Source organism: Ureibacillus sp. FSL K6-0165 (assembly GCF_038004285.1).
Classification (GTDB): domain Bacteria; phylum Bacillota; class Bacilli; order Bacillales_A; family Planococcaceae; genus Ureibacillus; species Ureibacillus thermosphaericus.
The window spans coordinates 519,045-980,417 of sequence record NZ_JBBOQS010000001.1 but is presented as its reverse complement, the minus strand read 5'-3'; the positions used below and the strand labels follow the sequence as shown (position 1 = coordinate 980,417).

Here is a 461,373-nt window from a genome sequence, read left to right as displayed (position 1 = left end):
CATGGATTATAAGTTCTGCAATTCTCTCTTTCGCACTTTCTAACTCGCCTTCCAAGTTTTCCTGCTTATTACGGTGATAAATGGCAATCGGCAAAATAACTACCCCAACTACTGCGATAATAATAAATGGCGTTTGGTCGAGGAAAGACTCCAATTCAATGAAATAGCCAACAACAATTGACACAATCGTAAACCCAATATGTAAACCGTACATGATATAAAATCCGACAGTACTTTTTATATTCCCAATAAAGAAAGAGGTAAATATAGCTAAATACACATAGCCATAAAATAATGTCATGATGATATTTAGCACCATGTCAAAGCTGACCCACATATATAAGAGTCCGTTTTTCGACTGGAAGGAAAAATAATAAAATAAAAAATAGAGTAAAATGATGACTACGCCGAAAAAAATCTGGATGTGAGATAATGTACGAACAAGAAAATAGAAAGGCAAAATACAGAATATAATCCATATATATATACTGATCCATTTACTTTTTGGAAAAATCATGTACCAACTACGCATTGCTTTCATCAAGTCCTTTTTCTATTCATTATACATGGATAAACTAAAAAGTCCCAAAAGTAGGTTATACATACTTTTGGGACTTCTCATTTAAGCCTCAACCGACTTTACTTTTCCAGCATACACTTTTTCAACCTCTTTAAAAGTTACAAACTTTTTCTTTTTTGGATCGTACAATTTATAACGTATCGATTGAAGGCTCGTTCTAATTGTAATAGTTGTCGCTTTTTGAAGTGGCGGTACGGAATTATGGGCGGCTTCTAAATAATAATTTGGTACTCTTGGCGCTAAATGATGGACATGATGATATCCAATGTTCCCAGTAATCCATTGAAGTACCTTTGGCAGTTTATAAAATGAACTTCCTTCTACTGCCGCCTTTACATAATCCCATTCCGGGTCATATTCAAAATAAGAATCTTCATACGTATGTTGAATATAGAATAACCAAATCCCAAGAGCTCCTGCAATAAACATCGTAGTACCATGTACTAGCAATACTGCCTGCCAACCAAATGCCATAATCAAAGAGAGAATAATACATAGTACCATTACATTTGTAAAATATGTGTTTAATCGCTCTTTTTCTTTAGCGTCTTTACGATTAAAGCGATTCAACACCAACACTAAATACAAAGGCCCTAATCCGAACATTACAAATGGATTGCGATATAAACGATAAGCCAGTCGTTTCATTTTCGAAAGAGCCAAATATTCATCTACCGTTAACATATCAATATCACCAATGCCGCGCTTATCTAAATTGCCACTTGTTGCATGGTGAATTAAATGTTCCCTCCTCCATTTGGCATAAGGGAAGGAAGTGAGTATTCCCGTGATGTTACCAACGAGATCATTCGCTTTTTTACTTTTGAAAAATGAGCCATGAGTGCAATCATGAAAAATTATAAACGTGCGCACTACAAATCCAGAAGCAAGCACTCCGCAAAAAGCGCCAATCCATGGATTTGTATTCGCGAAACCATATCCAATTCCCCAAATGATAAGGAGGGGAATTATCGTATTCATTATCTGAATTATACTTATCTTTGTTTCCGATTTTGCAAAAGGAGCAACATCTTTACGAAGCTTTTTTGTCTTTTCTGCATCTGACATGGACATTTGTTTCACCTGTTCCTATGATTATTTGTTATGTTCATCGTACAATTGGATAAGTGTTTCCAATAGACTCAAATATCATGTATTTTATATTACAAATGTCATATACGAAAAAGTTGGTACTAAAAAAAGATTCATCTCATTCATAATTTGAGATGAATCTTGTTTTTTATTCGCCATATTGAGCTTATTGCATCCTTATGATTGCAAGTCTAATTGATAATAGACAGTGTCTAACCATTTACCAAATTTATAGCCCACATTTTTTAATTTACCTGCAAAGCAAAAACCAAACTGTTCATGAAATTTAATGCTTCCTATATTTTCTGAGTCAATGACAGCAATTAACGTTCTTACTTCCCGATTTTTCGCTTCCTCAATTAATGTTTGTAAAAGTTTTTTACCAATTCCTTTCCCTTGATGTTTAGATGATACATAAACAGAGTGCTCCATCGTATATTTGTACCCATCACTGGGACGAAATTTTTTATATGTAGCAAAACCTATAACATTCCCGTCCTCTTCATAGACAAGCATCGGATTATTTTCCTTTTCATTATCTAAAAACCATTTCTTTTTTTCTTCTAAAGATTCTGGCTCTAATCGGTATACAAATGTTATATTCAAAATGGCATCGTTATAGATTTCTAATACACTCGCTAAATCTTCCATTATCATTGGCCGAATCATTATGAATCTCCCCCTTGCTACAGTGTGTTTTCTCCCAAACATTTTTCATCACGTTAAGCGCAACTATTCATAAACCCATATTGTCACAAAAACTGGCGTTCACTCAACAAAATTTTGTAGAGGTATTTGACCCCAAAAAAACATCCCCTAACTACGGGGATGCTTTTTTAAACATTAAAATATCTCGCGTTTGGGTGTGCAAAGACGATTGCTGATACACTTGCCTCGGGTTCCATCATATATCCTTCTGTTAAGTGCACACCAATTTCTTCAGGTTTCAATAATTTAAAGAGCTTTTCCTGGTCTTCTAAATTCGGACAAGCTGGGTAACCAAAGGAGAAACGCTGCCCTTGATATTTTGCAGCGAAACGTTCCTTCATTGTAAAGTCAGTTGGATCTGGGAATCCCCAACCATCACGAATTTCTTGGTGAAGGCGTTCAGCAAATCCTTCTGCAAGTTCTAATGCAGTTGAAAGGAGGGCATGGCTTTCTAAAAATTTGCCTTCTTCTTTTAGTTGATCTGCTTTCTCTTTCGCTCCATGTCCTGCAGTCACTACCATTAACGCTACATAATCCATTTCACCACTATCTACAGATTTTAAGAAATCAGCTAAACAAAGATAAGGTTCCACTTGTTGGCGTGGGAAATGGAATCGCTCAATTTCAGTTTTACTATCTATCGGACTATAAATAACTACATCGTCACCGTCACTTTGAGCAGGGAAGAATTGATACATCCCTGAAGGTTTTAAAACTCCAGAATTTAAAATATCTAGTACTAAATCATATAATTCTATCGCCCGCTCGTCTTTCTCTGCCAACAGTTTTTCCACATTGCCTTTCAAACCTAAATGGTGGCCTAGCAATGTACGCATATTGATATAAGGCAGTAAATGTTGAACAGAGTAATTTTTCTTAATGTGTACTTTCAAATCTCTTGGAACGAAAACCGGTGCATCCTCTACAGTGCGAGCTTTCCTTTTTGAGACTTCTTTTACTGATTGATTTGCCCGTTTTGCATCTGCTTCTAATCGTCTTTCACGGGACTCCCTAATTTCTTTTAATAATACTTCACGTTCATTCGGATCCATTAAACGATTGGCATGCTCTAATCCTTGCATTGCATCCTTAGCATAAATAACTGGTCCATCATATTCTGCAGCAATTTTTGTTTCAGTAAAACGTTTCGTTAAAGCTGCACCACCTACGAGAATCGGGATATTGATTCCTGCTGCTTTAAAGTCTTGAGCGGTTAATACCATTTGTTGTGCAGACTTCACCAACAATCCTGACAAGCCAACTATATCTGGCTTTGCTTTACGAATGGCTTCAATTAATTCGGCAGGCGCCACTTTAATACCCAAATCAATCACTTGATACCCATTATTGCTTAATATAATATCCACTAAATTTTTTCCAATATCATGGACGTCACCTTTTACCGTTGCCAAAATCACTTTTCCTTTTCCAGAACTGTCTTCCACTTTCTCCATATATTGTTCAAGGTGTGCAACCGCAGCTTTCATGACGCCAGCGCTTTGTAATACTTCCGCCACGATTAATTGGTTATCATTAAATAATCGGCCTACTTCAGCCATTCCGTCCATCAACGGTCCATTTATGATATCTAATGGTGTATCAAAGATTTTTCTTGCTTCTTCTAAATCTTCAATTAAACCCTCTTTTGTACCTTCCACGATGTAATAAGCAAGACGTTCTTCCACCGTAGCAGGTAGTTCAACAGTTTTTTCCTCTTTCTTTTTATCACGATAAAATGCCGTAAACTTCGCCAATGTTTCATCGTTTGTATTGAAGATTAAATCATTAGCTAATTGTATTTCTTCTTCCGGTAGAGAGGCATAACGCTCCAATTTTTCTGTATTAACAATGGCATAATCTAAGCCAGCTTGCGTGCAGTGATATAAAAATACTGCGTTTAATACTTCCCTGCCAACCGGTGGGAGACCAAAGGAAACGTTGCTAATCCCAAGAACCGTTAAAGCTCTCGGATATTTTTCCTTTATGAGTCGAATTCCTTCGATTGTTTCTTCTGCAGCGCCAATGTATTGCTCATCCCCAGTACCTACGGGGAAAACTAATGGGTCAAAAATAATATCTTCCGGCGCAATGCCCCATTTTTCCGTTAAAATTTTATAAGAGCGCTCTGCTATCGCCAATTTTCTCTCGCGAGTGACGGCCATTCCCTCTTCATCAATTGTGCCTACAACAACTGAGGCACCATATCTCTTCACGATTGGCAGCACTTTATCAAAACGTTCTTCTCCATCTTCTAAGTTGATGGAGTTGATGATTGCTTTTCCTTGAGAATATTTCAATGCTTCCTCTATCACTCGCTCGTCAGTTGAGTCTATGACTAAAGGTACTTTCACTTTCTTTACCACTTCTTGCATAAATCGGCGCATATCTTCTAGCTCATCTCGGTCAGGGTTCGCTAAACAGATATCAATCACATGCGCCCCGTTTTTCACTTGGGCTCGAGCAATTTCAGCCGCTTCCTCGTATTTTCCATCAATAATTAACTGCTTAAATTTACGAGATCCAATAACGTTTGTTCTTTCACCAATAAATAACGGACGCATTGAATCATCATAAAGCAGCGGTTCAATACCTGATACTGCATGTCCAAGGGATTTTTCCTTCTTCTTTCGAGGTTTATAGCCTTCTACTGCTTCACGGATTGCCTTTATGTGGGCAGGAGTTGTACCGCAGCATCCACCGACAATGTTTAACCAACCTTTTTCAGCAAATCCTTGCAATTTCTTCGATAAAGATTCGGGCGTTTCATGATAATGTCCCTCTTCATCTGGTAATCCAGCGTTCGGATAACAGCTTATATAGCTTGTAGATAATTCGGAAAGCGAGCGAATATGATCCGTCATAAATTCTGGCCCTGTCGCACAGTTAAGCCCAATTGAAATTGGCTTGATGTGTTCAATAGAAATATAGAAAGCTTCTATAGATTGCCCAGCAAGTGTTGTTCCCATTGGCTCAATCGTCGCAGAAACCATAATCGGAAGCTCTTTTCCAGTTTCTTTAAATGCCCGCTTCAAACCAAGGGTTGCCGCTTTCACGTTTAACATATCTTGGCTTGTCTCAAGTAACAATAAATCTGCGCCGCCTTCAATTAGTGCTTTCGCTTGGATATAGAAGTTTTCAGATAGCTCATCAAATGTAATACCGCCCGTTACAGACAATGTTTTCGTCGTTGGACCTATGGATCCTGCAACGAAGCGAGGCCAGTCGCTTGTTGAATATTTTTCAGCTTCTGCTTTTGCAAGTTCTACAGCCCTCTTATTAATTTCTTCTGCTTTATAACCTAATCCATATTCATTTAATACGAGTGGGGTTCCTCCAAATGTATTTGTAGAAATAATATCTGCTCCAGCTTCTAAGTACGCTCGATGGATTTTAGAAATGACATCAGGTCTAGTTAATACAAGGTGTTCATTACATCCATCAAATTCTTCCCCACCAAAATCTTCCGGTGTTAAATTTTCCTGCTGGAGCATTGTTCCCATTGCACCATCGATAATCAATATTCTTTTTTGCAATTGTTCCTCTATTGGATGGTTAACCATTTGCTTTAACTCCTTTATTTTGCTCGTCAAGTTGTTGAATATATTGCAATAGTTGTAAAGTGATTTCATATCGCATAAACGGCGTAATTAAATAAATGCCGTTGAAGTATTTCGTTGCTGTATCTAACAATTCTTTTGCAATTTCTAGTCCTACTTTTGTTTCTTGTTCTTTATTTCCGCTTACTTGTTGCATTCTTTCTAACACATCATCAGATAATTTAATTCCCGGTACTTCATGATGCAAAAATTCCGCATTTTTAAAGCTAGTAAGCGGCATAATTCCTATATAAATTGGTGTATCTAAATGTTTTGTCGCCTCATGAATTTCCACAATTTTTTCCTTCGAATAGACTGGTTGCGTAATGAAATAATCCGCACCATGTTCAATTTTTTTCTCTAGACGGCTGACAGCACGATCTAACACTCTCACGTTAGGATTGAAAGCCGCTGCTACTGAGAAATTCGCTTTTTTTCTTAGTGCTTTGCCAGAAAAAGAAATCCCTTCATTTAACTGTTTAATTAATGATATCAATTCCATCGATGAAACGTCATAAACACTTGTTGCACCCGGAAAATCCCCTACCTTTGTTGGATCACCAGTTACAGCCAACACATCATGAAGGCCAAGAGCATTGAGCCCCATTAAATGGGATTGCAGCCCAATTAAGTTTCGATCTCGGCAAGTAATATGTGGCATTGTGCGTATGCCATATTGCAGTTTTAAAATGGCCCCCATTGCCAAGTTGCTAACCCTTGGAGATGCTAGTGAATTGTCTGCCATCATGATAAGATCTGCCCCTGCATTGTAAAGAGCTTTTGCTCCTTCAACAAACTGTTCAATTTCAAGATGCTTCGGCGTATCCAATTCTACAATGACAGAACGTGCTCTTTTTGCTTTTTCGTGGAGAGGTTCAAAACTATGCGGTTCAGCCTCGCGAATGATTATTTCCCTCTGAGGTTTTGCCTCTTTCTTTTCAACCGGCTGAAAATGAGCAAGCTTCTTTTTCATCGCTTCAATATGTTTCGGTGTTGTACCGCAACATCCTCCAATGAGCCTTACTCCTTCATTGCATAATTCAACCGCTGCCCTTGCAAAATAATCTACTTCTGATTCGTAAACGACACGCCCCTCTTCAATATCTAATAAAGAAGCGTTCGGATAAACAGATAAATACGCTCGTTCAGGAATTTCTACCTGTTCAAAAGCCTGTATTGTGTGGTATGGACCAAGTCGACAGTTCACCCCTACAATATCTGCACCTAATTTTTCTAACTGCTTTAATGCTTCATTCAATTTCATGCCATTCATTAATACGCCCGGCTCTTGCATTGAAACTTGAGCAATGATGGGCATATCCGTCATGGCTCGTAACATTTTTAACGTCTCGCATAGCTCTTCAAAATCATAATAAGTTTCTAACAACAAACCATCTAACTGCCCCGCAATTAGCACTTCTGCTTGTTCACGAACTGCTGCGAGAATTTCATCTAATGTATAATCTACTTTGCGAACACCACGGATACCACCAATCGAACCTAAAATAAACACTTCACTGTTCTTGGCTGCTTGTTTGGCAACACCTATCGCACCTTCGTTAATTTCCACTACTTTTGACTCCAAACCATAACGAGTGAGCTTGATTCGATTAGCGCCATATGTATTCGTTTGAATAACATCTGCGCCAGCTTGTATGTATTCCTTATGAATTTTTTTAATGATTTCCGGTTTTTCAATATTCATTTCTTCGTGACAATTTTCAAGTCCATATGAATATAACAGCGTTCCCATAGCACCATCTGCAACTAACACTTTATGTTTTAACGCATCTAGTAGCCCCATCCGAAATTCCCTCACTTTTCTTTACTTCATAAATTTTCTGTCAATTCATCTAATAGAAAAAGCCTTCTTGCGAAAGAAGGCTTGTCATTTCCTTTAGAAGTCACCTTATCTTTCGGCAATTGCCGCTGGATTTAGCACCTTACTAAAAATTTTTAGTGGTTGCTGAAGCTTCACCGGGCCAGTTCCCTCCACTTCTCTTGATAAGTCATATTCGATTTTAAAATATCAATATAATAACTTACATCATAAAATCAATACTTCATTTTGTCAAGTTAATCAGTCGGAATTATTTAAAAAGTTGTTTATAATTTGTTTTGCTGTTTCTTTCCCGTTATCAATGCATGCACCAATTCCTACGCCGAAATAAGAGCAACCAGCAATGTAAAGATTCGGATAGAGGTTATCTAATTTTGTAATTATTTCTTGCAAAGCTTCATGATGAGCTAAATCATAAGTTGGCATGGCATCGATCCATTTTGTAATATTCACAATGGTAGGTTGTGCTTCTATATTCAAACTGAGTTGAATATCGTTCAAAGCAACCTTTGTTAACTCTTCATCACTCATTTTCACTAATTCTTGGTAGCGAGGATTACTTTCTTTATAAAACAGTCGAACAAGTAGATTTCCTTCTGTTGAAGTATGCTTCCATTTACGGCTTGTCCAAGTAGAGGCATTACATAATAAGTCGCTGTTATAGGAAACGATAAATCCAGTGCCATCCTTAGGCAAAATAGAATCTGGTAGATCGAAGCCTACATACATCGTAATGGCTGATGCATTTTTAAATTTGTTGAAATAAGGATTTAATTCATCATTATTTAAAACTTGCTTCACGACTTGGTTGGGCAATGCTAACACAACAACATCCGATTCCAATTTTTCTCCGTTAGCGAAGGAAATTTCATAACGTTGTTCTTTCTTCTCAACAAGAACTGTTTCAGTATCTTTATATATTTCTACATCCACAAGCAGTTCTTCCATTCGATCAATTAGTTGAGATAGTCCATTTTTAAAAGAAAGGAATTTTTTATTCGCTTCCCGTTCAAACTTTTCCCGATTTGCTTGCAAACCTTTCATTATACTTCCATATTCATTTTTGTAATCAACTAAGTATGGAAGCGTAGAGGCAATGGACAATTTATAAATGTCCCCTGAATAAACACCAGCTAATACAGGAGCTATTTGTTTCTCCACGATTTCTTTTCCTAAAAAGTATTCTAAGAAATCTCCGATGGAACTTTCCTTCGTAAATTTCGTATTCGGTATTTCCTCATCTTTTAACACTCGTTGTTTCCCTTCTTCTGAAATTAATGTGCTCGCCTTTAGGGATTCGAGAGTCATAGGAATGCCAAATACAGAGTCCTTTGGAATCGCATGTAATTCATTATTGGTGTGAATATAAGAAATTCCTGTTTCGTTATATACGACTTCCGATTCAAAATCTAGTTCCTTTACAAGTTCAATTACGCTTGGATATCGTGCTACAATGGAATCTGCTCCCGTTTCCATGATGAATCCTTTTTCACGCGCTGTGTGCATTTTTCCGCCAAGGTACGGATTTTTTTCCACAAGTACTAAACGGGCAGGAATTTCGTTTTCCTTTAATTGTTTTTGTAAATAATACATCGTGCAAAGTCCTGTAATTCCTCCACCGATAACCGTTACCGTTTTCATTCGTTACAACTCCTATAAGATCATTTTACCGTACTTTTAGTATAAACTTTTTTTATAACTCTTTCTGTGTCGGCTTTAGTAAATTTCAATATAGTAAACAACAAATATGCTTTTGACTGTTGAATTTATTTCAAAAGGAATTTTGATAATTTATTCAATTTATTAAACAATAAAAAACAGCCCTTTCCACTATACTACAAAGGACTGTTTCACTATATTCAACTAGTTTTTCATAATCCAACTTTAGAATCACAATCTCTTCATAGCATGTAATGTTCTGTCATCCCCACTACATTACGGAATATGGAATGTAGTAATGCAATACTTTTTAGTGTGCTTATTATTAATTATACTCATTTTGCTTTTGTTGTTTTGCCAGTTCTCGCCAGCGGGCTGCCGCTTTTTTATCTACTTCAACATCAATCCCATTTTCGTAAATATATGCGATATTTAACTTTGCTTGATAATCTCCTAGCAACGAAGCTCTCTTATAATAATAAAGTGCTTTCTTTCCGTTTCTTTCAACACCGATTCCATTCTCATATAGAAACCCTAAATTATAAATTGAATCAATGTGATGGTATTCCGCTGCTTTTTCAAACCACTCAATAGCAAGAGGGACATTCCTCTCCCTGCCCAATAGACCCTCAAAATAGATGGAACCCATTCGATATTGGGCATCGAGATCCCCGCCTTCAGCTGCCTTCAAATAATATTGAAATGCTTTTTCGTCATCTCTATTTACCCCAATTCCTTGCTCATACATAATTCCTAATGTAAACATTGCTTCTACAACATTCTGTTTTGCAGCCACTTCAAACCATTTTAAAGCTTCCTTATAATTTACATTTCCTACTTCACCGTTTAAATACATGTCTGCTAAGTTATTAGCTGCATCAGGATTTCCGTTTTTTGCTGCCTTTTTATATAATGAAAAAGCCATTTCAATATCTTCTTCAACGCCAAGTCCTTCGTAATAGCAATTAGCCAACTGATATTGTGCTTCACTATTTCCCGCTTTACTCGCTTTTTGCAACCAGTAAACAGAAAGAGAATATTCCTCCATGATCCTGTATATATCCGCTAATTCAACCATCGCTTCTACGTTCTTTTCATGGGCAAGTTGGTATATATTTTTCGCTTCTAGCATTTGTTCTTCTGTAAGCAAATGACGCAATTGTTGTAAACGCTCTTCAAATCTTTCCTGCATCTCTAATTCCATCACCATCGACACCTTATCTTCATTTAAAATATTCGACTAAATAATTTTTAAATTTCGTTGCAGCAGGAGACATATAACGGCCTTTAACCCATGATACACCGATTTTCCGCTCACAAATGGGTTCTTTAACCGATATTTTTCTTACATTATACTCATTCAATCCTTTAATGTCTGGAATAATCGAAATACCATGGCCAGCACTAACAAATCCTGCTACTGTATGTGGATCTTCTCCTTCAAATGTAATATTCGTTTTAGCAATTCCCACATCTTTTAATAATTGGTCTACAATATGACGTAATGCATTCCCTTTTTTTATAGATACAAAAGGTTCATCTTTTATTTCAGACAAATTGATAAATTCTTTATTTGCAAACCGATGATTTTCTGGAACGATAACAAACAATTCTTCCTTCCATAATTCAATCCATTCAATATCAACTATTTTTGATTCAATACGTTGGGATAAACATAAATCGATATCCCCTTCTTCCAACAATTCTAATAAATTCAATGAAGAAGCTTGAGTTAAAGTAAACTTGATATTCGGATATTTTTCGTGAACATGAGCCATCAATTCAGGCACAATCTCCATCCCTAAAGTGTGGATAAATCCTAATGATACCTCTCCATATCCTGGCATAATCAATCCATTGATTTCCTGTTTCGCTCGATTATATTCTTCTAAAATCGTATTCACTCTTTCCAAAAAAAGTTTTCCATAGCGATTCAATACAATGGAACGGCCTTGCCTATCAAAAAGAGGTACTCCAATTTCTTGTTCGATATTTGAAATCGACTTACTTAATGCCGGCTGAGAAATGTTTAACAATTCAGCAGCGTGAGTCATATGTTCTATTTCAGCAACAACTTTGAAATATTCCAATTGTTGTATTTCCATTTACATACCCCTTTTGTTAATTGATAACCATTTAGAATGGTTTTGATAAAAATAATAAATTGTATTTATGTAAGGCTGTATCTATAATAAGTTTACAAGATTGATTTGCATAACAAAATTCATTTTAAAAAACAAGATATTTTCATTTTTTTTCATTTTATTGTAACATTATTTATAAAAGGAGTACTTCATAATGAAAATCGTTTCGCCAAAACCATTTACTATTGAGACGGGAAAACGCGCTGTCTTATTACTACATGGTTTTACAGGCAACACTAATGATGTGAAGCGTTTAGGTCGTTATTTAGCAGATCGCAATTATACGGTTCATGCTCCTTTATATAAAGGGCATGGAAGTGACCCTTTAACCCTTATTAACACAGACCCGATCGAATGGTGGAATAGCGCTGTTGAAGGTTACGATGAACTTCGCAGAAGAGGGTATAAAGAAATTGCGGTTGCTGGTGTTTCTTTAGGCGGCATTTTCTCACTACGCCTAGGTGAAGAACGACCAATTAAAGCAATCGTAACAATGTCAGCACCAGCGTTATCTAAAAGTGTTGACAGCTTACAACAACGTATTATTAGCTACACAATTAATTACAAAAAATTAACTGGCACATATAATGAAGATGTAGATAAACCAGAAAACTTAGCGAAAACATATCGAATGCCGAAGCTAGAATACTTGCAAGGCATTATTAATGATACAAGCGCAAAATTAAATCAAATAGACAAACCTGTTCATATTTTACGTGGGTTAAATGATGATGAATACTACTGCCAAAGCGCAGATTACATTTATAACTCTGTAAAATCGCGCATTAAATCTGTTAAAAGCTTTATTAATTCAGGTCACATTTTAACTGTAGATAAAGAACGTGACCTTGTATTTGAAGAAGTATATCGCTTCTTTGAAAGTTTAAAATGGGAAGAATAATATTTGAATCTTCTCAACATAATAAATAATGTATCCCCTAGCAAATTCCCCAATTTGCTATAAAATATATGTCCTTGAGACATACATCCCTTTGGCAAGCTACGAAATAGATCCCCGTCTAACTTCGTAGCTTGTTTTTAATTTATATATAGGAGAAGCTTAAATAAGTTAAGCATGTTTTTTACTCAATTACTTTCCCATACACACCGCCTCCGCCAACCTCAATATTTAATTTTCCTCTTCTTGCTAAATCAATTAGATTAGCAATTTTCTTTGGAACCACTTGCTCCAATTGTTCTACCGACACTTCATGTAAAATAGCCATTTCCGTACCGAAAGCTTCAATCAATCGACGAATCGTCTTTGCTCCAACTCCCGGGATAAAATCTAACGGAACTTGATGGATATATGGTGGTCGATGACGAGTAGGGGGTTTATGATCCTTCAATTCGTTTATTCTTTTAGAAACGCCCTTTACCAAATGGCTGCTTCCGCATGCTGAACATGATTCTTCCGATTCAACATGTTCACCACATTCTTGACAAACAGTGGAGTGATACTTTCCTAATAGAGGATTTAATCCATAATTCGCTAAAATCTTTCGGCCGCCTTTTTCTTGTAAAGCGTAAACAAGCTCTTTAAAATTTGCATCCTCCAGTTGAACTTTTTGATATTCTCTTGCCAGTTTCCCTAAAGAATGAGCATCTGAGTTTGTGACGAAAGGATATTTTTCAAGTTCACTAATTCCTTGCACCATATATGTATCAGAGCTCAATCCAAGTTCAATGGCATCAATTCGTTCAGGATCAAACACTTCCGATAAGCTTTTTTCTACTCCCTTTCCATAAAGGCTTTTAAAAGGTGTAAACACATGGGCTGGAATAAATAGCCCCTCTAATTCTTGTACTTTTTGTTGTAAAGTCCTCCCATCACAATAGATGCGTTGTGAACTTAAATGAATATTTTTCAAAAGAGGACGCATCCATTCGGAAAATTTCTTCATGTACTCAAGAGTTGGAAAGAAGGAGAGAACATGAATCGGCCCCTTACAGTGTTCATCAAAAATCTCGATTTCCGAGCCTGGAATGAGTGTCGTCTTATCAAATCGCAATCCCCCTTCCGGAAGAAGCTCAATTCTTTGTTCTTCTACCAGTTGTTCGATTTCCTTTATGACTTCAGGTGAATGGCAATCGATTATCCCAACGATGTCAAGTCCTTTTTGACTTGAGGCGGTTTGTAATATATTTTTTAGCGTTAAATTTTTACTCCCTGTTATTTTTACTGCTCGTCCACTCTCAGTTCTTCCGATATGTATATGTAAATCAACATAGTAATTCTTCATCTTTTCACGTCCTTGTAACTTAAATTTTATTTTAGCATATTTTTTTCGTAAATTTTTCGTATAAAAAAGGACATTACAAAGGAGTTAATCTTTGGAATGTCCCTTTACTCAAAATGTATTTATCAAATTTTTTATTCTAATGAAGTGTTTCACACATCAATCAAAAAATTAAATAGTGCAACATTATGCTTCTTTTTTCTCTTTTGTTTTTTTCTTTCTTGTGGCAGGTTTCTTTTTCGTTTTATTTAATGATGCTTCTAGAGCACTCATCAAATCGGTCATATCAGGTGGAATGGCTGGATTTTTCTCCGCAGCTGTTACGGTTTCTCCCGCTTTTTTCTGCTCAATCAGTTCGAGAAGTGCTGTACGATACTCATCATGATATTTCTCTGGTTCAAATTTTACCGTCAGTTGATCAATTAACATCAATGCAGTTTCTAATTCTTTTTGTACAACCTTTTCATCACTCGGGATATTCGGAACATCTTTAGCATTTCTAACTTCATCTGGAAAATAAATTGTTTCCATTAACAATGTATCTTCATATACCCGAACAACTGCTAATTGTTCTTTTGAACGTATAGTAATTTTAGCAACTCCGATTTTTCCTGATTCTTTCAACGCTTGACGTAGCAAAGCATATGCTTTCAATCCACCTGTATCAGGTGATAAAAAATAGCTTTTTTCAAAATAAATTGGATCGATTTCTTCTAGCTTGACAAATTCTATAATTTCTACAGCCTTTTCTTCATTTTCTTTCCTCAATTCTTCCAAATCTTCCTCATCCAACACGACAAATTTATTCTTTGCGTATTCATAAGCTTTGACAATCTCTTCACTTTTCACTTCTCTGTCGCAAACGGGACATACCTTTTTATAATTAATGGGACTATGACATTCTTTGTGAAGCTGTCTAAGTTTTACATCTTTATTTTCTGTAGCTGCGTGGAGTTTAACAGGTATATTCACTAACCCAAAACTGATGCTACCTTTCCATATCGTATGCATAGCGTCACCTACTTTTTTCTTATTATGCTTAAATGAAAAATAACTATGTATAACCTTTAACCTCTGTTCAACAATAATGAAAAAAGAGGTTTTCGTCATGAAGCCAATGTTATTAACTTCAGTAGAGGAGTTACCTGTAGGTGACGAGTGGATTTATGAAGCTAAATATGATGGTTATCGAGCGATCTTGGTATGGGAAAATGAAATTCCTACCATTATCAGCAGAAATGGCAACGAATTAACACCACTTTTCCCTGAATTAATTGAATTTTGTAAGCGGTATTTTTCGTTCGTTAAATCTTTTCTTCCACTAACTTTAGATGGGGAAATTGTATACTTAGAAAACAATTTTCGAAGTAATTTTTCTATCGTTCAATCCCGGGGAAAAACAAAAACAAAACAAAAAATTCAACAAGCTAGCCAAAAATTTCCTTGCCAATATATCGCTTTTGATTTACTGCAATTCAAAGGAAAAGAAATGCATTTCTTTCCTCTATCCAAAAGAAAAGAACATTTAAGTCAGCTTTTTTCAAAGGCGAACCTCCCAAAAAATATACAATTTTTCTGCCGTGGACAAATACAATGTATTGAAAGCTTCCAACAGAGGGATGTTCTTTGGAAAATCATTAAAGAGCATAATGGTGAAGGAATGGTTGCAAAACGAAAAACAAGCCTATGGATTAGTGGAAAGCGTTCAACGGACTGGTTAAAAATAAAAAACTGGCGACTTGTATCCGTTGTTGTCCATTCCTTCAACAAAGCAAACGGCTATTTTACAGGTGCAATTTTTAAAGAGCATCAATTAATAGAAGTAACAACTTTTAAACATGGTTTGTCCGATGAAGAATTTAACACATTGGGATCGTTTTTTGAGACGAAAGGAGAAAAAATCTCCAGTTCAATTTGGACTTTACCTCCTTCCATTTGCGTTGACATTGCATGTATCGATTTTGATGGAAAAACATTAAGAGAACCTCGTTTCCATTCTTTTCGTTTCGATTTACTACCAGAAGAATGTAATTGGAAAACATTTTTAAAACAACTTCATCCCATACCCGAACATGTACAAGTTACTCATCCTGAAAAACCAGTCTGGCCGAAACTTAATTTATTGAAAGATGATTATATTCTTTATTTAGACATGATTGCTCCCTATTTGCTTCCCTTTTTACAAAACCGAGCTCTAACGGCGATTCGTTATCCACATGGCGTTCCTGGCGAAAACTTTTATCAAAAAAATGTACCAGACTACGCACCTGATTTCGTTCAAACTATGCGGATCGATTCTATTGATTATATTGTTTGCAACGACATACCCACATTATTATGGCTAGGCAATCAATTAGTATTGGAATTTCATATTCCTTTCCAAACGATTAACACAACCTATCCAACAGAAATCGTGTTTGACTTAGATCCACCTTCCGTCAGCGAATTTCCATATGCCATTGAAGCAGCTCTAAGAATGAAAGCAATTTTTGATCGATTTCAGCTGCAATCATTTGTCAAAACGTCTGGCGGAAAAGGTTTGCAACTCTATATACCGTTGCCAAAAAATCAATTCACCTATGATGAAACCCGCATCTTTACTGAATTCATTTGTAAATTTTTAGTAAATCAGGAGCCGAATATTTTTACATTAGAGCGGTTAAAAAAGAAAAGAGGAAATAAGTTGTATTTAGATTATGTGCAACATGCAGAAGGAAAAACAATTATTGCACCATATTCTCCCCGTGGAAATGAATTAGGCTGTGTCGCAACACCTCTTTACTGGGAAGAGGTGAAAGAAGGATTGCATCCAAATAACTTTACGATTCCAAAAGTGGTTGAACGACTGAATACGTTAGGCAACCCATTTAACAATTATTTTGAGGCTGGAGAAAAACAGAATTTTAAAGAAGTCATTGAAGAATTAAAAAATATATTAAAATAAAAAATCCTCCATCAAAATTGATGGAGGTCCATATTAATGATGATGATGGTGATGATGGTGTTGATTACCTTGAATTTTACATAATACAGAATCTTCATGTACATGATCAGCATCTTCTATTTGTACGGTCATATGTGCAATTCCTAAATGCAGCAGTTCATGCTCAATTTTTCTTAATATCTTCTGAGTTTCTTTTAACGTTAAATGTTCATCTACCACTGCATGACAGGATAGTGCGTTTTGTCCACTTGTAATACTCCATACATGTAAATCATGGATACCGATAATACCAGGCGTATTGCTAAATAATGAAATAATTTCATCTATATTGACGTTGCTTGGTACACCTTCCATTAAAACATGAATGGCATCTTTCGTTACTCGATAGCCGCTATTTAAAATAATTATTGCCACAATAATACTTGCCACTGGATCCATCCATCCCCAGCCAAGGAACATGATGGATAGTGCTGCTACAATTGCTGCAACTGAACCTAACATATCTCCAATAACATGAAGAAAAGCAGCTCTCATATTTAAATTATCGTGAGTATCGCCACCGCGCATTAATATCCAAGCCACAAGCACATTCACTGCCAACCCGACAATTGCAATTCCAAGCATACCAACAGATGCAATTTCCGGAGGGGAAATGAAACGTTCAATTGCTTCAATAACAATAAAAATTGAAATAAGAATTAATGTAACACCATTAAAAACCGCCGCTAATATTTCAAAACGTCGATATCCATAAGTTCTTGAATAATCTGCAATCTTTTCACCAAACTTGAAGGCAAGCACACCAACTCCTAGCGATACTGCGTCACTCAACATATGTCCAGCATCCGAAAGAAGTGCAAGACTGTTTGTTAATAAGCCACCGATCGCTTCTACAATCATATATGTGGCAATAATGAAAAATGCAATAGTTAATGTTTTTTTGTTAGCACCATGAGTATGATCATGGTGTGCATGATTATGGCCATGCCCCATCAGTAAACCCCCTTTATATTAGTATATATTCATATAAAAATAAATGTTCTTAATGTTTAGAATGCTCTATTGTTTGATGTAACATATGCATCACGTGGTCATCATCGTGAGAATAGTAAAGTGTTGTACCTTCTCTGCGATATTTGACAAGCCTTAAGTTTTTTAAAAATCGTAACTGATGAGAAACGGTAGGTTGACTTAAATTTAATTTTTTTGCAATCTCATTAACCGAATACTCATTGTGTGAAAGTAAATATAAGATTCGTATTCGAGTTGGGTCGCTTAACGCTTTAAACGTTTGAGAAACTAAAAATAATGTTTCATCATCTAAATCATTATGTTCGGAATTTTCTTCTTGATGAATGAATTCGTTTTCCATGTTTAACACACCCCAAATAATTTCTTATATGAACATTTGTTCATATAAATATATTATAAATCATAGATTTCTCTATGGGAAGTAGTGAAAGAATTTAATTTACTCTAAATAAATATCGACTAATTAATGTTAAAAAAGATAGTATTCGTGAAATTTTGACATCTATATAAGCGATTTGATAAATAGCTTTGTCGTAAATTGTCGGAAAAATCTGTTTTTTGATGTATTCAATTTTTCTTTTATTATATGTACACTAAAAACTATAGTTTCAAAAAAATCCTTTGGAGGTAAATTTATGAATAGGGTACTATTTTTTGCTTTTGTACTATCATTATCATTGATGCTTGCGGCATGTAACAGCAGCGGAAATAATCAAGCCAGCGACAATGATAAATCAGCTGCAACTGATGGTTTAGATACGAACATTGTAACAATCGCAACAGGAGGAGCAAGTGGTCCTTACAATATTATTGGTTCAACACTTGCCGACCAATATACCAAAACATTTGATGTGAACTCCCGCACTCAAACAACAGGTGCTTCTGTTGAAAATATTAATTTATTAGAACAAGGTAAAGCAGAAATTGCATTTGTCATGAGTGATGCTTTATCCCAAGCTATTAATGGTGAAGTAAGTTTCAATGAGCCAGTGAAAAATGTATCTCATATAGCAACTTTATATCCAAATGTTGTACAAATTATTACAAAAAAAGGAACTGGTATTAATACGATTGAAGATTTAAAAGGTAAACGCGTTGCCGTAGGTGACCAAAATTCAGGGGTTGAAATCAATGCACGCGTGTTATTAAAGGGACATGGCATTACTTACGATGATTTGAAAGTGGATTATTTGGGTTATGCAGAAGCAGCTGATGGATTAAAAGCGGGGACAATTGATGCCGCCTTCTTAACAAGTGGTCTTCCTAATGCTTCAGTATTAGAATTAGCCGAATCAATCGATTTACAATTAGTTTCAATCAATCCTGACAAAGTGGCAGAAATTGCAAAAGAACATCCGTACTTTGTTGCTTACGACATTCCAGCAGATACTTACGGAAACAAAGAAGCGATTCCTACAGCAGCAGTTTCGAATGCACTAGTAGTTCGTGCAGATATGAGTGAAGATGATGTATATAAATTAACAAAACAATTCTTCGAAAGTTTGCCAACATTACAAAATGCTCACCAAGCAGCAAATGATATCACATTAGAAGGTGCACAACAAAATATTGTTGCACCGCTTCACCCAGGTGCTAAACGCTTCTATGATGAACAAAGTCAGTAAAACACTTCTCATGGGAGGTACGGGTTTTCTCGTCCTCCTTTTCTTATCCCACTTGATCAAGTTTCCTCTCTTAACTTTTGAAATTAAGGACCACCTACTTTGGTCAACCAATAAACATTTCGCAATCAAATGGATTCATTCTGTAGAAAAGGAAGAATGGGTGGAGTTCTATGAAATAAAAGAAGACGCTTTGTTATTAACAAAAACAAAATTTAAAACTTTCGGTGCCGGGGTTCCAAGCACCCCAAAAGAGAGTAAACAAGCAGCATTAATAGATGGATTTGTAGAATTGGAAATTAATCGTTCCTTTCCATCCATTCAACTAGTCGTATCTGAAAATGTAAAGAGTACCTTAATTATCGATGATAAAGAAATTTTATTATATGAACTGGCGGGAGACTACGAACCCGTAACAATTTCCATACAAACAATTTCTCTTTGGGACATGTTATTGAAGGGGGAATGTCTATGACACAAACAATCAAAGAACCAGTCATTTCAGAAAATATTTCGGACGAAAAAATACAAGAGGTTTTGGAAAAATACGATGCCGATTCGAAAGTGAGAAAATACAATTCAAAAAAATTAATTATTTTTGTTAGTATTCTTGGCATTTTATATTCATTATTTCATTTGTATACAACTTTCAATCCACTCCCTACACTTCTCATGCGATCCATTCACTTATTATTTGCGATGGGACTTGTTTCCCTCCTTTATCCTACATACGGAAAACAACGACGAGATAAAATTCCGGTTTACGATTGGCTCTTGTTTGGTTTATGTCTTGTTTCTTGCGGCTATTTATTTATGGAATACGAAGAAATTATGACTGCTAGAGGAGGCATTCCAAATACATTCGATATCGCAGTCGCCATTATGACTGTTTTATTGGTACTTGAAACTGCAAGACGTGTAACAGGTTGGATTTTACCGCTGTTAGCACTGGCATTTTTAAGTTATCCATTCTTCAGTCATCAAGCTTGGCTGCCTCGTATCATGATGACACGTCCCTTTGATTTGGGAGACATTTTTGGGCAATTGTACTTAAAAACGGAAGGATTATTCTCTACTGCAATTGGTGCCTCTGTGCAATATATTTTCCTTTTTATTTTATTTGGTTCGTTTTTAGCCAAATCAGGAATGGGACAGTTTTTCAACGACTTGGCTCTTGCTCTTGCAGGACATAGACAAGGTGGTCCTGCAAAAGTTGCAGTAATTTCGAGCGCCTTTATGGGAAGTATCAATGGTTCTGCGGTTGCCAATGTCGTTGGAACAGGCGCATTTACTATACCATTAATGAAAAAAATCGGTTACGAGAAAAACTTTGCAGGTGCCGTTGAAGCCAGCGCTTCGATTGGAGGGCAAATTTTGCCTCCAGTAATGGGAGCCAGTGCATTTATTATGGCGGAGACCACAGGAATCAGCTATGGCACAATCGCCCTTGCGGCAATTATACCAGCGCTTTTATACTTCTTAGGTGTTATTATGCAAGTTCACTTCCGGGCCGGTCGTTCCAATTTAAAAGGGATTCCAAAACCTGATTTACCACGGGTAAAGGAAGTATTTAAAGAAGGCGGCCATTTAATCCTTCCTCTTATCGGGCTTATTGTATTACTCGGTTCAGGAATGCCTGTTGCCCATGCTGCCTTTTGGACAATTATCCTGACAATCGTAGTCTCTTCTCTTCGCAAAAATACACGAATGTCCTTTAAAGACATTTTGCTTGCTCTCGAAGACGGGACACGCCAGTCATTATCGACAGTTATAGCATGTGGTGTAGTTGGAATTATTATTGGGGTAGTCAACTTGACTAGTTTCGGTGCTACGTTAACATCTGCGATTACAACTCTTGGAGGCAATAGTTTATTTTTAACATTATTCTTAACGATGATTGCTTCGATTATCTTGGGAATGGGCTTACCAAGTATTCCTGCTTATATTATTACTGCAACGATGGTTGCACCTGCATTAGCGGATTTTGGAGTACCAGTTTTAGTTGCACATATGTTTGTTTTCTACTTTGGTATTTTCGCAAACATCACACCTCCTGTGGCACTGGCTTCCTTTGCTGGAGCAGGTCTTTCAGGTGGAAGCCCAATGAAGACCGGTTTTATTTCCGTACGTCTAGCACTTGCAGGCTTCATCGTTCCGTATATTTTTGTCTATGCACCAGAGATGTTATTAATCGATCCAACAGGTCTTCCAATGAATGCAACAGAATTTCCATTTGCTTCTCCACTTGATATTATTAAGGTGACGGTTTCTTCCATAATAGGTGTAATAGGCATTGGGGCTGCGATTGAAGGGTACTTTAAAACTAATCTCAACATAGTCCTTCGTCTTGTACTCGCTGTAGGATCATTGTTATTAATTATTCCTGAATTTTACACAGATATAATTGGTATAATCACTGTGTTAGGAATCTTCGCATTTAATACATTTCAAGCAAAAAAACAACTTAAAAATGCATAGAAAAAGGCTGTCTAGTACATCTCTAGACAGCCTTTCAACCATTATTAGTCAAAATACAAATTCATATCATTTGCTTTATGGGCAAGTCGTACTGCAGATGTAACAAATTCAGCATATGTGACAGGTCGTTTTGGTTCAAATAGGTTATTTTCTGCAGGAATTAATCCAAGAGAATTTGCTAACGATACATAGCCAATATAATGACTATTTACTAAATCTACATCTTTCACATTGCTTTTATATATTTCTGAATGCTTCGCAGCTTCTTCTAATCCTAATGCTCTAATGTACCAAACAGCTAATTGTTCTCTCGTAATGTTTGTATCTGGGTTAAAGCCTTTATTTTTCGGATCAAGAATGCCCATAGAAACAGCTTTTTCTACGATATGGAAATACGGATGATCTGGTCCAATATTTTCGTATGTTTGTTTTTTCATTTCTTCGCTATTGTAATAATAGTCTTCATAGAAGTAAGTTAAAGATTTAACTAAACCTTTTAATACTTCTCCTTTCGTAATTGGAGCATCCGCATTAAAGCTATCAATATCCCCTATTTCTAAATAGCCGTTCTCAATAAAGAAATTCAATTCTTTTTCCGCAGTTGGATGAGAAACCTTTTGCTCTTCACTTATTTCTGGATTTTGCAAATAGCTCGGAGTTTTCCATTCCCCACTTATCGCATCTAAATAACTATAAATATTTCCATTATAAATTGGCGAGTACACTAAAGCATAATGAGGATTTTCATCTGGTTGTATATAGCTAAGCTCCACATCTGTACTGTTCATTATAATATTTTTTGCTTCTTCTGCTGAAATTGCATTATTTATTGCCGGCCATTCACTGTTTTCATGATATCCGACATGTAAATTAATCAATTCACCAGTATCACTTATAGCTACATGTAATTCATCGCCAATCACTGGAATTCCATTTACTATTCTTGGGAATGTAAAGAAATACAATCCATTATAATGTTCTAACCTTTGCTCAATTGGTTTTGAATAATGGTGAAGTTTTGATGGCGCATATTGTTTTAAATAGCCAATCGCTTTAGAAAGAGCTTGTTCCTCAGTTATTTTTCTTTGATTTTTTGGCTTTTCTCCAATCTGAGCTAATAAGTCAGATTTAATATCATAGTACTCGATTAAATCTCCAGTCTGTTTATCAAATGTAATGTTTGTCCCATATCCACCACGGTCATATTCATAGCTATACGAAACGTAAATAATTTCATTTCCATAATAGTTCTCTGTCTCTTCCACGCTATCAATCGTTAAACGTACTTTATTAGAATTAATCTTTAAAATTTGTTCTGCTAATTGTTTTGCTTGTTCAACAGTCATCCCTTGATATTTTGGTGAAAGGGGTTGATTCGTTAATTGGTCCACATTTTTGTTTTCTGGTGGATTAGATTGAAATTTATTTCCTACCAACCAATTTCCAGTTAAGGCATGAATTCCCTCTTTAATGGACGGCACATATACTAACTCTGCTTTTTGTTCTCCCGTATAGTAGTTGTAATCTAATTGATATCGTAATTGAACAGATAAATTGTCTTTTATTTTTTTCATTATTTCTTCTTTATTTATTACTTTATTTACATCATCAAATGTTGCTGATAAGAATTCACTGCGATATAAATGAGTTACTTCTCCATTCCCTAAAACTGATATTGAAATTCTTTGATCTGGAATTGCAATACCGTTTTCTGTACGTACAAATGAAAATGAATATTGAACTGGTTCAGTTAATAATTGTTTTGGTCCTGGATAATAATATACATCGTCTTCTTCAGAAAGTTTATATTTTTTGCCTGCTGTAAATTGTTCAATAAATTTTTTTGCAATTTCCTTTGCTTCATCTTTTGATACTTTCGCAGGGAACATAGCATCTTTTGTATCAATTGGATCTAAATATAAAGATTCAATCTCTAAGTTTTCCCCAGCAAAAGTAATATCACCATAAACGTATCGATTGCCGCTTATTTTTTTGTGGAAGCTTAAATTGTAACGAACGGTATTATCATTTGGATAGTGTCCACTTCTTAAATGGAAGTCAGATTCTGATAAAAAATCATATTTATTTGGGAAAACATCTTTAAACTTTTTAATTAATTCGCTTTTTGATACAGTAGTTTCAGTAGATGCAATAAGAATTTCCAATTGTTGAGGTTTTTCATATACGTCCAAAGGCGTTTCAGCTAAAGCTGGTGTTGCAAGTAATCCAACTGACAATGTAGCAGCAGTTGCAATCGTTCCTATTTTTTTAAATTTCACCAATAGTCCTCCTTTTTATTTACTAATTTTAATTTTAAGACATTTCTATATTGGTTTAAATAGGAAATTACCCCTGTATTTAACTCTGAAAATAATACTTCTATAACAAAATTAGCATTTTTTAATAATTTTAAATTTATCAATTTTACATATTGCTAATAATCCGTACTTTTATGTATTAGAAAAATATATTTGATATGTCATTCTGTGAACAAATTAATGCCCGGCTCGAGCTTACTGATGAAATAGTTTTCTATATCTCGAGACTCGGGCTAGTTTCCTAAATTTTGATGATTCTTTTTTATAATCATGCAATTTGTGCAATTCACTATTAATGAAATCTCCATCAACCATTTAATAATTGCATTGCCATTTCATCTTTTGACAATATTAAAATTGTCTTGAATTAACAACCAATTTTGAGGAAAAGCAAAGCTTAACTTCCAATAACTAATCCCCCGCAAATTCAACCTTTTCAATAAATTAAACTTCGCTTGAATCGACCTAGCATCTTCAAACCAAACTTCATGATTTTTACCCTCATCATCTACATAATAAAAATAAGGAGCTTGAGCTATTGGGTCAAATTGAATTTCCGCATTATGTTCACGAGCAAGAGCAATCGCTTGTTGAGGGCTTATAGCTCTTGCATATTGTCCTCCTTCAACATAAGGAAGGGTCCAATCATAACCATATAAATTTTGTCCCATCATAATTTTGCTTGGCGGTATCTCTGTTAAAGCATAGTTTAACACTTTCTCCACTTCACTAATTGGAGATACTGCCATTGGTGGTCCTCCTGAATAACCCCATTCATAGGTCATTAATACAACAAAGTCCACTATTTCCCCATGTGCACGATAATCATGAGCTTCATACCATTGACCAGTTTGTTCACGGGATAGTTTTGGAGCTAATGCACTGGAAATTAACAATCCTTCCTCATGAAGACGATCTGCTGCTTTCCTTAAAAAATTATTGTACGCTTCTCTTTGATCTGGAGGCAAAAATTCAAAGTCAAAATGAATGTCTGATACCGTCCCAATACGTTTTGCCTCATCAATAATGTTATCTAGAAGAACATCCTGAACTGCTGAGCTTTGCAATATATCTCTACCAAGTTCCCCACTAAACTGACCATTTTCTAAATTCGTCACAACAAGCATCAAAGAAGCCCCACTATTCTGAGCCACTTCAGGTATTCCCTGTATTGGCATTGGTACGAGACTACCATCTCTTCTTGCTTCATAACTGAATGGCGCTAAGTATGTGAGATAAGTTCCTACTTCACGGGCACTATTCAATAATTGTTCACTAACTGTATCCCCGGATGGTTCAATATAAATATTAACTTCTGCTCTCGTTTTCGCCCTCGGTGGAATATATAATCTTAGTCCTGGCAGCAATGGCTGATTGGGATTTAGTCCGTTAATTTGTGCAAGGGTGAGATAGTTCATTCCAAAACGCTGTGCAATGGTAAATAACGTATCCCCCGGCTGAACCCAGTAAAAACTTCCAACAATCGGAATCACAATTGCTTGCCCCACCACTAATTCATTTGGTAATTCAATTTGATTCGTTTGAATGATTGTTTGTGGATTGACATTGTAGCTTTGAGCAATCCCCCAAATCGTATCTCCCGGCCGAACAACGTGTATTTGAATGGTGCATCCTCCTTTTTGCACTTATGACAATCAATAGATTTTATGATGTGTTTTGAAAGAAAATAACAATTGTAATTGATAAACATTCTAAGGAGTTTATATGGAGGATTGAATGTGAATAGAGCAGTTCTTGTGAGAAGATTCCCTTGAATCGTGCGGATAACGCCTGAACTTGTGTAGATAATTCCTCTACTTGTGCGGTTAGATCCTGAGCATTTGCAGATAATTCCTCTACTCGTGCGGATAAGTCCTTAGCTTGTGCAGATATTCCGCGAATAGCTAATCTCTCAACTTATGCAAATAGCCCCCTTCCAGTTGCTTCTCTCCATAAAAAAATAAGGCTATCTAGAAATTTCTAGACAGCCTCCTAAAATTCACTTTTTCCTTCCATTTATCGAACACGATTAAATATTAATGTAACAGATTATGTTCATACAAGTAATCGTACGAAATATCAACAAATAAATATTCATTATCAGCTAATGCCATGGAGAACGTACGAGTTAATTCGCCGGTTTTGATGTCACTATATATATTTGAAAGTTCACCTTTCACATCATCTTTTAATTTGATGATATTTAAGAGAAAGTAAGGTCGCCAACTCCAATTTTTACCGATAGCTTCTTTTTCCACTATCCAATTTCCATTTCTACGCACGATATTTGGGGATATTTGAAATCCTTCTTCATTGCAAATATAAAATCGGAAAGCATATTTTGTTAATTTGTTTGCTAATGCTAAGAGTGACTCCTCATCATGACTTTGTAGTTTTGATTGATCAACAATTGTAGCAATATCCTTTTTCAATTTTTTCATTTCTTCATATTTTAATTCCAACTGCTTTCTTTCAGTTGCAATAAATTGTTTACAATCATTGCGGAATCGCTCTTTTAATGAGTCTTTCGGATTTAAATGTGTAGAAGGTTTCTGTAAATATTCTCCTTTAAAATATCGAGCACCATGCTTCCATGCGTGATGTAATTGATAATCCGTTTTTATATCATTAAACATTAAAGCGGCACCCATTTTGATCGCCAAACTTTGAATTGTTGTAAACACATGACTTTGGGAACCCCAAGCATTGTAATTCAATTGATTAATATTGATTTTTAATACAGTTGGCTCCAACATTAGTATTTGATCCAACTTGCTTTCTTTACCAATTTCGTCTAAAGCGATTTTGACACCATACGTTTTCATATACCGAATTGGATGCTGTAATTCATCAGCTTCCCCTTCATATTTATGCGCTGGAATTACTAGAAATATTTTGGATAATAACGATTCACCAATTGTTTGTTTTATTGCTTGAAAATAAGCATCTCCAACATCTGTCATAAACAAATTTGGATTACATGGTAAATAAACATAGAAATCATTTAACGAATCCTTTACTTCTGTAACAGCTTTTTTTATGAGAGTAAGTTCTGCTTCTTTCCGCAAATCTTCGGGAATCGTTGAATCATAAGTTAAATTAACAATATCGATCGTTTTATCATTTATTAAAAGCTTTCCAGAAACTTCATAAGCAACAATCGAATGCGAATCCGCACTAAAAATTGGCTCATAAAACACTTCTATTTCATTTATTCTATCTAAAATATCTAGTACTTCCATAAGAAACCTCCACACACAAATTATGTTCAAACTTGCTATGCTAACTGTATTATACATGAAATAATGCATTAAAAAGCAACTTAAATAGAACATTCATTTCTAATATTCATATAACTGAAAAAAGAGCTACTTCCCCTTTCCCTAATTCTAAACATTCCTCAAATTTTATTTAATATCATTTCAAATCAGACCATTAATTATTATAAAATAATTTTATAATAAAATAAATCATATAATTCTTATAAATTTTATAAAGAATATTGGAAAATAAAATCACCATTTTTCAATATTGAAAATGGTGGTTTTTGTTCGTTTCATTTTTATTTAATTTGAGGCTGTGTTACACGTTTTAAGAAGAATGATAAAAGTAGTGGAATAAGAGTAAAGCAAGTTGCTACAAAGAATGCTAATTCAATTCCTTCTAAAAGGGCCTGTTGGGTAATGCTTGCCATTACTTCCTCCGAAAATGTGCCAGCTTGCATCGCTTCCGCTGCCATTTTTTCTCCAACGGATGTAGCCTTTGTGTTCATCACCGCAATCAAGACTGCTGTGCCAATGGAACCAGCAATTTGTTGAATGGTGTTATTTGCTGCAGTACCATGTGGATTCAATCGAGGTGCTAGAGAATTTAATCCATTTGTCATGACAGGCATCATCACTAAAGATATCCCGATTGTTCGAACAGTATATACGGAAATGATATAAATAATTGAAGTGTCAATTTCTAAATGAGACAGTAGATATGTTGTAACCGTCATAATACTCATACCAATTATCGCCAATACGCGTGGTCCAAACTTGTCAAACAAGCGACCAGTAATAGGTGACATTGCAGCCATAACAAGCGCTCCCGGTAACATCATTAACCCTGACTCCATCGGTTCGATATGCCGCACACTTTGTAAATAAGCTGGAGTTAAAATCATTCCCCCTGTTAACCCCATTCCAAGCACGGAACTAAAAATTGCGGAAAGGGTATAGGAAGGAGCCTTAAAGATTTCCATACTTAAAAACGGAGATTCAAGTTTTAATTGTCTCAATACAAATAAAACGATGCCAATTATACCAATGATGATGGTTGTAATAATTACAGGGTCGGACCATCCTTTATTACCAGCTGTACTAAATCCGTATAAAAGAGAACCGAACCCAATTGTACTTAACACAATTGAAAAATAATCCAATGATTTTTTTTTCGTTGGTATGACATTCTCTAATTTCCATAAACCTAATAAAACACTAATAACTGCAAAAGGCAAAATCATCGTAAATAGAATTCGCCAATTATAATGTTCTACAATATAGCCCGATAATGTTGGACCGATTGCTGGTGCAGCCATCATAATAAGCCCGAAGAAGCCCATTGCTGTCCCACGTTTTTCAATTGGGAAACTAACTAACATCACATTCATTAAGAGCGGAGCCATAACGGATGAACCTGCAGCTTGAACCATTCTTCCGGCAAGCAATGTTCCAAAGTTAGGAGAGAAGGCTGCAAGTAGCGTACCTAAAGTAAAAATACTAGTAGCCACTACAAATAAAGGTTTTGTGTTAAATCTCGTGATGAAAAAAGCAGAGGCAGGGATTAATACACCGCTAACTAACATATAGCCGTTAGAAAGCCACTGTACAGTTGCATAACTAATTTGAAAATCTTGCATGATGGTAGGTAATGCAACATTCATTAAGGTATTATTTAAAAACGAAATAAAGGCTCCTATAAACAATACAGCGATCATTAAATAAGGAGGCCTTTGTGCTGACAGTTCTTTAGTCATATCTATTCACACTCTCTGTAACAATATTTAAGCGAAATCTATTCTATACCTACAGTTCAAATTTATCAAGAAAAAAATATTACCTTTTTATTTTACTTTAAATTTAGTAATTTTGAATTTATACTAGCAGTTCAATATTGTTATAGATGAAGATGTAAGCGAAAAGAAAAAAGGTTCTTTCCATTGCTTCGGAAAGAACCCTTTTCTATTCAACACTGCCAAAAGGATGGCGTCTTTATTTATAACGTTATTACATCATGCCCATATCTGGCATTCCTGGATTTTGAGCTGGTGGCTCTGGGATATCAGCTACCACTGCTTCAGTTGTTAAGAATAATGCAGCTACACTAGCAGCATTTTGTAATGCTGAACGAGTTACTTTAGCTGGGTCAACAATACCTGCATCAATCATGTTTACCCATTCACCAGTTGCAGCATTGAAACCAACGCCAACTTCTTCACGTTTTAAGCGATCAACAATGATTGATCCTTCTAAACCAGCATTTTCTGCGATTTGACGAACTGGTTCTTCTAGAGCACGTAACACAATTTTCACACCAGTTGCTACATCGCCATCTACTTCATCTAATACTTTTTCTACTGCTTTATAAACATTTACTAATGCAGTACCACCACCTGCAACGATTCCTTCTTCAACCGCTGCACGAGTAGCGTTTAATGCGTCTTCGATGCGAAGTTTACGCTCTTTTAATTCTGTTTCAGTAGCAGCACCTACTTTAATTACTGCTACACCGCCAGCTAATTTTGCTAAGCGTTCTTGTAATTTTTCTTTATCAAATTCTGAAGTTGTTTCTTCAATTTGAGCACGGATTTGATTTACACGTGATTCAATAGCAGCTTGATCTCCAGCACCTTCAACGATAGTAGTGTTTTCTTTATTTACAACTACTTTACCAGCGCGTCCTAAAGATGTGATATCAGCTGTTTTTAAGTCTAAGCCAAGGTCAGAAGTGATAACTTGTCCACCTGTTAAAATGGCAATATCTTCAAGCATTGCTTTACGGCGGTCACCGAATCCAGGTGCTTTTACAGCAACTACTTGGAATGTACCGCGTAATTTGTTCAATACTAATGTTGCAAGAGCTTCACCTTCGATATCTTCAGCGATAATTAATAATGGTTTGCCTTGTTGTACTACTTGCTCTAATAATGGAAGAATATCTTGAATGCTAGAGATTTTCTTATCAGTAATTAAAATGTAAGGATTTTCGAGCACTGCTTCCATTTTATCAGTATCTGTTACCATGTAGTGAGATACGTAACCGCGGTCAAATTGCATACCTTCTACTACATCTAATTCAGTATTGAAACCTTTTGATTCTTCGATTGTGATTACACCGTCAGTTCCAACACGTTCCATCGCTTCAGAGATGAATTTACCTACTTCTTCATCGGCTGCAGAGATAGAAGCAACTTGTGCGATTTCTTCTTTATTTTGAACTTGACGAGAAATGTTTTTCAATTCTTCAATTGCAGCGGCTACTGCTTTATCAATACCTTTGCGAATTCCTACAGGGTTTGCACCGCTTGTTACGTTTTTCAAACCTTCACGAATCATTGCTTGTGCTAAAACTGTTGCAGTTGTTGTACCGTCACCTGCTACTTCGTTTGTTTTAGAAGCAACTTCTGCAACTAATTTTGCACCCATGTTTTCATAAGGATTTTCAAGTTCGATTTCTTTCGCAATTGTTACACCGTCATTAGTAATTAAAGGTGAACCAAATTTCTTTTCAAGTACAACGTTACGACCTTTAGGACCTAATGTTACTTTTACAGCGTTTGCTAATTTATCTACACCTTGTAACATTAACGAACGAGCTTCTTCTGCAAATTTAATATCTTTTGCCATTTTGCCTTACCTCCATTTATTTTTATCTATAGGTAATCAAAATCGGTATAAATACGCCTGACATTTCATACAATGGAAGAGGCGCAATTTTGATTTCTATATGATTATAAAACAGCTAAAATATCGCTTTCTCTTAAAATTAAATATTCTTTACCTTCATATTTCACTTCTGTTCCGGCATATTTAGAGAAGATAATCACATCGCCTTCTTTTACTTCAGGCTCAACGCGAGTGCCGTTATCTAATACACGACCAGAACCTACAGCAACCACTTTACCTTCTTGTGGTTTTTCTTTTGCTGAATCAGGTAGTACAAGTCCAGAAGCAGTTTTTTCTTCTACCTCAACTAATTCGATAATCACGCGATCTCCTAATGGTCTTAGCAAGTGAAACAACCTCCTACATTTCGTATTTTATCTACCATTATTAGCACTCTTATCACCCGAGTGCTAACACAATTATATAATAATGAATCATCCCTTTTTTTGCAAGTGAGAAGTATAAAAAATTTCTTTTCTTTCTATCTTCCTCTACAATAGAATATGATTAGTAAAAACACCATTCCTTAATTTGGATCGGAAAGATTAATATTATGATTACATTTTAATGAATTTGCATAAGAAAGAGGGAAATATACGATTGGCTAATTCGCAAAATATTCAAACTCAAAAGACCGCTTTTTATGTATTAATCACTTATATCTGTTTTCAACTTTCTTCTTTTTTACTATGGATTCCCCCGCTAAAAAGTTTCTTTTTAGGCTTTATTGATTTAGAGGGGCGTTCAGCGTATATTGCATTAGCAGGCTGGTGGTCATCCATTACCGCAGGAATAGCATTAATTATTTCTTTTATCTTAATCTCCAAAAATAAAAACTTTTGGAATTGTTTAAAAGGAGAAAAAATGCCATTGGCGGTAGCAATTGGTTGGGGAATTATCGGTTTTTTCATGATTTATTTAGGTCAAGTGATTGGTATTCAAATTGAATCGGCATTAGGCATTGAGCTTGGCTCTGAAAATACTGAAGCCATTATAAACATTACAAAAATCGCACCAATCATGATTCTAGCTTCCGTTATTTTTGGACCAATTTTAGAAGAACTTGTGTTTCGCCGCGTAATATTTGGATCGATTATGCAAGCACAAAATAACTTTTGGTTAGCTGCCTTCATAAGTGCAATCGTCTTTGCGATTATTCATTTAGATTTTAGTCATATCATTCTTTATACCATAACTGGTTTTATTTTTGCCTTCCTATATAATAAGACAAAACGTTTAATCACTCCAATCATTGCGCACATGATGCTAAATGGTTTTGTTACATACTTACAATTGAACATTGAAAAAATTCAACAATTTTTTCATTAAGCATAGCCTGCTTTATAAGCATGAATAAAGAAAAAGCCTATTTTCCATGAATTTCATAGAAAATAGGCTTTAATTTTGTTCCTTCATTTGTTCAATTAGACGTCTTTGTTCTGCTAACGCAGCTTCCACTTGTTGTCTTTGTTCCGCTTCCTTTTCTTCTTGCATACGCTGTTCTTCTGCTTTTAAATATTTCTTATATCCGATTTTTGCAATAGCAATGCTAATTTCATACAAAACAAATAACGGAATGGACATTAGAATATATGAAATTAAGTCAGGTGGCGAAATTAATACGGCAATAACAAATAATACAAAGTAAGAATACTTTCTAAACTTTGACATTAAGTTTGGATTCAATACCCCGAGACGGGATAAAAACAATGTAATGACTGGAAGTTGAAATAAAAAACCAAATGGAATCACTAATTTAAATAAAAAAGAGAAATATTCGTTAATGCCGATTGTTTGCTGAATATCTAACCGCTCCGACAAGTTCATCATGAAATTCATAACGTTTGGGAAAAGAATAAAGTAAGAAAACAATAATCCAACTAAAAACAAAACAAAGGAATACGGTATATATTTTAATGTTGCTTTCCTCTCAGATTCATACAAGCCCGGTGCAATAAATGCCCAAAGTTGGTACAAAATCACCGGAGATGTCAAAATTAATGCTACAAAGAAGGATACTTCTAAATATACAGTAAGCGGGTCGCTTACTTTGAATGCATTTAATGTTAATGCCTCTAATTCTTCATTATCATGCTGAATGAATTTAATGATTGGTTCTGCAACATAGAATCCAGCTATTAATGCGATAACGAAAAAAACAGCACAAATAATTAAGCGCTTTCTTAATTCCTCTATATGTTCTATAATAGGAAGTTCTTTTGGATCCATTTTTCTTTTAGACATCCTTATTATTACTTATTGTGTTCTTGTTCTTTCGTTTCAACTTTCTCAATGGATTTTTGTTGCTGATCTATCTCGATGATGTTCTTTTTATCAGTAACATCGCTATCATCTATTAAACCTTGTGTACCCTTTTTGAACTCACGCAAAGTCGTTCCCATTGCTCGTCCAAATTCAGGTAATTTTTTCGGTCCGAAAATAATCAATGCAACAATCCCGATAATAATAAGGGCAGTTGGTGTAATTGCACTTAAATGCACAACCATCGATGACACCTCCTCAGTTTATGTATTTATTTTACCCCAATTCGACATATTTTGCATTACATAACGGAAATAGATTGTGAAAACTTTTTATCAATCACTATTGCGAATTAAATAAATTAAAGCCTCTAGTTCAACTGCTAAATCGATATTCATTACTTTCATCGTTTCCGGAACATTTAAACGAACAGGAGTAAAATTCAATATTCCTTTTGCGTTGATTGCTGATAAGCGATCAGCAATGGCTTGGGCAGAGCGTGAAGATACAGTTAATATTGCAAGTTCTGCATTATATTTTTGATACATTTCTTCTAATCGATCGGGATGATAAACTGGGATTCCATTTACTTCATGCCCTTCCATTGGCGCCTTTGTATCGAACGCAACAACGATTCTCGTATTATGATTTTTTTGGAAATTATATTTCAAAAGGGCATTTCCTAAATTCCCCACGCCAATAAGAGCGACATTCGCGCCTTCATCTTGATCTAGAATTTGTCTAAAAAATTCCAACAAATACAAAACATCATATCCATATCCTTTTTTACCTAAGGCGCCAAAATAAGAAAAATCTCTTCGAATTGTAGCGGAGTCAATCTTCATTGCCTCACTTAATTCTTGAGATGAAACTCTCTGTTTTCCATCATTTGCGAAGTTCTGTAAAAACCGATAATAAAGAGGAAGTCTTTTTGTTGTCGCCTGTGGAATTTTTATATCTCTTTTCACAATAATCCCCCTGTTAACTTCAACTCGAAATTGATTTTATATTACTAAACATAGCTAAATAAGTAAAGCGTTCACATTGCTTGAATTCCTGTCTTCTATTACACTAATAGTAGTGAACAGAGGTGTAAACATGATCATACTTCAAGTAAATCAATTAACAAAATCATTCTTATCTGATGAAATATTAAAGGATGTAAAATTAGAAGTTCAACACCGTGACCGTGTCGCATTAGTAGGTCGCAACGGTGCGGGTAAATCTACGTTATTAAAAATCATTGCTGGACAATTGTCTTACGATTCTGGCGAAATCATTATTCCTAAAGATATAACAATTGGGTATTTAGAACAACATGCTGGTCTTGAATCCAAACGTACAATTTGGGAAGAAATGATGACGGTGTTTGAACCGTTAAAAAAACAAGAAATGCGACTTCGCGAATTAGAACAACAAATGGCTGACCCATCCGTGTATGAGAGTCCAACTAATTACTCTCGTATTATGGCAGAATATGATCAACTACAACATTCTTTTAAAGAATCCGGTGGCTATCAATATGAAGCAGATACACGTTCCGTACTTCATGGTATGAAATTCTTCCCCGACATGTATGATAAACCTGTTTCTTCCTTATCGGGTGGTCAACGAACACGACTTGCCCTTGCAAAATTGCTACTAAGCAAACCGGATTTACTGATTTTAGACGAGCCTACGAACCATTTAGATATCGAAACATTAAGTTGGCTTGAAAATTATTTAAAAGCTTATACAGGTGCCATTTTAATCGTTTCTCACGACCGTTATTTTCTCGATCAAATCGTCAATATCGTTTATGAAGTATCAAGAACTCGCGTAACAAAGTATATAGGAAATTATAGCGATTATTTGGACCAAAAAGCAAAACAATATGAACGCGATTTAAAAATGTATGAGCAACAGCAAGATGAAAAAGCGAAACTTGAAGCTTTTATTCAAAAAAATATCGCACGTGCTTCTACAGCAAAGCTTGCAAAAAGCCGAAGAAAAATGTTGGAACGTACCCAATGGATGGATGCCCCAATTGGTGATGAAAAATCAGCAAAATTTGGATTTGATATCGAAAGACAAAGCGGAAATGATGTACTATCAATCGATGATTTATCAATTGGATATGAGCAAAATCAAATAATTTCTGAAAATATCTATTTGCGCATCTTCCGACAAGATCGGGTTGCGATAGTAGGACCGAATGGAGTCGGAAAATCCACTCTATTAAAAACCATTGTCAAAGATTTATCTCCACTGTCTGGAAGCATTCGTTATGGAACGAACGTTAAAATTGGCTATTACGATCAAGAACAAGCAAAACTCGATAGTAATAAAACCGTTTTAAATGAACTTTGGGATGAATGGCCGTTAATGAATGAAAAAGAAATTCGTTCCGTTTTAGGTCAATTTTTATTTAGTGGCGATGATGTACTAAAACTTGTTAATACATTATCCGGTGGGGAAAAAGCACGCCTTGCCTTAGCAAAACTCATGTTGCAAAAAGCAAATTTCCTCGTATTAGACGAACCAACGAACCATCTTGATTTAGACAGTAAAGAGGTCTTAGAGAATGCGTTGATGGACTATCCAGGAACGATACTATTCGTTTCCCATGACCGTTATTTCATGAATAAAATTGCTACAAAAGTCGTTGAACTATCCGCCACAGGCACATTTGAGTATTTAGGTGATTATGATTATTATGTAGAGAAAAAACAAGAATTAATGGAATTAGCTGAACTGAATGAAACAAAGCATGAAGCAAAACAGGAAGAAATCAAAATCCAGCATCCATCTTCAGTAAACAAAGAAGTCAAAAAACGAGAGCGTCAAATTCGAAGAAAAATTGAAGAGCTTGAAAAAGAAATGTCCAATTATGAAGAGGAAATTAACAATATCGAACTGAAGCTTTGTGAACCAGAGATTTTTAGTGATTACGAAAAGGCATTAGAGCTCCAAAATAAACTGGATTCGTTAAAGCAATCTCACAGCGAGCTCGAAACTCAATGGCTTGAACTACAAGAAGAATTGGAAAACCTGAAAATTTAAGCTACCTGAATAATATTCAGGTAGCTTTTCATTTATATATGGAAAACATGAATCTTGTTTTCGAATATTACATATATCTTGGTCAATAGACAAATTTCGATAAATTTTCCCCACAGTTTTATTCACAATAAAAACTCAGTGATACCAACATATCAACAGCCTTTTCCACATTATCCACATCACCAGAAAAAAAAATCCACACTTCGTTCTGGAAAAATACACACAATATATTGATTTTTCACAGCTTTATCACAGGTTATCCACAAGTTATACACAGATTGTGCATAAGTACGAATGTTCGTCTTGACAAAAAAGAAAACTATTCACAAACTTGCGAATAAGTTTTAAGAAAAATATTCAATATTTTAATTCTGTGTATAATTTTGTGTATAAATAAAAAGGATATGACTTCATGTCATACCCCATCTTTTTCTGAAGAAAATATTATACTTTTATCGAAGTTTGTCGTCTGTATTACTCCAACTTTTCAATTCTTTCCCTGGCAAACCATTCATCGATAAATCGGATCTTACTCCCGCTTCAAACATGTAAGCCGCACAGGCGCCAATCATTGCTGCATTATCTGTGCATAAAGAAAGTGGTGGAGCCGTAAATGGTATCCCTTCCTGTTCAAGCGCTTTACTTAAACTTTCTCGCAATCCACGATTTGCAGAAACACCACCAGCTACTATTACTTGTTTAACCCCTAATTCCTTAGCTGCTTTTATCGTTTTAGTTGTCAATACTTCTACAACACTGTCTTGGAAGCCTTTTGCGACTTCTTCAGGCACAATTGATTGTCCTCTTTGCTCCAAATTATGTTTATAATTAATAACAGCTGATTTTAATCCACTAAAACTAAAATCATACGTATCTTCTAACCACGCTCGTGGAAAATCTACACCTTTTTTAGCTTCATGAGCCATTCGATCAATATGCGGACCACCGGGATAAGGTAAATTTAACACCCGCGCTACTTTATCATAAGCTTCCCCGGCCGCATCATCGCGAGTTTCTCCAATGACTTCAAAAGATCCATGTTCTTTCATATAGATTAATTCCGTATGCCCTCCAGATACAACAAGTGCTAATAAAGGAAATTTCATTGGTTCAACAAGCGCACTTGCATATATGTGACCGGCAATATGGTGCACCCCAATAATCGGTAATCCGTGAGCAAAGGCAAAGGCTTTTGCTGCATTAATGCCGATAAGCAATGCACCAACTAGTCCTGGGCCTTCCGTCACTGCCACTGCGTCTAAATCTGATGGTACAATGCTTGCCTTTTCCAATGCTTCTTCAATTACAACCGTTATTTGTTCAACATGGTGGCGAGACGCAATTTCTGGTACGACCCCCCCAAATCTTTTTTGACTATCGATTTGTGAAGCTACTACGTTTGAAAGAATTTCATTTCCATTTCTAATTACGCTAGCAGCTGTCTCATCACAGCTTGTTTCAATTGCTAAAATTAAGTTTTCCATTATAAATTCACCCACATTACTAGAGCATCTTCCTGGTTATCTGTATAATATCCTTTCCGAATTCCGCCATCTTGGAATCCGAGCTTTCGGTATAAATTTTGTGCCACTATGTTTGATACACGTACTTCTAAACTCATCGTTTCCGCATTGTGTTCTTTCGCTACTCTCATTGCCTCTCGCATAAGCCCTTCACCAATGCCTTGTCCTCTTGATTTTTCAGTAACCGCCACATTGGTAATTTGAGCAGAATCAACGACAATCCAGATACCGCAATATCCAACAATTGTTCCATGGTCATCTTCTGCTACAATGTAATGAGCAAAGGGATTTTCTCTCATTTCGTAATGAAAAGAATCCTCGGTCCAAGGAGTTGGAAACGATTCAACCTCTATCGCATGCACTGCCTCCACATCTTGTGCCGTCATTTTTCGATAGTGAATCATCCTTTTTGCTCCTTTTGATGTGCTTTTAACCAATTTGCCTCTGCTTCAGCTAAACGATGATATTTTGGCACAAAGGAATGAACCATTTCTAATGTTGGCAATGGTTCTTTTTCAGCTAATTCGATTAATTTTGAAGCTCTCGGTAAGTTAAGTGAAGGCGGTGCAAATTTAGCCTGTTCACCTAAAACGGATTGAATCTCTTCCTTAAATTTTTTCACATCTGAACCAACAAACATAATTGTTTCTTGATACTCTTTTAACTGTTGCAACAGTTCTTCCAAAGATCCATGATGTTCTGGAATAATCGTTTTCAATTCTTTCCCTTTATATACTGCAGCGTATACATTCTTTCTTCTAGCATCAAACATCGTGCAAATAATGCCATCAAACAATTCAACATTACTTGCAAGCACTTTTAGACTTGATATGCCAACTAATGGTTTCTTTAAAGTCCAAGATAACGTTTTTGCAATCGTTACCCCGATTCTTAGCCCAGTATACGAACCAGGACCTTCGGAAACCGCTACGGCATCAATATCAACAGGTTTTAAGTTAGTTTTTCGAAATACCTCTTCTATTGTTGGCATACAAGTAACAGAATGTGTTGATTTTGTATTTTGTACTATTTCTGAAAGCACTTCTCCGTCTCTTACGATAGCGACGGAAAGTGGAGCGTTTGATGTTTCAATTCCTAACCAAATCATGTAAATAACTCCTCACATAATCGTTCATACCGTTTTCCTATTGGTCTAAATATAAATTTTCTTTTATTTTCATCAATTCGTTGAATTTCAATATCTAATCTTTCATCCGGTAGATTTTCCTCAATTAAATGTGCCCATTCAATTACCGTTACCGCATCACCATAAAATATTTCATCCCATCCTAAATCTTCATCACTATTTTCTAAACGATACACATCTAAGTGATTAAGCGGCAACTTCCCTTCATATTGTTTCATGATTGTAAAAGTAGGGCTATTCACTGTTCGGGAAATACCCAGTCCTTTCGCTAAAGCTTGAATAAATGTTGTTTTCCCGGCACCTAAATCCCCTTCAAATGTTAGATTATCTCCCGGCTCAAGTAAATTCGCTAAACGAATTCCAAGTTGATTTGTTTCTTCTAAAGAATGCACTTCCTTTTCGTACATCGTCTTCACGTATCCTCTCACCCTAACATTAACAATAGTTTATCTAAAAGAATTCATTAATTCAAAATGTATCATTTATAAATCCAAAAAAAAACATCTCTCTATATAGTAACTCATTCATTTCTTATCTAGAAATAAATTGTTTTCATTTTATAGAGAGATGCGTTTCCCTATCCACTTATTGAAGAAAATAATGAAAGATAAAATGAATAAGACTTGCAATTAATATAAAAATTATCACCATTATATTTCTTCTTAACCGTCTCATTTTTCCACCTCAAAAAGGGATATTACTAATATATTTATTCTTTACTTGCTTTTATGACATGGTGTTGATTCGATGATGTCATGACCGTTTGTTTCGAATCAGATTAGGTGGAGTGTATTTTTATTTATATGTGTAAAATATGCGGCTTGCAATAACAATTTCTAGCAATAAAATAGAGGGGGCTTTACAAAAAAGCTACTGTAATGTATTACAAATTATGGTTCAAATTCATCGTCACATTTGATTTCAACTTTTAAACCGTTAGATTTTCACTTGTGAAATAAGCACCACTTTGCGTGATATTATGGAAAAGCAATGTCCTACTCTCGCAAGGGGACCCCTTTCTACCATCGGCACTAACTCCGAAGCACGTTGACCGGCGAATTTCTGTGTCAGCTTCGGCGGTCCGGTGCTCACGTACACTGTATCTTCTCTTTTTATTGAAATTAAATGTTATATATGCTTTTTCTTTTGTAGTGTTTCTTTAGATGTACTGCGGTTTATCGAACTCGAGTGGACTTTTTGTCCTTGTTGTTATTTTCAATTAAATGCTGTAAATATTAACTATTTATTGTTTTTTTAAACCGTTGGGTTTTCACTTGTAAAATTTGCAATTTACAGTGTCATATTAAAAAACAACGTCCTACTCTCACAAGGGGGACCCTTTCTACCATCGGCGCTAACTCCGAAGCACGTTGACCGGCGAATTTCTGTGTCAGCTTCGGCAGTCCGGTGCTCACGTACACTGTACGCTCCGCTCCGGGCTGCCTCGCTTCCTTGAACTTCTTGGTCCCCGTGCTTCTCGTCTCCTTCAAATATTTATTTTGCTTTTGTTTAGCATGTGGTTTCTGTATCGCGCCGATTGGACTTTCAGTCCTTGGTAGTAAGGGGCATAAAAAAAAGCCACTACCGACCTTACGTCAGTAATAGCTTTTTGAGCCTAGCAACGTCCTACTCTCACAAGGGGGACCCCTTTCTACCATCGGCGCTAACTCCGAAGCACGTTGACCGGCGAATTTCTGCGTCAGCTTCGGCGGTCCGGTGCTCACGTACACTGTATCTTCTCTTTTTATTGAAATTAAATGTTATATATGCTTTTTCTTTTGTAGTGTTTCTTTAGATGTACTGCGGTTTATCGAACTCGAGTGGACTTTTTGTCCTTGTTGTTATTTTCAATTATATGCTGTAAATATTAACTATTTATTGTTTTTTTAAACCGTTGGGTTTTCACTTGTAAAATTTGCAATTTACAGTGTCATATTAAAAAACAACGTCCTACTCTCACAAGGGGGACCCTTTCTACCATCGGCGCTAACTCCGAAGCACGTTGACCGGCGAATTTCTGTGTCAGCTTCGGCAGTCCGGTGCTCACGTACACTGTACGCTCCGCTCCGGGCTGCCTCGCTTCCTTGAACTTCTTGGTCCCCGTGCTTCTCGTCTCCTTCAAATATTTATTTTGCTTTTGTTTAGCATGTGGTTTCTGTATCGCGCCGATTGGACTTTCAGTCCTTGGTAGTAAGGGGCATAAAAAAAAGCCACTACCGACCTTACGTCAGTAATAGCTTTTTGAGCCTAGCAACGTCCTACTCTCACAAGGGGGACCCCTTACTACCATCGGCGCTAAAGAGCTTAACTTCCGTGTTCGGTATGGGAACGGGTGTGACCTCTTTGCCATCGTCACTAGACTCATTTGATTATGTATGTAATTTCAGAGAGGTTATTCTCTCAAAACTGGATAACGACATTGAAATGATTGGTTAAGTCCTCGATCGATTAGTATCCGTCAGCTCCACACGTCACCGTGCTTCCACCTCGGACCTATCTACCTCATCGTCTTTGAGGGATCTTACTTGCTTATGCAATGGGAAATCTCATCTTGAGGGGGGCTTCATGCTTAGATGCTTTCAGCACTTATCCCGTCCACACATAGCTACCCAGCGGTGCCTTTGGCAAGACAACTGGTACACCAGCGGTGTGTCCATCCCGGTCCTCTCGTACTAAGGACAGCTCCTCTCAAATTTCCTACGCCCACGACGGATAGGGACCGAACTGTCTCACGACGTTCTGAACCCAGCTCGCGTACCGCTTTAATGGGCGAACAGCCCAACCCTTGGGACCGACTACAGCCCCAGGATGCGATGAGCCGACATCGAGGTGCCAAACCTCCCCGTCGATGTGGACTCTTGGGGGAGATAAGCCTGTTATCCCCGGGGTAGCTTTTATCCGTTGAGCGATGGCCCTTCCATGCGGAACCACCGGATCACTAAGCCCGTCTTTCGACCCTGCTCGACTTGTAGGTCTCGCAGTCAAGCTCCCTTATGCCTTTACACTCTGCGAATGATTTCCAACCATTCTGAGGGAACCTTTGGGCGCCTCCGTTACCTTTTAGGAGGCGACCGCCCCAGTCAAACTGTCCACCTGACACTGTCTCCCAAGCCGATCAGGCTTGCGGGTTAGAATTTCAGTACAACCAGGGTAGTATCCCAAGGGCGCCTCCAGGGAAGCTGGCGCTCCCCCTTCTACGGCTCCTACCTATCCTGTACAAGTTGCACCGAAATTCAATATCAGGTTACAGTAAAGCTCCACGGGGTCTTTCCGTCCTGTCGCGGGTAACCTGCATCTTCACAGGTACTATAATTTCACCGAGTCTCTCGTTGAGACAGTGCCCAGATCGTTACGCCTTTCGTGCGGGTCGGAACTTACCCGACAAGGAATTTCGCTACCTTAGGACCGTTATAGTTACGGCCGCCGTTTACTGGGGCTTCAATTCGGAGCTTCGCTTGCGCTAACTCCTCCTCTTAACCTTCCAGCACCGGGCAGGCGTCAGCCCCTATACTTCACCTTACGGTTTTGCAGAGACCTGTGTTTTTGCTAAACAGTCGCCTGGGCCTATTCACTGCGGCTCATCAGGGCTTGCACCCCAATGAGCACCCCTTCTCCCGAAGTTACGGGGTCATTTTGCCGAGTTCCTTAACGAGAGTTCTCTCGCTCACCTTAGGATTCTCTCCTCGACTACCTGTGTCGGTTTGCGGTACGGGCACCTCCCGCCTCGCTAGAGGCTTTTCTTGGCAGTGTGAAATCAGGAACTTCGCGCGTAACGCGCTCCCCATCACAGCTCAGCGTATTAGGAAGCGGATTTGCCTACTTCCACGCCTTGCTGCTTGGACACGCTCGACCAACGGCGTGCATTCCCTATCCTCCTGCGTCCCCCCATCACTCAAACGGCGGGGAGGTGGTACAGGAATATCAACCTGTTGTCCATCGTCTACGCCTTTCGGCCTCGACTTAGGTCCCGACTAACCCTGAGCGGACGAGCCTTCCTCAGGAAACCTTAGTCATTCGGTGGATGGGATTCTCACCCATCTTTCGCTACTCATACCGGCATTCTCACTTCTAAGCGCTCCACCAGTCCTTCCGGTCTGACTTCGACGCACTTAGAACGCTCTCCTACCACTCGTGCAACGCACGAATCCACAGCTTCGGTGAATCGTTTAGCCCCGTTACATTTTCGGCGCAGCGTCACTCGACCAGTGAGCTATTACGCACTCTTTAAATGATGGCTGCTTCTAAGCCAACATCCTGGTTGTCTAAGCAACGCCACATCCTTTTCCACTTAACGATTACTTTGGGACCTTAGCTGGTGGTCTGGGCTGTTTCCCTTTTGACCACGGATCTTATCACTCGTAGTCTGACTCCCGTGTATAAATAGCTGGCATTCGGAGTTTGTCTGAATTCGGTAACCCGAGGTGGGCCCCTAGTCCAAACAGTGCTCTACCTCCAGTATTCTTCACACGAGGCTAGCCCTAAAGCTATTTCGGAGAGAACCAGCTATCTCCAAGTTCGATTGGAATTTCTCCGCTACCCACACCTCATCCCCGCACTTTTCAACGTGCGTGGGTTCGGGCCTCCAGTGAGTGTTACCTCACCTTCACCCTGGACATGGGTAGATCACCTGGTTTCGGGTCTACGACCACGTACTCAAAACGCCCTATTCAGACTCGCTTTCGCTGCGGCTCCGCATCTTCTGCTTAACCTTGCACGTAATCGTAACTCGCCGGTTCATTCTACAAAAGGCACGCCATCACCCGTTAACGGGCTCTGACTACTTGTAGGCACACGGTTTCAGGTTCTCTTTCACTCCCCTCCCGGGGTGCTTTTCACCTTTCCCTCACGGTACTGGTTCACTATCGGTCACTAGGGAGTATTTAGCCTTGGGAGATGGTCCTCCCGGATTCCGACGGAATTTCACGTGTTCCGCCGTACTCAGGATCCACTCAGGAGAGGATGGATTTTCGACTACAGGGCTTTTACCTTCTCTGGCCGTCCTTTCCAGAACGGTTCGTCTAACCCATCCTTTTGTAACTCCGTATAGAGTGTCCTACAACCCCAAGAGGCAAGCCTCTTGGTTTGGGCTGTTCCCGTTTCGCTCGCCGCTACTCAGGGAATCGATTTTTCTTTCTTCTCCTCCAGGTACTTAGATGTTTCAGTTCCCTGGGTGTGCCTTCTTAACGCTATGGATTCACGTTAAGATACTGTTCCATTACGAACAGTGGGTTCCCCCATTCGGAAATCTCCGGATCAAAGCTTACTTACAGCTCCCCGAAGCATATCGGTGTTAGTCCCGTCCTTCATCGGCTCCTAGTGCCAAGGCATCCACCGTGCGCCCTTAACAACTTAACCTTTTCGGTTTTCGATACGCTGCGCAATACTTCGTCAATTTCGCTCGTTCGAATCCTCATGTACGCATATAGTACACTCCGGTTCTCACTCGCTCATTTCCTTGTCTTGCTTGCGTCTCGCAACCCTTACGGCTTTTAATCCACGTCGCATTTACGTCGTGTTAGCCTAGTTGTTTACGCTTTACAGTAAATATCTTGCTTTCAATGTCGTTTATCCAGTTTTCAAAGAACAACACTATAACTTTGAAGGTCATAAACCTTCAAAACTGAACACAAAACGCTAATGCTTCCGTATATATCCTTAGAAAGGAGGTGATCCAGCCGCACCTTCCGATACGGCTACCTTGTTACGACTTCACCCCAATCATCTGTCCCACCTTCGGCGGCTGGCTCCCGAAAGGGTTACCTCACCGACTTCGGGTGTTACAGACTCTCGTGGTGTGACGGGCGGTGTGTACAAGGCCCGGGAACGTATTCACCGCGGCATGCTGATCCGCGATTACTAGCGATTCCGGCTTCATGCAGGCGAGTTGCAGCCTGCAATCCGAACTGAGAACGGTTTTTTCGGATTGGCTCCGTCTCGCGACTTCGCGACCGTTTGTACCGTCCATTGTAGCACGTGTGTAGCCCAGGTCATAAGGGGCATGATGATTTGACGTCATCCCCACCTTCCTCCGTATTTGTACGGCAGTCTCCTTAGAGTGCCCAACTGAATGATGGCAACTAAGGACAAGGGTTGCGCTCGTTGCGGGACTTAACCCAACATCTCACGACACGAGCTGACGACAACCATGCACCACCTGTCACCGCTGTCCCCGAAGGGAAGGCTATGTCTCCATAGCGGTCAGCGGGATGTCAAGACCTGGTAAGGTTCTTCGCGTTGCTTCGAATTAAACCACATGCTCCACCGCTTGTGCGGGCCCCCGTCAATTCCTTTGAGTTTCAGTCTTGCGACCGTACTCCCCAGGCGGAGTGCTTAATGCGTTAGCTGCAGCACTAAGGGGTGGAAACCCCCTAACACTTAGCACTCATCGTTTACGGCGTGGACTACCAGGGTATCTAATCCTGTTTGCTCCCCACGCTTTCGCGCCTCAGCGTCAGTTACAGGCCAGGAAGCCGCCTTCGCCACTGGTGTTCCTCCATATCTCTACGCATTTCACCGCTACACATGGAATTCCGCTTCCCTCTCCTGCACTCAAGTCTCCCAGTTTCCAATGACCCTCCCCGGTTAAGCCGGGGGCTTTCACATCAGACTTAAGAGACCGCCTGCGCGCGCTTTACGCCCAATAATTCCGGACAACGCTTGCCACCTACGTATTACCGCGGCTGCTGGCACGTAGTTAGCCGTGGCTTTCTAGTAAGGTACCGTCAAGGTGCAGCCAGTTACTACTGCACTTGTTCTTCCCTTACAACAGAGCTTTACGATCCGAAGACCTTCTTCGCTCACGCGGCGTTGCTCCATCAGGCTTTCGCCCATTGTGGAAGATTCCCTACTGCTGCCTCCCGTAGGAGTCTGGGCCGTGTCTCAGTCCCAGTGTGGCCGATCACCCTCTCAGGTCGGCTACGCATCGTCGCCTTGGTAGGCCGTTACCCCACCAACAAGCTAATGCGCCGCGGGCCCATCCTATAGTGATAGCAGAACCATCTTTCAACATCAAAGCATGCACTTTGATGTATTATCCGGTATTAGCACGCGTTTCCGCGAGTTATCCCAGTCTATAGGGCAGGTTACCCACGTGTTACTCACCCGTCCGCCGCTAACCTCATGAAAGCTAGGCTTTCAATTGGTTCGCTCGACTTGCATGTATTAGGCACGCCGCCAGCGTTCGTCCTGAGCCAGGATCAAACTCTCCATAAAAGAAAATTTGATTTGCTCAAAATTTAATGTCCGAATCTAGATTGTTAACGAGGGTTAACAACTAGATAATTTATTGCATTAACGTTTTGTTGTTCAGTTTTCAAGGTTCATTCTTATTATTTAATACATAAAAATGGAGCGGGTGATGGGAATCGAACCCACGACATCAGCTTGGAAGGCTGAGGTTTTACCATTAAACTACACCCGCGTTATTATTAAGAATTGTTATAGATCTCGCATTAGCACTTGGTGCGGCCGAGAGGACTTGAACCTCCACGGGGTTGCCCCCACTAGGCCCTCAACCTAGCGCGTCTGCCATTCCGCCACGACCGCATTTATCGGTGGCTTTATCAATTATACACTTTCGATTTAATTTGTCAAGCGTTTTTAATAAAAGAAGTGAGCCATGAAGGACTCGAACCTTCGACCCTCTGATTAAAAGTCAGATGCTCTACCACTGAGCTAATGGCTCATAATGGAATGGCTGGGGTACCAGGATTCGAACCTGGGCATGACGGAATCAAAATCCGTTGCCTTACCACTTGGCTATACCCCAATAATGGCGGTCCCGACCGGGATCGAACCGGCGATCTCCTGCGTGACAGGCAGGCATGTTAACCGCTACACCACGGGACCTAATTATAATGACCCCTACGGGATTCGAACCCGTGTTACCGCCGTGAAAGGGCGGTGTCTTAACCACTTGACCAAGGGGCCATGGCTCCGAAGGTAGGATTCGAACCTACGACCAACCGGTTAACAGCCGGTTGCTCTACCACTGAGCTACTTCGGAATAATCATTTTGCAGAATCATCCTGCCGACTTTTATTATTATAAAGACGGTCATCCGAAAAGTCAACACTTTTTTTCATTATTTTTATTTTCATGAATATGTGTAGCTTTCGAGGATTCAACGGTCTAACTAAGTAATTTTAGCGACTTTAATAATTTAACATAAATTATTAATAATGTAAAGCTATTTTTTCATGGGTACATTAATTTTTTTAAAAAGCCGTAACATTTACCACAACGATATTTGCTAACATCTATTCTTCGCTTTCTAGGATATTGTTGTTTACAAGATAAGCATTCATATAAATGAATCATCTTATTATATTTTCTAATGTTTTCTTCGATTCTAGAACAATATCTAGGTGCTCCAACTTTAGTTAATAAATCTCGAAAATCTTTATCGCGATGCTTATATCCTTTCCCTTGAATATGTAAATGATAATGGCAAAGTTCGTGAAGTATAATCCCCCGTAATTCATTAATCCCAAAAAGCTCATATGACTTTTTATTGATTTCAATATTGTGACTTTTAAGCAAGTATCGTCCTCCTGTTGTTCTTAACCTAGGATTAAAATAAGCTTTATGTATAAACTGTCGACCGAAATACTCTAAAGACAATTGTTCCACTAGTTGTTGTAACTCTTGATCAGTCATTTTCCCACCGTTCTTCATTACAATATTTTATCCCTTTTCAACACAAGTTTATCATAATAATAAAAGAGGTGTCTGGTTGTTTAGACACCCCTAGCACTTCTAATATAATAGAACTGATAATTTATCATTTAATACATGACAACTATTATTAAGTTTTCACTTTCCATTTCGTTAGCAACATTTTCTTTTTCCGGTGGAATCATCGTTAAAGAAATTCTACCTTTTTCAATTTCTACTTTTTCTACCCAAACCGTTACAATATCACCTAAGGAAACGACATCAAGCGGATGTTTCACTCTTCCTTTTTTCAATTTTGAAATGTGCACAAGACCATCTTGTTTAACCCCGATATCAACAAAAGCTCCAAAGTCTACAACATTTCGAACAGTGCCTTGTAATTCCATTCCCACTTGTAAATCTTCCATTTTTAAAACATCGGTTTTTAACAACGGTTGCGGGAACTCATCGCGAGGGTCCCTCATCGGCTTCATTAAACTATCTACAATATCTTTAATTGTGATTTCACCAACACCTAATTTCTCGCTTAGTTCTACCAAGTTCACTTCACTTAGCGTCTTTTCACATTTTTCAGTACCAATATCTTGTTGAGTTAGTCCACAAATTTCAAGTATTCTTTCCGCTATTGGATAGCTTTCTGGGTGAATACCCGTTGCATCGAATGGATTTTCTGCATCTGGTATCCGCAAGAATCCGATTGCTTGTTCATAAGTTTTGGCGCCCAGTCGAGGCACTTTTTTCAATTGAGTGCGTGATGTAAATTTTCCATTTTCACTTCTCATTTTTACAATATTTTCTGCTACAGATTTAGAAAGACCTGAAACATATTGCAACAACGAACTTGATGCAGTATTTACGTCAACTCCTACTTGGTTCACGGCCGTCTCTACAATAAACGTTAACGATTCTGCTAATTTCTTTTGGGATACATCATGTTGATATTGACCAACACCTACTGCTTTAGGATCGATTTTTACGAGTTCTGATAATGGATCTTGTAGGCGTCTTGCGATTGAAACAGCACTTCGTTGCTCTACTTGTAAGTCAGGAAATTCTTCCCTAGCAATTTCAGAAGCAGAATATACGGATGCTCCTGCTTCATTAACGATGACATAAGATACCTTTCGTTCCACTTCTTTTAGAACATCCGCAATAAATTGTTCAGTTTCTCTAGATGCCGTACCATTACCAATTGCAATAATATCAATTGGATATTTATTCAATAACGATTTGATTATCTCTTTCGATTCTTCTGTTTTCGAAACTGGCGGATGTGGGTAAATGGCTGAAACTTCTAACATTTTTCCGGTTTCGTCAACAACCGCTAATTTACAACCCGTTCGATATGCAGGGTCTATTCCAAGAACCATAATGCCGCGTATTGGCGGTTGTAAAAGTAAGCTTCTTAAATTTTCTGAGAAAATATGAATTGCTTGAATTTCTGCCTTTTCAGTTAATTCGTTTCGAATTTCTCTTTCAATTGAAGGTTGAATCAGGCGTTTGTAACTATCTTCAATTGCTTCTTTCACCGGTGTAATTGAAGGTGAGTTCGATTTGAACGGAATCCATTCTTTTTCCATGATGAAAAGAGCCTTCTCTAATGGGACATGGATGGATACTTTTAGCACTTCTTCTTTTTCGCCCCGGTTGATGGCTAGTGTTCGGTGAGGAACAATAGATTTTACAGGTTCTTCGTATTCATAATACATTTCAAATACTTTCTTTTCATCTTTATTCTCATCTTTTACCGAAGTAGTAATGAGCCCTTCTCTCCACGTTAGTTTTCTTAATAAATCACGAATTTTTGCATCATCAGAAAAACGTTCAGCTAAAATATCTTTAGCACCATTTATCGCATCTTCTACCGTGAATACTTCTTTCTCTTCATTAATGAATGGGCTGGCTAACTTCTCTACTGGATCGTTTCCAAATTTCATTAATTCTTCAGCTAACGGTTCTAAACCTCGCTCTTTGGCTACAGTAGCTTTTGTTCGACGTTTCTGTTTATATGGGCGATATAAATCTTCCACTCGTTGCAAAATCGTTGCTGCTCGAATTTCAGCGGCTAATTCTTCTGTCAATTTTCCTTGCTCATCGATTAGCCGAATAACCTCTTCTTTTCTTTGCTCTAGTTGTTGTATATAATGATAGCGTTCTTCAATCAATTTAATCTGCACTTCATCAAGGGAGCCAGTTGCTTCTTTACGATAACGTGCGATGAATGGCACTGTATTCCCGTCTTCTAATAATTTAATGACCGCTTCCACTTGGGATGGTTTAACTTCTGCGTCGTTTGCAATCAATTGAAGCATTTGCTTTTCGTCCATTTTTCCACTGCCTTTCTACCTTAGAACCTTTCCAATTCAATCGACTAAAAAATTATTTAGACAGAGTTATTTTATCATTATACTTATTTAAATGACCAATTGATGTATTTGTAATAGTAAGTAAGAACACTTATATAAAAATAGCCCACTCCAGTGAGCAGGCTTGTCCACATTTTCTATTCTATTAAATTGAAACACTGCTATTAGTCGTAATAGCGCTCTTCAGTTTTTCAATGGCTTTTCTCTGTATACGAGAAACATGCATTTGAGAAATTCCTAACATTTCACCAGCTTCTTTTTGACTTAATTGATCTAAAAAGGTAAGCTGAAGAATTTGCTTTTCCCGTTCTGATAAGATATCTATTACTTCAGAAAATACAATTCTTTTATTTGTAAGCTCGAAACGATCATCCTCTTTTCCTAGCATATCTAATAAAGTAACGGTACTTCCATCCGTATCTGATTCAATCGAATGATCAATCGATAACGCTTGATAATTTTTTCCGATTTCCATTGCTTCCAATACTTCTTCCACTTCAACATCTAAGTAATCCGCGATTTCTGGAATGGTAGGAGAGTGCTGTAATTTCACTGTTAACAATTCCACTGCTGATTTTATCTTCGGTCCTAACTCTTTTATACGGCGTGGAACATGAACATCCCAAGTTTTATCACGCAAAAAACGTTTAATTTCGCCAATGATTGTCGGAATAGCAAAAACTTCAAAATTTTTGCCAAGAGAGGGATCATAACGTTTAATTGCACCCAACAATCCCAACATCCCAACTTGAAACACATCATCATAGAGCGATTTTCCATAGGAATATTTTTTAGCAATGGATTCAACTAAATTCTCATAATGAAGCACAATGCTTGTCAGAAGTTCTTCATCTCCTGTTTGTTGATATTGGAGAATGACAGAAACAACTTCTTCTTCCTGCCTAAGTGATTGGGATTTTGTGGACATTTTCTTTCACCTGCTCTCTTGCGACATATTTCGTCATGAAAACAGTAACTCCACCTTCATTATTTACTCTCACCTCGTCCATTAAAGTTTCCATTAAATAAAGTCCGAGTCCACCTTCTCGTAAACTTCTAATATTTTCGTCTTCTCGATATGGTCCAATTTTCGACTTAATCTCTTCAAAATTAAATCCATTTCCATAATCTGAAACCATAATTTCCATTTTATTATTGTACAATGCACAGCCGATGACGATTTCTCCTTCATCCAAACCATGATAGGCATGTTGCACTACATTTGTAACCGCCTCACTGACTGCGATTTTCATATCTTCAATTTCATCATAAAAAAAGCCTACTCGAGTTGCTAAACCAGATATCGAAAGCCGAATAACACTTACATATTGTGGCTTCGCAGGAATTCGTATTTCTACATAATCAAATGCACTCATTAGCTGGTTCCACCTTTTTATCAGTTTCAATATCCATTAATTCACTCAGCCCAGTGATTTCAAACAATCTAGCTAAGCGACTAGATAGGCGTACTAACTTTAATTCGGCATTTTCTTTTAATACTTTTTTATAAAATGCAACAAAAACTCCCAATCCCGTACTATCCATATAGGTAACTTTTGATAGGTCTAATTCAATAATCGAACTTTTATTGATTGTGATTACCTCTAGTTCCTCCCTTAACATTGGAGCAGTGTAAGTGTCGATTTCTCCTTCTATTACCCCATATATACGATTCCCTTCTTCCCGAAATTGTACATTGACATTCATCCAGGACACCTCCAAATTGACTATAGTACCTTTCCCCCAAAATACAATGATTAAACCTATAATTATATTACTTTCTAATATTTTTTAATTGTAACAATAGTAAAATCATCTTCCAATAGAAAATCTTGCAATTTATTTAAGTATTCAAAAATCTTCTCACACATTTCTTGCGCACTTAAATGATTTAACGATTTCGCTAATTCCTTAATATATGTTCGTGAGTCAAAGTTGTCCATTTTTCTAAATTCAGTTACACCATCAGTAATCATAATAATAAAATCATTTTCTGATAGATGAATGTCAGTTTGAGAGTACTTCATCTCAGGCAATACTCCTAATAATAATCCATTAGAATCTAAATCTGTAAATGTTTGTTGTTTGGAGTTATAGTAGAGTGCAGGTTCATGCCCCGCGGAACCAAAAGTAAATATATCCTTTTCTAAATCATATCGACCGTAAAACATGGATACGAACATACTGTCATCAACGCTCTTTTCAATAATACGATTTAATACTTCTAAAACATAGGAAGGATTATTGTTTGCATATTCTAACGTATCCAAACCATATTTCACCATCGACATACATAGTGCTGCAGGTACACCTTTGCCAACTACATCCGTAACAGCTACACTAAAATATTTCCCATCATCATGCATAAAGTGAACATAGTCACCATTCATTTTTCGAACAGGCACAGAAACCATTCCAATATCAAGACCGTTTGGTTTCGGAATTTTTGTTTCAAGCAATAAATTCTGAATTTTTGCGGCTATTTCCATTTCAATTCGAATCTCTTCTTGCTTTAATAATAAACTTTGATGTTCCTTTAACATCAATCCAAAGTCAACCATCACTTCGATTAAAAAATCAAAAGAATTTAATACAGAATCAGGAAGATCTGGAACAATATATTCTAGCGACTGTTTATGAATACTAACTAAATCTTCAGGAGAAACATTACTCTTCATTAATTGGCGCACTAAATTTTGACCGATGTATAGATTGCTTTCATTTTGATTTAATAAATAATCTGATAAAACTTTTTGATATTGGACTTTTAATTCTTTCAAGAGGAATACACTCCCTATTCCAACCACTTTTCAATCCTTATCACAGTTCCTTTACCTAATTCAGAATTGATTTGGATAGAATCCATTAATCGTTTTACACCTGGAAGTCCGACTCCTTGACTATTGGATGTTGTATAATTATCTTCCAGGATTTTGCGAGGATCAGAAATACCTGGACCATTATCTATTGCTGTAATAGCAATTCCTTTTCGTCCATCTTTCTCTAATTTTTCGACAATAATTTCCCCCATGGTGGCATATAAATAAATATTTTTTGCTAATTCACTTGTAGCGGTGGCAATTCTTGCTTGATCAACAACTCCAAAGCCAATTTCCTTGGCTAAATAGCGGCTTAATCGACGTGCAGCAACTATATCTAATTCCGTAACTATATTTACTGTCGGGTGATCTCTCATTTATTAACACCCCCATTGATTTTCCCTAATCACTAGGTCTTTATTCTATTAAAACAATATGTAGTTAAAAATATTGATAAGGATATTGATAAAAATAGTATTTTATATATTTAATATAACGTATTGAATAATCTTCCATCAATTACATAAATATAGCCGCAATGACGGTACTTTCGAAAATTTAGATATTTTTGATAAGAACGATCGAATTATTATTTCTATCTAATTAATATTATTTTCTAAATCATCTTTGCATTCTCCTCTTTTTTAAACAAAAAAAGCTAATAAAGCATCGTTTGCTTTATTAGCCTCATCGAATATGTATTAAAATTTTATTAAACCTAAACTTATTTCCAAAGCGATATCAACTTTTTCCATCAGCTCATCGTCCAGATGGGTTATTCGGTCGGTTAATCTGGACTTATCTATAGTGCGCAATTGTTCAAGCAAAACTACCGAGTCCCTTTCGAATCCATATTTTTTCGCATCTATTTCGACATGGGTAGGTAATTTTGCTTTTTGAATTTGCGCAGTAATTGCAGCAATAATCACAGTAGGACTAAATCGATTCCCAATATCATTTTGGATAATTAACACAGGCCTTGTACCGCCCTGTTCAGAACCTACAACAGGCGACAAGTCTGCAAAGAAAACGTCCCCACGTTTTACAATCAATAATGTCATCCCCCGCTTACGAGACGCTCCACTGTATGTTCTGCTTCATACTCGGCATGTAGACATTCACATGAAATCGACAAATTAATTTGAGCCATTTCTACATAGCCTTTTCTCAAAGCTTCCCGTATTTGATTTGGTTGCTTGCACGCAGCTTCTCTTCTCTTAAACGTATAAATAAACGTTTCATTATTCGAATATTCTAAATTTCCACCGCAAAATTCCATTACCATTTCCTGAGGAAGAGCCACCTTTACTTCCTTTGCACCATTCACTTTTTTTGCGTACACAACAAGCACCTCCACAAAAACCGTACCTTTTCTCATCACTCTATCTCATTCTATCATCTGAATATAGAGTTGAAAAGACAAGATGTTACAAATTCTGATGTTTTTACAGTTTTTGTTGAGGATTTTGTCGTATTTTAGTCATTTTTGTAATAAATTCTCGGTACTCTGGAAGTGATGATGCAAGGAACTTCGTAGTTAATTGTATCTACTTTAGTAGCCCACTCATCAATAGTAATTTCTTCATTTTTTTGCTTTCCAATTAAAACAACTTTTTCACCAATATTATATGCAGTAGGTAAAGCAATCATACATTGATCCATACAAATTCGTCCGACAATAGGTACTCGTTTTCCATCAATCAATACATCCTGTCCGCTATATTTGCGAATTAATCCATCTGCATAACCAATCGGTAATGTACCGATATAAGTTGGTTCATTAACAGTAAATGTAGCTCCATAACCAACAGACTCCCCAGGTCCGATTTGTTTTATTGCTACTAATTCCGTTTCCAATGAAAAAGCAGGTTTAAATGGAAAAGGATGTTTCGATTTTACAAATTTTGATGGTGCTAATCCATACATTGAAATACCGAAACGTACTGCATCATACTGCAAACGTGCATCTTTTACTAATGTGGTTGCAGTATTCGCGACATGAACGATTCTCGGTTTTTCAGGTAATGCTTTTATAAATTGTTCAAATCGATGAACTTGTTTTTGGAAGTAAGAATCATCCTCTTCATCTGCTGTTGCAAAATGAGTAAAAATTCCATCAAGTATAAAGTGCTCTGCCGATTGAATTGCATCATACAGGGAGCGCAACTCTTTTACTGTTGTTACGCCAATACGATTCATTCCAGTATCTACTTTAATATGTAGTTTCAGTGACTTGTTGCAAACTTTTTTTGCTTCTTCAACCCAATTTGGAGAATATACCGTTAATGTAATATTTTCTTCTGCTGCGTAATCTGCAAAGGATGCTGGTGAATATCCTAGCACTAATATTTCGGCTGTCGGTATATGTTTCCGAACATGAAGAGCTTCGTCAGGAGTAGCTACTGCGAGCATGCTTGCTCCAGCTTCCAACGCCGCTTTCGCTACTTCAATATCTCCATGTCCATAAGCATTCGCTTTCACGACTGCAATAATTTGAACATTGGGTTGAATATGTTTTTTTAATTCATTTACATTGTATTTTATTGCATTTAAATCAATAATTGCTTTTGTTGGACGGAAGTGCTTATTGTTACGCATATTAAGTATTCCCTCTTTTATTTTTTTTAAACTTCAAATCTTAAGCTTTCTTGTTTGTATTGTAAATCTCTCCGTCCAACAAAGCAATGAAATTACTTCAAACTACCCGCTGTAACTGACGCTGCAACTTCAATCAATTCTTCCTTCGTTAAATCATTGGAAGCAATGAAGAATGAAATACCATCTTTTTCCCAACTAATTGAATGGTCTGTAATAGCTCCAATTGTAAATCCTAAATCTAGTGGATCTCCTGGTTGGAATACAGGAATTGTTGCAGATTCGCCTAGCTCAATCGGTTCTTGTACTAATGTGAAGGATTTATCACCTTCAAATGTGAGAATAACACGCTCTACACCATCGTTTTCAATGCGTTTTTCATCCACTAAAGTTGTATTACCCCAAGTTAATACAGGATAATGAGTTTGGAATTCAGTACTTTCTTTTTCTGTCGCTACATTTGGTTCATTATCTTTCGTAAATTGTTCAACTGCATATTCTTTTTCTTTATGCTGCACACCTAAATCGATCTTTTTAAATGTAATTAGCATTTGCTCTTCTTCAGACTCGTCTAATATAGAAACACTTTTTGGGAGCAATGTTTTCTTATCTACAGTTACTCTTTGAGTAGGCATGATACTCTTATGATTATTTCTCGTTGCAGCAGTAAAGATATAGCTATCTTCCGTTTCCTCCATCACAACATTTTCATCAGCCAACAAGTCTTCAGCTAACGCTCCAATTAGATACGGTTGGCTATTTTGTTTTGGCCATTCACTTTGGAACTTGTACGTTTTTTTCAATGAAGGTGTGACTACGAATACTCCTTCTTTATTTCGAATAATCATTTGGGTTACATTTTCATCTTTTTGAGAAACTTCAACTCGATAAAAATCTGGTTGTGTGTGCCATACATTAACATCATAAACTCTTGGTTCGTTTCCTGTTTTAATTTCCATTGTAGCATCGAGTTCGTATCCTTTGCCTTCTGCCCATTTTTCGTGCAGCTTTTCCAAAACTTCTTCCTTCGAATCTTTACCGCAAGCACTCAGCACGACGACACTTAACAGCAAAACGAAAAATATAATGACTTTGTGTCTCAAAACTCCATCCTTTCTACTCTAACTCGATACGACAAATATATGAGGGGCAGTAGAAGTTTATGCTATCACTTTTGGACAATAACACAATTTCATGTTGATAATCAGGAATTCAAAATAATAACTTGTGCTGCAGCATAATCCCTCGAATGTGTAATGCTGACAAAACCATTTACAGCTTGGCCATTAAAATAAAGTATTGGCTTCCCAAGTTCATCATTTAAGATTTCAATTTGGTGAAACTCACATCCCTCCCTTATCCCCGTTCCATTTGCTTTGGAGAAAGCTTCTTTTGCTGCAAATCTTCCTGCTAAAAATTCGCATTTTCTTTTTTCAGAAAGCTCTTTAAAAACGGACAATTCTCGTTCTGATAAAATGCGTCTCTGGAACTTATCTGTTCGATTCATTAACTCGTATATTCGATCAATCTCTACGATATCTAAACCTATTCCTTTTATCATATGTTGGCGTTCTCCTTTTAATAATCTCTAAATACAATGTATAATAATTTTATAAATTGAGGTGACTATTATGTTTGTTCGAAGAGAAAATTTTAGACAATATATTAAGTTCTATCCAGTAGTTTCAACGATAATTGCGTTGAACTTAATCGTGTACATATTAACGCTGATTCCTATTATTGGCGATAAAATTTTTTACTCAGGAATGAGCGTGAATAGGTTGATCGCTGAAGGCGAATGGTGGCGAGTAATCACTGCTACTTTTATTCATGCAGGATTCTTTCACATTCTATTTAACATGTTTGCTTTATTTTTATTCGGGCCAGAATTGGAAAGAATTTCTGGTAAAATTCGCTTCTTTACGATTTACCTAATATCAGGACTGTTTGGTAACGTCGCTACATTCATTTTTCAACATTTGGATTATGCCAGCGTAGGAGCCAGTGGTTCAATTTATGGTATTTTCGGAGCTTATGCAGCACTTGTCTACTATACTAGAAATACAATGCCGCAACTAAAACAAATCATTATGCCAATTATTATCATCGGGTTAATTATGACATTTTTACAACCGAATACGAACTTTTACGCCCACGTTGGTGGATTAATTACTGGATTCATGTTAGGGCTTGCCTACTTCTCACCAAAAAATATATTACGTTGGCGCATGAAATAATACTAATTTGGACAATAAAAAATTTTTTATATAAAAAGAGGATGCATTAGGCATCCTCTTTTTTCATTTCCTTTGATTTTTCAAACCAAGAAAGTAACTCATTTACATCTGATTCATTTAAATGAGATACTCTCGCAGTTGCACCTGTAATACCAGACATAACGGTAGCTTGAATAGAAGCGATGTTTTTTCTTTTTTGAAAATAATTTTGTTTACTCTGGACAACTTGAATCCGTTTCTTTTCTGCAATAAACGTCACTCGGCTAATCACACGATAACGCAATGTTAGTTGGTTACCTGTAATGATAAAGCCATTTGTTTTATACTGCCATAATCTAAGCATAAGAACAGGAAGTACAAATAATATCGAAAATAAACCTAATGGATAAAAGAAGTAAGAACATAATCCAATGATTGGAAGAAGCCACAGAATATCAATCCTATAAAAATGAGGTTTTGCCTTCTTTGGTGGACGAATAAAATCCGGTTCCATTTCAAAATCAAAATGTGGAAATAATTGTCGTAACGGTTCTAACATTCTTTGATTCGAAATGATTGGAAACAACATGATTTTTTTATCGTGTTCTCCAAAACCACCGCTTGCGCTTTCTACAACGACTGTTGCATATTTAACCATTTGTCTTATAGGATTTTCGACAATTTTAATTCCTTGTACTCGATTTTTTGGAATCGTAATTCGCTTTTTTTCCAATAAACCGCGTGTAATTACAATTCGGTCGTTCTCTTGAACAACTGTAAAATCATAGTAATTAATAAATGTAATGATGATTGATACAATCCATGCCATTAAAAATGTAAAGAAAATGGTCATCAACACAATCATAAATCCAAATTGTATAAATATTGATAGCTCTTCAAAAATCCTTTCGTAAGGTATAAATTCAGAAACTTGAGAAATAAAAGCCGCTACCCCTGCAATAACCACTCCTATACTATTCGATGTAGTGGCAAGCAGAAATAAGTCTTTTGCTGAAATTTTGTAAATGATTTCATGAAGATCTTGTTGAACTTCAACTGCTTCCAATTGGTTTTTATCTTCGAATTCATTTTCACTTGCTTGCTCTATGTTTACTTTCTTTGTTTCTCTTTCAATCTGAGAAGCCTCTTCTCTCGTTATAGCTGTCAACACCACTTCAGGTTTACCATCCGTACTTCCGGCTGTTTCTACCATAACTTGAACAAGACCGAAAATACGGTGGAATATCGATTCTTTATAATTAAAACTTTGGATGCGATCAAAAGGAATATAACGTTTCTTTTTGATAAATAGTCCATATTCCACTCTTAGTTCATTTTCTTCAAACCAATAAACAAAAGTCCACCATCTAATAAACCCGGAAATTAAATAAAATATTAGAACCAATAAAAAAATTAATAAAGGGATATATTCCCAAAAGTCATTACTCTCAATTTTAAAACCGTTCGCAACTGCAATAATTAAAAATGGAATAATTAATTCTTTTAATCCCTTTATAAAGTTAATAACAGCCGAAACTGGATGGAGTTTATACTTTTTATACATCATCTTCAGCCACCCTCGCTAACTCGGAAATTCTTGCTCGCAAACGGTCTGCTTCTTCTGTTATTAACATGGGAATTACATGGGTCGTGGCTGCTGTTGAAATCGAAATATTTGCTAAATCATATTTTTTTAATATGGGACCTTGTGATGTATCCACATGTTGTACTCGAACCATCGGAATCAACGTTCTCGTTACGACAAATAAGCCACTTTGAATTTCAATTTCATGTTCCCTAACTTCATAACGCCAATGATCCCATCGAATTTTTGGAAATAGCCAAATTAATGCCAAGGCTGGGATGGCAACAAAAACAATTGCAATGTAATAAATAAATGTTGGCCCATCAAATTTATATGTAAGAAAACTAGCTACTCCAGCAATTATTGATAGAAAAATAGTATAAATAAGTCCATATAATCTCCATACCGTTAATCCTTTTCTAGGAATTTGATATTCCGGTTCTCTTCTTATCATTATCTCTCACCTCTTATCTATCTCTTTCATATACGGTTTTCCTTTTATTTTGTTTCAAAACTCCTTATTTTTTTAATTCATCATTTTTTAGCTTAGTAAATTCATATATATCATATTAGACTTCCTAGTGCTTTCTCTGTATAAATTTTAGAATTTTCAGTCTAATAAATTCACTATTCATTACGTAAGGAGTGTAGTTGGATGAACGTACCTTTAGTTTTAACCCATTTTTTAGATCGAGCCGTTGCATTATACGGAAATAAGCAAGCAATTATCAGTTATGAAGGGGATCGACGATTCACTTATTACCAGTTCAACACCCGAGTAAATCAGCTGTCAAGAGGGCTACAATCTTTAGGCATTAAAAAACATGATAAAGTAGCATATCTTGCCCCAAACACGATTGAAATGCTAGAAGGTTTTTATGGGATATATCAAGTTGGTGCAGTAATGGTGCCTTTAAATATTCGCTTAAAACCTGAAGATTATCTTTTTATTTTAAATCATAGCGAGTCAAAAGTATTGTTTGTAGATCAAGAACTTTATCATTTAATTGAACCAATCAAATCAAAATTAAATACTGTCGAATCAATTATTGTTCATAACAAAAATAGTGAAACAAATGAAATCAATTATGATGAATGGCTTGCTTCTTTTGATGGTTCAAACTTTGACAGAGTTGATTTGGATGAAAATGATGAATGCAGTTTATTATATACAAGCGGAACAACTGGTAATCCAAAAGGCGTCCTTCTAACACACCGAAACAATTATTTACATGCTTTAAGCTCGATGCATTTCTTACGCGTTACAGATCGAGATGTATACTTACACGTCTTACCGATGTTCCATGTGAACGGGTGGGGATCACCTTTTTATTATACTGCCAATGGAGCAACTCACGTTACGTTGAGAAAAGTTGCAGCTGATCAAATCTTTGATGCTATTCAAAAATATAAAGTAACAGTCATTCATATGGCACCTACTGTATTAAATACATTATTGCAATATTATGATGAACATAAACCTGTGGTGTCTCATAAAGTGAGAGTTGTTATTGCTGGATCTGCACCACCTCCTGCCTTTGTTGAACGGGTTGAAAAAGACCTTGGCTGGGAATTCATCCAAGTTTATGGAATGACAGAATCTTCACCACTGAGCTTAGGTTCCCGAATACTTTCACAATATGAAAATCTTTCAGAAGTTGAAAAAATGAGATTGAAAGCAAAAGCCGGTACACCATTTATAGGTACAGAAGTAAAAGTAGTGGATGAAAACGGCGAAAAAGTTCCTCACGATGGGAAAACAATGGGGGAAATTATTGTTCGTGGACACGGCGTGATGAAAGGCTATTGGAAAAACGAAAACGCTACAATGGAAACAATCATTAATGGTTGGTTATATACAGGCGATGTAGGCACCATTGATGAGAAAGGTTATATCGATATAACTGACCGTAAAAAAGATATTATTATAAGTGGCGGTGAAAATATCTCTTCCATAGAAGTAGAAGGCGTATTATATGAACACCCTGCTATAAAAGAAGCAGCCGTCATTGCTATTCCACACGAAAAATGGGGAGAAACTCCTCACGCCATTGTCGTATTAAAAGATGGCTACCAGGTTACTGAGCAAGAACTAATCGACTTCACTCGTTCAAAATTAGCACATTTTAAGGCAATAAAAAGTGTATCTTTTGTTGATGAATTGCCAAAAACAGCTTCAGGCAAAATACAAAAAGTTCAATTACGCAAACAATATATTGAATCGGTTCAACAAATATAAAAAGCAGGAGGGAAGCCCTTCCTGCTTACATTTATTCTTACTTTCTACCTCGACGGCGTTCTCCCGTTTTCTTACCGCCTTCTCTTCTGCTTCCACGGTGTTCTCGGCGAACACTTCGTCCCCCACTGCGTCCATTTGAACGTTCTTTGCGTATTGGAAGCGGACGTTCTTCTGTAATTTTCACTGGAGTATCGTCCGGCTCTTTTGTAAATGATTTGATGGCTGCAGCTATAAGATCCACTGCATCATAATCTTCCAATAATTCTGTTGCTAGCAATCGATAATCTTTTAAATCATTTGCTTGAACAACTTCCACAAGCTTTTCAATCGCCAATTTCTGTTGCCCTGCTAATGCTTCGTCTTCAGTTGGTGGGCGCAGAGGCGTCATGCGTTTATTTGTTGTTTCTTCAACGATTCTTAAATAGCCCATCTCTCTTGGTGTTACAAATGTAACAGCAAGTCCTGATTTCCCTGCACGCCCAGTCCGACCAATTCGGTGTACATAACTTTCCGGATCTTGAGGGATATCAAAGTTATACACATGAGAAACTCCAGAAATATCTAATCCACGTGCCGCCACATCTGTTGCAACAAGGATATCAATTTTATTTTCTTTAAACTGACGTAATACAGACAAACGCTTTGATTGGCTCAAGTCTCCATGAATACCTTCTGCTAGATATCCACGAATATTTAACGCTTGCGCTAATTCGTCTACACGGCGTTTTGTACGACCAAATACGATGGCCAATTCCGGTTGATGTACATCCAAAAGACGAGTTAAAATATCAAATTTTTCTCGTTCCTGTGTTTTCACAAAATATTGTTCAATATTTTCAACCGTCATTTCTTTTGATTTAATTTTCACTTCTTTTGGATTCTTCATAAATTTCGTTGCGATTTTACGAATTGCTGGCGGCATTGTTGCTGAGAACAACAACATTTGGCGATTTTCAGGCACTTTTTCTAAAATCGCATTAATGTCATCAATGAAGCCCATGTTTAACATTTCATCTGCTTCATCTAATACAAGGGTTTGAACATGTTCAAGTTTCAATGTACGACGGTTGATATGATCTATTATTCGACCAGGAGTTCCAACGATAATTTGCGGTTTGTTTTTTAAAGCACGAATTTGTCGTCCGATATCTTGTCCACCGTAAACAGATAATATTTTTACTCGCTTATCATATCCAATTTTATAAAGCTCTTCTGAAACTTGAATAGCTAGTTCGCGAGTCGGTGCAATAATTAATGCTTGAATATCCGGATTATTCGTATCAATTTTTTCGATAATCGGAATACCGAACGCCGCCGTTTTACCGGTACCTGTTTGTGCCTGTCCGATAATGTCGCGACCTTCTAAAGCAAATTTAATAGTTCCTTCTTGAATGGGTGTTGCTTCTTCAAATCCCATACGTTTTAACGAACGTAATGTAGATTCACTAATATTAAATTCTGAAAAATTTGTCAAACTCTTCAATCTCCTTTTTTCTCTTAAGTCGACAAATGGTTACATTTTTCAGATGGAATGTCGGCAAATATCGAGCCTTTAGTTAGAACGTTCCGTCAAATTAATAAATCCTCATACTTAGAGAAAACATTTATTTATATGAAAAGGAAAGCCCGGTCTTTGCCGAGCGGTTCAATTCTATGCATTTCAATATGTTCCAATAGAATAAAACCGATAAACTCAAAAAAAAGTACTCTTCGTTTCCTTTGAAGAGTATTTGTATAAAATGTATCCATTGCTCTCCCTAGTCTACACGGTACATGAAAATTATGCAACGATAATGCTTCTATTGTCTAAAGCTTATTTTTCAGATTGTAAAAAATGCAGTACATCCGGAAACCAAGATTCACAATCGTCGCTATAACAAATATGGTGTTTACCACAAGATGAAAAGTAAATATATTTTTCCTTTGATGAAAGTTTATCGTATAAATATTGAGCGGTTGTATACGGAACGATTCCATCACATTTTCCTTGAACAATAAAGGTTGGTATATTGATTGACTCAATATATGGTTCAACCTGCCGGACGATTTTCATAAATTGTATTGCTGCACTAACAGGTACATTTTTTAGTTTATACTCATATCGCTTAAATAATTCATTATTTTTTAAATGTCCTTCAATGGCTTCTTTTGCAAACTTTTGTAAATCGCTTAATAACTGCTTTGGAGCAATATATTTCACAGCCGCACTAAGCAAAACGATTTTCTTTATAGGATATCGTTTTCCTAAGTATAAAGCGATGACTCCTCCCATGGAAAAACCTACAACATAAACCTTGTCGACTTTTTTAGCTAATCTTTTATAAGCAAGCTCAGCATCAATCAGCCAATGCTCAGCTGTGAAACCTTTTAATGAAAGTGTTTCACCATGACCACAAAATGTGGGGATTTCCACAATCCAATCGGTTTGATTTCGTATGTATTCTGCTAAAGGTTGCACCTCATACGGTCCTCCGGAAAATCCGTGCAACATCAATACACCAACAGACATAAGAAACACTCCTGTTGTAGAAGAATTCTTCCAAATAAAAAAGTGAAATTCACTTCGAACACCATTAGTTCTTTTCTGCCGGAGTCTCCATGAATTCCACTATAATGGCGAATTCTTTATTTATTAAAAGTATTAATTATCGTCTCTAATTTCATACCTCGAGATCCTTTAATTAAAATTAACGAGTCTTTATCGGCATGTTGTTTTATATAATCGACGATTTTCCCGTAGTCATCTTTCGTGTGCAATATTCGCCCAGAAAATCTTGGTGCTATTTTGTGATATAACCATTCCATACGAGGCCCAAATAAACATATTCTTGAAATACGATTTTCATCAATGTATCTAGCTAATTCTTCATGGAATTGTTGCTCTTTATCTCCTAACTCCAACATATCTCCTAAAACTAGCCATTTATCTTTTCGCATCGATGTGGATTGGAGGAATTCAATTGCCGCTTTCATTGATGTTGGTGCTGCGTTGTAAGCATCATTTATAAACAAAACATCTCCAACAGGAACAAGTTGCATCCGCATATCTGTAAGAGATACTTGTTCCAACCCTTTGCGAATTTGTTCATCTGACATTCCTAAAGATTTTGCGACAAGCATAGCACCTAACGCATTTTTCACTTGATGTTTTCCTAATATCGGAATAAAAAATTCGCCGTTTAATTCACCATCAACAATAAAGCGGCTGCCCTTTTCCGTCGTCTCTATTTCTCGAATCATTAAATCATTTCCTTGTTGAAAACCGAATGATTTCGATCTTAATTGGGGAGTAATTTCAATTAATGCTCTCAATAGAGGCTCATCACCGTCATAACATAATACACCTTCTGAATCGAATCCCTTAATAATTTCAAATTTCGCCTTCGCTATACCTTCTCTTGATCCCAAATCTTGCATATGAGCTTCGCCAATATTCGTAATAACAGCATAATGCGGTTTAGCTAATGTGGATAAAAACTCAATCTCGCCAAACCCGCTCATTCCCATTTCTAAAACTGCAATTTCTGTATCTTCATCAAGAGACAATATTGTAAGAGGCAAACCTAGTTCATTATTAAAGTTACCAATCGTTTTTTGCACTTTATAAAATGGTGAAAGCAAACTTGCTAAAATATCTTTTGAAGATGTTTTTCCGTTCGAACCTGTGATTCCAATGAATTTTGCCTTCAGCTCATTGCGGTACATACGCGCCATTTGTTGCAACGCGAGCCCAGAATCCTCTACAAAAAGAAGCGGTACATCTTTTGGTGGATTCGGTTCATCTTTTAACCAAAGGGAACAACTTGCTCCTTTTTCAAAAGCTTGAAGCACATATTTATGTCCATTCGTTTTTTCCCCGCGAAAAGGGATAAATAAATCTCCTTCTTTAATTGTTCTTGTATCAATGGATACGCCGGTTACGATTTTTTCACCATGTTCACCAGCTTCGATATTTAACCAATTTGCAATGTCTTGAATACTTTTTCTCATCATTCATCCCACTTATTCTCTATTAAATTGAAGTTGTTGTTTTTCTTTATGTCGCTCAAGTGCTAATTCGATTAGCTGATCAATTAATTCAGAATAGTTTAACCCACTGTTTTGCCAAAGAAGTGGATACATGCTGACAGGAGTGAAGCCTGGCATCGTATTTACTTCATTTATAAATACTTCATCTCCACATACGAAGAAATCAGCTCTTACTAAGCCGGAACAATCTAAAACTTTAAAGGCACGAATGGCCATATCTTTCATTTTCTCTTCCACTTCTTTTGTAATTTCTGCCGGAATAATTAATTTTGTTGATCCGTCCTTATATTTTGATTCGTAATCATAAAACTCAGTTGTTGGCTTTATTTCTCCTGCTACGGATACTTTCGGTTCATTATGTCCAAGCACAGCCATTTCAATTTCACGGGCTTCAATTCCTTGCTCTACAACTACTTTCCGATCATATTTAAAAGCGATATTAATCGATTTCTCTAATTCTTCTCTGTTCGATGCTTTGCTTATTCCTACGCTAGAACCTAGGTTTGCCGGTTTAACAAACATCGGATAAGTTAATTCACGTTCACACTTTGAAAGCAATGCCTCTTTGTTTTGGTCCCATTCATATCGAATAAAATAAACGAATGGTACTTGATTTAGTCCTGCAATGCTAAACAATTGCTTCATGACAACCTTATCCATTCCAGCTGAAGAGGATAGAACACCATTTCCAACATAAGGAAGGTTCAATAATTCAAGCAATCCTTGTACTGTGCCATCCTCACCATAAGTACCGTGGAGCAATGGAAAAATCACATCAAATTTTGCTTGTTCCTGATTCTCATCCAAAATAAATTCAAGAATGTAGTTTGGTTTACTTTCTTTCTTTGTAAATTGTAATTCTTCAATAGATTCAGCTGGTTTCGTTAACTGAGGACCTCTGCACCATTCGCCATCAATGGTAATATAAATCGGAATTACTTCATATTTATCAAAATCGATAGCTTTGGTTACCGCTGTAGCCGTTATTAGTGATACTTCATGCTCCGCGGATTTCCCCCCATATAATAATCCGATTCGTTTTTTCATTTTTCGACCTCCAACTTTTGAGTAATACTAGTTTATCATGAAAAGATTTAATTCATGAATGCTAAAAAGAAAAAACTCCCTGTCATTTGGCAATACCCTTGGACAGGGAAGTTTACTTCAGTTTAATAAGTTCATCATGTTCTTGTTTTAAAATCATTTTTAAATCATTCCATACTTCATCAGGATAATCATAATCGGAGAGTGTGCGAATTTCTAAGCCAAAGTGGTTGTCTGGTTTATCCACTTTATAAAGTGAAATCAAGGCACCTTCTTTAAAATAATTGCGATATGCTTTTAATAATGAGACGTCAATCGTTGGAATTGTTTCCTTCGACTTTCTTCGCCAAAAACCCCCATTTCCTCCGTTTTCTTTTATAATATTATTGATAAGTGTTGAAATGAGAGTCTCAAAATCTTCTAAGTAGCGAAAATAAATTTTCGTTGTTTGATCAGCTGCGGATGAACAATACACATAACGATTTTGCAGGTTCACAAAAAACGGTGTTGAAACAGGTTCCTTTTTATGAGCTAAATATAATAATTCTGCTTGCTCAATGGGAGTAAGCTGATTTACATGCCTTTCGTCAGCAAAATCAACCCAGCACAAATCTTGATTTGTATCATCCACTTTTTTAACAAAGTTTTTTATTTCATCGCTTGGAATATAATCTAGCTGGGTATGCATATTAAATAAACCATCTTCGTAATTGTGTTTTAACAGTAAAATATTTTTGATTGAATCGATTGCTCCAATAAATTGTTTTAATGACAAACCGCTAAAAATAACAAAGCGATCAACATCGTTCATATGTATAAACAAATGGTAAAAATAATCATCAACCGTCTTATATTTTTTAGCCATTCGATCACTCTCCAATACCGCAACAGTTAAGTTTATTATAAGATGTAATTATGTTTTTTGAAACAATTTCACAAAGGTTTCGTCTTATTGTTGTGTTTTAATCGGATAAAATCATATTTTCGCTATAATACCATATAGAATATGATACAGTATATTGATGAAGAGCTTTGTTGATTGCAATATTATAGAACATAGGTGGACAAAATGGAGAATAACAGAAATTTTGCAGAAAGATTCGATTGGAAACTTGCTGCCATACTCGTCATGTTTTTAATTATTAGTTTAGTAGCTATTTCTTCCGCTCAAACGACAGGGCAATATGGTCAAATAAATTTTGTTTTTAAACAATTACAATGGTACGTGATTGGTTCCTTCATCGTTGCTTTTGTCATGTATTTCGAGCCGGAGCAATATAAAAAAATGTCTTGGTATTTATATGGTTTTGGAATTTTACTCTTATTTGTACTTATTTTTATGCCAGAAGGTCAAGGCCAAATAGGGGAGCCAAAAAACGGAGCAAAAAGCTGGTATCATATACCAGGTCTCGGAAGTATTCAACCTTCTGAATTTATGAAAACTTTTTTTATTCTTGCAACCGCAAGACTGATTAGCACTCACCATGAAAAGTATGTAAGTAAAACACTTAAAACAGACTTTTTACTTTTAGGAAAAATTGGTTTGTCATTATTCATTCCGCTTGCTCTTATCATGCAGCAACCTGATTTAGGTTCATCACTAGTATTTATTGCCATTACTGCTGCACTCATTGTTGTTGCAGGAATTTCATGGAAGATTATTCTACCTATTTTTATCAGTGGTATGAGCATTGCCGGATTAATTTTATGGATGGCTTTATATATGCAAGATTTTCTTGCAGAATATTTAGGAGTAAAACCTTACCATTTCGGACGAATATATTCATGGATTGATCCATACTCATATGCAGATAAAGCTGGTTATCATTTAATCACTTCACTCAATGCCATTGGTTCAGGAGAAATTTTCGGCAAAGGATATATGAACCGTGAAGTATATGTAGCAGAAAACCATACCGATTTTATCTTTGCCGTAATCGGCGAGGAATGGGGATTTATAGGTGCTAGTTTCGTCATTTGTCTTTATTTCCTATTAATTTACCATTTAACAAAAATCACACTCACATTAAAAGATCCATTCTGTACATATGTGTGTGCTGGTATTATCGCAATGATTACCTTCCATGTTTTTGAAAACATCGGAATGACAATACAACTACTTCCGATTACCGGAATCCCTTTACCGTTTATTAGTTACGGTGGAAGTTCACTTATGGGAAATGCCCTTGCTATTGGTCTTGTATTTAGCATGAAGTTTCATTACAAAAAATACATGTTCTCAGCAAATGAAGATGATGAATTATAAAAAAATTCCCGCCGATGCGGGAATTTTTTCGTTCAACCAAATCAATATTGGGAAGTAGTTTTTGGTGGTGCTAATACTTTTAACAATTCTAGCCGTGACTTTGTTACAGTTGCAGTTACCCCTAATTTCGATAATTTTGAAGCAATCTTTCTCAAATCCACTTCCTTGCCCATTCCAACCACCTATCCTCACATTATATTATTTACAACGTACAAATAGTGAAAAAAGTTTCGTACAAATATCCTCAAAATATTTTACCATGATTCTATTCCGTTTAATTTTTCAAAAATGTTACAACTACAATCTTGTCAAATAAAATGCCCTAAAAATTTATGGCATATTGAATTTACTTGTTTTCAAAAATCGGTAAAGTTACAATGTACAGTGTTCATACTAATTTAAAATTTATAAAGGCAGGAACATTATGAAAAAGATTGTTCTATTATTAGCTATACAATTTCTCGTTTATTTGGGATTCGGAATTATTATTCCTGTTTTGCCGGAAGTAATTGTGCAAAACCAATGGAATGAAGTTCATGTTGGCGGGTTATTAACGGTTTACGCATTAGCCAGCTTCTTTACAGCACCTTTTTGGGGACAATTATCTGATAAATTTGGCAGAAAACATTTAATCTTAGTAGGTCTTGTTGGTTTTTGTTTAAGTTTTCTTATTTTCAGCTTATTTATCGATCATTTATTTATGCTATATTTTTCACGCATCGTTGGTGGATTGTTTTCTGGGGCTTTATATACATCTGTCACAGGATATATCAGTGATATATCCACAAACGAGAATCGCAATAAATATATGGGCTTAATGGGCATGTCGATTGGTCTAGGGTTCATTTTTGGTCCTGCGATTGGTGGAGTGCTCGGTGAAAAGAGTTTGCATCTTCCTTTCACTGCGTCAGCAGCTCTAATTGCCATTCTCTTTGTTATCGCACTCATTGGATTAAAAGAACCTGAAAGAAAAGGAGAAGCAAACAAGCGGCAAATCATACCAAAAGGCGCATCCACGCTTTTCCAATATCGCGTTCGATATTTATTTCTCTTTTCATTTTTCGTTACATTTACGTTAGCGGGAGTAGAAGCAACATTTCAATTGTTCCAAATTAATCGCATCAGCATCACTCCCCTTCAACTAGGATATTTATTTATGTTTAGTGGATTTGTCGATGCTTTCATTCAAGGAGGAGTCATTCGACAAATAAAAGATGGTACAGAAACAAAATGGCTGTTTGCAGCTCAAATCGTGACTGCTATCGGGCTATTATTAATTGCTCTAACATCTAGCCTGGTAACGGCCGGCATTGCTCTATGCGTGTTTACAGCAGGTAATGCATTAGCTAGAACATGTGTTGTTTCGCTAACAACTAAAGAATCCGGAGGAAAATACGGTCTCGCTGCCGGACTTTCTTACTCCATGGATAACTTAGGCCGAATTATCGGACCGTTATTTTTCACTGTTTTATTTAAAGTTGGAATGTCTCTAACTTATTACATCTCGTTCATCATTAGTTTGATTATCATCGTATTCATTTTCATTTTCAGTCGTTCAAAAAAATCCCTTCGCACTGAACTTGAATAAATAGCTAATTATCAAATCGAGTAGGAGGGAGCGATTAACTCCCGTCCTCTCACACCACCGTACGTACGGTTCCGTATACGGCGGTTCAATTAAGATGATTGACGCAAGTCTTTATAACTTCCGTGAATAGCTGTTCTCTTTATGCCAGTGGTCACTCCACCCTCCAAGAGGTCTCCCACGGGATTCACCGCTTCCTTCCTCAAGTGAGGTACTACGTTTTCTGTGTTCATCATGACTCACTGAATGCCAAGGGCTATTCTCTCTTAATTGTTCGGTCCTTCTTAGTAGTTCTAAACCAACTAATACTATGACCTCTGCTGACTTCTGACGGTTCAGCTACTTATCACTAAGTAGGTTATGAAGCGTACTTCACATATCCGCCAGACCTCCCCGGGTAAGAATGTAATCTTTCCTTCCATCTATCTGCTTCATTTACTCTGTACCACCTTTGGCAGAAAGGACTTTGTTTTGTTTAGCAAACTCATCCAATGATACCTAGCCTTATATGAAGTTCGTGTTCCTCAGACCGGAAGTTTGCCGCTCGCTTCCTTCAGATTCCGCGTCACCACGGACACCCTTGCGTTAAGCTAACTGTTACTTCTGCCTTCACAGTTCGGGACTTACACCCTATAGATTACACCCATGCCAGGCGCACTAAAAAGGGAGCGCTAAATCCTTTCAAGCGCCCCTTTTTCATATTTTAGAAAAGGTAACAACATATTTTTATGCATATATTTACTACAAACGGTTATAAGAATAATAAAAATGTGTTGGAGGATAGAACTTGGACTTTTCATATTTGTTACGATTGCCGTCCCAATTTGAAGGGATTCGTACAAGACTAGAAGCATCATTATTAAAAGCAATAAATATTTTACCTACCATTCAACAAACCAATTTCACTGATAGTAAATTTGCTGGTTATCCATATTTACCAAAAACTATGAAGTATCCAAAAGATATAGATGGGAATTATTTAATACTTCTTGCTCAAATAAATTTTGAACAATGTCATTCGTTTCATCCATTTCCTTCACGAGGAATATTGCAATTTTTCATTTCACCTTCATTAGCAAAGTATCAACTGACCGAAGAGATTTTTCAACATTATTTTAAAGTTCGCTATTATCCCAATATATTACCTGAACATGAACTAGTCACAGATTTTTCATTTCTGCCAAACTTTGCATACTCTCCGATAAGAAATGAGATGTCACTCCGATTTATCTATACGGTCGAACCAGTTTCTGCAATGGATTATCGATTAACCAAATATATCAGTCACTCAGATCTAAATAAACAGCTTCATGATGGACGTACACTTGAAGAACATTATTTTGAACATTTTTTAGGAGCAGAGCATAAAATCGGAGGATATCCCTACTTCATTCACCAAGATACTAGAACCCATTCAACCCTGTTAAAACGGTATGATACGCTACTATTACAAATGGTTTCAGATGATGAGCAAAATATTATGTGGGGAGACTCTGGAATCATCAAATTTTTTATTAATAGCAAAAAACTCGCCCAATGTGATTTTACTGATATATATTTGCAGGCTGAACAGTACTAGCTAATGGGCAACCAATCAAGTGGTTGCCTTTTTATATGCCAATAATTTCTATCTAATCAATAAATACGTTATAATAATATATAATTACTGGGGGAGTAGGTGGGTGTGGAATGAGCATCATCATTAATTCAATCCCTTTCATTCCTATCTTATTTGCTTTAAATATTATTCTTGCCATTACAATTATCTTTTTAGAGAGAAGAGATGCATCTTCCACTTGGGCATGGATCCTTGTTTTATTTTTCCTACCCTTAATTGGCTTTATTTTATATTTATTGCTTGGCAGACAACTACGAAAAAAACATTTATTTCGCTGGGATGGACAAAAAGATATTGGCATCGACAATTTAATCAAATATCAAATAGAAGCCCTTGAAAATGATACGTTTCAGTTTAATGAAAACTACGTTAAAAATTATAAAAATCTTATTCAAATGAATTTAAATACGGGAGATGCCATTCTTACGCAGGATAATCAAGTTCAAATTTTTGATGATGGAGTTGAAAAATTCCAGTCATTAATCAATGACATATTGAATGCAAAAGATCATGTTCATATTCAATATTACATTTTCAAGCTCGATAATTTAGGGCAAAGAATTTATGAAGTATTAAAGAAAAAAGCAAAACAGGGTGTCAAAATTAGAATCTTATACGATGAAATGGGTTCAAGAAGCATAAAAAAAAGACATTTTAGAGAATTGATTGAATTAGGTGGAGAAGTTGAAGTATTTTTCCCTTCGATTTTCCCGCTTATTAATCCGCGTTTGAATTTTAGAAACCACCGAAAAATCGTCGTGATTGATGGTCGAATTGGCTACATTGGTGGGTTTAATGTCGGGGATGAATATATAGGTTTAAACAATAAATTTGGCTACTGGAGAGATACCCATTTACGCATAGAAGGCAGTTCAGTTCTTCCAATCCAAACTCGCTTTATTTTAGATTGGAATCAAGCTAGCGAACACAAAATAGAGTATTCAGAACGTTATTTTCCTGCCATTCCTAAAAAAGGGGATGTGGCTATGCAAATTATCTCCAGTGGTCCTGATACAGACTGGCCAACAATTAAAAACGCATATTTAAAATTACTCATGGAAGCAAAACGGTATATTTATATTCAAACACCTTATTTTATTCCGGATAACAGCTTCTTAAATGCAATTGAAGTGGCTAGCCTATCGGGAATCGATGTTCGTATTATGATTCCAAATAAACCTGACCATTTGTTTGTTTATTGGGCTACTTATTCTTATATTGGGGAATTATTGAAGGCGGGCGCGAAAGTGTATATTTACGATAAAGGATTTATCCATGCGAAAACCATTGTGATTGATGATGAAGCAGCTTCAGTAGGAACTGCTAATATCGACGTTCGAAGTTTTAAATTAAACTTTGAGGTGAATGCATTTATTTATGATAAACTTGTTTGCCATGAATTAGCCGAAATCTTTGAAAAAGATATTTTAGATTCTAGAGAATTAACACTGGAACAATACGAAAATCGTTCAGTCATAATCAAATTTAAAGAGTCAATTTCTAGACTGTTAACTCCAATATTATAAAGAATTCGTTTTTCCAAAAAAACCTTTGGAAAAACGAATTCTTTTTATTTATCAATTCCCAAATATTCTTCTAAAGTTAATCCTGAATCTTTTACTTTAGTTGCAAGCTCCACACCTAAATAACGAAAATGCCAAGATTCATACATATAACCTGTAATGTGCTCTTTCCCTTTCGGATATCTTAATATAAAGCCGTATCTATGTGCATTCTCTGCTAACCATTTACCAGCTTCCGATTGTCCAAACGCTTCTGTAAGCCATAAATCTTCACGGCCTTTTTCACCAATATCAAAGGCTAAGCCTGTTTGGTGTTCGGAATAACCAGGACGTGCACTGTAGCGATCTGCATTCTCTTTGCCATCTCGTTCTACATATTTGTTATAAAGTAATTCCTGATATTCATAAGAACGATATGTACTAAATGCTACTAATTCAAAACCTAATGTTTTTGCTTCTTGGGCCATCAACTCAAAAGCGGCACGAGCTTCTACGTTTTCACCCGGTGCATAATCTTTTGGAAGTGGATATTTTTTATTCGCAATCAGTACTCCCTTAATATAAGTAGGCTCACTAGGCAATGTTTGCCCTTCAATATAACCATTATTCTCTTTGTATTTCTTATCTTCTGGTTTCTGTTGTTGTTGCTGTTGTGGTTTTTGGTGAGGTTCTTCCCCTTCAACTTTTCCTTCATCTTGTGAGTCGCTGGAATTTTCCAATTCATCTTCTAATACTTCAGAATTTTCCTTTGCTTCTTCAAGCCCATTTTCTTTTTCTTCTGAAATAGCCTGATCTTCCGTTTTAATTGTTTCACTCTCATTGTTCAGATTGTTATTAATGAAAACGATGGAGACAATAGCAATGATCATTATCAACAAAATACCAAGTAGTGTATAATGCTTTTTTTTGTTTTTCATAAAATCACCTAATCCCGTCTCATTTCAAAACACGCTCTATTATTTTAACACTATTTTCTCATATTTACTTCAAAAAAATTAGTCGAGCCCATTTAGACTCGACTAAACTACTTATTTTGCTTCTTCAACTGGATGCTCAGAATAATATTTTCTTCCTATATAGGTTTGTAAAATTAGTAATATCCCGCTGACGGACCAATATAACGGTAATGCCGCCATGGACGAAATTGAGATGATTACAATCATAATCGGCGAGATATAAATCATCATTTTCATTTGTTGCTTTTGAGCTTCTGGAACTGTCCATAATGAAACTCTCGCTTGTATGAAATAAACAATACCAGCTATTGCCGTTATAACGAAATCCGGTGTTCCTAAATTAAACCATAAAAATTCGTGAGTTTTTACCTCGTCTGAATACAGAATAGCAAAGTATAGCCCCATGATGATCGGCATTTGAATTAAAATCGGCAAGCATCCTAAATTTAACGGGTTAATATTATGTTCACGGTATAAGGCTAACATTTCTTGTTGAATTTTCATTTGTTCTTCTTTTGTTGTTGCCTTTTTTAATCTTTCTTGGATTTCATCCATTTTAGGCTTAATAACATCCATTTTGGATTTCATAATCGATTGTTGGCGATAATTACGCAACATAAAAGGCATCAAAATAAGGCGAATGAGAATTGTAATCGCAATAATCGCTAAACCATAACTACCGCCAAACCATTCGCCAAGCGTATTCAACAACCAATCCATTGGCTTGACAAAGGTATGATAAAAGAATCCTTCTTGATTTTCAACTGCTTGGCATCCTGATAACACTAATAACATGATGCCGAAAAGTGAAAACAGCATTAGTTTTTTCATTTTTCCACCTACTATTAAATTCTAACTAAATTGAAGTATACGGAATATACTTTATAATTTCAAACAGCAGGTGTCAAAATGAAAAACAACTTTATATTTTTTCTTTTTCGACGTTTGCTGTTTCTGGAAGTTCGAATCTAAAAAAATCATGATGCAATTCATCTCTGAAGTGTTTCGGTGTAACTCCGGTATACTTTTTAAAAATACGAGTAAAATAACTTTGGTTGCAAAAATGGAATTGTTCAGAAATGGATGTAATGCTTTTATTTGTATGTCTTAAATAGTATTGGGATTCTTCTACTCTTCTTACATTTAAGTATTCTACCAATGTAATTCCTACATGTTCACGGAAAATGCGGGACAGGTGGCTTGTACTAATATGAAATTTTTGCGCAATACTTTCTACCGTTAAATCATTTTCTAATTCATCATTTATGTACATGATTACTTTATTGACAGTTTGATGACGGAATGTAGGTTGTTTTCGATCCGCAATAAAACTTACATAAAAGTCTATTAACTCATCAGCAAACTGTAAGAACTCTGCATCTTTCATTTTATTTTGAATCATGTCTATACAAGCAACATTAAAGGCAAAGGCTTTCTTCGAAGGCACTTGATTCTCCATAAGTTTTCTTGCAACAATCGAGGAAAGTGTCATAAAATAATTTCTAACTTCTTTAATAACTTGCTTTCCAAAACGAATTGATAAGATATCAATTAGCTCGTGCAATGATTTTTTCGCCTTATCTGCCTCCAAATGGAATATTTCAAATAACAGACGTGATTCAATGGTAAAAAATTCTTCAATACCGGTGTATTGATTAATACTGTCAATTTCTTGAAAATATCTCTTCGAAATCGTTTCAGAAATTGATTGTTGGTGTAGTTGCATAAAATACCCCATCTTTCTTCAGAATGAAATTTGCATCAATCGTATATATGTCAATAGTTACTATACTAATATAACCAATCATAAAAATGCTATAAATAAAAATTTTTTAATATGAAAAAGGTGACAATTTGATTAGTTTCATACTAAAAATCTGTCCTAAAGACCGAAAAAAATTGAAAATTTAAATAAATATTTATAACTAAAGTGAATATTACCATAATTTTCGTTTTTTTTTCAACTCCCATTTCCTAATTAAATTACCGATGAATATTATCTTTGATTCACACTATGGAAATGTGATTTCTGTTTTTCAATAATATATATTTCCTAATAAAATAGAACTAGATTTTTCAACAAATTTTTTCATTAACTCAGATGCAAAATGTTCTTATGTTATTACATTCTTCTCTATTTCTTTTCTAAAAATATGTAGTAAAATAGAAATTATTAAAATTATAAATGTGGACAAACGAGGTGTTTTAGAGTGGATCCAAAAGAAATAGAAGAAATTATGGATGTCATTAAAGAATTCTTCCCTGAAAATACATCCATCGCTATTTCAGATACTAAAGAATATATATATTATCAGCCAAGTAAACATGTGGACTTAAAAATTAAACCTGGCGACCCAATTAAAGAAGGTTCTGCTGCATATAAAGCAATACAATATGGTAAAAAAATCAACACTTACATTGAATCCGATGTTTTTGGCGTTCCTTACTATGGTATGAGTATCCCTTTAATTACTGAAGGAGAAATTAAAGGGGCTGTCACTGCTATTTTCCCTCAAAAGCCATCACCTTTTTTAACAAACTACATTACAATCAAAGTTGATGATTGCTGGTATCCAATTAAACATAATGAAGTTGTTTATTTAGAAACTCAACTTCGCAAAACTTTCGTAAAAACAATGGATAAAGAAGGATTCCATCGTTTAAATCTAAGCGATCTTGAACTGTTCCTATCCAACGACCATTTTATTCGTTGCCATCGTTCATATATCGTAAACATCGATTATATTGATGAAATTCAACCTGATTCCCATTCAACATTCCTTTTAGTTATGAAAGATGGTACTAGAATTCCTGTAAGCCAAAGATATGCAAGCTACTTCCGTCGTTCATTAGGTTTCTAATATTTCGCTAACGAAAGTGTTTTGGCACATACTTTGCAGCAATTTCATCATATAAATTTTTTAAATAAAATTGCCGTTTTCCTTTGAGAAAGCGGCGTTTTTTTATATCAACCAACATATTTATATAGTTTTTTAATTTTCTAAAATAATTTTTTGTCGAAAAATCTCGTATTTTCTCGTTCAAACGATAATTAAGCATTTTCATGCAACATTTGAAGATTGTGTGACAAAGAAGTGCTATTATTAATGTATTCTTGAGCATGGCAACGTTACTCGCTCAATATACTGAAAATTCTTACAAGCTTTTTTCTCTGTTCAACACGAACATCAATAAAGGGGAGGATTATATGAATTCAATCATTGAAAAAAGAATTGGTATACCACAATTAAAAGAACGTATTGTATCTGCCGAAGAAGCAGCTGCCCTTATCCCAGATGGTGCAGTAGTCGGCATGAGTGGTTTTACACGTGCAGGGGATGCGAAAGTTGTTCCTATGGCTCTTGTTGAACGAGCAAAAAAAGAACAATTCAAAATTGATGTATATACTGGTGCTTCACTTGGACCTGAAGTAGACCATTACCTTGCAGAAGCTGGCGTTATTCGTAAACGTGGACCTTACCAAGGCGAAAGAGCAATGCGTAATTTGATCAACAAAGGTGACATTCTATATGTAGATGCACACCTTTCACACAATGCTGAGTTAGTACGTCAAGGAATTATCGGTCCAATTCAATATGCAATTATTGAAGTTTGTGCAATTACTGAAGATGGATTACTTATTCCAACTACATCTGTAGGTAACGCACCAATTTTTGCACAATACGCTGAAAATATCATTCTTGAATTAAATATTTCCCATCCAGAAACTTTAATTGGTATTCATGATATTTATATTCCTGGTCCTCAAGGTGAGCGTGAACCAATTCCTTTAACAAATGCAAACCAACGAATCGGTGAAAAAGGAATTCGCGTTAACCCAGAGAAAATTAAAGCAATTGTCATTTCTGAAGAGCCAGATGCTCCTTCACAAATCGTTGATCCAGATGAAGAAACACAAAGAATGGCAAATTTATTATTAGACTTCTTCCGTTCTGAAATTAAAGCTGGACGTTTAACAAACCAATTAATGCCGATTCAATCTGGAGTTGGATCTGTAGCAAATGCTGTTTTAGACGGCTTTAAAGAATCTGAATTTGAAAATTTACAAGTTTACTCTGAATGTTTACAAGATGCTGTATTTAATTTGATCGACGCTGGAAAAGTAAACTTTGCATCTGCAACATCCATTACTTTAACTGCTGAAGCACAGCAAAAAGTATATGGCAACATTGAAAAATATATAGATAAAATTTGCTTGCGTCCTCAAGAAATTTCTAACCACCCAGAAATCGTTCGTCGCCTCGGATTAATTTCTATTAACGCTGCACTTGAAGTGGATATTTACGGTAACGTGAACTCTACTCACGTAGCTGGAACAAAAATGATGAACGGTATCGGTGGTTCTGGAGACTTTGCTCGTAACGCTCGTCTAACTATTTTCGTAACAAAATCTTATGCAAAAGGTGGAGCAGTTTCATCCATCGTTCCAATGGTTTCACACCATGACCATACTGAACATGATGTGGACATCATCGTAACTGAACAAGGTATCGCTGACTTACGTGGTCTAGCGCCAAAAGAACGAGTGCCGTTAATCATTGAAAACTGTGCGCATCCAGATTTCAAAGATCAACTTTGGGATTATTATCATCGAGCAGTAGAAAAATACGGAAATGTTCAAACTCCTCATATTTTAGAGGAAGCATTAAGCTGGCACGTGAACCTATTGAAAAACAACACGATGAAAAAAGAAGTAGAAGTAAAATAATGTATGATTTTATTAATAGCACAAACTAATCATTGGTTTGTGCTATTTTTTTAGAACATTACATCAATCGAATACGTTCAAAGCTTCCACATATTAAGAAAATTTCCAAACTATCAATATGTATTATGATGGGCTTTAAAGAAAACAGATTGATAATAAAGCATAAACAATTGCAAGGTTGGGACAATAACACCGCGCTAAATAAAATGGCCGATTGGGGGGTGTCTAGAAAGCCGAAAATATTCTAGACATCCTCAAATTATTTTATGATTTGCTCCTGTGGTAGTCAAAACAAGTTTCCACAATTCTCGTCGCTACTGCGACCATTTTTCTTTTGAGTTCGTTATCCCAACCTTGCACTAAAATAGTTATCTAACTTCTTGATTGTTTTCGTTATAATAAATAACCGCCGTTTGTAGGCCACTTTCTGCAATCATATTGTTTTCTCTAATTTTTGTTTCAGTATCATCTGCAGCCGTTTCAGCAATTTCTTTTAAATCATTATTATTATTTTTGCTATAACGCTTTTCACCAAAGTCAGTTTCCTTCGAGAATGTTGTCCTCATATTTTTTATCATCTTCATCGTTTTATCTCGATTTTCTTTTTTGCTGAGAAATGCTGCTACACCTGCTACAAATGCAGTCAATACAACACCTTTCCCTTTTGCCATGGAAATAACTCCTTTCATTTTCTTTTCTTACTGACAATAAAAAAAGTGACATAAAAACATAATGTTCTTATGTCACTTATCTTTTACGCTTTTACATCATCATATACACCACTACGAAACTCATTCACGACGTAAGAGCATATAGGATTCATTTTATATTGATGTTCCCTCGCATATTCCACTGCCCGTTCTAATAATTTTTTCGCGACACCTTGCCCACGAAGCTCTGGTGAAACGAAGGTATGCGTCATATCCATTATTCCATCATGCTGATTCCACGTAATTTCTGCTAACATTTTCCCATCTTTTTCATACTCAAAAGCAAAGTAGTTCGTCCCTCTTTCAACAAGTTTGAATTCCATAAACATTCCACCCCTTTTTGAATTACTATATCATAGGGAACATGCATTGTAATTTAGTTTGCTTCCTGTTCTTCAGAAGATGAGAACCATGAGGAAATTGTTTCGATTAATTTACTAAAGAAGTTTTTCACTTTTTCCCAAAATCCTTCATCATGCAGAAGATTTCCAAACTTTTCTTCAATCTTTGAACTGATGTTTGACAATTGATCTGCCCATTTTGAAAAATCAATATCCAGCTGTCGAATTCGGTCCATTAAATCAATCAACATTTGTCTATCAGCATCACTTAACTCAATTTGTAATTTTGATAATTGATCTGTTACTATTTTCTCCACTTCTTCCCTTGTTTGTGGATCAATTTCAGCAATTTGCTTTTTAATCTCCGTTAATAACTGCGCAACTTGTTCATCGCTAATATTTGCGTTATCAGCAAGTTCTGTTGCGACATATAATTCTTCGTTTGCAACATCTGTTCTTTCAATATCTAATGTTTCTCCTGTTTTTACTTCATATGCTTTGTAAATTCCAACAAGGGCTGAATGTCCCGTTACTGGCTTTGGAGCGGCTACTTCCACTGTTGCATCTTCTAGGCCCGCCGTCAACATGGCATTCGCATACATTTCAGATGTCACTTCTGTTATATTTTCCGGCGTTACGATGCTGACTGTAAGGCCTTTCCCCTCTTCTTCTCGAGTAATTTTGGCTGAAGAATACATGCGAGCATTTGGATTACTATTACTAATGTATTTTACTAAGTCTTGACCGGAAACGATGATTTCATCTACTTCTTGTTCTTCATCTACTCTTAATACTTCTCGTACCACTTCTTTTTCAGTATCTGAAAGGTTTGCACCATAAACCACTATTGGAACACCTAGTTTTTCGTTAATCGTTTTAGGAGTGGCTAATGCTTGTCCAGGCATAAGCGTACTGAACATGAAAAACAAACCAGCTATGATTGACAACCATTTCTTCATTCATAATTCTCCTTTCAAACCTAAACTTCAGGTTTGCTCATAATTAGTACGAATAAAAAACACAAAAGGTTTCCGTACTGTCCTTTTGTGTCTATTCATAGAAGCATTAAATTATTTCCGTCCAACCATCTTCTTGTTTTACTTTTTTTTGTTTCATGAGCACACCTAAAGCTCGTTTAAATGCACCTTTACTCATATCAAACATTGCATAAATCTCTTCCGGAGTCGACTTATCGCTAAAAGGCATCTTTCCTCCTACACTTTGTAGGTACTCATAAATCTTCTCAGCATCATTGCTGAGTCTTTCGTGACTGCGAGGTAGCATGGAACCATTCATTGTTCCATCTTCCTTGACAGCAATAATCCGAACTTCTACGTCTTGCCCTAGCCTTGGTTCAGATTCCATTTCACTATGGTGTACAAATATTCGATAAGGATGATCTATACCTAATAAAAACGAACCTACTGGCAATAGCCGATAAGCTCGAGCCATTATATTTTTATTAAACAATTTTTCAGAAGCCTCTTCGTACAACTCACTTACCTTTTCTTCTGTTATGAGACGCCCAAACAATTCGCCCTTTCGATTTGTATACAACGTAATAAATAAGTGATCTCCTGCCTTAGGCCATAAAGAACGAATTTTTGGTAAATCTTCTGCTTTCACAAGGGCTTCCCGAGTTGAGCCGATATCTACAACAGCACCTTCATTCGAGATTTTTAATACCTTTGCCCATCCATATTCTCCTTGAATAATATGCGGTACCATTGTTGTCGCTAATAACTCCCCACGGCGATTCGCATATAAAAATACCTTTATACGATCTCCTACTGTGAGAGGGGTAGCTACTTCAGAACTATTAAGTGGGATTTCTAGTTCACCATTTGTCAGTATCCACCTTGAACCAGCTTTCTCTAGGACTGTTAGCTCTACTACTTGACCAGCTTTTAAATCTTTCATTATTGCTTCCCTTCCGCCAATAAATTATGGTTGTTGTTTCATTTTTTCAAGCTTTTTTACAATTTCCTCATCTTCTTCTAACAATTGAACTAAATCTGCGATGCGGTCGATTGAATTCCAACTTAAATGATGTTCAATCCCTTCCACATCTTCATAAATCTTATCTTCATCAACACCAATGAGTCTTAAAAATTGCTCAAGAAGTTCATGTCTTTTAACAAGTCGCTTCCCAAGCTTTTCTCCCTTTGGTGTAAGTGTTAACCCTCTGTATTTTTCATATACCAAATAACCGTCTTTATCTAGTTTCTGCACCATTTTTGTTACGGAGGAAGGTAAAACCGATAAAGCTTCAGCTATGTCAGACACCCGGGCATATCCTTTTGTTTCAATTAATAAATATATTTGTTCGATATGATCTTCCATACTAGGTGTTGGCATAACACGACCCCTCACTTTCGTCTATCATATTCAGTTTACTACAATGTAACTAAAAAATGTAACTTTTAACGGCAAAAGAATCAAACAAAAATGTCCAAAAAGTTTAGTTTTCAACTTTTTGGACATCATTACTCTACATGACCCCTTCTTTTGCCCACTGCATGAATAGCACGTATGATTTCCTTATTAATGTTTTCTATATTTCTTGAGTCCTTTAATTCGTTAAACGCTTCTTCTCGAGCATTTAAAGAAACTACATAATATGTAGGCAAATTATTTAACACATTTGCTACTATATTTAATTCGCATTCTTCACAATTACAGAATGTTTGATATTCCAGACTTCGTAAAAAATAACGAACAAGTCCACTTACTATTTCTTCCATTACATTCACTAATCTTAGTTGTGACATTTATTTTTTCTCTCCGTTCAAACTATACTTTTATTAATTAATACTATAAACGGATAGAACAAAATACTCAATAGTATCAAGTTATTTTTTCATAATAATCCCATATAAATACAATTTCATCTTGTAGAATTATTTCAAAATTTGCCATTTTTATTAACATTTTTACATTTTATCCTGAATGCTATATCTTTAGTAGGGATATCTATTATTGATAATTGCCTATTATTTATGAACTAATAAATTTTCATTTAATTCCAAAACAATTGGACAGTGGTCACTTCCTAAAATATCAGAATGTATTTCACTATTTATGATCGCATCGACAATCAAATCTGAAACGATAAAATAATCGATACGCCATCCAATATTTCGTTCTCTTACTTTATTCATATAGGACCACCAAGTATATGCATCTGTTCGGTTTGGATATAAATATCGAAACGTATCAGTAAAACCTTCTGATAATAATCTTGTCATTTTTTCCCTTTCTTCAAAGGTAAACCCAGAATTTCCGATATTGGATTTGGCATTTTTTAAATCAATTTCTTGATGAGCGACATTTAAATCTCCACAATAAATAACAGGCTTCTTACGATCTAACGCTTTCAAATAATCGAATAAATCATCTTCCCATTGCAATCGTTTATCCAATCTTGCTAAATCCCTCTGTGAATTTGGTGTATACACATTTACTAAATAAAATGAATCGTATTCTAATGTAATAATTCTGCCTTCTGATTCAGAATCCATTTCTCCGACTCCATATTTTACGGAGAGAGGTTTATGCTTCGTAAAAACTGCTGTTCCTGAATACCCCTTTTTCTCTGCATAGTTCCAATACTGATAATATCCTTTTAGCGGCAGCTCTACTTGTCCCGCTTGACATTTCGTTTCTTGAATACAAAAAAAATCTGCATCCATTCTATTAAAGTAGTCTAAAAACCCTTTCTTTAAACAAGCTCGTATTCCATTAACATTCCACGAAATAAATTTCACTTTCCCACCTACTATGTATGAAAAATTTAAAGAAAAACAAAATAAGGGAGAAGCAACCTTTTTAATGAAGGTTGCTGCCTCCCTATGAATAATAAAGATTCAATTGGGAAATTTCCAATGATTTATCTTGGACATTAATCTTCTCCAACAATTTTCACTTCAAGTTCTAGCTCAACACCAAATTTTTCTTTTACAACTTTTTGGACCATTTTGATTGTTTCTATATAATCCGTCGCAGTTGCGTTTCCTTTATTAATAATAAATCCAGCATGTTTTGTAGAAACTTCTGCTCCGCCAACCCCTTTTCCTTGAAGACCACTATCTTGAATTAATTTTCCAGCAAAATAACCTGGTGGGCGTTTAAATACGCTTCCTGCTGAAGGATATTCTAACGGCTGTTTAGATTGTCGTTTATAAGTCAAATCTGCAATTTTTGCATCAATTTCTTCTTTATTACCTTTTTCTAGTCGGAATAATGATGAAAGCACAATATAGTTCTTCTGAGCTATAATGCTTTTTCGATAACCTAATTCCAATTCTTCTTTTGATAATACAAGACGCTTTCCTTCCCTAGTTAGTACTGTGGAATGAACGATGATGTCATTGATTTCTCCACCGTAAGCACCGGCGTTCATCGCCATTGCTCCACCTACTGAACCTGGAATTCCACAAGCAAATTCTAAGCCTGTTAAACTTGCTTCTGCTGCTTTTTTGGAAACATCCATAATAAGTGCTCCACTTTGTGCATACACTTCGGTTCCTTCAATTTTTATTTGATTGAGTTTCGATAAATTCATTACAATTCCACGAACGCCACCGTCACGAACAATCATGTTAGAACCATTTCCTAAAATTAACAACGGAATTTGATGGTTATACGTATACTGTACAATTGCCTCAACTTCCTCTTCCGTCTCCGGCATGACTAATATATCAGCATTTCCTCCAAGTTGTGTCATTGTATATTTTTTTAACGATTCGTTTATTTTTATATTTTCTTTATTTGTAACCCCAGATAAATCCTTAACCCATTGTTCAATTGTCATAAAAGCATATTCCTTTCCTGTATTAAACCTTGTATCTGTAATTGTATACTTTTTGACAAGCAAATATATGCTTTAATTGCAAGAATTTTACGATTATTTTCCAACTTTTCAAAACATAAATCTTTCCTCGATAAGTGTACCATGTTTTCCATTAGTTATAAAAGTTTAGACTATAAATAATACTTCCAAGTATTGTCTCTAACATTATAATAAACTATTATGAAAATAAGAATGTTGAAAGCAGGTGAAAAAATGAAAAAGTTTGCTGTAGATTTTTCCCACTCTTCCATCACTTTTTCTGTAAAACATATGATGATAGCAAATGTAATAGGCCACTTTAATTCTTATCATGCGGAAATCGAAGCAGATTCAATTGAAGATTTAATAAATGCAAACATTAGTATAGAAATTGATGTAGCCAGTATTTCAACAAACGATTTATTGAGAGATCAACATTTAACTTCAAACGAGTTTTTTTATGCGGATAAATATCCAAAAATCACTTATAACGTAACAAGCATAGAACAAATCGATCATAATAAATTTTACATACATGGTGATATGACAATAAAAGAAGTAACAAAACCTGTGATCTTTGAAACGACTTATAAAGGACATGTTAAAAGCCCTTGGGGACAAGATACATATGGATTTTCAGCAGCAGCGAAAATCAACAGAAAAGATTTTGACTTAACTTATAATGCAAGGTTAGAATCTGGAGGACTTCTAATTGGAGAATTAGTAGATGTTAATGCGGAATTTGAAATTTATCCAATACTATAGTGTTTTATAAATCTAAATCTATTTAAGAAACATAGTGGATTAGATAAACATTTTTAATAAATACATATTGAAGCGTCCATACATTTATAATCGAGTAGGAGGGAGCGATTAACTCCCGTCCTCTCACACCACCGTACGTACGGTTCCGTATACGGCGGTTCAATTAAGATGATTGACGCAAGTCTTTATAACTTCCGTGAATAGCTGTTCTCTTTATGCCAGTGGTCACTCCACCCTCCAAGAGGTCTCCCACGGGATTCACCGCTTCCTTCCTCAAGTGAGGTACTACGTTTTCTGTGTTCATCATGACTCACTGAATGCCAAGGGCTATTCTCTCTTAATTGTTCGGTCCTTCTTAGTAGTTCTAAACCAACTAATACTATGACCTCTGCTGACTTCTGACGGTTCAGCTACTTATCACTAAGTAGGTTATGAAGCGTACTTCACATATCCGCCAGACCTCCCCGGGTAAGAATGTAATCTTTCCTTCCATCTATCTGCTTCATTTACTCTGTACCACCTTTGGCAGAAAGGACTTTGTTTTGTTTAGCAAACTCATCCAATGATACCTAGCCTTATATGAAGTTCGTGTTCCTCAGACCGGAAGTTTGCCGCTCGCTTCCTTCAGATTCCGCGTCACCACGGACACCCTTGCGTTAAGCTAACTGTTACTTCTGCCTTCACAGTTCGGGACTTACACCCTATAGATTACACCCATGCCAGGCGCACTACAATAAAGAGGTGCCTTGAAATCACTCCAGGCACCTCTTTTTCTTTTAAACTGCTACTGGTACTAGTTTTTGAACAGAAGCTTTTACTTGTTCTAAACCTGCTTCAATTATTTCATTTGCTCGATTTGGTTCAGCGTTATGGCCTTCAATAATCACTTCATCAAGAAGCTCCATTCCCGCAATATTCCCAAGAACATTTTTAATATAATTTACACTCATTTCCATAGGTTGAGCTTCTGGTGATGAGTAATATCCACCTCGTGCGTTCAAAATGACGAATTTTTTATCTGTTAATAACTGTACTAGTTGCCCTTTTTCATTATATTTAAACATAAATCCTGCTTGATAAATATAGTCAATGAATGTGTGTAAAGGTGCAGGAATTGTTAAATTCCATAATGGGAAAGCAACAACGATTACTTCTGCTTCTTTTACTAAATCCATCGCTTTTTTCTTCGCAGCTAGTAAATGAGACTCTGATTCCGTTAATTCTTTACCTTCGTTTTGTTTTGCCAATGCATCGAATAATTGTTGACCGAAATATGGCATATCTTCTTCGAAAACATCGTATATTTTTAGATTAATATTTTCAATTTTCTTCGCTTCTTCAATATATGTTTCAAACATTTTTGTTGAAATTCCGTCTGGACGGTTATTTGCTTTAATTACTAACACATTTTTCATGATGTATATATGCTCCCTTTCTTTAATTTAAAACATCTCAAATTCAAGATTCATAAAATCAAGTATAAAAGGGGGGATTCATTTTATCAAGCAAATAACACTCATACTTTTGGCTGAAATTAAATATCGCAATGTCCATCCGAGCAAATATCTCCGTCTCCGCCGAGCATTTGTAATGATGGTTTTAATCCCTTTTCTTCAGCTACTTTCTTTACTGTCTGCTCAAATAACTCTTGAGGTTGTGCTCCTGAGATTGCATATTTGTTTTCAAATACAAAAAATGGAACACCCTGAATACCGTAAATTTGAGCTTGTTGAATATCTTTTTCGACTTCTTCAGAAAATCGATTGCTCTTCAATATTTCTTCTACTTCTTTACTCTCAAGTCCAACTTCTTCTGCCAATTTGATTAACACATCTTCTTTTCCAATAGCTTTCCCTTCAATGAAATACGCATGGAATACCCGTTCACTGAACTCTATACCTTTTCCTTTTGAATAAGCCCATTTTGACAATCGATGAGCCTTTAAAGTATTTGCTGTTTTTAGTTCATCAAAATTATATTGAAGTCCTACTTCATTCGCCCGCTGTACAACACTGTTTGTCATTTTCATTACTTCATCAATCGGCATCCCATATTTTTTTGATAGATGCTTATAAATGTACTCATCCGAATCTTCTAATGTTGTAGGATCTAATAAAAAGCTTTTTAATTCTACTTCCACTTGTCCAAAATACCCTGTATCTTGAATTGCTTTCTCCAACTGCTTCTTTCCGATATAACAAAATGGACAAACGAAATCTGACCAAACTTCTACTTTCATTTCTTTTCCTCCTTTTTCGCTATTTTACTTGTATCCTCTTAAAACAACAAAATATATGCTCCTACTGAATAATGTAGTGATTTTTTTTACATACTCGTAAAAAACACATTTTTAGGGGGATTTTCATGCAGAATTCGCTTTGGTTACATAATGTAACCCCTTTATCTTTAACATCATTATCCGCTTCCCTGAACTGCGATGTATGTATAGTTGGCGGTGGATTAACGGGGGTCTATACTGCCTATCTACTTGCAAATAAAGGGATAGATGTTGTTTTGCTAGAAGCGAAATCTTCTGTTGCGAATGGTACAACAGGTCACTCTACGGGAAAACTAACTCCCCAACATGGTGCAGTTTATGATTTATTACTGAACACTTTTAATGAAGAAGAAGTGCGCACCTATTATGATGCCAATGCAACGGCTATTGAAAACGCACTTCATGATGCAACAGCGGATACATTCCAACGAGTTGATTCTTATTTATATGCAACAACAGAACAGGGTGCGGAAAAAATCAAGAAAGAAATAGAGGCTTACAAGAAAATAGGTATACAAGGAATCGAAACAACTGATACTGAACTGCCTTTTGATGTTATCACTGCATTAAAAATGGAAAATACCTATCAAATCCATCCGACGAAATTTACGAATCATTTTGCAAAATTAGCATTAAAAGCGGGAGCAAAACTATTTGTAAATACAAGGGTAACAAAATTAATTATTGATGAAAATCGCCTTTTAACGGAGAATAATTTTGAAGTAAACTTCAAATCAATTGTGCTTGCTACCCATTATCCAATCGAGGCAATAAAGGGGCTGCAAATCGCCAAATTATCTATTGACCGTTCTTATTTAATGGCAACCAAAACTGCGGAGATATTGAAAGGCCAATATTTATCTACCGATCAATCTTCCCGAACAATTCGAACAGCTTTAATCGATCATCAACCATACTTCATTTTCGGAGGTAGCTCCCATGTTGCAGGTGCTGTCCAAAACACACAATTTTATTATGAAATGTTAGAAAAAGAACTTATGTCAACTTTCGATATGCCTAAACCTGAATATTTATGGAGTGCACAAGATCCAAATACAGCAGATTATATTCCTTACGTAGGACGCATTTCAGAAAGTGAACCGCGTATATATATCGCTACTGGTTATCGGAAATGGGGGCTTTCCAACTCGCTTGTTGCAGGTGAAATAATTTCGACACAAATTACGGAAGGCCAACACCCTGCCCAATATCTTTATAGTCCTTCGAGAAATATGTTCGGAAAAACTTTTATGCGAATGTTGAAGGCAATTGGCTTTACAGTATCAAATCTCGCAGAAGGTTATTTAATGCGAATTGAAGCTCCAAAATGCACCCATTTAGGTTGTAAAACCCAATGGAATGAGGCGGATGAAACGTGGGATTGCCCTTGCCACGGTTCACGATTCGATAAGTTTGGCAACGTCATTGAAGGACCAGCAGTATATCCACTATCTTTGGAAATCGAGTAGGAGGGAGCGATTAACTCCCGTCCTCTCACACCACCGTACGTACGGTTCCGTATACGGCGGTTCAATTAAGATGATTGACGCAAGTCTTTATAACTTCCGTGAATAGCTGTTCTCTTTATGCCAGTGGTCACTCCACCCTCCAAGAGGTCTCCCACGGGATTCACCGCTTCCTTCCTCAAGTGAGGTACTACGTTTTCTGTGTTCATCATGACTCACTGAATGCCAAGGGCTATTCTCTCTTAATTGTTCGGTCCTTCTTAGTAGTTCTAAACCAACTAATACTATGACCTCTGCTGACTTCTGACGGTTCAGCTACTTATCACTAAGTAGGTTATGAAGCGTACTTCACATATCCGCCAGACCTCCCCGGGTAAGAATGTAATCTTTCCTTCCATCTATCTGCTTCATTTACTCTGTACCACCTTTGGCAGAAAGGACTTTGTTTTGTTTAGCAAACTCATCCAATGATACCTAGCCTTATATGAAGTTCGTGTTCCTCAGACCGGAAGTTTGCCGCTCGCTTCCTTCAGATTCCGCGTCACCACGGACACCCTTGCGTTAAGCTAACTGTTACTTCTGCCTTCACAGTTCGGGACTTACACCCTATAGATTACACCCATGCCAGGCGCACTAAAAAAAACGGTGTCAAGGATTTACCTTGAACACCGTTTTTTATTAACTTAATGCATCTGTCAACACAGGAACTACTTGTTTTTTACGTGAAACTACTCCTGGTAAATCGAATTGGTTATCCACTAATTCCTTACCAAATGCTTTTGCTGCATCTAGAGCAGCATTTCCTGCTACTATTGCTACGGAATCGTTGTTTAAAATATCAGTAATGAAGAAGAAGAATAAGTTTAAACCTTTTTCTTCAACATTCTTATTCAGTAAACTTACTAATTCTTCTTTACGGTTCAACACATCATTCACATCAACTGCATTCACTTGAGCAACAACGGATTTCACTGTGCCAAAAGTAAATTCTTTTGCATCTAAAGAAAGTAAATCTTCTATAGATTTATCTGAAAGATCCGCACCAGCCTTTAGCATCGAAAGACCGTATTCTTCCGCATTCACTCCTGCAATTTCAGCCAACTCTTTACCTGCTTGTACATCTTCTTCCGTGCAAGTAGGAGATTTGAATAGAAGCGTATCAGAAATGATGGCTGAAAGCATTAAACCAGCAATGTTTGAAGGAATTTCAATATTTTTTTCTTTGAAGATTTTATTTAAAATCGTTGCCGTACATCCAACTGGTTCTGCGCGATAATATAACGGATCAGCCGTTTCAAAGTTTGCAATACGGTGGTGGTCAATAACTTCTAAAATTTTTACGTTTTCAATTCCGTCTGCAGATTGTTGGCGCTCATTGTGGTCAACTAAAATCACTTCACTAGTTTCTTCTGCAACATTTGAAATAAGTCTTGGCGGCTCGAAACCGAACTTTTCTAAAGCATATTTTGTTTCATTATTAATTTCACCAAGTCTTACCGCTTCTGCATCTACTCCGAGTTGCTGTTTTAAATAAGCATAAACGATTGCGGATGTAATCGAATCTGTATCAGGGTTTTTATGTCCGAAAACTACTACTTTGCTCATTCAAATAGTTCCTCCTAAATTTGTGTATAGTCCGTGTCTATTTTATCATAACTTCCTTATAATAGAAAAACGTAACATATCACATAAAATTTATGAAAAACAAAAATATTTTCGAAAAATTCAAAGTTTTACGAACATTTAAGTATCACTATTTCATTGTTAACGTTCGTTTTTCTAAAAATTGGAGACTATCATCTAATTGAGCATTTAAATTTAAAAATTTTTTATAATAATTTCTATTATGTAGAGTCATGCCTTCGACGAGAGCGTGTACAAGGGAATTAGCTGCGGTATTTGCTTCTAAAGCAACTTGTTTTTGAGCCCCTGCAACAAAACTGATATTTGCATAATCACGTACAGGGGATATGGAAGAATTTGTTATAGCAATAATTTTGACCTTTTTATTTTTCGCTAATTTAACAATTGTTAATATATCTTCTAATACCGAATCTAAAGCGATTACAAACAATACTGAATCTGTATCCATTCTATTTATTTGGTTTACAATATCTTCAACATTAAATTTGATTTGAGTAACCTTTTTTCCGAAATTTTCTAACATTGAAGTTAAATAACATGTAGATGGAGCGCACTGTCTATAACCTAACGTATAAATGATCCCTGCTTCATGTAAATAAATTGTGGCTTTTTCAAAGCTTTCTGCATCAATACATTGTATTGTATTTAAAATACTCGTTACATCCCGATTCATTATTTCACTGAATAAATATTCATGTTTTTTTCCAATGGATAATTGTTCGCCAGCCGAAACATGTTTCGATTCTAATAAATCCTTTCGAATTCTATCTTGCAGTTCACTATAGCCAGATAAATCCATTGCATAACAAAACCGAATCACTGTTGACTCACTTACACCGATGATTTTTCCTACTTCAGAGGCAATATGAGTAGCAACTACATTCGGATTTTCTATAACAAACTGCGCTACTTTACGTTGTCCCCTTGAAAGTCGGATAAAGCGTTTTTTCACTTCATCACAAAAGCCCATTTTCTTAATGAATTCCTCCTTCATGAAATTACTTTAATGTATGCAATATTATAGAAAGTAGGTTAGCATGTATAATGAGTGAATACAATGAGTTTTCAGAAAAATATTCAAGAGTAACTAAGTAAATTCATTAAATTGTCAAACTTATAAGGAAGCTTTTTGTTCTTAAAAAAGCTTCCTTCAATTTATTTACTCTAGTTCCATTTGTTTTGTTTCTTGTCCTAAAAAAACAACTGCCGCTACACCAATTACAATCGAAATGCAAAATACAGCAAAAATAAATCCGAAATCAAATCCTGCCGTACGCAACCACCCTACAAGCAAAGGACCAAAAATGCCTCCAATCCGTCCAATTGCTGCTGCCATCCCTGCGCCAGTTCCACGAATTACTAATGGATATTGTTCCGGTGTATAAGCATACAAAGCTCCCCAAGCACCTAAGTTAAAGAAGGATAAAAGAATTCCCGAAATTAATAGCACTGTAATGGATTCTGCTTGTCCAAACACATAAGCACTTGCAGCTGTTCCTAATAAATAAGTAACTAATACAAATTTTCGCCCAATCTTTTCTACAAACCATGCAGCAGTAAAATAACCTGGTAGTTGAGCTAGGGTCATAATCAAGACATATTTAAAGCTAGAGATTAAGCTGAAGCCTTTTCCTACCATAACACTTGGAAGCCATAAAAACATTCCATAGTAAGAAAATACAACGGAAAACCACAGAACCCAAAGCATAAGGGTAGACTTCGCATATTTTTTTGACCATACACCACTTATATTTTGAAAAATAGTGCGTTTTTTCGCCTCAGGTTTTGCGGCAAACTGAGGAGAGTCAGGTAAATGCAAACGAATAAATACCGCGTATAATGCTGGTATAGCTGTTATGATTAATGCCACTCTCCAACCGGCAATTGGCCATATATCACTTGGAATAACAAAGTAAGCAATGATTGCAGCTAACAACCATCCGAATGCCCAAAAACTTTCTAACAATACAACTACCCGACCACGTTCTTTAGCTGGTACACTTTCTGAAACCAATGTAGAAGCAACAGGAAGTTCACCACCAAGTCCCATACCAATAATAAATCGTAAAATTAAAAACGCAGCTAATGTCGTTGTAAATGCCGATATACCACTTGCAATGGAGAAAACCAATAGTGTTACAATAAAAATGGTTTTTCTTCCTATTTTATCTGCCAGCAATCCGAATAGAAAAGCTCCTACGGCCATCCCAATAGAGTTGACACTTCCAATCCAGCCCATTTCATTGGAGGAAAGACCCCAATCTACCGCTAGTGCTGCAATAATAAATGAAAGTATTCCGACATCCATTGCATCGAATAACCATCCGACACCAGCAACCCCCAACAATTTATTGCGAGAGATGGTCCGGGCTTTCTTGGATTGCAACAACTTATTATCCATCTGTTATTTCACCTGTCTTTACAATTTAGATGATATTATTACATTAAACCCATTCACTATTATTAGCAAGTATTATATTTGATTTATTTTTGTAATTATTTATCTTGTGTTTAATAAAAATGATAAAATAATTTGTGTATATAATATTTTAAATTTTTCGTTTTCTATTGAAATATACTATTATTGTGCGCTAAAATGTCTTTTATATAAAAACAGATGTTCATCCAGCGAAAACAAAAGGAGATATTACTATGTGGAAAGGTCTTATCGAAGAATATAAAGAATTTTTACCTGTGACAGAAAAAACACCTACATTAACTTTGAATGAAGGAAATACTCCTTTAATTTATTTAGGAAATTTATCTAAAAAACTAGGCATAGAATTATACGGAAAATACGAAGGATTAAATCCTACTGGCTCTTTCAAAGATCGTGGAATGGTCGTTGCGGTAGCAAAAGCTGTGGAAGAAGGAGCAAAATGTGTTATTTGCGCATCTACTGGTAATACATCTGCTGCTGCTAGCGCTTATGCTGCTCGCGCAGGTATTCAATCCATTGTCGTTATTCCAAAAGGAAAAGTCGCTCTTGGGAAATTAGCACAAGCTTGTATGTATGGTGCAAAAATCATTGAAATTGATGGAAATTTCGATGATGCTCTTTCAATCGTTCGTAAAATTGGTGAAGAAGGAAAAGTAACGCTCGTAAACTCTGTCAATCCGTACCGTATAGAAGGGCAAAAAACTGCTGCCTTTGAGATTGTCGATGCTTTAGGAAAAGCCCCTGATTATTTATGTATTCCGGTTGGTAACGCAGGTAACATCACTGCCTATTGGAAAGGCTTTAAAGAATATAATGAAGCAAAAAACAGTGGTTTACCTAAAATGTATGGATTCGAAGCAGAAGGAGCAGCTGCCATTGTAAAAGGTCAACCAATAGACAATCCTGAAACAGTTGCGACAGCTATTCGCATTGGTAATCCTGCGAGTTGGAAATTCGCTGAAGCGGCTCGCGATGAATCAAATGGAATAATCGACTCCGTTACTGATGAAGAAATCATTGCTGCATATAAAGAAATCGCAAAAAGTGAAGGAATTTTTGTCGAACCAGGTTCAGCTGCTTCCCTTGCTGGTGTAATCAAATCCGTAAATAACGGAAAAATTGAAAAAGGTAGCACAGTGGTCACTGTATTTACGGGGAACGGGCTAAAAGACCCTGATACTGCTATGAATGTATCGACTGTGGAAGTCGTTTCTTTGAAAAATAACATGGAAGAAATTCGAAACTACATTGAGGGTTTAGTATGAGTAAAAAATGGCAAATTACAGTTCCAGGAAGCACTGCAAATTTAGGCCCGGGATTTGATTCTATAGGGCTTAGCCTATCACTTTATTTAAAGTTAACTGTTTCTCCTCAAGATGAATGGGAAATTATCCATTTATCAGAAGGGTTACCAAAAAAATTCGAAATAAAAGATCACTTAATTTATAAAATCGCTCATGAAACTGCAAAACAATATAACAGAGAAATGCCTAGCTGTCGTATCGAAATGACAAGTGAACTGCCTTTTGCTCGAGGAATTGGCAGTAGTGCAGCAGCAATTGTAGCAGGAATTGAAATTGCAAACCTCCTTTGTGACCTTCAATTATCTGTGCAAGATAAATTAAATCTATCTTCACAGTTTGAAGGCCATCCAGACAATGCCACTGCTTCTATATTAGGAGGATTAACCATTTCAACAATGGATGAAGCAGGCAATGTTGATACAATTCACATCCATGACCTTGAAGCATCATTTGTATTATTTATTCCGAATGTAAAGTTAAAAACTTCTGAAGCAAGAGATGTGTTGCCAAAAACATTCCATAGACCATATGCCGTCCAAGCAAGTGCTGGTGCAAATATGCTCGCAGCAGCATTAGTATCAAAGGATTATGAACGCATCGGAAAATATATGGAATCTGATTTATTCCATGAGCCATTCCGTGCAGAACTTATCCCTTATTACCATGAAATTCGCAAGGAAGCAAAAAAAGCTGGAGCGTATGGTACTGCATTAAGTGGTGCTGGACCAACAATGATTTCAATAATTCCAAATTCCATAGGTCAACAATTTGTTGCAAAAATGGAGGAATTATTCCCGACACATAAAATCATTCTGACAAAACCAGATCAATGTGGCGTTTATGTTGAAGAAATATCAAGCGTTTCTAAAGCATAATAAAACAGGAGTTGTTCGAAAGTTCCCTACTTCAGAACAACTCCTGTTATACTTTTATGACAACAAAATTAAACTTATCGCCATTACCGCCATTCCCACAACCACCCCGTATATAGATGAGTGGGTCTCATCATATTTTTTCGCAGCTGGCAATAGTTCATCCAGAGAAATAAACACCATAATTCCTGCAACTGCTGCAAAAATTATTCCAAACATAATGTCATTTAGAAACGGCATCAATATTAAAAAGGCAACGAGTGCACCAATCGGCTCTGCAAGTCCTGAAAAAAAGGAAAGTTTAAAAGCTTTCTTCCTCTTACCAGTTGCATAAAATATCGGTATAGCTACAGCAATCCCTTCAGGTATATTATGGATAGCAATGGCAATGGCAATAGCAATTCCCACACTCGGATCGTGTATTGCTGACATAAAAGTCGCAATCCCTTCAGGGAAATTATGAATACCGATAGCAAGTGCCGTAAATATTCCTACCTTCATTAAATTAGCTTCATCTAATTCCTTAGGTGATAATTCTGCTTGCATAACATCCTCTACTGTTTTTACTTCATGAGGATTTGTTTTTTTCGGAATCACCTTATCTATCATAGCGATAAATAGCATTCCTCCAAAAAATCCGATCACCGTCATCCAATACCCTTTCGACTCTCCTAAAGCAACCGTTAATGCATCTTTCGCTTTAAAAAAAATTTCAATTAATGATACATATATCATTACGCCAGCTGAAAAACCTAAAGCAGCAGATAAAAACTTTTTATTCGTTCTCTCGGTAAAAAATGCTATAAGCGCACCAAGTCCAGTTGCTAACCCTGCAAATAAGGTCAGACTAAATGCTAATACGATGTTACTCATTCGAACATCCTTTCTTTTAATATCCTAATATTATTATATACGCAGAACTTTCCTTAGTGCAACTTTTTTTACCTTATCTATATTTTGTGGATTTAGAAAACTTATTTCAAAAAAATAAACGCTATATCAGCGTTTAATACTTTCATACAAAAAAATACAAATACAAAACCATGTAAATCCTAAACTCCAGCCATTACATCTGTTGCAAAATGATTTTTCTCCGCCACTCTTGCTAATCCTGTCAATATAGCTAACACCAATCCTCCAATCCAATACCTCAACTTACTTTTATGATTTTTAGTAAGTTCAGACAATAAATAAGCTATGGTGAATAAATACAATAACCCCATCATAGCATGACCAGATGGAAAGCTATACGATGCCATTTGATCTGCTATTTCTGGTCGTGGACGTGCTACCCATTCTTTTACGAAATGATTGATCAATCGGCCAATCGGAATAGTAAGAATCACAAAAAGCATTCCTCGTAATTTTTGAACTTTAACCATAAAATGAATAATACAATAATAGCGATTAAATCTATTAGTGAAATTTCACCAAAATAGTGGAAAAAGCTGAAAAACTTATTACCTTTTAATAATAATTCCATGTTTTGATCAAATGAAACGATAGTAGAAGTGTCATTAGTATAGCGTAAAATAATAAAGGGAATAAATGAAACAGTCCACTAATGTAAAGTAATACACGATTATTCATCAACTTCTCCACCTTAAAATATTAAAAATCACCCTTATGAAAGCTTAATAATAACAATAAATTTACTTATTAACATATTGTGCAATTTAGATGTTATTCAGTCGAAAGTATATTATACAATAATAACAGTAATAATGGATTCATTTCATCACATTTGCAAAATCAATGTTAACAGACAAAAAAATGATCACCCAAAGATGTATTGGGTGACCATGACTGGATAAACGATTTATTATTTTAATTCATTTAAAATTTCATCAATTTTCGCAAGTTCAGATTGTAAGCCTCCACCGCTTAAATACCAAAGCGGACCATCTAAGTATACGATTTTACCGTTTTTATAAGCTTGTGTTTTTTGGATAATTGCGTTTTCCATGTCAGCTTCGATGTTTGATTGTCCGCCTACAGCTGCAGTACGGTCAACTACAAATAATACTTCTGGATCGAATTCTAAGATGGCTTCAAAACCAAAATTTGAACCGTGAGATGAAGCTTCGATATCTTCAGTTACTGGAGTAAATCCATAAATATCATAGACATAACCGAATCGTGAATTTGTAGCAAAGCCAGATAATTTACCTTCGTTATACATTGTAACTAATGAAGTTTTGTATTGGCTTGCTAATTGTTTAATTTCTTCAAGTTTTGAATCGAATTTCGCTAAAAATTCTTTCGCTTCTTCTTCTTTATCGAAAATTTGTGCTGCAATATCTACTGATTTTAAGAATGTGTTCCAGTAATCATCTTGAGAAGTACCAACGAAAATTACGTTTGGAGTAATCTCTTTTAATTGGTCATAGAAAGTTGCTTGACGACCAGAAATGAAGATTACGTCTGGTTGTAATTCAGCAATATCTTCAAGTAATGGGCTTTTTAATGAACCAACACTTGCATATTCGTCAGCAGCAAATTTAGAAAGATGTTCTGGTAATGTACCATCTTTTGCAACACCAACAATTCCTTCAACACCAAGAGCATCAAGTGTATCTAGGAAACCATAGTCAAATACAACAATTTTTTCAGGCATTTTTTCTAAAACAACATCTTCAAATACAGTAGTTGCACCAGTTTCTTCGTTTTTGCTTTCTGAAATTGTAGATGTAATTGTCATTGGGAATCGGCCATCTTCTTGAGCTTGTCCCTGTGTATTTCCTTCATCTGTATTTGAGCCCGTATTTTGTTCTGCCTCTTTGCCACCGCATGCAGCTAAAACAAATACAAGCATTGTTAGAATAACTGCGAATAATTTCCAGTTCTTCATTATAACTTTCTCTCCTATTCCTTATATTTTATATTTTATATTTCAATACTATTTGATATTGATAATCATTATCAATAACTGACTCTAATTATAATCATTAGCTTATTGTTCGTCAATATACTTTTTTACATTTTTTATTAAATGATTTAAAAAGTATTACATTTTAAAATGATTTAGAAAAGCATTTAAGCTTTTCTAAATCATCATTATGATTACGTATGAGAGTTAAAATATACGCAAATGCGACAACCATTTTGTTCTTGCACTGGAATATTCATATCATAAATTTCTCGTAAAGATTCTGAATTAATAATTTCCTCTGTAGGCCCATTTTTCACAACTTTACCGTCTTTTAATGCCACAATATAATCTGAATAAACTGAAGCAAAGTTGATATCATGTAATACAATTACAACCGTTTTATTTAATTCATCAACAAGTTTGCGCAATATCTTCATAATTTGCACAGAATGCTTCATATCCAAATTATTTAATGGTTCGTCTAGAAGAATATATTCAGTATCTTGAGCAATAACCATTGCAATAAAAGCTCGTTGTTTTTGCCCACCAGACAATTGATCTAAAAATTTATCTTCAATTCCCTTCAAATTCATGTATTCAATCGCTTGGTCCACATATTGCTCATCTTCAGGTGTAAGTCTTCCTCTTGAATATGGATAACGTCCAAAAGACACAAGTTCCCTTACAGTTAATCGAACGTTAAGAAAGTTTGATTGCCTAAGGATTGAAACTCGTTTAGCAAATTCATTAGACTTCCAATTTTTTACGTTCTGTTTGTCCAATAACACTTCGCCAGTATCAGCATCAATTAACCTGCTAACCATTGACAACAATGTCGATTTACCAGCACCATTCGGTCCAATAAAGGAAGTAATAGCCTTTGGTTGAATCGATAATGATACATCACTTACAACTGGTTTATTACCATACTTTTTCGTCAACCCTTTAATTTCAATCATCCTTGTGCCCTACTTTCCTTTAGTAATAAGTATATAAAGTAAATACCACCAATAAAATTAATAATGACACTTAAAGTCGTTTTCATTTCAAAAATATGTTCAACAATAAATTGCCCGCCGACTAACGCAATAACACCAATTAAACCAGCTCCTAATATGAGAACTGAATGCTTGTACGTTACAAAAAATTGATAGGATAGATTTGCAACAATCAATCCAAAGAATGTAATTGGACCAACTAATGCTGTTGATGTTGCAATAAGAACTGAAGCTAAAATTAATACATTCATCACTAAACGATCGTAATTAACACCTAAATTTATAGCATTGTCTCGGCCTAATGTAGCAACGTCCAATTGATGTAGCATTCTAAAACCTATAATGAAGGCAGAGATTAAAATAATACTTGCAACAAGTAACAGTTGAACTTTAATTTTAATAAAGCTTGCGAAAAGTACGTTTTGTAAACTCAAGTATTCAACTGGATCAATTAATACTTGCAAGAATGAAACGGAGCTACCTAAGAATGTTCCGATAATCATTCCGATTAATAAAAGCAAATAGATTGGATATTTGTCTGCTCTAAATAATGTACGGTATAACAAAATAGCAAATATGATCATAGCGGCGAGCGCCGCGAAAAAGTTTAAATATTGATTGACTACCCAGATTGATGCAGATCCTGCAAAGAAGAATATAAGGGTTTGCACCACTTCGTACATGGAGTCAATTCCCATAATCGATGGTGTTAATATTCGATTGTGCGTAATTGTTTGGAAAATGACCGTTGAATAAGCGATTGCAAAACCAGTAATCACCATTGCTCCAACGCGCATCATACGTCGAGGGAAAGCATAATCGAATCCACCTTTAATATCGTAAAATCCATAAAATAAAATACAAATGATTGCAATAATCGCTAATATTATTAATTTCACAACATTATTTCGCATATGCTCTCCCCCTAAACAACATAATTAAGAAGAGCAAACTACCAATTACTGCAACTGTTACATTGACCGGTATTTCGTATGGATAAATCACTACTCGACCAATAATGTCGCAGACTAATAAGAAAACAACTCCCAGTACAATTGTATGTGGAATCGTTTTACGTAAGTTGTCCCCCATATAGATTGACACAATATTCGGAACAACCAAACCTAGAAAAGGTATTACACCGACTGTTAAAACAACGGTCGTAGAAATGGTCGCCACAAGAATTAAACCGAGGTTCAACACAGCTTTGTAACTTAAGCCTAAATTTTTTGCAAAGTCTTCACCCATTCCGGCAACCGTAAATTTATTCGCATATAAATAAGCCAAGATAATGGCAGGAACACTTACATATAACAGCTCATAACGTCCTGAAATAATGAGTGTAAAACTACCCATTAACCAAGTATTTATGTTTTGAATCAAATCCCCTTCATACGCAAAAAACGTCGTAATGGAGGATAAAATATTTCCATACATAATACCGATTAACGGTACGAAAATCACATCTTTAAATTTGATGCGGTCTAAAATTTGCATAAATAAAATCGTACCTGCAAATGCAAACACAAAGCTAAAAATTATTTTTTGCATATATGCAGCTTGTGAGAATAACAAAATCGAAATAAGAATCCCTAACTTAGCTGCATCTAGAGTACCTGCTGTCGTAGGTGATACGAACTTATTTCTACTTAAACTTTGCATAATTAAACCAGCAATACTCATTCCTGCACCCGCTAAAATAATGGCAAGTAATCGAGGAACCCTACTAATTAGAAATATTTGAGTTTCTTGTGATTCCCAGTTTAGTAAATCAGTAGGTTTTATATCGATTGCTCCAATGAATAGCGAAATGAATGACAGGATGATTGCTGCTACTATCAACATCCATAGTCTCATTTTTGCTCCCCAATTTTCTCTTTTCTGTACTCATTAATGAAAATGATTCTCATCACCAAGTACAATATCATTATAAAGAGAAAAACTATAAAAATCAAATACAATTGAGAATGAAAATCAAATGAATTTTAGCGTTATTTCTTATTTTATATACCATCCTGACTGTATATTCTTATTTTCCACACAATAAAAAAGAGGGGGGCTAGAAAACATATACTTTCTAAGCCCCCTCACCTTGTCATAATTATGATTTATTTAAAATCTCTACTCCTTGCGGTAGTTGAAACACTTCTACCTATCTATCCCATCGCAAAGGAGCCGTTTCAAAATATCAAACGGCTCCCCTTCCTATTATTTTACGCCTCTCATTGCTTTAGAAATAATCGGAGTAAATAGTAATATGATGACACCAAGAATAATGGATAATCCACCAAGTGCACCAAAATAAACAATTTCCGTAACGGCTTCAAAAATACTTACTAGCTGTGCATTGATTGCTTGTGCAGCCGCGCTAGTTAAGAACCAAAGAGACATTGTTTGAGAAGCAAAAGCTTGTGGAGCAAGTTTTGTCGTTGCCGATAGCCCCACTGGGGAAAGCAATAACTCCCCTATTACAACTAAGAAAAATGATAATACTAGCCATAATGGACTTACTAATTCTGTTCCACCAGACAGTTTTGAAGGAATCATCATCACTAAGAATGAAGCACCTGCGAAGAATAGTGCAAAGGAAAACTTCAGTGGTGTTGAAGGTTGACGATTACCTATTTTTACCCACATCCACGCAAAAACTGGAGCAAAAAGAATAATAAATAATGGATTTAACGATTGGAACCAAGAAGCTTTTAATTCAAAGCCGCCAACATTTAGATTTGTTCGCGTATCTGCATAAGTTGCCAAAATTGTTGCACCTTGCTCTTGAATTGCCCAGAACATTACTGCGGCAATAAATAAAGGAATGTATGCTAACACACGAGATTTTTCATCTTTTGTCGTTTTTGGACTTCTATACATGATGATGAAAAATGCTGTAGGAATTAGTACACCTAAAGTTGTAATAATCTTACTAAATACACCCATTGTTAAATTGCCAGTTGCATACAAACCGCCTAATACAACAACAATCGCTAAAATAATGATTGTGAAATTCAAAATCGCTTTTTTCTTCTCGGCTTCATTTAATGGGTTTGGAACTTGAAGACCTGCTAAGCCCAGATTTTTCTTTTGCGTGGCTATGTAAATAATTAAACCGATCAGCATTCCAATACCTGCTAAACCGAATCCTAAATGGAAGCTATAAGTTTCCCCTACAGTCCCAACAATAAACGGAGCTAAAAATGCTCCCATGTTAATACCCATGTAGAAAATACTAAAACCAGAGTCGCGACGGCTATCTTTTTCTGCGTATATCTCGCCGACAATTGATGAAACATTCGTTTTTAATAAACCTGTACCAATAATGATAAATACCATTGATATAAGGAGACCTGTTAAAGCAAGTGGAAGAGCTAAAATGAAATGCCCGATCATGATGAGGATTCCGCCATAGAACATCGTCTTACGAGGACCCCAAACTCGGTCAGACAACCATCCACCAATAATACCAGACATATAAACTAAAGAACCGTAGATGGCCATAATGGAGTTTGCAGTTCCGCGTTCAAGCCCCAATCCACCTTCATGTAATTCATAGTACATATAAAAAATTAAAATGGCGCGCATTCCATAATATGAGAAACGTTCCCAGAACTCAGTAAAAAATAGTGTAAATAATCCTTTAGGATGTCCAAAAAAGCCTTTCTGGGGGACGGATTTCACAATTTCCTCTTTAGATAACATATCTTTCCCTTCTTTCTTTTATTATACTTTTTATTTTTTTCTGAAAATTTCATCACTTCTGAAGCAACTACAATATCTATTTTTAAATAATTTCCACAGCATTTTCAATATATCTGTATAATGTTTAAATTTTAAGTTTATTTTATATTTTCCTAAATTTCTTATCATTTTAACTGTTTTATGTCTTTATAACCACATTTTTTATTATTTGGATATAACAAATTCACTAATTTACTATCCTTTAAAAAGTTTTTCTTCTAATAATTTGTCACCTGTTATGTAGTTTGGAATGTATCAAGTCTATACATACCAAAAAAGCGAGGGGAATTTGATTCCACTCGCTTTCTACTATTTCTTGACTACAAAGTCTTCAAACTTTTTATAATCTGATTCTTTCAATTCTACTATTAACTTTGTTCCCGCTTCTTCATACTCTGTTGACTTTACTGAAGCATTCCCGTTCAAATAGGATACGATATCCCCCCGGTTGAAAGGAATAAACATTTCACAAGTGTAATAATTTGAAAAAAGATGTTTACGAATACATTCAACTAACTCATTCAATCCTTTGCCTTCTTTCGCAGATATCCAAAGGTCTTCTCCGTAAACTTTTGGGTAAGCAATATTGGCTAAGTCACATTTATTATAAAGGTAAATGGTTGGAACATTTTCAACTCCAATTTCTTTTAATGTACGATTCGTAACATCCATCATAAACTTATATTCACTGTTAGAAACATCCACTACATGTAACAATAAATCCGCATCTCTCGCTTCTTCTAATGTTGATCGAAAGGCTTTTACTAATTGATGGGGGAGCTTACTTACAAATCCAACGGTATCAGTTAGTAAAAATTGTTTTTTATCCGGTAATTCAATTTTTCGCACTGAGGTGTCTAGCGTTGCGAACAACATGTCCTTTTCAAATACTTCTTTGTCCTCTTGCCCAAATTTCGCAAGCATTTGGTTCATAATTGTTGACTTCCCTGCGTTAGTATACCCAACTAGTGACACTACAGGAATTTCACTTTTACGTCGTTTTTTTCTTTGAGTTTCTCGTTGTTCTTTAATTTGTTCTAGTTCTTTTCGCAACTTTGTAATTTGGTCTTCAATTTTCCGTCGATCGAGCTCTAGTTTTGTCTCACCAAGTCCTCTATTTCGAAGACCTCCACCTGTTGCTCCAGCTTGTCTTGATAAAGAAGAATGTAATCCAACTAATCTAGGCAACATATATTGCAACTGCGCCAATTCTACTTGCAACTTAGCCTCTTTTGTTTTTGCTCGGCGGTCAAATATATCTAAAATTAACGTTGTTCGGTCAATCACTTTGCAATCTAAATCATTTTCTAAATTTCGGATCTGTGAAGGAGATAGTTCATCATTGAATATAACTAAGTTTGCACCAACTTCATCAAAAAAATTTTTAATTTCTATTACTTTTCCCTTTCCTACATAATGAGATGGATTAATGCGCTCTAAATTTTGAGTTACTTGCCCTACCACTTCGACGTCAAGGGCTTCCGCTAAATTTGCCAATTCTTCCATTGAATATTCGAAATTTGGGTCATTTAAGTTGACACCCACTAAAATAGCTTTCTCTTTAATCGTCTCTACTTCTTTTAAATGAGTCATAATCCTTCCCTCCGAACATGGGTCTTATCCAGTTATTATACAGTATACCCTGCGAAAGAAAAAGAAAGACCCACAACACAAAGGTGTGGATCTTCCTTAGCAACTCATTATTTTTGCTTTTCAGCTTTTAAAACCTCTAATGTTTGATTGAATTCTTCTTCAATTTCTGGATTTTGTTTATACGTAATCATACTTACAACAACAGCCACAATTAAGTTAGAGAAGAATCCAGGAACCATTTCATAAATCATGCCTGAAAGAGTAGCGGATTGACCCCAAACGAATGCTACAATAGCACCTACAACCATTCCACTTAATGCACCAATGTTTGTTAACTTTCTCCAATATAGAGCAAGGAGAATGATTGGACCAAAGGATGAACCAAATCCAGCCCAAGCAAATCCAACTAAATCTAAAATTGAGTTATTTGGATTCCAAGCTAAAAACATTGCGATAATAGATACTAGTAATACTGCTAAACGTCCAGCTGTCACATAGTGCTTATCGGAAGCATCTTTTTTGAACAACGCTTTATAAATATCCTCAATCAATGCTGAAGAAGTAACGATTAATTGAGATGAAATCGTACTCATAATTGCCGCTAAAATGGCTGCAAGTAAAACACCTGCAATAAATGGATGGAATAAAATTTGTCCCATTACAATGAAAATCGTTTCTGGGTCATCAAGTGTCATTCCGTTTTGTTGGAAGTAAGCAAGCCCAACAAGAGCCGTACACATCGCACCAACCAAACTTAATATCATCCAACCGATTCCGATGCGACGGGCACTTTTCATTTCTTTTACAGTATTAATGGCCATGAAGCGAACGATGATATGTGGTTGTCCGAAATATCCAAGACCCCAAGCAACAGAAGAAATAATTCCTGCAGCTACTGCTGTTGACGGTAATAAACTTAAATGTTCAGGATTTACAGCAGTGATAGCGCTTCCAGTTTCACCAAATCCTCCTGTAATGAAAACGCCTACAAGAGGAACTAAAATTAAAGCGAAGAACATAATCGTTCCTTGTACTACGTCTGTATAACTTACCGCTAAGAATCCACCAAATAATGTATAAATGATAACAACTGCACTTACAAGGATCATCCCAGTGTGATAATCAAATCCAAAGGAACTTTGGAAAAACTTACCACCAGAAACCATACCGGAAGATACATAGAACGTGAAGAATACAAGAATAACGATTCCTGATGCAATTCTAAGTAATTTCGTATTGTCACGAAGTCGGTTATCTAAAAAGCTTGGGATTGTAATAGAGTCTTTGGAAATTTGCGTATAAACACGTAAACGAGGTGCGACTAAAACATAATTTAAATATTGTCCAACTGTTAAACCAATCGCAATCCACGCTTCTACTAAACCTGCTGCATAAATGGCACCAGGTAACCCCATCAATAACCAACCTGACATGTCGGCTGCTCCAGCACTTAGAGCGGTTGTAATTGGCCCTAATCCGCGCCCACCTAACATATATTCCTTTAAGTTAGATGTTTTTTTGAATGCATACCAACCAATTAATAACATTGCAATCATATATAATATGATCGCTAACATTTGGAAAGCATACTCACTCATAAAATTCTCCTCCTTGTTGTTACATACTTAAAATGTGTCGAAATAGAGAAAAAAATGTCGATTTCTAAGAAATCTTTTATAACAATACTTTAACATAGGGATAGGTTTTTTGGATATAATATTTTTTTGGAAAATTCTCTTTTTGTATAATTTTCCGTTTTAAAATAATTTTCCGTCAACACGGTTTACAATTTTCCCGACCTTTTCTATAACAATAATGTATTATGTGTTAAACTATTGTCGATTATCCTAAAACGAAGAAGGTTTGATATCCATGGAATTTACTGATATGAAACAACAATTGCTTGAGCATATTTTTAATAAAAAACTAATATCTGCAACCATTAGTCAACCAAGGAAAAAATCAGATGAATTGAAAAGAGTTAAATTAAAGCCAGTTGAAATAAAGGGACAATACCATATTCAACTCGAATATCAATATGAAAGGATATTAAAACATAAAAATATCCTATTAGAAAATTTCCATCCCTATTTAGATGAGTTGCTACAGCAATTTAGACAATTTCACGGGCAATTCACCGATCGCTTAATTCAAATCCAATTATCTAAAAAGAATAAAGTCTTTTGGAAAGAAGAACAAACAAAAATGAAAAAAGAGCTGTCTTTAGCCCATAACCGTAAAAAGAATTACTTGCTGAATGAAACAACTCCTTATCCATTCTTAGTGCGGCTTGGGGTTCAAACTCCTGATGGAAAAGTCAAAAAACAAAAATACGACAAATTCCGACAAATCAACCGGTTCCTCGAATTTATTGACGATTCCTTAAATTACTTACCGAAAAATCGGCAAATTCGGATTATCGATTTTGGCTCTGGGAAGTCTTACTTAACCTTTGCCTTATATCATTATTTAAAAATCGAAAAAGGTTTAGATCTTAAAGTTACAGGACTCGATTTAAAAAAAGAAGTAATCGAAGAATGTAATAATATTGCAAAAGATTTACATTATGACAATTTAGAATTTATTGTAGGAGATATAAATGATTACGATGAAGAGACTTCTGTCGATATGGTTGTAACATTACATGCTTGCGATGTGGCAACAGATATGGCACTGGCTCGAGCTGTAAAGTGGGGAGCAAAAGTTATTTTAAGCGTACCATGCTGTCAACATGAATTGAATCGTCAATTAAACGCCCCGCAATTAGAAATCATGACACAACACGGATTAATCAAAGAACGTTTTGCCGCTCTCGCAACCGATTCAATTCGTGCAGAAATATTAAAATTAGTCGGATATGAAGTACAGTTAATGGAATTTATCGATATGGAGCATACACCTAAAAATATATTGATACGTGGTTTTTATACTGGAAAGAAACCGGGCAAAAACGAATTAGAAAGATACAAAGCTTTTATTGAATTCTTATCAGCAAAGCCATTTTTGCAAAAGGAACTTGAAGAATACTTATCATAAAGTCAATCCATAATAAGCATATTAATATGGCACTGCCAATTAATATGCTTATTTATATTCCTTATTTTCACCACAATAACTAATTCTTACCAAATAAATATTACAGGAATGTAAATTTTGTTATTTTCCGCATTTACATTCTATAGTTTTTGAATTTTTTTTGCTATCATAATAAAGGTTTTAAAACTAACGTATATCAGGGGGCATTACTTTCATGTTTAATCCAAAAAAATCAGATCCATTTTTTGTGTCATTACACAAAATTGCTGAAAACATGCGAGATGCAGTTCACTTTGCTAACGACTTTAATATCGATTCAATTGCTGATTTAAAGGAATTAAGTATCAAAGTTAAAAAATTTGAAACGGATGGTGACAATTTAATACACGAACTTATCGTCATGTTAAATAAGTCATTTATGACACCAATCGAAAGAGAAGATATTTTAGCATTAGCTATTAAAATGGACGATGTATTAGATGGTATAGAGCAATGTTTTGCTCACTTAGAGATGTTCTCCATTCCAGAATTAGACGAGTCAATGCGCACATTTTTAAAATACATAACAAGAAGTGCAGATGAAATTGTATCAGCAATCGACTTGTTAAATAAAAAAGATTTAACTTCAATGAGAAATCATATTATTTTAATCAAGGACTATGAACGCGAATGTGATGAAGTATCCCGTTCATCCATTAAACAACTATTCTTAAATGAAAAAGATCCAATCCGTTTAATTAAATACAAAGATATTTACAACCAACTGGAAGATATCGCTGACCATTGCCAAGACGTAGCAAATACACTAGAAACAATTATCATGCGCAATGCATAATAACGGAGTGGAGTTTTAGATATGGATACCATTTTAATCATCACAATATTAATCGTTATATTTGCGCTCGCATTTGACTTTATTAACGGATTTCACGATACAGCAAACGCGATTGCTACGTCTGTTTCAACCCGTGCACTGCCACCGCGTACAGCTGTAATGCTTGCTGCTATCATGAACTTCCTTGGAGCAATTTCTTTTGTAGGAGTAGCAAAAGCAATTGCTAGCGATATCGTAGACCCATTTTCACTGAATCAAACGCCAGATGATACAACGGGATCTGTCGTTATTTTAGCAGCACTTATTTCTGCGATTACATGGAACTTACTTACTTGGTATTTTGGAATTCCGTCTAGCTCTTCTCATACATTAATTGGTTCCATTGCTGGAGCAGCAATTGCTGCAGCGGGATTTGATATTCTCAATTATAAAGGTTTTATCGGCATTTTAGAGGCGTTAATTTTTTCTCCATTTATCGCTTTTGGTGTCGGATTTTTATTCATGTCAATATTCAAGTTGTTGTTTAAAAATTTAAACCTTTATCGTACCAATAAAGGATTCCGTACGATGCAAATCTTTACCGCAGCATTACAGGCTTTCACTCACGGTACGAATGACGCCCAAAAAGCGATGGGAATCATTACAATGGCTTTAATCGCTGCCGGCATCCAATCAGATAACGATGTACAAGATTGGGTACGAATTGCCTGTGCGCTTGCAATGGGATTAGGAACTTCCATCGGAGGATATAAAATCATTAAAACGGTTGGTACAAAAATTATGAAAATCCGACCTGTTAATGGCGCTGCAGCCGATTTAGCATCTGCTACTGTTATTTTTGGAGCAACCTTAATTCACTTACCGGTATCAACAACTCATGTTATCTCTTCATCCATTATGGGTGTGGGATCTGCTCAACGTGTAAAAGGTGTTAAATGGGGAGTAGCTCGTAAAATTGTTTTAACTTGGATTATTACAATGCCAATTTCAGCAGTAATTGCTAGTTGTGTTTATTTCATATTGGATTTATTCTTCTAAAATTAAAACACGAGCGTTTATAGCTCGTGTTTTTTATATTGTATTATTGGAATGACTCAATTCAAAAGGTATCATACTTTGGTTTATAGTTGGCTGATAAGTGGCATAAAAGATTGAAATGGCAACGATCACCAAAATACTAACTAAAAGCATAATACTTACGAGAATGATAGCAGCTCTCTTTCCGCTCATACAAAATCCCCTTTTTCTAATAATCGCTCTCTAATAAAATGCCTTATCTAAGTATACAATACAAGATTTAAAAAAACAGCTTCTCTTTAGGTGTATACTGTTTTATATTATAACGTTTTCGTTGCAGCTTCTTTAATTTTCTTCCGCTCCTCATAGATATTCTTTACAATTACTTTTAATACCGCATAAGTTGGAATTCCAATCATAATTGCAATAAAACCACCTATATTACCAGCAGCTAATACTACTGTAATAACCGTTAACGGATGGATATCTAAAGATTTCCCCATAACATTTGGAGTAATTAAATTGCTCTCCAATTGTTGCGCAACAAGGGTAATCACACATACCCAAATTACCAAGACTGGATCTTGAATAATGGCGACAAGAATTGCTGGCGCCAACGAAATCCATGGACCAATAAACGGAATCATATTCATAAAAAAGGAAAAAATTGAAAGTAATAAAGCGTATTCAAGTCCGATAATTAAGTATCCAATAAACATCATCGTTGCTAAAATTAAACTCACAAGTACTTGTCCCTGTACATAGTTTTTTAGTACTTCATTGATGTCTTCTAACGTATTCTTTACCCATATCCGACGCTCGCCGGTAAAAATCTTGTAAATATTTGGTGCAAATTTTTCATGATCCTTTAACATGAAAATATAAAAGAATGGAACCAAAATTAAAGTAAAAATTGTAGAAACAGTACCGCTAACAAAGTTTACAATGCTTTTACTACCTACAACGACAATGTCTTGAATAGAACTTGTTACAGAATCAACGAAGTTTTCAACTTGAGGAGGTAAATTGTCTTTGTTTTCTAGAATAAAATCCGTTGCTTCCATTATTTTATCGCCAATATTTGGGGAATTTTGCACTAAGCGGTTCACTTGTTCAGCAATCGGATTTCCGACAATTAACAATAATCCCGTTACTAATCCTGCTAATACTAATACAATCGTTGAAATACTTGCCCATCTAGGAAGCCCCTTTTTTTCTAGCCAACGCTGGAAAGGCTCTGATATGTAAAAAAGGACGCCACTTAATAACACTGGAATAAAAATTGTTTTGATAATAATAACAATGGGATTAAAAATCCAATGAATTTCTATTACATATTTAATAATTAATAAGGCAATTAATAATCCAATTCCCACTTGAAACCATAATTTTTTTGTCATGTTCACTCACCCCTACCCAAGTTTAACACTTCCTGAAAATTCCTATACAAATCTATTTTCGTTTATAAAAAAGAATCAATAAAGAGTGTTTAATTGCGAGCATTTTCCACTCATTACAATTCGGTTGGAAGTTTTATTTTCCAAGGATTAATGTTTTTATGAGTGCAAACTGTTCACGAATATGTAACTTCTGCTCAACAATTTTCGGTGTTTTTGATGCAACTATGTCCACTTCTAAGTCCAGTTTATTTGCTAATATTTTTGCACGTGCACAGTGAAAATCGCTTGTAATAAGCGTAACGTTTTTTGTATTGGTTGGCAGTAATTTTTTTGAATATAGCAAATTTTCGTATGTAGACGTTGCTTGTTCTTCAAGGATAATTCGATATTCTTCAATTCCTGATTCCACTAAAAATGTGTACATTGCTTCAGCTTCACTAATCGGTTCGTCCAACCCTTTCCCACCAGAAACGATGACGTTTACATGAGGATAGGATTTCAAATACTTTATCGCCTCTTTCAAACGATACTGCAAAGTTAAGCTTGGTCTTCCATCCGATTCTACTTTCGCTCCTAATAAAATCGCATATTCATAAGTACCATCTGCAACCGGTATTGGCTGTTTCATGGTTTTATAGGACCAAGTAAATAAAGCTACACTACTCACTATTAAAATTCCTAATATTATTAAAAAACTTTTTTTCATATCATCACCTTAAGGTTTTCTCTTAGTACTTACGTTTAAACGATTATAAAGTTCCAAAATTATACTTTAGAAACGTGGAATTTTTCTTTGAAAGTCCACTTCCCCAAAAACTGACAATGAAAAAAAGACCGTGACACTCAACATGTTACGGTCTTTCCTTTATTGAATATTAATCTTCTAAATCTGCGTTATGATATACACGTTGTACATCTTCAAGATCTTCTAATGCATCAATCATTTTTTCAAATTTCACTTTGTCTTCCCCAGTTAGTTTTACTTCAGTTTGTGGAAGCATTGTTAATTCAGCTACTGTAAACTCTTCAATACCTGCTGCTTTGAATGCTTCTTGAGCAACATGGAATTGATCTGGCTCCGCATAAACGATTGTGATTCCCTCTTCATCAAACACATCACGTGCATCAATATCCGCTTCTAATAAAATTTCTAATACTTCATCTACTGACTTACCTTCAATTCCAAATACCGCAGTAGAATCAAACATATATGATACCGAACCTGTTACACCCATATTTCCTCCGTTTTTGCCAAAAGCAGCACGGACTTCTGAAACGGTACGGTTCACATTGTTTGTTAACGCATCAACAATCACCATTGTTCCACCGACACCGAAGCCTTCGTAACGAAGTTCATCATAATCTTCTCCGCCAGCACCTTTTGCTTTTTCAATGGCACGATCAATAATATGTTTAGGTACATTATATGTTTTTGCTCTTTCTAATACTGCCTTTAATGCCTGATTTAATTCTGGGTCTGGTTCACCTTTTTTTGCAGCTACATAAATTTCCTTACCAAATTTTGCATAAATTCGGCTGGTGTTTTTATCTTTTTCTGCTTTTTTATCTTTAATATTATTCCATTTGCGACCCATTGGATTCACTCTCTTTCCTATTCAAAATATCAGTAAAATTTCATTCTAACAAATACGACTGTATCATTATACACCATGATTTCTTTGATGAAAATAATCGCTACTTGATTTTTTTGTAAAATGCCTTTATAATATCAACCTTTAATCTTCCATCTCTTCTATTATTTTGCTCAATAATGCTTCGCAACCATCTACAACTAAGTCATATGTCTCTTGGAAATCCCCCGTATAATATGGATCTGGAACGTCTTTTTTGTGTGAAGTTAAATCAAGAAAACGGAAAATTTTTGGATGTTCCGTTTGACCTAATATTCTACATATATCCCTTATATTACTTTCATCCATACCAACAATATAATCAAACTTTTCAAAATCATCTTTTTTCAATTGCCGCGCAGTGATTCCTTCTGTGGAAATATTATATTCTTTTAATTTGTTGGAAGTACCGTAATGCGGTGGTTCTCCGACGTGCCATGAACTTGTTCCAGCAGAATCCACTTCGATTTTATCTTCTAATCCTCTCTTTTTTAGCAAGTCTCTAAATACTGCTTCAGCCATTGGCGAGCGGCAAATATTTCCTAAGCATACAAAAAGTACACGTTTCATCATAACAACCCCTTTTGAAAAAGCACCTTCCGATGACGGAAAGTGCTAATTATTTTCCATTTGTTCGTTGTATTTCTTCTGTTAATCTTTGAAGCTCTTTTTCTAAAAAGGCAGTGTATTCATCCCGCGCTTCTTTTCCAGCAGGAACGGTAAAAGGTTTACCATATATTAAATACCCTTTTTGTCTTTTTATTACTTCTTTTATATTTTTTGGACCAATATAGGCTGCTGGAACAACTTTCGATTTTGTAAGTTGAGCAATAGTAATTGCTCCTTGTTTTAACTCTGTGTTATTTGTTGTACGAGTACCGCTCGGGAAAATTCCAACAATTTTTCCTTCTTTTAGAAGTTGACGAGGTATTTTAATCACGCTCGGTCCCGGATTTTCACGATCGACAGGAAAAGCGTTCAGTTTTTTAATCAACCAACCTAACCCTTTAATATCAAATAGTTGTTTTTTTGCCATAAAATGTATTTGTCTAGGATATATGGAAAGACCTAGGTTTAAAATATCAATATATCCATTATGTGTACACGCAACGATGTATCCCTCATCCTTTGGTAAATTTTCCTTACCATATACCTTCGCTTTTGATCCATTTATTGTTAAAAACACGTTAACTACTCTAGCTCCGAAATCGTATAACACTGTTGATTCCTACCCTTAAATTTTTTTATTCATTCTTATTTTAAAGAAAACATCCCTTTCTTTCAATCTCATCACAAACTTACACTTCTCCCACTAATATATCCAAATCAATCGTCAATTCCTCTAAAGATATATCATGGGTTTCTGCATGCCATCCTAGAGGAGTCATTTCAATTAATTTAGGAATTAGTTCCTTTTCAATAGGCACTTTATAAGTAATTCTTTGTTGTGACACGTTCATAAATTGCTCATGAAATCGAACGACAGTTTGCTCGTTAGAATAAAGCTCTTTTTTTGAGTTTGCAAATACTTGTTTTCTTAATTCCATTAAATATTCGGATTGGGGAACTACTTTAATCAATTTTCCCCCTTGCTTTAACAGGCGTTTAAACTCACCATAGTTTGCTGGCGATAAAATATTCAATATTACGTCAAATGATTGTTCACGAAAAGGACTATCTGCTAAATCTCCAACGCACCAAATTTTCCGGTCATAATATTTTGCCGCAGTAATAATTCCTTCTTTAGCAATATCAACCCCTACACCAACTACCTCATCATTTAACTGCTCACAAATACGAGCCAAATGGGAACCTTCCCCGCATCCAGTATCTAAAATTGTCTTAACTGAATTTCCAATGATAGTTGCTACTTGTTTATGCATTTCATTGAACAAACCGCTATCAATTACAACTTTACGAGATTCAAATAAATTTTTCGTATACATAGAACGGACAGGTTTTGTCAAAAAATTCACATATCCTTGTTTTGCAATCGTAAAGTTATGACGATTACTACAGAAAACCTCTCCGTCATCATGGACATCCATTTCATTATTACAAATCGGACAAGAAAACAATCTTCTATTTTCTTTCATAAATTCTATGCTGTTTTGCCGTTTTGAGCGCTTTCCCATTGTTATTTCCTTTCAATATACTGTGATATTAATGATTAGTAGTTGCTTGATCCATGTTCATTTTATAAGAAGGTTGATGAATATTAACAAATTGTTCTAGTGAATGATGAATTTTTTGGATATCCTCTACTGTAAGCTTTTTATCAGTTCGTTTTTTCCAAAAACGCTTTAATTCATTTACTTTTATTACTGTCACATTATTTGATTTCGTCATAATTTTTTTTAATGAACAACTGTCTGTAAATAGAACGATTGAATGAAATAAATCCTCTTTTACATTCGTCAAACTTTTCTTCAGGTTTAATACTGCTCTTTTCATTTCGTTGATTGGGTTTTCAAATGTGTTCAATTTATCTTGTTTATGTACTGCTTGAGCCCATTGCCCATCTTGTTCTCTACCATAAATCCAGCCATTCATAGATTGAATTGAAAAAATATAAATGCCAGATTCATGAATAACAATCGCATCGATATTTTTAATAGCACCGTTAAATGCAACATTTACTAACAGTTTGTGTTCACCTTGTAAATATTTTAAAGACTGAACTAATTTATATGTATTTTTTACATGTGGATTTGTCCAAATACTATATAAAGAATGTCCTGTGATTTTTCTAAATTCACTATTTTCAAATGAGTATAGACGAAGAGCAAAAAGGATTCCAATCATAATGGTAACAATAAGTAATAAAATTCCCATATCCATACCCCCTTATGTTATTCATTATTCTACCAAATGCACCTTGTATTGGCTATGATAACCCGTTTGAATCGAATCTATTTTTTGCCTTTATTGTTTGGTGAAAAATATCGAAATTTCCTAGGAAATATTGTCGATTCAATTTCTTTGAACTCTTTCTTTGTCGACTGTGACTTTTTCTTCCCTTAAGCAACTAATTTTATGACAGGATAAAAAGGAGAAATCATATGAAAAAAGGCATTATTATTAGTTTCATTATCCTTGTGACTAGTGCATTCTTCATTATATTTGTTTGGAACGGTAATCAAAATTCATCTAATGATGAACATTTATCGAAAGCTCCGCCATTTCAACATGAAAAGCCAACTGCAGTAGAATTGATACAGCAAATTATGAACTATGCTGCGGAAGGAAAGGTTTACCAAAGTTCCATCATTGCTGGAAACTCAACATTTAAAGATGTCGAAAAAATATTAGGTTCACCTGAAAGAATTGAAAATACAACTGTTGGAAGTTATGCTTATTACCCTGCACACAATTTATCAATCGGAATGGATGGACAGCAAATTTTTGATATTCGTTCCTATGACAAACATCTATCCCAAATTCATATGCAAGATATTCAAGATGTACTGGGAGCACCTGAACAAACAACTTATTATGAAGATGAGACAACAGCTCAGATTATTTTGTATTACACTGTCAATGATTATTACTTGATTAAATGGATTTTGCCAAAGCCGTCGAACGATTTGCCTAACCCGAAAGTGCATCATATCTCAATTCTTACTAAAAATAATCCATCAAAGTACGCAAACTTAGTAGACAATATGACTTTAGAAGAAAAGATTGGTCAAATGTTCTTTATCGGTTTTTCAGGGGAAAAGTTGAATGATCAGGTAAAACGTTTAATTGTGGAAAGAAAAATTGGAGGCATCATCTTCTTTAAAGATAATTTACAGTCTAGTCAGCAAATTACCTCATTATTAAATGAAGTGAAAAGTCTTAACAACAATAATAAATATCCTATTTTTTTAGGGATTGACCAGGAAGGCGGAAGCATCAACCGACTGCCAAAAGAAATTGCAAGTTTACCGACAAATTATTCTGTTGGATTAAAAAATAATGAAGTTTTTGCATATGAATACGGAAAATTGTTAGGAAAACAATTAGCTACATTCGGCTTTAATCTGAATTTCGCTCCGGTTTTAGATGTGAATAGCAACCCAAACAATCCGGTAATCAGTCACCGTGCTATTAGTCATGATCCAACAATCGTTGCAGCCTTAGGAATTCAAATGATGAAAGGAATACAATCTGAAAATATCATACCGGTTATAAAACACTTTCCTGGCCATGGCGATACTTCCGTCGATTCTCACCTAGCTCTCCCTATGGTGAATAAATCAATAAAAGAATTAGATCAAGTCGAATTACTCCCGTTCAAAAAGGCAATTGAAGAAAATGCAGATGTTGTGATGATAGCTCACATTTTATTACCGCAAATCGATAAACAATATCCTGCATCTATATCAAAAACCATCATTACAGAGTTATTGCGAGAAAAACTCGGTTTTAACGGTGTTGTCATCACAGATGATATGACGATGAAAGCAATTACCAACCACTATTCATTACAAGAAGCTGCTTTACTATCAGTAAAAGCTGGAAATGATATGATTTTAATTGCTCATGATGAAGATAAGATTTTTTCTATCATCGATGAACTTGTTACTTCAGTTCAACGTGGTGAAATTTCTGAACAGCGGATTAATGAAAGCGTTATGCGAATTCTAAAGCTAAAAGAAAAATATCAACTTAGCCACTCACTAATTCCAAATGCAAACATAGAAGAATTAAACAAAGAAATTCATACTATTCTTAACAAGTATAATTAATATTTTCATCTAATTTGTAAATAATAAAGTTAAAACAAAGCTACTATAATTTAGAACATGTTTCCTCTTAGGAAATCTGGAAAAGACGGAGGTTTTCACTGTGGAGATTATGGACTATAATGCAATTCCAGCATATCTTGAATCAACCGAACTAACTTTTGAATTGGAAAGTGTTGGAATATACGAAAACATTATGTTCCCAGTATCAGCGAAAGAAATTTCTCCTCAAGTAGAAGTTCAATATAATTTAGAAATAGAAAAGAATACTCAAAAAAGTGTTGATGAGGGGCATTCGCCGTGGAGACTTGATGCTATTGCAACCACACAAGTGTTTGTAAGTCTTCAAATCTCACCAAGCGGTATTGAAGGGGAATACCCTATTGAACTGGAGAATTTAAAATTGCTTCATAGCGATAACGAACTAGCAATCGTTGAAGTGGATGATTCAGATACAAACATTCAAACAGTATACTTAAAAAGGCTTATTCGACAAGATGAAACAGGCATTTGGACGGTTATAGGATATGATGTAAAAGAAAAATAAAAAGGTGATGCGATAATCGCATCACCTTACTTCATTATTCGATTTCTTCTGTCCATTTAGCTACTTTTTCAGCATTTTCTTCAACCCATTTGCTCGCAGCATCTGCTGGACTCATACCATTACTGATATCAAGCATTACTGATTCCATATCTGCCGTTGTCCAGTGGAAATTATCTAACACTTTAAATGCATCTGGCATTTCATCTTCTAACCCTTTTCTTACAAATGTGTTAATTGTTTCTTCCCCACCAAATACTCCTTTTGGATCTTCTAAATACTTCAATTCGTATTTCGCAAATTTCCAGTGAGGAGTCCATCCAGTGACAACAATTTCTTCTTTATTTTTAATTGCTTCTCCTAAAGCAACCGCCATCGCCCCTGAAGAAGATGGTACTAATTCCCAATCGGCTAAATTTTCATATTCTTGAAGGGCTCTTTCCGTTGCTTGCATTACACCGGCACCTGATTCAATGCCTGTTATTTGCATATTAGCGTGTTTATTCAAATCCTCAATGGAGTCTACATTTTCCATGTATTCAGGTACAACTAATCCAATTTTTGCACCTGATAAGTTTTCACCTAAGTCAACAATATCATCCTTATATGCTTCATATTGTTCACCATGAGTAACTGGTAACCACGCCGCTACCGATGCGTCTGCTTCTCCATTTGCAACAGCTTCCCACATAATGGCATTATCTAGTGGCGTTAATGTTACATCATAACCTAAATCTTCTAACACCTTTCCAATGACATGAGTTGATGCTATTTCAGAATCCCATTCAACATACGCTAAATTGATTTCTTTATCCTCTTCCTTATTTGAATTGTCAACATCATTAGAAGATCCATTTCCACACGCAGCTAAAGCTGCACTCAAACCTAAAGCTAGTCCAATCATCTTTAATTTTTTAAATTTCATTATATACTTCCTTCCTATTAATATTTCTTTTTATTTAAACTTTGTGTTAAGCGATCAATGATAATGGCAAAGATAACTAAACTGATACCTGCAACGAATCCATTTCCTACTTGAGCTCTTTGCAGTGCCGACAATACATCCCGACCTAATCCAGGTGCACCAATCATCGATGCAATGACGACCATTGATAATGATAAAAGCACTGTCTGGTTAATGCCTGCCATAATTGTTGATTTGGCTAATGGAAGCTCTAATTTATACAATTTTTGCCAACCTGTACTTCCATAGGAATCCGCAGCTTCCACCAACTCTTTCGGCACTTGTCTTATACCTAAATTCGTAAATCTTACCGTAGGCGGCAATGCGAAAATGACCGATGCAAAAACACCCGGTACGACACCAATACCAAAAAAGGCTACGGCAGGTATTAAATATACAAATCCCGGCATTGTTTGCATGAAGTCCAAAATCGGCTTAATGATATTCTCCGCAACATTACTTTTTGACATTAAAATTCCGATTGGTATACCAATAATGATTGCAATGATACTTGAAAACACCACTAACGTGACGGTATTCATGAGTTCTTTCCAAAGATCTTGATTGTAAATAAACGTTAATCCAACAATCGTAAATACCGCTAATCCGAATTTCTTTTTTGTGGCAAAGAAGGCGATGATAGCGACAATGAGGATGAACAAAATAGGTGGAATAAGCAGCAATAAATCCGTAAAGGATTCCATCGAATTTTTGCCCCATTTTTGAATAAAGGAAAACATTGAGGCAAAATTGTCTGTTAATAAATCCATGAACGTTTCAACCCAATCAGCAACTGGAAGTGAAGGAATAAAGTCGAGCATTTTATTCATCATCAACACCTCCATTACCGTTAGATGAAGAGAGTGTCTCAATCACTACTCCTCTTATTAATACGCCAAGTAATTTTCCGTTTTCCACGACGGCAATCGGTGTAGGTGAATCGGACATCGGCCCTAACACGTCTTGAATTAACGTATCTGGTGGTACCGTCTGCATATCATTTCTTAATATTCCATGTAGATGCCTTTCACCACGCTTAGATGCTTCAAGGGCATCGTTAGCAGTAATATATCCTTTAAAGTTTCTTTGTTTATCAACCGCTAAGATGACGCTCACTTTTTCTTCTCTCATCAACTGTAAAGCAACTTTTGGTCCATCAGCTTCAACGTTAATGGATACTGGACGTATCATTGCGTTTTCGACAGTCAATACTTTCGAACGGTCGACATCTTCAGTGAAGCTTCGAACATAATCGTTCGCTGGATTTGTTAATATTTCTTCTCCTGTTCCGATTTGAATAATTTCACCATCTTTCATTAACGCAATGCGATCCCCTATGCGAAGGGCTTCATTTAAATCATGAGTAATAAATACAATTGTCTTCTTCATTCTTTGTTGCAAATCTAATAATTCATCTTGCATTTCTTTCCGAATGAGTGGATCGAGCGCAGAAAAAGCTTCATCCATTAGTAAAATATCCGGATCATTAGCAAGTGCTCTTGCAAGACCAACCCGTTGTTGCATTCCGCCTGATAATTGGCTTGGATACTGGTCTTTATAAGGCAACAGTCCAGCATTGTCTAAAGCCTTTTCTGCTTTCAATCGCCTTTCCTCTTTTGGAACTCCCTTAATTTCGAGACCATATTCTGTATTTTGCAAAATTGTTCGATGAGGAAATAATCCAAAGTTTTGGAAAACCATGCTCATTTTATCTCTTCGAATTTTTCTTAATTCCTTTTTATTTAATTTGGAGATATTTTGTCCGTCGATGTATATGTTTCCGTTAGTAGGGTCTATTAATCGATTTAATAGACGGATTAATGTCGATTTACCGCTGCCCGAAAGACCCATGATTACAAAAATTTCTCCTTCGTTTACTGTGAAATTCGCATCGTAAACCCCTATTGTTGCGCCGGTTTCTTTGAGAATTTCTGTTTTGCTTTTTTTCTGTTCCACGAGTTTCATCGCAGCATTTATATGTTTACCGAAAATTTTCGTCACATGTTCAACTTTAATTTTTTCCATCTCATACTCCTTTCCACCATTTTTATCTATTTAAAAATGAATAGAATGTTACAAAAGTGACAACTCAATATTAACAACAGGTTGTTACTTTTGTCAAATTGCTAATCTCGGAAACTACAAAAATATAATAAGAAAGGCTTACAAAAGCTCAATTTTGCTTCTGTAAGCCTTTTTTAATTAGGAAATAGAAATTTTTGTACTCTTTCTAGACATTCATCGTTTCCAATAAAATAGATGACATCGTTCAGTTCAATTGTGGTATATGGTCCAGGTGAAATGATCAGTTCTTCCCCACGACGTATACCTACAATCGTTGCCATTGTATGATGCCAAAAATTTATTTCGCCAATCGTTTTAGATAAGTATGGGGAATTCTTTATTACTTCTAAATGAAATGGAACAAAAGGATTAATTGAACGAAAGCGCTCTGTTCGGCTGACTAATCTTTCTGCAGTCTCTTTTAGTTGATCCAGTTCCTTTTTTTGTCGGTCAATGCTCTCTAACATTTCCAATTGTATTTGATGAATGGATTGAACATCTAAAAACTGCTTTATATAATTTGCCGCTTTTTCATAAGACTTAATAACAACACCGCTCCCTTTCGTAGCTTCCACAATTTCTAAGTCTTGTAGAACGGCAATAGCTCTCCTTGCAGTTTCAGCTGAGACCCCATACTGACTTGCCAATGAAGATCTTGCATATATTTTTTCGCCTATTAAATATTTCCCCTCAACAATTTTTGACGCTATGTCGGCAGCAATTTTTTGATATTTTGGTTGCTTTACAATCTTTAATTCTTTATCTCCCATCTATTGCATCAACCTTTCATTCCGTTACTACAAAGTTAAATATAATCGATGTCTATATCAGTAGCCAGTTTTTTCTCTAAAAAAATATTTTCATTTGTATATTGACCTTCACGTTACGTCAACCTTTATGATGAAGTTGTCAGGAGGGATTTCAATGGAGTACACAATTAGTCAATTAGCAAAATTAGCAGGCATCAGTACAAGAACATTGCGATATTACGATGAAATTAATTTATTAAAACCAAAACGAATCAACAGCTCTGGCTATCGGATTTATGGTCAAGAAGAAGTGAATCGATTGCAACAAATTCTATTTTTCCGGGAATTAGACGTCAACATTGAAACAATTATTTCAATCATGAATGATCCAAATTACGATTCAATAAAAGCGTTGGAAAATCATTTAATACAGCTTAGAAATAAGAGATCCCGCCTAGACCGATTAATTGAATCCGTAAAAAAAACGATTGCCCATGAGAAAGGAGAAATGATGATGAGCAATGAAGAAAAATTTGAAGCTTTTAAGGAAAAGCTGATAGAAGAAAATGAACAAAAATATGGTGAGGAAATTCGCCAAAAATATGGTGAGAATGTCGTCAGCAAGTCCAACGAAAAATTCCGTAACATGTCGAAAGAAGACTACGAAAGATTTGTGCAACTTGGAGACGAAATACTAAAACTACTAGCAAAAGCTTATGAAATTGGAGATCCTACATCACCACTTGCACAAGAGCTTGCCGCGAAACATAAACAGTGGCTCACTTTCACTTGGCCATCTTATTCAAAAGAAGCTCACCGGGGACTTGCGGAAATGTATGTCGCTGATGAACGCTTTAAAGCTTATTATGACCAAAAAGTTACGGGTCGTACAGAATTTTTGAGAGATGCCATTATTCATTACCTTGAAAACAATTCATAACAGATATAGTGAAAAGTCGCTCCGAATTTAATCGGGCGACTTTTTCCACTTTTTATAAGTATTGAATGATTTCTTAAAAAATTGGAAATAATAGCTGAAGAAACAATCGTTCACTAACTGCTCATAAAGGAGATTTGCCCTAATGATGCAAAAAAATGAGAAAAAGCTAACAAAAGTTAAATACAACCACGACAACCGAGAATACATAATTTTAAATAAATGTCCGCACTGCAATTTAGATATACATCCTACGGTTGAAAATACCTATCGATTTGAAAATAAAAGTTTTGAAATTCATATTTTGTCATTAACTTGCCCTTCCTGCCGAAAAGACTATTTTGTTGTTAATAATTGTGGAGAACTAAACAATATCCAAGAGCGATACTTGTTAACGATACCGGGTCATACATTTCAAGATGAATCTCTCATTCAAAATACATCGAAGAAATTTCAAAATTTATATACCCAATCCATCCATGCAGAATTGCAAGGAAATGATGATATCGCCTTTTTTGGATATATTAAATCTCTTGAAGTACTTGTGAAAGATATCGCAATGATCGAACACCCTGATTCTGAAGATATGGTGCTATTCAGCAGCCTTATTCAGTGTTTAGAAAAATTCCACTCAACTAATATTCATTTATTCTCAAAAAAATTGTTGGAAGTATTAAAAAACGACTATTTGCATTATCAAAAGGGGCCGGAGTTTTCCTCATACACAGAACTTGTTAAAGACTGCATCGATTACTTCTTATTGTATTTAGAGTTATTGCAAAAAACTTTTTCATTAAATGATAAACGGACAGAAAAAGAAGCTTGAAAATAGGAAATTGCTCTTATCCACTATTTGCATACTCGTTCATCCACTTGGAAATGCTAGAAATAAAATTAATAAAGGAAGATATAAATGCCAAAAATTGTATCTGTCAGTACTTATAAACCTCCCTACACATTACATCAACATGAAATAGAGCAATTTACAAAGGCATTATTTCAAAATAAAATTCCGCAATTAGAGCGGCTATTAAAAGTGTTTGAAAATGGGGAAATAAAAACGCGGCATTTTTGCGTACCGTTAGAATGGCATAAAGAAGATCATACTTTTGAAGAACGCAATCAATTATATATTCAATTGTCAGTGGATTATAGTGTAAAAGCTATTCAAAGTTGTCTACAAAACGAACTATATTTAAAAAGACCAATTTCGACAGAAGAAATTGATGCCATCTTCTTTGTATCTAGCACAGGCATATCAACTCCCAGCATTGATGCTCGAATCATGAATAAATTGAAATTTTCAGATCGGATAAAACGTTTACCTATTTGGGGGCTTGGTTGCGTTGGAGGAGCATCTGGAATTAGTAGAGCCTACGATTATTGTCTTGCCCATCCAAAGGAAAAAGTGCTTGTCATCTGCGTGGAATTATGCAGCCTCACTTTCCAACGAAATGACTTTTCAAAAAGCAATTTAATTGGCGCATCACTTTTTGCTGATGGTGTTGCTTGCGCCTTAATTTGTGGTGATGAAGCGAAAGTAGAAAATCGAAAAACAGTACCATATATCATTCAAACAGCTTCAAAATGGATGCCTAACTCGGAAAATGTGATGGGTTGGGACGTTAGAAACGATGGGTTTCATGTCATCTTTTCAAAAAGTATACCGACGATTATTTCTAATTGGCTAGGGCCATTCATCCATTCATTTTTCAAAGAGGCAGGCATTTCATTAAATGATCTTGAACATTTCATTGCCCATCCTGGCGGGAAAAAAGTGTTATTAGCCTACGAAGAAGCACTGAATTTAAGCGACAAACATACAGCTATTTCTCGAAAAATTCTTCAACAAAACGGCAATATGTCATCGCCGACGGTACTATACGTTTTAGATGAATATATGAAAACCGTCGAGAAAGATGAATCATATGGTTTAATAGTAGCTCTTGGACCTGGATTTAGTGGAGAAGCAGTATTGCTGCAATGGAGGGATTAATATGCTAATTTTTATGATTGTAACAACAATCGTCATTTTACAAAGAATTTTTGAATTGTTTATTGCAAAACGAAACGAGAGACAAATGCTGCAACTTGGGGCTTATGAAGTAGGGGCCTCACATTATCCCTTCATGATATTGTTACATGTAAGTTTCTTCATCAGTTTAATTGTAGAAGTCATTGTATTTGAACGTACAATATCCCCACTTTTTCTACCTTTATTTATTATTTTTCTACTCGTACAATCTTTAAGAATATGGTGCTTATCTTCATTAGGTATGTATTGGAATACGAAAATTATTGTGTTGCCAGGAGCTCAAATTGTTAAAAAGGGACCATATGCTTTTCTTAAACATCCAAATTATTTCGTTGTTTGTTGTGAAATTATTATATTGCCAATTATGTTTCAAGCTTATTTTACTGCCATTGTATTTACCTTGTTAAACTTCATTATGTTATCGATTCGAATACCAATTGAAGAAAAAGCATTAATGGAAGCGACAAATTATGAATATGAATTTAATAAAAAAATTCAGCATCATAGCTGAATTTTTTCCATTTTCATCAACATAATTTTTATTTTCGTAAACATAATAATAAAAAATCCTTGTTTTAACTTTTCGTTATCAATTTCTAATAACAAATAGCAAAATAATATTAGAAATTATAATAGATAAAGCGTATAATTCAAATTGACGGCAAATTCAAAAAAAGTCAACACTTTTGTAAAATATTTGTCACAATTTAAGAAATATTCAAAAAATGATTGGGTTTTCTTTTTCATTATTAATAGTTATAAAAAAGGAAAACGCTTTCAATCTTCATTTTTATTCATACCATCCAATAAAACACTCACTATTAAAAACAGTACTTGATTTACGAAATATTTGTATTATATTTAAACTGTAGTTAACATTGTTAAACATTTCACATAGTTATAATTGAAGAGTTTTTTCTTTATTGTATGTGAAATATCTATGCTGTTTTTAATAATGGGCACAATGATAAGTAAAGGAGAATGGGTAATGGCAGAAGAATTAGTGAATCAAGTTCAAGAGTCGGCTTTGAAAGAAAAACAAGATTTACTGGATCAATTATTAAAACCAGAAGTGCAAGAGTCCTTAACATATTTAGTAGAACAGCTTCCAAAGCTTGCCGAAGTAGTAGGACTTCTTACAAAGGCTTATGATTTTGCACAACAAGTAGCAACAGATGATGTATTAAAGAGCGACACAGTTAACGCAATTAAAGAAGTTTCTGAACCAGTTGTGAGTACTGTAAAAAGCTTAGCACAAACAGCTATTGAAGCAAAAGAACGTGCAGACGAATCTAAAGAAGCAATCGGGTTATTCGGAGTATTAAAATTGTTGAAGGACCCAGAAGTTCAAAAACTATTACGCTTTGCTAATGCATTTTTAGAAGTTTCAGCTGAACGCAAAAATCAATAAGGTTTTGTTTATTTAATAAAGTAAGGACGGAGGAATAATATGTCAAAAGAAATCGTCATCTTAGGTGCAGGCTACGGTGGGTTATTAACTGCCCTAACATTACGTAAATATGCAAGTAAAGATGAAGCTAAAATCACAGTTGTGAATAAATATCCTAATCACCAATTAATTACTGAATTACACCGTCTTGCAGGTGGAACAATTTCTGAACAAGCAATATCCTTCCCATTAAAGAAATTATTTAAAGGTAAAGACATTGAAACGGTTATCCAAGAAGTAAAATCATTCAATGTGAAAAATAAAGAAGTATATTTAGCAAACGGCTCTGTCTTATCTTATGATTATTTAGTTGTAGCACTTGGTAGCCAAACTGGTTTCTTCGGTATTCCTGGTTTAGAAGAAAACTCAATGGTATTAAAATCTGTAGATGATGCAAAAAGAATTTACAACCATATTGAAAGCAAAATTGCTTCCTATGCAAAAACAAAAAATATTGCGGATGCAACAATCGTCATTGGTGGCGGCGGTTTAACAGGTGTGGAACTTGTTGGTGAAATTGTAGACAACGCTCCAAATATTTGTGCAAAATACGCAGTTGACCCTAGCGAGTTGAATATTAAACTAATAGAAGCTGGTCCAAAAATTTTACCGGTATTACCTGATGAATTAATTGAACGCGCAACAAAAAGCTTAGAAGCTCGTGGAGTTGAATTCTTAACTGGCCTTCCTGTAACAGGTGTAGAAGGTAATGTAATTTCACTAAAAGACGGTTCCACAATTACAGCAAACACATTTGTTTGGACAGGTGGAGTTGCAGCTCTACCAATCGTTCAAGAATCTGGTCTTGAATGCGACCGTGGTAAAGCAATCATCGATGAGTATTTACGTTCTAAATCACATCAAGATGTATTTGTTGTTGGAGATGCTTCCGTTGCTCTTCCTGAAGATGGAGGTCGTCCATTATATGCACCAACTGCTCAAAATGCATGGCAAATGGGAGAAGCTGCAGCTTACAACATTTACGCAACAATTAAAGGCCAAAAACTAAAAGAGTTCAGCCCAGTTAATTCTGGTACTCTTGCAAGCCTTGGACGTAAAGACGGTGTAGCAACTGTTGGTAAAAACAATATTCACCTAAAAGGTTTACCAGCTTCACTTATGAAAGAAGCAAGCCATGTACGCTACTTATCACACATTAAAGCATTATACGGTTTAGTATATTAATGACCAAAAAAGAGCTTGGGACAAAACCCTAGCTAATAAAAAATCGTCACTTATGATTTTTCATGAAGTGACGATTTTTTATGGAAAACGTTGTTCTCCGTTCCGGCCGACGCTTTCCGCGGGCACGGCTCAAGCCTCCTCGGTACTCGTACCTCGCACCTGCGGGGTCTTGAGGCTCGTGCTGTTCCCGCAGGAGTCGCGGCCTCCACGTCGAACAACTTAACTTTCTTAAATTTATATAAACAAAAAAAGAGGCTCTTTTGATAAAATTAAGTCACCACAACAAAATCTTAGAAAGGAGCCTCTTTATGTTTAAATATTATAACATGAATCAATTAGTTTTACCTATAGATTTAGAAGTTATATTACAAGAAAATGATATTGCCTACCATATTCATCATTTAGTCGAAAGCATTCCAGACGAAGCTTTCGCTCCGTTTTATAAAGAAACTGGTTGTCCATCCTATCATCCCCGAATGATGTTAAAAATTATCTTGTGTGGTTATACGCAATCTGTCTTTTCAGGTCGTCGTATTGAAGATTTAACAAAAGATAGCATTCGGATGATGTGGCTAGCTCAAGGATATGAACCAAGCTATCGTACCATTAATCGTTTTCGTGTACATCCCCAAATGCAAGAATTAATCCGTCAATGTTTTGTACAATTCCGTTGTCAACTTATTGAAGAAAAATTAATAGATGAAAAAGCCGTTTTTATTGATGGTACTAAGATTGAAGCGAACGCAAATAAATTTACATTTGTATGGAAAAAGTCGATCGAAAAGCATCATGCCAATTTAATTAAAAAATCAAATGAAGTCTATGACCGTTTACTTGAAGAACAAGTCTTACCAGCAATTGAACGTGAAAATGAAGAAGAGCTTTCAGTAGAAGAACTAAAAGAAGTAGCATCATCTCTTGAAAAAGTAGTCGATGACTATTCTACAAAAATTGAAGCTTCTGAAGATCCGGTGGAACGAAAACGACTACGTAGTGAAAGGAAAACACCAAAACAGATATTAAAGCAAGTGAATGATTGGATTGCACGCAAAGAAAAGTATCAAAATGATTTGGAGATTCTACAAAACCGTAACAGCTATTCTAAAACGGATCACGATGCGACATTTATGCGAATGAAAGATGACTATATGAAAAATGGACAATTAAAAGCAGGCTACAATATCCAAATCGCAACAGAAAATCAATTTACACTTGCTTATGATGTATTTCCAAATCCAACAGATACGAAAACATTGACACCTTTCTTGGATACGATTGAAGAACGGTATTTTGATTTACCAGAATATATAGTTGCGGATGCTGGATATGGTAGTGAACCGAATTATGATGACATTATGATAAAACGAGAACGAACACCTTTGATTAAATATGGGATGTATGAAAAAGAGCAGAAGAAAAAATACAAGGATGACCCATTTAAACCAAGCAATTGGATATATGATGAAGTAAATGATACCTATATATGTCCGAATCAAAAAACTCTTTCATTTAAATTTGTTTCGACACGTAAGGATTCTTCTGGATTTGTTCGTCAATTTAAAGTGTACGAGTGTGAAGATTGTACAGGTTGTCCAATCCGTCATTTATGTACGAAAGCAAAAGAAAGTACGAATCGAAGATTGCGTATAAATTTGAAATGGGAACAACAAAAAGCATATGTACAACAAAAGCTTTCAGAGCCTGAAACTGCCGAAATCTATCATCAACGTAAAATTGATGTAGAACCAGTTTTTGGATTTCTGAAGGCTATTTTGGGATTCACACGATTTTCCGTTCGAGGAAAATTCAAAGTAAAAATTGAAATGGGAATTGCCCTAATGGCCACAAATTTAAGAAAATATGCACTACGAGGGGTGTAAAACCCTCATGAATTGGATGAAATTGTAAAAGGGTGAGCTGTTTCAAACAACTCACCCCTTATTTTTGAGGTTGAAAAATACTTATGTCCCAACCTCTTTTTTATTGGCTGGATTCCATATTCTTTGGTTTTCCCGCCTCTACTAATACTTTGTTTCCTACTAAAACAAAACTAAGAACGAACATCGCTACTCCTGTTCCTAATAATAACCACTCAATTTTAATGAAATCGCTAATCGGACCAAAAATTAGCATTCCTAAAGGCATCATGGAAGTAGAAATCATTGTCAGTACACCAAAAATTCTCCCTAAATAGTCTCCTTCAACTTTTTCTTGTAAAAGTACGGTTGAAGGTGTATTAAATAACGGCATCGCTACTCCAGCCAACGCCATAATGGAGCAATAAAACCAGAAGTTTGGCACAATCCCTAATAAAAATGTGCAAACTCCGAATATTATACTTGATAATGCCATCGTATATGTTCGGTTTTTAAATCCTCCCCATACAGCAATGACTGCTCCCCCAGCCATCATACCGATAGAAAATGCAATTTCGATCGCTGAAAGCCGCCATACATCTTCTCCAAATGTACGAGTTACTTGCAACGGTGTTAAGAAGGAAACAGGGGCCGCCATAACAAAGAATATCGCAAAATATATAAATAAAATTTTCAAGAATTCATTGTTTTTAATATAAACAAGTCCCTGTTTAAAGTCAGCAAAATAGCTGATTTGTTGTTGTAATGCTTTTTCATGCGGGGGAATTTGTAAAAAGAATAGCAAAGTTGCCACCGCAATCGCAGCTGTTACGACATCAATAAAAAATAGTGTTTCCAACGTTGTAATAGTAAGCAAAGCCGCACTAACCATTGGTGAAAGCAGCATTACAAGGGCTTGAATACTGCCATTAATTCCGTTCACTTTTGTTAAATGCTCTTCAGGAACGATTTGTGGTAATATTGCCCCTACTGTCGGCGTTTGAATACCAGTTCCAAATGAGCGAATGACGTACATTATAAAGAGCATCCAAAGAGATTCATAACCGCTTAAAAATAAAATAGCTAGAATAAGTGTAGCCAAAGCAATGGCGGAATCTGATAAGATAATTAACATTTTCCGGTTATAACGATCTGCCCATACTCCTGCAAAAGGCGATAATAAAAAAGTAGGAACAAATCCACAGAGAATGGCAATCGTCATCATGATTCCCGACTGAGTCGTTAACGTGATATACCACATGATGGCGTATTGAACGATTGAAGAACCGAAAAGCGATATCGTTTGACTCGTTAGAAATACGCTAATATTTCGTTTCCAATGAATATAATGATTTGTTTTCATAGGCAATTACTTCCTTTATTGTATAATTCATTTTAAAATTGTTTATTGTAAATGGTTAAAACAATTTATTATCATTTAGGGTTTACCCTTTGAAGAAATAACCTATTCAAATAAAGTAATCTAGCCATTAGTAATAGACTGAATGTTGATGTAATGTGGAATTATAAGCATATAAAGTAATAATCAATATTTAAAGGTGTGACGTTCCATTGGTAGAAAATAACATACGGACTCCCATTTACCCTATCATGATTGCCATTGCAATAGGACATTTAATTAATGATACTGTTCAAAATATTGCACCAGCAATGTTCCCTTATCTTGCAAGAGATTTAGGTTTTACTTTTACTCAACTGGGGCTTATTAGTTTTGTATTAAATATGGTTTCTTCAACACTTCAACCGATCATCGGCTTTATTAGTGATAAAAAACCGATTGCATACGCATTACCTATAGGAATGATGAGCGTCTTCATCGGTTTAAGTATGTTTGCATTCGCTAATCAATATTACATCCTTTTAATTGCTGCCATCTTTTTAGGATTTGGTTCAGCCATTTTCCATCCGGAAGGCTCTCGCGTTTCATTTATGTCTGCAGGCAATAAGCGGGGCCTATCACAATCGATTTACCAAGTCGGTGGAAATTCTGGGCAAGCTATCGCTCCTTTAATTGGTGCCTTTATTTTAGATGCATTAGGACAAAGAGGGGCTGCTGTATTGCTTCTTCTCGTTGCTATTGGAATTGTGTTGTTATTTAACATTTCAAAATGGTATGCTCGACAATTAAATGCCGAGAAATTAAACCAAAAGCAAAAAAAAGTGTTAATTTCTTCCTTGCCACCATTAACAAAAAAACAAGTGGGAATCGCTCTCATATTGCTGTTTACGATTATTTTTGCACGCTCTTTTTACACAACGAATATTCAAAATTACTATGTGTTTTATTTAATAGATCATTATGATTTGACTACCCGTATCGGCCAAATTTTAATCTTTATATTTATGGCTTTTGGCGTTGTTGGAACATTTTTTGGAGGATCCCTTTCCGATCGCATCGGTCGGAAAAATGTCATTTTACTTTCAGTAGTTGTACCGATTCCTTTATGTTTATTACTGCCGTACATGCCTCTTTGGCTTGTACCTGTATTTTTAATTATTATCGGAACACTAATAATGATTAGCTTCTCTGTAACTGTCGTTTATGCTCAAGAATTAGTACCTAGCAAAATCGGAACAATGGCAGGACTGACAACGGGGTTTGCCTTTGGAATGGGTGCAGTTGGATCTGTCGCTATCGGTTGGCTACTGGATACAATAGGAATAGAAATGACAATGAAAATCATCTCCGTATTACCAATCATCTTAGTAGTCGCATTTCTATTGCCTAAGGATCAAGTCAAAAAAGAACTGAGTTAATAAGCTAATCGATACTTGCCAAGTGCATCAAGGCATATTGTATCTTTTTCGTAACGCTAATTTAAAAGTAAGGGGGAAGAATACAACTCTTCCCTCTATTTTCTTTTAAATAACTTTTTCTTACGAATGAATCGTACAACAAACCAAATGAATACAACAGCTATTACTGCATAGGCAATGTTTGAATAGACGTCCATCACTTCTACAATTTTCTCCCAATTCTCTCCAACTGTTGCACCAACATGCACCAATACAGTATTCCATATTAACGTACCTAATGTCGTTAATAAAATGAATAGCCAGAATTTCATATTACTCATCCCGGCTGGAATGGAGATTAAACTACGAATGAGAGGTATAAATCGACAGAAGAACACAGTCCAAAAACCATATCTGTCAAACCAAGCATCAGCTTTATAAATATCGTTTCTTGTTAATCTTAAAATGTGACCATATTTATCAACTATTTTTACTAGCCGTTCGACATCCAACAACAAGCCAATACCGTATAAAATGATTGCGCCCGCAACGGAACCAAGAGTTGAAGCAATGATTACTCCTGTGACCGTCAAATCAGTAAAAGTAGTCATAAATCCACCAAAGGTTAAAATAACTTCTGAAGGAATTGGAGGAAATAGGTTTTCTAACATAATTAACAGGAATACACCTATATACCCAAAATCCTCCATAATTCTTTGAATCCAAGTTTCCATCTATTCTTCCCCTTATGTATTTCTTATATTTATTTCTATTTTCACACTAACTATATCATTATGAATTTATTCCTTCTCATAGTCAAACTAATCAAATTATTAGACTGTATATCGTTTCCATAAGTTTCATGATTATGGATCATTTTATATTGTAAAATTAAGTTAAGAAGAAAAATCTCAGAACATCTTATGTAAAGGAGGTTTGTTTATGTATGTTGCCGATCAAAAAACAATGCAACTGCTTGACCATTTTACAATGGAACAGCTAGGGCTACCTGGTGCTGTATTGATGGAAAACGCAGGGAACGCTGTCGTGCAAGCAATTTTAAAGGACTACCCCAAAAATACTAGTGTACTTGTGTTATCTGGGCACGGGAATAATGGTGGTGATGGCTTTGTTATCGCGAGACGATTAATTGATTTTGGATACGATGTATTACTTTGTTTTATTGGAAATGAAGCTAAACTAAAAGGCGATGCTCGAATACATTATCAAGTATACAAAAATCGTCAGTTGCCTTTCTATCACTTTAATGCTGAAGAAAATGATATATTTACATATATTCAACAGGCGGATGTCATTATTGATGCGATGCTAGGAACTGGAGTTTCCGGTGAAGTTCGATTTCCGTTCAATCAAATCATTGAAGCTGTTAATGATTCAAAAAAAGATGTAATAAGTGTGGATATTCCTTCTGGGCTTAACTCCGACACGGGTAAAGCCGCAAGTACAACGATTAAAGCAACGAAAACAATTACTTTTGCCATGCCAAAAATGGGATTTTTTGTTGGTGATGGTCCTACAGTGATTGGCAAATGGGAAGTTGCAGATATTTCCGTTCCTGATTCAGTTGTTGAGACCCTTCAATTAAAACTGCCTAAACTACTAGATGAAGCTACTGCAATATCCTCTCTGCCACAAAGAATAAAACATGGACATAAAGGAGCTTTCGGACACTGCCTTGTAATAGGTGGTTGTAAACATTATGTAGGGGCGCCAGTCTATACAGCAAAGGCTGCTTTTCACTCAGGAATTGGTCTTGTAACCCTTGCTATTCCAGAAAAAATTTATCCACTTGTTGCTGGAACATGTCATGAAAGTCTCTTTATCCCACTATCCGATTCAAATGGATTTATTAACTGGAAAGCTATTGAAACAATCGACTTTTCTAAATATACAACAATCGCCTTTGGGCCTGGATTGGGAAGAGAGTTAGACGGCGATGCAATAATTCGAACATTGCTAGATCAGCTAACAACACAAACACTCATTATAGACGCAGATGGATTGTATTTTCTTAAAAACCATTTAGAACAGTTGCAACATTATAAAGGGGATATTATTTTAACTCCACATCCAGGAGAAATGGCTACCTTGACGGGAAAATCAGTTGCTGAAATTGAAGCGAATCGCTTAGAAACAGCAAAAAATTTTGCTGCAACATACGGAGCTTATTTATTGTTAAAAGGACATCGACCAATCATTGCAACACCTACTAGCGAACTTTGGATAAATCCTTATGGAAATGATGCTTTAGGTAAAGGTGGCAGTGGAGACGTATTAACTGGTTTAATTGCTTCCCTAGTTTCCCAGCATCAGAATCCCCTAAAAGCCATGTTATGTGCAAGTTTTTATCATGCTATTGCCGCGGAAGAATTAGGGAGAAATTCGTCCAATTATGGAGTAACTCCAATGGATATCATCCATTATATCCCTATACTATTCGGCCGTAAATAAACAAATAGGATTGAAAGTCCTTGTGATGAAATCTGCTACAAGGACTTTCTTTGACATTCTCTTTATAAAAAAACAAAAGGCCCTATTCATGGAGGCCAAAACTATTTTTTTAAGTATAATGCTTCTCTCACTTTATTAAACTGTTTTAAATCATAATGAATATATTCAAACAAATAGGACGAAATAGTATATTTGGATGAATGAATGCGATAACTTTTCGACCATTTTTCATCTTCTAAATTATTTACAGCAATAATAAGGCTTCTTCTAACAGAGGTAAATTTTTCTATAATCTCTTCCTTTTTTCTTTTTCTACTCTCAATTAATGATTGTTGTTTGATTGCTTGTTTGTCTAGTTCTTTTGGAAAAACTCCATCTTTTTTAAAGTAGGGAATTCGTTTTTGAAGGACAAATTCATCTAACGCAATGAAATGAGTGACAACGCCTGCAATTGTCCATTCGTCATTTGTTAATGATAAGTACCATTCATTTTCCGTCAGTTTTGATAAATTTTTTACAAAATCCACTGAATTCTCGAAATGAATTAATATTTTTTCTTTATTTTTATCCAAGAATGTCAGCTCCTATAGGTTTACTTATTGTAGTAATCCTTCGATACAAAAAAGAAAACTCCTTCTCTTTTCAATTTAAATTTTTTTATTTTCGAAAAAAATGCCCCAAAAGTAGAAAACTTTTGAGGCTTCTTATTACTAATGAATGCTTTCTTTTAATCGCTTAACATTTTTTAATATCACTTTACTTTTAGGAATACTTGGTATCGTATCCATCGTGATATACATGTCCTGTTCTGGAATCTCATAATCCATTTTATTTAACAAATACTCTAAACTTAATTTCATCGCTTCAATGGTTAGTTGTTCACCTGGACAACGATGGGTTGTTTCATATCTTCCGCCGCCTTGCGGAATGAAACTGAATTGGTCATCCTGCCATTGGGCAAAACGTTCAGGTTGAAATTCATCGGGATTTACCCAAATATTCGGATCATGATTAGTACCGTAAATATCCAATAAAACGAGCGTCCCTTCATGAAATGCATATCCGTTCCAAGTAAAACTACTTTTAGCCTTTGCTGCAGCAACAGGAACAAGAGGATAAAAACGTCTTACTTCTTGAATAAATAAGTGGATATAATCAGGCGTATTTTTTAATTTTACTCTTTCGTGAGGAAATTGGGATAATGCCATTACAATGAAATTAATATAGATGGAAATCGCAACAATAGGTCTTAAAATATTAATAATCTCAACTGCCACTGTTTCTACATCTAACAAACTGCCATTTAAATCTTTATAAAATACAAATTGATGTAATATCGATTCACTTTGTACTTGTACTTCGTTGGATCGTATTTTTTCTATCAATTTCTCCATCTTTTTTTCCAATTGATTTCTTTTATTTCTACCTATCCAATGTTGCAAGCCAAATGCGATAGGCGTTTCAAACATCGCTCCTATTTCCTTCATCAATATATCCATATCTTTTTCATGGGGAGGATACCCAATCCATTTAAATGACGCTTTACAAAACAGCGTTTTCATTTCTTCATAAAAAATAATTTCTGTTTCTTTACTCCATTGATCTAATGCTTTTTCCCATTCAAGTTTTGCAATATCTAAAAACTCATTTATTTTTTCTTTTGTCATGACATTCATAAACATTTTTTTGCGATGTCGATGAGCTACTCCATCAAGGGTTTGAACGCTATTTTTCCCGAATAAGGTTTCAATGATGCGGTTTGGAACAGCATCTTGACGTTGAAATTTTGTTTGATCATAAAACAATTGTGCCGCTTCTTTCCCACCCATGCATATCGCCTTTTTCCCCAATATTCTTGTTTCAAAAATATTGGTTTGCAAGCTTTTTCTGCGATTTAAAATGTATTCATACCCTTCTTTTAAAAGTGCTAGGCTATGATCAATACCTTCATCTCTTGGAATTTCATTGATATTTTCCATTGTTGCACCTCACAAACAATATTTGGCTATATTTATTTTGTTACAGGTTTTATATTTCATACAGAGATACAACAATTGCTAAACTAGACTGACAAGTAAAGTTTCCCTTATCCAACATTATATCGATATAAATCATTCATTCGATTTTCGTTCATTATTAAATGAAATAAAGGTCCTTCATATTCCAACTGCAAATTCGTTAAACACTGTAAATCATAAGGGGAAATCAGAGAAATCGGTTTATGAAATTCATAATTCGCCCCTTCTTTTAAAACGTGAGCAACAAATTGAGAGCAAAAATAAGCATTTTTTCGATGTGATGGTTTATTAAAAGTGTATGTAATAAGCCCTGTTAAATTGTATTTATATTTTTGTTGTTCTGCTTCAATAGATTTTATGATTTCTTTCATACGAGCAATTTGTTCTTTTGTAGCCCAAATGCTATATACAGCTCCTCTACTTTTTAAAAAAAGCGTACTACGTAAATCTTCCTTTACAAAACCGCCGATAAATGGATTATTTGGATATTTTCTTCCAAAACTGTACACTTCCTGAAAATTTGAGTCAAATGCAATGGATGCATGATTATAAGTTTTTTTCGTATAAAGCTTAATCATTCTCGTAAAAAGCGTTCCAGTATCGGTAAATAATAAATATACTTTTTCCATCTCGACTTTCTCCTTTGTAAATATACCTCCATTCTAACGACATTACATACACCATTAAACCGCCCGAAGAAATATATTCTTTTCAGTCTTAGGTCGTATTTAATCAATATGTAATGAATTGCAATGGAAATAATATTGTTTATTTGAGATGGATAAATCATAAACAGCGCAATAGTTGGAGAATGGACCTACAAATAGGGGATTGTTATGGAAGGGAATGAGCATATTGTGTTCATCTCTTATTTGTCTTTTTCCTATTTGATAAAAAAAAAATTGACCCGGAAACTAAGTTCCGGGCCTCGATTTCACAAATCACGACATGAATTCAGAAACTCTTCGGTGTTACTCCATATTCAATTTACTTTTGAACAATGGACTTTCCTTCACCTTGACGAGTTTTCGGCGGAGTGTCAGAATCAAATTGGTCTTTGATCTTTTCCATCGGGAAATCCCTCCTGTTTATCATGTCGGATTGTCTTGTGAAATCATTATTTATTATGACTGCTTTACAAATATTTATACACAAATCGCTACTTTTTTGAAAAAATATCTGAAAAAAACCCGGAAACTAAGTTCCGGGCACTTTCACTAGGGCGCCATGATGCTCTTTAATACTGCCTTGCCTTCGCATCCGTTCTCAAAATTTGGTTATGAAGTGATATTTCCGTTTGACCGTTAATTTGAGATTTTTGATATTTCGGCTTTAAGTTTTGATTTCGAAGAGCTTTCGGAAAAACTTCCTTCTTACTCATCGGCAATCACCTCTTTCATCATGGTCGATTTCCTTAGTGAAATCATTGTTAGTATGAAAAATTCAGCAAACAACTATGCTTTCCTAATATTTTCATTTATTTTGCAACACACTTAGAATGGACATAAAATTTCTTCGACACCATTTGAACATTTTTTTCGTCGCTCCATATTTTATTAAAGAAAGGAGCGATGTGGTTGATCTCAATTGAACCCATTGAATTACAAGGACATATGTACACTGCCGTCACTGTTCACTTGCCGAAAACAACTTTATTAACAATCTCGAATGAAATTGGGTACATTATGTGTGGTGCGCTAGATGTTGAACTATTGAACACTCGGTTAGCTGACAGAAAAATTATTGCAGGTCGTGCAGTTGGGGTAAAAACCATTGATGAATTATTAAAAGCTCCGCTCGAATCTGTTACAACTGAAGCCGAAAAAATGGGAATTGTTAAAGGAATGACCGGAGAAGAAGCATTATTAAAAATGATCTAAAATTTTACAAATTGAAAGGAGGTTCTACTTGTTGATCCTCCTTTTATCCGATAAATCGATTAAATTGGTGTTTTTGTTCAACTAATGAAATAACATCTTCGCAAATAACTTCAGCTGATCTTGGGCAATATATTTCTTTCATATTATCAATTAACCGGTTTCGATGGTTTTCATCTCCAATTAGCTGAAGTACAGACATAACTAAATCATCAGGTTGATTCACAATAATTGCCGCATCCTTAGACTGAAAGTAATTTGCATTTTCCAACTCTTGGCCAGGCACTACTTGATACAGCAACAGCGGTACTTGAACAGCTAATGCTTCACTTAACGTAATTCCTCCTGGCTTTGTAATCATTACGGTAGCCATTTTCATCATTTCATCCATTTTGTTCGTGTACCCAAATATTCTAACATTTTGATTTTCGGAAAATTTTTCTAATAGATTATTTTTCAACTCCTCATTCTTCCCGCATATGACGAGTATTTGATTATTGTCATGCTGCAATAATTTCTCCATAATTCCTTCAATATCTTTTATTACTCCATAAGCTCCCGTTGCAATTAAAATTACAGGCTTTTTTGAATCTAAACCATAAGATTCAAGAAGATCGTTTCGGTCCACTGAGCGTTCAAACTTTTCTTCAATTGGAATTCCTGTGACCTTAATTTTATAATCAGGTGTTCCAGCGTTTATTAAATTTTGTTTTAAATCTTCAGTTGCCACATAATATCGGTCTATATAATCATGAATCCAATTTTTATGAGCTTGAAAATCTGTAATCACATTTACAATGGGTAATTGAATACCTGTTTTTCTTTTTAATTCTGGTACAACTCGCATTGGAAATGTATTCACTATAATATCTGGCTTTACTGTCTCAACCATTCGCATCAGTTTTTTCATTCCATAAGTATTCATAAATTCAATATCGAAATACCTTTTATTTCTTCTACCGCCATAATATAGTAATCCATAGATTTTCCGACCATAATTAAAACTCTTTATATATAAATATTTTGAAGCCTTTGTTAATAATGGGTGAGAATCGTAGTAAAGATCAGATTCTATTACATCTGTAATGCCATAGTTAAAGAATGTATTTTTTAAAGTATTTGATACTTTTAAATGACCATTTCCATAGCTCCCCGTTAATAGCAGAATCTTTAAATCCCTCTCCACAATATCACCCTCACACATAAAATCCATCGTTTTCATTTTATTTAAACAATATTGAATAGGTAATCATTCCAAAAAATAATACTTATTTTTATAACTTATGCCTAACAATACGTAGTTAATGTGCAAAATTTTCTATTACACATAATTGATTTTCAAGCAAAAGAAAACTTTATTAAAATTTTATTCTGTTTAACTAGAGTCACCTTATTTTTCATTCTTTTGGAATGAAATTCAAACTTATGAATATACATGAATATAAGATTTTTTATGAACTTGGAAAACTAATATTAGAATCCATATATTTAAAAATTTCTACTTCAAATTTGCTGAAAGATTTGAAGTCAACATAACGGTTTAGAAAGGAAGGGACGATATGAATAAAGTCTGCGTTATCATTCCCGCCTTGAATCCAACTCATGATTTAATCGATTATATATACGATTTAAAAAGTCATAATGTTTCACAGATTGTCGTAATTAACGATGGAAGTATGACTAGTTGCAATGCAATATTTCATCAAATTGGATTAATACAAAATTGCACCGTGCTGACTCATGAAAAAAATAAGGGCAAAGGTCGTGCATTAAAAACCGCATTTCAATACGTTTTGAAGCACTGTCATGTGGACGGGGTGATAACGGCTGACGCAGATGGTCAACATTCCATTGAAGATGTCATCAACATTGCTGAATTACTCAGTGATGTTCAAGATGCCATTCTTCTTGGCGTCCGAAATTTTGACCAAAAAAATGTCCCGATTAGAAGTTATATTGGAAATAAAATTACTAGTTATTTATTTACAGCATTATTTCAAATTCATCTTCAAGATACGCAAACAGGCCTTCGTGGCATTCCTATAAAAATACTTCCTTCACTCCTTGCTTTAGAAGGAGAACGTTACGAATATGAAATGAACATGTTAATTGCTGCCGCCAAAAAGAAAATTCCTATCAAGCAAATCCCTATTCAAACTATATACATCAACAAAAATAGAAGCTCTTATTATCACCCTATAAAAGATTCTTTAAAAATTTTTACAATGATTATTTCTGGAATTTTTGCAAATAAGAAGCTGGATGAAGGTGAAGAACATGGTATCTAATTTTTACGGTAAGTTCTTCCTAATCTCTCAATGGATTATTCGTCAAATATACCCTACCTATAAAGTAGAAATTCCTGAAAATACTCAAGAGCCTGTTGTTTATATTTCACACCATCAAAATCTTTTTAATCCATTTATTATATATTTATGGTTTCCGAAAAGTTTGCGAACTTGGATTTTACATGTTTTTTTAGACCGTAAATCATGCTATCAACAATATGTGGACTACACATTTACAAAAAGAATGGGAATGAATAAAACAATCGCAAAACTATGTGCATATCCCCTTTCATTTATTATTTCTAACCTGTTGAAATCCGGCAAAGGCATTCCTGTGTATAGAGGATCCAGAAAAATAGTAAATACGTTTCAACTTTCTGTGGAAGCGTTGAAAAGAGGCGAAAGCATCGTCATTTATCCAACGATTGACTACACGAATACTTCCAACGAAACAAAGGCAATGTATGAAGGATACCTATATATTGAAAAATATTATTTTAAAGAAACTGGCCAACACGTTCGTTTTGTACCTTTACACGTAAGCAAAAAAAATCGACTGATTATTGCTGATGAGCCAATTTCATTTCAAGAAAATGAACATTTTTCAGAGGGTCAAAAAAGAATCGAACATTATATTCAAAACAAATTATATGAATTAGCCAAAAAGTGTGGGGATATAGAATAAAATACATAAAATAAATCACTAGCGTCGCATTAAAATAATTTAACACCTTCAAATAAACCGAATTTTCTGAAATATAATCTAAACACAAAAAAATCCTTTATAATGGTTGGGTGGTAGTAAACCATCCAAATCCAATACAAAGGACAAAACCATGGATAAGTTTACACGAAAAACATCATTTGAACAATGGTTTTCACCGATTAATCGTCCATTATTTGACGACCTAGTGAAAACACATCAATTAAATCACTATACCAAGAAGCTTTATATGGCTTCATTTATGAAACTGCTTTTGTATGCCCAACTCCATGAAACCGAGAGTTTACGGGCGTTGAGTGACGCTGTCTTTTTAGAAGAATTACAACGAGCAACGGGATTGGAATCGATTAGTTTTTCACAGTTAGGGAGACGAATCAATACCATCCCAACTGAGTTCTTTCAAACGATTTTTCTCGATTTAGTGGCACAAATTCATCGGAAAACCAATTTCCAAACAAGAAGAAAAGTGACAACGCCTTTGAAAATCATTGATTCGAGTACATTACCGCTTAATTTGACCAATCATAAGTGGGCAGAGTTTCGAAAAACAAAATCAGGAGTAAAGCTTCACTTACGACTTGTTTTTATGGAAAAAGGACTCTCCTATCCAGATAAAGCCGTACTCACGAATGCCAACGAACATGATCGTGGTCAACTAGAAGTATTCGTGGATGACAAAGAATGCATGTACGTGTTTGATCGTGGTTACTTGGATTATGGGCGCTTTGATCAAATGACGGAAGATGGCTATTTCTTTGTGACCCGTTTGCGTAAAAACGCTGTTGTCCGAGTGTTAGAATCCTTTTCGTTACCAGAAGATTCACCCGTATTCTCTGATGAAATGGTTGTCATTGGAACACCACAAAATCGTTCTGAAAACGTGTTTCGCTTACTCAAATTGCATGATACAAAAGGAAATGAGCTTCATTTACTGACAAATCGGTTTGACATTGACGCAGATGAAATTGCAGAAATCTACCAATCACGTTGGGCAATCGAACTTTTTTTCAAATGGATGAAACAACATCTGAACATTAAAAAGTTTTTTGGTCACAGTGAACAAGCTGTACATAATCAAGTGTACGTAGCCATGATAGTGTACTGTCTGAATGTTTTAGCTCAGCTGAACACGAATAGCGAACGCAGTTACTTACAAATTAGTCGCTATTTGAAGGCTTCTTTGTGGAAATCCGCTCACATTTGGTTACGAAAAATCGAAGGAAACGGCGTCCCATAAAGGTTTGCCAGTCGTTGTTGCACAAGTCATAGGTTTATAGTAAAAAAATGGATGTTTACTACCCTCGCTTAGGTGTTTTCGTTTTTTCTCTAAAGTCCAGAAAAAATAAAACTGAAAATTCAGACACCATTTATGCGACGGTAGTGAAAATAAATATTCTTTTCAAATAGCTCTTTAAGGAAGGCTATAAATTCGAAAAAGCCGTAAACATTTTACAATCGTAAAATGTCTGCGGCTATTTTTTCGAATGAAACGAATTGCGATTAGCCCTCAATCGGTTTCATGCAAGTTAATCACAACTACTAATGACTTAAAGCTTCACTTAATTTTCCTGTAATATTTTCAATGTCTACTTCAAATACTTCAGTTTTTGGCAAAGCAGGATAACCACCTTTTTCAAATTGCCAATGTGGATCGCCATATTTTTTCCAAAGGCAATCATAAAACCATTCTTTCTTTTGTTCATCTTCAATTCGATGAATCTTCCCAAATAATACGACGCTTGTATAAGCTAAAGCCGATTGACAAGCGTATTTCTTTCCAGGAACGATAGCTCCCATTTCACAAACTTCAATACTTACCCTCGGATTCTTTTTAACATTTTCCCAAAAATGACTTTCTCTTAAATTGCCAATATGCAAATACAATTTTTTCCCTTCTTCGTAAACGAAAACAAATGGAATGACATATGGATAGCCGTCTTCTCCAACTGTTGCAACATGAGCAACTTTCGCTTCCCGTAAAAAAGATAATGCATCATCAACTGAAATTTCTCTTTTCTTATTGTTTAAAATTCCTCTCACTTCTCCCAACTCCTTTCTATAAATATATATTCTAAACACTTCTTTAAATCCCTTTTAAAATAACAAAATTTTTATCATGATAAAACGTAGTGAATCAATTCCATTAAAATTCCATTTTCCAAATATATTTCAATATCCAAAAAAGTATAATATTATGGTACTATGAACTATAGGAAAGATTTTAGGGGGGAATAAAAATGGGTAGCAAAGCATTGAATACAAATGCCAAAATTACACCTGAACGCGTAGATGAAGCATTAGACATTCGTGACCGTTTAATTATCGAATTGTTAGTAAGCGTACTTGACGAAAAACAAGTTATTGAACGCCATATTTTAAAAGAGCGCCTTGCTAACTTAATTCAACTTTCCGATCACGATGATGAATTAAAAGAAACAATACATGCGCTTGTGAACAAGCTATAAAAAGGAAAAGGAGACGTCAAATTGGAACGCCTCCTTTTTTCTTTACTATTTTTCTTCATACAATTGCACAATTTTATTTAATTTTTCTTTTAAAATATCCATGTGCACAAATCTTGCTTCTCGAATAGATTCTTTTCCTTCTACAAAAAACAGTAGTACAGGCACTGTAAATATCGAAAAGCGTCCAGCTGTTTCCTCCACTTCATCTACTTTTATATACCCAAAAGCGATTCTAGGATAATTTTTTAACATTTCCTCTACCCGAGGAAGTAGTGCATGACAACCCCCGCAATTCATTCGTGAAAAGTAAAGAAAAGTGAGTGGGTTTCTTTCAATAAAAGAATTAATTTCATCCAACGTAGATAGCTCAATCATAATCTCACCAATTGTTAATAATATTTCTTGGCCAAGCATATCATTTTCCAAGAAACAGTGGAAGGATGACGAATTGGAAAGTGCACTTCTTTATATGGTGTTATTAAGATATTTATCTGGAAGTATCGAATTATCAATTGCCACACTGATGTGGAGGTCCAATGATTTAGAAAAAGCATTGATGCTCAATTCAATGTTAGCGTTAGTTGGTCCAACTATCTTAATAGTGACAACTGGAATAGGAATTAGCGGACTTTCTGAAAAAATTTCTTTCTTAAAAATGCTTTGTCTATTTTCAGGCATCGTGCTCATTATTATCGGCATGAAAATGAAATAATTCAGGATATTATCTGAACCAGCCTTTTCTTTTAAACCACAAGAGCATCGATATTCCAATGAGAAACATGATAAAAAGAATTACAAAATAACCATATTTCCAAGATAATTCAGGAATGTTTTTGAAGTTCATCCCATAAATACCTGCAATAAATGTTAATGGGGCAAAAATAGATGTAATAATTGTCAGTAGTTTCATGACATTATTGGTTTGATGTGCATTTAAGGAAATATAACTGTCACGAATATCTGCCGTTACTTCTCGATTAGACATGACCATTTCGGATAATTTTAATAGATGGTCATGAATATTTGAAAAGTATTCTCTTCTCTCGTCAATTTGATTTAAATTCAAATGATGAGAGTTTAACATGCGATATAATAAATCCCTCATAGGATTGACAGAATGCAACAACTGTAAAAGCATATTTCTAGCTTCCATCAAGCTATTCATCGGTTGAATGCCTGTTTGTATAATAATTTTCTCAAGTTCATCTTCTATTTTATAGATAATGGGAAAATAATTATCGACAATTTTATCTAATAATTCATAAAATACATAATACGGATCCCATTGTTCGATTGAAGTTTGAGCAAGCAATTCACTCCATACTTTTGTAACTTCTACAGAAGGATGTTTGTGAAAGGTAACAATAAACGATTCTCCTACAAAAAAATCTAGCTCCTCTTTAATTAGTCTACCGTTTTCTTCACGAACTGTATGAGTAACGAAAAAGGTGTAATGATTAAAATAATCTAATTTCGGCCTTTGAAGATCTTGTACACAGTCTTCTATTGCTAAAGGATGAAAGTGGAAGGTATTTGATAAATGCTTCATTTCTTCTTCTGTCGGTTCGCTAAAATCTACCCAAAACCATTTATAACTGGTAATGTCAATATTATTTATTGAAACTCCTTTTTCTAAATGGTTATCTTTTGTAATGCCTATATAGTAAATCATGAAATGCTCCTTTTCTTTCGAAATTCCGATGAGCAATTTCTAATTATCTTGCTGTTCTTCATTATTTCCTTTTAACCGATCCTCTTGTTTCCAAGGTGGATCCATCACAATATGAATTTTCTCATTAATTTTGTACACAGTAAAAGGAACTAAAAATGCGAAAACTGTGCAAACAATTGCATATGTTGTAGGTAAATGCTCGATAATAAATTTCATGTGCATCACCTCATTTAGATGTTGTTTTATTAATGCTTCCTGGTTCCACGATTACGATCTTCACTTCACAATCGATATCACTTTTTGAGAAATAATTTTTCCCATTATCCCATTCATCTTGTACTTCCTTCCATATTTTTGGATAATAACGGTTTAAATACTCCCCCAATCCCATGGCATCTGTTTGAAAATCATTTTGCAGTTTATTAATTGTATTCTTAACCATTTCTTCAATTTTCTCGCTCGTTTTTTTATAAAACTTATTTAACACTTCATATTCCTTTAAATTTTCCCAACCAGATTGGTCTGCAATTGCTCCCTTAATTTGAATTTTGATAGAGAATTGTAAGTTATTTGGATCATTATTGGTTAGAGTAATTTTTCTTTTTATCGTAAGAATTTCAATCGTCATTGGCCCACCATCGATTTCTGTATTAATGGAACCATTATTTTTTAAACCTCTAATATAACTTAACGCTTTCGCATCATCTCCTTTCAATACTCCTACCATCCGCTCTTCTTTACCGTTATAAATAGCTATTCCTTCATAATCAATGACTGTGGAACTAATTTTTTTTAGGTATGGTAAAGGGAAACTTGTCTCTTCATATAGTTTTTCATCGATATCTCCAATTCTCACCAAATCAGTAACATCCAATCTTTTTTTATTTTCTAATAAATTTTTTATATATTCTGCTGGTATTTTTTCATGTTCCGCTTCAACATATAGTAAGTCTTCCGCTAACCCATTTGTAATCGCTAACTTAATGCCTCTACGCATGCGTTTTTCACGAAAAAAAATATCAAAATGTTCTTTAAAACGCCCTGGTTGTTTCATGATATCTTCAGAAAATAGAATCACACCTAAATGGGTAGAATCTATTGAACGACTTGCCTGTTTTGCTAAATCTAAATTAATTTCATAAATGGTCTTTCCTGTGCTCGAAAGGTTCCGATAGGTTCTCGCGCCTCCTCCAGCATTTGGAGCAACGGTTGCCATATTTTCAGGAACAACAAGTTGTTGGGTTAATTTGACTTCAGTTTTGTCTGCTGCATCTATAGCCATTCCAAATATAAAAGCTCTTTCTTCAATTTCAATTTGATCCCAGCAAGCTGCCAAAATTAAAGTACACATCATCAAAATTAGCATCGCATTCAATTTATTCACTTGAATTCCCACCTTTAATCTTGAATGCAATCCCTAAAAGTATGGTAACTAATAGAAAATATATAATTGTAAAATGGCCAAGGAGGCGATTAAAAGAGACTACATCTAAGTAACTTTTCGGAACCATGCTTGTAAAATATATAATTGGTGACAACATGATTACTGCATTTATCTTTTTGAAATTTCTAAAAACCATTCTAAGTGTCATGACTGTCACATCTAAAGCCATCGTAGCTGTCGTAAAAAAAATGATTGTCCAAAACAAAAAAAGAAACGCATCAAACCGCTCAAAAAAACCTCCAGGAATTTCAACCGTTCTTGACAAATCGAAGGTCGGAAAGAACATATTCCTCATCGTCGTATTTCCAAAAACCCCAACACATACAAGGTAAATAACCAAATTGAAACCCATTGTTACCAATACTCCATAAGCAGTCATTTTGGGCGTATTTCGCGGATTTTTTACAAGTCCAATATAAAAAAAGACAATTGCAAATCCTAACATATTAACGACGCTAAAATATGTCCCTTTCAAATACCCCTCAAAGTCCGTTTGAAATAACGGAAGAAATCCTTCCCAATCTATTAACCCTATCGGAAGAAAAATTACTAAAAATAATCCAACTACTAAAATCGGAAAAAATAACACGTTTAAACGGAAAATACCGGCCTGAGAACCAGATACCGCATAAATAACAACGAACAAAAATGTTAATGAAATAATTTCTTGAGGCGTATGGTCAAACAAATATTGGTGTGAAAGGGCCGCTAATTCTCTAACATAAAAAACTGTTGTCATAAAAAATTGTAATGAAAATATTAATGTCATCACGATTGCAACAGGTTTCGATAGTAAATAAGACGTATAAGTTAAAAACGATTGATTCGGAAAGGATGAAGCAATTTTTGCAATAAACCATCCACAAAGACTCGCTATGATGCCGCCAAGTAAGACAGTTATCCAACCATCGGAAGAATTTGTTACTTCTGCAACTACTCTCGGAGAAGTTAACGTTAATACTCCAATAATATTTGTAATCACTGTTATTAAAATATCTCTATCACTAACAATTCCTTGATAATCAGGCGACCGATTCATTGTCGTTGACCCCCACTATTTACTTTTTGATCATCTATTGGCTCTAAATAGGGTGGGCGCTTTTTAAGCGTCATAATTGGCGCGCGAATAAAGGTGTTTTTCAAAGCGTCTATGAAATAAGGGGCAAATGGACCAGAGTAAGGTGTACCCATACTTTTTAAATTAACAATATGAATACAAATCATAATAAGCACTAAGATAATCCCATATAACCCAAATATGGATGCCGCGATGACAAAAATGAATCTCAAAATACGTAAAACAATGGACATGCTATAATTCGGTATAGTAAACGAACTCATAGCAGTTAGAGAAGTAACAATTACTAATGCGGGACCCACGATTCCTGCACTTACTGCAACATCTCCAATCACAATACCTCCAACAATACCTACTGTTTGACCTATTACTTTTGGAAGCCGTATACTCGCTTCTTGCAAGATTTCAAAAGTTACCGCCATTAATAGAACTTCTACAATCGCTGGAAACGGTCCCCCTTCTCTAGTGGCTGCAATCGAGATTGTTAATTGTGTTGGCAGCATCCCAGGATGGAAGGAGGTTAATGCAACATATAAACCAGGTAAAAATAATGCAATAAACATTGAAAAATATCTTAACAATCTCATCGATGTAGCAATAATCCATCTTTGACTAAAATCTTCAATCGTTAAAAAGGCATCAACAAATGAAATAGGAGCAATCAAAGCAAAAGGACTTCCATCGACTAGTATGGCAACTTTTCCTTGCATAAGATTGTAAGACACTCGATCAGGTCTTTCCGTATCCAGTAATTGCGGAAATGGAGATAGAAAGCTATCTTCAATCCATTGTTCGATAACTCCAGAATCTGGTGCAAAGTCTATATCAATTGTTTTAAGTCTTCGATTGACCTCATCTAAAATGTCTGGGTTAACGATTCCTTCCACATAACAAACGGCAATTTTTTGCTTAGAACGCCTTCCAACTTCATGCATTTTAAAACGTAAGTTAGGGTCCTTTAATTCTCGCCTGATTAATGTTAAATTTGTTTCAATACTTTCAATAAAAGCTAAGCGTGGCCCTCGAATAAGCGCCTCCGACTGCGGTTCATCAAGGGCACGTTTCTCGGAACCGGCAGTCCCCATATCTAGAGCCGTCATTTTTCCATCTATTAAAAAAATGGATCTCCCTGATAACAGTGCGTGTACCACTTGTTCAAGGGTATTAACTCTTTTTGTTTCTGTAACAGCGATAATTTCTTGATAAATTTGATCAAGTATGTCCCCATTAAATTCATTTGTTTTCCTCTGAAGAGTTTTTAAAATATTGTCATTTATAATATTTGTGTTTGATAATCCACTGAGATATAAAATACTACAATGAATTTTTTGTTTTTTTTGTTTGGCTTTTTCTAAAGGTCGTTCATCTATAATGTTTAGTTGATTTATCTTGCTATCATTATTCTCTGGATCGCTTAAAGTTTGAATAGGCAAGTTCCCGTCATCATGTCCACTTCGACTGCTCGGACAATCTCCTTGTTCATTTTCATGATTGTCGTTAAAAGTTTCTAGCGTTAATTCACGAATCACTAAATCATCCGGATTCCCTAATAACCTTCTAATGAATTCAATATTATTATTCATTTTTTTATATATGGGCACGTGTATTTCCATTGATACATTCTGGTTGTTGGTTTGTGTTGCATTTGAATTCGCATTGCCGTTTTGTTTAAGAGATGGACTTTGGTTTTGTGATGTTTTTTGGTTCTGCGATTGAACATTGTCTTGAGACTGGTTATGGTTTTGTGTTTGAGTTTGGTTTTGTAACTGATGATTTTTTAGATGGCATTGGCACTGAATACTTTGTTGAAACTGTATATTTTGATTTGATTGAATACTGCTTTGAGTATGTTGATAATCTTGACTATGTTGCGATCCAACATTTTCATTATTTAAATTGTTTCGTGTTCCTTGTATATGTTGAGCCTTTTGATTTTGCTGAAACTGAGGGTTACATTGACACTGTTGCACATTTATTTCTTGTTGAATACCATTTATGTCATTTTGTGTATGTTGAGTATTTATGCTATTTTGATGCTTGTTTGTTGAATTTTTTCTAGGCACTTTTCGATAAAATCGTCTCATACATATACTCCCACTAATAGCATTTACCATTAATGTGGTTCATTTATTTGTTTTTATACCATCTACTGTTACCTTTATTAATTTTTTGCATGAATAAAAAGACTGCTCAAAGCATGTATCACTTTGAACAGTCTCCCAATTAACCATTTGTTTGCTTAACTTTTCACTTCATTTCCAACATTCAGATTAAACTTCTCTCGATATTTCTCCAACCCTTTACTAAATTGTGATGCCAATACTTGTTGGAACAGCATACCAAATACAACGGGAAGCACTACTCTTGATGGAAAATATGTACTGGCCACAACAACACCAACCGCTATGTTGCGCATTCCTCCTGTAAAAACAAAAGTTGTAATCAAATCGATTCTTCTCCATAAAAAATGTCCAATAATCAGACAAAAGGTATAGCCGGATAAAGATACAACTAAAACTAATAGAATAATTCCAACTATATCCCATGAGATATTTTTTAAATAGGGTGCAATGACACTACTATTGATAAACACGATGAGGAATATACTGACTTTCTGAAAAGGAGCGAAAGTTCGGGATAATTTTTTGACAAATTCACTTTTCCCCAACTCATTCATCAACATGCCAAGCATGGATGGAAATGCAATCATCCAAAGTAAATCGATCATGATAGACGTGGTGTCAATCGCTACTATTTGTCCCGCAGCCAATTTAGCTATGAGCGGTATGATGAGGGGAGAAAGTATTGTATCAATTAATATAATGGATAAGCCAAGTGGAATATTTCCTTTACAAATGCTAATCCAAATAAAACTTGTCACACCTGTTGGAACTGCTACTGACAAAATAAAACCAACCGTTAATAAATGATCATTCATTATTAGCGCTGACAATACGTAAGCCCAAAACGGCATCAATACATGTAAAAACAAAATCGTAATGAAAATGAACTTTGGATATTTTTTTAAACTTTTTAATCCTTCAAAGTTGATGCTAAGACTCCCAGCAAAAGTCATAAAAGCAAATATCCAAGGAACTAGGAAAAGCAAATGCCCACCGACTTTTTCAAATATCACCCCTATAATTAGACTTAATGGCGTCAAAATAGGCATTAACTTTTGCAAGTATGCGTTAAAACGGTGTAACATTTAGCAAAGCCTTCTTTCATTAGATGTCTTTATATTTTATCAAATTTTAAATAAGGGAAATTCCTGTTTCAAATAAATTCATACCGCCTGAACTTCTTATGCTGAAAATGAAAAAGCAGTACAAATCATGATTTGTACTACTATTGATTGAAATGCCCATGCATAAATCGCTTATTTTCTTCAATTGTTTCTATAAATTTTTCCATACTTGATGTTAAATACGAATCAGCCCTTCTTATAAAAACTGTTTTTACTTTACTATATTTTTCAGGTAAATTATAACAGCGAATTTCTCCGCTTTGTTCTAAATGAGCAACGGCGGATTTCGGTACGAATGAAACACCAAGCCCCATAGCTACACTTCGTAAAATCGTTTCCAGGGTTCCAAATTCCATGATTTTTTGTGGTGTGATGTTCTGATCCTTGTACCACTGTTCTAGACGTGCACGATATCCACAACCATTGCTAAAACATAAGATTGGTTCATCTTTTAATTCTTCCATCATCAGTTCCCGATTATCTGAAATTAATACTAACTCTTCATCAAATACATCATACGTCTCCAATTCAGGATGAAAATCCGACTTCGTGACAAATGCCCCATCCAATTTATGATTTAATACTTCTTCTTCTAAACTGTCCGTTACCCCTGTAAAAAGAGATAACTCCACATTTTTATATTTCTTTATATAATAAGAAAGTATTACGGGTAAATGATAAACTGTTTCGACTGTACCAATCTCTAACTTTCCAGAAGGTTCGTCATGATTTTGGACAGCCTTTTTCATTTCAGCTGTTAACCTTAATATTTTTTCACTGTAAGATAATAGTTTTTTTCCTTCCGGTGTTAAGGTCATCCCTCGACGATGACGATGAAATAAGGGGGTATTCAGGTCCGCCTCAAGTTTTTGTATACGAGATGTAATGTTCGATTGAACATAATTTAATTCCTTTGCTACTTCGGTAACTGTCCCTTTCTCCGCCACTAACTGGAAAATCTCCAAATCCTTTAATTCCACTTTTAAACCTCCTAGAAATTCCTATTAACTATTATACTATCAAAAATAATGATAATAATCTTCCTTTTCACGCAATATTTTTGATGTTAATTAAAGGCGATTTTTTGAAAGGCAAATTATTCATATTGCAAATAAAAAATGATCATCGAATTGATGATCATTTTACAAACAGTATATTAAATTTACTTATCCCGCCCGATGCTCTCTATAGATTAACAGTTTTTTCATATAATTCTCTTGCTTGATTAGCAACCTTTAAAGTATATTGATTGATATTATCTATGGTTTCAACGAGAGTTTCTAAGTCATTACCAACCGTTTCAATCTGCTTTTTATTTTCTTGCAGTGCATTTTCAATTTGATTAAATGTCTTTTTCACTTTTATTCCACTTTCTAACCCGGTTGTTACCGTTTCTCGAATAGTCCGAGTTGTAGAAACTGTATTTTCCGTAATTTTAGATGTATTTTCTATAATCTCAGTAATTTGTTTTACTGATTCTTTAGACTGGTTCGCTAATTTTCGTACTTCTTCTGCTACAACCGCAAAACCTTTTCCGTGTTCTCCAGCTCTTGCAGCCTCAATTGCTGCATTTAACGCTAAAAGATTTGTTTGGTCAGCAATTTGGGTAACGATGGATATAATGTTATTGATTTTTTCAGAAGATTTTTGTTGTTCTAAAACAAGATCTTCCATTTCTTTTGTTCTCTCTGAAATGGATACGATTTTTTCCTCCAAATGTTCCATTAAAATATTTCCACCGCTAGTATTCTTCTCCATTTCTTTTACTTGACCAATATAACTTTTAGTATCGTTTTTAATTTCTAATGAATAATCGATAATTTCTTTGATGGAATTTGTTGTCTCCTCTGACAATTGCGCTAAATTTTTCATAATGAGGGAAAGATTATTTTTTAATTCATCTTTCACTTGATTATGCTGTAATTCGATATATTGTTTTTTCTCTTTTTCATACTCTTCTAAAACTATTTGTGTTTCAAAATTTATAAGTTTTATACTTAGAACTGTTGCTTTTTCGATACTTTCTTTTGACCAATTACTTCGATTGATAATGTTAATAATTGAATTTAAGATATTTTGAAAGGCCCCGATATACCATTTCGGCAATAAGCCAATTTTTAAATGCACTTGGGCAATGCGCATTCTTTTCTGAATAAATTCTTCATTTATTTTTCCAGAAAACATTTCTAATATATGTACACTAAGGGTCTTTTTCAATCGTTCCACTGTACTATGTTGATTAATAATACTCTTTAGTTGTGGAATGGAGCTTAATGCATCATAGAAAGTGTCTACTATTTCTTCAATTGATTTTTCAATGTATGGTTTAATACAAGTTAATAAGTTTAAATCTTCTTCTGTTAAATGAATCAATTTTAATTGTGCATAAACGTCTGAATCTCTACTAATTTCCAGTAAATTTTCCTGTTGGCTGTTCACTCCAATCCATTTAGGCTCTTCGTAATTAGGATTTTTACTGATTCTTCTAAAAATGGCCAACTCTACCCCTCCTTTTTAACCAATTGACACTACAACGCACCATTATATATTCCCCATTCCCCTTATAACAAACAGGAAGATAACTTGAATATAAATTACTTTTTTCTTATTATCATACTATCATTTTTTTATAAATCATGTCTTTATAATCGAAATATCCATAGAAAAATTTATCAAAAACAAAAATATAGACAATATTAACTATTATTTTAAAACATTCACAATAGTTTTTGTTAATTTTAGGAATAATAGTAATGAAATGTTTGTGACAATTTATCTATCCAACAGAACATTCCGACTATTATTTCTCATGTACTTTCTAAAACGAATATTTATTTTAAAAAAGCTTCTTGTTTAGAAACCCGAATCATTTCGTTTGGAAAATATCGCTTAAAATATTCCGCCACTTTTATATGTAAATCTTGTTTGTACCATTCTGAAAAATGATTTTCTACAAAAAGATCTGGCATTTTTAATCGCAACGAACGTTTCCCGTCCGCACCGTCGCCAATTGTTAATGTATCAATCCAAATATAATCCACTTTATCTTTTAACCTTTTTGGGAATTCATGAGTAAATGGTAATACAGGGGAGACGGCAGCTTGTGTTGTAATATTAGCATCATGCAATTTTTTTAGAACCTCTAATCTCTTGTTAATACTTGGGGCATAAGGAGCAAAAATTTGTTTCACATCCTCTCGATCAGTTTCAATTGTCAGTGAAACAATCAGCTTACATTTTTCTTTCAGTTCAACAAGTAAATCTTTATCTCTTTCTATTAAAGTACCTCTCGTTTGAATGACCAATACATCAGGTGGGTATTCCAGCATCTCTTCCAATACTCCCCTTGTAATTTGAACTTTCCTTTCTAAGGGTTGATAAGGATCTGTTGCAGAGGACATATAAATATTTACTGGTTGTTGTTTTCGACGAAGGCTTTTCATCTCTTTTCGATAATTTTCCCTTGCATTCTTTTTTATATCAATCCATTGTCCCCATGGAATCCCTTTAAACCTTTGGATTGGCAATTCTCGAACATAACAATACCGGCAAGCGAAAGCACAACCACTATAGGGATTTAAAGAATGAGTAAAACCGATATCTAAATATCCCGTCGCTTCAGTTAAAATCTTTTTTGAGTTTATTTCTTTTAATTGGATAGCCATTATCGTCTACTCCTTCCGTAAACTTTCAAACGACGTAATGTTACTGTTATTCTGCGAATTGCTCAAAAAATCAATGAAGGAGGGCACATTCAGTGTAGCCATTCTTCTTCTGGCCCATATTCTTAGACAGTCTAAAGCTTTACAAATGACAATTGATATAGGAAAATAATTTCCAACATACATCGTTAAATAAAATGTTATAACGATGAAAAAATCGAAAGAACTTAGGATTATCCTAATCTCTTTCGATTGAATACTGCGAATTGATTATACCTTTAATAATCCACGAAATCCTCTTGAGCTGTAATAAGAATCTGCTCCGTTGTGGTAAACAAAAACGTGGCCATAGCGATAATCACAAAATAAAGCTCCACCCCGTTCTCGGATATCTGCCGGCGTCTTTATCCAACTGGAAGTTTTTGTATCAAACGGCTCTAACTTTTGCAGTTCTCGATATTGTTCTTCCGTTAGTATTTCAATTCCCATTTCTTTTGCCATATCCATGGCGCTATTTTCTGGTTTATGCTTTTTCCTAGCTTCTAATGCCTCTCGATCGTAGCACAAGCTTCTGCGTCCTTTAGGACTTTCTTTCGAACAATCACAAAAAAGATATTCTCCTGTCTTCTCATCAAACCCGATGACATCTGGTTCGCCCTCCGTTTTTTCCATTTCATGTAACGACCATAGCTTCATAGGATTTGCTTCAAGCTTTTGTTGAATTTGATTCCAGTCAAGCCCTTCATGGCGATGCATATTTTTTTCAAACCGTTCTTTCAATACGTTAAACAATTCTTCTTTTTGCTCCTCGGTTAATTCGCGTTTTTCCATTTAGAACCTCCTCTATATTTCCTCTTTGCAATTCAAAGGTCTCAACAAGCATCATCTTCGTTTTACTTTTCTATTTTACCCCTTTTAAAAGGATATAGTCTGATATCATTTAAAAAAGCAATTGAGATAAAAAAATGCCTCTACAAAATAGTAGAAGCAAAAATTATTCTGACGTTTATCTTTGACTTGGTCTGAATCCTGCTTGTTCAGCTTCTTCTCGACTGCAGAAGTATCGCTCACCTTTTGAAAGATCGATTTTGGTCACATCATAAAATTGTTGACCCGGCATATGGTAAATTTTTTCACCATTTGATGAAATATTTCCTTTGATATTACAATCTCCTGAGGTGTTTAAATTTGGTTGATTATTTGTTTTTTCATTATTCCCCACATGTTCTTCTATTACTTCTTTATGAAATCCATCTTCTTGTGCATAGTTTTCAATGCTCCAAATACCAATCCCTTTCTTTTGAGCCTCTTTTTGAATTTCATAGTATCGGTCTACATATTTTGTATTCGGTACATAGACGTAAGCAACCCTTGCTAGTCCATTTCTTAACAATTCTTCTTGAACACTTTTCCCATCAACATAAACGTAATATAAAAGGCGACCGTATTTATCCCTTTCACTCACATCTTTTTCAAGTTGAACAGTTTTGCCTTCTAACATCTTTTTCGTAAAGGCTTTTGCCTCTTGGCCAAAGGGTTGTTCACCGAGCCGTGGATGGTTTGTTTCCGGTGTATCTACAAGTAAAAATCTTACGGATTCTACTTTTCCATTAATCTTTACTTTAATAGTATCTCCGTCCACAACTGATACGACTTCCGCATCGAATGTTTTAATATCCGCTGGCAGCTCAGAGTTTACCGGAATTTGTTGTTCTTCATTAGGGTTAACATCTGTCGATTTATCCGCTCGATCCTCAATTAGATTATCCTCTAGTTCTTTTTCATCTAAATAATCTGCACCTTCACTGGCACAACCAAATAACATCACGATGGAAAGTAAAACATATAGTAGGAACATTCTTTTTTTCAATGTTGCTCTCTCCTTTGTTGCATTGGCATATACATTTTTCTACAATACTTCATTAGTCACTAGCGTCGCATTAAAATAATTTAACACCTTCAAATAAACCGAATTTTCTGAAATATAATCTAAACACAAAAAAATCCTTTATAATGGTTGGGTGGTAGTAAACCATCCAAATCCAATACAAAGGACAAAACCATGGATAAGTTTACACGAAAAACATCATTTGAACAATGGTTTTCACCGATTAATCGTCCATTATTTGACGACCTAGTGAAAACACATCAATTAAATCACTATACCAAGAAGCTTTATATGGCTTCATTTATGAAACTGCTTTTGTATGCCCAACTCCATGAAACCGAGAGTTTACGGGCGTTGAGTGACGCTGTCTTTTTAGAAGAATTACAACGAGCAACGGGATTGGAATCGATTAGTTTTTCACAGTTAGGGAGACGAATCAATACCATCCCAACTGAGTTCTTTCAAACGATTTTTCTCGATTTAGTGGCACAAATTCATCGGAAAACCAATTTCCAAACAAGAAGAAAAGTGACAACGCCTTTGAAAATCATTGATTCGAGTACATTACCGCTTAATTTGACCAATCATAAGTGGGCAGAGTTTCGAAAAACAAAATCAGGAGTAAAGCTTCACTTACGACTTGTTTTTATGGAAAAAGGACTCTCCTATCCAGATAAAGCCGTACTCACGAATGCCAACGAACATGATCGTGGTCAACTAGAAGTATTCGTGGATGACAAAGAATGCATGTACGTGTTTGATCGTGGTTACTTGGATTATGGGCGCTTTGATCAAATGACGGAAGATGGCTATTTCTTTGTGACCCGTTTGCGTAAAAACGCTGTTGTCCGAGTGTTAGAATCCTTTTCGTTACCAGAAGATTCACCCGTATTCTCTGATGAAATGGTTGTCATTGGAACACCACAAAATCGTTCTGAAAACGTGTTTCGCTTACTCAAATTGCATGATACAAAAGGAAATGAGCTTCATTTACTGACAAATCGGTTTGACATTGACGCAGATGAAATTGCAGAAATCTACCAATCACGTTGGGCAATCGAACTTTTTTTCAAATGGATGAAACAACATCTGAACATTAAAAAGTTTTTTGGTCACAGTGAACAAGCTGTACATAATCAAGTGTACGTAGCCATGATAGTGTACTGTCTGAATGTTTTAGCTCAGCTGAACACGAATAGCGAACGCAGTTACTTACAAATTAGTCGCTATTTGAAGGCTTCTTTGTGGAAATCCGCTCACATTTGGTTACGAAAAATCGAAGGAAACGGCGTCCCATAAAGGTTTGCCAGTCGTTGTTGCACAAGTCATAGGTTATAGTAAAAAAATGGATGTTTACTACCCTCGCTTAGGTGTTTTCGTTTTTTCTCTAAAGTCCAGAAAAAATAAAACTGAAAATTCAGACATCATTTATGCGACGGTAGTGTTCATTAGTATATAAAATATTTAACTGTTATTGTAACAATTACAAATAAAGTTTTTTCTTTGCAATATAATTATTGAATTTATCGATTCCAACATATTAAATTAATAAATTTTTGTAAAATGCATTTACAAAGAATCAATAAATTAGAGAGTATAATTGACTTTCATAACTCACTACAACAGACTATATTATAAATAATAAACTCCATTATGAACTTATTAGTTTCATAATGGAGTTATTAAAATTTAACTTCTTAAATAATATTTGAAATTACATAGGAAAAGATAAATGTAAAGAATACGATTGCAAGTACAATGCCTAAAACAATTGCTACAAGTACAGATTTCCAAGTGTAGCCCTTCAATTCCTTTACTGAAGAATAATCAATTTTTCGATTGTGGATAAGCAGCGAAACATTTGCTGTTATCAATAGTAAAATTGTGATTCCAACAAACATTCCAATCATATCTGGCTTGAGAAAATTCACTGTAGAATTCCAATTCATATAAGATTGTAGGAATGCGATACAACCTATTATCAAATAAACAATGTTTTTTAATTTGCTCTGCTTATACCATTCATCACCTAGTTTTTCTTTTTCATAGATCGCTACTTTTTCATAAATTGGAATGATTGACTTTGTAGACCCGCCTTTTTTCATCCGAACACCCGCATGAATGAAACATAGTATCCCTAGTACAAGAAGAATATGGGCAATGTTCATTGAAAAAAATATCATTAAATAAAAAAGTATAAGGCATGATAACAAAATGACATTTGTAACGGCTAATTGCTTCATTCTTAAATTTTTGATTTCATTTCCATTCATTTCTCCCACCCCTCAGGTATTTAAGTGTTCTATGGAAAATATTTCTATATTTATTATACACAATCTGTTAATTCCTGAGAACTTAAGTGGTTTATGAAATAATATTTAAGGGAATAGGTTAACGAAATGCATTAATATTGGAGGCTATTTTATGTGGAAAGAATTTAAAGAATTCGCTATGAAAGGAAATGTAATTGATCTTGCCATTGCGGTCGTGATTGGGGCTGCATTTGGACAAATTGTTTCTTCTCTAGTGGACAACATTATCATGCCGCTTGTCGGCATTCTTACAGGAGGAATAGATTTTACGAAGTCATTTATATGGCAAGTGGGAGATGCAACTGTTTCCTTTGGAATATTCCTTCAAAGTGTTATTGACTTCTTAATCATTTCTTTTGCCATATTTATGTTTATTCGAATCATAAATAAGATAGCAAAAAAGAAAAAAGAAGAAGCTGTGGAAGAAAGCGCACCTGAGTTAGATACGAAGGAAGAGTTATTAAAGGAAATTCGCGACTTATTAAAAGCCCAAAATACAAATAATTAAAGTTTGTAGTGATTGGGTAAAAAAATAGGCATAACATATTTTCTTAAATATGTTACGCCTATTTCTTTTACTCATCCTATTAATTTAACTTCCCTTTTTCTTTACAGCAAACCAAATCTCACTATACACATTGTTCATATCACTTAAATCGCCTGTAAAGGAAATGTTGGGAGCTTCTACTAATTCATAATCCGATGAAGGTAGCCATTCTGAAGCAACTTTCGCCCAAGTCTCTTGCATGACGTTTGGAAATGGCCCTTTTGATGAAAAAATCGCCCAAGTAAGTGCAGGAACTTCAACGACATCAAATTCTTCAAAATCTAAGTTTTTTGTAGTTAAGTAGCCAATCATATGATCAAGGCTTCCTTTTTCCTCCATACATCCATCATCTAAATTATAAGATGCGTTTACGACTTGGAATGGTTCCATATTGGCATAGCTTCTTAATTTTTCCCTTTGTTCTGGGGTAATGCTCTTTGCTAATTCTACTATTTCTTGATTAATTCCTTTAAATTGAATGGGAACTCTTTTTTTCTTTCCTACAATTTTAAAGGATTCCTTTTTCTCGATTCTATAATCCATATCGATTCCTCCCTTTATGGTTAATTGGAAGGAGAGCTTTGGAAATGCTTTTAGCTTCGTTGATTTTTTTACTTCAGACGGACTAATACCTGCCCATTCTTTAAAAGCACGAGAAAATCCGTCTACCGATTCATATCCATATTTAAATGCGGCTTCCGTGACACTCATTCCCTCATTTTGCAAATCAAAGGTAGCGTTAGATAATTTTCTATTTCGAATATATTCACCTAGAGTCATTCCTGAAAGAAATGAAAAAATACGTCTAAAATGATAAATCGAAGTCCCTGTAATTTTCTCTATCTCCCTTTCATCTATTTCGTCATTCAAGTGAGCTTCAATATATTCTAACGCTTCATTAAGACTTTTTAGCATTTTCCTCCCTCCTTCAGTTTTTAGTTTAGTATCTGACTCATTTTCGTACCCGATATTCTTAGAATGACTTTTATCGGATAATGATGAAATGAACTGGATTCGAATCACGAATAGTCTTTTATTATTCCGAAAAACACTTTTTCAGATTATAACCTATACAATAAACCATCCATACTATTCAATACAGCTTGAAAATAAAAAACGAAATAAGCCGTAGTAGCCTATTTCGTAAATGATGAAAAATCATTAATCATAATCATTTTCTTGATCGATTTTGATGATTCGCCCATTTCTTGCGAGAATCTCCACTTCAAAAATTTGTCCCTGTTCTGTCATAATAAAAACTTCATAAACTAAAACACCATTTTCTAAGTCCATATCGATATGCATTACTCTTCCGGGTACGGCTTGAAGGGCGATTTGTTGAGCTTGTTGCATTGTTACCCTTTGATTAAACCTAGATCCTTGACCATATGAAGAGTACTGATTCAAAAAGTAGTCCTCCCTTTATGTTTATTGCTTGTTTAACGGTTTGACCCGTTAAATCTAACTGGTTTATGTATATGCATGCATAAATAGTCGGGTTCCTGGACTATTCTTTTAGCAAAATCATCTTAAACATTTAAAAGATGCATTTGACATGTAAACAAAAGGTTTTATATAATGCAAAAAAACGAAACCAAATGGTTTTATATTAACTGAAAGAAAGTGGGATTTTTAATGGAAAAAACATTGCCAAATATTCAACAAACAGTCATTATTAACGCACCTATCCAAAAAGTGTGGGAACAAGTATCGACTGCAGAAGGCATTGCAGCATGGTTCATGCCAAATGATTTTATAGCAGAAGTTGGTCATGAATTCCATTTGCAATCTCCTTTTGGTCCTTCTCCTTGTAAAGTAACCGAAATTGAGCCACCACATCGTCTTTCTTTTACATGGGATACAGAGGGTTGGTTTGTTACCTTTAATTTAAAAGAGTTAGGTGAAAAAACTGAATTCACACTTATTCATGGTGGTTGGAAAGAGTCTGACGAACTAATTAAAAAAGCGAATGAAAAAGCTTCTGTAGTTCGCGAGAGAATGAATGGTGGCTGGATTACAATTCTTGAAACGCTTCGCAAAACTTTGGAGAACTAAGTGAGCGCTTCTCAACAAAAACACGACGTATTCCATGCAATTGCTGACCCAACCCGTAGAGAAATCTTGAAGCTACTTGCTGAAAAGGAATTAGCAATTTCAGAGATTACATCCCACTTTCCCATTAGTCGCACAGCCATTTCCAAACATTTACGGATTCTTACAGAAGCAGAACTGGTTAGTGGGAGAAAAGTAGGTAGAGAAAAAATATATTGGCTTCATCCGGAGCCGTTGAAAGAATTAAAACAATGGCTTGCTTTTTATGAAAAGTTTTGGGAAAACAAACTTACAACATTAAAACATGTTGTGGAAAACTCGGAAGATTCGGAAATCAAATTAATAAAATCTGAAACACAAAAAGACCCGAAAACATAAATTCGGGTCTTTGTAAGTTTTATCCAAAGTCTTTTTACATCTTTCCAACATATAATGATTTAAATCCAAAAAGCTTTTCTCAATTTACATTATCCAAAGGCAATGTGTAATCAATTATAACTGGTATTCCCCCATAATTTTATTGGAGGTTTCTATGACAAATTTTTATTCATTCAGTGGAACTGTTACTGCCATTAGCGATTTTTTTACAGGTCAACGTGATGAAATTGAGGGCTGCAATAAATTGTTTACCGTTGAAAATGACGATGGTTTAATTGTTCATTTTATTGTTTCCCCTTCAACTTACTTCATTGATCAAGAAACAGTCAAAATTGGGGATAAGGTGACTGGTTATTATGATGGAGACTTACCCGCCATCCTCATTTACCCACCTCGATATCAAACGATTGTAATGGTAAAAGAGTATCCGAATCGAAACGTTAAAGTAAGTTATTTTAATCATCAACTATTAAGCAGTGATGGCCAATTACAATTACATTTAACCCCTTCTACTCCCATATTGTTAACAAATGGTCAGTTCTTTTCAAAATATCCTGGAAACCGCGATTTAGTCGTGATCTATGGTCCAACAACTCGTAGCATCCCTGCACAAACTACTCCATATCGAATCATCGTTTTATGTTAAACTTACTATTTCTCCATGATGACAATCCCCAATCGTTAGAAGATCTTCTTACAATTGGGGATATTACTTATTTCACCAATTATGCGTTCTATCGTATTTAAGCACTCCTCTAGAACCCCTCTTTCAAATTTCTGTTCACAATGCTAATATAGTCAGTAAAGTAAAAAAAAGAAGTACAAACTAAAAAGCATCATAATTGACAAAAAGATACTAAAGGGGTAATTAGAATGAATATAGAACCAGATCTTTGTCGTGTTGAAGATGCTTTAGGCATATTAGTCGGAAAATGGAAACCCATTATCTTATTGCATTTATTGAAGAATGGTACTCAAAGATTTAGTGATTTAAAACGAAGTATACCTGGAATTACACAAAAAATGCTGACCAATCAATTACGTGAGTTAGAAAACGAGGATATTATTCAGCGTGTTGTCTATCCACAGGTTCCTCCTAAAGTGGAATATTCGATTACCGAGTACGGCCGGAGCTTAGAACCAATCTTACACGCAATGCACGAATGGGGAACAAACCATATCCAGCATAAAAAACAAAAAATGAATGAATCGATGAGTAAATAAATACTGAAAACACCCAGTTTCTTCACTAGATAGCTGGGTGTTTTCAAAAAATAAAAGAAAGAATCATTCACATTCTGGTTCAATATCCAATTATTTTAACCTTCATTTCAACCTGCAATAAAATGACTTGCTTAAACGACGGTCTGCTTCTCACCACTATCTTGTGCTTTCCCCTTGAATGTGTAATGTGTTAACACTTCTTTTTGCGGTTGCTGCAAATTGAAAAATCATCATTATTAGAACAATCACTATCATTCCAACTACTGCAGAAGTAAAGCTGTTCGTTGCGTCATAAATCCAACCGAGAATAATAGGACCTAATGCACCAATTACATAACCAGCAGATTGTATCATGGCCGACCAAGAGGCTGCTTCATGAGCGTTATCTGTAGCATCAATTGGCAAAAGAAGATTTAAAGGAAACAATCCGCCTGCTCCAATACCTATCAATGCAGAAGCTAGCAACGGTTCAATATTTAGCACGAGTAAAATAAATCCAACAAGTTCTATTATGGATTCTACAATCAACCAGAAACGACGGGAGTGAAACCTTCTTAACAAAATTGGAAGCACTAGGCTAACTGGTATTTGCACGACTACGAAAATTGTTAATGCGATTGCGGCGTAATCTTTCGTGTACCCCATTCCTTGGATGATTTGAGGTAGCCATGCCGTAATTGAGTAAAATAGCATACCCATCAGACCAAAGGACAATGTAAGAATCCATGCTTTACCGTTCCCCCACGGCAATTGAACTTTTGTTCCAGAAGTAGCAGTGTGAGCTGATTTTTTGACTTGTTGATTTACAAATAACCACCAGATAACTGCAGCTACAAATGCTATAATTGCCCAAAATGCAAGGGAAGTTTGCCAGGAGTTAAAGCTATTCTCTAGCGATGTAGAGAGTGCAGAACTAATTGCTGCCCCCAAAGTCAGAGCTACGGTATATACTGAAACCATAAAAGGTACTTGATTAGGAAAATGCTCTTTAATGAAACCAGACAACAGTGGACCTATCAAAGCGATACCGATACCTGCAATTATAGCTGTTGTTACTAGAAATGATACAGAATCTGTGAACAAACGAATAACAGTACCAACTCCAATAATTAAAAGCGATAAGCCGATTACCCGTTCAATTCCCCATTTTCCCCCAGCTTTCACGGCGATTGGAGAAAAAAGACCCATACAAAGCACTGGAATGGCAGTCAACAAACTTGCGACAGCTGCACTCATTCCAAGATCTGTTCTAATGCTCTCTAGTAAAGGGGCGATTGAGTTAATAGCTGGACGTAGATTTAGCGAAGCCATAAATAAAGCGATAATTAATAAGACACTTTTTTTCATCTAATATCCCAACTTTCTTTATGCTTTAATTAGATTCATTCAAAAAAGTACCGTTTCTATAATCTTCACATACTTGTTGAATATCTTCTTATTCATAACGAATGGGCTCCTGCCAAAAACAAGTTCACCATGTCGTTCCCAAGGACCCGATTCGATAATCTTTTGTTGCAAGTTTTGTTTTAAATCCCTCCATTAAATTGTTTTGTTCAACGAAATCCATTATGCCAATGAAGTATGAAAGTGATAAGTAGGCACTTTAATGTGGTTTAGTTTCTTTGAAGATACTATTGGAGATGTAGCAAGGTTAAGACTATAAAATTTAATATTTACTTCCCTCTTTTCTCCGTTCTGGCTTGTATCAAATATTCTGTTAATGTTATTAAATTCTTCCATTTAATTAATAGAAAAGAAGTTGATACTTAACTGGCTTAAATATAATAAAAAAGGAGAATCCTTCTTTTACTTTTGTACATGATGAATGTAATGGATATCCTGAAAGTTTTTTAAAACCTAAAAAAATATAAACCCATGAAATTTTGCAATGTGCAAAACTTCATGGGCTATTTTTCTATTTAGGAGGATTTTGTCCCAGCTCCTCCTCAATTTCTATTCTAATATTCTCATCTTGTTATTCAGATTTTCCTAACTCGCCTTTTTTATTTTTTATTCTTCTTTTCATTACTTTTGCCATTTGTTTAGAGCTTAAATCGCCTTCGCATTCCAATTTTTCAATGATGTTCAGATAATCCTCTTCATTTCGGTTTTGACTTAATTTATAGGCAGCTTGCAATTCTTGAATTTTAATTTTTATTCCAACAATTCCTTTGATTTGTTTTTTTGTTTGAGCAGAAAGATTTTCCCATAATACAGGATTGTTACGATGCCCTTCATATTTTTTTAATAATAAAATAAGATCTTCTTCTAACTCAGTTTCGTTCATAATACTAGCTTTTCCATAAACATGGACAGCTTGATAATTCCAAGTTGGTACATTTTCATGGCTATACCAAGATGATGAGATATATGCGTGTGGACCTTGGTAAATTACAAGCACGTTTTCATTTTGTGATTCAAAGCTTTTCCATTGAGGGTTGTTGATAGCTAAATGTCCCGTTATATAATAATCATCCCCTTGCTTTCGCAACTCCAACGGTAAATGAGTAGCAATTGGTTTATTTTCAAATGTCGAAACAATCGTGCCGAAGGAGTTTTTCTGAATAAAATCAATAATTTCGTCTATATCCGTCACCCTAAAATATTTCGGTATGTACATGTTAATCAACCTTCCAATGTTTTGATCATAATCAAGTCAGTCTGTTCTTCATCGCCCATATGAAAACAGTGAGATCCTTTTTGAACAAATCCCATTTTCTTATAAAAACCAATTGCATTTTCGTTCTTTTCCCAAACCCCAAGCCAAATTTTCTTTTTATTCCATTCCTTTGCAACTTCAATCGCTTTATTTAGCAAGGATTTACCAAGTCCATGCTTCTGAAATTTCTCTCGAATATAAATTCTTTCAATTTCAAGGAATTCATCGCCCATTTTTTCCGTCTGAGCATCATCACTATTGACTTTTAAGTAACCCGCCAATTCATTTTGGTAATAGACAAAGAAAAATTGTGAATGAATATTGGATAGCTCTTTCTCTAATTGTTTTATATTAAATGCCTTTTCTAAATATACTTTCATATTTTCAGGTGAATTTTGATCTTTAAATGTGTAATAAAACGTTTCAATGCCCACTTCTTGTAATGTGTGCAAATCTTCAAGGGTACATGTTTTTATTTTGATTGTCATAGTGAACATCTCTCCTCATATCAATAATTTCGTTTGTTTCCCTTCTTAACGTATTCCCAATCTTTTTCAACATTTTTTCTTACCCGCTGCAAAAGATTGAATAATGTTTCCACTTCTACTTCAGATAATCCTTGTAAAGCTACAGCGTTAGAATGATCATGTTCTCTTATTAAAAACGGATAAACATTATTGCCTTTCTCGGTCGCATAGAGTTTCTTAATTTTTTTATTTTGTGGATCCTCTCGCTTTTCAACAAATCCGTTCATTTCTAGTTTTTTTATTGCGCGTGATGCAGTTGTCCGATCCACTTTGATCATTTCAGCCAACTTTTCTTGAATAATTCCTGGGTTCTCACATATTCGTACAAGGTACAAATACTGACCTTTTGTTAAGTCATATTCTTTAAACTCGATATTACTGATTGAATCTAGTGCTCGTGCTATCATCCCAATTTCACGAAGAACTTCTTTCATAATGAACTCCTTCATTTTTATTGCAAATGCAATATTTTTAATTCATTTTAATCAAACTTTGTTGCATTTGCAACAAAAAATAATTGAATATCTACATAATTTTAGGGTGATAATTCAAAAGAATTTGCAATCTTTCATAAGAATAAGTAGACTTTATATTGAAATTGAATATATTAACCGGGGGCTTGCGGAAGCAGGCTGAGAGTACGACTAATCCGTCGTTGACCGTTTGAACCTGATTTGGGTAATGCCAGCGCAGGGAGTGTAGTAAGTCGAATTATGCACTTTGCTTAGGCAGAGTGCATTTTATTTTGCGGAAAGGGTGAAAACCGATGACTCAGCAACGAGAAATCATAGAGGAACTTTCTCAATTTATCAAAAAGAATCAAGCTTCAGAAGAAGAGTTTAATAGCTTGGCTTTACATATTTTTAATTATCAATACAAACATAATCTCCCCTATCAAACATTTTGCCGCCAAAAAGGAAAGACACCGCGGCTTGTGAAAAATTGGCGAGACATTCCTTATGTGCCGATGAGTGCCTTTAAAGAGGTTCCATTGACATGTTCAGATCCAGAGGCAGCGGTTAGAGTCTTTATGACAAGCGGAACAACCCAAGGAAAACAAGGCAAACACTTTCATTCCACTCTCGAAATCAGAGAACTTTCCATGATTATCAACTTTAAAGAACGGTTTATGAAAGAAACAAATCGCATCCGCATGGGAATTTTGTTTCCAACTGAAGAGAAAATGCCGCACTCATCCTTAGCCCATTATTTAGCTCTTGTCATGAAAGAGTTTGGCACAGAGGACAGCTGCTATTTATTAAAAGAGAACGGCGTACATATTCAAAAAATCATCAGTGAGTTGGAACATGCCGAAAAAACAGGAGAACCATTTGCTTTGCTCGGAGCAAGTTTCAGTTTTGTTCATTTGTTTGAGGAATTGGAGCGTTTAGGAAAAACGTTTAATCTGCCGAAGGGAAGCAAAATTCTTGATACTGGTGGTTATAAAAATAAATCAAAGGAATTGGATTTAAATGAATTTTATCAGTTGCTTGAAAGATATTTCGGTGTAGATAGAAGCAATTGTATTAATATGTACGGCATAACAGAGCTAAGCACGCAATTTTATGATGATGGCAATGAGGTCGTTCCATCTATAAAAACTGGACCTAGTTGGATTCGTACGAGAGTCATCAATCCGTTAACAGGTGAAGAGGTTCCAGAAGGAGAACGTGGTGTTTTAGTTCATTATGATTTAGCGAACTTTAATTCCGTAATGGCGGTTGCTACTGAAGATGTAGGAATGGCGGTTGATGAAGGATTTTATCTGTTCGGTAGAGTTCAAGGTGCCGAGGCAAGGGGATGCTCGCTAGCGGTAGAAGAGTTTATTCAATTGGCGAAAGGAACAGCAAAATGAGAATAACAGCTGGATATATTCCAAATATCGCAGAAACGAAATTTGATAAGAAAATCCTGAAGTTTCAGGATTTAGAAGTGGAACTGCCTCTCCTTACATTAGAGCAAATGCAGAGGGTCATTGACACGGTGAAAAGAGAAAGTGCGGAAATCTTAAAATCACTGTCGGTATCAACAGTAGTGGACATCATCGGTTATGTAACGGAACAATTTTTGGACCGCAGTTCATCTTATCGACAGCAGGCGGAAAAGTTGCTTCCGATTGTCACCGGCTATGATGAGGAGGTAATTCGCCTTGGTCTTACATCTTTTTTAAAAACATTTCGCAAGCACGAACTCCAGCGTTTCCTAGTAGAAGATTTAGGAAATCCATTATTATTAGATCATTTTCAGCCGCGCGCAAAAGGTGGTTTTTCAAAAGCAATTGGACCAGAACTCATTACCCATGTATGGGCAGGGAATGTTCCAGCACTGCCTATTTGGAGTTTCGTATCTGGTCTGCTAGTAAAAGCAGGAAATATCGGAAAAGTTTCAAGTTCTGAACCTCTTTTTGCCGGCTGGTTTGCAAAAGCCTTAGCAGAGGCCGAGCCGAGTCTTGCCAATTGCTTTGCAGTTGTGTGGTGGAAAGGCGGCGATGAAAAGCGAGAGAAGATGATATTTGAAAAGTCGAATCTCGTTATCGGATACGGTAACAACGAAACGCTGCAAGCTTTAAAAAAACAAGTTCCCATTACTACTCGCTTTTTACCTTTTGGTCATAAAGTAAGCTTTGGCATCATTTCAAAATCTGCCTTAGATGCGCACAAAGCATGGCGAATTGCTCATCAAGCCGCACTTGATGTCATTCGTTACGATCAGCAAGGTTGTTACTCACCGCACTTATTTTATGTGCAAAAAGGCGGAAAAGTATCGCCAGTGGAATTTGCCCGCTTGATTGCGGGGGAGCTAGAAAACTTCGAAAAGCGTTATCCAAGGCGTAAGCTTTCCATGGAAGAATCAGTTGCCCTTGCTTCATGGCGGCAAAAGGAAGAAATGAGCACTTTTACAGAAACAGGAAAAGAAGTGCTTGGAACTTCCACACATCAATGGACGGTTGTTTTTGAAGAAGAGGAAAAAGTTTTTACGGCAAGCCCGTTGAATCGAGTTATTCGGGTTATTTCTTTTGAAAAATTAGAAGACATTCTGCCATACATCAAGCCATACCGCTCATTTCTTCAAACGATTGGTATGGCCGCAACCCCTAAAGAACTTTTCCACTGGGCAGAGTTGTTGGCTAACGTTGGCGTAACACGAATCACAGCACTAGGAAAAATGACTTCCCCTGAAGCAGGTTGGCATCATGATGGACGCTTCAATCTAATGGATTTAATTCAAATGGTAGACATCGAATCATCGGCAATAGTGGATAGTGAACAATTTGCTCCTTATGTTGATTAGGAGGTTTTTAATATGAGTTTTTTGGTAATGGAGGATGTAACGTACAGTTACGAACAAGGAAAAAATCAAATTTTACGTGGGATTAGCTGGGAAATCAATAAAGGAGAGTTTCATTGTCTGCTTGGAAAAAGTGGCTGCGGAAAAACGACCTTATTAAAGCTTGCTGCTGGCCTGCTTTCATCTGAGAATGGAAGCATTCGCCTGCAAGGAAAGGAAGTAATCAAACCTTTACCTAATTGTAGTTTTGTCTTTCAAACTCCAACTCTATTGGAATGGAAAACAGTTATTGAAAATGTGCTTCTCCCTATTAAATTGAAACGGAAAATCAGAAGTGAGGATATGGAGCAGGCAATGGAATACTTAGAGCTTGTTGGGTTAGCCTCTTATCGAGATTGTTACCCTTTACAGCTTTCCGGTGGACAACAAAGCCGGGTCGCTCTTGCAAGAGCCTTAATGCAAAAGCCTTCTTTATTATTTTTGGACGAGCCTTTTGCAGCATTAGATGCCATTACAAGAGAAGAACTGCAAGATGATCTTTTAAGAATGTGCTATATGCATAATATTACTGTGCTCTTTATTACCCATGATATTGCGGAAGCTGTATATTTATCCGATAGAGTTGCTGTCATGGCACATGGAGAAATTGTCTATCAAACCCCCATCATGCTTGAACGCCCACGTAGAATGGAAATGAGATATGAGCCTTATTTTAACGAACTATGTTTCACGTTACGTCAAGTGATGAATGGTGAACGCTTATGAAAAAAACATCCGTTTATTCATTCTTATTATTCATTTTTTTACTAGTTATTTGGGAAGTAACATCCAAGTCCTATTCCGAACTTGTATTACCAGCTCCTTCTGTAATAGTACTCACCCTTGTTGATGGACTTTTAAGCGGCTATTTTACACAGCATATTCAGCGGACTGCCGCTGAGGTAATTCTTGGTCTCTTTTTTGGTGGTGTAGCTGGATTTACGGTAGGAGTTCTAATGGGAGAAGTGGCCTTTTTACGTAAGCTTCTGTTTCCTTATATTATAGCGAGTCAAGCAGTTCCCAAGCTGGCATTGGCTCCGTTATTTATTCTTTGGTTTGGCTTCGGCATGACGTCCAAAGTTGTTATTACTGCGCTTGTATGCTTTTTCCCATTGCTTGAAAATACAGTAACAGCTATTCAGTTAAGCGATATACAAAAGCAGGAACTATTTAAAATGCTTGGTGCAACACGGCTACAAACATTAATTCACTTAAAAATTCCTTCTGGTATGCTGGGCATTTTAGCTGGACTTCGTGTTTCGGTTGTCCTTGCAATTGTGGGGGCGGTTGTCGGAGAATTTATCGGCGGCAGTGAAGGACTAGGGGCGCTTATTATCGCAACCCAAGCAATGATGGATACCGCCCTTATGTTTGCCACATTAATTTTATTAACAATTTTCGGTATGATTCTTTACTTAACTGTATCTTGGCTTGAAAAAATGTGGATGAAAAGATTGAAGAAGGAGATATGAAAGATATGAAGTTGAAACATATAATCATCGCATTTCTTTTATTACTTCTAACAGCATGCGGTTCAAAAGAGGAAGGCTCGAATGAAAAAGAATCATTTGCACAGCTGACAGTTGCACTCTGGAGCCAGCCTATTACAGAATCCGTCAACCTATTAGTCGATGATGAAAAAGGATTTTTCAAAGAAAAAGGCATTGATTTGAAGGTGATTCCCGGTGCTGGTGGTGGAGATGCTATTAAAAATATTCTTTCCGGTCAAGCAGATATTGCCTTTACTGACCCTGGATCTCTTTATTTTGCTTTAGCCAAAGGAGAAAAATTAAAAGTTATTTATAATATTTATCCACAGAACGTGTTCAATATTGTGGCGTTAAAAGAAAGCGGTATTGAAAAGCCAGAAGATTTGAAAGGAAAAACAATTGGTGTTTACAGCCTAACAAGTGGAACGCGACAAAACTTATTAATCCTTCTCCACCAAGTTGGTTTGACGGAGGATGATGTCAAGATTGTGGAAACAGGCATATCAAATTTTGCCCCACTAATACAGGGTCAAGTGGATGCAACTGCAGCAACGGATACCGGATTATACCTTGCAAAACAAAAAGGATTAGGCGATGTAAATATAATTGAAGTGAGAGATTATTTAAATATACCAAGTGATGTCTTTGTTGTGACAGAAAAAACGTACGAAGAGAAAAAAGAGGAATTGAAGCGTTTCGTTGCCGCATACAGAGAAAGCGCCCAATGGATGCTTGAAAATCCGGAAGAAGCTGCAAAACTTGCGAAAGAATTTGCTATTGATGGAAAAGATGAAAACATCAATTTAGAGATAATTAAGCTACGTAATGCTTCTTCAGTTTCAGAAGATACGGAGATAAAAGGATTAGGGGCTATTGATGCCGATGTATTACAAAAGGGAGCAGAAACATATCAACAGTTAGGTTTAGTGAATAATCAATTGGACATGTCTCAAGTCGTGACTGAGGAATTTTTGGAGGTAGAGCAATGAACTTTGAGGGGAAAGTTGTCCTAGTTACCGGAGCAAGCCGCGGCATTGGTGCAGCAATTGCTCGTGCTTTTGCAAAGGAAGGGGCTTTTGTCATTGTCAATTATTTGCAGAATAAAATGCTTGCTGATAAAGTGGCAGCTGAATGCATACAGCTTGGTGGTGACTGTTATGCCATTCAAGGAGATGTTACATCTGAAGAGGCTGTGAATCAAATGATTGAGGAGATTATGTTAGAAGCAGGCAAAATTGATGTAGTCGTTAACAATGCCTTTAAATCCTTTCAGTTTAATCCTGAAACTCGCAAGTTAGCTTGGGAAGTGCAATGGGAAGACTATCAGGGGCAAATTGATGGAGCAGTACGCTCAGCCCATTATATTTGCCAAGCAGTCATCCCCATCATGAAAAAACAAAGCCAGGGCAGTATTATTAATATCATTACAAACTTAGTTGAACGCCCCATCGTCCCGTATCATGAATACAATACTGCCAAGACCGCACTTATGGGGTATAGTAGAAATTTGGCTGTCGAAGTAGGCTCCTTTGGCATCCGCGTCAATTGCGTCGCCCCTGGTCTAGTTTATCCAACAGATGCGAGCCGAACAACAAAGGAAAATCTAAAGGAGCTGATTATCGCTCAAACGCCGTTAAAGCGAATTGCCACTCCAGAAGATATTGCTGGTCCTGTTCTGTTTTTAGCCTCTGACTGGAGCCGCTTTATGACTGGACAAACTCTTTATGTCGACGGCGGGTTTGTAATGTAGTAAGGGATTGCTCGCAGTATTTTATGCTGCAGCAATCGCTATTTATTTTTAAGACAAATTATATAAATAAAAAAACTCCTATTTGTATTGCAGTACAAATAAGAGTTTAAATAAAGTTTGTTTCCATGCTACCTCCTGAATTTATGTTGTTAAAAAGAGGGTTCGGGTTCGGATTTCAATATCCCATAATACAAATACTATTTCATTTATCAGAATCCCCATGCTCACTGTCTACAGCAAAGTCAGCAAATTTACGTATTGCTCCATCGACAAACATTTGATGGTCAATATCCAGTTGATTATATAAAGCTTCAAATTCTTTTTCATCCATTATTTCGATTTCGTTCATGATTTTAGCCACAATTTCTTTTTGCTTAGAATTACTCACCATACCACTCAACTCCTTTCATTGATTTATTAATTTAATCATATTGAATTTTTTAATTACCATTTTTTACAATACCGTGTCGTTCTTGAACAATCTATGTAGTTTATTTTTTATACCGTATACTCCGTTTCGAAATGAAAAGGTGCCAATACAAAATAAAAAAGACTGAATCCTAATTGGATCCAGTCCGAAACTATCAATTATATATGGTTGCCTGCTTTCTAACAGGAGTAGAAACGACTTCGATAACTTTATTCACTTAGGAAAGATTATATTTTTTTACATGATTTCTATTGATAAAAATACTCCTACAAAATGGCGTTGATTGGATGAGTATTTATAACTTCACTAATAGATATGCGTAATTGGTAGTTTCCAAATTTTGAAATTTCATCCAATAATGAATTTAATGTCTCTTGGATATCAAACTTAACTTTTAATAAGAAACAGCCGCTCCCTGAAATACGATGTGCTTCAATAATTTCTTTTTTACTGTTTATAAAATGTTTAAATGCCTCGTGATTATTTGAATCATGGAAATAATAATAAACGCAGTATAGACCTAATTTTAATTCATCTACCATCAAAGAATATGACTTAATGACTCCACTATCTTCTAATTTTTTTAATTCTATTTCCTATTGCTTGACCAGACATATGAATCAATTCTCCGAGATCTTTCCATTGAATACGAGCGTTATGCGTGAGTAATTGGAGTATTTGGAAATCAATATTATCTAATTTCATTTAAAACTCCTTTCATTGTGAAACCTATTTGACTAAAAAACTTTCATCAACTTATCGAGAAGTGTTTTATTTTTTATTATCATTACATCAAATTTATGTTTTATTATAACAAATTCTTAATGAGGTGATTTTGATGAACACAGCATTAATAATAATCGATATTCAAAATGATTATTTTCCTAATGGAAGCTTGAGTTAAATAAAGCTGAACAAGCAGCAGCAAATGCAGCGAAAGTTTTAAAATGTTTCCGACAATACAATAAAGAGAAGATTTTTCACGTACAACCTATTGTAGTGGATCCTTCTAAGGGTTACTTACTCCCTGATACGGAGGGCGTTGAAATTCATTCAAGTGTGAAGCCTTTAGATTCAGAAAGCATTACGATTAAACATGCACCTAACAGTTTCTTAAACACGGATTTAGAAAAAAAGTTAAGAGAAAAAAACATCACAAAATTGGTCGTTGTTGGTATGATGACACACATGTGTATTGATGCTACAGTTCGTGCCGCTGCTGATTTAGGTTTTCAAGTAACTTTAATCGAAGATGCATGTACAACAAGAGCTTTAAGATATAATCATATTGAACTAACCGCTGAACAAGTACATTATTCGTTTATTGCTGCAATTAACGGAACTTATGCACAGATTTTGTCAACAGAAGACTTTTTAAATCAAAATCGCTAGGTAATTAGAGATTGGAGATAGCTACCTAAATTTATTTAAAAATCTAATGATGAATATGTATAACAATTAAATGATGAACAGACTTACATTTTAGATATCCTTTATGTTAATGAAACAGAAGGATTGAGGAAGTAGTCTATTATTATCCCACTCTCTATTAAACAATAAGACCTATCCTTCTTATGTTTGGATAGGTATTAAAATTTTCATTAGTTCATGAATTTATTAGTCGTCAACAACATGTAAACAAATAATAAAGCTGTGAACTATCAACTCTTCAAATCCGCATTTTATATGACTAACTTTTGAAAAATAATAAAGTTATGAACCTAAAAACCATTTTTATCCACTTCAAATAAATTGGAATGAATAATAAAGTTGTGAACTGAACTTCCGTTATTTGTAAATGCTGCTTATAAAAAATACAGCATACTGTTTTTTACTACAATACTCTGTAAACGCTCCCGATTGTTGAAGATTATTTATATTTATAACTGTTAAACGTTAATCAAGAATTAAATGTTTATCCATCAATATTGTGTTCGTCCATTGGCCATTCTTTTTAGCAATCCCTTTTCGTACACCCACAATTACAAATCCTGCCTTTTTGTGAAGGTGGATACTAGCTAAATTCACTTCAAATATAGATGCTTGCAACATCCAGTAACCCGAGAGTTTGGCTTTCTCAATTAAATGTTGAAGTAATTGTGTACCTACCCCTTTGCCCTGTGCTTGAGGGTGAACATAAATACTAACTTCTCCTACGCCTTTATAAACCTCTCTTGAAGAAACAGGTGTAATGGATACCCAACCCAAAATCTTTTTATTTTCTTCATAGACATATCGAAGATACGGATGATATTTTTTGTCCCATTCCTTTATAGAAGGAGCTTTTGATTCAAATGTAGCAATTCCCGTATCAATTCCTAATTGATAAATTTTTAGTACATCTGGTATATCTTCCTTTTCTAAAAAACGAATCATTATACAAAACCCCTTTATTATTGGCAACACCCATCAATACCTGTATGACAAACACCCGTTTCAGGAAGTGATAATTTCACATCAAGAGCTGCTTCTGTATCTCCTGCAAGATGCGCAACAATTGAACGTACTTGTTCATAACCAGTAGCCATTAAGAATGTTGGAGCGCGTCCATATGATTTTGAACCAACGATATAAAAATTCGTTTCTGGTTGACGCAATTCCTTTTCTCCATGTGGTGGAACAGTCCCGCAACTATGCAAGTTTGGATTAATAAGTGGTGCTAATTTTGTAACAGCTTCTGTTGCAGGATCAACCTCATAACGTAGTTCACTAATAAATGAGAAGTCTGGACGATTGCCAGTATTGACAATTAATTCGTCGAACGGACCAATTTTTTTATCTGTACCTTTAAGAATCAATCCTTCTTCTTTTTCGAAAATAGATTGAATATAAAAAGGTGTTTCTACATAAATCACTTTTTCAGAGAGGATTTTTTTCATTTTTAAGCCAAGTTCACCACGTGCAGCTAATTCATCGGCAGTTCCACCACCTAGAGCATCTTCCACTCGTTTTTTGCGTAAAATCCATGTAATTTCAGTTTGTGGATGGGCATCTTTTAATTCCACTAATTGAAGTAGTGAATTGATTGCTGAATGTCCTCCGCCTATAACTGCAATCCGTTTGTTTGCATAGCGTGAAATATTAGCTGGCACGTTAGGAATTTGATAATTAATTTTATGTCTGGCTGCTTTTTCGCTTGGTAACATTACCCCATGACTAGCAGCAGGATTCGGATTTCCCCATGTACCTGTCGCATCAATAATTGCGCTAGCTTTATACATCTTTGTTGCCTGCCCGTTTTTAGTGAAAATTAAAAAAGGCTTATTTGCTCGATTAGACGATTTCATTTTATCAGTATCTAATTTTGTAATCGCAATTACTTCTTCATTCGTATGAAGCTGCTCTTTAAATAGCTCACTTAGAGGAAGTAAATAGTCTTCTCGTAATGCTTTACCTGTTGGAATTTCTTCTTTATTCGGCATCTTCCAGCCGTTTTTTTCTAATATTTGTTTAGCAGCACTGTCTACATTATATTTCCAAGAAGAAAATAGCTGAACATGCTCCCAAGAAGCAACATTTGCAGCAACCTCATTTTTTTCGAATATGATAAATGGCAGATTGTAAGACTTTAAATGGGCAGCGGCAGCTAATCCAATAGGACCTGCACCAATGATAGCAACTGGATATTTTAATTCACAACACCCTGAATTAGGTGTGCAACAAGATGAATTTGGTAAGATAGTAAATTCCATTTTCATTCCTCATTTCTTAAAATTATTTGAAGCGCCTGTTTAAAATTAGCAAGCGTAATAGGACCAAGTGAAGATAGATCACTTTGAAAAAAGTGTTGAGTCATATATTCTTCAAGATTTTCAACTGTAGTGATGTTAGTTTGTAAAACAAGTTGCATATATGACGTGAAAAATTCGACTGATTTATTGCCAGATTTGTGTATTCGCATCAGTTTTTCTCCCTAGCAAACAATCGTATTCGTTCTTCAATCGCATCCCGTACTGTTTTAAATACAAGCCATTTTTCTTCTTCTGTTCCACTCGCTTTTGCTGGATCATCAAATTTCCAATGTTCTCGTTTTACATGAGGTGGCGTTACAGGACATTTGTCAGCTGCATCTTCACACAGAGTCACGACGAGCGTGGCGTTATTTAAAATATTGTGGTCAATGGTATCTGACGTTTGATTTGAAATATCGATGCCAACTTCAGCCATTGCTTTTACAGCCATCGGGTTTAATCCATGTGCTTCAATGCCCGCACTTTTAATATTCCAGTCTGATAAATATTTTTTGGCAAACCCTTCAGCCATTTGTGAACGACATGAGTTGCCAGTACATAAAAAATACAACGTTTTCTTTTCCATAAAATAAACACCTTTCATTAAAAATACGTAGTGCGACATAAAGACCGATTAAAGTAAACAACAAAATAGGTATCGTTAATAGAATCCCTGTTTTCAAATACATCCCCCATGAGATTTTGACCCCTTTTCCTGAAAGTACATATAACCACACAAGAGTAACGGGCGATTTGAACTAACAGCATAGCATTCATTCTATTGATTACTAAGCCAACATAAGAGAAATAACAATGCCAACAAGTAAGACTATTACAGCTCCTTCCATAGTAGTCCCACCAATATTCAGTCACCTAGGCTGCCAAATAACAAACATTTATGTTGTGATAGAGAGTTCTTGCTAACAAGAACATGTATTTCCTCCATCATTAGTTTTTAATTCGTTAATAACTGCTTCGACAACAGGGGACAGTTGATCAGCAATTCGATAATATTTCCACGTACCTTCTTTTCTTTCTAAAATTATGCCTGCATCTTTTAACTTTTTTAACTGCTGGCTAACAGCAGGTTGCGAAATACCGAGCACTTCAACAAATTCACAAACACATACCTCACCATTTTTCATACAAGCTAAGAGCGTTAGACGATTTTTATCTGCCAATGCTTTTAATTGTTTTTCTAATAAATCCAAAATGAAACCTCCAATTCTTTATATAAGCAATTGCTTATATATAACATACCATCATTCTTTATATAAGTAAATACTTATGTATTAAAAACCCGTGGTGCTAGTTGAGTCTTAACGCTCAACTAGCCCAAGAACAACAAGGAGTAAGCCAGTAAAATACCATCCAGTGCCGTTTCAAATCCAGAAACCGAGTTTGCTCGAATCTCGGTGATCCGATACGAATCGACTAAAATCGAAAACACGGTTTCCACCACTTTACGTTTTCGCTTCATCCACTGTTTCCATGCGTCCGATTGGCGAATTCGCTGATTTTTTCGAACGGGCGTCCAAAAAGCGATTCGATGCTCTTCGTACAGCTTCTTTTGCAGCTTTTGGCTGATATACCCTTTGTCACCTAGGTTATACGGATGTGGAATTTGTGTCATGACGGTCTCCGCAGCCATCCGATCATGACAAGACGCTTCAGTGACGACATATCCCATCGGAAGCCCTTGGTCGGTGACCTGCAGATGAAGTTTCAACCCATAGAAAGCGATCTTTTTCGAAGCACAATAGCCAATATCGGCAATTCCACGAAACCGTTTGGCACGATACATTCGGGATGAATGACACCGATCGATCGGCAAGCTGTCCACGACCGCATACGCATGGTCTGCCCGCGTTTGGCCAGCTGGTGCCGTATCCACTTGGTCGCAAAGCCAAGCGCTCGGTAGCGATGGTTGTACCGAGAACGTTCAGGGAACAAGGCCTTGGGAAACAAATTCCCGATCACAAACTGGTGCCAAGCCCGTTCGGAAGTGAAGCCCAGCAACTTTCCAAGGACATGGATGGTGATGATGACTTCGTCTTTCTGTTTCAACCAATGACGATTTCGACGTTGAAGATGAATCTGGATGCTCGACAGTTGAGCGGATACAAAGAATAAAATCGCTGCATATTGTTTTTGAAGTTTGGCTCGATCTGTTGTAAGATGAAAGTGCTCTTGCATGGGGATTCTCCTTTTGATGTTTGGTCGCACTTTCATTTTAAGAAGATCTCATGCAAGGGCTATTTTTATGCTTATCTGATTTTATTAATTAGAATTTATTTATTTAAAATGAGGATGTCCCAAAAGCGAACGCTATGCGAACACTTTTGGGACATCCTCATTTCATTGAGAAATTTGAGATGCAACATAATCAAGATTATCGGAACTCAAATGTATCTAGAATTATAAAATATCCCCGTTCATCAAATTGATGATGGTGTTGCAAAACTAGAGTAAAAACTCGAAGTTATGCATAAGGATGCAGCATAACACATGTAGTAAATATCGATGAAATCCATACCATCGTGGCTGTTCCACCCCATCACTCTTTCGCTCGTTAAATACCCGTTCAATCCCGCGGCGAAGCCCAAACAGCCATTGGCCAAACCTCGTTTTCAAAAAGACAGGAAGAACCCGGCCATAGGCATCTTTCCGTTCCTCGCTATTTTCGGCGGTTGATGGGAGAAAGGAATAAGATTCCTGCTTGTTCGGCTGTTTGTCGAATCTTTTCGCTGCCATACGCGGCATCGCCTAACACAAACTCAATATCCCATTGCCCTAAAGAAATTACCATGGAATGGGGGGGATTTGTGTTGCACACAATTTGAAAAAGTGGGCGGCCACCGTCCACCCAATAAAAAGAAAAAGGGAGAACATACGGGGATGAGAAGAAGCAGATCCTTTGAGAGAACAAAAAATATCCAAATAATGTAAAAGAAAAAGCAGGAGGCTGTCCTCAAAAAGGTCGTTTTACCGATCTTTTGGGACAGCCTCTTTGTTACGTTTTATCAGGCCCTGCCTGATTCCACACCTTCAGTGAGGGCAAAAATTCCTTATGCTCTTACATGAGAAACCATAAATGTGGTAACTCGTCAACCTTCATTCTGTCAGATTTACCGTCGACAAACACCAAATAATTTAAATCAATTGTTTAACTGCAGAAATAGCTTCATAAACAAAATAACCCGAAAAACCAATTAACACTATACCAGCAATAATAGAACTTACTTTTATCATCGAACGGCTCATTAACTTTCTTGTAGTAGAAACAATGGTTAATAAGCCAATGTCATGTAGTAAAATTCCGGTTAACACACCCGTCCCAATGGTGATAAATTTAATTGGATTCGCCATATCATATGAGTTGGTAAGAACCGACCCGAATACGCTTAGCCAAAACACTATATTCCCTGGAGATATCGCAACAAGAAAACCATTTCTATATGAAGAAAACCAAGATTTTGTTGGCTTTTCACCTGATAATGTGATATCATGATCCGCATTTTTAATAGAATCATAACCAATTAAAAACAAAAATACTGCACCAACAATCCACATCGGGATTTGAATAAACGGTTGCTTCAAAATGGAGGATAATCCGAAATAAAATGCTGCGATTAAAGCTAAATCAATCGTCATACCTCCTAATCCAACAGCCCAACCATGCCAAAAGCCATTCTTGAGACCTTGCTTGATCATTTCTACAGAAATGGCTCCAATTGGCATGGCAATAGAAAGGCCCACAATAACATAAGTAAGATACAATGCCATAAAACCCCACACACCTTTATAAACTTAGTATGATGTACAAATCAGTAATTCTGATTATCAAGATTTAGGATGGAATGGACATACCCCTTTTCTTGGATTATTGTCATCAGTGATTATATACTGTTTCCATTCTCTGTTGCTTTCGTCTCCATATCTTCCTAGATCCGGATGGATTGGGAGATTTTCTATCGACTCTACTTTTGATCGAATTAAATCAATAGCCTTTGGAGTAATATCAGCAAAAATTCTTCTAGGTTGAAAGATCAATATAAGGCTTTTTCCCATGTTCCTAGTAATTCTATGTTTATATGCTGGCATATTAGCTGATACAAAAATAGGTTCTCCATCAAAACAAAATTCCCAAAGTGGATCATCTGGATCAGTTGGAATATTTGCATTCCATTCTTTTTCATCATTCTCATGTAGATATTTTAAAATATTCCAAAAATAATTTTCATAGTAATCAAATGACTGTTCTGGAATTTCAGGTTGCACAAAAACAACCAAAGCATGTTTATTATGCTCATTTTCTCTTGATAATTTCAAAAACTCTCTTAATACATTCGGTAGAGGGCTTAAATCATGATTTTCTATATAAAAATATCTTAAATCGCCTTTTTTCTCAGCGATAGTTCCAAAGTGGCAAGGGAAATTCTTATCAGAAACAACTTTTTCCCAATAAGAATATTCATCTTTTAGCCATTCTGGTATATTATTACCATATTTGAGATCTGATTTGGTTAACATTGAAATGGCTCGTTGCAACACTTTTCTACTCAACTCCACTCAATTCCTTGTCAAAATTCTACATTTATTTTCTATTTTTCCTAATAAAAAGTATAGCACAAAATCTTTAATCCATAGCAAATAATTCCATAATATTTTTCACCCTTCAATTAATTGTATACGTGATTAAATACAGATATTTAACGTATTAATAATACGAATTATCTTTACACCATATGTATTAAAAATAAAATATCACCTTCAAACGAGAAGGTGATGATATAAATTCATAAAAAATGTTGTTCCTCAATATAGAAAACAATGCTGATTTTTCTACGGAATAGCACCCTATCGTTGAAGAGCACATTAGTTTTTTAGATAGTATTGAAGGCTGAGTAGTTAGCTTTCGTTCAAATAGATTTATCTAAATGCTACCTCCGCAACATAGATGTAGTTGAAATTCGATACACATTGCATACTCCATATTTAAAATAAAAAATAAAACCTATCCATCACCTTATTGAGGATAGGTTTTATATTAGTTCACAACTTTTTTACTTTAACAAAAGGTTAAAAGTGTATTGATTATTTACTCCACTGTTACAGACTTCGCCAAATTTCGCGGTTTGTCAACATCGCATCCACGATCTAAAGCAGCATAGTAACTAATGAACTGCAACGGCACTACAGCAACAAGCGGCGTAAGAAGAGCATGCACTTTCGGAATGACAAGTCGGTCTTCGTCTTCATTTAAACCTTCCATTGAAATAACGCATGCATTAGCACCACGTGCCACTACTTCTTTCACGTTACCGCGGATATTTAATGCCACTGGCTCTTGTGTAACGAGAGCAAAGACAGGTGTTCCATTTTCAATTAATGCAATCGTTCCATGCTTTAACTCCCCACCAGCAAAACCTTCCGCTTGAATATACGATATTTCCTTTAATTTAAGTGCGCCTTCTAAACTTACATAATAATCGATATTTCGACCAATGAAGAACGCATTACGAGTATGATTTAAATATTCATTTGAGATGTTATGCAGTTCTTCTTTAGAATCCACGATTGTTTGAATTGCATTTGCAGCAAAAGCAAGCTCTGTTTTTAAATCGAAGTTCATGATGTTTCCTTTGCTTTTACCCGTAACATAAGCAGCAATTGCTAAAACGGCTAATTGTGCCACATATGCTTTTGTTGAAGCAACGGCAATTTCGGGACCAGCGTGTAGTAATAGCGTGTAATCCGCTTCACGGGAAAGCGTTGAACCCGCAACATTTGTAATGGTTAACGTAGGATAGCCTAATTCTTTTACTTTTACAAGCACCTGTCTGCTATCCGCTGTTTCACCAGATTGAGAAATAAATATAAAGAGTGGTTTTTCAGATAGTAATGGCATATTATAGCCGAACTCACTAGAAATATGAACCTCCACCGGAATTCCAGCAAGCTTTTCAAAGTATTGTTTTCCTACAAGTCCTGCATGGTAGCTCGTTCCTGCCGCAATGATATAAATTCGATCCGCATTGCGTAAAGCAGATAATATTGCTTCATCAATTGTTAATTCTCCAGCATTATTACTATATTCTTGAATGATTTTTCGAACGACACCAGGCTGCTCATCCATTTCTTTTAACATGTAATGAGGATATGTTCCTTTTTCAATGTCGCTAGCATCTAGCTCCACTGTATAAGGTTTCCGTTCAATTTGACGTCCATCTATTGTAGAAATTTCAACTTTATCCTTCGAAACCAATACAACTTCTTTATCATGTAATTCAATAAATTGATTTGTCACTTGCAACATCGCCATTGCATCCGATGCAACTACATTAAATCCTTCACCTACACCGACAAGCAATGGTGATTTGTTTTTAGCAACAAAGATGGTTTCAGTATTTTCCATATCAAGTAAAGCAATCGCATAGGAGCCATGCAATAAAGATAGGGTCTTACGAAACGCTTCTTCAGTTGATGAACCTTCATTAGAGAACAATTCTACAAGCTGGACAATTACCTCTGTATCTGTATCTGATTGCATTGGAGCATCTTTTAAATATTCTTTTTGTAGTAGGTGATAGTTTTCAATGACTCCGTTGTGTACAATCGTAAATCGGCCAGAAAGACTTTGATGTGGATGCGCATTGATTTTATTAGGCTCACCGTGTGTTGCCCAACGTGTATGACCAATGCCGATGTTTCCTTTCATTTTGTCGTCTACAATTTTGCGTAAGTCAGCAATTCTTCCTTTTTCTTTGAAAACTGTAATTCCTTCTTGATTTTGAATGGCTATACCTGCTGAATCATAGCCGCGGTATTCGAGCTTTTCTAGTCCTTTTAATAAGATTTCCTTTGCATCTAAATATCCGTTATATCCAACTATTCCACACATTTACATACCTCCGTCAATAAGCGATACCATACTATCAATTTTCCAAAAAATTGTAGAATTTTGTTACCTGAAAAAGGCAACAGAAAACTAAACCTACTTTTTTGCTCTTTTTTTGAATTTGAACTCTGTCCAGTTCAATATGTCCAAAAAAAGAATTGTAGGTTTGATATCGCGATTTATTTTTTATTGCTTTGCCTTTTCGTTCCTTTGTCCATAAAATTGCTTTTATGTTTTAAGAACGAAATTACGACCGGGCAATGCGATCGGGAGGCATCCGCCGAATATTTCGATAAACCTCCACCTCGTCAACTAAGGATTGATTACCGTCCGATTTCCTTAGTCCTGGCGCTTTCATTGTTTTCCATCGCATTTATATAGCGCGAAACTAACCTCCTTTACCGCGCTCGCTTAATTTTTCTAAAAACTGGAAATTATATTTATAAAAAATTAAGCATTCTCATCATACAGAATATGTATCTATACGTCAATGATTTACTAATGTTACTTATTTATTTTTAGATATCAAGAGTTACAATATTCCAAATAAATTTGCCCAAGATAGGAAATTCCCTAGCTTGGGCAAGCAAATTCATAGAATTTATTTTTATTATAAGGGGTATCAAAGGCAATGAATGTTATTTTATTTCTGAAACTCTTTCTCCTTTAATAAATTTACAATTTCTCGGTTAAATTCAGGTAAATCATCTGGTGTTCTGCTTGTAACTAACTGATTGCCACATACAACAACTGGCTCGTCATGGAATTTTGCACCGGCATTTTCTAAATCGACTCGAATCGACTTATATCCTGTCACGTCACGTCCTTTTAATTCTCTTGCCGAAATTAAAAGTTGAGGCCCGTGACAAATGGCAAATACAAGCTTATTCGCTTTCATAAATGATTTAACAAATGCCACTACTCGATCATCATCACGCAACAAATCCGGTGAAAATCCTCCTGGTATGAATAAAGCATCAAAGTCATCTGGATCTACATCTTCAATTCCATAATCAATGTCGACTTTTGCTTCTCCCTTTTTGCCTCTAACGGTTTTGTTACCTACTTTATCAATCGTCACAACTGTATGACCAGCAGCTTCCAACGCTTCTTTCGGACTTGTAAATTCTACATCCTCAAATAAATCTGTAATTAATGTCGCGATTTTTGCCATCATTTCACACTCCCTTTCATATTTCACATTTATTACTATTGCCGATTCCTTCTGTAAATAATCAAAAAGATGGATGAAAAACAGCTTGCGGGGATATTTCACAAATGTAGTTTAAACTCGTATGGATATGAATGATGGCCCACTTGTGCAGATAACCTCTTCACTTGTGTGGTTAGGGTACTAGCTTGTGTAGATAAATTATCAATTTGCGCGGATGATTCCACAGCTTGTGTGGATGTAATTCCTGCTCGTGCTGATGTTTCCGTAACTTGTGTGGATGCAACTTTAGCTTGTGCAGATGAATACCTCCCTTGTGTAAATAATAATTATTCATGTGCAGATATAACTCCCGATAACATAGAAACTTATGGATTCTTTTATCCAGACATAATAAAAAAGCTGTGTGTAAAGTCAATGTATTTTGACATTACCCACAGCACTGTTTATGTTATTCAGTAATACCCATTTCTTTTTTTACAACTTCTGCAATGCGATTTACATAGCTTTCACATTCTTCATCCGTTGGTGCTTCCACCATTACTCGAACTAATGGTTCTGTTCCAGAAGGACGAACTAGTACTCGACCATTGTTTCCAAGTACATCTTCCACTTCTTTAATTGCTTCTTGCACTTTTGGATTGTCCTTCACTTTATTTTTATCTGTAACACGTACGTTAACTAAACGTTGCGGGAATACTTTCATTTCTGATGCTAGTTCAGATAAACGCTTACCTGTTAATTTCATAATATTTACTAATTGGATAGCTGTTAGCATACCATCGCCAGTAGTGTTGTAATCAAGGAATACGATGTGGCCAGATTGTTCGCCACCTAGGTTGTAACCATTTTTACGCATTTCTTCAACGACATAGCGGTCACCAACAGGCGTTTGTATACTAGTCATTCCGTTTTCTTCTAATGCTTTATAGAATCCCATGTTGCTCATCACAGTCGAAACGATTGTATTTTTCTTTAAAAGCCCTTTACTATTTAAATATTTCCCGATGATAAACATGATTTGGTCGCCATCGACAATATTCCCTTTTTCATCGACTGCAATCAATCGATCTCCATCGCCGTCAAAGGCTAGCCCAACATCCGCTTCTCTTTCCACAACGAATTCTGCCAGCTTTTCAGGGTGTGTAGAACCTACTCCATCATTAATATTTAATCCATCCGGAGAAGCACCCATTGTTGAAATATCTGCCTCTAAATCTGCAAATAAATGCGTTGCTAATGAAGAAGTAGCTCCGTTCGCACAGTCAATCGCAACGTGAATACCTTCAAAATCTTCATCAACCGTTTGTTTTAGATAGGAGATGTATTTCTGACCACCTTCAAAATAATCGCTGACTGTGCCTAAATCTGCCCCAATTGGTCTCGGCAGTGTATCTACCTCAGCATCTAGTAATTTTTCAATCTCTTCTTCTTGTTCATCTGTTAATTTATAACCATCTGGACCGAAAAATTTAATTCCGTTATCTTGAACTGGATTATGTGAAGCTGAAATCATAATTCCTGCATCTGCATTCATTACTCGAGTTAGATAAGCAACACCCGGTGTGCTAATGACACCTAATCTCATGACTTCAACTCCAATAGAAAGCAACCCAGCAACTAACGCTCCTTCTAACATATGACCAGAAATTCTTGTATCTCGACCAATGATGACTTTTGGTCTTTCATTAGCATTTTTGGTTAAAATGTATCCCCCTACACGACCTAATTTAAATGCAAGTTCCGGGGAGAGCTCTGTATTTGCGACTCCTCGTACGCCGTCTGTTCCAAAATATTTTCCCATAACTATTCTCTCCTTCAACACTTGACATTCCATATTTGAATAATTCATGGAATCAAAACCAAGCAATTTATGTTATTTGAGTAGTTTTTTATTTTGAAATTCAAGATTTTATTCGCTTTTTATTTCCTCATCAACACCATTTGGCTCATCCATACTTTGGTCTTCATCGGTTTCTTCATCAACTGAATCTGATTGAGTTGGTGTTTTTGTAACATTAGCGCGTACAATAATTTTATCAGTTCCTAATTTAGTAGCTCCCTTCGGCAAGTTTAGGTCCACTTCATAATTTCCTGAGCGGTCAACCTTCGATACGTCAAATTCTACGACTAAAGACTTTAGGGAGTCAATAATAGATTTTGGACCAAACAATTCAATCGTCTTTGTATCTGTATTTAGTTCATTAATTACTACACCTTGTTGTGGTGTTCCTATTTGCCTGAGTGTGATTGGAATATCTCTGCTATATTCCTCCACTTCAACAGTCACATTAACCGTTTCTGGTTGAATAGATACATCTAGTTTATTTAAATTACTATCTAATACTTTGACATTCGCTTCTTGGGTAAAAGATTCCTTAATTCCTTCCGGTGCTGAAACTGTTGCTTTTACATAACTTATGTTTTCAATTATGCTCTTGGCACCTGTTACAATCACTTTACTCGGCTCAGCCATCATCGATTTTAACACATAACCTTCCGCAAACAATCGGTTATTGATTTCAGGATCTACCCTAAACTCTTGAGTTACTTTTTCTTCAATAACAACATCCACTACCTCTGGGTCAATTGTCACATTCAGTTTATCAGAAAAATTTTCATGCTGTATTGTAACTCTATGTTCACCAATTAACAATGAATTTAAGTCAACAAATACTTTAAAATCTTTTTGGAATTTTGTTTTTAACACAATTTGCATTGGGCCTTCAATCGTTACATCTACAGTTTCTGGCAACCCAGTAACAATTAAATTTTCGGAATCATAATAGACCTCTAAAGGAACATCCGTAATAATATCTACATGATTATTCGATGTAGATTCTTTTCCACCACCAGTTAATTCCGCTTTCACGTAAAAGAAGAGAAGAAACGCTAATATGAAGGCTGTTGCTCTCAACACCCATATATTATCAAAAAATTTATCCATGTTTTTTCCCCCTCCAAGTCCACTTAGAGGATGCGTCTAGTTCCATTTCTGGCCCAAACCATAATGTTCTAAGTAAAGATTCGAAATTTTCTAATGTGAGATTTCTATGTAGATTGCCATTCACTGCAATACTAACTGCACCTGTTTCTTCCGATACAACAACTACGATAGCATCTGTAACTTCACTTAACCCAAGAGCAGCTCGATGCCTTGTACCAAGTTCTTTTGATATCAATGTGCTTTCTGATAATGGTAAATAACATGCCGCTGCTGCTATTCGATCTTTTTGTACAATTACTGCTCCATCATGAAGTGGGGTATTTGGAATAAAAGTATTAATAATCAATTCTGACGTAATATGGGCATCAAGTCGAATACCTGTTTCGATATATTCGTTTAAGCCTGTTTCTTTTTCAATGGAAATGAGTGCACCAATTCGTCTTTTCGCCATATAACTTACAGCTTTTTTCATTGCTTCAATAAGACGCGCTTGTTCATCTTCCAATTGATTTACTGGACGTTGAAATAACCTACCGCGTCCAATTTGTTCAAGGGCTCTTCGAATTTCAGGTGTGAAAATAATAATAATCGCTAAAAATCCCCAATCAATTACTTCTTGGAGCATCCAGCCTAATGTATCCAAACCAAAGATTTCAGTTGCAATTCTTGCAATGATAATGACGAATAAACCTTTTAATAACTGAACGGCTTTCGTCCCTTTTATAAGGGTTAAAATTTTATATATAACGTACCAAACAAGTATGACGTCCAATAAACTAAAAATAATATTTACAGGAGTAAAGTCAGTAAATTGCTCAATTATATTCATGTGGCATCCCCCACTTAATTCACCAAATCAATAACAAAAAAACACATGCGATATAGTTTATGCATTTTTTATAATAATAGTATATAAAAAATTCCATTTTTATAAATTTAAAAAATTCCCAATTATACTATCAATAAGTATATCATAATCAAATCCATAAAGCTTTTATAGTATTGACGAAACTTTTATATCAATTGTTTCTTTTTTTCTTTTCTTGTCTAAAAATATCGATTTTGATTAAATCGAGTAGGAGGGAGCGATTAACTCCCGTCCTCTCACACCACCGTACGTACGGTTCCGTATACGGCGGTTCAATTAAGATGATTGACGCAAGTCTTTATAACTTCCGTGAATAGCTGTTCTCTTTATGCCAGTGGTCACTCCACCCTCCAAGAGGTCTCCCACGGGATTCACCGCTTCCTTCCTCAAGTGAGGTACTACGTTTTCTGTGTTCATCATGACTCACTGAATGCCAAGGGCTATTCTCTCTTAATTGTTCGGTCCTTCTTAGTAGTTCTAAACCAACTAATACTATGACCTCTGCTGACTTCTGACGGTTCAGCTACTTATCACTAAGTAGGTTATGAAGCGTACTTCACATATCCGCCAGACCTCCCCGGGTAAGAATGTAATCTTTCCTTCCATCTATCTGCTTCATTTACTCTGTACCACCTTTGGCAGAAAGGACTTTGTTTTGTTTAGCAAACTCATCCAATGATACCTAGCCTTATATGAAGTTCGTGTTCCTCAGACCGGAAGTTTGCCGCTCGCTTCCTTCAGATTCCGCGTCACCACGGACACCCTTGCGTTAAGCTAACTGTTACTTCTGCCTTCACAGTTCGGGACTTACACCCTATAGATTACACCCATGCCAGGCGCACTAACAAAAAAATTATCATCCATTTTCGGATGATAATTTTTTGTTTAAATCATTATTGTTTCAAAAGAAGAACATACTAGCAATGCTTCTTTGCCACTTTTCAGACATTACTTTCCTGAAGAATGCATGCATAGAAACTGTATATATGTCCACGCCACATGTAAGATTACAGTTCTTTAAAAACACATTTAATTTTTGTTACATCTACTTGCTGCTGAACAATCCAATTCCTATTTTATTCTTCATCTTTTTCAAACAGTGTCACAAAGTCCGATGCCATTCGTTTAATCTCATACCATATCCATTCAAACACTTGATCGATTTCTTGAATCTGTCCCGATACAACTGCCGTAGATGCCATATACTCCCCATTAATGACGATTATATTGCCATCTACTTCTCCTTCAACTACAATATCTCCGTTTTTTACAACAATATCACCTTTTACGACTTCACCTTCAGGAACAATGACCGTTTGCCCTTCAACGATTAAGTTTGGTTGTTTCGTTACTGAAAATTTATCATCATTAAAACTTCCAAATAACGTTGCACTCATAAATAAAACAAACATTGCGGCCGCTACTAAAAATGGATGTCTTCTAAGCCATTTTTGCACGCCTACTCGACTTTTCGGTCTAGGCAGACGCTTCATTACCTTTTCCTCAAAATGTGGAGGTGCTGTAATATGCGCTGCACTTTTAATAAATGCAATCGTGTCACTCAGTTGATGCATATGTTGTTGACATTCCGTACATGTCTTCAAATGCTGTTTTAGCACTTGTTCGTGTTCACGGCTAATGTCGCCATCTAAATACTCGTGCATATAGTCAATAATGTGTTGTGGACACGTACTCATGCAATTCCCCTCCTACAATTTGTTAAGCTGCTTTCTTAACGCTTCACGACCTCTATGAATTCTAGTTTTCACCGTTCCCAAAGGCAAGTCAAGTATTTCACTTATTTCTTGAAGAGAACATTCTTCAATATATTTTAGTACTATCACCGTACGATATTTCTCAGGTAACCTGCTAATTTCATATTGGATGCGTTCTTGAAATTCCATTTGGAGAGCTACATCTTCAGGTAGATCTTCTTCATTTGCAATATGTGAATACATATTTAATCCATCAGTGCCATCTACCTCAGCATCTAAATAGTAATCTGGTTTTTTCTTACGAATTCGATCTATACACAGGTTCGTTGCTATGCGATAAAGCCAAGTTGAAAATTTCCTATTTTGATCGAACGTATGTAAATTAATATACGCCCGAACAAAAGCTTCTTGAGCAATATCTTCCGCCTCTTGCTTATTTCCAAGCATTCGATAACAAATTTGGTATAGCTTGTGCTGGTAGAGGCTCACAATATCTGAAAATGCGTTTTGATCACCTTTTAGCACTTGCTTTATTCTTTTGTTCACTAACGCATCCATGTGTTTCTCTCCACCTTTTTTGGCTTAACGTAATATACGAATGAATTCTTCACAAAGTTTCATTTTTATTTAAAATACAAAAAAAGAATTCTGACCCTAATAAAGTATAAAATACCAAATTTATCAAATAAATAGTGCATTTTACACTAATTTTTCGCCTAGCAACGACCCCATTAATGCTACCGCAGTATCAGCAGTTTTATTGCGCTCATCAAGAATTGGATTTACTTCCACAAATTCGCATGAAGTAATAATTTTTGCCTCTTCCAACATTTCCATTGCTAAGTGGCTTTCTCGATAAGTAATTCCTCCAGGTACTGGCGTTCCTACTCCAGGTGTATAGATAGGGTCCAAAGCATCTAAATCAATGGAAATATGCACCCCATCAACTTCCCGCTCTCTTAAATATGCCACTGTTTCTTCTATTACTTTTGTCATACCCACTCGATCGATTTCATGCATTGTAAAAATTTTAATCCCCTTTTCTTTAATTAAAGCTCTTTCTCCCTCATCAATCGAACGAGCGCCTATAATGACCACATTTTCATATTTAATCGTTGGTGCAATTTTTGCGATATTAATTAATCGTTCATCACCAAGTCCAAGGTTTACCGCTAAAGGCATACCATGAATATTTCCGGAAGGAGTTGTTTCCGAAGTATTAATGTCTGTATGAGCATCAAACCAAATAACACCTAAATTGTTATAATGTTTTCTTATTCCAGCAATGGAACCGATAGAGATACTATGGTCTCCTCCAAGAATTACAGGAAATCTTCCTTGCTGAATAACTTCATCCACTTTGTCCGCTAATTTTTCACTAACCTCTAGAACTTCTTCTAAATTTAACAATTTCTTATCGCTAATCTCACTTTTTTTCGTTTTATGAACTGATACATTTCCTTCATCAATCACTTCATATCCTAATCTTTCTAATCTTTCAATTGCGCCAGCGTATCTCATCGCGCTTGGCCCCATATCTACCCCTCTACGTTGTTGACCATAATCTGATGGAACTCCTATAATTGATATTTTTTTTCTTTCCATAAAAACACCCCCTGATAAATTTAATTCTATAAGAGAATGATGGTTTGACTCAACTTGACAAAAAATTGTATAAATATACATAAAAAAACACAGAATATAGCGATTTCTTCATATAGAATGTATTTCAAAAATACGTTTTAACCAATCCATTAAACTTGTAAGCATGGAATTAAATTATAGTTTTTCGTGTACTCTTGACCTTTATACAATAAAAAAAATCCTTTACTCATTGAGTAAAGGATTGACTAGTTAAAATTATTTATTCGATTAACACTTTATTGAAGGGTAATATACAATCTTAAGCAATATTATTTTAGTGGCTGGGGTACCAGGATTCGAACCTGGGCATGACGGAATCAAAATCCGGTGCCTTACCGCTTGGCTATACCCCAATAAATGGTGGAGGGGGGCGGATTCGAACCGCCGAACCCAAAGGGAACGGATTTACAGTCCGTCGCGTTTAGCCACTTCGCTACCCCTCCAAATGTATATCCAAACAATATATGGTGGAGGATGACGGGATCGAACCGCCGACCCCCTGCTTGTAAGGCAGGTGCTCTCCCAGCTGAGCTAATCCTCCTAAATTAATAAAAAATAATGACCCGTACGGGATTCGAACCCGTGTTACCGCCGTGAAAGGGCGGTGTCTTAACCACTTGACCAACGGGCCATTGTCTCCTTAACAAGACAAGAATTATATTATCATGTATTACTGAACTATGCAATAGAAAAATTAAATTTTTTTCAAAAAAATTTATAACTACCTTAAAAGTATACTAATACCTTTAAGGTAGCCAATTCTATAATTGTAAATACTTCTTACCAAACAATTCTTTGTCGGCGCCGATTGCTTCTACCTTCTTTTATATCTTTTCCAGTGCCTAAATAATGTTCACTAATATTTTTATCTTCTAATAATGCCGATGCTTCACCTTTCATTACAACCCTACCATTTTCGATAATATATCCATAATGTGCTATAGAAAGGGCGATGTTAGCATTCTGTTCGACGACTAATATCGTCAAACCTTCTTCTTCGTTAATCTTTTTTATATTCTCAAAAATTTCCTTTACAAGCAATGGGGCAATGCCCAGTGATGGTTCATCAAGCAGTAATAATTTTGGTTTTGCCATAAGTCCTCTGCCAATGGCCAACATTTGTTGTTCTCCACCAGATAAGTAACCTGCTTTTCGATGTTCAAGCATTTTTAATTTTGGGAAATATTCATAAATCTTTTCAATGTCACTTTTAATTGAAGAGCGATCTTTTCTTGTATATGCTCCTGCATATAAATTTTCTTCCACCGTTAAATCTTTAAATATTCTACGACCTTCCATACACAAAAAGATTCCCTTTTTCACCAACTGATCGGGAGAAATATTGTTTATGATTTCTCCTTGAAATTCAATTGTTCCGTCCGTAATATGTCCGTCTTCTGCAGCCAATAAACCTGAAATGGCTTTTAAAGTTGTTGATTTCCCCGCACCATTACTGCCAAGCAGTGCAACTATTTGCCCTTCTTTAACATTAAGCGAAATTCCTCGCAATGCTAGAATCATTTTTTGATAAACCGCTTCTAAATTACTCACACGAAGCATTTTTTTATCTCCTTCCATCAATCGTTAAAGAGAAAAAGGGACAATAGAATGTTGTCCCTTTCATTAATTTTGATTTTTTCAATCTTTATAGCTGAAGTAATCAGTAATTGGCTCCCATTTTCCGTTTTTCACAATACCAAGTCGAGTCATTTCTGTACCAGCATGATTATCTGGAGCAAAGGATACATTTGCAGCTAAACCGCCTAAATCTAAGTTTTGAATGGATTCAAGACCTTCGCGAATTTGTGGTCCTGTTAAATCGCCTTCAGGATATTTTTCTGCAGCGATTTTAATTGCTTCAACCATAATTTTTGCTGCAACCCATCCTTGTACAAATTTTTGGTTAATATCATCAACTGTCTTACCTTTTGCATCTAAATATTCTTTGATCTCCGCCATACCAGGCATATCTTCATACGGGAATGCATGGGAAAGGATACCTATATATCCTTCTGCAACATCTGCACCTGCAATATCAATAATTCCTTCACCTGCTGCCCAGTTTAATCCGATAAATTGCGTATCAATGCCTAATGTTTTTGCATCACGTAAAATTGTAGATGTAGCTCCCCAAGTTTGTTGAATAATAGCATAATCTGGATTTTTCTTTTCTATATTTAACAATTGAGATTGAGCTTCTGTTGCTTGAACATCAATAACTTGTTCATCAACTACTTCCACTCCAACTTCTTTTGCATATTCTTTAATATCTTCAATTGGTGAACGCCCAAATGCTGTGTCATTGTAAAGCAATGCTAAAGTTGGAGCATCGTCTCCTTCATGGTTTTCAACAATCCATTTAAGAATTGCTCGTCCTTGATCTGAATAGGAAGCAGCTGTTAAGAAATTGTATGGACTTTCATTAATATTTTTCAAGTTTTCAGAGTAAGAAGCTGAAATAAATGGTAATTGGTCTGTAGCTACTTGCTGTCTTAAAGCTTCCGTGTCACCTGTACCCCAACCTAAAATAGCAACAGCCTTTTCCTTATCACGCAATTCTTGATAAATTTTTTGCGCTTCTGGAATTTGGTAGGCGTAATCTTTACCGATTAATTTTAGGTCAAGTCCTTCCACTCCGCCTTTCATTTCTAGATACTCAAAATATGCTTTTTCTCCTTCCGCATAAGGTGTTCCTACATCTCCAGTACCACCTGTGATATCATACAAACCTCCAACAACGACTGTGCGTTTGCCTCCACTATCGCTCGAATTCGATGAACTACCATCGTTTGAAGTGCTTGGATTTGCTGAGTCTCCACCTCCACAAGCTGAAAGGATGATGAGCAACACCCCTAGCATAATCCCCAAAAGTTGTTTGCTTTTCAAACCAAAATCCCCCTTTTTTATATAAAATTTATTAACTAACTTAATAAGAGAATGGCCAAACTCTGAAATAGTTTTTTATGTTATGCCAAATATGAGCTAAACCACCCGGTTCAAAAATTAAAAACAGAATAATCGCTAAACCGAAAACAAATTCTTTAAAGGCTGAGAATAATTGGTATAAGTTAGGCATGTATGCAGTTAACAAATCAACAATAGATGTTAGTCCAACAGGTAAAAGGGTAATGAATATAGCCCCTAAAATAGATCCTAAAATGCTTCCTAACCCACCAATCAACACCATGGCGAGGTATTGAATGGAAACATGGATATTGTATAGTTCAGGACTCACAATCATTGTGTAATGAGCTAATAATGCTCCTGCAATCCCAACGAAAAAGGAACTTATAATAAAGGCTAGTACTTTATAGTAGAATAAGTTAATCCCCATAATCTGCGCAGCAATATCTCGATCTCGAACAGCTAAAAAGGCTCGCCCGACTCTCGTTCTCAATAAATTCACCGAATATATGACGGTTAAAATCAAAATGATAATCGATAAATAATAATAAGATGCGTTAGACATGAAAGAATAGCTTCCGATACTAGGCCTGCTCAATACCATTCCTGCTGTTCCACCTGTGACGCTATCCCATCGGCTGATGATGAATGTAATAATCACTTGTGCTGCCAATGTGGCAATGGCTAAATATAACCCTTTTAGTCTTAAAGATGGAATTCCAAACAATCCTCCAACCAATGCTGTCACAATACCAGCTAGCGGGAGAGAAACCCAGAAACTTAAACCATAAGTTGTAGTGAGTATCGCTGTTGTATATCCTCCTACCCCTAAAAATGCACCAACTCCGATAGAGATTTGTCCAGTAAATCCGGTTAAAATGTTTAAGCCAATTGCACCGATAGCGGAAATAGCACAAAGGGTAAGAAGCCCTACCCAATAATTCGATACGTAGAGCGGTAATGTTAGTAAAATGATGAACAAAAAAAGCCATTTTACGATTTCACTCTTCGTTCCAAAGAGTTTCATATCATCTTTATAGGATGTTTTGTAATTTCCACATTCTCTTACAAACAAATTCCTCAACAACGTCACACCCTCTCAATACCACGGCTACCAAACAAGCCATGTGGTTTTAACATTAGGATTAATAGAACCACAATAAATGGCACTACATCTTTTAATCCTCCTCCTACGAGAGGATCTAAATAACCTCCTGCCAAGTTTTGTATAATGCCAATGAGAAAACCTCCAATAATTGCCCCCATTACACTATCAAGTCCTCCAAGAATCACAACCGGTAATACTGTTAAACCAATTGCTGACATAGTAGGGCTAACTCCATTAATATTTCCAAGCAATATTCCTCCTATTGCGGCTACCATGGAGGCAATCATCCAAGTCATCGCTAAAACGAACTTTACGCTCATCCCCATGGATAATGCAGCTTGTCGATCGTCTGCAACCGCACGCATCGCTAGACCAATTTTGGAGTATTTGAAAAAAATTGAAAAAATAACTAATAAAATCATGACAATAATAAAGGACCATAAATAGACTGGTGTAATTATGATTCCTCCTATATTCAGCGGCGTCTGCGGGAACACCGGTGGAAAAGTTCTAGTTGTATGTCCCCAAATAATATGAACAGCACCAGCTAGTAAACTTGATAATCCTAGTGTTGCCATAATGACAGAAATTGTCGGTGCATTTTGTAATTGCCGAATGACTAGTCGCTCAACGACTAACCCTAAAAATGCACTAAATAATAACGTCCCTATAAATGCAACAAGGAAAGGCACGTTTAAAGCCGTCATAATGACTAAACAAACATATGGTCCAAATAATACAAATTCACCATTAGCTAGGTTTAGCGCTCCACTGGCTCGGTAAATCAAAACAAAACCGAGAGCTACAAGACCATAAATACTACCAACGACAATTCCATTAATAAGCATTTGCAAGAAGAACATCCTCAGGCACCTCCAAATTCTGCTCCAATTGAACGATGCGCAATGGAAGCTCCTCTACTGGTTCTGTTTCCGATATGCGCACTTGAATCAATTGATTATTTGAATACATTGCATCGATTAGCTCTTTATAAGCATTTTCAACGAAATTCCTTCGAATTTTTAATGTTCTTGTCAGTTCTCCTGCATCTGCTGAAAATTGTTTGTGTAAAATGATAAATCGCTTTACCCGTTCTTGTGGAGGTAATTCCTCCATTAACCTTTTTACTTCTTGTTGAATTAATTCAATCACTCTATTATTTACTGATAAATCAGAAAATTCTGTATATACTATGCGCTCTTTAGCCGCCCATCTTCCAACAGTAGTCATATCGATATTAATAAGTGCAGATAAAAATGGACGATTTTTTCCAAACACAATCGCTTCTTGAATATATGGACTGGACTTTAATATATTTTCAATTTTGTGAGGATAAATTTCTCCTTTTGGCATGACGATCACATCTTCTTTTCTATCCAAAATATAGAGATGACCATCCTTATCAATGAAACCTTTATCTCCAAGGGAAATCCATCCATCAATCACCAATTCCTGATGTTCATCGTTTAAATATCTAGAGAAAATGGCATTGTTTTTTAAATATACTAGTCCATCTTCTCCAATTTTTACTTCCGTATTTGGAAGCGCCATACCAGAACTGCCCACTTTGATATCATCATCTCGTTGAACAATGGCAATTCCCGCTACTTCTGTTCCACCATACGTCTGCTTCACATTTACACCGATGCTATGATAAAAATATAATGCTTCAGGGTGCAATGCTGCTCCTGCAACATATGCTCTTCTCGTTCTCGCTAAACCTAAATGATCGCGAATTGCACTAAAAATAATGACATCTCCAAGGAAGTACATAAAACGTTCAAATGCAGTAAGCTGGAGATTCTCCAACTTTGCCTTTGCGCGCTTATCACCATATTTTTTAAATAGTTGATATACTTTTCTTTTGAACCAACTAGCTCCTTCCATACGAACTTGAACATTTGACATGATCGATTGATACACTCTCGGAGAAGCAATTATTGTTTGTGGTCCAATTTCTCTTAAATCACCAATAACTGTATCCGAACGTTCAGGGAAATTTACTGTCAACCCAATAACTAAAGGAACCACAATCCCCATAATTTGCTCATGTATCCAAGCAAGCGGGAGAAATGAAAAATAATCATCCGTTTTTTTCATTTCATCTAGTTGAGTTAAATTTTTGGCTGCTTCAATTAGTTGATAATGGGTGTATACGGCTGCTTTTGGGTTTCCACTTGTTGCGGCACTGTAGGAAATAAGCGCTTCTCTTTGCTCTTCTAAAAGGCAAATCTGTTCTTCGAAAAAATTCGGATGTTCTTTTAATCGTTCTGCACCAATATTCAGTAATTCTTCCAAGTAAATTAGTTTTGGGTGACGATAATGTCTTAAACCTCGAGCATCATAATAAACAATATGTTCTATGAATGGGACTTCATTTTCAATTGCTAATAATTTATCCACTTGCTCCTTATCTTCAACAATGACGATTCTCGGTCTTGTATCATTCAAATAAAATCGAATTTGCTCTGGTAAAGATTCTTGATAAATTCCTACTGATATTCCACCAATTGTCTGTGCTGCAAGCTGAGCATATAGCCATTGTGGTTTATTTTCCCCTATAATGGCTAGCGTTTCCCCTTCTTTAAAATCATAATGTTTCTGTAAAGCAATCGATAATCTCTTTACATTCTCTAAGTAATGGCTCCACGTGATTTCTTTCCATATTCCCAATTGTTTCTGTCTAAAAGCTACTCCTAAAGATTCGATTTTCGCTCGTTCAAATAAAAGTGACGGTAACGTGACCGTTGTTACCATGTTTTTCCCCCTTCAAATAACTGTTTCTTCTCCAATATAAGCTTTTATTACATCTGGATTTTCTCTTACTTCCTTAGGTGTTCCAAAACCTATGCGTTTCCCAAAATCCAACACTGCGATGTGATTAGATAAGCTCATTACAACACCTAAATCATGTTCAATAAGTACTACTGTAATTTTCATGACTTCATGCATATCTAATATAAATTGAGACATTCTTTCTTTTTCGGCACCATTCATCCCAGCCATTGGTTCGTCCAATAAAATCAGCTCGGGATTTAAGGCTAACGCTCGGCCTACTTCTACTCTCTTTTGTAGTCCATATGGAAGAGTGCCAACTGGTTTATGTCGAATATCCTGTAACTCTAAAAACTCTATTACTTCTTCTACTTTTTCACGATGTTCTATTTCTTCTTTTGATGCTTTACCAACATAAATTCCACCACTAAACACACCTGATTTCATTAATGTATGTCTACCTAATTTAATATTGTCCAATACTGACATATGCGCAAATAACGCAATATTTTGGAAAGCCCGTGCAATTCCAAGGGTTGTTCGTTCATAAGGTTTCATATTAGTTATATCTTTCCCTTTATAGCGGATTGAGCCGCTTGTTGGATGATACAATCCACTAATACAATTCAACATGCTTGTCTTTCCCGCACCATTTGGACCTATAAGTGAGAATATTTCTCCTTCGTTAATATGAAATGAAACTTGATCTAAAGCTTTCACTCCTCCAAAGTGTAATGAAACATTTTCTATCTCCAATATCGGCCCCAATAAAGTTCCCCCTTTTAGTTTATTAGTTACATTAGCAGTTAATAGATGAGATGTTTTGTATAATATACTAATCTTTTTTCTTATTTATGAATAAAATTTTCTAATTTTTGAGATTTTTTATAACAAAATACCCCCTTACTTTTTATTAGTAAGAGGGTATAAAATATTAAATTATTCTAATATGATATTTTAGTCATATGGAACATTAATAGTGTTGTGCTGATTTAAGAAAATTGTTTTATCATAAAATAAATAAACTATTCTTCTATTATAAAATTTTTCCTACTTGTATACTTTATATTGTATTGTAAACATGGAAACTGTATTTAAAAATAATAGATGTTTTGCTGAGGAATTTGGAATATATCTAATAGAATGGTGTTAACGATATTGTAAGAAAATTGATAGAGGCATTGTTATTGTAAAAATGCAAAAAAAAATGGCTCCGAAGGTAGGATTCGAACCTACGACCAATCGGTTAACAGCCGATTGCTCTACCACTGAGCTACTTCGGAACAATGAAAAATTTATAATGTTATTGCATACAAAATATATTATATCCATTTTTATCATTTTTACAAGTGGATTATTATATTTTTTTGCCGCTAAATGTTATTTTGCTCTCATCTTTTAAACCGTTAGATTTTTACTTGCGAAATAAGCACCACTTTGCCGTGGTATTATGGAAAAGCAACGTCCTACCCTCACAAGGGGGGCCCCTTTCTACCATCGGCGTTAACTCCGAAGCACGTTGACCGGCGAATTTCTGTGTCAGCTTCCCGCAGTCCGGTGCTCGTACACTGTATCTTCTCTTTTTTATTGAAATTAAATGTTATATATGCTTTTTCTTTTGTAGTGTTTCTTTAGTTGTACTGCGGTTTATTGAACTCGAGTGGACTTTTTGTCCTTGTTGTTATTTTCAATTAAATGCTGTAAATATTAACTATTTATTGTTTTTTTAAACCGTTGGGTTTTCACTTGTGAAATTGGCATTTTACAGTGGCATATTAAAAAACAACGTCCTACTCTCACAAGGAGGGCCCCTTTCTACCATCGGCGCTAACTCCGAAGCACGTTGACCAGTGAATTTCTGTGTCAGCTTCCGCAGTCCGGTGCTCGTACACTGTATCTTCTCTTTTTTATTGAAATTAAATGTTATATATGCTTTTTCTTTTGTAGTGTTTCTTTAGTTGTACTGCGGTTTATTGAACTCGAGTGGACTTTTTGTCCTTGTTGTTATTTTCAATTAAATGCTGTAAATATTAACTATTTATTGTTTTTTTAAACCGTTGGGTTTTCACTTGTGAAATTGGCATTTTACAGTGGCATATTAAAAAACAACGTCCTACTCTCACGAGGGAACCCCTTTCTACCATCGGCGCTAACTCCGAAGCACGTTGACCGGCGAATTTCTGTGTCAGCTTCGGCAGTCCGGTGCTCACGTACTCTGTACGCTCCGCTCCGGGCTTCCTCGCTTCCTTGAACTTCTTGGTCTCCGTGCTTCTCGTTTCCTCCAAATAATTGTTTTTCTTTCGTTTTAAATGCCACTCCTCTATCGCGCCGATCGGACTTTCAGTCCTTGGTAGTAAGGGGCATAAAAAAAGCCACTACCGACCTTACGTCAGTAATAGCTTTTTGAGCCTAGCAACGTCCTACTCTCACAAGGAGGGCCCCTTTCTACCATCGGCGCTAACTCCGAAGCACGTTGACCGGCGAATTTCTGTGTCAGCTTCGGCAGTCCGGTGCTCACGTACTCTGTACGCTCCGCTCCGGGCTTCCTCGCTTCCTTGAACTTCTTGGTCTCCGTGCTTCTCGTTTCCTCCAAATAATTGTTTTTCTTTCGTTTTAAATGCCACTCCTCTATCGCGCCGATCGGACTTTCAGTCCTTGGTAGTAAGGGGCATAAAAAAAGCCACTACCGACCTTACGTCAGTAATAGCTTTTTGAGCCTAGCAACGTCCTACTCTCACAAGGGGAAGCCCCTTACTACCATCGGCGCTAAAGAGCTTAACTTCCGTGTTCGGTATGGGAACGGGTGTGACCTCTTTGCCATCGTCACTAGACTCATTTGATTATGTATGTAATTTCAGAGAGGTTATTCTCTCAAAACTGGATAACGACATTGAAATGATTGGTTAAGTCCTCGATCGATTAGTATCCGTCAGCTCCACACGTCACCGTGCTTCCACCTCGGACCTATCTACCTCATCGTCTTTGAGGGATCTTACTTGCTTATGCAATGGGAAATCTCATCTTGAGGGGGGCTTCATGCTTAGATGCTTTCAGCACTTATCCCGTCCACACATAGCTACCCAGCGGTGCCTTTGGCAAGACAACTGGTACACCAGCGGTGTGTCCATCCCGGTCCTCTCGTACTAAGGACAGCTCCTCTCAAATTTCCTACGCCCACGACGGATAGGGACCGAACTGTCTCACGACGTTCTGAACCCAGCTCGCGTACCGCTTTAATGGGCGAACAGCCCAACCCTTGGGACCGACTACAGCCCCAGGATGCGATGAGCCGACATCGAGGTGCCAAACCTCCCCGTCGATGTGGACTCTTGGGGGAGATAAGCCTGTTATCCCCGGGGTAGCTTTTATCCGTTGAGCGATGGCCCTTCCATGCGGAACCACCGGATCACTAAGCCCGTCTTTCGACCCTGCTCGACTTGTAGGTCTCGCAGTCAAGCTCCCTTATGCCTTTACACTCTGCGAATGATTTCCAACCATTCTGAGGGAACCTTTGGGCGCCTCCGTTACCTTTTAGGAGGCGACCGCCCCAGTCAAACTGTCCACCTGACACTGTCTCCCAAGCCGATCAGGCTTGCGGGTTAGAATTTCAGTACAACCAGGGTAGTATCCCAAGGGCGCCTCCAGGGAAGCTGGCGCTCCCCCTTCTACGGCTCCTACCTATCCTGTACAAGTTGCACCGAAATTCAATATCAGGTTACAGTAAAGCTCCACGGGGTCTTTCCGTCCTGTCGCGGGTAACCTGCATCTTCACAGGTACTATAATTTCACCGAGTCTCTCGTTGAGACAGTGCCCAGATCGTTACGCCTTTCGTGCGGGTCGGAACTTACCCGACAAGGAATTTCGCTACCTTAGGACCGTTATAGTTACGGCCGCCGTTTACTGGGGCTTCAATTCGGAGCTTCGCTTGCGCTAACTCCTCCTCTTAACCTTCCAGCACCGGGCAGGCGTCAGCCCCTATACTTCACCTTACGGTTTTGCAGAGACCTGTGTTTTTGCTAAACAGTCGCCTGGGCCTATTCACTGCGGCTCATCAGGGCTTGCACCCCAATGAGCACCCCTTCTCCCGAAGTTACGGGGTCATTTTGCCGAGTTCCTTAACGAGAGTTCTCTCGCTCACCTTAGGATTCTCTCCTCGACTACCTGTGTCGGTTTGCGGTACGGGCACCTCCCGCCTCGCTAGAGGCTTTTCTTGGCAGTGTGAAATCAGGAACTTCGCGCGTAACGCGCTCCCCATCACAGCTCAGCGTATTAGGAAGCGGATTTGCCTACTTCCACGCCTTGCTGCTTGGACACGCTCGACCAACGGCGTGCATTCCCTATCCTCCTGCGTCCCCCCATCACTCAAACGGCGGGGAGGTGGTACAGGAATATCAACCTGTTGTCCATCGTCTACGCCTTTCGGCCTCGACTTAGGTCCCGACTAACCCTGAGCGGACGAGCCTTCCTCAGGAAACCTTAGTCATTCGGTGGATGGGATTCTCACCCATCTTTCGCTACTCATACCGGCATTCTCACTTCTAAGCGCTCCACCAGTCCTTCCGGTCTGACTTCGACGCACTTAGAACGCTCTCCTACCACTCGTGCAACGCACGAATCCACAGCTTCGGTGAATCGTTTAGCCCCGTTACATTTTCGGCGCAGCGTCACTCGACCAGTGAGCTATTACGCACTCTTTAAATGATGGCTGCTTCTAAGCCAACATCCTGGTTGTCTAAGCAACGCCACATCCTTTTCCACTTAACGATTACTTTGGGACCTTAGCTGGTGGTCTGGGCTGTTTCCCTTTTGACCACGGATCTTATCACTCGTAGTCTGACTCCCGTGTATAAATAGCTGGCATTCGGAGTTTGTCTGAATTCGGTAACCCGAGGTGGGCCCCTAGTCCAAACAGTGCTCTACCTCCAGTATTCTTCACACGAGGCTAGCCCTAAAGCTATTTCGGAGAGAACCAGCTATCTCCAAGTTCGATTGGAATTTCTCCGCTACCCACACCTCATCCCCGCACTTTTCAACGTGCGTGGGTTCGGGCCTCCAGTGAGTGTTACCTCACCTTCACCCTGGACATGGGTAGATCACCTGGTTTCGGGTCTACGACCACGTACTCAAAACGCCCTATTCAGACTCGCTTTCGCTGCGGCTCCGCATCTTCTGCTTAACCTTGCACGTAATCGTAACTCGCCGGTTCATTCTACAAAAGGCACGCCATCACCCGTTAACGGGCTCTGACTACTTGTAGGCACACGGTTTCAGGTTCTCTTTCACTCCCCTCCCGGGGTGCTTTTCACCTTTCCCTCACGGTACTGGTTCACTATCGGTCACTAGGGAGTATTTAGCCTTGGGAGATGGTCCTCCCGGATTCCGACGGAATTTCACGTGTTCCGCCGTACTCAGGATCCACTCAGGAGAGGATGGATTTTCGACTACAGGGCTTTTACCTTCTCTGGCCGTCCTTTCCAGAACGGTTCGTCTAACCCATCCTTTTGTAACTCCGTATAGAGTGTCCTACAACCCCAAGAGGCAAGCCTCTTGGTTTGGGCTGTTCCCGTTTCGCTCGCCGCTACTCAGGGAATCGATTTTTCTTTCTTCTCCTCCAGGTACTTAGATGTTTCAGTTCCCTGGGTGTGCCTTCTTAACGCTATGGATTCACGTTAAGATACTGTTCCATTACGAACAGTGGGTTCCCCCATTCGGAAATCTCCGGATCAAAGCTTACTTACAGCTCCCCGAAGCATATCGGTGTTAGTCCCGTCCTTCATCGGCTCCTAGTGCCAAGGCATCCACCGTGCGCCCTTAACAACTTAACCTTTTCGGTTTTCGATACGCTGCGCAATACTTCGTCAATTTCGCTCGTTCGAATCCTCATGTACGCATATAGTACACTCCGGTTCTCACTCGCTCATTTCCTTGTCTTGCTTGCGTCTCGCAACCCTTACGGCTTTTAATCCACGTCGCATTTACGTCGTGTTAGCCTAGTTGTTTACGCTTTACAGTAAATATCTTGCTTTCAATGTCGTTTATCCAGTTTTCAAAGAACAACACTATAACTTTGAAGGTCATAAACCTTCAAAACTGAACACAAAACGCTAATGCTTCCGTAAATATCCTTAGAAAGGAGGTGATCCAGCCGCACCTTCCGATACGGCTACCTTGTTACGACTTCACCCCAATCATCTGTCCCACCTTCGGCGGCTGGCTCCCGAAAGGGTTACCTCACCGACTTCGGGTGTTACAGACTCTCGTGGTGTGACGGGCGGTGTGTACAAGGCCCGGGAACGTATTCACCGCGGCATGCTGATCCGCGATTACTAGCGATTCCGGCTTCATGCAGGCGAGTTGCAGCCTGCAATCCGAACTGAGAACGGTTTTTTCGGATTGGCTCCGTCTCGCGACTTCGCGACCGTTTGTACCGTCCATTGTAGCACGTGTGTAGCCCAGGTCATAAGGGGCATGATGATTTGACGTCATCCCCACCTTCCTCCGTATTTGTACGGCAGTCTCCTTAGAGTGCCCAACTGAATGATGGCAACTAAGGACAAGGGTTGCGCTCGTTGCGGGACTTAACCCAACATCTCACGACACGAGCTGACGACAACCATGCACCACCTGTCACCGCTGTCCCCGAAGGGAAGGCTATGTCTCCATAGCGGTCAGCGGGATGTCAAGACCTGGTAAGGTTCTTCGCGTTGCTTCGAATTAAACCACATGCTCCACCGCTTGTGCGGGCCCCCGTCAATTCCTTTGAGTTTCAGTCTTGCGACCGTACTCCCCAGGCGGAGTGCTTAATGCGTTAGCTGCAGCACTAAGGGGTGGAAACCCCCTAACACTTAGCACTCATCGTTTACGGCGTGGACTACCAGGGTATCTAATCCTGTTTGCTCCCCACGCTTTCGCGCCTCAGCGTCAGTTACAGGCCAGGAAGCCGCCTTCGCCACTGGTGTTCCTCCATATCTCTACGCATTTCACCGCTACACATGGAATTCCGCTTCCCTCTCCTGCACTCAAGTCTCCCAGTTTCCAATGACCCTCCCCGGTTAAGCCGGGGGCTTTCACATCAGACTTAAGAGACCGCCTGCGCGCGCTTTACGCCCAATAATTCCGGACAACGCTTGCCACCTACGTATTACCGCGGCTGCTGGCACGTAGTTAGCCGTGGCTTTCTAGTAAGGTACCGTCAAGGTGCAGCCAGTTACTACTGCACTTGTTCTTCCCTTACAACAGAGCTTTACGATCCGAAGACCTTCTTCGCTCACGCGGCGTTGCTCCATCAGGCTTTCGCCCATTGTGGAAGATTCCCTACTGCTGCCTCCCGTAGGAGTCTGGGCCGTGTCTCAGTCCCAGTGTGGCCGATCACCCTCTCAGGTCGGCTACGCATCGTCGCCTTGGTAGGCCGTTACCCCACCAACAAGCTAATGCGCCGCGGGCCCATCCTATAGTGATAGCAGAACCATCTTTCAACATCAAAGCATGCACTTTCATGTATTATCCGGTATTAGCACGCGTTTCCGCGAGTTATCCCAGTCTATAGGGCAGGTTACCCACGTGTTACTCACCCGTCCGCCGCTAACCTCATGAAAGCTAGGCTTTCAATTGGTTCGCTCGACTTGCATGTATTAGGCACGCCGCCAGCGTTCGTCCTGAGCCAGGATCAAACTCTCCATAAAAGAAAATTTGATTTGCTCAAAATTTAATGTCCGAATCTAGTTTGTCAACGAGGGTTAACAACTAGATAATTTATTGCATTAACGTTTTGTTGTTCAGTTTTCAAGGTTCATTTGACATATTTCGCTGTCTTTCGACGACTTTTATATATTAACATCTTTCATTCATGAAAGTCAACACTTTTTCATAAGTTTTTTTAGGAACCATTTTTACTAAACAAAATCCTATAAAAAGGGGACAAACTGATGTTTCGTAAAATGATATTGGCACTATTTATAGTAATGGTGATTTCCTTTTTAATTTATCCTCAGAAAACTTCGATTGTTTCAGTTTTTCGAATGACCCATGAACCGCTAGTTATATCTAAGGGTAATTATGGACAATCATTAATAGTGGAAATTTCTTTTACTCACGAAGGATTGCCTGAATGGTTGGAATCACTTCATGCTCCTTATCCTATATTAATGCTGGATGCAAAATGGATTGAACGTTCTCCAAAGCTAGTAGAGTTAATTCAGAAAAAAAACATTTCCACTGGCTTACTCGGAGGTTATGGTAAAGAAGAATATAGCATAAAAACTTTTAATAAAGAAGTGGAGATTTATAAAAAATATTTTAATCAGAAGCCTCTATGGTTTATGACGAAGGATTATGAATTTCCTGGAGAGTTGAAACAAGCTGCCTTTCACGAAGAAATCAATTTATTATCACCATCTCACATTTATAAAGAAGGTAACCACTATCATGATGTAAAAGGTGCTATCATTAGTTTACAACTAGATGAACAATCAAACCCTAATTTCAAAAATATTTCGAAATTTATTCAGCAACATAAATTCATTTCATTAGAAGAAAACATTTTCGGTTACTCCATTAAATCGACAAAAATGCCATGAAAATAATTAATAACATTACATCCAACAGAAAAAATATTAAATAAAAATTGAAGGCATCCGACTTGTGTAGTTGGATGCCCTTGATTATTTTCTAAATATTATTATTTACCAACATTCTTCTGCTTTCTTGTTTTTTTGCGCTCATCTAATTTTTTTCGATCTTCATTGGATTTTTGATTGTATTTTGGCAAAGCTAATAATTGATAAGCGTTTACTGCAATTAGAGGGAATAATAATAGGGCTACATATGTATCAATATTGCCCTTACGCCCCATCAACGGAATAATCCACTCTAAACAAGTAATAACAATCATAAAGAACATAGATGAAATTAAAATATGTTTTTTTCCAGTTAATTGAACTTTTTTTATAGCAGTTGTAATAGCACTAGAGATTAGAAAAATTAATAGTCCTCCATAGAAGAGCCAATCTTTAGCGCTCTCGGCAACCGGAGCAAAACGGAAAATAATTAAATCTCCGACAACCACGATCATCAAAAGAACTTGTACCCAATTCCATAAAGTTAATGTTTTAAATACACCGACTCCAATTTGATGAATTGTTAAATATGCAAAGAAGCCTGCTTGGGCAATTACGCTCATTGTAAAACCTAAAAAAATCATCCATACAAAAGCGGCAAAAAACTCTACTATTTCTCCTGCGGCTAAATATGAACTAAAAAAATTCCATCGAATGATGATGCCTGCCACTCCTGTGACAACACCGCCAATTAACATACACATCGAGAAAAATTTTATCCAATTTCGTATTGTCACGACACAATGCTCCCTTTATTTTTTTCAATCTCTTCATTATTTTATCAATGGTTTTTTAAAAAAGCTATCGAAGTTATAAACATGTACATATTATGTGAAGAATTGTGAAGAATAAATAAAAAGAGAGCCTTTATATAGAAAGGACTGAGAAAGTTGAAAAATCCCCTGTTTAATCGATTATTGATCCTATTCTTCATATTGATATTGCTCGCGAGTTGTTCCGATTCACCGAACGCCCAACCGTCTTATGAAGAAGTAAAGAAAATTGTCGTTGATGCTATTCAAACAGAAGATGGAAAAAAAGCAATTAGACAATTATTGGAAGACCCTAGTTTTAGGGAGTTAGTTATTTTAGAACACGATGAAGTGGAAACATCAATCAACAATTCATTATTGTCAGAGCAGGCCCAAGAATTTTGGAAAAAAACCTTTGAAGATCCAAAATTTAAGGAATCAATGGCTAAAAGCATGAAAGAACAGCAAACTGAAATTATGAAGCAATTAATAAAAGACGCCTCTTTTCAAGAAGACTTAATTGCATTTTTTGGACAACCTGAAATGAAAAAAGAATTAGAATCCATTTTAAAAAGTGCAGAATTAAGGAAAGAAATTGAAAAAGTTGTAATGGAGACAATTGAAAATCCGTTGCTGCAAACAAAATGGCAAGAGTTAATTAAAAAGAGCGGTGAATCTGGCGGTTCAAAAGAAAAAGGTAAGGAAAGTAGTAGTGGGGGACAAGATGAGCAAGGTCAAGACCAAGGTGGCAGCAGTTAATTATTTAATAAGAAAAGCAAATTGCGATTATATACTCGTTACTCAAAATTTTAGAGCGAATTGGAAAACATATCGTTTTCTCAATTCGCTCTTTTGCTATCCTATTCCAATTTATTAATAACTTTTTGAGCTATATCTAAATAGATTTTTCCTGTTGGATGGTTTTCTTCATAGATTGATGGAGCGAAATCCTCGTTATCCCAGTCAGGTTGTCCAAGCGGAATTTGTCCTAATAAATCTGTGCGCAATTCTTCAGCAAGCTTTTGTCCTCCGCCTTTACCAAAAACATATTCTCGCTCACCAGTTTTCGACTCATACCAAGCCATATTTTCAATAACACCAAGAACTTCATGGTTAGTTTGAACAGCCATTGCACCAGCACGTGCTGCAACAAATGCTGCTGTTGGATGTGGTGTTGTGACGATAATTTCTTTGGATGTAGGCAACGCTTGGTGAACATCCAATGCTACGTCTCCAGTACCTGGTGGTAAATCTAATAATAGATAGTCAATATCTCCCCATTCTACATCACGGAAGAATTGATCTAATACTTTACCAAGCATTGGACCACGCCAAATAATCGGTGCATTGTTCTCCACGAAAAATCCCATGGATATGACTTTTACCCCTTTACGTTCCACAGGATAAATTCGATCATTTTTTACGGTCGGCATTTCCTCAATTCCCATCATATCTGGGACACTGAACCCATAAATGTCCGCATCAATTAAGCCCACTTTTTTCCCTAAACGAGCTAAAGAAACAGCTAAATTTACTGATACTGTGGACTTACCTACACCGCCTTTTCCTGAGGCAATGGCAATCACTTTTACTGTCGATAATGGTGATAGAATATCTCGGGACTCGGCTTCATTTGCTTTTCCACGGAAACGTTCAAGAACTTCCGTTGGCAACTCTTCGAATCGAATTCCTACAGTTGAAGCACCGGCTTCTTTTAATTTTTCAACAATTTTCATTTGCAATTGTAATTGTTCTGGGGTATTCGTTTTAGCAATCGCAACTTTTACACTCACATGATTTTTTTCTTCTTTTATTGATACATTGACAATACCGTTTGTTTCTTCAAGCGTTCTATGTAAAAACGGGTCTTGTAGTTGTCCTAAAATTTCACGGACTTGTTGTTCATTGATCACGATAAACACTCCCCTATATTAGCTTCCGATTGATAGTATAAGTATAACATACCAAGTGTTTAATCATAGCGATATTGCTTATTCTATCTCTAAATTTACATAATTTTCAATTCCGTTAACAATTGCATCTGCCATTTTGTCTTGATACTTTTCATCTGCCAATAAACTTCTTTCCTCAGGATTGCTTAAGAATCCAGTTTCCACCAGAACCGCAGGAACTTCGGTTTTTTTCAGTAAATAAATTTGTTTGATTGCCAAAGCCTCTCGATCTGTATTTTGTAACTTTTCTCTTATTGAAGATTGAATGGCTTTAGCTAGCAGCTCACTGTTTGGGTGCCCTTCTTTATGATAAAATACTTGAGCGCCTCGCCACTTTTCTTCTGGGATAGCATTTGCATGAATCGTAATGAAAATATCGGGCTCATTTTCTTTTACAATTTTTTCTCTTAAGAAAATATCTTGTTTTTTCCTTTCTCTTAATGTAGAGAACTCTTCACTTGGTGCGTGTTCCGAAAGAACATCGCCATCTGAAGTTCTTGTCATCACAACTTCCGCACCCATTCGTTTTAATTTTTGTTCAACCTTTTTTGCAATTGCTAACGTAATATCTTTTTCAATAACATTTTCTGCCGATGCTCCTCCATCAATCCCACCATGGCCCGCATCAACAACGATTTTAACTCCTCCTAATGGTTCAGGAAGGAAAAATCGATTGTCCGATGCGCTTGTCTCATACATAACCACTAAAAAACAGCAGAGCAAAATGACAATTAGTGCAATCCATCGTTTCAAATCTACTACACCGCCTTTTGCAACCTTTTGCACTACTATACGCTGAAAGGAAGGCTTGTATGCGTAAAGAATTTCTATAAAAAGTTGATTTATTTTTATTCCCCAACTTGCTTGTTAAAAGACTTTGTTCATCCTAATCTTTGTTTCAGTCATCTTAAAATTCAAATGATTATTAAGAAACGAATAGATTTAAAATGATTCCTGAAAGACACAAACTGAATACTTTACTAAACTCAAATATTTTATTCATGTATCCGAAATTTGATGATGATAGAAAAAAACTGCCCCCTATGCTTTGTAAACATTAGTGGGACAGTTTACTGCTAAATTTCTGCTTGATGATATTGTTTTTGCAATTGGGCATAAAATCCATCTAAGGCCATTAAGGAATTATGATTTCCTTGCTCGATTATTTCTCCATCTTTTATGACTAAGATTCGATCTGCATTTTCGATTGTTTTTAAACGGTGGGCAATGACGAAACTCGTGCGGCCTTGCATTAAATTGTTTAACCCTTTTTGAATATGCACTTCTGTCATTGTATCAACACTTGAAGTGGCTTCATCCAGAATTAGAATATCCGGATCTTTTAAAATAGCTCGTGCAATCGCAATCAGTTGTCTTTGCCCTTGACTTAAGTTTTTACCACCTGATTCAAGCAACGTATCATACTGCTCCGGCAAATATTTTATGAAGGAATGGGCATAGGCGATTTTCGCTGCCATTTCTACTTCCTCATCGGTAGCATCTAGTTTTCCATATCGGATGTTTTCTCTTACCGTTCCTGAGAATAAATACGTATCTTGCAATACAACACCTATTGAATCTCGTAAATGTTCCATTGAGTAAGATTGAATATTTTCACCATCTATTAAAATTTCACCTTCAGTTACATCATAAAAACGGCTTAATAACTGTACGATGGTTGTCTTCCCTGAACCAGTTGGGCCAACAAGAGCAACAATTTCACCAGCATTCGCTTGAAATGAAATGTTTTTTAACACCGGCTTATCTTTTACATAATAAAAACTGACATTTCGAAATTCAACATTTCCTTCTAGAGGTTGTCTAGGAAGAGAATGTGGTGAATCCATTAATTCAATTCGTTCATCTAGTACTTCAAATACCCTCTCGGCTCCAGCAATTGCAGATTGAAAAGTATTTAATAAGTTTGAAAGTTGGTTAATTGGGCGGAAAAACTGTCTTGCATATGTTAAAAATGACGTTATAACACCTACCGTAACGAGAGAATTGGCCGCCATAATAGCACCAACTCCAACAATTAAACCTGGTCCGAGGTTATTGATAAAGTTATTGGTTGGTCCTAACAAACCAGATACTATTTCTGATTGCATTGCAGAATAGCGCAACTTCTCATTCGCCTCTTTAAATTGTTGAATAGTTTGTTGTTCTTTTCCAAAGAGCGTCACAACTTCCGAATTAGAAATCGTTTCTTCAATAAATCCATTTAAATTTCCTAAATCTCGTTGTCTATTTCGATAATTCATGCTACTACGTTTCACAATCTGTTTTGTAGCCCAAACAATTAACGGAACGACCAAAAGGGTAACAATGGCTAATATCCAGTTTAAATACACCATCGCAATGGCGGTACCTACAAGAGATAATACAGACGATACGATTTGAATGACGCTTTGGGAAAGAGCGAAATTCAAATTGTCGATATCGTTCGTCATGCGGCTCATCAAATCGCCTTGCTGTTTTTGATCGAAAAACGAAATCGGCAATGATTGCATTTTCTCAAACAGTTCGATTCTCAAATTTTGAATTGTTTTTAAAGATGCTCGAATCATGACAAAAGTTTGCAACCAAGTTAATAAGGATGATGCGATAAAAATTGCTGCAAGCAACATTCCCATCCGAATAGTTCCTTCAATGTCGAGGGGAAGAATATAGTTATCTATAATAACACCAATCATCAAAGGCCCTAAAATATTTAACATCGATGTAATCAGCACAAGAATAATAACAAAATTAATGCTGAGTCTTTGTTTCTTTAAATAACTCCAAATCCTTTTAATTGTAGCCTTTTGATTTTTAGCCTTTGCTGCTGGACCACGGCCTCGACCACTACCTCTACCTGTAAGGGATTCTTGTAGCTTATTCATCAATCGCACCTCCCCTTTCAACTTGAGTTGCTACAATCTCTTTATAATGCTCGCTCATTTTCAGTAATTCTTCGTGGGTTCCTTGGGCAACAATTCGACCGTCTTCTAGCACTAGAATCAAATCTGCGTGTTTAATAGAAGAAATTTTTGATGATACGATAAATTTCGTACTGTCTTTAAGAGCTTCTTTCATGTTTCGCTGGATAATCTTTTCAGTGATGCTATCTACCGCTGATGTTGTATCATCTAATATTAAAATTTTTGGTTTTCTTATAATTGCACGACTCATTGCCAAACGTTGCTTTTGCCCACCGGATAAGTTCGTAGCTCCCTGCGTTAATTCATGTTGTTCTTTATGATCCAATTTTTCCACAAACTCAAAGGCGTTTGATGCAAAGAGCGCTTCTTGAATGTCTTCTTTAGTTGCGTCAATTTTTCCATACTTTAAGTTTTCTTCAATCGTTGTTGAAAACAATGTTGCCTTTTGTGGGGCAAAAGCCATAGCATTTCTTAACATGTCAATGTCATATTGCTGTATGGGAATGTTATCAATGTAAATAGTTCCTTCATCGACATCCATGAGTCGACCGAGCAATTTGATTAATGTCGATTTTCCACTGCCTGTCATACCGATAATCCCTACTGTACTGCCGGCTTTCGCTTCAAAGGAAATCTCTTTCAACACCGGTTCAACGTGTTTGTTATAAGAAAAACTAACCTTGTCAAATTTCACATTTCCTTGAATTTCTTTTTTCACTGGGTTTTCAATATTCGTAATATCAGACTGCTCTTCCAATACGACAACGACACGTTCTGCACTTGGTATAGCCCGCGCAATTTGAATCAGTACGTTGCTGGAACTCATAAGGCCGTTCATAATCATCATCAAATAGTTGATGAATGCAACAATTACCCCAATTTCAATAGCTCCTGCATCAACTTTCACGACACCAAGCATAAGTGCAAGTACAATTCCGATGTTGACAACAAATTGGGTAATCGGCATTAAGGCAGCTACCACTTGATCTGCCGTCATATTGCGTTTCGTTAATTGATGATTGACAGTTGCAAATTGCTTCATTTGATATCGCATACGGTTAAATGCTTTAATGACGCGAATCCCCGCCAAGTTCTCCTGCACACGTGTATTCACTTGATCGATTGATTCCTGCACCTTTCGAAACAGCTTAATCGATAATTGAATAATAATATATAAACTGATGATTAATACAGGCACCACAAAAAATAGTACTGGAAATAAATCTCTTGCCGTAAAAAATACGACAATGACCGCCCCAACAAACATAAAAGGCCCGCGAACGAATATTTTTAATAACATGTTTAAGGCCCTTTGCAACATTTCGATATCATTTGTTAAGTTGGTAATCAATTTTCCTAAAGTGAACTTGTCCTTATTGCTATTCGCAAAATATGTAATAGTTTCATATAAATCCGCTCGAACATCAGATGCAAAGTTTACCGCCGCTTTCGAACTGAAATATGTACAACCTGCACCCCCAAGCCAACCTATCATTGCACACAAAATCATCGCAGCAAACATCATAATGATATACTGTGTATCATTCGTTGCAATTCCTTTATCGATTATTTTCTGCATAATTGTTGGCTGAATTAAATCCATCCCTACTTCCAACACCATAAGTATCGGCGCTAAAATCGCAAAATGCTTATAGGGCTTTAAATATTTTGAAAGCTTTAACGCTGCACGCATTTTGTTACTCCTTTTCTTTATTACCATCGTTTAATTTTTGTATACAATTGTATACTAACCGTCAAGTTGATACCCTTACATTTCCAACTATAACTGAATAGATTCCTTAATATTTCACCACTAAAATAATCTTTTAGGCAATGGAAGTTTTCAAAAAACTTGACTAAAGTTTCATTTCATTTTAGATTATTTTAAAAAGTATATCTATGTAATTAGGTGCCCTTTTTAGGGAGAATAGGGAATAAAGTGAGAATCTTTAGCGGACCCACCACTGTATCGGGGAGCAATATAGAAAATGCCACTGGGAAACTGGGAAGGCCTATATTTGCGATGAACCTAAGCCAGGAGACCTGCCTAATTACTTGAAAACATACAGTACGATGGTAAAGTCTGTAGTTTATTTGGCATGCCAATAAACTGCAGACTTTTCTTATTTCAATAATCGATGGAGGAGATTCAATTGGAACTATTGCAATCGACATTACAAAACATTAAACAACTTAATAAAGAAGTGATGGGAAAAGCAAGAGAAAGAGTAGATGCTCTTTGTAAACCACCTGGCAGTTTAGGAAAATTAGAACAAATCGCGATACAACTTGCTGGAATAACTGAGAAACTAGAGCTTGATGTATCCAATAAAGCGGTTATTTCATTAGCTGCGGATCACGGTGTATATGAAGAAAATGTTTCAAATAACCCCCAATTTGTAACGGTAATGCAGGCAATTGGCTTTGCTAAAGGTTTTACAGGAGTATGTGCTATTGCAAAAGCAGCAGGTGCAAAAGTCGTTCCAGTAGATATTGGCATTAAAGAAGATTTACCAAAAGATTCTGGAGTCATCGTCAAAAAAGTGAAATACGGAACGGATAATATGGCTAAGGGACCAGCAATGTCACGTCAAGAAGCGATTCAAGCGATTGAAGTAGGTATTGAAATTGCCAATGAACAAGTGAAACAAGGTGTCAATGTTTTAGCAACTGGAGAAATGGGAATTTGTAATACCACTCCAAGTAGTGCTGTCCTGTCAGCATTCTGTGGTTGTGACCCGGCTATTGTAACAGGTATGGGGGCTGGGGTAGATAGTCTTCAACATAAAATTGACGTCATTCGAAGAGCTCTTGACATAAATAAGCCAAATCCAGATGACCCAATTGATGTGTTAGCGAAAGTTGGCGGTTTGGAATTAGGGGGAATGGCAGGCGTAGTCCTAGGTGCTGCAGCAAATCGTGTTCCTGTAGTAGTGGACGGTTTTATTTCCACAGTTTCTGCACTTATTGCTTATAAATTAGAACCGAAAGTGAAGGATTACATTATTCCATCCCATCTTTCAGAAGAGCCTGGAGCAAAAATTGTAAACGAGGTATTAGGGTTAGAGCCTATGTTGAATATGAATATGCGATTAGGTGAAGGTTCAGGAGCAGCCCTTGCTTTTCCTATTCTTGATGCCGCATGTTCTATGATGAACACCATGACTACTTTAGAAGAATCCCATCAATATATGCTAAAAATCATGGGGAGTCAAACAATTTAAAAGATAAGGCTATCTAGAAGACTATCTAGATAGCCTCTTTATTATCATAAAGAAACTCTTTCAATTAATTCCTTCGAATTGTTTTTCGGAGAATTTACTAGATTAGATACTGGATAGGCAGTTAACCACTCTGAAGGGCAAGGTTTAAGCAGCGATTTTAATTTCTCTCGCCCCTTTAAATGAGGGTCTAACCATTCTTTTTGCTGTTCCTTATTTAAAATGACCGGCATTCGGTCATGGATTGGGGCCATTAATTCATTTGCCTTCGTTGTTAAGATCGTACACGTATGAATCTTTTCTCCCTCTTGACTCCGCCATGTATTCCATAATCCCGCAACTGCAAATACTGCGTCATCTTTCCTCTTTATTCGCATTGGGACTTTCGAATTTCCTTCCCTTTTCCATTCGTAAAAGGAGTCCATCGGGATAATACATCTCCGTTCATAAAATGATTTTTTAAAACTTGGTTTCTCGTCGACAGTTTCAGAACGAGCATTGATCATTTTCGATGCTATCTTTTCATCTTTTGCCCACGAAGGAAGGAATCCCCATTTTAAGAACCCCATACGATTTTTATCTCCATCATTAATGATTGCTACAATTTGTTGACTTGGAGCAATATTATAACTTTCCTTATATAACTCCTCGGAAAAAGCCTCTGCTACATCAAATTCTTCAATCAACTGATGATACGAGCAAAACAACGTAAATCGACCGCACATAGCCATCCCCCAAAAAATTAAAGTTTCCATTATAAGTATTTTCTACTTCATTTCATCATAAAAAATACAGTATGGAAAGCAATATCCGGACTTTCAATTATTGCAATAAAGGAGCGAAGCATATGAAATTAAGAGTATCTGCAGTTCAATATCATTTACACACGATTCAATCATTCGAAGATTTTGCAATGCAATGTGAACACTACATTAAAACCGCTTTGGAATTTGATTCGGATTTTATCGTGTTTCCAGAATTTTTAACAACTCAATTGCTTTCTTTCAAAAAACAAAATGGTTCAAATCAAACAATCCATGATTTACCTAGTTATACAGAACAATATGAAGATTTATTTCTTAAATTAGCTAAAAAATACAATATCCATATTATCGGCGGAACACATGTAGTAGAAGTTAACAATCAACTACGAAATACCGCATTTTTCTTTGACCCTGAAGGCCGCATTATGCGACAAGAAAAGCTGCATATCACGCCAGTTGAAATCAGCGCTTGGAATATGGCAAAAGGAGAAGAATTAAAAATTTTTGACACCAAATATGGAAAGATTGCGATTTTAACTTGTTACGATATTGAATTTCCTGAAATTGTACGTATAGCGAAAGCGCGAGGAGCCGATATCATTTTTTGTCCTTCCTGTACCGATAACCAACACGGGTATTATCGTGTTCGATATACAAGTCATGCTCGGGCAATAGAAAATCAAGTATATGTCGTTCTATCTGGAACAGTAGGTTCACTTCCGACTGTTGACTTTATGAGATCGAACTTTAGTCAAGCAGCTATTATCACTCCTAATGATATTCCTTTCCCTCCAAAAGGGGTTTTAGCAGAAGGAGAAGTCAATCAAGATATGATTATTACCGCTGATTTAGATTTAAACCTTCTCTATGAAGTAAGGAACCATGGTTCAGTAACAACATGGAAAGATCGTAGAACCGATTTATATACGGATTGGTAGTGGAGGTGAATCCATGTACAGGAGCGAACAGTTTATTTTTATCGGACAAAAAGCCGTTCCTATCGTCATTCGTAATTATAGAAAAGAAGATTTTATACAGCTAATCGACCTTCAAGTTGAATCTTTCCCTCCACCATTTCCACAAGAACTATTGTGGAATGAAAAACAATTAAAAAATCATATTAATATTTTTCCCGAAGGTGCTATATGTGTTGAAATTGATGGAAAACTAGCTAGTTCCTTAACAAGTCTCTGTGTACAATTTGACCCTGCCAAACCAAAACATTCTTGGGCAGAAATAACCGACAATGGTTATATTACAAATCATGATGCAAATGGAAATACTTTATACATTGTCGATATTTGTGTTCGACCAAGCTTTCGTTCATTAGGCCTTGGTAAACTCATGATGCAGACAATGTATCATATTGTAATCGAAAAGAAACTAGATCGCCTTTTAGGTGGTGGAAGAATACCGGGCTATAGCAAATATGCGGATAAGATGAGTGTGGAAGAGTATTTAGAGGCGGTCATCAACGGAACATTACAAGATCCCGTTATCACTTTTCTGTTAAGTTGCGGGCGTGTCCCTATTGCGATTGTTGAAAACTATTTAGAAGATGAAGAATCCTGTAATTATGGAGTGTTAATGGAGTGGAAAAATCCGTTTAAAAAGTGAGCAATAATGGGGCTCTCAAGGAATCATGACTGTGAGCAGCCCCATGTTTTTCCAATCTTTTCGATTTAATCGATAGCTGATAGCGAAATGCGATATAATTTATCATCATTTCTTTCTGGGTTTCCACGACCGTCTGTATTATTGGTGATAAAGTACAAGTTATTCTCCTCAATTAAGACATCACGAATTCTACCAAGTCCATTAACGATTTTTCTATTTGCACCAGTATTTAAGTTAAATTCCAATACAGCACTACCCCTTAAAGCGGCAACGTAAAGCTTGTTATCAAAATAGGCAATTCCGGAAGGAGCCCACGTATTGTCTGAGCCTGATGTAAAGAGAGGAGCAACCATATTTTCTTTTTCTCTAGTTCCTTCAATCTCTGGCCAACCATAGTTTTTACCAGGTTCAATACGGTTTATTTCATCATTCGCATTATTGCCATGTTCACTTGCATACATCGTTCCATCTGGTGCCCATGTTAAACCTTGAGGATTTCGATGTCCAAAACTATATACGTAAGAGTTAGGAAAAGGATTATCGGATGGAATCGATCCATCTAAGTTAAGTCTGAGAATTTTTCCACCTAATGAGTTAACATCTTGAGCGCTATCAGACTGTAATGCATCGCCAGTTGTTGCATAAAGTTTACCATCTGGGCCAATTTTAAGTCGACCTCCATGATGAACCCGTCCACTTGGAATTTGATCTAGTAGTACTTCCTCTTCTCTCCAAGTATCATTTTCTAGCTTTAAGCGAACAATGCGATTAAATTGACCTGTATCATCTTCGTAAGTGTAATATCCGTAAGCCTGATTTGATTCGACAAAGTCTGGTGCTAAGACAAATCCTAAAAAACCAGCTTCCGATGCCGTTGAAAGAGGTTTTTCGAGTTGTACTTGCTGTCTTTCCACTTGTCCGTTTTCTACTTTTACAATATTTCCGCCACGCTCAGAAAGGTAGAATGTATTCCCTATTTTGTTGATGGACCACGGAATAAGAAGATCAGTTGCTATGATTTCTATTTGTTGGCTTGCTGTAGTTTCAGTCTTTTGTTCATTTGCTTTCGGTGGTTGTTTAGGTGAACAACCAGTTAAGACTAAAGCAATTATTAAAAAAGGAATATAAATCTTCATGTCCGTCCCCCTTGAGTTTTTTCTATCATTAACTTTAACCATTTTTTGATACACTAATCCTTTAAGATGAATCTTAATAGCTATAATTGAATGATTGCAACCAAACAAAAAATCCTACTCTCTATGAGCAGGATTTACTTATTATCTAATAATGGATCTTTCTTTTGATCATATGAAGGATAAATATGAGGATGTAAGATAGAACCTAATTTCACTAAACCTTGTGCGAGTTTTAGTGAAGGACGGCAAAATAAAGATTCTTCTAAAATATATAATTCATTGATTTGAATTGCTTTTATCTCATGTACACCTGGTCTTTTTAATATTACTTTTGGATTGACTCTTTTCGTTTCAACTCCTACCCAAGCCACACAAAATACGTCTGGATTTCTGCTTTTCACTTCTTCCCAATCTGTTTGGACACTTGATTTGTGTATATCTTGGAAAATATTTCGCCCTCCAGCAAGCTCACACATTTCGGTTAACCAATTCGTTGCACCAGGGGTAAAAATCGGTTTTGCCCACCATTCGAAGTAAACGGTTTTTGGATTATCAACTTGTTCTGATAAACTGCGATATTGTTCAAGCAAATGAATATATTGATCGTACAATTCCTTGGCCTTGTCCTTTGTGTTTGTTGCATTGCCAACGAATAATAAACTTTCTCCCACTTCCGTTAATGTGTTTGGATTAGGTACTATACAATATGGAATATTCCGTTTTTCCAGCCTTTCAATATTCTTTTCCATGCCCGGTACTGAGAGGGATGCCAATACTAAATCAGGCTGCAATGCTTCTACTTTATCTATATCAATATCTAAATCAGGACCTAATCTCGGCAATTGATGAATATCTTCTGGCCAGTCGGAGTAGTCATCTACTCCAACAAGTGAAGGTGTCAAACCTAAATAACCTACTAGCTCTGTATTGCTTGGACAAATGGAGATTAATCTCACCATACTCCCCCTTTATTGAAAGTATTCAATTGTTCAATCAAACAACAACTTTTTCTTTTTGATATACTTGTTTTACAGCAAGTTGTACCATCTCTCGCAAAGTTGCCTCGACAGCTCTTTGCGTTACTGACTTATCACCTTTTTGCGTAACCGCTAAATAGAGAGCCTCATTTGTTTCATTAGCTTCATCCATTCCAAATTGTTGCATTGCTTTCATTTTTTCTTTTGTTGCAATAAGCAAACTATTAACTAAAGCTCCCTCGTTAAAATATCCATCCATAAAAACCATCATATTGAATCCGCGAATTTTTTCATTCATTTTCGTAGGTGTAACGATGATGAGAATTTTTGTATCCTCAATTTCTCTCTCAACTTCAACGACATCACCTATGTTCCCTTCAACAATTGTGGCAACTGTTTGTTCGGGAGTAATAGAATATTGTTCCATGATGGTTTGTATTTCTTCCTCTGGGGGAATTGTGGAATATTGTTTACACGAAAAGATGCAATAATCTTTTATCCACTGTATACCATTTCCTACCATTCCATTTGATATCGTTCGTAGTGGTTTTTGAAATTGAACATGAACAAATTGTTCATTGTTGTTTATTTTATAATTTCCCTTAAAGAACGTAGAATGTGTTGAATTCGGTAAACTTGGTGCTAGTAATAGTTGCGGTTTAGGGACTGTTGGATGCGGTTGGACATGGATTTGTACTTGATATATTTTATTTAAAGTATCTACTTCCTTTAGTAAGCTTGCATCCCCAACTTCTAATAAACTACCGTTGTACAGCAGTGCGAATCGGTCTGCATAAAGCGATGCCACATTTAAATCGTGTAAAATTGAAAAAATCGTTAATCCTTTTTCTTCTTGTCTCTTTTTTAATAAATCTAATAGTTGAAAGGTATGTTTTATATCTAAATGATTTGTAGGCTCATCTAACAGTAGTAGCTCCGGTTCTTGAGCCAACGCTTTTGCTAATAGCACCCGTTGCTTTTCACCGCCGCTAATCTTTCGAAATTGAGTATGCCTAAATTCGGTTACTTTCGTTAGTTCCATTACTTCTTCAATTATATGCCAATCTTTTTTTGATAAATTTTTCAATATTCCTTTTTGATGAGGGTATCGCCCAAGACTGACGATTTCTTCAACTGTATAGTCAAAAGAAACAGAAGTTTCTTGGGAAAGAACTGCGATTTTCTTTGCTTTTTCTAATTTTGAATAAGATGAGAGATCCTTACCCGATAACAATACTTTCCCCTTTTGAATAGGCAACTGACCGGTAATTAATTTAAAGAGCGTTGTTTTTCCGCTTCCATTTGGGCCGAGAAGGGCAAAAAAATCACCATTTTGTACTTCTATATCAATATTTCTTAGGATCGGGTTATTGCTATATCCACCCGTCACATTTTGAATCTTTAGCATCTATTTTTGCCCCTTCCAATCTTTTCTCTTATTAGCAGAAACGCAAATACCGGTGCACCGATAATCGCTGTTATAACTCCAATTGGCAATTCTCGCGGTGCAATAACAATTCGAGCCAGCAAATCCGCAAACATTAGAAAAGTACCACCAATGATAAATGACAACGGTAATACATGTCGATGATTTGGTCCAACAAGGAGTCGTACAAGATGAGGGATGACGAGACCAACAAAACCAATGGAACCAGAAACAGCAACCGATGCACCAGTTAATAACGATGCACCAATTAATATCATAGTCTTGCCTCTTTTGACATTGACACCAATATGATCTGCAGCCTCTTCACCAAGTGCAAAGGCATTTAATTCTCGAGAATGAATTAACAAAATGAATGTCCCCAATATCATAAACGGGATGATGAGTTGTATGTATTCCCAACCTCTCATTCCAACGCTCCCATATAACCAATAAAGAATTTGGGTCATTGCATCTCGATCTCCCAATGAAATGATTAGAGAGACAATGGCACTGATAAAGGAACTGACGATAATACCTGCAAGCACAATCGTTTCGATTGCTAAACTTCTACTGCTTAGCCTTACCAGCCCAAATACAATTAATAAAGTGATAAAACCACTTACAATTGCGACGATTGGAAGCGTAAAATTTCCTAATCCTATTATGGTAACTTGGAAAAATATAACTAACACTGCTCCTAAAGAGGCGCCTGATGATACACCAATTGTATATGGATCTGCTAATGGATTTCGTAAAAGGCCTTGGAAAGCAGCCCCCGCTAGCGATAGGGATGCCCCAACACAAAAGGCAAGGATGACTCTCGGCAATCGAATATTCCAAATAATCATTTCCTCATTTTTTGGTACTTCCATCCAAGTGATATGGAGGGTTTTCTCAAATATTATGTGGATAATTTTTTCCACAGCAACGGGTACACTGCTTATAAATAAACCTAAAATGATTGCCGCGGCAAAAAGAATACCACTCCCTACATAAATCCAACCAATTTTATTATTCAAAAATTTCAGGATAAATAAGTTTCGCAAGAGTTTCGACTCCTTCAATTAAACGAGGGCCTGGTCTTGTTACTGTATCGCTGTCCACATCGTAAACTTCGCCATTTTTTACCGCAGGAACCGCTTGCCAACCATTACGAGCAAGTACTTGTTCCTTTGGATTCTCTATATAATAGCCGTATGTCGTTATAATCACATCCGGGTTTAATTTTACTATTTCTTCCTCATTCATCTTTACCCATCCTACTTGATCACCTGCTACGTTAATGGCTTGGATGGATTCTAACATTTCATGCATAAAGGTATTTTTTCCAGTCGTAAAAATATCTGGTTCTGGTGATACTTCAACCCAAACTCTTTTTTTATCTACAACGGCTTTCGCTTTCTCTTTAATGGCTTCATGACGTTTTTTCATATCAGCAATAATCTCTAAAGCTTTATCTTTTGTTCCAGTGGCTAAACCAATCATTTCAATGTTTTCATAAACATCTTCAAAAGATGTTGCACTACCAACGACGATGGTTTGAATACCCACCTCTTCAAATTGTTTTAATACTGTCGGATGAGCTTTGTAATGATAATCTGTCACTAGTGCTATATCTGGAAGGAGAGATAGAACTAGCTCCACATTAATGTCCTGTCCTCCCACCTTTGTAATATTTTCTGTTTCAGCCGGGTAATTACAATAATCTGAAACACCGATAATCTTGTCGCCTAGTCCAAGAGCAAAGGCAATTTCCGTATTACTTGTTTGAATAGAAACGATTGTTTCTGGTTCTTTTTCAATCGTAATTTCCCTGCCTGCATCATCAGTAAATGTAACTGGGAAACTAACATTCTTCGATTCAGTTTCTTTTGTCACCGTTTCCTGGGTTTTAACATTTGTTTCATTGCTAGCACAAGCAGCAATGAATGGGATGGTTAATAAAAAAAGTAATGCCAGAAGTATTGCTCGATTCATTTTTAACATCTTTCGTCTCCTCCTTTTTTAAAAAAATAAAAAACGCTTCCCCCTCTTGGAAAGCGTTGTAAAGGCAGATATGTATACTCTAACCATATGCATAATGACACATATACATTCAATTGGTATCTGCTCTTTAAACATCCCTTTCCTCGAAGGATGTTTAAATACAAATAGGCAGGTCTCCTGACTTACGGGTCACCGGTTTGTTACTCCTTCCCATGTTCAACAACACAGTGGATAATTGCAACTACCTACCCGATTACAGTGGCGGGACCGTGTTGGATTTTCACCAACTTCCCTCTTAGTCTTAAATGTAAGGAATTTACATTTAAGAAACCTATTTGTTTGTTATTCAATTATTCGTTCTAGTGCCATTATAGTAGAATAACCGTACCTTGTAAAATAATTGTTTTTTATCTTGCTTCTGGCCATTGAAAAAAACACTAATACTGAATACAATTTAACAATAAATATTCTGAAATTTCGTGTTCGAAAGGAATGAAATGATGGAAAACTTTTTTCTATTTGTTTTGATGTGTGTTTTGTTAATCCTTTTACCTGGCCCTGATTTTGCCATCGTCACTAAAAACACTGTTACTCGTGGCAAATTTGGCGGAATGAAAACTGCTTTAGGTACTTGTTGTGCCCTGCTAATTCACACTACTGCCGCGATATTAGGATTATCTGCGCTCATTGTAAAATCAGCCTTTTTATTTTCTATTTTTAAGTATGTTGGAGCCATTTACTTAATTTATCTTGGAATTAAAACTTTTTGGTCTTTGAGAAAAAAGAAAGATGAAGTAGAGGTAGAATTTGCGCAGGAAGGTACATTGAGTAATACATCTTGTTTCAAACAAGGATTTTTAACTAATATATTAAACCCTAAAGTTGCACTATTTTTCTTAACCTTCTTCCCTCAATTTGTAAATACTAGTAGCGATACATTTATGCCGTTCCTTATTATGGGAATTACTTATACCATTCTTACGGCCCTGTGGTTCATTTTCTATATTTATTTAATCGATTATATTAGTGTATTTATAAAAAATGCTCGTACCCAAAGAGTTATCGAAGGAATTACGGGTGCCATCTTGATTGGTTTTGGTTTAAGACTTGCCCTTGAAAAAGCAAACCCATAATAATTGAGGGGCTGTCCAGAAAGTCGAACACTTTCTGAACAGCCTTACTTCTTATAGTAATATTCTCTAAAAACTTTCCCTGCGGTGGTTACAAAACGCGCCTCCCCGTCGCAATTTATCTGCGGCGAAAGCATATGTGACAGCCGCAATTTATCTGCGGCGAAAGCATATGCGACAGCCGCAATTTATCTGCGGCGAAAGCATGTGCGACAGCCGCAATTTATCTGCGGCGAAAGCATGTGCGACAGCCGCAATTTATCTGCGGCGAAAGCATATTGCGACAGCCGCAATTTATCTGCGGCGAAAGCATGTGCGACAGCCGCAATTTATCTACGGCGAAAGCATAATGCGACAGCCGCAATTTATCTGCGGCGAAAGCATATGCGACAGCCGCAATTTATCTGCGGCGAAAGCATATGCGACAGCCGCAATTTATCTGCGGCGAAAGCATATGCGACAGCCGCAAAGGGGGCGTCTCAAAATGACTTTTCAGACGCCCCCTTTAATTGATTAAAATCAATGATGCGATCGCTAATTCGTTCCAGCAAGGAAATGTGGTGACTGATGGCCAATACTCCGATATTCCGCTCTTTTACAAGCCGAATGAGGGCATGCCAAATTTGCGCTTGGGTAATGGCATCAAACATGCTGGTAATTTCATCGGCAATAATGTACCGAGTATCAGGATGAAAGGCCCGAGCAATGCAAAATCTTTGCAGCTCGCCGCCAGAAAGCTCATGAGCCCTGCGATTGAGCCACTCCTCTTTAATGCCAAGGATAGAGAGGATTTCTTTATCCAACTCTTTTGCTTCCTCAAAAATTTTGGAAAGCTTCCATTTAGGATTGATAGCCTGTTCAGGATGCTGCCAAATCAATTGCACTGGGTACACTTCTGAAAAAATGGTGCTGGTTGTATCCACCAACACCAAATATTATAGAGCCTTTATAAAATCAAACGAAAAAAAGCTCTGTAAAGAATTTTTCTTCACAGAGCTTTTTGAGCAAATGAACTTTTTTTATTTTATTTGATTAATAGTTTCTTCTGAAATGAAGAATGCAGAATCGTTGAAGACATGAATTGTATTTGTTTGAATAATCGTTGTTGTACCACCGGCATCTTCTTTTATAATATAATCTTTGTTTTCTGGCAATCTATAAGTAATACCACCTTTTTTAGCAACTAATACAGGATTATTTACATTTGTATCATCGATGGAAACTGTAAAGCGTTTTGCCTTCAGTGCTTCCTCAGCTGGAATATATAATTCCTTTGTTAATTCATCTAAGTCAAAGCCCATAAAGTTAGCCATTTCTTTCGCTAAATCCGTATTATCCACAAGTCCTGTAATTAATTTTGGACCATAACTATATAAGAATACATCGTCTCCTGTGTGTCCACCAGTTGTAAAACCAATATCAGCTCGGCTAGATAAAAGTTTTACAAACGCGGAACCAAGATTTTCTGTCTCTGTTTCCTCGAGAATGCTAAGTTCTTCTTTTGTTAAATTTGTTAAACCGTATAGTCCTGCAACTGCTACTAAGTTTGAACGATCTTCTTTCAACTCTTTTAGAGCACCTTCCACCGTCATTTTCGCTTCTTTTAAAGGATTGATGTAATTAGAAATATGAATTGTATCGTAAGTTTTTGTCGTATTTTCATTACCGATTGTTATACCACTATTACCGTGGTCCGATACTGCGATGACCATTGTGTTGCCATCTTTTTTAGCATAGTCAATAGCTACTCCTACTGCCTCATCAAATGATAATACATCAGAAATCATTCCAATTGGATCATTGGCGTGAGCTGCCCAGTCAATTTTACTTCCTTCTACAAATAAGAAGAAACCATCTTCATCTTGGCTTAAAATGTCAATGGCCTTCGCTGTCATTTCAGCAAGTGTCGGTTCTTCTGGATTTGTCAGTTTGCGATCAAATTCATAGGCTAATGCAGTAGGTGAAAAGCTACCATAAATTTTTTCAGCATCTGTTGTTAATAATTCATCACGAGTTGTTATATAATCATAGCCTTTTTCTTCAAGCACTTTTATTAAGTCTTCTCCATCAGCGCGATTTTCAGGTTGTAAAAATTGATAACCGCCACCTAAAATGACATCGATATTTTGATAAATTTGTTGTTCACCAATATCATCATAGTTTTTACGGGAAGTGACATGAGCTGAAAAACCTGCTGGTGTTGCATGTTGAATTTCTGAAGTAGAAATAATTCCAGTCGCTTTTCCTAATTGTTTCGCACCCTCTAATACGTTAGCAACAGGAATAAATTCATTTTTTGGATTTTCCTTAACACCAGGCATATCTACAATTGTAGGAAGTACTCCCACATAACCACTATTGGATTTATGACCAGTGGCTAAAGCTGTTGCAGCTGGGGCTGAGTCAGTAATAGCCGATTCTGCTGAGTATGTTGTAACAGCACCTGTTAAGATCTCATCCATTGCCAGTCTTTCACCTTTGTACCAACGTGCTAATGTAATAGCATTATTGCTTGTACCGTCCATAACGAGCATAATTACATTTTTAGAATCACCATTTTCTCTAGATGTTTCTGCCGCCTTTACTTGCACTTGTCCAATGGAAGAGATAGTAAAAGCTCCTGCTAAGGCGAATGACAACAACTTTCTCTTCATATTAATTTTTCTAACCTCCTAAATTTAGATTTATAGAAATCTTAGCGAATATTTGTAAAGTCCATTTTTATTTAAAATAAAACATTATTAACGAATTAATAATCTTTTGTAAATCGTGAAGCGTTTAATGATAATTCCTTATTCCGGATAAATAAAAAATGCAACCACGAGTGTGTGATTGCATTTTTAGTTTATTTAATTTGTTGAGCGATTTTTTCAGTGCCTGTGACAAAGATTCAATTACGTTTATAGAGAAATTTCATCATTTCTTCCGGATGATCGGTAAAGAATCCATCCACACCAAGGTTTTGCAATATTTCCGCCTGCTCAGTTTTATTAATTGTATAAAAAGGAATGGGGCAATCCACAAATTGAACATTTTCTTTTTCCAAGAGATGATTTACGCCCAATGAGATTGGCTTATCCCAATGAAATTTTAGAATCAGCTTGCAAAAAATTTAAAATTAAAAATATAAAAGTCCATGGACTAAGACATACTCATGCATCAATGCTTTTTGCTGCTGGAGCACGAATGAAAGATGTTCAAAAGCGTTTAGGGCACTCTCAAATCTCTACTACGATGGACATCTATACACATATAACAAAACAAAGCGAAAAAAATCTAAGCAACCTGCTTGCTGATTACATCGAAAGTTGTGAAAATACTCACGAGAATTTTAATGATAATAACGAAGACTGAATAGTATTAACTAACATTTTGAAACTCTATAAAAATTACATTCAAAATACATTCATACACAACTATTTATTATATATACAGCCCATTCTAAAAGAAGCAGAATGGGCTGTAAACGTTGATATATTAACGTTTTGAGAATTGTGGTGCGCGACGAGCGCCTTTGAGACCGTATTTTTTACGTTCTTTCATGCGTGGGTCACGAGTTAGTAAACCAGCTTGTTTTAAAGCTGGACGGAAATCTGGATCAACTTGAAGTAACGCACGAGCGATACCGTGACGGATAGCGCCAGCTTGTCCAGTATAACCTCCACCTTTAACGTTTACTAATACATCGTAACTACCTAAAGTTTGAGTTAATTTTAATGGTTGTTTAATCACTTCACGTAATGTTTCGAATGGAATGTACTCTTCTACATCACGTTTATTAATAATGATTTTGCCTTCGCCAGGTACTAAACGTACACGAGCTACTGAGCTTTTACGACGACCTGTGCCAGTATATTGAACTTGTGCCAAGTGAATATCCTCCTCTAATTAATTATCCGCGAAGCTCGAAGCTTTCTGGTTTTTGTGCAGCATGTGGATGATTTGGACCAGCATAAACATAAAGTTTTTTGAACATTTTGCGTCCTAAAGAGTTTTTAGGAAGCATGCCTTTTACTGCTAATTCGATCATTCTTTCTGGATTTCTTTCAAGCATTTCGCCTGCTGTACGTTTCTTTAAACCGCCAGCGAATTGAGAGTGACGGTAGTAAATTTTATCTTCTAATTTGTTACCAGTTAAATGAATTTTTTCAGCGTTAATTACGATTACATAGTCACCAGTGTCAACGTGTGGTGTATAAATTGGTTTATGTTTACCGCGTAAAATAGCAGCGACTTCTGAAGCTAAACGACCAAGCGTTTTACCTTCTGCGTCAACTACTAACCATTTACGCTCTACTTCATGACCTTTCGCCATAAATGTTGTACGCATGTATATATCCTCCTAATCGATTTCATGAACCGTTAATTTTCCATTTTTCTCACTAATAAGTTTCGGGGCTTATAAGTGGAATGAAAATACCATATGTTATAATATTATAATTCAAAACATAAGTCAAGAAAAATGTTGAACACAAGGAAAAGTTGTTATCGCATTAATAGTATACTTTTTCTAAATATAGCCCGTGGGGAGGAGCCGTTGTTCCTGCCATTTCGCGATTTTTCGATTCAATAATGTCCTTAATAGATTTTGCCTCTCTTTTTCCAATCCCAACTTCCCATAAAGTACCAGCAATAATCCGAACCATATTATATAAAAAGCCACTACCCTCAATGACCATATGAAGTTCCTGATCGTGCCACTCAAAATCGATGGAATAAATCGTGCGAACTTTGTCATCAACAGGTGTACTCGCTGCACAAAAACTAGTAAAGTCATGAGTACCAACTAAATAAGCTGCGCCGTTTTCCATTTTACTTACGTCCGGCTTTCTTCCTCTCGTTTCAACAGTATAGTTTCTCTTGAAAGGACTTTGGACTTCATCACAATTCCATTTATACCGGTATCGTTTTCCTTTCGCATCAAATCGAGCATGAAAATCAGGGGAAACTTCTTCCATATCGAGTATTCGAACATCAGCTGGCAATTGTGCATTTAATGCCACTTTATAGTTTTCTGCTGGAATCGAAAGAGTCGTATCAAAATGAATGACTTGTCCAGTGGCATGAACACGCGCATCTGTACGTCCGCTAGCAAAAATGCGTATGTGTTCGCCCTTATGCATTACTGTTAATACCTTTTCAATTTCAGATTGCACCGTTCTTTTTCCCGGCTGCGCTTGGTAGCCAGAAAAGTGCGTTCCATCATAAGAAATAATTGCTTTTAAGCGTCGCAAGTCTCTCACCTTTTTCTAACTGCGGAAGAACACTAAAAGAGCAGTCATCAATACTAATGCAAAAATACAGGTTGTATCTTTCGCATCCCATTTTAACTGGCGATATCGAGTGCGTCCTTCTCCTCCTCGATATCCCCGCACTTCCATTGCTGTTGCTAAATCTTCTGCCCGTTTAAAGGCGCTTACAAATAAAGGCACCAGAAGGGGAACAACCGCTTTAATTCGATCTTTTATTGGTCCTGCTCCTAAATCGGACCCTCTCGCCATTTGTGCTTTCATGATTTTATCCGTTTCATCCATTAGCGTTGGAATAAAGCGTAACGCAATGGACATCATCAATGCTAATTCATGAATCGGCAATTTAAATTTCTTCAAAGGATTTAATAGTACTTCAAGTCCGTCTGTTATTGAAATAGGAGAAGTTGTTAATGTTAAGATTGTTGTAATAAATACAAGTACAACAAAACGGATCGATATGAAAATTCCTTGTCTTAAACCTGCTTCATAAACCTTTAGAAAACCAAGGTTCAGTAGTACATCTCCTTCTCTAGTAAAGAGAATGTGAATGAGAAACGTGAAAATTACTAAAATGATAACCGGTTTTAATCCATTTATTAAAAAATGTAATCGAATTCTTGAAATCAAAATGACAAACAATGTAAAAATTAACAATAGGCCATATGTAGCCGCATTGTTCGCTAAAAATACAATAACCACAAAAATAAACGTAAATATGAGTTTGGAACGTGGATCTAACTGATGTACGAAGGAATCTCCTGGGATAAATCGTCCGAAAATCATTTTCTCCATCATGAATGATCACGCTCCTTTAACGACCGAGCAATCTCATCCGCTAGCTCTTCCTCAGTTAAACAAATTTTTGAAAGTGGCTTTCCTATTAACTTTTCAATCTTTTGTTGAAATTTCACGATACGAGGAATTTCTAATCGATATTTTTTTAGCGTTTCACTTTCTGAAAATATTTCCCGTGGAACACCTGTTAACACACAGCGTCCTTCATGCATAATCGAAATTTGATCTGCGTATTTCGCCGCATCTTCCATGCTATGGGTGACTAGAATGGTTGTTAATTCTCTCTCTTTATGCAGACGATAAAACAAATCCATAATTTCTTTCTGTCCTCTAGGGTCGAGCCCAGCAGTAGGTTCATCTAATACAATCACATCTGGATTCATTGCAAGTACTCCAGCTATTGCAACCCGTCTCATTTGTCCGCCTGATAAATCAAAAGGCGACTTGTCTAACACTTCTTCAGGCAATCCAACTTGTTTGATGCCTTCGCGAGCCCTCTTCTCCGCTTCTTCTTCAGAAACACCAAAATTCATCGGACCGAACATAATGTCTTTTAATACTGTTTCTTCAAATAGTTGGTGCTCTGGGAATTGGAATACAATACCTACCTTTTGACGAATTGGTTTTAATTCTTTTGCCTTTTTTCCCGCTTCGATTTTTCGCTCTCCAATATGTACGATTCCTTTTGTTGGCTTTAATAATCCATTGAAATGTTGAAGAATCGTTGATTTACCAGAACCTGTATGTCCAATGATTGCATGATAGGTTTTAGATGGAATATCCATCTCCACATCAAATAAAGCATACTTCTCAAAAGGTGTACCTGCTGAATATGCATAGCTTACTTGCTGAAGTTTGATGTCCATAGATCATTCACCAACTCTTCTTCTGTTAAATTATTGCCTGATAAATGTACACCTTTTGCTTGGAGCAGCTCTGTCATCCTCATTGCAAAAGGCAATTCTAAACCAAATTCAGTCAATTTATCCCCTAATGCAAAAATTTCTTCTGGTGAACCTTCTGCATATTTCTTGCCCTGGTTCATAAAAATAACTCGGTCTGCGAGAAGTGCTTCTTCAACATCGTGCGTAATCGATAAAACTGTTAAGCCAATTTCTTTTCTTAATTCTAGAACTGTTTGCAATACTTCTAGTCGCCCTTGTGGATCAAGCATGGAAGTTGCTTCGTCTAAAATTAATAGTTTCGGATGCATTGCAAGGGCTCCGGCAATGGCAACACGTTGCTTTTGACCACCTGATAAATGATGGGGTTCATGGTTTAAAAACTCATACATTTTGACTTTCTTTAAAGACGAAGAAACCCGTTCAACCATTTCTTCAAAAGGCACTCCGTTGTTTTCTAATGCAAAGGCAACATCGTCTTGCACTGTCGCTCCAACAAATTGGTTATCTGGATTTTGAAAAACCATTCCAATTTTTGAGCGAATATCCCAAAGAGTCTCTTCATTTAATATGCTCTGCATGACGCGAATTTCCCCCTCCTGCGGGAAGAGGAGACCACAAACCATCTTCACCATTGTAGATTTGCCTGAACCATTATGACCGACAATGGCAATCCACTCACCCTCATTAATTGAAAACGAAACATTTTGAACAGCTTTACGGGCATCAGGTTTTTCAGGTGTGTATGAAAAAGATACATTATGAAATGATAGAATTTCGGTCACATCTATGCTCCTCTCTCCAGGGCTCTACATTTCTAGTTCTAAATGAATCTCCTATATATAAAAATAAAACACGTTTAAAAATTTTGAAAATTACATGAAGAAACGTATTTTATTTTTACATACTCTTTAATAGATTTTGGTTTGAATAAAAAAGCGCGCACCTCATTCAGGAGAAATGCGCTAATAACATTTATAGAAGTACGGTTTATTAACGTTCCGTAATCTGATGAATGAGGTGCGGAGAGCTAGACGATACGAATTTTTCATTCGATCATCATAACGCTCATGTGCCATTTTATTGTCGTATAAATCACACATTTGTAAAAAAGGGGGTGCGAGTTCAACCGGAAACCCGGACACCCCCTAAAAATTAAACTAACTCGATAATTACTACAGGCGCTCCGTCACCACGACGAGGACCTACTTTTAAGATACGTGTATAACCACCTTGGCGATCAGCGTAACGTGGCGCAACATCATCAAATAATTTTTGAAGAGCGAATTTAGTTTTTTCGTTTCCTTCTTCATCAGTAGTTGTCACTACTTCACGACGGATGAATGCTGCAGCTTGACGGCGAGCATGTAAATCTCCGCGTTTACCTAAAGTAATCATTTTCTCAACAACTGAACGTAATTCTTTTGCACGAGCTTCAGTTGTTTCAATGCGTTCATTAATAATTAAATCAGTTGCTAAATCACGTAATAACGCTTTACGTTGAGAACTTGTACGGCCTAGTTTTCTGTAACCCATGAATGTTCCCTCCTTTATTCGAACATAATAAATAACGATTGCTTAGTCTTCTTTACGTAAAGATAAGCCAAGCTCCGCAAGTTTTGCTTTTACTTCTTCTAATGACTTACGTCCAAGATTACGAACTTTCATCATATCGTCTTCAGACTTATTCGTAAGTTCTAATACTGTATTAATACCTGCACGTTTTAAACAGTTATAGGAACGAACAGAAAGATCTAATTCTTCGATCGTCATCTCTAATACTTTTTCTTTTTGGTCCTCTTCTTTTTCTACCATGATTTCCGCTGCTTGTGCTTCATCTGTTAGACCAACAAAAATATTTAGATGCTCTGTTAATATTTTCGCTCCGAGTGAAATCGCTTCTTTCGGACCGATGCTACCATCAGTCCACACATCAAGGGACAATTTATCGTAATCGGAATTTTGTCCTACACGAGTATTTTCCACTTGATAATTAACGCGTGAAACTGGAGTGTAAATAGAGTCGATCGGGATCACGCCGATAGGAAGATCCTCACGTTTGTTTTGATCAGCAGGAGTGTAACCACGGCCTCTCTTAGCATACATACGTATACGCAAATGACCGTTGCTTGCGATTGTTGCTATATACAAATCTGGATTTAAAATTTCAACATCACTATCATGTGTGATATCACTTGCTGTAACTGTTGCTTCACCTTTCACATCAATCTCGAGAATTTTTTCCTCATCGGAGTAGATTTTCAGTGCAAGTTTTTTTAAGTTTAAAATGATTGAAGCAACATCCTCTACTACCCCTTCAATAGTTGAGAATTCATGTAATACCCCATCAATTTGTACAGATGTAATCGCTGCACCCGGTAATGAGGATAGAAGGATACGACGTAAAGAATTACCCAAAGTAGTACCATATCCACGTTCTAGTGGTTCTATAACAAACTTACCATATGTGGAATCTTCGCTGATCTCAACAGTTTCAATCTTTGGTTTTTCAATTTCGATCATTCAATTTACCCTCCTTCAAAACATCGACTGTATAGGTCATACCATCATAATAGTCAAAAAATCTTGACTTTATAAATTTGTACAATTCTTCTTGCACAAGAATGATGTACTCCAAAGAGTTGCACCCATTACACACGACGACGTTTTGGCGGACGGCAACCGTTATGTGGAACTGGTGTAACATCTTTAATTGCTGTTACTTCAAGTCCTGCAGCTTGAAGTGCACGGATAGCCGCTTCACGACCTGCACCTGGACCTTTAACAGTTACTTCTAACGTTTTTAAACCATGCTCAAGGGAAGCTTTAGCAGCGGCTTCAGCAGCCATTTGAGCAGCGTATGGAGTAGATTTACGAGAACCTTTGAATCCAAGAGCACCTGCACTTGACCAAGAAACTGCATTCCCTTGCATATCAGTAATCGTTACGATTGTATTGTTAAATGTAGAACGAATGTGTGCAATACCTGATTCGATATTCTTTTTCACACGACGTTTACGTGATTGTTGTTTACGAGCCATTACGGAAGGAACCCCCTTTACTTATTATTTTTTCTTGTTCGCAACAGTTTTACGAGGACCTTTACGAGTACGTGCATTGTTTTTCGTATTTTGTCCACGAACAGGTAGACCACGACGGTGACGGATACCACGGTAGCAACCAATTTCCATTAAACGTTTAATGTTTAGTGATACTTCACGACGTAAGTCACCTTCAATTTTGTACTTATCTAATTCTGTACGGATTCTGTCTAATTCATCTTCAGTAAGATCACGTACACGAGTATCTTCAGATACACCAGCTGCAGCTAATACTTTTTGAGCAGTTGGTTTACCAACACCATAAATATAAGTTAATGAAATTACTACGCGTTTATCGCGAGGAATATCAACACCAGCAATACGTGCCATTTATTCGCACCTCCTTAAAAATTATCCTTGTTTTTGTTTGTGTTTTGGATTTTCACAGATTACCATTACTTTACCGCGTCGGCGAATAACTTTACATTTTTCGCAAATCGGTTTTACAGATGGTCTCACTTTCATTTAACTCAACCTCCTTAGTCTTCGGAGTGCAAAAGATTATTTAAAACGGTATGTGATACGACCGCGAGTTAAATCATAAGGAGATAACTCAATAGTAACCTTATCTCCAGGTAAAATTCGAATGAAATGCATACGAATCTTTCCGGAAACGTGTGCAAGCACCGTGTGCCCATTTTCTAATTCTACCTTAAACATCGCGTTTGGCAAAGTCTCAACAACTGTTCCTTCGACTTCAATTACATCGTCTTTCGCCATCAACCCTGTCTCCCTTCTATATGTGCTAAATCGTTCTCCCTAGAGAACACTCGCAACAGATTTTACAGGTTAGAAGCAACTCCATTAACAAACGTTGGATTGTATGAGAGATGTTCGAAAGACGCTCGTCTGGTTTCGCTTCACACAATCCAGGGAATGAACAGATCCGGTAAGGAAACTGTATTCCTTTGTTAAAATGTCCGGATATCATGGAAAATTCACACCCGTTCACTTGATGCTTCCACGAAACCCATAACACTCTTCACAAAAGAACTTTCTAAGTAAGTATAAGCACTTTCGCAAGTAGTGTATACCGGGCACTAATATGCTTTTGCAACTCTCAATATTTTATGTTGCCTCCGATTACCCCTCGCGAAAAGTATTATGACTTTCGAAAGAATGACGGGTATCAGCTGCGACTGCCCTGTAATAATAGAGCGTCAAGATCAGCAAACACTTTTTCAATCTCTTGCTGACCATTAATATTTGTTAATAAACCTTTAGATTCATAAAAATCAAGTAAAGGTTGTGCTTGTTTCATATTTACTTCCAGGCGATTAGCAACCGTCTCAGGATTGTCATCAGCTCGAGTGTATAATTCTCCGCCATCCTTATCACATTTTCCTTCCACTTTAGGAGGATTAAAAATAACGTGATAAGTAGCGCCGCAAGTTTTACAGATACGACGACCGCTTAAACGTGCAACTAGTTCATCTTTTTCAACTTGGATATTAATCACATGATCGATTTTTTTCCCAAGTTCTTCTAAGATGTTATCTAATGCTTCTGCTTGAGGAACCGTGCGTGGGAACCCATCAAGTAAGAATCCATTTTCACAGTCTTTTTGTGCAAGTCTTTCGCGCACGATGCCAATAGTAACCTCGTCTGGAACTAATGCACCTTGATCCATATAGGATTTCGCTTTAAGACCTAGTTCCGTACCTTGACTGATAGCAGCACGGAACATATCACCTGTAGAAATATGAGGGATTTCGTACTTATTCACGATTTTTTCTGCTTGCGTACCTTTACCAGCACCTGGCAAGCCCATTAAAACGATATTCATACGGTTATTTCCCTCCTAAGTGCTGGCTTAGGAAACAATAATGTTTCCTAACCAACATTTATTTCATAAAGCCTTTATAATGACGCTTAACTAGTTGGGCTTCTAATTGTTTCATTGTTTCTAATGCCACACCGACAACGATGATAACACTCGTTCCACCAATTTGAGCGGAAGCCGGTAAATTCATAAAATTAATGAATAAAATTGGCAAAATCGAAACAACAGTCAAAAACAGAGCACCAACAAATGTTAAACGATATAACACTTTTGTTAAGTAGTTTTGTGTATCATTCCCTGGACGAATTCCAGGAATATATGCACCTTGTTTTTTCAGGTTATCTGCAACGCGTTCGGGATTTACTTGAATAAATGCGTAGAAATAAGTAAACGCAATAATTAAAGCAATATAAATAATCATTCCAACAGGTTTAGTATAGTCAAACGTGTTGATAATGAACGTGGTGATTTTGTTCTCACCGAAGAACGCAGCTAAAGTCTGAGGTGTAATAATGAACGCTACTGCGAAGATTACTGGAATAACTCCTGCAGCGTTCACTTTTAAAGGTAAGTGCGTTTGTTGTGCACCAACATTCATTGCTCGACCGGAAACTCTTTTTGCATACTGAATTGGAATCTTACGTAACGCTTGTTGTACGTAAATTACTCCAACAATTATAGCCAACATTATTAATGCAAGAAGTACTAAAACGACAATGCGGATGAATAGTTGATCCCCTGCACCTTCAATTTGTTGAGCATAAATTTGGTTAACCGTTGTAGGTATTGCAGCGACAATACCAGCAAAGATAATGATTGAAATACCATTACCAACGCCGTGTGCGGTAATTTGCTCACCAAGCCATAACAAAAATGCTGTACCAGCCGTAAGCACAATTGCTATTGTCAAATAAGATAAAACACTAGTATCTGTAATTAATGTTCCACCATATAATTGGTTAAAACCGAATGACATAGCGAAGGCTTGGATGAAAGCTAACACTACAGTAAAGTAGCGGGTAAATTGGGCTAACTTCCGGCGACCTACTTCACCTTGACGTCCCCATTCTGCAAACTTAGGCACGACATCCATTTGTAACAATTGAACAATGATTGAGGCAGTGATATAAGGCATAATTCCCAATGCAAAGATTGAGAAGTTTGCTAATGCACCGCCACCAAACACGTTAAGAAAACCAACTAAGTTAAATTGATCCGTTACTTTTAATACATCTGCATCTACGTTAGGTACAGGGATGAATGTTCCTAAACGAAAGACGATAAGCATTAATAATGTGAAAAAGATTTTGTTTCGAATATCACGAACGCGCATAAAGTTTGCGAATGTTTGAAACATTAAATCACCTCAGCTGTTCCGCCGGCGTTCTCGATAGCTTCTTTCGCAGAAGCAGAGAACTTGTGAGCTTTCACGTTAAGCTTTTTATTAAGCGTTCCGTTACCAAGAACCTTAATACCAGCTTTTTCTTTGCTCACGATACCTGTTTCGATCAATAATGCAGGTGTAACTTCTGCACCATCTTCGAAACGATTTAATGCATCTAGGTTCACGATTGCATATTCTTTACGGTTCACATTTGTAAATCCACGTTTTGGTAAACGGCGGAATAGTGGGTTTTGACCACCTTCAAATCCTGGACGTACACCGCCTCCAGAACGAGCGTTTTGACCTTTTTGACCGCGACCAGAAGTTTTACCGTTACCAGAACCGATACCACGACCAACACGGTTACGTTTTTTACGTGAACCTTCTGCTGGTTTAAGTTCATGAAGTTTCATTATAGGTGGCACCTCCTTGTACATTTTATAAATCATTAAATTTCTTTAACTGATACTAAGTGTGACACTTTATTAATCATACCACGAATAGCTGGATTATCTGCATGTTCTACAGTAGAATTAACCTTTTTTAAGCCTAAAGCTTCAACTGTTTTACGTTGTTTTTCATTAGCTCCGATTACAGATCTTTTGAGGGTGATTTCTAATTTGTTAGCCATGATTATCCCCCCTTATCCTAATAGCTCTTCTACTGTTTTACCACGAAGTTTTGCAACTTCTTCAGCACGTTTTAATTGTTTTAATCCCTCAACTGTAGCACGTACCATATTGATTGGTGTGTTAGAACCTAGAGATTTTGATAGGATATCCGTAATTCCTGCTAAGTCAAGTACTGCACGTACTGGTCCACCAGCAATTACTCCAGTACCTTCAGAAGCAGGTTTCATTAAAATTTCTCCTGCACCGAAGTGACCAATTACCTCGTGTGGAATAGTTCCACCTACACGTGGTACTTCGATTAAGTTTTTCTTCGCATCTTCTACAGCTTTACGAATCGCATCTGGTACTTCTTGAGCTTTACCAGTACCAAATCCTACATGACCGTTTTTATCTCCTACTACTACTAAAGCTGAGAAGCGGAAGCGACGTCCACCTTTAACAACTTTCGCAACGCGGTTAATCGTTACAACGCGTTCTTCAAGTTCCAGTTTGCTTGCGTCAATACGACTCATGAAGTATGTCCCTCCTTCTTATTAAAATTGTAAACCGTTTTCGCGTGCAGCATCTGCTAATGCTTTTACACGTCCATGATATAAATAACCACCACGGTCAAATACAACTGTAGTAATATTTTTCTCTAATGCACGTTTTGCGATCAATTCGCCAACTTTTGCTGCAGCCTCTTTATTGTTGCCAGCACCTTCAAAATCTTTTTCTAATGTTGAAGCACTAACAAGTGTATGTCCTGCAACATCGTCAATGATTTGTGCGTAAATGTTTTTGTTAGAACGGTAAACGTTTAAACGAGGACGTTCAGGTGTACCGTGGATTTTTGTACGCACGCGTGCATGACGTTTTTTACGAACTTTATTTTTATCTAGTTTCGTAATCACAGTGGTCACTCCTTTCTAACGCTTAGCTAGCATTATTTACCTGTTTTACCTTCTTTACGACGTACATATTCGCCTTCGTAACGAATACCTTTACCTTTATATGGTTCAGGTGGACGTACAGCGCGAATGTCAGCTGCGAATGCACCTACACGTTCTTTGTCAATTCCTTTAACAACAACTTTTGTATTTGAAGGAACTTCAATTTCGATACCTGGTTCAGCAGTGAATTCAACAGGATGTGAGTAACCAACGTTTAATACAAGTTTTTTCCCTTGTAATTGAGCACGGTACCCAACCCCAATAAGTTCTAAAGAACGAGAGAATCCTTCAGATACACCTTTCACCATGTTTGCAAGTAACGCACGAGTTGTACCGTGGATTGTACGGTGTTCTTTTGAATCAGAAGGGCGAACAACAGTAATTACGTTGCCTTCTTGCTCGATTTTCATATCTTGATTGAATTGACGAGTTAGTTCGCCTTTCGGTCCTTTTACTGTTACAGTGTTGTCCTCAGCAACTGTTACTGTAACGTTAGCAGGAACTTCGATCGGTTTTTTACCTACACGAGACATTTCATTGCACCTCCATTCACAAATTACTTATTACCAAACGTAAGCTAAAACTTCTCCGCCCACTTTTTTAGCACGTGCTTCTTTATCAGTTAACACGCCTTGAGAAGTTGAAAGAATTGCGATACCTAAGCCGTTTAACACTTTTGGAATTTCGTCAGTTTTCGCATATACGCGTAAACCTGGTTTAGAAATACGTTTTAATCCAGTAATTACACGTTCGTTATTTTTTCCATATTTTAAGAAAATACGGATGATACCTTGTTTGTTGTCATCGATATATTCAACGTCACGGATGAAGCCTTCTCGCTTAAGGATTTCAGCGATTTCCTTTTTAATGTTGGAAGCCGGTACTTCTAACTTTTCGTGACGAACCATGTTCGCATTACGGATGCGAGTTAGCATATCTGCAATTGGATCTGTCATTGTCATATTCTTATTACCTCCTTCCCATTTTTTGGGGATTACCAGCTAGCTTTTTTCACACCAGGAATTTGTCCTTTATATGCAAGTTCACGGAAACAAATACGGCAAAGTTTAAATTTACGATATACAGAGTGTGGACGACCACAGCGTTCACAACGTGTGTATTCTTGTACTTTAAACTTAGGTTTACGTTTTTGTTTAACGATCATTGATTTTTTTGCCACGTTTTCGCCCTCCTTTTATTATTTTTGGAACGGCATACCGAATTGTGTCAATAACTCGCGAGCTTCTTCATCAGAGTTCGCTGTCGTTACGATCACGATATCCATACCGCGCACTTTTGAAACTTTATCGTAATCGATTTCAGGGAAAATCAATTGTTCTTTAACACCTAAAGTGTAGTTTCCACGACCATCAAACGCTTTTTTAGAAACACCGCGGAAGTCGCGTACACGCGGAAGTGCGATAGAAATTAATTTATCAAGGAAATCATACATACGTTCACCACGTAATGTAACTTTTGCACCAATTGGCATCCCTTCACGTAAACGGAATCCAGCGATTGATTTTTTCGCTCTAGTAACAACAGGTTTTTGACCAGTAATAATAGCTAGTTCTTCAACTGCAGCATCTAATGCTTTAGAGTTCTGTACTGCGTCACCAACACCCATGTTAACTACGATTTTTTCAACTTTTGGAACTTGCATGATTGATTTATATCCAAACTTGCTCATTAAAGCAGGAACTACTTCGTTGTTGTATTTTTCTTTTAGGCGGTTCATGTTTGTACCTCCTTTCAAAATTTCTTATTAGTCGATTACTGCACCAGATTTTTTTGCAACACGAACTTTTTTGCCATTTTCGATTTTATAACCTACACGAGTCGGCTCGCCAGTTTTTGGATCGATTAGCATAACGTTCGAAACGTGGATTGGTGCTTCTTGGCTTACAATACCACCTTGTGGGTTTAATTGATTAGGTTTTACGTGTTTTTTAACGATGTTTACACCTTCAACAATTACCCGATCTTTCTTTGGAAAAGCAGCAAGTACGATACCTTCTTTACCTTTGTCTTTTCCTGTAATAACTTTTACTTTGTCGCCCTTTTTAACATGCATTATGTGTCGCACCTCCTTAATTGGTACTATCAGATAATTAAAGAACTTCTGGAGCTAGGGAAATGATTTTCATAAAGTTGTTATCGCGTAACTCACGTGCAACCGGTCCGAAAATACGAGTACCACGCGGTGACTTATCGTCTCTGATGATAACGCATGCGTTTTCGTCAAATTTAATGTAAGTGCCATCTTTACGGCGAACACCAGATTTAGTACGTACTACAACGGCTTTTACAACGTCACCTTTCTTAACAACGCCTCCTGGTGTTGCTTTCTTAACTGTGCAAACGATAATATCACCGATGTTTGCAGTTTTACGACCAGAACCACCAAGCACTTTAATTGTTAACACTTCACGTGCACCTGAGTTGTCAGCAACTTTTAAACGAGATTCTTGTTGGATCACTTAGGTTACCTCCCTTCGGAATTCGCGTATTTTCCGAATTTCTATTAAATAATAACCGCTTTTTCTACTACTTCTACAAGACGGAAATGCTTTGTAGCTGATAGCGGGCGTGTTTCCATAATGCGTACGATGTCACCGACTTTTGCTTCGTTGTGCTCATCGTGAGCTTTGAATTTTTTAGAATACTTTACACGCTTGCCGTATAATTTGTGTTTTTTATAAGTTTCAACTAGGACAACGATTGTTTTGTCCATTTTGTCTGAAACTACACGGCCAGTGTAAACTTTGCGCTGTTTACGCTCAGTCATATTAGCGGACCTCCTTTATCAGTTATCTCCACTGATTTCTCTTTCACGAATCACAGTTTTCATACGCGCAATCGCTTTACGAACTTCACGAATGCGAGCTGTGTTTTCTAATTGACCAGTCGCCAATTGGAAGCGAAGGTTGAAAAGCTCTTCTTTCAGTGATTTAACTTTTAATTCGATTTCAGAAGTGGCAAGTTCACGGATTTCTTTAGCTTTCATTAGAATCACCACCAGTTTCTTGACGTTTCACAATTTTACATTTCACAGGAAGTTTATGTGATGCCAAACGAAGCGCTTCGCGTGCAACTTCTTCAGAAACACCTGCAACTTCGAACATAACTTTTCCTGGTTTTACTACAGCTACCCAACCTTCTGGAGAACCTTTACCGGAACCCATACGTACCTCAAGAGGTTTTTTCGTATAAGGTTTGTGTGGGAAAATTTTAATCCAAACTTTACCGCCACGTTTCATGTAACGAGTCATCGCAATACGAGCGGCTTCAATTTGACGGTTAGTGATCCAGCTAGCAGTTTGAGCTTGAAGACCCCATTCACCAAATTGTACTTCACGACCGCCTTTTGCTTGACCGCGCATTTTACCACGATGTTCGCGACGATATTTAACACGTTTTGGCATTAACATAATTATTTTCCTCCTTCCGCAGAGTTTTTCTTCGTAGGAAGGACCTCACCACGATAAATCCATACTTTTACACCTAATTTTCCGTATGTTGTATCTGCTTCTGCGTGAGCGTAATCGATGTCTGCACGAAGCGTATGAAGTGGTACAGTTCCTTCACTATAATGTTCTGCACGTGCGATATCCGCACCGCCTAAACGACCAGATACTTGCGTTTTAATCCCTTTTGCTCCTGCGCGCATAGTGCGTTGAATTGCTTGTTTTTGAGCACGACGGAATGAAACACGGTTTTCAAGTTGACGAGCGATATTTTCTGCAACTAATTTTGCATCAAGATCCGCTTTTTTAATTTCAACGATGTTGATGTGTACACGTTTACCAGTGATATCGCTTAAGTATTTACGTAAGTTTTCTACTTCCGTACCACCTTTACCGATTACCATCCCTGGCTTTGCAGTGTGAATCGTAATGTTCACTCGATTTGCAGCACGTTCGATTTCAACTTTGGAAATCGCTGCTTCTTTTAAAGTAGTTTCGATATATTTACGGATTTTGATATCTTCGTGAAGTAATTCAGCGTAGTCTTTTTCAGCGTACCATTTTGACTCCCAATCACGAATGATACCAATTCGCAATCCGTTTGGATGTACTTTTTGACCCAAAATTAACCCTCCTTCTTCTCAGATACCACTACAGTGATGTGGCTTGTGCGTTTATTAATTGCGCTTGCACGTCCTTGCGCACGTGGACGATAACGTTTTAATGTTGGTCCTTCATCAACATAAATTTCAGAAATGTATAAGTTGTTTGGATCTAATTCGTAATTGTGCTCAGCATTTGCAACTGCAGATTTTAATACTTTCTCAACGACTGGAGACGCCGCTTTTGGAGTATGACGTAAAATTGCAACTGCTTCTCCTACTTGCTTGCCTCTAATTAAATCTACTACTAAGCGCACTTTACGAGGGGCAATTCGGACTGTGCGAGCAACGGCTTTAGCTTTTGTTGTCATCAGGATCTACCTCCTCTCAAAATTAGCGTCTTGTTTTTTTGTCATCCGCACCGTGACCTTTATAAGTACGAGTTGGTACGAACTCGCCTAGTTTGTGACCTACCATATCTTCTGTGATGTATACCGGAACATGTTTGCGTCCATCATAAACCGCAATTGTTAGTCCGATGAAGTTAGGGAAGATCGTAGAACGGCGAGACCAAGTTTTAATTACTTGTTTTTTGTCTAGACCTTGTTGTGCTTCTACCTTTTTCATTAAATGTTCATCACAAAATGGTCCTTTTTTCAAGCTGCGACCCATTTAGTAACCTCCCTCCGTGATTTCACCACGGCTCTTCGCTCGAACCGTAGCTTTATCACATTATTTTTTACGTCCACGAATAATTAATTTATCAGATTTATTACGTTTCTTACGTGTCTTGTATCCAAGAGCTGGTTTACCCCATGGTGTCATTGGTGATTTGCGACCGATTGGTGCTTTACCTTCACCACCACCGTGTGGGTGATCATTAGGGTTCATTACAGAACCGCGAACTGTAGGGCGTTTACCTAACCAACGAGAACGACCCGCTTTACCGATGTTTACTAATTCGTGAGATTCGTTACCCACTTGACCGATTGTTGCGCGGCAAGTAGCTAATACTAAACGAACTTCACCAGATTGAAGACGTACGATTACGTATTTTCCTTCACGTCCAAGTACTTGCGCAGATGCACCAGCAGAGCGTACTAATTGTCCACCTTTACCTGGTTTTAATTCGATATTGTGAACTGTAGTACCCATTGGGATGTTTGCTAATGGTAAAGCATTACCTACTTTAATATCAGCATCTGGACCAGAAATAATTTCTTGACCTACTTTTAATCCTTTTGGTGCAATAATATAACGTTTTTCACCATCAACATAGTTAATTAATGCGATGTTAGCAGAACGGTTTGGATCGTATTCGATTGTAGCAACGCGTCCTGGAATGCCATCTTTATCACGTTTGAAATCGATGATACGGTATTGGCGTTTATGTCCACCACCGTGATGACGAACAGTAATTTTACCCTGGTTGTTACGACCAGCTTTGCGTTTTAAAGGCGCTAATAATGATTTTTCCGGTTTATCCGTTGTGATTTCCGCAAAGTCAAATGATGTCATGTTACGACGACCATTTGAGGTTGGTTTATACTTTTTAATCGCCATGTTGTTTCCCTCCTTCTTTAAATGTCAAAACGAACTCATTTTACAATTAGAAATCGAATAATTCAATTTCTTTGCTATCAGGTGTTAATGTTACGATTGCTTTACGACGTCTGTTTGTTAATCCTTGGAATTTACCTACACGTTTTACTTTACCTTTGTAGTTCATGATGTTGACTTTAGCCACTTTTACGCCGAAGATTTCTTCTACTGCATCTTTCACTTGTGTTTTGTTCGCACGAAGATCAACTTCGAAAGTGTACTTTTTATCAGCCATCAGTTCAGAAGAACGCTCAGTAATGACAGGACGTTTAATTACATCACGTGCATCCATTATCCAAGCACCTCCTCAACTTTTTCTACTGCAGCTTTCGTGAATACAACTTTGTCATGACCTAATAAATCAAGAACGTTGATTCCAGAAGCTGTTAAAACTGTTACGCCTGGGATGTTACGTGCGGATAATGCCACGTTTTCATCTAATTCAGCTGTAACGAATAATGCTTTTGATTCGATTTTTAAGTTACCTAAAATTTCTTTGAAGTCTTTTGTTTTAGGTGCATCTAATTTCAATGCATCTAACACTAGGAAGTTTTGCTCGTTCACTTTAGCAGATAATGCAGATTTAAGAGCTAAACGACGAACTTTTTTAGGTAATTTATAGCTATAGCTTCTTGGTTGTGGTCCGAATACAGTACCACCACCACGCCATTGTGGAGAACGGATAGATCCTTGACGAGCACGACCTGTTCCTTTTTGGCGCCATGGTTTTCTACCACCACCAGAAACTTCAGAGCGGTTTTTTACTTTATGTGTACCTTGACGTAGAGATGCGCGTTGAGCGATTACTGCGTCGAATAATACTGCTTCGTTTGGTTCGATACCGAAAATCTCATCATTCAATTCGATTTCTCCAACAGAAGCACCTGTTTGACTAAGTACAGTTACCTTTGTCATTCCTGTTTCCTCCTTTCTTCAAGAAATTAGTTAGATTTTTTAACAGCTGCTTTTACTGTTACTAAAGATTTTTTAGAACCAGGAACATTACCTTTTACTAGTAGTAAGTTACGTTCAGTATCCACTTTAACAATTTGTAAGTTTTGGATAGTTACTGTATCTCCACCAGTTTGACCAGGTAAAGCTTTTTGTTTAAATACTCGGTTTGGAGCAATAGGTCCCATTGAACCTGGACGACGGTGGTAACGAGAACCGTGAGACATTGGTCCACGAGATTGGCCGTGGCGTTTAATTACACCTTGGAACCCTTTCCCTTTTGTTACTCCTGTTACATCTACCCAATCGCCTTCTGCGAAAATATCTACTTTGACTTCTTGACCAACTTCATACTCATCTAAGTTTACTCCACGAATTTCACGAATGAAGCGCTTAGGAGCAGTATTCGCTTTTGCTACGTGTCCTTTTTCCGGTTTGTTAGCAAGCTTTTCGCGCTTATCTTCGAAACCAAGTTGGATTGCTTCGTAGCCATCGTTTTCAACAGTTTTCTTTTGAAGTACAACGTTTGGAGTTGCTTCAATTACTGTTACTGGTATTAAATCGCCGTTCTCAGCAAAAACTTGCGTCATACCGATTTTTCTACCTAAGATTCCTTTGGTCATTTGTCACACCTCCTGTGATAATTAAAAGTTTTATTTTACTATTAAAGTTTGATTTCGATGTCAACGCCAGACGGTAAATCAAGTTTCATTAACGCATCAACTGTTTGAGGAGTTGGGTTAATGATGTCGATTAAACGTTTGTGAGTGCGCATTTCGAATTGTTCGCGTGAATCTTTATACTTGTGAACAGCTCGAAGGATTGTGTACACAGTTTTTTCCGTTGGTAACGGAATCGGACCTGATACACTTGCGCCTGAACGTTTAGCAGTTTCAACAATTTTTTCAGCGGATTGATCTAATACTCTGTGATCATACGCTTTTAAACGAATACGAATCTTTTGTTTTGCCATTATTTTCCCTCCTTTATCGCCTAATTACTAGACATTCTCCACGGAAATTTCCCACACACTCGCCATGGCAAAGCGGCCGGGTGTGTCGGCAACCTCCCGCTTCATCGCAGTCAAAGACCAACATTCAACATTATATACAATAAAATAGTTGTTAGCAAGTGTTTTCTCGAATTTTATTGGTCTTTCAAGTTTTGCACTCCCTAAACTGTTTTATAGTATATAAGAGGAGATTATATAAATCAACTCCAATAAAATTCTGAAAATTCCCCGCTACCTTACATTAAAATATATAGCTGCCCTTTCATAAAATTAAACATGTTTCCTATTATAAATAGGAACATATTTTTTAACTAACAAAAATACTTTGCAGCAATTAAGATGAATGCGAAAAAAAGTGGTCGGCCAAAAGATTTTGCCAACCACTTGATCATGGAGTCTAAAAATTAATCTCTACCTATTTAATTGTTTCCTATCTTTATAATGCTTCTTTTACTATTTTTTTATAATACAAAACAGATAATATGCCAAATACCGTGTACATCGCTACATAGAATATGTTGATAATCATCATTGGCGTAGTCATCTCTGAACCAAACAGCCACCAGCCGGATTTCACTGCAAAGTAACTGTGAAGAAGTCCAATCATAAGCGGCATGCCGAAGTTAAACAATTGTTTTACATAAATTCCGCGCATTAACTCACCATTGGAAAATCCGATTTTCCGCAAAATTGTATAGGAATCTCTTTCATCTTCCGCTTCACCCATTTGTTTAAAGTAAAGAATGCTTCCTGTTGTCAATAAAAATGCCAATCCCAAAAATCCTGTTACAAAAATACTCATTCCACTAATAGCTATATTCTCATCGTAATATTCTTTATAAGTTTTTAGATTTGCATATTGAATGACATTACTTTCCCTCAAGTTCTTAAATATTATCTCTGCCCTTTCTCGGTCTTTTTCTTTTGCTAAATTAATACCAATTTGAGTTGAAATAGCAGGGTTTTGAGCTTTTTCTAATTCATGAAATAATTCATCTTTCACAATCAACACAGGCGAACTATCACTTGCTAACACTGATAGAAAAAATTCATCCTCTCTTACTTCTTTAATAAATAAAGAGTAATTCTTCTCACTTGTTTTTACATTAATTTTCTTTTTGCTTTCCAACGGCAGTAATTTAGATAATACATTTGAGTAGCTTGTCATCATGATTTCCCCATCTTTCAAATGGACATCCGGATTTATTTTTTTGTAATCTGATAGAGGAACGGCAGCTGTTACCACCTCTTGATTGACATTTATATACTCAGCATTTTTTTCATCTAAATTAAATAAATCAGACATTTTAATATTTACGTTAGAAATATGAAAAGTTGTTTTTTCATATTCAATTCCTTCTGCCTTTAGCTGTTCTAAAAAATCATTTCCGTTATTATTAAGTAAGATATAATCAAATGGAGAAGATTGTTTTGCATTGGATTCTGAAGAGTAGTAAGAAATATAAGACAGCGTCATAATCCCGACGGCTAATCCTGTCAACACAGTAATCAATGTAAGAGAACTAGCATTTCCCTTCATGCGGTGCATAATTGTTGTAACACCTAAAACATCTGTTATTTTTAAATGTCCCTTTTTGCTTTTCCGGATTAAGTTCATGATAAGTGCCACGGAATATCGGAAAAATAAATAGGTGCCTAAAATTGTTGAACCTAGAATAAGCAACATATTGACCAACAAGTTGTTTGTTGTGGCACCCTCCACGCTGAACAATCTTGTAGAATCGTAATACCCATATGCAATTAAACCAATTCCTATGATTCCCATAATCATATGGAAAATGCTGAACTTTTTAATTCGTTCATCGGCTTTTTTTGCTGCATTAAATAGCGATAACAGCGATGCTTTCCGAATCATAATAAAAATTTGAATCAAGACCACCACTAATAGAAGAGCAAAAATAATGATCGATTTTGAAAAAGCAGTCATGGAAAAAGATAAACTGACAATTGCGTCGTTTAACATTAACTTCATTAAAATCATCGCAAAAAAACGAGAAGTTAAAAATCCCCAAACCATCCCGATTCCTACAGCCAACGTGAACAATACTACATTTTCAATCAATAATAACCGAAAGATCAAACCTTTAGTCATTCCGATTAATTGATATAAGCCAATTTCTTTACTGCGGCGTTTCATAAATAATTGGTTCGCGTAAAGAATAAAAAAAATCAAAATAAAATATAAAACATACGTAATGGATTCAAAACCTGCCGTTGCGGTACCGCTTGCTTCCAACGCCGCGGTAACAGAAGGGTTATAGTGTATGGTGATGAACGAAAAGCAAAGGGTCACACTAAAAATTAATGCAAAGAAGTATAAGTAATAATGCTTTATGTTCTTCTTCATACTTTTAAAAACTAAATTAGTTAACGTCATATCCATCACCGCCAAGCACTCTTTGGGTATTCAAAATATCTTGGAAAAACGCCTGTCTCGTTTTATCCCCTTTATAGAGCTCCGTATAAATTTGACCGTCTTTCAAGAACAACACTCGACTACAGAAGCTTGCTGCCACTGCATCGTGGGTCACCATCATGATGGTTGCTCCTCTTTCCTTATTGATGTTTTCCAAATTTGTCAGTAATGCCGTCGCCGCTTTAGAATCAAGCGCCCCTGTCGGCTCATCGGCAAAAACGATAGATGGTTCAGTAATAAGAGCTCTTGCAGCAGATGTTCTCTGCTTTTGTCCCCCGGATATTTCATTCGGATATTTACTTAAAATGTCTTTGATTCCTAAATATTCGACGAGCATTGCTAAACGCTTCTCTGCCGCGTTTTTTGATACTTTGCCAACAGATAACGGCAGCAGAATATTCTCTTTTACCGTTAACGTATCAAGCAAATTATAATCTTGAAAGATGAACCCTAAATGTTCCCGGCGAAATTTTGCCAAATCCCGTTCTTTCATCTTTTGTAACGGTTTCCCGTTGATTTCAACAATTCCTTCTGTCGGATAATCTATGGAACAAAGGACATTTAATAAAGTTGTTTTACCCGAACCAGATGGCCCCATGATACCAACGAATTCTCCTTCATGTACTTCCAGGTCAATCCCTTTTAACACTTCTTGTTGTAACGTACGTTTTCCATAGGTTTTTCTTATTTTTCTTGCCACTAAAACAGCCATTTCGTCAACCCCTTGTATTGATTCCTTACTAAATTGTACCCTTTCAGTACCTTACAATCGTTCGATTCTCGTGACAAATAAAAAATGGTAAATGACAATTTTGTCACATACCATAAGATTGAATGTATTGATTTTCAAGAGGAAATTGGATTGTAAAAATTGTGCCGGCACCCACTTGTGAATCTACCTTCAGCGTAAGCCCAAGTTTTTCAGCCGCTTCCTTTGCCAAGTATAGACCCATCCCTGTCGCAGCGATTGTTTCCCTTCCGATCGTTCCTGTATAGGACCGTTGGAAAATACGGGGCAAGTCTTCAGCTCGAATCCCAACTCCGAAGTCTTGTATATGTAATAATAGATGCCCCTCTTGATTCCGAGTTGTAAATATGTGAATTTCACTATTTTCATGGCTGTACTTCACAGCATTAGAAAAAATTTGGCGAATAATGAACCCAAGCCATTTGGCATCTGTTGTCACGGTCTTTTGCAAATTCTTCGTTTCAACACCAATCCCTTTTTCAATACACCATGAACGAAAATCTTTAATTTGTTGATGAACGACTGTTTCCAAACAAACCTTTTCCAGCCGGTTATCTTTTTCAATCGTTGAAAGCCTTGTTTCATGGATTTTTTGATCAAGCAACAAAAATATGCGAACCCATTCTTTTTCAATCTTCTCTCTTAACGCATAAGGTTCTACTTGTTCCACGATTAATTTCATGGCAGTCATCGGCGATTTCATTTCATGCACCCACGCCAGCATCTGATCTTGCTGTTCAAGCATTTCCATTTTTATTTGATGAAGTCTATAATCTATTTCTTCATATTGTTGTTGCAAATGTTCCATGTACTTTCGCTGGAAAGGAGAAAGTAGCTCTTTATTGATTGGTTGCTCATAGATAGCTTTTAGCTGCTTTGTTTCTCTTCCATAACGCCAAATTAAGAAAAGAAGAAAGAATAAAAGATTCATGATGTTTACATATATGATGGATATATTTGATATGCCGCTATCGATGAAAAACAATCCATTCAGCCATATTTGCATAAACAGGAAGAATAAAATCCACGATCTTCTTTCTTTTAAAAATAGTCCAATCATTTTGTCACCGCCATGTAGCCAAGTCCTTTTTTCGTTACAATGGTATCCGATAAACCAATTTCATCTAATCGCTGTCGCAATCGATTGACATTGACCGTTAACGTATTATCATTCACAAATCGCTCGTCATCCCATAATTTACGCATTAGCTCATCACGAGAAACAATTTTGTCAACAGAAGCTAATAATGTCTTCAAAATAAACAATTCGTTTTTCGTCAATTCTATCACTTTCTCACCGTATTGAATGGTTCCTCTGTCATAATCAATAATTGCACCATTCCATCTCACAACATGTTGCATATTCTCCCCATAATCATAAGTTCTTCTTAATATCGCCTGTACTTTTGCTAGCAATACTTCCATATGAAAAGGTTTTTGCACAAAATCATCCGCCCCCATTTGCATAGCCATTACCATATCCATTGGATGGTCTCTAGATGATAAAAATAGAATTGGCACTTTTGAGATGGCACGAATTTCACGGCACCAATGAAAACCATCAAATGCGGGGAGTTGAATATCAATGATGACTAGATGTGGCTGCACGTTTAAAAAATCATCTAGCACTTGTTGAAAATCTTTTGGTCCTACTACTTCCATCGACCATTGGTTAAAACGTTCCCTTATTGAATTGAAAATGGATTGATCGTCCTCTATTAAAAATATTTTCATTCTTTCATCCTTTCACATACATAAAATTTTTATATTATATTGTAATATATTTTGCACTTTGTTTAAGAAAATCAATTTTATTCTCTTTTTATGAGAAATATGTATGTAAATTAGTATAATGGAACAAAGAACAAATAGTGCGTAAAAAGGAGATGTTTGTAGTGGACATCCGCCAAATCGAGTATTTTACAGAAGTAGCCAAACATTTGAGTTTCACGAAAGCTGCTTCCACTTTACACGTATCACAACCATCCATTAGTAAAGCCATTCAAAATTTAGAAGCCGAGCTTGGTGTACCTTTATTTTACCGTTCTTCAAAACAATTGGAGTTGACGGATGCAGGAAAGGCGGTATTAGCAAATGCGCAACATGTATTAGCCGCCTTTAAAAATTTACGTTCAGAATTAACGGATTTAATGGAGTTGAAAAAAGGAGAAATTCGTATTGGAATTCCACCGATTGTAGGTGTGGAGTTTTTTTCAAAATTAATTAGTTTATATAAAGAAAAATATCCTTATATTGAAATTAAACTAACGGAAGTAGGGACAAAAAAAATTCGGCAAGGGGTAGAAGAAGGAGAATTGGATATAGGACTCATTTGTAATTTATGTGCTCCAAACGATCAATTAGAATCTATTAGTATATTAAAAGATCCGTTAATGTTAATTGTTCATAGAGATCATCCCCTTGCTGCATTGCCATCCGTTGAAATGTCCCGGTTAGAGAAAGAAGATTTTATTATATATCGCAAAGATTTTACATTGTACGATCGCATTATAGAAGAATGTTCAAAAAATGGGTTCTACCCTACAATAGCTTGTGAATCATCACAGAAAGATTTAATCGTTGAGATGGTGGCTGCTAAAGTAGGGATTGCGTTACTTCCAAAAAAAATATGTGAAAAACTTCAAAATGAAAAAATTGTTTCAATTCCTTTCAAACATGAAAATCTTTTTCTAGAGTTAGGATTGACTTGGAAAAAGAATAAATATTTATCTTTCGCTGTAAGAGAATTTATTGAATTAGCCCAGCAATTTATTACAAAATAAAAAAGACATCCTTCCAAAATTCTTATCTATTTTGGAAGGGATGTCTTTTTATAATTAGTTTGTGCTTACAACGCCATATTTTTGTTTCGCTTCAAGGCGTCGCTTATGAAGGATTGGTTCAGTATAACCATTTGGTTGCTCATATCCTTTGAAAATGAGGTCGCAAGCTGCTTGGAAACCAACAGACTCTTCGAAGTTTGGAGCCATTGGGCGATAGTTTGGATCATCAGCATTTTGTTTATCCACCACTACAGCCATACGTTTAAGCGTTTCATACACTTGTTCTTTTGTCACAATTCCATGATGTAGCCAGTTTGCGATATGTTGGCTGGAAATACGAAGTGTTGCACGGTCTTCCATTAATCCAATATCGTTAATGTCTGGTACTTTTGAACATCCAACTCCTTGTTCTACCCAGCGAATTACGTATCCTAAAATTCCTTGACAGTTGTTGTCCAACTCTTCTTGAATTTCTTCTGGGCTCCAGTTTGGATTTTTCTCTACAGGAATTTGAAGAATATCATCTTGTAAATCTTCAAAGTCAGTAATACCTCTTTGAACTTCTTTTACATCTACTAAATGATAGTGGATGGCATGCAACGTTGCAGCTGTTGGTGATGGTACCCAAGCTGTATTGGCTCCTGCTTTTGGATGAGCGATTTTTTGCTCTAGCATTGCAGCCATTAAGTCAGGCATTGCCCACATTCCTTTACCAATTTGGGCACGGCCTTGTAAACCGCAATTTAATCCTACGAATACATTTGATCTTTCATATGCATTTAACCAAACAGAAGATTTCATTTCATTTTTGCGAATCATTGGACCTGCTTCCATTGATGTATGAATTTCATCACCTGTTCTATCTAAGAATCCCGTGTTAATGAAGACAATCCGTTCTTTTACTTCTTTAATGCAATTTTTTAAGTTTAGAGACGTACGACGTTCTTCATCCATTACCCCAACCTTTAATGTGTAACGCTCAAGCCCAATTAAATCTTCAATTCTACCAAATAATTTGTTTGTAAATGCTACTTCTTTTGAACCGTGCATTTTTGGTTTTACAATATAAATAGAGCCTTTTTTCGAATTTTTGTATTTTGTTTTACCTAATATATCAAGTTTAGCAATTAAGCTCGTAATGACACCATCCATAATTCCTTCTGGGATTTCTTCTCCATTTTTATCTAAAATGGCGTTTGTTGTCATTAAGTGACCTACATTGCGGACAAACATTAATGAGCGACCTGGTAATGTAATGTCTTCACCGTTAACCCCTTTATACGTGCGGTCAGGATTTAACGTACGAGTCATTATTTTCGAACCTTTATCAAAAGTAGCTGATAAATCTCCTCTAATTAATCCTAACCAGTTGCTGTATACTTCTACTTTATCTTCTGCATCAACTGCAGCAACAGAGTCCTCACAGTCCATTATTGTCGTCACAGCTGATTCTAAAATAATGTCCTTAATACCAGCCGGATCTGATTTTCCTACAGGATGATTTCGATCGATTACAATTTCAATGTGCAGGTCATTATTCTTTAATAAAACTACAGAAGGTTCTTCTGGCGACCCGTTATACCCCACAGCTTTTGATTCATCCACAAGTCCTGTTTCATTGCCATTTGAAAGTGTAGCAACTAGCTTTCCGTTTACAATCGCATATTTTGTAACATCTAAATGAGTTGCATCTTTTAAAGGAACTGCTTGATCTAAAAACTTCTTCGAATATTCAATTACTTTCTGGCCACGAACTGGATTGTAGCTGTTTCCTTTCTCCGCTCCATCTTCCTCGCTAATGGCATCAGTACCGTATAATGCATCGTAAAGGCTTCCCCAACGAGCATTGGCAGCGTTTAGGGCATAACGTCCATTGTTTACTGGTACAACTAATTGAGGACCAGCTTGAAACGAAATTTCTTCGTCAACGTTTTCAGTTGTAATATGGTAGTCTTCTACTTTCGGTTCAATGTAGCCGATATCTTCAAGGAATTTTTTATATTGATCGAAATGAAAGTGATCTTTATTTTCTTTATGCCAGTTATGAATTGCCTCTTCTAATTCTCTTCGCTTTTCAAGAAGTTCTTTATTTTCCGGCGTTAAGTCATGAATTAATGTATCAAATCCTGCCCAAAATTCATCTTTATTTACTTCTGCATCAGGCAAAACTTGCTCATTTACAAAATCGTATAACACTTTTTCTACTTGTAAATTCCCCACTGTAACGTAATTTGCCATAATACCGCATCCCCCTCAATAATTCGAACAATGATTTTGAAGATTCCAAAATCTCCTTAATAATATTATAAGGGGGAAAGAGCATATAAATGAAATACATATTTTGAATAAACAATATTCACTTTAGCTATAGAAAAAAATCGAGTAGGAGGGAGCGATTAACTCCCGTCCTCTCACACCACCGTACGTACGGTTCCGTATACGGCGGTTCAATTAAGATGATTGACGCAAGTCTTTATAACTTCCGTGAATAGCTGTTCTCTTTATGCCAGTGGTCACTCCACCCTCCAAGAGGTCTCCCACGGGATTCACCGCTTCCTTCCTCAAGTGAGGTACTACGTTTTCTGTGTTCATCATGACTCACTGAATGCCAAGGGCTATTCTCTCTTAATTGTTCGGTCCTTCTTAGTAGTTCTAAACCAACTAATACTATGACCTCTGCTGACTTCTGACGGTTCAGCTACTTATCACTAAGTAGGTTATGAAGCGTACTTCACATATCCGCCAGACCTCCCCGGGTAAGAATGTAATCTTTCCTTCCATCTATCTGCTTCATTTACTCTGTACCACCTTTGGCAGAAAGGACTTTGTTTTGTTTAGCAAACTCATCCAATGATACCTAGCCTTATATGAAGTTCGTGTTCCTCAGACCGGAAGTTTGCCGCTCGCTTCCTTCAGATTCCGCGTCACCACGGACACCCTTGCGTTAAGCTAACTGTTACTTCTGCCTTCACAGTTCGGGACTTACACCCTATAGATTACACCCATGCCAGGCGCACTAAAAAAACCATCTTGTAGATAAACTACAAGATGGTTCAATCGTAAGCTATTTACGTTTATTATTTAATGATTTCAGATACAGAACCTGCTCCTACAGTACGTCCACCCTCACGGATAGAGAATTTAGTACCTTCTTCAATCGCGATAGGAGAGATTAATTCTACAGTCATTTCGATGTTATCGCCAGGCATAACCATTTCTACACCTTCTGGTAAAGTGATTACACCAGTTACGTCTGTAGTACGGAAGTAGAATTGTGGACGATAGTTAGAGAAGAATGGAGTATGGCGTCCACCTTCTTCTTTAGATAATACGTAAACTTGTGCTTTGAAAGCTGTGTGTGGTGTAATTGAGCCTGGTTTTGCTAATACTTGACCGCGTTGAACTTCGTCACGTGAAATACCACGTAATAAAGCACCGATGTTGTCACCAGCTTCAGCATAGTCAAGTAATTTACGGAACATTTCGATACCTGTTACAGTTGTTTTTGTTGGCTCATCAGCTAAACCGATGATTTCTACTTCGTCACCAACTTTAACTTGACCGCGTTCTACACGACCAGTAGCAACTGTACCACGACCAGTGATAGAGAATACGTCCTCTACTGGCATCATGAATGGTTTATCAGTTTCACGTTGTGGAGTTGGAATGTATTCGTCAACTGCATCCATTAATTCAACGATTTTTGCTTCCCACTCAGCATCTCCTTCAAGAGCTTTAAGAGCAGAACCTTTAATTACAGGAACTTCGTCGCCTGGGAAGTCATATTCTGAAAGTAAGTCACGAACTTCCATTTCTACTAATTCTAATAATTCTTCGTCGTCAACCATGTCACATTTGTTTAAGAATACTACTAAGTATGGTACACCTACTTGACGAGAAAGTAAGATGTGCTCACGAGTTTGTGGCATTGGACCGTCAGCTGCAGATACTACTAAGATACCGCCGTCCATTTGAGCAGCACCAGTGATCATGTTTTTAACGTAGTCAGCGTGTCCTGGGCAGTCTACGTGTGCATAGTGGCGTTTTTCAGTTTCATATTCAACGTGAGAAGTGTTGATTGTGATACCACGTTCTTTTTCTTCTGGTGCGTTGTCGATTTGGTCGTAAGATTTAGCTTCACCACCAGTTTTTTTCGCAAGAACTGTTGCGATAGCAGCAGTTAAAGTAGTTTTACCATGGTCAACGTGACCAATTGTACCAATGTTAACGTGTGGTTTTGAACGATCAAATTTTTCTTTAGCCATTAGAGAAAGCCTCCTATTACTTGTATTTTTTATTTTTACAACTGCTGACAAGAAATTACTTTCTTGTCAAACAATCATAGCTTACAAATTATTTATACTTGATTAAAGGTGAGATTTCAATTATTATTCACCTTTATTTTTTTTGATAATTTCTTCTGCAATTGATTTTGGTACTTCTTCATAGTGGTCAAATACCATTGAGAATACACCGCGACCTTGAGTTGCAGAACGTAATGTAGTTGCATATCCGAACATCTCAGCAAGTGGAACCATAGCACGAACTACTTGTGCGTTACCGCGTGCTTCCATACCTTCAACACGACCGCGACGTGCAGTTACGTGACCCATGATATCGCCTAGATATTCTTCTGGAATTACAACTTCAACTTTCATTACTGGTTCAAGTAATACAGGGTTACATTTTGCTGCAGCATTTTTAAGTGCCATGGATGCAGCGATTTTGAACGCCATTTCGTTAGAGTCAACATCGTGGTAAGAACCATCGAATAATTTCGCTTTGATGTCAATCACTGGGTATCCAGCTAGTACACCATTTTCCATAGCGTCTTTTAATCCTGCTTCTACAGCTGGGATGTATTCACGAGGTACTACCCCACCGACAATCGCGTTTTCAAATTCAAAGCCTGCTCCTTCTTCATTTGGAGAGAATTCGATCCAAACGTGACCGTATTGACCACGACCACCAGATTGGCGAACGAATTTACCTTCAACTTGAGCAGTTGTACGGAATGTTTCACGATATGAAACTTGTGGAGCACCTACGTTAGCTTCCACTTTGAATTCACGTCTTAAACGGTCAACAATGATATCAAGGTGAAGCTCACCCATACCAGAGATGATTGTTTGACCTGTTTCTTGGTCAGTATGAGCACGGAATGTTGGGTCTTCCTCTTGAAGCTTTCCAAGAGCTGTACTCATTTTATCTTGGTCTGCTTTTGATTTTGGTTCAATAGCAACCGAAATAACTGGTTCTGGGAATTCCATTGATTCTAAGATAACTGGGTTTTTCTCATCACAAAGTGTGTCACCAGTTACTGTATCTTTTAAACCTACTGCTGCAGCAATATCACCTGCATATACATTTGAAATTTCTTCACGGTGATTTGCGTGCATTTGTAGAAGACGTCCAATACGTTCACGTTTACCTTTTGTAGAGTTAAGAACGTATGAACCAGAATCTAGAATACCTGAATACACACGGAAGAATGTTAACTTACCTACATATGGGTCAGTCATAACTTTGAATGCCAATGCTGAGAATGGCTCTTCGTCACTTGCACGACGCTCAGTTTCTTCTTCAGTTTTTGGCACGATACCCTTAATAGCAGGAATATCGATTGGTGAAGGTAAGTAGTCGATTACTGCATCAAGCATTTTACGAACACCTTTATGTTTGAACGCAGTACCGCAAAGTACAGGGTAGAATTGTACTGCAATTGTTGCTTTACGGATTGCAGCTTTTAATTCTTCTACTGTAATTTCTTCACCAGAGAAGTATTTTTCCATTAATTCTTCATCAAGTTCAGCTACTGCTTCAATTAATTTTTCACGGTATTCTTCAGCTTGTGCTTTGTATTCTTCTGGAATTTCTCCTTCAGTAACATCTGTACCTTCGTCGTTACCGTAGAATGTCGCATTCATTTCAACCAAGTCAATAATACCTTTAAATTGATCTTCCGCACCAATAGGTAATTGAATTGGATGCGCATTAGCTTGAAGACGATCATGTAAAGTATTTACTGAGTATAAGAAGTCGGCACCAGTTTTGTCCATTTTGTTAACAAATACGATACGAGGAACTCCGTATGTTGTAGCTTGGCGCCATACAGTTTCAGTTTGTGGTTCAACACCAGATTGAGCATCTAGTACTGTAACTGCACCGTCAAGTACACGTAATGAACGTTCAACCTCTACAGTGAAGTCCACGTGTCCCGGAGTGTCGATGATGTTAATGCGGTGACCTTTCCACTGAGCCGTTGTAGCAGCAGAAGTGATTGTAATACCACGTTCTTGCTCTTGCTCCATCCAGTCCATTTGAGAGGCACCTTCGTGAGTTTCACCGACTTTGTGAATCTTACCAGTGTAATAAAGGATACGCTCAGTTGTTGTTGTTTTACCAGCATCAATATGAGCCATGATCCCAATATTACGTGTATTCTCTAGAGAGAATTCGCGTTTCATAGGGAATTGTCTCCTTCCATATTGGGTTTAGACTAAAAAAAGTGTTATATTTAAATTTTGTACTAGCAAAAAGCTAGTACAAAATTTAGATTACCAACGATAGTGTGCAAAGGCTTTGTTTGCTTCTGCCATTTTGTGCATATCTTCGCGTTTTTTCACTGCAGCACCAGTGTTGTTTGCTGCATCTAGGATTTCGTTAGCTAAGCGCTCTTCCATTGTTTTTTCACCGCGAAGACGAGCGTAGTTCACTAGGTAGCGAAGACCTAGAGTAATACGACGGTCTGGACGAACTTCAACCGGTACTTGATAGTTAGAACCACCAACACGGCGAGCACGTACCTCAAGAACTGGCATTACATTATTTAATGCTTCTTCAAACACTTCTAATGGATCTTTGCCTGAACGTTCTTTTACAATATCGAACGCACTGTAAAGAATTTTTTGTGCTGTACCTTTTTTACCGTCAATCATGATTTTATTAATTAAACGTGTTACTAATTTTGAATTGTAAATCGGATCAGGTAACACGTCACGTTTGGAAACAGGACCTTTACGAGGCATGTGTTTTCCTCCTTTCAACGAGTATTACGAATTTTTATTATTTTTTCTCTTTTGGTTTTTTCGTACCGTATAAAGAGCGTGATTGCATACGGCCGTTTACACCTGCAGTGTCAAGCGCACCGCGAATGATGTGGTAACGTACCCCTGGTAAGTCTTTTACACGTCCACCGCGAATTAATACAACGCTGTGTTCTTGTAAGTTGTGACCTTCACCAGGAATGTAAGCTGTAACCTCGATTTGGTTTGTTAAACGAACACGTGCATATTTACGTAACGCAGAGTTTGGTTTTTTCGGTGTCATTGTACCAACACGTGTACATACTCCGCGTTTTTGAGGTGAATTAACGTTTGTAAGAGACTTTTTAAAGCTATTGTAACCTTTGTTTAACGCAGGTGATTTTGATTTAGTAATTTTAGATTTACGAGGCTTACGCACCAATTGGTTAATTGTAGGCATCGGTTTTTCCTCCCTTCATGTTATCGTTTTTTAATACCACACATCCAGGTGGTTCATTTTTAGGGTAAAAACAAAGCTTTTGTGTTTTTCCACAAAAACTACTCCGCAGCAATCGCAACAACTGCAGCTCCAACTTGGATTCCGCACGCTTTGCCAAGCTCTTTTCTTGATTCCACAAGATCTACCGGAATTCCATTTTCCTTTGCAAGGGCAATAACTGGTTCTGTTATTCTCTCTTCTGCATCTTGTGCTACAATGAGCTCTTTTACTCGGCCAGCTTTTATTGCTTTTACTGCTTGCTTTGTACCAATGATTGTTTTACTTGCCTGTTTAACTTTTTCATAAGACATTGACAATATCCTCCGAAGTACAGACAGTTACTATCAACCCTAAGTATATTATCATTATCATTTCAATCTGTCAATTTTTTTTGTAATTGAGTTGAAAAATTTTTTGATAAGTATAGAAACAGAGCAAGTAAACGGATTAATGAATTTATTGCATAATTCATCCAGTGAAAATGGCTTGAGCCTCCCCGTCGCATAATGTTTGTTTACAACTTCGGAGACTCAAGCTCTTGTATTTTCACTGAAATGTTTTCCGAATTATTCGGCTGATGTTAATTCTTCTAGAGCGCTAACAGGCTCTTCTTTGATCTTGATTTGACGATATCTTTGCATACCTGTACCTGCTGGAACAAGTTTTCCTAGGATTACGTTCTCTTTCAATCCGAGTAGCGGATCTCGCTTACCTTTAATTGCAGCATCTGTTAATACACGAGTTGTTTCTTGGAATGATGCAGCAGATAAGAATGATTCTGTTTCAAGTGAAGCTTTCGTAATTCCAAGGATAACTGGACGACATGTTGCAGGTACTTTACCATTCATAATCGCTTCTTTATTTGCTTCTGTGAATTGGTGAACATCGAGGAGTGTTCCAGGAAGTAAGTCTGTATCTCCAGCTTCGATTACACGAACTTTTCGAAGCATTTGACGTACCATTACTTCGATGTGTTTGTCCCCGATTTCTACCCCTTGCATACGGTATACTTTTTGAACTTCTTTTAATAAATATTCTTGTACCGTTGCTACGTCTTTGACTTTTAATAATTGTTTTGGATCAATTGAACCGTCAGTTAGAATTTGACCTTGTTCTACTTCGTCACCTACAGCAACTTTCAATCGTGCATTGTAAGGAGCTTGATATTTACGAGTTTCAATTTCACCAACAACAGTAATTTCTCTTAAGCCGTCACGACTTTCTTCAACTTCAGTAACGACACCTTTAATTTCCGAAATAAGAGCCTGACCTTTTGGATTACGTGCCTCGAAGATCTCCTGAATACGTGGAAGACCTTGCGTAATGTCGTTACCAGCAACCCCACCAGTGTGGAATGTACGCATCGTTAACTGTGTACCTGGTTCACCGATTGATTGAGCAGCGATAATTCCAACCGCTTCTCCCACTTCAACCTCTTCACCAGTTGCTAAGTTGATACCATAACATTTTTTACATACACCATGTTTTGTATTACATGTGAATGCTGAACGGATTGATACTTTTTCAATACCAGCATCAATAATTTTTCGAGCGATATCTTGCGTAATTAAATTGTCTCGCTCTAAGATTATTTCGCCAGTTTCAGGATGACGAATTGTTTTCTTAGCATAGCGTCCAACAATACGTTCTTCAAGCGTTTCAATTACTTCAGTACCATCCATTAACGCACCAATAGTTAATCCACGGTCTGTACCGCAATCTTCTTCACGAATAATCACGTCTTGTGCAACGTCAACAAGACGGCGAGTTAAATAACCAGAGTCCGCAGTTTTTAACGCAGTATCCGCAAGACCTTTACGTGCACCGTGTGTTGAAATGAAGTATTCCAATACGCTTAAACCTTCACGGAATGAAGATTTAATTGGAAGTTCGATAATACGACCAGCTGGGTTGGCCATGAGTCCACGCATACCTGCAAGCTGAGTGAAGTTCGATGCGTTACCACGGGCACCGGAGTCACTCATCATGAAGATCGGATTCAATCTTGGTAAAGAGTTCATTAGTTTTGCTTGGATTTCATCTTTTGCTTCAGACCAGCTTGAGATTACTCGGTCATAACGTTCTTCTTCTGTAATTAAACCGCGACGGAATTGTTGCATTACTTTATCAACTTTTTTCTGAGCTTTATCTAAAATTTCACCTTTTTCAGGTAATACAACGATATCTGAAATACTTACTGTAATACCCGCACGCGTTGAATATTTAAATCCTAAATCTTTCATGCGGTCTAGCATTTTGGATGTCTCTGTAATATGGAATCGCTTGAATACTTCCGCAATAATGCTTCCTAAGAATTTTTTACGGAATGGAGTAATCAACTCTTGATCCTCAATGTATTTTTTCAATACCGCTTTACGCTGATATTCGATTTTTTCTTGTTCAGATAGTTGATTATATTCTTCTGAAGCTTCTAGTTCTTTTAGTAGTTCATCATCGATTGTTAAGCTGACAAAGTATTTATCTGGTGTAGCTACTTCCAAGTTGTAAGATGTTGGTTCATTAATGTATGGGAAAGACTCTGGCAAAATTTCATTAAAGATAATTTTACCTACTGTTGTAATCAAGAGTTTTTTATTTTGCTCTTCCGTAAATGTTTTATTGTTTAAAGAGCTTGCTTTTACGGCAATTCGGCTATGCAGGTGCACATTACCGTTTTGGTAAGCTATTAACACTTCATCTGGACTAGAGAATACAGAACCTTCTCCACGAGCACCTTTGCGCTCAAGAGTTAAATAGTAGTTTCCTAATACCATGTCTTGGGAAGGTGTTACAACCGGCTTACCGTCTTTTGGATTTAGGATGTTTTGTGCAGCAAGCATCAGTAAACGAGCTTCTGCTTGAGCTTCTGCTGATAACGGCACGTGAACCGCCATTTGGTCACCATCGAAGTCAGCATTATAAGCTGTACATACAAGTGGGTGTAGACGTATTGCACGACCTTCAACTAATGTTGGTTCGAACGCTTGAATTCCCAATCTGTGTAGCGTTGGGGCACGGTTAAGTAACACTGGATGTTCTTTAATTACGTCTTCAAGCACATCCCATACTTCGTTGTGCATACGTTCAATTTTGCGTTTTGCGCTCTTAATGTTGTGAGCCAAACCTCTTTCAACTAACTCTTTCATTACAAAAGGCTTAAATAATTCAATCGCCATTTCTTTAGGTAGACCACATTGATACATTTTTAACGTTGGACCAACGACGATAACGGAACGACCAGAATAGTCTACACGTTTACCAAGCAAGTTTTGACGGAAACGTCCTTGTTTACCTTTTAACATGTGTGACAAGGATTTTAATGGTCGATTACCCGGTCCCGTTACAGGACGACCTCTACGTCCATTATCAATCAATGCATCTACCGCTTCTTGCAACATGCGTTTTTCGTTTTGAACAATAATGCTAGGAGCCCCTAAATCTAAAAGGCGTTTTAAACGATTGTTACGGTTAATAACACGACGATATAAATCGTTTAAGTCAGATGTTGCGAATCGGCCACCATCCAGCTGTACCATTGGTCGAAGCTCTGGTGGAATAACCGGAAGCACCTCTAATACCATCCACTCTGGTCTATTTCCAGAACTGCGGAATGATTCAATGACTTCAAGGCGTTTAATTGCTCGTGTGCGACGTTGACCTTGAGCTGTTTTTAATTCTTCTTTTAATTTATTTGCTTCTTCCTCTAGGTCAATTTGCTCTAGAAGTTTTTTGATAGCTTCTGCACCCATTCCTGCTTCAAAGCTATTACCAAACTTTTCACGGCAAGTACGATATTCTTTTTCAGATAAAAGTTGTTTCTTCTCTAAGTTTGTAACGCCAGGATCGATTACTACATAAGAAGCAAAATAAATTACTTCTTCCAATGCCCTTGGAGACATATCAAGAATGAGCCCCATACGGCTTGGAATTCCTTTAAAGTACCAAATGTGTGAAACTGGCGCCGCAAGTTCGATGTGTCCCATACGTTCACGTCGAACTTTTGCTCGCGTTACTTCTACACCACATCGGTCACATACTACACCTTTATATCGAACGCGTTTGTATTTTCCACAGTGACATTCCCAGTCTTTCGTCGGACCAAATATGCGTTCGCAGAAAAGACCATCTTTCTCAGGTTTTAATGTACGATAGTTAATTGTCTCAGGTTTTTTTACTTCCCCATAGGACCAAGAACGAATTTTATCCGGTGAAGCTAAACCAATTTTCATAAATTCGAATTCATTTACGTCAACCAAGGAGCCTACCTCCCTTTAGTTATAAGTCCTTTTGACATTCCATTAATTAAGATTCAGAATCAGAAAGTTTAATGAAGAATCGGGCAGGCGTCTACCTGCCCGCATGTAGATTAATTTTGAGTTTCAACAGGTTTTTCTTCTTTAGTTGGCAAGATGTTTAGGGCATCAGCTGGTTGTAGATCGTCATCATCATCCATATCTCTCAGTTCAATCTCTTCTTCGTCTACAGTAAGCATTTTCACATCTAATCCTAGTGATTGAAGTTCTTTAATTAATACTTTGAAGCTTTCTGGCACGCCTGGTTCTGGAACACTTTCACCTTTTACAATCGCTTCATATGTTTTCACACGTCCTACAACGTCGTCTGATTTGATTGTCAATAGTTCTTGTAGTGTATATGCTGCACCATACGCTTCAAGTGCCCAAACCTCCATCTCACCGAAACGTTGACCACCAAATTGTGCTTTACCACCTAATGGTTGTTGCGTTACAAGTGAATATGGACCTGTTGAACGGGCATGAAGTTTATCGTCAACCATGTGCGCCAATTTGATCATATACATGATACCAACTGATACTCGGTTATCAAACGGTTCTCCTGTACGTCCATCATAAAGAATTGTTTTACCGTCTCTATTCATTCCGGCTTCTTCCATCGTATTCCAAACATCTTCTTCGTTCGCACCATCGAATACAGGTGTCGCCATGTATTCGCCTAATAAGTGTGCAGCCATACCTAAGTGTAACTCTAACACTTGTCCGATGTTCATACGAGATGGTACGCCTAATGGGTTTAACATGATATCAATTGGAGTTCCATCCGGTAAAAATGGCATATCTTCTTCAGGTAAAATACGGGAAATTACCCCTTTGTTACCGTGACGACCGGCCATTTTGTCACCGACGCGAATTTTACGTTTTTGAACAATATAAACACGCACTAATTGGTTTACTCCAGGTGGTAATTCATCACCGTCTTCTCGATTAAACACTTTAACATCGAGGACGATTCCACCTGCTCCATGTGGTACACGTAATGACGTATCTCGAACTTCACGAGCCTTTTCACCGAAAATGGCATGAAGTAAGCGTTCTTCAGCAGTTAATTCCGTAACTCCTTTTGGTGTTACTTTACCTACTAAAATATCACCGTCACGTACTTCAGCACCAATTCGAACGATACCGCGATCATCAAGATTACGTAGCGCATCTTCACCGACATTTGGTATATCGCGAGTAATTTCTTCTGGGCCTAGTTTAGTATCTCGAGATTCAGATTCATATTCTTCAATATGAATGGATGTATAAATATCATCTTTTACAAGACGTTCGTTCATAATAATCGCGTCTTCGTAGTTGAAACCTTCCCAAGTCATGAAAGCAACAAGAACGTTGCGACCTAGAGCAAGTTCGCCTTTATCCATGGAAGGTCCATCTGCAAGAATATCTTTTGGTTTTACGCGATCCCCAACTTTAACGATTGGGCGTTGATTAATACAAGTTCCATGGTTGGAACGCTGGAATTTTTGAAGCTTATATTTATCCAGTTCGCCTTTTACTTCTTTTCCATCTCTAATTTCAATTCGACGAACATGGATTTCACGCGATTCAACATGTTCAACGATTCCTTCATACTTATTAACTACAGCAGCACCAGAGTCCCGAGCGTTTACGTATTCCATTCCTGTCCCTACATACGGAGCCTCTGGTTGAATTAATGGTACTGCTTGACGTTGCATGTTTGCACCCATTAATGCACGGTTAGAGTCGTCGTTTTCTAAGAATGGGATACATGCTGTCGCAGCAGATACGACTTGTTTAGGTGATACGTCCATGTAGTCAACTAATTCTCTTTTGAATACTGTGTTGTCTCCACGGAATCGACCTAAAACTTCCTCGTTGGCAAAAGTTCCGTCTGGATTTAACGGTGAGTTTGCCTGAGCTACGATGTAGTTGTCTTCCTCATCGGCTGTTAAGTAGTCAATTTGGTCTGTCACTCGGCCTGTTTCAGGATCAACACGACGATAAGGTGTTTCAATAAAACCAAACTTATTCACTTTCGCATAAGTTGATAATGAGTTAATTAGACCGATGTTTGGACCCTCTGGTGTTTCAATAGGACACATGCGGCCATAGTGCGAGTAGTGAACGTCCCGCACTTCCATACCAGCACGTTCTCTCGTCAAACCACCAGGTCCTAAAGCGGAAAGGCGGCGTTTATGCGTCAATTCTGCTAGTGGATTTGTTTGGTCCATGAATTGCGATAATTGAGAGCTACCAAAGAACTCTTTTATTGATGCAATAACTGGACGAATATTAATCAATTGTTGTGGTACGATTGACGCTGTGTCATTAATTGACATGCGCTCACGCACAACTCGTTCCATACGCGATAGTCCAATACGGAATTGGTTTTGCAACAACTCACCAACAGAGCGTAAACGACGATTTCCTAAATGGTCGATGTCATCAACATTTCCTACACCATAAAGTAAGTTGAAGAAGTAGGATAATGACGCGATAATATCCGCAGGAGTTAAATGTTTTACCTCTTCATCAACGTAAGCATTGGAAATGACATTGATGATTTTTCCATCTTCGTCATTAGGAGCATATATTTTAATGGATTGGATTGTAATATCTTCATCCAATACACCACCTACTTGAGATAATGTACGGAATCCAACACCCTTCTCTAAATAAGGAATAATTTTATCTAACGTACGTCGGTCAAGAATTGTATCTTTTTCAACAATAATTTCTCCTGTTTCAGGATCTACTAACGTTTCTGCGATTTTTTGATTAAATAGACGATTTTTTATGTGAAGCTTTTTATTCATTTTATAACGCCCAACGGCTGCTAAATCATAGCGTTTAGCATCGAAGAAGCGGGAATATAGCAAGCTTTTTGCACTTTCAACTGTCGGTGGTTCACCTGGACGAAGGCGTTCATAGATTTCTAATAGCGCCTTTTCAGTGCTATCTGTATTATCTTTCTCAAGCGTATTTCTCAAATACTCATTATCACCGATAATATCGATAATTTCTTGGTCTGAACCAAAGCCTAACGCTCTTAGAAGCACTGTTGCAGGCAATTTACGTGTGCGATCGATGCGAACATAGATAATATCTTTTGCATCCGTTTCAAACTCCAGCCATGCACCACGGTTTGGAATGACTGTTGCACCGAAGCCTTTTTTGCCGTTTTTGTCCGTTTTATCGTGATAATATACGCTTGGTGAACGTACCAATTGGGATACAATTACACGCTCGGCACCGTTAATAATAAAAGTGCCTGTTTCTGTCATTAATGGGAAGTCCCCCATAAAGACATCTTGTTCTTTAACTTCATCCGTTTCTTTGTTATGAAGACGTACCTTTACGCGCAATGGTGCTGCATAAGTTACATCGCGCTCCTTACATTCATCGACATCATATTTTGGTTCTCCTAAAGAATAGTCGATGAATTCTAGTGAAAGATTGCCTGTGAAATCCTCAATAGGGGAAATTTCTTTAAACATTTCAAGCAATCCTTCTTTAAGGAACCAGTCGTAAGAGGCTGTTTGAATCTCTATTAAATTCGGAAGCTCCAGCACCTCTTTAATACGCGCAAAGCTTCTACGCTGGCGGTGTCGTCCGTACTGAACTAGTTGACCTGTCAACTTATTCACCCCTCAATAAAGCGATAATAGGTCTTTGCAAAATCAAATAAATAGTGTATGATTTTCCAAAGACAAAAAGAAAACGAGACTTTTTCAAAACCTCATTTTCGGTTAAACTTAACTTATTCATGGCAAGTATACCCATATAAAAATCATTGCATACAAAAGGGCATACTCCCAAAAAATAATATTTTTGCATTTTATTATGTTATCATAGCCGATTTGTCAAGTCAATATTTAATGGGAATTCGTTTTATTTTTCAGCTTTGATAATCCAATATCCCTTTTTCTTCTCGACAATTTCCACTGACCGAAACTTTTCTTCCAAATACTTTAACGTAGATGGTGCTCCTTGTTTCTTCTGAATCACAACCCAAAGCTCTCCACTTGTACACAAATGCTGATAAGCCCCGTCATAGATTTTAAAAACCGTCTCTTTCCCAGCTCGAATTGGCGGGTTCGTTAACACAGCAGCAACTTGGACTTCCTCATCCACATATACACCGTCACTTTCATAAATACGCACATTTTGGATTCCGTTCAATTCTGCATTCTTTCTAGCTAATTGAAGTGCTCGCTCATTAATATCCATCATATATACTGTTCGCTCTGGATATTGCTTTGCTATCGCTAACCCGATTGGACCGTAGCCACAACCAACGTCTAAAACAATTCCTTCTACATCGGGCATGTTAAATGTATCAATTAACAAACGGGATCCAAAATCTACTTCGCTTTTACTAAACACTCCTGTATCTGTTTCAAATAAAAATGAGTGTCCTAATAAAGTAAACTGCCATTGTTGAGGTTTACTTTCCGTTTGAGGCTTTCGTGAATAATAATGTTCAGTCATTTGAGTGGCCTCCCTAAATAAATGAAGAAAAGCTCGCCAAATAGGACGAGCTTTTTATTTTTTGGTATAAACGATACTTAAGCAATTATTACTTAAGTTCTACAGAAGCGCCAACTTCTTCAAGTTTAGCTTTCATTTCTTCAGCTTCTTCTTTAGAAACGCCTTCTTTAAGTGGTTTTGGAGTGTTGTCAACTAATTCTTTTGCTTCTTTTAAGCCAAGGCCAGTAAGTTCGCGTACAACTTTGATAACTTTGATTTTTTGATCTCCAGCGTTAGCTAATACTACATCGAATTCAGATTTTTCTTCTGCAGCAGCACCTGCAGCAGCACCACCTACAACTGCAACTGGAGCAGCAGCAGTTACGCCGAATTCTTCTTCGATAGCTTTTACTAAATCGTTTAATTCAAGAACTGTCATTTCTTTAATAGCTTCAATAATTTGTTCTTTAGTCATTCCATATTCCTCCTATATAGGTATTTTTGTTAGGCTATTTGCCTGTATTCGAAATATTGGTTTAAGCGATAAATTACGCACCTTGTTCTTCTTTTTGTTCTGCAACAGCTTTTGTTGCAAGAGCGAAGTTGCGGATTGGAGCTTGAAGTACAGATAGTAACATTGAAAGTAAACCTTCGCGAGATGGAAGGTCAGCAAGAGCTTTAACCTCTTCAACTGTAGCAACGTTTCCTTCAATAACACCCGCTTTAATTTCTAATGCATCGTTTTCTTTTGCGAAGTTGTTAAGGATTTTAGCTGGTGCTACAACATCTTCTGTAGAGAAAGCGATCGCATTTGGACCTGTTAAATATTCATTAAGTCCTTCTAGTCCAACTTCTTCAACAGCACGGCGAGTTAAAGTGTTTTTATAAACTTTAAATTCTACGCCAGCTTCACGAAGTTGTTTACGCAATTCAGTAACTTGAGCTACGTTTAAACCGCGGTAATCAACAAGCACTACAGAAGCAGAATTTTTAAATTTGTCTGCAATCTCTTGTACTTGTACTTTTTTTGCTTCAATTGCCTTAGACATTTTGACACCTCCTATTAGAATGGGTCATTCATACCGATAAAACAAAAGCCTTCGTGTAGACACACGAAGGCATAAAAAGTCATCATCTTAAAAAAGAATCCGATTTTATGTCCTCGGTAGGGAAGTTTAAGTGCAAAGAGCACCCCTACTGTCTACGGTACAAATGGATCACTATATTCAGAACATCATCCATAATACTAACGAATAGGATGAATGTCAATAGTTTTATTCTATCTTTATTTATTATTTAATCACTACGCTAGAAGCGTCAATTTTAATTGATGGCCCCATTGTAGTAGTGATGTTTACAGATTTCATGTAAGTACCTTTAGCTGCAGCAGGTTTTGCTTTTTGAATTGCTTCGAATACAGCTAAGAAGTTTTCTACTAATTTTTCTGTTTCGAAAGATACTTTACCGATAGGAGCGTGAACGATACCAGCTTTATCAGCGCGGTATTCTACTTTACCAGCTTTAATTTCTTGGATTGCTTTCGCAACATCGAAAGTAACTGTTCCTGTTTTAGGGTTTGGCATTAATCCTTTTGGACCTAAAATACGACCTAATTTACCAACCTCACCCATCATATCAGGTGTAGCTACGATTACATCAAACTCAAACCAACCTTGTTGGATTTTGTTGATGTAGTCTACATCGCCTACATAGTCTGCTCCAGCAGCTTCAGCTTCTTTTAATTTTTCACCTTTTGCAAATACTAATACACGTTGAGTTTTACCTGTTCCGTTTGGAAGCACAACTGCTCCACGGATTTGTTGGTCATTTTTACGAGTATCAATATTTAAACGGAAAGCTACTTCTACTGTTGCATCAAATTTAACATTGCTTGTTTTTTGAGCTAATGCAACAGCTTCTTCTACTGGATATAATTTAGTTTTATCAATTAATTTTGCAAGTTCTTGCATTCTTTTACTGCGTTTTACCATTACTTTTTCCTCCTTTGTGGTTTTAGCGGAAATTTACCTCCCACGAATAAAGGTTGCGTGTTCAACAGAACTTGCGCAACCTACAAAAACTAACACGAATTACAATGGATTAGTCAACGATTTCAATACCCATGCTTCGTGCTGTACCTTCAACCATTGCCATAGCCGCTTCAACAGATGCAGCATTTAAATCAGGCATTTTTAGTTCTGCGATTTCGCGAACTTTATCACGTTTAACCGTTGCAACTTTTTTACGGTTTGGCTCACCAGAACCTGATTCAATACCTGCTGCTTTTTTAAGCAATACAGCTGCAGGTGGAGTTTTTGTAATAAAAGTGAAAGAACGGTCTTCGAATACTGTAATTTCAACAGGTATAATTAAACCTGCTTGATCAGCAGTACGAGCGTTAAATTCTTTACAGAATCCCATGATGTTTACACCTGCTTGACCTAATGCAGGACCAACTGGTGGAGCTGGATTCGCTTTACCAGCAGGGATTTGAAGTTTAACAATTTTAATAACTTTTTTAGCCACGAGACACACCTCCTTAAGTCCGTGATGTGGTATATTGGGTTGCCCCTCCCACTCAAATATACATTTATCAGCCATGCCGATAAAATATCATTAACTCATATCGCAGACTAAAAAAACTAGTCTGACCTATGAAATGATATCATTTTTCATATTCTTAAGCAAGTAAAAATATTATAAAGATATAAATTATTTGTTAACCAAATTGGTTAAAATGTGCAAACCATTGAAATTTTTTACTCTTTTTTAAAGGTTTATACCCGTTGTACTTGTTCGAAATCTAATTCCATTTTCGTTTCCCGACCGAACATGTCAACTGAAACTTTTACTTTTCCTTTATCCACATCGATTTCCTCTACATTTCCTTGGAAATGAGCAAATGGTCCATCTAACACTTCAACTAGATCGCCAACAGCAATATCTAACTCGCCAATTGCTTTTTTGTGTAATCCCATTGAACGAAGCAGACGATCTACTTCTTCAGGCAGTAAAGGTGTCGGTTTTGCTCCTCCGCCTGATGAGCCAATAAATCCTGTCACTCCTGGGGTATTGCGAACAACGTACCAAGAATCATCAGTTAAAATCATTTCAACTAATACGTAACCCGGGAAAACTTTTCGCATCACCGTACGTTTTTTTCCATCTTTTAAATCAGTTTCTTCATGTTCAGGGATGATTACACGGAAAATGAGATCTTGCATCCCCATTGTTTCTACTCGTTTTTCGAGATTTGCTTTTACACGATTTTCATAACCTGAATAAGTATGAACTACATACCATTGTTTTTCCATAATGTATATTGGACTATTCGTCCTTCCCTCCTTTACAATTACAACCCGTTGAATCTGTATTTAATATTATAATTTACAACATAAATGAAAAAAACCCGCGAAATGTTAGACGGGCTATTTTTCGAAAGATATTTAGTATGGGGCTATAATTATATTTTTAAATACCAACGGAATGCTCCCGAAATCAATAAATCTACAAGCACAAAAAAGATTGCTACAAAAATGACTGTTGTGATTACAACAATCGTATATTTTGTAAGCTCTTTGCTTTTTGGCCAGCTTGTCTTTCTCATTTCGGACATAACTTCTTGCAGAAATTGTTTTATTTTGCCCATTCTAGCTTAACCTCCGAATAAATCATCTGTCTTCTCTATTTCAACTAGCGCGTTTGTTTGTGTAATGTGTGTCGATTGCAGCGCTGACAATACTTTTTCAATTGTAATCTAGTTGAGCTGTCTTTTTCAGGATAAGTGTAATTTCTAGAACCACACTCTTCACAGCTTAATACAATTTTCTTTGCCACTGAAAAAACCTCTATTCTGGCATTTTATCTTTTAAAGACTAACACCAAAAAAACATGCTGTCAATAATTGAGGAATGAGTTTCAAATAATTTCCCCATTTTCTAAATGGCGCTCCAATTTCCGTTTCACCCGTTGCAATGCATTATCAATTGACTTTACATGACGATTTAATTCTTCAGAAATCTCATTATAAGATTGTCCATCTAAATATAAAGTAAGCACTTGTTGTTCAAGTTCGCTTAAAATTTCGCTAATTTTTTCTTCCAAATAGGAGTACTCTTCTCGGTTAATCATTAAATGTTCTGGATTTTCTGATTCCGAGCATGTAATGACATCCATCAACGTCCGATCCGACTCTTCATCATATATTGGTTTATCAAGAGAAACATAGGAATTGAGTGGAATATGTTTCTGACGCGTTGCCGTCTTAATAGCAGTAATAATTTGGCGCGTAATACATAACTCTGCAAAAGCTTTAAAGGAAACAAGCTTGTCCTCTTTAAAATCTCTTATGGCTTTATATAAACCTATCATTCCCTCTTGTATAATATCTTCCTTGTCCGCTCCTATTAAAAAATAAGAGCGAGCTTTCGCCTTTACGAATACACGGTATTTATTAATTAAGTAATCTAACGCCTCTGTATTACCTTGATGCACTAGTTCAACAAGTTGTTCATCCGTTAGCTCGTCAAAAGATTGTACTACTTGCGATTGCTCTGTTTTTAGCAACGGCCTCACCCCAGACGTATAAATCATATTAGGAACAGTATATATGAATTGGAAAATATAGGTCAATTGATTATTTTAAACCTCTTCTCCATTTTTCGAAGGCTAACTCTACTTCTTTCGATAATGGGATTCTAGATTTAGGTCTTTCTTTCTGCGAAGTTTCTACTCTTTTTGATATTTTTGATTGAATAATTTCCAACTCTATTTCTAGTTCACGGGCTGATTTTCGAAGGGCACCATTCCCAAATATTACGTTTTGCTCCGTCATATCAGAAGTTGCTACGTATATTTGGACTTTCCTCCCTTTCAGCTCGTTTGATAATTTTTCAATACGCTCATCTGCCGTTTCGTTCTTTCTTGTAAAAATTACTTCCACCGCATTTTGTACATAAGATTTCTCTGCCCCAGAAACATGATAGGCATCGAAAACAACAATCACCCGCCATCCCATAGCGGCTTTATATTCTGCCATTAGTTCAAGCAGGCGATTTCTAGCTTCCTCTAAATCTGTATCTTTTAAAGGCCGCAATTCTTTCCAAGCACCTATCATATTGTATCCATCAACTATTAGAATGTTTTTCATAACTAATCATTCACTTCTTGACGTTTTCGGTACACTTCATACATTAATAATGCCGCTGCAACAGACGCATTCAATGAATTAACATGCCCAACCATTGGCAAATGATAGAGAAAGTCACATTTCTCCTTCAGTAGTCTACTCATTCCTTTCCCTTCACTTCCAATAATGATAGCTAGTGGCAAGGTAGCATCCATTTTTCGATAGTCGGTGCTACCTTTTGCATCTGTTCCAGCAATCCAGACGCCTCTTTCTTTTAACTCATCTACTGTTTGCGCTAAATTGTTCACTCTGCAAACAGGAACATGCTCAATAGCTCCTGTAGAAGCTTTCGCTACCGTTGCTGTAAGTCCAACAGAACGTCTCTTTGGTATGATTATACCATGAACGCCAATCGCATCTGCAGTTCGCATAATTGAGCCAAGATTATGAGGGTCTTCTAATTCATCTAAAATGATGAAAAATGGATCTTCGCTTCTTGCTTTGGCCACATCAAATAAATCATCGAGTTCCGCATACTTATAAGCAGCGACAGAAGCAACGATACCTTGATGGTTGGCACTTGAAAGTTGATCGATTTTTTTCTTTGGCACAAATTGTACAAATACTCCTCGCTCGCGGGCTAAATCCAGCACTTCCTTAATTCCCGATTTTTTTACACCTTCACTAATCCATATTTTGTTCATTTCTCGGCCTGAACGAAGGGCTTCTAATACCGGGTTTTTGCCAGCAATCATTTCTCCACTTTCGCTCATGTTATGACGCTCCTTTCGCTTCTTCAACGATTTGTATTGCATAATCAATTATTTTATTCATACGTTCATACTGTTTTGTTAAATAAAGACTGCCGAGAACTGCTTCAAATCCGGAACTATTGCGATAAGTTTGAACATCCGTATTTTTCGGAACAGTACCAGACTTTGCATTGCGCCCACGTCTATAAATTGATAACTCTTCTTCCGTTAAATACTGTTCTTCTATCATGCGATGCACAATCATTGATTGAGCTTTAGCAGAGACATATTTTGTCGCCTCATGGTGCAGCGTATTCGGTTTCGTTCGACCGCTTAACAATAAATGTTCCCTAACGCGCACCTCTAAAACGGCGTCCCCCATATATGCTAATGCAAGTGCGTTTAATTGCTTAATATCAACTTGTTGTGCCATCTTATGAACCTCGTTTCCAGCGAGTACCTTGTCGTGTATCTTCTAAAATTATGTTCATACTTAATAATTGGTCACGAATTTCATCCGCTCTCTTGAAATCACGATTTTTTCGTGCAATATTACGCTCTTCAATTAACTTTTCAATTTCTTCGTCTAAAATTTCCATCTCAACAGCTAATTTAATTCCTAAAACACCACTAAGAACTTCAAATGTTTCAATAAATGCTTTTAGCACTTTTTCATCCGTATTTGTTTCGTTTACATACGTATTTGACGTGCGAGCTAGTTCAAATAAAACAGAAATACCGTTAGCTGTATTGAAATCATCATCCATTTCCTTCTCGAATTGTTTTTTCAACTCATCGATTTTTTCTAAATACAATTCACTATTTTCTGCAAGGTTCGTCGTAGATTTTAGTCGATGTTGAAGATTCGAATAAGCTGTGCGCAAGCGCTCCAATCCACTTCGAGCGGATTCAATCAATTCTTCTGAGAAATTGATTGGATGACGATAATGTACAGAAAGCATGAAAAATCTTAATACTTGCGGATCAATTTTCTGGATAATATCGTGGACTAATACGAAATTCCCAAGAGATTTTGACATTTTTTCGTTATCAATATTAATATACCCATTATGCATCCAGTAACGGGCAAAAAGTTTTCCGGTATAGCTTTCAGACTGAGCAATTTCATTTTCGTGGTGCGGGAACGTTAAATCTTGACCTCCAGCATGAATGTCAATTGTGTCACCTAGATGAGCTCTTGCCATTACGGAGCATTCAATATGCCATCCAGGTCGTCCTTCACCCCAAGGGCTACTCCAGTGAATTTCACCTGGTTTTGCAGCTTTCCAAAGAGCAAAGTCTAGTGGGTCTTCTTTCTTTTCACCCGCTTCGATACGTGCGCCTACTTTTAAATCATCAATTGACTGATGACTTAGTTTTCCATAACCTTCAAACTTGCGTGTGCGGAAATATACATCCCCTTGAGATTCATAAGCATACCCTTTATTGATTAATACTTTAATAAATTCAATAATATCATCCATATGTTCTGTCACTCTCGGATGAACATCCGCTTTTTTGCATCCAAGTGCAGTGATATCCTCAAAATAAGCTTTTATAAAACGCTCTGTCAGTTCAGAAACTTCTTCTCCTAACTCGTTAGCTGCCTTAATAATTTTGTCGTCCACATCGGTGAAGTTTGATACATACTTCACATCAAACCCTTTATATTGCAAATATCTTCTTACGGTATCATAGACAATGGCAGGACGTGCATTGCCTATATGAATGTAGTTATAAACAGTTGGTCCGCATACGTACATTTTTACTTTTCCCTCTTCAAGAGGAACAAATGGTTCTTTTCTTCTTGTTAACGTATTGTAAATTTGAATTGCCATGTCATTCTCTCCTTTAGCCAATTTTCTCCGAACAAATATATCCTTCTATAACTAAATTACCACCATTTCTCTACAGGTAGCCAATAAAAATTAGCTGAATAAAAAACGCCTCCATCATATCACTATGACAGAGACGCCAATTCGCGCGGTTCCACTCTGGTTGAAAGCATGAAGCTTTCCGCTCGAGGTCTTTAACGGTGACTAGCCGACTTGCCTACTCCATTTCAGCAAAGTGCTCAAAGGTGCATTTCCGTAAAATAGAGGTTTAGGTCACTTTCAGCCTGTGGTGACCCTCTCTTTCAAACATATTTTACGTACTTCTCCTTTTCAACGCTTTCACTTTTATATCATTATATCCAAGGCTCAAAAACCGTTCATCTAAAAAATATTAATTTGTGAATTTTTCTAATCGGGCTAAAACTTTTTCTTTGCCCACTAATTCGATTGCATCCGCCAATTCCGGACCATGAGTTTGGCCTGTTGTCATCACTCGAATTGGCATAAATAAGTTTTTCCCTTTATATCCAGTTTCTTTTTGTACTGCTTTAATTGCCGCTTTAATTGACGAAGCATCAAAAGCTTCCGAAGCCTCTAATTGCTGTTTAAATGATGCAGCCAATTCTTTAATATGTTCTAAAGCTAGTACTTCTTGGGCAGCTTCATCATATTCAATTTCATCTTTAAAGAACAAGCTAGATAATTCAACAATTTCTGCACCATAACTCATTTGATTATGGTATAACGCAATCAATTTTGTTGCCCATTGTTTTTGTTCACTAGTCAATTCTAAAGGAAGTAAACCGGCTTTTTGCAAGTGAGGAAGTGCTAAGTCTACTACTTCATCCAATGACAATTTTTTAATGTATTGGTTGTTCATCCATGTTAGTTTATTCCGGTCAAACATTGACGGTGATTTTGATAAACGCTTCTCATCAAAAATTTCAATCAATTGTTCTTTTGTAAAGATTTCTTCTTCCCCTTCCGGAGACCAACCAAGCAATGCAAAGAAGTTGAACATCGCTTCTGGTAAATATCCAAGCTCTTTATATTGAGAAACGAACTGGATAATGGATTCATCACGTTTTGATAACTTCTTATGATTTTCGTTCACAATGATTGTTAAATGGCCGAACTCAGGGTATTCCCAATCGAAAGCATCAAAAATCATCATTTGTTTCGGCGTATTAGATAAGTGTTCTTCTCCGCGGAATACATGCGTAATTTCCATATAATGGTCATCCAAAACAACCGCAAAGTTATAAGTAGGAATTCCATTCGCCTTCACGATAACCCAATCGCCAATATCTTTAGATTCAAAAGTAACTTCTCCGCGCACTAAATCATTAAATTTGTATGTTACATTTTCTGGAACTTTAAAACGGATTGTATAAGGAATTCCCTGCGCTTCTTTTTCAGCGATTTCCTCTTTCGTTAAATGGCGGCATTTGCCTTCGTAAGTTGGAGCAGGAATGCCTTTTGCTCTTTGGGCTTCTCTTGAAGCTTCCAATTCTTCAGGTGTGCAGAAACATTTATAAGCTAGACCTCGTTCTAATAGCTCTTCCGCATGTTTCTTATATATATCTAGTCTTTCCGTTTGGCGATATGGCGCATAAGGTCCGCCAATATCTACAGATTCATCTGGAATTATTCCAAGCCAGCGCAGATTATCAAGCTGTGACGCTTCTCCACCCTCAACATTGCGCTCCGTATCCGTATCTTCAATGCGAACAACAAATGTTCCGTTGTAATGTTTTGCAAACAAATAATTAAATAACGCAGTACGCGCTCCACCAATATGTAAATGACCGGTAGGACTTGGCGCATACCGAACACGAACTTGTTTTGTCATAATTTTTCCTCCTAAGTTTACCAGATAAAAACCTTCATTTTTATTTGGCCACTACTAGAATATTGCCATTTCCAATGCTTCCCTTAACTTTTGTACATTTTACCACTCTGTCTTCACATTGAAAAGTTAATGAGAGGGAAGAAATTTTAACTTTTCAGGAACGAATTCATCTTCTTTCAACATTTGAGAACTATTGCTTTTTTATTAACAATATTGTTGCTAATGCTGCTATACCTTCTTCTCGGCCAACAAAGCCTAATTTTTCCGTTGTAGTTGCTTTGACGTTTACTTGAGACGGGTTCGCATCCAAAAGTTCTGCTATGCGATTTCGCATTTGCTCAATATATGGAGCCATTTTAGGCTTTTGAGCCATAATTGTACAATCAACATTCCCAAGAATATACCCTTTATCATTTACTATTTTCCATATATACTCCAATAATTTCGCTGAATCTGCATCTTTATATTTTGGATCTGTATCTGGAAAATGACGTCCGATATCTCCTTCTCCAATTGCTCCAAGGGCCGCATCTGTAATTGCATGTAATAACACATCCGCATCGGAATGACCAACAAGGCCTTTCGTATGAGGTATCTCTATGCCTCCGATAATAAGTGGCCGCCCTTCTTGAAACGCATGCACATCAAATCCTTGTCCAACACGAAACATATTGTAGCTGCATGATGAAAGACTGTTCAGCCTTATATGCAGCGTTCACCATCCTTTACTGTAAAATCAGATTCCAAATTGCCACTTCATATATTAACATATTTCCCATTTGTATGGATTGTAAGCATACATTCAACCCAATTATTATGTATGGAAACAAGAAAAGACCTCACCAATCTAAAAGATTTGTGAGGTACCTTCTTTCTGCATCTGGCGGTTTTTTAAGATGGCTTCACCAAATAATAAATCTTCTTTCGTCGTCATTTTAATATTTTCATAATTGCTTTCAACAATATGGATTTCATAACCGAGGCGCTCCACTAGCATCGCTTCGTCCGTTCCTAAAAATCCTTCTTTTTCCGCTACATCCTCCGCATGCCGTAACAGTTCGTAACGAAATGCTTGCGGCGTTTGGATTGACCATAGGTTTTCCCGATCTACCGTTTCAACAATAATACCATCTTGTACTTTTTTCATCGTATCCTTCGCTCGAACTCCTGCTATCGCAGCCCCTTTTTCATATGCGGTTTCCACTAAACGGTCAATGACTTGTTGGGATATAAACGGTCTTGCAGCATCATGGACGAGAACAATCTCCACATCATTCATTACTTTTAAACATGAATGAACAGAATGTTGACGTTCTTTCCCTCCATTTGGTAACCCCTTTACCTTTGTAATTTTATAATCATTTAATAAATGTTGAATATAGTCCCTTTCTTCTGGTTTTACCGCTAAATATATTCCCGTACAGTTTCTATCCTTTTGAAAAATTTCGAGGGTGTGAATGAGGATCGGTTTATTCGCTAAAGATAAAAATAATTTGTTTTTTCCCGCTCCCATCCGTTTTCCGCTACCGGCTGCTGGCAATACTACTTCGTAATCCACGTGCTCAACTCCTACTCTTACTTTTCAACGGTTATGCAACTTGTTCGTCTTTTGGTTTAGCAAAAATCATGCGACCGGCGGATGTTTGCAGTACGCTTGTAACGGTGACTGTAATAGATTGCCCAATGTAACTACGACCACCTTCTACAACTATCATCGTTCCATCATCTAAATAGGCAACACCTTGATTTTGTTCTTTTCCATCTTTGATGACAACGACTTGCATATCCTCTCCTGGTATAACAACCGGTTTTACTGCGTTCGCAAGCTCATTAATATTCAATACTTGTACATGATGAAGATCACATACTTTGTTTAAGTTAAAATCATTTGTTAAAATTTTTGCTCCCATTTTTTTCGCTAACCGTACTAATTTTAAATCTACTTCTTGAACATCATCAAAATCTTCTTCAGAAATGATGACATTTACCGTTTTTCCGTCTTGTAATTTTTTCAACATATCTAACCCTCTTCGTCCACGGGTACGCTTCAATGTATCACTGGAATCCGCAATATGTTGTAATTCGGTTAATACGAACTGCGGCACCACTAAAACACCTTCTATAAATCCTGTTGTTGCGATATCCGCAATTCGACCATCTATTATGACGCTCGTATCTAACAATTTATATAGCGTTTTTTCTTGTGAAACAACTTGCCCAGAATCTCCAACTTTCTTTTTTGATCCTACACCGGATTTGGTAAATATTTGTGATAATTCTTCCCTCTTTTTAAATCCGACTCTAAATCCTAAATATCCGAGTGTAATAGATAATATTATTGGTAAAAAATCAGTAATTACCGGTATATTGATTCGTTCAATCGCAAACCCAACAAAATATGCTACAATTAAACCGACAATTAACCCAAGAGTACCAAATAGTAGGTCTGCAGCTGGAATTTTAAAAAGTACCTCTTCCATCCAGTTGATGAATTTTACACAATAATCTGATAAAGAAAACGATAGAAGAAATAATAACAACGCTCCTAATGCGACTGATGTATATGGATTATTTAACAACGGATTAGATGACAAATTTATAATTTCGTATAATGGCGGTAAAAAAACAAAACCTAGTGCTCCCCCAATAAAAAGAAAAGCAAATTGAATTACTCTTTTTAACATACAGCCACCTCCTTTTTGTGATATATTATCTTACTATTAATTATACATCGTTCATGAATCGTTTGCGATTTGAAACAACTACGAAATACATAATTTGTACTTTTTTCCCTTTTCGTCCAGAATATAAAATTATTTTTCCCAATTTCAAAAGGAAAAATGCCCATACATTATAAATATTGGTATGGACATCCCTTTTCATCAATTACCAAAACAAACTCTTAATGCTTCGTTAATGGTTTGCACCCCAATTACTTCAATGTCTTTTGGGTATTCCCAACCTCCTATATTAGAAGCAGGGATAATGGCTCGTTTAAATCCAAGTCTTGCAGCTTCATGAACTCTTTGTTCGATGCGGGATACCCGTCTTACTTCTCCGGTAAGTCCTACTTCACCGATATAAACATCTGTAACTTGAACAGGCTGATTTCTAAAACTGGAGACTATGGAGGTAAGAACGGCGAGATCAATCGCAGGTTCGTCCAGCTTTACGCCTCCTGCCACCTTAATATATGCATCTTGCGCTTGCAACAGCATGCCCATTCTTTTTTCCAAAACAGCCATCAATAATTGAACTCTATTTTGATCAACACCGGTAGCCATTCTTTTTGGATAATTGAAACTAGTTGGTGTAACTAATGATTGAATCTCGACAAGTATAGGTCTTGTACCTTCCATGGAAGCAACGACCGTCGAACCAGCTGCCCCATGTGAACGTTCTTCTAAAAATAATTCAGACGGATTTAACACTTCTTTTAAACCCGAATGAATCATTTCAAAAATAGCAATTTCATTAGTTGATCCGAAGCGATTTTTATGGCTTCTTAATATTCGATACGTATGATGTCTTTCACCTTCAAAATATAGTACGGTGTCTACCATATGTTCTAATATTCTAGGCCCTGCAATTTGCCCTTCCTTTGTAACATGTCCTACAAGAAATGTTGCAATTCCTTTCGTCTTCGCTATTCTCATCAATTCTGAAGTACATTCTCTAACTTGCGATACGCTCCCAGGAGCACTCGTCACTTCTGGATGATGCACTGTTTGAATGGAGTCAACAATGATAAACTTCGGTTGAACCTCTTCAATACTATGACGAATGAGTTCTAAATCAGTTTCAGCATAAATAAATAATTCATTTGATTGGACACCGATTCTTGTTGCGCGTAATCTTGTTTGTTTCAACGATTCTTCTCCTGAAATGTAAAGCACCCGATGTCCATTATTGGATAATTCAGCGGAAAGTTGCATAAGTAGCGTTGATTTCCCTATACCAGGATCTCCCCCAATCAAAACAAGTGAACCTGGTACAATTCCACCTCCAAGCACACGATTTAGTTCCACCATGCTTGTTTGGACTCTTTGTTCTTCTTGCGTTTCGATGCTGATAATTGGTACGGCCTTCTGACTTATAGCTTCCGAATGCTGAAACACTCCACGAGATTTCGTCATCACTTCTATTTCTTCTACAAAGGTATTCCACTCACCACAACCAGGACATCTCCCCAACCATTTAGGAGATTCATAGCCACATGATTGACAGCAAAACTTTGTTTTCTTTTTTGCCATTAGGTCCTCCTGCAAATTTTTTTGGTATAGCTATTATAACAAAGGTACTAGATTAGATTCATTGATGTACTAGAAAATTTCGTTAGACTAGGTAGGTCTATTTATTGAATATATCGGTTTTAGCACAAGAACTTGTTTGTGTAGTTACACTCTACGAAAGAAAAGCTACATGCTCGTGCGTATGCTTCCTTCACTTGTGCAGATATCCCCTCTGCTTGTGCATTTAACCACCAAACTTGTGCAAATACAACCTCTACTCGTACACATAACCTCCAAACTCGTGCGGATGCTCCTTAAATGGAGATGTACCTGTTAATACGTATGAAAAAAATAAGCTGTACCAAAAAGACAGTGTACAGTGTCTTTTGGTACAGCTCGACTAATCAATAATTATACACTTTCAACAACATCTTTTTGTTTTACGACAAATTCGCCATCCACATAGTCAAATACAACTGTACTGTTCGTTGAAACTGTGCCTTTTAATAACTCTTCTGATAAACGGTCTTCTACATTTTTCTGTAAAGCTCTTCGAATTGGTCGTGCACCGTATTGTGGATCGTACCCTTCTTCAGCAATTTTCTCTAAAGCTGCATCTGTTAGTTCAAGTTCAATGTTTTGCTCTTTTAAGCGTTTGATTAAAGATTTTGCCATCAATAATACAATTTGTTTCAATTCTTCTTTATCCAACGGCTGGAATACGATTGTTTCATCAATACGGTTTAAGAACTCTGGGCGGAATGCTTTTTTCAATTCTTCAAGCATCGTGCTCTTCATGTCTTTATATTTATTATCTCTTCCACCCACACCGAATCCTACATTCTTTTGATACTTTAATGCTTCTGCACCAATATTGGATGTCATAATGACAACCGTATTGCGGAAATCCACTGTGCGGCCTTTTGAATCTGTTAAACGACCGTCATCAAGCACTTGTAATAAGATATTGAATACGTCTGGGTGCGCTTTTTCAATTTCATCTAAAAGTACCACTGAATATGGTTTGCGGCGGACTTTTTCCGTTAATTGCCCACCTTCTTCAAATCCTACATATCCAGGAGGTGAACCCACTAGGCGAGAAGTAGAGTGTTTCTCCATATATTCGGACATATCGATACGAATCATTGCATCTTCATCGCCAAACATTACTTCTGCTAAAGCTCTAGCAAGTTCCGTTTTACCAACCCCAGTTGGTCCTAAGAAGATAAATGAACCAATCGGGCGTTTCGGATCCTTCAATCCTGCGCGAGCACGGCGGATAGCTCTAGAAATCGCCTCAACCGCTTCATGTTGTCCGACAACGCGCTTATGCAATTCTTCTTCTAAGTTCAACAGTTTTTCAGACTCTTCTTGAGCCAGTTTATTCACTGGTATTCCAGTCCACATGGATACCACTTCTGCGATATCTTCTACTGTTACTTTTGATTCTTCTTTACCTTGCTTTTCTTTCCATAATTTTTTCGTTTGTTCTAGTTCTTCTTTAATTTTTTGCTCTGTGTCGCGTAGTGCTGCTGCTTTTTCAAATTCTTGACTTGAAACTGCTGCATTTTTCTCATTGCGCACATGTTCTAATTTTTCTTCAAGCGCTTTTAAATTTGGTGGCACTGTAAATGAGCGCAAACGCACTTTAGATCCGGCTTCATCAATCAAGTCAATGGCTTTATCTGGCAGGAAGCGGTCTGAAATGTAACGGTCAGATAATTTTGCCGCAGCTTCAATTGCTTCGTCGGTAATCTTTACTCGGTGATGCGCCTCGTAACGATCGCGAAGACCTTGAATAATTTGAATTGTTTCTTCCACAGTTGGTTCATCGACTTGAATCGGTTGGAATCTACGTTCTAAAGCTGCATCTTTTTCAATGTATTTACGATATTCATCTAGCGTAGTTGCACCGATACATTGCAATTCACCGCGAGCTAATGCCGGTTTTAAAATGTTCGAAGCGTCAATCGCACCTTCTGCACCACCAGCACCAATCAATGTATGAAGTTCATCAATGAATAAAATGACGTTACCCGCTTGGCGAATTTCATCCATTACTTTTTTCAGACGATCTTCAAATTCACCACGATATTTTGTACCTGCTACAACAGTACCCATATCAAGCGTCATTACACGCTTATCGCGCAATGTTTCCGGTACTTCATTATTAACGATTTGTTGAGCAAGTCCCTCAGCAATCGCTGTTTTACCTACACCAGGTTCACCAATTAATACCGGGTTATTTTTCGTGCGGCGAGATAACACTTCGATAACTCGTGTAATTTCTTTGCTACGTCCAATTACAGGGTCAAGGGAACCTTCACGGGCAATTGCAGTTAAATCTCGAGCCAGGCTATCAAGTGTTGGAGTGCTTACTGTTTGAGTTGGATTGGAATTTTGAGAAACATCGTTGTTACCGAGAAGCAATAAAACTTGTTGACGCGCTTTATTTAAGCTTACCCCAGCGTTCGCAAGCACTCGAGCTGCAACACCCTCACCTTCACGAATTAATGCAAGTAAAATGTGTTCTGTTCCGATGTAAGCATGACCCAGTTTTCGAGATTCATCTACGGATAGTTCAATAACTTTCTTAGCTCTTGGTGTATAGTGAACGATTGGTCCAACATCCTTCGTACCTTTTCCAACTAGTTCCTCGATACCTCGTTCAATCATCTCTGGGCTTACATCAATCGCTTCTAAAGCTTTTGCAGCAATGCCTCCACCTTCGCGAATTAGCCCGAGCAAGATATGTTCAGTTCCGATGGATTCATGCTTCCAACGAATGGCTTCTTCTTGCGCCAACTGTAACACTTTTTGAGCTCGTTGAGTAAAACGATTAAACATCATGTTTTTCCTCTCCTTTTTCCTTTAATTTCGAATTTCCATCGTTTAATTTTTCTCGTATTAATTTTGCTCGGAATACATCTCGCTCTCCTGGTTCCAAAGTTGTGCCTGCGTATTGTTGTACGAATCCTGGTTGAATCAGTATTGTGCATTCATTTAATACATGTTTTGAAACATTTTTAATTATGCCTAAATCTATGCCTAAGCGAACATTAGATAAACATGTTGCTGCTTCTTCACTTGTCATAATCCGCGCATGTTTCAAAGTACCAAAGGCACGGTGAATACGGTCCTCCAAAGCAACTTGGGATTGTTTTAATAGAGTTTGTCTTGCGTTTCGTTCTTGTTCAATGATTTGCATCACGACAGTTTGTAAATCATCAATTATTTCATCTTCTGCTTTACCGAGGGTTACTTGATTTGAAATTTGATACATGTTCCCTAGATTTTCACTGCCCTCACCGTAAATACCTCTCACGACCATGCCAAAACGAGCTAGCATTTGTGTTAATACTTTCATTTGCTTCATCATCGAAAGTCCTGGTAAATGCATCATCACAGATGCTCGTAAACCAGTTCCTACATTTGTAGGGCAACTCGTTAAATAGCCGAATTGGTTATTGAAGGCAATCGGTAAAAGTTTTTCAAGCTGACAATCTAATTTATTAGCCATTTCATAAGTTTCTATTAGTTGAAGTCCAGGGGATAAACATTGGATTCTTAAGTGGTCTTCTTCATTTACCATCACACTAATGGCTTCATCTTTTGAAATGATAACTGAAGCGAATTTTTCTCTATTGGCAAGCATCGGGCTAATGAGATGTTTTTCAACTAATACTTGACGTTGTAATACGGGCATTTCTTGAATTGTGAAATGAGAGAAATGGTGATTTCCGTTATTCAATTGGGAAAAAGCTTGCGTAACCATTTGATCAACCGTTTTCGCTTCTTCATCAGTAAATATTAATGGGAAACGGAAACCATCCAAGTTTCTCGCTAATCGAATCCGGGTGGAAATGACAATGTCATTTTCTTCACCGTCAACGCCCATCCAACTCGGTGCTTCCGCTTTTAAGAAATATTCAAGGTTCATGGTGTATCAACACCTCCCATCTCAAGCTTGCGTTCCAATGCTTTAATTTCATCTCTGAATTTCGCCGCATCTTCAAAACGTTCATCTTGTATAGCTAATTGCAGCTGTTCGCGTGCATGTTCAATTTGTTTTTTAATAATTCGGTTGTTATCCACTTTTTGTCCAGGCCTTTTTCCAGTATGTTTGGTTCCCGCTTGTATTTTTGCAAGTACTTGCGGAAGTTTTTCGCCAAAGGTTTCATAGCATTGTGGGCAACCCAATTTACCTTCATTTAAAAATTTACGAAAAGTAAATCCGCAAGCCGGACATGCATTTGTCTGGATGGATGGTTGAACAGCTCTTTCTTGTGTTTCATTTTTCCAAATAGGCATCCCAAACCAATTAGATAACAATTGATGGATTGGGATTTGTTCTTCTTTATGAAAGTCTAAGTTGAATGGATGAAATTGTGCTGCACATACTTCACAATAATGCTTCTCACTTTTATGGCCATTTATTATTTGTGTAACTGTAACGGTTGCTTTCCGTTGTTTACAGTGTTCACAAATCATGACCCACCACCTCTTTATTTTTCGTATTTTAAAGTTAGTAACATCGATGTTAAAATAGCGGCCCTCAATTCATCACGAGCTGGGAGTTGTAACTTTAACGTATTCCGATCGATGGCAGCGAGCATTATCGTTGCCTCTCTGTCGGTTATAACGCCTTCGTCCAGCAGCCTATATATAATATCTTCAGCCATATTTTGCGTGGCACCTTTTTCAATTTGTTTAATGATATTTTCAATCAGCTCAACTTTTGAACTTGGTTTCACACGAAAAATTCTTATATATCCACCGCCACCTCGTTTGCTTTCAACAAGGTAGCCTCGTTCCACTGTGAATCGGGTATTAATAACGTAATTAATTTGCGAGGGAACGCATTGAAACATATCGGCTAATTCGCTGCGTTTAATTTCAATATGTCCTTTACCACCTAATTCGATAACTTGTTTTAAATACCCTTCAATTAAATCTGAAATATTTTTCATTATGATTACAACTTCACCTCGCTCTTTTTGACTTTGACTATCTTTGACTTTATTATATTTCCTTTTTTCCATATTTGCAACGATAAACCCTTGACCATTTTTATTGTAAAAAAATCGACAATACGTATGAAAGTACGCTTTGCCGATTTTTTATCAATATATTCATCTAAGCTGAAGAATACTCAGGAGTTTTACATTTACGAGAAATTATTTTATACCCAACGGCCAACAATTGGGTAATTCCAAGGTGTTTCTCGCAGCGCATTGAAAATACCGATAATTGGTACAACAAATGTCATAATTCCAAAGATAATTAAGAATGGAATACCAATTAAAAGAAAACTTAGTACGACAGAAATACCGATTAATACCCACATAACAAACTGGAAGAGCAATGCTTGAATCGATATTCGTTTAACACTTTCTTCACTGCTTATTAAGAAAAATAAAATTGGTACTAGAACTGGTGCAAAAAAAGCACTTGCGTGAATAATAACTTTAGCCCATTTTTCTTCCATATATTTGTTAACCCCCTTTAAGGTTATTGAAATTCTTGTTATATACATGTACGAATGATTTGATTAATAGTTTCAAAAACCTTGCGTGTTTTATCATTGATTTTATTCTTTTGTCCGTTTCTTTTTCATATCTTTTCCACAATTTTCAATTTATAGTCAAAAAAATCTTTAGATACTACTAAATAATATGGTATTCTGTAAACAGAAAAACAGAAATGAAAAAAGCCCTCTCAAATTAGGAGGGCTTAATTACCATTCTTTTTATTATCTGTATGTTTAGAATCGATTTCATCAGGATGATCAGCAGGGAATAACCCGCGGGCAAAAAGACCTGAAAACAAGGTGGCACTAATGATAATTAAAATTTTATGATTTTTCGGTACCTCATCAAACATATTGTTTAACATTAATGTGGAAATAACTGCTACTGTCACCATGGACACAATAATATAAGCAAGCCTTCGCTGATTCATCTTAACAAACTTCCTTTACTAATTTAATAAAAAACAATACGAACTAATAAACTAATCGTATTTTACATTGTTTATAATAAAAATACAAATTCAGGAATTAAACTGTAATGGGTCAAACAATAAAAAAATTAAATTAGAATGGAGCATACATATGAGGTTTGTACTTTATAACAAGGAAAACAAATCAAATTATAATCAATTTTTTGATGAAGAAAAATATATTCACGAAGTAGGAATAAACGTTTCTGCGAACCCTATTGTAGCCAAACAAATTGAAATGGTTCAGTTAACAAAAAAAGAATTAGCCATCCTTAAACAATTAAAACCACTTATTGAGAACTATATTCCAAAGATGGTTGATATTTTTTATGAAAACATTTCAATGAATAAACATTTAGTAGAATTAATTAATCAATACTCAACAATTGATCGATTGAAAATTACTTTAACAAAGCATTTACAAGATATTTTTGAAGGACAAATTGATAATCATTATTTAGAGAACCGAACTAGAATTGCCCTTGCTCATATCAAAATTGGATTATCATCTAAATGGTATATCGCTTCTTTCCAATCTTTAACAACAGCATTTACTCAGTTTATTAATAAGCTTGATATTTCTAAAGAAGAAGCAATTCTTGCCATCAATGCATTTTCTAAAATTATCAATTTAGAAATGCAACTTGTGATTGAAGCTTACGAAATTGAGCAAGAACGATTACGTATGGAAAATGATCAAGTAAAACAATCATTATTAATCTCCATCCAAAACATTGCTGAAGATTTAAATGCCATGAATCAAGAAACGACAGCATCGATTCAAATGATTTCTGAACAATCACAAAATATCGCATCAGCCACATCACAAGGTTTAGATTTCGTTGCTGATACAGAGGAAAAATCTAACCAAGGGAAAGCACAATTAGCAAAACAGACAAACTTAATGAACACGATTTTAAACAGTGTAAATTTATTAGAAGAGTCCATGACAAACTTACGTTCTTCTTCTAAAAGCATTTCTGAAATTGTAAACTTAGTGACGAACATAGCGGATCAAACAAACTTACTTGCTTTAAATGCATCAATTGAAGCGGCTCGTGCGGGTGAACACGGAAAAGGATTTGCTGTCGTTGCAGAAGAAGTTCGAAAACTGGCTGAAGAAACGAAGAAAGCAGTACAAAATGTCTCTGGATTAATACAAGAAATGGAAGAAAACATTACGGATATGACGTCTAGTGTCAACAATGTAGATGAACAAGTACAATTAAGCGTACAAACTCAAGAGCACTTAGCAGAATCATTTGAACAAATTGCCCAAAAAGTTTCTGGGATACGCAATCAGTATGCTTCCACGTCAAAAGATATCGAAAATATTTCAAGCAATATTGCTAATTTAGTAGAAAGTTCAACTCTAATTTCAAAATCATCTGACACATTACTCAAAGTGGTAAATGATTTTTCCAAATGAGAGATAAAAAATACTAAATTTAGTAGTAAATTGTCCTTTTTGATGTATAAAAACCGCAGACATTAAAAGTGTCTACGGTTTTTTTATTTGAGGCGGTTTTTGTCCCAACCTAATTTACTTTTGAACGACGACCTCTTTTACTTTATTTCTTTTTTCTTTTCTTAATCTTTGTCTTTCTAACCCCGCTTTATATAACTTCTCCTCTTCCTCAGTCTCAGGGTAGATTGCTGGAATCGGTGTCGGTTTTCCACCCTTATCAATTGCTACCATCGTAACAAATGATTCGGTTGTCAATTTTTCTTCACCTGTTTTAACATTGCGAGACATAACACGCACATACACTTCCATTGATGTTCTTCCGGTGGATGTGACAATTGCTTCTAACTCCAACATATCTCCAACATATGCAGGGGAAACGAAATCTACTGAATCAAAAGAAGCGGTTACCACTTCTTTTTTCGTATGCTTCATACAAGCAATTGCCGCGATTTCATCAATATATGCTAGTATCTTCCCACCAAAAATGGATCCATACTGGTTCGTATCTGGGGGTAATACAAGTCGTGTTTGAGTTGAGCGTGATCTGCTCATCGGGTATGCAATACTCATTTGTTGTCCTCCTAATACATGGTGTGCTTTACCGAGAAGTTTGCAATTATTATGCAAACATAATATTAATTTCATACAGTTGAGTATTGCAACTTTTCTTTTAAAATTCTGTTTTAATCGTAATAAACTTTAATTCCGTCATTTCTTGAATAGCGTATTTTATTCCTTCACGTCCATATCCACTATTTTTCACACCACCATACGGCATGTTGTCTACACGGAATGTCGGGATATCGTTAATTACAACAGTACCCGCTTCCAATTCATCCGCCGCTTTTAAAGCATCCGTTAAAACATTTGTGTAAATGCCAGCATTTAAACCTAAATCGGAATCATTTACATATTTTATGGCTTCATCTAATGTTTTATAAGGTACAATCGAAACAATTGGGGCAAATGTTTCTAAACACATAATTTTCATATCTGGTTTTACGTTCACCATCACAGTTGGTGTCATCGTACGTTCCGTAAATTCAGCTCCTGTCGCTACTTTAGCTCCTTGAGCCTTCGCTTCTTCAATCCACTCTTTCATGCGCTCAACTTCTTTCGGATGAATCATAGCGCTTAAATCTGTTGAAGGGTCAAATGGATTACCTAATTTTAATTTTTTCGTTTCTTTCACGAATGCCTCTGTAAATTGGTCGTAAATGGATTCATGAACAAAAATTCTCTGCAGGGAAATACACACTTGTCCAGAAAAGCCGAAAGCACCGCTTACCGTGCGAGAGATGATTTTCTCAATTGGCGTACTTGGTTCAATGATGACAGCTGCATTGGAACCTAATTCCAATGTAACTTTTCTCAATCCGACCTTTTCTTTGATTTTCATTCCGACTGCGCCGCTGCCTGTAAACGTCACTTTCTTCACCAGAGGATGAGTTACAAGAACATCGCTAAGTTCTCCACCCGAACCCGTCACGATTTGTAGTGCACCATCAGGAAGTCCTGCTTCCTTAAAAATCTCCGCCATTGCTAAAGCACTTAGAGGTGTTTGAGTTGCTGGCTTTAGAACAACCGTATTTCCGACTGCAAAAGCGGGTCCTAATTTATGCGCAACTAAATTAAATGGAAAGTTAAAAGGGGTAATGGCTGATACAACTCCAATGGGTACTCGTTTCGTATAACCTATGCGATTTTTTCCTCCGGGAGCTGCGTCCATTGGGACCGTTTCGCCAAAAGTGTGTTTTGCCAGTTCAGCTGAAAATTGATATGTAGAAATGGTGCGATCCAATTCAGCCAGTCCAGCAGTAATCGGCTTTCCAGCTTCACTTGCAAGAATCTCTGCAAATTCCTGTTTTCTTTTCTGCATGATGTCCACAACTTTATATAAAATTTCCGCTCTTTCATAGGCTGTGGTTTTCTTAAACGTTTGAAACGCTTCATGTGCGCCTTCAATTGCACGTTCCACATCTTGTACAGAAGCCTTTGCCACTTTCGCAATCACTTCACCAGTGTAGGGAGCGGTCAAGTCATACGTTTCTTTTGCTTCCTCCCATTGACCGTTAATCCATAATTTTGTTTCTTTCATGTAGGACACCTCCATTATGATTTATTTCCATTTTATCACTCCCAACATTTTTTGGAGTGCATTAAGAACTGAAGAAATCGAAGAAATCACCTGCACTTCCCGGTATTAATGCAAAATCCAAAACATCCAGTGTTATACCCAATACATGAATCAAATTTTCGAGAAATGCATGATCTTTCATATTGACCATATTTTGAACTTCGACCAGCTCTCTGATGATTTTCTGGATGGAAACAATCAACGCCAATTCCTTTGCCATACGGAAAATTTTCAATTCCATTAACGATTTATGTAATTCCGCAATTTCATCAATTTTTTCATTATCTGTTGCATTCAACGCCAAAATCCCGATATAGGGATAATGAATCGGTTTTATTTTGATTCCTTTCTGATTCAATCCCCTTTTCAGCTCGGCAACATACTGAAGCAACATTTCGTTATATTCGGAACTATACATCGTTAAGATTTGTGCAAGGCATTGAAGAGAGTTGCCCAACATAAATCCTTGCTTTCTTAGGCTTTGGTAATATTGCAAAATCGTATCCACCTGCGTATGCGGTTGTTCCATCCCTTTCGACAAAAGAACCACATAGGGAATATCTTCTTTGGAAGTTAAAAAGTATTGTTTTCGGTGCATTTCATCATATAAAGTTTTTGCTCGTTTGGCGTGAAGAAGAATGTCTTCTTCCAGCATCATGGCGCCCGCCAGTCGAAAAGGAGATTTAGTAAATCCGGCTTCTTTTAACGCCATATCCCTTTGCAATAGGTTTTCCATGCAACCATCTATATTCTGCCCTAAAAATTGAACGGCAATATGATAGGTGACGGGAGAATTCCTTTGTATTGCTTTGTTAGAGTTTTCTACCATCCTATCTACCACTTTTTGCAAAGCGACGCCGCTAAATTCTCTGTTTTCAAGTGTGTATTTGCTTGCAAGAGACATAAAAAAGTTTTGATTATAGGCATTGCCAAAAAAATTTACGGCTCGATTATAGTTGTTCTGAAAGTTGATGTGGAAATTTGTATCCATTTCATATCACTCCTAGTCTTATTACGATTGAAAGGAGGATATGTTTCAAAATAAAGAGGGAACTCCAATACTTGAAGCTCCCCCATATATATTATTCTATGTTAACCAACCTTATTTAATTCTGCTAGCTCCTCAGAAGTAAATGCTCTCGACCTTGTTAAGAAACGTTTACCTTCAACGCCTTCTAAACTAAACATACCTCCGCGACCGTCAACGACATCGATAATTAATTGAGTATGTTTCCAATATTCAAATTGAGTTTTATGCATATAAAACTTTGCTCCACCAATTTCCCCTAGTAATATATCCGAATCACCAATGATTAAATCTCCTTCAGGATAGCACATAGGGGAAGAACCATCACAGCAACCGCCTGATTGATGGAACATAATTGGGCCATGTTTTTTCTTTAATTGTTCAATGAGGGCAAGGGCTGCGTCTGTTGCTACAACGCGTTTTACCAACGCCATCCCTCCTAAATTTTAGAATCAGAAGAAACCAAGTTTATTTGGACTATAACTTACTAACAAGTTTTTCGTTTGCTGATAGTGTTCAAGCATCATTTTATGAGTTTCTCGACCGATTCCACTCATTTTATAGCCACCAAATGCTGCATGAGCTGGGTATTGGTGATAGCAGTTTGTCCATACGCGTCCAGCTTGAATTCCTCTTCCCATTCGATAAGCTGTATTAATATCGCGAGTCCATACTCCCGCACCTAATCCATACATCGTGTCATTTGCAATTTCTAATGCTTCTTCTTGCGTTTTGAATGTTGTAACAGCAACTACTGGACCGAAGATTTCTTCTTGGAAAATGCGCATTTTGTTATGACCTTTAAATACAGTAGGCTTAATGTAGAAACCTTCTGATAATTCTCCACCTAAATTGTTGCGTTCTCCACCGATAAGCAACTCTGCTCCTTCTTGTTTACCAATATCAATATAGGATAAAATTTTCTCCATTTGTTCTGTTGAAGCTTGAGCTCCTATCATTGTAGTTGGATCTAGTGGGTTACCTTGTTTGATGGCTTTTACTCTCTCAAGTGCGCGTTCCATAAATTTATCGTAAATGGATTCTTGAATTAATGCTCTTGAAGGGCATGTACACACTTCTCCTTGGTTAAGAGCAAATAATACAAATCCTTCAATTGCTTTATCTAAAAATTCATCGTCTGCTTCCATTACATCTTCAAAGAAGATATTTGGCGATTTTCCACCAAGCTCCAATGTAACCGGAATAATATTTTGTGAAGCATATTGCATGATAAGTCTACCTGTTGTTGTTTCACCAGTAAAGGCAACTTTTCCAATACGTGGATTGGAAGCTAACGGTTTTCCAGCTTCTAAACCAAAACCGTTTACAATATTCACAACACCAGGTGGTAACAAGTCTTCAATAAGTTCCATTAATACTAGTATAGAAGTTGGTGTTTGTTCTGCCGGTTTTAAAACCACACAGTTTCCTGCTGCAAGGGCTGGTGCGAGTTTCCATGCTGCCATCAAGATTGGGAAGTTCCACGGAATAATTTGCCCGACAACACCAATTGGTTCTTGGAAATGATAAGCTATAGTATTGTCATCAATTTGGCTAATACCGCCTTCTTGCGCACGAATCACTCCTGCAAAATAGCGGAAATGATCGATAGCTAAAGGTATGTCCGCATTTAAAGTTTCACGAACCGGTTTACCATTTTCCCAGCTTTCAGTAACTGCTAACAATTCTAAATTTTCTTCCATGCGATCTGCGATTTTGTTTAAGATTCTTGCTCTTTCTGCAACGGAAGTCTTGCCCCAAGAATCCTTCGCTTTGTAAGCTGCATCGATGGCAAGTTCAATATCTTCCGCTGTGGAACGAGCAACCTTTGTGTAAACTTTTCCTGTTACTGGCGATACATTATCGAAATACTCGCCATTAACTGGTGGTGTCCATTGTCCTCCGATATAGTTATCGTAGCGTTCCTTGAAGTTTACAATCGCTCCTTCAGTATTAGGAAATGCATATGCAGCAGTTAATACAGACATTTTCCTACTCCCCTCATTTTTTGATTTTTATACCTTTACTTCTTGATGACAACATACTCACTCCTAAAGGTATCTAATAATATATATTCGAAAGATTAGTAGATTATTTCTAATATTGAAAAATATTTTATATTTTCCTTCGCCACACTTCTCTATGAAACGACCTTTTTAGAGTGAGCTTTGCTAACCACATACCCCCTAATGAAAAAAATAAACTTTTTATTTTCAATTTTTACAATTTTCTGTATTTTATATAAATAAATAACGATTAACTAGTAGAATCAAAGAAATATATAGTTTTTTCTATTTAAAAGATTGTACAATATATGTAATAGATTTTGCGGACTAGAAAAGGTGGGATAAAAATGTTATCCATTCAAAGCACTGAACGTTTAACAGGGGGACGAATTAGTGGTGACTATTGGGATTTAGATGAGTTAATTAAGAATATCTACGAAGTTATTGGAGATGAAAATAATTATTATGATTACCGAGGTGCGAGACAACGTATATTAGGGGTTTGTCTTCAATTGCGGAAAGCAACTCAAGGAGAATGTAATATCGAGTTTGTAGCGAACGGCATCCATAAAGGAATTGAAAAGAAAAAAGACACGCTTGCTCCTGAAAAAAATGTATATTTCTCCGTTGAAATTTTATACCCTGAATTAATTTTTACAGCACTCGCTTTAAACGACTTCATCGATTTATACAATGAATTTATAGACAATAATCCATGGAACCCACATACTACATCCATTCGAAAATTCCAATCTCTTGTTACGGAATGTTTAAAAGAACATTTGCCTGAAGAACATTACAATGTATTTATACACTTAATGTTATCAAAATCGCCTAAATACTTCCGTTATGCAACTCAATATGTAGATATTTTAAACTTAGAATATCTTAAGCTAACATTTGAAGAAAGAAAAAAGCATTTAGGTGCCTTTGCTATTCGATTAATGGTGGAAGATGATGAATACTTGGCTTTAAAGGATCAAATATTAGCCACTGCCAATATTACAAAACATGAAATTCATGAATTACCTCTTCAAATGAAATATCCTGAATATATTGAATGGTAATATTAGATTGCTATTCAGTCATAATGATAAAAAAAGACTGTACCGAAAAGTTTCTCTTCTCTTTTCGGACAGTCTTTTTTATTATACTCCTCCCAAATATGCCGCCTTTACTTCTTCACTTTCTTGAAGTTCCTTCGCTGTTCCTGACAATACAATTTTTCCAGTTTCGATAACATAAGCTCGGTCTGCTATCGATAAAGCCATATGAGCGTTTTGTTCAACAAGTAAAATAGTTGTTCCTTCTTTGTTGATTGTTTGAATAATTTCAAATATTTGTTGAACAATTAGTGGGGCAAGTCCCATTGAAGGCTCATCCAACAATAGTAAATTTGGTCTTGCCATAATCGCTCTTCCCATTGCCAACATCTGTTGTTCCCCACCGGATAAAGTACCGGACAATTGTTTTCTTCGTTCCTTTAATCTTGGAAATAGTTCAAATACATGGTCTAAATCTTTTTTGATTCCATCGCGATCTTTCCTAAGAAAAGCACCCAACTCCAAGTTTTCTTCTACTGACATATTCGCAAAAACCCTGCGTCCTTCCGGCACATGAGAAATACCACTTTTCACAATCGCTTGAGCTGGTTTGCCACCAATTTGTTGCATTTTGTACGTAATCGTACCTTGCTTTGGTTTCAGTAATCCAGATAACGTTTTCAACAAAGTAGTTTTTCCTGCGCCGTTTGCACCGATTAACGTAACAATCTCACCTTCATTAACTTCCAAGGAGATATTTTTTAATGCATGAATATTCCCGTAAAACACATCAATATTATTTACTTGTAGCATTAGTGTACGACCTCCTCACCAAGGTAAGCTTCAATTACCTTTGGATTGTTACGTATTTCTTCCGATGTTCCTTCAGCAATTAATTGACCATGGTCTAAAACGTAGATTCTTTCACAGATTCCCATTACTAGACTCATGTCATGCTCGATTAATAGAATTGTTAAATCAAATTCTTTTCGAATTAATGCAATTAAATCCATCAATTCTTGTGTTTCTTGTGGATTCATTCCCGCTGCAGGCTCGTCTAATAATAGAAGCTTTGGTCCAGCAGCTAACGCTCGAGCGATTTCTAGACGTCGTTGCATTCCATAAGGCAAGTTTTTCGCTAATTCATCTTTATAAACGTCTAGCTCAAAGATTTTTAAAAATTCAATAGACTCTTTCTCCATAGTTGCCTCGCCTTTAAAATGAGTTGGCAAACGCAAGATGGAAGAAAGGATTGAATGTTTCGCAAGCTGATGGTTTGCGATTTTTACGTTATCTAATACCGTTAAATCCTTAAATAATCGAATATTTTGGAATGTACGGCTGATTCCTTTATGCGATACTTGGTATGGTTTTAATCCCTTAATACTTTGACCATTAAAGGTAATTTCACCTTCTGTTGGTACATATACACCAGTTAACATGTTGAAGGTTGTGGTTTTCCCTGCTCCATTCGGTCCAATTAGTCCAACAAGTTCTCCCTTATTTAAATACATGTTGACATTTTGTACCGCTTTCAATCCACCAAATTGTATACCGATATTTTCCAATTTCAGAAGAGGATTACTCATGCTTCAGACCCCCCTCTATTTTTTACTTTAAATAAGTCTTTTAACTCTTTTGTTCCCATCAATCCTGTTGGACGATATAACATCACGATAATCAATACGACAGAGTAAATGATCATTCGCGTTTCTGGGAACGCTTGCAAATATTGTGAAATTGCCGTTAAGAAAATAGCTGCCATGACAGAACCTGAAAGGCTTCCTAAACCGCCTAATACGATATAAATCAGAATTTCAAATGATTTTAAGAAGTTGAATGCTGTTGGTTGAATAATATAGAAATTATGTGCATATAAAGCACCTGCTACCCCTGCAAAAAGGGAACCGATTACAAAAGCAACAACTTTATAATAAGTTGTATTGATTCCCATCGCGTCGGCTGCTATTTCATCTTCACGAATAGCTAAACAACCGCGTCCATGACGAGAGTTTGTAAAATTAGAAATAACCATGATTGTAATAACCACACCGACAAAAGCATATGTCCAAGTTGTAGCATGATTGACAACCATCCCTGCTGCTCCGCCAACATAATCAACATTCAAGAATACAATTCGAATAATCTCAGCAAATCCTAATGTAGCAATCGCTAAGTAGTCTCCTTTAAGTCTTAAAGAAGGTACCCCGACTAGTAAACCTGCTACAGCTGCAACAATCCCCGCTAATATGATTCCCACAATAAATGGCAACCCTAGTTTCATTGTACAAATTGCACTAATATATGCGCCTACCGCCATAAAACCGGCATGACCAATAGAGAATTGGCCTGTAACCCCTATTACGATATGCAAACTTACAGCAAGCATCACGTTAATACAAATCGTAATTAACATGTTTTGATAATATAAATCGAGCATTCCACTTGCAAGCATACCTTGTACAACTGCATAGATTACTAGTGCAAATGCTAAATAACCCCAAAAGGCTTTCGATTTTTTCATTTCCCCAGTCACCTACACTTTCTCACGGATGTTTTTACCGAATATACCTGCTGGTCGTAAAATTAAAATTAAGATTAAGATGATAAATGCTGCGGCATCGCGCCATAGTGAATAACCTACAGCACTTACAATTGTCTCAATGATTCCCAATATAAAGCCTCCAACCATCGCTCCTGGAATGCTTCCAATTCCTCCTAATACAGCCGCAATGAAGGCTTTTAAACCAGGTAGAACGCCCATTAATGGGTCAATTCTTGTGTAATATGATCCGAAAATTACTCCTGCTGCACCTGCTAAAGCGGAACCAATTGCGAACGTTGCCGAAATTGTATTATCAACGTTAATACCCATTAGTCTCGCAGCATCTGCATCGTGAGAAACTGCACGCATCGCTTTACCAATTTTCGTTTTATGAACAATAAATTGTAAAAGAATCATCAAAATGATTGTAACTACAAGAATAAAAATAGTTTGAGAGTTTATATTCGCACCTAAGATATTAATATTTGTTTGCGGTAATACTTGAGGATAAGCCTCTGGTGTGGCTCCTCTAAAGAATATCATGGTGTACTCTATTAAGAACGATACCCCAATGGCTGTCGTTAACGCTGCAATTCGAGTTGCATTTCTTAAGCGCTTATAAGCAACCCTCTCGATGATCATACCAATGATTGAACAAACAACCATAGCTATAATTAACGCTGGAATGAAACCCATTTCCCAACGAGTGATGGCAAAAAAACCGATAAATGCGCCAAGCATGAAAACGTCTCCATGGGCGAAGTTAATTAATTTGATAATACCGTATACCATCGTATACCCCAACGCAATCAATGCATAAATACTTCCTAAGGAAATACCATTAATGAGTTGCTGCAACCAATCCATAAAGTCACACTCCTTTTATGAAGCAAATATTTTATCTGTCAATTCTTAAAAGTTCAGAACATTCAACTAATATTTGGAAATTTGGGATACGAACGGGAAAAGGGAGGCGGTGTGCCCCCCTTTCTTGTAAAATTAAGGTTCAATTTTAGTTTTAAATGTTTGTGTACCGTCTACATACTCTAAAATTGTTGCAGATTTCACCGCATTATGCTTTTCATCCACAGAGACTGTACCAGATACTAGCGAAATATTTTTTGTTGCAGCAAGCGCGTCTTTAATTGCTGCTCCATCCACAGATCCTGCACGCTCAATTGCATCTTTAATGAAGTAAACTGTATCATATCCAAGAGCGTGGAAAGCATTTGGTGATTCACCGTATTTATCATTAAATGCTTTTACGAAGTCTTGAATTTTTGGATCTGGGTCTTCAGATGAATAGTGGTTAATAATGAATGAGTTGTTTAAGTTTTCAGCACCAGCTAATTCAACTAATTTTGGAGAATCCCATCCGTCAGCACCCATTAATGGAACATCGATTCCTAATTCACGCGCTTGTTTAACAATTAAACCAACTTCTTCATAATATCCCGGAATAAAGATAAACTCTGGGTTTTTAGATTTAAGAGTTGTTAAAGTTGATTTGAAGTCTGTGTCTTTCGCTACATACGCTGCTTCCGCAACTACTTGTCCGCCATTTGCTTCAATTTGTTCTTTGAATGCAGCTGCTAAACCTTTCGCATAGTCCGAAGAGTTATCTGCAAAAATCGCTACATTTTTTACTCCAAGTTCATTTGTAGCAAAGTTTGCAGCAATTACTCCTTGGAATGGGTCGATAAAGCATGTACGGAATACATACTCGTTAATAGATCCATCTGCATTCTCAGTAACGTTTGGCGCAGTTCCTGAAGCTGTAACAAGCGGAATTTTATTGTCGTTCGCAATTTGAACTGTCGCAAGAACGTTACCACTTGTTGCAGGGCCAATCATTACGTTTACTTTTTCTTGAGTTGCTAATCTGATAGCAGCAGATGTTGCTTCCGCGTTTTCAGATTTATTGTCAACTTTGACAAATTCTATTTTCTTACCATTGATTCCACCGTTATTATTAATTTCTTCAATCGCAAGTTCTGCACCTTGTGCAATAGATGAACCATAAGAAGCAACAGCACCAGTAAGCTCAAGGTTTGCACCAATTTTAATTACATCGCTATCTCCACCGTTTGAAGAAGAACCATTGTCTGATGAAGAACTGCTTCCTTGGTCACCCCCAGATCCTCCACTACAACCAGCTAAAGCTCCCACAACTAAAGAAGATGCTAGAAAAAGAGAGGCAAATCTTTTAGTCTTTTTTGATTCCACCATGTAATACTCCCCCCATTTATTTAGATTTTGTAATAAAAACTAATTAGATATTAGATTTTTCAGAAAATAAAAACACTTATTTCAGAATATTAATTTCATAATTTTCTGAAAAGGGTTTCAATCCAATATCTATTTCAAATGTATTAGCTTTCTGTATTGTAAAACATTATTTTTATTTAGTCTAGTGTGATTTTTTTGGAAATTTAAATATTTCGCATTATACAAAATATTTAATTAATAATTAATTGATATTATTATCGATTCAAACTTTTAATATTATCAAATTTTTATATTTTTCCTTTACAAAATTTTCTATAAAAAATTATGAATTTTATCGTGATACTCCCAACCGTTCTCCTATTTCCATGCTTAAATTTTATGCGCCAAAAATACTATGCTCTTTTGAATCATTTGAGTCCCATTTTTTTTCTTTACGCATACACTATTCAAAGAAATGGAGGTATTCATATGAACATGTATAATGGCTATCCCTATTATTACGTATATGTTCCTGTAAATTATTACTACCCTCCCAATCCTTTATATGTACAACAAACACCGCAACAAAGACCAAGTGAGCAAGAATTGATACAACGTATTCGCACAGAGCATAGCAACTTATATACGCAGCTAGAGCAAGCTGGTGTAAATCCCCAAATGATTGATACCCTCATGCTTCTAACAATTTCGTACTTACGTAATCAACAAAATTTAAATCGCACTCCTACCCAAATTTATAATCAGTTCCAGCGTGATAATCCTTGGTTCCCACTTTTTATCCGTTCAATGAATTTCCCAGAAAGCACAGTAAATCGCATATTAATTCGAGCTATTGAATTGGCTTTAGCTTATATCCGCGGTGAACGACCGGCTCCAGAACCTGGACCTAGGCCAGAAGAGGGTTGGTCCGATTGGGAAAGTTTAGGTGGAACATTATTAAGCGCTCCTAGTGTAAGTTCTTGGGGACCCAATCGATTAGACGTATTTGCAAGAGGTAGTGACAATGCGTTATACCATATTTGGTGGGATGGTAGCCGTTGGAGCAATTGGGAAAGCCTCGGAGGCGTATTAACATCCGCTCCTGGCTCTGTTTCTTGGGGTCCAAACCGAATTGACGTGTTTGTAAGAGGGACAGATGATGCCATGTACCATAAATGGTGGGATGGCACTCGCTGGAGCAGTTGGGAAAGTCTTGGAGGCACATTAACAAGCGGTCCTAGCGCATCTTCTCAACGTGAAAATCAATTAGATGTATTTGTAAGAGGCGCAGGAAATCGATTGTATAAGAGGACTTGGAACGGTTCTTATTGGGAACCTTGGGAAGATCTCGGAGGAAATTTAAATTCTGAACCAGCTGCGATTTCTTGGGGACCAAATCGAATAGATGTTTTTGCTAGAGGAGTAAATAATGATTTAATTCATAAATGGTGGGACGGAAACCGCTGGAGCGATTGGGAAAGCCTTGGCGGTACATTAACAAGTGCGCCAACCGTTTCTTCTAAGCGTCCAAACCATCTTGATGTCTTTATAAGAGGCGTAGGAAATCGATTGTTTAAGAGAACTTGGAATGGCACTCGTTGGGAACCATGGGTAAGCTTAGGCACTACTCAAATTACAAGCGCACCAGCAGCAGTATCTTGGGGACCAACTAGAACAGATGTATTTGCCAGAGGACAAAACAACGATTTAATTCATCGTTATCAAGGAAATTAAATAAATTAGGTTTGTCAAACTCCCTATTAGGTAGATAAACATTCCTAATAGGGCTTTTCTTTATACCTACCATTTGGCAAATATTTTTACCAGTATAACTATTATCACGTTTTTGAAAAGTGAATTTTCCTAGTTACCATTATTGCATTATTCCATCAGTATTACCTGTATATATATTGGATAACGTGTTTAAATTTTGATTTATTGGCTATTATAATTTGCAATTCTAAAATGGAAATCATATAGTTCACTCACCCGATATTTTCTGTAACATAATTACATACTTTATGACTCAACTGAAAGAACAATATATAATAAAAATTACCATGCAGAACTGAGTCTAGGAGTGAAGACATGACAACAAAAATTTATTTCAATAACGAAAAATTTATTGCTGGCATCACGTTAAAAAATGAAAAAGAGTTAGAACAGCATAACATGGCCCTTCATGTTTGCGATAATGAAGAAGATGTCGTTCAAAATCGTCAAAAGCTTGCTGCATACATCGGTTGTGATATCGAACAATTTGTATGTGCCAATCAAACCCATAGCGATAACATATATAAAGTTACAAAAAAAGATTGCGGACGAGGAGCACTTTCAAAAGATACTGCCATTCCAAATACCGATGCCCTTTATACAACAGAGTCCCACATCGTCCTTTGTACTTTTACAGCTGATTGCGTTCCAATTATTTTTTATAGTGAAAAAAGCGGCATTATAGGAGTGATTCATTCTGGTTGGCAAGGAACCGTGAAGGAGATAACTAGAAAAGTATTTGAACACATCCAAAAGAACGAACAATGTGATATTAAAGATTTCCGTGTTCATCTCGGTAGTGCAATTAGCCAAGAAAAATTTGAAGTTGATGAAGATGTGTATGCTAAATTTAAAAATTTAGGTTATGCAAATGAATTTATTTATTTTAACGAAGAGACGGGTAAATATCATATCGATAATCAACAAACGGTTAAAAAACAATGCGAACTTAGTGGTATACCGTCTGAACAGATTACCATTGACTCAACATGCACCTATAAGCATCCTCAAGGATTTTCTTATCGAGAAGATAAAAAGGCTGGACGTCATTTAAGTTTTATTATGAGAAAAGTATAAATAAAAAATAAAGCATACCTCTCTATCCGAGAGATATGCTTTTTTACTTACGTCAACTCTGGTTTTCCACCGATTGTTTCTAACTCTTTTTCTACGACTTTATTTTTCGCTTTTCTGCGCTTGAAGATTCTTCTTTTCGGTTTACCAGTCTTATCTGAATCATCTTTGTTAAAGATGTTTTTCACTTTTTCTGATATGTTATCAATCACGACATACATAACTGGAACGAATACTAAAGTAAAGATTGTAGAAGAAGTTAATCCGAATACAACTACTACAGCCATTGGTTGTTGGTTTTCCGCACCTTCACCAATTGCAAGGGCTAGCGGAATCATCGCTAAAACCGTAGTGAGTGTTGTCATTAAGATTGGACGCATACGGCTTTTTCCTGCTTCTACAATAGCCTCCATTCGCTCCATTCCATTTCTTCTTAAAATATTAATATATTCAACAAGTAAAATACCGTTGTTTACAACAATCCCTGCAAGCATAATTAGACCGATAAAACCTGGTAAACTTAACGGTAATCCTGAAATGAGTAGCCCTAATATTACCCCAATCACCATAGTAGGCATGGAGAACATGATGATAAATGGATAAGTAATGGATTCAAATTGAACAGCCATTACCATATATACAAGGAATATACCTAAAACTAATGCTAATGCTAATTGGACGAAAGATTCCATCATCGTTTCTACTTCTCCACCCATGGAAATTTCATATCCATCAGGTAAATGGATTTGTTTTAATTTCGCATCAATTTCCTTTGAAACCGTTCCTAAATCTCGTCCAATTACATCACTCGTTACGTTAATTGTACGCTCTTGATTATTTCGAGTAATTTGAGAAGGCCCTTGTACTGGCACTATTTCAGCAACGGCAGATAACGGAATATCCTCCCCTGCATTATTCCGAACAACAAATGTTTCTAAATCACGAACAGTCTCCGTTTTATCATCAGGTAATGCAACCGTTACGTCATATTCGCTACCATCGTCTTTATACCTAGTCGCCACTTGGCCGTTAAACGCTACATTGATTTCATTCATAATTTGTTGGTAACTTAGCCCAAAAGCAGAAGCCAGTTCACGATTTACAACCACTTGCAATTCTGGACTTCCATCTTCAACCGAACTTTTCACATTCAACGTTCCATCGATATCCTCTAAAATCCAAACAACTTGCTGTCCTAAATCAGTTAATACATCTAAGTTATCCCCTGAAATCGAAAGCGAGATTGGTGAACCAGTGGACATTCCATGGCTATTTTCCGATATAGTAATTTCTGCCCCAGGAATATCGCTTACTAAATCGTTTAATTGAGCAATGAATTGATCAGTAGTAATATCCCTTTCCGATGAACTAACTAGTTCAATCATATAGGACGCCACATTTTTACTTCCTGCAGTAATACCATTTGTAGTACCACCAATACTTACATAATTCACTTTAATTATATCTTCAAAGTTTTTTAACCGTTCATTAATTTCCTCTACGATAGATTCCGTTTCCTCTAACTTCGCACCGTTTTGCAACTGTGCAGTAATTGAAACTTGCCCGCTATCTGTTGCAGGCATTAGCTCCATACCCACAACTGGCATTAAAGCTAAACTTCCCACAAAAGCAGCAGTTACGATGGCAATAACTGTTTTCCTTCTACGTAAGGCCTTTTCTAGTACATTTCCATAGAAATTTTTAATTTTGTTTAAAACACGATTAAAGAAGTATTGTCCATTATCCTCATCTACTGAGATTTGAACATTACGCATAAATTGCGTTGATAGCATTGGCACCAATGTCATGGCAGCTACTAGCGATGCTGTCAATGCAAATACAACCGTCAATGCTAACGGACGAAAAATTTGTGAAGCAAGCCCTTCTACGAATACGACTGGAACGAATACAGCTGCAGTCGTCAGTGTAGAGGCAATAACAGCAGGGCCTAATTCCGAAGCACCATGGTATGCTGCCTCTTTAATCGATAATCCTTCCGAACGCTTCTTGTATATGTTTTCTAATATAACGATGGAGCTGTCAACCATCATCCCGATACCGAGAGCCAGTCCACCCATCGAAATAATATTTAATGTTTCTCCTGTGAAGTACATTAACGTAAATGTACTAATAATGGAAATCGGCATTGAAACGGCAATAACTAACGTCGCTTTTAGACTCCTTAAGAAGAGTAATAGGATGATTGCAGCGAGTGATCCCCCTACAATCATGTTATCTAGAACTGAGTCAATTGATGCAGTAATATACACCGACGTATCCATAATCGTTTTTACTTCTAATCCTCGTTCGGTATATTTTTCATTCAATTTCTCAATAACTTTTTTAACTTCTTCTGCAGTTTCAACGGTGTTCGCATCCGACTGTTTCATAATGGTGAAAATTAATGTATCTTTACCGTCCACTCTAGAAATTGACGATACTTCTTTAAATGTATCTTCGACATCCGCCACGTCTTTTACGCGAACGGTATCACCATTATTTAAAGTGATGAGCGTATTTTCAATATCACTAACGGATGTATATTCTCCAACAACGCGTAGTTGCACATCTTGATTTCCTTGTTCAACCGTTCCTGCCGAGATTGTACGATTCTCCGCTTGTAATGCAGCAATCACTTGTGAACCTGTTAGTCCATAGTTTTTCAGCATTGATTGATTCAAATTGATGCGAATTTCGCGTTCTTTTCCACCAACAATGGTAGCAGAGGCAACACCAGGCGCTCGTTCAATTGCCGGTTGAATATCACTTTCTGCAATATCTTGTAATTTTTCCAAATTATCTCCTGAGAGGCTTGCAATCACTACAGGTGTCGCATTTGGATCAAGTCGCATTACCATCGGATCATTTGCACCATCTGGAAGCATCCCCGATATTTGATCGACTTTTTCTCTAACATCGATTAACGCATCATCAATATCCCGACCATAATCAAACATCATTAGTACTAGAGAAGCTCCTTGACTGGATACTGACTGAATTGTATCCATGCCTTCTACCGTACTTACAGCTGATTCAATCGGTTTTGAAATCAATTCTTCTATTTCTTGTGGAGCAGCTCCTTGATAACTTGTAGCAATAACCGCTATTGGCAAATCAATTTTCGGGAATAATTCTACCTTCAATTCCCTTAAAGAGATAAAGCCCAATAGAATAGCACAAATAACAAACATGATAACGCCGACTGGACGTTTAATTGAGGTGTTTACAAGTTTCAATGTCTACTCCTCCTCCATTATACGGACTTTATTTCCATCATCGAGGAGGTTCTGTCCACTGATTACAACTTGTTCGTTTTCTTTAAGTTCTCCCACGACAGCCACCAAATCTGTACTGTATTTGAGAATTTCTACTTCTCTTTGTTCTGCTTTTCCTTCTGAAACGATGAATACAACGGTTTTCCCTTCTTTTTGTACGATCGCTTCAACAGGAATAAGAAGCGAGTTGGCTTGTTTAATTTCTTCCACAATGACGGAAGCAATCATGCCTGGTCGAATTTTTTGTTCTTTATTATCGATATTAATATCAACAGTAAATAGTCCAAATCCTGAACTCACTGAAGAAACATAGGCAACATTTCCTTTAAATGTTCCTTCTAAACCGGCAACTTTCACATCTAATACATCCCCGACTTCGAAGGAAGATAGTTGGTTAGCCGTAATTTTCACACTTAATTTCACTGAATCTTTTGCTACAATCGTTGCAAATGGGTTGGCATTAGAAGCCATTTCCCCTACTTCCCCATTGATTTCTGTAATTTCTCCTGCAATCGTCGCTTTAATCACTTTATCATCTAAACGATCCTTAGCAGCATCTACAGCAAGTTGAGCTTGATCTACTTGTATTTGTGCCTGTTCCACTGCAATTTCCGCATCTTTCATGGAAGTTTGCGCCAGCTCCACATTGATTTGAGCTTGCTCTACAGCTACTTCTTGCATTCTAATGCCTTCATTTTCCGTTGTTTTTTTCGATAGTTCTGCTTGGTCTAAAGCAATTTTTGCGCTTCTCTCCGCATTTTGAGCATTTTCATAATCTTGTAGAGAAATCAAACCAGCTTCATATAAAGCTTTCATTCTGTCTAAGTTTCTTTTAGCTTGTTCCCAAGAATTTCGAGCATTTTGAATTTGAAAATCTAAATTTTTTAAATTCTCTTTTGCTTGTTGTAAAGAAGCTTCAGCTGATTTTAGTGAGGCCTGTGCTTGTTTATAACTGTTTTCAGCTCTTACCTTGCCATTTTGTGCGCTTTTCAAACTAGCTTGTGCTTGCTCTAAGCTTTTTTGCTGCTGTTCCATCGCATTTCTTTCAGCTGTATCATCAAGCTGGGCTAGAATATCGCCCTGCTTTACTTTATCTCCTTTTTTTACATAAATTGCTTTAATTTCTCCAACAGCTTTCGGTAAAACTGCAACCTCATTTTCAGGTAAGATGGTGCCCGATAACTCATTATCATCTGTTAAAGCACCGAAAGTCACTGTCGCAACTTTTACTGGTATTTCTGTTTCAGGAACCTCTGTTTCTTCTGTCGAATTATTACAACCTACTAATAGGATGATAGATGTTAACAATAGAAGGGTCCCTATTATTCCTTTCTTAGTCATCTATTTAAAGCCTCCTTAGCAAAGGAAAAATCCAAAGCCCTGATTATCAATTTCTAACAATAACACCTTTATTCATTAACTCTACTTGTTTTGTGAGTAAATAATATTGGTATTTGGCGTTGTTATAGTTAAATTCCGCTTGTTTTATACTTGTATTGGCTGCATCAAATTCTTGTTTTGAAAGTAAGCCTAAATTGTAGTAAAGCTGTGTATCAGCATAATCAGTTTTTGCTTGTTCTAGATCTTTTTTCGCTTCATTTAACGCTTCATATTGTTTTTGTACTTGATGGAAGGTATTTTTTATAGCCTTTTCTAATTCTACTTGAAGAGCTTCAATTTGCAATTTAGCTACCTCAACATCATTTTCAAGCATTTTTTCTCTTTCTCTTGTACGATTTTCTTCATCATCAAAATCATCTAATGCTTTTTCTTTAATTCGTAAATTTGTTCTTGCATTCACCATGTCAAAGCTATTTTTAATAAGTTCTTCTGTTGATTTTTCCTGTTTTATTAACGCCAATTCCCCTAAGTCCGGTCTTATCAATTTAAAATCTTCATCATATGTAATGCCAATTGTAGTAGCAAATACCGCCTTATCATGTTTAAGTTGCTTTTCAAGTTCAGCAATTTGCGTTTCTAAATCAGATATGTCTCTTTCTGTTTTTTCATAGTCTTTTCTCGATACTAATCCTAGTTCATAACGTGTTTTCATCCCGTTTAATTGGCTTTGTTGTACTTCGAGTGTATATTTCATAAAATCAATTTGCTCTTCAGTTAAAAGCAAGCTAATAAAATCTAATATGATTGGTAGCTTTAATTGTTCACGCATTTGCACACGGTTATTAAACATTTGAGTTCGTTGAATATCTAAAGTATCAAGCATGTTTTTATACTGATTCACTTGGAAATAGAGGTTGCTTAAATTGCTTTTTAGCACATTCAATTGCTCTTTTACTAATTCTCTTTGCTGATATTTTTCATATTCATCCACGTATTTCATGGCATTTTCCAAAAAATTGATTAAATATCTTATTTGTGTTTTAACGATTACATTATCAGAGTCTGAAGGATCGATATCTGGTTCAAGGTCTTCCGGATTGATGTCTAATAATTCTTCTAAAGATCGCTTGAGATTAGTTACTTCTTTCGCTAAATCAACTGTCACAGTATCTTTTGAAGTAGATTCTAAATACTTATTTAACTCTTCTATTTTTCTCTGAGTACTCTCATAAGAACTTTCTGCAACATCGAGAAGATCCTCATACATATCTTCTTGTAATTTTAAGTTTTCAATAGTATACTCCAACTCAATTAAAGAATAGTTACTGTTTAATCCATATCGAATCGCTTCTTCCAACGTTAACTCTTGGACTTTCACTTTTTCGACAAAAGATTTTTCTTCCTCTTTTTTGTTTTTCGTTTTTGCAAATACATGATCAGGAGAATTTGGAGCAGCGGCGACGACTGCTGGTGTAATACTACTTGCCGCAAGAGCGGCAGCTATACCAATAGTCAAACTTTTCTTCACAGGAAAAACCTCACTTTCTAATCATTTATTTTCTATATAAGACATCCACCATCTTCCAAAACAACCGTTAAGCGATAATCCATTTTATTTCCCTCAAACCATTTTATACCGATGGTTCAATTTTTACAACATTATTGCAAAAACTCTACGAGACATTGATATTTCAATTTTAATTATTTTATACTTATAGTATAAAATGTTGTTTTTCTTGCGGAAAGGGTGGCGAAATGAACAAACGTAAAAGGCAAATTATTCAAGCAGCTCGCGAATTATTTATTAAAAAAGGTTTCAACAATACATCCATTATGGATATTATTGAAGCTGCTAATATTTCCAAAGGAACATTCTACAATCATTTCACTTCTAAAAATGAATGCTTAATCGCTATTTTAGAAGAATCAAGAGAAGAGTTAGTCAATGCTCGCTATCAAATAGCTTCAAATAAAGATACCTCTGATATCAATTTACTAATTAATCAAATTGCTATGGGTTTTCATTTAAGTAGAAAACAAAATTTTAATGAAATCTTTTCAACAACCTTCGACTCCAATGATAAGGATATAAAAGAGATTATTGAAAAACATATGGTCATTGAAATAGATTGGTTAGCAAATCGTTTTGTCGATATTTATGGAGAGAAAATCCGTCCTATCTCTTACGAGTGCGCCATCCATACTTTTGCTATCATCGTATTTTCATTGCATTTTATTCATATCGCAACTGGGGTTAAAGTTGCACCTGAATCGATTATCAAAACAGCACTCAATCGCGTCATTGCCACTATTCCAAACATATTAGAAACTGGTGATGTCGTATTTAATGAAGAAATCGTACACGCTTTAAAATCAAAAGTTAATTCAAAAAAATTATCTAAAGACTTCATTGTCAAACAGCTTGAAGGATTTGTGAATCAATTAACTAAAAATGATTCAGAAAAAGGAGTAGAATTAGCCAATTATTTACTCGATGAATTGAAAAAGCCAGAAGAAAAATTATATGTTCTAGAAGCACTCATATCATCTTTTAATAGTGCTTTCAATAACACATCACATCAAAAAGAGGCGAAAGAAATTTCAAATGCCATTTGGAATTATTTAAATTCAAAAAAACCAACTTCGCGCAATTAATGGATATAGGTAAATTTTCCCCTTAATTTAGTACGTTCCAATATAGAAGTAAGTTTCAAAAAAAAGAGAAAGTCTTCAAAAATGGAAGACTTTCTTTTTACTTAAGCATATGAATTAGCAGTGTGGAACATATAGTGCATTATAAGAATTAGGAAGGAGGCATTCGTCTGAGAATTCATGTCGTGCAGCAAGGAGACACCATTTGGAAATTGGCAAGTATATATCACACAAGCATGAATGCCATTATCCAACTAAACCAACTTCCCAATCCCCGAGAATTACTCATAGGCCAAGCAATCGTGATTCCAGATACAACAACACCGCATATCATTCAATTTGGAGAAACATTATGGTCGATTGCAAGCAATTATGAAGTTTCCGTTCAAGCTATCCAACAAGCAAACCCTACCATCAATCCATATAATTTAATCCCCGGTACAACAATTTATATCCCTCAGCGCTTACACTTGGTTCAACCAGGAGAAACGATGTGGCAAATTGCAGCATATTATGGAACAACGGCAGAAGCCATTATTAAACAAAATGGTCTGCATAATCCAGATAACATCTACCCAGGGATGGTGCTAATCATACCTAGACCGAAACCATCTATTGAAATCAACGCTTATTCATATCAACAGGATGAAGAAGGGGCAGAGTCTGTTAATGCAGTAGGTAATTTACTTACTTATTTCACACCTTTTTCTTACATGATTAAAGAGGATGGTACGTTAGAACCTTTTGCTGATGAATTAATGCTTAATGCTGCAAAATCTCAACAAGCTATACCGATGTTAGCCATTTCTAATTTTTCATCTACAAGCACTGGCTCGAACCTAGCCCATGTTGTTTTATCCAATCAAGAATTAAGGGAAAAATTAATCAACAGCTGCCTAAAAGTAATGGAAGAAAAGGGCTACCGTGGATTGAATATCGATTTTGAGTATGTGCTTCCAGAAGATCGGGAGAATTATAATGAGTTTTTACAGCTGACAGTCAATCGCCTTCATGAAAGGGGATATTTCGTATCTACTGCGGTCGCACCAAAAACAAGCAATGAACAGGAAGGTTTACTATATACTGCCCATGACTATGAAGCTCATGGCCGTTTAGTAGACTTTGTTATTCTAATGACTTATGAGTGGGGGTGGAGGGGAGGTCCACCACGAGCCATCTCTCCAATTAATCAAATAAGACGTGTAGTAGAGTATGCATTAACGGTTATTCCTGCTCAAAAAATATTTTTAGGATTTCAAATATACGCAAGAGATTGGAAAATTCCTCACGTAGAAGGGGCAATTGCCGAGACCTTTAGTCCACAGGAAGCTATTCGCCGTGCAACCCGTTATAAATCTGAAATCTTTTATGATGAAAATGCTCAATCTCCATTTTTCAGATATGTGGATGAAAGCGGGCAAGCTCATGAAGTATGGTTTGAAGATGCAAGAAGTGCTCGAGCAAAATTTAATTTAGCGAAAGAATATAACTTACGGGGCATCAGCTATTGGGCTTTAGGTTATCCATTCCCACAAAACTGGGCATTATTAAACGATTATTTTGATATTATTAAATTGAATCGTTAACATACTTACATTTGCAGTGCAAACGAAAAATAGATTGTTTGTGCTGCTATTTTTTATGGAGATTTAAGACATAAAGATTCAGTACAATTACAAAACTTCTAAACTATTAACCTAAATTTTGGGAAATTTCATGAATTTTGTTTCTATTTTTTGCGTAAAAAAATAAATAATCTTATAATTAAGTTAATACTTTAACCCTTGGTTTAGTTAACAATTGAATATTTCACCTATAGAACATCTTTTACTTCATTGTATTGGACTCTACCATTACTTCAAGAAGCAACAAAGATGTTTTTTGTTTATTCTTCGGTAAATGGAGGGATTGTACATGAAGAAAATAGCAATTATTTATTGTGAAGGCCAATTTGGTTCAATGGATGGAAAAACCGCTAATGGTCTGATTCGTGAGCCAGGATATTATGAAATAACCGCAGTAATTGATAGTACAAAGAGTGGTTTGGATTCTGGTGAATATTTAGATGGTGTCAAAAATGGAATCCCTTTATGTAAAAACCTCAAAGAAGCATTAACAATTTCCAAAGAAAAACCAACAGATTTTATCCTCGGAATTGCCCCTAGCGATGCCTTTTTAAAAGATGAAGAAAGAGCCGTCATTTTAGAAGCGATGAAGGCTGGCCTAAACATCATTAACCCACTGCAAGAATTTCTAACTGAAGATGATGAAATGATGAATAATGCAAAAAAATATAACGTAACCATTCGCGATATTCGAAAGCCAAAACCGAAAAAAGAGTGGCATTTATTTACTGGTGGAATTTTAAAAATCAATACACCGATTATTGCAGTACTCGGTACAGATGGTGCTTGCGGAAAACGTACAACTGCGAAAGTGCTTGAAAAAGGTTTCAGAAACCGCGGATTCAATCCAATCTTTATTGCCACTGGACAAACAGGTTTAATTCAGGGTGCAGAGTATGGTTTTGCAATGGATGCTTTCCCACTCCAGTATTTAATTGGAGAATTGGAGGGGGAAATATTGCGTGCCCACAAAAATGAAAATCCTGACATTATCATTGTGGAAGGGCAAGGTGCGCTGAGCCACCCAGCCTATGCTAGCTCATGCGGTATTTTAAGAGGTGCAAGACCACAAGCAGTCATCTTGCAACATCCGCCAAAACGAAAAGTGTTAGGAGATTTTCCATTTATGCCAATGCCGGATGTTCAAGAAGAAATTAACTTAATTGAACATTATGGAAATACAAAAGTGATTGCCATCACATTAAATCACGAAAATATGACAGATGAGGAAATCGATCAAACAATTGTAGAATACGAAAATAAATACCATGTACCTGTTAGCGATGTGTTGAAAAAAGGTGATGAAAAAATCATCAATGCAATCATTGACTTCTTCCCATCCTTAAAAAATAAGGATAAGGTCGTGAGTTCAATATGAAACTAAAACCCATTCCTCGAATTGAAATCAATCTTGATAAAATTCAACACAACGCAATCGTTCTAAAACAATTATGCGAAGCAAAGGGGGTGGAAGTGACAGGAGTAGTCAAAGGCGTTTGTGCTGATTTACAAATCGTCAATACATTAATTCAGGCGGGAATCACAAGACTTGCCGTATCGAAAATTATTCATTTAGAAAAATTAAAAAAGGCAAATATCAATGCAACCACTATTTTACTTCGAACCCCTGGGATGTCTGAGATTCCCAATGTCGTCAAATATGCAGATATCAGCATGAACACTGAACTTACCATCATTCGTGCATTATCAGAAGAAGCTATTAAACAAGGGAAAATCCATAAAATTATAATTATGGTAGAAATGGGTGACCTTCGTGAAGGTGTCATGCCAAAAGATCTACCAGCATTTATTAATGATGTAATAAAACTCCGAGGTATCGAAATTGTTGGTTTGGCAACAAATTTTGCTTGTTTTGGTGGCGTCATACCGACAGAAGACAAGATGCGAGAGTTCTCTTCTCTTGTTCAGCAAATTAGGCAACAATTCTCTTTACAACTCCCTATCGTATCAGGCGGAAACTCTGCAAATATTAAATGGCTAATGGAAACGAAAAATATTGGTGTAATCAATGATGTACGTCTTGGTGAATCGATTCTATTAGGAAGAGAGACGACTAAAGGCGAAGTCATACCGAAACTTTATCAAGATACATTTAAATTTGTTGCAGAAGTAATAGAGGCGAAACAAAAACCTTCTGTCCCTTATGGTAATCGTGGCAAAAACGGCTTTGGTGAATCAATCGAATTCCATGAACAAGGTTGGATTAACCATATTCTCGTTGGAGTAGGAAGGCAAGATGTATCTGTTTCGGGCTTAACACCAACAATGCCTGTGAAAATTCTTGGTTCAACCAGCGACCACATTGTGTTAGATGGAAAAAAAATACTTTTCAAACCTGGCGACGAGATAACTTTTATCCCCAACTATGGAGCGTTACTTTCCATTATGACCTCTCCATACATTCATAAAACTTATATTGAATTTAAAGGAAGTAAACATGAGAAACAAAACAATGTATACAGTATTTATAAACAAAAAATTATACCACGTCATTAGTTGACTTTTGGGATGCTACTTATTCACGAAGCATCCCAAATATATTGCCCCAAATTGTTGTGCACCAATATAAGCCTCTCAATAAAACTTATTCTTTTCATTCCTCCAATTAATGCTTTTCAATGTGATAAAAAAATCGCATCTTGCCATATTAAGATTAACTATCAAGAAAGGAGATCTAATATGGGAAGAGATAATAAACAAGGCCAAACCAATAATGCAAGTTCTTTGCCACAAACACCAAAACAAGAAAAAATCTCTGCTAGAGCCGCGCAAGAAGAGTTTTCTCGTGAACTATCCCAATTAGAACAGTTAGTGTTGGAAAGAAAAAGAAACAAAAAAAATAAATAACATTGTATGGTGGAATTCACATAATAAAGCAAGGGAATTGCTTATATCTATGTGAATTCCACTTTTTTTAGAAAGTTGCTTAAATGGTTATACTATTGAAAAAATCTATAAGGTGTATTGAATGAAAAGAAACAAGCAAATTTTTATATTGAGTTTATTGGTTGCAATCTTAAACATATTTGATGGTATAGCCACACATTATGGTTTAATGAATAATTTCATAAAAGAAATAAATCCTCTGATGAGATTCTTTTTTGAAGCAAATCCATATTTATTTCTAGGAATTAAATTCAGTCTTTCCGTATTCATTTTTATTGTTTCTAATCTTGTTATTTTAAAATGCATAAAATCATTTCAACGGTTCTATCTTTATGCTTTAACAGGTATTTCAATCTTATATTCTGGGCTTTTTTTCGTACATCTATATTGGTTATGGATGAGTAATTATAGTTTCTAGAATGCATCAAACTTCTCATTCCAAACTTCTCTTAAAGTCTCACGAAATAGCTTATCTAACTGGACAGTTGGATTATTCTTTTCTCCATACAGATTTTTTATATAGTCCTGCAATGAATACAATTCATGTTCGATATAATCATTGAATATTGGAATAGGCCGAATGGTTTCCCGTTTGTCGAAAACTTTAGATTTCACCAACTGCTCAATCTCATTTCTCAATTTACCATCAACCTTCATTTGTGAAAGCAAATGCTGAAAATGTATCGGTGGGATTTCATTGAACTGTTCAATCCATTTACAAGCGAACAATGAGCGCAAAGCGTATAAATAGCTTTTTACCTTCACATTCTCTCCTTGGAGAGATGCATAATTTTGTTTGGCAATTTGTATGTAATGTGAAAGCATCGATTTCGGATTAAAAACCTCATCCTCCAATAAGCGCAACTTAGAAATAAAGCTATATGGTTGTAAATAAATGGGGCTACTTCTCATCCATTCTAAAATAGAAGGATTACATTTTCGGAATAACCTTAAAGCTTTTGTAACTTCCCAACCGCTTATATCAAGATGATCGTGAATCGGTAACTCGATGACATCTCGTTTTTTTCCAATTCCTTGGGGATCGATTGTAAGATACCAGTCTACTGGATGGATATAAATAAAGCGAACATCGTAATCACTTTCTTTTGAGGCAATTCCCCATGCTCTACTACCAGATTCAACAGCAAATAATACTTTTACATGATGACTGCGTTCAATTTGTTTCAGTTGATTGACAATGACTTCATACATTCATTACAGCTCCTCAAAAAATAAGGGACTAAATAGATTAGTCCCCGCAATTTCTCAATGATTGGCCTGCCCATACTTCCGAAAGTCTACTTTTTAGGTCTAAACGTTTTACAGCAAGTTTCTTCTGATGATTTAGCCCTTTCCTCAATCTCTCGGAAGTCTACTTCTGAAGCAAACTCTGACGACTTATCTTTGGAATCTGAATCCGTATCAATTAAAATTTTCTCCGCACCACAGATATTTCCTTTTCTGTGGAAATAGCAATTGGAGACGGTACAGTTTACTTCTACATTCGGCATAGCAATCCTCCTCATTGAGATAAAATGAGAAACAGCATTACTATTTCTCAAATTGTATTTTGCTCATTTTTTCAACCATTTATTTTGAAAAAAAATAACTAAGAAGTAAATAATTGAAGCGCATTATTTGTTTAAAGGGTGCAAAAAAAAGTGTCTAGAAAGTCTAAACTTTCCAGACACTCTTATATAATCAACCTTTGCTCCTTGAGGTAGTTGAAACAAGTATCCTCGTCGCAAAGTGCCGTTTTAAAATGGCTTTTTCAGACGGCCAATTCTAAGTTTATACTTGGGATATTATGGCAGATATTAATTCGTTAATAATTTTTCTAAATCATCTAACATCAAGTTTGCTGAAATTACACCGCCGGAAGTGTTCCAAATTGCATCGCTCACTTCAAAAGCATTACCGTTTTTAACGGCATTTAGATTTTGCCATAGAGGATCACTTGTCCATTCCTTTGCTGTATTTAATGCCTCTTGATCTCCCTGGGGAGCATAAGTGAAGTAGAATAGGTAATCTGCATCCATTTTCGGAATAACTTCTTTTCCTACTTCAACAGCTAAATTGCCAAGTTTATTATCTGAAGTAAACAACTCTTCCTGATGAGCAACACGCTTGAAACCTAATTCATTGAAAATAACCCCTGAAAATGAATCAGTGTAATAAATACGGGATTTTCCAGCCATAAAGCGAACAACAGAAATTTCTTTGTTCACTTTGTCACCAAGTTTTTCTTTCACGTCGGCAACGTGTTGATCGTAATGACCTAATACCTCATTTCCTTTTTCTTCGAGATTTAACGCTTTAGCATATAACTTAAAGTTTTCTTTCCAATCACCACGTAAAGTTTCAGAAAAAACAGTAGGTGCAATGGCATTTAATTGATCATAAATTTTTTCTTGGCGAAGCTTGTTCCCGATAATTAAATCAGGTTTTAACGAAGCAATTTTCTCCACATTCACTTCACTCTCAGTCCCAACAACTTCGACGCCTTCCATATCCTTGCTAATATGTTCATACCAAGGATCACCAAGCCAAGATTGAACCGCACCAACTGGCTTTACTCCTAAAGCCAACAATGCTTCGGTTCCTTCGTTTGTAAGAATAACAACTCTTTTTGGAGTACCTTTGATTTCTGTGGATTCCATTGCATGTTCAATTGTATACGTACTTTCTTCTGTCGTTTTTTGATCTGTTTTTTCAGTTGCTTTTTCTTCTTTGCCGCCACATGCCGCCAGCAATAAAACGGCTATTACAGAGAAAAGAATCAAATATGTTTTGAACAGTTTCACTTGTACTGTATCCTCCTTAACTAATTGTAAATGATAATCAATTTCAACAAGCTAATCATAAAGTAACCTATACACCTCTGTCAATATACAATTGAAAATGATTATCAAAGTCATTGACAGCTATGTTTAGTTGTATATAGACTTAAAATAAAAAAGAGAGGTCTTCAAAAAGATGTTGTTGAAAAGGACTTCTTATAAATGGATTGGCCTTTTTGTTACTTTCCTATTAATGATTGGTTTTATGTGTGCCAGTGTTATCTTTGGATATGCTGATACTACGTGGAGAACAGCCATTGATTCTTTTACCCATTACAATGGATCGAATGAACATATTATTATTCAAAAAGTAAGAATCCCAAGGGCATTAATAGCTGCGGCAGTTGGGGCAAGCCTAGCGATTGCCGGAGTTCTAATGCAGACGTTAACAAAAAACCCGTTAGCTTCACCGGGGATTTTTGGTATTAATGCGGGAGCAGGCTTTGCAGTTGTTGTTGCTATGACAATATTTTCTGTTCATAATATGCAAAGTTTTAACGTACTTGCGTTTCTTGGCGCCGCTTTTGCTGCCATTAGTGTCTACATAATTGGTTCTTTTGGGCGTGAGGGGCTGACACCAATGAAGTTAACCCTAGCTGGAGCAGCGATTTCTGCGATGTTTGTTAGTTTTACCCAAGGATTGCTCGTTATCGATGAAGCACTACTTGACCAAGTATTGTTTTGGCTGGCAGGGTCTGTTGCAGGGAGAAATCTTGAAACGCTTATTTCAGTTATTCCTTATATGACGATAGCCTGGCTTGGTTCAATATTCATTTCAGAAAAAATGAATATTTTTGCTATGGGTGAAGATGTTGCCAAAGGATTAGGTTTAAATACTGGTTTCATAAAAATTGCGATTGGAATTTTGGTTATATTATTAGCTGGATCTTCTGTCGCTGTTGCAGGACCAATAGGCTTTGTGGGAATTATCGTCCCACATCTTGCAAGAGCAATTGTAGGAATGGATCACCGCTGGGTTATTCCAATGGCCGGAGTTTTGGGGGCAATTTTATTATTAGCAGCAGATATTGCTGCCAGATACATAGTAATGCCATCAGAAGTCCCTGTTGGTGTGATGACCGCCGCAATTGGAACTCCATTCTTTATCTATATTGCAAGAAGGGGGTTCAATGCGCGATGAGTAAATACAAAAATTTACGCCTTTTTAACGGCAAGATATCATTACTAATTGATCGAAAAGCTGCATTTATTTATACAACCTTAGCTATAATCGCATTTGTTGTTTTTGTAATAAGCACAGGTTTAGGGGAAATGAAGATCAACCCGTTGACAGTTGTTAAAGTGCTACTTGGCTTAGGTCCAGAGATGGAAACATTGGTTATCACATCATTCCGTCTGCCAAGAATTATCGTCGCCTTAACTGTCGGTATTTCCCTAGCGATTGCTGGCGCCATTTTACAAGGAATGGTAAGAAACCCACTTGCATCACCTGAAGTATTGGGGATTTCTGGCGGTGCGGCAGTAGCCGTTGTCGGTTTTATGTCCATCTTCAGCGATCAGAACCATTCTTTAACAGTCAGCATAGCTTGGTTGCCATTAGCTGCATTTATTGGTGCTAGTGTGGTGGGGGTCTTAGTTTATTTCCTTTCTTGGAAAAATGGGGTATCCCCTATTCGCCTTGTGTTAATTGGCATCGGGATTTCCGCACTTATGCAGGCGTTCACCACATTTTTAATGGTAACTGGACCAATCTATCAAGCAAGCCAAGCAAATATTTGGATTACGGGCTCAGTTTATGGATCGAATTGGACAAACGTTGCAATGCTTGTTCCAGGGGCGGTTATCTTAATAATCCTCGCCATTCTTGCTACTAGACAGCTTAATATTCAGGAATTAGGTGATGATGTAGCAACTGGGCTAGGCGATAACGTTCAGAAACATAGGTTTCTATTATTAATGTTAAGTACAGCGTTAATTGGCATTTCAGTAGCTTTTGCCGGTACGATTGGTTTTGTTGGGCTGATGGCTCCCCATATGGCAAGACGTCTTGTTGGCTCATCCTTCGAGGCGTTGATTCCTACATCCGCATTTATTGGAGGAATACTTGTAATGCTTGCAGACTTAATCGGCCGGACCGTCTTTTCACCTTTAGAGGTGCCTGCAGGCGTATTCACTGCAGGAATCGGAGCGCCATATTTTATCTATCTGCTTTTTAAAACAAGAAATTCTTAAAATGAAGTGAATGAGTATCAGAAGAGATATTTTCTTTGGAAGTGCTCGGAACGAAATTATTCGAAAACTAAAAATAAAAAGGAGCTAGCAAGATGACGAGTGCGATTGAGACGAAAAAATTATCGATTTCCTATGGAAAAAACCTCATAATTCACGAGTTGGATTTAAAAATACCAAAGGGTGAGATTACCATATTTATTGGAGCAAATGGCTGCGGAAAATCGACGCTTCTTCGTTCGATCGCCCGTCTGCTGAAGCCAACATCTGGTACGGTTATTCTTGAAGGTAAATCAATCGCTAAGCTTTCTACCAAAGAAGTTGCTAAACAATTGGCAATCCTTCCTCAATCACCATCTGCACCGGAAGGCTTAACAGTTTTGCAACTGGTAAAACAAGGACGCTATCCTCATCAAACTTGGCTACGTCAATGGTCAGAAGAGGATGAAGAAAAAGTAAACAATGCTTTGAAGGCGACACGACTCGAAGAATTAAAAGAAAAACCGGTAGATGCTCTTTCCGGTGGACAGCGCCAGCGTGCTTGGATTGCCATGACTTTGGCTCAGGATACGGATATCATTTTATTAGATGAACCAACCACTTATTTAGACCTGACCCATCAAATCGAAATACTTGATTTGCTTTTTGAATTAAACGAAAAGGAAAAACGTACGGTGGTAATGGTCCTACACGACTTAAATCTTGCTTGTCGATATGCCCATCATATTGTGGCTATCAAGAATCAAAAAGTTTTTGCCCAAGGGAAGCCGGAGCACGTCATTAATCGAAGTCTAGTAAAAGCTGTCTTTGACATGGATTGTGAAGTAACACCAGATCCTTTGTTTGGAACGCCGCTGTGCATCCCACATGGCAAAGGTAGATGCATTTTAAAAGAGGTAGTTATTTCCCATGGTTAATACATTAACAGAGAAAGAATTACAGATATTGAAAAAATATAGATTAAATTCTGAATCGATTCATACTTTCAATGTTTATCAATTAATGGATGAAATTTATCTTAAAGAATTCATTTCAAAAATTGCCGAGATGATTGGTGCCCCTTCAGAAAAAGTTGCAGCTTCCATTTTTATGAAGAGATTTGCTTTCGTTGCAGTTATTTCTTTATTTGCTATGTCTGTCTGGAACAAAAAACTCAATGTTGAACTGAATATGATTGAAATGGAATGGCCAGAGAAAGGGGAAAACTGGATTCCAATAATTAATCTTAAGGATTTAAGCTTTGAGGAATTGAATCAAAACTGTCAAAGCCGTTCCTTTTGGCGGCAAGAGGTTATAAAGGATTTATTTTTAAAAAATATTTCTCCACTCATCGCCATGTTTGAAAAAACGATTGGCATTTCCAAAACGATTTTATGGGAAAATATTGCTGTGTACGTATTTTGGCTGTATGAAATGGAGTTAAAGGAGAATCATCAACAAGCCATTGATGACTTTCACTACATTATTTTTGAAGCAGATGGATCATTATTTGGTAGTCATATAGGAAATCCACTGCGAAAATATTATGGTAAGAAATCATTTGTAGATAATGGAGCAGAGCTCAGAATCAGAAAAACATGTTGTTACAACTATCTCCTTAATAGTATGAAGCGATGCAAAACATGTCCTTGCATTTCTAGAAAGATGGAAGCAAAATCATTAAAAAAACATTTTATAGAATAATCGATTATACGCTTTACAATTGAAGTAAAGCGTTTTTTTATGGTAATACTTTCACTTAAAAAAGCTATGGAAAAGTATCCATAGCTTATAAATACTCAATAATTCAAATGGTCAGTCTTAATGCCATGCTGTTCTTTCACTGATTGGTTGTTGTATACGCCCTTTTTCCTTCTGGGAAGTTGTTTCAATTGCCATATCAGAAGCAAATTCTGTTGATTTTTGATTAGGGGATTGGTGAAATTGAAGCTTATTTTTGCGTTGGAACTCGTCTTTATGTTTATTATCCTCGATTGACATAACCATCCTCCTTATTGAGCAAATTGAACAAATCTAATTTGTTCATTATTAAATTGTCCTAAATTCTTCTTTTTATGTAACAATCCTTTTTCATATTAATTCAACGGGAATTCTATTACTGATTACCATACATTGTTCACTTACACTTGTTTCGTAAGCTAAAATTTGCACTCCTTGTTTTGAAGCTTGTCGTAACGCATTTGAAAAGGATGGGTCTGTTTCATGATTAGGTACAAAAAGGCGACAACCCTCCATTTGAATAATAAATAATATGATTCCTTTATAACCTGCCTCCACCGCTTTCATTAGTTCTAAAACATGTTTTGTCCCCCTAGAAGTGGGTGCATCAGGAAACACCGCTACTCCATCTTTCTCTAACGTTACGCCCTTTACTTCAATAAACCCTTTTTCTTCTTGCGTTTCAAAGTATAAATCAAATCGGGAATCTCCATATTTCACTTCTTTTTTTAATTTTTGGATGGTTCCAATTTCAGCAATTTTCCCATCTAATATCGCTTCATAAGCAACAGTATTTGGTGCCTGGGAATCGATATTTACCCACCGTTCGCCTTTTTTCACAGCAATGAGCGAATATTTTGTTTTCCGGTTCGGATCATTACTTTCTTCTAGTAACACTTCTACATTTTGTATCAACAATTCCTTTAGGCGACCAGTGTTTTTAACATGGACTTTTTCTTTTTGACCATCGATATAAACTTCAGCAACAAAGCGGTTCAATCGTTGATAAAAGATTCCCCTAACCATATTGATGTATCTCATTTATTTCACATCCATATCCTGTTATTTTGCAAGTAATAAAAAACATACCAGATTCCCTTTATAGAGATCTGGTATGTTAAGACGGCTATGTAGAGAGCCTTCATTATTGAATTGTTTCTAATTCTTTCTCTATATTTTCTTTTCCTAAACCTAAAATTTCATCAGTAGAAGCTTGTATTTCTTTGAATAGATCTGGGTTGTCTAGTAATTTTTGACCATAGGATGGAATCATTTCTTTAATTTTTCCTTCCCATTTTTTCATTTCTTCTGGGAAGCAGCGATTAATTACATCAAGCATTACTTTAACCGCTGTTGAAGCACCTGGTGACGCTCCTAATAATGCAGCGACAGAACCGTCAGATGATGTAATGACTTCTGTACCGAATTGCAATGTACCTTTACCGCCAGTTTCAGTATCTTTAATTACTTGTACGCGTTGTCCAGCAATAATAATTTCCCAATCTTCAGCTTTTGCATTAGGAATAAATTCACGTAATTCTTCAATACGTTGTTCTTTTGTTAACATTAATTGTCCGATTAAGTATTTTGTTAACGGCACGTTTTTCGCACCGCAAGCAAGTAAGGTCAATAAATTATTTGCTTTAATTGAAGCAAATAAGTCCATGTAGGAACCTGTTTTTAAGAATTTAGGTGAGAATCCTGCAAATGGTCCGAACAATAAAGATTTTTCACCATCGATATAACGAGTATCTAAGTGCGGCACAGACATTGGAGGTGCTCCAACTTTTGCTTTACCATATACTTTTGCATGGTGTTTTTTAACGATTTCAGGGTTTTTACATACTAAGAATAAACCACTTACTGGGAACCCACCAATGTGCTTACTTTCTGGAATCCCTGTATCTTGAAGTAAATGTAAGCTTCCGCCACCTGCACCAATAAATACAAAATCAGCAGAAACGTATTTCATTTTAATGCTGTCTAAATCGTGGACTTTTAATTCCCAACGGCCGTCTTTTGTGCGTTTAATGCCTTCAACGATATGTTTGTAATGTACTTCAACACCTTGATTTTGTAAGTGTTTCACTAAAATACGCGTTAATTCACCAAAGTTTACGTCCGTACCTGAATCAATTTTTGTAGCTGCGATTGGTTCTGTAATAACGCGGTCTTCCATCATTAATGGAATCCACTCTTTTAATTTTTCCGGATCGTCACTGAATTCCATACCTTCAAATAGATGTAATTTTGAAAGTGCTTCAAAACGCTTTTTCAAGAAGGAAACATTATTTTCACCTGTAACGAAACTCAAGTGTGGTAACGGCATTATAAAATCTTGCGGATTCTGAATTAAATTATTTTTTACAAGGTAAGCCCAAAACTGCTTAGAAACTTGGAATTGTTCATTTACATTAATTGCTTTGGAAATGTCAATGGAGCCATCTGGTTTTTCAACAGTGTAGTTAAGCTCACATAGTGCGGCATGTCCTGTACCCGCATTGTTCCATTCATTTGAACTTTCTTCGCCAGGCTTATCAAGTTTTTCGTAAATCGTAATATTCCAATCTGGAGCAAGCTCTTTTAGTAACGTCCCTAAAGTTGCACTCATAATACCGGCGCCGATTAGAACGACATTTTTCTTAGTTTGACTACTACTCATTTTATAACCATCCTTATCTCCCCTATTTTTTCCATAAAGATGTAGACTATTTTTTGTCAACATCTTCTTGTACATTTTGACCTTATTATAGTATAACACTTTTAATTTGAGATTTAAATATTATATCTATGCTCTGATAGCAAGTTAAAATGTACATTTATGGAAAGGATTTTTTTATACATTCATGTGTATAAAAGCTATCATTACTTTCTTTTCTTATATTGATTTATATTATTTACCGTATTTGGTGAAATTATTTTCGAATGCATGATGAATAAAAAATGAAATATTTGGATTCATTACAATTATATTGATATAACATCTTGAGCACAAAACAAATAATAAGTGCTAGCAAATTTTTTATTTAAACAACTCTGATATGCTTCGTAATCATTTCTATAATTTTACCATTAGAGAATATCTTATTTATTTTTCAGTATTTCAACAAAATGTTTTAAAATTCTCGCCGTTAAACCCCAAATGGTATACTGCTCATAGTCGTAAAACCATTCTTCCATTTCTCTTGTTCTCCATTGATAATCCTTACCATTAATAATTTTTTCATAAGGAAAATCTGATGGCGGAATGATCTTTATTTTTACTAAATGAGAATATGGCTCATAATTGAGAAGCCACTTTATTGGAATCGTAAAGATTTCTTCTACTTCTTCTTTATTATAAGAAGGTTGAATAACTTGATTATCAATTGTTGCAACATATGGATAAATAACAAAGGAAGGGGAAGTTATTAACGGACTTAGTTCACCTATTACTTTAATTGTATTGGGGTGAATTCCCAATTCTTCATGGGTTTCCCTCAAAGCTGCTTCTAATGGAGAGGCATCTGAATCTTCGACACGGCCTCCCGGAAAACTAATATCTCCTGGCTGTTTTCTTAACGTAAATGAACGCACTTCAAAAAGAATATGCCATTCTCCTTCTATTTGAATGATGGGAATCAACACTGCAGAACGAAAAGCTGTTTCTTCACCAATAAATTTTATTTGCTGTGTATTTAACTTTCTCTTCAATTGTTCCAAAAACACTAAACTCCACTCTCCCCTCTATGAAACCTTTGTACTCTATCCTAACATAAACATTCATTATAGATAGGAGTTTGTTTCTTGTATTACCCATTCGTATCTTCTAAAATAAATATATAGTGAAAAATGGAAAAGTTTAGTTTGTTCGTCACTTCAATTCATTTTCCATTTTTATGTATATATATGTAGTCTAAAATATAGACTAATGTTTGAAATGTTTAATATATTCCATTTGACAAAAAAAGATATGTATATAATAATTAATCCTAGCTAATAATTATTATCAAAAAGTTTTAATATTAAAAATAAGATTTTTGGAGGTAATGAATATGTCATTAATCGGAAAACAAGTACAACCATTTACTGCTCAAGCTTACAAAAATGGTGAATTCATCACAGTAACTGAAGAAGATTTCAAAGGTCATTGGTCTGTAGTTTGCTTCTACCCTGCTGACTTCACATTCGTATGCCCAACTGAATTAGAAGATCTTCAAGAACAATATCCAAAACTTCAAGAATTAGGCGTTGAAGTATTCTCAGTTTCAACTGACACTCACTTCACTCACAAAGCATGGCACGATACTTCAGAAACAATTGGAAAAATCACTTACGCTATGATTGGTGACCCAACTCACGTTCTTTCTAAACAATTTGAAGTGTTAAGAGAAAACGAAGGTCTTGCTGATCGCGGTACGTTCATTATCGATCCAGATGGTGTAATTCAAGCTGTTGAAATCAACGCTGAAGGTATTGGCCGTGACGCAAGTGCTTTAATCGACAAAATTAGAGCTGCTCAATACGTACGTAACAATCCTGGTGAAGTTTGCCCAGCAAAATGGAAAGAAACTGGTAAAACACTTAAGCCAAGCCTTGACCTTGTTGGTAAAATTTAAGGAGACGATTCAACATGGCATTAGATGCAGAAATAAAATCTCAACTAAGTCAGTATTTACAGCTGCTTGAAAACGATATCGTTTTAAAAGTAAGTGCTGGTTCTGACGAGGTATCTGAAGAGATGCTAGCTTTAGTTGATGAGCTAGCATCCATGACACCAAAAATTAAAGTAGAAAAAACAGAACTAAAAAGAACACCAAGCTTTAGCGTAAACCGTGTTGGTGAAGACACTGGTATCACTTTTGCCGGTGTTCCATTAGGACATGAATTTACTTCATTAGTACTAGCTTTACTACAAGTAAGTGGCCGTCCTCCAAAAGTTGAGCAAAATATCATTGATCAAATTAAATCTATCAATGACGAATACCACTTTGAAACTTACGTTAGCTTAACTTGCCACAACTGTCCTGATGTTGTACAAGCACTTAACATCATGAGTGTGTTAAATCCTAACATTACACATACAATGATTGATGGTGCTGCGTACAAAGAAGAAGTGGAAAGTAAAGATATTTTAGCTGTACCAACAGTTTTCTTAAACGGTGAACCGTTTGCTAGCGGCCGTATGACGATTGAAGAGATTCTTGGAAAGCTCGGTAAAGGCTCAGATGTGGAAGAGCTATCCAATAAAGATCCGTTTGATGTATTAGTAATCGGCGGTGGGCCTGCGGGAACTAGTGCAGCAATTTATGCAGCTCGTAAAGGTATTCGAACAGGTATTGTCGCAGAACGCTTTGGTGGGCAAATTTTAGATACATTAACAATTGAAAACTTCATCAGTGTAAAAGAAACAGAGGGACCTAAACTTGCAAAAGCCCTTGAAGAACATGTGAAAGAATATCCTGTTGATATCATGAATTTACAACGTGTAAAACACCTTGAAAAGAAAGGCGATCTAATTGAAGTAGAACTTGAAAACGGCGCCGTTCTGAAAAGCAAAACAGTCATTATTGCAACGGGTGCACGTTGGCGTAACATTAATGTACCTGGTGAACAGGAATTTAAAAACAAGGGTGTTGCATACTGCCCTCACTGTGACGGACCATTATTCACAGGAAAAGACGTTGCGGTCATCGGTGGAGGAAACTCCGGTGTTGAAGCAGCGATTGACCTTGCTGGAATCGTTAATCATGTCACAGTGCTCGAATTCAATGAGCAATTAAAAGCTGATGAAATCTTACAAAAACGTCTACATAGCTTGTCTAATGTGACGGTTATTACTAATGCTGCTACAAAAGAAATCACTGGTACAGACAAAGTCAACGGACTTACATATGTAGACCGTGTTACTGGTGAAGAAAAACATATTGAATTAGCAGGTGTATTCGTTCAAATCGGTCTTGTTCCAAATACAGAATGGTTAGAAGGTACACTTGAACGTAATCGCATTGGTGAAATCATTGTAGATAAAAAAGGCGCTACGACAATCCCAGGTGTGTTTGCAGCAGGTGACTGTACAGACGGTCCATATAACCAAATTATTATTTCCATGGGCTCTGGCGCAATTGCAGCATTAAGTGCATTCGACTATCTTATTAGAAATTAATATTACAATAAAGCAGTCCTTTTTTGGACTGCTTTTTTATTTTCACTTGAGATTTTTATTCAATGTTTAGTTACTTACTGTAATGATGTTAAATAAAATAACTTATTTTGTTTTTATAAGCGACTTTTTGATAAAATACTTAATTAGAGAGGTGTTGTAATTGGAACAGCCAGCGATTTGCCCAAAATTTGAAAAAGCAATATCCATCTTAAGTCAGAGATGGACTGCATTAGTGATATATCAATTACTTTCTGGACCAAGACGTTTTAGTGAAATACAGTCAACTATCGGTATTAGTGGAAAGGTTTTATCTGACCGCTTAAAAGAATTAGAACAAATGGAGATTATTAATCGAAAAGTGTTTCCTTCTACTCCCGTCGTGATCGAGTATTCATTGACGGAAAAAGGTCGTTCGATGGAACCCATATTGAAATCAATTGAAGAATGGTCTCAACAATGGATTTCCGTTGAATCTGTTAAATGATAAGAAGCCAAGAGCTTGGGACAAAACCCTAGCTAATAAAAAATCGTCACTTATGATTTTTCATGAAGTGACGATTTTTTATGGAAAACGTTGTTCTCCGTTCCGGCCGACGCTTTCCGCGGGCACGGCTCAAGCCTCCTCGGTACTCGTACCTCGCACCTGCGGGGTCTTGAGGCTCGTGCTGTTCCCGCAGGAGTCGCGGCCTCCACGTCGAACAACTTAACTTTCTTAAATTTATATAAACAAAAAAAGAGGCTCTTTTGATAAAATTAAGTCACCACAACAAAATCTTAGAAAGGAGCCTCTTTATGTTTAAATATTATAACATGAATCAATTAGTTTTACCTATAGATTTAGAAGTTATATTACAAGAAAATGATATTGCCTACCATATTCATCATTTAGTCGAAAGCATTCCAGACGAAGCTTTCGCTCCGTTTTATAAAGAAACTGGTTGTCCATCCTATCATCCCCGAATGATGTTAAAAATTATCTTGTGTGGTTATACGCAATCTGTCTTTTCAGGTCGTCGTATTGAAGATTTAACAAAAGATAGCATTCGGATGATGTGGCTAGCTCAAGGATATGAACCAAGCTATCGTACCATTAATCGTTTTCGTGTACATCCCCAAATGCAAGAATTAATCCGTCAATGTTTTGTACAATTCCGTTGTCAACTTATTGAAGAAAAATTAATAGATGAAAAAGCCGTTTTTATTGATGGTACTAAGATTGAAGCGAACGCAAATAAATTTACATTTGTATGGAAAAAGTCGATCGAAAAGCATCATGCCAATTTAATTAAAAAATCAAATGAAGTCTATGACCGTTTACTTGAAGAACAAGTCTTACCAGCAATTGAACGTGAAAATGAAGAAGAGCTTTCAGTAGAAGAACTAAAAGAAGTAGCATCATCTCTTGAAAAAGTAGTCGATGACTATTCTACAAAAATTGAAGCTTCTGAAGATCCGGTGGAACGAAAACGACTACGTAGTGAAAGGAAAACACCAAAACAGATATTAAAGCAAGTGAATGATTGGATTGCACGCAAAGAAAAGTATCAAAATGATTTGGAGATTCTACAAAACCGTAACAGCTATTCTAAAACGGATCACGATGCGACATTTATGCGAATGAAAGATGACTATATGAAAAATGGACAATTAAAAGCAGGCTACAATATCCAAATCGCAACAGAAAATCAATTTACACTTGCTTATGATGTATTTCCAAATCCAACAGATACGAAAACATTGACACCTTTCTTGGATACGATTGAAGAACGGTATTTTGATTTACCAGAATATATAGTTGCGGATGCTGGATATGGTAGTGAACCGAATTATGATGACATTATGATAAAACGAGAACGAACACCTTTGATTAAATATGGGATGTATGAAAAAGAGCAGAAGAAAAAATACAAGGATGACCCATTTAAACCAAGCAATTGGATATATGATGAAGTAAATGATACCTATATATGTCCGAATCAAAAAACTCTTTCATTTAAATTTGTTTCGACACGTAAGGATTCTTCTGGATTTGTTCGTCAATTTAAAGTGTACGAGTGTGAAGATTGTACAGGTTGTCCAATCCGTCATTTATGTACGAAAGCAAAAGAAAGTACGAATCGAAGATTGCGTATAAATTTGAAATGGGAACAACAAAAAGCATATGTACAACAAAAGCTTTCAGAGCCTGAAACTGCCGAAATCTATCATCAACGTAAAATTGATGTAGAACCAGTTTTTGGATTTCTGAAGGCTATTTTGGGATTCACACGATTTTCCGTTCGAGGAAAATTCAAAGTAAAAATTGAAATGGGAATTGCCCTAATGGCCACAAATTTAAGAAAATATGCACTACGAGGGGTGTAAAACCCTCATGAATTGGATGAAATTGTAAAAGGGTGAGCTGTTTCAAACAACTCACCCCTTATTTTTGAGGTTGAAAAATACTTATGTCCCAACCTCTTTTTTTATCAAACTGAACTTGTGGCAGACGCAATTCTTTGATCTTCCTTCACACAATCAATGGCAATTACAAGAGCAATAATGATGGTTTCCACCTCTTCTTTTAAGATTTGTGCTTTATAACTGTCTCCCCAAGAAAACCATTCTTTGCTTACTTGACCTATTTTTTCACCATGTTGGAATACTTGAAAATCCATATCCCACCAATTACCACGTACTTCTATTCCAGCTGAATCTATCGTATAGCGCGATTTAAAAAAGGTAAATTCCTTTATGATTGTTATGACGTGCTGCCTTCCAACTTCAACAGTAAATTTTTGCAATACACCAAATACTTTTTTGTAATAAGGGCTACTTGTTGCCCCTCCATATTATAAATTGAAAAGGTTTTTGGAATTTTTAAGAAGCTCCCTTTTCATAGTACACATCATTCTCATGTTCATCTTTGATCGTAAATTTATCAGTTAAGCTAAAAAACTTTTGTTTTATATACAGTTGTTTCATTCAGACTCTTCCTTTCAAAAAGGTTACAAACCTTTTAAGACAGTTTTCGAATGATGAAATCGATAAAATAACGACTAGCAATTGGCAACGTTTTTTTATTTTTATAAGCAATGCCAATTGTTCGAATTATCGGAGGGTCCACTTCTTTTATGACAAATCGGTAACGAACTTTTTTCATCACCATTTCCGATAGAATTGAAACGCCGAGTCCACTTTCGACCATTGACATTATTGTATAATCATCAATTACTCTATATTGAATATTAGGGTGCAATCCTTTTTTCTTAAAAGCATTTAGCGGTTCATTTAGTTCTCCTTCTTCAAGTAATATAAACGGTTCCTTTGCTAAATCTTCTAATGTGACTGTTGAATCGTTCGCAAGAGGATGATTTTCTGGTAAGATTGCGACCATATTATCCTGCTTTAAAACAACTGTTTCTAAGTCTTCTGCCGCATCAGGATTGACAAACCCGAAATCCACACTGCCTTCTTTAATATATTTGACGATACTTGTATATTCTCCTTGTTGCAGGTGAAATTGCACGGATGGGTAAAGGTGTTTAAAATCTTGCATTAAACTTGGCAACCAATTGCTTGAAACGCTTGTAAAAGTTCCAATTCGAATATGCCCGTTTGCTAATCCTTGCATTTCCTTCGCTTTTTCAATCAGTTCTGCATGAGAATTTGCAACTCTCGTAATAAAAGGCAAAAATTCCTCTCCATCCGGCGTTAATGTAATGCCTTTTCTTGAACGGTATATCAACGTTGTCCCCATTTCTTCTTCAAGAGCTTGAATCATCTGACTGATAGCAGACTGAGTATAACCAAGTTCTGCCGCTGCTTTTGTGAAGCTCCCTCTTTCAATCACTTTTAAGAAAGCATAGTATTGTTTCATTTCTTATAAAACCCCTTCATAGACTTGCCTATGTAATAATTATAAACATTAATTTTACTAGATTCTTCCCTAATATGTAAAATGATGGGATGAAAACTGATATTCCAATAGCAATGGCTTATTTTATAATTTCTATTGATATTACTTGTAATTAAATCCTTTTGAAGCAGTAGTGATGTCTGCCGCAAATTGAATTTTAACTGGACATTTATGCTAAAAGTGGGCTTCTTCACTTTAATGAAATCAAATTCATCAATCCATTCATAATTCATAAAAAATCGTATTATGATGAAATAAGCAAAGGAAAAAGGAGGAACAACAAGCTTTAAGTAAAAGGAAATGGCGACGTTAGTAGGAGCATGGAATAATGACAACAAGGAGTGTATACATGAGGGGATCCATTTGGATTAAGCTTGCAGTTCTTTACTTGATTTTTGGAATTTGTGTAGGATTATTTATGTCGATGACGCTTAAACTTCAATGGGGTTCTGCTCATGCACATGTAAACTTAGTTGGTTTTGCAACAACGGCTATTTTCGGAGTTATCTATAGCCTTTATCCAAGAGCTGCAATCAATTCATTAGGTAAAACACACTTTTGGCTTCATCAATTAGGGGTCCCGGTTTTCCTACTCAGCGCCTTTTTAGTTCAAGTCCCTGGTATGCTCGATACAGCACATATTTTCACATATCTTGGCGGCGGTGCATTTTTATTAGGCAATCTCCTTTTTATCATCAACGCTTTTAAAAATATTAATGAATCTAATATTAGTAGGAAATCATTATAAAAATTTAGTACGCATCAATAAAGGCATGCAAACTTCATTTGTTTGCATGCCTTTTCGATTCTCTACAAACTGATTTTGTGAGTACCTAATAAAAGGCAAAGGGTGCCTCCTTTTCTTTTAAGTCGTTCATTACTCTCCCAACTTATGTACAATTTTATTCTTCATCACTATATCCTTCATTAATTTGTCTTATTTCAATAGTGAAAATTTAAAATTCATATTCTAAAAATTTCATGACAGAAATACCATTTATTAAGGAGGGACACTTGTTTGAAAAACTTTTTGAAAGCGATTCCATTGTCTTTGCAGCATTTGTTTGCTATGTTCGGTGCGACGATTTTAGTTCCAGCACTCACCGGATTAGATCCAGGAAGTGCACTTGTTGCTAGTGGTTTAGGGACTTTAATATTCCATTTGATTACGCGTGGAAAAGTTCCTACTTATTTAGGATCGTCTTTCGCTTTCATTGCGCCTTTAGCATTGTATGTAGGGGAATTGAATTCGCCGGGCGAGGCAGTTGCAGGACTTATTAGTGTTTCAATTGTTTATGGAATTGTTGCACTTCTTATTACTTTTATTGGTTTTGATAAAGTCCGGAAAGCAATTCCTCCAGTAGTTGTTGGCCCTGTTGTGAGTATCATTGGGTTAGCATTAGCAACGACAGCTGTTACAAATATGGCTAGTGTAAATTGGGATGTAGCAATCGTCAGCCTCCTTGCCGCAATTATCGCGACACTTGCAGGAAATAAAATGGTTCGTTTACTGCCAATTATTATTGGCCTAGGAGTAGGATACATTTATGCCGCAATTCGTGGAATCGTCGATTATAGCCCAATTGTAGATGCTCCAGTATTTGCTCTTCCTCATTTTGTCATGCCTGAATTCACATGGATTGTCATTTTCGGAATGGCACCTATTGCATTAGTTACAATCATCGAAGACTTAGGACATATGTTCGTATTAAATGAGATTACAGGTAAGGATGTAACGAAGGATCCAGGATTCTCAAGCATTCTTTGGGGAAACGGTCTCGCTACATTTATCTCTGGTTTAATTGGAGGTCCTGCACAAACAACTTATGCAGAAAACCTTGGCGTATTAGCAATTACTCGTCAATTCTCTAGCAGAATTATTCAAGGTGCGGGTGTCATTGCCATCTTATTAGGTTTATTCGGAAAAGTAGGGGCTGCAATTCAATCTATTCCTGTTGCTGTTATGGGTGGTATTTGTATCTTGTTATTTGGTATGATTGCTGGGATGGGAATACGCCACATGATCGAAGAAAAAGTGGATATGACGAACATGAAAAACTTAATTATTGTGGCAGTTATCTTTATTATCGGTATTGGATATGCAAACGGGATCGCTTATGCAACAATTGCTGGATTGCTTATTTATTGGCTTATTCCTGATTTTACAACAAAGAAGCAAAATTAAAATAAAAATGCCGTTCCACATCTTGTTAAATGTGGGACGGCAAATTTTTTCCCAAACTTATTACAAGTTGCTTTGCAGTCTTTTTAAAATCCGTAAATAATCATCCCGGTCAATTCCAGGAGCAAATTCTTCTGGAAGTTCAGGAAAATCTGGTACCGGTGCTCCTTCTGGCATTCCGTGAATCACTCTCAACTGTTCGCCCGTTTCAGGATTCTTCCCTTTCCAAATTTGATTAATATCGCGATAATCTTCTTCTCCCCATGTATACAATACATTATATAATCCCTGTTCCATAAATGGTCTTGCATAATCAAATTTGTTATTATCAAGACTTGGTACTGGGAGCATTTTTCCAACATCTACTCCTGTTGCCATTTCGATTGCTTTTGCATAAGCAATAATGTGTGTGCCACCTCTAACGAGTAAGTATCCAATCATCGTTAAGGCAGTCGGGTGAGTTGTCATCTCGTAAACCCTCATTTTATGAGTTCTGGCACCAATCTCTAATAAATAATTGAAAAGTAAATCAGCTACGAGGTTACCGGAATTTGTAACGTATTCACCATTCCATGGTCTACCCATTGAATCTCCTGGATAAGCAGTTTGAGCAGTCGTCGTAAAGTGGAGGGAATAACGTGCGTCTTTTCCGTTTTGGAGTGGAGCGGTATCAGGACCAGTTGGAACTGTGTTGCCAATGGAGAGCAGGTTGATAGTATTCGCCACTAACTCCACATGACCAAATTCTTCTGCTGTAATACTTGCCACTAAGTCATAAAAAGGTTTAAGCTTTTTTTTGCCGCGGAAATTAAAGGATTGGAACATGTAATTGTTTAGCGTAGACATTTCACCGAACTTACCACCAAGTAATTCTTGAACAGCTGCAGCGGCATTCATATCACCATGTTCCGGAATTGGTAAGTCTATCAGAATTTTATTCACTCGTTTCATCATAAGCGATTAAGCCTCCATCCATAATTTTTAACCGTTTCTATCTTATGATGGACGGAGCTTGACCTATGCATTCATAATGGTTGAATCCAAATAATTTGTTCAGTTCGAACAAAAAATGGCGATCCACCCATATGAATAACAATATGATCTGGCATCACGGTTTTCAATTCCCCACGTACACTGCCGCGAACTGTTTGAACAGCAATGGATCGATTTAGAAGGCCTTTTAACGACTCAAATACATACGGATCACTGAGTTTCCAGTTTCCACTCATATTTCAACACCCCTTTTTACGAATCCATTGCAATATATGCAATATTTGACGAAAATGTGCTATTGTCTACGGAGTTTCAAATTTTATAATAATCCAAAATTTTCTTCTTAATGTAAAAGCAACAAAAAAAGTGCTGCACTCTTGAGATGATTACGTAAAGTGCTGCACTTTCTTAAAAGTATTTTATTCATTTCGCTTGTTTTTTTCTTCTACAGAAGTGAAATCAGCTTCTTCTCCAAATTCCGTTCCGTAATTAATATTGTTTTGTTGGCTTCTAGGACGAACCGTTTCTTGTCGCTCCATATCTTCCCATGGTTGAAACAAGAGTGTTAAACAAAATAGTCCGCTTAAACCAACTAGACTGTAGATAATACGTGATAAGGCTGTATCTTGTCCTCCAAATAATGTCGCGACTAAATCAAAATTAAAAAATCCAATAAGTCCCCAATTAATAGCTCCGATAATTGCTAATACTAAAGCTATTCTTTGCAACGTTCTCATGCAACATACCTCCTTTATTCTCCATTTACAATTCATTGGTATTTGAATTGTATTTTTATCATTTGTTTCAAAGGAGGTTTTCATACGTTTAAAGTTGGGATTTTTTATAATGAATGGTTTCCGAATTTGGAGTTTGTTACTAATATTTGAATTTATTGATATTCTGATGCTAAATTTTGTTAAGAATAAACTTTTCCTTTGTTTAGCTTAATTGAAGACAGAAAATAATACTTACACTCTAATTCAATTTATTTTAAGTGTTCATTTAAAATGTTCTCTTCCAAAACTCCATCTGTACTACCATACACTTTGACGATATGTTTTTCCCCCCAAGTACATAGAGCATCTAGAATCCCTTTCAAACTCCAACCATATTCACTTAATTCATACTCAACCTTCGGAGGAACTTGATGATAAACAATTCGTTTAATAACTCCATCTTGCTCCAATTCGCGTAATTGTTGAGTTAACATTTTCTGTGTTATATCTGGCATTAGACGCTTTAATTCGCTTGGACGTTTCTTACCGCGAATTAAATGGCATAAGATGACACATTTCCACTTTCCGCCTATCACTTCTAACGTTGCTTCCACTGATATATTATATTTTTTATTCTTCAATAATCCTTCCCCCTATTCAATAGGTACCAAAAAGTAACTATATCACTAATAAGTATCTATGGCACTTTAAAGTACGTAATTTCCCTTTTGTTTTCTATTATTCATAATAGCATTATCCAAATAATCTACGTAGATTTTTGGTCAATCATTTAAGCCAAAAGTGTCTATTTATTAGAAAGTCAATTTTTGGGAGGAAATTAAATGCCTTTAAGTAATCATCAAAGTATATTAGCATTATTAGCTTTAGCTATTAGTGCATTTGCAATAGGAACAACAGAATTTATTAGTGTAGGTCTCTTACCGCTAATAGCCGAAGATTTGGAAATATCGGTTACAACAGCAGGATTAACCGTTTCTTTATATGCTTTAGGAGTGACATTTGGAGCTCCAATTCTAACATCCCTAACTACTAGTATGTCACGAAAGCTATTATTACTTTTGATTATGTTCATATTCATCATTGGGAACAGTATTGCTGCATTTGCAACAAATATTAGTGTTTTACTTATTGCCCGTGTCCTTTCTGCCTTCTCACATGGAGTCTTTATGTCCATTGGTTCTACAATAGCAGCAAATTTAGTATCAGAAGAAAGAAGGGCTAGCGCCATATCCATTATGTTTTCTGGACTCACTGTTGCCACTATTACAGGAGTACCAATCGGAACGTTTATAGGACAACAATTCGGCTGGAGAATTGCCTTTTTCATTATTGTGGTCATTGGAGTAATAGCCCTTATTGCAAACAGTTTGTTAATTCCATCCTCTTTACCAAAAGGAACTCGTACAACGTTTCATGATCAATTCAAATTATTAACGAATGGTCGCTTACTATTATTGCTTATCATTACAGCCTTAGGTTATGGAGGTACCTTTGTAGTCTTTACTTATTTGTCTCCAATTCTACAGAATATAACAGGTTTTCAAGAAGGAACAGTTGCCTTGATTCTTCTTGGATATGGTATTGCTATCGCTATTGGCAACATGATTGGCGGAAAATTATCTAATCGCAATCCAATTAAGGCATTATTTTATATGTTTATTGTACAGGCAGTCATTTTATTTAGTCTTTTATTTACCGCGCCATATAAATCATTAGGATTAATTACCATTTTCTTAATGGGGCTTCTAGCTTTTATGAATGTACCTGGTCTACAAGTGTATGTAGTAATTTTAGCCGAAAGATTCGTACCAACTGGGGTGGATGTAGCCTCAGCAATCAATATTGCTTCATTTAACGCTGGAATTGCAATAGGTGCCTATTTAGGGGGTATTATTACAGACACTATAGGTCTTATTCACACCTCTTGGATGGGAGCGCTTATGGTGATAATAGCAGCCATTCTTTCTGGTTACTGCCTATCTTTTGAGAGTAAAGATCGAAATAAAATCGGAGTAAAGGGGGTGGTCTCTTAAAATTTTTCTCAAGTCATAAACCGATTGATAAATCCTGAATATAGAACATTGGAGGTCATAACGTTGATTACTAATTTACAAGATACAACTACTTTGTATAATGGTGTAAAAATGCCTTGGCTTGGAATTGGTGTATTTAAAGTAGAAGAAGGTCCAGAATTAGTAAATGCTGTTAAATCGGCAATAAAAAATGGTTACCGCAGTATTGATACAGCCGCTATTTATAATAATGAAGAAGGCGTTGGGCAAGCCATTCGTGAAGGGATAGAAGAATTAAACATTCCAAGAGAAGATCTATTCATTACATCAAAAGTGTGGAATTCTGACTTAGGCTACGAATCAACTATTGCCGCATATGAAAAAAGTTTAAAGAAACTTGGTCTTGAATATTTAGATTTATATCTAATCCACTGGCCTGTGAAAGGTAAATATAAAGAAGCTTGGAAAGCATTGGAGACCCTTTATAAAGAAGGTAGAGTTCGAGCAATCGGAGTAAGTAATTTCCAAATTCACCACCTTGAGGATTTAATGAAAGATGCTGAAATAAAACCTATGGTTAATCAAGTTGAATATCATCCTCGATTAACACAAATCGATTTAAAAGCCTTTTGTCATCAAAACGGAATTCAATTAGAAGCATGGTCCCCTTTAATGCAAGGGCAATTATTAGATAATCCAATCTTACAAGAAATTGCGAATAAACATAACAAATCAATTGCCCAGGTAATCATTCGATGGGACTTACAAAACGGAGTAGTAACTATTCCAAAATCAATTAGAGAACATCGAATTATCGAAAATTCAAATGTATTTGACTTTGAATTAACTAGAGAAGAGATGGAAAGAATTAACGAACTCAATCAAAATCTGAGAGTAGGACCAGATCCGGACAACTTTGATTTTTAAAGAAAATATTCAACTACACCTCTATTTTTAGATGGTGTAGTTTTTTATTGCTGCTTATACAACTATGAACACCTTCCTCCATTTGGATAAAGATGTTTTCAAACATATATTCATACATCTCTATTTCCCTTGCTCTTCCTTTTCGATTTGTGCTTGGATATATTTCATTCGGCGAATCTCTTTTTTTGTAATAGGAATCCGCTCTGTTCTTAACATTTTTGCTAACGATGCAATCAGCATCAACACGACAACTGTAAATGGCAATGCAGAAATAAGTGAAGCTGTTTGAAGCGTATTTAAACCATCCGTAAAGAGAAGCACACTTGCAATGGCTGCCATTAAAATACCCCAAACAATTTTTAAAAACATTGTTGGATTTGGTGTCCCGTTTGACGTCATACTCGCCATTATGAAGGTAGCCGAGTCTGCAGACGTAATTAAAAAGATAAAGATGAGTGCAATACCAATTAACGAAGCAATAAATGTTAACGGCAACTGATCCAACATTTGGAACAACGCAACGGTTAAATCTGTATTAACTGCCCCCGCGATATCGGTTCCTTTATTTAAATCAAAATATATCGCCGTGCCGCCAAAAGTGGCAATCCAAAAACATGATACAAGCGGTGGCATAATTAATACGCCAACAATAAATTCACGAATTGTTCGTCCTTTTGATACACGTGCAACGAACGATCCAACAAATGGAGACCATGCGATGGCCCATGCCCAATAGAAAATAGTCCAATCTTTTACCCACGTACCGCCCGCATATGGCTGCAGTCGTAAACTATATTCAATAAAATGGGTAATATAGTCGCTAATTGCTAATATAAATGTTTCTAAAATAAATACCGTCGGACCTGTTACAAAAACAAAAGCGAGTAATAAAAGCGCTAAGCCCATATTTACGTTACTCATAATCTTGATTCCTTTGTGAAGACCCGTTGTACTTGAGGCCATATAGCCGATAAACATAATCACAATAACGATGACTTGAACCCAAATATTCACTGGTACACCAAAAGCCGCACTCAATCCGCCATTTGCTTGGAGCGCTCCTAAGCCAATGGAAGTAGCAACGCCCATCACTGTGGCGATAACCGCTAAAATATCAATCGTATTTTTAACAGCAGGATTTGTTCCTGTAATTGGTTCTAATGCCGTGGACATTAAGAGATTTTTTTTACGATTAAATTGCATAAAGGCCATCACAAGCCCCATTATGGCAAACACTGACCATTGACTGATACCCCAATGAAAAAATGAATATCCCATCGCAAGTCTTGCCGCTTCTGGCGTTAACGGTTCCACATCTTTAAAGGGTGTCGTAAAAAAATGACTCATTGGTTCTGCCACACCCCAGAACACTAACCCAATACCCAAACCAGCTGAAAATAACATAGCGATCCATGTGAAAAATTTGAACTCTGGCCGTGCATTCTTTCCACCAATTCGAATTCTTCCATATTTTGAAAAAGCTAATCCAATTAAAAAGATTACAATAATCAAAACAGATACTAAGTAAAACCATCCGAAAAATTCGGTAGTTAATGAAAAAATGGAATTTGATATGTTTTCAAATGCATTGGGCGCAATAATCCCCACCAAGACGCATAACAAAATAAATGCACTCGAAATAATAAATACGACATTAGTAAAATGTTCTTTCACAATAATCCCTCCCTACAAAAACCTCCTATCGATACTAAATAGTTATTACCTACTTTTTTCATAAAAAAACATTTTCGTGCCGAAGACTCACAAAATTCTTATTCATCTATAAAAGCCCCTTTTCTCTTAAAATGAATGATGCGAGAAAAGGGGCTTTTATTCTAACTAACAAAGCACCACTTCTAATCTAAAGAGGTGCTTTATTTTCAGATAATCTTCATTATACAACTTCTTAAGTATTAATAGTAGTTTGAGCTGTTGGAGCGAAGTTAGTTACCACAAGAACTACTGGTGAATTTGCAATAATATCTGAATCTTCAGGAACAGTAATGACAAGTGATCCTGTACCAGTTCCACCTGGATTATATGTCACTAAATCTTGCATTACTTGTACACCGTTTACATAAACAATTAAATAACTATTCTCATCTAATAATGCTGGAAGTGTAACACCTGTTGCTCCAGTATCATCCATGAAATCTTCTGCGTTAATTGTTAAAGTAGATGGCCCAGTTACAGGAGTATCTACTACATAAAAAAATTTTTGTACATCTGGATTAGTAAGTACAGTTGTAGCGGCATTAATTGCAAGCTTTAAAATTTCTAATGCCATCCATTTTCCTCCTTGAAGCTAATTTCATTTTATTGTATGGAGAAATTTTTTGTGTACTTGGGCATATTATAGTAGAAACTATTAGTAATTAATTGGAAGGAGCGGAATGATGGAAAATAAAAAGTGTGCTAATAACTTACCTAAGCCATTTTTAAAAATCCCTCATTTACCACCGACAGAGTTTTCCTTTCACCTTCCAAAAAAGGTTGAAGTTTTTGAGTACTATACAAATTCAAACGGAAAATCAAGAATTTTTAGAGATCAAGATGGCTTTACGAAAGGAAAAAATCAGAAAATCATTGACCCAAGTACCGTCTCCTATATGAATTTATTTATTAATGGTGTGCTACAACCTAAAGAAAATTACGAAGTCCAATGCGGTATGATTAAGTTAAAAACGAAAGACCTGCCACCAAAAGGAGCTCCAATTATTCTTCAAATGTTTAAGTTTTGAAATAGTACATTTCATAAGCATGCCTATCCTAAATTTTTTGAGGCGAATATTTGGAGATTTAAGGAAGATTTCCGAATATAGCTAAAATCGACGAGTTTGGGAACTTTGGAAAAGGGGCCTCGTGTATACTTTACAATTCCTACTCCACCATAAGGTCGTTTAGTTGAACATACAAGTCCTGTTATAATCAAAACAAAAAACCACAATAAAATTGTGGTTTAGTGATTTAAATGCAAAATCCATTAAAAAGGTTTAAATACCATTAAAACAAGAATCATTACGATTAAAGATTTTTCAACTATATTACTTACAGATATTTTTCTTAACAATTCTGTATATTCTACCGGTATATGTTTACCTTTATTTTCCATTGATATTTTCAACATCGATTTCATTTTAGGTTCGATAAAAATTGAACTATATACCGCTAAAATGACCATTAAAGCAATTGCTAACAGATACCAAGCTGATTGAAATAATGCCCTATTTAAAAAGCCCATTACTAGACCAGAAATAAATAATAATCCGAAACCGATACTAGATAGAGCATTAAGTTTTGCAATCATTTTATGAGTTACTACTAACTCATCGCTATTTTCACATGCCTTTAACATTCGGTAAACAAATAGCGTTGGCCCAATACCCACAATTGCACCTAAAATATGAATTCCTACCATGAAAGTATATAAATGGCTCAATGATTTCACTCCTTCACTTTTTTAATGTATGCCCTTTATATTTACTTCAACTATTTCATTCTCATTACTTCTTTCAAATTCAATCAAATCAAAGGTTCCTTTTATTAAAAATATAATCTTCTTTAATGGGTGTTAGATTTGCTTGAGAGCCAAGAACTTTGACCTAAAGCGTGTTATTATGAATTAGGTCTACTAAAACCATCAAGTTCAATGACTCTGTAGGGAAGCCTCTTTCATTACCATGTACGTTTCGAATGTAACCATCCATTCATTGCTGTACATTTTTAGATTCCAACCTTTCATATAGCATTTTAACTTGTCACATTTTTAATAGGCTTTCTGCTTAATGCTAAAGCACCTGCAAGGATGTAAAACATACCCGGAATAGCACTGAATAAGGAAATAACGGTAATAATAACCGTTACGATAATTAAGCTCCATCCAATAACTTTTGGACTATAGTTTCTCTTAACTAGAAAAATAGCTAAAAGTCCAATTAAAATACCAATTATACCTGGCAAAATAAACATCGTACCCGCTTGACTTAATTGTTCTAGTGTATATGCATTTTCGCTTTCACTCCAACCAGCTTCTAAATATTGTAGAAACCGATCACTTTTCGTGAGGTATAAGAATACTACTCCAGTCCCTACCATAACAATGCTCAACAAAACCCCCAATATGTTTATCCAAATTTCAATTTTACGTCTCATAATAGTAGCCTCCTTAATATTTAAAACAGCTTTATTGGTTTTTGTGAATGAATATTTATAAATTCGTTCATTTTAGGGGATGGAAGAAAATTTCATTCGTTTCCCCCCTTATCAGTTAAGCCTTTCATGATAAATTCCACAAGATACAGCATGATATCTGGAAAATGCTGAATTCCAATATCTTCTTTATGAGAATCAATATAGGCTAAAGAATCGAAAAATGCAGCTAACAGTTCATCACTTATATCATCTCTTATTTTTCCGTCTGCTTTCCACTGTTTTAATAAATCTACGAAAAAATTACGCATAGATTCATTATCTGCTTGTGGATTTTTCTCAAATGCCTTTTCTAATTTATTAAATACATCCCTGTTATACCATTCTTTTAGTATTTTATTGGAATGCATGGCTTCAAAGGTTTTGGTCATAAATTCCTTAACCAATGTAACAGGGTCTTTATTTATATCAAGGGATTCTAAAATTTTATTTTTTTCTATTTTATTTTCGTTAATATAGATATCTAGAAACAGTTCCTCTTTTGAAGAATAGTAGTTATAAAAAGTACCCACTCCTATTCCAGCCTTTTTTGTAATATCCGAAATGTTCGTTTCCTTAAACCCTTTCTCTTTAAAAATTTCTTTACCACAATGAAATATTTCCATTTTTTTATCCTTCATAATACTAATTCACCTTCGAATGAATATTTTTATTTTCATTCATCATATCATAAATAATTTGATGAAAGCAATTTATTTAATGTCTCTTTTTTATTTTTAAGAAGGTTATTTTTTATGCGGTTTGACCATCATGGATTTGGTCAACTATGTGAAAGCAGCTTTTGAGCTGAAAGAATTTCTTTAGATCTAATTTCAGTATTTCTGGAATATAAAAATGGAGCTGACTTGTGTGGCTTCATAAAATTTTAGGATATGAATCAACAACCTCATTTACTTATGGATACGGTTTACCTGGGCTTTTTAACTGCGTTTTTTTTCAATATATGTTTATAATCAACATAAGGTGGTGATATGCATGCTATCCCACAGCGTAAATAAAATATACCTCGATCAATTTGTACTTGGCAGCGCTATTTCTATTGATAGTAAAGCTAATACGGGAACTACGTTTACAATAAAATTTCATTGATAGGGGGTTATCTGTTCCAACCTGTAGAACAGATTCATACACAATCATAGGAGGATTTGAATAATGGAACAAAAATGGAGTATTCGTTTAATTCGCTTTGCGGCGATTTTCGGTTTATTGGGTGTATTTTTAGGATCAAAAATGTCAGGCAGCATGGATTATTCATTGCGCCCTATTCACGCACACATGTTACTTGTTTGCTGGCTATCAGTTTTTGCATGGGGAATCTTCTATAAAGTATACCGTGTAAAATATAAAAAGTTAGTATCAGTACATGCGATTTTATCCATGCTCGGTGCTTTTGGCTTAACGTTTGGTATGTGGATGTACAACTTAAATCCATTTAACCTAAACGACACTTTTGTCATGGTAGTATTTATCATTGGTGGAACGCTTCTATTACTAGCATTTTTACTGTTTGTTTTAGTGACGTTTTTTGTAGAGAGAGAGGATTAATCAAATAGGGAACTAACTAAAAAAGTCTATTAATAAGAGAAGCTGAGTATCTTTTCTTAAAAATGACGATTAAACTTAAAACCACCTAGAACGTTGTCCTACCAGCGTTTTAGGTGGTTTTTTAGGATTGATATCGATAAGCTTTCTCAACATTTTTCGGTTTTATTTGAATAATCAAAATCTTATATTGTTTTTCCAGTCTTTTTTTGATACATTAAAACCAAGTAAATTAATAGGAAAGGTGGATGATGGGTATTATGACAACTGTACCACTTATTGTTGATAGTGCTTGGCTATATGAACGTCTTGATGATCCAAATTTAAGACTGCTAGATGCTACAACATTTTTAAGTATCCCAAACAAAGATGGTGAAACACCTAGCTTATGGTCTGGACAGGACGCATTTAATGAAGAACATATTCCTGGTGCTGTGTTTGCAGATATGTTAAATAACTTTTCAGATCGTAATGCCCCATTTCCAATGACAATTCCAAGCCGTGAGCAATTTGTAGAGGAAATCGAAAAGCTTGGTGTTGGTGAAGACACATACGTTGTAATTTATGATCGTGGAGCACTTGCTAATGCGGATGTAATTGCTTCCTATTGGGCATCACGTTTACGTTGGCAACTAAAATACGAAGGCTTTGATAATGTGGCAATTTTAGATGGTGGGCTTGTAAAATGGAAGCTTGACGGCTATCCAACAACTACAGAAAAAACGAGTTATCCAAGAGGCAAGTTCAACTTTTCACGTCGCCCTAAGCTAGTTGTAAATAAAGAACAAGTACGTGAAGCAATTGACAATGATTCTGTCGTATTAATTAATAGTCTTTCTCCAGCAGATTTTTATGGCGAAACAAACACCTACCCACGTAAAGGTCATATTCCAACAAGCAAAAACGTCTTTTTCGGTAGCCTTTCAAACCCCGAAACACGCCTACTTTGGGACGATGAGAAGCTTACTGAAATCTTTTCAAAGACTGGTGCACTAGATTCAGATAAATCTGTTATTACTTATTGTGGTGGTGGAATAGCTGCTACATGGACTGCTTTAATTTTAAACAAGCTTGGACAAGAAAACGTCGCAATCTATGACGGCTCGATGAACGAATGGGCAGCTGACCCAAGTTGTCCGCTCGTAACGGGTAAAGAATAGTGCAACTAATAACAACTTCAATAAATGCTTAACCCCTCTCAAATATAAAGCATGAGAACTTTAACTCTCATGCTTTTCTTTTTTACATACACTTTAGCATCTAATTTCTTATTCTTTGATAACAATCCTCCAAAGTTAAAGTTTCCGTTTAAATAACCGAAACTAATAATTGTATAGTCTATGAGATTAAACAACTTTAAATATTTGTAGTGCATAATTAAAGGTGGTTCAACATAAGTGAAAATTACTTTTAAGTCTATTTATTCATCTATTATTTATATTTTAATTCTTTTAGGATGTTACTTTTTAATTAAAAACATCCCTTCGTTTACTCCTCCTATACTATTTGTTATTGAATATTCTCCATATGTTATTTTTGGCTTAGGAATCATCTTATGTATTCGTTTTAATCAAGGTAGAGTATTTCTGATTATTTTACTGCTTATTCTTTTTGACTTAATTTTACGCTATTATTCGGAGTTATCTATAACTGTACAAACCTATTCGCAAATACTTTATCCATTGATGTGCTTGCTAATCCCTCTTAATATTGTTATTATTTCGCACTTCAAGGAAAGAGGCATATTCTCTTTATGGGGGAAAATTCGTATCTTATTTATACTTATCGAGCTGTTTGTTATTTATAAAATAGTCATTTCTAATCATCCGACAATACATAAATTATTGAATTACCAATTCGTGAAACTTCCAATAGAGAAGGCATTTATGAATCAGACAGCATTGTTAATATACTTAATCACACTGTTATTTTTCATCATAAAAGCCTATGTGAAAAAAAATGCTTTTGAGGTACGGTTAGCCGGTGTGATGATTTCTATTTTTGCAGCTCTCTTTTTCATTAATGATCAATTATCTTTTTCTATATTTTTAAGTGCGGCAGGCTTCATGCTAATTGTAGGTATTATTCAAGACTCCTACTCTATGGCATATCTTGATGAACTTACGGGCATTCCTTCTCGCCGCGCCCTTAGGGAAAACTTAATGAAACTGGGCAATAGATATGTTATTGCAATGATTGATATTGATTTTTTCAAAAAGTTCAATGATAAATACGGCCATGACGTTGGAGACGATGTTCTAAAATTAGTAGCATCTCAGTTAATAAAGGTGACAGGTGGAGGAAAAGCCTTTCGTTATGGTGGGGAAGAATTCACAATTCTATTCCCAGGTAAAACGATAGAGGATGTAATTCCACATTTAGAAAACTTACGTGAACAGGTGTCGAAAACAGGTTACACTTACACTAGAAAGCCGTCAAAATCTCAAACTTCCAAATCAAAGCGTGGGAATACTACGAGCCAATTATTCGTTACGATCAGTATTGGTGTCTGTGAAAAAAATAGTAAGTTCAAAGATCCCCAAGAGGTTATTAAAGGTGCCGATAAGGCTCTTTATAGAGCTAAGAAAAAAGGCCGAAACTGCGTTAGTAAATAGCAGTTGATGAGCCAAAGAAAAGTGCAAATCGCTATTCGATTTGCACTTTTTTTATCTTTATATTAAGTAATCTTAAATGGTAAATAATATCTTTCACTTCGTCTTTTCACATATTTTTTAATTACCTTTTATTCAGTTCATCATGATTTCTAGTATACACCTAACTATTTATGATACGGTTCTCCCTTCATGATCCTGAAACTTCGGTAGATTTGTTCCAATAAGACAAGCCGCATTAGTTGATGGGGAAAAGTCATGCGGCCGAAACTAAGTTTTTCATTTGCACGATTTAATACCTCTTTATGTAAACCGAGGGATCCGCCTATTACAAACGCGATTTTGCTTGAGCCATAAGTCATCTGTTTCTCTAATCCCTCTGCTAACTCTTCCGATGATTTCATTTTGCCATCAATGGCGAGCGCATAAACGAACGTTCCATCCGGAATTTTTGCTAAAATCCGCTCGCCTTCCTTCTTTTTCACAATCTCCATTTCTGCTTCGCTCAACTGTTCAGGCGCTTTTTCATCCGCTACCTCAATTAAATCGACTTTCGCGTAACTCGAAAGGCGCTTTACATATTCATCAATGCCCATTTTTAAATACTTTTCTTTTAACTTACCAACTGAAATAATCGAGATATTCATATTTTCCACCTAACTCTGTCTTAAATTTGTCCACACTAATCGTCAGTCCTGCATAAATTTATTCAACTAATCATAAATTTTAGAAATTCACAAGCAATCCACATCTATAAACTATTTATAAACAAGTTATCCACAAAAGTTTTACACATATCCACAATCACAATCAATATTTTGTGTAAAGCTATTTTCTTGATACAATATATTCTGCTTCTTTTTCGCAGTACTCGCACTTTGTGGATAGATCTTTATCCTCGTCCACTTTCTCTAAAACCGGATATTCTTTTGTTTCAGCGACAATGACATCTAAAGCATGATTTACGTGCATTTCACAGCAAAATTTTTTCATGCCCAACTCTCTCCTTCTGAACTATATTTTCCACAAGATATTCACATTTTTCTTATTTTATCCACAAAACATTTTAACAAACAAAAAAAGAGTAGGAAATAAAAGACTTTCTTTTCCCTACTCTTTTGTGGAAAAATCATGTTGATAACTTTCATTTATCCACAATATTATAACTGACTGCCCTCAGTTAATTTTAATTGCAACTCTATCATTTTTCCTGCGCGATATACTTTCATCTTCAATGTGTCACCAATTTCCGTTTCGTTATATAAATGTTGACGTAAGTCGATGGAGTTTTCAATTTTTTGCCCATCCATTTCTACAATGACATCATATTGCTCTACACCTGCACGGTCAGCAGGAGAACCTGGCACCACTTCTGTCACCACAACACCCGTTGTGACTTCTTCAGGTAATTTTAATGTTTGTTTTTGATAGAATGCTGGTACGTCCGTTAAATCTAATAAACCAATTCCCATCGTCGGTCTTTTTACTTCGCCATGTTGCTCAAGTTCTTCAATGATTGGAATGACTGTATTAATCGGGATTGAGAAACCTAATCCTTCCACCGTTGACTCTGCAATTTTCATTGAGTTAATTCCAACTAATTCACCAGCAATGTTCACTAATGCGCCTCCACTATTTCCCGGGTTGATGGCTGCATCTGTTTGCAATACTTCTGTTTCCCAGTCGACATAACCATCACCATTCAAATCGACAGGTACGGAACGCTCTTTTCCTGAAATGACTCCTGTTGTAACCGAACCGTAAAAGTCTAATCCTAGAGGGTTACCAATGGCAATGACTGTCTCTCCTTGTTTTAACACATCGGAATCGCCAAACTCTGCAACGGCTTCAACATTTTTGCTTGGAATGGAGACAACCGCTAAGTCTGTCCAAATATCGCTACCAATCAGTTCTGCATTTTCTTTCGTTCCATCAGCCAAAGTTACTTCTAATTGTTTGGCATTTTCGACAACGTGATAATTCGTGACAATATAGGCTTTATTTCCATCAACCTTATAGATCACCCCTGAACCGCTACCAGCTTCAGTCTCTCTAGATTGACGCGTCCAGAAGTCCGACACTTCTTGAATGTTTGTAATCCCTACGACCGCTTTTGATACTTTTTCCACTGCCTTTGTAACATCTGTTGTCACTTCTGTAGCCGTTTGCGTAATTGTTGGAGTGTGATGAGTATTAATTGTACTACTTGGCAATTGGTCTACCATAGAGGGGAGCAATAACCAAACTAATAATGCTCCTACAATGACTCCCACAAATCCGCTAAAAAAATAGCCTAAAACCCCTTGTCTTTTTTTATTTTGCCGTTTCTTATATTCCTCTTCTTCTCGTCTTAATTGTTCTTGTAAAGGAGAGTATGAAAAATCCTTATCTGATTCATTCCGATGATCATCATTTTGATAAAAACTCATGACCCTTCTCCTTTCTTTCTTTCATCGTCATTTATGATACAAGCCAAACATTAAAATTACATTAAAATGCAATAAAACCAAATTAAAAATTCATAATTCCAGTATGAACGTCGTATTCAATTTTTAACAATATTTGCATTTTATTTAATTAAAAAAGAACTCTGTATAACATACAAAGTTCTCATTAAATCCAATTTTACACCGTCACAAGTACTGTTGGTTCTTCTGCATCGGTATCATGTAAATGCAAAAATTCCCCTTCTTTAATGCCATAGGACTCTAATATTTGCTTTACTGTCATGCGAGCAAGTTCTTTCATGTTGTTTTCCTTGCTTAAATGAGATAAATAAACATGGGTAGGTTTTGCTTCAACCACTTCGCTGATGGCTACAGCAGCATCTTCATTGGAGACATGTCCAACATCGCTTAATATGCGACGTTTAATAGACCAAGGATATTTCCCCATTTGAAGCATATTAATATCATGATTGCTTTCAAATACGAATGCATCTGCACCGCGTATAATTCCTTTCATTCGATCACTCACATACCCTGTGTCCGTGATGATTACTAATTTCCGTCCATTCTCATGAAATACGTAAAACATCGGATCAACCGCATCATGCGATACAGCAAAGGATTCAATATCTAAAGAACCAAAGGATTGTACCGACTCCATGTTAAACAAAAAGCGCTGCTCAAGTGGAATATTGCCAACATGCTCTTCCATCGCTCTCCAAGTTTTCTCGTTTGCATAAATCGGCAGCTTATATTTTCTTGCGACTACACCAAGGCCTTTAATATGGTCACTATGTTCATGTGTCACTAAAATCCCTGATAAATTTTTCATGTCGCGACCAATTTTTGCAAAGAGCTGCTCCATCTTTTTTCCGCTCAAGCCTACATCCACTAAAAAGGCATGTTCATCCGTTTCGACATAAATGGCATTGCCTGTACTGCCGCTAGCTAAAACACTAAATCGCATTTCGTACACCCTATTCTTCTTCTAATTCTCTTAACAGTTCTAATTCATCTGTTTCATCTTCATCAACTGTTAAATCTGACTGAACATCAATGATTTTACCTTCTACAGCATTCACGAAAAATTCTTCTTCTGTTCCATCTGCATCCTTAACGCTTACTTTCCAAGTAGGAACGAATACTTGCGTTTGCGTTAGCTGAACAAGAGTTGAATACCCTAGTTTTATTTCTGTAATATGAGATCTTGGTTTCAATAAGTCTCTGGAATATAATATTTGAATAATTTGATATGGTGGGAGAAGGTTTTCTTCTTCTTCAAATTTTTCAAAATCATTCAGCATTGTTTGCTCATATCTCGTTACTTCTAAATCTTCATTCCAATAAATTGTAACGATACCATGAATGTTATAGTAAATTGTTTTATCTTCAAATTTTTGAAAGAAAATAGCTGTTCGTTCATCTTCATTAATTTTCCATACTACATATGATGAGCCATTGTATACGTTATTTCGAACAAACTCGTTAAATGATGATTTTTCTTTTACATTTCGAAGTTTCACTGGTTCATCTAGTGTAACGATGAGTTTATTGTTATTTTCGATTGTCATTTGTTGATAGTTTTTCAGTTGCAAATTTTCTGCGCTAAAATCCTGGACTTTTGCCGAAATATATGGAGCAGATTCTATATTTGGCAGTAGATTAAAGGTAATTTGATCGTCTTTTAACCTGGACTCAATCGTTTTTCCACCGGACACTTTCACTTGTTGAGCTTCAATATGGCGATTTAAATAGAGAGAGAAAAGGAAGACATCTAAAATTAAAAACACAATAATGAATATGGTTTTTGATCTACTCCAGTCCACTATTTCCCCCTCCTAGTACATCCGGTGTAATGCGAATCCAGCTTCCTTGACTGACTGCAAACCAACTCGGTTCTAGTGTAAATAAAAGATTATTGTCATTTTGTTTTAAATAATATCCAAGAATGATATCATCCACTTCATTTAACTCAAGTTGCTTTCTCTTCTCAATGAATTCAATAACCTCAAGACCTGAAGATAGTTTTCTTTCAAATTTTTCAGAGTTTATATCTAAATCCAGTAAAAAATAAGGTCTCTTATAGCGGAATATTTGATTTTCTCCCCAAGTCGTAGTAATTCTTGTTGTCGTATCTGTACTAACAACAGGCAATCCTTGTTTATACAATTGGTATTCGATAATGTGCTTTTGCTCATTTACAGAGATCAAACGATAATCCCCAGTAAAGCCCCCATGTTCATTCACAAATTCAAAGCTATCTAAAAGTAAACGGGATGGAGGTAATTCAACGATACTTTCTGTAGACGGATTTACATAATTCAAATAACGATATTTTACATCTACTGTCATTAACGTCATACCGTCTGTATACTTTAAGGAATCTTGATTTTCAACATTTTTACGGACAATAGTTGAATCATAAAACAATATATCTCTAAATGTATCTGGATGAATTTCATCAATATAGTAAGTGTATTGAACTAATTTGACTTCTTCAGCTGGTACGTATAAAGACAGGGCATTTGGACGCTCTATTTCTTTATAAAAGGCCAATCCTTCCAATGCTTGTAAAACCGTTGACTGAAAATAATCTTCACTCATTTTTACTTCAGTACTATAAATATTGCGATGGGATTCACTTAAAAAATAAAGAGTTACCGCATTATTCGTGGTAACCTTGCTCCAATCAATTACAAGGCGATTGAAGCTGATTTCTGGCAAGTCATCTTGTGTTAATGGAACAATCGAGTGAAATACCCTGATTGGCACTTCTCCAGAAAAAAACAACGTCATCCGATTGTTTGCTCGTAAAAAATCATTCATTTTATCATTCGAAAAATTACTTTGAACATAAGTAAGAGCCGAACCTTTCCAATTCACCATGATTTCCATCAAATCGTTAATTGCTCCAGAACCGATCGTACCTTTCCATTCATCTTGCTCTCTTACTAAAATGCGATAAGGTTTTATGATTTCCTGGAATTTTTTTTGTTTACCCACAACTAATTGATCAACTTGTGTTTCTTCAATCACTTGAAGATTTGGTGTATATGTCCAAATTGAAAAGGTTAGGACGATACTTAAAAGGACTAGGAAAAGAAGAATTATGGATTTGATATGTTCGATATACTTCATTCCCAATCACCAGCCCCATCTATTTCGTACGGTAACGTAAAGAAGATTGTCGTTCCTACACCTTCTTCACTTTCTGCCCAAATTGTACCATTGTGAGCTTTAATCATTTCCTTCGCAATGGCAAGACCTAAACCAGTTCCCCCCATGGCGCGAGAACGTGCTTTGTCTACGCGATAAAACCGATCAAAGATCTTTCCAAGATTCTCTTTTGGTATACCCATTCCATCGTCGGAAATCATTACTTTTAACATATTTCCTTGAACGGTAAAACCAAATCGAATGTTGCCTCCATCAGGGGAATATTTTATTGCGTTAGAAATAATGTTATCGATTACTTGAGTCAATTTATCTGTATCAATTTCCACAAAATATGGTGTCTCCGGAATATAGCGAATGAATTTAACGTTTTGTGATTTTGACATTTCAAACCGATCAATAATTCGATGGAAGAAACTATTAAATTCAACAACTTCTTTATTCAATTTATAATCCCTACTATCCATTTTGGATAAATTCAATAAATCATTCACAAGGCGAATCATTCGCTCTGTTTCCGTTTGTGCTACATTGAGAAAATGCGGAGCGATATTTTCATCTCTCCACGCACCATCTGCAAGAGCCTCTAAATAGCTTCTCATCGTTGTTAAAGGCGTCCGTAATTCGTGAGATACATTCGCTACGAATTCACGGCGTTCCATTTCAATTTTTTCTTGTTCCGTAATGTCGTGTAATACAGTGATTAAACCGTTGACAAATCCCGTTTCCTTTTGGATGACAGAAAAATTTGCACGCAAAATGAAAGGAGCTTCTTCTGTACTAAAATTCAAATTTAGCGGCTCTTTCATATGAATTAAATCTTCAAAGCTGTAGTTTTCTTCAATTCCTAGGACAGAAGCAATTGGTCGGTTTAACGTTTCTTCCCTTGTCACATTTAACAAACTTAATGCAGGATCGTTAATTAAGATGATTTTCCCTTTGCGATCTGTTGCAATAACACCGTCTGTCATATTTGCTAAAACTGATGCTAATTTTCTACGCTCTGCTTCTGTTGAAGATTGCGCTTCTTGCAATCGATTCGTTAAATGGTTAAAAGCAATTGCTAATTGACCAATTTCATCGTTACCGTACACTCTTACTTTTCTTGAAAAGTTTCCTCTTGACATTGCTTGAGCCTGCTTGCGCATATCCATAATAGGTCTAGTGATTGTTCGAGCTATAAGTATTCCTAATACGACTGTGATGACTAAGGAAATTGCTGTACCAACAGCAAAAATACGATTAATATCGTCCATTTGATCGTATACTTTTTCAATATTGGACTCTATATAAATTGCTCCGATTACTTCACTATTTGGACCAACCATACTTAAAATTGGCGTTGCAATGACCCAAACTCTCGTATTCGTTTCCGCATCAAGTGCAATTTCTTCTTGATACGTTTCAGAAGAAATTACTTTTTTTACAATATCATCATTCGAACGCTGTCCAATAATGGATTGATTTTCTGAGTCGGAAGTTGCTAATACTCTATTACGGTTATCAATAACCCGAATCTCATTTATATCACCTGTAGCAAACTCCCGTAATGCAATGACCAAACTTTGCTCTAAAGTCGGTGTAGTTTCATCTCGTTCTTTCATCAATTCTTCACGAATACTGTATTGAATCAAATCGATTCTTTGAAGAATGGAATCTTCGAAGTTGGATTTTAAACTATCTTCCAACTTATTAGAAAAGTAAATCCCAATGATTTGTAATGCAATAATAATAAGCAGCAGGTAAATTAATACGAGTTTTACATGGATTGAACGAAAAAAGCTAACTTTCTGCATTCATTCTACTCCTGTTCAGGATTTCGCAAATAATATCCGACCCCTCGGCGAGTAACAATCCAAGATGGGTGGCTTGGGTTATCTTCAATCTTTTCACGAAGACGACGAATGGTTACATCCACTGTTCGTACATCTCCGAAATAATCATATCCCCAAACGGTTTGCAATAAATGCTCCCGCGTCATCACTTGTCCAATATGTTTTGCTAAGTAATGTAGCAATTCAAATTCTCGATGAGTCAATTCTATCGTTTCCCCACGTTTTTGAACGATATAAGCATCTGGCTGAATAATTAAGGAACCAACCGTAATGTGATTCGATTCCTCTTTCGTTTCTTCAGATTGTGTAGAAGCTTTTAATCGTCTCATATTCGCTTTTACACGAGCAATTAATTCCCTTGTACTAAAAGGTTTCGTCACATAATCATCGGCTCCCATTTCCAGACCCAATACTTTATCAATTTCGGAGCCTTTTGCTGTTAGCATAATAATAGGGAAATCATATTTTTTTCTAACTTCACGACAAACTTCCATACCATCTCTTTTAGGAAGCATGATATCAAGCAACATTAAATCCGGTTGTTGTTCTTCTATTATTTTCAACGCTTCTTCTCCATCGTAAGCGCAAATAACTTTATATCCTTCTTTTACTAAGTTAAATTGCAAAATATCTGCAATCGGCTTTTCATCATCGACTACTAAAATTGTTTTACCGTCCATGTTCATATTCCTCCTTAATATGAAATAAATCTATCTCAATGCATCTATTCTTCTATTGATGTATAGCTATAATTAAATCTATCACGGTTTTTGCTTTCATGCATTTCAAAACCATTATAACAAAAAATCCAATGTCCTATTGTTGTTATTTTTGAGCATATACTATTAGGGGATTTTATGGTCATTATTTTCCGGGAAATATTTCGACAAATTTCTCATTGATGGAAATTTCCCAAGATGTAATAAAAGAAAAGAGGTAATGACATGTAATGATGCCACTACCTCAATCGAAATTAATCTAATACTGCTAATGGATTAATCAGTGATCCATTTTTGATTACTTCAAAATGCAAGTGTATTCCTGTTGAATTTCCAGTCGTCCCCATTTTTCCAATAACAGAACCTTGAGGCACTACTTGTCCAACGGAAACATATATTTCTGACAAATGGGCATATAGAGTAGTATATCCATTATTGTGATTGATGACTATTTTATTTCCGTAAGACCCATCCCATCCAGCAAAAGTTACAACGCCATTGTCACTTGCTTTAATGCTGTAATTCGATGGACGAGCAATATCAATTCCTCGATGGTAGCTGCCCCAACGAGACCCCATATTACTTGATATATATCCACCGCTTGTCGGCCAAATAAATTCACCCGTACCACGTGATGAAATTACCTTTGTTCCCACTTTTTCAATATGTTTCGTAGGTTCTACTAACACTTTTTCTTCGGTAATCGTTTTCTTCACGATATTCCCGTTTACTTCTGTAATTAAGTAAGATACTTCTTTTTCTCCTGGACTACCTTCTTGTATAATTTGTTTTTCCCCTTTATACATTGAAGCGTCTTCTTCAATAACTTTTTCATAATCAATTTTTTCTTTATTCACTTTTTCGTATATCACTTGTACGTTAATTAAAGGCTTTTCTACTGTAACGTTTATTTCTTGTCCAATTTGTAATAATGTATCAATCGTTATATCAGGATTAAGTTCCAATAACTCTTTCGTTGTTAAACCATGATTTTTAGCGATTTTTCCAAGGACATCGCCTTTTTTCACAACATATACTTGCTTTTCAATCAATCCAGTTTTAATATATTGTACCGCTTCATCAGGTGTAAGAATTTTAGCAGGGCTTACTTTTGTTTCTTCACCTGAAACATCTTCTGAAAGAAAAACATCGATGATTCTTGATTGATTTGCCTCTAATTTCGGCAATTGTTTATTTGAGCTTTTTGATTGTTCAAGCTCTTTTAGTTTTTCTTCCGGAACATATTGAAGCTTTAGTTTTTTAATAGTTTCTTCGTAGTCTTTTTTATTTTTTAAATAAAGGATTGGTTCTCCATCAACTTGTAAAGCAAATGCATCTGTTTGTGGTTCTAATTGTTCACTTAATGTTTTTAAAGTTTCTGAATCATTGGTTTTATAAGAAAATACTTGTTCTGGAACAATCGTTACTAAAGAATCTGCATCTATTTCATAATCCTTATATAGCAAACTTACTTCTTTTTCTTTATCTTCAATAATTTTTCTCACTTTGTTCTCATCTGAAACTGAACCGATATATTCGTCTTCTAAATAAACATGGTAAATTTTGTCGATAGATTCTATATTCCCTTCATTAGCAAAAGCTAAGTTAAAGGAAACAGTCAAAAGCAACACTGCAGCAAACAAAACTTTTTTTAGAATGCCATATTTATTATTTTGATTTAGAAGACTTAGATTATGACTACCGTCTCGACCAGTATTCCATTTCGTATTCATAAACAAGCCCCTTCCAAAATCGTCCGCAAATAGGATGCTTTTTCATACTCACACCTACTAACTGTATCATAATGTGTATTTTGAATGAACATTTTAAAATTTTTGTAATGAAAATGTATTATTTAAGCAATTTTTGTTACAAAATATATAATGATGGAGAATGATGAAAATTTTTATATATTATGATCAAATTTTGACGAATTTATTCATCATTCTCTTATTTTGTGCAACTATAAAATAAGAAATGAATAGTTAATCTTATATGATAGTCTCACATACTCTACTGGAATTCTTATTGAAAGAGGAAGGCGCTTAGAGAAATATTAAAAAGTCACCATTTTCCTTTTGATGAAAAATGGTGACTTTTATTTTTCGCTTTCGCACAGAACAAACATAGTTAAAATATTAACTTCTTTGATTGAGATTTTACTGATGAGATAGTATTATTTACTCCCATATATCATTCACTATGTTTGTTGCTGTCGCTTTGCTTTCGCACAGAACAAATGTAGTTAGAATATCGTTTCTAAATAAACTATGTTTTTATTGTTGAATATCCTTATTCCCAAACATCATTCACTACATTTGTTTGTTGCTGTCGCTTTGCTTTCGCACAGAACAAACATAGTTAAAATATTAATTTCTTTGATTGAGGTTTTACTGATGAGATAGTATTATTTACTCCCATATATCATTCACTATGTTTGTTTGTTGCTGTCGCTTTGCTTTCGCACAGAACAAACATAGTTAAAATATTAACTTCTTTGATTGAGGTTTTACTGATGAGATAGTATTATTTACTCCCATATATCATTCACTATGTTTGTTTGTTGCTGTCGCTTCGCTTTCGCACAGAACAAATGTAGTTAGAATATCGTTTCTAAATAATCTATGTTTTTATTGTTGAATATCCTTATTCCCAAACATCATTTACTACATTTGTTTGTTCCCGGGCTGGGCCTACGGAGAATGTCATTAAAGGAATACCTGTTAATTCAACAATACGATTGACGTAATTTTGAGCATTTTTTGGCAGTTCATCGAAGGAACGTACACCTGTAATATCTTCTGTCCAACCAGGAAGTTCTTCATATACAGGTTCACATTCTTCTAATACATGTAAACTTGCAGGATACTCCGTAATAATTTGATCTTTATATTTATAAGCCGTACAAATTTTTACTGTTTCTAAGCCAGTTAATACATCGATTGAGTTTAAAGCTAAATCTGTAATACCAGAAACGCGACGAGAATGGCGTACCACTACTGCGTCAAACCAACCTACACGGCGAGGACGACCAGTCGTTGTACCGTATTCTCGACCTACTTCACGAATTTGATGGCCAACTTCATCAAACAATTCCGTTGGGAATGGACCGTCGCCTACACGAGAAGTATATGCTTTTGAAACGCCCACTACTCTCGTAACGTGAGAAGGACCAATTCCTGTACCTGTCGTCACACCACCAGCCACAGGGTTGGAAGATGTAACAAACGGATATGTTCCGTGGTCAACATCTAACATAACGCCTTGAGCACCTTCAAATAATACACGTCCGCCCTCATCTAAAATATCATTTAATACCTTTGAAGTATCTGTTACATATTGAGCAATTTCTTGACCGTAGCCATAATACTCTTCAAAGATATCCTCGAATTTTAAACCTTCTACTTCATAATATTTCTCAAATAAACGGTTTTTCTTTTCTAAGTTCTCGCGCAATTTTTGTTCAAATATTTCTCGATCTAGTAAATCTGCAATGCGGATTCCCATACGAGCAATTTTATCTTGGTAGCATGGGCCAATTCCCTTGCATGTTGTTCCGATTTTTTTGTCGCCACGAGCTTCTTCTTCTACTTTATCTTGATAAATGTGATATGGGAGAATGACATGAGCACGATTTGAAATACGTAAATTAGATGTATCAATGCCACGAGCTTGTAAACCTTTTAGCTCATTTACTAATGATTTTGGGTTGATTACCATACCATTCCCCATCACAGATGTTTTCTCTTTATAGAAAATCCCAGATGGAATTAAATGTAATTTGTATGTTTCTTCACCAATTTTAATTGTATGTCCAGCATTGTCACCGCCTGAAAAACGAGCGATCACATCCGCTTTTTTAGAAAGGAAATCCGTAATTTTCCCTTTTCCTTCGTCTCCCCATTGAGTTCCAACAACAACAACTGAAGTCATTTCTGCACCTCCGCGCACTATGCGTCCTTTATCAAACAGATTAATTGTACAGTGAAATAGAGCATTCGTCAATGCATCAAACAAAAAAACACGAACAAATAAATATTTTTTATGTACAATTGTTCGTGTTCTTCAAAGTTTATTTTATTATGTTACTTTTCTCTTCGTGTTATGCATGCATTGGTTCTTGTCGTTGAGACCAATCAATATTCAAAAATTTATTAAACTCTTTTTTAAACGCAAGGGTCACAGTTCCCGTTGGACCGTTCCGTTGCTTTGCAATAATAATTTCAATCATGTTTTTGTTCTCTGTTTCTTTATCATAATAATCGTCACGATATAGGAAAGCTACGATATCCGCATCTTGCTCAATACTTCCAGATTCACGAATATCACTCATCATCGGACGCTTATCTTGACGTTGCTCTACCCCGCGGGATAGCTGAGATAACGCAATAACCGGCACGTGTAATTCACGAGCTAATGCTTTTAATGAGCGAGATATTTCAGAAACTTCTTGTTGACGGTTCTCCCCGCGTCTGCCGCTTCCTTGGATTAATTGTAGGTAGTCAATTAAAATCATCCCTAATCCCTTTTCTTGGGCAAGTCGACGGCACTTCGCTCGAATTTCATTAACGCGCAAGCCCGGCGTATCATCAATATAGATCCCCGCATTAGAAAGGGTACCCATTGCGATTGTTAACTTGCTCCAATCTTCAGCAGTAAGCGCCCCTGTTCTTAAAACTTGAGCGTCAATATTTCCTTCTGCACAGAGCATACGCATGACTAATTGTTCAGCACCCATTTCGAGCGAGAAGATCGCAACATTTTCCCGAGCTTTGACCGCCACATTTTGCGCAATGTTTAACGCAAAAGCTGTTTTCCCTACAGATGGACGGGCGGCTACAATGATTAAATCATTTCGTTGAAAACCCGCTGTCATGCGGTCTAAATCCGTAAAGCCCGTCGGAATTCCGGTAACGTCTCCTGTTCGATTTTGAAGTTGCTCAATATTATCGTAAGTTTGAACAAGAACGTCTTTCACATGTTTGAAGTCGCCAGCGTTTTTTCGATTGGCTACTTCCATCATCTTTCTTTCAGCTTCGGATAATAATTCCTCTACTTCATCTTCCCGTATATAGCTGTCTTCAACGATTTTTGTTGCCGTGCGTATTAATCTTCTTAAAATGGACTTTTCTTCTACTATTTTTGCATAGTAACTAACATTAGCTGCTGTAGGTACGGCATTTGCTAATTCCATCAAGTAGGATAGACCGCCTACATCTTCGAGTTCTTTTCTTACAGATAACTCTTCTGTAACAGTAACAACATCAATCGCATTCCCTTTGTCACTCAAATCAAGCATCGTTTGGAATATTTTTTGATGGGCAATGCGATAAAAATCTTCCGGAACTAAAATTTCCGATGCAGTAATTAATGCTTGCGGATCAAGAAATATCGCACCAAGAACTGATTGCTCAGCTTCATGGTTATGCGGTGGAACGCGATCGATTAGATCACTCATTTTATTTCGCTCCTTATTCTTCCTTTACATGGACTTTTAAAGTCGCTTTTACTTCCGGATGTAATTTCACTGGAACGTTTGTGACACCTAATGAACGAATACCTTCATTGCATTCCATTTTTCTTTTATCCACTTTAATTCCATAATTTTTTTGTAAGCTTTCTGAAATTTGTTTTGTTGATACAGAACCGAATAGACGTCCGCCTTCTCCTGCTTTTGCTTTAATTTCTAACGTAATATTTTCTAATTTTTCTTTTAACTCTTTTGCAGCTTGAAGTTCCTGTGCTGCAAGTTTCGCTTCATGTTTCTTTTGTCCTTCAAGACGACTTAATGCTTCTTTTGTAGCTTCTACAGCTAAGCCTTTTTTAATTAAGAAATTTTGTGCATAACCATCAGCAACATTTTTCACTTCGCCTTTTTTCCCTTGACCTTTTACATCTTTTAAAAATACAACTTTCATTCTTCCATGCTCCCTTCTAACGTTTCAATAATAGCATTTTGTAATAATTCTAAAGCTTCTTCTATTGTATCGACTTCAAGTTGGCAAGCCGCATTTGTTAAGTGGCCACCGCCTCCCAGTTTCTCCATTATCAATTGTACATTGATTTCTCCTAATGAACGGGCACTGATACCCATTAAGCCATCTTGTCTGCGGGCGATGACAAAAGAAGCATTTACGTCTTTCATTGAAAGCAAAATATCTGCCGTTTGGGCAATTAAAACAGAATCGTACTCTTTTTCTTCTTCTGCATGCGCAACCGCAATTCCTGGATAGGTAAATCGAACATTTTGTATGATTTTTGAACGCTCAATAAACGTATGAATATCTTCTTTTAATAATCGTTGCACAAGCACCGTATCCGCCCCGTAAGTTCTTAAATAGGATGCTGCTTCAAAGGTTCTAGCACCTGTTCTTAGCGTAAAGCTTTTTGTATCGACAATGATTCCAGCGAGCAAAGCTGTTGCTTCAAGTTTCGAAAGTTTTTCATTATCGGGCTGATATTCTAAAAGTTCCGTTACGAGTTCTGAAGTCGAGGAAGCGTACGGTTCCATATAAACAAGTGTTGAATTGTTAATAAACTCTTCCCCTCGTCGATGATGATCAATTACAACAATTTTCTCGAAACGTTTTAACAATGTTTCATCTACTACGAGGCTCGGGCGATGAGTATCCACAACGACTAATAATGATTTTTCAGACATGATGCTTAAAGCTTCTTCTGGTGAAATAAAATATTCCTTTAAATCGGAATGTTGTTTAATTTCATCTATTAGTCGTTCAACACTGCCGTTTAATTCATCAAAATCTAATACGATGTAGCTATCCACTTTATTCATATGAGCCATTTTCCGAACGCCAATCCCTGCTCCAATTGAATCCATATCGGGATTTTTATGCCCCATAATAAAAACGAGATCGCTATCTTGAATTAAATCTTTTAAAGCATGGGAAATCACGCGTGCTCGGACTCTCGTACGTTTTTCGACTGGATTTGTTTTTCCACCATAAAATTTAATTTTTCCATTCGATTGTTTAATAGCCACCTGGTCTCCGCCGCGCCCTAATACTAAATCTAAACTTGATTGAGCTAATTCACCTAGTTCAATTAAGGATGGCGAACCAGTACCTATTCCGATACTCAATGTAAGTGATAAATTTTTCTTGGCCGTCTTTTCTCGAATATCGTCTAGAATAGAGAATTTCTTCTTTTCCAATTCATTTAAAGTTGATTCATTTAATATCGCTAAAAATCGATCCGTATCAATTCTTTTAATATAAATGTCATATTCCTCTGCCCAATCATTGATGATGGATGTAACGGTTGAATTCGTCATGCTTTTTGTTTGGTCATCCATCCCTTGCGTAATATCATCATAATTATCGATGAAAAGAATAGCAATGACTGTTCGATCATCATAATATTGCTTTTCAATTTTTACTTGTTCAGTTACATCGAGAAAATATAATAGTTTTTCTTCTTGTTTATAAATGACTTTAAATTTCCTATCTCGAATGGTTACGATGCTATCATTTTTTTCATCAGATTTTCTTATTTTTTGTAATTCATCCGATAAAAGGAACAAATCCTGACCTGTTAAAGTTGGGATATCCAAAAGCCTCGTCATGTAGGGATTAGCCCATTCAATTTCAAATTTATCATTGATTAATACAATACCAATCGGCATTTCTAAAAGAACTTCCTGCCCAACTTTTTTCATTCGAAACGCCAAAGATTCTATATATTTTTCTATTGCAAAATAAGCAATTCTTTCTGTTTTCCAATCATAAAATATAATTAATGTAACAAGTAACGCGAAAGCTGCTCCAACCCATATATTCAATAAAAACAATCCAACAATCCCCACTAATCCGAAAACCGCCAAATGTAAAAGCGGGTAAAGTATCCTCCGCTTCCTGTAAGTATCCATGAGATCAGCCCCTTACTTTCGAATCTTTCCTGTCACAAATGAGCGAATATCGAAACCTAAATCTAAAATTCCTAAGAGCATCACAAAGTTATACAAAGGAATTGCAAAAATTGTCGCTAATCCCTTTAAAAATTTAGGCGCTCGATAAGCATCCAACACAAAGTGCAGGAAAGAAATTCCTTGAATTGTTAACAACACCCATAAGACTAATGAAAAATTAAATGTGATTACATATAGTGATGTTCCTAATTCAGGGCGTACAAACAATTGAATCGTTAAGACGATTAAATAAATCCATAAAATGGTACGAGGTAAGCGTAAATCTTTAAAAGCTTGAAATTTTGGAACAGTAATACCTAATCGTTTTAGGATTGGCAGATTTACTGTAATTAAAAGAAACGATAGGAAGAATGCAGCTAATGTAACGGATGCAGGAATGGCTATCTCTATATGTTGAAACATTAGATTGAACGCTTCTTCAGTCATTGGCTGTTCGCCAGTTAAACTTTCAGCGAATTCAAAAGAAGCCATATAACTTTCCCGCATCAGTTGGAAAGATTCCTTAATAAAATCTGTTTCAAACAGTTTAATAGAAATTAAATATTGAATTGCAAAAGTAATTAACACTGAAATACCAGTTGCCATGAATAAGTAAGCTTTACTTTTATTCGTGCGCAGTGCATCTCCCATCACGACACCGCATACCGCAAAAATCATGGAAAATGGTAAAATTAACAATCCTCCAAAGAAAAAGGTAATAATACACCCAATAACTCCTAAAATAATGGAAGATGATCGGTCATACTTTGCGCTAAACCAAGCAATAGGTAGTGGGGCAAATAATGTCGCCACTAAGCTGATTATTGGTACATAATATGCAATTGCAATGAGAATAGCAAATATTGCAATCATCATTGCGCCATGTGTAAGCCTTTGTGTTTGATTGTTCGGCATGAGAAACCTTCCTTTATTACAATTCAATAATTCTTTACATTCGTATATTGTACCATTTTTTATAAAGTAGGACAAAAATACGATAAAGCAAAACGATAAAAGAATGTCTAAAGAAAAAACATAATCATCTAACCTAAAAGATTAGATAATTATGTTTGATGTGATGAATTTTTACTTTTATTAAAAGTTAAAAAATAAATAAATTCACCGCAAAACTAGTAGTAAAGTCTTCCTGAATGGTTTTTATCGTGCATAAATTCATCGTTGGTAACAAGTAGAATTACTTTGTTCAGCTTCATCGTTATCATGCGTTTTTAACGCCTTAATCTTGTTGAGACTCTTTATATAATTTGATGGCTTATTTCCCATGCAATGATGTTTTGCTGTACATTTTGTTTACTATTTCAAATTAGGGAAGAATATCGCTTATTCTCTCTTTCCAGAGTACATTTTAAATTATTGCTAAATGTAAAAAAAGCAACAAAGGCTAAATTTTGCCTTTGCTGCTTTTTATAACATTCATTATTTATCTTCCGCTACGAATGGAAGAAGTGCCATAATACGAGCGCGTTTGATTGCTGTAGTTAATTTGCGTTGATATTTTGCACTTGTTCCAGTTACGCGACGTGGAAGAATTTTTCCGCGTTCAGAAATGAATTTTTTTAGTAAATCTACATCTTTGTAGTCGATGTGTGTAATGTTATTTGAAGTAAAGTAGCAAACTTTGCGACGTTTGCGACCTCCGCGACGTTGTGCCATCGATTTTCCCTCCTTTTTTTATTATTTCTCCGTTATCCGAATACCTTAGAACGGTAAATCGTCTTCCGAAACTTCAATTGGACCTTTGCTTGATGCAAATGGGTCTTCATCTACACGTGTATAATTCGGCTGATTTTGAGGAGGTTGACTTGGGAATGGTACACCAAATGGATCTTGCGTGCCACCGTATGGAGGTTGACTTGCACCGTACGAAGGTTGTCCCCCATATGGCTGTTGACCCTGTGCACTTCTTGGTTCTAAAAATTGCACGGAATCTGCTACGACTTCTGTCATGTAAACACGTTTGCCATCTTGACCCTCGAAACTACTAGTTTGGATGCGTCCATCAATACCGACGAGACTTCCTTTTCTCATGTAATTTGCGAGGTTTTCAGCTTGTTTTCTCCATGCTACACAGCTAATGAAATCCGCTTCTCTTTCACCTTGTTGGTTCGTAAACGTTCGATTTACAGCAACTGTAAATCGAGTTATCGGTACTCCATTTGGCGTGTATCGTAGTTCAGGGTCTTTTGTTAGCCTACCTACTAATACGACACGATTGATCAATTTGACAACCTCCTCTTCAGCATTAATGTTCAATAAGATTATTCTTCTTCACGAACAGCGATATGACGAATAATGTCTTCGTTAATGTTTGCTAAACGATTGTATTCATCGATTGCTTTAGCTGGAGCATTAACTTTCACGATGTGGTAAATACCTTCGCGATAGTCTTTGATTTCATAAGCAAGACGGCGTTTGCCCCATTCTTTTGACTCGATGATTTCCGCACCATTTGAAGAAAGAATGTCATCAAAGCGTTGAACTAAAGCTTTTTTCTCTTCTTCTTCAATGTTTGGACGAATAATATACATTAATTCATATTTTCTCATCGCTTTTTGCACCTCCTTATGGACTTTGGCTCTCCTTTATTTCAAGGGAGCAAGGAGTAAATTTCTATTACTCACATCTTTGAATTGTAACATATACTTTTATCAATCGCAACTAGCATTCAATGGGGAGTATAAGATTTTCTAAAATCTGTTATTTCGATATAATGGGAAAAAGGGGTTGAATAATTTTGTTGGAAGAGAAAGATCCACTGATTATTGAATTAGATATGAAAAAAATTGCAAAGTTGAATTTTTGGATGACCCTTCTTTTGTGCATTCTTTTTTTAGCATTCAATACGATCATCCATCGACAGTTTCAATTTGAAATGGCCATTACGCTATGGAATTTTCTATTATTTATTGTAGGCTATTGTGCACTGATTATTTTGCATGAATTGTTTCATTTAATTGGGTTTATGATTTTTGGAAAAGTGAAGTGGAGTCAGCTGAATTACGGTATAAATGTGAAGCTAGGAGTTGCTTATGCAACAACGTCAAAACCATTACCAAATCATGCAATGAAAAAAGCGCTAATGCTCCCCTTTTGGACAACAGGAGTCCTGCCAACAATAATTGGATTTATTTTCGATAATCAATTAATAGTTTTATTAGGTGCTTTTTTAATTGCAGGGGCTGTCGGGGATTTTTATATGTATAAAGAACTCCGCAAATTTCCTAATCATACGCTTGTAAAAGATGACCCCCAATTACCAAAATTGTATGTATATCAATAAAAAGAAAAAGTGGAATTTACGTAAAGATATATAAAACATCTTGGCGTAAATTCCACTCTTTTTATTATGCCTGATTATACGTTGAATCGGAATAACATAATGTCGCCGTCTTGTACGACATAGTCTTTACCTTCTAAACGAACTTTCCCTTGTTCTTTTGCTTGTTGCATAGAGCCAGCCGCTAATAAATCTTCAAAGGAAACTGTTTCAGCTCGAATGAAGCCTCTTTCAAAGTCAGAGTGAATAATACCTGCACATTCTGGAGCTTTCATCCCTTTTTTGAATGTCCAAGCACGCACTTCTTTTTCTCCTGCTGTAAAGTAAGTAGCAAGGCCAAGCAAATCATATGCAGCACGAATTAGTTGGTCCAATCCGGACTCTTTAATGCCCAATTCTTCAAGGAACATTTTCTTTTCCTCTTCATCAAGCTGCGCAATTTCTTCTTCAATTTTCGCACATACTGTAATAACCTTTGAGCCTTCTTTTTCTGCATATGCACGAACTTGTTTTACATACTCATTTTCATCTGCATTTGCCACTTCATCTTCCGAAACGTTTGCAACATAAAGCATCGGCTTTAATGTTAATAAATTTAATCCTTTGATTACTTTTTTCTCATCTTCCGTTAATTCAACAGAACGAGCAGGTTTCTCATTTTCAAGAGCTTCTTTAATTTTGATTAAAATTGGCTCTTCAATCATTGCATCTTTATCTTTTTGCTTTGCTATTTTGCTTACTCTTTGAAGACGTTTATCTACTGATTCTAAATCAGCTAAAATCAACTCTAAATTGATGACCTCAATATCTGCTATTGGATCAACTTTACCTGCAACGTGTGTGATGTTTTCATCATCAAAGCAACGAACCACTTGGCAAATCGCATCGACTTCTCGAATATGAGAGAGGAACTTATTCCCTAAACCTTCTCCTTTTGATGCGCCTTTTACGATTCCAGCGATATCCGTGAATTCAAATGATGTTGGAACTTTCTTTTGAGGTTTTACAAGCTCTGTTAATTTTTCTAATCGAGGATCTGGAACGTCTACAACGCCTACGTTTGGATCAATCGTTGCAAATGGATAGTTAGCAGCAAGGGCACCTGCTTTTGTGATTGCATTAAATAGTGTCGACTTTCCTACGTTTGGAAGACCTACGATTCCAGCTGTTAGTGACATTGACTCACTACCTTTCTTATGTGAAACATAACAATTAGTTTTTGCACTAGTGTTAATTATATGGATTTCCACATAAAAAGTCTATTTTCCATTTATTTTTATATGAACAACAAAAAATCCCCACATTGCAAAGTACTGTGTGGGGATTACATAACCTTTATTCTTCCGCTTCTTGTATAACTTTTTTCATTTTTTTCGTAAATTCCCTGCGAGGTAGCATGACACTATGTCCACATCCTTGACACTTAATTCGAATATCAGCGCCCATTCGAATAATTTTCCAAGCATTCGTACCACATGGATGTTGCTTTTTCATTTCCACAATGTCATTCAATTTAAATGTTTTTGTCTCCATCAATTCTCATCTCCCCTAGACATTGCTTTACTAGAATCATATATCATCATTTTTGGATAAGCCATTGGTATACCATTTTTCTCTAAAATCTTTTTGACATCCCTTCGAATGATTCTTGCAATTCCATAATGCTGTTGAGGTTTTGTTTCTGCAACAATTCGAATTGTTATTTCAGTACCAGTAACATTTTGAACTCCGACAAACTTAGGTACATCGACAAGCTCCTCATATTGTTTCGGCAATGTTTTTAAATATTCCGTCATTACATTTTCAATTTTTTCAATATCCGCTTCAATTCCAACTTGCATATCTATGACTGCTTTTGAGTTATTTAGTGAAAAGTTTACTACTTCGGTAATTTGCCCATTCGGAACAATATATACTTCTCCAGTTGTCCCAACAATTTTGGTCGTTCTTAATCCTATTTCAGTTACTGTACCTTCTGCTGCACTTGATGTATTAATTCGAACATAATCTCCAACACCAAACTGATCTTCGAAAATGATGAAAAAACCCGTAATGACGTCTTTCACTAAATTTTGTGCACCAAATCCAATTGCAAGGCCTGCAATACCTGCTCCAGCAAGTAACCCTGCAACATTAATATTTAAGGAAGAAAGTGCTCCAATAATCGCCGAAAAGTATACGACGTATGATAATACACTTTGCGACAATTTTAATAGTGTTTGTTGCCTTCTTTCTGAATATTTTAACGGAGATTGCATTCTTAGTTTAAAGATACGAGCAATAATTCGCTTCCCAATAAATACAATAAGATAAGAAAGTAAGAAAATTGCAATGATTTTAATGGAAGCTCCAACAATAAAATTCCAAAGATCCTCACTTGAAAAATACTCCCATATCTTCTCCGATATATTGATAATCTCTTTCGTTTCTTTTTCCACAACATGAATCGCCATTTTTCCACCTCTAGTATAGAAAAGTAAAGAAATGGATATAATTCTAAAAAATAATTATAGACATTCTATTCTAAAATCATAAAAGAAAGTGGGAATCACATGCAAAATATTTCTCAAGAACCATTTAAAATGTCCGTTCATCATGAAGAAACAGGTGCAATATGGCGTTTAAGCGAATTATTTTTACAATATATTCCCTTTGAACATAACAATCTTGTTTTTTGTTGCATCGGTACAGACCGTTCTACGGGAGATGCTTTAGGTCCTTTAACCGGAAGTTTATTATCCAACTATCAGTTTCCTTTTCGAATCATTGGAACGCTAGAAGATCCTCTTCATGCTATCAATTTAGCACTTACTGTTGAAGAATTACAACAAATGTCCAATTTCCCTTTCGTTGTAGCTATTGATGCATGTCTTGGAAGAGAAAAAAGTATTGGTCAAATTATTGTTCAAAACGGACCTTTACTGCCTGGAAAAGCAGTGAATAAAGAGCTGCCACCCATCGGCGATATTTCCATCAAAGGAGTTGTCAATGTAGGAGGATTTATGGAAATGCTTGTTTTGCAAAACACTCGACTTCATGTAACTTATTCAATGAGCAATAAAATTGCCCGTGCACTTTTGCTTGCATATCAACGTCATTTATTGAAAAGGAAACATGATTACAATTATTCCAAGCACAACAACAATTCCTGGCAGCAAATTGGCTACACGAATTTTAGTTAATCCTGCAATATTTAAACCAATTGCTAATATCATAACGCCGCCAGTTGCTGTCATTTCTTGGATAAAGAGATTCATTGCTTCTTCAGGTATATATTTGCTAATCAGTCCTGAAAATATAGCAATCATACCTTGATAAATCAATACGGGAAATGCTGATAATAATACACCTATACCTAACGTAGATGTCAAAATAATGGAGGTAAAGCCGTCTATAATTCCTTTTGTAATAAGAACAGCATGATCATTTCTTAACCCGCTGTCTAACGCACCGATAATTCCCATTGAACCAATAACAAAAATAAGGGACGCTGTAATAAAACCTTCAGCAATATTACTATTTGAATCTTTGCTTTTTATTTTTGATTCGACCCATTTTCCAAAACGATTAAATAATGAATCTAAATCAATCCACTCACCTATAATCGCCCCAACTACTAAGCTAACAATCAAAATAACAAAATTATTCGTTTTTAATCCCATTTGAATACCTAACAATGCAACTGCAAGTCCAATAATTGAAAGTACGGTATTTTTCATTTTTTCTGGTAAATTCTTCAAGAAGCGTCCAATGATTGAACCGATGATAATCAATAATGCATTGATAATTGTTCCGAATAATACCATAAGTTGTTATCCTCTTTCTTTGTTTTCAAAAATAGAGCGCCTTAATTGGCGCCCTTTTTATACCTCATCATGTTCTAAATTTAATATTTCTAATATACGCTCCAAATCATCTTCAGAATAAAATTCAATTTCAATTTTCCCTTTATTTTTTGTTTTCTTTATTTGAACATTTGTACCAAAGAATTCCCTTAATTGTGATTCAGTTGCTTGAACAAAAATATCCTTATTTGTTGACTTTTTCGTTTCACGTGAAACATTTTCGTTTAGTTGTTTAATTAATGCTTCTAATTGACGTACATTTAATGATTGATTCACTACTTTTTTTGCTACTTCTATTATTTTTCTTTTATTTTTTAATCCAAGTAATGCTCTTCCATGACCCATTGAAAGGGCTCCATCATTTACCATTTGCCGAACTTCTTCTGGTAATTGAAGTAATCGAATCATATTCGTGATATGCGGACGGCTTTTCCCCAATCGTTTTGCTAAATCATCTTGAGTGAAATTTAATTTTTCAATTAAATTTTGATATGCTTCAGCTTCTTCAATTGGAGTTAAATCTTCTCTTTGTAAATTTTCTAGGATAGCAAGTTCCATCATTTGTTCTTCTGTCATTTCTTTAATTATTGCCGGAATTTCCTCTAACTTCGCCAATTTAGCCGCGCGATAACGACGTTCTCCCACTACTATTTCGTATTTTTTTCCTTTCTTTCTGACAACGATTGGTTGAATAATACCATGTTCTCGAATGGATTGAGCTAATTCTTCAATTGTTTCATCATCAAACTTCTTCCGTGGTTGAAAAGGATTTGCGACAAGTTTTTGCAACGGAATTTTTTCTACATGTTCTTCATTCTGAATAGTTTCTTGAATGGACTCTAATGTTTCTGTAGGAAATAGAGCACCAATCCCTTTCCCTAAACCTCTAGCCATTTTTCACCACTTCCCTTGCTAACTCTAAATACACTTCAGCGCCTCGTGATTTCGGATCATAGATGATAATTGGTTCTCCAAAGCTGGGTGCTTCACTTAAACGTACATTTCGAGGAATAATTGTTTTGTAGACTTTATCTTGAAAATATTTTTTTACTTCCTCAATCACTTGAATCCCCAGATTTGTACGAGCATCTAACATCGTTAAAAGTACACCATCAATTGATAAAGTTGGATTTAAATGTTTTTGTACCAATCTCACTGTTGATAATAGCTGACTAAGCCCCTCTAACGCGTAATATTCACATTGAACAGGAATAATGACTGCATCCGATGCAGTTAAAGCATTGATCGTTAACAGTCCTAATGATGGTGGGCAGTCAATAATGATGAAGTCATAATCATCTTTAACCTCTTCCAATGCATGCTTTAAACGCACTTCCCGTGAGATTGTAGAAACTAATTCAATTTCAGCACCTGCTAATGAAATAGTAGCTGGTATGACATACAAATTTTCTACTTTTGTTTGTTGAATAACGTTTTTTACATCTTCATCATCAATAATCACGTCGTAAATACAGCTAGATGTTTCTCCTTTATTTATGCCAACTCCACTAGTGGCATTTCCTTGGGGATCGATGTCAATTAGCAATACTTTTTTTCCTAAATAAGCAAGGCAAGCGCTCAAATTTACAGATGTAGTAGTTTTTCCGACACCGCCCTTTTGGTTGGCGATTGCTAAAATTCTTCCCAATTTTGTGCACCTGCTTTCATCTTTTCGAATAGTTAAAAGCGTAATTTTTTAGTCAAATAGAATTTATATTTACTTCTTTCATTCTATCAAATTTATAATATAGTTGTATTCCATAAACCAAATTTCTTGAAAAAATAATATAGAAAAAGCGGTCGTCTCTGTACGTGGCAGAGACGACCACTAGTTTCACATGAAACAATTTAAGACTTTTTCTTTGGTATTTTTACTGTGATTTGATAGTAATCTTCCGTATCTTCTTCTTCCGTTTTTATATTAATTCCGCTTTTTGATACCATTGATAAGGATTGCTTAATTGTATTTAAAGCGATGCGAATATCTTTACTAATAGCCTTGCGTTTTGGTTTTGTTTTTTTCTCTTCTTCCGTTTCAACAGGTTTTGTTAGTTGTTGAATATATTCTTCAAGCTGACGGACGTTCCAGTCATTTTCTTTTATCAATTCGACTAATTTTATTTGTAATTCTTCGTCTTTTAAACTGATTAATGCTCGTGCATGACGCTCAGTAATTTCACGTTTTAAAATTGCATCTTGCACATATTTTGGAAGTTTTAACAATCTTAATTTATTAGCAACGGTGGACTGACCTTTTCCAAGGCGCTGAGCGAGTGCTTCTTGTGTTAAATGATGCAGCTCAATTAGTTGTTGGTAAGCTAATGCTTCTTCGATGGCTGTCAACTCTTCACGCTGCAAGTTCTCTATTAACGCAATTGAAGCTGTCTCTTTATCATTTAAATTCCGTACAATTGCAGGTACTTCCGTCCAATTTAATTTTTTAATCGCCCGATAACGTCTTTCCCCTGCAATAATTTCATAACGGTTATCTTCTAAACGACGAACAACAATCGGTTGTATGACACCATGAGTATGAATCGTTCTAGATAATTCTTCAATTTTTTCTTCATCGAAAATTGTGCGTGGCTGATATCGGTTCGGTACGATTTGATCAATTGGAATTTTTATCACTTCTTCTGAGTGTTTTCTCTCTTTTTCTTCCGTTTCTATTTCACTTTTTTTTTCAGAAACAAGTTTTTCCCCGCCCCCAAAAAATCGTGAAAAAGGACTTTTCATTCAATGGCACCACCTTTTGGAAACTATCTGCACTATATTTTATTATTTAATATTCTATATGAAATGTACAGAGTCTTATAGAAGTAAAATCTATGAAATTGTCATAATTATAATATAATTCTATTATCAAAAGCATATTTCTATTTGAGTTTCACGTGGAACTCCTGACTGTTTTTAGATAGAAGTGATTTCATTTTGAATGAATTGTATACTGATAATCTTAATAAATGGATTGTTACAATTTTTTATTATACATGAAAAAGTTGTAACAACGGAATTGTTTTGCAAATAGTAAAGAATAATGCGCTCAAATTTGATTGAGCGCATATTGATTATTTAATTGGTGTTTTATTTGGTACCCCAGGTTTTCTAGGATATTTTTTGGACGTCTTTTTTGTTTTCTCAATGACAAAAATTGTTCGTTCACTATTTTCTATAGGCAAATGGTAATCAAATTGTTCTTTTAAAGCTCCACCTAAAACCTGAATGGCCTTTTTTGCTTCTTTATATTCTTCATGGGCAGCTGCGGCTTTTAATGCAATAAAATTACCCTCTATTTTAACTAAAGGAATGCAAAGTTCCGCTAACACATTTAATCGTGCAACAGCCCTTGCCATAACGACATCAAATTGTTCACGATATGCTGAATTTTGACCAAAGTCTTCTGCTCTTGAGTGAACAAAATGGCAGTGGGTCAAATTTAATTGTTCACTTAAATGATTTAAAAATGTAATACGTTTATTTAACGAATCAACAATTGTAATTTTTAAGTGTGGAAAACAAATTTTTAACGGAATGCTTGGAAACCCTGCACCTGCGCCAACATCACAAAGAGTTTCAACTTTTGAAAAATCAAAGTAAAAGGCTGCACTGATTGAATCGTAAAAATGTTTTAAATATACGCCTTCTAAATCGGTAATGGCTGTTAAATTCATTTTTTCATTCCATTCAACGAGAATTTCAAAATATTTCCGAAATTGTTCTATTTGCGTCTCGTTCAGTTCAATCCCTTTATCTTTTAAGCTTTGAATAAAAAGTTGTTCGTTCATTTTCTACTCCTTTACATAGAGTTTATATATAGTTTGATATAAGAAATAAGCGTTCGAGATCAATGTTGCTCGAACGCTCCTTTTTTTAAGAATTGCTACTGATTTTCGCAATTTTTCCTTGTTCAATGTATACAAGCAAGATTGATATATCCGCAGGGTTTACCCCGGAAATTCGCGAAGCTTGAGCAATTGTTAATGGACGTACTTCTTTTAACTTTTCACGTGCTTCGGAAGCTAGGTTTGGTACATCATCATAATCGATATTTTCTGGTATCTTTTTGCTTTCTAACTTATGAAGTCGCTCTACTTGTTGCAATGCTTTTTGAATGTAACCTTCATATTTAACTTGAATTTCCACTTGTTCTTTTACTTCTTCACTTAAGTTTTCTTCTGGTGGTGTTAAGGATGCAACTAAGTCATAACGCATTTCAGGTCGTTTCAGTAAGTCGATTGCACGTATCCCATCTTTAAGTTCTGCTCCACCAACTGAACGAACTACTTCTTGCGTTTTTTCGTTTGGTTTAATGATTACTTCGCGAAGTCTCGCTATTTCATTTTCAACTTGTTCTTTCTTTTTCAAGAATTTATTATAACGTTCTTCTGAAATTAAACCTACTTTATATCCGATATCTGTCAAACGTAAATCTGCGTTATCATGGCGAAGTAGTAGGCGATATTCGGCACGGGATGTAAGTAGACGATAAGGTTCATTAGTTCCCTTCGTTACTAAATCATCAATTAAGACGCCAATATATGCTTCAGAACGTTTTAATATGAGTTCTTCTTTTCCAAAAATTTTAGCAGCCGCATTGATTCCTGCCATGATTCCTTGTGCTGCCGCTTCTTCATACCCGCTTGTGCCATTGATTTGTCCAGCAGTGTATAGATTTCTAATACGTTTTGTTTCAAGGGTTGGCCATAATTGAGTCGGAACAATGGCATCATACTCAATTGCATAACCAGGTCGCATCATTTGAGCATTTTCTAAGCCAGGGATTGAAGCAATCATTTTTAGCTGAATATCTTCTGGCATGCTCGTTGATAACCCTTGCACGTACACCTCATCCGTTTCTCGTCCTTCTGGTTCAATAAATATTTGATGGCGAGGTTTATCATTGAAACGAACAACCTTTGTCTCAATGGAAGGACAATATCTTGGGCCAGGACCTGTAATTAATCCTGTAAACATTGGAGCCTTATCTAAATTTCCATTGATAATTTCATGGGTTTCTAAGGAAGTATAAGTTAACCAGCAAGGAATTTGATCCATAATAAATTCTGTCGTTTCATAACTGAATGCTCGAGGTACATCATCCCCTGGTTGAATTTCCATTTTGCTGTAATCAACAGTTTTTCCATTCAACCGAGGAGGTGTTCCAGTTTTAAAACGAACAATTTCAAAACCTAAATCTTTTAGTTGGTCCGCTAATGTAATGGACGGCTGTGAGTTGTTAGGGCCGCTCGAATATTTGATATCACCAATGATAATTTCACCGCGCAAATACGTTCCAGTTGTTAAAATTACTGCTTTTCCGCGGAAAACTCCACCGGTTTTTGTGATGACACCTTTTACTTCTCCATCTTCAATTATTAATTCTTCTACCAACGCTTGCTGAATATGGAGATTTTCTTGTTGCTCCAAAATTCGTTTCATTTCCCGTTGATATAACACTTTATCAGCTTGTGCACGTAATGCACGAACAGCTGGGCCTTTCCCTGTATTTAACATCCTCATTTGAATGTGGGTTTTATCAATAACTTTTGCCATTAATCCCCCAAGTGCATCAATTTCACGAACAACAATCCCCTTTGCAGGACCTCCAATGGATGGATTACATGGCATAAATGCAATATTTTCCAAACTAATTGTCAACATGAGGGTTTTTGCCCCCATTTTTGCAGCGGCATGTGCTGCTTCAACGCCAGCATGACCTGCACCGACTACAATGACATCATACATTCCTGCTTCATAATTTGTCATGCCGAAAAAATCTTCCCTTCTATAGTAAGTTTCATTTATTTTCCTAAACAGAATTGTGAGAATAACTGATCAATGAGACTCTCATGTACCGTATCACCTATGATTTCGCCTAGTAATTCCCATGTTCTAGTTACATCGATCTGAACAATATCTACTGGCACTCCAGCTTTTGCAGATTCAATCGCTTCTTCAATCGCTTCTAAAGCTTGTTGCAATACGGAAATATGGCGGGCATTCGAAACATATGTTAAATCATCTGATTCAATTTGGCCCTCAAAGAATAAATCTGCAATTGCCTCTTCTAATGCATCAACACCTTCTTCTTTTAATAAAGAAGTGGTCACAATCCGTCTACCATTTGCTAGAGACTTCACTTTTTCTAAATCGATTTGTTGCGGTAAATCCGTTTTATTGACAACTACAATAAAATTCATGTTTTGTATCGTTTCAAATAATCTTACATCTTCTTCTGATAATGGTTCTGCTGCATTTAACACGAGCAATATTAAATCAGCCTCTTTTAATACTTGGCGAGATCTTTCTACCCCTATCCGTTCAACGATATCTTCCGTTTCCCGAATACCTGCTGTGTCCACTAAACGTAAAGGAACACCCCGAATGTTGACATACTCTTCTATAATATCACGTGTTGTACCTGCTATGTCTGTAACAATTGCTTTATTTTCTTGCACTAAACTATTTAATAACGATGATTTCCCGACATTTGGTCTTCCTAATATCACCGTTGATAAACCTTCACGCAAAATTTTCCCTTGGCTCGATGTTTGAAGCAATTTTTTTATTTCCTCACGAACCCAAGTACATTTTTCTAATAAGACTGGAACCGTCATTTCTTCAACGTCATCATATTCTGGATAATCAATATTTACTTCCACATGAGCTAAAGTTTCAATTAAAGCTTGACGCAAGTCTTTAATTAACTTAGACAATTTCCCGTCCATTTGATTTAGGGCAACATTCATAGCTCGATCCGTTTTCGCCCGAATTAAATCCATTACCGCTTCCGCTTGAGATAAATCAATTCGCCCATTTAAGAAAGCACGTTTTGTAAATTCACCTGGTTCTGCAAGCCGTGCACCATTTCTTAAAACAAGATTTAATACTCGATTTACAGATACTAGTCCCCCGTGACAGTTGATTTCCACTACATCCTCACGAGTAAATGTTTTTGGTGCCTTCATCACCGACACCATTACCTCTTCCACTATCTTTTCGGTTTTAGGATCAATTAAATGGCCGTAATGAATTGTATGAGTTGGTTGGTCTTGTAATTTTTTATTATTTGGTGATTTAAATATTTTATCCGCTACTTGTATTGCATGATCTCCACTTAAACGAACGATGGCGATTGCTCCTTCTCCCATCGGTGTGGATATCGCAGCAATTGTATCTGTTTCCATTCATTTCACTCCTTTTATTATCCACATGTGGATAACTTACCGAACATTCTCACTAACAAAATAGATTATCACAAATTATTACAAATCGAAAGTATAGGAACTTTTCCACATGTGGATATTTCTGAATTCATCTCAAAATGCTAATAAAAAAACGATCTATCTTTTCGATAGATCGTTTTCATTTTACTTAACCGGTTCAATTACTAAATGACGATTAGGTTCTACACCTTCTGAATATGTTTCAACATCCAATCGATTTGCTAATGCATTATGAATAATTTTTCTTTCATATGATGGCATTGGTTCCAATGCAACTTTTTTTCCTGTCCGTATCGCTTTATCTGCCATTCTCTCTGCCAATTGTTCCAACGCTAGTTGGCGACGCTCACGATAATTTTCAACATCCAGCCTAACTGTGACATACGATTTTGCAGTTTTATTTACAACTAGTTGAGTTAATTGTTGCAACGCATTTAAATTTGCACCACGTTTTCCAATAATCAATGCTGCTTTTTCGCTCTCTAATTTGAAAAGAATCGTTTTTCCTTCTTTTTCCGTTTCAATTTTTAAGTCATGAATATCCATCGCTTTTGCAATGTTTGTTAAGTATTGTACAGCACTTTCAATTGGATCTGTTTGTTCTTCTTCTTGAACTTCTTCATCGTTTGATTGTTCTGATTGTGGTTCTATACTTGCCTTTACCTCTTCAGGTGTCCCATCTTCTGCTAACTTTTCTTGCCCTTTTTCCTTTTCTTCTGTTACTTCTTCAATAATCGTTACTCGAACTTCCGCAGGGCGAGCACCAAATCCTAAAAAACCTTTTTTTGCTTCTTGCAGAACTTCAATTTCCACTTGTTTGCGTGATACGCCAAGCTTTTGTAACGCTAAAGCAATTGCTTCTTCCTTCGTTGCGCCTGTTTGCGTAATTTGCTTCACTTTTTCGCTCCTCCAGTTGTCGCAGGTTTTTCAGTTTCATTCTTTTGCCAAGGTTTCTTATATATAAATAGATTTTGGATTACCGAAATAATATTTCCGACTACCCAATATAATGATAAGGCTGCCGGTAAAACCATCCCAAATCCTATGATCATAAGAGGCATAATATACATCATCATTTTCATTTGAGGGTTGTCCATCGCTGGGCCTGTCATTAATACAATATATTGAATTAAACCAGCTGCAATTGCAAGAATTATACTAGGTTCCGCCAATGGGAAGATTAGAAATGTTCCAAGCTCAAATTCTGGCGTAACATTCATGCGGCTAATCGCATGATATAGTCCAATGATAATTGGCATTTGAATTAAAGCAGGTAAACATCCCATCATCGGGTTAACACCAGTAGATTGCATTAAAGCCATTAATTCTTGTTGATATTTTTGCTGTGTTACTGCATCTTTAGAACTATATTTTTGTTGAAGTTCCTTTATTTTTGGCTGTATTTCTTGCATTTTCTTTGAGCTTTGTACTTGTTTAATTGTTAGTGGAAGTATTGCCAATCTTATGATAATTGTTACCGCGATTATGCCTAATCCATACGATCCTAATAAATCAGCAAAGAATTTTGTAATGGAAACGATTGGCCAAACAATAAATTGATTCCAAAACCCTTCACTTTCAGCAGAAATCGGTTGATTATATTCAGTACATCCGCTAAGAAGAATAACTGCTGAAGCTAAGGTCAGTATAATCCAAAATTTTTTTTTCAACTCTGCTCCTCCTAAAGTTCTACAGTTCTTCGAATTCATTTTTTAGCTATTTTACCATGTTTTGATATAGATACTCTACCTCGAGTTTAATTTCAATTTACTTTTATTTTTTAAAATTGATGACGCTTACATTAAACAATCAAGAGTTCTTTTTTCGTTTAATAACTTTTGCAATTTTCAGCACATGCTCTAAACTTTTTTTCGTTTCATGATAATTTAAGTTGGCCGCCGATACTCTGGCGATAATAACATAATCCATATCTTGTCTAAGCTCTTCTTTTATTTCAAAAAATACTTGTCGGATATAACGTTTCACTTGGTTCCTAATCACAGCATTTCCTATTTTTTTCCCTATGGATAGCCCAATTCGAAATTCCTTTTGTCCCTCTTTAGGCAAACAATAAACGACAAACTGGCGATTAGCGTAAGATTTTCCTTCATTAAACACCTGTTGAAATTCTTTATTTTTTTTAATTCTTTGGCGCTTCCTCACTCGATCAATCACCCGCTTTTTCCTTAAATTGCAACGAGAAAAAAAAGACCACTGAAAATTCAGTGGACTTATGCTGATAACACTTTTCTTCCTTTACGACGACGTGCAGCTAATACTTTACGTCCATTTTTTGTGCTCATACGTTTGCGGAATCCGTGTACTTTGCTGTGTTTTCTTTTTGATGGTTGATATGTGCGTTTCATCTATATTTACACCTCCAAAGTGATTATTCAGTATCTAATCATACATATAGACCTGAATATTATATAAAAAGACCCTTCTTATTGTCAAATGACTATTCGATTACAAGTTTAGGAATGCTGCTCTTATTATTCAAAATTTTTTAAAAAATATCCACAGTGAAATTGTAGATATTCACAAATATTGTGGATAATATTTTTTGTAATTTTTTTATCCACAACTGTTATCGACATCTTTTTCACAAACCCAACCCCTGTGGAAAAACATATTGTGAATGAAAATGAACATTGTGGATAAGTTTATCAAGCTATTGAAACAACGATGTTTTTTTGATAGGATAATTGTGCTTTAATTTGTGGAAAACAATTTCGGGAAATATTTTATCCACAGTTGTTAATAACTTGTGGATAAAATAAACCACAACCTATGGAAAAAAGTTATCCACAGGTTGTGATTTTGTGTTTTAATAAAATTGGAGAATTGTTTTTGAATGGAATTATTCAAATTAAAATATGAAGTAAAGGAGTCACAGGCTTGGAACATTTAGATGAGTTATGGAACAAAGTCCTGGCCCGAGTAGAACAACAAATTTCAAAACCAAGCTTTGAGACGTGGTTAAAGTCTACAAAATTGCTCTCATACAAAGGAACAAACGTAACCATTGCTGCGCCAAACTCGTTTGCGCGAGAATGGCTGGAAAACCACTATGTACATCTAATTGCAGGAATCTTATCTGAATTAACTGGAGAAGATTTGTATATTAAATTTGTTGTACAAAAGGACCAGGACAACGAAGATTTTGATATTCCGGCGCCGGTTATTCAAACAAAAACAGCTGAGCCTTCTGAAGGCCCTCATAGCATGCTTAATCCAAAATACACTTTTGATACGTTTGTTATTGGCTCGGGAAACCGTTTTGCTCATGCTGCTTCCCTCGCAGTTGCGGAAGCACCGGCAAAAGCTTATAACCCTTTCTTTATTTATGGGGGAGTAGGATTAGGGAAAACCCATTTAATGCATGCAATTGGACACTACGTACTTGAACATAATCCAAATGCAAAAGTAGTTTACTTGTCTTCTGAAAAATTCACGAATGAATTTATTAATTCTATCCGAGATAATAAGGCGGAAGAATTCAGAAATAAATATCGTAACGTGGACGTTTTGTTAATTGATGATATTCAATTTTTAGCTGGAAAAGAATCAACGCAAGAAGAATTTTTCCACACTTTTAATACTTTACACACTGAATCAAAGCAAATTGTTATTTCAAGTGACCGTCCGCCAAAAGAAATTCCAACATTAGAAGATCGATTACGATCTCGATTTGAATGGGGGTTAATTACAGATATTACCCCACCTGATTTAGAAACGCGAATCGCTATTTTACGTAAAAAAGCAAAAGCTGATGGACTAGATATACCTAATGAAGTAATGCACTATATTGCTAATCAAATTGACACAAACATTCGTGAATTAGAGGGAGCGCTAATTCGCGTTGTCGCGTATTCATCATTAGTGAATCAAGACATTACTGTAGAACTAGCACAAGAAGCTTTAAAAGATATTATGCCTAATTCGAAACCGAAATCCGTGACAATCCAAGATATTCAAAAAGTAGTAGGAGAACATTACAACATTCGATTGGAAGACTTCAGTTCAAAAAAGCGAACAAAATCTATAGCCTTTCCTCGGCAAGTAGCGATGTATTTATCGAGAGAACTTACGGATTTTTCTTTGCCAAAAATCGGGGAAGAATTTGGTGGGAGAGACCATACAACGGTAATTCATGCCCATGAAAAGATTGAAAAAATGTTGAAGGAAGACCAACAATTACAGGAAGAAATGAAACAAATTCGAAGCTTGCTTGGAAAATAAGATTGTGGATAACTTACTTTTTCTTTAACAGGGATATACACAAAGTATCAACATGTGGATATGTTGTTTTTTATAGATAAAACTATACTTATCCACAAATCCACAACCTCTAATACTATTTCTATTAATTATTAAAAAAAATAATAATTTAATAAGTGAGGTATGACGATGAAATTTGAAATAATGAGAGATCGGTTGTTGGATGGACTAAATGATGTAACAAAAGCGATTAGTTCGAAAACAACAATCCCAATCTTAACAGGGATCAAAATTGACGTAACAGATAATGGAGTATTACTTACAGGATCTGATGCGGATATAACAATTCAAACGTTCATTCCTGCTGAAGAAGATGGCAATCAAATTATTAATATTGTTGAAACAGGGTCCATCGTTTTACAAGCTCGAATGTTTAATGAAATTGTAAGAAAACTGCCTACAAATGATGTTGAAATTGAAGTGAAAAATGAATTACAAACTCATATTCGTTCTGGTAAAACAGAATTCCATTTAATCGGTTCAGACGCATCTGAATATCCGTTATTGCCAGAAATCTCTACTGAAAATCGATTTGAAATCCCTGCTGATTTATTAAAATCGGTTATTCGCGAAACGGTGTTTGCTGTTGCTGCTAGTGAAAGCAGACCTGTACTAACAGGGGTTAACTGGAATATAGAAAATGATGAACTAATTTGCGTTGCAACTGATAGCCACCGATTAGCAAGAAGAAAAGTAAAATTAGAAAATCTACCAAATGGCATTGAATCCATTGTTATTCCTGGAAAAAGCCTGAACGAACTAAATAAAATTTTGGGTGAAACAAGCAATCCTGTTGAAATAACGATGTCCAATCAACAAATTTTATTCAAAACAGATCATGTTTTATTTTTCTCACGTTTGCTAGAAGGGAACTATCCGGATACATCTCGCTTAATTCCAAATGAGTTTAAAACAAACATTAAGCTGGATGGAAAAACATTTTTACAAGCAATTGATCGTGCATCATTAGTTGCTAGAGAAGACCGAAATAATGTTGTACGATTTGAAACATTAGAAGATGACGCTGTGAAAATATCGTCCAATTCCCCAGAAATCGGAAAAGTAGAGGAACAAATTCCAGTTGAATCGATTGAAGGAGAGGAATTGGTTATTTCCTTCAGTGCAAAATACATGATGGAAGCGTTAAAAGCAATCGATGGACAAGATGTAATTATTCAATTTACTGGTGCAATGCGTCCATTTATCTTACGATCAGTGCATGATGATTCCATCCTTCAATTGATTTTACCTGTAAGAACATACTAAATAGATTGAAAAAGTGTAGATTAAGTCGAAATGTAGGCTTGTCTACACTTTTTTGCTTAAAAAGATGGATTCCATTATAAAAACTGGACTAACTAATTTAGAAAAGGGGGCACTAGGTTTATAGATTCTTGAGAAAATGATATGTTTTTTATTTTTTTTTATGATAAAAAATGTGAATAATTTCGTGTTGAATTTTTAATAACATTCGTTTTTTAATCAAATTATAAAGACGCTAGAAAATGCTAAAAAGGGTTTGAATTATATGTTTTTCGTCAAAAATTATGTTAGGCTTCTATTGCTTTTCTAGCTTATTAGCGATAATTAAGGTAAGATTAAATGATAGATGTTCGCTAAACGGAGGCTGAATTTGTTTGAATGAAATAGTAATTGATACTGAATTCATCACCCTAGGACAAGTACTGAAAGTTACGAATGCTATTAGTTCTGGTGGTATGGCAAAATGGTTTCTAGAAGAAACGGATGTTTATGTGAACGGCGAAATAGAGAAACGCCGAGGCAAAAAATTAAGGAATGGTGACGTTGTTAATATACCTGGTATTGGAAGATATGTAATTGTAAACAAGAACGGAGAAAAGGAATGATTATTGAGCGTTTACAACTTACCAATTACCGTAATTATGAATCTCTCAACTTAGAATTTTCTCCACAAATTAATGTCTTGATTGGAGAAAATGCTCAAGGAAAAACAAATATATTAGAATCTATTTATGTTTTAGCGATGGCTAAGTCCCATAGAACGAGTAATGATAAAGAATTAATACGTTGGGAAACAGACTATGGTAAAATAAAAGGTGAAATCAAAAACCGATACGGTAAAATCCCCTTAGAATTGTTAGTTACTAAGAAAGGTAAAAAAGGGAAAGTTAACCATATTGAACAATTGAAACTGAGTAATTATATAGGGCAAATTAACGTTGTGATGTTTGCGCCAGAGGACTTAAACATAGTGAAAGGAAATCCTCAAGTGCGCAGACGTTTTATTGATATGGAAATTGGGCAAATCTCTCCCGTTTATTTACATGAATTATTGAATTTTCAAAAGCTTTTAAAACAACGAAATCAGTTGTTGAAAAATTATCAGGGGAAACCGAAAATCGATGAAGTACTGTTTGACATTTACACTGAACAATATATTCAATCCGCAGTACAAATTATTCGTAAACGATTTGAATTTGTTGATTTATTACAAGAATGGGCAGAAAAAATCCATTCCGGCATATCCCAAGGAATTGAAAAGTTAAAGATTAAATATCTCACAACAAAAGGGATTGAAAAAGATTGGACTGCTAATGAAATGGCTACATACTTAGCAGAAAAATTTACTCAAGTGAAAGAGAAAGAAATGGAAAGGGGCCTTACTTTAATTGGACCTCATCGTGATGACTTGCAATTTTTCGTAAACGATTACGATGTTCAAACATATGGTTCGCAAGGACAACAAAGGACAACAGCCCTTTCATTGAAGTTAGCAGAAATTGAATTAATAAAACAAGAAACGGGAGAAGCCCCTATTCTTCTATTAGATGATGTGTTGTCTGAATTGGATGATTTCCGTCAATCGCATTTGCTGAATACGATTCAAGAAGAGGTACAGACATTTGTAACAACTACGAGTGTTGATGGAATTCACCACGAGACGATACAACATGCGAAATTGTTTCACGTGAAACAAGGGAAAGTGGAGATTTGATTAGCGTTTATTTTTTCGCATTTTAAAATAAGAATTTCAAATAATGCATACAAGGGTATGAAAGAGTAGGTGAACGTGGTGGCTTTAGAGGAAAGTAAAGTTCAGGGAAACTATGATGCTGACCAAATACAAGTTTTAGAAGGATTAGAAGCTGTCCGCAAACGTCCAGGAATGTATATTGGAACAACAACTTCAAAAGGTTTGCACCATTTAGTATGGGAAATTGTAGACAATAGTATTGATGAAGCGTTAGCTGGCTATTGTAATAAAATTCATGTAACGATTGAAAAAGATAATTGGATTCGAGTAGAAGATAATGGTCGCGGAATACCAGTAAGCACACATGAAAAAATGGGTATACCTGCAGTTGAAGTCATTATGACTGTGCTCCATGCCGGCGGAAAGTTTGGTAGCGGAGGATATAAAGTTTCAGGTGGTTTACATGGTGTTGGAGCTTCTGTTGTAAACGCGTTGTCTTTAGAAACAGAAGTTTATGTGAAACGTGATGGTCATATTTATTACATTAAGTTTTCCCGTGGAAAAACTGTAGAGCCGTTAAAAATTATTGGGGATACTGACGAAACTGGAACAACTACTCGCTTTAAAGCGGATCCAGAAATTTTCCGAGAAACTACTGTGTATGATTATGAAACGCTAGCAACCCGCATTCGTGAATTGGCGTATCTAAATCGAGGCATCATCCTTACTTTAACGGATGAGCGTGGAGATGAGGTCCGTTCTGATTTTTATCATTATGAAGGCGGAATTAGAGAATATGTTGAACATTTAAATGAATCCAAGGAACCGATTCATGAAACGATTGATATTGCGGGTGAAAAAGATGGAATTTCATTAGAAATTGCACTGCAATATAATTCGGGATATTCAACTGATATATATTCATTTGCTAATAATATCAACACATATGAAGGTGGTACCCACGAATCAGGATTTAAAACAGCCTTGACTCGTGTCATAAATGAATATGCACGAAAAAACGGCTTGTTAAAAGATAATGATGCAAACTTAACAGGAGAAGATGTCCGAGAAGGATTAACTGCGATTATATCTGTTAAACACCCTAATCCTCAATTTGAGGGTCAGACAAAAACAAAATTAGGAAATTCTGAAGTAAGCACAATTACAAATCAAATCTTCTCGGAAACTTTTGAACGTTACTTATTAGAAAATCCATCGGTAGCTAGAAAAATTGTTGAAAAGGGAATTATGGCTGCTCGAGCTCGAATTGCAGCTAAAAAGGCACGTGAATTCACGAGAAGAAAATCAGCGTTGGAAATTTCAAACTTACCGGGTAAACTTGCAGACTGTACTTCAACAAACCCAGCAGAATCAGAAATTTTCATCGTCGAGGGGGATTCAGCAGGCGGATCTGCGAAATCTGGCCGAGATCGATATTTCCAAGCGATTCTTCCTTTGCGCGGAAAAATTTTAAACGTTGAAAAAGCCAATTTAAACCGCATTTTATCCAATGCAGAAATTCGTGCGATGATTACTGCATTTGGTACGGGTATTGGTGATGAGTTTGATTTAGAAAAAGCACGATATCATAAAATCATTATCATGACCGATGCCGATGTCGATGGAGCGCATATTCGTATTTTATTGCTAACGTTCTTCTTCCGCTTCATGCGTCCGCTTATTGAAGCAGGATATGTATATGCTGCTCAACCACCTCTATATCAAGTGAAACAAGGAAAACATGTTGAATATTGTTATTCAGACGAAGAACTTCAAGAAATATTAAATCGCCTTCCAGACAATCCAAAACCTACAATTCAACGATATAAAGGTTTAGGAGAAATGAATGCAGATCAGTTATGGGAAACTACGATGGATCCTGAAAGACGTACGTTGCTTCAAATTCAATTGGATGATGCTATTAAAGCAGACCAAATTTTTAGACAGTTAATGGGCGATGAGGTTGAGCCTCGTAGACAATTTATTGAAGAAAATGCCGTCTATGTTGAAAACTTAGACATTTAATTTTTATGAAGGGAGGTTATTATCTTTGGCTGAGAATATACATTCTGAAATCAAACAAGTAAAGATTAGTGAAGAAGTTCAATCATCTTTTTTAAGTTATGCAATGAGCGTAATTGTTTCTCGCGCGTTACCAGACGTACGAGATGGTTTAAAACCAGTTCAACGCCGTATTTTATATGGCATGCATGAACTGGGGAATCATTCAGATAAACCGTATAAAAAGAGCGCTCGTATCGTTGGTGACGTCATGGGGAAATACCACCCACACGGTGACTCTTCCATCTATGATGCAATGGTGCGTATGGCTCAAGATTTTAGTTATCGTTACGTATTAGTTGATGGTCACGGTAACTTTGGTTCCGTTGATGGAGACGGCGCAGCTGCAATGCGTTATACAGAATCTCGCATGTCTAAAATTGCTATGGAGATGTTGCGAGATATCAATAAAGATACGATTGATTACGATCCAAACTATGATGGAACAGAAAAGGAACCTAAAGTATTACCGTCTCGTTTCCCAAATTTACTTGTAAATGGTGCATCGGGAATTGCAGTTGGAATGGCTACGAATATACCGCCTCATCAATTAGGAGAAACAATCGATGCTGTTGTTGCTGTAGCTGAAAATCCCGAAATTACGACAGAAGAATTGATGGAAATTATTCCGGGACCTGATTTCCCAACAGGTGGTATTATTTTGGGACGAAGTGGAATTCGTAGAGCTTATGAAACAGGTCGCGGTACAATTGTTGTCCGTGCAAAAGTAGAAATTGAAACGAGCTCAACTGGTAAAGAAACAATCATCGTCACAGAAATCCCTTACCAAGTGAACAAAGCGAAATTAATTGAAAAAATTGCTGAGCTGGTTCGAGACAAAAAAATTGAAGGAATTTCGAATCTTCGTGATGAATCTGACCGCCGTGGAATGCGGATTGTCATTGAAGTCAGAAAAGACGCTAATGCAAATGTTGTGCTAAATAATTTATATAAACAGACAGCAATGCAAATGAATTTTAGCGTGAATATGCTTGCGCTAGTAAATGGACAACCGAAAGTATTAAGCTTAAAAGAAGTACTTTATCAATATTTACAACATCAAAAAGAAGTTATTACACGCCGCACACAATTTGAACTTCGAAAAGCGGAAGATCGAGCTCATATTTTAGAAGGTTTGCGCATTGCTCTAGATCATATCGATGAAATCATCAATATCATTCGTTCTTCCCGCACTGGTGAAGAAGCAAAACCAATATTAATGGAACGTTTCAACTTAACCGACAAACAAGCACAAGCGATACTAGATATGCGTCTTGTTCGCTTAAGCGGACTTGAAAGAGAAAAAATTGAAAATGAATACCAAGAATTACAAAAATTAATTGGCGAGTTAAGAGCGATTTTAGCGGATGAGGCAAAGATAGTAGATATTATTAAAAGAGAATTGCTAGAAATAAAAGAAAAATATAATGATGAACGCCGGACTGAAATAGCTCCTGGTGGCCCTGAGATGATTGAAGATGAAGATTTAATCCCAAGGGAAGATTCTGTTGTTACACTAACTCATAGAGGTTATATAAAAAGACTTGCATCCAGCACGTATCGCAGTCAAAAACGTGGTGGCCGTGGAGTTCAAGGAATGAATACTCATGAAGATGATTTCGTTGAACATTTATTGTTTACATCTACTCACGATGTCATTTTATTCTTTACTTCTAAAGGAAAAGTATACAGAGCAAAAGGTTATGAAATCCCTGAATTTGGTCGCACGGCAAAAGGTTTACCGATTGTAAACTTATTAAACCTTGATAAAGAAGAGAAAGTAACAGCGATGATTCGAGTAAAAGAGTATGACGAAAATGCCTTCTTCGTCTTTACAACAAAAATGGGGATTGCGAAACGTACATCTTTATCACAATTTGCCAATATCCGAAATAACGGCTTAATTGCTATTCATTTACATGAAGACGATGAATTGATTTCTGTTCGATTAACAGATGGTTCTAAACATGTCGTAATCGGTACAAGAAATGGCATGTTAATTCGCTTTGAGGAACAGGATATTCGTGAAATGGGCCGCACAGCAGCTGGTGTGCGCGGTATAAAACTTCGCGACGGTGACTGGGTAGTTGGTATGGAAATTGTAGAACCTGGTCAAGATATTTTAGTCGTGACAGAGAAAGGTTATGGAAAACGAACTTCTGAGTCAGAATACCGTTTACAAAATCGCGGTGGAGTTGGAATAAAAACGATTCATATCACCGAGAAAAACGGTCCAATGTGTGCGGTGAAAACGGTAGATGGTACAGAGGATATCATGTTAATCACGAATAATGGTATTTTAATTCGCATGGATGTAAATGATATTTCTTGCATTGGACGAAATACTCAAGGCGTTCGCTTAATTCGATTAGCAGAAGATGAGCACGTTGCGACGGTAGCAAGAGTGAAAAAAGAAGATAATTCTGATGATCATGATTCAACTACAGAAGTAGAAAACGAAGTTAAAGATGAAGAAAAAGAAACTTCAAATGAAGTAGAAAACAAAGATTTAGATGAATAATCTTAATTTCGAAAAACAGAAACATTGCTTAAAGTAATGTTTCTGTTTTTTCTTTTTAGAAAAGTACTAAAATATTGACTAAATTATTGTATAATTTTACATAGAGAATTCTTTTTGAAAAAAACAAAAAGGGGTTTTCAGTGTGAAATTTACAATGGTGAATGTAAATAACTTGGAGTTAGGTGCAATTATCGCAAAAGACATCTATGCTAATACTAGATTTCCAATTATAACTAAAAATTCACCTATTTCCCATAAGCATTTACATGTCTTTAAAGCTTTTAATATCCATGAAGTGCCTATTCTCATTAATAGCGTGAAAAAGTCTGTTCCAAGTAAAACAGGAGAGGTCGAAGAAGTTATCGTCATTACGGAGCAAGTAAAACAAATTAATCCCTTTGAAAAAAAGTATTTAGAAACATTGGAGCAATTTAAAAAAGACTTTAGCAATTGGGAAGCTGGAGCAAAAATTGATATGACAAAAGTAAGAGGAACGATTTTTCCTTTAGTAGAACAAGTTTTGCAAGATCGGTCATATATTTTTGATTTAAACAGCTATTCTAACCCGAATGAATATCTATACCACCATTGTATCGCTACAGGATTAATAGCAGCTTCAATTGCTAACAAATTAGGATTTGACAAAGGAAATACATTGCAGATGGCGATAGCAGGGACATTAGCAGATTGTGGGATGTCAAAAATTCCAAAAAGCATTCGAAATAAAAAAGCGGCATTAACTGAAGCTGAATTTAATGAGATTCGGAAACATCCAATTTACAGCTATAACATGGTAAAAGAATTACCAGCATTGAAGGCTGAGATGAAAATTGCAATATTCCAACATCATGAACGTTTAGATGGAAGTGGATATCCATTAGGAGTTAATCATGAAAAAGTATCTCAATTAGCACAAATTATTGCAGTTGCTGACACATTCCATGCAATGACTAGTGAACGTTTGTATCGTTCAAAAGAGTCTCCTTTTAAAGTAATTGAAATGATTAAAGAAGAGGAATTTGGTAAATTTGATATTCAAGTGGTTAATGCAATGACGAATCTAGTAGCTGATTTACCAATCGGAACAAAAGTAGAATTGTCAAATTTAGAGAAAGCAGAAGTAATGTTTATCAACCAATATAATCCAACACGCCCTTTAATAAAATTATTAAAAAATGGAGAAATCATTGATCTATCAAAACAAAGATCATTAACAATTTCAAGAGTCATAACAAATGAATAGATAGAAATGCTAAATTTTTATTAAGTCGATGGATAGTTAACTTAGAAAAATAATCATTATGCTGTTGAATTTTTTATCTTTCTATAATAAAATCATTCAGTGTTAAAACATTTTGTATATGTGCTATGTATCTTTATACTATTACCTGAAAGCCTCTTTTCTAATCTTATGATGTCAGAAGGTCATCTTGTAACTATTTATTGAATCTATTGAATTTTTGGTGCTCAAGGTGGCTGATATTAGAGTTTGTTAAAAAGATGCGAATACTCTTTAAATAAAAAATATAAATTTTAATAAAAAAATTTGAAGTTTAATATTGACATCTGATTTAGAACTTGTTATTATAAATGAGTCGCTGCGAGGCGATAGAAAATGAACCTTGAAAACTGAACAACAAAACGTTAATGCAATAAATTATCTAGTTGTTAACCCTCGTTAACAAACTAGATTCGGACATTAAATTTTTGAGCAAATCAAATTTTCTTTTATGGAGAGTTTGATCCTGGCTCAGGACGAACGCTGGCGGCGTGCCTAATACATGCAAGTCGAGCGAACCAATTGAAAGCCTAGCTTTCATGAGGTTAGCGGCGGACGGGTGAGTAACACGTGGGTAACCTGCCCTATAGACTGGGATAACTCGCGGAAACGCGTGCTAATACCGGATAACACATCAAAGTGCATGCTTTGATGTTGAAAGATGGTTCTGCTATCACTATAGGATGGGCCCGCGGCGCATTAGCTTGTTGGTGGGGTAACGGCCTACCAAGGCGACGATGCGTAGCCGACCTGAGAGGGTGATCGGCCACACTGGGACTGAGACACGGCCCAGACTCCTACGGGAGGCAGCAGTAGGGAATCTTCCACAATGGGCGAAAGCCTGATGGAGCAACGCCGCGTGAGCGAAGAAGGTCTTCGGATCGTAAAGCTCTGTTGTAAGGGAAGAACAAGTGCAGTAGTAACTGGCTGCACCTTGACGGTACCTTACTAGAAAGCCACGGCTAACTACGTGCCAGCAGCCGCGGTAATACGTAGGTGGCAAGCGTTGTCCGGAATTATTGGGCGTAAAGCGCGCGCAGGCGGTCTCTTAAGTCTGATGTGAAAGCCCCCGGCTTAACCGGGGAGGGTCATTGGAAACTGGGAGACTTGAGTGCAGGAGAGGGAAGCGGAATTCCATGTGTAGCGGTGAAATGCGTAGAGATATGGAGGAACACCAGTGGCGAAGGCGGCTTCCTGGCCTGTAACTGACGCTGAGGCGCGAAAGCGTGGGGAGCAAACAGGATTAGATACCCTGGTAGTCCACGCCGTAAACGATGAGTGCTAAGTGTTAGGGGGTTTCCACCCCTTAGTGCTGCAGCTAACGCATTAAGCACTCCGCCTGGGGAGTACGGTCGCAAGACTGAAACTCAAAGGAATTGACGGGGGCCCGCACAAGCGGTGGAGCATGTGGTTTAATTCGAAGCAACGCGAAGAACCTTACCAGGTCTTGACATCCCGCTGACCGCTATGGAGACATAGCCTTCCCTTCGGGGACAGCGGTGACAGGTGGTGCATGGTTGTCGTCAGCTCGTGTCGTGAGATGTTGGGTTAAGTCCCGCAACGAGCGCAACCCTTGTCCTTAGTTGCCATCATTCAGTTGGGCACTCTAAGGAGACTGCCGTACAAATACGGAGGAAGGTGGGGATGACGTCAAATCATCATGCCCCTTATGACCTGGGCTACACACGTGCTACAATGGACGGTACAAACGGTCGCGAAGTCGCGAGACGGAGCCAATCCGAAAAAACCGTTCTCAGTTCGGATTGCAGGCTGCAACTCGCCTGCATGAAGCCGGAATCGCTAGTAATCGCGGATCAGCATGCCGCGGTGAATACGTTCCCGGGCCTTGTACACACCGCCCGTCACACCACGAGAGTCTGTAACACCCGAAGTCGGTGAGGTAACCCTTTCGGGAGCCAGCCGCCGAAGGTGGGACAGATGATTGGGGTGAAGTCGTAACAAGGTAGCCGTATCGGAAGGTGCGGCTGGATCACCTCCTTTCTAAGGATATTTACGGAAGCGTTAGCGTTTTGTGTTCAGTTTTGAAGGTTTATTATAATAAACCTTACTTAATATTAGTAGGATGGGCCTATAGCTCAGCTGGTTAGAGCGCACGCCTGATAAGCGTGAGGTCGATGGTTCAAGTCCATTTAGGCCCACCATAATTTCATAACGGGGCATTAGCTCAGCTGGGAGAGCGCCTGCCTTGCACGCAGGAGGTCAGCGGTTCGATCCCGCTATGCTCCACCATATTTCACTAATTTGGTTGTTCTTTGAAAACTGGATAAACGACATTGAAAGCAAGATATTTACTGTAAAGTTCTTAATTTTGGTTAAGTTATTAAGGGCGCACGGTGGATGCCTTGGCACTAGGAGCCGATGAAGGACGGGACTAACACCGATATGCTTCGGGGAGCTGTAAGTAAGCTTTGATCCGGAGATTTCCGAATGGGGGAACCCACTGTTCGTAATGGAACAGTATCTTAACGTGAATCCATAGCGTTAAGAAGGCACACCCAGGGAACTGAAACATCTAAGTACCTGGAGGAGAAGAAAGAAAAATCGATTCCCTGAGTAGCGGCGAGCGAAACGGGAACAGCCCAAACCAAGAGGCTTGCCTCTTGGGGTTGTAGGACACTCTATACGGAGTTACAAAAGGATGGGTTAGACGAACCGTTCTGGAAAGGACGGCCAGAGAAGGTAAAAGCCCTGTAGTCGAAAATCCATCCTCTCCTGAGTGGATCCTGAGTACGGCGGAACACGTGAAATTCCGTCGGAATCCGGGAGGACCATCTCCCAAGGCTAAATACTCCCTAGTGACCGATAGTGAACCAGTACCGTGAGGGAAAGGTGAAAAGCACCCCGGGAGGGGAGTGAAAGAGAACCTGAAACCGTGTGCCTACAAGTAGTCAGAGCCCGTTAACGGGTGATGGCGTGCCTTTTGTAGAATGAACCGGCGAGTTACGATTACGTGCAAGGTTAAGCAGAAGATGCGGAGCCGCAGCGAAAGCGAGTCTGAATAGGGCGTTTTGAGTACGTGGTCGTAGACCCGAAACCAGGTGATCTACCCATGTCCAGGGTGAAGGTGAGGTAACACTCACTGGAGGCCCGAACCCACGCACGTTGAAAAGTGCGGGGATGAGGTGTGGGTAGCGGAGAAATTCCAATCGAACTTGGAGATAGCTGGTTCTCTCCGAAATAGCTTTAGGGCTAGCCTCGTGTGAAGAATACTGGAGGTAGAGCACTGTTTGGACTAGGGGCCCACCTCGGGTTACCGAATTCAGACAAACTCCGAATGCCAGCTATTTATACACGGGAGTCAGACTACGAGTGATAAGATCCGTGGTCAAAAGGGAAACAGCCCAGACCACCAGCTAAGGTCCCAAAGTAATCGTTAAGTGGAAAAGGATGTGGCGTTGCTTAGACAACCAGGATGTTGGCTTAGAAGCAGCCATCATTTAAAGAGTGCGTAATAGCTCACTGGTCGAGTGACGCTGCGCCGAAAATGTAACGGGGCTAAACGATTCACCGAAGCTGTGGATTCGTGCGTTGCACGAGTGGTAGGAGAGCGTTCTAAGTGCGTCGAAGTCAGACCGGAAGGACTGGTGGAGCGCTTAGAAGTGAGAATGCCGGTATGAGTAGCGAAAGATGGGTGAGAATCCCATCCACCGAATGACTAAGGTTTCCTGAGGAAGGCTCGTCCGCTCAGGGTTAGTCGGGACCTAAGTCGAGGCCGAAAGGCGTAGACGATGGACAACAGGTTGATATTCCTGTACCACCTCCCCGCCGTTTGAGTGATGGGGGGACGCAGGAGGATAGGGAATGCACGCCGTTGGTCGAGCGTGTCCAAGCAGCAAGGCGTGGAAGTAGGCAAATCCGCTTCCTAATACGCTGAGCTGTGATGGGGAGCGCGTTACGCGCGAAGTTCCTGATTTCACACTGCCAAGAAAAGCCTCTAGCGAGGCGGGAGGTGCCCGTACCGCAAACCGACACAGGTAGTCGAGGAGAGAATCCTAAGGTGAGCGAGAGAACTCTCGTTAAGGAACTCGGCAAAATGACCCCGTAACTTCGGGAGAAGGGGTGCTCATTGGGGTGCAAGCCCTGATGAGCCGCAGTGAATAGGCCCAGGCGACTGTTTAGCAAAAACACAGGTCTCTGCAAAACCGTAAGGTGAAGTATAGGGGCTGACGCCTGCCCGGTGCTGGAAGGTTAAGAGGAGGAGTTAGCGCAAGCGAAGCTCCGAATTGAAGCCCCAGTAAACGGCGGCCGTAACTATAACGGTCCTAAGGTAGCGAAATTCCTTGTCGGGTAAGTTCCGACCCGCACGAAAGGCGTAACGATCTGGGCACTGTCTCAACGAGAGACTCGGTGAAATTATAGTACCTGTGAAGATGCAGGTTACCCGCGACAGGACGGAAAGACCCCGTGGAGCTTTACTGTAACCTGATATTGAATTTCGGTGCAACTTGTACAGGATAGGTAGGAGCCGTAGAAGGGGGAGCGCCAGCTTCCCTGGAGGCGCCCTTGGGATACTACCCTGGTTGTACTGAAATTCTAACCCGCAAGCCTGATCGGCTTGGGAGACAGTGTCAGGTGGACAGTTTGACTGGGGCGGTCGCCTCCTAAAAGGTAACGGAGGCGCCCAAAGGTTCCCTCAGAATGGTTGGAAATCATTCGCAGAGTGTAAAGGCATAAGGGAGCTTGACTGCGAGACCTACAAGTCGAGCAGGGTCGAAAGACGGGCTTAGTGATCCGGTGGTTCCGCATGGAAGGGCCATCGCTCAACGGATAAAAGCTACCCCGGGGATAACAGGCTTATCTCCCCCAAGAGTCCACATCGACGGGGAGGTTTGGCACCTCGATGTCGGCTCATCGCATCCTGGGGCTGTAGTCGGTCCCAAGGGTTGGGCTGTTCGCCCATTAAAGCGGTACGCGAGCTGGGTTCAGAACGTCGTGAGACAGTTCGGTCCCTATCCGTCGTGGGCGTAGGAAATTTGAGAGGAGCTGTCCTTAGTACGAGAGGACCGGGATGGACACACCGCTGGTGTACCAGTTGTCTTGCCAAAGGCACCGCTGGGTAGCTATGTGTGGACGGGATAAGTGCTGAAAGCATCTAAGCATGAAGCCCCCCTCAAGATGAGATTTCCCATTGCATAAGCAAGTAAGATCCCTCAAAGACGATGAGGTAGATAGGTCCGAGGTGGAAGCACGGTGACGTGTGGAGCTGACGGATACTAATCGATCGAGGACTTAACCAATCATTTCAATGTCGTTATCCAGTTTTGAGAGAACAACCTCTCATATAGTGAAGTGACGATGGCGAAGAGGTCACACCCGTTCCCATACCGAACACGGAAGTTAAGCTCTTCAGCGCCGATGGTAGTAAGGGGCTTCCCCTTGTGAGAGTAGGACGTCGCTTCGCAAAAAGGCACCACAATAGTGGTGCTTTTTTTATTGCAAAAGTTGAAGCCCCTTACTAACAAGGACTGAAAGTCCGATCGGCGCGATACAGAAACCACATGCTAAACAAAAGTAAAATAAATATTTGAAGGAGACGAGAAGCACGGGGACCAAGAAGTTCAAGGAAGCGAGGCAGCCCGGAGCGGAGCGTACTATGTACGTGAGCACCGGACTGCCGAAGCTAACACAGAAATTCGCTGGTCAACGTGCTTCGGAGTTAGCGCCGATGGTAGTTAAGGGGTCCCCTTGTGAGAGATAGACGAGCGCTTCGCAGAAGGCACCACAATAGTGGTGCTTTTTTTTATTGCAAAAATAAGCTCCCAACTACCAAAGACCGAAGGTCAGGTCGGCGCGAACAGGACGTTGTTTTTCAATATACCACTGCAAAAGGTTCATTTCGTAAAACCCAACGGTTTAAAAAATGAAGTCAAATATGACTGATTATCAAGCAATTCAATGCCATTTATTAATTGAATGATGAAGTTGGTCGTAATCCCCTTCATGATATATTTAAAAAAATAAATAGTTGGGTTGCATCTTTTAATTAGTTAATAGCCATTTTTAATGTTGGAAGATATCAAATTTCATAATTGCATGTAAAAAGAGCAAAATAAATCTAGTTTAGCGTTATATATCTAAATTAAAATAGTGTAACACAAAATGACAATTTCCAATAGTCCGAATACTTTTTCTATTTGTTAGATTCTTGACACTAGGAAAACATGTTGATAATCTTACTATTAATATTCGTTTTGTACTTAGGAGGAATAATCGAAATGTGGGAGACGAAGTTTGCAAAAGAAGGATTAACATTCGACGATGTATTATTAATACCAGCGCATTCAGCAGTATTACCAAAAGAAGTAGATTTATCAGTACAACTTACACCAAAAATCAAATTAAATATTCCTATTATTAGTGCTGGAATGGATACAGTAACTGAATCTAGAATGGCGATTGCAATGGCACGTCAAGGTGGAATCGGGATTATTCATAAAAACATGTCCATTGAAGAACAAGTAGAAGAAGTAGAAAAAGTAAAACGATCTGAAAATGGTGTCATTACGAATCCTTTCTTTTTAACACCAAGTCATCAAGTGTTTGATGCTGAACATTTAATGGGTAAATATCGCATTTCGGGTGTTCCAATTGTAAATAATGAAGAAGAACAAAAATTAGTGGGAATTATTACGAATCGAGATTTACGTTTCATTTCCGATTATTCATTGAAAATTGAAGAAGTAATGACAAAAGAAGATTTAATAACAGCTCCTGTAGGAACGACATTAGAAGAAGCTGAAAAAATATTACAAAAGTATAAAATTGAGAAACTTCCAATCGTAGATAATGAAGGAAAATTAACAGGTTTAATTACAATTAAAGACATCGAAAAAGTAATAGAATTCCCAAATGCAGCAAAAGACAGCATTGGTCGACTTGTAGTAGGTGCTGCTGTTGGGGTTTCAAAAGATACAAGTGCCCGTGTAAAAAAATTAGTTGAAGCGCAAGTAGATGTTATTGTTATTGATACAGCTCACGGCCATTCTCAAGGCGTAATTGATACAGTTAAAGAAATTCGAAATGAATATCCAGATTTAGAGATTATTGCAGGAAATGTTGCGACAGCTGAAGCAGCACGTGCATTGTTTGAAGCAGGAGCGGATGTAGTAAAAGTAGGTATTGGCCCTGGATCCATTTGTACGACTCGTGTTGTAGCAGGTGTAGGTGTACCACAAATTACAGCGATTTACGATTGCGCAACAGTTGCTCGCGAATATGGTAAAACAATTATTGCAGATGGTGGCATTAAATATTCCGGTGATATCGTGAAGGCTCTTGCAGCAGGTGGACATGCTGTTATGCTTGGTTCACTTCTTGCAGGAACAACAGAATCACCTGGTGAAACAGAAATTTTCCAAGGACGTCGTTTTAAAGTATATCGTGGAATGGGTTCTCTTGCTGCGATGGAACAAGGTTCAAAAGACCGTTATTTCCAAGAAGATGCGAAAAAATTAGTTCCTGAAGGCATTGAAGGACGTGTACCATACAAAGGGCCTCTTGCTGATACAATCGAACAATTAGTGGGTGGTATCCGTTCAGGAATGGGATATTGCGGAGCTCCTAACTTAGAACATTTACGCGAAAAATCTCAATTCGTCCGCATGACAAATGCAGGTCTTCGTGAATCTCATCCACACAATGTACAAATTACGAAAGAAGCTCCAAACTATTCTCTTCAATAATTTGAAACCTAAACACTCTTCTAACGTCACTGTAGATGTTAGAAGAGTGTTTTTTCTTGTTCGTTACACACATCGAATACTATCTATGGTAAAATGAGCGAAGATGATAATAATGAGTGGAGGTACATTTAAGTGAAAACAGCAAGGAAGACATCAATGATCAGCTTACTCATGATTCCAATTCTGTTAATTAGCATGATTGTTACGACACCCCAAGCCAATGCTGAAACAGATTTAGGATTAAATGTTGGGGCTGCCATTTTAATTGATGCAGATTCAGGGAAAATATTATACGAGCAAAATGCTGACACACCGCTTGGTATTGCGAGTATGTCAAAAATGATGACAGAGTATATTTTATTAGATGCGATTAAAGCTGGTACAGTTAGTTGGGATCAAGAATATCGCGTGACGGAATATACATATAAGTTGTCACAAAATCGTGCATTAAGTAATGTGCCGTTAAGAGCAGATGGAACTTATACGATTCAAGAATTGTATGAGGCAATGGTAATTTACTCTGCAAATGCTGCTACAGTGGCAATCGCTGAAACAGTAGCTGGAACGGAAACAGAGTTTATAAAGCTAATGAATAAAAAAGCGGAAGAATTAGGACTAGAAGGGTATAAATTTGTCAATTCAACAGGATTAAATAATGCTGATTTAATGGGCATGCATCCTGCTGGGACAGGTCCGGAAGATGAAAACGTAATGCCAGCTCGCTCAGTTGCAAAACTTGCCTATCATTTACTGAAAGATTATCCTGAAGTTTTAGAGACTGCTAGCATTCCGAGAAAAACGTTCAGAGAAGGTACAGATGATGCCATTAAGATGGAAAACTGGAACTTCATGTTGCCAGGGTTGGTATATCAATATCAAGGTGTCGATGGATTGAAAACAGGTACAACTAATTTAGCGGGATACTGTTTTACAGGAACTGCTGAACGAAATGGTACACGTTTAATTTCAGTTGTAATGAATGCTGTTGATTCAAACGGTGTTGGTTCATATAAAGCGCGTTTTGATGCAACAGCAAAATTGTTCGATTATGGTTTTAGCCAATTTGCAAAACAAGAAATTATTCCAGCCGACTTTTCTGAAAAAGGAAAAGAATCTATTAAAGTCATTAAAGGAAAAGAAGATAAAGTAAAAATTGCTGTAAAAGAACCTTTATCCATGCTTGTAAAAACATCAGAAAAAGATTTATATCAACCAAAGTTAGTGTTAGATAAAGAGTCCCTTGAAGCGAAAGTTGAAAAAGGGACGGTAGTTGGGAAAGTTGTAATTGAAAGAAAAGAAGGTTCTGATTACGGTTTTATCGATGGTAAAGAAATGGCTGTTGATGTAGTAACAGCAGACGATGTTGAACGAGCAGGATTTATCTCATTATTCTTCCAAGGAATCGGTAATTTCTTCAGTAATCTTTGGGGAGGCATTACTGGTTTTGTAGGAGGCTTATTTTCATAACAAATTAGGCAATTAAAACTTTTCGCTAATAGAATTTATTTCAAGAAAGCTAGGAACCACTAGATGTGGATTCTTAGCTTTTTTCTTTGATATATATTCTAATACTTTTGGAAATTAAATGTAAATTTTATATAAAATGGTATATAATTGGCGTTTGGCGATGGCAACTATCCGTTGCATCATCATGCGCCCATAGCTCTCTTTACTTCATACTACTTTTAATTTATATTGAACATAAGAAAGGAGTTGCCGTCGATGACATTTAGTGAACGATTAAAAAATGAAAGGGAAAAACGAGGTTGGACACAAGCAGATCTTGCAGATAAACTTCATGTCAGTCGTCAATCAGTATCAAAATGGGAAACTGGAAAGAACTATCCAAGTATTGAAGTAATTATTGCACTAAGCGATTTATTTGGTATTACAATAGATGAAATGTTAAGGAGTGACAATGATTTGAAGGAAAAAGTAATTCAAGATAGTAAAAAATTAGCTCACCCCAAATTAAAATCGTTTTTTGACAGTTTATTTTTACTAGGGGTATTATTAATACTCATTAAAATCATCATTCTAGGTTCCAATTTATTTTTTTATACGAATATAACAATTCCCGATGGTTTACCTAAAGTAATTTCAAATTTCTTACCATTAGTATTAATGATTATTGGTGGAACTGGTTCAGAACAATTAAAAAAGAAATATGCAGATTAAAGAAAAAATATTGCTTGGGAAATATTTATGGGAAATATATGTATAATATACTAATATAAAAAACTCGCTAAGACATCTATAGTTTAGCGAGTTTTTTATTTTTTTGTACGTTCCAACATTCCATCAATTGGTGGATACTTTCCTCTATTTGATTTAAAGGAATACCTCCGAATCCAAGCAAGAAGGTAGGATGTTTATATTCAATGGGCTTTAACAAATAATTGGTTACAGGAGTAATGTTGATGCCATGATGATTTGCAATTTGCTTCAGTTGGTCAACATTTTTGCCGCTAGGAATCGAGATTAGCACATGCATTCCAGCTTGGTCTCCTGTTATTTTTATATCAGGATAAAAAGTAGTTAGCGTATGTTTTAATTTATCATGTTTTTTTCGATAAATTTTCCTCATGCGATTTAAATGTTTAGAGAAATGACCATCTTTCATAAAATTGGCTAATATGTGTTGAACGAAACGTGGGACCGTTGCTGAGTAATAACTAAATATTTCTTTATATTTCATTAATAAATGATGAGGCAATACCATATAAGCAACCCTAAGTGATGGCATCAATGATTTTGTAAATGTGCTCATATAAATCACTTTATCATTTTGATCTAAACCATGTAGGGCTGGAATGGGTTTGCCAATGTAGCGAAACTCACTATCATAATCATCTTCAATAATATATCGATTAGGTGCTTTGCTTGCCCATTTCAGCAGTTGAGTTCTTCTTGTAGCTGACAGCACTGCCCCTGTCGGGAATTGATGTGATGGAGTAATATAGACGATATTAGCATTTGTTTGTTCAAGTTCATCAACTACTAAACCTTCCTCATCCACAGAAATAGGAATGGCATTATTATTTAAATGAATTCTCGGTATTGCTGAGTAACCAGGGTTTTCAAGGGCTAATATGAAATCATCTTCAAATAAGCGCAAAATCATCGGTAATAAAAGCTCAGTTCCAGAGCTAATAACGATTTGCTCAGGTTTGCAATGGATACCTCTCGATTGAAATAAATAATTGGCAATTTCCTTTCGTAACTCTACTTCTCCTTGGGGTTCACCCATTTGTAACAACTCTTTTGAAGTAATATCAAATATATCTTTTACATACTTTCTCCATACAACAAAAGGGAAGGATTCTTCATCAACTTTACCAGGATGAAAATCATATCGATATTGTTTTTGTTCTTTTTGGGGAATTTCGATTGTCGTTTGTTTTTTTTCTACGTAAGGCAGTTCATCAATTTCTTCAACAAAATAACCTACACGGGGAATAGATGTAATATATCCTTCCGCTAATAATTGAGAATATGCAATTTCAATGGTAGTTTGACTAATATTTAAAAACTCCGCTAATTTTCGCTTAGATGGCAATTTCGTTCCTACTTCAATTTGTTTTTGAATAATTGCATTTTTTATGCCGCTGTAGAGTTGTTCATACAAAGGTTTAGCATTTTCTTTTTCCAATTGGAAGATCAGCATGTCCATCGTATATACCTCCAACTGACCATATAACTTTTTATAATTTTGGAACTTTTTATATTGTCAAAAATCATTATACTAAAAATCAACAAATAATAGGAGGTAATAATATGGAAAATTTTAAAGAAATTAACATCCCCAGAGGCGGCGTAATCATGGATGTTGTGAATGCTGAGCAAGCAAAAATTGCAGAAGCGGCAGGTGCTGTTGCGGTAATGGCATTAGAAAAAGTTCCATCAGATATACGAAAAGAAGGCGGAGTAGCTAGGATGGCTGATCTTCGCATTATTGAGGAAGTAAAGAATGCCATATCCATTCCGGTGATGGCAAAAGTAAGAATTGGCCATATTGTGGAGGCACGTATTTTAGAATCAATAGGTGTAGATATGATTGATGAAAGTGAAGTATTAACACCAGCGGATGATGAATTCCATTTGTTAAAAAAGGAGTTTAACGTACCTTTTGTTTGTGGGTGTCGCGATTTAGGAGAAGCAGCGCGGAGAATTGGAGAAGGGGCAGTCATGTTGCGTACGAAAGGTGAAGCAGGTACAGGAAACATTGTAGAAGCTGTACGTCATATTCGAAAAGTAAATGCCCAAGTACGTCAAATTGTTAACATGAGTCAAGATGAATTAATGGTGGAAGCAAAAAAATTAGGTGCGCCTTATGAGTTGTTGCTACAAATTAAAGAACGAGGACGGTTGCCTGTATTAAATTATGCAGCAGGAGGGGTTGCCACACCAGCCGATGCCGCATTAATGATGGAATTAGGAGCAGATGGAGTGTTTGTTGGTTCCGGTATATTTAAATCGGAAAATCCAGAAAAGTTTGCAAGAGCTATTGTTGAAGCGACAAAAAATTATAATGATTACCCACTTATAGCTGAACTTTCAAAGGATTTAGGTAATCCTATGAAAGGAATTGATATTGCTACTCTTTCCAAAGAAGAACTTTTGCAAGTTAGATGAGATTTGTCAAAATAAAGTTAATAAAGTCTTTTCTTGCAAAATTTAACGGGATATAGTACGCTATGGTTAAAATCGATTAAGCGATAATGCGATGATTGGAAGTAGTAACAAGTCAGTTTTTTTTAGAGAGTCAGCGGTTGGTGGAAGCTGATAAAAACCCTTGTGAATCCGTCCATGAGTTGCCCAGCTGAAATGTTTAGTAGGATTGGGTCGGTTGAAAAGCCGTTATGAAATAAGAGGATTAAACATTTTGTTTAATCAACTAGGGTGGCAACGCGGGTAGCTCTCGTCCCTTTTGGGATTGAGAGCTTTTTATATGGAAAATTTCATAATAAGTTTGGAGGAATAAACATGCTAGATATTAAACGTGTCCGTGACAACTTTGAAGAAGTAAAAAAAATCCTGTTAACACGCAACGAAGATTTAGGAAATATTGATGAATTTGAAACTCTTGATTCAAAACGCCGTGAATTAATTGCAAAAGCGGAAGAATTAAAAGCAGAGCGCAATAAAGTATCAGAGCAGATTGCTGTGATGAAACGCAATAAAGAAAATGCTGATGAATTGATCGTTCGCATGCGTCAAGTGGGAGAAGAAATTAAACAGTTGGATGCAGAGCTTCAGGAAATTGAGGAAAAGTTCAAAGATATGATGATGCGTTTGCCAAATATTCCTCATGAATCTGTTCCAATTGGTGAGAGCGAAGATGATAATGTTGTGGAATATACTTGGGGAGAAGTGCCGGAGTTCCAGTTTGAAGTTAAACCACACTGGGATTTAGCTACAGATTTAGGCATCATCGATTTTGAAAGAGCTGCAAAAGTAACGGGAAGCCGTTTTGTATTTTACCGCGGCTTAGGTGCAAGACTTGAGCGAGCACTGATGAATTTTATGATGGATTTGCATGTGGAAGAGCATGGGTATGAGGAAATGCTCCCTCCAGTCATTGTCAATCGAGACAGTTTATTAGGAACTGGACAATTACCAAAATTTGAAGAGGATGTATTTAAACTTGTCGACACTGACTATTTCATGATTCCAACTGCTGAAGTGCCAGTAACGAATTTCTATCGGGATGAAATATTAAGCGTTGATATGTTGCCTAAAGCGTTTGCTGCCTATAGTGCATGTTTCCGTTCAGAAGCAGGATCTGCGGGTCGAGATACACGCGGATTAATCCGCCAACATCAATTCAATAAAGTAGAGCTTGTCCGCTTTGTTAAACCGGAAGAATCTTATGAACAATTAGAGTTATTAACAAGCCATGCAGAAAAAGTACTTCAATTATTAAACTTGCCTTATCAACGTGTGAAAATGTGTACTGCTGATTTAGGCTTCACTGCTGCTAAAAAATACGATTTAGAAGTATGGATGCCATCACAAAATAAATATCGTGAAATTTCATCTTGCTCAAACTTTGAAGATTTCCAAGCGAGACGTGCAAATATCCGCTTCCGTCGTGAACAAGGAGCAAAACCAGAATACGTTCACACATTAAATGGTTCAGGACTTGCTATTGGTCGTACAGTTGCTGCCATTTTAGAAAATTATCAAAAAGAAGATGGAAGTGTCATTATTCCTGAAGTATTAAGACCATATATGGGTGGAAAAGAAATGATGACACCACCTAAAAAATAAAAGTAATAAAAAGAAGCATACCGAGTAAAAGGTATGCTTTTTTCTTTTTGCTAGAATGCATTTCCGTTTTCTTAATATTCCTAATAATTTAATTAAATGGAAAATTTATATTGAATAAACGAATTCGGAATAATATAATTTTTTAAACAAGTATAAATATTGATAAAAATCAATATTTATTTTTTACTATTTTGTTATTTTAAATATTGGGAGGAGGAAATACCTATATAAAAATTATTAAACTGACATCTTTTTGAAACTTTTTTATCAGGGGGTATGTTTGTTTTGTTTAAGAAATTGACAATTAAACGAAAGTTGTTGATTATTTCTACTGCTTTGTTGCTCATTCCTTTAGTTGTAGTAAGCTTCATAAATTTCATGCAAACTGAAGAAAGTTTGAATGATTTAGGGAAAACCAATTTGAGCAACAGTGTTGAAATGACGTTAGAAATGATTAATAGTTTATCGAAATATGTTGATAGAGGGGAAATTTCATTAGAGGATGCACAGGAAAAAGTAAAAGAAGCAATTTTAGGAAGCAAGAATGAGGAAGGATTACGACCAATCAATAAAAATATCGATATAGGAGAACATGGTTACTTATTTATCGTCGATGAAAAGGGAACTATGCTTGCGCACCCGACAATTGAAGGCCAAAATATGTGGAACGATGAAGATACAAAAGGATTAAAATTCATACAAGAAATTATCAAAGTGGGACAATCAGGTGGAGGATTTGTTTATTATGATTATCCATTAATCGGAAATGAAAATCAGATTGAAGAAAAAGTAGCTTATTCAAAAGTGGATTCAAACTGGGGATGGATAATTGGTGCAAGTACATACATGATGGATTTTAATAAGCCTGCAAATAATATTTTAAAAGTGAATTTGTTTACGTTGTTGATAGCAGTAATCATAGGTTTAATTGTTATATGGGTATTTACAAATAGCATATCAAAGCCTATTCAAATGGTTATGGAAAGAATGAATTTACTTTCTCGAGCAGATTTAAGCCCTGAGCCGTTAAGGATTAAATCGAAGGATGAAACTGGCCAATTAGCTTTGGCAATGAATGATATGCAAGATAAGTTGAAGAATATTCTGCAAGAAATTGCGAAAAACTCGGAAATTGTCTCAAGTAGTAGCGAAGAATTAACGCAGGCTGCAAATGAGGTAAAACTGGGTGCAAATCAAATTGTCGTGACAATGGAGGAACTTGCTCAAGGTTCCGAAAAACAAGCAGATAATGCAAGCAACTTATCTTCCATAGCAACGAACTTTGTAGCGACTTCTCAAGAGGCAAACGAGCACGGAGAACGTGTTCAGCAAAGAGCAAAAGAAATATTGGCATTAACAAATGACGGAAGCCGTTTGATGGAATCTTCCGCTAAACAAATGCAAACAATCGATCATATTGTACGTGATTCAGTCGGTAAAGTGAATGAACTTCATACCCAAGTACAAGAAATCTCTCAATTGGTTATAGTTATTAAAGAGATTGCTGAACAGACAAATCTTTTATCTTTAAATGCTGCAATTGAAGCGGCAAGAGCAGGAGAACATGGAAAAGGATTTGCTGTTGTTGCAGAAGAAGTTCGAAAACTGGCTGAACAAGTAGCATATTCTGTAACGGATATAACAAAGATTGTAAATAATATTCAGGAAGAATTTAGTGTTGTGACAGAAGCGTTAACAAATGGTTATAAAGAAGTTGAGCAGGGTTCTACTCAAATAAAAACAACACACGAAACATTTACTACGATTCAAAATTCTTTGCAAGAAATGGTCGATAGTATCACGGTTGTAGCTGAAAATTTATCAACCATCGCAACAAACAGTAGTGAGATGAACAGTTCCATTCAAGAAATTGCTGCAATCTCTGAAGAGGCTGCTGCCGGTATTGAAGAAACAACGGCTGCATCAGAACAGACAAATAGTGCAATGGAAGAGATTTCTGCGAGTTCTGAACAACTGGCAGTCCTTGCTGAGGAATTAAATCGACTAGTTCGACAATTTAAATTGAGATAAACAAGGGGACGAGGGTTCCTAAAAAGTTATTTAAATGCTTCCTTTGCGTCTGTCGTTCTCGCTTTCGTCACAGAAAATGCAACGAGGAGGCGCGTTTGATGTAACCACCGTAGAGAAAGAGTTAAAAAATATTTATTGTAAGATTTGAGCCTGATCAAAAGTTCAAAACTTTTATGATTAGGCTCTTTTATTTTTAGAAGAATAAAAATCCAATACTGATAATAATTCCTGTAAAAATGAGAACGAATACACAGAATCCCATAATATCTTTTGCTTTTAAGCCCGCAATGGCAAGTGCAGGTAGAGCCCAGAAAGGTTGAATCATGTTCGTCCAAGCATCACCCCAAGCAATAGCCATAGCCGTTTTCGCATAATCAGCCCCCATCACTTGAGCTGCTTCTAACATGATTGGTGCTTGCACCGCCCATTGACCTCCACCAGAAGGAATAAAGAAATTGACTAAACCAGCAGAATAAAATGTAAATAAATAGAAAGTTGTATCGTTCGAAATAGCAATAAACCACTCAGAGAAGACAGCAGCTAAACCTGAATTTGTCATCATCCCCATAATCCCTGCATAGAAAGGGAACTGAAATACAATGCCGCTTGCTGTTTTAATGGCATTTTGAGTAGCGGCTAAGAAGCGTTGAGGTGTTCCGTGTAAAATAATTCCGAGAATCACAAAGATTGTGTTCACAATATTTAAATCAAGAGCAAAACCTTTCGTTGTAAAATGATAAATAAGATACGTTACTCCAATTATCCCAATTAAAATAGTTAAAATATAGCTTCTTTCTGAACGAGAAGCAAAAGTATTTACAGGCGGTGGGAATTTCTTCTCTTCTTCTACCAATAAAGCTGGATCCACTTCTACTACATCATCATCTTTTGGCATCATCCAGCGGTTAAAGAATGGAAGAGTGAAAAGGATAACCAGTACAATAAATAAATTATAAGAAGTAAAAATTGTTCCCGAAGTAGGAACTACGCCCATTATCCCTTCAAAAGGATGCCCTTCAGTTGCTACTGATAGAGGAATGGATCCTGCCAACCCACCGTGCCAAATAATAAAACCAGAATAAGCACTAGCAATTAATAAGCGATAGTCCACTTTTTTTACATGACGAGCGATTTCTTTAGCAAAAATAGCTCCGATTACTAAACCGAATCCCCAATTAATCCAGCAAGCAATTAAAGAAACAAATGTAACAATAATAATGGCCATACCAGGGGATTTGATGCTGCTTGCAATAGCAGTTAGAAATTTTTTAAATAAAGGGCTATTTGCTAGTACGTGTCCAGCAGTTAGTACAATGACCATTTGCATCGTAAATGCTAGTAATCCCCAGAATCCATCTCCCCAATAAATAACCATATCAAGTGGTGAGGAGGGGGTTAATACAACACCAAGAATTACAACGAGTACTGATAATATTGCAACAAAAATATATGGATCAGGTAAATACTTTTCCATAATAGCATTTGATATTCTCGTTAAAAACTTCATATTTTCATGTTCCTCCTGATTCTAAAAAAAGTTAGATATTTTATAGATACGAAAAATCAGGAGAAAATATGATATATATTTTAAAAAATAACATAATATGATAGGTGGATAGTTTTAAAAATATAATTGTGACTGATTTCTCAATCACAATTTTCCTTCTCATTCAATTTCATTTTTCGTTTTTCTTCTTTTTTTCTTTCTCGAATCGCTTTAAAAAAATTTGTTAATAGAGAGCCGCACTCATCAGCTAAAACACCTTCTGTCACATCACATTCGTGGTTTAATCGAGAATCGTTTAATAGACGATATAATGAATCGACACTACCAGCCTTAGGGTCCCGTGCACCATATACGACCCGAGGGATTCTTGATTGTAGAATTGCTCCAGCACACATTGGACATGGTTCAAGGGTCACGTATAATGTCGTTTCTTCTAACCGCCAGCTCCCAATTGCTTTGCAAGCTTCTTGAATTGCCATTAGTTCCGCATGCGTAATAGCGTTCTGAGTTGTTTCCCGCAAGTTGTGGGAACGAGCAATGATTTGATCTTGATAGACAATAACAGCACCGATGGGAACTTCACCAAGAGTTTCCGCTTTTTTTGCTTCTTTAATTGCTTCACTCATAAAATATTCATCTTTATCATATAATTCCACATTCCTCTCTCCTTCGGTGTAAGTGTATCATGATTTCATGATTGAATCATCTTCATGCTTGCCGTAACAAAATGCAAGAAAAAATAAAATAGAATTTTGAACCTTTTACATTGAGTTAATAATTTTTCGATATAATGGAAGTAAAAGAGAAGGTGACTTGATTGCGTATAGCGGTTTATTGTGGTTCATCATCAGGAAAATCGTCGGTTTATGTAGAAAAAGCAATTGAATTAGGGAAAATGATTGCACGTAGCGGATACGGGCTTGTTTATGGAGGGTCAACTCAAGGTTTAATGGGGAAAGTAGCGGATGCAGCTCTTGCAGAAGGCGGAGAAGTAATCGGAGTCATGCCGGAACATTTAGTGAATAAAGAAAAATTGCATAAAGGATTAACTGAATTATATATCGTTGAGTCAATGCATGCTCGAAAAAAGAAAATGTCGGATCTTTCCGATGCTTTTGTGGCGATACCGGGTGGTTGCGGAACACTTGATGAGTATTTTGAAGCTTTTACTTGGGCGCAAATAGGATTACATGCAAAACCTGTTATTTTATATAATGTAAATGGCTTTTATGATGGTCTAGTGCAACATTTTGAAAAAATGATGGAAGAAGGATTTTTACGAGCATCACAACATGAATTGTTTTTAGTAGCAACTTCATTAGAAGAGCTATTTGAAATGTTGGAAATGAGCAATGGAAATCTTGTGAATAAAGATGTTTAACAATATTCGAATCCTGGGATAGTGTAAATACACTAATCAAGGATTCTTTTATTTTTTATCATAAAAAAAGGGAGAATATTTTCTCCCTTTAATGGAAGATGAGCATTGCTACGAGTAGAGGTATGGACATTAAGACTAATACCCCGATACTCCACAAAGTTTGTTCAGTAGTAGTCATGTTCTTCGGTCTTAAGCTAATGGAATCATATAAATCATTAATGGCTTTTTGTTCTTTATTATAAAGCATTGTTTGAAACTCATCGTAATCTTCAATATATGAATAGGGTGAACGTGCGCCAAAGCGAATGTCACGTATGTCATCTGTAACATCTTGATTATTATGAAGATAGATAATAGTTGGTGAGAGACCACCATTTGACTTTGCAATGACTTCGATATCATACGTTGCCATTCGGTAGACTTTTTTCCCTTGTTCATTGATGCATTCTTTTACTAAGCGGTTCATTATCATTGCCGTGTCACTCCTTGTAGAATTATGTAATTTTTATACAGTGTAACCATCTTATAAATTTTTACGCATAATACGTGATCACAGAGCAATGATGGTTATTCATAGTATATGTATTTGTAGGAATGCTAACTTCTTAACTTTATTAAAATTTAGTGAAATTAGTTGCAAATTATATAGAAAAAGGAAAGTTTATCCTATAATATAGAATTATTAAAATATTATGTAAATTCAAAGGGGTTATGTCGACATGTCCAATTTAATTGAAAAATATTTAGCGATACCAACTACTGCAATATCTGATGCTACAGGGGGACATACAAATTTAGATGCAAAAATCAAACCGTTGAGCGATCATTTTAAAATTGCTGGACGAGCTGTAACGGTTAGATTGCCAGATGGGGAAAATAAAGCTGTATTAGAAGCAATTAATATCGCACAAAAAGGGGATATTCTTGTTATTGATGCAAAAGGGAATACAAACCGAGCAGTAGCAGGGGATTTTGTAGCTTCTCTTGCGAAAGGATTGGGGATTCAAGGGTTTGTTGTCAATGGTGTAATACGTGATATTGCAGCAATTCGAGAATTAGATTTTCCGGTGTTTGCCCTAGGAACAACCGTTGCTAGTGGAAATAAACATGGTGGTGGTCGAGTAAATGTTCCGATTGCCATTGGTGGTGTGAGCGTCCAACCAGGAGATTTCATTATTGGAGATGTAGACGGTGTTGTTGTTGTTCCACAAGGAGAAGAAGAAGAAATTTTGAAAAAAGCCGAAGAAAAACTAGCAAAAGATGAAGCGAGAGAAAAGGAAGCATTAGCAAACGGGGAAGAATCAATACGCCAATATATTGAAAAAGCTTTATCAAAATAAAAATTTATTATTTTCTATTCATAAAAAAATTTTCTGAAAAATATTAAAAGGGGCATTTTTGCCCCTTTTTTTGTGCGCCCGGCATGTACATGAACTATAGGGTGTAAGTCCCGAACCCCGAAGACAGAAGTAGAGGTTAGCTCAACGCAAGGGTGTCCGTGGTGACGCGGAATCTGAAGGAAGCTGGAGGCAAAACACCGGTCCGAGGAACACGAACCTCATATAAGGCTAGGTATGATTGAGTGAATTTGCACAACAAAACAAAGCTCTTTCTGTCGAAGGTCATATCGAGTAAATGAGGCGGATAGATGGTGTGAAAGTGCATGTACTTACCCGGGGAGGTCTGGCGGATATGTGAAGTACTCTTCATAACCTACTTAGTGATAAGTAGCTGAACCGTCAGAAGTCAGCAGAGGTCATAGTATTAGTTGGTTTAGAACTACTAAGAAGGACCGAACAATTAAGAGAGAATAGCCCTTGGCATTCAGTGAGTCATGATGAACACAGAAAACGTAGTACCTCACTTGAGGAAGGAAGCGGTGAATCCCGTGTTGTTCAGTAAATTTACGATAAAACCCATAATTCTTAATCCTACACTTATGAGTGGATTATACAAAGTTATGAATAAAAAGGAAGAAATTCCTTTTTTTATACTACAATGTTTGTAATCATCGAAAAAGAAAAGAGAGAAAATGGAGGTGAAAAATATCGAGTAAAAACTATGTATCTCACAAATCATCAGATTATTTAGAACATTTTTTATTGTGATTGTAGTAAATAGGAGATATTAGTATGAAAAAGTATTTTTATTCTTTATTTCTTTTATTTACATTCTTACTTGTATTTGTAAATGTACCAGCAGCAAATGCACAAGTTGAGGATAACAAAGAAATCATTTATCAAGCTCAAGAAATTACAGATATAGATGAATTGCTTGAAAGGGCTTTAAATGGAGTTCATGAAGTTGAATTGAATAATATTGAATTACCTAAATATCAATACAAAATAAAATCGTCTACATTAACAAATAGTGAATTAAGCGAAGATTTTAACGTTACGAATGTTTCTACATCTCAATTGTTAAAAGTAGAAAAAATTGGAGATGTTGAAATTGAAGAATTCGCCATTACTACTTTTGGATTAGTAGAAGAAACGGACAATATTAATGGTTTCAATATAGCATCCGCAGAATCCGGAAATAAAAGCGAAGAAAAATGGGATTCTTCTTATAGTGTAAAGGCTTACTCAACTATTTATTATTCAAGAAAGAAAGAAAATAATATCGAATACGCAAAGATTACAAAAGCTACTGGAGGATGGAAAATTAGTGATTCAACGGTTTCTATTACGAGCAGAAAAGTATCCGTTGGTACTAGTGGATTCCCAAGTCTAACTCAGGCTAAGGATTATTCACCAACTTCAAATGAATGGTCTTATTCTTCTGATTTTAAAGACTGGAAATATGTAAGTCTGCAATATACTCATTATGTGGGAGCGACTTCTACTGCTACTTTAAAAAGTAGAGGTGGTTCTGTATGGACTCTACAATTACAAAATAATATCTAAACTCCATAAGTGTATTTAATTATTTTTTTAGAAAGGATATATAATGAGCGTTAAAAATATGTCAAAATCGATTTTCAGCATTCTTTTCGTTGTATTACTCTTAGCCGGTTGTTCTAATAATCCTTCTGTAGAAATAATTAGTGCGACAGTTGAGATAGAAAAGAATAATTTAGTAGAAGATAGTGATGAATTAGAATTTGTTAACTTGCATTATAATTTCGTTTTAAAAAATGTTGGAAGAAAGGATCTTGGAGGAGATAAGCGTTTAAATGACGCAACATACGATTATGATGACGGTATAAAAATTTATATTGAACCCAGTGAAAAACTGAAAGCCATTTCGGAAGAACTAATTGGGATAAATATCTATGATAAGAAAAAAAATTATGGTACGGGGCATACAGGTTTACCAGTTCTTAAACCTAATCAAGAAGGCGAATTCTCGCTTGATTTTGTATTAGGTGCCTTAAAGGACAATGAACAATTAAAAGCTGCACCATCTTCCGAACAGTTAGAGAAGTTAAAAGAAAATGCAATGGATGCCACTTTAATGGTTATGGTCGAGGATGAAACAATCGCACAGTTTGACCTTAATAATTTAGAATAATTGAACTTTTGCTAAAAAGCACTTTCGATATATTCATAATGACCCCATATAAAAGGGATTCATTATGAATATCGGAAGTGTTTTTTTGTGGAATTTGCAAGGTGTAACGAGAATAGGAAGTAAAGCGGTATCTGTATTCAATTTTTCCACATTCCGTAAAGTTTATTCTTTAACTTTTTCCAAAAAACATAAATATTTCCAAATAAAAAGGTCTTAACACAAAATTTCCGTTGACGGTAATTTTGTTTTTCGATGTGCGCCCGGCATGTACATGAACTATAGGGTGTAAGTCCCGAACCCCGAAGACAGAAGTAGAGGTTAGCCAAGAGCAAGGGTGTCCGTGGTGACGCGGAATCTGAAGGAAGCTGGAGGCAAAACACCGGTCCGAGGAACACGAACCTCATATAAGGCTAGGTATGATTGAGTGAATTTGCACAACAAAACAAAGCTCTTTCTGTCGAAGGTCATATCGAGTAAATGAGGCGGATAGATGGTGTGAAAGTGCATGTACTTACCCGGGGAGGTCTGGCGGATATGTGAAGTACTCTTCATAACCTACTTAGTGATAAGTAGCTGAACCGTCAGAAGTCAGCAGAGGTCATAGTATTAGTTGGTTTAGAACTACTAAGAAGGACCGAACAATTAAGAGAGAATAGCCCTTGGCATTCAGTGAGTCATGATGAACACAGAAAACGTAGTACCTCACTTGAGGAAGGAAGCGGTGAATCCCGTGGGGGACCTCTTGGAGGGTGGAGTGACCACTGGCATAAAGAGAACAGCTATTCACGGAAGGAGAATAACGATGCTTTTGAATCAAATCCTGTCACGGGAGAACATGCTTCAAGCACTAAAACGTGTAGAACAGAATAAAGGAAGCCACGGAGTAGATATGATGCCCGTACAAAACCTACGACAGCACATAGTCGAAAACTGGCTATCTATTAAGGAGGCAATTCTCAAGGGAACTTATGAACCAATGCCAGTCCGCAGAGTCGAAATCCCGAAACCTGACGGCGGTGTTCGTTTACTAGGAATCCCTACCGTAACAGACCGTTTGATTCAACAAGCAATCGCCCAAGTACTTTCAAAAGTGTATGACCCTACATTCTCTGAAAACAGCTACGGATTTAGACCAAACCGAAGTGCCCATGATGCGGTGAGGAAAGCGAAAGAATATATAAGAGATGGACATCGATGGGTTGTAGATATGGACTTGGAGAAATTCTTTGATAAGGTCAACCATGACAGATTAATGGGTACACTCGCGAAGAGAATCCAAGATAAACCATTACTGAAATTGATTCGTAAGTATTTACAATCGGGAGTCATGATTAATGGTGTGGTGTCAAGCACATTAGAAGGAACTCCACAAGGAGGACCATTAAGTCCGCTACTATCTAACATTGTACTAGATGAACTAGATAAAGAATTGGAAAGAAGAGGACACAAATTCGTTCGATATGCGGATGACTGTAACATTTACGTGAAAAGTAAACGAGCAGGACTTCGCACAATGGCAAGCATTCAACGATTCATTGAAGGAAAACTACGACTGAAAGTAAATGAAAAGAAATCAGCGGTCGACCGTCCATGGAAACGTAAGTTTCTAGGATTTAGCTATACCTATCATAAAGAGCCAAAGGTTCGTATCGCAAAAGAAAGCCTTAAACGAATGAAGAATAAAGTTCGTGAAATCACATCACGCAAGATGCCCTACCCGATGGAATACCGCATTCAGAAACTGAATCAATATCTAATGGGATGGTGTGGATATTTTGCGTTAGCAGACACCAAATCTATATTCCTTGAATTAGATAAATGGATTCGTAGAAGACTTCGAATGTGTCTATGGAAGAACTGGAAGAAACCGAAAACAAAGATACGCAACCTTATTCAACTTGGCGTACCACAATGGCAAGCGTATGAATGGGGAAATACTCGGAAGAGTTATTGGCGTATTTCAAATAGTCCAATATTACACAGAACCCTTGGTAACTCCTATTGGAGAAACCAAGGGCTGAAAAGTCTTGAAGCTCGTTATGAAAACTTGCGTCAATTATCTTAATTGAACCGCCGTATACGGAACCGTACGTACGGTGGTGTGAGAGGACGGGAGTTAATCGCTCCCTCCTACTCGATTAATCAAATCAAAAATTTATTTCGCTAACTCTGCAAGATATTCTTCCTTTTTATTTTCATCAAATCGACCTTCCCATTTCGACATAACGATCGCTGCTAAAGAGTTACCAACTACGTTTACAGCAGTACGAGCCATGTCTAGAATACGGTCGATACCAGCGATAAATGCTAAACCTTCTAATGGAATACCTACAGAACCTAAAGTTGCAAGTAATACAACGAATGATACGCCAGGTACCCCTGCAATACCTTTAGAAGTAACCATTAGTACTAGTACTAATGTAACCTGTTGAGCAATTGTTAAATCAATGCCGTATAACTGAGCGATGAAAATAGCAGCAATTGCTTGGTATAAAGTTGAACCATCTAAGTTAAATGAATAACCTGTAGGGATAACAAAGGATGTAATATCTCTTGGACATCCAAACTTCTCCATTTTTTGCATGATGCGTGGTAATACCGTTTCAGAACTAGATGTGGAGTACGCTAAAATAAGCTCGTCCTTTAAAATTTTAATTACTTGGAAAATATTTATATTTACAATTTTCGCTGTAATTCCTAAAACAACGATTACGAAGAAAATCATCGCACCATAAACTGTAATGACTAATTTACCAAGTGGAATCAATGATTCTAATCCAAATTTTGAAACGGTTACAGCCATTAAACCGAATACCCCAAATGGAGCAAATTTCATTACTAAGTTTGTTACCCAGAACATGGCATCTGCTACACCTTGCGCAATGTCAAGGACTGGTTTTCCACGATCACCTATCGCTGCAACTCCTAAACCGAACAATACGGAGAAGAAGATAACGGATAACATGTCGGCTTCTGCCATTGCTTTCACGACGTTTGTTGGTACAATGCCAACAATCGTATCAATGAAACCACCATCATGTTCTACTTGTTCAGTTGTTTCAACATAGGATGAAATATCCGTTTGTTCCAACTGATTCATATCAATACCTTCACCAGGTTTAAACACGTTTGTAATGAGTAAACCAATAATGATGGCAATCGTTGTAATAATCTCAAAATATATTATCGTCTTACCACCAAGGCGACCAAGTTGTTTTAAATCGCCTGTACCAGCTACACCTACAATCAACGTTGAAATGATGATTGGTACAACAATCATTTTAATTAAGTTTAAAAAGATGGTGCCAAGTGGTTTCAAATATGTTTCGACAGCTGGATTTTCATAAAATACAGCCCCTACAACTATCCCCAATACTAACGCAATTAAAATCTGTGCTGCTAAACTGAGTTTGAATTTCTTTTTCAAAATATTCCCCCCTGTTTAAATAAAAAAATAACCAAACATAATATTAAAAAGTTTCTTACATAATCCGACAAAATCCGATAAAAAATTTTTTTAATTTGCCTTATTTACAATATCTGCAAATAACACTTGGATGAACTTTTTTATGTTAATTTTTACTTTTTTTTCTTCGTTATTTCTAATTTGATTCATTAATTTTCTAATTTCTGTAAATTCAAAATAGCGGGGGGCGTAATATTCAAACTCTGAGTTTGTATAATCTACTAAACCTAAGTTTGCAAGGTTAATCATAGCAGCTAATATCGTTCGACGAATACGCTGTTCAATTGATTTACTTTCTTTTATGATTTCATCAGGAGTGGTTTTTGTCAGACCAGCAACTCGCTCATACAACTCTTTTAATGGTGGAAGAGGTGTATTTTTTTGTTTATCTGCCATCAATAATTCTATGATTTTTGTAATATCTTCACTCCCTACCTCTCCAATAATCCCCATATCATTTAAGATGCTTAAAACATGATCACGTGTTGACTTTTTGGAATGATGGATGCTAGGTGTCTCGAAATTTGAAAGAGATTGTCGTATTGCGGAAATGGAGCTTTTTAATCGATATTGTTCCTCGGTTTTTCTTAATACCATTTCTACTTCTACCTTATTAATTGGCTTATGGATAAAAAATTCAATTCCTTTTTCGTAAGCTTGAGCGACCATCTCTTTATTAATGACTTGAGAAATCATAATAAATTTTCCATCGTAAAGATTTTCCCGAAGTTGTTCTATCGTTGCTAATCCGTCTAATATAGGCATCAATAAATCAATGATAACAAAATCTGGCTGCATTACTAATATTTGAGTAATCGCTTCTTGTCCATTGGAGGCTTCCCCAATTACTGTTCCGAGTTGGCTGTCTTCAATAATTTGGGTGAGCATTGCACGGCTTGCACGATCGTCATCAACTATAAAATACCTCATTATGATTCTCCTTTTTGCAGTATAGTTAATGGTAGTTTGATTGAAAAAGTTGTCGTTTCATTGCTTATTACATCAATCGAACCATTTAGTTTGTGAACGATAGCTTTTACATGGGATAAGCCGATTCCAGTCGAAGGGACGCCTTCACTGTTGAATTTTGTAGTATATCCCGGGTCGAATATAACAGGGATTAAATTTTTTGGAATGCCAATACCTGTATCTTCTACTGTAATAGTTGTGAAGTCCTTAGATGTGTTTATCGAAATATGGATTGTACCTTCCTCTTCAATTGCTTCTACAGCATTTGCAACTAGATTATTCATTAGCGCAAGTAAAGGAAGATGTTGTTTTGTATAAAAATCTTGATTATAAGAAACTTTGAATTGAATTTTTTTATTTAGCATTTCACTATATTTTTCATTCGCTTCCTTTACATATTGAAGTAAATTGGAGATGAAATAAGCATCTAATTGTTCCATTTTTAAGATTTTTGATAAGCCTGCATAAATTCTTTGTTCATCTTTTTTGACTTCATGAATTTCTTGAGCAATTGAAAGCGCTTTAATACTTAGCAATGGATCTATCTTTTTTAATTGTTCATATAAACTATAACTATTAGCGGTAATATGTTCGATTTCGTTCATGGATTTTTTTAAATATAATGCTTCTACGTAAAGGGTTGAGATAAAGTTTAATAATTGTTGCATTTGTCTTTTTTGTTCTTTTACAGTGATAGAACTATAAATACCGATGACGAAGAAGCTACGGATGATGGCAACTAAAAGTAGTAATGCGACATCTTTTAATGTTACAGAAATGTCTGTAATAAATAATGTGGTTGTTAGCTGTTCAACGTAATTACTTACAAATTCAACGATGGTTACCAAACTTCCTAATAAGAAAGGTTTCGATTTATTTTTTTCAAGTTTAATAATGCTTAGACCAATAGCAAATAAGATATAAAAAAGACCTGCCGGAATGTGAAAAAATAATGAAACCGAAAATGTACTTATTGATAATAGTTCATCCAATAATGCACGAAAAAGGACTACAACAATTCCTGTTATGCATCCAGTATGAATCAGCGGTAAGGGTCGAATCAATACTGCTAATAAAAATATTACGGTTCCTAAACCGATTCGGAAAGGTGCACCTTCAAAAGGAATAACTTTCACTTCACTTGCAATAGATGTTAAAATTGCCACAATGAATATCAACAAATAATCATACCGATAGTTCATTGATTTTGTTTGTTCCATAATAACTCCTTAATAAAGTAATTCTTCCATTTATTCTAATCTAAAATAGAAGGAAAATAAAAAAGAAGTATTTCGATAAAATAAAAAACCACTACTGAATTTCAGTAGTGGTTGAAATTTCAAATGTATGTATGGCGGAGGAAGAGGGATTCGAACCCCCGCGCGGTTTGACCCGCCTGTCGGTTTTCAAGACCGATCCCTTCAGCCAGACTTGGGTATTCCTCCGTTTGGACAAGCAATAATATAACATGAAATTTTCAATAAGTCAATAAAAAACAATGATATAAAAAGCACAAAATTAGGAGGTTTATGGAATAGTGTGCTACAAGTAGAAGAATACCCAGAACAAAACATTGCAATTATCATTGTATATGAGGTATACTAATTTATGCCGTGCTAGGTGGGGAGGTAGCGGTGCCCTGTAACTCGCAATCCGCTCTAGCGAGACTGAAGTCCTTTTTGAGGCTGTATGCATGTAGGGTTTGCCTCTTGCACGTAGCGTTGAAGGTTGGGTCCCGCGCAATGGGTAGCCATGAACCATGTCAGGTCCGGAAGGAAGCAGCATTAAGTGGTTTCACCCATGTGCCGTGGGGTAGCCTGACCCGAGCTGGCGACAAGAGTAGCACCTATGTGCTGCAGTCGAGGAAAGGTGCACGGCTTTATAATTGAAAAATTTGCCGTGTCGGCTATTTTATATAGTTAAATATTATATCGAACAATTTTGGAAAGGCTGTAGATATCTTAAACAATGAGATATCTACAGCCTTTTTTAATGTCAATGAATCGATCTGTATTCCACCAGATGCGAACAGTTTCTTAATAAAAACTTAAGAATTTGTTATTTTTTTCAATTACTCGGAACTATATGTTAAAAAAAACGTACTAATCAACAAAAGATGTGAAAAGGAGATGTCGCTGGGTGCAAAGAAATATATTCATTCTAATGATGGTAGTCTTTATTACTTTCTTTGTTCAAATTGATACAACACGTGCTGCACCACAATTGGAAGTGAAAGCAGAAGTAGGTGTAGACAACAAAATTAAATTGTATACACCTTTACCAATAAAATTAACAATCACAAATAATGGGAGTCCCTTTTCAGGGGATTTAGTCATCGATGCCGCAGTTACTTTTTCAGCCGGTTCTGCTCAAGTTTATGCACTAGATCTGGCAGAAGGTGAAACAAAAACAATTACTCTTTATTTGGACGGTTTATCAGACGATTATTATTATCGCTCACTAAACGAAAGCCTTTTTTCCTTTTATGATGGTGGTATTGAAAAAGGAAAATTAATTGATTATTCAGGCGATAAAAATATTCGTTTTCGATCTTATTACGACGGAGATTATTCATTTATTTTTACTTATACGGAAAATAGTGATCGTTTAGCGGCATTATTACGTTTGAGTCAATATGTTCCAAATAATATTGAAATTTTTCATTTAAATCAAATTCCTGATTATGATTTTCCTATAGATTTCAAAGGATTTGCCATGGCAGATATATTCGTTGTGGATGAAATGAATATTGCCGATTTATCAGAAGAGAAGCAACAGGCAATTTATGAGTGGGTAGAAAACGGTGGAATTCTGCTAGTTGGAGCATCTGAACAAGTGGAGCGTTCCATGGGGATATTTGGTGAATATCTTCCATTAAATTTGTCCTCTGAGAAAGTTATCGTCACGAAAGAAGTATTAGAAACATTATCTAAAGGCGGCATTTTTACGGAAGATATTGAAGTATTCCGTGCAACTGAAAAAGAAGGTAGCAAAAGAATCCTCGCTGATGGAAATACAATACTTGCCTCATCCATTGACTTAGGGAAAGGAAAAATTATTCAAACGACTTTTTCGTTAGGAGATCAGCCGCTCTCAACGATGGATGGTTATGGAAAGTTAATAAACGAAATTTTGCAGCTTCAATCGAATAGCAATCAATGGAACAGAGGGAATTTTTTAGACGTGTTGCCATATGAGGTTGGAAATTCTAATGAGTTATTCCCTTCATTCCAAGTAAAAACGCCACTCATTATTATTACGATCATACTTTACATGTTCATTGTAGGACCTATTTTATATCTCGTATTAAAAAAGCTCGACAAAAGGGAACATGCATGGTGGCTTATCCCTGTTCTATCAATTGTATTAACATTGTCAATGTTCATTGTTGGCGCAAAAGATCGCATTATGCAAGCTCAAATCAATCAGTCAGCCTTTTATAAAGTGAATGGAAAAAACTTATCAGGCTATTATGTAGAGTCTATTTTAACGAATCGAGGCGGAGATTTTGTATTTACTGTAGATGAAAATACGTCTGCCTTTGCGAAAAGAAACTATGGAATGAATACTTTCGGTATCTTACATGAAAAATCCTATGTTAAACATCATGGGAATGGAACGACCATTCACTTACGAAATTTGAATTATTGGTCTGTGCAATCAATTATTGGTGAAACTAACATACCAAATGCAGGGAACTTTGATATCGATTTAACTGTGAAAGATTCAAAAATTGAGGGAACGGTAAAAAATAATTTCCCATTTGCTGTGAAGGATGTTGCTATTTGGTCTGGTGCACGAGAGATTCTATTAGGAGATATTAAACCAAATGAGACAGTAAAGGTTTCTGAATCCTTAAACAGCTCAATTCTTTTAAAACCAATTGTTTATGGTAATTATTTAGGAACGCCAAAAACGGCTGAAGAATTGATTCCAAAAAGGATCATGCAACTGAAATATCAGGCTTTAAATTTAATGGATGAAAATCAGCCGGTAGTTATTGGTTGGGCAGAAGAAGCGATCCTCGGTATTCAATTAGATGGTAGGGCAGAAGTAAACCCTATCGCTGTTATTCTTCAAACATTTGAACCAAATTTGGATCTTGAAGGGGAATTTACAGTGAATGATAGCATGATGGAAACAAATATATATCCTGTCAATGCTGGATATATGGAAATGTATAATGAACAAAATAATGAATGGCAATTAGACCCTGGTGAGTATGAATATATAGCTGTCATTCCAGAAGAATTATTTGATGAAAAATTGCAATTGACAAAAATAAAAATATCGAATCACGAAAATAAAAACCTAACAATTTCCCTTTGGAATTATAAGACAAATCGTTTTGAAGAAATTCAAGAGAAAGAAATGTTATTACAGGAAAATCTCGAACAATATATTTCAGAGTATCATGAAATAAAGATGTTATTACAGGTTAAAAACAATATTGAAATGTCGCCAATTAAATTACCGACTGTAGAGATTCAGGGGGTGGCTAATAAATGATTGAAATTCAAAATCTCACAAAAAAATTTGGTTCTTTTACAGCCCTTGACCAGTTGACTATGACTGTTGGGGAAGGTGTAGTTTTTGGTTTTGTTGGTGCAAACGGGGCTGGTAAATCTACAACTTTTTCTATTCTTGCCACCCTCCTCTCCCCATCATCAGGCGATGCTTTTATTAATGGGAAAAGCGTTGTAAAAGAGCCAAAAGAAGTGCGGAAATTAATTGGCTATATGCCAGACTTTTTTGGAGTTTATGACCAATTAAAAACAGATGAATATTTAGATTTTTATGGTGCGTGTTATGGACTTTCAGAAAAACAAAGGAAAGTGCTGATTCCACAATTGTTAGAGCTCGTCAATTTAACGGATAAACGTTATGAATATGTAGATTTGTTATCCCGGGGAATGAAGCAGCGCCTATGTTTAGCTCGTTCGCTCATCCATGATCCGAAAGTGTTAATTTTAGATGAACCAGCATCTGGTTTAGATCCGCGAGCAAGGGTAGAAATGCGAGAAATCATTAAGCAGTTAAAACAGATGGGGAAAACGATTTTAATTTCATCCCATATACTTCCTGAACTTGCGGAAATGTGTGATGAAATTGGTGTTATTGATCGAGGGAAATTAATTGCCCATGGAAATGTTGATTCCATACAGTCCAAATTACAGGGAGATAAGAATATTACGATAAAAGTTTTACATGAAATTGAAAAAACGGTGAAGTTTTTAGAGGAAGATCCATTTGTTTCATCAATTGAAGTGCTAGAAGGAAATGAAGCAATAACGTTTATTTATAAAGGGACGAAGGAAGAACAAATGAAATTATTGCAAAGAGCAATTGTTGCGGGACTTCCGGTTTATTCTTTCATGGAAGATGAAAAAGATTTGGAAGATGTTTATATGGCGATTACGAAGGGAGCGGATTCAAAATGAAAGGACTATTATCCAATCCTGTATTGATGAAAGAATTAAAATTGCGTTTCCGCGCCTTTAAAAGCTTTTCAGGCTTAATGTTTTATTTAGCGGTATTAATCATATTTGTTTCAGGCTTCTTACTAATATTTACGCAATTTTCTACCTCTGGATTTTTCGTACCTAGCAATAGTTTTACGATGTTTTCTGTACTTTCTGTATTGCAAATGGCCCTTGTTATGTTTATTACACCAGGGCTTACTGCTGGGGCAATTAGCACAGAGCGGGAGAAACAAACTTTAAATATTTTACTGACGACAACCCAATCCTCTTCGCAAATAATTATTGGAAAGCTATTATCCTCTGTAGCATTTCTTATTTTAATGTTAATAGCTGGGCTGCCGCTTTATAGCATTGTGTTTTTGTTTGGAGGAGTGTCACCAGGACAATTTTTTACAATGTTTTTCTTTTATTTAGTTACATTAATTGCGATTGGTAGTATTGGCATCATGTTCTCAACGATTACAAAAAGAACGATTATTTCGATGATTGCAACTTACGGAGCGATGATATTTTTAGGAGGTATTACTGCTTTCTTCTTCTTTGTAGGTTTTTCTTTAGAACAAATGATGATGTCGCAACAACAAAATACTCAAGGTTTAACGACATTCTTACCAATATCGTATTTTTGGGCAAGTATTAACCCAGGCGTACTTATTCTTACTTTGCTTATCCCTGATACGAAAACAGCTTTAATAGATACAGTTGGAATTAGTTTTCCAAATTGGATTGTTTATTTAATCTTTTATGTATTTATCACCATTGTTTGTTTAACCATTGCCATTCGAAAATTGCGAGCAAATATGAAAACAAATCGTTAGGAGTGAGAAAGATGGATCGTCAAAGCGGATTATTAAAATACGTGAAGAAAGCAAAAAGAAGCTTAAACATTGAAAAAATGCTGCCTATGTTACAATACGGAATTTTCTTTTCATTAATACTTAGCCTGGCGATCCTCTTCGTTTCTCGCTTCTTTGTTTTCGCCTATTATGACGAAGTTGCTTTGTTTGTGGCGTGTGCAACACTTATTGTGACGGTTGTTTATATATACTTTAAGCGCATTCGTTTGAAGGAAGCGATACGGGAATTAGATTCTTTTTATCCTTATAACGAATTAGTAACAGCTCTTTCATTTAACAATGAGGAGCATCCATTAGCAGATTCAATTATGAACAAAGCTATTAACGAATTGGAAGGAGCTTATGACCGTTTTAAAAAGCGACCAAAAAACTATTGGCGACCAAAAGTATTGCTTGGAATTTTGGGTGCTATCATTATTATGGCTACTTTAGTCATTTTTCCTTCCAAAACGCAACAGGAAGCGCAGGTTGTTGAAAAAGAACGAGAAGTCATTCAGGAAATGGAAAAGGAAATAGCGAAATTAGAGAAAAAAGCTCAATCTGAAGAAGTAAAAAGGGAAATGAAAGAGCTCCTTGAAAAATTGAAAGAGGTAGAGACTTCTGAACAAGCGCTTCGAGAGGTAGTAAAGAAACAAAAAGAACTAAAACTGCAACAACAAAAATTGCAGGATAAGAAGTTAGGAGAAAAGGGTGAAACTTCGGAATTATCGGAAGAAGAATTGCAAAAACTGAAAGATTTAGCGGAAATGCAAAGTTTACTTGCAAAAAATGCTTCGAACACTCAAAATGCCTTAAGTAAAATTGGAAAGCCTATTAGCTTTGATTTGCAAAACACGATAGCTAAAGCGATGGATTCTCAAACGAACGAATCTAACATTGGAAACAACTCTCAAAACATGAATAACCAAAATGGCAATTCCTCAATGGGGAATAATAACAGCAAAGCCAATCAGCAACAAAATAATAATCAGACTGGTCAAGGAAGTAATGGTTCTGGCAGTAGTCAAGGCCAAGGACATACTGGATCTGGGTCCGGGAGTAATCAAGGTCAGGGAAGCAATGGAACAACAGGTCTTGGCCAAGGTCAAGGAAATGGATCTATGGCAGGTAGCGGTGCAGGAAAAGGAAAGGGAGGTCGCAATCTTCTATCAGTGCCTAGTGGGCGGCTTGGAGAAAGCAATGAACCAACTGTAGACAGTGGTCCGATAGGTGAAGGAGATCCAGCAATAGAACAAAAAGGACCAGTTCCCGTGACAAAGGGAAGTGTTCGACCATATGAAGAAGTCATCGGAGAATATGAAGAAAAGTATTTACAAAGTACCGAACGTTTGCAACTACCGAAAGATCTACAAAATGTAGTGGAATCATACTTTTCATCGATTCAGTCTGAAGAGTAGGGGGAATTAGTGTGTTTAGTGAAGAGCAATATTCGGAAATGGCAGAACAGCTGCAGCGAGTAAGAAAGGAAGTTGGTAAATTTATTGTTGGTCAGGATGAGGCGATCGAATACACTCTTTATTCTATATTGGCAGATGGTCATGCATTATTAGAAGGGTTGCCTGGGATGGGGAAAACGATGCTTATTCGCACGATTTCAAGTGTTTTAGATTTATCCTTCTCCCGCATCCAATTTACGCCAGATTTAATGCCTGCTGATATTACAGGGACAAATATCATTCAACGAACTGAAAGAGGCTCACAACAATTTGTTTTTCAACCAGGACCGATTTTTAACCAAATGGTGTTGGCTGATGAAATTAACCGAGCAACACCCAAAACGCAAAGTGCATTATTAGAAGCAATGGGTGAAAAGACGGTGACAATTTTAGGAGATACGAAGCCTATGGCAAAACCGTTTTTTGTATTAGCGACACAAAATCCAATTGAAATGGAAGGAACATATCCTCTACCAGAGGCACAAATGGACCGCTTTTTATGCAAGATATTAGTACCATATCCTCGTAAAGACGAGTTAATGGAAATAATGAAACGGACGACAGGTTCACAAGATATTCAATTACAAAAAGTGATGAATACAGAACGTTTAATTATTGCCCAACAAATGGTAAAGGAAGTATTAGTAGCTGATGAAATGTTAGAATATGCAGCTGATTTAGTCATGGCAACCCATCCAAAAGGGGAGGATGCTTTACCTTTTGTAAAACAATACATCATGTATGGAAGTGGACCGAGGGGATTACAAAGTATCATTAAGCTAGCAAAAGCGAGAGCGGTATTTAACGGGAGATTTCATGTAGCTCTTGCAGATATAAAAGCTGTGGCTAAACCGGCTTTGCGTCATCGACTTCTTTTAAATTATGAAGGAGAGGCAACTGGAAAAACAACGGACGATTTAATAGAAGAAATACTACATCACATTCAACAAGGTGTCTCCGCATGAATCATTTCATTTTATCAGATGAATTGATTACCAAAATAGGACGCTTATCGGTTGCCACATCTTCCAAATTAAGAGGGCATCATAAAGGTTCGCATCGCTCTCAACGCTTTGGTTCTTCCTTAGATTTCTCAGATTATAGAGAATATGCGTTAGGAGATGATGTGCGTCAAGTAGACTGGAATGTATTCGCAAGGACGGAAAAATATTTTATTAAGCGTTTTTTAGATGAGCAGGAAATGAGAGTGCATATATTGCTGGATTCCTCTCGTTCAATGGGTGACGAGAAAAAGTGGCTATTTGCAAGACAGCTTGTTGCTGCTTTAGGAATCATGGTATTAAACAGAGATGATCGACTCTCCTTTTCTACTTTAGAGGCAGACACTTTTTTTAGAAGAAAAGGAGCAACTTATCGAAAAGTCTATTTGCAAATAGTGTCGCAAATGAAGGAAGCTACTTTTAAAGAGAGTTTTGCAAAAAATGGATTAAAGGCTTTACCAAAAGATAGTACGGTATTATTTGTTATAACGGATAGTCTAGAACCGATAACGGAATGGGAACATTTTTTCCGTAAACTTCCTCGTTTTGCAGGGGACGTTCGTTGTATTCAAATTGTGACGGAAGAAGAATTAAATCCAACCTATACAGGGGATGTTCGGTTAATTGATGCAGAAAGTAATGAAGAATTAAACGTTTCTATGTCGAATAAAGTGCTAGAACAGTATAAAAAAGAACGCGCTCAACACGAAGCAGCTTTCCATAAGATATGCAGTCGCTTCGGCATTCAAACAATTCAATTAGTCGTTGAAAATGGAATTCAGCACGCGATTTTTCATCAATTATTAATGAATCGGTGGGTACAGTGAGGTGATACGCTTTGGGGGTTAGTCAATTAATCTTTTTATGGACCATTGCTTTTCCAATCATTGTCCTTTTATATTACTTCTTTCGAAAGAAATATAAAGAACAAGAAGTATCTTCCACACTTTTTTGGGAACAAGTGATGCAAGAAACCCGCGTATCGCCTTACTTAAAACATTTACAAAGGAATGCGCTATTTTATTTACAGATGTTAGCACTACTGTTGTTTGTTCTTGCATTAATGAATCCCTATTTAAAAACAAAGGAAATTGGCGGAGAACAAGTAATATGGATTGTGGATACGTCTGCGACAATGCTTGCAGGAAAAGAACAATCGACCTTTGAAAAACATCTAGAGGAAATGCGTTCACTCGTGAAAGAGATTGGGGGAAGACCATTAACAATCATTACAACAGGTAGTGATCCAAAAGCAATTATTCGTCAAGAAACGAATGTGCAGCAAATCGAAAAAGCAATCGACGGATTAGCCGTAACTTACGAAGAGCAGCATTTAACGAAAGCAATTGAGATGGCAAATGCTTTTATCGGTGATTTGCCAACAACAATATATTTATTTACAGATGCTGTATCCCGTTCGGATTTGCCTATAGAGAGTGAACATGTGAAATGGATTGTTAAGGGAGCAGATAGAGACTTAAAAAATGTGGCAATCACTCGATTGGCAGCAACAAGCATAAATGGTGAAACGATTGCATTGTTACAATTAAAAAATGAAACAGAAGAAAATCAAACGGTACAGCTTTCTATTACAAATAAAGATGGCGATGAGTTATTGGAAAAAACCATTACGTTACAACCAAAAGCAGAATTGGCCAACACATTTGAAGCTTTGCCGAATATTGATGTGCTTGTTGCAACGATTCAAGTAAAGGATGATTACGAAGCAGATAATTCGATGATGACCATCGTTGGAAGTAATCCTTATGAAATTGCGGTAGGACAAGATATGCATAAGTTAGTGCAAATCGGGTTTCAATCGGTAGGTCTTGATGTGAAATCTGTTCCTGAACATCAATTGGAATCCTTAAGGGGTGCGATTTGTAGTAACGAATCAAACCGAACTTCTTAAGCGTAATGAACCGATTGTATTAATTGGCCGAGATGATGAAATTGAAAGTGAAGTAAGCGGAAAAATAGAAGTAATACAAGATGAATTGTTTGCGTTCAGTTCGCTAGAAGATGTATATGTAAGTGCGGTTTACCCACCATTTGATGACTTTGATACGATTGCAAAGGTTGGAGACAAACCATTTATTCAACGGTCTCCTAAAGGAGATATTGTCGTTTTAGCGGATATTCAGTCAACAGACTGGCCGCTTTATCCTTCATTTCCTTTGTTTTTATGGAGTGTTCAAAATGAACTAATGGAAGGTAAAACTTCATTAGGAATATTTACGCCAAATGAACAACGAGCTGTTTCGTTATTGCCAGGTGACTGGTCCATTTACACTGCAGATGGCGTGTATATTTCTTCTTTTGAACAATCAAGAGATTTTCAAGCGCCATCAAAACCAGGGTTATATGTTGTTCAATCAGAACATGAGGAGAGACCTTTTATTGTTCAATTACCACAGAAAGAGCGGACAATTGAAGAAGGGACGAGTTTTGAATTAGGAAATGTCGTAAGTGGACAAGAGGATATAACGAATCAATCAATTGCGAAATGGATTGTGCTACTTATTTTATTTTTGATTGTGGTTGAGTGGGAGGTGCAAAGAAGACGTGGATTTGCGAATTGATCATCCAATTTTCCTGCTTTTGCTCATACCACTCTTAGGGTATTTGATTTGGACGTGGTTACATCATCGTTCATTATTAAAAAGGAAACATGGAATTGTCTTCATCATACGTATTATCACTATTATTATGCTTGTCTTTGCCATTGCATCTCCTTATTTGTTATTGCCGGTGAAGGAAGAGCAAGTATTATTCCTTATCGACCGCTCTGCTTCAATGGCAGGCACTGAGGATGAAGCGTTAAAGTTTATCGAAGAAAGTTTACGAGAAAAGAAAGAAACCCATTCGGTAGGGATTTATTCTTTTGCATCGAACTTTCAAACTGAAGCAATCTTATCTAAGACATTAGAGCATGTTCCAAACTTAAGTGAAATACGTGAAGTGGGTGAGACAAATATTGAACAAGCACTACAACTAGCAACAGGAATCGTTGATAAGGACAAAGCAACACGCATTATTCTTATGACGGATGGTTTACAAACGAAAGGTGAAGTTTTAGAGAGCATAACAAAAATAGCTGGTTCAAAAATTTCAGTAGATGTTGTTCCATTAGGTAGAAAAATAAGCAACGATGTTTCAATTCAGAGCTTTACAACACCGCAAGTGGCTTATCAGGGAGAAGAACAAACATTAGTGACTGAAATTGAATCAACAACAGATACAATGGGCGAATTGCTGTTATATGAAAATGATCAACTTATTTTCCGGGAAACAATTCAGCTAGAAGAAGGGAAAAATGTTTTTACTTATCGACATAAAGGCAATAAAGAAGGTTTAGTCAAATATGAAGCATACATTCAAACCGATGAAGATGCAATCTTAGAAAATAATAAGTTGACAAGTATAACAATGGTTCAAAGTACCCCACGATTACTCATTGTTAGTGATAGAGAAGAAGGCTCTCCAATTGCTGATATGTTAAATCCTTCTTCCATCCAATTTGAAGAAGTGTCAGCTGAAGAATTGCCGAGCTCGCTATCATATATGTTGAAGTATGATGCCATTATTTTTGACAATGTTCCTGGCCATCTTGTAGGAGAAGCGAAAATGGGTGTCATCGAGCAGGCGGTAAAAAACTTTGGCGTTGGCTTTATGATGGTTGGTGGTGAAAACAGCTTTGGCATTGGCGGATATTTTAAAACACCAATTGAAAAGTTGTTACCAGTAGAAATGGAAGTAAAGGGTAAACAACAACTTCCATCTTTAGGGCTTGTCATTGTACTTGACCGTTCTGGCAGTATGATTGGGCTAAAAATGGAATTAGCAAAGGAAGCAGCGGTGCGTTCCGTGGAGTTGCTTCGAGAGGGAGACACTTTTGGATTAATTGCTTTCGACTCGCATCCATGGGAAATCATTGAAACTAAACCATTAGAAAATAAAGATGAAGTGACTAATACCATCTTATCGATTCCGGCTGAAGGAGGTACGGAAATTTATCCTTCTCTTTCTTTAGCCTATAATAATCTGTTTGATTTACCATTACAAAGAAAACATATTATTTTATTAACAGATGGACAGTCAGCTACATCAGGTAACTACGAAGAACTAATTGAAAGTGGGAAGAAAAAACATATTACATTATCAACTGTTGCCATTGGGCATGATGCGGATCGTCAACTTTTAGAAAGCTTAAGTGAATTAGCTGGAGGAAGATTTTATGACGTGGAGGATGAAACGACGATTCCTTCGATTTTATCTCGTGAGACAGCGATGATTTCTCGGACATATATTGTAGATGATCCGTTTTATCCGGTCATTTATCACTCAGAAGGTTGGAACCAGTTGTTTGAAAAGGGCGTTCCTCAAATGAATGCTTATATAGGTACGACAGCGAAAACTACAGCTAATGTGATAGCAGAAAGTGAAAAAGAAGATCCGGTGCTTGCAGAATGGCAATATGGATTAGGAAGGACGATTGCATTTACTTCCGATTCAACAGGTGCTTGGACAGGTGATTGGGGACGTTGGGATCGATGGGTTGACTTTTGGAATACAGCAATTTCTCGCTTGCTGCCGACTTATAACGAAATTGCTTATGATATTCGAATGGATGGAGAAGGCTCATTCTTAATTACCGACCCAACGAATCAAGCTGCATTTTTAGATGTAGCAGTTGTAGATGAATATGGAAATGAATTGGAGGTTCATTTAGAACCGATTTCTGCAAGTAAAGTGCGAGCGGTTGCGGATGCAAAACCGGGGCTTGTATTTTTTAGAATTTCAAAGGATGACAATGTATATCAAACGGGATTAACGGTGCCGTATAGTTCGGAATATAGATTGCAACCACTAAATGAGAAATTATTAGAAGAAGTAGCAGATAAAACTGGTGGCAAAATCGTAGAGGATCCTCAAGAAGTATTTCGAAAATTCAACGAACAAGGAGCAACACGTCAAAGCATTGCTACCATTATATTGCTCGTCAGTTTATTGCTTTTCTTTGTCGACATAACGATAAGGAGATTTGGTTGGGCCTTTTTCAAGCAAATGGGCAAATCGAAAAATATTGTGACAGCACAAAAGGTAACAGAGGAAGAAACGAGTGTAGCTGAAATATTAAAAGAGTTAAGGAAAAAATAATAATAAAAGGATAGGATGGTGTCGTAGTAGGTGGCGCCATCTTTTTTCAATCATTTATTATGCTCTACAGAAAAGAAGAAGTAATGTAATGAGTTGTGCTATAATGTAGCTACAAGAATGACGAAGGTAGAAGGAGAGGAAATCGTTGACGTACCAAGCATTTTATCGTGTTTACAGACCACAAAGTTTCCGCGAAATGTCTGGTCAAACCCACGTAAAAAGAACACTTCAAAATGCTCTCCTAGCAAATAAAACAACGCATGCGTATTTGTTTTCTGGTCCACGAGGTACAGGTAAGACAAGTACTGCTAAAATTTTTGCTAAAGCATTAAATTGCGAAAAAGCACCAACAAATGAACCTTGTAATGAATGTCCAACTTGCCGAAGTATAACAGAAGGCTCGCATCCGGATGTCATTGAATTCGATGCCGCTTCCAATTCCCGCGTTGAAGAAATTCGCGACATTATTGAGAAAGTAAGGTTTGCTCCCGTAAGTGCTCGCTATAAAGTGTATATAATCGACGAAGTGCATATGCTTTCTACGAGTGCTTTTAATGCTTTACTCAAAACGTTAGAAGAACCTCCATCTCATGCGGTATTTATTTTAGCAACAACCGAGCCTCATAAATTACCAGCTACAATTATTTCTCGCTGTCAACGGTTTGATTTTAAACGCCTCTCTTCCAACGATATTGTGGAACGAATGAAATTAGTGTTAGAGGATATCAATTTACCTTTTGAGGAACAGGCGTTAAAAGTCATTGCCCAAGCAGCTAGTGGTGGGATGAGGGATGCACTAAGTTTATTAGATCAAGTCGTATCCTTTAGCGGGGAAAAGTTGACTTTAGAAAATGCTTTGTTGGTAAGCGGATCCATAAGTCAAGATGTATTCTATGATATGGTTGTTGCTTTAAAAGAAAAAGACATTGCACATGTCCTATCTTTATTGGAAGAGTTAATTGCAGAAGGAAAAGATCCTCTTCGTTTATCGGAAGACTTAATTACCTTCTTCCGAGATTTATTGTTGCTTCAAACAAGCGAGGATTTAGAGGAACTGTTAGAGCTAGTGACGCCAGAGGAAAAATTTATCGAGTTGTCCCGCGAGTTTTCAGCCGATGCGCTTTACGGATATATCGATATCCTATCTAAAACACAGCAAGATATGAGATTTTCTCATCACACGAAAGTTTATTTGGAAACGGCTTTATTGAAAATGACTCAATTTTCGAATGTAGGTGTGTTGAAAGCGGGAGAAATGCCACAAGCGGATTCTGTATTGAATAATAAAGTCATACAATTAGAGAAAATAATTTTTCAATTGAAAGAGCAAATTGAAAATGGAGCGGCGATGTCTGCAACGGATGCACCAGTTAAAGATGAGAATCGCCAAAGAACAAAAATAACGAATGCATACAAAGCGCCGACGGGTAGAATAAAAGAAGTATTAAAAGAAGCTACTAAAAAAGACATTATTCAAATTAAAAATGCTTGGTTACCTGCACTCAACCAACTGCAAAAATCACAATCAGCTCTATTTGCGGAAGCAGAACCAGTTGCAGCTTCTTCTAGTGCATTTGTGATAAAATTCAAGTATGATATACATTGTCAAATGGTTGCTGAAAACAAAGACCTCACTTCTACATTTTCTCAAATACTTTTCCAACAAATGGGTATCATGTACGAAATTTTATGTATACCAGAAAGTCAATGGACCGTTTTGCGTGAAAACTTTATTCGGGAGAACGGTTTAAATCTAAAAAAAGATCAAAATGCAGGTAAGGTTCAGGAAAGCGCTCCTGAGGCGCCATATATTGACGATGCAAAAGAGATCGAATCGGAAGACCCAATTGTGAAAGAAGCGGAAAAAATGTTTGGGAAAGATTTTATTGAAGTAGTAGAAGATTGATGATTTTCAGCATAATTATTAATGAATGTCAATGAAGGAGGACGTATTTATGCGTGGAATGGGTAATATGCAAAGTATGATGAAAAAAATGCAAAAAATGCAAAAGGAAATGCTTCAAGCACAAGAAGAATTAAATGCAAGACAATTTGAAGGAACAGCTGGCGGTGGCATGGTAAAAGTAATAGTTAGCGGTGAACGCAAAGTGCTTGAAGTCAACATAGATCCTTCTGTAGTGGACCCTGAAGATGTAGAAATGCTGCAAGATTTAATTACCGTTGCAACAAATGATGCATTGAACAAAGTGGATGAAGCAACTGCGGCAACAATGGGCAAATTTACACAAGGCTTAAACCTTCCGTTCTAGGAGGAAAAATTAAATGTATTATCCTGAACCAATATCAAAGCTCATTGATAGCTTTATGAAATTGCCAGGCATCGGTCCGAAAACTGCGGCTCGACTGGCATTTTTCGTTTTAACAATGAAGGAAGATGCAGTCTTGTCCTTTGCAAAGGCATTAGTTGATGCGAAGAGAGACTTAACATACTGTTCTGTATGTGGACATATTACAGATGTGGATCCGTGCCAAATTTGTACTGATCAATCAAGGGATGTCTCAACAATTTGTGTCGTACAAGACCCTAAAGATGTGATAGCTATGGAGAAAATGAAGGACTACCATGGCTTGTATCATGTATTGCATGGCGCTATCTCACCGATGGATGGAGTTGGACCAGAAGACATAAATGTAGCTTCTTTAATCAACCGATTAAAAGATGAAAGAGTAAAAGAACTTATTTTAGCAACCAATCCAACGATTGAAGGAGAAGCAACGGCAATGTATATTTCACGTCTAGTAAAACCATCCGGAATTCGAACAACCCGTATAGCCCATGGATTACCAGTAGGTGGCGATCTGGAGTATGCTGATGAGGTAACGTTATCTAAAGCTTTGGAAGGACGGCGTGAAATATAAAGTGGGTTTATTTAGTAGAAAAGGAAAGTTAAAAAAAGAATTTGATGAGCAGTTAGCGCGATTAATGCAAGAAACGAAAGATGATTGGAATAATGCAAAACTTCTTGAAGAGTTAACCGAAGATTATAATTTAGATGTCATTGCTCAAAGTAAAATTGCTGAAAGCATTCACTTTTATCTTTTTAAAGAAGCACGAATCCGAAAAATCATGTTGCGTTAAATAAAAGTAGGACCATCGTATAAAACAATTTCCTGATTTATAAAAAAATAAATACTAAGAGTAGCCGTTATAGCATATGTTTCCAATGTACTTAAACTCAGGAGGAGATTGGATGGGTACATATTTAATTTTAGGTGCTATATGCGTGCTACTCATGATACTTCTTACTATTGGTAAAAGAATTGGCTATGGAATAATCATTGAAAAGCTCGCAATTTTTTGGTTCCGCCTAGCTTGTTCTTTCGCCTTTTTGTATATAGCACATATAACGGTTGATGGATTTGATATTATCGTTCCTGTTAACTTCTTTTCCGCTTTAACAATCACTATATTAGGATTTCCAGGAGTTCTATGCATAGCAGTTTTAACTCTTTTACAATAAATTAATTAAAATCTCTTGCATTGTTTTAATTATGTTGATATAATGAATTTCCCTTTGAGTTACAAAATAAACAAGGGAATTAAAAAAATATTGACAAACAAAAGATGATTTAGATATAATGTAAGAGTTCTCTATCGAGAGTTAAAAATGTGTAAAAAAAGCTTGAAATATTAATTAAACATGATATAATATTTTAGCGTCACTAAATTAACACTAGATGAACCTTGAAAACTGAACAACAAAACGTTAATGCAATAAATTATCTAGTTGTTAACCCTCGTTAACAAACTAGATTCGGATATTAAATTTTGAGCAAATCAAATTTTCTTTTATGGAGAGTTTGATCCTGGCTCAGGACGAACGCTGGCGGCGTGCCTAATACATGCAAGTCGAGCGAACCAATTGAAAGCCTAGCTTTCATGAGGTTAGCGGCGGACGGGTGAGTAACACGTGGGTAACCTGCCCTATAGACTGGGATAACTCGCGGAAACGCGTGCTAATACCGGATAACACATCAAAGTGCATGCTTTGATGTTGAAAGATGGTTCTGCTATCACTATAGGATGGGCCCGCGGCGCATTAGCTTGTTGGTGGGGTAACGGCCTACCAAGGCGACGATGCGTAGCCGACCTGAGAGGGTGATCGGCCACACTGGGACTGAGACACGGCCCAGACTCCTACGGGAGGCAGCAGTAGGGAATCTTCCACAATGGGCGAAAGCCTGATGGAGCAACGCCGCGTGAGCGAAGAAGGTCTTCGGATCGTAAAGCTCTGTTGTAAGGGAAGAACAAGTGCAGTAGTAACTGGCTGCACCTTGACGGTACCTTACTAGAAAGCCACGGCTAACTACGTGCCAGCAGCCGCGGTAATACGTAGGTGGCAAGCGTTGTCCGGAATTATTGGGCGTAAAGCGCGCGCAGGCGGTCTCTTAAGTCTGATGTGAAAGCCCCCGGCTTAACCGGGGAGGGTCATTGGAAACTGGGAGACTTGAGTGCAGGAGAGGGAAGCGGAATTCCATGTGTAGCGGTGAAATGCGTAGAGATATGGAGGAACACCAGTGGCGAAGGCGGCTTCCTGGCCTGTAACTGACGCTGAGGCGCGAAAGCGTGGGGAGCAAACAGGATTAGATACCCTGGTAGTCCACGCCGTAAACGATGAGTGCTAAGTGTTAGGGGGTTTCCACCCCTTAGTGCTGCAGCTAACGCATTAAGCACTCCGCCTGGGGAGTACGGTCGCAAGACTGAAACTCAAAGGAATTGACGGGGGCCCGCACAAGCGGTGGAGCATGTGGTTTAATTCGAAGCAACGCGAAGAACCTTACCAGGTCTTGACATCCCGCTGACCGCTATGGAGACATAGCCTTCCCTTCGGGGACAGCGGTGACAGGTGGTGCATGGTTGTCGTCAGCTCGTGTCGTGAGATGTTGGGTTAAGTCCCGCAACGAGCGCAACCCTTGTCCTTAGTTGCCATCATTCAGTTGGGCACTCTAAGGAGACTGCCGTACAAATACGGAGGAAGGTGGGGATGACGTCAAATCATCATGCCCCTTATGACCTGGGCTACACACGTGCTACAATGGACGGTACAAACGGTCGCGAAGTCGCGAGACGGAGCCAATCCGAAAAAACCGTTCTCAGTTCGGATTGCAGGCTGCAACTCGCCTGCATGAAGCCGGAATCGCTAGTAATCGCGGATCAGCATGCCGCGGTGAATACGTTCCCGGGCCTTGTACACACCGCCCGTCACACCACGAGAGTCTGTAACACCCGAAGTCGGTGAGGTAACCCTTTCGGGAGCCAGCCGCCGAAGGTGGGACAGATGATTGGGGTGAAGTCGTAACAAGGTAGCCGTATCGGAAGGTGCGGCTGGATCACCTCCTTTCTAAGGATATTTACGGAAGCATTAGCGTTTTGTGTTCAGTTTTGAAGGTTTATGACCTTCAAAGTTATAGTGTTGTTCTTTGAAAACTGGATAAACGACATTGAAAGCAAGATATTTACTGTAAAGTTCTTAATTTTGGTTAAGTTATTAAGGGCGCACGGTGGATGCCTTGGCACTAGGAGCCGATGAAGGACGGGACTAACACCGATATGCTTCGGGGAGCTGTAAGTAAGCTTTGATCCGGAGATTTCCGAATGGGGGAACCCACTGTTCGTAATGGAACAGTATCTTAACGTGAATCCATAGCGTTAAGAAGGCACACCCAGGGAACTGAAACATCTAAGTACCTGGAGGAGAAGAAAGAAAAATCGATTCCCTGAGTAGCGGCGAGCGAAACGGGAACAGCCCAAACCAAGAGGCTTGCCTCTTGGGGTTGTAGGACACTCTATACGGAGTTACAAAAGGATGGGTTAGACGAACCGTTCTGGAAAGGACGGCCAGAGAAGGTAAAAGCCCTGTAGTCGAAAATCCATCCTCTCCTGAGTGGATCCTGAGTACGGCGGAACACGTGAAATTCCGTCGGAATCCGGGAGGACCATCTCCCAAGGCTAAATACTCCCTAGTGACCGATAGTGAACCAGTACCGTGAGGGAAAGGTGAAAAGCACCCCGGGAGGGGAGTGAAAGAGAACCTGAAACCGTGTGCCTACAAGTAGTCAGAGCCCGTTAACGGGTGATGGCGTGCCTTTTGTAGAATGAACCGGCGAGTTACGATTACGTGCAAGGTTAAGCAGAAAATGCGGAGCCGCAGCGAAAGCGAGTCTGAATAGGGCGTTTTGAGTACGTGGTCGTAGACCCGAAACCAGGTGATCTACCCATGTCCAGGGTGAAGGTGAGGTAACACTCACTGGAGGCCCGAACCCACGCACGTTGAAAAGTGCGGGGATGAGGTGTGGGTAGCGGAGAAATTCCAATCGAACTTGGAGATAGCTGGTTCTCTCCGAAATAGCTTTAGGGCTAGCCTCGTGTGAAGAATACTGGAGGTAGAGCACTGTTTGGACTAGGGGCCCACCTCGGGTTACCGAATTCAGACAAACTCCGAATGCCAGCTATTTATACACGGGAGTCAGACTACGAGTGATAAGATCCGTGGTCAAAAGGGAAACAGCCCAGACCACCAGCTAAGGTCCCAAAGTAATCGTTAAGTGGAAAAGGATGTGGCGTTGCTTAGACAACCAGGATGTTGGCTTAGAAGCAGCCATCATTTAAAGAGTGCGTAATAGCTCACTGGTCGAGTGACGCTGCGCCGAAAATGTAACGGGGCTAAACGATTCACCGAAGCTGTGGATTCGTGCGTTGCACGAGTGGTAGGAGAGCGTTCTAAGTGCGTCGAAGTCAGACCGGAAGGACTGGTGGAGCGCTTAGAAGTGAGAATGCCGGTATGAGTAGCGAAAGATGGGTGAGAATCCCATCCACCGAATGACTAAGGTTTCCTGAGGAAGGCTCGTCCGCTCAGGGTTAGTCGGGACCTAAGTCGAGGCCGAAAGGCGTAGACGATGGACAACAGGTTGATATTCCTGTACCACCTCCCCGCCGTTTGAGTGATGGGGGGACGCAGGAGGATAGGGAATGCACGCCGTTGGTCGAGCGTGTCCAAGCAGCAAGGCGTGGAAGTAGGCAAATCCGCTTCCTAATACGCTGAGCTGTGATGGGGAGCGCGTTACGCGCGAAGTTCCTGATTTCACACTGCCAAGAAAAGCCTCTAGCGAGGCGGGAGGTGCCCGTACCGCAAACCGACACAGGTAGTCGAGGAGAGAATCCTAAGGTGAGCGAGAGAACTCTCGTTAAGGAACTCGGCAAAATGACCCCGTAACTTCGGGAGAAGGGGTGCTCATTGGGGTGCAAGCCCTGATGAGCCGCAGTGAATAGGCCCAGGCGACTGTTTAGCAAAAACACAGGTCTCTGCAAAACCGTAAGGTGAAGTATAGGGGCTGACGCCTGCCCGGTGCTGGAAGGTTAAGAGGAGGAGTTAGCGCAAGCGAAGCTCCGAATTGAAGCCCCAGTAAACGGCGGCCGTAACTATAACGGTCCTAAGGTAGCGAAATTCCTTGTCGGGTAAGTTCCGACCCGCACGAAAGGCGTAACGATCTGGGCACTGTCTCAACGAGAGACTCGGTGAAATTATAGTACCTGTGAAGATGCAGGTTACCCGCGACAGGACGGAAAGACCCCGTGGAGCTTTACTGTAACCTGATATTGAATTTCGGTGCAACTTGTACAGGATAGGTAGGAGCCGTAGAAGGGGGAGCGCCAGCTTCCCTGGAGGCGCCCTTGGGATACTACCCTGGTTGTACTGAAATTCTAACCCGCAAGCCTGATCGGCTTGGGAGACAGTGTCAGGTGGACAGTTTGACTGGGGCGGTCGCCTCCTAAAAGGTAACGGAGGCGCCCAAAGGTTCCCTCAGAATGGTTGGAAATCATTCGCAGAGTGTAAAGGCATAAGGGAGCTTGACTGCGAGACCTACAAGTCGAGCAGGGTCGAAAGACGGGCTTAGTGATCCGGTGGTTCCGCATGGAAGGGCCATCGCTCAACGGATAAAAGCTACCCCGGGGATAACAGGCTTATCTCCCCCAAGAGTCCACATCGACGGGGAGGTTTGGCACCTCGATGTCGGCTCATCGCATCCTGGGGCTGTAGTCGGTCCCAAGGGTTGGGCTGTTCGCCCATTAAAGCGGTACGCGAGCTGGGTTCAGAACGTCGTGAGACAGTTCGGTCCCTATCCGTCGTGGGCGTAGGAAATTTGAGAGGAGCTGTCCTTAGTACGAGAGGACCGGGATGGACACACCGCTGGTGTACCAGTTGTCTTGCCAAAGGCACCGCTGGGTAGCTATGTGTGGACGGGATAAGTGCTGAAAGCATCTAAGCATGAAGCCCCCCTCAAGATGAGATTTCCCATTGCATAAGCAAGTAAGATCCCTCAAAGACGATGAGGTAGATAGGTCCGAGGTGGAAGCACGGTGACGTGTGGAGCTGACGGATACTAATCGATCGAGGACTTAACCAATCATTTCAATGTCGTTATCCAGTTTTGAGAGAACAACCTCTCATATAGTGAAGTGACGATGGCGAAGAGGTCACACCCGTTCCCATACCGAACACGGAAGTTAAGCTCTTCAGCGCCGATGGTAGTAAGGGGCTTCCCCTTGTGAGAGTAGGACGTCGCTTCGCAAAAAGGCACCACAATAGTGGTGCTTTTTTTATTGCAAAAGTTGAAGCCCCTTACTAACAAGGACTGAAAGTCCGATCGGCGCGATACAGAAACCACATGCTAAACAAAAGTAAAATAAATATTTGAAGGAGACGAGAAGCACGGGGACCAAGAAGTTCAAGGAAGCGAGGCAGCCCGGAGCGGAGCGTACTAAGTACGTGAGCACCGGACTGCCGAAGCTGACACAGAAATTCGCCGGTCAACGTGCTTCGGAGTTAGCGCCGATGGTAGTTAAGGGGTCCCCTTGTGAGAGATAGACGAGCGCTTCGCAGAAGGCACCACAATAGTGGTGCTTTTTTTATTGCAAAAGTTGAAGCCCCTTACTAACAAGGACTGAAAGTCCGATCGGCGCGATACAGAAACCACATGCTAAACAAAAGTAAAATAAATATTTGAAGGAGACGAGAAGCACGGGGACCAAGAAGTTCAAGGAAGCGAGGCAGCCCGGAGCGGAGCGTACTAAGTACGTGAGCACCGGACTGCCGAAGCTGACGCAGAAATTCGCTGGTCAACGTGCTTCGGAGTTAGCGCCGATGGTAGTTAAGGGGTCCCCTTGTGAGAGTAGGAAGTAATATGCCACTGTAAAATGCTAATTTCACAAGTGAAAACCCAACGGTTTAAAAAGATAGTCTTTAAAACAAAAAATAATTAAAATTTTACAGCGTTTAATTGAAAATAACAACAAGGACAAAAAGTCCACTCGAGTTCAAATAAACCGCAGTACAACTAAAGAAACCTACAAAAGAAAAGCATATACCAACATTTAATTTCAATTAATAAAGAGAAGATACAGTGTATGAGCACCGGACCGCTGAAGCTGACGCAGAGTTTTGCCGGTCAACGTGCTTCGAAGTTAGCACCGATGGTAGTAAGGAACCCCCTTGTGAGAGTGGATGTGGCTTTTCAATAATACCACTGTAAAGTGGTAATAAAATCTTTCTAACTATTTTATAGGTAATAACAAGATGAGTTTTCTCCCTATTAAGACTATAATAAAGGAAGAGTATTTAGCGGGGTGAGATGATGAGAATAGGACGGCCGTTAATTGAAACATTGGAGAATTTTGTGGAAAAACAACCAACATCCTTTCACGTTCCGGGCCATAAAAATGGATTGATATCAGGATTACCGCAACCAATACAAGGCATGTTACCCTTCGATGTAACAGAACTAACAGGACTTGATGATTTCCATCATCCAAAAGAAGTTATATATGAAGCCGAAAGATTATTAGCCCAAACATACGGTGCAGATCGCAGTTTTTTTCTAGTGAATGGTTCAACAGTGGGCAATTTGGCGATGATTTATGCAACTTGTAAAAGAAACGAAAAAATCATAGTACAAAGAAATGCACATAAATCTATTTTTCATGCTCTTCAATTAATTGGTGCTAAACCGATTTATGTCTCGCCTGAATGGGACGACGAAACTAGAACAGCAACTCACGTTTCGTTAACTACTTTAAAAGAGGCACTACGAATACATCGAGATGTAAAGGCTGTAATTTTAACTTCTCCAACCTACTATGGAGCGGTATCAAATGAATTAAAACAACAAATCGAATTATGTCATCAGATGAATATTCCGGTATTAGTCGACGAGGCCCATGGAGCTCATTTAACAGCAAGTAAACAATTTCCGGAATCTGCATTAGATTTAGGAGCAGATATTGTTGTTCAATCGGCCCATAAAACGTTACCAGCCATGACAATGGCCTCTTTTTTACATATCAAGTCTAATATTGTTGAAGCAGAGCAGGTCAACCGTTACTTACGAATGTTGCAATCAAGCAGTCCATCCTATATATTATTGGCTTCATTAGATGATGCAAGACATTATGTTCAAACATATTTAGAAAGCGATGCAAATTATTTATTGGACAGAAAAAAGCATTGGATTGAAGCATTGCGTTCAATTCAATCGTTACAAGTCATTGAAATGGACGATCCTTTAAAAGTGTTATTAAGGGTGCGAGGTTATAGCGGTTTTCAATTGAAGGATGCGTTAGAAAAGCAAGGAGTATATTCAGAATTAGCAGATTTACATCAGGTATTATTCATATTGCCTTTATTAAAACAAGGACAAAGTTATCCTTTTGCAGAAACGAGAATGCGTATTAAGGAAGCGGTTGAGTCTTTACAAAGCGTTGAAGAAGTACCTATCGAATTTGCAACAGCATTTAAAGAAGTGAATAAAATATCCATTCCTGAATATTCATTTTGTGAATTAGAGGAAAAAGATACGGAATGGATTCCCTATATGCGAGCAATAGGTAGAATTTCAGCAAGTATGGTGATACCATATCCACCAGGTATCCCTTTACTCATTCCTGGAGAAAAAATTACTGTTTCGAAGCTCAGTCAATTGGAAGAACTATTAGCGGTCGGAGCATCTTTCCAAGGGAATCATCAACTTGAAGAAAAGCTGATATGCGTCTATAAATAAACAAAGAGTAAACTGGATGGAGGAACAGACTTGTGGGTTATTTAATCAGTTTTGAAGGTGGAGAAGGCTCAGGTAAGAGTACAATTCTTAAACAATTGGCAGAATATTTAATTCAACAGGGGTATTCCGTAGTTTGTACGAGAGAGCCTGGCGGAATTGAAATAGCAGAACAAATTCGAAATGTAATTTTAGACAAAAAGAATGTAAATATGGATGCAAAGACAGAGGCGCTTTTATATGCTGCCGCAAGAAGGCAGCACTTAGTTGAGAAAATCATACCTGAGTTGGAAAAAGGAACGATTGTATTATGCGACCGCTACATTGATAGTAGCCTTACTTATCAGGGATATGCAAGAGGATTGGGGATAGAAGAAGTATATACCATCAATCAATTTGCTATCGGTGATTTTTTCCCTGATTTAACGTTATATTTAGATGTATCACCAACAATTGGACTTTCAAGAATACAAAAAGATGGTGAACGAGAAGTCAACCGATTAGATTTAGAATCATTGGAATTTCATTCAAAAGTAAGAGAAGGTTATTTGAAACTACTTAAACAGTTTCCAGAAAGAATAAAGGCCATTAATGCAGAAAATGAAATTGAAGTAGTACTAGAAGAGGTAATAAATATTGTATTACCATTCTTAAAAGACAAAAGTTAATGATTTCGAGTTCTCTAATGTTTTTCAAAACCAATTTCATACAACCAAAAGGAATGCATTCTAATGAAAAGAACGCATTCCTTTTATTTTGCGTAAAATAACTGCATAAGGATGATGGTGATATAGCCCTTTGTGTAGAATAAACTTTTTTGGGTAAGAGTAATAGAGAAAATTGGATTTACTTTGTTAATAAAGGTATTTTGTAATGATAAAAAGGAATCTTCAATAAAATAATATAAATTTCCATATTTTAATCATAAATATTCTTAACTGCTAAAAAGTTATTTATTTATTCTTGTCATAAGAACAAGGAAATGAAGTGAACATGTAATGTATGGTATAATAAAAACACGCAAGTTAGGAGTGAATGCGTATGAAATTAGTAATTGCGGTCATTCAAGACCAAGATAGTAACCGACTGTCTAATGCCTTAATGAAGCAAAATTTTCGTGCGACTAAGTTAGCGAGTACAGGAGGATTCTTGCGCTCAGGGAACACTACTTTTCTAATTGGTGTAGACGATCAAGATGTTTCCAAGGTATTAGACATTATTCGAGATAATTGTCGGGCAAGGGAACAAATGGTCACTCCTGTTTCACCTCTTGGAGGAAATGCAGATACCTATATTCCGTATCCGGTTGAGGTGGAAGTTGGTGGTGCAACGGTATTTGTTTTACCGATCGAAGAATATCACCACTTTTAACAGCTTATACTTTGCCAAATCCCATGAAAAAGTGAGCGAGGGCTGAATGAAGTGAAAATTAATCAAGATTTACGAGTTGGAATCAAAACAAATATACATGAAATGAAGCAACCAAATGAGGCAAATCAACGCTTTGGAGAATTGGTTGTGAAGCAAGGACAGAAACTGCAAAGTGAGCAATTAACTCGATTGCTAGGAGATATTTCCGCTGCAGGTGATCGAGTAGCAAGGTCAAGAAACTTGCGAGATTTAGCGAGATTTAAGATGCTTGTGAGGCGATTTTTACAAGAAGCTGTTGAATATGGCCTTGAACTAAAACAGTCTCACACTTGGAATCGATTTGGTGAAGGTAGAAGACTTAAAATTATTAAGAAAATTGATGAACGTTTAGTTGAACTAGCTCAAGATTTATTAGATGAAGAAAAAGAAACGATTGATTTGCTTGATAAAATTGGCGAAATAAAAGGTTTGTTAATTAATTTATATATGTAAAACCCGTGTCTTTTACCATGGTGATAGACACGGGATTTTTTCTAAAGAAAATGAAGGAAGTCATCCTGATCAAAGAAAAGGTGAAAAGAAATGCTTGATACAGTGGATGAGCTAATGAAGCTGCAACCAATCGTCATAAAACAATTACAAATGATTTTTGAAAAGGGACGTATTGCACATGCTTATATTTTTGAAGGCGAAAGAGGAACAGGCAAAAAAGAAGTAATGAAGTTTTTTGTTAAATTAATGTTATGTCAAAGTCCGTCGAAAAATGTTCCATGTGAAACATGCAGAAATTGTAAACGCATAGAATCAGGCAATCATCCCAATGTTTTGCAAATAGAACCTGATGGTCAATTTATTAAAGTTGAACAAATTCGTGATTTAATATCAAATATGACAAAAACAGGTATGGAAGAAGGCAGAAAAATTTATGTAGTTCATCATGCAGATAAAATGAATAATGCTGCAAGTAATACATTATTAAAATTTTTAGAAGAACCAGATGGATTAGTGACAGCAATACTCTTAACGGAGCAATATCAATCGATATTGCCAACGATTCAATCACGTTGTCAGCATATTAAATTTTCAAGTATTCCTAAAGACTTTTTAGTCCAACAATTACAACAGCAAGGGTTAACGTTTTCCATGGCATCAACTGTCAGTCAAGTGACAAATAGTCTTGAAAAAGGTCTTGCTTTAGCACAAGATGAGCAGTTTGCACTAGCGAGAAAAACAGTGTTAAAATTAGTTGAGACTGTTAGAAAAAATGTCAATGAAGCCATGCTAATTGTATATGATGAATGGCTTCCAAATGTAAAAGATAAAAGTGATTTTGAACTCAGTCTTGATTTACTTCTGTTAGCTTATCGTGATATTGTAGCTATAAAGGCAAACCCTGAAAGTTCTTGTACCTATCCAGATATGGTAGATACATGGAAGGAAATTGCATTAACTTCTACTTTCGAACAATTGTCGAATCAAATGCAAGCAATATTACAAGCAAGACAAAATGTAGGTCGTAATATGAATCGCACGCTTTTAATGGAACAGCTTATGCTGAAATTGCAGGAGGGGTATTCCTTTGTATAATGTGGTAGGTGTCCGCTTTAAACGGGCGGGTAAAATATATTATTTCGACCCTGGAGAATATCAACTTGAAAAAGACCAATATGTCATTGTTGAGACAGCTCGAGGTGTCGAATATGGAAAAATTGTTGTTCCAATGAGACAAGTTGGTGAAAATGATGTTGTTTTGCCTTTAAAGCAAGTTTTACGTCCTGCTACAGAGCGAGATAAAATCCAAGTGGAAGAAAACAAAGCTGAAGCAAGACGAGCTTTTGATATAGCGAATGTAAAAATTGCTGAACATCAACTGGAGATGAAACTTGTTGATGTTGAATATACATTCGATCGAAATAAAGTGATTTTTTATTTTACAGCAGAGGGAAGAGTCGATTTCCGTGAATTAGTGAAAGATTTAGCTGCGATTTTCCGAACTCGTATCGAACTTCGCCAAATCGGTGTAAGGGATGAAGCTAAGCTTCTTGGAGGTATTGGTCCTTGTGGTCGAATGCTCTGCTGTTCAACATTTCTAGGAGATTTTGATCCGGTCTCAATTAAAATGGCGAAAGATCAAAATTTATCATTAAATCCGACAAAAATTTCAGGATTATGTGGTCGTCTTATGTGCTGTTTAAAATATGAAAATGACGATTACGAAACAGCGAAAGATGGAATGCCTGATATTGGCGAGACAACTATTACTCCTGATGGGATTGGAACAGTCGTTGGAATCAATGTGCTAGAAAGAGTCATTCAAGTATATTTAGAAGAGCTTGAACGCACCGTTGAATATACGCTGGAGGAAATACTCGAGTGTGAAAAGAATCTGATATAGATTAAAACTAATGGGGTGGCTTGGTTGAGGGACCGTAATTTTTTGGATTCTATAATGGAATTTGAACAGCAACTAGAAACGTTACAACAGCAGTTTAACGAGTTAAAAAAATTTGTTGCACATATGGTAGAAGAACATCAGTCACTTCAAACAGAAAACTTTCATTTAAGAAGACGACTAGAAGAACTTTCGAAAGCAGCAGAAGGAACTTCTGAACAAGGTGAAAAGAAAAGCTATTTAGATATTGGGGAAGGATATGATAATTTAGCTCGACTATATCAAGAAGGGTTTCACGTATGCAATGTACATTTCGGAAGTTCCCGCAAGGGTGAAGACTGCTTGTTTTGTCTATCGTTTTTTAATAAAAATGGTTAATGTAAAGGCTGATACCCGAATTGGGTACAGTCTTTTATTTTCATGAGGAGTGTGTAAGTGTGGAAGATTGGTTAAAGGATGATGAACGGTTAGATTATTTATTAGCAGAGGATTTACGAATTATTCAAAGTCCTTCCGTTTTCTCTTTTTCTTTAGATGCCGTTTTATTAGCGAAGTTTGTTAACATTCCTATTTCAAAGGGACAAATTGTTGATTTATGTTCAGGAAATGGTGTTATTCCTTTATTTTTAAGCACTCGCACAAAAGCAAAGATTATTGGAGTGGAAATTCAAGAGCGGCTGTATGATATGGCAGTAAGAAGTATTCAATACAATAGATTAGAAAATCAACTTCAAATGGTTCATGGTGATGTAAAGGACATTCCTCCGCTACTCGGCATTGAAAAATATGATGCTGTGACATGTAATCCACCGTATTTTTTAGATATTGAATCAAGCGATAAAAACTTAAACGAGCACTATACGATTGCCCGCCATGAAGTATTGCTTACATTGGATGAGGCAATTCATGCGGCAAGCAGGTTGCTGAAACAAGGCGGAAAGGCAGCCTTTGTACATAGACCGGGGAGATTACTTGATATTATTACTTCTATGCGGAAACATCGTTTAGAACCGAAACGAATTCGCTTTATCTATCCGAAAATGGGGAAAGAAGCAAATATGTTGTTGATTGAGGGAATCAAAGATGGCAAGCCGGATTTAAAAATTTTGCCTCCTCTGTATGTATATGATGACAACAATCAGTATACAGCTGAAATGAGTGAAATCTTATATGGTGGAAAAGGATAAACATTATTTTTACGTCTTGGAATGTGCCGATTCATCTTTTTATGCGGGATATACGAATGATTTAGAACGAAGAGTGAATCAGCATAATGCGGGCAAAGGAGCAAAATATACGAGAGGAAAGCGGCCGGTAAAATGCATATATTATGAAATTTATGAAACAAAAGAGCAAGCAATGAGAGCTGAATACGCCTTTAAACAATTAAAACGTAGCGAAAAATTGAAATATATTGGGAGATGTAAAAAATGAAATCTCAAAAAAGTAGCATGTATGAACAAAGCAGTTGTTTATATTTAGTTGCGACGCCCATTGGAAATTTAGAAGACATTACAATCAGGGCATTGCGCATTTTAAAAGAAGTGGACATCATTGCGGCAGAAGACACAAGAAATACGAAAAAACTTTGTCATTATTACGACATTACGACACCGTTAGTTAGCTATCATGAACATAATCAAGAACAAGCAGGAGAAAAAATATTGCAGTGGTTAAGAGATGGGAAATCAGTAGCATTAGTAAGTGATGCGGGGATGCCTTGCATATCTGACCCCGGTGCTGATATTGCTCAAAAAGCGATTGAGGAAGATTTTGCAGTAGTTCCTATACCAGGTGCCAATGCAGCCATGTCAGCTTTAATTGCATCTGGTTTAACGCCTCAACCATTTTACTTTTTCGGTTTTTTAAATCGCAACAAAAAAGAACGAAAAAAACAGTTATCTAATCTCAAAAATCGAAAAGAAACATTAATCTTTTATGAAGCACCCCATCGTCTAAAAGATACATTAAAAGATTTAGCAGCCGAGTTAGGCAATCGGAAAATTGTTTTAGCACGAGAGTTAACAAAAAAATTTGAAGAGTTTTTACGTGGTACTGTAGAAGAAGCAATTCAATGGACAGAAGAGAATGAAGTGAGAGGGGAATTTTGTATCGTTATTGAAGGATCGCAAAATGAAGTGGAAGAAAACAATGAAGATGCTTATTGGACAAACATGACGATTCAAGAACACGTAGATTTACTAATGAGAGAAAAACAACTTTCTTCAAAAGAGGCAATTAAAGAAGTGGCTAAATTAAGAGGTCTTCCCAAAAGGGAGGTTTATCAGCAATATCATTTATAAAAAAGAAGGGCTGTCTAGAAACTATCTAGACAGCCAACCCTCTTCGAAAATCGAAGTTATGTTCCTCTGATAGATAAAAATGCACTAGTGTCGTATGAGGAGCGATTTGCCTTATCAGACACGTCCCCATATTCAACTTATTTGTTTAACTGTTGTTGAATTTCTTTCAGTAAAATTTCGGCACCTTCTGGACTTAAAATTAATTTTCCTCCAGCTAAGCGGAAATTTTGATCTGAAACTTCTCCAGTAATAGCGCAAGTCATGTTAGGCATGTATTTTTTGAGGATGATTTTATCATCGTCTACGTAGATTTCTAGTGCATCTTTTTCATTGATGCCAAGTGTGCGTCGAAGCTCAATTGGAATCACTACACGACCTAACTCATCAACTTTACGAACAATACCTGTAGATTTCATGACAATGTTTTCCTCCTATAAATGAGTCATAATTTTAGAATAAATCTCGTATTCGCCAAAATTCGACATTTATTCTTTGTCTGTCTAGAATAATACCAATAAAAGGAATAAACGTCAATAAATTAGCATTGAAGTTTTGAGATTTAATAAAAGAATTTATAAAAATTCGTTTTTTTTATTAAAAAAGTATTAATCGTTAAAGAATATTATTATAAAACGTAGTATTTAGACAAAAAGTTCCATTAATTTTTTAATTGATTGAATTAGTAAAATTCGTCAAAACTTTAGTATAATATGTTAGCGTTGAAACAGAAATAGTTAATCGTTACAATAAATACTATATATAGTTGACAATGGAGGCAGTTTAGGTGAGTGAGAAGAAAACGTTTTATATAACAACACCAATATATTATCCAAGCGGAAAATTTCATATTGGTACAGCATATACAACTGTGGCATCTGATGCTATGGCACGATATAAAAGATTGCGCGGATATGATGTTCGTTTCTTAACAGGAATGGATGAGCATGGACAAAAAATTCAACAAAAAGCCCAAGAAGTTGGAAAACATCCGCAAGAATATGTGAATGAAATTGCTAAAGCAGCAAAAGAATTGTGGGAGAAAATGGATATCTCTTATGATGATTTTATCCAAACCACACAAGAACGTCATGTAAAAAGTGTTGAGAAAATCTTTAAAAAGTTTTTAGACAACGGAGATATTTATAAAGGAGAATATGAAGGTTGGTATTGTACTCCTTGCGAATCTTTCTTTACAGAAACTCAGCTAATTGAAGGCAATTGTCCAGATTGTGGACGCCCTGTTCAAAAGTTGAAAGAAGAATCCTATTTCTTTAATATGCAAAAATATGCTGATCGTTTACTTCAATATTATGAAGAAAACCTAGAGTTTATTGAACCGGAATCACGAAAAAATGAGATGATTAATAACTTCATTAAACCGGGATTAGAGGATCTTTCTGTTTCAAGAACTTCCTTTGATTGGGGAATTAAAGTACCAGGAGATCCTAAACATGTCATTTATGTTTGGGTAGATGCGCTAACAAACTACATTACTGCTCTTGGATATGGTTCGGATAATGAAGAATTATTCAATAAGTATTGGCCAGCCGATGTTCATGTCGTAGGAAAAGATATTGTTCGTTTCCATACTATTTATTGGCCGATCTTCCTAATGGCATTGGGATTACCGCTTCCGAAAAAAGTATTTGCCCACGGTTTCATTATGATGAAGGATGGAAAAATGTCGAAATCGAAGGGGAATGTTGTTTATCCGGAAATGTTAATTGATCGTTACGGATTGGATGCAACGCGTTACTTCTTACTTCGCGAATTACCATTTGGGGCAGACGGCGTATTTTCTCCAGAATCATTTGTAGAGCGGACAAACTATGATTTAGCAAATGATTTAGGTAATTTATTGAATCGTACGGTTTCAATGATTAATAAATATTTTGATGGAATCATACCAACAAAAGGTTTAGAAGAAACAGAATTTGATGCATCATTAAAAACTCACGCAAAAGAAACAAAAGCTGCATATGAAGCCAACATGGATAAAATGCAGTTTAGTGTTGTATTAGCAGAATTGTGGTCATTTATTTCAAGAACAAATAAATACATTGATGAAACAGAGCCTTGGGTGTTGGCAAAAAATGACGAAAACCATGGCAAATTAGGTCAAGTAATGTATAATTTGGCCGAAAGTTTACGTCATATTGCAGTAATGTTACAACCGTTTATGACACAAACACCAAAACGCATAATGGAACAACTTGGTTTAGATGAAAAATTATTGGCTTGGGAAACGATTGAAGAGTTCGGAAATGTTATACCAGAAAACACAAAAGTGGTAGAAAAAGGAGTACCAATTTTCCCAAGATTGGACGCTGAAGTAGAAATAGAATATATTCGTGAGCAGATGCGAGCTTCTGTAAAAACACCTCAAGAGGAAGAAACGAAAAAGCCAATAGAAGCTCCTGAAGTGCCGGAAATCACAATTGAAGATTTCCTAAAACTCGATTTAAGAGTAGGTACTGTTACAGCATGTGAACCAGTTCCGAAAACCGATAAACTACTTAAACTTCAAGTGGATTTAGGCTATGAACAACGTCAAGTAGTTTCAGGAATTGCTGAGCATTATAAACCTGAAGAATTAATTGGTCAAAAAGTAATTGTTGTGGCCAATTTAAAACCAGTTAAGCTTCGTGGCGAGTTGTCTCAAGGTATGATTTTAGCTGGTTCTCATGATGGTGTGTTAAAAATTGCGACAGTAGATTCTGCTTTGGAAAATGGTGCGAAAGTAAAATAATGTGATTAGCCTGTTGATGAAATGATTCAACAGGCATTTTTGTTCAAAACTCATTTTAATTAATTATATTAACATAACGATTTTGGTGGTTAATTGGAATTAAATGAAAACCTTTTAGTATGAATAGACTATATTTATTACGAAAAAATAAGGTAAATATCATAAGATTGGGTTCTTGTAATCGAATTGTAATCTTTTTGTTAAGTCAGTAATGTTCGTTAGCAATAAAATAGACGGTAGGTGTAATCAAAATGTTTATTGACACACATGTTCATTTAAATGCAGATCAATTTCAAGAAGATTTACAAGAAGTAATTGATAGAGCACGAGCTGCAAAAGTTGAAAAAATGATTGTTGTTGGCTTTGATCGAATAACGATCGAGCGAGCAATAAAACTCATAGAGGAATATGAATTTATATATGCAGTAATTGGTTGGCATCCAGTAGACGCAATCGATTGCACAGAAAAAGATTTAGCATGGATTGAAGAGTTGACCCATCACCCTAAAGTCGTTGGCATTGGTGAAACGGGATTGGATTATTATTGGGATAAGTCACCGAAAGAAGTACAGCAAGAACTATTTCGACAACAAATTCGTTTGGCGCAAAAAGTTAATCTTCCAATCATTATTCACAATCGTGATGCAACGGGGGATGTTGTAAGAATTTTGAAGGAAGAAAACGCTCAAACGGTCGGTGGCATCATGCATTGTTTTAGTGGAAGCGTCGAAACGGCACTGGAATGCATCAAAATGAATTTTATGATTAGTTTAGGTGGGCCTGTTACATTTAAAAATGCCCGCTTGCCGAAAATGGTGGCGAAAGAAATTGCATTGGAGCATCTATTAATCGAAACAGATGCACCTTATTTAGCACCGCATCCATATCGAGGAAAAAGAAATGAACCTTCTTTTGTACCGTTAGTTGCAGAAGAAATTGCTCGGTTAAAAGAGATGTCGGTTGAAGAAGTTGCGAAGGCAACGACTGAAAATGCAATCAAGATTTTTAAGCTAAATGTATAAATTTTAAAAAAGCCTCCAATACTGCAGATTAATAGGGTTTAAAGTTACTAAAATACTAAACTAAAAAATTTTTTAGTTGACATAATTAGAAGTTGCCCGTATAATCCAACGAGTGTTAAGGAGGCGTTTTTAAATGTCAAGTAATCCCATAAGGAAAATTTTGTTTGGGATCAAGTATAAACAATCAGTGGTCACCATTTTGTTTATGGTATTGTTTGTGGCAGTTATTTCCTTTGTTTTGTATCAAGGAACAAAAAAGCCTGTGACAATACATGCAAATGGTGAAGAAATTAAAATATTAACTCATGCAAAAACTGTTGAAGAATTATTGAAAGATGAAAATATTGAAATATCGATGCATGATAAATTATCTTATTCACTTGATGCCAAAATTACATCGGGAATGGAGATTGAGTGGATTCAAGCAAAACAAGTAACAATTATTATCGATGAAAAAGAACAAGAGATTTGGACAACCGAAACGAAAGTCAAAAATATTTTGAGTGAAGCAAACATTCAAGTAGCCGAATACGATGAAGTTTCTATTCCTTTGGATGAAGATTTAGGTGATGAAAATCAAATTAAAATTAATAAAGCGTTTCAGGTAACACTTGTTGATGGAACTGAAATGAAGCAAGTGTGGTCCACTTCCACTACGGTCGCTAACTTTTTAAAGCAACAAAAGATAACACTAAATGAACTAGATCGTGTCGAAAAAAAATTAAGTGATAAGCTAAAACCAAACGACGAAGTCACGATTGTTCGCGTAGAAAAAGTTACCGATGTAGTGGAGGAAGAAATTAACTATCCAGTAGAAACAAGATCAGATTCTTCGTTGTTGAAAGGCAGAGAAAAAGTAATTTCACAAGGAAAAAAAGGAAAAGTATCAAGAACATATGAAATTACGAAAGAAAATGGAAAAGTAGTCAAAAAGGTTTTAAAGAATGAACAAATTATCGAAAAACCTAAAGCAAAAGTGGTAGCGGTGGGAACTAAAGTAGTAACAGCTAAAGTATCTCGTGGTACAAGCGAAAGTGGGAAAGAGTTTTATGTAACTGCTACTGCATACACTCCATACTGTGATGGTTGTTCCGGTACATCCGCTGCAGGAATTAATTTGCGTAGCAATCCGAACTTAAAAGTAATTGCAGTAGACCCAAATGTAATTCCTTTAGGTTCAAAAGTTTGGGTTGAGGGATATGGATATGCTATTGCGGGTGATACTGGCGGTGCGATTAAAGGAAATAAAATTGACGTACTTGTACAATCAAAGCAAGAAGCTATTCAATGGGGTCGTAAAAAAGTACGAATTAAAGTATTAGACTAAATTTTATTGAGCTTTCCTGTTTTTAAAAAACGGGAAAGCCTTATTTTTTTTAAAATTGCAGAAGAGCAGTAATCTTAAACGAACATTTCTTGTGAAAAATGTTGATGTTTTGTACAATTGTCCAAGATAAAAGTAGAAGAGAGGAACAAAGTTGGAAATTAAAGAAATCATCGTTGTCGAAGGTAAAGATGATACTATTGCTATTCAAAGAGCAGTAAAAGCAGATACAATCGAAACTAATGGTTCTGCTATTTCTGAAGAAACATTACTCCGCATTCAGCATGCTCACGAAAAACGTGGGGTTATTGTATTCACAGATCCTGATTATCCAGGTAGAAGAATTCGAGCAATTATCGAGGAGCGTATTCCAGGAGTAAAACATGCCTTTCTTTCAAAAGAAAAATGTATAGCTAAAAACGGAAAAGGTCTTGGAATTGAACATGCAAGTGATGATGATATACGTCAAGCATTAAAAAATGTATATACACCCATTACAGAAAAGCCTTTAAAAGAAGAGATAACCATTGGGGATTTAATGAGTGCCCGCCTCATTGGCCATCCGCTAGCAAAGAATCGCAGAATTCGGTTAGGCGAAATACTAAATATTGGGTTGACAAATGGAAAACAACTGCATAAGCGATTAATCATGTTTCAAATCACTTTTGAGCAATTTTCACAAGCGATAGCGCAAATTGATCAGGAGGAACAAAATGTATAAAGACATAGCAACGCCAGTACGAACAAAAGAAATATTAAATCAATACGGATTCGCCTTTAAAAAAAGTTTGGGACAAAATTTTATTATTGATCCAAATATTCTTCGGAATATTGTGAGTTACGCAAACTTGAGTGAAGAGAGCGGGGCAATTGAAATTGGACCGGGCATTGGAGCATTAACAGAGCATTTAGCAAGGAATTGTAAGAAAGTCGTTGCATTTGAAATTGACGGCCGTCTATTACCTGTATTGGAAGATACATTAAGCCCTTATTCAAATGTAAAGGTAATTCATTCAGATATTTTAAAAGCGGATGTCGCAAAGGTTATAGAAGAAGAGATGCAGGGAATCAAAGATATTATGGTGGTTGCAAATCTTCCGTATTATGTAACAACCCCAATATTGATGAAATTGTTGCATGACCGCTTACCGATACGAGGGTTGGTAGTCATGATGCAAAAAGAAGTGGCAGACCGTATAACGGCAAAACCAGGAACAAAAAATTACGGCTCGTTATCAATTGCTGTGCAATATTATGCGACAGCAGAGGTTGTAATGACGGTGCCAAAGACTGTATTTATGCCGCAACCAAATGTAGATTCAGCAGTAATTCGACTAACGATGCGCAACATGCCGCCAATCCAAGTAATCGATGAAGACTTTTTATTTATTGTAGCTAGAGCCTCTTTTGCTCAACGAAGAAAAACGATTTTAAATAATTTACAGTCTGGACTTCCATCAGGAAAGGAAAAGAAACAGCAGATTGTGGATGCATTGAATCAATGTGGCATTGAGCCTACCAGAAGAGGCGAAACATTGACAATTGAAGAATTCGGGAAACTTTCAGACGCTTTATTACCACATTTTAGGTAATTAGTGGGAAACATTACAAAAAATATGACGAAAACTTAATTTTTATAAAAAAATAAGTTGACAAAAATATTTGTCTGCTGATAAAATATTATAATTTATTGACAGAATGGCATTTCTAGTCTATACTAGTATATAGTGAGGTGTATGCGGAAATGCCAAAAACATTAGCTGAGATTAAAAAAACATTGGATGAACACATCGGGAAACCTTTGCGATTAAAAGCAAATGGTGGCCGGAAAAAAACGATGGAGTGCAATGGGATTTTAAGCGAAACGTACAATGCTGTTTTTGTTGTTGAACTCGATCAAAAGGATAGTGCTTGTAAACGTGTTTCTTATAGTTACACTGATATTTTAACTGAAGCTGTGGAAATTACTTTTTTAGATGACAATAATCAAGCACTTGCAGTGAAATAATTTTCTGCCTTGTTGTAAATTGTAGACAAAGCCGATATTTGCATCGACTTTGTCTACAATTTTTTTATGAACCTGCGCATACTACGGATGTCAACCTACTTATTTGAAGGAGGCAAATCTCTATGGCACGAAGAAACGGGATCATGTCGAGTCGTCTTAAAGAGGAAATTGCAAAAGAGCTCGGTTTCTATGATGTAGTCCAACGAGAAGGTTGGGGCGGAATTAGAGCCAGAGATGCAGGTAATATGGTGAAGCGAGCAATTGAAATGGCTGAACAAAGTTTAGCACAGCAAGCGAACCAAAATAGCATCAATAAGTAGTGTTGACATGGCCAATGGCTCTTAAAAGGGCTGTTGGCATTTTTTCATTTTTCAAAAATTATTTAATACTTCTATGTTTAATATTTAACATCTATGGTGATACCATCATTATGGTACAATATACGGAAGAAATTTCCCTGTATTAGGAGCTGTTAGGAGGATCAGAATGCTTTATATTAAAGCACCTGCAAAAATAAATTTAACACTTGATGTACTTTATAAACGTCCCGATCAATATCACGAAGTAGAAATGGTCATGACAACAGTTGATTTAGCCGATCGTATTGGGCTTGAATTAAGGAACGATGGAAAAATTGTCATTCATTCATCAAGTGGCATCGTACCGGAAGATGATCGAAATCTTGCATATCAAGCAGCAATACTTTTAAAAAATACATATAACGTTCATGAAGGAGCAACCATTACGATTCATAAAGAAATCCCTGTTGCAGCTGGACTGGCTGGAGGAAGTAGTGATGCAGCTGCTACGCTTCGAGGATTGAATCAACTGTGGAACTTAAATTTATCGATTGATACTTTGGCAGAGTTAGGAGCTAATATTGGCTCCGATGTTCCGTTTTGTGTATATGGAGGTACAGCTTTAGCTACGGGTAGGGGAGAAAAAATTCAACCATTGCCTGCTCCTCCCTCTTGTTGGGTAATACTTGCAAAACCTAGAATTGGAGTATCGACTGCAAAAATTTATGAAGGTCTGAATTTTGAAAATATAGAACATCCTAACACAAAACAAATGATGACTGCTTTGGAAAATAAAGATTATTCTTTAATGTGCAAGTCTTTAGGAAATGTTCTTGAATCTGTTACATGTTCTCTATATCCAGAAGTAGCTGTCATTAAAAATCAAATGATCCGATTCGGTGTAGATGCCGCACTAATGAGTGGAAGCGGTCCAACAGTTTTTGGGTTTGTTGATAGCGAATCAAGATTAAATAGAGTGTACAACGGCCTCAAAGGCTTTTGTGATGAAGTTTATGCAGTACGCATGTTAGGAGAAAGGAATTCTCTTGCCTAAATACGTACATTTATGATAATTTTTCTATAAAATATTCGTATTTTAATTTGTATTAGGAGAGGGTTGCATGAAATGGAAGCGTAGTGAACGCTTGGTTGATATGACACATTATTTATTAGAGCATCCACATCAACTCATTCCACTAACCTATTTTGCTGAGTTATATAATTCTGCTAAATCATCAATAAGTGAAGACTTAGCAATTGTGAAAGGAACTTTTGAAGAAAGAGGTATTGGAGAATTAGTCACTGTTCCTGGGGCGAGTGGGGGAGTTAAATATATTCCTACTGTATCGGATGATGAAGTTCGAGAAACCATACAAATATTAATATCTGAATTAAGCAAATCAGATCGCTTACTCCCTGGTGGTTATTTATTTATGACCGATTTATTGGGAAATCCAGAATTAATGAATCGTGTAGGAAAAGTGTTTGCAAGTATTTTTAAAGACCAACAAATCGATGCTATTATGACAGTTGCAACGAAAGGAATTTCTATAGCTCATTCGATTGCTAGACATTTAAATGTGCCGGTTGTTGTCGTGCGCAGGGATAGTAAAGTAACAGAAGGTTCAACAGTAAGCATCAACTACGTATCAGGTTCTTCCAGAAGAATCCAAACAATGGTATTATCAAAGCGTAGTATGAAAAGTGGTCAACGAGTTTTGATTACGGATGATTTTATGAAGGTTGGCGGAACGATGAATGGCATGAAAAACTTGCTAGAGGAATTTGATTGTACTCTAGGAGGCATTGCTGTTCTAGTCGAAGCTGAACATGCAGGTGAAACTTTAGTAGATGATTATTATTCTTTAGTAAAACTTCATTCGGTCAATGAAAAAGAGAGAACGATTCAATTAAGCGAAGGAAATTATTTTTCAAAGGAGAGATTATAATGAAATCAGTATCTACTACAAATGCTCCTCAAGCGATTGGACCTTACTCCCAAGGAATAATTGCAAATGGATTTTTCTTTAGTTCTGGTCAAATCCCATTAACTCCTGAAGGTGAATTAGTTGAAGGAGATATTGTTGCACAAACAAACCAAGTGTTTAAAAATTTAAAGGCTGTACTTGAAGCTGCAGGATTATCATTAAAAAATGTAGTAAAAACAACTGTATTCTTAAGCGATATGAACGATTTTGCTGCGATGAATGAAGTTTATGAAGCGAATTTTGGCGATCATAAACCGGCTCGCTCAGCAGTAGAAGTTGCTAGACTACCAAAAGATGTGAAAGTAGAAATCGAAGTAATTGCAGTATTTGAATAAATAATAAGCGATGAATTCAAGGGTGAATTCATCGCTTTATTTTTTTCAATTATTTATTATGAAAAACGTCTATTTACAAAAATATAAAACACTTAAAAATTATTTGAAAATTTTTCAAAAAGTTAGAAGGAATTTTTTAAGTTTTGTAGAATTGTAAAAACTTAAAGGCATCCTAGAGGAAAGAGAGGAGTGAAAGAATGGAAGTTACTGACGTAAGACTAAAACGTGTACAAACAGATGGGCGTATGCGTGCAATTGCTTCCATCACACTAGATGATGAGTTTGTTGTTCATGATATTCGAGTGATTGATGGGAATAACGGTCTTTTTGTGGCTATGCCAAGCAAAAGAACACCGGATGGTGAATTCCGTGATATAGCGCAT

At 36.5% G+C, this 461,373-nt stretch carries 429 protein-coding genes, 15 tRNA genes, 12 rRNA genes, 1 other RNA gene, 7 pseudogenes, 4 riboswitches and 3 other annotated features (2 of these 471 running past the window's edge); of the genes and pseudogenes, 151 read left to right on the top strand and 313 right to left on the bottom strand.

Going from position 1 to position 461,373, the window contains the following annotated elements; all coding sequences use genetic code 11:
* From NST00_RS04870 to NST00_RS04835, 8 genes are all read right to left on the bottom strand, one after another.
* Positions 1-532, bottom strand: the 5' end (the start) of a protein-coding gene (locus NST00_RS04870) for a sensor histidine kinase (protein WP_026019111.1). Its footprint begins 596 nt before the window's first position; only the first 532 of its 1,128 coding nucleotides appear in the window; the start codon lies at positions 530-532; its stop codon lies beyond the left edge, outside the window.
* A gap of 90 nt (positions 533-622) precedes the next feature.
* On the bottom strand, positions 623-1,654 hold the full coding sequence (locus NST00_RS04865; protein ID WP_040764737.1) for a fatty acid desaturase: 1,032 nt from the start codon (positions 1,652-1,654) through the stop codon (positions 623-625).
* A 195-nt stretch (positions 1,655-1,849) separates the two neighbouring features.
* Positions 1,850-2,341 carry a GNAT family N-acetyltransferase gene (locus NST00_RS04860; RefSeq protein WP_016838947.1) on the bottom strand — a complete coding sequence of 164 codons (492 nt, stop codon included), beginning with the start codon at positions 2,339-2,341 and terminating at the stop codon, positions 1,850-1,852.
* Positions 2,342-2,508: 167 nt separating this feature from the next.
* Complete coding sequence (gene metH / locus NST00_RS04855) at positions 2,509-5,940, bottom strand: methionine synthase (protein WP_340709685.1); 3,432 nt, start codon at positions 5,938-5,940, stop codon at positions 2,509-2,511.
* Positions 5,933-7,780, bottom strand: coding sequence for a bifunctional homocysteine S-methyltransferase/methylenetetrahydrofolate reductase (locus tag NST00_RS04850; protein WP_340709684.1), 1,848 nt, complete (start codon positions 7,778-7,780; stop codon positions 5,933-5,935). The genes metH and NST00_RS04850 overlap by 8 nt, the downstream gene beginning before the upstream one ends.
* 102 nt (positions 7,781-7,882) lie before the next feature.
* Positions 7,883-7,987, bottom strand: a riboswitch (SAM riboswitch).
* Between the two features lie 69 nt (positions 7,988-8,056).
* Positions 8,057-9,457: a protoporphyrinogen oxidase gene (gene hemG / locus NST00_RS04845; protein WP_016838944.1), complete on the bottom strand. Its 1,401-nt coding sequence runs from the start codon at positions 9,455-9,457 to the stop codon at positions 8,057-8,059.
* A gap of 343 nt (positions 9,458-9,800) precedes the next feature.
* A complete protein-coding gene (locus NST00_RS04840; RefSeq protein ID WP_016838943.1) occupies positions 9,801-10,679 on the bottom strand; it encodes a tetratricopeptide repeat protein in 879 nt (292 codons plus the stop codon).
* Positions 10,680-10,698: 19 nt separating this feature from the next.
* Positions 10,699-11,580, bottom strand: coding sequence for a LysR family transcriptional regulator (locus tag NST00_RS04835; RefSeq protein ID WP_016838942.1), 882 nt, complete (start codon positions 11,578-11,580; stop codon positions 10,699-10,701).
* Between the two features lie 193 nt (positions 11,581-11,773).
* On the opposite strand from NST00_RS04835, the gene NST00_RS04830 reads away from it, so the two are divergent.
* On the top strand, positions 11,774-12,520 hold the full coding sequence (locus NST00_RS04830) for an alpha/beta hydrolase (protein WP_016838941.1): 747 nt from the start codon (positions 11,774-11,776) through the stop codon (positions 12,518-12,520).
* Positions 12,521-12,701: 181 nt separating this feature from the next.
* On the opposite strand, the gene NST00_RS04825 is transcribed toward NST00_RS04830, so the two are convergent.
* Positions 12,702-13,862 carry an endonuclease Q family protein gene (locus NST00_RS04825; RefSeq protein ID WP_016838940.1) on the bottom strand — a complete coding sequence of 387 codons (1,161 nt, stop codon included), beginning with the start codon at positions 13,860-13,862 and terminating at the stop codon, positions 12,702-12,704.
* Positions 13,863-14,045: 183 nt separating this feature from the next.
* Positions 14,046-14,870, bottom strand: a complete 825-nt coding sequence (gene ku, locus NST00_RS04820; RefSeq protein WP_096549768.1) for a non-homologous end joining protein Ku — start codon at positions 14,868-14,870, stop codon at positions 14,046-14,048.
* A 97-nt stretch (positions 14,871-14,967) separates the two neighbouring features.
* On the opposite strand from ku, the gene NST00_RS04815 reads away from it, so the two are divergent.
* A complete protein-coding gene (locus tag NST00_RS04815) occupies positions 14,968-16,803 on the top strand; it encodes a DNA ligase D (RefSeq protein WP_339287760.1) in 1,836 nt (611 codons plus the stop codon).
* Between the two features lie 33 nt (positions 16,804-16,836).
* Here the strand turns inward: NST00_RS04815 and NST00_RS04810 are convergent, their stop codons facing one another.
* The gene (locus NST00_RS04810; RefSeq protein WP_096549770.1) at positions 16,837-17,796 is read right to left on the bottom strand and encodes a cation diffusion facilitator family transporter; all 960 of its coding nucleotides are present in this window, start codon (positions 17,794-17,796) and stop codon (positions 16,837-16,839) included.
* A gap of 49 nt (positions 17,797-17,845) precedes the next feature.
* Entirely contained in the window at positions 17,846-18,175 is a 330-nt protein-coding gene (locus NST00_RS04805; protein WP_016838936.1) for an ArsR/SmtB family transcription factor, read from the bottom strand.
* 295 nt (positions 18,176-18,470) lie between these two features.
* Here NST00_RS04805 and NST00_RS04800 point away from each other — a divergent pair, with 295 nt between their 5' ends.
* The 3 genes from NST00_RS04800 to NST00_RS04790 are packed head-to-tail and all read left to right on the top strand — an operon-like array spanning position 18,471 to position 21,935.
* Positions 18,471-19,460, top strand: coding sequence for a TAXI family TRAP transporter solute-binding subunit (locus NST00_RS04800; RefSeq protein ID WP_340709682.1), 990 nt, complete (start codon positions 18,471-18,473; stop codon positions 19,458-19,460).
* Complete coding sequence (locus NST00_RS04795; protein WP_016838934.1) at positions 19,441-19,932, top strand: DUF1850 domain-containing protein; 492 nt, start codon at positions 19,441-19,443, stop codon at positions 19,930-19,932. The genes NST00_RS04800 and NST00_RS04795 overlap by 20 nt, the downstream gene beginning before the upstream one ends.
* On the top strand, positions 19,929-21,935 hold the full coding sequence (locus NST00_RS04790) for a TRAP transporter permease (protein ID WP_340709681.1): 2,007 nt from the start codon (positions 19,929-19,931) through the stop codon (positions 21,933-21,935). Before NST00_RS04795 ends, NST00_RS04790 begins: the two co-directional genes overlap by 4 nt.
* Positions 21,936-21,979: 44 nt before the next feature.
* Here the strand turns inward: NST00_RS04790 and NST00_RS04785 are convergent, their stop codons facing one another.
* The 6 genes from NST00_RS04785 to groES form a co-directional block, all read right to left on the bottom strand.
* Positions 21,980-24,214, bottom strand: coding sequence for an S-layer homology domain-containing protein (locus NST00_RS04785; RefSeq protein ID WP_340709680.1), 2,235 nt, complete (start codon positions 24,212-24,214; stop codon positions 21,980-21,982).
* A 374-nt stretch (positions 24,215-24,588) separates the two neighbouring features.
* Entirely contained in the window at positions 24,589-25,878 is a 1,290-nt protein-coding gene (locus NST00_RS04780; protein ID WP_026019109.1) for a LysM peptidoglycan-binding domain-containing protein, read from the bottom strand.
* 411 nt (positions 25,879-26,289) lie between these two features.
* Positions 26,290-27,495: an EAL domain-containing protein gene (locus NST00_RS04775; RefSeq protein WP_016838930.1), complete on the bottom strand. Its 1,206-nt coding sequence runs from the start codon at positions 27,493-27,495 to the stop codon at positions 26,290-26,292.
* Positions 27,496-27,815: 320 nt separating this feature from the next.
* Positions 27,816-29,273 carry a DHA2 family efflux MFS transporter permease subunit gene (locus NST00_RS04770; RefSeq protein WP_016838929.1) on the bottom strand — a complete coding sequence of 486 codons (1,458 nt, stop codon included), beginning with the start codon at positions 29,271-29,273 and terminating at the stop codon, positions 27,816-27,818.
* 250 nt (positions 29,274-29,523) lie between these two features.
* Positions 29,524-31,143, bottom strand: a complete 1,620-nt coding sequence (gene groL / locus NST00_RS04765) for a chaperonin GroEL (RefSeq protein WP_016839635.1) — start codon at positions 31,141-31,143, stop codon at positions 29,524-29,526.
* A gap of 104 nt (positions 31,144-31,247) precedes the next feature.
* Positions 31,248-31,529, bottom strand: coding sequence for a co-chaperone GroES (gene groES / locus NST00_RS04760; RefSeq protein WP_016839634.1), 282 nt, complete (start codon positions 31,527-31,529; stop codon positions 31,248-31,250).
* A gap of 253 nt (positions 31,530-31,782) precedes the next feature.
* On the opposite strand from groES, the gene NST00_RS04755 reads away from it, so the two are divergent.
* Entirely contained in the window at positions 31,783-32,511 is a 729-nt protein-coding gene (locus tag NST00_RS04755; protein ID WP_016839633.1) for a CPBP family intramembrane glutamic endopeptidase, read from the top strand.
* A 69-nt stretch (positions 32,512-32,580) separates the two neighbouring features.
* Here NST00_RS04755 and tatC read toward each other — a convergent pair whose 3' ends face one another.
* From tatC to NST00_RS04740, 3 genes are all read right to left on the bottom strand, one after another.
* A complete protein-coding gene (tatC, locus tag NST00_RS04750; protein ID WP_016839632.1) occupies positions 32,581-33,411 on the bottom strand; it encodes a twin-arginine translocase subunit TatC in 831 nt (276 codons plus the stop codon).
* 23 nt (positions 33,412-33,434) lie between these two features.
* Positions 33,435-33,689: a twin-arginine translocase TatA/TatE family subunit gene (tatA, locus tag NST00_RS04745; RefSeq protein ID WP_016839631.1), complete on the bottom strand. Its 255-nt coding sequence runs from the start codon at positions 33,687-33,689 to the stop codon at positions 33,435-33,437.
* A gap of 90 nt (positions 33,690-33,779) precedes the next feature.
* Positions 33,780-34,412: a redox-sensing transcriptional repressor Rex gene (locus NST00_RS04740; protein WP_016839630.1), complete on the bottom strand. Its 633-nt coding sequence runs from the start codon at positions 34,410-34,412 to the stop codon at positions 33,780-33,782.
* Positions 34,413-34,542: 130 nt separating this feature from the next.
* On the opposite strand from NST00_RS04740, the gene NST00_RS04735 reads away from it, so the two are divergent.
* Positions 34,543-36,486 (top strand): ABC transporter ATP-binding protein, encoded by a 1,944-nt coding sequence (locus NST00_RS04735; protein ID WP_016839629.1) that lies wholly within the window; start codon positions 34,543-34,545, stop codon positions 36,484-36,486.
* Between the two features lie 452 nt (positions 36,487-36,938).
* Here NST00_RS04735 and tsaD read toward each other — a convergent pair whose 3' ends face one another.
* The 26 genes from tsaD to acpS all read right to left on the bottom strand — a co-directional run bounded on the left by tsaD (position 36,939) and on the right by acpS (position 57,173).
* Positions 36,939-37,970, bottom strand: coding sequence for a tRNA (adenosine(37)-N6)-threonylcarbamoyltransferase complex transferase subunit TsaD (gene tsaD / locus NST00_RS04730; protein WP_016839628.1), 1,032 nt, complete (start codon positions 37,968-37,970; stop codon positions 36,939-36,941).
* Complete coding sequence (rimI, locus tag NST00_RS04725; protein ID WP_096549781.1) at positions 37,970-38,413, bottom strand: ribosomal protein S18-alanine N-acetyltransferase; 444 nt, start codon at positions 38,411-38,413, stop codon at positions 37,970-37,972. The genes tsaD and rimI overlap by 1 nt, the downstream gene beginning before the upstream one ends.
* Positions 38,410-39,117, bottom strand: a complete 708-nt coding sequence (gene tsaB, locus NST00_RS04720; RefSeq protein WP_096549782.1) for a tRNA (adenosine(37)-N6)-threonylcarbamoyltransferase complex dimerization subunit type 1 TsaB — start codon at positions 39,115-39,117, stop codon at positions 38,410-38,412. The genes rimI and tsaB overlap by 4 nt, the downstream gene beginning before the upstream one ends.
* Positions 39,114-39,563, bottom strand: coding sequence for a tRNA (adenosine(37)-N6)-threonylcarbamoyltransferase complex ATPase subunit type 1 TsaE (tsaE, locus tag NST00_RS04715; protein WP_096549783.1), 450 nt, complete (start codon positions 39,561-39,563; stop codon positions 39,114-39,116). The genes tsaB and tsaE overlap by 4 nt, the downstream gene beginning before the upstream one ends.
* Positions 39,564-41,401: 1,838 nt before the next feature.
* Positions 41,402-41,516, bottom strand: a 5S ribosomal RNA gene (gene rrf, locus NST00_RS04710).
* A 68-nt stretch (positions 41,517-41,584) separates the two neighbouring features.
* A 23S ribosomal RNA gene (locus NST00_RS04705) occupies positions 41,585-44,511 on the bottom strand.
* Positions 44,512-44,815: 304 nt separating this feature from the next.
* Positions 44,816-46,368 (bottom strand): 16S ribosomal RNA (locus NST00_RS04700).
* Between the two features lie 134 nt (positions 46,369-46,502).
* Positions 46,503-46,576: transfer RNA gene (locus tag NST00_RS04695), tRNA-Gly, on the bottom strand.
* Positions 46,577-46,615: 39 nt separating this feature from the next.
* Positions 46,616-46,701 (bottom strand) — tRNA-Leu (locus NST00_RS04690).
* Positions 46,702-46,768: 67 nt separating this feature from the next.
* Positions 46,769-46,840, bottom strand: a tRNA-Lys gene (locus NST00_RS04685).
* Between the two features lie 9 nt (positions 46,841-46,849).
* Positions 46,850-46,924, bottom strand: a tRNA-Gln gene (locus NST00_RS04680).
* 4 nt (positions 46,925-46,928) lie between these two features.
* A tRNA-Asp gene (locus tag NST00_RS04675) sits at positions 46,929-47,004 on the bottom strand.
* A 9-nt stretch (positions 47,005-47,013) separates the two neighbouring features.
* Positions 47,014-47,085, bottom strand: a tRNA-Glu gene (locus NST00_RS04670).
* A gap of 1 nt (position 47,086) precedes the next feature.
* Positions 47,087-47,161, bottom strand: a tRNA-Asn gene (locus NST00_RS04665).
* Positions 47,162-47,352: 191 nt separating this feature from the next.
* On the bottom strand, positions 47,353-47,814 hold the full coding sequence (locus NST00_RS04660) for a SprT family protein (protein ID WP_168412642.1): 462 nt from the start codon (positions 47,812-47,814) through the stop codon (positions 47,353-47,355).
* A 128-nt stretch (positions 47,815-47,942) separates the two neighbouring features.
* The gene (locus tag NST00_RS04655; RefSeq protein ID WP_340709679.1) at positions 47,943-50,159 is read right to left on the bottom strand and encodes a Tex family protein; all 2,217 of its coding nucleotides are present in this window, start codon (positions 50,157-50,159) and stop codon (positions 47,943-47,945) included.
* A gap of 184 nt (positions 50,160-50,343) precedes the next feature.
* The gene (sigB, locus tag NST00_RS04650) at positions 50,344-51,126 is read right to left on the bottom strand and encodes an RNA polymerase sigma factor SigB (RefSeq protein ID WP_016838301.1); all 783 of its coding nucleotides are present in this window, start codon (positions 51,124-51,126) and stop codon (positions 50,344-50,346) included.
* On the bottom strand, positions 51,101-51,574 hold the full coding sequence (gene rsbW / locus NST00_RS04645) for an anti-sigma B factor RsbW (protein WP_016838302.1): 474 nt from the start codon (positions 51,572-51,574) through the stop codon (positions 51,101-51,103). Before rsbW ends, sigB begins: the two co-directional genes overlap by 26 nt.
* Entirely contained in the window at positions 51,561-51,905 is a 345-nt protein-coding gene (locus NST00_RS04640) for an STAS domain-containing protein (protein ID WP_016838303.1), read from the bottom strand. Before NST00_RS04640 ends, rsbW begins: the two co-directional genes overlap by 14 nt.
* A gap of 74 nt (positions 51,906-51,979) precedes the next feature.
* Complete coding sequence (locus NST00_RS04635) at positions 51,980-52,978, bottom strand: PP2C family protein-serine/threonine phosphatase (RefSeq protein ID WP_016838304.1); 999 nt, start codon at positions 52,976-52,978, stop codon at positions 51,980-51,982.
* A 14-nt stretch (positions 52,979-52,992) separates the two neighbouring features.
* Complete coding sequence (locus NST00_RS04630; protein ID WP_016838305.1) at positions 52,993-53,394, bottom strand: anti-sigma regulatory factor; 402 nt, start codon at positions 53,392-53,394, stop codon at positions 52,993-52,995.
* Between the two features lie 324 nt (positions 53,395-53,718).
* Positions 53,719-54,069 (bottom strand): type II toxin-antitoxin system PemK/MazF family toxin, encoded by a 351-nt coding sequence (locus NST00_RS04625; RefSeq protein ID WP_026019074.1) that lies wholly within the window; start codon positions 54,067-54,069, stop codon positions 53,719-53,721.
* Positions 54,070-54,074: 5 nt separating this feature from the next.
* Positions 54,075-54,359, bottom strand: a complete 285-nt coding sequence (locus NST00_RS04620) for a hypothetical protein (protein WP_026019075.1) — start codon at positions 54,357-54,359, stop codon at positions 54,075-54,077.
* A 134-nt stretch (positions 54,360-54,493) separates the two neighbouring features.
* Positions 54,494-55,615, bottom strand: a complete 1,122-nt coding sequence (alr, locus tag NST00_RS04615) for an alanine racemase (RefSeq protein WP_016838308.1) — start codon at positions 55,613-55,615, stop codon at positions 54,494-54,496.
* A gap of 92 nt (positions 55,616-55,707) precedes the next feature.
* Positions 55,708-56,715, bottom strand: a complete 1,008-nt coding sequence (locus NST00_RS04610; protein ID WP_016838309.1) for an outer membrane lipoprotein carrier protein LolA — start codon at positions 56,713-56,715, stop codon at positions 55,708-55,710.
* Positions 56,716-56,816: 101 nt separating this feature from the next.
* A complete protein-coding gene (gene acpS / locus NST00_RS04605; protein WP_016838310.1) occupies positions 56,817-57,173 on the bottom strand; it encodes a holo-ACP synthase in 357 nt (118 codons plus the stop codon).
* 70 nt (positions 57,174-57,243) lie between these two features.
* On the opposite strand from acpS, the gene NST00_RS04600 reads away from it, so the two are divergent.
* The gene (locus NST00_RS04600) at positions 57,244-57,849 is read left to right on the top strand and encodes a rhomboid family intramembrane serine protease (protein ID WP_016838311.1); all 606 of its coding nucleotides are present in this window, start codon (positions 57,244-57,246) and stop codon (positions 57,847-57,849) included.
* A 46-nt stretch (positions 57,850-57,895) separates the two neighbouring features.
* On the opposite strand, the gene NST00_RS04595 is transcribed toward NST00_RS04600, so the two are convergent.
* A complete protein-coding gene (locus tag NST00_RS04595; protein ID WP_016838312.1) occupies positions 57,896-59,395 on the bottom strand; it encodes a PH domain-containing protein in 1,500 nt (499 codons plus the stop codon).
* The gene (locus NST00_RS04590) at positions 59,385-59,867 is read right to left on the bottom strand and encodes a PH domain-containing protein (protein ID WP_016838313.1); all 483 of its coding nucleotides are present in this window, start codon (positions 59,865-59,867) and stop codon (positions 59,385-59,387) included. The genes NST00_RS04595 and NST00_RS04590 overlap by 11 nt, the downstream gene beginning before the upstream one ends.
* Before the next feature lie 201 nt (positions 59,868-60,068).
* Here NST00_RS04590 and NST00_RS04585 point away from each other — a divergent pair, with 201 nt between their 5' ends.
* Positions 60,069-61,652 (top strand): long-chain-fatty-acid--CoA ligase, encoded by a 1,584-nt coding sequence (locus NST00_RS04585; protein ID WP_340709678.1) that lies wholly within the window; start codon positions 60,069-60,071, stop codon positions 61,650-61,652.
* 37 nt (positions 61,653-61,689) lie between these two features.
* Here the strand turns inward: NST00_RS04585 and NST00_RS04580 are convergent, their stop codons facing one another.
* The 5 genes from NST00_RS04580 to NST00_RS04560 all read right to left on the bottom strand — a co-directional run bounded on the left by NST00_RS04580 (position 61,690) and on the right by NST00_RS04560 (position 67,590).
* On the bottom strand, positions 61,690-63,126 hold the full coding sequence (locus tag NST00_RS04580; RefSeq protein ID WP_016838315.1) for a DEAD/DEAH box helicase: 1,437 nt from the start codon (positions 63,124-63,126) through the stop codon (positions 61,690-61,692).
* 339 nt (positions 63,127-63,465) lie between these two features.
* On the bottom strand, positions 63,466-64,161 hold the full coding sequence (locus NST00_RS04575; RefSeq protein ID WP_168412639.1) for an alpha/beta hydrolase: 696 nt from the start codon (positions 64,159-64,161) through the stop codon (positions 63,466-63,468).
* Positions 64,162-64,277: 116 nt separating this feature from the next.
* Entirely contained in the window at positions 64,278-65,642 is a 1,365-nt protein-coding gene (locus NST00_RS04570) for a UDP-N-acetylmuramoyl-tripeptide--D-alanyl-D-alanine ligase (protein ID WP_016838317.1), read from the bottom strand.
* A gap of 12 nt (positions 65,643-65,654) precedes the next feature.
* Entirely contained in the window at positions 65,655-66,728 is a 1,074-nt protein-coding gene (locus NST00_RS04565; protein WP_016838318.1) for a D-alanine--D-alanine ligase, read from the bottom strand.
* 112 nt (positions 66,729-66,840) lie between these two features.
* Entirely contained in the window at positions 66,841-67,590 is a 750-nt protein-coding gene (locus NST00_RS04560) for a hypothetical protein (protein ID WP_016838319.1), read from the bottom strand.
* A gap of 204 nt (positions 67,591-67,794) precedes the next feature.
* On the opposite strand from NST00_RS04560, the gene NST00_RS04555 reads away from it, so the two are divergent.
* Positions 67,795-68,991 (top strand): FtsW/RodA/SpoVE family cell cycle protein, encoded by a 1,197-nt coding sequence (locus NST00_RS04555; protein WP_016838320.1) that lies wholly within the window; start codon positions 67,795-67,797, stop codon positions 68,989-68,991.
* Between the two features lie 41 nt (positions 68,992-69,032).
* On the opposite strand, the gene NST00_RS04550 is transcribed toward NST00_RS04555, so the two are convergent.
* Positions 69,033-69,164 carry an Lmo0850 family protein gene (locus NST00_RS04550; RefSeq protein ID WP_016838321.1) on the bottom strand — a complete coding sequence of 44 codons (132 nt, stop codon included), beginning with the start codon at positions 69,162-69,164 and terminating at the stop codon, positions 69,033-69,035.
* A 248-nt stretch (positions 69,165-69,412) separates the two neighbouring features.
* On the opposite strand from NST00_RS04550, the gene NST00_RS04545 reads away from it, so the two are divergent.
* The gene (locus NST00_RS04545) at positions 69,413-70,579 is read left to right on the top strand and encodes an MFS transporter (RefSeq protein WP_340710154.1); all 1,167 of its coding nucleotides are present in this window, start codon (positions 69,413-69,415) and stop codon (positions 70,577-70,579) included.
* Between the two features lie 89 nt (positions 70,580-70,668).
* Here NST00_RS04545 and NST00_RS04540 read toward each other — a convergent pair whose 3' ends face one another.
* Positions 70,669-70,812, bottom strand: a complete 144-nt coding sequence (locus NST00_RS04540; RefSeq protein WP_172597779.1) for a hypothetical protein — start codon at positions 70,810-70,812, stop codon at positions 70,669-70,671.
* Between the two features lie 551 nt (positions 70,813-71,363).
* On the opposite strand from NST00_RS04540, the gene NST00_RS04535 reads away from it, so the two are divergent.
* Positions 71,364-72,155: a YwqG family protein gene (locus NST00_RS04535; RefSeq protein WP_016838323.1), complete on the top strand. Its 792-nt coding sequence runs from the start codon at positions 71,364-71,366 to the stop codon at positions 72,153-72,155.
* A gap of 110 nt (positions 72,156-72,265) precedes the next feature.
* A complete protein-coding gene (gene cls / locus NST00_RS04530) occupies positions 72,266-73,720 on the top strand; it encodes a cardiolipin synthase (protein ID WP_016838324.1) in 1,455 nt (484 codons plus the stop codon).
* Positions 73,721-73,764: 44 nt separating this feature from the next.
* Here the strand turns inward: cls and NST00_RS04525 are convergent, their stop codons facing one another.
* The 3 genes from NST00_RS04525 to NST00_RS04515 all read right to left on the bottom strand — a co-directional run bounded on the left by NST00_RS04525 (position 73,765) and on the right by NST00_RS04515 (position 76,399).
* The gene (locus NST00_RS04525) at positions 73,765-74,634 is read right to left on the bottom strand and encodes a M15 family metallopeptidase (RefSeq protein WP_168412641.1); all 870 of its coding nucleotides are present in this window, start codon (positions 74,632-74,634) and stop codon (positions 73,765-73,767) included.
* A gap of 111 nt (positions 74,635-74,745) precedes the next feature.
* On the bottom strand, positions 74,746-75,504 hold the full coding sequence (gene yidC / locus NST00_RS04520; protein ID WP_096549802.1) for a membrane protein insertase YidC: 759 nt from the start codon (positions 75,502-75,504) through the stop codon (positions 74,746-74,748).
* 91 nt (positions 75,505-75,595) lie between these two features.
* On the bottom strand, positions 75,596-76,399 hold the full coding sequence (locus NST00_RS04515; protein WP_016838327.1) for a helix-turn-helix transcriptional regulator: 804 nt from the start codon (positions 76,397-76,399) through the stop codon (positions 75,596-75,598).
* A gap of 484 nt (positions 76,400-76,883) precedes the next feature.
* Here NST00_RS04515 and NST00_RS04510 point away from each other — a divergent pair, with 484 nt between their 5' ends.
* A complete protein-coding gene (locus tag NST00_RS04510) occupies positions 76,884-77,534 on the top strand; it encodes a LytTR family DNA-binding domain-containing protein (RefSeq protein ID WP_016838328.1) in 651 nt (216 codons plus the stop codon).
* A 347-nt stretch (positions 77,535-77,881) separates the two neighbouring features.
* Positions 77,882-79,402 carry an acetyl-CoA hydrolase/transferase family protein gene (locus tag NST00_RS04505; protein ID WP_340709677.1) on the top strand — a complete coding sequence of 507 codons (1,521 nt, stop codon included), beginning with the start codon at positions 77,882-77,884 and terminating at the stop codon, positions 79,400-79,402.
* A 368-nt stretch (positions 79,403-79,770) separates the two neighbouring features.
* Here the strand turns inward: NST00_RS04505 and NST00_RS04500 are convergent, their stop codons facing one another.
* The 8 genes from NST00_RS04500 to murB form a co-directional block, all read right to left on the bottom strand.
* Positions 79,771-80,073: a hypothetical protein gene (locus NST00_RS04500; RefSeq protein WP_016838331.1), complete on the bottom strand. Its 303-nt coding sequence runs from the start codon at positions 80,071-80,073 to the stop codon at positions 79,771-79,773.
* Positions 80,074-80,156: 83 nt separating this feature from the next.
* Positions 80,157-80,435, bottom strand: coding sequence for a GNAT family N-acetyltransferase (locus NST00_RS04495; protein ID WP_016838332.1), 279 nt, complete (start codon positions 80,433-80,435; stop codon positions 80,157-80,159).
* 53 nt (positions 80,436-80,488) lie between these two features.
* Positions 80,489-81,412, bottom strand: a complete 924-nt coding sequence (locus NST00_RS04490) for a DUF1002 domain-containing protein (protein WP_016838333.1) — start codon at positions 81,410-81,412, stop codon at positions 80,489-80,491.
* Positions 81,413-81,518: 106 nt separating this feature from the next.
* Positions 81,519-82,373 (bottom strand): CvfB family protein, encoded by an 855-nt coding sequence (locus NST00_RS04485; RefSeq protein WP_016838334.1) that lies wholly within the window; start codon positions 82,371-82,373, stop codon positions 81,519-81,521.
* 24 nt (positions 82,374-82,397) lie between these two features.
* Positions 82,398-82,811 carry a transcriptional regulator MntR gene (mntR, locus tag NST00_RS04480; protein ID WP_016838335.1) on the bottom strand — a complete coding sequence of 138 codons (414 nt, stop codon included), beginning with the start codon at positions 82,809-82,811 and terminating at the stop codon, positions 82,398-82,400.
* Positions 82,812-82,939: 128 nt separating this feature from the next.
* Positions 82,940-83,224 carry a late competence development ComFB family protein gene (locus NST00_RS04475; RefSeq protein WP_340709676.1) on the bottom strand — a complete coding sequence of 95 codons (285 nt, stop codon included), beginning with the start codon at positions 83,222-83,224 and terminating at the stop codon, positions 82,940-82,942.
* 222 nt (positions 83,225-83,446) lie between these two features.
* On the bottom strand, positions 83,447-84,220 hold the full coding sequence (locus tag NST00_RS04470) for an exodeoxyribonuclease III (protein ID WP_340709675.1): 774 nt from the start codon (positions 84,218-84,220) through the stop codon (positions 83,447-83,449).
* Positions 84,221-84,354: 134 nt separating this feature from the next.
* A complete protein-coding gene (gene murB, locus NST00_RS04465; RefSeq protein ID WP_016838338.1) occupies positions 84,355-85,266 on the bottom strand; it encodes a UDP-N-acetylmuramate dehydrogenase in 912 nt (303 codons plus the stop codon).
* Between the two features lie 252 nt (positions 85,267-85,518).
* Here murB and NST00_RS04460 point away from each other — a divergent pair, with 252 nt between their 5' ends.
* Positions 85,519-86,049 (top strand): YceI family protein, encoded by a 531-nt coding sequence (locus NST00_RS04460; protein WP_026019078.1) that lies wholly within the window; start codon positions 85,519-85,521, stop codon positions 86,047-86,049.
* A 163-nt stretch (positions 86,050-86,212) separates the two neighbouring features.
* Here the strand turns inward: NST00_RS04460 and NST00_RS04455 are convergent, their stop codons facing one another.
* From NST00_RS04455 to NST00_RS04445, 3 genes are all read right to left on the bottom strand, one after another.
* Positions 86,213-86,356: a hypothetical protein gene (locus NST00_RS04455; RefSeq protein ID WP_172597779.1), complete on the bottom strand. Its 144-nt coding sequence runs from the start codon at positions 86,354-86,356 to the stop codon at positions 86,213-86,215.
* Positions 86,357-86,825: 469 nt separating this feature from the next.
* Positions 86,826-87,464, bottom strand: coding sequence for an FMN-dependent NADH-azoreductase (locus tag NST00_RS04450; RefSeq protein ID WP_340709674.1), 639 nt, complete (start codon positions 87,462-87,464; stop codon positions 86,826-86,828).
* A 119-nt stretch (positions 87,465-87,583) separates the two neighbouring features.
* Positions 87,584-88,288, bottom strand: a complete 705-nt coding sequence (locus NST00_RS04445) for a DsbA family oxidoreductase (protein ID WP_340709673.1) — start codon at positions 88,286-88,288, stop codon at positions 87,584-87,586.
* 125 nt (positions 88,289-88,413) lie between these two features.
* On the opposite strand from NST00_RS04445, the gene NST00_RS04440 reads away from it, so the two are divergent.
* Positions 88,414-89,796 (top strand): FAD-dependent oxidoreductase, encoded by a 1,383-nt coding sequence (locus NST00_RS04440; RefSeq protein WP_340709672.1) that lies wholly within the window; start codon positions 88,414-88,416, stop codon positions 89,794-89,796.
* A gap of 65 nt (positions 89,797-89,861) precedes the next feature.
* On the opposite strand, the gene NST00_RS04435 is transcribed toward NST00_RS04440, so the two are convergent.
* From NST00_RS04435 to NST00_RS04420, 4 genes are all read right to left on the bottom strand, one after another.
* Positions 89,862-90,005, bottom strand: a complete 144-nt coding sequence (locus NST00_RS04435; RefSeq protein ID WP_172597779.1) for a hypothetical protein — start codon at positions 90,003-90,005, stop codon at positions 89,862-89,864.
* Between the two features lie 466 nt (positions 90,006-90,471).
* Positions 90,472-91,398: a manganese-dependent inorganic pyrophosphatase gene (locus NST00_RS04430; RefSeq protein ID WP_016838343.1), complete on the bottom strand. Its 927-nt coding sequence runs from the start codon at positions 91,396-91,398 to the stop codon at positions 90,472-90,474.
* Positions 91,399-91,546: 148 nt separating this feature from the next.
* The gene (locus NST00_RS04425) at positions 91,547-92,407 is read right to left on the bottom strand and encodes a MurR/RpiR family transcriptional regulator (protein ID WP_016838344.1); all 861 of its coding nucleotides are present in this window, start codon (positions 92,405-92,407) and stop codon (positions 91,547-91,549) included.
* A gap of 189 nt (positions 92,408-92,596) precedes the next feature.
* A complete protein-coding gene (locus tag NST00_RS04420; protein ID WP_016838345.1) occupies positions 92,597-93,838 on the bottom strand; it encodes an MFS transporter in 1,242 nt (413 codons plus the stop codon).
* 251 nt (positions 93,839-94,089) lie between these two features.
* On the opposite strand from NST00_RS04420, the gene thrC reads away from it, so the two are divergent.
* Complete coding sequence (gene thrC / locus NST00_RS04415; protein ID WP_016838346.1) at positions 94,090-95,142, top strand: threonine synthase; 1,053 nt, start codon at positions 94,090-94,092, stop codon at positions 95,140-95,142.
* Positions 95,139-96,056 (top strand): homoserine kinase, encoded by a 918-nt coding sequence (gene thrB / locus NST00_RS04410; protein WP_340709671.1) that lies wholly within the window; start codon positions 95,139-95,141, stop codon positions 96,054-96,056. The genes thrC and thrB overlap by 4 nt, the downstream gene beginning before the upstream one ends.
* A 54-nt stretch (positions 96,057-96,110) precedes the next feature.
* On the opposite strand, the gene zupT is transcribed toward thrB, so the two are convergent.
* From zupT to putP, 9 genes are all read right to left on the bottom strand, one after another.
* Positions 96,111-96,926 carry a zinc transporter ZupT gene (gene zupT / locus NST00_RS04405; RefSeq protein WP_340709670.1) on the bottom strand — a complete coding sequence of 272 codons (816 nt, stop codon included), beginning with the start codon at positions 96,924-96,926 and terminating at the stop codon, positions 96,111-96,113.
* 179 nt (positions 96,927-97,105) lie between these two features.
* Positions 97,106-97,399 carry a phosphatase PAP2 family protein gene (locus NST00_RS04400; protein ID WP_340709669.1) on the bottom strand — a complete coding sequence of 98 codons (294 nt, stop codon included), beginning with the start codon at positions 97,397-97,399 and terminating at the stop codon, positions 97,106-97,108.
* Positions 97,400-97,875: 476 nt separating this feature from the next.
* A complete protein-coding gene (locus tag NST00_RS04395) occupies positions 97,876-98,904 on the bottom strand; it encodes a siderophore ABC transporter substrate-binding protein (protein ID WP_096549818.1) in 1,029 nt (342 codons plus the stop codon).
* Positions 98,905-99,116: 212 nt separating this feature from the next.
* Positions 99,117-99,884: an iron ABC transporter ATP-binding protein gene (locus NST00_RS04390; RefSeq protein ID WP_096549819.1), complete on the bottom strand. Its 768-nt coding sequence runs from the start codon at positions 99,882-99,884 to the stop codon at positions 99,117-99,119.
* Positions 99,881-100,837, bottom strand: a complete 957-nt coding sequence (locus tag NST00_RS04385; RefSeq protein ID WP_096549820.1) for an iron chelate uptake ABC transporter family permease subunit — start codon at positions 100,835-100,837, stop codon at positions 99,881-99,883. Before NST00_RS04385 ends, NST00_RS04390 begins: the two co-directional genes overlap by 4 nt.
* Positions 100,827-101,780, bottom strand: coding sequence for an ABC transporter permease (locus NST00_RS04380; protein WP_096549821.1), 954 nt, complete (start codon positions 101,778-101,780; stop codon positions 100,827-100,829). The genes NST00_RS04385 and NST00_RS04380 overlap by 11 nt, the downstream gene beginning before the upstream one ends.
* Before the next feature lie 351 nt (positions 101,781-102,131).
* The gene (locus NST00_RS04375) at positions 102,132-103,619 is read right to left on the bottom strand and encodes a peptide MFS transporter (RefSeq protein WP_340709668.1); all 1,488 of its coding nucleotides are present in this window, start codon (positions 103,617-103,619) and stop codon (positions 102,132-102,134) included.
* Between the two features lie 348 nt (positions 103,620-103,967).
* Positions 103,968-105,251: a GTPase HflX gene (hflX, locus tag NST00_RS04370; protein ID WP_340709667.1), complete on the bottom strand. Its 1,284-nt coding sequence runs from the start codon at positions 105,249-105,251 to the stop codon at positions 103,968-103,970.
* A gap of 107 nt (positions 105,252-105,358) precedes the next feature.
* Entirely contained in the window at positions 105,359-106,849 is a 1,491-nt protein-coding gene (putP, locus tag NST00_RS04365; protein WP_340709666.1) for a sodium/proline symporter PutP, read from the bottom strand.
* A gap of 274 nt (positions 106,850-107,123) precedes the next feature.
* Between putP and NST00_RS04360 the strand changes: the two genes are divergently transcribed.
* From NST00_RS04360 to NST00_RS04350, 3 genes are all read left to right on the top strand, one after another.
* Positions 107,124-108,287 (top strand): class I SAM-dependent methyltransferase, encoded by a 1,164-nt coding sequence (locus NST00_RS04360; RefSeq protein WP_340709665.1) that lies wholly within the window; start codon positions 107,124-107,126, stop codon positions 108,285-108,287.
* Positions 108,288-108,501: 214 nt separating this feature from the next.
* Positions 108,502-109,122, top strand: a complete 621-nt coding sequence (locus tag NST00_RS04355; RefSeq protein ID WP_016838358.1) for a DUF47 domain-containing protein — start codon at positions 108,502-108,504, stop codon at positions 109,120-109,122.
* A gap of 21 nt (positions 109,123-109,143) precedes the next feature.
* Positions 109,144-110,160 carry an inorganic phosphate transporter gene (locus NST00_RS04350; protein WP_340709664.1) on the top strand — a complete coding sequence of 339 codons (1,017 nt, stop codon included), beginning with the start codon at positions 109,144-109,146 and terminating at the stop codon, positions 110,158-110,160.
* 299 nt (positions 110,161-110,459) lie between these two features.
* Here NST00_RS04350 and NST00_RS04345 read toward each other — a convergent pair whose 3' ends face one another.
* From NST00_RS04345 to NST00_RS04315, 7 genes are all read right to left on the bottom strand, one after another.
* The gene (locus tag NST00_RS04345; RefSeq protein WP_339287722.1) at positions 110,460-111,539 is read right to left on the bottom strand and encodes an AI-2E family transporter; all 1,080 of its coding nucleotides are present in this window, start codon (positions 111,537-111,539) and stop codon (positions 110,460-110,462) included.
* A gap of 133 nt (positions 111,540-111,672) precedes the next feature.
* On the bottom strand, positions 111,673-112,206 hold the full coding sequence (locus NST00_RS04340; protein ID WP_340709663.1) for a YdcF family protein: 534 nt from the start codon (positions 112,204-112,206) through the stop codon (positions 111,673-111,675).
* 208 nt (positions 112,207-112,414) lie between these two features.
* Positions 112,415-113,134, bottom strand: a complete 720-nt coding sequence (locus NST00_RS04335) for a YebC/PmpR family DNA-binding transcriptional regulator (RefSeq protein WP_016838363.1) — start codon at positions 113,132-113,134, stop codon at positions 112,415-112,417.
* Positions 113,135-113,275: 141 nt separating this feature from the next.
* The gene (locus NST00_RS04330; protein WP_016838364.1) at positions 113,276-113,740 is read right to left on the bottom strand and encodes a low molecular weight protein-tyrosine-phosphatase; all 465 of its coding nucleotides are present in this window, start codon (positions 113,738-113,740) and stop codon (positions 113,276-113,278) included.
* A gap of 49 nt (positions 113,741-113,789) precedes the next feature.
* Positions 113,790-114,356, bottom strand: a complete 567-nt coding sequence (locus NST00_RS04325; RefSeq protein WP_340709662.1) for a lysophospholipid acyltransferase family protein — start codon at positions 114,354-114,356, stop codon at positions 113,790-113,792.
* 112 nt (positions 114,357-114,468) lie between these two features.
* Complete coding sequence (locus tag NST00_RS04320; RefSeq protein WP_016838366.1) at positions 114,469-115,305, bottom strand: putative RNA methyltransferase; 837 nt, start codon at positions 115,303-115,305, stop codon at positions 114,469-114,471.
* Between the two features lie 28 nt (positions 115,306-115,333).
* A complete protein-coding gene (locus NST00_RS04315; RefSeq protein WP_340709661.1) occupies positions 115,334-116,005 on the bottom strand; it encodes a nuclease-related domain-containing protein in 672 nt (223 codons plus the stop codon).
* Between the two features lie 227 nt (positions 116,006-116,232).
* On the opposite strand from NST00_RS04315, the gene nagZ reads away from it, so the two are divergent.
* Positions 116,233-117,903, top strand: a complete 1,671-nt coding sequence (gene nagZ / locus NST00_RS04310; RefSeq protein WP_340709660.1) for a beta-N-acetylhexosaminidase — start codon at positions 116,233-116,235, stop codon at positions 117,901-117,903.
* Positions 117,904-118,003: 100 nt separating this feature from the next.
* Positions 118,004-118,447 (top strand): hypothetical protein, encoded by a 444-nt coding sequence (locus NST00_RS04305; RefSeq protein ID WP_168412100.1) that lies wholly within the window; start codon positions 118,004-118,006, stop codon positions 118,445-118,447.
* A 34-nt stretch (positions 118,448-118,481) separates the two neighbouring features.
* Here the strand turns inward: NST00_RS04305 and NST00_RS04300 are convergent, their stop codons facing one another.
* From NST00_RS04300 to NST00_RS04285, 4 genes are all read right to left on the bottom strand, one after another.
* Positions 118,482-119,369 carry a glycine betaine ABC transporter substrate-binding protein gene (locus NST00_RS04300; RefSeq protein ID WP_340709659.1) on the bottom strand — a complete coding sequence of 296 codons (888 nt, stop codon included), beginning with the start codon at positions 119,367-119,369 and terminating at the stop codon, positions 118,482-118,484.
* 17 nt (positions 119,370-119,386) lie between these two features.
* Positions 119,387-120,238, bottom strand: a complete 852-nt coding sequence (locus tag NST00_RS04295) for an ABC transporter permease (protein WP_016838371.1) — start codon at positions 120,236-120,238, stop codon at positions 119,387-119,389.
* Positions 120,231-121,433 (bottom strand): quaternary amine ABC transporter ATP-binding protein, encoded by a 1,203-nt coding sequence (locus NST00_RS04290; RefSeq protein WP_016838372.1) that lies wholly within the window; start codon positions 121,431-121,433, stop codon positions 120,231-120,233. The genes NST00_RS04295 and NST00_RS04290 overlap by 8 nt, the downstream gene beginning before the upstream one ends.
* A 173-nt stretch (positions 121,434-121,606) precedes the next feature.
* Entirely contained in the window at positions 121,607-122,242 is a 636-nt protein-coding gene (locus NST00_RS04285; protein ID WP_016838373.1) for a TrkA C-terminal domain-containing protein, read from the bottom strand.
* Positions 122,243-122,396: 154 nt separating this feature from the next.
* On the opposite strand from NST00_RS04285, the gene NST00_RS04280 reads away from it, so the two are divergent.
* From NST00_RS04280 to NST00_RS04250, 7 genes are all read left to right on the top strand, one after another.
* Positions 122,397-123,161, top strand: coding sequence for a MerR family transcriptional regulator (locus NST00_RS04280; RefSeq protein WP_016838374.1), 765 nt, complete (start codon positions 122,397-122,399; stop codon positions 123,159-123,161).
* A 142-nt stretch (positions 123,162-123,303) separates the two neighbouring features.
* The gene (locus NST00_RS04275) at positions 123,304-123,984 is read left to right on the top strand and encodes a hypothetical protein (RefSeq protein WP_340709658.1); all 681 of its coding nucleotides are present in this window, start codon (positions 123,304-123,306) and stop codon (positions 123,982-123,984) included.
* A gap of 87 nt (positions 123,985-124,071) precedes the next feature.
* A complete protein-coding gene (locus tag NST00_RS04270; protein ID WP_016838376.1) occupies positions 124,072-125,154 on the top strand; it encodes a type III polyketide synthase in 1,083 nt (360 codons plus the stop codon).
* A gap of 1 nt (position 125,155) precedes the next feature.
* Positions 125,156-125,704: an isoprenylcysteine carboxyl methyltransferase family protein gene (locus tag NST00_RS04265; RefSeq protein WP_339287706.1), complete on the top strand. Its 549-nt coding sequence runs from the start codon at positions 125,156-125,158 to the stop codon at positions 125,702-125,704.
* Positions 125,705-126,181: 477 nt separating this feature from the next.
* Entirely contained in the window at positions 126,182-126,604 is a 423-nt protein-coding gene (locus NST00_RS04260; RefSeq protein ID WP_016838378.1) for a DUF1641 domain-containing protein, read from the top strand.
* Between the two features lie 39 nt (positions 126,605-126,643).
* A complete protein-coding gene (locus NST00_RS04255) occupies positions 126,644-127,828 on the top strand; it encodes an NAD(P)/FAD-dependent oxidoreductase (protein ID WP_016838379.1) in 1,185 nt (394 codons plus the stop codon).
* Between the two features lie 308 nt (positions 127,829-128,136).
* A complete protein-coding gene (locus NST00_RS04250; protein WP_016839668.1) occupies positions 128,137-129,708 on the top strand; it encodes an IS1182 family transposase in 1,572 nt (523 codons plus the stop codon).
* 100 nt (positions 129,709-129,808) lie between these two features.
* Here NST00_RS04250 and NST00_RS04245 read toward each other — a convergent pair whose 3' ends face one another.
* Complete coding sequence (locus NST00_RS04245; RefSeq protein WP_016839070.1) at positions 129,809-131,047, bottom strand: MFS transporter; 1,239 nt, start codon at positions 131,045-131,047, stop codon at positions 129,809-129,811.
* Positions 131,048-131,295: 248 nt separating this feature from the next.
* On the opposite strand from NST00_RS04245, the gene NST00_RS04240 reads away from it, so the two are divergent.
* On the top strand, positions 131,296-132,462 hold the full coding sequence (locus tag NST00_RS04240) for an MFS transporter (protein WP_050988855.1): 1,167 nt from the start codon (positions 131,296-131,298) through the stop codon (positions 132,460-132,462).
* Positions 132,463-132,557: 95 nt separating this feature from the next.
* Here the strand turns inward: NST00_RS04240 and NST00_RS04235 are convergent, their stop codons facing one another.
* Entirely contained in the window at positions 132,558-133,175 is a 618-nt protein-coding gene (locus tag NST00_RS04235) for a DedA family protein (protein WP_016839068.1), read from the bottom strand.
* A 208-nt stretch (positions 133,176-133,383) separates the two neighbouring features.
* Here NST00_RS04235 and NST00_RS04230 point away from each other — a divergent pair, with 208 nt between their 5' ends.
* A complete protein-coding gene (locus NST00_RS04230; RefSeq protein ID WP_096550159.1) occupies positions 133,384-134,913 on the top strand; it encodes an NAD(P)H-hydrate dehydratase in 1,530 nt (509 codons plus the stop codon).
* A gap of 101 nt (positions 134,914-135,014) precedes the next feature.
* Here NST00_RS04230 and NST00_RS04225 read toward each other — a convergent pair whose 3' ends face one another.
* The 4 genes from NST00_RS04225 to NST00_RS04210 form a co-directional block, all read right to left on the bottom strand.
* Complete coding sequence (locus NST00_RS04225) at positions 135,015-135,485, bottom strand: DinB family protein (protein WP_016839066.1); 471 nt, start codon at positions 135,483-135,485, stop codon at positions 135,015-135,017.
* A 138-nt stretch (positions 135,486-135,623) separates the two neighbouring features.
* Positions 135,624-136,892, bottom strand: coding sequence for a cytochrome P450 (locus NST00_RS04220; protein ID WP_016839065.1), 1,269 nt, complete (start codon positions 136,890-136,892; stop codon positions 135,624-135,626).
* A gap of 107 nt (positions 136,893-136,999) precedes the next feature.
* Entirely contained in the window at positions 137,000-137,560 is a 561-nt protein-coding gene (locus NST00_RS04215) for a hypothetical protein (protein WP_168412094.1), read from the bottom strand.
* Positions 137,561-138,168: 608 nt separating this feature from the next.
* Complete coding sequence (locus tag NST00_RS04210) at positions 138,169-138,312, bottom strand: YpzG family protein (protein WP_016839063.1); 144 nt, start codon at positions 138,310-138,312, stop codon at positions 138,169-138,171.
* Between the two features lie 196 nt (positions 138,313-138,508).
* Between NST00_RS04210 and NST00_RS04205 the strand changes: the two genes are divergently transcribed.
* Entirely contained in the window at positions 138,509-138,811 is a 303-nt protein-coding gene (locus NST00_RS04205; RefSeq protein ID WP_016839062.1) for a YunC family protein, read from the top strand.
* 43 nt (positions 138,812-138,854) lie between these two features.
* On the opposite strand, the gene NST00_RS04200 is transcribed toward NST00_RS04205, so the two are convergent.
* On the bottom strand, positions 138,855-139,994 hold the full coding sequence (locus NST00_RS04200) for an MGDG synthase family glycosyltransferase (protein ID WP_168412093.1): 1,140 nt from the start codon (positions 139,992-139,994) through the stop codon (positions 138,855-138,857).
* A gap of 373 nt (positions 139,995-140,367) precedes the next feature.
* Here NST00_RS04200 and NST00_RS04195 point away from each other — a divergent pair, with 373 nt between their 5' ends.
* From NST00_RS04195 to NST00_RS04185, 3 genes are all read left to right on the top strand, one after another.
* Positions 140,368-141,096 (top strand): glycosyltransferase family 2 protein, encoded by a 729-nt coding sequence (locus NST00_RS04195; RefSeq protein WP_016839060.1) that lies wholly within the window; start codon positions 140,368-140,370, stop codon positions 141,094-141,096.
* Complete coding sequence (locus tag NST00_RS04190) at positions 141,086-141,781, top strand: lysophospholipid acyltransferase family protein (protein WP_016839059.1); 696 nt, start codon at positions 141,086-141,088, stop codon at positions 141,779-141,781. Before NST00_RS04195 ends, NST00_RS04190 begins: the two co-directional genes overlap by 11 nt.
* 151 nt (positions 141,782-141,932) lie before the next feature.
* Positions 141,933-143,057 (top strand): IS4 family transposase, encoded by a 1,125-nt coding sequence (locus NST00_RS04185; RefSeq protein ID WP_339287653.1) that lies wholly within the window; start codon positions 141,933-141,935, stop codon positions 143,055-143,057.
* 302 nt (positions 143,058-143,359) lie between these two features.
* Here the strand turns inward: NST00_RS04185 and NST00_RS04180 are convergent, their stop codons facing one another.
* Complete coding sequence (locus NST00_RS04180) at positions 143,360-143,860, bottom strand: pyridoxamine 5'-phosphate oxidase family protein (RefSeq protein WP_016839058.1); 501 nt, start codon at positions 143,858-143,860, stop codon at positions 143,360-143,362.
* Between the two features lie 197 nt (positions 143,861-144,057).
* Between NST00_RS04180 and NST00_RS04175 the strand changes: the two genes are divergently transcribed.
* Positions 144,058-144,285, top strand: coding sequence for a phosphate-starvation-inducible protein PsiE (locus NST00_RS04175; protein ID WP_096550153.1), 228 nt, complete (start codon positions 144,058-144,060; stop codon positions 144,283-144,285).
* A gap of 45 nt (positions 144,286-144,330) precedes the next feature.
* On the opposite strand, the gene NST00_RS04170 is transcribed toward NST00_RS04175, so the two are convergent.
* Positions 144,331-144,699 carry a thioredoxin family protein gene (locus tag NST00_RS04170; protein WP_184656218.1) on the bottom strand — a complete coding sequence of 123 codons (369 nt, stop codon included), beginning with the start codon at positions 144,697-144,699 and terminating at the stop codon, positions 144,331-144,333.
* A gap of 34 nt (positions 144,700-144,733) precedes the next feature.
* Between NST00_RS04170 and NST00_RS04165 the strand changes: the two genes are divergently transcribed.
* Positions 144,734-144,997: a YqhV family protein gene (locus NST00_RS04165; protein ID WP_409373609.1), complete on the top strand. Its 264-nt coding sequence runs from the start codon at positions 144,734-144,736 to the stop codon at positions 144,995-144,997.
* Between the two features lie 9 nt (positions 144,998-145,006).
* Here NST00_RS04165 and corA read toward each other — a convergent pair whose 3' ends face one another.
* From corA to NST00_RS04110, 11 genes are all read right to left on the bottom strand, one after another.
* Positions 145,007-145,957, bottom strand: a complete 951-nt coding sequence (gene corA, locus NST00_RS04160; RefSeq protein ID WP_340709657.1) for a magnesium/cobalt transporter CorA — start codon at positions 145,955-145,957, stop codon at positions 145,007-145,009.
* A gap of 39 nt (positions 145,958-145,996) precedes the next feature.
* Positions 145,997-146,173, bottom strand: coding sequence for a hypothetical protein (locus tag NST00_RS04155; protein ID WP_016839053.1), 177 nt, complete (start codon positions 146,171-146,173; stop codon positions 145,997-145,999).
* A gap of 10 nt (positions 146,174-146,183) precedes the next feature.
* Complete coding sequence (locus tag NST00_RS04150; RefSeq protein WP_340709656.1) at positions 146,184-147,341, bottom strand: Ger(x)C family spore germination protein; 1,158 nt, start codon at positions 147,339-147,341, stop codon at positions 146,184-146,186.
* Complete coding sequence (locus NST00_RS04145) at positions 147,334-148,440, bottom strand: GerAB/ArcD/ProY family transporter (protein WP_096550149.1); 1,107 nt, start codon at positions 148,438-148,440, stop codon at positions 147,334-147,336. Before NST00_RS04145 ends, NST00_RS04150 begins: the two co-directional genes overlap by 8 nt.
* Positions 148,437-150,563 carry a spore germination protein gene (locus NST00_RS04140; RefSeq protein ID WP_340709655.1) on the bottom strand — a complete coding sequence of 709 codons (2,127 nt, stop codon included), beginning with the start codon at positions 150,561-150,563 and terminating at the stop codon, positions 148,437-148,439. Before NST00_RS04140 ends, NST00_RS04145 begins: the two co-directional genes overlap by 4 nt.
* Positions 150,564-150,718: 155 nt before the next feature.
* Positions 150,719-151,687 (bottom strand): bile acid:sodium symporter family protein, encoded by a 969-nt coding sequence (locus NST00_RS04135; protein WP_016839045.1) that lies wholly within the window; start codon positions 151,685-151,687, stop codon positions 150,719-150,721.
* A 140-nt stretch (positions 151,688-151,827) separates the two neighbouring features.
* Positions 151,828-152,706 (bottom strand): LysR family transcriptional regulator, encoded by an 879-nt coding sequence (locus NST00_RS04130; protein ID WP_016839043.1) that lies wholly within the window; start codon positions 152,704-152,706, stop codon positions 151,828-151,830.
* 205 nt (positions 152,707-152,911) lie between these two features.
* Positions 152,912-154,225, bottom strand: coding sequence for a globin-coupled sensor protein (locus tag NST00_RS04125; protein ID WP_016839041.1), 1,314 nt, complete (start codon positions 154,223-154,225; stop codon positions 152,912-152,914).
* Between the two features lie 332 nt (positions 154,226-154,557).
* Positions 154,558-155,391, bottom strand: coding sequence for an SPL family radical SAM protein (locus NST00_RS04120; protein ID WP_168412088.1), 834 nt, complete (start codon positions 155,389-155,391; stop codon positions 154,558-154,560).
* 267 nt (positions 155,392-155,658) lie between these two features.
* Complete coding sequence (locus tag NST00_RS04115) at positions 155,659-156,219, bottom strand: DUF4256 domain-containing protein (protein ID WP_016839038.1); 561 nt, start codon at positions 156,217-156,219, stop codon at positions 155,659-155,661.
* Positions 156,220-156,394: 175 nt separating this feature from the next.
* Positions 156,395-157,258, bottom strand: a complete 864-nt coding sequence (locus NST00_RS04110) for a thermonuclease family protein (RefSeq protein ID WP_016839036.1) — start codon at positions 157,256-157,258, stop codon at positions 156,395-156,397.
* A gap of 192 nt (positions 157,259-157,450) precedes the next feature.
* Between NST00_RS04110 and NST00_RS04105 the strand changes: the two genes are divergently transcribed.
* On the top strand, positions 157,451-158,575 hold the full coding sequence (locus NST00_RS04105) for an IS4 family transposase (protein WP_339287653.1): 1,125 nt from the start codon (positions 157,451-157,453) through the stop codon (positions 158,573-158,575).
* A 398-nt stretch (positions 158,576-158,973) separates the two neighbouring features.
* Here the strand turns inward: NST00_RS04105 and NST00_RS04100 are convergent, their stop codons facing one another.
* A complete protein-coding gene (locus NST00_RS04100; RefSeq protein WP_016839034.1) occupies positions 158,974-159,549 on the bottom strand; it encodes a hypothetical protein in 576 nt (191 codons plus the stop codon).
* Positions 159,550-159,700: 151 nt separating this feature from the next.
* Here NST00_RS04100 and mscL point away from each other — a divergent pair, with 151 nt between their 5' ends.
* Complete coding sequence (mscL, locus tag NST00_RS04095; protein WP_016839032.1) at positions 159,701-160,096, top strand: large conductance mechanosensitive channel protein MscL; 396 nt, start codon at positions 159,701-159,703, stop codon at positions 160,094-160,096.
* Between the two features lie 84 nt (positions 160,097-160,180).
* Here mscL and NST00_RS04090 read toward each other — a convergent pair whose 3' ends face one another.
* Together NST00_RS04090 and NST00_RS04085 are read right to left on the bottom strand one after the other, a co-directional pair.
* Positions 160,181-161,050: an AraC family transcriptional regulator gene (locus tag NST00_RS04090; protein ID WP_016839031.1), complete on the bottom strand. Its 870-nt coding sequence runs from the start codon at positions 161,048-161,050 to the stop codon at positions 160,181-160,183.
* A gap of 246 nt (positions 161,051-161,296) precedes the next feature.
* Positions 161,297-161,542 (bottom strand): PepSY domain-containing protein, encoded by a 246-nt coding sequence (locus NST00_RS04085; protein WP_016839029.1) that lies wholly within the window; start codon positions 161,540-161,542, stop codon positions 161,297-161,299.
* A gap of 228 nt (positions 161,543-161,770) precedes the next feature.
* Here NST00_RS04085 and NST00_RS04080 point away from each other — a divergent pair, with 228 nt between their 5' ends.
* The 4 genes from NST00_RS04080 to NST00_RS04065 all read left to right on the top strand — a co-directional run bounded on the left by NST00_RS04080 (position 161,771) and on the right by NST00_RS04065 (position 163,789).
* On the top strand, positions 161,771-162,190 hold the full coding sequence (locus NST00_RS04080; RefSeq protein ID WP_016839027.1) for an SRPBCC family protein: 420 nt from the start codon (positions 161,771-161,773) through the stop codon (positions 162,188-162,190).
* Complete coding sequence (locus NST00_RS04075; RefSeq protein ID WP_016839025.1) at positions 162,191-162,565, top strand: ArsR/SmtB family transcription factor; 375 nt, start codon at positions 162,191-162,193, stop codon at positions 162,563-162,565.
* Positions 162,566-162,719: 154 nt separating this feature from the next.
* The gene (locus NST00_RS04070; protein WP_096550141.1) at positions 162,720-163,211 is read left to right on the top strand and encodes a hypothetical protein; all 492 of its coding nucleotides are present in this window, start codon (positions 162,720-162,722) and stop codon (positions 163,209-163,211) included.
* Between the two features lie 227 nt (positions 163,212-163,438).
* The gene (locus NST00_RS04065) at positions 163,439-163,789 is read left to right on the top strand and encodes a winged helix-turn-helix transcriptional regulator (RefSeq protein ID WP_168412086.1); all 351 of its coding nucleotides are present in this window, start codon (positions 163,439-163,441) and stop codon (positions 163,787-163,789) included.
* Positions 163,790-163,945: 156 nt separating this feature from the next.
* On the opposite strand, the gene NST00_RS04060 is transcribed toward NST00_RS04065, so the two are convergent.
* From NST00_RS04060 to NST00_RS04045, 4 genes are all read right to left on the bottom strand, one after another.
* On the bottom strand, positions 163,946-165,136 hold the full coding sequence (locus NST00_RS04060) for an MFS transporter (RefSeq protein WP_016839020.1): 1,191 nt from the start codon (positions 165,134-165,136) through the stop codon (positions 163,946-163,948).
* Between the two features lie 628 nt (positions 165,137-165,764).
* Positions 165,765-166,409: an FMN-binding negative transcriptional regulator gene (locus NST00_RS04055; RefSeq protein WP_016839018.1), complete on the bottom strand. Its 645-nt coding sequence runs from the start codon at positions 166,407-166,409 to the stop codon at positions 165,765-165,767.
* A 5-nt stretch (positions 166,410-166,414) separates the two neighbouring features.
* On the bottom strand, positions 166,415-166,936 hold the full coding sequence (locus NST00_RS04050) for a GNAT family N-acetyltransferase (RefSeq protein WP_016839017.1): 522 nt from the start codon (positions 166,934-166,936) through the stop codon (positions 166,415-166,417).
* A 20-nt stretch (positions 166,937-166,956) separates the two neighbouring features.
* Complete coding sequence (locus tag NST00_RS04045) at positions 166,957-167,409, bottom strand: MarR family winged helix-turn-helix transcriptional regulator (protein ID WP_016839016.1); 453 nt, start codon at positions 167,407-167,409, stop codon at positions 166,957-166,959.
* Positions 167,410-167,576: 167 nt separating this feature from the next.
* A riboswitch (TPP riboswitch) is annotated at positions 167,577-167,688 on the top strand.
* Positions 167,689-167,741: 53 nt separating this feature from the next.
* Here NST00_RS04045 and NST00_RS04040 point away from each other — a divergent pair.
* From NST00_RS04040 to NST00_RS04015, 6 genes are read left to right on the top strand one after another with little or no spacing between them, the layout of a single operon-like run.
* Positions 167,742-168,830: a LuxE/PaaK family acyltransferase gene (locus tag NST00_RS04040; protein ID WP_339287673.1), complete on the top strand. Its 1,089-nt coding sequence runs from the start codon at positions 167,742-167,744 to the stop codon at positions 168,828-168,830.
* Complete coding sequence (locus NST00_RS04035; protein ID WP_340709654.1) at positions 168,827-170,266, top strand: acyl-CoA reductase; 1,440 nt, start codon at positions 168,827-168,829, stop codon at positions 170,264-170,266. The genes NST00_RS04040 and NST00_RS04035 overlap by 4 nt, the downstream gene beginning before the upstream one ends.
* 12 nt (positions 170,267-170,278) lie before the next feature.
* Positions 170,279-171,028, top strand: a complete 750-nt coding sequence (locus tag NST00_RS04030; protein ID WP_168412081.1) for an ABC transporter ATP-binding protein — start codon at positions 170,279-170,281, stop codon at positions 171,026-171,028.
* On the top strand, positions 171,025-171,774 hold the full coding sequence (locus NST00_RS04025) for an ABC transporter permease (RefSeq protein ID WP_168412080.1): 750 nt from the start codon (positions 171,025-171,027) through the stop codon (positions 171,772-171,774). Before NST00_RS04030 ends, NST00_RS04025 begins: the two co-directional genes overlap by 4 nt.
* Before the next feature lie 5 nt (positions 171,775-171,779).
* Complete coding sequence (locus NST00_RS04020) at positions 171,780-172,781, top strand: ABC transporter substrate-binding protein (protein WP_340709653.1); 1,002 nt, start codon at positions 171,780-171,782, stop codon at positions 172,779-172,781.
* Positions 172,778-173,542, top strand: a complete 765-nt coding sequence (locus NST00_RS04015) for an SDR family oxidoreductase (RefSeq protein ID WP_340709652.1) — start codon at positions 172,778-172,780, stop codon at positions 173,540-173,542. Before NST00_RS04020 ends, NST00_RS04015 begins: the two co-directional genes overlap by 4 nt.
* Positions 173,543-173,744: 202 nt before the next feature.
* Here NST00_RS04015 and NST00_RS04010 read toward each other — a convergent pair whose 3' ends face one another.
* Both NST00_RS04010 and NST00_RS04005 read right to left on the bottom strand, forming a co-directional pair.
* The gene (locus NST00_RS04010; protein ID WP_168412078.1) at positions 173,745-173,933 is read right to left on the bottom strand and encodes a hypothetical protein; all 189 of its coding nucleotides are present in this window, start codon (positions 173,931-173,933) and stop codon (positions 173,745-173,747) included.
* A gap of 305 nt (positions 173,934-174,238) precedes the next feature.
* Positions 174,239-174,677 (bottom strand): annotated as a pseudogene (locus tag NST00_RS04005) (Lrp/AsnC family transcriptional regulator).
* A gap of 133 nt (positions 174,678-174,810) precedes the next feature.
* Between NST00_RS04005 and NST00_RS04000 the strand changes: the two are divergent.
* Positions 174,811-175,364 (top strand): annotated as a pseudogene (locus NST00_RS04000) (cysteine hydrolase family protein).
* A 504-nt stretch (positions 175,365-175,868) separates the two neighbouring features.
* Here NST00_RS04000 and NST00_RS03995 read toward each other — a convergent pair.
* The 33 genes and pseudogenes from NST00_RS03995 to NST00_RS03835 all read right to left on the bottom strand — a co-directional run bounded on the left by NST00_RS03995 (position 175,869) and on the right by NST00_RS03835 (position 207,419).
* Positions 175,869-176,348: a GNAT family N-acetyltransferase gene (locus NST00_RS03995; protein WP_016839575.1), complete on the bottom strand. Its 480-nt coding sequence runs from the start codon at positions 176,346-176,348 to the stop codon at positions 175,869-175,871.
* 17 nt (positions 176,349-176,365) lie between these two features.
* The gene (locus tag NST00_RS03990) at positions 176,366-177,664 is read right to left on the bottom strand and encodes an NAD(P)-binding domain-containing protein (RefSeq protein WP_016839576.1); all 1,299 of its coding nucleotides are present in this window, start codon (positions 177,662-177,664) and stop codon (positions 176,366-176,368) included.
* 2 nt (positions 177,665-177,666) lie between these two features.
* Positions 177,667-177,873, bottom strand: coding sequence for a hypothetical protein (locus NST00_RS03985; protein WP_016839577.1), 207 nt, complete (start codon positions 177,871-177,873; stop codon positions 177,667-177,669).
* On the bottom strand, positions 177,873-178,289 hold the full coding sequence (gene arsC, locus NST00_RS03980) for an arsenate reductase (thioredoxin) (protein WP_016839578.1): 417 nt from the start codon (positions 178,287-178,289) through the stop codon (positions 177,873-177,875). The genes NST00_RS03985 and arsC overlap by 1 nt, the downstream gene beginning before the upstream one ends.
* Before the next feature lie 19 nt (positions 178,290-178,308).
* Positions 178,309-178,455: pseudogene (locus NST00_RS03975) on the bottom strand (ArsB/NhaD family transporter); the annotation flags it as partial.
* Positions 178,456-178,623: 168 nt separating this feature from the next.
* On the bottom strand, positions 178,624-178,914 hold the full coding sequence (locus NST00_RS03970) for an ArsR/SmtB family transcription factor (protein ID WP_016839579.1): 291 nt from the start codon (positions 178,912-178,914) through the stop codon (positions 178,624-178,626).
* Positions 178,915-179,022: 108 nt separating this feature from the next.
* Positions 179,023-179,899, bottom strand: a pseudogene (locus NST00_RS03965) (IS982 family transposase).
* A 267-nt stretch (positions 179,900-180,166) separates the two neighbouring features.
* Positions 180,167-180,512, bottom strand: a pseudogene (locus tag NST00_RS03960) (transposase); the annotation flags it as partial.
* Between the two features lie 344 nt (positions 180,513-180,856).
* Positions 180,857-181,489 carry a LysE family translocator gene (locus NST00_RS03955; RefSeq protein WP_168412077.1) on the bottom strand — a complete coding sequence of 211 codons (633 nt, stop codon included), beginning with the start codon at positions 181,487-181,489 and terminating at the stop codon, positions 180,857-180,859.
* A gap of 57 nt (positions 181,490-181,546) precedes the next feature.
* A complete protein-coding gene (locus tag NST00_RS03950) occupies positions 181,547-182,275 on the bottom strand; it encodes a YqcI/YcgG family protein (protein WP_425471037.1) in 729 nt (242 codons plus the stop codon).
* Between the two features lie 529 nt (positions 182,276-182,804).
* Positions 182,805-184,607 (bottom strand): glutamine--fructose-6-phosphate transaminase (isomerizing), encoded by a 1,803-nt coding sequence (gene glmS / locus NST00_RS03945; RefSeq protein WP_340709651.1) that lies wholly within the window; start codon positions 184,605-184,607, stop codon positions 182,805-182,807.
* Positions 184,608-185,247: 640 nt separating this feature from the next.
* Complete coding sequence (locus NST00_RS03940; RefSeq protein WP_340704631.1) at positions 185,248-185,778, bottom strand: type 1 glutamine amidotransferase domain-containing protein; 531 nt, start codon at positions 185,776-185,778, stop codon at positions 185,248-185,250.
* Positions 185,779-186,226: 448 nt separating this feature from the next.
* Positions 186,227-187,579, bottom strand: coding sequence for a phosphoglucosamine mutase (gene glmM / locus NST00_RS03935; protein WP_096550130.1), 1,353 nt, complete (start codon positions 187,577-187,579; stop codon positions 186,227-186,229).
* A gap of 108 nt (positions 187,580-187,687) precedes the next feature.
* On the bottom strand, positions 187,688-188,722 hold the full coding sequence (locus NST00_RS03930; protein WP_168412074.1) for a CdaR family protein: 1,035 nt from the start codon (positions 188,720-188,722) through the stop codon (positions 187,688-187,690).
* On the bottom strand, positions 188,715-189,551 hold the full coding sequence (cdaA, locus tag NST00_RS03925) for a diadenylate cyclase CdaA (protein WP_016839588.1): 837 nt from the start codon (positions 189,549-189,551) through the stop codon (positions 188,715-188,717). The genes NST00_RS03930 and cdaA overlap by 8 nt, the downstream gene beginning before the upstream one ends.
* Positions 189,552-189,866: 315 nt before the next feature.
* A complete protein-coding gene (locus tag NST00_RS03920; RefSeq protein ID WP_172597779.1) occupies positions 189,867-190,010 on the bottom strand; it encodes a hypothetical protein in 144 nt (47 codons plus the stop codon).
* Between the two features lie 656 nt (positions 190,011-190,666).
* Positions 190,667-191,287 carry an anti-sigma factor family protein gene (locus NST00_RS03915; RefSeq protein ID WP_016839644.1) on the bottom strand — a complete coding sequence of 207 codons (621 nt, stop codon included), beginning with the start codon at positions 191,285-191,287 and terminating at the stop codon, positions 190,667-190,669.
* A 12-nt stretch (positions 191,288-191,299) separates the two neighbouring features.
* Positions 191,300-191,863, bottom strand: a complete 564-nt coding sequence (sigW, locus tag NST00_RS03910; RefSeq protein ID WP_016839643.1) for an RNA polymerase sigma factor SigW — start codon at positions 191,861-191,863, stop codon at positions 191,300-191,302.
* A gap of 141 nt (positions 191,864-192,004) precedes the next feature.
* On the bottom strand, positions 192,005-192,910 hold the full coding sequence (gene rocF, locus NST00_RS03905; RefSeq protein WP_340709650.1) for an arginase: 906 nt from the start codon (positions 192,908-192,910) through the stop codon (positions 192,005-192,007).
* Positions 192,911-193,227: 317 nt separating this feature from the next.
* Positions 193,228-193,302 (bottom strand) — tRNA-Gln (locus tag NST00_RS03900).
* A gap of 5 nt (positions 193,303-193,307) precedes the next feature.
* A tRNA-Tyr gene (locus NST00_RS03895) sits at positions 193,308-193,392 on the bottom strand.
* A 22-nt stretch (positions 193,393-193,414) separates the two neighbouring features.
* Positions 193,415-193,490 (bottom strand) — tRNA-Val (locus tag NST00_RS03890).
* Positions 193,491-193,508: 18 nt separating this feature from the next.
* Positions 193,509-193,580: transfer RNA gene (locus tag NST00_RS03885), tRNA-Glu, on the bottom strand.
* Between the two features lie 149 nt (positions 193,581-193,729).
* Positions 193,730-194,509 carry an ABC transporter ATP-binding protein gene (locus tag NST00_RS03880; RefSeq protein ID WP_016839641.1) on the bottom strand — a complete coding sequence of 260 codons (780 nt, stop codon included), beginning with the start codon at positions 194,507-194,509 and terminating at the stop codon, positions 193,730-193,732.
* 78 nt (positions 194,510-194,587) lie between these two features.
* Entirely contained in the window at positions 194,588-195,835 is a 1,248-nt protein-coding gene (locus NST00_RS03875) for an ABC transporter substrate-binding protein (RefSeq protein ID WP_340709649.1), read from the bottom strand.
* A 40-nt stretch (positions 195,836-195,875) separates the two neighbouring features.
* On the bottom strand, positions 195,876-196,937 hold the full coding sequence (locus NST00_RS03870) for a branched-chain amino acid ABC transporter permease (protein ID WP_026019165.1): 1,062 nt from the start codon (positions 196,935-196,937) through the stop codon (positions 195,876-195,878).
* Between the two features lie 5 nt (positions 196,938-196,942).
* On the bottom strand, positions 196,943-197,824 hold the full coding sequence (locus NST00_RS03865) for a branched-chain amino acid ABC transporter permease (protein WP_016839638.1): 882 nt from the start codon (positions 197,822-197,824) through the stop codon (positions 196,943-196,945).
* Positions 197,799-199,718, bottom strand: coding sequence for an AMP-dependent synthetase/ligase (locus NST00_RS03860; RefSeq protein WP_016839637.1), 1,920 nt, complete (start codon positions 199,716-199,718; stop codon positions 197,799-197,801). The genes NST00_RS03865 and NST00_RS03860 overlap by 26 nt, the downstream gene beginning before the upstream one ends.
* 12 nt (positions 199,719-199,730) lie before the next feature.
* Complete coding sequence (locus NST00_RS03855) at positions 199,731-200,504, bottom strand: ABC transporter ATP-binding protein (RefSeq protein WP_016839636.1); 774 nt, start codon at positions 200,502-200,504, stop codon at positions 199,731-199,733.
* Between the two features lie 440 nt (positions 200,505-200,944).
* Positions 200,945-201,019 (bottom strand) — tRNA-Asn (locus NST00_RS03850).
* Between the two features lie 1,432 nt (positions 201,020-202,451).
* Positions 202,452-202,567: ribosomal RNA gene (gene rrf, locus NST00_RS03845) — 5S ribosomal RNA — on the bottom strand.
* 68 nt (positions 202,568-202,635) lie between these two features.
* Positions 202,636-205,562: ribosomal RNA gene (locus NST00_RS03840) — 23S ribosomal RNA — on the bottom strand.
* A gap of 304 nt (positions 205,563-205,866) precedes the next feature.
* Positions 205,867-207,419, bottom strand: a 16S ribosomal RNA gene (locus NST00_RS03835).
* 243 nt (positions 207,420-207,662) lie between these two features.
* Between NST00_RS03835 and NST00_RS03830 the strand changes: the two genes are divergently transcribed.
* The gene (locus NST00_RS03830; protein ID WP_016839513.1) at positions 207,663-208,313 is read left to right on the top strand and encodes a hypothetical protein; all 651 of its coding nucleotides are present in this window, start codon (positions 207,663-207,665) and stop codon (positions 208,311-208,313) included.
* 101 nt (positions 208,314-208,414) lie between these two features.
* Here the strand turns inward: NST00_RS03830 and NST00_RS03825 are convergent, their stop codons facing one another.
* Positions 208,415-209,089 carry a KinB-signaling pathway activation protein gene (locus tag NST00_RS03825; protein WP_340709648.1) on the bottom strand — a complete coding sequence of 225 codons (675 nt, stop codon included), beginning with the start codon at positions 209,087-209,089 and terminating at the stop codon, positions 208,415-208,417.
* Between the two features lie 153 nt (positions 209,090-209,242).
* Between NST00_RS03825 and gerD the strand changes: the two genes are divergently transcribed.
* Positions 209,243-209,863, top strand: coding sequence for a spore germination lipoprotein GerD (gene gerD, locus NST00_RS03820; RefSeq protein ID WP_016839511.1), 621 nt, complete (start codon positions 209,243-209,245; stop codon positions 209,861-209,863).
* A 101-nt stretch (positions 209,864-209,964) separates the two neighbouring features.
* On the opposite strand, the gene NST00_RS03815 is transcribed toward gerD, so the two are convergent.
* From NST00_RS03815 to NST00_RS03800, 4 genes are all read right to left on the bottom strand, one after another.
* A complete protein-coding gene (locus tag NST00_RS03815) occupies positions 209,965-211,017 on the bottom strand; it encodes an Mrp/NBP35 family ATP-binding protein (RefSeq protein ID WP_016839510.1) in 1,053 nt (350 codons plus the stop codon).
* Positions 211,018-211,095: 78 nt separating this feature from the next.
* A complete protein-coding gene (gene cwlD / locus NST00_RS03810) occupies positions 211,096-211,809 on the bottom strand; it encodes an N-acetylmuramoyl-L-alanine amidase CwlD (protein ID WP_016839509.1) in 714 nt (237 codons plus the stop codon).
* A gap of 323 nt (positions 211,810-212,132) precedes the next feature.
* Complete coding sequence (locus tag NST00_RS03805) at positions 212,133-213,938, bottom strand: ABC transporter ATP-binding protein (RefSeq protein ID WP_016839508.1); 1,806 nt, start codon at positions 213,936-213,938, stop codon at positions 212,133-212,135.
* Complete coding sequence (locus NST00_RS03800; RefSeq protein ID WP_340709647.1) at positions 213,931-215,670, bottom strand: ABC transporter ATP-binding protein; 1,740 nt, start codon at positions 215,668-215,670, stop codon at positions 213,931-213,933. The genes NST00_RS03805 and NST00_RS03800 overlap by 8 nt, the downstream gene beginning before the upstream one ends.
* A 197-nt stretch (positions 215,671-215,867) precedes the next feature.
* A riboswitch (cobalamin riboswitch) is annotated at positions 215,868-216,042 on the top strand.
* 88 nt (positions 216,043-216,130) lie between these two features.
* Between NST00_RS03800 and cobT the strand changes: the two genes are divergently transcribed.
* On the top strand, positions 216,131-217,201 hold the full coding sequence (gene cobT, locus NST00_RS03795) for a nicotinate-nucleotide--dimethylbenzimidazole phosphoribosyltransferase (RefSeq protein WP_168412785.1): 1,071 nt from the start codon (positions 216,131-216,133) through the stop codon (positions 217,199-217,201).
* 44 nt (positions 217,202-217,245) lie between these two features.
* Here cobT and NST00_RS03790 read toward each other — a convergent pair whose 3' ends face one another.
* Positions 217,246-217,923 carry an SOS response-associated peptidase gene (locus NST00_RS03790; RefSeq protein ID WP_096550114.1) on the bottom strand — a complete coding sequence of 226 codons (678 nt, stop codon included), beginning with the start codon at positions 217,921-217,923 and terminating at the stop codon, positions 217,246-217,248.
* Positions 217,924-218,045: 122 nt separating this feature from the next.
* On the opposite strand from NST00_RS03790, the gene NST00_RS03785 reads away from it, so the two are divergent.
* Positions 218,046-218,900: a carbon-nitrogen hydrolase family protein gene (locus NST00_RS03785; protein ID WP_016839504.1), complete on the top strand. Its 855-nt coding sequence runs from the start codon at positions 218,046-218,048 to the stop codon at positions 218,898-218,900.
* Between the two features lie 13 nt (positions 218,901-218,913).
* Positions 218,914-219,579: a GNAT family N-acetyltransferase gene (locus tag NST00_RS03780; protein WP_168412784.1), complete on the top strand. Its 666-nt coding sequence runs from the start codon at positions 218,914-218,916 to the stop codon at positions 219,577-219,579.
* 65 nt (positions 219,580-219,644) lie between these two features.
* Here the strand turns inward: NST00_RS03780 and NST00_RS03775 are convergent, their stop codons facing one another.
* From NST00_RS03775 to NST00_RS03755, 5 genes are all read right to left on the bottom strand, one after another.
* Positions 219,645-220,715, bottom strand: coding sequence for a PQQ-dependent sugar dehydrogenase (locus NST00_RS03775; protein ID WP_340704666.1), 1,071 nt, complete (start codon positions 220,713-220,715; stop codon positions 219,645-219,647).
* Between the two features lie 134 nt (positions 220,716-220,849).
* Entirely contained in the window at positions 220,850-221,671 is an 822-nt protein-coding gene (locus NST00_RS03770; RefSeq protein WP_096550111.1) for a cobalamin-binding protein, read from the bottom strand.
* 37 nt (positions 221,672-221,708) lie between these two features.
* Positions 221,709-223,100: an ABC transporter ATP-binding protein gene (locus NST00_RS03765; protein WP_096550110.1), complete on the bottom strand. Its 1,392-nt coding sequence runs from the start codon at positions 223,098-223,100 to the stop codon at positions 221,709-221,711.
* Entirely contained in the window at positions 223,094-224,164 is a 1,071-nt protein-coding gene (locus NST00_RS03760) for a FecCD family ABC transporter permease (protein WP_096550109.1), read from the bottom strand. The genes NST00_RS03765 and NST00_RS03760 overlap by 7 nt, the downstream gene beginning before the upstream one ends.
* Positions 224,130-225,104, bottom strand: a complete 975-nt coding sequence (locus NST00_RS03755; RefSeq protein ID WP_340709646.1) for an ABC transporter substrate-binding protein — start codon at positions 225,102-225,104, stop codon at positions 224,130-224,132. The genes NST00_RS03760 and NST00_RS03755 overlap by 35 nt, the downstream gene beginning before the upstream one ends.
* 150 nt (positions 225,105-225,254) lie before the next feature.
* Positions 225,255-225,454: riboswitch (cobalamin riboswitch) on the bottom strand.
* A gap of 150 nt (positions 225,455-225,604) precedes the next feature.
* Here NST00_RS03755 and NST00_RS03750 point away from each other — a divergent pair.
* Complete coding sequence (locus NST00_RS03750) at positions 225,605-226,237, top strand: LysE family translocator (RefSeq protein ID WP_340710153.1); 633 nt, start codon at positions 225,605-225,607, stop codon at positions 226,235-226,237.
* Positions 226,238-226,713: 476 nt separating this feature from the next.
* Here the strand turns inward: NST00_RS03750 and NST00_RS03745 are convergent, their stop codons facing one another.
* From NST00_RS03745 to NST00_RS03735, 3 genes are all read right to left on the bottom strand, one after another.
* Complete coding sequence (locus NST00_RS03745; RefSeq protein WP_340709645.1) at positions 226,714-227,118, bottom strand: ATP-binding cassette domain-containing protein; 405 nt, start codon at positions 227,116-227,118, stop codon at positions 226,714-226,716.
* 135 nt (positions 227,119-227,253) lie between these two features.
* On the bottom strand, positions 227,254-228,888 hold the full coding sequence (locus NST00_RS03740) for an alkaline phosphatase (protein ID WP_340709644.1): 1,635 nt from the start codon (positions 228,886-228,888) through the stop codon (positions 227,254-227,256).
* A 236-nt stretch (positions 228,889-229,124) separates the two neighbouring features.
* The gene (locus NST00_RS03735; protein ID WP_340709643.1) at positions 229,125-229,280 is read right to left on the bottom strand and encodes a hypothetical protein; all 156 of its coding nucleotides are present in this window, start codon (positions 229,278-229,280) and stop codon (positions 229,125-229,127) included.
* Between the two features lie 17 nt (positions 229,281-229,297).
* Here NST00_RS03735 and NST00_RS03730 point away from each other — a divergent pair, with 17 nt between their 5' ends.
* Positions 229,298-229,588, top strand: a complete 291-nt coding sequence (locus NST00_RS03730) for a tyrosine-type recombinase/integrase (protein ID WP_340709642.1) — start codon at positions 229,298-229,300, stop codon at positions 229,586-229,588.
* A 123-nt stretch (positions 229,589-229,711) separates the two neighbouring features.
* On the opposite strand, the gene rpsI is transcribed toward NST00_RS03730, so the two are convergent.
* From rpsI to NST00_RS03535, 39 genes are all read right to left on the bottom strand, one after another.
* Positions 229,712-230,104: a 30S ribosomal protein S9 gene (rpsI, locus tag NST00_RS03725; protein ID WP_016839401.1), complete on the bottom strand. Its 393-nt coding sequence runs from the start codon at positions 230,102-230,104 to the stop codon at positions 229,712-229,714.
* A gap of 22 nt (positions 230,105-230,126) precedes the next feature.
* Complete coding sequence (gene rplM, locus NST00_RS03720) at positions 230,127-230,564, bottom strand: 50S ribosomal protein L13 (RefSeq protein ID WP_168412726.1); 438 nt, start codon at positions 230,562-230,564, stop codon at positions 230,127-230,129.
* Between the two features lie 163 nt (positions 230,565-230,727).
* Positions 230,728-231,468: a tRNA pseudouridine(38-40) synthase TruA gene (gene truA, locus NST00_RS03715; protein WP_339287623.1), complete on the bottom strand. Its 741-nt coding sequence runs from the start codon at positions 231,466-231,468 to the stop codon at positions 230,728-230,730.
* A 15-nt stretch (positions 231,469-231,483) separates the two neighbouring features.
* The gene (locus NST00_RS03710; protein WP_339287621.1) at positions 231,484-232,281 is read right to left on the bottom strand and encodes an energy-coupling factor transporter transmembrane component T family protein; all 798 of its coding nucleotides are present in this window, start codon (positions 232,279-232,281) and stop codon (positions 231,484-231,486) included.
* On the bottom strand, positions 232,278-233,147 hold the full coding sequence (locus NST00_RS03705) for an energy-coupling factor ABC transporter ATP-binding protein (RefSeq protein ID WP_016839397.1): 870 nt from the start codon (positions 233,145-233,147) through the stop codon (positions 232,278-232,280). The genes NST00_RS03710 and NST00_RS03705 overlap by 4 nt, the downstream gene beginning before the upstream one ends.
* Entirely contained in the window at positions 233,123-233,968 is an 846-nt protein-coding gene (locus tag NST00_RS03700; RefSeq protein ID WP_339287619.1) for an energy-coupling factor ABC transporter ATP-binding protein, read from the bottom strand. The genes NST00_RS03705 and NST00_RS03700 overlap by 25 nt, the downstream gene beginning before the upstream one ends.
* Before the next feature lie 370 nt (positions 233,969-234,338).
* Positions 234,339-234,719, bottom strand: coding sequence for a 50S ribosomal protein L17 (gene rplQ, locus NST00_RS03695; protein WP_016839395.1), 381 nt, complete (start codon positions 234,717-234,719; stop codon positions 234,339-234,341).
* 42 nt (positions 234,720-234,761) lie between these two features.
* The gene (locus NST00_RS03690) at positions 234,762-235,706 is read right to left on the bottom strand and encodes a DNA-directed RNA polymerase subunit alpha (protein ID WP_096550075.1); all 945 of its coding nucleotides are present in this window, start codon (positions 235,704-235,706) and stop codon (positions 234,762-234,764) included.
* A 128-nt stretch (positions 235,707-235,834) separates the two neighbouring features.
* Entirely contained in the window at positions 235,835-236,224 is a 390-nt protein-coding gene (rpsK, locus tag NST00_RS03685; protein WP_016839392.1) for a 30S ribosomal protein S11, read from the bottom strand.
* A 24-nt stretch (positions 236,225-236,248) separates the two neighbouring features.
* A complete protein-coding gene (gene rpsM, locus NST00_RS03680) occupies positions 236,249-236,614 on the bottom strand; it encodes a 30S ribosomal protein S13 (RefSeq protein WP_016839391.1) in 366 nt (121 codons plus the stop codon).
* A gap of 21 nt (positions 236,615-236,635) precedes the next feature.
* The gene (gene rpmJ, locus NST00_RS03675; protein ID WP_000868344.1) at positions 236,636-236,749 is read right to left on the bottom strand and encodes a 50S ribosomal protein L36; all 114 of its coding nucleotides are present in this window, start codon (positions 236,747-236,749) and stop codon (positions 236,636-236,638) included.
* Positions 236,750-236,785: 36 nt separating this feature from the next.
* Positions 236,786-237,004: a translation initiation factor IF-1 gene (gene infA, locus NST00_RS03670; protein ID WP_016839390.1), complete on the bottom strand. Its 219-nt coding sequence runs from the start codon at positions 237,002-237,004 to the stop codon at positions 236,786-236,788.
* Between the two features lie 409 nt (positions 237,005-237,413).
* Entirely contained in the window at positions 237,414-238,070 is a 657-nt protein-coding gene (locus NST00_RS03665) for an adenylate kinase (RefSeq protein WP_016839389.1), read from the bottom strand.
* Positions 238,071-238,128: 58 nt separating this feature from the next.
* Entirely contained in the window at positions 238,129-239,424 is a 1,296-nt protein-coding gene (gene secY, locus NST00_RS03660) for a preprotein translocase subunit SecY (protein WP_016839388.1), read from the bottom strand.
* Positions 239,424-239,864 carry a 50S ribosomal protein L15 gene (gene rplO, locus NST00_RS03655; protein WP_016839387.1) on the bottom strand — a complete coding sequence of 147 codons (441 nt, stop codon included), beginning with the start codon at positions 239,862-239,864 and terminating at the stop codon, positions 239,424-239,426. The genes secY and rplO overlap by 1 nt, the downstream gene beginning before the upstream one ends.
* A gap of 35 nt (positions 239,865-239,899) precedes the next feature.
* Positions 239,900-240,082, bottom strand: coding sequence for a 50S ribosomal protein L30 (gene rpmD, locus NST00_RS03650; RefSeq protein ID WP_016839386.1), 183 nt, complete (start codon positions 240,080-240,082; stop codon positions 239,900-239,902).
* Between the two features lie 12 nt (positions 240,083-240,094).
* Positions 240,095-240,595 carry a 30S ribosomal protein S5 gene (gene rpsE, locus NST00_RS03645; protein ID WP_339287615.1) on the bottom strand — a complete coding sequence of 167 codons (501 nt, stop codon included), beginning with the start codon at positions 240,593-240,595 and terminating at the stop codon, positions 240,095-240,097.
* 21 nt (positions 240,596-240,616) lie between these two features.
* The gene (gene rplR / locus NST00_RS03640; protein ID WP_168412721.1) at positions 240,617-240,976 is read right to left on the bottom strand and encodes a 50S ribosomal protein L18; all 360 of its coding nucleotides are present in this window, start codon (positions 240,974-240,976) and stop codon (positions 240,617-240,619) included.
* A 32-nt stretch (positions 240,977-241,008) separates the two neighbouring features.
* Entirely contained in the window at positions 241,009-241,548 is a 540-nt protein-coding gene (rplF, locus tag NST00_RS03635) for a 50S ribosomal protein L6 (protein ID WP_016839383.1), read from the bottom strand.
* Positions 241,549-241,578: 30 nt separating this feature from the next.
* Entirely contained in the window at positions 241,579-241,977 is a 399-nt protein-coding gene (gene rpsH, locus NST00_RS03630) for a 30S ribosomal protein S8 (RefSeq protein WP_096550071.1), read from the bottom strand.
* Positions 241,978-242,009: 32 nt separating this feature from the next.
* Positions 242,010-242,195 carry a type Z 30S ribosomal protein S14 gene (locus NST00_RS03625; protein WP_016839381.1) on the bottom strand — a complete coding sequence of 62 codons (186 nt, stop codon included), beginning with the start codon at positions 242,193-242,195 and terminating at the stop codon, positions 242,010-242,012.
* Between the two features lie 18 nt (positions 242,196-242,213).
* Positions 242,214-242,753: a 50S ribosomal protein L5 gene (gene rplE, locus NST00_RS03620; protein ID WP_016839380.1), complete on the bottom strand. Its 540-nt coding sequence runs from the start codon at positions 242,751-242,753 to the stop codon at positions 242,214-242,216.
* 27 nt (positions 242,754-242,780) lie between these two features.
* Complete coding sequence (gene rplX / locus NST00_RS03615; RefSeq protein WP_016839379.1) at positions 242,781-243,089, bottom strand: 50S ribosomal protein L24; 309 nt, start codon at positions 243,087-243,089, stop codon at positions 242,781-242,783.
* Between the two features lie 37 nt (positions 243,090-243,126).
* Positions 243,127-243,495: a 50S ribosomal protein L14 gene (rplN, locus tag NST00_RS03610; protein WP_016839378.1), complete on the bottom strand. Its 369-nt coding sequence runs from the start codon at positions 243,493-243,495 to the stop codon at positions 243,127-243,129.
* 44 nt (positions 243,496-243,539) lie between these two features.
* A complete protein-coding gene (gene rpsQ, locus NST00_RS03605; protein ID WP_016839377.1) occupies positions 243,540-243,803 on the bottom strand; it encodes a 30S ribosomal protein S17 in 264 nt (87 codons plus the stop codon).
* A gap of 18 nt (positions 243,804-243,821) precedes the next feature.
* Positions 243,822-244,022 carry a 50S ribosomal protein L29 gene (gene rpmC, locus NST00_RS03600; RefSeq protein ID WP_016839376.1) on the bottom strand — a complete coding sequence of 67 codons (201 nt, stop codon included), beginning with the start codon at positions 244,020-244,022 and terminating at the stop codon, positions 243,822-243,824.
* Positions 244,012-244,446: a 50S ribosomal protein L16 gene (gene rplP / locus NST00_RS03595; protein WP_016839375.1), complete on the bottom strand. Its 435-nt coding sequence runs from the start codon at positions 244,444-244,446 to the stop codon at positions 244,012-244,014. Before rplP ends, rpmC begins: the two co-directional genes overlap by 11 nt.
* A 2-nt stretch (positions 244,447-244,448) precedes the next feature.
* Positions 244,449-245,105 (bottom strand): 30S ribosomal protein S3, encoded by a 657-nt coding sequence (rpsC, locus tag NST00_RS03590; RefSeq protein WP_016839374.1) that lies wholly within the window; start codon positions 245,103-245,105, stop codon positions 244,449-244,451.
* 2 nt (positions 245,106-245,107) lie between these two features.
* Positions 245,108-245,455 carry a 50S ribosomal protein L22 gene (gene rplV / locus NST00_RS03585; RefSeq protein WP_016839373.1) on the bottom strand — a complete coding sequence of 116 codons (348 nt, stop codon included), beginning with the start codon at positions 245,453-245,455 and terminating at the stop codon, positions 245,108-245,110.
* A gap of 22 nt (positions 245,456-245,477) precedes the next feature.
* Positions 245,478-245,756, bottom strand: a complete 279-nt coding sequence (rpsS, locus tag NST00_RS03580; RefSeq protein ID WP_016839372.1) for a 30S ribosomal protein S19 — start codon at positions 245,754-245,756, stop codon at positions 245,478-245,480.
* Between the two features lie 60 nt (positions 245,757-245,816).
* Positions 245,817-246,647: a 50S ribosomal protein L2 gene (gene rplB / locus NST00_RS03575; RefSeq protein WP_016839371.1), complete on the bottom strand. Its 831-nt coding sequence runs from the start codon at positions 246,645-246,647 to the stop codon at positions 245,817-245,819.
* Positions 246,648-246,693: 46 nt separating this feature from the next.
* Complete coding sequence (rplW, locus tag NST00_RS03570) at positions 246,694-246,978, bottom strand: 50S ribosomal protein L23 (protein WP_016839370.1); 285 nt, start codon at positions 246,976-246,978, stop codon at positions 246,694-246,696.
* Positions 246,978-247,601 carry a 50S ribosomal protein L4 gene (rplD, locus tag NST00_RS03565; RefSeq protein WP_016839369.1) on the bottom strand — a complete coding sequence of 208 codons (624 nt, stop codon included), beginning with the start codon at positions 247,599-247,601 and terminating at the stop codon, positions 246,978-246,980. The genes rplW and rplD overlap by 1 nt, the downstream gene beginning before the upstream one ends.
* A gap of 26 nt (positions 247,602-247,627) precedes the next feature.
* On the bottom strand, positions 247,628-248,260 hold the full coding sequence (gene rplC / locus NST00_RS03560; protein WP_016839368.1) for a 50S ribosomal protein L3: 633 nt from the start codon (positions 248,258-248,260) through the stop codon (positions 247,628-247,630).
* 41 nt (positions 248,261-248,301) lie between these two features.
* Positions 248,302-248,610 (bottom strand): 30S ribosomal protein S10, encoded by a 309-nt coding sequence (gene rpsJ / locus NST00_RS03555; protein WP_016839367.1) that lies wholly within the window; start codon positions 248,608-248,610, stop codon positions 248,302-248,304.
* A gap of 475 nt (positions 248,611-249,085) precedes the next feature.
* Positions 249,086-251,047 carry an FtsX-like permease family protein gene (locus NST00_RS03550; protein WP_016839366.1) on the bottom strand — a complete coding sequence of 654 codons (1,962 nt, stop codon included), beginning with the start codon at positions 251,045-251,047 and terminating at the stop codon, positions 249,086-249,088.
* A complete protein-coding gene (locus NST00_RS03545) occupies positions 251,034-251,798 on the bottom strand; it encodes an ABC transporter ATP-binding protein (RefSeq protein WP_016839365.1) in 765 nt (254 codons plus the stop codon). The genes NST00_RS03550 and NST00_RS03545 overlap by 14 nt, the downstream gene beginning before the upstream one ends.
* Before the next feature lie 103 nt (positions 251,799-251,901).
* Complete coding sequence (locus NST00_RS03540) at positions 251,902-252,894, bottom strand: sensor histidine kinase (RefSeq protein WP_340709641.1); 993 nt, start codon at positions 252,892-252,894, stop codon at positions 251,902-251,904.
* Entirely contained in the window at positions 252,891-253,568 is a 678-nt protein-coding gene (locus NST00_RS03535; protein WP_340709640.1) for a response regulator transcription factor, read from the bottom strand. Before NST00_RS03535 ends, NST00_RS03540 begins: the two co-directional genes overlap by 4 nt.
* A gap of 161 nt (positions 253,569-253,729) precedes the next feature.
* On the opposite strand from NST00_RS03535, the gene NST00_RS03530 reads away from it, so the two are divergent.
* Positions 253,730-254,617 (top strand): LysR family transcriptional regulator, encoded by an 888-nt coding sequence (locus tag NST00_RS03530; RefSeq protein ID WP_340709639.1) that lies wholly within the window; start codon positions 253,730-253,732, stop codon positions 254,615-254,617.
* A 54-nt stretch (positions 254,618-254,671) separates the two neighbouring features.
* On the opposite strand, the gene NST00_RS03525 is transcribed toward NST00_RS03530, so the two are convergent.
* From NST00_RS03525 to NST00_RS03365, 33 genes are all read right to left on the bottom strand, one after another.
* Positions 254,672-256,855: a malate synthase G gene (locus NST00_RS03525; protein WP_340704684.1), complete on the bottom strand. Its 2,184-nt coding sequence runs from the start codon at positions 256,853-256,855 to the stop codon at positions 254,672-254,674.
* 213 nt (positions 256,856-257,068) lie between these two features.
* Entirely contained in the window at positions 257,069-257,212 is a 144-nt protein-coding gene (locus tag NST00_RS03520; protein ID WP_172597779.1) for a hypothetical protein, read from the bottom strand.
* A 482-nt stretch (positions 257,213-257,694) separates the two neighbouring features.
* Positions 257,695-258,882, bottom strand: a complete 1,188-nt coding sequence (gene tuf / locus NST00_RS03515) for an elongation factor Tu (protein ID WP_016838552.1) — start codon at positions 258,880-258,882, stop codon at positions 257,695-257,697.
* Between the two features lie 123 nt (positions 258,883-259,005).
* Positions 259,006-261,084 (bottom strand): elongation factor G, encoded by a 2,079-nt coding sequence (gene fusA / locus NST00_RS03510; RefSeq protein WP_340709638.1) that lies wholly within the window; start codon positions 261,082-261,084, stop codon positions 259,006-259,008.
* A gap of 90 nt (positions 261,085-261,174) precedes the next feature.
* Positions 261,175-261,645 (bottom strand): 30S ribosomal protein S7, encoded by a 471-nt coding sequence (rpsG, locus tag NST00_RS03505; protein WP_016838550.1) that lies wholly within the window; start codon positions 261,643-261,645, stop codon positions 261,175-261,177.
* 37 nt (positions 261,646-261,682) lie between these two features.
* Positions 261,683-262,102, bottom strand: a complete 420-nt coding sequence (rpsL, locus tag NST00_RS03500) for a 30S ribosomal protein S12 (protein ID WP_016838549.1) — start codon at positions 262,100-262,102, stop codon at positions 261,683-261,685.
* Positions 262,103-262,200: 98 nt separating this feature from the next.
* On the bottom strand, positions 262,201-262,452 hold the full coding sequence (locus NST00_RS03495; protein WP_016838548.1) for a 50S ribosomal protein L7ae-like protein: 252 nt from the start codon (positions 262,450-262,452) through the stop codon (positions 262,201-262,203).
* Between the two features lie 255 nt (positions 262,453-262,707).
* Complete coding sequence (rpoC, locus tag NST00_RS03490) at positions 262,708-266,397, bottom strand: DNA-directed RNA polymerase subunit beta' (RefSeq protein WP_340709637.1); 3,690 nt, start codon at positions 266,395-266,397, stop codon at positions 262,708-262,710.
* Between the two features lie 110 nt (positions 266,398-266,507).
* Entirely contained in the window at positions 266,508-270,068 is a 3,561-nt protein-coding gene (rpoB, locus tag NST00_RS03485) for a DNA-directed RNA polymerase subunit beta (protein WP_184656226.1), read from the bottom strand.
* A gap of 244 nt (positions 270,069-270,312) precedes the next feature.
* Positions 270,313-270,912 (bottom strand): class I SAM-dependent methyltransferase, encoded by a 600-nt coding sequence (locus tag NST00_RS03480; RefSeq protein ID WP_016838545.1) that lies wholly within the window; start codon positions 270,910-270,912, stop codon positions 270,313-270,315.
* 88 nt (positions 270,913-271,000) lie between these two features.
* Positions 271,001-271,366 (bottom strand): 50S ribosomal protein L7/L12, encoded by a 366-nt coding sequence (rplL, locus tag NST00_RS03475; RefSeq protein ID WP_016838544.1) that lies wholly within the window; start codon positions 271,364-271,366, stop codon positions 271,001-271,003.
* Between the two features lie 73 nt (positions 271,367-271,439).
* Positions 271,440-271,940, bottom strand: coding sequence for a 50S ribosomal protein L10 (gene rplJ / locus NST00_RS03470; RefSeq protein ID WP_016838543.1), 501 nt, complete (start codon positions 271,938-271,940; stop codon positions 271,440-271,442).
* Between the two features lie 32 nt (positions 271,941-271,972).
* Positions 271,973-272,116 (bottom strand) — a sequence feature (ribosomal protein L10 leader region).
* A gap of 67 nt (positions 272,117-272,183) precedes the next feature.
* Entirely contained in the window at positions 272,184-272,882 is a 699-nt protein-coding gene (rplA, locus tag NST00_RS03465) for a 50S ribosomal protein L1 (protein ID WP_016838542.1), read from the bottom strand.
* A gap of 109 nt (positions 272,883-272,991) precedes the next feature.
* Positions 272,992-273,417: a 50S ribosomal protein L11 gene (rplK, locus tag NST00_RS03460; RefSeq protein WP_016838541.1), complete on the bottom strand. Its 426-nt coding sequence runs from the start codon at positions 273,415-273,417 to the stop codon at positions 272,992-272,994.
* A gap of 251 nt (positions 273,418-273,668) precedes the next feature.
* Complete coding sequence (gene nusG / locus NST00_RS03455; RefSeq protein WP_016838540.1) at positions 273,669-274,205, bottom strand: transcription termination/antitermination protein NusG; 537 nt, start codon at positions 274,203-274,205, stop codon at positions 273,669-273,671.
* 149 nt (positions 274,206-274,354) lie between these two features.
* Entirely contained in the window at positions 274,355-274,540 is a 186-nt protein-coding gene (gene secE, locus NST00_RS03450; protein ID WP_016838539.1) for a preprotein translocase subunit SecE, read from the bottom strand.
* Positions 274,541-274,584: 44 nt separating this feature from the next.
* The gene (gene rpmG / locus NST00_RS03445) at positions 274,585-274,728 is read right to left on the bottom strand and encodes a 50S ribosomal protein L33 (protein WP_083839531.1); all 144 of its coding nucleotides are present in this window, start codon (positions 274,726-274,728) and stop codon (positions 274,585-274,587) included.
* 81 nt (positions 274,729-274,809) lie between these two features.
* Positions 274,810-275,457: an RNA polymerase sporulation sigma factor SigH gene (sigH, locus tag NST00_RS03440; protein ID WP_016838538.1), complete on the bottom strand. Its 648-nt coding sequence runs from the start codon at positions 275,455-275,457 to the stop codon at positions 274,810-274,812.
* A gap of 70 nt (positions 275,458-275,527) precedes the next feature.
* Positions 275,528-276,040, bottom strand: coding sequence for an NYN domain-containing protein (locus tag NST00_RS03435; protein ID WP_016838537.1), 513 nt, complete (start codon positions 276,038-276,040; stop codon positions 275,528-275,530).
* Between the two features lie 2 nt (positions 276,041-276,042).
* A complete protein-coding gene (gene rlmB, locus NST00_RS03430; RefSeq protein WP_016838536.1) occupies positions 276,043-276,792 on the bottom strand; it encodes a 23S rRNA (guanosine(2251)-2'-O)-methyltransferase RlmB in 750 nt (249 codons plus the stop codon).
* Position 276,793: 1 nt separating this feature from the next.
* Positions 276,794-277,204: a Mini-ribonuclease 3 gene (locus NST00_RS03425; RefSeq protein ID WP_016838535.1), complete on the bottom strand. Its 411-nt coding sequence runs from the start codon at positions 277,202-277,204 to the stop codon at positions 276,794-276,796.
* 1 nt (position 277,205) lies between these two features.
* The gene (gene cysS, locus NST00_RS03420) at positions 277,206-278,609 is read right to left on the bottom strand and encodes a cysteine--tRNA ligase (protein WP_016838534.1); all 1,404 of its coding nucleotides are present in this window, start codon (positions 278,607-278,609) and stop codon (positions 277,206-277,208) included.
* Between the two features lie 126 nt (positions 278,610-278,735).
* Positions 278,736-278,949, bottom strand: a binding site (T-box leader).
* Between the two features lie 48 nt (positions 278,950-278,997).
* On the bottom strand, positions 278,998-280,458 hold the full coding sequence (gene gltX / locus NST00_RS03415; protein ID WP_016838533.1) for a glutamate--tRNA ligase: 1,461 nt from the start codon (positions 280,456-280,458) through the stop codon (positions 278,998-279,000).
* A gap of 190 nt (positions 280,459-280,648) precedes the next feature.
* Positions 280,649-281,128, bottom strand: coding sequence for a 2-C-methyl-D-erythritol 2,4-cyclodiphosphate synthase (gene ispF / locus NST00_RS03410; protein ID WP_016838532.1), 480 nt, complete (start codon positions 281,126-281,128; stop codon positions 280,649-280,651).
* 177 nt (positions 281,129-281,305) lie between these two features.
* Positions 281,306-282,016 (bottom strand): 2-C-methyl-D-erythritol 4-phosphate cytidylyltransferase, encoded by a 711-nt coding sequence (gene ispD / locus NST00_RS03405; RefSeq protein ID WP_016838531.1) that lies wholly within the window; start codon positions 282,014-282,016, stop codon positions 281,306-281,308.
* A gap of 31 nt (positions 282,017-282,047) precedes the next feature.
* Positions 282,048-283,142 (bottom strand): PIN/TRAM domain-containing protein, encoded by a 1,095-nt coding sequence (locus tag NST00_RS03400; protein WP_016838530.1) that lies wholly within the window; start codon positions 283,140-283,142, stop codon positions 282,048-282,050.
* 198 nt (positions 283,143-283,340) lie between these two features.
* Positions 283,341-284,711, bottom strand: coding sequence for a DNA repair protein RadA (gene radA, locus NST00_RS03395; RefSeq protein ID WP_016838528.1), 1,371 nt, complete (start codon positions 284,709-284,711; stop codon positions 283,341-283,343).
* Positions 284,712-285,101: 390 nt separating this feature from the next.
* On the bottom strand, positions 285,102-287,540 hold the full coding sequence (locus NST00_RS03390; RefSeq protein WP_016838527.1) for an ATP-dependent Clp protease ATP-binding subunit: 2,439 nt from the start codon (positions 287,538-287,540) through the stop codon (positions 285,102-285,104).
* Complete coding sequence (locus NST00_RS03385) at positions 287,530-288,630, bottom strand: protein arginine kinase (protein WP_016838526.1); 1,101 nt, start codon at positions 288,628-288,630, stop codon at positions 287,530-287,532. Before NST00_RS03385 ends, NST00_RS03390 begins: the two co-directional genes overlap by 11 nt.
* Positions 288,627-289,181, bottom strand: a complete 555-nt coding sequence (locus NST00_RS03380) for a UvrB/UvrC motif-containing protein (protein ID WP_016838525.1) — start codon at positions 289,179-289,181, stop codon at positions 288,627-288,629. Before NST00_RS03380 ends, NST00_RS03385 begins: the two co-directional genes overlap by 4 nt.
* 14 nt (positions 289,182-289,195) lie before the next feature.
* A complete protein-coding gene (locus NST00_RS03375) occupies positions 289,196-289,660 on the bottom strand; it encodes a CtsR family transcriptional regulator (protein WP_026019087.1) in 465 nt (154 codons plus the stop codon).
* Between the two features lie 212 nt (positions 289,661-289,872).
* Positions 289,873-290,178, bottom strand: a complete 306-nt coding sequence (locus tag NST00_RS03370; RefSeq protein ID WP_016838523.1) for a DUF4870 domain-containing protein — start codon at positions 290,176-290,178, stop codon at positions 289,873-289,875.
* 245 nt (positions 290,179-290,423) lie between these two features.
* On the bottom strand, positions 290,424-290,651 hold the full coding sequence (locus NST00_RS03365; protein ID WP_016838522.1) for a hypothetical protein: 228 nt from the start codon (positions 290,649-290,651) through the stop codon (positions 290,424-290,426).
* A gap of 151 nt (positions 290,652-290,802) precedes the next feature.
* Between NST00_RS03365 and NST00_RS14950 the strand changes: the two are divergent.
* Both NST00_RS14950 and NST00_RS14945 read left to right on the top strand, forming a co-directional pair.
* Positions 290,803-291,354 (top strand): annotated as a pseudogene (locus tag NST00_RS14950) (protoglobin domain-containing protein); the annotation flags it as partial.
* Complete coding sequence (locus tag NST00_RS14945) at positions 291,328-292,119, top strand: methyl-accepting chemotaxis protein (protein ID WP_408056484.1); 792 nt, start codon at positions 291,328-291,330, stop codon at positions 292,117-292,119. The pseudogene NST00_RS14950 and the gene NST00_RS14945, both read left to right, overlap by 27 nt.
* A 114-nt stretch (positions 292,120-292,233) precedes the next feature.
* Here the strand turns inward: NST00_RS14945 and NST00_RS03355 are convergent, their stop codons facing one another.
* The 5 genes from NST00_RS03355 to adh all read right to left on the bottom strand — a co-directional run bounded on the left by NST00_RS03355 (position 292,234) and on the right by adh (position 297,310).
* The gene (locus tag NST00_RS03355; protein WP_016838520.1) at positions 292,234-292,728 is read right to left on the bottom strand and encodes an acyl-CoA thioesterase; all 495 of its coding nucleotides are present in this window, start codon (positions 292,726-292,728) and stop codon (positions 292,234-292,236) included.
* A gap of 100 nt (positions 292,729-292,828) precedes the next feature.
* On the bottom strand, positions 292,829-294,256 hold the full coding sequence (locus NST00_RS03350; protein WP_340709636.1) for an aldehyde dehydrogenase family protein: 1,428 nt from the start codon (positions 294,254-294,256) through the stop codon (positions 292,829-292,831).
* A 61-nt stretch (positions 294,257-294,317) separates the two neighbouring features.
* Positions 294,318-295,286: a DUF4003 family protein gene (locus NST00_RS03345; RefSeq protein ID WP_016838518.1), complete on the bottom strand. Its 969-nt coding sequence runs from the start codon at positions 295,284-295,286 to the stop codon at positions 294,318-294,320.
* Between the two features lie 101 nt (positions 295,287-295,387).
* Positions 295,388-295,750, bottom strand: a complete 363-nt coding sequence (locus tag NST00_RS03340) for a DUF779 domain-containing protein (RefSeq protein WP_016838517.1) — start codon at positions 295,748-295,750, stop codon at positions 295,388-295,390.
* Between the two features lie 24 nt (positions 295,751-295,774).
* Complete coding sequence (gene adh, locus NST00_RS03335) at positions 295,775-297,310, bottom strand: aldehyde dehydrogenase (protein WP_016838516.1); 1,536 nt, start codon at positions 297,308-297,310, stop codon at positions 295,775-295,777.
* Positions 297,311-297,675: 365 nt separating this feature from the next.
* On the opposite strand from adh, the gene NST00_RS03330 reads away from it, so the two are divergent.
* On the top strand, positions 297,676-298,395 hold the full coding sequence (locus NST00_RS03330; RefSeq protein ID WP_016838515.1) for a DUF6904 family protein: 720 nt from the start codon (positions 297,676-297,678) through the stop codon (positions 298,393-298,395).
* Positions 298,396-298,476: 81 nt separating this feature from the next.
* On the opposite strand, the gene NST00_RS03325 is transcribed toward NST00_RS03330, so the two are convergent.
* The 5 genes from NST00_RS03325 to NST00_RS03305 all read right to left on the bottom strand — a co-directional run bounded on the left by NST00_RS03325 (position 298,477) and on the right by NST00_RS03305 (position 303,145).
* Positions 298,477-299,184 carry an ABC transporter ATP-binding protein gene (locus NST00_RS03325; RefSeq protein WP_016838514.1) on the bottom strand — a complete coding sequence of 236 codons (708 nt, stop codon included), beginning with the start codon at positions 299,182-299,184 and terminating at the stop codon, positions 298,477-298,479.
* Positions 299,184-299,960, bottom strand: coding sequence for an ABC transporter ATP-binding protein (locus NST00_RS03320; RefSeq protein WP_016838513.1), 777 nt, complete (start codon positions 299,958-299,960; stop codon positions 299,184-299,186). Before NST00_RS03320 ends, NST00_RS03325 begins: the two co-directional genes overlap by 1 nt.
* Complete coding sequence (locus NST00_RS03315; protein ID WP_016838512.1) at positions 299,957-300,895, bottom strand: branched-chain amino acid ABC transporter permease; 939 nt, start codon at positions 300,893-300,895, stop codon at positions 299,957-299,959. Before NST00_RS03315 ends, NST00_RS03320 begins: the two co-directional genes overlap by 4 nt.
* 12 nt (positions 300,896-300,907) lie before the next feature.
* Positions 300,908-301,783 (bottom strand): branched-chain amino acid ABC transporter permease, encoded by an 876-nt coding sequence (locus NST00_RS03310; RefSeq protein WP_016838511.1) that lies wholly within the window; start codon positions 301,781-301,783, stop codon positions 300,908-300,910.
* 132 nt (positions 301,784-301,915) lie between these two features.
* Complete coding sequence (locus tag NST00_RS03305) at positions 301,916-303,145, bottom strand: ABC transporter substrate-binding protein (RefSeq protein ID WP_016838510.1); 1,230 nt, start codon at positions 303,143-303,145, stop codon at positions 301,916-301,918.
* Positions 303,146-303,613: 468 nt separating this feature from the next.
* Between NST00_RS03305 and NST00_RS03300 the strand changes: the two genes are divergently transcribed.
* Entirely contained in the window at positions 303,614-304,858 is a 1,245-nt protein-coding gene (locus NST00_RS03300) for a DUF346 domain-containing protein (protein ID WP_096550041.1), read from the top strand.
* 354 nt (positions 304,859-305,212) lie between these two features.
* Complete coding sequence (pgeF, locus tag NST00_RS03295) at positions 305,213-305,974, top strand: peptidoglycan editing factor PgeF (protein WP_016838508.1); 762 nt, start codon at positions 305,213-305,215, stop codon at positions 305,972-305,974.
* A 47-nt stretch (positions 305,975-306,021) separates the two neighbouring features.
* Here pgeF and NST00_RS03290 read toward each other — a convergent pair whose 3' ends face one another.
* Genes NST00_RS03290 through NST00_RS03280 form a run of 3 tightly spaced genes read right to left on the bottom strand, consistent with a single transcriptional unit; the run spans position 306,022 to position 312,115 of the window.
* The gene (locus NST00_RS03290) at positions 306,022-309,207 is read right to left on the bottom strand and encodes an efflux RND transporter permease subunit (RefSeq protein WP_168412255.1); all 3,186 of its coding nucleotides are present in this window, start codon (positions 309,205-309,207) and stop codon (positions 306,022-306,024) included.
* A gap of 3 nt (positions 309,208-309,210) precedes the next feature.
* Positions 309,211-310,587 (bottom strand): efflux RND transporter periplasmic adaptor subunit, encoded by a 1,377-nt coding sequence (locus NST00_RS03285; RefSeq protein WP_016838506.1) that lies wholly within the window; start codon positions 310,585-310,587, stop codon positions 309,211-309,213.
* Positions 310,588-310,633: 46 nt separating this feature from the next.
* On the bottom strand, positions 310,634-312,115 hold the full coding sequence (locus tag NST00_RS03280) for a TolC family protein (RefSeq protein ID WP_168412254.1): 1,482 nt from the start codon (positions 312,113-312,115) through the stop codon (positions 310,634-310,636).
* Positions 312,116-312,342: 227 nt separating this feature from the next.
* On the opposite strand from NST00_RS03280, the gene NST00_RS03275 reads away from it, so the two are divergent.
* The 6 genes from NST00_RS03275 (at position 312,343) to NST00_RS14940 (ending at position 318,189) form a co-directional block, all read left to right on the top strand.
* Positions 312,343-313,242 (top strand): TetR/AcrR family transcriptional regulator, encoded by a 900-nt coding sequence (locus NST00_RS03275; protein WP_168412253.1) that lies wholly within the window; start codon positions 312,343-312,345, stop codon positions 313,240-313,242.
* Between the two features lie 167 nt (positions 313,243-313,409).
* Positions 313,410-314,825, top strand: a complete 1,416-nt coding sequence (locus NST00_RS03270) for a LysM peptidoglycan-binding domain-containing protein (RefSeq protein ID WP_340710151.1) — start codon at positions 313,410-313,412, stop codon at positions 314,823-314,825.
* Between the two features lie 328 nt (positions 314,826-315,153).
* Positions 315,154-316,242 carry a DUF1611 domain-containing protein gene (locus NST00_RS03265; protein WP_016838502.1) on the top strand — a complete coding sequence of 363 codons (1,089 nt, stop codon included), beginning with the start codon at positions 315,154-315,156 and terminating at the stop codon, positions 316,240-316,242.
* Complete coding sequence (locus NST00_RS03260) at positions 316,239-317,381, top strand: alanine/ornithine racemase family PLP-dependent enzyme (RefSeq protein ID WP_168412252.1); 1,143 nt, start codon at positions 316,239-316,241, stop codon at positions 317,379-317,381. Before NST00_RS03265 ends, NST00_RS03260 begins: the two co-directional genes overlap by 4 nt.
* Before the next feature lie 183 nt (positions 317,382-317,564).
* Positions 317,565-317,732, top strand: a complete 168-nt coding sequence (locus NST00_RS03255) for a YfhD family protein (protein ID WP_016838500.1) — start codon at positions 317,565-317,567, stop codon at positions 317,730-317,732.
* Positions 317,733-317,853: 121 nt separating this feature from the next.
* Complete coding sequence (locus NST00_RS14940) at positions 317,854-318,189, top strand: DUF5658 family protein (protein ID WP_016838499.1); 336 nt, start codon at positions 317,854-317,856, stop codon at positions 318,187-318,189.
* Here the strand turns inward: NST00_RS14940 and NST00_RS03250 are convergent.
* The 3 genes from NST00_RS03250 to NST00_RS03240 form a co-directional block, all read right to left on the bottom strand.
* Positions 318,186-318,983, bottom strand: a complete 798-nt coding sequence (locus tag NST00_RS03250; protein WP_016838498.1) for a nucleotidyltransferase domain-containing protein — start codon at positions 318,981-318,983, stop codon at positions 318,186-318,188. The genes NST00_RS14940 and NST00_RS03250 overlap by 4 nt on opposite strands.
* Positions 318,984-319,069: 86 nt before the next feature.
* Complete coding sequence (locus tag NST00_RS03245; protein ID WP_016838497.1) at positions 319,070-319,282, bottom strand: DUF1540 domain-containing protein; 213 nt, start codon at positions 319,280-319,282, stop codon at positions 319,070-319,072.
* A gap of 306 nt (positions 319,283-319,588) precedes the next feature.
* The gene (locus NST00_RS03240) at positions 319,589-320,575 is read right to left on the bottom strand and encodes an ABC transporter substrate-binding protein (protein WP_340709635.1); all 987 of its coding nucleotides are present in this window, start codon (positions 320,573-320,575) and stop codon (positions 319,589-319,591) included.
* A 172-nt stretch (positions 320,576-320,747) separates the two neighbouring features.
* Between NST00_RS03240 and NST00_RS03235 the strand changes: the two genes are divergently transcribed.
* The 4 genes from NST00_RS03235 to fhuF all read left to right on the top strand — a co-directional run bounded on the left by NST00_RS03235 (position 320,748) and on the right by fhuF (position 324,484).
* On the top strand, positions 320,748-321,752 hold the full coding sequence (locus NST00_RS03235; protein ID WP_016838495.1) for a FecCD family ABC transporter permease: 1,005 nt from the start codon (positions 320,748-320,750) through the stop codon (positions 321,750-321,752).
* Complete coding sequence (locus NST00_RS03230; protein WP_016838494.1) at positions 321,749-322,804, top strand: FecCD family ABC transporter permease; 1,056 nt, start codon at positions 321,749-321,751, stop codon at positions 322,802-322,804. The genes NST00_RS03235 and NST00_RS03230 overlap by 4 nt, the downstream gene beginning before the upstream one ends.
* A 92-nt stretch (positions 322,805-322,896) precedes the next feature.
* Positions 322,897-323,718: an ABC transporter ATP-binding protein gene (locus NST00_RS03225; RefSeq protein ID WP_016838493.1), complete on the top strand. Its 822-nt coding sequence runs from the start codon at positions 322,897-322,899 to the stop codon at positions 323,716-323,718.
* Positions 323,711-324,484 (top strand): siderophore-iron reductase FhuF, encoded by a 774-nt coding sequence (gene fhuF, locus NST00_RS03220; protein WP_168412248.1) that lies wholly within the window; start codon positions 323,711-323,713, stop codon positions 324,482-324,484. The genes NST00_RS03225 and fhuF overlap by 8 nt, the downstream gene beginning before the upstream one ends.
* A 117-nt stretch (positions 324,485-324,601) precedes the next feature.
* On the opposite strand, the gene NST00_RS03215 is transcribed toward fhuF, so the two are convergent.
* The 4 genes from NST00_RS03215 to NST00_RS03200 all read right to left on the bottom strand — a co-directional run bounded on the left by NST00_RS03215 (position 324,602) and on the right by NST00_RS03200 (position 328,228).
* Entirely contained in the window at positions 324,602-324,781 is a 180-nt protein-coding gene (locus NST00_RS03215; RefSeq protein ID WP_016838491.1) for a hypothetical protein, read from the bottom strand.
* Between the two features lie 90 nt (positions 324,782-324,871).
* Entirely contained in the window at positions 324,872-325,561 is a 690-nt protein-coding gene (gene sfsA / locus NST00_RS03210; protein WP_016838490.1) for a DNA/RNA nuclease SfsA, read from the bottom strand.
* 103 nt (positions 325,562-325,664) lie between these two features.
* Complete coding sequence (locus NST00_RS03205; protein ID WP_016838489.1) at positions 325,665-327,182, bottom strand: malate:quinone oxidoreductase; 1,518 nt, start codon at positions 327,180-327,182, stop codon at positions 325,665-325,667.
* Positions 327,183-327,604: 422 nt separating this feature from the next.
* Entirely contained in the window at positions 327,605-328,228 is a 624-nt protein-coding gene (locus tag NST00_RS03200; RefSeq protein WP_016838487.1) for an NUDIX hydrolase, read from the bottom strand.
* Between the two features lie 326 nt (positions 328,229-328,554).
* Between NST00_RS03200 and ahpC the strand changes: the two genes are divergently transcribed.
* From ahpC to NST00_RS03180, 4 genes are all read left to right on the top strand, one after another.
* Positions 328,555-329,118 carry an alkyl hydroperoxide reductase subunit C gene (gene ahpC, locus NST00_RS03195; protein WP_016838485.1) on the top strand — a complete coding sequence of 188 codons (564 nt, stop codon included), beginning with the start codon at positions 328,555-328,557 and terminating at the stop codon, positions 329,116-329,118.
* A 14-nt stretch (positions 329,119-329,132) separates the two neighbouring features.
* Entirely contained in the window at positions 329,133-330,665 is a 1,533-nt protein-coding gene (gene ahpF, locus NST00_RS03190; protein WP_340709634.1) for an alkyl hydroperoxide reductase subunit F, read from the top strand.
* 160 nt (positions 330,666-330,825) lie between these two features.
* Complete coding sequence (locus tag NST00_RS03185; RefSeq protein WP_168412247.1) at positions 330,826-331,149, top strand: winged helix-turn-helix transcriptional regulator; 324 nt, start codon at positions 330,826-330,828, stop codon at positions 331,147-331,149.
* A 308-nt stretch (positions 331,150-331,457) separates the two neighbouring features.
* The gene (locus NST00_RS03180) at positions 331,458-333,029 is read left to right on the top strand and encodes an IS1182 family transposase (RefSeq protein ID WP_016839668.1); all 1,572 of its coding nucleotides are present in this window, start codon (positions 331,458-331,460) and stop codon (positions 333,027-333,029) included.
* 104 nt (positions 333,030-333,133) lie between these two features.
* On the opposite strand, the pseudogene NST00_RS03175 reads toward NST00_RS03180, so the two are convergent.
* Together NST00_RS03175 and NST00_RS03170 are read right to left on the bottom strand one after the other, a co-directional pair.
* Positions 333,134-333,629: pseudogene (locus tag NST00_RS03175) on the bottom strand (LURP-one-related/scramblase family protein).
* Between the two features lie 34 nt (positions 333,630-333,663).
* Entirely contained in the window at positions 333,664-334,524 is an 861-nt protein-coding gene (locus tag NST00_RS03170) for a LysR family transcriptional regulator (RefSeq protein WP_168412413.1), read from the bottom strand.
* Between the two features lie 367 nt (positions 334,525-334,891).
* Between NST00_RS03170 and NST00_RS03165 the strand changes: the two genes are divergently transcribed.
* Together NST00_RS03165 and NST00_RS03160 are read left to right on the top strand one after the other, a co-directional pair.
* Positions 334,892-335,311 carry a hypothetical protein gene (locus NST00_RS03165; protein WP_157782656.1) on the top strand — a complete coding sequence of 140 codons (420 nt, stop codon included), beginning with the start codon at positions 334,892-334,894 and terminating at the stop codon, positions 335,309-335,311.
* Between the two features lie 270 nt (positions 335,312-335,581).
* On the top strand, positions 335,582-336,748 hold the full coding sequence (locus tag NST00_RS03160; RefSeq protein WP_016838883.1) for a uracil-xanthine permease family protein: 1,167 nt from the start codon (positions 335,582-335,584) through the stop codon (positions 336,746-336,748).
* A gap of 60 nt (positions 336,749-336,808) precedes the next feature.
* Here the strand turns inward: NST00_RS03160 and NST00_RS03155 are convergent, their stop codons facing one another.
* From NST00_RS03155 to NST00_RS03140, 4 genes are all read right to left on the bottom strand, one after another.
* Positions 336,809-337,699: a manganese catalase family protein gene (locus NST00_RS03155; protein WP_016838884.1), complete on the bottom strand. Its 891-nt coding sequence runs from the start codon at positions 337,697-337,699 to the stop codon at positions 336,809-336,811.
* A 71-nt stretch (positions 337,700-337,770) separates the two neighbouring features.
* Positions 337,771-337,974, bottom strand: coding sequence for a YuzF family protein (locus NST00_RS03150; RefSeq protein WP_016838885.1), 204 nt, complete (start codon positions 337,972-337,974; stop codon positions 337,771-337,773).
* A 183-nt stretch (positions 337,975-338,157) separates the two neighbouring features.
* Entirely contained in the window at positions 338,158-338,475 is a 318-nt protein-coding gene (locus NST00_RS03145; RefSeq protein WP_016838886.1) for a DUF378 domain-containing protein, read from the bottom strand.
* A gap of 248 nt (positions 338,476-338,723) precedes the next feature.
* On the bottom strand, positions 338,724-339,095 hold the full coding sequence (locus NST00_RS03140) for a winged helix-turn-helix transcriptional regulator (RefSeq protein ID WP_016838887.1): 372 nt from the start codon (positions 339,093-339,095) through the stop codon (positions 338,724-338,726).
* A gap of 201 nt (positions 339,096-339,296) precedes the next feature.
* Between NST00_RS03140 and NST00_RS03135 the strand changes: the two genes are divergently transcribed.
* Entirely contained in the window at positions 339,297-340,508 is a 1,212-nt protein-coding gene (locus tag NST00_RS03135) for an MFS transporter (protein ID WP_016838888.1), read from the top strand.
* Positions 340,509-340,571: 63 nt separating this feature from the next.
* Entirely contained in the window at positions 340,572-341,414 is an 843-nt protein-coding gene (locus tag NST00_RS03130) for an aldo/keto reductase (protein WP_016838889.1), read from the top strand.
* A 120-nt stretch (positions 341,415-341,534) separates the two neighbouring features.
* Here the strand turns inward: NST00_RS03130 and NST00_RS03125 are convergent, their stop codons facing one another.
* The gene (locus NST00_RS03125) at positions 341,535-343,088 is read right to left on the bottom strand and encodes a BCCT family transporter (protein ID WP_340709633.1); all 1,554 of its coding nucleotides are present in this window, start codon (positions 343,086-343,088) and stop codon (positions 341,535-341,537) included.
* 232 nt (positions 343,089-343,320) lie between these two features.
* Positions 343,321-343,701: a DUF4183 domain-containing protein gene (locus NST00_RS03120; RefSeq protein WP_340709632.1), complete on the bottom strand. Its 381-nt coding sequence runs from the start codon at positions 343,699-343,701 to the stop codon at positions 343,321-343,323.
* Positions 343,702-343,807: 106 nt separating this feature from the next.
* On the opposite strand from NST00_RS03120, the gene NST00_RS03115 reads away from it, so the two are divergent.
* A complete protein-coding gene (locus NST00_RS03115; RefSeq protein ID WP_340709631.1) occupies positions 343,808-344,155 on the top strand; it encodes a DUF4183 domain-containing protein in 348 nt (115 codons plus the stop codon).
* 242 nt (positions 344,156-344,397) lie between these two features.
* On the opposite strand, the gene NST00_RS03110 is transcribed toward NST00_RS03115, so the two are convergent.
* The 3 genes from NST00_RS03110 to NST00_RS03100 all read right to left on the bottom strand — a co-directional run bounded on the left by NST00_RS03110 (position 344,398) and on the right by NST00_RS03100 (position 346,243).
* Entirely contained in the window at positions 344,398-344,853 is a 456-nt protein-coding gene (locus tag NST00_RS03110; protein WP_016838893.1) for a DUF2269 family protein, read from the bottom strand.
* Between the two features lie 311 nt (positions 344,854-345,164).
* Positions 345,165-345,566, bottom strand: coding sequence for a DUF4064 domain-containing protein (locus NST00_RS03105; protein ID WP_016838894.1), 402 nt, complete (start codon positions 345,564-345,566; stop codon positions 345,165-345,167).
* 92 nt (positions 345,567-345,658) lie between these two features.
* Complete coding sequence (locus tag NST00_RS03100) at positions 345,659-346,243, bottom strand: TetR/AcrR family transcriptional regulator (protein ID WP_016838895.1); 585 nt, start codon at positions 346,241-346,243, stop codon at positions 345,659-345,661.
* A 532-nt stretch (positions 346,244-346,775) separates the two neighbouring features.
* Between NST00_RS03100 and NST00_RS03095 the strand changes: the two genes are divergently transcribed.
* The 3 genes from NST00_RS03095 to NST00_RS03085 all read left to right on the top strand — a co-directional run bounded on the left by NST00_RS03095 (position 346,776) and on the right by NST00_RS03085 (position 349,780).
* Complete coding sequence (locus NST00_RS03095; RefSeq protein WP_016838897.1) at positions 346,776-347,168, top strand: hypothetical protein; 393 nt, start codon at positions 346,776-346,778, stop codon at positions 347,166-347,168.
* A 248-nt stretch (positions 347,169-347,416) separates the two neighbouring features.
* On the top strand, positions 347,417-348,325 hold the full coding sequence (locus tag NST00_RS03090) for a sulfurtransferase (RefSeq protein WP_339289619.1): 909 nt from the start codon (positions 347,417-347,419) through the stop codon (positions 348,323-348,325).
* 237 nt (positions 348,326-348,562) lie between these two features.
* Positions 348,563-349,780, top strand: a complete 1,218-nt coding sequence (locus NST00_RS03085) for a GGDEF domain-containing protein (protein ID WP_016838899.1) — start codon at positions 348,563-348,565, stop codon at positions 349,778-349,780.
* Positions 349,781-349,944: 164 nt separating this feature from the next.
* Here the strand turns inward: NST00_RS03085 and rlmH are convergent, their stop codons facing one another.
* From rlmH to rpsF, 17 genes are all read right to left on the bottom strand, one after another.
* On the bottom strand, positions 349,945-350,424 hold the full coding sequence (rlmH, locus tag NST00_RS03080; protein ID WP_016838900.1) for a 23S rRNA (pseudouridine(1915)-N(3))-methyltransferase RlmH: 480 nt from the start codon (positions 350,422-350,424) through the stop codon (positions 349,945-349,947).
* Between the two features lie 181 nt (positions 350,425-350,605).
* On the bottom strand, positions 350,606-350,770 hold the full coding sequence (locus NST00_RS03075; protein WP_016838901.1) for a CxxH/CxxC protein: 165 nt from the start codon (positions 350,768-350,770) through the stop codon (positions 350,606-350,608).
* 167 nt (positions 350,771-350,937) lie between these two features.
* Positions 350,938-352,206, bottom strand: coding sequence for a S1C family serine protease (locus tag NST00_RS03070; RefSeq protein ID WP_016838902.1), 1,269 nt, complete (start codon positions 352,204-352,206; stop codon positions 350,938-350,940).
* Between the two features lie 196 nt (positions 352,207-352,402).
* Entirely contained in the window at positions 352,403-353,191 is a 789-nt protein-coding gene (locus tag NST00_RS03065; RefSeq protein ID WP_016838903.1) for an MBL fold metallo-hydrolase, read from the bottom strand.
* Positions 353,192-353,201: 10 nt separating this feature from the next.
* Positions 353,202-354,050, bottom strand: a complete 849-nt coding sequence (locus tag NST00_RS03060) for a two-component system regulatory protein YycI (protein ID WP_340709630.1) — start codon at positions 354,048-354,050, stop codon at positions 353,202-353,204.
* Positions 354,037-355,362, bottom strand: a complete 1,326-nt coding sequence (locus NST00_RS03055; RefSeq protein WP_026019107.1) for a YycH family regulatory protein — start codon at positions 355,360-355,362, stop codon at positions 354,037-354,039. Before NST00_RS03055 ends, NST00_RS03060 begins: the two co-directional genes overlap by 14 nt.
* A complete protein-coding gene (gene walK / locus NST00_RS03050) occupies positions 355,359-357,194 on the bottom strand; it encodes a cell wall metabolism sensor histidine kinase WalK (RefSeq protein WP_016838906.1) in 1,836 nt (611 codons plus the stop codon). Before walK ends, NST00_RS03055 begins: the two co-directional genes overlap by 4 nt.
* Before the next feature lie 5 nt (positions 357,195-357,199).
* Positions 357,200-357,913 carry a response regulator YycF gene (gene yycF / locus NST00_RS03045; RefSeq protein WP_016838907.1) on the bottom strand — a complete coding sequence of 238 codons (714 nt, stop codon included), beginning with the start codon at positions 357,911-357,913 and terminating at the stop codon, positions 357,200-357,202.
* A gap of 293 nt (positions 357,914-358,206) precedes the next feature.
* Positions 358,207-359,685, bottom strand: a complete 1,479-nt coding sequence (locus NST00_RS03040; RefSeq protein ID WP_340709629.1) for a peptidoglycan DD-metalloendopeptidase family protein — start codon at positions 359,683-359,685, stop codon at positions 358,207-358,209.
* 913 nt (positions 359,686-360,598) lie between these two features.
* Positions 360,599-361,885, bottom strand: a complete 1,287-nt coding sequence (locus tag NST00_RS03035) for an adenylosuccinate synthase (RefSeq protein WP_016838909.1) — start codon at positions 361,883-361,885, stop codon at positions 360,599-360,601.
* Between the two features lie 169 nt (positions 361,886-362,054).
* On the bottom strand, positions 362,055-363,410 hold the full coding sequence (gene dnaB, locus NST00_RS03030; RefSeq protein ID WP_016838910.1) for a replicative DNA helicase: 1,356 nt from the start codon (positions 363,408-363,410) through the stop codon (positions 362,055-362,057).
* A gap of 13 nt (positions 363,411-363,423) precedes the next feature.
* On the bottom strand, positions 363,424-363,870 hold the full coding sequence (gene rplI / locus NST00_RS03025; protein ID WP_016838911.1) for a 50S ribosomal protein L9: 447 nt from the start codon (positions 363,868-363,870) through the stop codon (positions 363,424-363,426).
* Positions 363,867-365,840, bottom strand: coding sequence for a DHH family phosphoesterase (locus tag NST00_RS03020; RefSeq protein ID WP_016838912.1), 1,974 nt, complete (start codon positions 365,838-365,840; stop codon positions 363,867-363,869). The genes rplI and NST00_RS03020 overlap by 4 nt, the downstream gene beginning before the upstream one ends.
* Before the next feature lie 12 nt (positions 365,841-365,852).
* On the bottom strand, positions 365,853-366,794 hold the full coding sequence (locus tag NST00_RS03015) for a YybS family protein (protein WP_016838913.1): 942 nt from the start codon (positions 366,792-366,794) through the stop codon (positions 365,853-365,855).
* A gap of 522 nt (positions 366,795-367,316) precedes the next feature.
* Positions 367,317-367,553 (bottom strand): 30S ribosomal protein S18, encoded by a 237-nt coding sequence (rpsR, locus tag NST00_RS03010; protein WP_016838914.1) that lies wholly within the window; start codon positions 367,551-367,553, stop codon positions 367,317-367,319.
* Positions 367,554-367,598: 45 nt separating this feature from the next.
* A complete protein-coding gene (gene ssb / locus NST00_RS03005) occupies positions 367,599-368,120 on the bottom strand; it encodes a single-stranded DNA-binding protein (RefSeq protein ID WP_340709628.1) in 522 nt (173 codons plus the stop codon).
* Positions 368,121-368,158: 38 nt separating this feature from the next.
* On the bottom strand, positions 368,159-368,446 hold the full coding sequence (gene rpsF / locus NST00_RS03000) for a 30S ribosomal protein S6 (RefSeq protein ID WP_016838916.1): 288 nt from the start codon (positions 368,444-368,446) through the stop codon (positions 368,159-368,161).
* 188 nt (positions 368,447-368,634) lie between these two features.
* Here rpsF and NST00_RS02995 point away from each other — a divergent pair, with 188 nt between their 5' ends.
* The gene (locus tag NST00_RS02995; protein ID WP_016838917.1) at positions 368,635-369,180 is read left to right on the top strand and encodes a DUF3267 domain-containing protein; all 546 of its coding nucleotides are present in this window, start codon (positions 368,635-368,637) and stop codon (positions 369,178-369,180) included.
* Positions 369,181-369,254: 74 nt separating this feature from the next.
* On the opposite strand, the gene ychF is transcribed toward NST00_RS02995, so the two are convergent.
* From ychF to NST00_RS02980, 3 genes are all read right to left on the bottom strand, one after another.
* Entirely contained in the window at positions 369,255-370,355 is a 1,101-nt protein-coding gene (gene ychF, locus NST00_RS02990) for a redox-regulated ATPase YchF (RefSeq protein WP_016838918.1), read from the bottom strand.
* A 157-nt stretch (positions 370,356-370,512) separates the two neighbouring features.
* Entirely contained in the window at positions 370,513-370,710 is a 198-nt protein-coding gene (locus tag NST00_RS02985; protein WP_016838919.1) for a DUF951 domain-containing protein, read from the bottom strand.
* Positions 370,710-371,630 carry a mechanosensitive ion channel family protein gene (locus NST00_RS02980; protein ID WP_016838920.1) on the bottom strand — a complete coding sequence of 307 codons (921 nt, stop codon included), beginning with the start codon at positions 371,628-371,630 and terminating at the stop codon, positions 370,710-370,712. Before NST00_RS02980 ends, NST00_RS02985 begins: the two co-directional genes overlap by 1 nt.
* A 99-nt stretch (positions 371,631-371,729) precedes the next feature.
* On the opposite strand from NST00_RS02980, the gene yyaC reads away from it, so the two are divergent.
* Entirely contained in the window at positions 371,730-372,359 is a 630-nt protein-coding gene (gene yyaC / locus NST00_RS02975) for a spore protease YyaC (RefSeq protein ID WP_016838921.1), read from the top strand.
* Here the strand turns inward: yyaC and NST00_RS02970 are convergent.
* From NST00_RS02970 to rpmH, 11 genes are all read right to left on the bottom strand, one after another.
* Positions 372,276-372,983: a DUF554 domain-containing protein gene (locus NST00_RS02970; RefSeq protein WP_016838922.1), complete on the bottom strand. Its 708-nt coding sequence runs from the start codon at positions 372,981-372,983 to the stop codon at positions 372,276-372,278. The two genes, yyaC and NST00_RS02970, sit on opposite strands and share 84 nt — an antisense overlap.
* 57 nt (positions 372,984-373,040) lie before the next feature.
* Complete coding sequence (locus NST00_RS02965; RefSeq protein ID WP_016838923.1) at positions 373,041-373,916, bottom strand: ParB/RepB/Spo0J family partition protein; 876 nt, start codon at positions 373,914-373,916, stop codon at positions 373,041-373,043.
* Positions 373,909-374,670, bottom strand: a complete 762-nt coding sequence (locus tag NST00_RS02960) for a ParA family protein (RefSeq protein WP_016838924.1) — start codon at positions 374,668-374,670, stop codon at positions 373,909-373,911. Before NST00_RS02960 ends, NST00_RS02965 begins: the two co-directional genes overlap by 8 nt.
* 200 nt (positions 374,671-374,870) lie before the next feature.
* Positions 374,871-375,758: a nucleoid occlusion protein gene (gene noc / locus NST00_RS02955; protein ID WP_340709627.1), complete on the bottom strand. Its 888-nt coding sequence runs from the start codon at positions 375,756-375,758 to the stop codon at positions 374,871-374,873.
* 332 nt (positions 375,759-376,090) lie between these two features.
* The gene (gene rsmG, locus NST00_RS02950; RefSeq protein WP_016838926.1) at positions 376,091-376,807 is read right to left on the bottom strand and encodes a 16S rRNA (guanine(527)-N(7))-methyltransferase RsmG; all 717 of its coding nucleotides are present in this window, start codon (positions 376,805-376,807) and stop codon (positions 376,091-376,093) included.
* Between the two features lie 85 nt (positions 376,808-376,892).
* The gene (gene mnmG / locus NST00_RS02945) at positions 376,893-378,788 is read right to left on the bottom strand and encodes a tRNA uridine-5-carboxymethylaminomethyl(34) synthesis enzyme MnmG (protein WP_016838927.1); all 1,896 of its coding nucleotides are present in this window, start codon (positions 378,786-378,788) and stop codon (positions 376,893-376,895) included.
* A 35-nt stretch (positions 378,789-378,823) separates the two neighbouring features.
* Positions 378,824-380,209, bottom strand: coding sequence for a tRNA uridine-5-carboxymethylaminomethyl(34) synthesis GTPase MnmE (mnmE, locus tag NST00_RS02940; protein WP_016838928.1), 1,386 nt, complete (start codon positions 380,207-380,209; stop codon positions 378,824-378,826).
* A 183-nt stretch (positions 380,210-380,392) separates the two neighbouring features.
* Complete coding sequence (gene jag / locus NST00_RS02935) at positions 380,393-381,145, bottom strand: RNA-binding cell elongation regulator Jag/EloR (RefSeq protein WP_340709626.1); 753 nt, start codon at positions 381,143-381,145, stop codon at positions 380,393-380,395.
* Complete coding sequence (gene yidC / locus NST00_RS02930) at positions 381,142-381,918, bottom strand: membrane protein insertase YidC (RefSeq protein WP_016839590.1); 777 nt, start codon at positions 381,916-381,918, stop codon at positions 381,142-381,144. Before yidC (NST00_RS02930) ends, jag begins: the two co-directional genes overlap by 4 nt.
* Positions 381,919-382,057: 139 nt before the next feature.
* The gene (rnpA, locus tag NST00_RS02925) at positions 382,058-382,411 is read right to left on the bottom strand and encodes a ribonuclease P protein component (RefSeq protein WP_096552378.1); all 354 of its coding nucleotides are present in this window, start codon (positions 382,409-382,411) and stop codon (positions 382,058-382,060) included.
* 68 nt (positions 382,412-382,479) lie between these two features.
* The gene (gene rpmH, locus NST00_RS02920; RefSeq protein ID WP_016839592.1) at positions 382,480-382,614 is read right to left on the bottom strand and encodes a 50S ribosomal protein L34; all 135 of its coding nucleotides are present in this window, start codon (positions 382,612-382,614) and stop codon (positions 382,480-382,482) included.
* A gap of 532 nt (positions 382,615-383,146) precedes the next feature.
* On the opposite strand from rpmH, the gene dnaA reads away from it, so the two are divergent.
* The 15 genes from dnaA to NST00_RS02845 all read left to right on the top strand — a co-directional run bounded on the left by dnaA (position 383,147) and on the right by NST00_RS02845 (position 403,227).
* On the top strand, positions 383,147-384,490 hold the full coding sequence (dnaA, locus tag NST00_RS02915) for a chromosomal replication initiator protein DnaA (protein WP_016839593.1): 1,344 nt from the start codon (positions 383,147-383,149) through the stop codon (positions 384,488-384,490).
* A 168-nt stretch (positions 384,491-384,658) separates the two neighbouring features.
* On the top strand, positions 384,659-385,795 hold the full coding sequence (gene dnaN / locus NST00_RS02910) for a DNA polymerase III subunit beta (protein WP_016839594.1): 1,137 nt from the start codon (positions 384,659-384,661) through the stop codon (positions 385,793-385,795).
* A 371-nt stretch (positions 385,796-386,166) separates the two neighbouring features.
* Entirely contained in the window at positions 386,167-386,397 is a 231-nt protein-coding gene (gene yaaA / locus NST00_RS02905; protein WP_016839595.1) for a S4 domain-containing protein YaaA, read from the top strand.
* Positions 386,394-387,506: a DNA replication/repair protein RecF gene (gene recF / locus NST00_RS02900; RefSeq protein WP_016839596.1), complete on the top strand. Its 1,113-nt coding sequence runs from the start codon at positions 386,394-386,396 to the stop codon at positions 387,504-387,506. The genes yaaA and recF overlap by 4 nt, the downstream gene beginning before the upstream one ends.
* Before the next feature lie 69 nt (positions 387,507-387,575).
* Entirely contained in the window at positions 387,576-389,510 is a 1,935-nt protein-coding gene (gyrB, locus tag NST00_RS02895) for a DNA topoisomerase (ATP-hydrolyzing) subunit B (protein WP_408056489.1), read from the top strand.
* 25 nt (positions 389,511-389,535) lie between these two features.
* Positions 389,536-392,067: a DNA gyrase subunit A gene (gene gyrA / locus NST00_RS02890; protein ID WP_016839598.1), complete on the top strand. Its 2,532-nt coding sequence runs from the start codon at positions 389,536-389,538 to the stop codon at positions 392,065-392,067.
* A gap of 142 nt (positions 392,068-392,209) precedes the next feature.
* Complete coding sequence (locus NST00_RS02885; protein ID WP_340709625.1) at positions 392,210-393,310, top strand: HD-GYP domain-containing protein; 1,101 nt, start codon at positions 392,210-392,212, stop codon at positions 393,308-393,310.
* A 484-nt stretch (positions 393,311-393,794) separates the two neighbouring features.
* Positions 393,795-395,347: ribosomal RNA gene (locus NST00_RS02880) — 16S ribosomal RNA — on the top strand.
* A gap of 84 nt (positions 395,348-395,431) precedes the next feature.
* Positions 395,432-395,508 (top strand) — tRNA-Ile (locus NST00_RS02875).
* Between the two features lie 12 nt (positions 395,509-395,520).
* Positions 395,521-395,596 (top strand) — tRNA-Ala (locus tag NST00_RS02870).
* Between the two features lie 81 nt (positions 395,597-395,677).
* A 23S ribosomal RNA gene (locus tag NST00_RS02865) occupies positions 395,678-398,604 on the top strand.
* A 48-nt stretch (positions 398,605-398,652) separates the two neighbouring features.
* Positions 398,653-398,768: ribosomal RNA gene (rrf, locus tag NST00_RS02860) — 5S ribosomal RNA — on the top strand.
* An 814-nt stretch (positions 398,769-399,582) separates the two neighbouring features.
* On the top strand, positions 399,583-401,049 hold the full coding sequence (gene guaB, locus NST00_RS02855) for an IMP dehydrogenase (RefSeq protein ID WP_016839551.1): 1,467 nt from the start codon (positions 399,583-399,585) through the stop codon (positions 401,047-401,049).
* Between the two features lie 156 nt (positions 401,050-401,205).
* A complete protein-coding gene (locus NST00_RS02850) occupies positions 401,206-402,516 on the top strand; it encodes a serine hydrolase (RefSeq protein ID WP_202947431.1) in 1,311 nt (436 codons plus the stop codon).
* Positions 402,517-402,771: 255 nt separating this feature from the next.
* Positions 402,772-403,227: a helix-turn-helix domain-containing protein gene (locus tag NST00_RS02845; protein WP_340709624.1), complete on the top strand. Its 456-nt coding sequence runs from the start codon at positions 402,772-402,774 to the stop codon at positions 403,225-403,227.
* 76 nt (positions 403,228-403,303) lie between these two features.
* On the opposite strand, the gene pdxR is transcribed toward NST00_RS02845, so the two are convergent.
* Positions 403,304-404,722 (bottom strand): MocR-like pyridoxine biosynthesis transcription factor PdxR, encoded by a 1,419-nt coding sequence (gene pdxR, locus NST00_RS02840; protein WP_340709623.1) that lies wholly within the window; start codon positions 404,720-404,722, stop codon positions 403,304-403,306.
* Between the two features lie 104 nt (positions 404,723-404,826).
* Here pdxR and pdxS point away from each other — a divergent pair, with 104 nt between their 5' ends.
* The 3 genes from pdxS to NST00_RS02825 all read left to right on the top strand — a co-directional run bounded on the left by pdxS (position 404,827) and on the right by NST00_RS02825 (position 409,353).
* Positions 404,827-405,684, top strand: coding sequence for a pyridoxal 5'-phosphate synthase lyase subunit PdxS (pdxS, locus tag NST00_RS02835; RefSeq protein WP_168412816.1), 858 nt, complete (start codon positions 404,827-404,829; stop codon positions 405,682-405,684).
* Between the two features lie 82 nt (positions 405,685-405,766).
* Positions 405,767-405,981, top strand: a binding site (T-box leader).
* 54 nt (positions 405,982-406,035) lie between these two features.
* A complete protein-coding gene (serS, locus tag NST00_RS02830; protein WP_096549956.1) occupies positions 406,036-407,322 on the top strand; it encodes a serine--tRNA ligase in 1,287 nt (428 codons plus the stop codon).
* Positions 407,323-407,598: 276 nt separating this feature from the next.
* The gene (locus NST00_RS02825; RefSeq protein WP_340709622.1) at positions 407,599-409,353 is read left to right on the top strand and encodes a methyl-accepting chemotaxis protein; all 1,755 of its coding nucleotides are present in this window, start codon (positions 407,599-407,601) and stop codon (positions 409,351-409,353) included.
* Positions 409,354-409,546: 193 nt separating this feature from the next.
* On the opposite strand, the gene NST00_RS02820 is transcribed toward NST00_RS02825, so the two are convergent.
* Positions 409,547-410,860: a short-chain fatty acid transporter gene (locus tag NST00_RS02820; RefSeq protein WP_168412818.1), complete on the bottom strand. Its 1,314-nt coding sequence runs from the start codon at positions 410,858-410,860 to the stop codon at positions 409,547-409,549.
* A gap of 140 nt (positions 410,861-411,000) precedes the next feature.
* Positions 411,001-411,516, bottom strand: coding sequence for a tRNA adenosine(34) deaminase TadA (gene tadA / locus NST00_RS02815; RefSeq protein WP_172597814.1), 516 nt, complete (start codon positions 411,514-411,516; stop codon positions 411,001-411,003).
* Positions 411,517-411,677: 161 nt separating this feature from the next.
* Here tadA and NST00_RS02810 point away from each other — a divergent pair, with 161 nt between their 5' ends.
* A complete protein-coding gene (locus NST00_RS02810; protein WP_016839535.1) occupies positions 411,678-412,241 on the top strand; it encodes an LOG family protein in 564 nt (187 codons plus the stop codon).
* Between the two features lie 88 nt (positions 412,242-412,329).
* On the opposite strand, the gene NST00_RS02805 is transcribed toward NST00_RS02810, so the two are convergent.
* The gene (locus tag NST00_RS02805; RefSeq protein WP_016839534.1) at positions 412,330-412,713 is read right to left on the bottom strand and encodes a hypothetical protein; all 384 of its coding nucleotides are present in this window, start codon (positions 412,711-412,713) and stop codon (positions 412,330-412,332) included.
* Positions 412,714-412,960: 247 nt separating this feature from the next.
* Between NST00_RS02805 and NST00_RS02800 the strand changes: the two genes are divergently transcribed.
* The 4 genes from NST00_RS02800 to ltrA all read left to right on the top strand — a co-directional run bounded on the left by NST00_RS02800 (position 412,961) and on the right by ltrA (position 417,819).
* Positions 412,961-413,581, top strand: coding sequence for an RraA family protein (locus NST00_RS02800; RefSeq protein WP_016839533.1), 621 nt, complete (start codon positions 412,961-412,963; stop codon positions 413,579-413,581).
* A gap of 792 nt (positions 413,582-414,373) precedes the next feature.
* Entirely contained in the window at positions 414,374-415,147 is a 774-nt protein-coding gene (locus tag NST00_RS02795; protein ID WP_340709621.1) for a hypothetical protein, read from the top strand.
* A 43-nt stretch (positions 415,148-415,190) separates the two neighbouring features.
* Entirely contained in the window at positions 415,191-415,754 is a 564-nt protein-coding gene (locus NST00_RS02790; RefSeq protein ID WP_016839529.1) for a hypothetical protein, read from the top strand.
* A gap of 802 nt (positions 415,755-416,556) precedes the next feature.
* Entirely contained in the window at positions 416,557-417,819 is a 1,263-nt protein-coding gene (gene ltrA, locus NST00_RS02785; RefSeq protein ID WP_339289584.1) for a group II intron reverse transcriptase/maturase, read from the top strand.
* A gap of 90 nt (positions 417,820-417,909) precedes the next feature.
* Here ltrA and gltP read toward each other — a convergent pair whose 3' ends face one another.
* The 4 genes from gltP to NST00_RS02765 form a co-directional block, all read right to left on the bottom strand.
* Positions 417,910-419,181 (bottom strand): glutamate/aspartate:proton symporter GltP, encoded by a 1,272-nt coding sequence (gltP, locus tag NST00_RS02780; protein ID WP_096549951.1) that lies wholly within the window; start codon positions 419,179-419,181, stop codon positions 417,910-417,912.
* A gap of 90 nt (positions 419,182-419,271) precedes the next feature.
* The gene (locus NST00_RS02775; protein ID WP_339289514.1) at positions 419,272-420,150 is read right to left on the bottom strand and encodes a response regulator; all 879 of its coding nucleotides are present in this window, start codon (positions 420,148-420,150) and stop codon (positions 419,272-419,274) included.
* Positions 420,150-421,409: an ATP-binding protein gene (locus NST00_RS02770; RefSeq protein ID WP_340709620.1), complete on the bottom strand. Its 1,260-nt coding sequence runs from the start codon at positions 421,407-421,409 to the stop codon at positions 420,150-420,152. Before NST00_RS02770 ends, NST00_RS02775 begins: the two co-directional genes overlap by 1 nt.
* A 132-nt stretch (positions 421,410-421,541) precedes the next feature.
* Positions 421,542-421,634 (bottom strand) — tRNA-Ser (locus tag NST00_RS02765).
* A gap of 166 nt (positions 421,635-421,800) precedes the next feature.
* Here NST00_RS02765 and ffs point away from each other — a divergent pair.
* From ffs to rsmI, 28 genes are all read left to right on the top strand, one after another.
* An RNA gene (ffs, locus tag NST00_RS02760) (signal recognition particle sRNA large type) lies at positions 421,801-422,066 on the top strand.
* A gap of 262 nt (positions 422,067-422,328) precedes the next feature.
* The gene (locus NST00_RS02755) at positions 422,329-424,698 is read left to right on the top strand and encodes a hypothetical protein (protein WP_340709619.1); all 2,370 of its coding nucleotides are present in this window, start codon (positions 422,329-422,331) and stop codon (positions 424,696-424,698) included.
* Positions 424,695-425,630, top strand: coding sequence for an ABC transporter ATP-binding protein (locus NST00_RS02750; RefSeq protein ID WP_016839572.1), 936 nt, complete (start codon positions 424,695-424,697; stop codon positions 425,628-425,630). Before NST00_RS02755 ends, NST00_RS02750 begins: the two co-directional genes overlap by 4 nt.
* A complete protein-coding gene (locus tag NST00_RS02745) occupies positions 425,627-426,490 on the top strand; it encodes an ABC transporter permease (RefSeq protein WP_096549947.1) in 864 nt (287 codons plus the stop codon). The genes NST00_RS02750 and NST00_RS02745 overlap by 4 nt, the downstream gene beginning before the upstream one ends.
* Before the next feature lie 11 nt (positions 426,491-426,501).
* Positions 426,502-427,926, top strand: coding sequence for a hypothetical protein (locus NST00_RS02740; protein WP_016839570.1), 1,425 nt, complete (start codon positions 426,502-426,504; stop codon positions 427,924-427,926).
* 38 nt (positions 427,927-427,964) lie between these two features.
* Entirely contained in the window at positions 427,965-428,930 is a 966-nt protein-coding gene (locus NST00_RS02735; RefSeq protein ID WP_340710148.1) for an AAA family ATPase, read from the top strand.
* Positions 428,927-429,793, top strand: a complete 867-nt coding sequence (locus tag NST00_RS02730; protein ID WP_016839568.1) for a DUF58 domain-containing protein — start codon at positions 428,927-428,929, stop codon at positions 429,791-429,793. The genes NST00_RS02735 and NST00_RS02730 overlap by 4 nt, the downstream gene beginning before the upstream one ends.
* Before the next feature lie 11 nt (positions 429,794-429,804).
* Positions 429,805-430,878: a vWA domain-containing protein gene (locus tag NST00_RS02725; protein ID WP_340709618.1), complete on the top strand. Its 1,074-nt coding sequence runs from the start codon at positions 429,805-429,807 to the stop codon at positions 430,876-430,878.
* Positions 430,841-431,548, top strand: a complete 708-nt coding sequence (locus NST00_RS02720; RefSeq protein ID WP_340709617.1) for a hypothetical protein — start codon at positions 430,841-430,843, stop codon at positions 431,546-431,548. Before NST00_RS02725 ends, NST00_RS02720 begins: the two co-directional genes overlap by 38 nt.
* Positions 431,532-434,126, top strand: a complete 2,595-nt coding sequence (locus NST00_RS02715) for a VWA domain-containing protein (protein ID WP_340709616.1) — start codon at positions 431,532-431,534, stop codon at positions 434,124-434,126. Before NST00_RS02720 ends, NST00_RS02715 begins: the two co-directional genes overlap by 17 nt.
* Positions 434,127-434,271: 145 nt before the next feature.
* Positions 434,272-436,032, top strand: coding sequence for a DNA polymerase III subunit gamma/tau (gene dnaX, locus NST00_RS02710; protein WP_339289502.1), 1,761 nt, complete (start codon positions 434,272-434,274; stop codon positions 436,030-436,032).
* 49 nt (positions 436,033-436,081) lie between these two features.
* Positions 436,082-436,396, top strand: coding sequence for a YbaB/EbfC family nucleoid-associated protein (locus NST00_RS02705; protein WP_016839564.1), 315 nt, complete (start codon positions 436,082-436,084; stop codon positions 436,394-436,396).
* Positions 436,397-436,409: 13 nt separating this feature from the next.
* Entirely contained in the window at positions 436,410-437,006 is a 597-nt protein-coding gene (gene recR / locus NST00_RS02700) for a recombination mediator RecR (RefSeq protein ID WP_016839562.1), read from the top strand.
* Positions 436,996-437,226: a YaaL family protein gene (locus NST00_RS02695; protein WP_016839560.1), complete on the top strand. Its 231-nt coding sequence runs from the start codon at positions 436,996-436,998 to the stop codon at positions 437,224-437,226. The genes recR and NST00_RS02695 overlap by 11 nt, the downstream gene beginning before the upstream one ends.
* A 112-nt stretch (positions 437,227-437,338) precedes the next feature.
* Positions 437,339-437,608, top strand: a complete 270-nt coding sequence (locus tag NST00_RS02690) for a pro-sigmaK processing inhibitor BofA family protein (RefSeq protein ID WP_016839557.1) — start codon at positions 437,339-437,341, stop codon at positions 437,606-437,608.
* 328 nt (positions 437,609-437,936) lie between these two features.
* Positions 437,937-439,489: ribosomal RNA gene (locus tag NST00_RS02685) — 16S ribosomal RNA — on the top strand.
* A gap of 137 nt (positions 439,490-439,626) precedes the next feature.
* Positions 439,627-442,553: ribosomal RNA gene (locus NST00_RS02680) — 23S ribosomal RNA — on the top strand.
* Positions 442,554-442,601: 48 nt separating this feature from the next.
* Positions 442,602-442,717: ribosomal RNA gene (rrf, locus tag NST00_RS02675) — 5S ribosomal RNA — on the top strand.
* Between the two features lie 1,063 nt (positions 442,718-443,780).
* Positions 443,781-445,202 carry an aminotransferase class I/II-fold pyridoxal phosphate-dependent enzyme gene (locus NST00_RS02670; protein WP_340710147.1) on the top strand — a complete coding sequence of 474 codons (1,422 nt, stop codon included), beginning with the start codon at positions 443,781-443,783 and terminating at the stop codon, positions 445,200-445,202.
* Between the two features lie 32 nt (positions 445,203-445,234).
* Positions 445,235-445,867 (top strand): dTMP kinase, encoded by a 633-nt coding sequence (tmk, locus tag NST00_RS02665; protein ID WP_016838878.1) that lies wholly within the window; start codon positions 445,235-445,237, stop codon positions 445,865-445,867.
* A 373-nt stretch (positions 445,868-446,240) separates the two neighbouring features.
* Positions 446,241-446,570 (top strand): cyclic-di-AMP receptor, encoded by a 330-nt coding sequence (locus tag NST00_RS02660; protein WP_168412555.1) that lies wholly within the window; start codon positions 446,241-446,243, stop codon positions 446,568-446,570.
* A gap of 51 nt (positions 446,571-446,621) precedes the next feature.
* Positions 446,622-447,062, top strand: coding sequence for a YaaR family protein (locus NST00_RS02655; protein ID WP_168412545.1), 441 nt, complete (start codon positions 446,622-446,624; stop codon positions 447,060-447,062).
* A 90-nt stretch (positions 447,063-447,152) separates the two neighbouring features.
* Positions 447,153-448,157 carry a DNA polymerase III subunit delta' gene (gene holB, locus NST00_RS02650; RefSeq protein WP_016838875.1) on the top strand — a complete coding sequence of 335 codons (1,005 nt, stop codon included), beginning with the start codon at positions 447,153-447,155 and terminating at the stop codon, positions 448,155-448,157.
* On the top strand, positions 448,150-448,965 hold the full coding sequence (locus NST00_RS02645; RefSeq protein WP_016838874.1) for a PSP1 domain-containing protein: 816 nt from the start codon (positions 448,150-448,152) through the stop codon (positions 448,963-448,965). The genes holB and NST00_RS02645 overlap by 8 nt, the downstream gene beginning before the upstream one ends.
* 24 nt (positions 448,966-448,989) lie before the next feature.
* Positions 448,990-449,340, top strand: coding sequence for a DNA replication initiation control protein YabA (gene yabA, locus NST00_RS02640; RefSeq protein WP_016838873.1), 351 nt, complete (start codon positions 448,990-448,992; stop codon positions 449,338-449,340).
* 59 nt (positions 449,341-449,399) lie between these two features.
* Positions 449,400-450,149, top strand: a complete 750-nt coding sequence (locus tag NST00_RS02635; RefSeq protein ID WP_016838872.1) for a tRNA1(Val) (adenine(37)-N6)-methyltransferase — start codon at positions 449,400-449,402, stop codon at positions 450,147-450,149.
* Positions 450,133-450,396 (top strand): GIY-YIG nuclease family protein, encoded by a 264-nt coding sequence (locus tag NST00_RS02630; RefSeq protein WP_016838871.1) that lies wholly within the window; start codon positions 450,133-450,135, stop codon positions 450,394-450,396. Before NST00_RS02635 ends, NST00_RS02630 begins: the two co-directional genes overlap by 17 nt.
* Positions 450,393-451,265, top strand: coding sequence for a 16S rRNA (cytidine(1402)-2'-O)-methyltransferase (rsmI, locus tag NST00_RS02625; RefSeq protein ID WP_016838870.1), 873 nt, complete (start codon positions 450,393-450,395; stop codon positions 451,263-451,265). The genes NST00_RS02630 and rsmI overlap by 4 nt, the downstream gene beginning before the upstream one ends.
* Positions 451,266-451,402: 137 nt before the next feature.
* Here rsmI and NST00_RS02620 read toward each other — a convergent pair whose 3' ends face one another.
* Entirely contained in the window at positions 451,403-451,681 is a 279-nt protein-coding gene (locus NST00_RS02620; RefSeq protein ID WP_016838867.1) for an AbrB/MazE/SpoVT family DNA-binding domain-containing protein, read from the bottom strand.
* A gap of 368 nt (positions 451,682-452,049) precedes the next feature.
* Between NST00_RS02620 and metG the strand changes: the two genes are divergently transcribed.
* The 11 genes from metG to spoVG all read left to right on the top strand — a co-directional run.
* Positions 452,050-454,014 carry a methionine--tRNA ligase gene (metG, locus tag NST00_RS02615; protein WP_340709615.1) on the top strand — a complete coding sequence of 655 codons (1,965 nt, stop codon included), beginning with the start codon at positions 452,050-452,052 and terminating at the stop codon, positions 454,012-454,014.
* Positions 454,015-454,265: 251 nt separating this feature from the next.
* Complete coding sequence (locus NST00_RS02610; RefSeq protein WP_016838862.1) at positions 454,266-455,036, top strand: TatD family hydrolase; 771 nt, start codon at positions 454,266-454,268, stop codon at positions 455,034-455,036.
* A 133-nt stretch (positions 455,037-455,169) separates the two neighbouring features.
* The gene (locus NST00_RS02605; RefSeq protein ID WP_168412547.1) at positions 455,170-456,363 is read left to right on the top strand and encodes a G5 and 3D domain-containing protein; all 1,194 of its coding nucleotides are present in this window, start codon (positions 455,170-455,172) and stop codon (positions 456,361-456,363) included.
* Positions 456,364-456,514: 151 nt separating this feature from the next.
* The gene (gene rnmV, locus NST00_RS02600; protein WP_016838857.1) at positions 456,515-457,081 is read left to right on the top strand and encodes a ribonuclease M5; all 567 of its coding nucleotides are present in this window, start codon (positions 456,515-456,517) and stop codon (positions 457,079-457,081) included.
* Entirely contained in the window at positions 457,074-457,952 is an 879-nt protein-coding gene (gene rsmA / locus NST00_RS02595; RefSeq protein ID WP_168412548.1) for a 16S rRNA (adenine(1518)-N(6)/adenine(1519)-N(6))-dimethyltransferase RsmA, read from the top strand. Before rnmV ends, rsmA begins: the two co-directional genes overlap by 8 nt.
* 152 nt (positions 457,953-458,104) lie before the next feature.
* Entirely contained in the window at positions 458,105-458,368 is a 264-nt protein-coding gene (gene veg, locus NST00_RS02590) for a biofilm formation stimulator Veg (protein ID WP_016838855.1), read from the top strand.
* A 122-nt stretch (positions 458,369-458,490) separates the two neighbouring features.
* Complete coding sequence (locus tag NST00_RS02585) at positions 458,491-458,688, top strand: small, acid-soluble spore protein, alpha/beta type (RefSeq protein WP_016838854.1); 198 nt, start codon at positions 458,491-458,493, stop codon at positions 458,686-458,688.
* 166 nt (positions 458,689-458,854) lie between these two features.
* On the top strand, positions 458,855-459,721 hold the full coding sequence (ispE, locus tag NST00_RS02580; RefSeq protein WP_340709614.1) for a 4-(cytidine 5'-diphospho)-2-C-methyl-D-erythritol kinase: 867 nt from the start codon (positions 458,855-458,857) through the stop codon (positions 459,719-459,721).
* 67 nt (positions 459,722-459,788) lie between these two features.
* Positions 459,789-460,616, top strand: coding sequence for a pur operon repressor (gene purR, locus NST00_RS02575; protein ID WP_016838852.1), 828 nt, complete (start codon positions 459,789-459,791; stop codon positions 460,614-460,616).
* The gene (locus NST00_RS02570; RefSeq protein WP_016838851.1) at positions 460,616-460,990 is read left to right on the top strand and encodes a RidA family protein; all 375 of its coding nucleotides are present in this window, start codon (positions 460,616-460,618) and stop codon (positions 460,988-460,990) included. The genes purR and NST00_RS02570 overlap by 1 nt, the downstream gene beginning before the upstream one ends.
* A 197-nt stretch (positions 460,991-461,187) precedes the next feature.
* On the top strand, positions 461,188-461,373 hold the 5' portion of the coding sequence (gene spoVG, locus NST00_RS02565) for a septation regulator SpoVG (protein WP_016838850.1). The gene runs 123 nt beyond the window's last position; only the first 186 of its 309 coding nucleotides appear in the window; the start codon lies at positions 461,188-461,190; its stop codon lies off the right edge, out of view.

What these genes read in the sequence shown, in the direction of transcription:
- NST00_RS03790 (WP_096550114.1), bottom strand. Translation starts at nt 217,923, where the DNA reads ATGTGCGGTCGATTTACGTTGTTTTGCTCGTATCATCAGTTGATTGAA.
- NST00_RS03105 (WP_016838894.1), bottom strand. Translation starts at nt 345,566, where the DNA reads ATGAGACGTAAAATTGAAATTTGGATAAACATATTGGGGGTTTTGTTG.
- rplM (WP_168412726.1), bottom strand. Translation starts at nt 230,564, where the DNA reads ATGCGTACAACATTTATGGCGAAAGGTCATGAAGTAGAGCGTAAATGG.
- NST00_RS03260 (WP_168412252.1), top strand. Translation starts at nt 316,239, where the DNA reads ATGAAACTAAAACCCATTCCTCGAATTGAAATCAATCTTGATAAAATT.
- NST00_RS03315 (WP_016838512.1), bottom strand. Translation starts at nt 300,895, where the DNA reads ATGAAAAAATCGAAAGCCTTTTGGGGTTATTTAGCATTTGCACTAGTA.
- NST00_RS02740 (WP_016839570.1), top strand. Translation starts at nt 426,502, where the DNA reads ATGGATCGTCAAAGCGGATTATTAAAATACGTGAAGAAAGCAAAAAGA.
- NST00_RS04245 (WP_016839070.1), bottom strand. Translation starts at nt 131,047, where the DNA reads ATGAAAACAAATCATTATATTCATTGGAAACGAAATATTAGCGTATTT.
- NST00_RS04445 (WP_340709673.1), bottom strand. Translation starts at nt 88,288, where the DNA reads ATGAAAGTAGAAGTTTGGTCAGATTTCGTTTGTCCATTTTGTTATATC.
- dnaB (WP_016838910.1), bottom strand. Translation starts at nt 363,410, where the DNA reads ATGAGTGATCTAATCGATCGCGTTCCACCGCATAACCATGAAGCTGAG.
- adh (WP_016838516.1), bottom strand. Translation starts at nt 297,310, where the DNA reads ATGTCTGTATTAACTGCTGCATATGCATTTCCTAATACTGAAGGAGCG.
- NST00_RS03055 (WP_026019107.1), bottom strand. Translation starts at nt 355,362, where the DNA reads ATGAAGTATATCGAACATATCAAATCCATAATTCTTCTTTTCCTAGTC.
- rpsK (WP_016839392.1), bottom strand. Translation starts at nt 236,224, where the DNA reads ATGGCTCGTAAACAACAATCACGTAAACGTCGTGTGAAAAAGAATATC.
- NST00_RS03245 (WP_016838497.1), bottom strand. Translation starts at nt 319,282, where the DNA reads ATGCCGAATGTAGAAGTAAACTGTACCGTCTCCAATTGCTATTTCCAC.
- sigW (WP_016839643.1), bottom strand. Translation starts at nt 191,863, where the DNA reads ATGGATGCGTTAGTGAACAAAAGAATAAAGCAAGTGCTAAAAGGTGAT.
- fusA (WP_340709638.1), bottom strand. Translation starts at nt 261,084, where the DNA reads ATGAAACGCGAATTCTCTCTAGAGAATACACGTAATATTGGGATCATG.
- NST00_RS03940 (WP_340704631.1), bottom strand. Translation starts at nt 185,778, where the DNA reads ATGGCAAAAATCGCGACATTAATTACAGATTTATTTGAGGATGTAGAA.
- veg (WP_016838855.1), top strand. Translation starts at nt 458,105, where the DNA reads ATGCCAAAAACATTAGCTGAGATTAAAAAAACATTGGATGAACACATC.
- pdxR (WP_340709623.1), bottom strand. Translation starts at nt 404,722, where the DNA reads ATGGACATGCTGATCTTCCAATTGGAAAAAGAAAATGCTAAACCTTTG.
- NST00_RS04140 (WP_340709655.1), bottom strand. Translation starts at nt 150,563, where the DNA reads ATGAGACGATTTTATCGAAAAGTGCCTAGAAAAAATTCAACAAACAAG.
- NST00_RS04080 (WP_016839027.1), top strand. Translation starts at nt 161,771, where the DNA reads ATGGAAAAAACATTGCCAAATATTCAACAAACAGTCATTATTAACGCA.
- NST00_RS02965 (WP_016838923.1), bottom strand. Translation starts at nt 373,916, where the DNA reads ATGGCTAGAGGTTTAGGGAAAGGGATTGGTGCTCTATTTCCTACAGAA.
- NST00_RS03155 (WP_016838884.1), bottom strand. Translation starts at nt 337,699, where the DNA reads ATGATGAAACGAGTGAATAAAATTCTGATAGACTTACCAATTCCGGAA.
- NST00_RS04860 (WP_016838947.1), bottom strand. Translation starts at nt 2,341, where the DNA reads ATGATTCGGCCAATGATAATGGAAGATTTAGCGAGTGTATTAGAAATC.
- rplI (WP_016838911.1), bottom strand. Translation starts at nt 363,870, where the DNA reads ATGAAAGTTGTATTTTTAAAAGATGTAAAAGGTCAAGGGAAAAAAGGC.
- NST00_RS03215 (WP_016838491.1), bottom strand. Translation starts at nt 324,781, where the DNA reads ATGTCAATCGAGGATAATAAACATAAAGACGAGTTCCAACGCAAAAAT.
- NST00_RS04385 (WP_096549820.1), bottom strand. Translation starts at nt 100,837, where the DNA reads ATGCGAAATAATGTTGTGAAATTAATAATATTAGCGATTATTGCAATC.
- nagZ (WP_340709660.1), top strand. Translation starts at nt 116,233, where the DNA reads ATGAAAAAAGGCATTATTATTAGTTTCATTATCCTTGTGACTAGTGCA.
- NST00_RS02790 (WP_016839529.1), top strand. Translation starts at nt 415,191, where the DNA reads ATGAGCGTTAAAAATATGTCAAAATCGATTTTCAGCATTCTTTTCGTT.
- NST00_RS04360 (WP_340709665.1), top strand. Translation starts at nt 107,124, where the DNA reads ATGGAATTTACTGATATGAAACAACAATTGCTTGAGCATATTTTTAAT.
- NST00_RS03150 (WP_016838885.1), bottom strand. Translation starts at nt 337,974, where the DNA reads ATGAGTGGAAACTGGAAACTCAGTGATCCGTATGTATTTGAGTCGTTA.
- rpmD (WP_016839386.1), bottom strand. Translation starts at nt 240,082, where the DNA reads ATGGCTAACAAATTAGAAATCACCCTCAAAAGATCTGTAATCGGAGCT.
- cls (WP_016838324.1), top strand. Translation starts at nt 72,266, where the DNA reads ATGAGCATCATCATTAATTCAATCCCTTTCATTCCTATCTTATTTGCT.
- NST00_RS03710 (WP_339287621.1), bottom strand. Translation starts at nt 232,281, where the DNA reads ATGATGGAGAAAATGATTTTCGGACGATTTATCCCAGGAGATTCCTTC.
- NST00_RS04585 (WP_340709678.1), top strand. Translation starts at nt 60,069, where the DNA reads ATGAACGTACCTTTAGTTTTAACCCATTTTTTAGATCGAGCCGTTGCA.
- NST00_RS04830 (WP_016838941.1), top strand. Translation starts at nt 11,774, where the DNA reads ATGAAAATCGTTTCGCCAAAACCATTTACTATTGAGACGGGAAAACGC.
- NST00_RS03015 (WP_016838913.1), bottom strand. Translation starts at nt 366,794, where the DNA reads ATGCCGAACAATCAAACACAAAGGCTTACACATGGCGCAATGATGATT.
- NST00_RS03310 (WP_016838511.1), bottom strand. Translation starts at nt 301,783, where the DNA reads ATGGATTGGTTGCAGCAACTCATTAATGGTATTTCCTTAGGAAGTATT.
- tuf (WP_016838552.1), bottom strand. Translation starts at nt 258,882, where the DNA reads ATGGCTAAAGAAAAATTTGATCGTTCAAAACCACACGTTAACATTGGT.
- NST00_RS14940 (WP_016838499.1), top strand. Translation starts at nt 317,854, where the DNA reads ATGAAAAGAAACAAGCAAATTTTTATATTGAGTTTATTGGTTGCAATC.
- NST00_RS04460 (WP_026019078.1), top strand. Translation starts at nt 85,519, where the DNA reads ATGAAAAAGTTTGCTGTAGATTTTTCCCACTCTTCCATCACTTTTTCT.
- NST00_RS03705 (WP_016839397.1), bottom strand. Translation starts at nt 233,147, where the DNA reads ATGGACATCAAACTTCAGCAAGTAAGCTATGCATATTCAGCAGGTACA.
- NST00_RS03265 (WP_016838502.1), top strand. Translation starts at nt 315,154, where the DNA reads ATGAAGAAAATAGCAATTATTTATTGTGAAGGCCAATTTGGTTCAATG.
- NST00_RS02630 (WP_016838871.1), top strand. Translation starts at nt 450,133, where the DNA reads ATGGTGGAAAAGGATAAACATTATTTTTACGTCTTGGAATGTGCCGAT.
- arsC (WP_016839578.1), bottom strand. Translation starts at nt 178,289, where the DNA reads ATGGAAAAGAAAACGTTGTATTTTTTATGTACTGGCAACTCATGTCGT.
- rlmB (WP_016838536.1), bottom strand. Translation starts at nt 276,792, where the DNA reads ATGAGCGAAAGTGGAGAAATGATTGCTGGCAAAAACCCGGTATTAGAA.
- NST00_RS04255 (WP_016838379.1), top strand. Translation starts at nt 126,644, where the DNA reads ATGTCAAAAGAAATCGTCATCTTAGGTGCAGGCTACGGTGGGTTATTA.
- NST00_RS03330 (WP_016838515.1), top strand. Translation starts at nt 297,676, where the DNA reads ATGTTATCCATTCAAAGCACTGAACGTTTAACAGGGGGACGAATTAGT.
- NST00_RS04320 (WP_016838366.1), bottom strand. Translation starts at nt 115,305, where the DNA reads ATGGGAAAGCGCTCAAAACGGCAAAACAGCATAGAATTTATGAAAGAA.
- NST00_RS04490 (WP_016838333.1), bottom strand. Translation starts at nt 81,412, where the DNA reads ATGAAGAAATGGTTGTCAATCATAGCTGGTTTGTTTTTCATGTTCAGT.
- NST00_RS02705 (WP_016839564.1), top strand. Translation starts at nt 436,082, where the DNA reads ATGCGTGGAATGGGTAATATGCAAAGTATGATGAAAAAAATGCAAAAA.
- NST00_RS04045 (WP_016839016.1), bottom strand. Translation starts at nt 167,409, where the DNA reads ATGAAAGAAGTTCTTCGTGAAATTGGGATGATAGCACGAGCACTAGAT.
- NST00_RS03375 (WP_026019087.1), bottom strand. Translation starts at nt 289,660, where the DNA reads ATGAAAAATATTTCAGATTTAATTGAAGGGTATTTAAAACAAGTTATC.
- sigB (WP_016838301.1), bottom strand. Translation starts at nt 51,126, where the DNA reads ATGTCCACAAAATCCCAATCACTTAGGCAGGAAGAAGAAGTTGTTTCT.
- NST00_RS04775 (WP_016838930.1), bottom strand. Translation starts at nt 27,495, where the DNA reads ATGGAAGTACTAGATATTTTAGATAGAATAAATGAAATAGAAGTGTTT.
- NST00_RS04300 (WP_340709659.1), bottom strand. Translation starts at nt 119,369, where the DNA reads ATGAAATTTAAAAAATTAAAGATGATTGGACTAGCTTTAGGTTTGAGT.
- NST00_RS03535 (WP_340709640.1), bottom strand. Translation starts at nt 253,568, where the DNA reads ATGAAAATATTTTTAATAGAGGACGATCAATCCATTTTCAATTCAATA.
- NST00_RS03305 (WP_016838510.1), bottom strand. Translation starts at nt 303,145, where the DNA reads ATGGTGGAATCAAAAAAGACTAAAAGATTTGCCTCTCTTTTTCTAGCA.
- NST00_RS04835 (WP_016838942.1), bottom strand. Translation starts at nt 11,580, where the DNA reads ATGGAAATACAACAATTGGAATATTTCAAAGTTGTTGCTGAAATAGAA.
- NST00_RS03380 (WP_016838525.1), bottom strand. Translation starts at nt 289,181, where the DNA reads ATGATTTGTGAACACTGTAAACAACGGAAAGCAACCGTTACAGTTACA.
- NST00_RS04865 (WP_040764737.1), bottom strand. Translation starts at nt 1,654, where the DNA reads ATGTCCATGTCAGATGCAGAAAAGACAAAAAAGCTTCGTAAAGATGTT.
- NST00_RS04175 (WP_096550153.1), top strand. Translation starts at nt 144,058, where the DNA reads ATGGGTAGCAAAGCATTGAATACAAATGCCAAAATTACACCTGAACGC.
- NST00_RS04600 (WP_016838311.1), top strand. Translation starts at nt 57,244, where the DNA reads ATGTTTGTTCGAAGAGAAAATTTTAGACAATATATTAAGTTCTATCCA.
- NST00_RS03400 (WP_016838530.1), bottom strand. Translation starts at nt 283,142, where the DNA reads ATGTTAAAAAGAGTAATTCAATTTGCTTTTCTTTTTATTGGGGGAGCA.
- NST00_RS04100 (WP_016839034.1), bottom strand. Translation starts at nt 159,549, where the DNA reads ATGAATGGAAATGAAATCAAAAATTTAAGAATGAAGCAATTAGCCGTT.
- NST00_RS02770 (WP_340709620.1), bottom strand. Translation starts at nt 421,409, where the DNA reads ATGGAACAAACAAAATCAATGAACTATCGGTATGATTATTTGTTGATA.
- mscL (WP_016839032.1), top strand. Translation starts at nt 159,701, where the DNA reads ATGTGGAAAGAATTTAAAGAATTCGCTATGAAAGGAAATGTAATTGAT.
- NST00_RS02980 (WP_016838920.1), bottom strand. Translation starts at nt 371,630, where the DNA reads ATGGCGATTCATGTTGTGGAAAAAGAAACGAAAGAGATTATCAATATA.
- NST00_RS03860 (WP_016839637.1), bottom strand. Translation starts at nt 199,718, where the DNA reads ATGGTAACAACGGTCACGTTACCGTCACTTTTATTTGAACGAGCGAAA.
- NST00_RS04815 (WP_339287760.1), top strand. Translation starts at nt 14,968, where the DNA reads ATGAAGCCAATGTTATTAACTTCAGTAGAGGAGTTACCTGTAGGTGAC.
- NST00_RS03985 (WP_016839577.1), bottom strand. Translation starts at nt 177,873, where the DNA reads ATGCGAATACACAAATCTGGCAATAAATCAGTCGAATTTTTCACGTCA.
- NST00_RS04395 (WP_096549818.1), bottom strand. Translation starts at nt 98,904, where the DNA reads ATGAAGAACTGGAAATTATTCGCAGTTATTCTAACAATGCTTGTATTT.
- NST00_RS02775 (WP_339289514.1), bottom strand. Translation starts at nt 420,150, where the DNA reads ATGAGGTATTTTATAGTTGATGACGATCGTGCAAGCCGTGCAATGCTC.
- thrB (WP_340709671.1), top strand. Translation starts at nt 95,139, where the DNA reads ATGAGTAAAAAATGGCAAATTACAGTTCCAGGAAGCACTGCAAATTTA.
- NST00_RS02730 (WP_016839568.1), top strand. Translation starts at nt 428,927, where the DNA reads ATGAATCATTTCATTTTATCAGATGAATTGATTACCAAAATAGGACGC.
- NST00_RS03135 (WP_016838888.1), top strand. Translation starts at nt 339,297, where the DNA reads ATGCCTTTAAGTAATCATCAAAGTATATTAGCATTATTAGCTTTAGCT.
- NST00_RS04060 (WP_016839020.1), bottom strand. Translation starts at nt 165,136, where the DNA reads ATGAAAAAAAGTGTCTTATTAATTATCGCTTTATTTATGGCTTCGCTA.
- rpmJ (WP_000868344.1), bottom strand. Translation starts at nt 236,749, where the DNA reads ATGAAAGTGAGACCATCTGTAAAACCGATTTGCGAAAAATGTAAAGTT.
- NST00_RS04215 (WP_168412094.1), bottom strand. Translation starts at nt 137,560, where the DNA reads ATGGAAAAAGTATATTTATTATTTACCGATACTGGAACGCTTTTTACG.
- NST00_RS04435 (WP_172597779.1), bottom strand. Translation starts at nt 90,005, where the DNA reads ATGATGAACACAGAAAACGTAGTACCTCACTTGAGGAAGGAAGCGGTG.
- tatA (WP_016839631.1), bottom strand. Translation starts at nt 33,689, where the DNA reads ATGGTTGTGCATTTAAGTGCAATTACACCAACTGCCCTTATTATTATC.
- NST00_RS02795 (WP_340709621.1), top strand. Translation starts at nt 414,374, where the DNA reads ATGAAAAAGTATTTTTATTCTTTATTTCTTTTATTTACATTCTTACTT.
- NST00_RS03355 (WP_016838520.1), bottom strand. Translation starts at nt 292,728, where the DNA reads ATGAGTATTGCATACCCGATGAGCAGATCACGCTCAACTCAAACACGA.
- NST00_RS04660 (WP_168412642.1), bottom strand. Translation starts at nt 47,814, where the DNA reads ATGACTGATCAAGAGTTACAACAACTAGTGGAACAATTGTCTTTAGAG.
- rplA (WP_016838542.1), bottom strand. Translation starts at nt 272,882, where the DNA reads ATGGTAAAACGCAGTAAAAGAATGCAAGAACTTGCAAAATTAATTGAT.
- NST00_RS04035 (WP_340709654.1), top strand. Translation starts at nt 168,827, where the DNA reads ATGAGAATAACAGCTGGATATATTCCAAATATCGCAGAAACGAAATTT.
- NST00_RS03035 (WP_016838909.1), bottom strand. Translation starts at nt 361,885, where the DNA reads ATGACTTCAGTTGTTGTTGTTGGAACTCAATGGGGAGACGAAGGAAAA.
- NST00_RS03480 (WP_016838545.1), bottom strand. Translation starts at nt 270,912, where the DNA reads ATGACTGAACATTATTATTCACGAAAGCCTCAAACGGAAAGTAAACCT.
- rpsH (WP_096550071.1), bottom strand. Translation starts at nt 241,977, where the DNA reads ATGACAATGACAGATCCAATTGCAGATATGCTAACTCGCATCCGTAAT.
- murB (WP_016838338.1), bottom strand. Translation starts at nt 85,266, where the DNA reads ATGACAATTGAACAATGGGTTAAGGATTTATCTGGGGTTACAAATAAA.
- NST00_RS04185 (WP_339287653.1), top strand. Translation starts at nt 141,933, where the DNA reads ATGGATAAGTTTACACGAAAAACATCATTTGAACAATGGTTTTCACCG.
- rplV (WP_016839373.1), bottom strand. Translation starts at nt 245,455, where the DNA reads ATGACAACAAAAGCTAAAGCCGTTGCTCGCACAGTCCGAATTGCCCCT.
- sfsA (WP_016838490.1), bottom strand. Translation starts at nt 325,561, where the DNA reads ATGAGATACATCAATATGGTTAGGGGAATCTTTTATCAACGATTGAAC.
- NST00_RS04115 (WP_016839038.1), bottom strand. Translation starts at nt 156,219, where the DNA reads ATGGAAAAACGCGAATTAACCGAGGAGCAAAAAGAAGAATTGTTTAAC.
- NST00_RS03730 (WP_340709642.1), top strand. Translation starts at nt 229,298, where the DNA reads ATGAGATTGGCTTATCCCAATGAAATTTTAGAATCAGCTTGCAAAAAA.
- NST00_RS03755 (WP_340709646.1), bottom strand. Translation starts at nt 225,104, where the DNA reads ATGTTAAAAATGAATCGAGCAATACTTCTGGCATTACTTTTTTTATTA.
- glmS (WP_340709651.1), bottom strand. Translation starts at nt 184,607, where the DNA reads ATGTGTGGAATAGTTGGATATAACGGATATTTAGATGCAAAGGAAATC.
- NST00_RS03145 (WP_016838886.1), bottom strand. Translation starts at nt 338,475, where the DNA reads ATGAGAACGTTGCAAAGAATAGCTTTAGTATTAGCAATTATCGGAGCT.
- NST00_RS03520 (WP_172597779.1), bottom strand. Translation starts at nt 257,212, where the DNA reads ATGATGAACACAGAAAACGTAGTACCTCACTTGAGGAAGGAAGCGGTG.
- NST00_RS03345 (WP_016838518.1), bottom strand. Translation starts at nt 295,286, where the DNA reads ATGGATACAAATTTCCACATCAACTTTCAGAACAACTATAATCGAGCC.
- rpsL (WP_016838549.1), bottom strand. Translation starts at nt 262,102, where the DNA reads ATGCCTACAATTAACCAATTGGTGCGTAAGCCTCGTAAATCTAAAATT.
- NST00_RS02585 (WP_016838854.1), top strand. Translation starts at nt 458,491, where the DNA reads ATGGCACGAAGAAACGGGATCATGTCGAGTCGTCTTAAAGAGGAAATT.
- NST00_RS04135 (WP_016839045.1), bottom strand. Translation starts at nt 151,687, where the DNA reads ATGTTACACCGTTTTAACGCATACTTGCAAAAGTTAATGCCTATTTTG.
- nusG (WP_016838540.1), bottom strand. Translation starts at nt 274,205, where the DNA reads ATGGAAAAACAATGGTATGTAGTTCATACTTATTCAGGTTATGAAAAT.
- rplW (WP_016839370.1), bottom strand. Translation starts at nt 246,978, where the DNA reads ATGGATGCACGTGATGTAATTAAACGTCCTGTCATTACTGAGCGTTCT.
- NST00_RS04505 (WP_340709677.1), top strand. Translation starts at nt 77,882, where the DNA reads ATGAATTCAATCATTGAAAAAAGAATTGGTATACCACAATTAAAAGAA.
- NST00_RS03370 (WP_016838523.1), bottom strand. Translation starts at nt 290,178, where the DNA reads ATGGAAGAAAAATGGGCTAAAGTTATTATTCACGCAAGTGCTTTTTTT.
- putP (WP_340709666.1), bottom strand. Translation starts at nt 106,849, where the DNA reads ATGAGTGAGTATGCTTTCCAAATGTTAGCGATCATATTATATATGATT.
- NST00_RS02610 (WP_016838862.1), top strand. Translation starts at nt 454,266, where the DNA reads ATGTTTATTGACACACATGTTCATTTAAATGCAGATCAATTTCAAGAA.
- NST00_RS04220 (WP_016839065.1), bottom strand. Translation starts at nt 136,892, where the DNA reads ATGGAAAATATCAATGAAATTCCAAGAGATGAAGGTATTGATCATAGC.
- NST00_RS03690 (WP_096550075.1), bottom strand. Translation starts at nt 235,706, where the DNA reads ATGATCGAAATTGAAAAACCAAAGATTGAAACTGTTGAGATCAGCGAA.
- rsmI (WP_016838870.1), top strand. Translation starts at nt 450,393, where the DNA reads ATGAAATCTCAAAAAAGTAGCATGTATGAACAAAGCAGTTGTTTATAT.
- ispF (WP_016838532.1), bottom strand. Translation starts at nt 281,128, where the DNA reads ATGTTTCGTGTTGGACAAGGATTTGATGTGCATGCGTTTCAAGAAGGG.
- NST00_RS03230 (WP_016838494.1), top strand. Translation starts at nt 321,749, where the DNA reads ATGAGTAAATACAAAAATTTACGCCTTTTTAACGGCAAGATATCATTA.
- NST00_RS03930 (WP_168412074.1), bottom strand. Translation starts at nt 188,722, where the DNA reads ATGGATAAATTTTTTGATAATATATGGGTGTTGAGAGCAACAGCCTTC.
- rplD (WP_016839369.1), bottom strand. Translation starts at nt 247,601, where the DNA reads ATGACAAAGGTAACTGTACTTAGTCAAACAGGTGCTTCTGTTGGAGAA.
- NST00_RS03435 (WP_016838537.1), bottom strand. Translation starts at nt 276,040, where the DNA reads ATGAAAAACATTCTAATAGTTGATGGATACAATATGATAGGTGCTTGG.
- NST00_RS04285 (WP_016838373.1), bottom strand. Translation starts at nt 122,242, where the DNA reads ATGGGAGATAAAGAATTAAAGATTGTAAAGCAACCAAAATATCAAAAA.
- NST00_RS04770 (WP_016838929.1), bottom strand. Translation starts at nt 29,273, where the DNA reads ATGACTAAAGAACTGTCAGCACAAAGGCCTCCTTATTTAATGATCGCT.
- NST00_RS03750 (WP_340710153.1), top strand. Translation starts at nt 225,605, where the DNA reads ATGGAAAACTTTTTTCTATTTGTTTTGATGTGTGTTTTGTTAATCCTT.
- radA (WP_016838528.1), bottom strand. Translation starts at nt 284,711, where the DNA reads ATGGCAAAAAAGAAAACAAAGTTTTGCTGTCAATCATGTGGCTATGAA.
- NST00_RS02745 (WP_096549947.1), top strand. Translation starts at nt 425,627, where the DNA reads ATGAAAGGACTATTATCCAATCCTGTATTGATGAAAGAATTAAAATTG.
- NST00_RS04540 (WP_172597779.1), bottom strand. Translation starts at nt 70,812, where the DNA reads ATGATGAACACAGAAAACGTAGTACCTCACTTGAGGAAGGAAGCGGTG.
- NST00_RS03920 (WP_172597779.1), bottom strand. Translation starts at nt 190,010, where the DNA reads ATGATGAACACAGAAAACGTAGTACCTCACTTGAGGAAGGAAGCGGTG.
- NST00_RS03865 (WP_016839638.1), bottom strand. Translation starts at nt 197,824, where the DNA reads ATGTTCTTCTTGCAAATGCTTATTAATGGAATTGTCGTTGGTAGTATT.
- rplP (WP_016839375.1), bottom strand. Translation starts at nt 244,446, where the DNA reads ATGTTAATGCCAAAACGTGTTAAATATCGTCGCGAACATCGTGGTAAA.
- NST00_RS03255 (WP_016838500.1), top strand. Translation starts at nt 317,565, where the DNA reads ATGGGAAGAGATAATAAACAAGGCCAAACCAATAATGCAAGTTCTTTG.
- NST00_RS03040 (WP_340709629.1), bottom strand. Translation starts at nt 359,685, where the DNA reads ATGAATACGAAATGGAATACTGGTCGAGACGGTAGTCATAATCTAAGT.
- NST00_RS02605 (WP_168412547.1), top strand. Translation starts at nt 455,170, where the DNA reads ATGTCAAGTAATCCCATAAGGAAAATTTTGTTTGGGATCAAGTATAAA.
- mnmG (WP_016838927.1), bottom strand. Translation starts at nt 378,788, where the DNA reads ATGACAAATTATGAAGCAGGAATGTATGATGTCATTGTAGTCGGTGCA.
- NST00_RS03180 (WP_016839668.1), top strand. Translation starts at nt 331,458, where the DNA reads ATGTTTAAATATTATAACATGAATCAATTAGTTTTACCTATAGATTTA.
- NST00_RS04155 (WP_016839053.1), bottom strand. Translation starts at nt 146,173, where the DNA reads ATGAAATTTATTATCGAGCATTTACCTACAACATATGCAATTGTTTGC.
- rplQ (WP_016839395.1), bottom strand. Translation starts at nt 234,719, where the DNA reads ATGGGTTACAGAAAACTAGGCCGTACAAGTTCTCAACGTAAAGCGTTA.
- NST00_RS04810 (WP_096549770.1), bottom strand. Translation starts at nt 17,796, where the DNA reads ATGGGGCATGGCCATAATCATGCACACCATGATCATACTCATGGTGCT.
- infA (WP_016839390.1), bottom strand. Translation starts at nt 237,004, where the DNA reads ATGGCGAAAGACGATGTAATTGAAGTCGAAGGAACAGTTGTTGAGACT.
- rplL (WP_016838544.1), bottom strand. Translation starts at nt 271,366, where the DNA reads ATGACTAAAGAACAAATTATTGAAGCTATTAAAGAAATGACAGTTCTT.
- fhuF (WP_168412248.1), top strand. Translation starts at nt 323,711, where the DNA reads ATGGTTAATACATTAACAGAGAAAGAATTACAGATATTGAAAAAATAT.
- NST00_RS02660 (WP_168412555.1), top strand. Translation starts at nt 446,241, where the DNA reads ATGAAATTAGTAATTGCGGTCATTCAAGACCAAGATAGTAACCGACTG.
- NST00_RS02735 (WP_340710148.1), top strand. Translation starts at nt 427,965, where the DNA reads ATGGCAGAACAGCTGCAGCGAGTAAGAAAGGAAGTTGGTAAATTTATT.
- serS (WP_096549956.1), top strand. Translation starts at nt 406,036, where the DNA reads ATGCTAGATATTAAACGTGTCCGTGACAACTTTGAAGAAGTAAAAAAA.
- NST00_RS04390 (WP_096549819.1), bottom strand. Translation starts at nt 99,884, where the DNA reads ATGATTGAAATTAAAGGGTTGACGAAAAAGTATGGTAATAAACCAGTT.
- NST00_RS04590 (WP_016838313.1), bottom strand. Translation starts at nt 59,867, where the DNA reads ATGATAAGAAGAGAACCGGAATATCAAATTCCTAGAAAAGGATTAACG.
- rpsG (WP_016838550.1), bottom strand. Translation starts at nt 261,645, where the DNA reads ATGCCTCGTAAAGGTCCTGTTTCCAAACGTGACGTGTTACCTGATCCG.
- NST00_RS03300 (WP_096550041.1), top strand. Translation starts at nt 303,614, where the DNA reads ATGAACATGTATAATGGCTATCCCTATTATTACGTATATGTTCCTGTA.
- NST00_RS04500 (WP_016838331.1), bottom strand. Translation starts at nt 80,073, where the DNA reads ATGGCAAAAGGGAAAGGTGTTGTATTGACTGCATTTGTAGCAGGTGTA.
- rplE (WP_016839380.1), bottom strand. Translation starts at nt 242,753, where the DNA reads ATGAACCGCCTAAAAGAAAAATACAACAACGAAGTAGTTCCTGCTTTA.
- NST00_RS04515 (WP_016838327.1), bottom strand. Translation starts at nt 76,399, where the DNA reads ATGCAACTACACCAACAATCAATTTCTGAAACGATTTCGAAGAGATAT.
- NST00_RS03830 (WP_016839513.1), top strand. Translation starts at nt 207,663, where the DNA reads ATGTTTCGTAAAATGATATTGGCACTATTTATAGTAATGGTGATTTCC.
- NST00_RS04235 (WP_016839068.1), bottom strand. Translation starts at nt 133,175, where the DNA reads ATGGAAACTTGGATTCAAAGAATTATGGAGGATTTTGGGTATATAGGT.
- rpsE (WP_339287615.1), bottom strand. Translation starts at nt 240,595, where the DNA reads ATGAGTCGTATTGACGCAAGCAAACTGGAACTTGAAGAACGCGTTGTA.
- NST00_RS14945 (WP_408056484.1), top strand. Translation starts at nt 291,328, where the DNA reads ATGCAACTTGTGATTGAAGCTTACGAAATTGAGCAAGAACGATTACGT.
- NST00_RS04230 (WP_096550159.1), top strand. Translation starts at nt 133,384, where the DNA reads ATGTATGTTGCCGATCAAAAAACAATGCAACTGCTTGACCATTTTACA.
- tsaD (WP_016839628.1), bottom strand. Translation starts at nt 37,970, where the DNA reads ATGGAAAACTTAATTTTAGCAATTGAAACAAGCTGTGATGAGACAGCT.
- NST00_RS02850 (WP_202947431.1), top strand. Translation starts at nt 401,206, where the DNA reads ATGATCAGCTTACTCATGATTCCAATTCTGTTAATTAGCATGATTGTT.
- NST00_RS03070 (WP_016838902.1), bottom strand. Translation starts at nt 352,206, where the DNA reads ATGAGTTTTTATCAAAATGATGATCATCGGAATGAATCAGATAAGGAT.
- NST00_RS04380 (WP_096549821.1), bottom strand. Translation starts at nt 101,780, where the DNA reads ATGAGACTATGGATGTTGATAGTAGCAGCAATCATCCTGTCATTCATT.
- NST00_RS04570 (WP_016838317.1), bottom strand. Translation starts at nt 65,642, where the DNA reads ATGAGAAAAAGTATTCAAGACATTGCAAATTGGTTAAATATCGAAGCT.
- NST00_RS02820 (WP_168412818.1), bottom strand. Translation starts at nt 410,860, where the DNA reads ATGAAGTTTTTAACGAGAATATCAAATGCTATTATGGAAAAGTATTTA.
- NST00_RS03235 (WP_016838495.1), top strand. Translation starts at nt 320,748, where the DNA reads ATGTTGTTGAAAAGGACTTCTTATAAATGGATTGGCCTTTTTGTTACT.
- NST00_RS03020 (WP_016838912.1), bottom strand. Translation starts at nt 365,840, where the DNA reads ATGGATACTTACAGGAAGCGGAGGATACTTTACCCGCTTTTACATTTG.
- NST00_RS04270 (WP_016838376.1), top strand. Translation starts at nt 124,072, where the DNA reads ATGCCAAAAATTGTATCTGTCAGTACTTATAAACCTCCCTACACATTA.
- NST00_RS04330 (WP_016838364.1), bottom strand. Translation starts at nt 113,740, where the DNA reads ATGAAACGTGTACTTTTTGTATGCTTAGGAAATATTTGCCGCTCGCCA.
- NST00_RS03385 (WP_016838526.1), bottom strand. Translation starts at nt 288,630, where the DNA reads ATGAACCTTGAATATTTCTTAAAAGCGGAAGCACCGAGTTGGATGGGC.
- NST00_RS04090 (WP_016839031.1), bottom strand. Translation starts at nt 161,050, where the DNA reads ATGCTAAAAAGTCTTAATGAAGCGTTAGAATATATTGAAGCTCACTTG.
- NST00_RS03250 (WP_016838498.1), bottom strand. Translation starts at nt 318,983, where the DNA reads ATGTATGAAGTCATTGTCAATCAACTGAAACAAATTGAACGCAGTCAT.
- NST00_RS04555 (WP_016838320.1), top strand. Translation starts at nt 67,795, where the DNA reads ATGGAGAATAACAGAAATTTTGCAGAAAGATTCGATTGGAAACTTGCT.
- rpsF (WP_016838916.1), bottom strand. Translation starts at nt 368,446, where the DNA reads ATGAGAAAATATGAATTAATGTATATTATTCGTCCAAACATTGAAGAA.
- NST00_RS04070 (WP_096550141.1), top strand. Translation starts at nt 162,720, where the DNA reads ATGACAAATTTTTATTCATTCAGTGGAACTGTTACTGCCATTAGCGAT.
- NST00_RS03995 (WP_016839575.1), bottom strand. Translation starts at nt 176,348, where the DNA reads ATGATTCGTTTTTTAGAAAAGGAAGATATACCAGATGTACTAAAAATT.
- guaB (WP_016839551.1), top strand. Translation starts at nt 399,583, where the DNA reads ATGTGGGAGACGAAGTTTGCAAAAGAAGGATTAACATTCGACGATGTA.
- NST00_RS04595 (WP_016838312.1), bottom strand. Translation starts at nt 59,395, where the DNA reads ATGATGTATAAAAAGTATAAACTCCATCCAGTTTCGGCTGTTATTAAC.
- NST00_RS04840 (WP_016838943.1), bottom strand. Translation starts at nt 10,679, where the DNA reads ATGGAATTAGAGATGCAGGAAAGATTTGAAGAGCGTTTACAACAATTG.
- NST00_RS04430 (WP_016838343.1), bottom strand. Translation starts at nt 91,398, where the DNA reads ATGAGCAAAGTAGTAGTTTTCGGACATAAAAACCCTGATACAGATTCG.
- NST00_RS03880 (WP_016839641.1), bottom strand. Translation starts at nt 194,509, where the DNA reads ATGCTTCGTGTGAGTAATTTAGAAGCGGTTTATCAAAAAATGATTCTA.
- ltrA (WP_339289584.1), top strand. Translation starts at nt 416,557, where the DNA reads ATGCTTTTGAATCAAATCCTGTCACGGGAGAACATGCTTCAAGCACTA.
- yidC (WP_096549802.1), bottom strand. Translation starts at nt 75,504, where the DNA reads ATGAAAAAACTAATGCTGTTTTCACTTTTCGGCATCATGTTATTAGTG.
- rpmC (WP_016839376.1), bottom strand. Translation starts at nt 244,022, where the DNA reads ATGAAAGCTAAAGAAATCCGTGAACTTGCCACTTCTGAAATCGAATTA.
- NST00_RS04565 (WP_016838318.1), bottom strand. Translation starts at nt 66,728, where the DNA reads ATGAAAAAACGAATCGGATTATTATATGGGGGGAAATCCGCGGAGCAT.
- NST00_RS04550 (WP_016838321.1), bottom strand. Translation starts at nt 69,164, where the DNA reads ATGGGCAAGGAAGTGGATTTGAGAAAGATTGCTTCAAAATTATCGAAA.
- NST00_RS03120 (WP_340709632.1), bottom strand. Translation starts at nt 343,701, where the DNA reads ATGGCATTAGAAATTTTAAAGCTTGCAATTAATGCCGCTACAACTGTA.
- NST00_RS04105 (WP_339287653.1), top strand. Translation starts at nt 157,451, where the DNA reads ATGGATAAGTTTACACGAAAAACATCATTTGAACAATGGTTTTCACCG.
- NST00_RS02800 (WP_016839533.1), top strand. Translation starts at nt 412,961, where the DNA reads ATGTCCAATTTAATTGAAAAATATTTAGCGATACCAACTACTGCAATA.
- NST00_RS02825 (WP_340709622.1), top strand. Translation starts at nt 407,599, where the DNA reads ATGTTTGTTTTGTTTAAGAAATTGACAATTAAACGAAAGTTGTTGATT.
- NST00_RS04190 (WP_016839059.1), top strand. Translation starts at nt 141,086, where the DNA reads ATGGTATCTAATTTTTACGGTAAGTTCTTCCTAATCTCTCAATGGATT.
- rpsM (WP_016839391.1), bottom strand. Translation starts at nt 236,614, where the DNA reads ATGGCACGTATTGCTGGTGTTGATATTCCTCGCGATAAACGCGTAGTA.
- rplO (WP_016839387.1), bottom strand. Translation starts at nt 239,864, where the DNA reads ATGAAACTTCATGAACTTAAACCAGCAGAAGGTTCACGTAAAAAACGT.
- NST00_RS03775 (WP_340704666.1), bottom strand. Translation starts at nt 220,715, where the DNA reads ATGAAGATTTATATTCCTTTTTTAATAATTGCTTTAGTCTTAACTGGT.
- NST00_RS04450 (WP_340709674.1), bottom strand. Translation starts at nt 87,464, where the DNA reads ATGAAAAATGTGTTAGTAATTAAAGCAAATAACCGTCCAGACGGAATT.
- NST00_RS03780 (WP_168412784.1), top strand. Translation starts at nt 218,914, where the DNA reads ATGTACAGGAGCGAACAGTTTATTTTTATCGGACAAAAAGCCGTTCCT.
- glmM (WP_096550130.1), bottom strand. Translation starts at nt 187,579, where the DNA reads ATGGGAAAATATTTTGGAACAGACGGCGTACGAGGAGTCGCAAATACA.
- NST00_RS03390 (WP_016838527.1), bottom strand. Translation starts at nt 287,540, where the DNA reads ATGATGTTTAATCGTTTTACTCAACGAGCTCAAAAAGTGTTACAGTTG.
- rplJ (WP_016838543.1), bottom strand. Translation starts at nt 271,940, where the DNA reads ATGTCTAAGGCAATTGAAGCAAAAAAAGTACAAGTACAAGAGATTGCA.
- NST00_RS03115 (WP_340709631.1), top strand. Translation starts at nt 343,808, where the DNA reads ATGATGGAAAATAAAAAGTGTGCTAATAACTTACCTAAGCCATTTTTA.
- NST00_RS04355 (WP_016838358.1), top strand. Translation starts at nt 108,502, where the DNA reads ATGTTTAATCCAAAAAAATCAGATCCATTTTTTGTGTCATTACACAAA.
- rpsS (WP_016839372.1), bottom strand. Translation starts at nt 245,756, where the DNA reads ATGGGTCGCAGCTTGAAAAAAGGACCATTTTGTGATGAACATTTAATG.
- NST00_RS02690 (WP_016839557.1), top strand. Translation starts at nt 437,339, where the DNA reads ATGGGTACATATTTAATTTTAGGTGCTATATGCGTGCTACTCATGATA.
- secY (WP_016839388.1), bottom strand. Translation starts at nt 239,424, where the DNA reads ATGTTTCAAACATTCGCAAACTTTATGCGCGTTCGTGATATTCGAAAC.
- NST00_RS04280 (WP_016838374.1), top strand. Translation starts at nt 122,397, where the DNA reads ATGGAGTACACAATTAGTCAATTAGCAAAATTAGCAGGCATCAGTACA.
- NST00_RS04295 (WP_016838371.1), bottom strand. Translation starts at nt 120,238, where the DNA reads ATGAATAAAATGCTCGACTTTATTCCTTCACTTCCAGTTGCTGATTGG.
- purR (WP_016838852.1), top strand. Translation starts at nt 459,789, where the DNA reads ATGAAATGGAAGCGTAGTGAACGCTTGGTTGATATGACACATTATTTA.
- NST00_RS03275 (WP_168412253.1), top strand. Translation starts at nt 312,343, where the DNA reads ATGAACAAACGTAAAAGGCAAATTATTCAAGCAGCTCGCGAATTATTT.
- tatC (WP_016839632.1), bottom strand. Translation starts at nt 33,411, where the DNA reads ATGGATCCAAAAGAACTTCCTATTATAGAACATATAGAGGAATTAAGA.
- NST00_RS02970 (WP_016838922.1), bottom strand. Translation starts at nt 372,983, where the DNA reads ATGGTATTATTCGGAACAATTATCAATGCATTATTGATTATCATCGGT.
- NST00_RS04210 (WP_016839063.1), bottom strand. Translation starts at nt 138,312, where the DNA reads ATGAGTAAGAAGGAAGTTTTTCCGAAAGCTCTTCGAAATCAAAACTTA.
- NST00_RS04825 (WP_016838940.1), bottom strand. Translation starts at nt 13,862, where the DNA reads ATGAAGAATTACTATGTTGATTTACATATACATATCGGAAGAACTGAG.
- rlmH (WP_016838900.1), bottom strand. Translation starts at nt 350,424, where the DNA reads ATGAATATCTCGATTATTTCAGTTGGTAAGTTAAAAGAAAAGTATTTA.
- NST00_RS04640 (WP_016838303.1), bottom strand. Translation starts at nt 51,905, where the DNA reads ATGAATGTCAATGTACAATTTCGGGAAGAAGGGAATCGTATATATGGG.
- NST00_RS04735 (WP_016839629.1), top strand. Translation starts at nt 34,543, where the DNA reads ATGATCATACTTCAAGTAAATCAATTAACAAAATCATTCTTATCTGAT.
- recR (WP_016839562.1), top strand. Translation starts at nt 436,410, where the DNA reads ATGTATTATCCTGAACCAATATCAAAGCTCATTGATAGCTTTATGAAA.
- groL (WP_016839635.1), bottom strand. Translation starts at nt 31,143, where the DNA reads ATGGCAAAAGATATTAAATTTGCAGAAGAAGCTCGTTCGTTAATGTTA.
- NST00_RS04265 (WP_339287706.1), top strand. Translation starts at nt 125,156, where the DNA reads ATGCTAATTTTTATGATTGTAACAACAATCGTCATTTTACAAAGAATT.
- NST00_RS04050 (WP_016839017.1), bottom strand. Translation starts at nt 166,936, where the DNA reads ATGACAATCAAAATAAAAACATGTACCCTTGAAGATTTGCACACATTA.
- NST00_RS04240 (WP_050988855.1), top strand. Translation starts at nt 131,296, where the DNA reads ATGATTGCCATTGCAATAGGACATTTAATTAATGATACTGTTCAAAAT.
- hemG (WP_016838944.1), bottom strand. Translation starts at nt 9,457, where the DNA reads ATGAAAACGGTAACGGTTATCGGTGGAGGAATTACAGGACTTTGCACG.
- yycF (WP_016838907.1), bottom strand. Translation starts at nt 357,913, where the DNA reads ATGGACGGTAAAACAATTTTAGTAGTCGATGATGAAAAGCCGATTGCA.
- cdaA (WP_016839588.1), bottom strand. Translation starts at nt 189,551, where the DNA reads ATGAATATAATTGAGCAATTTACTGACTTTACTCCTGTAAATATTATT.
- ahpF (WP_340709634.1), top strand. Translation starts at nt 329,133, where the DNA reads ATGGCATTAGATGCAGAAATAAAATCTCAACTAAGTCAGTATTTACAG.
- cysS (WP_016838534.1), bottom strand. Translation starts at nt 278,609, where the DNA reads ATGGCAATTCAAATTTACAATACGTTAACAAGAAGAAAAGAACCATTT.
- pdxS (WP_168412816.1), top strand. Translation starts at nt 404,827, where the DNA reads ATGGAAAATTTTAAAGAAATTAACATCCCCAGAGGCGGCGTAATCATG.
- rplB (WP_016839371.1), bottom strand. Translation starts at nt 246,647, where the DNA reads ATGGCGATTAAAAAGTATAAACCAACCTCAAATGGTCGTCGTAACATG.
- NST00_RS03090 (WP_339289619.1), top strand. Translation starts at nt 347,417, where the DNA reads ATGGGTATTATGACAACTGTACCACTTATTGTTGATAGTGCTTGGCTA.
- NST00_RS04170 (WP_184656218.1), bottom strand. Translation starts at nt 144,699, where the DNA reads ATGCTTGGCCAAGAAATATTATTAACAATTGGTGAGATTATGATTGAG.
- NST00_RS04275 (WP_340709658.1), top strand. Translation starts at nt 123,304, where the DNA reads ATGATGCAAAAAAATGAGAAAAAGCTAACAAAAGTTAAATACAACCAC.
- NST00_RS02750 (WP_016839572.1), top strand. Translation starts at nt 424,695, where the DNA reads ATGATTGAAATTCAAAATCTCACAAAAAAATTTGGTTCTTTTACAGCC.
- NST00_RS04455 (WP_172597779.1), bottom strand. Translation starts at nt 86,356, where the DNA reads ATGATGAACACAGAAAACGTAGTACCTCACTTGAGGAAGGAAGCGGTG.
- NST00_RS04475 (WP_340709676.1), bottom strand. Translation starts at nt 83,224, where the DNA reads ATGTCACAACTAAGATTAGTGAATGTAATGGAAGAAATAGTAAGTGGA.
- rsmA (WP_168412548.1), top strand. Translation starts at nt 457,074, where the DNA reads ATGTATAAAGACATAGCAACGCCAGTACGAACAAAAGAAATATTAAAT.
- zupT (WP_340709670.1), bottom strand. Translation starts at nt 96,926, where the DNA reads ATGAGTAACATCGTATTAGCATTTAGTCTGACCTTATTTGCAGGGTTA.
- metH (WP_340709685.1), bottom strand. Translation starts at nt 5,940, where the DNA reads ATGGTTAACCATCCAATAGAGGAACAATTGCAAAAAAGAATATTGATT.
- NST00_RS04315 (WP_340709661.1), bottom strand. Translation starts at nt 116,005, where the DNA reads ATGGGAATTTTATTACTTATTGTTACCATTATGATTGGAATCCTTTTT.
- NST00_RS04630 (WP_016838305.1), bottom strand. Translation starts at nt 53,394, where the DNA reads ATGAGAGATCACCCGACAGTAAATATAGTTACGGAATTAGATATAGTT.
- NST00_RS04250 (WP_016839668.1), top strand. Translation starts at nt 128,137, where the DNA reads ATGTTTAAATATTATAACATGAATCAATTAGTTTTACCTATAGATTTA.
- rocF (WP_340709650.1), bottom strand. Translation starts at nt 192,910, where the DNA reads ATGGAAAGAAAAAAAATATCAATTATAGGAGTTCCATCAGATTATGGT.
- NST00_RS03990 (WP_016839576.1), bottom strand. Translation starts at nt 177,664, where the DNA reads ATGGAATTTACTATCTTACCAAATTCATCTTGTTGCACACCTAATTCA.
- NST00_RS03350 (WP_340709636.1), bottom strand. Translation starts at nt 294,256, where the DNA reads ATGAAAGAAACAAAATTATGGATTAACGGTCAATGGGAGGAAGCAAAA.
- NST00_RS04800 (WP_340709682.1), top strand. Translation starts at nt 18,471, where the DNA reads ATGAATAGGGTACTATTTTTTGCTTTTGTACTATCATTATCATTGATG.
- NST00_RS04260 (WP_016838378.1), top strand. Translation starts at nt 126,182, where the DNA reads ATGGCAGAAGAATTAGTGAATCAAGTTCAAGAGTCGGCTTTGAAAGAA.
- pgeF (WP_016838508.1), top strand. Translation starts at nt 305,213, where the DNA reads ATGACAACAAAAATTTATTTCAATAACGAAAAATTTATTGCTGGCATC.
- NST00_RS03765 (WP_096550110.1), bottom strand. Translation starts at nt 223,100, where the DNA reads ATGCTAAAGATTCAAAATGTGACGGGTGGATATAGCAATAACCCGATC.
- rplC (WP_016839368.1), bottom strand. Translation starts at nt 248,260, where the DNA reads ATGACCAAAGGAATCTTAGGTAGAAAAATCGGTATGACGCAAGTTTTT.
- NST00_RS04525 (WP_168412641.1), bottom strand. Translation starts at nt 74,634, where the DNA reads ATGAAAAACAAAAAAAAGCATTATACACTACTTGGTATTTTGTTGATA.
- NST00_RS04290 (WP_016838372.1), bottom strand. Translation starts at nt 121,433, where the DNA reads ATGGAAAAAATTAAAGTTGAACATGTGACGAAAATTTTCGGTAAACAT.
- NST00_RS02985 (WP_016838919.1), bottom strand. Translation starts at nt 370,710, where the DNA reads ATGGAGACAAAAACATTTAAATTGAATGACATTGTGGAAATGAAAAAG.
- NST00_RS04575 (WP_168412639.1), bottom strand. Translation starts at nt 64,161, where the DNA reads ATGTCTGTTGGTGTATTGATGTTGCACGGATTTTCCGGAGGACCGTAT.
- NST00_RS04030 (WP_168412081.1), top strand. Translation starts at nt 170,279, where the DNA reads ATGAGTTTTTTGGTAATGGAGGATGTAACGTACAGTTACGAACAAGGA.
- NST00_RS04655 (WP_340709679.1), bottom strand. Translation starts at nt 50,159, where the DNA reads ATGGACGAAAAGCAAATGCTTCAATTGATTGCAAACGACGCAGAAGTT.
- NST00_RS02670 (WP_340710147.1), top strand. Translation starts at nt 443,781, where the DNA reads ATGAGAATAGGACGGCCGTTAATTGAAACATTGGAGAATTTTGTGGAA.
- NST00_RS02845 (WP_340709624.1), top strand. Translation starts at nt 402,772, where the DNA reads ATGACATTTAGTGAACGATTAAAAAATGAAAGGGAAAAACGAGGTTGG.
- NST00_RS03665 (WP_016839389.1), bottom strand. Translation starts at nt 238,070, where the DNA reads ATGAATATCGTTTTAATGGGCTTGCCAGGTGCTGGTAAAGGTACGCAA.
- NST00_RS03075 (WP_016838901.1), bottom strand. Translation starts at nt 350,770, where the DNA reads ATGAAAAAATTTTGCTGTGAAATGCACGTAAATCATGCTTTAGATGTC.
- tsaE (WP_096549783.1), bottom strand. Translation starts at nt 39,563, where the DNA reads ATGTACGAAAAGGAAGTGCATTCTTTAGAAGAAACAAATCAACTTGGA.
- rpsJ (WP_016839367.1), bottom strand. Translation starts at nt 248,610, where the DNA reads ATGGCAAAACAAAAGATTCGTATTCGTTTAAAAGCGTATGATCACAGA.
- NST00_RS03740 (WP_340709644.1), bottom strand. Translation starts at nt 228,888, where the DNA reads ATGAAGAGAAAGTTGTTGTCATTCGCCTTAGCAGGAGCTTTTACTATC.
- NST00_RS04120 (WP_168412088.1), bottom strand. Translation starts at nt 155,391, where the DNA reads ATGGCTATCCAATTAAAAGAAATAAACTCAAAAAAGATTTTAACTGAA.
- NST00_RS04440 (WP_340709672.1), top strand. Translation starts at nt 88,414, where the DNA reads ATGCAGAATTCGCTTTGGTTACATAATGTAACCCCTTTATCTTTAACA.
- NST00_RS04040 (WP_339287673.1), top strand. Translation starts at nt 167,742, where the DNA reads ATGACTCAGCAACGAGAAATCATAGAGGAACTTTCTCAATTTATCAAA.
- yyaC (WP_016838921.1), top strand. Translation starts at nt 371,730, where the DNA reads ATGCAAAATATTTCTCAAGAACCATTTAAAATGTCCGTTCATCATGAA.
- NST00_RS02805 (WP_016839534.1), bottom strand. Translation starts at nt 412,713, where the DNA reads ATGATAATGAACCGCTTAGTAAAAGAATGCATCAATGAACAAGGGAAA.
- secE (WP_016838539.1), bottom strand. Translation starts at nt 274,540, where the DNA reads ATGGGCAAAATAAAACAATTTCTGCAAGAAGTTATGTCCGAAATGAGA.
- noc (WP_340709627.1), bottom strand. Translation starts at nt 375,758, where the DNA reads ATGAAAAGTCCTTTTTCACGATTTTTTGGGGGCGGGGAAAAACTTGTT.
- NST00_RS02620 (WP_016838867.1), bottom strand. Translation starts at nt 451,681, where the DNA reads ATGAAATCTACAGGTATTGTTCGTAAAGTTGATGAGTTAGGTCGTGTA.
- NST00_RS03550 (WP_016839366.1), bottom strand. Translation starts at nt 251,047, where the DNA reads ATGACGTTAACTAATTTAGTTTTTAAAAGTATGAAGAAGAACATAAAG.
- recF (WP_016839596.1), top strand. Translation starts at nt 386,394, where the DNA reads ATGATTATTGAGCGTTTACAACTTACCAATTACCGTAATTATGAATCT.
- gltX (WP_016838533.1), bottom strand. Translation starts at nt 280,458, where the DNA reads ATGACAAAACAAGTTCGTGTTCGGTATGCGCCAAGTCCTACCGGTCAT.
- NST00_RS03785 (WP_016839504.1), top strand. Translation starts at nt 218,046, where the DNA reads ATGAAATTAAGAGTATCTGCAGTTCAATATCATTTACACACGATTCAA.
- NST00_RS04345 (WP_339287722.1), bottom strand. Translation starts at nt 111,539, where the DNA reads ATGACAAAAAAATTATGGTTTCAAGTGGGAATTGGATTATTAATTGCC.
- rpmH (WP_016839592.1), bottom strand. Translation starts at nt 382,614, where the DNA reads ATGAAACGCACATATCAACCATCAAAAAGAAAACACAGCAAAGTACAC.
- rimI (WP_096549781.1), bottom strand. Translation starts at nt 38,413, where the DNA reads ATGATTCACTATCGAAAAATGACGGCACAAGATGTGGAGGCAGTGCAT.
- NST00_RS04485 (WP_016838334.1), bottom strand. Translation starts at nt 82,373, where the DNA reads ATGAAAGATTTAAAAGCTGGTCAAGTAGTAGAGCTAACAGTCCTAGAG.
- NST00_RS04145 (WP_096550149.1), bottom strand. Translation starts at nt 148,440, where the DNA reads ATGAATCGGTCGCCTGATTATCAAGGAATTGTTAGTGATAGAGATATT.
- rsbW (WP_016838302.1), bottom strand. Translation starts at nt 51,574, where the DNA reads ATGAGTGCATTTGATTATGTAGAAATACGAATTCCTGCGAAGCCACAA.
- NST00_RS03425 (WP_016838535.1), bottom strand. Translation starts at nt 277,204, where the DNA reads ATGGCACAACAAGTTGATATTAAGCAATTAAACGCACTTGCATTAGCA.
- NST00_RS04055 (WP_016839018.1), bottom strand. Translation starts at nt 166,409, where the DNA reads ATGTACATACCGAAATATTTTAGGGTGACGGATATAGACGAAATTATT.
- NST00_RS03205 (WP_016838489.1), bottom strand. Translation starts at nt 327,182, where the DNA reads ATGAGTAGTAGTCAAACTAAGAAAAATGTCGTTCTAATCGGCGCCGGT.
- ispE (WP_340709614.1), top strand. Translation starts at nt 458,855, where the DNA reads ATGCTTTATATTAAAGCACCTGCAAAAATAAATTTAACACTTGATGTA.
- corA (WP_340709657.1), bottom strand. Translation starts at nt 145,957, where the DNA reads ATGATTTACTATATAGGCATTACAAAAGATAACCATTTAGAAAAAGGA.
- NST00_RS04420 (WP_016838345.1), bottom strand. Translation starts at nt 93,838, where the DNA reads ATGGATAATAAGTTGTTGCAATCCAAGAAAGCCCGGACCATCTCTCGC.
- mnmE (WP_016838928.1), bottom strand. Translation starts at nt 380,209, where the DNA reads ATGGAAACAGATACAATTGCTGCGATATCCACACCGATGGGAGAAGGA.
- NST00_RS04805 (WP_016838936.1), bottom strand. Translation starts at nt 18,175, where the DNA reads ATGGAAAACGAATTCATTCATCAAGAAGAAAATTCCGAACATAATGAT.
- NST00_RS04425 (WP_016838344.1), bottom strand. Translation starts at nt 92,407, where the DNA reads ATGGGCTTTTGTGATGAAGTGAAAAAACGCTTTATCCGACTTTCAAGG.
- NST00_RS03955 (WP_168412077.1), bottom strand. Translation starts at nt 181,489, where the DNA reads ATGGCATTGTATCTTACTTATGTTATTGTGGGCCTTTCTATTGCCATG.
- NST00_RS04560 (WP_016838319.1), bottom strand. Translation starts at nt 67,590, where the DNA reads ATGGCTAAAAAATATAAGACGGTTGATGATTATTTTTACCATTTGTTT.
- rplX (WP_016839379.1), bottom strand. Translation starts at nt 243,089, where the DNA reads ATGCATGTTAAAAAGGGCGACAAAGTAAAAGTTATTACAGGAAAAGAC.
- NST00_RS03100 (WP_016838895.1), bottom strand. Translation starts at nt 346,243, where the DNA reads ATGAAGGATAAAAAAATGGAAATATTTCATTGTGGTAAAGAAATTTTT.
- NST00_RS04010 (WP_168412078.1), bottom strand. Translation starts at nt 173,933, where the DNA reads ATGGTGAGTAATTCTAAGCAAAAAGAAATTGTGGCTAAAATCATGAAC.
- NST00_RS03225 (WP_016838493.1), top strand. Translation starts at nt 322,897, where the DNA reads ATGACGAGTGCGATTGAGACGAAAAAATTATCGATTTCCTATGGAAAA.
- NST00_RS03365 (WP_016838522.1), bottom strand. Translation starts at nt 290,651, where the DNA reads ATGAATCAGCGAAGGCTTGCTTATATTATTGTGTCCATGGTGACAGTA.
- NST00_RS03525 (WP_340704684.1), bottom strand. Translation starts at nt 256,855, where the DNA reads ATGGCAAATTACGTTACAGTGGGGAATTTACAAGTAGAAAAAGTGTTA.
- tsaB (WP_096549782.1), bottom strand. Translation starts at nt 39,117, where the DNA reads ATGATTTGGTTAGGAATTGAAACATCAAACGCTCCACTTTCCGTCGCT.
- acpS (WP_016838310.1), bottom strand. Translation starts at nt 57,173, where the DNA reads ATGATAAAAGGAATAGGTTTAGATATCGTAGAGATTGATCGAATATAC.
- NST00_RS03915 (WP_016839644.1), bottom strand. Translation starts at nt 191,287, where the DNA reads ATGAGTACGTGTCCACAACACATTATTGACTATATGCACGAGTATTTA.
- rpsQ (WP_016839377.1), bottom strand. Translation starts at nt 243,803, where the DNA reads ATGACTGAGCGTAAACAGCGCAAAGTTTACACTGGCCGTGTAGTTTCA.
- thrC (WP_016838346.1), top strand. Translation starts at nt 94,090, where the DNA reads ATGTGGAAAGGTCTTATCGAAGAATATAAAGAATTTTTACCTGTGACA.
- NST00_RS04350 (WP_340709664.1), top strand. Translation starts at nt 109,144, where the DNA reads ATGGATACCATTTTAATCATCACAATATTAATCGTTATATTTGCGCTC.
- NST00_RS03495 (WP_016838548.1), bottom strand. Translation starts at nt 262,452, where the DNA reads ATGTCTTATGAAAAAGTTAAACAGGCAAGTAAAACAATCATTGGTACA.
- NST00_RS04790 (WP_340709681.1), top strand. Translation starts at nt 19,929, where the DNA reads ATGACACAAACAATCAAAGAACCAGTCATTTCAGAAAATATTTCGGAC.
- NST00_RS03805 (WP_016839508.1), bottom strand. Translation starts at nt 213,938, where the DNA reads ATGAATAAGCTACAAGAATCCCTTACAGGTAGAGGTAGTGGTCGAGGC.
- NST00_RS03325 (WP_016838514.1), bottom strand. Translation starts at nt 299,184, where the DNA reads ATGCTACAAGTAAATAATATTGATGTGTTTTACGGGAATATTCATGCA.
- rsmG (WP_016838926.1), bottom strand. Translation starts at nt 376,807, where the DNA reads ATGAACGAACAACTTTTTATTCAAAGCTTAAAAGATAAAGGGATTGAA.
- NST00_RS03320 (WP_016838513.1), bottom strand. Translation starts at nt 299,960, where the DNA reads ATGAGTAATCCTCTTCTGAAATTGGAAAATATCGGTATACAATTTGGT.
- NST00_RS03540 (WP_340709641.1), bottom strand. Translation starts at nt 252,894, where the DNA reads ATGATTGGACTATTTTTAAAAGAAAGAAGATCGTGGATTTTATTCTTC.
- walK (WP_016838906.1), bottom strand. Translation starts at nt 357,194, where the DNA reads ATGCAGAAAGTTAGCTTTTTTCGTTCAATCCATGTAAAACTCGTATTA.
- rplF (WP_016839383.1), bottom strand. Translation starts at nt 241,548, where the DNA reads ATGTCTCGTGTAGGTAAAAAACCGATCGAAGTTCCTGCTAACGTTACA.
- NST00_RS04850 (WP_340709684.1), bottom strand. Translation starts at nt 7,780, where the DNA reads ATGGGGCTACTAGATGCGTTAAAACATAAAGTGTTAGTTGCAGATGGT.
- NST00_RS02570 (WP_016838851.1), top strand. Translation starts at nt 460,616, where the DNA reads ATGAAATCAGTATCTACTACAAATGCTCCTCAAGCGATTGGACCTTAC.
- ahpC (WP_016838485.1), top strand. Translation starts at nt 328,555, where the DNA reads ATGTCATTAATCGGAAAACAAGTACAACCATTTACTGCTCAAGCTTAC.
- NST00_RS04375 (WP_340709668.1), bottom strand. Translation starts at nt 103,619, where the DNA reads ATGTTATCTAAAGAGGAAATTGTGAAATCCGTCCCCCAGAAAGGCTTT.
- NST00_RS03170 (WP_168412413.1), bottom strand. Translation starts at nt 334,524, where the DNA reads ATGAAACAATACTATGCTTTCTTAAAAGTGATTGAAAGAGGGAGCTTC.
- hflX (WP_340709667.1), bottom strand. Translation starts at nt 105,251, where the DNA reads ATGACTCATTTAAAAGAAGTAGAGACGATTAAAGAGAAAGCTATTTTA.
- NST00_RS04020 (WP_340709653.1), top strand. Translation starts at nt 171,780, where the DNA reads ATGAAGTTGAAACATATAATCATCGCATTTCTTTTATTACTTCTAACA.
- NST00_RS03095 (WP_016838897.1), top strand. Translation starts at nt 346,776, where the DNA reads ATGGAACAAAAATGGAGTATTCGTTTAATTCGCTTTGCGGCGATTTTC.
- NST00_RS03800 (WP_340709647.1), bottom strand. Translation starts at nt 215,670, where the DNA reads ATGCGTGCAGCGTTAAAGCTTTCAAAATATTTAAAGCCCTATAAGCAT.
- NST00_RS04335 (WP_016838363.1), bottom strand. Translation starts at nt 113,134, where the DNA reads ATGGGTCGCAAATGGAATAATATTAAAGATAAAAAAGCAGAAAAAGAT.
- alr (WP_016838308.1), bottom strand. Translation starts at nt 55,615, where the DNA reads ATGCGTAACAATAAGCACTTCCGTCCAACAAAAGCAATTATTGATTTA.
- holB (WP_016838875.1), top strand. Translation starts at nt 447,153, where the DNA reads ATGCTTGATACAGTGGATGAGCTAATGAAGCTGCAACCAATCGTCATA.
- NST00_RS04025 (WP_168412080.1), top strand. Translation starts at nt 171,025, where the DNA reads ATGAAAAAAACATCCGTTTATTCATTCTTATTATTCATTTTTTTACTA.
- ku (WP_096549768.1), bottom strand. Translation starts at nt 14,870, where the DNA reads ATGCATACGATATGGAAAGGTAGCATCAGTTTTGGGTTAGTGAATATA.
- NST00_RS03065 (WP_016838903.1), bottom strand. Translation starts at nt 353,191, where the DNA reads ATGCGATTTAGTGTTTTAGCTAGCGGCAGTACAGGCAATGCCATTTAT.
- NST00_RS04065 (WP_168412086.1), top strand. Translation starts at nt 163,439, where the DNA reads ATGAATATAGAACCAGATCTTTGTCGTGTTGAAGATGCTTTAGGCATA.
- NST00_RS03165 (WP_157782656.1), top strand. Translation starts at nt 334,892, where the DNA reads ATGACAACAAGGAGTGTATACATGAGGGGATCCATTTGGATTAAGCTT.
- NST00_RS03285 (WP_016838506.1), bottom strand. Translation starts at nt 310,587, where the DNA reads ATGACTAAGAAAGGAATAATAGGGACCCTTCTATTGTTAACATCTATC.
- rpsR (WP_016838914.1), bottom strand. Translation starts at nt 367,553, where the DNA reads ATGGCACAACGTCGCGGAGGTCGCAAACGTCGCAAAGTTTGCTACTTT.
- NST00_RS04495 (WP_016838332.1), bottom strand. Translation starts at nt 80,435, where the DNA reads ATGGAATTCAAACTTGTTGAAAGAGGGACGAACTACTTTGCTTTTGAG.
- mntR (WP_016838335.1), bottom strand. Translation starts at nt 82,811, where the DNA reads ATGCCAACACCTAGTATGGAAGATCATATCGAACAAATATATTTATTA.
- NST00_RS04015 (WP_340709652.1), top strand. Translation starts at nt 172,778, where the DNA reads ATGAACTTTGAGGGGAAAGTTGTCCTAGTTACCGGAGCAAGCCGCGGC.
- NST00_RS04795 (WP_016838934.1), top strand. Translation starts at nt 19,441, where the DNA reads ATGATGAACAAAGTCAGTAAAACACTTCTCATGGGAGGTACGGGTTTT.
- dnaN (WP_016839594.1), top strand. Translation starts at nt 384,659, where the DNA reads ATGAAATTTGAAATAATGAGAGATCGGTTGTTGGATGGACTAAATGAT.
- ychF (WP_016838918.1), bottom strand. Translation starts at nt 370,355, where the DNA reads ATGTCACTAACAGCTGGAATCGTAGGTCTTCCAAACGTAGGAAAGTCG.
- NST00_RS04195 (WP_016839060.1), top strand. Translation starts at nt 140,368, where the DNA reads ATGAATAAAGTCTGCGTTATCATTCCCGCCTTGAATCCAACTCATGAT.
- NST00_RS03545 (WP_016839365.1), bottom strand. Translation starts at nt 251,798, where the DNA reads ATGGCTGTTTTAGTGGCAAGAAAAATAAGAAAAACCTATGGAAAACGT.